Origin of the sequence: Caulobacter sp. Root487D2Y (genome assembly GCF_001427165.1) — a bacterium.
Taxonomy (GTDB): Bacteria; Pseudomonadota; Alphaproteobacteria; order Caulobacterales; family Caulobacteraceae; genus Caulobacter.
This window is the reverse complement of sequence record NZ_LMFD01000009.1, coordinates 56636-492979: the sequence shown is the minus strand read 5'-3', so window position 1 is coordinate 492979 and position 436344 is coordinate 56636. Positions and strand designations below refer to the sequence as shown.

At 68.9% G+C, this 436344-nt stretch carries 423 protein-coding genes, 6 tRNA genes and 6 pseudogenes (1 of these 435 running past the window's edge); 204 read left to right on the top strand and 231 right to left on the bottom strand.

The window, feature by feature from the left end; translation table 11 throughout:
* Positions 1 to 893: 893 nt before the first annotated feature.
* The 4 genes from ASD38_RS24995 to ASD38_RS09825 all read left to right on the top strand — a co-directional run bounded on the left by ASD38_RS24995 (position 894) and on the right by ASD38_RS09825 (position 7890).
* Positions 894 to 4073 carry a M10 family metallopeptidase C-terminal domain-containing protein gene (locus ASD38_RS24995; RefSeq protein WP_056459619.1) on the top strand — a complete coding sequence of 1060 codons (3180 nt, stop codon included), beginning with the start codon at positions 894 to 896 and terminating at the stop codon, positions 4071 to 4073.
* Between the two features lie 136 nt (positions 4074 to 4209).
* On the top strand, positions 4210 to 6198 hold the full coding sequence (locus ASD38_RS09835; RefSeq protein WP_056459616.1) for a ferritin-like domain-containing protein: 1989 nt from the start codon (positions 4210 to 4212) through the stop codon (positions 6196 to 6198).
* 8 nt (positions 6199 to 6206) lie between these two features.
* Positions 6207 to 7094: an MNIO family bufferin maturase gene (bufB, locus tag ASD38_RS09830; protein WP_056459707.1), complete on the top strand. Its 888-nt coding sequence runs from the start codon at positions 6207 to 6209 to the stop codon at positions 7092 to 7094.
* Positions 7087 to 7890 (top strand): HvfC/BufC N-terminal domain-containing protein, encoded by an 804-nt coding sequence (locus tag ASD38_RS09825; RefSeq protein WP_056459614.1) that lies wholly within the window; start codon positions 7087 to 7089, stop codon positions 7888 to 7890. The genes bufB and ASD38_RS09825 overlap by 8 nt, the downstream gene beginning before the upstream one ends.
* Positions 7891 to 7903: 13 nt before the next feature.
* On the opposite strand, the gene ASD38_RS09820 is transcribed toward ASD38_RS09825, so the two are convergent.
* A complete protein-coding gene (locus ASD38_RS09820) occupies positions 7904 to 8779 on the bottom strand; it encodes an amidohydrolase family protein (RefSeq protein ID WP_056442380.1) in 876 nt (291 codons plus the stop codon).
* A 59-nt stretch (positions 8780 to 8838) separates the two neighbouring features.
* Complete coding sequence (gene purU / locus ASD38_RS09815; protein WP_056459705.1) at positions 8839 to 9708, bottom strand: formyltetrahydrofolate deformylase; 870 nt, start codon at positions 9706 to 9708, stop codon at positions 8839 to 8841.
* Between the two features lie 151 nt (positions 9709 to 9859).
* On the opposite strand from purU, the gene ASD38_RS09810 reads away from it, so the two are divergent.
* Complete coding sequence (locus ASD38_RS09810; RefSeq protein ID WP_056459612.1) at positions 9860 to 10306, top strand: SRPBCC family protein; 447 nt, start codon at positions 9860 to 9862, stop codon at positions 10304 to 10306.
* Entirely contained in the window at positions 10293 to 10646 is a 354-nt protein-coding gene (locus ASD38_RS09805) for an ArsR/SmtB family transcription factor (RefSeq protein ID WP_056459611.1), read from the top strand. The genes ASD38_RS09810 and ASD38_RS09805 overlap by 14 nt, the downstream gene beginning before the upstream one ends.
* Here ASD38_RS09805 and ASD38_RS09800 read toward each other — a convergent pair.
* Entirely contained in the window at positions 10643 to 11329 is a 687-nt protein-coding gene (locus ASD38_RS09800) for a VOC family protein (RefSeq protein ID WP_056459606.1), read from the bottom strand. The genes ASD38_RS09805 and ASD38_RS09800 overlap by 4 nt on opposite strands.
* 105 nt (positions 11330 to 11434) lie before the next feature.
* On the opposite strand from ASD38_RS09800, the gene ASD38_RS09795 reads away from it, so the two are divergent.
* Positions 11435 to 12598, top strand: a complete 1164-nt coding sequence (locus ASD38_RS09795) for an alpha/beta hydrolase family protein (RefSeq protein ID WP_235523805.1) — start codon at positions 11435 to 11437, stop codon at positions 12596 to 12598.
* On the opposite strand, the gene rnk is transcribed toward ASD38_RS09795, so the two are convergent.
* The 10 genes from rnk to ccoN form a co-directional block, all read right to left on the bottom strand.
* On the bottom strand, positions 12595 to 12993 hold the full coding sequence (gene rnk / locus ASD38_RS09790; RefSeq protein ID WP_056459601.1) for a nucleoside diphosphate kinase regulator: 399 nt from the start codon (positions 12991 to 12993) through the stop codon (positions 12595 to 12597). The genes ASD38_RS09795 and rnk overlap by 4 nt on opposite strands.
* Before the next feature lie 351 nt (positions 12994 to 13344).
* Complete coding sequence (locus tag ASD38_RS09785; protein WP_162250238.1) at positions 13345 to 14271, bottom strand: transporter; 927 nt, start codon at positions 14269 to 14271, stop codon at positions 13345 to 13347.
* 243 nt (positions 14272 to 14514) lie between these two features.
* Positions 14515 to 14685, bottom strand: a complete 171-nt coding sequence (gene ccoS / locus ASD38_RS09780; RefSeq protein WP_056442365.1) for a cbb3-type cytochrome oxidase assembly protein CcoS — start codon at positions 14683 to 14685, stop codon at positions 14515 to 14517.
* Positions 14682 to 16859 carry a heavy metal translocating P-type ATPase gene (locus ASD38_RS09775; protein WP_056459599.1) on the bottom strand — a complete coding sequence of 726 codons (2178 nt, stop codon included), beginning with the start codon at positions 16857 to 16859 and terminating at the stop codon, positions 14682 to 14684. The genes ccoS and ASD38_RS09775 overlap by 4 nt, the downstream gene beginning before the upstream one ends.
* A complete protein-coding gene (locus ASD38_RS09770; RefSeq protein WP_056459596.1) occupies positions 16856 to 17362 on the bottom strand; it encodes a FixH family protein in 507 nt (168 codons plus the stop codon). The genes ASD38_RS09775 and ASD38_RS09770 overlap by 4 nt, the downstream gene beginning before the upstream one ends.
* Positions 17362 to 18867, bottom strand: a complete 1506-nt coding sequence (gene ccoG, locus ASD38_RS09765; RefSeq protein WP_056442357.1) for a cytochrome c oxidase accessory protein CcoG — start codon at positions 18865 to 18867, stop codon at positions 17362 to 17364. The genes ASD38_RS09770 and ccoG overlap by 1 nt, the downstream gene beginning before the upstream one ends.
* 5 nt (positions 18868 to 18872) lie before the next feature.
* Positions 18873 to 19739 (bottom strand): cytochrome-c oxidase, cbb3-type subunit III, encoded by an 867-nt coding sequence (gene ccoP / locus ASD38_RS09760; protein ID WP_056459593.1) that lies wholly within the window; start codon positions 19737 to 19739, stop codon positions 18873 to 18875.
* A complete protein-coding gene (locus ASD38_RS09755) occupies positions 19739 to 19897 on the bottom strand; it encodes a cbb3-type cytochrome c oxidase subunit 3 (protein WP_056442351.1) in 159 nt (52 codons plus the stop codon). Before ASD38_RS09755 ends, ccoP begins: the two co-directional genes overlap by 1 nt.
* Before the next feature lie 4 nt (positions 19898 to 19901).
* A complete protein-coding gene (gene ccoO, locus ASD38_RS09750) occupies positions 19902 to 20645 on the bottom strand; it encodes a cytochrome-c oxidase, cbb3-type subunit II (RefSeq protein WP_056442349.1) in 744 nt (247 codons plus the stop codon).
* A 10-nt stretch (positions 20646 to 20655) separates the two neighbouring features.
* Positions 20656 to 22329: a cytochrome-c oxidase, cbb3-type subunit I gene (ccoN, locus tag ASD38_RS09745; RefSeq protein WP_056442346.1), complete on the bottom strand. Its 1674-nt coding sequence runs from the start codon at positions 22327 to 22329 to the stop codon at positions 20656 to 20658.
* Positions 22330 to 22462: 133 nt separating this feature from the next.
* On the opposite strand from ccoN, the gene ASD38_RS09740 reads away from it, so the two are divergent.
* From ASD38_RS09740 to ASD38_RS09735, 3 genes are read left to right on the top strand one after another with little or no spacing between them, the layout of a single operon-like run.
* Positions 22463 to 22705: a hypothetical protein gene (locus ASD38_RS09740; protein WP_056442343.1), complete on the top strand. Its 243-nt coding sequence runs from the start codon at positions 22463 to 22465 to the stop codon at positions 22703 to 22705.
* Positions 22706 to 22760: 55 nt separating this feature from the next.
* Positions 22761 to 22907: a hypothetical protein gene (locus tag ASD38_RS23855; protein WP_156390643.1), complete on the top strand. Its 147-nt coding sequence runs from the start codon at positions 22761 to 22763 to the stop codon at positions 22905 to 22907.
* A gap of 49 nt (positions 22908 to 22956) precedes the next feature.
* Positions 22957 to 23367, top strand: coding sequence for a DUF2177 family protein (locus ASD38_RS09735; RefSeq protein WP_056442336.1), 411 nt, complete (start codon positions 22957 to 22959; stop codon positions 23365 to 23367).
* Here the strand turns inward: ASD38_RS09735 and ASD38_RS09730 are convergent.
* Genes ASD38_RS09730 through ASD38_RS09720 form a run of 3 tightly spaced genes read right to left on the bottom strand, consistent with a single transcriptional unit; the run spans position 23364 to position 25377 of the window.
* Positions 23364 to 24167, bottom strand: a complete 804-nt coding sequence (locus tag ASD38_RS09730) for a DUF1295 domain-containing protein (RefSeq protein WP_056442333.1) — start codon at positions 24165 to 24167, stop codon at positions 23364 to 23366. The two genes, ASD38_RS09735 and ASD38_RS09730, sit on opposite strands and share 4 nt — an antisense overlap.
* Positions 24164 to 24802 carry a cadmium/peroxide/UV radiation responsive anti-sigma factor ChrR gene (gene chrR / locus ASD38_RS09725; RefSeq protein ID WP_056442330.1) on the bottom strand — a complete coding sequence of 213 codons (639 nt, stop codon included), beginning with the start codon at positions 24800 to 24802 and terminating at the stop codon, positions 24164 to 24166. Before chrR ends, ASD38_RS09730 begins: the two co-directional genes overlap by 4 nt.
* Entirely contained in the window at positions 24799 to 25377 is a 579-nt protein-coding gene (locus ASD38_RS09720) for a sigma-70 family RNA polymerase sigma factor (RefSeq protein WP_056459588.1), read from the bottom strand. The genes chrR and ASD38_RS09720 overlap by 4 nt, the downstream gene beginning before the upstream one ends.
* A 164-nt stretch (positions 25378 to 25541) precedes the next feature.
* On the opposite strand from ASD38_RS09720, the gene ASD38_RS09715 reads away from it, so the two are divergent.
* Positions 25542 to 26879, top strand: coding sequence for an NAD(P)/FAD-dependent oxidoreductase (locus tag ASD38_RS09715; protein WP_056459585.1), 1338 nt, complete (start codon positions 25542 to 25544; stop codon positions 26877 to 26879).
* Entirely contained in the window at positions 26876 to 27679 is an 804-nt protein-coding gene (locus tag ASD38_RS09710; RefSeq protein WP_082560721.1) for a DUF1365 domain-containing protein, read from the top strand. The genes ASD38_RS09715 and ASD38_RS09710 overlap by 4 nt, the downstream gene beginning before the upstream one ends.
* 146 nt (positions 27680 to 27825) lie before the next feature.
* Here ASD38_RS09710 and ASD38_RS23850 read toward each other — a convergent pair whose 3' ends face one another.
* From ASD38_RS23850 to ASD38_RS09700, 3 genes are all read right to left on the bottom strand, one after another.
* Positions 27826 to 27999: a hypothetical protein gene (locus ASD38_RS23850; protein ID WP_156390642.1), complete on the bottom strand. Its 174-nt coding sequence runs from the start codon at positions 27997 to 27999 to the stop codon at positions 27826 to 27828.
* Positions 28000 to 28164: 165 nt separating this feature from the next.
* Entirely contained in the window at positions 28165 to 28515 is a 351-nt protein-coding gene (locus ASD38_RS09705) for a hypothetical protein (RefSeq protein ID WP_156390641.1), read from the bottom strand.
* A 4-nt stretch (positions 28516 to 28519) separates the two neighbouring features.
* The gene (locus ASD38_RS09700) at positions 28520 to 30301 is read right to left on the bottom strand and encodes a chloride channel protein (RefSeq protein ID WP_056442319.1); all 1782 of its coding nucleotides are present in this window, start codon (positions 30299 to 30301) and stop codon (positions 28520 to 28522) included.
* 74 nt (positions 30302 to 30375) lie between these two features.
* Between ASD38_RS09700 and ASD38_RS09695 the strand changes: the two genes are divergently transcribed.
* Together ASD38_RS09695 and ASD38_RS09690 are read left to right on the top strand one after the other, a co-directional pair.
* Positions 30376 to 30813, top strand: a complete 438-nt coding sequence (locus ASD38_RS09695; RefSeq protein ID WP_056442316.1) for a MarR family winged helix-turn-helix transcriptional regulator — start codon at positions 30376 to 30378, stop codon at positions 30811 to 30813.
* 22 nt (positions 30814 to 30835) lie between these two features.
* Positions 30836 to 31966 carry an HPP family protein gene (locus tag ASD38_RS09690; protein ID WP_056459699.1) on the top strand — a complete coding sequence of 377 codons (1131 nt, stop codon included), beginning with the start codon at positions 30836 to 30838 and terminating at the stop codon, positions 31964 to 31966.
* Between the two features lie 355 nt (positions 31967 to 32321).
* On the opposite strand, the gene ASD38_RS09685 is transcribed toward ASD38_RS09690, so the two are convergent.
* Positions 32322 to 32411: transfer RNA gene (locus ASD38_RS09685), tRNA-Ser, on the bottom strand.
* Positions 32412 to 32565: 154 nt separating this feature from the next.
* On the opposite strand from ASD38_RS09685, the gene msrA (ASD38_RS09680) reads away from it, so the two are divergent.
* From msrA (ASD38_RS09680) to ASD38_RS09670, 3 genes are read left to right on the top strand one after another with little or no spacing between them, the layout of a single operon-like run.
* Complete coding sequence (msrA, locus tag ASD38_RS09680) at positions 32566 to 33219, top strand: peptide-methionine (S)-S-oxide reductase MsrA (RefSeq protein ID WP_056459579.1); 654 nt, start codon at positions 32566 to 32568, stop codon at positions 33217 to 33219.
* Positions 33216 to 33563 carry an MmcQ/YjbR family DNA-binding protein gene (locus tag ASD38_RS09675; protein ID WP_056442311.1) on the top strand — a complete coding sequence of 116 codons (348 nt, stop codon included), beginning with the start codon at positions 33216 to 33218 and terminating at the stop codon, positions 33561 to 33563. Before msrA (ASD38_RS09680) ends, ASD38_RS09675 begins: the two co-directional genes overlap by 4 nt.
* A gap of 59 nt (positions 33564 to 33622) precedes the next feature.
* A complete protein-coding gene (locus ASD38_RS09670) occupies positions 33623 to 34396 on the top strand; it encodes a hypothetical protein (RefSeq protein WP_056459576.1) in 774 nt (257 codons plus the stop codon).
* Between the two features lie 46 nt (positions 34397 to 34442).
* Here the strand turns inward: ASD38_RS09670 and ASD38_RS09665 are convergent, their stop codons facing one another.
* From ASD38_RS09665 to ASD38_RS09630, 9 genes are all read right to left on the bottom strand, one after another.
* A complete protein-coding gene (locus tag ASD38_RS09665) occupies positions 34443 to 34826 on the bottom strand; it encodes a hypothetical protein (RefSeq protein WP_056442305.1) in 384 nt (127 codons plus the stop codon).
* On the bottom strand, positions 34826 to 35560 hold the full coding sequence (locus ASD38_RS09660) for a DUF599 domain-containing protein (protein WP_056442506.1): 735 nt from the start codon (positions 35558 to 35560) through the stop codon (positions 34826 to 34828). The genes ASD38_RS09665 and ASD38_RS09660 overlap by 1 nt, the downstream gene beginning before the upstream one ends.
* A 93-nt stretch (positions 35561 to 35653) precedes the next feature.
* The gene (locus ASD38_RS09655; RefSeq protein WP_056459574.1) at positions 35654 to 37117 is read right to left on the bottom strand and encodes an MFS transporter; all 1464 of its coding nucleotides are present in this window, start codon (positions 37115 to 37117) and stop codon (positions 35654 to 35656) included.
* 115 nt (positions 37118 to 37232) lie between these two features.
* Positions 37233 to 37388 (bottom strand): DUF3309 family protein, encoded by a 156-nt coding sequence (locus ASD38_RS23325; RefSeq protein WP_082554770.1) that lies wholly within the window; start codon positions 37386 to 37388, stop codon positions 37233 to 37235.
* Between the two features lie 107 nt (positions 37389 to 37495).
* Positions 37496 to 38209, bottom strand: a complete 714-nt coding sequence (locus ASD38_RS09650; RefSeq protein WP_156390640.1) for a hypothetical protein — start codon at positions 38207 to 38209, stop codon at positions 37496 to 37498.
* 210 nt (positions 38210 to 38419) lie between these two features.
* Positions 38420 to 38821: a DUF983 domain-containing protein gene (locus ASD38_RS09645; protein ID WP_056459567.1), complete on the bottom strand. Its 402-nt coding sequence runs from the start codon at positions 38819 to 38821 to the stop codon at positions 38420 to 38422.
* Between the two features lie 297 nt (positions 38822 to 39118).
* A complete protein-coding gene (locus ASD38_RS09640; RefSeq protein ID WP_056442293.1) occupies positions 39119 to 39253 on the bottom strand; it encodes an entericidin A/B family lipoprotein in 135 nt (44 codons plus the stop codon).
* An 82-nt stretch (positions 39254 to 39335) separates the two neighbouring features.
* The gene (locus ASD38_RS09635) at positions 39336 to 41462 is read right to left on the bottom strand and encodes an acylase (protein ID WP_056459564.1); all 2127 of its coding nucleotides are present in this window, start codon (positions 41460 to 41462) and stop codon (positions 39336 to 39338) included.
* A gap of 105 nt (positions 41463 to 41567) precedes the next feature.
* Positions 41568 to 41816, bottom strand: a complete 249-nt coding sequence (locus ASD38_RS09630) for a hypothetical protein (protein WP_056442288.1) — start codon at positions 41814 to 41816, stop codon at positions 41568 to 41570.
* Between the two features lie 340 nt (positions 41817 to 42156).
* On the opposite strand from ASD38_RS09630, the gene ASD38_RS09625 reads away from it, so the two are divergent.
* Positions 42157 to 42882 carry a sensor histidine kinase gene (locus ASD38_RS09625; RefSeq protein WP_056442285.1) on the top strand — a complete coding sequence of 242 codons (726 nt, stop codon included), beginning with the start codon at positions 42157 to 42159 and terminating at the stop codon, positions 42880 to 42882.
* A gap of 230 nt (positions 42883 to 43112) precedes the next feature.
* Here ASD38_RS09625 and ASD38_RS09620 read toward each other — a convergent pair whose 3' ends face one another.
* Positions 43113 to 43688 (bottom strand): hypothetical protein, encoded by a 576-nt coding sequence (locus tag ASD38_RS09620; protein WP_056442283.1) that lies wholly within the window; start codon positions 43686 to 43688, stop codon positions 43113 to 43115.
* 72 nt (positions 43689 to 43760) lie between these two features.
* On the bottom strand, positions 43761 to 43943 hold the full coding sequence (locus tag ASD38_RS09615; protein WP_056442281.1) for a hypothetical protein: 183 nt from the start codon (positions 43941 to 43943) through the stop codon (positions 43761 to 43763).
* Between the two features lie 83 nt (positions 43944 to 44026).
* Between ASD38_RS09615 and ASD38_RS09610 the strand changes: the two genes are divergently transcribed.
* On the top strand, positions 44027 to 44851 hold the full coding sequence (locus ASD38_RS09610; protein WP_235523804.1) for a protein NO VEIN domain-containing protein: 825 nt from the start codon (positions 44027 to 44029) through the stop codon (positions 44849 to 44851).
* On the opposite strand, the gene ASD38_RS09605 is transcribed toward ASD38_RS09610, so the two are convergent.
* Complete coding sequence (locus ASD38_RS09605) at positions 44848 to 46020, bottom strand: acyl-CoA dehydrogenase family protein (RefSeq protein ID WP_056459695.1); 1173 nt, start codon at positions 46018 to 46020, stop codon at positions 44848 to 44850. The two genes, ASD38_RS09610 and ASD38_RS09605, sit on opposite strands and share 4 nt — an antisense overlap.
* Before the next feature lie 173 nt (positions 46021 to 46193).
* Between ASD38_RS09605 and ASD38_RS09600 the strand changes: the two genes are divergently transcribed.
* Positions 46194 to 46916, top strand: coding sequence for a winged helix-turn-helix transcriptional regulator (locus ASD38_RS09600; protein ID WP_056459562.1), 723 nt, complete (start codon positions 46194 to 46196; stop codon positions 46914 to 46916).
* Here the strand turns inward: ASD38_RS09600 and ASD38_RS09595 are convergent, their stop codons facing one another.
* The 5 genes from ASD38_RS09595 to ASD38_RS09575 form a co-directional block, all read right to left on the bottom strand.
* Positions 46917 to 47690 carry a hypothetical protein gene (locus tag ASD38_RS09595; protein ID WP_056442273.1) on the bottom strand — a complete coding sequence of 258 codons (774 nt, stop codon included), beginning with the start codon at positions 47688 to 47690 and terminating at the stop codon, positions 46917 to 46919.
* A gap of 107 nt (positions 47691 to 47797) precedes the next feature.
* Positions 47798 to 48421: a glutathione S-transferase family protein gene (locus ASD38_RS09590; RefSeq protein WP_056459559.1), complete on the bottom strand. Its 624-nt coding sequence runs from the start codon at positions 48419 to 48421 to the stop codon at positions 47798 to 47800.
* Between the two features lie 9 nt (positions 48422 to 48430).
* Positions 48431 to 48664, bottom strand: coding sequence for a DUF2283 domain-containing protein (locus ASD38_RS09585; protein WP_056459556.1), 234 nt, complete (start codon positions 48662 to 48664; stop codon positions 48431 to 48433).
* Positions 48654 to 48914 (bottom strand): DUF4258 domain-containing protein, encoded by a 261-nt coding sequence (locus ASD38_RS09580; protein WP_156390639.1) that lies wholly within the window; start codon positions 48912 to 48914, stop codon positions 48654 to 48656. The genes ASD38_RS09585 and ASD38_RS09580 overlap by 11 nt, the downstream gene beginning before the upstream one ends.
* Before the next feature lie 94 nt (positions 48915 to 49008).
* Positions 49009 to 50637 carry an NAD(P)/FAD-dependent oxidoreductase gene (locus ASD38_RS09575; RefSeq protein WP_056459550.1) on the bottom strand — a complete coding sequence of 543 codons (1629 nt, stop codon included), beginning with the start codon at positions 50635 to 50637 and terminating at the stop codon, positions 49009 to 49011.
* Between the two features lie 192 nt (positions 50638 to 50829).
* Between ASD38_RS09575 and ASD38_RS23845 the strand changes: the two genes are divergently transcribed.
* The 3 genes from ASD38_RS23845 to ASD38_RS23315 are packed head-to-tail and all read left to right on the top strand — an operon-like array spanning position 50830 to position 52770.
* Positions 50830 to 51183 (top strand): hypothetical protein, encoded by a 354-nt coding sequence (locus ASD38_RS23845; RefSeq protein ID WP_156390638.1) that lies wholly within the window; start codon positions 50830 to 50832, stop codon positions 51181 to 51183.
* Complete coding sequence (locus tag ASD38_RS23320; protein WP_082560720.1) at positions 51180 to 51659, top strand: ImmA/IrrE family metallo-endopeptidase; 480 nt, start codon at positions 51180 to 51182, stop codon at positions 51657 to 51659. Before ASD38_RS23845 ends, ASD38_RS23320 begins: the two co-directional genes overlap by 4 nt.
* Entirely contained in the window at positions 51598 to 52770 is a 1173-nt protein-coding gene (locus ASD38_RS23315; RefSeq protein WP_162252137.1) for a beta family protein, read from the top strand. Before ASD38_RS23320 ends, ASD38_RS23315 begins: the two co-directional genes overlap by 62 nt.
* Here the strand turns inward: ASD38_RS23315 and ASD38_RS23840 are convergent.
* Both ASD38_RS23840 and lepA read right to left on the bottom strand, forming a co-directional pair.
* Positions 52767 to 53444, bottom strand: coding sequence for a sce7726 family protein (locus ASD38_RS23840; protein WP_156390637.1), 678 nt, complete (start codon positions 53442 to 53444; stop codon positions 52767 to 52769). The genes ASD38_RS23315 and ASD38_RS23840 overlap by 4 nt on opposite strands.
* Before the next feature lie 7 nt (positions 53445 to 53451).
* Positions 53452 to 55260, bottom strand: a complete 1809-nt coding sequence (gene lepA, locus ASD38_RS09570) for a translation elongation factor 4 (protein WP_056442252.1) — start codon at positions 55258 to 55260, stop codon at positions 53452 to 53454.
* A gap of 91 nt (positions 55261 to 55351) precedes the next feature.
* Between lepA and ASD38_RS25105 the strand changes: the two are divergent.
* From ASD38_RS25105 to ASD38_RS09560, 4 genes and pseudogenes are all read left to right on the top strand, one after another.
* Positions 55352 to 55450, top strand: a pseudogene (locus ASD38_RS25105) (hypothetical protein); the annotation flags it as partial.
* Between the two features lie 212 nt (positions 55451 to 55662).
* Positions 55663 to 55736, top strand: a pseudogene (locus ASD38_RS25100) (hypothetical protein); the annotation flags it as partial.
* A gap of 357 nt (positions 55737 to 56093) precedes the next feature.
* On the top strand, positions 56094 to 56699 hold the full coding sequence (locus tag ASD38_RS09565) for a DUF1134 domain-containing protein (protein WP_056459547.1): 606 nt from the start codon (positions 56094 to 56096) through the stop codon (positions 56697 to 56699).
* 267 nt (positions 56700 to 56966) lie between these two features.
* Positions 56967 to 57731 (top strand): hypothetical protein, encoded by a 765-nt coding sequence (locus ASD38_RS09560; protein ID WP_056459544.1) that lies wholly within the window; start codon positions 56967 to 56969, stop codon positions 57729 to 57731.
* On the opposite strand, the gene ASD38_RS09555 is transcribed toward ASD38_RS09560, so the two are convergent.
* From ASD38_RS09555 to infC, 16 genes and pseudogenes are all read right to left on the bottom strand, one after another.
* Positions 57728 to 58501 (bottom strand): transglutaminase-like domain-containing protein, encoded by a 774-nt coding sequence (locus ASD38_RS09555; RefSeq protein WP_056459541.1) that lies wholly within the window; start codon positions 58499 to 58501, stop codon positions 57728 to 57730. The two genes, ASD38_RS09560 and ASD38_RS09555, sit on opposite strands and share 4 nt — an antisense overlap.
* Before the next feature lie 55 nt (positions 58502 to 58556).
* On the bottom strand, positions 58557 to 59087 hold the full coding sequence (locus ASD38_RS09550; RefSeq protein ID WP_056442501.1) for a TIGR00645 family protein: 531 nt from the start codon (positions 59085 to 59087) through the stop codon (positions 58557 to 58559).
* 125 nt (positions 59088 to 59212) lie between these two features.
* Positions 59213 to 59821 carry a peptide-methionine (S)-S-oxide reductase MsrA gene (msrA, locus tag ASD38_RS09545; RefSeq protein WP_056442498.1) on the bottom strand — a complete coding sequence of 203 codons (609 nt, stop codon included), beginning with the start codon at positions 59819 to 59821 and terminating at the stop codon, positions 59213 to 59215.
* A gap of 62 nt (positions 59822 to 59883) precedes the next feature.
* Positions 59884 to 60156, bottom strand: coding sequence for a hypothetical protein (locus tag ASD38_RS09540; protein WP_156390635.1), 273 nt, complete (start codon positions 60154 to 60156; stop codon positions 59884 to 59886).
* Positions 60153 to 60449 carry a hypothetical protein gene (locus tag ASD38_RS09535; protein ID WP_035072771.1) on the bottom strand — a complete coding sequence of 99 codons (297 nt, stop codon included), beginning with the start codon at positions 60447 to 60449 and terminating at the stop codon, positions 60153 to 60155. The genes ASD38_RS09540 and ASD38_RS09535 overlap by 4 nt, the downstream gene beginning before the upstream one ends.
* 114 nt (positions 60450 to 60563) lie before the next feature.
* Positions 60564 to 60692 carry a hypothetical protein gene (locus tag ASD38_RS24565; protein ID WP_235523803.1) on the bottom strand — a complete coding sequence of 43 codons (129 nt, stop codon included), beginning with the start codon at positions 60690 to 60692 and terminating at the stop codon, positions 60564 to 60566.
* A gap of 286 nt (positions 60693 to 60978) precedes the next feature.
* Entirely contained in the window at positions 60979 to 63417 is a 2439-nt protein-coding gene (gene pheT / locus ASD38_RS09530) for a phenylalanine--tRNA ligase subunit beta (protein WP_056459538.1), read from the bottom strand.
* Positions 63414 to 63785, bottom strand: coding sequence for a hypothetical protein (locus tag ASD38_RS09525; RefSeq protein ID WP_056442233.1), 372 nt, complete (start codon positions 63783 to 63785; stop codon positions 63414 to 63416). The genes pheT and ASD38_RS09525 overlap by 4 nt, the downstream gene beginning before the upstream one ends.
* Positions 63785 to 64858, bottom strand: coding sequence for a phenylalanine--tRNA ligase subunit alpha (gene pheS, locus ASD38_RS09520; protein ID WP_056442230.1), 1074 nt, complete (start codon positions 64856 to 64858; stop codon positions 63785 to 63787). Before pheS ends, ASD38_RS09525 begins: the two co-directional genes overlap by 1 nt.
* A gap of 57 nt (positions 64859 to 64915) precedes the next feature.
* Positions 64916 to 64987: pseudogene (locus ASD38_RS24560) on the bottom strand (hypothetical protein); the annotation flags it as partial.
* A 153-nt stretch (positions 64988 to 65140) separates the two neighbouring features.
* Positions 65141 to 65500 (bottom strand): 50S ribosomal protein L20, encoded by a 360-nt coding sequence (gene rplT / locus ASD38_RS09515; RefSeq protein WP_012285248.1) that lies wholly within the window; start codon positions 65498 to 65500, stop codon positions 65141 to 65143.
* 13 nt (positions 65501 to 65513) lie between these two features.
* Positions 65514 to 65714 carry a 50S ribosomal protein L35 gene (gene rpmI, locus ASD38_RS09510; RefSeq protein ID WP_007672148.1) on the bottom strand — a complete coding sequence of 67 codons (201 nt, stop codon included), beginning with the start codon at positions 65712 to 65714 and terminating at the stop codon, positions 65514 to 65516.
* A gap of 127 nt (positions 65715 to 65841) precedes the next feature.
* Positions 65842 to 67092 carry an MFS transporter gene (locus ASD38_RS09505; RefSeq protein WP_056459535.1) on the bottom strand — a complete coding sequence of 417 codons (1251 nt, stop codon included), beginning with the start codon at positions 67090 to 67092 and terminating at the stop codon, positions 65842 to 65844.
* Between the two features lie 90 nt (positions 67093 to 67182).
* Positions 67183 to 69138, bottom strand: a complete 1956-nt coding sequence (locus ASD38_RS09500; protein WP_056459534.1) for an alpha/beta hydrolase family protein — start codon at positions 69136 to 69138, stop codon at positions 67183 to 67185.
* A 58-nt stretch (positions 69139 to 69196) separates the two neighbouring features.
* A complete protein-coding gene (locus ASD38_RS09495; RefSeq protein ID WP_056459529.1) occupies positions 69197 to 71116 on the bottom strand; it encodes an alpha/beta hydrolase family protein in 1920 nt (639 codons plus the stop codon).
* A 194-nt stretch (positions 71117 to 71310) separates the two neighbouring features.
* Entirely contained in the window at positions 71311 to 71832 is a 522-nt protein-coding gene (gene infC / locus ASD38_RS09490; RefSeq protein ID WP_007672122.1) for a translation initiation factor IF-3, read from the bottom strand.
* Between the two features lie 272 nt (positions 71833 to 72104).
* Here infC and ASD38_RS09485 point away from each other — a divergent pair, with 272 nt between their 5' ends.
* A complete protein-coding gene (locus ASD38_RS09485; protein ID WP_056442219.1) occupies positions 72105 to 72716 on the top strand; it encodes a YitT family protein in 612 nt (203 codons plus the stop codon).
* A 172-nt stretch (positions 72717 to 72888) separates the two neighbouring features.
* Here the strand turns inward: ASD38_RS09485 and ASD38_RS09480 are convergent, their stop codons facing one another.
* A complete protein-coding gene (locus ASD38_RS09480; protein WP_056442215.1) occupies positions 72889 to 73860 on the bottom strand; it encodes a glycosyltransferase family 9 protein in 972 nt (323 codons plus the stop codon).
* On the bottom strand, positions 73857 to 75023 hold the full coding sequence (locus tag ASD38_RS09475; RefSeq protein ID WP_056459526.1) for a glycosyltransferase family 4 protein: 1167 nt from the start codon (positions 75021 to 75023) through the stop codon (positions 73857 to 73859). The genes ASD38_RS09480 and ASD38_RS09475 overlap by 4 nt, the downstream gene beginning before the upstream one ends.
* A gap of 57 nt (positions 75024 to 75080) precedes the next feature.
* Here ASD38_RS09475 and ASD38_RS09470 point away from each other — a divergent pair, with 57 nt between their 5' ends.
* From ASD38_RS09470 to ASD38_RS23305, 3 genes are read left to right on the top strand one after another with little or no spacing between them, the layout of a single operon-like run.
* On the top strand, positions 75081 to 75953 hold the full coding sequence (locus ASD38_RS09470) for an alpha/beta hydrolase (RefSeq protein ID WP_056459523.1): 873 nt from the start codon (positions 75081 to 75083) through the stop codon (positions 75951 to 75953).
* Positions 75954 to 76009: 56 nt separating this feature from the next.
* On the top strand, positions 76010 to 76279 hold the full coding sequence (locus ASD38_RS09465) for a CopG family ribbon-helix-helix protein (RefSeq protein WP_156390634.1): 270 nt from the start codon (positions 76010 to 76012) through the stop codon (positions 76277 to 76279).
* 4 nt (positions 76280 to 76283) lie between these two features.
* Positions 76284 to 76568, top strand: coding sequence for a type II toxin-antitoxin system RelE/ParE family toxin (locus ASD38_RS23305; RefSeq protein ID WP_082560718.1), 285 nt, complete (start codon positions 76284 to 76286; stop codon positions 76566 to 76568).
* Here ASD38_RS23305 and ASD38_RS09460 read toward each other — a convergent pair.
* Positions 76565 to 77425 carry an SDR family oxidoreductase gene (locus ASD38_RS09460; RefSeq protein ID WP_056459516.1) on the bottom strand — a complete coding sequence of 287 codons (861 nt, stop codon included), beginning with the start codon at positions 77423 to 77425 and terminating at the stop codon, positions 76565 to 76567. The two genes, ASD38_RS23305 and ASD38_RS09460, sit on opposite strands and share 4 nt — an antisense overlap.
* A gap of 203 nt (positions 77426 to 77628) precedes the next feature.
* On the opposite strand from ASD38_RS09460, the gene ASD38_RS09455 reads away from it, so the two are divergent.
* The 7 genes from ASD38_RS09455 (at position 77629) to ASD38_RS09425 (ending at position 82720) form a co-directional block, all read left to right on the top strand.
* Positions 77629 to 77703 (top strand) — tRNA-Gly (locus ASD38_RS09455).
* 46 nt (positions 77704 to 77749) lie between these two features.
* Positions 77750 to 77824, top strand: a tRNA-Gly gene (locus ASD38_RS09450).
* Between the two features lie 132 nt (positions 77825 to 77956).
* Positions 77957 to 78589 (top strand): hypothetical protein, encoded by a 633-nt coding sequence (locus tag ASD38_RS09445; protein ID WP_056459514.1) that lies wholly within the window; start codon positions 77957 to 77959, stop codon positions 78587 to 78589.
* A gap of 67 nt (positions 78590 to 78656) precedes the next feature.
* On the top strand, positions 78657 to 80429 hold the full coding sequence (locus ASD38_RS09440; RefSeq protein WP_056459510.1) for a DUF885 domain-containing protein: 1773 nt from the start codon (positions 78657 to 78659) through the stop codon (positions 80427 to 80429).
* 130 nt (positions 80430 to 80559) lie between these two features.
* Complete coding sequence (locus tag ASD38_RS09435) at positions 80560 to 81489, top strand: sugar kinase (protein ID WP_056459507.1); 930 nt, start codon at positions 80560 to 80562, stop codon at positions 81487 to 81489.
* Positions 81490 to 81629: 140 nt separating this feature from the next.
* Positions 81630 to 82016, top strand: coding sequence for a helix-turn-helix domain-containing protein (locus ASD38_RS09430; protein WP_056459504.1), 387 nt, complete (start codon positions 81630 to 81632; stop codon positions 82014 to 82016).
* A complete protein-coding gene (locus ASD38_RS09425) occupies positions 82013 to 82720 on the top strand; it encodes a DUF6456 domain-containing protein (RefSeq protein WP_056459501.1) in 708 nt (235 codons plus the stop codon). Before ASD38_RS09430 ends, ASD38_RS09425 begins: the two co-directional genes overlap by 4 nt.
* A 172-nt stretch (positions 82721 to 82892) precedes the next feature.
* On the opposite strand, the gene ASD38_RS09420 is transcribed toward ASD38_RS09425, so the two are convergent.
* The 3 genes from ASD38_RS09420 to trhO form a co-directional block, all read right to left on the bottom strand.
* On the bottom strand, positions 82893 to 83345 hold the full coding sequence (locus ASD38_RS09420) for a PA2169 family four-helix-bundle protein (protein ID WP_056442192.1): 453 nt from the start codon (positions 83343 to 83345) through the stop codon (positions 82893 to 82895).
* Positions 83346 to 83424: 79 nt separating this feature from the next.
* Positions 83425 to 83757, bottom strand: a complete 333-nt coding sequence (locus tag ASD38_RS09415; protein WP_056442190.1) for a hypothetical protein — start codon at positions 83755 to 83757, stop codon at positions 83425 to 83427.
* 208 nt (positions 83758 to 83965) lie between these two features.
* The gene (gene trhO / locus ASD38_RS09410) at positions 83966 to 84910 is read right to left on the bottom strand and encodes an oxygen-dependent tRNA uridine(34) hydroxylase TrhO (protein WP_056459498.1); all 945 of its coding nucleotides are present in this window, start codon (positions 84908 to 84910) and stop codon (positions 83966 to 83968) included.
* Positions 84911 to 84988: 78 nt separating this feature from the next.
* Between trhO and ASD38_RS24300 the strand changes: the two genes are divergently transcribed.
* Complete coding sequence (locus tag ASD38_RS24300) at positions 84989 to 85150, top strand: hypothetical protein (RefSeq protein ID WP_018061533.1); 162 nt, start codon at positions 84989 to 84991, stop codon at positions 85148 to 85150.
* 137 nt (positions 85151 to 85287) lie between these two features.
* Here the strand turns inward: ASD38_RS24300 and ASD38_RS09405 are convergent, their stop codons facing one another.
* Positions 85288 to 85713, bottom strand: coding sequence for a SufE family protein (locus ASD38_RS09405; protein ID WP_056459496.1), 426 nt, complete (start codon positions 85711 to 85713; stop codon positions 85288 to 85290).
* A 40-nt stretch (positions 85714 to 85753) separates the two neighbouring features.
* A complete protein-coding gene (locus ASD38_RS09400) occupies positions 85754 to 86617 on the bottom strand; it encodes a sensor histidine kinase (RefSeq protein WP_056442181.1) in 864 nt (287 codons plus the stop codon).
* A 187-nt stretch (positions 86618 to 86804) separates the two neighbouring features.
* On the opposite strand from ASD38_RS09400, the gene divJ reads away from it, so the two are divergent.
* Entirely contained in the window at positions 86805 to 88583 is a 1779-nt protein-coding gene (divJ, locus tag ASD38_RS09395; RefSeq protein ID WP_056459493.1) for a cell cycle sensor histidine kinase DivJ, read from the top strand.
* A gap of 145 nt (positions 88584 to 88728) precedes the next feature.
* Here divJ and ASD38_RS09390 read toward each other — a convergent pair whose 3' ends face one another.
* Positions 88729 to 89592: a hypothetical protein gene (locus tag ASD38_RS09390; RefSeq protein ID WP_082554766.1), complete on the bottom strand. Its 864-nt coding sequence runs from the start codon at positions 89590 to 89592 to the stop codon at positions 88729 to 88731.
* A 99-nt stretch (positions 89593 to 89691) separates the two neighbouring features.
* On the opposite strand from ASD38_RS09390, the gene ASD38_RS09385 reads away from it, so the two are divergent.
* On the top strand, positions 89692 to 90033 hold the full coding sequence (locus tag ASD38_RS09385; protein WP_056442174.1) for a DUF1491 family protein: 342 nt from the start codon (positions 89692 to 89694) through the stop codon (positions 90031 to 90033).
* A gap of 118 nt (positions 90034 to 90151) precedes the next feature.
* Here the strand turns inward: ASD38_RS09385 and ASD38_RS09380 are convergent, their stop codons facing one another.
* Positions 90152 to 90877 (bottom strand): 2OG-Fe dioxygenase family protein, encoded by a 726-nt coding sequence (locus ASD38_RS09380; protein ID WP_442857024.1) that lies wholly within the window; start codon positions 90875 to 90877, stop codon positions 90152 to 90154.
* Between the two features lie 207 nt (positions 90878 to 91084).
* On the opposite strand from ASD38_RS09380, the gene ASD38_RS09375 reads away from it, so the two are divergent.
* On the top strand, positions 91085 to 91465 hold the full coding sequence (locus ASD38_RS09375) for a hypothetical protein (RefSeq protein WP_056442171.1): 381 nt from the start codon (positions 91085 to 91087) through the stop codon (positions 91463 to 91465).
* A gap of 43 nt (positions 91466 to 91508) precedes the next feature.
* Here ASD38_RS09375 and ASD38_RS24295 read toward each other — a convergent pair whose 3' ends face one another.
* Positions 91509 to 91655 (bottom strand): hypothetical protein, encoded by a 147-nt coding sequence (locus ASD38_RS24295; protein WP_200941435.1) that lies wholly within the window; start codon positions 91653 to 91655, stop codon positions 91509 to 91511.
* Positions 91656 to 91907: 252 nt separating this feature from the next.
* On the opposite strand from ASD38_RS24295, the gene ASD38_RS09370 reads away from it, so the two are divergent.
* The 6 genes from ASD38_RS09370 to ASD38_RS09345 all read left to right on the top strand — a co-directional run bounded on the left by ASD38_RS09370 (position 91908) and on the right by ASD38_RS09345 (position 98943).
* Positions 91908 to 93440 (top strand): hypothetical protein, encoded by a 1533-nt coding sequence (locus tag ASD38_RS09370; protein ID WP_156390633.1) that lies wholly within the window; start codon positions 91908 to 91910, stop codon positions 93438 to 93440.
* A gap of 66 nt (positions 93441 to 93506) precedes the next feature.
* Positions 93507 to 95081, top strand: coding sequence for a hypothetical protein (locus ASD38_RS09365; RefSeq protein WP_156390632.1), 1575 nt, complete (start codon positions 93507 to 93509; stop codon positions 95079 to 95081).
* Positions 95082 to 95090: 9 nt separating this feature from the next.
* Positions 95091 to 96692, top strand: coding sequence for a peptide chain release factor 3 (locus ASD38_RS09360; protein WP_056442159.1), 1602 nt, complete (start codon positions 95091 to 95093; stop codon positions 96690 to 96692).
* Between the two features lie 130 nt (positions 96693 to 96822).
* Positions 96823 to 97923: a hypothetical protein gene (locus ASD38_RS09355; RefSeq protein ID WP_156390631.1), complete on the top strand. Its 1101-nt coding sequence runs from the start codon at positions 96823 to 96825 to the stop codon at positions 97921 to 97923.
* Entirely contained in the window at positions 97920 to 98492 is a 573-nt protein-coding gene (locus ASD38_RS09350) for a hypothetical protein (RefSeq protein ID WP_056459484.1), read from the top strand. Before ASD38_RS09355 ends, ASD38_RS09350 begins: the two co-directional genes overlap by 4 nt.
* Before the next feature lie 70 nt (positions 98493 to 98562).
* Positions 98563 to 98943: a methylglyoxal synthase gene (locus tag ASD38_RS09345; protein WP_056442146.1), complete on the top strand. Its 381-nt coding sequence runs from the start codon at positions 98563 to 98565 to the stop codon at positions 98941 to 98943.
* A 4-nt stretch (positions 98944 to 98947) separates the two neighbouring features.
* Here the strand turns inward: ASD38_RS09345 and ASD38_RS09340 are convergent, their stop codons facing one another.
* Positions 98948 to 99418 carry a hypothetical protein gene (locus tag ASD38_RS09340; protein ID WP_056442144.1) on the bottom strand — a complete coding sequence of 157 codons (471 nt, stop codon included), beginning with the start codon at positions 99416 to 99418 and terminating at the stop codon, positions 98948 to 98950.
* Positions 99419 to 99537: 119 nt separating this feature from the next.
* Here ASD38_RS09340 and ASD38_RS09335 point away from each other — a divergent pair, with 119 nt between their 5' ends.
* The 4 genes from ASD38_RS09335 to ASD38_RS23830 all read left to right on the top strand — a co-directional run bounded on the left by ASD38_RS09335 (position 99538) and on the right by ASD38_RS23830 (position 102623).
* The gene (locus tag ASD38_RS09335; RefSeq protein WP_056459481.1) at positions 99538 to 99987 is read left to right on the top strand and encodes a DUF2214 family protein; all 450 of its coding nucleotides are present in this window, start codon (positions 99538 to 99540) and stop codon (positions 99985 to 99987) included.
* A 363-nt stretch (positions 99988 to 100350) separates the two neighbouring features.
* Positions 100351 to 101727 carry a hypothetical protein gene (locus tag ASD38_RS23835; protein ID WP_056442142.1) on the top strand — a complete coding sequence of 459 codons (1377 nt, stop codon included), beginning with the start codon at positions 100351 to 100353 and terminating at the stop codon, positions 101725 to 101727.
* Between the two features lie 61 nt (positions 101728 to 101788).
* A complete protein-coding gene (locus ASD38_RS09325) occupies positions 101789 to 102094 on the top strand; it encodes a hypothetical protein (protein ID WP_056442138.1) in 306 nt (101 codons plus the stop codon).
* A 106-nt stretch (positions 102095 to 102200) separates the two neighbouring features.
* A complete protein-coding gene (locus ASD38_RS23830; RefSeq protein WP_056459478.1) occupies positions 102201 to 102623 on the top strand; it encodes a hypothetical protein in 423 nt (140 codons plus the stop codon).
* 10 nt (positions 102624 to 102633) lie between these two features.
* Here the strand turns inward: ASD38_RS23830 and ASD38_RS09315 are convergent, their stop codons facing one another.
* The 8 genes from ASD38_RS09315 to ASD38_RS09280 all read right to left on the bottom strand — a co-directional run bounded on the left by ASD38_RS09315 (position 102634) and on the right by ASD38_RS09280 (position 111654).
* Complete coding sequence (locus ASD38_RS09315; protein ID WP_056459476.1) at positions 102634 to 103245, bottom strand: hypothetical protein; 612 nt, start codon at positions 103243 to 103245, stop codon at positions 102634 to 102636.
* Between the two features lie 94 nt (positions 103246 to 103339).
* Complete coding sequence (locus tag ASD38_RS09310; protein ID WP_056459474.1) at positions 103340 to 104431, bottom strand: DUF2336 domain-containing protein; 1092 nt, start codon at positions 104429 to 104431, stop codon at positions 103340 to 103342.
* The gene (locus tag ASD38_RS09305) at positions 104428 to 105129 is read right to left on the bottom strand and encodes a hypothetical protein (RefSeq protein ID WP_056459469.1); all 702 of its coding nucleotides are present in this window, start codon (positions 105127 to 105129) and stop codon (positions 104428 to 104430) included. Before ASD38_RS09305 ends, ASD38_RS09310 begins: the two co-directional genes overlap by 4 nt.
* Positions 105130 to 105272: 143 nt before the next feature.
* The gene (locus ASD38_RS09300; protein ID WP_056459466.1) at positions 105273 to 106031 is read right to left on the bottom strand and encodes an ABC transporter permease; all 759 of its coding nucleotides are present in this window, start codon (positions 106029 to 106031) and stop codon (positions 105273 to 105275) included.
* 136 nt (positions 106032 to 106167) lie between these two features.
* The gene (locus ASD38_RS09295) at positions 106168 to 106908 is read right to left on the bottom strand and encodes an ABC transporter ATP-binding protein (protein WP_056442123.1); all 741 of its coding nucleotides are present in this window, start codon (positions 106906 to 106908) and stop codon (positions 106168 to 106170) included.
* A gap of 133 nt (positions 106909 to 107041) precedes the next feature.
* Positions 107042 to 108022 (bottom strand): ABC transporter substrate-binding protein, encoded by a 981-nt coding sequence (locus ASD38_RS09290; RefSeq protein ID WP_056442120.1) that lies wholly within the window; start codon positions 108020 to 108022, stop codon positions 107042 to 107044.
* A 196-nt stretch (positions 108023 to 108218) separates the two neighbouring features.
* Positions 108219 to 110282, bottom strand: a complete 2064-nt coding sequence (locus tag ASD38_RS09285) for an MASE1 domain-containing protein (protein ID WP_056442117.1) — start codon at positions 110280 to 110282, stop codon at positions 108219 to 108221.
* Positions 110283 to 110382: 100 nt separating this feature from the next.
* The gene (locus ASD38_RS09280; protein WP_056442116.1) at positions 110383 to 111654 is read right to left on the bottom strand and encodes a cation:proton antiporter; all 1272 of its coding nucleotides are present in this window, start codon (positions 111652 to 111654) and stop codon (positions 110383 to 110385) included.
* A 136-nt stretch (positions 111655 to 111790) separates the two neighbouring features.
* Between ASD38_RS09280 and ASD38_RS09275 the strand changes: the two genes are divergently transcribed.
* A complete protein-coding gene (locus tag ASD38_RS09275; protein WP_056442115.1) occupies positions 111791 to 112276 on the top strand; it encodes a low affinity iron permease family protein in 486 nt (161 codons plus the stop codon).
* A 209-nt stretch (positions 112277 to 112485) separates the two neighbouring features.
* Here the strand turns inward: ASD38_RS09275 and ASD38_RS09270 are convergent, their stop codons facing one another.
* A complete protein-coding gene (locus ASD38_RS09270) occupies positions 112486 to 112797 on the bottom strand; it encodes a polyhydroxyalkanoic acid system family protein (protein WP_056459463.1) in 312 nt (103 codons plus the stop codon).
* A 125-nt stretch (positions 112798 to 112922) separates the two neighbouring features.
* Here ASD38_RS09270 and didA point away from each other — a divergent pair, with 125 nt between their 5' ends.
* The 3 genes from didA (at position 112923) to ASD38_RS09255 (ending at position 115159) form a co-directional block, all read left to right on the top strand.
* Positions 112923 to 113132 carry a DNA damage-induced SOS-independent cell division inhibitor A gene (gene didA / locus ASD38_RS09265; protein WP_056442112.1) on the top strand — a complete coding sequence of 70 codons (210 nt, stop codon included), beginning with the start codon at positions 112923 to 112925 and terminating at the stop codon, positions 113130 to 113132.
* A gap of 32 nt (positions 113133 to 113164) precedes the next feature.
* Positions 113165 to 114178, top strand: a complete 1014-nt coding sequence (gene dgcA / locus ASD38_RS09260; protein ID WP_056459460.1) for an N-acetyl-D-Glu racemase DgcA — start codon at positions 113165 to 113167, stop codon at positions 114176 to 114178.
* 72 nt (positions 114179 to 114250) lie between these two features.
* On the top strand, positions 114251 to 115159 hold the full coding sequence (locus ASD38_RS09255) for a hypothetical protein (RefSeq protein ID WP_156390630.1): 909 nt from the start codon (positions 114251 to 114253) through the stop codon (positions 115157 to 115159).
* Positions 115160 to 115170: 11 nt separating this feature from the next.
* Here ASD38_RS09255 and ASD38_RS09250 read toward each other — a convergent pair whose 3' ends face one another.
* Complete coding sequence (locus tag ASD38_RS09250) at positions 115171 to 116628, bottom strand: carotenoid oxygenase family protein (protein WP_056459691.1); 1458 nt, start codon at positions 116626 to 116628, stop codon at positions 115171 to 115173.
* A 165-nt stretch (positions 116629 to 116793) separates the two neighbouring features.
* On the opposite strand from ASD38_RS09250, the gene ASD38_RS09245 reads away from it, so the two are divergent.
* A complete protein-coding gene (locus ASD38_RS09245) occupies positions 116794 to 118791 on the top strand; it encodes a TonB-dependent receptor (protein WP_056459687.1) in 1998 nt (665 codons plus the stop codon).
* Between the two features lie 31 nt (positions 118792 to 118822).
* Here the strand turns inward: ASD38_RS09245 and ASD38_RS09240 are convergent, their stop codons facing one another.
* Positions 118823 to 119920: a L,D-transpeptidase family protein gene (locus tag ASD38_RS09240; protein WP_056459455.1), complete on the bottom strand. Its 1098-nt coding sequence runs from the start codon at positions 119918 to 119920 to the stop codon at positions 118823 to 118825.
* 92 nt (positions 119921 to 120012) lie between these two features.
* On the opposite strand from ASD38_RS09240, the gene ASD38_RS09235 reads away from it, so the two are divergent.
* The gene (locus ASD38_RS09235; RefSeq protein WP_056442106.1) at positions 120013 to 121155 is read left to right on the top strand and encodes a D-alanyl-D-alanine carboxypeptidase family protein; all 1143 of its coding nucleotides are present in this window, start codon (positions 120013 to 120015) and stop codon (positions 121153 to 121155) included.
* An 84-nt stretch (positions 121156 to 121239) separates the two neighbouring features.
* A complete protein-coding gene (locus tag ASD38_RS09230) occupies positions 121240 to 121911 on the top strand; it encodes an arylesterase (protein WP_056442098.1) in 672 nt (223 codons plus the stop codon).
* A gap of 7 nt (positions 121912 to 121918) precedes the next feature.
* Here the strand turns inward: ASD38_RS09230 and ASD38_RS09225 are convergent, their stop codons facing one another.
* The 14 genes and pseudogenes from ASD38_RS09225 to ASD38_RS09165 all read right to left on the bottom strand — a co-directional run bounded on the left by ASD38_RS09225 (position 121919) and on the right by ASD38_RS09165 (position 137577).
* Positions 121919 to 123028 (bottom strand): YeiH family protein, encoded by a 1110-nt coding sequence (locus ASD38_RS09225; RefSeq protein ID WP_056442095.1) that lies wholly within the window; start codon positions 123026 to 123028, stop codon positions 121919 to 121921.
* A 135-nt stretch (positions 123029 to 123163) separates the two neighbouring features.
* A complete protein-coding gene (locus tag ASD38_RS09220) occupies positions 123164 to 126283 on the bottom strand; it encodes an efflux RND transporter permease subunit (RefSeq protein WP_056442084.1) in 3120 nt (1039 codons plus the stop codon).
* 9 nt (positions 126284 to 126292) lie between these two features.
* Entirely contained in the window at positions 126293 to 127399 is a 1107-nt protein-coding gene (locus ASD38_RS09215; RefSeq protein ID WP_056442081.1) for an efflux RND transporter periplasmic adaptor subunit, read from the bottom strand.
* A gap of 145 nt (positions 127400 to 127544) precedes the next feature.
* A complete protein-coding gene (locus ASD38_RS09210; protein WP_056442078.1) occupies positions 127545 to 127982 on the bottom strand; it encodes a hypothetical protein in 438 nt (145 codons plus the stop codon).
* Positions 127983 to 128134: 152 nt separating this feature from the next.
* Positions 128135 to 128491 carry a hypothetical protein gene (locus ASD38_RS09205; RefSeq protein ID WP_156390629.1) on the bottom strand — a complete coding sequence of 119 codons (357 nt, stop codon included), beginning with the start codon at positions 128489 to 128491 and terminating at the stop codon, positions 128135 to 128137.
* A 189-nt stretch (positions 128492 to 128680) separates the two neighbouring features.
* Complete coding sequence (locus ASD38_RS24555; protein WP_056442071.1) at positions 128681 to 129022, bottom strand: hypothetical protein; 342 nt, start codon at positions 129020 to 129022, stop codon at positions 128681 to 128683.
* 199 nt (positions 129023 to 129221) lie between these two features.
* A pseudogene (locus ASD38_RS24550) lies at positions 129222 to 129422 on the bottom strand (helix-turn-helix domain-containing protein); the annotation flags it as partial.
* 42 nt (positions 129423 to 129464) lie between these two features.
* A complete protein-coding gene (gene mgrA / locus ASD38_RS09195) occupies positions 129465 to 130481 on the bottom strand; it encodes an L-glyceraldehyde 3-phosphate reductase (protein WP_056459685.1) in 1017 nt (338 codons plus the stop codon).
* A 179-nt stretch (positions 130482 to 130660) separates the two neighbouring features.
* A complete protein-coding gene (locus ASD38_RS09190) occupies positions 130661 to 131662 on the bottom strand; it encodes a glycoside hydrolase family 5 protein (protein WP_082560712.1) in 1002 nt (333 codons plus the stop codon).
* Between the two features lie 95 nt (positions 131663 to 131757).
* Positions 131758 to 132486, bottom strand: coding sequence for a FadR/GntR family transcriptional regulator (locus ASD38_RS09185; protein WP_056442477.1), 729 nt, complete (start codon positions 132484 to 132486; stop codon positions 131758 to 131760).
* 186 nt (positions 132487 to 132672) lie between these two features.
* Complete coding sequence (locus ASD38_RS09180; RefSeq protein WP_056459452.1) at positions 132673 to 134241, bottom strand: sodium/sugar symporter; 1569 nt, start codon at positions 134239 to 134241, stop codon at positions 132673 to 132675.
* Between the two features lie 45 nt (positions 134242 to 134286).
* Positions 134287 to 134907 carry a 2-dehydro-3-deoxy-6-phosphogalactonate aldolase gene (locus ASD38_RS09175; RefSeq protein WP_442856975.1) on the bottom strand — a complete coding sequence of 207 codons (621 nt, stop codon included), beginning with the start codon at positions 134905 to 134907 and terminating at the stop codon, positions 134287 to 134289.
* The gene (locus tag ASD38_RS09170) at positions 134900 to 135832 is read right to left on the bottom strand and encodes a 2-dehydro-3-deoxygalactonokinase (protein WP_056459679.1); all 933 of its coding nucleotides are present in this window, start codon (positions 135830 to 135832) and stop codon (positions 134900 to 134902) included. The genes ASD38_RS09175 and ASD38_RS09170 overlap by 8 nt, the downstream gene beginning before the upstream one ends.
* Before the next feature lie 8 nt (positions 135833 to 135840).
* Positions 135841 to 137577 carry an IlvD/Edd family dehydratase gene (locus ASD38_RS09165; RefSeq protein ID WP_056459448.1) on the bottom strand — a complete coding sequence of 579 codons (1737 nt, stop codon included), beginning with the start codon at positions 137575 to 137577 and terminating at the stop codon, positions 135841 to 135843.
* A gap of 281 nt (positions 137578 to 137858) precedes the next feature.
* Between ASD38_RS09165 and ASD38_RS09160 the strand changes: the two genes are divergently transcribed.
* From ASD38_RS09160 to ASD38_RS09145, 4 genes are all read left to right on the top strand, one after another.
* Positions 137859 to 140861 (top strand): TonB-dependent receptor, encoded by a 3003-nt coding sequence (locus tag ASD38_RS09160; protein WP_082554761.1) that lies wholly within the window; start codon positions 137859 to 137861, stop codon positions 140859 to 140861.
* A gap of 81 nt (positions 140862 to 140942) precedes the next feature.
* Positions 140943 to 142463 carry a tryptophan halogenase family protein gene (locus tag ASD38_RS09155; RefSeq protein WP_056459677.1) on the top strand — a complete coding sequence of 507 codons (1521 nt, stop codon included), beginning with the start codon at positions 140943 to 140945 and terminating at the stop codon, positions 142461 to 142463.
* Positions 142464 to 142597: 134 nt separating this feature from the next.
* Positions 142598 to 144256: a DUF5597 domain-containing protein gene (locus ASD38_RS09150; RefSeq protein WP_056459676.1), complete on the top strand. Its 1659-nt coding sequence runs from the start codon at positions 142598 to 142600 to the stop codon at positions 144254 to 144256.
* 68 nt (positions 144257 to 144324) lie between these two features.
* Positions 144325 to 147162 carry a TIM-barrel domain-containing protein gene (locus ASD38_RS09145; RefSeq protein WP_442857023.1) on the top strand — a complete coding sequence of 946 codons (2838 nt, stop codon included), beginning with the start codon at positions 144325 to 144327 and terminating at the stop codon, positions 147160 to 147162.
* A gap of 153 nt (positions 147163 to 147315) precedes the next feature.
* On the opposite strand, the gene ASD38_RS09140 is transcribed toward ASD38_RS09145, so the two are convergent.
* From ASD38_RS09140 to hutI, 6 genes are all read right to left on the bottom strand, one after another.
* A complete protein-coding gene (locus ASD38_RS09140; protein ID WP_056459444.1) occupies positions 147316 to 147981 on the bottom strand; it encodes a M23 family metallopeptidase in 666 nt (221 codons plus the stop codon).
* A 132-nt stretch (positions 147982 to 148113) separates the two neighbouring features.
* On the bottom strand, positions 148114 to 148698 hold the full coding sequence (locus ASD38_RS09135; protein ID WP_056442053.1) for a HutD/Ves family protein: 585 nt from the start codon (positions 148696 to 148698) through the stop codon (positions 148114 to 148116).
* Positions 148699 to 148730: 32 nt separating this feature from the next.
* On the bottom strand, positions 148731 to 150395 hold the full coding sequence (gene hutU / locus ASD38_RS09130) for a urocanate hydratase (RefSeq protein WP_056459441.1): 1665 nt from the start codon (positions 150393 to 150395) through the stop codon (positions 148731 to 148733).
* Positions 150396 to 150570: 175 nt separating this feature from the next.
* Positions 150571 to 151398 carry an N-formylglutamate deformylase gene (gene hutG, locus ASD38_RS09125; protein WP_056459439.1) on the bottom strand — a complete coding sequence of 276 codons (828 nt, stop codon included), beginning with the start codon at positions 151396 to 151398 and terminating at the stop codon, positions 150571 to 150573.
* 142 nt (positions 151399 to 151540) lie between these two features.
* Entirely contained in the window at positions 151541 to 153076 is a 1536-nt protein-coding gene (hutH, locus tag ASD38_RS09120; RefSeq protein ID WP_056442048.1) for a histidine ammonia-lyase, read from the bottom strand.
* A complete protein-coding gene (gene hutI, locus ASD38_RS09115) occupies positions 153073 to 154284 on the bottom strand; it encodes an imidazolonepropionase (RefSeq protein ID WP_056459436.1) in 1212 nt (403 codons plus the stop codon). Before hutI ends, hutH begins: the two co-directional genes overlap by 4 nt.
* Positions 154285 to 154370: 86 nt before the next feature.
* On the opposite strand from hutI, the gene ASD38_RS09110 reads away from it, so the two are divergent.
* Positions 154371 to 155840: a formimidoylglutamate deiminase gene (locus tag ASD38_RS09110; protein WP_082560711.1), complete on the top strand. Its 1470-nt coding sequence runs from the start codon at positions 154371 to 154373 to the stop codon at positions 155838 to 155840.
* A 20-nt stretch (positions 155841 to 155860) separates the two neighbouring features.
* Positions 155861 to 156574 carry a histidine utilization repressor gene (gene hutC, locus ASD38_RS09105; RefSeq protein ID WP_156390649.1) on the top strand — a complete coding sequence of 238 codons (714 nt, stop codon included), beginning with the start codon at positions 155861 to 155863 and terminating at the stop codon, positions 156572 to 156574.
* Between the two features lie 3 nt (positions 156575 to 156577).
* Here hutC and ASD38_RS09100 read toward each other — a convergent pair whose 3' ends face one another.
* The 5 genes from ASD38_RS09100 to ASD38_RS09080 form a co-directional block, all read right to left on the bottom strand.
* Positions 156578 to 156769, bottom strand: a complete 192-nt coding sequence (locus tag ASD38_RS09100; protein WP_056442039.1) for a hypothetical protein — start codon at positions 156767 to 156769, stop codon at positions 156578 to 156580.
* Between the two features lie 216 nt (positions 156770 to 156985).
* Positions 156986 to 157747, bottom strand: a complete 762-nt coding sequence (locus ASD38_RS09095) for an SDR family oxidoreductase (RefSeq protein ID WP_056459430.1) — start codon at positions 157745 to 157747, stop codon at positions 156986 to 156988.
* A gap of 221 nt (positions 157748 to 157968) precedes the next feature.
* The gene (locus ASD38_RS09090) at positions 157969 to 159594 is read right to left on the bottom strand and encodes an alpha-L-fucosidase (RefSeq protein WP_056459427.1); all 1626 of its coding nucleotides are present in this window, start codon (positions 159592 to 159594) and stop codon (positions 157969 to 157971) included.
* An 8-nt stretch (positions 159595 to 159602) separates the two neighbouring features.
* Positions 159603 to 161825 carry a sialidase family protein gene (locus ASD38_RS09085; RefSeq protein ID WP_056459424.1) on the bottom strand — a complete coding sequence of 741 codons (2223 nt, stop codon included), beginning with the start codon at positions 161823 to 161825 and terminating at the stop codon, positions 159603 to 159605.
* A 14-nt stretch (positions 161826 to 161839) separates the two neighbouring features.
* Positions 161840 to 163819, bottom strand: a complete 1980-nt coding sequence (locus ASD38_RS09080) for a glycoside hydrolase family 97 protein (protein WP_056459422.1) — start codon at positions 163817 to 163819, stop codon at positions 161840 to 161842.
* Positions 163820 to 163984: 165 nt separating this feature from the next.
* Between ASD38_RS09080 and ASD38_RS09075 the strand changes: the two genes are divergently transcribed.
* The 3 genes from ASD38_RS09075 to ASD38_RS23820 all read left to right on the top strand — a co-directional run bounded on the left by ASD38_RS09075 (position 163985) and on the right by ASD38_RS23820 (position 169007).
* On the top strand, positions 163985 to 166468 hold the full coding sequence (locus ASD38_RS09075) for a glycoside hydrolase family 3 protein (protein WP_162252136.1): 2484 nt from the start codon (positions 163985 to 163987) through the stop codon (positions 166466 to 166468).
* A 159-nt stretch (positions 166469 to 166627) separates the two neighbouring features.
* Positions 166628 to 168568, top strand: a complete 1941-nt coding sequence (locus tag ASD38_RS09070) for a sialate O-acetylesterase (protein WP_156390627.1) — start codon at positions 166628 to 166630, stop codon at positions 168566 to 168568.
* 274 nt (positions 168569 to 168842) lie between these two features.
* Entirely contained in the window at positions 168843 to 169007 is a 165-nt protein-coding gene (locus ASD38_RS23820; RefSeq protein ID WP_156390626.1) for a hypothetical protein, read from the top strand.
* Positions 169008 to 169229: 222 nt separating this feature from the next.
* On the opposite strand, the gene ASD38_RS09065 is transcribed toward ASD38_RS23820, so the two are convergent.
* The 5 genes from ASD38_RS09065 to ASD38_RS09045 form a co-directional block, all read right to left on the bottom strand.
* A complete protein-coding gene (locus tag ASD38_RS09065; RefSeq protein ID WP_056459412.1) occupies positions 169230 to 169679 on the bottom strand; it encodes a MarR family winged helix-turn-helix transcriptional regulator in 450 nt (149 codons plus the stop codon).
* The gene (locus tag ASD38_RS09060; RefSeq protein ID WP_056459409.1) at positions 169676 to 170092 is read right to left on the bottom strand and encodes an organic hydroperoxide resistance protein; all 417 of its coding nucleotides are present in this window, start codon (positions 170090 to 170092) and stop codon (positions 169676 to 169678) included. Before ASD38_RS09060 ends, ASD38_RS09065 begins: the two co-directional genes overlap by 4 nt.
* A gap of 216 nt (positions 170093 to 170308) precedes the next feature.
* Entirely contained in the window at positions 170309 to 170785 is a 477-nt protein-coding gene (locus tag ASD38_RS09055) for an ester cyclase (protein WP_056459667.1), read from the bottom strand.
* Positions 170786 to 170857: 72 nt separating this feature from the next.
* Positions 170858 to 171559: a DnaJ domain-containing protein gene (locus ASD38_RS09050; protein WP_056459407.1), complete on the bottom strand. Its 702-nt coding sequence runs from the start codon at positions 171557 to 171559 to the stop codon at positions 170858 to 170860.
* 75 nt (positions 171560 to 171634) lie between these two features.
* Positions 171635 to 171976, bottom strand: a complete 342-nt coding sequence (locus ASD38_RS09045; protein ID WP_056442012.1) for a hypothetical protein — start codon at positions 171974 to 171976, stop codon at positions 171635 to 171637.
* Positions 171977 to 172115: 139 nt separating this feature from the next.
* Here ASD38_RS09045 and pdxH point away from each other — a divergent pair, with 139 nt between their 5' ends.
* Positions 172116 to 172781: a pyridoxamine 5'-phosphate oxidase gene (pdxH, locus tag ASD38_RS09040; RefSeq protein WP_056459664.1), complete on the top strand. Its 666-nt coding sequence runs from the start codon at positions 172116 to 172118 to the stop codon at positions 172779 to 172781.
* Here pdxH and ASD38_RS09035 read toward each other — a convergent pair.
* On the bottom strand, positions 172778 to 173431 hold the full coding sequence (locus tag ASD38_RS09035; RefSeq protein ID WP_056459404.1) for a TetR/AcrR family transcriptional regulator: 654 nt from the start codon (positions 173429 to 173431) through the stop codon (positions 172778 to 172780). The genes pdxH and ASD38_RS09035 overlap by 4 nt on opposite strands.
* Before the next feature lie 143 nt (positions 173432 to 173574).
* On the opposite strand from ASD38_RS09035, the gene ASD38_RS09030 reads away from it, so the two are divergent.
* Positions 173575 to 175074, top strand: coding sequence for a bifunctional aminoglycoside phosphotransferase/ATP-binding protein (locus tag ASD38_RS09030; RefSeq protein WP_056459401.1), 1500 nt, complete (start codon positions 173575 to 173577; stop codon positions 175072 to 175074).
* Positions 175075 to 175080: 6 nt separating this feature from the next.
* Here the strand turns inward: ASD38_RS09030 and ASD38_RS09025 are convergent, their stop codons facing one another.
* Together ASD38_RS09025 and ASD38_RS09020 are read right to left on the bottom strand one after the other, a co-directional pair.
* Entirely contained in the window at positions 175081 to 175422 is a 342-nt protein-coding gene (locus ASD38_RS09025; protein WP_056441993.1) for a VOC family protein, read from the bottom strand.
* Positions 175423 to 175506: 84 nt separating this feature from the next.
* Positions 175507 to 177312, bottom strand: coding sequence for a response regulator (locus ASD38_RS09020; RefSeq protein WP_327020111.1), 1806 nt, complete (start codon positions 177310 to 177312; stop codon positions 175507 to 175509).
* 189 nt (positions 177313 to 177501) lie between these two features.
* Here ASD38_RS09020 and ASD38_RS09015 point away from each other — a divergent pair, with 189 nt between their 5' ends.
* Positions 177502 to 180417, top strand: coding sequence for a long-chain-fatty-acid--CoA ligase (locus ASD38_RS09015; RefSeq protein WP_056459398.1), 2916 nt, complete (start codon positions 177502 to 177504; stop codon positions 180415 to 180417).
* A 4-nt stretch (positions 180418 to 180421) separates the two neighbouring features.
* On the opposite strand, the gene ASD38_RS09010 is transcribed toward ASD38_RS09015, so the two are convergent.
* Entirely contained in the window at positions 180422 to 181315 is an 894-nt protein-coding gene (locus tag ASD38_RS09010; RefSeq protein ID WP_056459394.1) for an MBL fold metallo-hydrolase, read from the bottom strand.
* A gap of 99 nt (positions 181316 to 181414) precedes the next feature.
* Between ASD38_RS09010 and ASD38_RS23815 the strand changes: the two genes are divergently transcribed.
* Positions 181415 to 181567, top strand: coding sequence for a hypothetical protein (locus ASD38_RS23815; protein ID WP_156390625.1), 153 nt, complete (start codon positions 181415 to 181417; stop codon positions 181565 to 181567).
* Positions 181568 to 181574: 7 nt separating this feature from the next.
* Here ASD38_RS23815 and ASD38_RS09005 read toward each other — a convergent pair whose 3' ends face one another.
* A complete protein-coding gene (locus ASD38_RS09005) occupies positions 181575 to 181985 on the bottom strand; it encodes a TIGR01244 family sulfur transferase (RefSeq protein WP_056459390.1) in 411 nt (136 codons plus the stop codon).
* A 619-nt stretch (positions 181986 to 182604) separates the two neighbouring features.
* On the opposite strand from ASD38_RS09005, the gene ASD38_RS09000 reads away from it, so the two are divergent.
* A complete protein-coding gene (locus tag ASD38_RS09000) occupies positions 182605 to 185775 on the top strand; it encodes a TonB-dependent receptor (RefSeq protein ID WP_056442450.1) in 3171 nt (1056 codons plus the stop codon).
* Positions 185776 to 186593: 818 nt separating this feature from the next.
* On the opposite strand, the gene sppA is transcribed toward ASD38_RS09000, so the two are convergent.
* Positions 186594 to 188381: a signal peptide peptidase SppA gene (gene sppA, locus ASD38_RS08995; RefSeq protein ID WP_056441981.1), complete on the bottom strand. Its 1788-nt coding sequence runs from the start codon at positions 188379 to 188381 to the stop codon at positions 186594 to 186596.
* 178 nt (positions 188382 to 188559) lie between these two features.
* Positions 188560 to 188636 (bottom strand) — tRNA-Pro (locus tag ASD38_RS08990).
* 150 nt (positions 188637 to 188786) lie between these two features.
* Between ASD38_RS08990 and ASD38_RS08985 the strand changes: the two genes are divergently transcribed.
* Positions 188787 to 188860: transfer RNA gene (locus ASD38_RS08985), tRNA-Gln, on the top strand.
* A gap of 587 nt (positions 188861 to 189447) precedes the next feature.
* Positions 189448 to 189876 carry a MucR family transcriptional regulator gene (locus ASD38_RS08980; RefSeq protein WP_012285398.1) on the top strand — a complete coding sequence of 143 codons (429 nt, stop codon included), beginning with the start codon at positions 189448 to 189450 and terminating at the stop codon, positions 189874 to 189876.
* 130 nt (positions 189877 to 190006) lie between these two features.
* Here ASD38_RS08980 and ASD38_RS08975 read toward each other — a convergent pair whose 3' ends face one another.
* The 4 genes from ASD38_RS08975 to ASD38_RS08960 all read right to left on the bottom strand — a co-directional run bounded on the left by ASD38_RS08975 (position 190007) and on the right by ASD38_RS08960 (position 194615).
* Positions 190007 to 191341 (bottom strand): hypothetical protein, encoded by a 1335-nt coding sequence (locus tag ASD38_RS08975; protein ID WP_056459388.1) that lies wholly within the window; start codon positions 191339 to 191341, stop codon positions 190007 to 190009.
* A 59-nt stretch (positions 191342 to 191400) separates the two neighbouring features.
* Positions 191401 to 191751, bottom strand: a complete 351-nt coding sequence (locus ASD38_RS08970; RefSeq protein ID WP_056459385.1) for a hypothetical protein — start codon at positions 191749 to 191751, stop codon at positions 191401 to 191403.
* Positions 191752 to 191806: 55 nt separating this feature from the next.
* Positions 191807 to 192358: a GNAT family N-acetyltransferase gene (locus ASD38_RS08965; RefSeq protein ID WP_056459383.1), complete on the bottom strand. Its 552-nt coding sequence runs from the start codon at positions 192356 to 192358 to the stop codon at positions 191807 to 191809.
* 139 nt (positions 192359 to 192497) lie between these two features.
* Positions 192498 to 194615: a S9 family peptidase gene (locus ASD38_RS08960; RefSeq protein WP_442857022.1), complete on the bottom strand. Its 2118-nt coding sequence runs from the start codon at positions 194613 to 194615 to the stop codon at positions 192498 to 192500.
* 195 nt (positions 194616 to 194810) lie between these two features.
* Here ASD38_RS08960 and ASD38_RS08955 point away from each other — a divergent pair, with 195 nt between their 5' ends.
* Both ASD38_RS08955 and ASD38_RS08950 read left to right on the top strand, forming a co-directional pair.
* On the top strand, positions 194811 to 195665 hold the full coding sequence (locus tag ASD38_RS08955; protein WP_056441966.1) for a trypsin-like serine peptidase: 855 nt from the start codon (positions 194811 to 194813) through the stop codon (positions 195663 to 195665).
* An 89-nt stretch (positions 195666 to 195754) separates the two neighbouring features.
* Positions 195755 to 195942 (top strand): annotated as a pseudogene (locus tag ASD38_RS08950) (CsbD family protein).
* 64 nt (positions 195943 to 196006) lie between these two features.
* On the opposite strand, the gene ASD38_RS08945 reads toward ASD38_RS08950, so the two are convergent.
* Entirely contained in the window at positions 196007 to 196942 is a 936-nt protein-coding gene (locus tag ASD38_RS08945; protein WP_082560710.1) for an alpha/beta fold hydrolase, read from the bottom strand.
* Between the two features lie 118 nt (positions 196943 to 197060).
* Between ASD38_RS08945 and ASD38_RS08940 the strand changes: the two genes are divergently transcribed.
* On the top strand, positions 197061 to 197843 hold the full coding sequence (locus tag ASD38_RS08940; RefSeq protein WP_056459375.1) for a helix-turn-helix domain-containing protein: 783 nt from the start codon (positions 197061 to 197063) through the stop codon (positions 197841 to 197843).
* A gap of 155 nt (positions 197844 to 197998) precedes the next feature.
* Here the strand turns inward: ASD38_RS08940 and ASD38_RS08935 are convergent, their stop codons facing one another.
* The 4 genes from ASD38_RS08935 to ASD38_RS08920 form a co-directional block, all read right to left on the bottom strand.
* Complete coding sequence (locus ASD38_RS08935; protein WP_056441956.1) at positions 197999 to 198448, bottom strand: MaoC family dehydratase; 450 nt, start codon at positions 198446 to 198448, stop codon at positions 197999 to 198001.
* Positions 198449 to 198571: 123 nt separating this feature from the next.
* On the bottom strand, positions 198572 to 199585 hold the full coding sequence (locus ASD38_RS08930; RefSeq protein WP_056441953.1) for a nucleotidyltransferase family protein: 1014 nt from the start codon (positions 199583 to 199585) through the stop codon (positions 198572 to 198574).
* Positions 199586 to 199647: 62 nt separating this feature from the next.
* The gene (locus tag ASD38_RS08925) at positions 199648 to 201186 is read right to left on the bottom strand and encodes an acyl-CoA synthetase (RefSeq protein WP_056459373.1); all 1539 of its coding nucleotides are present in this window, start codon (positions 201184 to 201186) and stop codon (positions 199648 to 199650) included.
* Complete coding sequence (locus ASD38_RS08920) at positions 201186 to 202856, bottom strand: GMC family oxidoreductase (RefSeq protein WP_056459370.1); 1671 nt, start codon at positions 202854 to 202856, stop codon at positions 201186 to 201188. Before ASD38_RS08920 ends, ASD38_RS08925 begins: the two co-directional genes overlap by 1 nt.
* Before the next feature lie 265 nt (positions 202857 to 203121).
* Between ASD38_RS08920 and ASD38_RS08915 the strand changes: the two genes are divergently transcribed.
* The 5 genes from ASD38_RS08915 (at position 203122) to ASD38_RS08895 (ending at position 207765) form a co-directional block, all read left to right on the top strand.
* On the top strand, positions 203122 to 204006 hold the full coding sequence (locus ASD38_RS08915) for a crotonase/enoyl-CoA hydratase family protein (RefSeq protein ID WP_056441941.1): 885 nt from the start codon (positions 203122 to 203124) through the stop codon (positions 204004 to 204006).
* A gap of 171 nt (positions 204007 to 204177) precedes the next feature.
* Entirely contained in the window at positions 204178 to 204672 is a 495-nt protein-coding gene (locus ASD38_RS08910) for a GAF domain-containing protein (RefSeq protein ID WP_056441938.1), read from the top strand.
* 88 nt (positions 204673 to 204760) lie between these two features.
* Positions 204761 to 205891, top strand: a complete 1131-nt coding sequence (locus ASD38_RS08905) for a GNAT family N-acetyltransferase (protein WP_056459368.1) — start codon at positions 204761 to 204763, stop codon at positions 205889 to 205891.
* Positions 205892 to 205915: 24 nt separating this feature from the next.
* Positions 205916 to 206851: a glycosyltransferase family 2 protein gene (locus tag ASD38_RS08900; protein WP_056441933.1), complete on the top strand. Its 936-nt coding sequence runs from the start codon at positions 205916 to 205918 to the stop codon at positions 206849 to 206851.
* Complete coding sequence (locus ASD38_RS08895) at positions 206734 to 207765, top strand: hypothetical protein (protein WP_156390624.1); 1032 nt, start codon at positions 206734 to 206736, stop codon at positions 207763 to 207765. The genes ASD38_RS08900 and ASD38_RS08895 overlap by 118 nt, the downstream gene beginning before the upstream one ends.
* A gap of 184 nt (positions 207766 to 207949) precedes the next feature.
* Here the strand turns inward: ASD38_RS08895 and ASD38_RS08890 are convergent, their stop codons facing one another.
* The 4 genes from ASD38_RS08890 to ASD38_RS08875 all read right to left on the bottom strand — a co-directional run bounded on the left by ASD38_RS08890 (position 207950) and on the right by ASD38_RS08875 (position 210024).
* Positions 207950 to 208372 (bottom strand): hypothetical protein, encoded by a 423-nt coding sequence (locus ASD38_RS08890; protein WP_056441927.1) that lies wholly within the window; start codon positions 208370 to 208372, stop codon positions 207950 to 207952.
* Between the two features lie 92 nt (positions 208373 to 208464).
* Positions 208465 to 209142, bottom strand: a complete 678-nt coding sequence (locus ASD38_RS08885; protein WP_235523802.1) for a DNA alkylation repair protein — start codon at positions 209140 to 209142, stop codon at positions 208465 to 208467.
* A 24-nt stretch (positions 209143 to 209166) separates the two neighbouring features.
* Positions 209167 to 209646, bottom strand: coding sequence for an SRPBCC family protein (locus ASD38_RS08880; RefSeq protein WP_056441925.1), 480 nt, complete (start codon positions 209644 to 209646; stop codon positions 209167 to 209169).
* Between the two features lie 39 nt (positions 209647 to 209685).
* Positions 209686 to 210024: an ArsR/SmtB family transcription factor gene (locus ASD38_RS08875; protein ID WP_056459656.1), complete on the bottom strand. Its 339-nt coding sequence runs from the start codon at positions 210022 to 210024 to the stop codon at positions 209686 to 209688.
* Between the two features lie 143 nt (positions 210025 to 210167).
* Here ASD38_RS08875 and ASD38_RS08870 point away from each other — a divergent pair, with 143 nt between their 5' ends.
* From ASD38_RS08870 to ASD38_RS08860, 3 genes are all read left to right on the top strand, one after another.
* Positions 210168 to 211652, top strand: coding sequence for a methyl-accepting chemotaxis protein (locus ASD38_RS08870; RefSeq protein ID WP_056459362.1), 1485 nt, complete (start codon positions 210168 to 210170; stop codon positions 211650 to 211652).
* Between the two features lie 75 nt (positions 211653 to 211727).
* On the top strand, positions 211728 to 212948 hold the full coding sequence (locus ASD38_RS08865) for a DUF2336 domain-containing protein (RefSeq protein ID WP_056441918.1): 1221 nt from the start codon (positions 211728 to 211730) through the stop codon (positions 212946 to 212948).
* A 215-nt stretch (positions 212949 to 213163) separates the two neighbouring features.
* Positions 213164 to 213586 carry a MucR family transcriptional regulator gene (locus ASD38_RS08860; RefSeq protein WP_056459359.1) on the top strand — a complete coding sequence of 141 codons (423 nt, stop codon included), beginning with the start codon at positions 213164 to 213166 and terminating at the stop codon, positions 213584 to 213586.
* Positions 213587 to 213617: 31 nt separating this feature from the next.
* On the opposite strand, the gene ASD38_RS08855 is transcribed toward ASD38_RS08860, so the two are convergent.
* Entirely contained in the window at positions 213618 to 214019 is a 402-nt protein-coding gene (locus ASD38_RS08855) for a hypothetical protein (protein WP_056459356.1), read from the bottom strand.
* A gap of 380 nt (positions 214020 to 214399) precedes the next feature.
* Between ASD38_RS08855 and mopJ the strand changes: the two genes are divergently transcribed.
* The 4 genes from mopJ (at position 214400) to ASD38_RS08835 (ending at position 215941) form a co-directional block, all read left to right on the top strand.
* Positions 214400 to 214906 carry a motility/cell cycle regulatory protein MopJ gene (mopJ, locus tag ASD38_RS08850; RefSeq protein ID WP_156390648.1) on the top strand — a complete coding sequence of 169 codons (507 nt, stop codon included), beginning with the start codon at positions 214400 to 214402 and terminating at the stop codon, positions 214904 to 214906.
* Positions 214907 to 215019: 113 nt separating this feature from the next.
* Complete coding sequence (locus ASD38_RS08845; RefSeq protein ID WP_056441906.1) at positions 215020 to 215394, top strand: hypothetical protein; 375 nt, start codon at positions 215020 to 215022, stop codon at positions 215392 to 215394.
* Complete coding sequence (locus ASD38_RS08840; protein WP_056441904.1) at positions 215391 to 215660, top strand: DUF5985 family protein; 270 nt, start codon at positions 215391 to 215393, stop codon at positions 215658 to 215660. Before ASD38_RS08845 ends, ASD38_RS08840 begins: the two co-directional genes overlap by 4 nt.
* Positions 215657 to 215941: a DUF5985 family protein gene (locus tag ASD38_RS08835; protein ID WP_056441901.1), complete on the top strand. Its 285-nt coding sequence runs from the start codon at positions 215657 to 215659 to the stop codon at positions 215939 to 215941. Before ASD38_RS08840 ends, ASD38_RS08835 begins: the two co-directional genes overlap by 4 nt.
* Positions 215942 to 215985: 44 nt before the next feature.
* On the opposite strand, the gene ASD38_RS08830 is transcribed toward ASD38_RS08835, so the two are convergent.
* From ASD38_RS08830 to ASD38_RS08820, 3 genes are all read right to left on the bottom strand, one after another.
* On the bottom strand, positions 215986 to 216897 hold the full coding sequence (locus tag ASD38_RS08830) for a ribokinase (RefSeq protein WP_056441898.1): 912 nt from the start codon (positions 216895 to 216897) through the stop codon (positions 215986 to 215988).
* Positions 216898 to 216972: 75 nt separating this feature from the next.
* The gene (gene fliP, locus ASD38_RS08825; RefSeq protein ID WP_442857021.1) at positions 216973 to 217773 is read right to left on the bottom strand and encodes a flagellar type III secretion system pore protein FliP; all 801 of its coding nucleotides are present in this window, start codon (positions 217771 to 217773) and stop codon (positions 216973 to 216975) included.
* On the bottom strand, positions 217773 to 218108 hold the full coding sequence (locus tag ASD38_RS08820) for a flagellar biosynthetic protein FliO (RefSeq protein WP_056459350.1): 336 nt from the start codon (positions 218106 to 218108) through the stop codon (positions 217773 to 217775). Before ASD38_RS08820 ends, fliP begins: the two co-directional genes overlap by 1 nt.
* Positions 218109 to 218259: 151 nt before the next feature.
* On the opposite strand from ASD38_RS08820, the gene flgB reads away from it, so the two are divergent.
* The 3 genes from flgB to fliE are packed head-to-tail and all read left to right on the top strand — an operon-like array spanning position 218260 to position 219462.
* Complete coding sequence (gene flgB, locus ASD38_RS08815; protein WP_056459655.1) at positions 218260 to 218709, top strand: flagellar basal body rod protein FlgB; 450 nt, start codon at positions 218260 to 218262, stop codon at positions 218707 to 218709.
* 13 nt (positions 218710 to 218722) lie between these two features.
* Positions 218723 to 219142 (top strand): flagellar basal body rod protein FlgC, encoded by a 420-nt coding sequence (flgC, locus tag ASD38_RS08810; RefSeq protein WP_056441888.1) that lies wholly within the window; start codon positions 218723 to 218725, stop codon positions 219140 to 219142.
* An 11-nt stretch (positions 219143 to 219153) separates the two neighbouring features.
* On the top strand, positions 219154 to 219462 hold the full coding sequence (gene fliE / locus ASD38_RS08805) for a flagellar hook-basal body complex protein FliE (protein ID WP_056459347.1): 309 nt from the start codon (positions 219154 to 219156) through the stop codon (positions 219460 to 219462).
* A gap of 155 nt (positions 219463 to 219617) precedes the next feature.
* Here fliE and ASD38_RS08800 read toward each other — a convergent pair whose 3' ends face one another.
* Positions 219618 to 220733: an acyltransferase family protein gene (locus ASD38_RS08800; RefSeq protein ID WP_162252135.1), complete on the bottom strand. Its 1116-nt coding sequence runs from the start codon at positions 220731 to 220733 to the stop codon at positions 219618 to 219620.
* 277 nt (positions 220734 to 221010) lie between these two features.
* On the opposite strand from ASD38_RS08800, the gene ASD38_RS08795 reads away from it, so the two are divergent.
* On the top strand, positions 221011 to 221379 hold the full coding sequence (locus ASD38_RS08795; protein ID WP_056441881.1) for an ArsR/SmtB family transcription factor: 369 nt from the start codon (positions 221011 to 221013) through the stop codon (positions 221377 to 221379).
* Positions 221369 to 221845, top strand: a complete 477-nt coding sequence (locus ASD38_RS08790) for an SRPBCC family protein (RefSeq protein WP_056441879.1) — start codon at positions 221369 to 221371, stop codon at positions 221843 to 221845. The genes ASD38_RS08795 and ASD38_RS08790 overlap by 11 nt, the downstream gene beginning before the upstream one ends.
* 42 nt (positions 221846 to 221887) lie before the next feature.
* Here ASD38_RS08790 and ASD38_RS08785 read toward each other — a convergent pair whose 3' ends face one another.
* Positions 221888 to 222139 (bottom strand): hypothetical protein, encoded by a 252-nt coding sequence (locus ASD38_RS08785; protein ID WP_056441877.1) that lies wholly within the window; start codon positions 222137 to 222139, stop codon positions 221888 to 221890.
* A 145-nt stretch (positions 222140 to 222284) separates the two neighbouring features.
* On the opposite strand from ASD38_RS08785, the gene ASD38_RS08780 reads away from it, so the two are divergent.
* Positions 222285 to 223049, top strand: coding sequence for an ATP-binding cassette domain-containing protein (locus ASD38_RS08780; protein WP_056459651.1), 765 nt, complete (start codon positions 222285 to 222287; stop codon positions 223047 to 223049).
* The gene (locus tag ASD38_RS08775) at positions 223042 to 224607 is read left to right on the top strand and encodes a glycine betaine ABC transporter substrate-binding protein (protein ID WP_056459342.1); all 1566 of its coding nucleotides are present in this window, start codon (positions 223042 to 223044) and stop codon (positions 224605 to 224607) included. The genes ASD38_RS08780 and ASD38_RS08775 overlap by 8 nt, the downstream gene beginning before the upstream one ends.
* 29 nt (positions 224608 to 224636) lie before the next feature.
* Here ASD38_RS08775 and ASD38_RS08770 read toward each other — a convergent pair whose 3' ends face one another.
* On the bottom strand, positions 224637 to 225110 hold the full coding sequence (locus ASD38_RS08770; RefSeq protein ID WP_056441875.1) for an Lrp/AsnC family transcriptional regulator: 474 nt from the start codon (positions 225108 to 225110) through the stop codon (positions 224637 to 224639).
* Between the two features lie 135 nt (positions 225111 to 225245).
* On the opposite strand from ASD38_RS08770, the gene ASD38_RS08765 reads away from it, so the two are divergent.
* The 10 genes from ASD38_RS08765 to flhB all read left to right on the top strand — a co-directional run bounded on the left by ASD38_RS08765 (position 225246) and on the right by flhB (position 238237).
* Positions 225246 to 225608 carry a VOC family protein gene (locus tag ASD38_RS08765; protein ID WP_056441872.1) on the top strand — a complete coding sequence of 121 codons (363 nt, stop codon included), beginning with the start codon at positions 225246 to 225248 and terminating at the stop codon, positions 225606 to 225608.
* A gap of 75 nt (positions 225609 to 225683) precedes the next feature.
* On the top strand, positions 225684 to 227381 hold the full coding sequence (gene phoY, locus ASD38_RS08760; protein WP_056441869.1) for an alkaline phosphatase PhoY: 1698 nt from the start codon (positions 225684 to 225686) through the stop codon (positions 227379 to 227381).
* A 60-nt stretch (positions 227382 to 227441) separates the two neighbouring features.
* Positions 227442 to 230006 (top strand): family 20 glycosylhydrolase, encoded by a 2565-nt coding sequence (locus ASD38_RS08755; protein WP_056459337.1) that lies wholly within the window; start codon positions 227442 to 227444, stop codon positions 230004 to 230006.
* Between the two features lie 388 nt (positions 230007 to 230394).
* Positions 230395 to 233025, top strand: coding sequence for a TonB-dependent receptor plug domain-containing protein (locus ASD38_RS08750; RefSeq protein ID WP_056459336.1), 2631 nt, complete (start codon positions 230395 to 230397; stop codon positions 233023 to 233025).
* A gap of 266 nt (positions 233026 to 233291) precedes the next feature.
* Complete coding sequence (locus ASD38_RS08745) at positions 233292 to 234896, top strand: flavin monoamine oxidase family protein (RefSeq protein ID WP_056441860.1); 1605 nt, start codon at positions 233292 to 233294, stop codon at positions 234894 to 234896.
* A 41-nt stretch (positions 234897 to 234937) separates the two neighbouring features.
* On the top strand, positions 234938 to 235330 hold the full coding sequence (locus ASD38_RS08740) for a c-type cytochrome (RefSeq protein ID WP_056441858.1): 393 nt from the start codon (positions 234938 to 234940) through the stop codon (positions 235328 to 235330).
* Between the two features lie 39 nt (positions 235331 to 235369).
* Positions 235370 to 235861: a RidA family protein gene (locus tag ASD38_RS08735; protein ID WP_056459335.1), complete on the top strand. Its 492-nt coding sequence runs from the start codon at positions 235370 to 235372 to the stop codon at positions 235859 to 235861.
* 253 nt (positions 235862 to 236114) lie between these two features.
* On the top strand, positions 236115 to 236378 hold the full coding sequence (gene fliQ, locus ASD38_RS08730; protein ID WP_019847901.1) for a flagellar biosynthesis protein FliQ: 264 nt from the start codon (positions 236115 to 236117) through the stop codon (positions 236376 to 236378).
* Positions 236379 to 236389: 11 nt separating this feature from the next.
* Positions 236390 to 237145 (top strand): flagellar biosynthetic protein FliR, encoded by a 756-nt coding sequence (gene fliR / locus ASD38_RS08725; RefSeq protein WP_056441852.1) that lies wholly within the window; start codon positions 236390 to 236392, stop codon positions 237143 to 237145.
* Positions 237146 to 237154: 9 nt separating this feature from the next.
* The gene (flhB, locus tag ASD38_RS08720; protein WP_056459334.1) at positions 237155 to 238237 is read left to right on the top strand and encodes a flagellar biosynthesis protein FlhB; all 1083 of its coding nucleotides are present in this window, start codon (positions 237155 to 237157) and stop codon (positions 238235 to 238237) included.
* A gap of 7 nt (positions 238238 to 238244) precedes the next feature.
* Here the strand turns inward: flhB and ASD38_RS08715 are convergent, their stop codons facing one another.
* The gene (locus ASD38_RS08715) at positions 238245 to 238598 is read right to left on the bottom strand and encodes a hypothetical protein (RefSeq protein WP_056459333.1); all 354 of its coding nucleotides are present in this window, start codon (positions 238596 to 238598) and stop codon (positions 238245 to 238247) included.
* A gap of 82 nt (positions 238599 to 238680) precedes the next feature.
* Here ASD38_RS08715 and ASD38_RS08710 point away from each other — a divergent pair, with 82 nt between their 5' ends.
* The 3 genes from ASD38_RS08710 to ASD38_RS08700 all read left to right on the top strand — a co-directional run bounded on the left by ASD38_RS08710 (position 238681) and on the right by ASD38_RS08700 (position 241902).
* Positions 238681 to 239130: a MarR family winged helix-turn-helix transcriptional regulator gene (locus ASD38_RS08710; RefSeq protein ID WP_056459332.1), complete on the top strand. Its 450-nt coding sequence runs from the start codon at positions 238681 to 238683 to the stop codon at positions 239128 to 239130.
* 149 nt (positions 239131 to 239279) lie between these two features.
* A complete protein-coding gene (gene cckA / locus ASD38_RS08705; RefSeq protein WP_056442431.1) occupies positions 239280 to 241367 on the top strand; it encodes a cell cycle histidine kinase CckA in 2088 nt (695 codons plus the stop codon).
* A 121-nt stretch (positions 241368 to 241488) separates the two neighbouring features.
* Complete coding sequence (locus ASD38_RS08700; protein WP_235523801.1) at positions 241489 to 241902, top strand: hypothetical protein; 414 nt, start codon at positions 241489 to 241491, stop codon at positions 241900 to 241902.
* Between the two features lie 6 nt (positions 241903 to 241908).
* Here the strand turns inward: ASD38_RS08700 and ASD38_RS08695 are convergent, their stop codons facing one another.
* Positions 241909 to 242427: a GNAT family N-acetyltransferase gene (locus tag ASD38_RS08695; RefSeq protein ID WP_056459326.1), complete on the bottom strand. Its 519-nt coding sequence runs from the start codon at positions 242425 to 242427 to the stop codon at positions 241909 to 241911.
* A gap of 83 nt (positions 242428 to 242510) precedes the next feature.
* Here ASD38_RS08695 and ASD38_RS08690 point away from each other — a divergent pair, with 83 nt between their 5' ends.
* Positions 242511 to 242888 (top strand): YybH family protein, encoded by a 378-nt coding sequence (locus tag ASD38_RS08690; protein ID WP_056459324.1) that lies wholly within the window; start codon positions 242511 to 242513, stop codon positions 242886 to 242888.
* Between the two features lie 141 nt (positions 242889 to 243029).
* Positions 243030 to 244868 carry a DUF885 domain-containing protein gene (locus ASD38_RS08685; RefSeq protein WP_056441832.1) on the top strand — a complete coding sequence of 613 codons (1839 nt, stop codon included), beginning with the start codon at positions 243030 to 243032 and terminating at the stop codon, positions 244866 to 244868.
* 134 nt (positions 244869 to 245002) lie between these two features.
* Here ASD38_RS08685 and ASD38_RS08680 read toward each other — a convergent pair whose 3' ends face one another.
* Positions 245003 to 246607: a sensor domain-containing phosphodiesterase gene (locus tag ASD38_RS08680; protein WP_056441829.1), complete on the bottom strand. Its 1605-nt coding sequence runs from the start codon at positions 246605 to 246607 to the stop codon at positions 245003 to 245005.
* A gap of 274 nt (positions 246608 to 246881) precedes the next feature.
* Here ASD38_RS08680 and recA point away from each other — a divergent pair, with 274 nt between their 5' ends.
* Together recA and alaS are read left to right on the top strand one after the other, a co-directional pair.
* The gene (gene recA / locus ASD38_RS08675; protein ID WP_056441825.1) at positions 246882 to 247952 is read left to right on the top strand and encodes a recombinase RecA; all 1071 of its coding nucleotides are present in this window, start codon (positions 246882 to 246884) and stop codon (positions 247950 to 247952) included.
* Between the two features lie 575 nt (positions 247953 to 248527).
* On the top strand, positions 248528 to 251176 hold the full coding sequence (gene alaS, locus ASD38_RS08670) for an alanine--tRNA ligase (protein ID WP_056441823.1): 2649 nt from the start codon (positions 248528 to 248530) through the stop codon (positions 251174 to 251176).
* Between the two features lie 177 nt (positions 251177 to 251353).
* Here the strand turns inward: alaS and ASD38_RS08665 are convergent, their stop codons facing one another.
* Positions 251354 to 252316 carry a helix-turn-helix domain-containing protein gene (locus ASD38_RS08665; RefSeq protein WP_056441820.1) on the bottom strand — a complete coding sequence of 321 codons (963 nt, stop codon included), beginning with the start codon at positions 252314 to 252316 and terminating at the stop codon, positions 251354 to 251356.
* Positions 252317 to 252521: 205 nt separating this feature from the next.
* On the opposite strand from ASD38_RS08665, the gene ASD38_RS08660 reads away from it, so the two are divergent.
* Positions 252522 to 253340, top strand: a complete 819-nt coding sequence (locus tag ASD38_RS08660; RefSeq protein ID WP_056459320.1) for a DUF2306 domain-containing protein — start codon at positions 252522 to 252524, stop codon at positions 253338 to 253340.
* 119 nt (positions 253341 to 253459) lie between these two features.
* Here the strand turns inward: ASD38_RS08660 and ASD38_RS08655 are convergent, their stop codons facing one another.
* The 6 genes from ASD38_RS08655 to ASD38_RS08630 all read right to left on the bottom strand — a co-directional run bounded on the left by ASD38_RS08655 (position 253460) and on the right by ASD38_RS08630 (position 260169).
* Positions 253460 to 254344, bottom strand: coding sequence for an AraC family transcriptional regulator (locus ASD38_RS08655; RefSeq protein WP_056442426.1), 885 nt, complete (start codon positions 254342 to 254344; stop codon positions 253460 to 253462).
* Between the two features lie 88 nt (positions 254345 to 254432).
* Positions 254433 to 256052: a GMC family oxidoreductase gene (locus ASD38_RS08650; protein WP_056459316.1), complete on the bottom strand. Its 1620-nt coding sequence runs from the start codon at positions 256050 to 256052 to the stop codon at positions 254433 to 254435.
* A 48-nt stretch (positions 256053 to 256100) separates the two neighbouring features.
* Entirely contained in the window at positions 256101 to 257600 is a 1500-nt protein-coding gene (locus ASD38_RS08645) for a TIGR01777 family oxidoreductase (RefSeq protein ID WP_056459313.1), read from the bottom strand.
* Between the two features lie 33 nt (positions 257601 to 257633).
* A complete protein-coding gene (locus ASD38_RS08640) occupies positions 257634 to 258338 on the bottom strand; it encodes a DUF4166 domain-containing protein (protein ID WP_056459310.1) in 705 nt (234 codons plus the stop codon).
* A 64-nt stretch (positions 258339 to 258402) separates the two neighbouring features.
* Positions 258403 to 258978 carry a GbsR/MarR family transcriptional regulator gene (locus ASD38_RS08635; RefSeq protein WP_056441811.1) on the bottom strand — a complete coding sequence of 192 codons (576 nt, stop codon included), beginning with the start codon at positions 258976 to 258978 and terminating at the stop codon, positions 258403 to 258405.
* A gap of 231 nt (positions 258979 to 259209) precedes the next feature.
* Complete coding sequence (locus tag ASD38_RS08630; RefSeq protein ID WP_056459307.1) at positions 259210 to 260169, bottom strand: phosphodiester glycosidase family protein; 960 nt, start codon at positions 260167 to 260169, stop codon at positions 259210 to 259212.
* Between the two features lie 194 nt (positions 260170 to 260363).
* On the opposite strand from ASD38_RS08630, the gene ASD38_RS08625 reads away from it, so the two are divergent.
* A complete protein-coding gene (locus ASD38_RS08625) occupies positions 260364 to 261857 on the top strand; it encodes an amino acid permease (RefSeq protein WP_056459305.1) in 1494 nt (497 codons plus the stop codon).
* Between the two features lie 146 nt (positions 261858 to 262003).
* Positions 262004 to 262756, top strand: coding sequence for a class I SAM-dependent methyltransferase (locus ASD38_RS08620; protein ID WP_056459301.1), 753 nt, complete (start codon positions 262004 to 262006; stop codon positions 262754 to 262756).
* A gap of 186 nt (positions 262757 to 262942) precedes the next feature.
* On the opposite strand, the gene ASD38_RS08615 is transcribed toward ASD38_RS08620, so the two are convergent.
* The 3 genes from ASD38_RS08615 to ASD38_RS23805 form a co-directional block, all read right to left on the bottom strand.
* On the bottom strand, positions 262943 to 263872 hold the full coding sequence (locus ASD38_RS08615) for a sensor histidine kinase (RefSeq protein WP_235523800.1): 930 nt from the start codon (positions 263870 to 263872) through the stop codon (positions 262943 to 262945).
* 237 nt (positions 263873 to 264109) lie between these two features.
* Positions 264110 to 265126, bottom strand: a complete 1017-nt coding sequence (locus ASD38_RS08610) for a sensor histidine kinase (protein ID WP_056441796.1) — start codon at positions 265124 to 265126, stop codon at positions 264110 to 264112.
* Positions 265127 to 265365: 239 nt separating this feature from the next.
* Positions 265366 to 265542: a hypothetical protein gene (locus ASD38_RS23805; protein WP_156390623.1), complete on the bottom strand. Its 177-nt coding sequence runs from the start codon at positions 265540 to 265542 to the stop codon at positions 265366 to 265368.
* 271 nt (positions 265543 to 265813) lie between these two features.
* Between ASD38_RS23805 and ASD38_RS08605 the strand changes: the two genes are divergently transcribed.
* Positions 265814 to 266542, top strand: a complete 729-nt coding sequence (locus ASD38_RS08605; RefSeq protein WP_056459296.1) for a Crp/Fnr family transcriptional regulator — start codon at positions 265814 to 265816, stop codon at positions 266540 to 266542.
* Between the two features lie 138 nt (positions 266543 to 266680).
* On the opposite strand, the gene ASD38_RS08600 is transcribed toward ASD38_RS08605, so the two are convergent.
* Genes ASD38_RS08600 through ASD38_RS08590 form a run of 3 tightly spaced genes read right to left on the bottom strand, consistent with a single transcriptional unit; the run spans position 266681 to position 268388 of the window.
* Positions 266681 to 267307 carry a DUF1190 domain-containing protein gene (locus tag ASD38_RS08600; RefSeq protein ID WP_056459293.1) on the bottom strand — a complete coding sequence of 209 codons (627 nt, stop codon included), beginning with the start codon at positions 267305 to 267307 and terminating at the stop codon, positions 266681 to 266683.
* Positions 267308 to 267315: 8 nt separating this feature from the next.
* Complete coding sequence (locus tag ASD38_RS08595; RefSeq protein ID WP_056441787.1) at positions 267316 to 267726, bottom strand: DUF350 domain-containing protein; 411 nt, start codon at positions 267724 to 267726, stop codon at positions 267316 to 267318.
* Between the two features lie 20 nt (positions 267727 to 267746).
* A complete protein-coding gene (locus ASD38_RS08590) occupies positions 267747 to 268388 on the bottom strand; it encodes a YjfK family protein (RefSeq protein ID WP_056441785.1) in 642 nt (213 codons plus the stop codon).
* Positions 268389 to 268582: 194 nt separating this feature from the next.
* On the opposite strand from ASD38_RS08590, the gene ASD38_RS08585 reads away from it, so the two are divergent.
* From ASD38_RS08585 to ASD38_RS08575, 3 genes are read left to right on the top strand one after another with little or no spacing between them, the layout of a single operon-like run.
* Positions 268583 to 269020, top strand: a complete 438-nt coding sequence (locus tag ASD38_RS08585) for a YjfI family protein (RefSeq protein ID WP_056441780.1) — start codon at positions 268583 to 268585, stop codon at positions 269018 to 269020.
* Positions 269021 to 269060: 40 nt separating this feature from the next.
* Positions 269061 to 269786, top strand: a complete 726-nt coding sequence (locus ASD38_RS08580; RefSeq protein ID WP_056441776.1) for a PspA/IM30 family protein — start codon at positions 269061 to 269063, stop codon at positions 269784 to 269786.
* A gap of 4 nt (positions 269787 to 269790) precedes the next feature.
* Positions 269791 to 270960 (top strand): glutathionylspermidine synthase family protein, encoded by a 1170-nt coding sequence (locus ASD38_RS08575; RefSeq protein WP_056459289.1) that lies wholly within the window; start codon positions 269791 to 269793, stop codon positions 270958 to 270960.
* 4 nt (positions 270961 to 270964) lie between these two features.
* On the opposite strand, the gene ASD38_RS08570 is transcribed toward ASD38_RS08575, so the two are convergent.
* The gene (locus tag ASD38_RS08570) at positions 270965 to 271999 is read right to left on the bottom strand and encodes a S1 family peptidase (RefSeq protein WP_162252134.1); all 1035 of its coding nucleotides are present in this window, start codon (positions 271997 to 271999) and stop codon (positions 270965 to 270967) included.
* Positions 272000 to 273130: 1131 nt separating this feature from the next.
* On the opposite strand from ASD38_RS08570, the gene ASD38_RS08565 reads away from it, so the two are divergent.
* The 5 genes from ASD38_RS08565 to ASD38_RS23275 all read left to right on the top strand — a co-directional run bounded on the left by ASD38_RS08565 (position 273131) and on the right by ASD38_RS23275 (position 278258).
* On the top strand, positions 273131 to 273487 hold the full coding sequence (locus tag ASD38_RS08565) for a YciI family protein (protein ID WP_056441768.1): 357 nt from the start codon (positions 273131 to 273133) through the stop codon (positions 273485 to 273487).
* A 31-nt stretch (positions 273488 to 273518) separates the two neighbouring features.
* Positions 273519 to 274787, top strand: coding sequence for an RNA polymerase sigma factor (locus ASD38_RS08560; RefSeq protein WP_056459283.1), 1269 nt, complete (start codon positions 273519 to 273521; stop codon positions 274785 to 274787).
* A gap of 215 nt (positions 274788 to 275002) precedes the next feature.
* Positions 275003 to 275524 carry a flavin reductase family protein gene (locus ASD38_RS08555; RefSeq protein WP_056459281.1) on the top strand — a complete coding sequence of 174 codons (522 nt, stop codon included), beginning with the start codon at positions 275003 to 275005 and terminating at the stop codon, positions 275522 to 275524.
* A 191-nt stretch (positions 275525 to 275715) separates the two neighbouring features.
* On the top strand, positions 275716 to 277224 hold the full coding sequence (locus tag ASD38_RS08550; RefSeq protein WP_056459278.1) for a CoA-acylating methylmalonate-semialdehyde dehydrogenase: 1509 nt from the start codon (positions 275716 to 275718) through the stop codon (positions 277222 to 277224).
* 29 nt (positions 277225 to 277253) lie between these two features.
* Complete coding sequence (locus tag ASD38_RS23275; RefSeq protein ID WP_082560707.1) at positions 277254 to 278258, top strand: M15 family metallopeptidase; 1005 nt, start codon at positions 277254 to 277256, stop codon at positions 278256 to 278258.
* Here the strand turns inward: ASD38_RS23275 and ASD38_RS08540 are convergent.
* From ASD38_RS08540 to ASD38_RS08520, 5 genes are all read right to left on the bottom strand, one after another.
* The gene (locus ASD38_RS08540; RefSeq protein ID WP_056441757.1) at positions 278233 to 278970 is read right to left on the bottom strand and encodes a DUF72 domain-containing protein; all 738 of its coding nucleotides are present in this window, start codon (positions 278968 to 278970) and stop codon (positions 278233 to 278235) included. The genes ASD38_RS23275 and ASD38_RS08540 overlap by 26 nt on opposite strands.
* 56 nt (positions 278971 to 279026) lie before the next feature.
* Positions 279027 to 279755: an endonuclease III domain-containing protein gene (locus tag ASD38_RS08535; protein ID WP_056441752.1), complete on the bottom strand. Its 729-nt coding sequence runs from the start codon at positions 279753 to 279755 to the stop codon at positions 279027 to 279029.
* 87 nt (positions 279756 to 279842) lie between these two features.
* Positions 279843 to 280430, bottom strand: a complete 588-nt coding sequence (locus ASD38_RS08530) for an NUDIX hydrolase (RefSeq protein ID WP_056441749.1) — start codon at positions 280428 to 280430, stop codon at positions 279843 to 279845.
* A complete protein-coding gene (locus ASD38_RS08525; RefSeq protein WP_056459275.1) occupies positions 280427 to 281428 on the bottom strand; it encodes an inorganic phosphate transporter in 1002 nt (333 codons plus the stop codon). Before ASD38_RS08525 ends, ASD38_RS08530 begins: the two co-directional genes overlap by 4 nt.
* A complete protein-coding gene (locus ASD38_RS08520) occupies positions 281428 to 282072 on the bottom strand; it encodes a DUF47 domain-containing protein (RefSeq protein ID WP_056441744.1) in 645 nt (214 codons plus the stop codon). The genes ASD38_RS08525 and ASD38_RS08520 overlap by 1 nt, the downstream gene beginning before the upstream one ends.
* A gap of 208 nt (positions 282073 to 282280) precedes the next feature.
* Here ASD38_RS08520 and ASD38_RS08515 point away from each other — a divergent pair, with 208 nt between their 5' ends.
* The 3 genes from ASD38_RS08515 to ASD38_RS08505 all read left to right on the top strand — a co-directional run bounded on the left by ASD38_RS08515 (position 282281) and on the right by ASD38_RS08505 (position 286413).
* Positions 282281 to 282745 carry a (2Fe-2S)-binding protein gene (locus ASD38_RS08515; protein WP_056441741.1) on the top strand — a complete coding sequence of 155 codons (465 nt, stop codon included), beginning with the start codon at positions 282281 to 282283 and terminating at the stop codon, positions 282743 to 282745.
* Positions 282746 to 282747: 2 nt separating this feature from the next.
* Positions 282748 to 284940, top strand: a complete 2193-nt coding sequence (locus ASD38_RS08510; protein WP_056459273.1) for a xanthine dehydrogenase family protein molybdopterin-binding subunit — start codon at positions 282748 to 282750, stop codon at positions 284938 to 284940.
* Between the two features lie 117 nt (positions 284941 to 285057).
* Positions 285058 to 286413, top strand: coding sequence for an FAD-dependent oxidoreductase (locus ASD38_RS08505; RefSeq protein ID WP_056441737.1), 1356 nt, complete (start codon positions 285058 to 285060; stop codon positions 286411 to 286413).
* On the opposite strand, the gene ASD38_RS08500 is transcribed toward ASD38_RS08505, so the two are convergent.
* Entirely contained in the window at positions 286410 to 286589 is a 180-nt protein-coding gene (locus ASD38_RS08500) for a hypothetical protein (RefSeq protein ID WP_056441735.1), read from the bottom strand. The genes ASD38_RS08505 and ASD38_RS08500 overlap by 4 nt on opposite strands.
* A 175-nt stretch (positions 286590 to 286764) precedes the next feature.
* Between ASD38_RS08500 and ASD38_RS08495 the strand changes: the two genes are divergently transcribed.
* From ASD38_RS08495 to ASD38_RS08485, 3 genes are all read left to right on the top strand, one after another.
* Positions 286765 to 288168: an MFS transporter gene (locus tag ASD38_RS08495; protein ID WP_082554751.1), complete on the top strand. Its 1404-nt coding sequence runs from the start codon at positions 286765 to 286767 to the stop codon at positions 288166 to 288168.
* 218 nt (positions 288169 to 288386) lie between these two features.
* Positions 288387 to 288935 (top strand): hemerythrin domain-containing protein, encoded by a 549-nt coding sequence (locus ASD38_RS08490; protein ID WP_056441730.1) that lies wholly within the window; start codon positions 288387 to 288389, stop codon positions 288933 to 288935.
* Positions 288936 to 288981: 46 nt separating this feature from the next.
* The gene (locus ASD38_RS08485) at positions 288982 to 289494 is read left to right on the top strand and encodes a CinA family protein (RefSeq protein ID WP_056441727.1); all 513 of its coding nucleotides are present in this window, start codon (positions 288982 to 288984) and stop codon (positions 289492 to 289494) included.
* A 73-nt stretch (positions 289495 to 289567) separates the two neighbouring features.
* Here the strand turns inward: ASD38_RS08485 and ASD38_RS08480 are convergent, their stop codons facing one another.
* The 5 genes from ASD38_RS08480 to ASD38_RS08460 form a co-directional block, all read right to left on the bottom strand.
* Positions 289568 to 289825: a GlsB/YeaQ/YmgE family stress response membrane protein gene (locus tag ASD38_RS08480; RefSeq protein WP_035081411.1), complete on the bottom strand. Its 258-nt coding sequence runs from the start codon at positions 289823 to 289825 to the stop codon at positions 289568 to 289570.
* Between the two features lie 441 nt (positions 289826 to 290266).
* A complete protein-coding gene (locus ASD38_RS08475) occupies positions 290267 to 291610 on the bottom strand; it encodes a PQQ-dependent sugar dehydrogenase (RefSeq protein WP_056459270.1) in 1344 nt (447 codons plus the stop codon).
* A 73-nt stretch (positions 291611 to 291683) separates the two neighbouring features.
* A complete protein-coding gene (trxC, locus tag ASD38_RS08470) occupies positions 291684 to 292127 on the bottom strand; it encodes a thioredoxin TrxC (RefSeq protein WP_056441723.1) in 444 nt (147 codons plus the stop codon).
* Between the two features lie 54 nt (positions 292128 to 292181).
* Positions 292182 to 293330, bottom strand: a complete 1149-nt coding sequence (locus ASD38_RS08465) for a glycoside hydrolase family 88/105 protein (protein ID WP_056459267.1) — start codon at positions 293328 to 293330, stop codon at positions 292182 to 292184.
* A gap of 318 nt (positions 293331 to 293648) precedes the next feature.
* Positions 293649 to 294410 carry a FadR/GntR family transcriptional regulator gene (locus ASD38_RS08460; RefSeq protein ID WP_056441719.1) on the bottom strand — a complete coding sequence of 254 codons (762 nt, stop codon included), beginning with the start codon at positions 294408 to 294410 and terminating at the stop codon, positions 293649 to 293651.
* Positions 294411 to 294556: 146 nt separating this feature from the next.
* On the opposite strand from ASD38_RS08460, the gene manD reads away from it, so the two are divergent.
* Both manD and ASD38_RS08450 read left to right on the top strand, forming a co-directional pair.
* Positions 294557 to 295768, top strand: coding sequence for a mannonate dehydratase (gene manD, locus ASD38_RS08455; protein WP_056441717.1), 1212 nt, complete (start codon positions 294557 to 294559; stop codon positions 295766 to 295768).
* 181 nt (positions 295769 to 295949) lie between these two features.
* On the top strand, positions 295950 to 297830 hold the full coding sequence (locus ASD38_RS08450; RefSeq protein ID WP_056459266.1) for a hypothetical protein: 1881 nt from the start codon (positions 295950 to 295952) through the stop codon (positions 297828 to 297830).
* A gap of 13 nt (positions 297831 to 297843) precedes the next feature.
* Here the strand turns inward: ASD38_RS08450 and ASD38_RS24175 are convergent.
* The 6 genes and pseudogenes from ASD38_RS24175 to flgF all read right to left on the bottom strand — a co-directional run.
* Positions 297844 to 297953: pseudogene (locus tag ASD38_RS24175) on the bottom strand (hypothetical protein); the annotation flags it as partial.
* Positions 297954 to 298463, bottom strand: coding sequence for a hypothetical protein (locus ASD38_RS08445; RefSeq protein WP_056459261.1), 510 nt, complete (start codon positions 298461 to 298463; stop codon positions 297954 to 297956).
* Between the two features lie 117 nt (positions 298464 to 298580).
* Complete coding sequence (gene flgH, locus ASD38_RS08440; protein WP_056459259.1) at positions 298581 to 299297, bottom strand: flagellar basal body L-ring protein FlgH; 717 nt, start codon at positions 299295 to 299297, stop codon at positions 298581 to 298583.
* Positions 299298 to 299311: 14 nt separating this feature from the next.
* Entirely contained in the window at positions 299312 to 300055 is a 744-nt protein-coding gene (gene flgA / locus ASD38_RS08435) for a flagellar basal body P-ring formation chaperone FlgA (protein ID WP_056459256.1), read from the bottom strand.
* A 4-nt stretch (positions 300056 to 300059) separates the two neighbouring features.
* Positions 300060 to 300848, bottom strand: a complete 789-nt coding sequence (gene flgG / locus ASD38_RS08430; protein WP_056441702.1) for a flagellar basal-body rod protein FlgG — start codon at positions 300846 to 300848, stop codon at positions 300060 to 300062.
* Positions 300849 to 300860: 12 nt separating this feature from the next.
* Positions 300861 to 301598 (bottom strand): flagellar basal-body rod protein FlgF, encoded by a 738-nt coding sequence (gene flgF / locus ASD38_RS08425; RefSeq protein ID WP_056441699.1) that lies wholly within the window; start codon positions 301596 to 301598, stop codon positions 300861 to 300863.
* Between the two features lie 223 nt (positions 301599 to 301821).
* Here flgF and fliL point away from each other — a divergent pair, with 223 nt between their 5' ends.
* From fliL to ASD38_RS08400, 5 genes are read left to right on the top strand one after another with little or no spacing between them, the layout of a single operon-like run.
* Positions 301822 to 302433, top strand: a complete 612-nt coding sequence (gene fliL / locus ASD38_RS08420) for a flagellar basal body-associated protein FliL (protein ID WP_056459254.1) — start codon at positions 301822 to 301824, stop codon at positions 302431 to 302433.
* A 27-nt stretch (positions 302434 to 302460) separates the two neighbouring features.
* On the top strand, positions 302461 to 303594 hold the full coding sequence (gene fliM, locus ASD38_RS08415) for a flagellar motor switch protein FliM (protein ID WP_056441695.1): 1134 nt from the start codon (positions 302461 to 302463) through the stop codon (positions 303592 to 303594).
* Complete coding sequence (locus tag ASD38_RS08410) at positions 303591 to 304175, top strand: DUF6468 domain-containing protein (RefSeq protein ID WP_056459251.1); 585 nt, start codon at positions 303591 to 303593, stop codon at positions 304173 to 304175. The genes fliM and ASD38_RS08410 overlap by 4 nt, the downstream gene beginning before the upstream one ends.
* Positions 304172 to 304939, top strand: coding sequence for a MotE family protein (locus ASD38_RS08405; RefSeq protein ID WP_056441689.1), 768 nt, complete (start codon positions 304172 to 304174; stop codon positions 304937 to 304939). Before ASD38_RS08410 ends, ASD38_RS08405 begins: the two co-directional genes overlap by 4 nt.
* Before the next feature lie 22 nt (positions 304940 to 304961).
* Entirely contained in the window at positions 304962 to 307862 is a 2901-nt protein-coding gene (locus ASD38_RS08400) for a hypothetical protein (RefSeq protein WP_056459248.1), read from the top strand.
* A gap of 81 nt (positions 307863 to 307943) precedes the next feature.
* Here the strand turns inward: ASD38_RS08400 and ASD38_RS08395 are convergent, their stop codons facing one another.
* Positions 307944 to 308819, bottom strand: a complete 876-nt coding sequence (locus tag ASD38_RS08395; protein WP_056441683.1) for a sigma-70 family RNA polymerase sigma factor — start codon at positions 308817 to 308819, stop codon at positions 307944 to 307946.
* Between the two features lie 174 nt (positions 308820 to 308993).
* Here ASD38_RS08395 and ASD38_RS08390 point away from each other — a divergent pair, with 174 nt between their 5' ends.
* From ASD38_RS08390 to pyk, 7 genes are all read left to right on the top strand, one after another.
* Positions 308994 to 309296, top strand: a complete 303-nt coding sequence (locus tag ASD38_RS08390) for a hypothetical protein (RefSeq protein WP_056459244.1) — start codon at positions 308994 to 308996, stop codon at positions 309294 to 309296.
* Between the two features lie 269 nt (positions 309297 to 309565).
* On the top strand, positions 309566 to 311029 hold the full coding sequence (gene zwf, locus ASD38_RS08385) for a glucose-6-phosphate dehydrogenase (RefSeq protein WP_056441677.1): 1464 nt from the start codon (positions 309566 to 309568) through the stop codon (positions 311027 to 311029).
* 1 nt (position 311030) lies between these two features.
* Entirely contained in the window at positions 311031 to 311726 is a 696-nt protein-coding gene (gene pgl / locus ASD38_RS08380) for a 6-phosphogluconolactonase (RefSeq protein ID WP_056441674.1), read from the top strand.
* Positions 311727 to 311730: 4 nt separating this feature from the next.
* The gene (gene edd / locus ASD38_RS08375; RefSeq protein WP_056459241.1) at positions 311731 to 313542 is read left to right on the top strand and encodes a phosphogluconate dehydratase; all 1812 of its coding nucleotides are present in this window, start codon (positions 311731 to 311733) and stop codon (positions 313540 to 313542) included.
* A gap of 13 nt (positions 313543 to 313555) precedes the next feature.
* The gene (gene glk, locus ASD38_RS08370; protein ID WP_056442415.1) at positions 313556 to 314545 is read left to right on the top strand and encodes a glucokinase; all 990 of its coding nucleotides are present in this window, start codon (positions 313556 to 313558) and stop codon (positions 314543 to 314545) included.
* 132 nt (positions 314546 to 314677) lie between these two features.
* A complete protein-coding gene (locus ASD38_RS08365) occupies positions 314678 to 315697 on the top strand; it encodes a LacI family DNA-binding transcriptional regulator (RefSeq protein ID WP_056459238.1) in 1020 nt (339 codons plus the stop codon).
* A gap of 257 nt (positions 315698 to 315954) precedes the next feature.
* Positions 315955 to 317385, top strand: coding sequence for a pyruvate kinase (gene pyk, locus ASD38_RS08360; RefSeq protein ID WP_056441666.1), 1431 nt, complete (start codon positions 315955 to 315957; stop codon positions 317383 to 317385).
* A gap of 140 nt (positions 317386 to 317525) precedes the next feature.
* On the opposite strand, the gene ASD38_RS08355 is transcribed toward pyk, so the two are convergent.
* The 5 genes from ASD38_RS08355 to ASD38_RS08335 form a co-directional block, all read right to left on the bottom strand.
* Entirely contained in the window at positions 317526 to 317828 is a 303-nt protein-coding gene (locus ASD38_RS08355) for a hypothetical protein (RefSeq protein ID WP_056441663.1), read from the bottom strand.
* A gap of 41 nt (positions 317829 to 317869) precedes the next feature.
* A complete protein-coding gene (locus ASD38_RS08350; RefSeq protein WP_056441659.1) occupies positions 317870 to 318565 on the bottom strand; it encodes a Crp/Fnr family transcriptional regulator in 696 nt (231 codons plus the stop codon).
* A gap of 455 nt (positions 318566 to 319020) precedes the next feature.
* Complete coding sequence (locus ASD38_RS08345; RefSeq protein WP_056441655.1) at positions 319021 to 320154, bottom strand: acyl-CoA dehydrogenase family protein; 1134 nt, start codon at positions 320152 to 320154, stop codon at positions 319021 to 319023.
* Between the two features lies 1 nt (position 320155).
* Positions 320156 to 320773, bottom strand: coding sequence for a 2-hydroxychromene-2-carboxylate isomerase (locus ASD38_RS08340; RefSeq protein ID WP_056441652.1), 618 nt, complete (start codon positions 320771 to 320773; stop codon positions 320156 to 320158).
* 4 nt (positions 320774 to 320777) lie between these two features.
* Positions 320778 to 321983, bottom strand: a complete 1206-nt coding sequence (locus tag ASD38_RS08335; protein WP_056459234.1) for an acyl-CoA dehydrogenase family protein — start codon at positions 321981 to 321983, stop codon at positions 320778 to 320780.
* 212 nt (positions 321984 to 322195) lie between these two features.
* Between ASD38_RS08335 and ASD38_RS08330 the strand changes: the two genes are divergently transcribed.
* Positions 322196 to 323869 (top strand): GNAT family N-acetyltransferase, encoded by a 1674-nt coding sequence (locus ASD38_RS08330; protein ID WP_056459232.1) that lies wholly within the window; start codon positions 322196 to 322198, stop codon positions 323867 to 323869.
* Here ASD38_RS08330 and ASD38_RS08325 read toward each other — a convergent pair.
* Positions 323829 to 324041 (bottom strand): hypothetical protein, encoded by a 213-nt coding sequence (locus ASD38_RS08325; RefSeq protein ID WP_056441642.1) that lies wholly within the window; start codon positions 324039 to 324041, stop codon positions 323829 to 323831. The genes ASD38_RS08330 and ASD38_RS08325 overlap by 41 nt on opposite strands.
* A gap of 213 nt (positions 324042 to 324254) precedes the next feature.
* Here ASD38_RS08325 and ASD38_RS08320 point away from each other — a divergent pair, with 213 nt between their 5' ends.
* Both ASD38_RS08320 and ASD38_RS08315 read left to right on the top strand, forming a co-directional pair.
* On the top strand, positions 324255 to 327275 hold the full coding sequence (locus tag ASD38_RS08320; RefSeq protein ID WP_056459228.1) for an SEL1-like repeat protein: 3021 nt from the start codon (positions 324255 to 324257) through the stop codon (positions 327273 to 327275).
* Between the two features lie 190 nt (positions 327276 to 327465).
* The gene (locus ASD38_RS08315; RefSeq protein WP_056441637.1) at positions 327466 to 327945 is read left to right on the top strand and encodes a DUF3429 domain-containing protein; all 480 of its coding nucleotides are present in this window, start codon (positions 327466 to 327468) and stop codon (positions 327943 to 327945) included.
* An 8-nt stretch (positions 327946 to 327953) separates the two neighbouring features.
* On the opposite strand, the gene ASD38_RS08310 is transcribed toward ASD38_RS08315, so the two are convergent.
* The 3 genes from ASD38_RS08310 to ASD38_RS08300 all read right to left on the bottom strand — a co-directional run bounded on the left by ASD38_RS08310 (position 327954) and on the right by ASD38_RS08300 (position 331877).
* Complete coding sequence (locus ASD38_RS08310) at positions 327954 to 328421, bottom strand: hypothetical protein (RefSeq protein WP_056441634.1); 468 nt, start codon at positions 328419 to 328421, stop codon at positions 327954 to 327956.
* Positions 328422 to 328556: 135 nt separating this feature from the next.
* Positions 328557 to 329261 carry a ligase-associated DNA damage response endonuclease PdeM gene (gene pdeM / locus ASD38_RS08305; protein WP_056442412.1) on the bottom strand — a complete coding sequence of 235 codons (705 nt, stop codon included), beginning with the start codon at positions 329259 to 329261 and terminating at the stop codon, positions 328557 to 328559.
* Between the two features lie 51 nt (positions 329262 to 329312).
* Positions 329313 to 331877, bottom strand: a complete 2565-nt coding sequence (locus ASD38_RS08300; protein WP_056459224.1) for a ligase-associated DNA damage response DEXH box helicase — start codon at positions 331875 to 331877, stop codon at positions 329313 to 329315.
* A gap of 129 nt (positions 331878 to 332006) precedes the next feature.
* Here ASD38_RS08300 and ASD38_RS08295 point away from each other — a divergent pair, with 129 nt between their 5' ends.
* The 6 genes from ASD38_RS08295 to ASD38_RS25095 all read left to right on the top strand — a co-directional run bounded on the left by ASD38_RS08295 (position 332007) and on the right by ASD38_RS25095 (position 338229).
* On the top strand, positions 332007 to 332960 hold the full coding sequence (locus tag ASD38_RS08295) for a tetratricopeptide repeat protein (RefSeq protein ID WP_056441629.1): 954 nt from the start codon (positions 332007 to 332009) through the stop codon (positions 332958 to 332960).
* A 108-nt stretch (positions 332961 to 333068) separates the two neighbouring features.
* A complete protein-coding gene (locus ASD38_RS08290; protein WP_056459221.1) occupies positions 333069 to 333800 on the top strand; it encodes a tetratricopeptide repeat protein in 732 nt (243 codons plus the stop codon).
* Positions 333801 to 333885: 85 nt separating this feature from the next.
* Positions 333886 to 336684: an ATP-dependent DNA helicase gene (locus ASD38_RS08285; protein ID WP_235523798.1), complete on the top strand. Its 2799-nt coding sequence runs from the start codon at positions 333886 to 333888 to the stop codon at positions 336682 to 336684.
* Positions 336685 to 336750: 66 nt separating this feature from the next.
* On the top strand, positions 336751 to 337236 hold the full coding sequence (locus ASD38_RS08280; protein ID WP_235523810.1) for a hypothetical protein: 486 nt from the start codon (positions 336751 to 336753) through the stop codon (positions 337234 to 337236).
* Positions 337237 to 337328: 92 nt separating this feature from the next.
* Positions 337329 to 337595, top strand: a complete 267-nt coding sequence (locus tag ASD38_RS08275) for a helix-turn-helix domain-containing protein (protein ID WP_056441617.1) — start codon at positions 337329 to 337331, stop codon at positions 337593 to 337595.
* A 76-nt stretch (positions 337596 to 337671) separates the two neighbouring features.
* On the top strand, positions 337672 to 338229 hold the full coding sequence (locus tag ASD38_RS25095) for a sugar O-acetyltransferase (RefSeq protein WP_442856971.1): 558 nt from the start codon (positions 337672 to 337674) through the stop codon (positions 338227 to 338229).
* A gap of 97 nt (positions 338230 to 338326) precedes the next feature.
* Here ASD38_RS25095 and ASD38_RS08265 read toward each other — a convergent pair whose 3' ends face one another.
* The 4 genes from ASD38_RS08265 to ASD38_RS08250 all read right to left on the bottom strand — a co-directional run bounded on the left by ASD38_RS08265 (position 338327) and on the right by ASD38_RS08250 (position 342994).
* Positions 338327 to 339163, bottom strand: coding sequence for an AraC family transcriptional regulator (locus ASD38_RS08265; RefSeq protein WP_056441614.1), 837 nt, complete (start codon positions 339161 to 339163; stop codon positions 338327 to 338329).
* 88 nt (positions 339164 to 339251) lie between these two features.
* On the bottom strand, positions 339252 to 340001 hold the full coding sequence (locus tag ASD38_RS08260) for an exonuclease domain-containing protein (protein ID WP_056459215.1): 750 nt from the start codon (positions 339999 to 340001) through the stop codon (positions 339252 to 339254).
* A gap of 62 nt (positions 340002 to 340063) precedes the next feature.
* A complete protein-coding gene (locus tag ASD38_RS08255; protein WP_056441610.1) occupies positions 340064 to 340489 on the bottom strand; it encodes a hypothetical protein in 426 nt (141 codons plus the stop codon).
* Positions 340490 to 340573: 84 nt separating this feature from the next.
* Entirely contained in the window at positions 340574 to 342994 is a 2421-nt protein-coding gene (locus ASD38_RS08250; RefSeq protein ID WP_056459212.1) for an ATP-dependent helicase, read from the bottom strand.
* Between the two features lie 135 nt (positions 342995 to 343129).
* Between ASD38_RS08250 and ASD38_RS08245 the strand changes: the two genes are divergently transcribed.
* Positions 343130 to 343330: a hypothetical protein gene (locus tag ASD38_RS08245; protein WP_056441605.1), complete on the top strand. Its 201-nt coding sequence runs from the start codon at positions 343130 to 343132 to the stop codon at positions 343328 to 343330.
* An 11-nt stretch (positions 343331 to 343341) separates the two neighbouring features.
* A complete protein-coding gene (locus ASD38_RS08240; protein ID WP_056441601.1) occupies positions 343342 to 343578 on the top strand; it encodes a hypothetical protein in 237 nt (78 codons plus the stop codon).
* Here the strand turns inward: ASD38_RS08240 and ASD38_RS08235 are convergent.
* Positions 343575 to 343802 carry a ribbon-helix-helix domain-containing protein gene (locus ASD38_RS08235; RefSeq protein WP_056442407.1) on the bottom strand — a complete coding sequence of 76 codons (228 nt, stop codon included), beginning with the start codon at positions 343800 to 343802 and terminating at the stop codon, positions 343575 to 343577. The two genes, ASD38_RS08240 and ASD38_RS08235, sit on opposite strands and share 4 nt — an antisense overlap.
* A gap of 112 nt (positions 343803 to 343914) precedes the next feature.
* On the opposite strand from ASD38_RS08235, the gene ASD38_RS08230 reads away from it, so the two are divergent.
* The 4 genes from ASD38_RS08230 (at position 343915) to modA (ending at position 347846) form a co-directional block, all read left to right on the top strand.
* Complete coding sequence (locus ASD38_RS08230; RefSeq protein ID WP_056441598.1) at positions 343915 to 344697, top strand: Coq4 family protein; 783 nt, start codon at positions 343915 to 343917, stop codon at positions 344695 to 344697.
* Complete coding sequence (locus tag ASD38_RS08225) at positions 344694 to 345098, top strand: nuclear transport factor 2 family protein (protein WP_056441595.1); 405 nt, start codon at positions 344694 to 344696, stop codon at positions 345096 to 345098. Before ASD38_RS08230 ends, ASD38_RS08225 begins: the two co-directional genes overlap by 4 nt.
* Before the next feature lie 310 nt (positions 345099 to 345408).
* Positions 345409 to 347037: an OprO/OprP family phosphate-selective porin gene (locus ASD38_RS08220; protein WP_056459209.1), complete on the top strand. Its 1629-nt coding sequence runs from the start codon at positions 345409 to 345411 to the stop codon at positions 347035 to 347037.
* A gap of 32 nt (positions 347038 to 347069) precedes the next feature.
* Positions 347070 to 347846 carry a molybdate ABC transporter substrate-binding protein gene (gene modA / locus ASD38_RS08215; protein WP_056459206.1) on the top strand — a complete coding sequence of 259 codons (777 nt, stop codon included), beginning with the start codon at positions 347070 to 347072 and terminating at the stop codon, positions 347844 to 347846.
* Here modA and ASD38_RS08210 read toward each other — a convergent pair.
* Positions 347843 to 348757: a LysR substrate-binding domain-containing protein gene (locus ASD38_RS08210; RefSeq protein ID WP_056441584.1), complete on the bottom strand. Its 915-nt coding sequence runs from the start codon at positions 348755 to 348757 to the stop codon at positions 347843 to 347845. The genes modA and ASD38_RS08210 overlap by 4 nt on opposite strands.
* 95 nt (positions 348758 to 348852) lie before the next feature.
* Between ASD38_RS08210 and ASD38_RS23800 the strand changes: the two genes are divergently transcribed.
* Both ASD38_RS23800 and ASD38_RS08205 read left to right on the top strand, forming a co-directional pair.
* On the top strand, positions 348853 to 349014 hold the full coding sequence (locus tag ASD38_RS23800; RefSeq protein ID WP_156390622.1) for a hypothetical protein: 162 nt from the start codon (positions 348853 to 348855) through the stop codon (positions 349012 to 349014).
* Between the two features lie 91 nt (positions 349015 to 349105).
* Entirely contained in the window at positions 349106 to 350314 is a 1209-nt protein-coding gene (locus ASD38_RS08205) for an outer membrane protein assembly factor BamB family protein (protein ID WP_056459204.1), read from the top strand.
* Between the two features lie 164 nt (positions 350315 to 350478).
* Here ASD38_RS08205 and ASD38_RS23270 read toward each other — a convergent pair whose 3' ends face one another.
* Together ASD38_RS23270 and ASD38_RS08200 are read right to left on the bottom strand one after the other, a co-directional pair.
* Entirely contained in the window at positions 350479 to 350655 is a 177-nt protein-coding gene (locus ASD38_RS23270; RefSeq protein ID WP_082560706.1) for a DUF4169 family protein, read from the bottom strand.
* Positions 350656 to 350658: 3 nt separating this feature from the next.
* Complete coding sequence (locus ASD38_RS08200) at positions 350659 to 351672, bottom strand: DUF6807 family protein (protein WP_056459201.1); 1014 nt, start codon at positions 351670 to 351672, stop codon at positions 350659 to 350661.
* A gap of 201 nt (positions 351673 to 351873) precedes the next feature.
* On the opposite strand from ASD38_RS08200, the gene ASD38_RS08195 reads away from it, so the two are divergent.
* Both ASD38_RS08195 and ASD38_RS08190 read left to right on the top strand, forming a co-directional pair.
* On the top strand, positions 351874 to 352110 hold the full coding sequence (locus ASD38_RS08195; protein WP_056441575.1) for a DUF2171 domain-containing protein: 237 nt from the start codon (positions 351874 to 351876) through the stop codon (positions 352108 to 352110).
* Positions 352111 to 352187: 77 nt separating this feature from the next.
* A complete protein-coding gene (locus ASD38_RS08190; RefSeq protein ID WP_056459199.1) occupies positions 352188 to 352829 on the top strand; it encodes a glutathione S-transferase family protein in 642 nt (213 codons plus the stop codon).
* A gap of 32 nt (positions 352830 to 352861) precedes the next feature.
* Here the strand turns inward: ASD38_RS08190 and ASD38_RS08185 are convergent, their stop codons facing one another.
* The 6 genes from ASD38_RS08185 to ASD38_RS08165 all read right to left on the bottom strand — a co-directional run bounded on the left by ASD38_RS08185 (position 352862) and on the right by ASD38_RS08165 (position 356711).
* Positions 352862 to 353464: a CAP domain-containing protein gene (locus tag ASD38_RS08185; RefSeq protein WP_056441570.1), complete on the bottom strand. Its 603-nt coding sequence runs from the start codon at positions 353462 to 353464 to the stop codon at positions 352862 to 352864.
* A gap of 96 nt (positions 353465 to 353560) precedes the next feature.
* Positions 353561 to 354634: a sensor histidine kinase gene (locus ASD38_RS08180; protein WP_056441567.1), complete on the bottom strand. Its 1074-nt coding sequence runs from the start codon at positions 354632 to 354634 to the stop codon at positions 353561 to 353563.
* Positions 354635 to 354711: 77 nt separating this feature from the next.
* Positions 354712 to 354897 carry a hypothetical protein gene (locus ASD38_RS08175; protein WP_056441564.1) on the bottom strand — a complete coding sequence of 62 codons (186 nt, stop codon included), beginning with the start codon at positions 354895 to 354897 and terminating at the stop codon, positions 354712 to 354714.
* A 76-nt stretch (positions 354898 to 354973) separates the two neighbouring features.
* The gene (locus tag ASD38_RS08170; RefSeq protein WP_056441561.1) at positions 354974 to 355234 is read right to left on the bottom strand and encodes a hypothetical protein; all 261 of its coding nucleotides are present in this window, start codon (positions 355232 to 355234) and stop codon (positions 354974 to 354976) included.
* 10 nt (positions 355235 to 355244) lie between these two features.
* Complete coding sequence (locus ASD38_RS24290; protein WP_200941434.1) at positions 355245 to 355391, bottom strand: hypothetical protein; 147 nt, start codon at positions 355389 to 355391, stop codon at positions 355245 to 355247.
* 117 nt (positions 355392 to 355508) lie between these two features.
* A complete protein-coding gene (locus ASD38_RS08165; RefSeq protein WP_056459195.1) occupies positions 355509 to 356711 on the bottom strand; it encodes a pyridoxal phosphate-dependent aminotransferase in 1203 nt (400 codons plus the stop codon).
* Positions 356712 to 356973: 262 nt separating this feature from the next.
* On the opposite strand from ASD38_RS08165, the gene ASD38_RS08160 reads away from it, so the two are divergent.
* Positions 356974 to 357585 carry a hypothetical protein gene (locus ASD38_RS08160; RefSeq protein ID WP_056441557.1) on the top strand — a complete coding sequence of 204 codons (612 nt, stop codon included), beginning with the start codon at positions 356974 to 356976 and terminating at the stop codon, positions 357583 to 357585.
* Positions 357586 to 357726: 141 nt separating this feature from the next.
* Here ASD38_RS08160 and ASD38_RS08155 read toward each other — a convergent pair whose 3' ends face one another.
* The 3 genes from ASD38_RS08155 to ASD38_RS08145 all read right to left on the bottom strand — a co-directional run bounded on the left by ASD38_RS08155 (position 357727) and on the right by ASD38_RS08145 (position 359854).
* Complete coding sequence (locus ASD38_RS08155; RefSeq protein WP_056459192.1) at positions 357727 to 358263, bottom strand: NADPH-dependent FMN reductase; 537 nt, start codon at positions 358261 to 358263, stop codon at positions 357727 to 357729.
* A 62-nt stretch (positions 358264 to 358325) separates the two neighbouring features.
* Positions 358326 to 359012 (bottom strand): AAA family ATPase, encoded by a 687-nt coding sequence (locus ASD38_RS08150; RefSeq protein WP_056441555.1) that lies wholly within the window; start codon positions 359010 to 359012, stop codon positions 358326 to 358328.
* Positions 359013 to 359188: 176 nt separating this feature from the next.
* On the bottom strand, positions 359189 to 359854 hold the full coding sequence (locus tag ASD38_RS08145; protein WP_056441554.1) for an AAA family ATPase: 666 nt from the start codon (positions 359852 to 359854) through the stop codon (positions 359189 to 359191).
* Between the two features lie 271 nt (positions 359855 to 360125).
* On the opposite strand from ASD38_RS08145, the gene ASD38_RS08140 reads away from it, so the two are divergent.
* The 8 genes from ASD38_RS08140 (at position 360126) to rodA (ending at position 370179) form a co-directional block, all read left to right on the top strand.
* Complete coding sequence (locus tag ASD38_RS08140; protein ID WP_056441553.1) at positions 360126 to 360836, top strand: TVP38/TMEM64 family protein; 711 nt, start codon at positions 360126 to 360128, stop codon at positions 360834 to 360836.
* A gap of 337 nt (positions 360837 to 361173) precedes the next feature.
* Positions 361174 to 362748: a 2-isopropylmalate synthase gene (locus tag ASD38_RS08135; protein ID WP_056441552.1), complete on the top strand. Its 1575-nt coding sequence runs from the start codon at positions 361174 to 361176 to the stop codon at positions 362746 to 362748.
* Positions 362749 to 363006: 258 nt separating this feature from the next.
* The gene (locus ASD38_RS08130) at positions 363007 to 363885 is read left to right on the top strand and encodes a DMT family transporter (protein ID WP_056459189.1); all 879 of its coding nucleotides are present in this window, start codon (positions 363007 to 363009) and stop codon (positions 363883 to 363885) included.
* A 371-nt stretch (positions 363886 to 364256) separates the two neighbouring features.
* Positions 364257 to 365300 carry a rod shape-determining protein gene (locus ASD38_RS08125; RefSeq protein ID WP_004623009.1) on the top strand — a complete coding sequence of 348 codons (1044 nt, stop codon included), beginning with the start codon at positions 364257 to 364259 and terminating at the stop codon, positions 365298 to 365300.
* Positions 365301 to 365348: 48 nt separating this feature from the next.
* Positions 365349 to 366455 (top strand): rod shape-determining protein MreC, encoded by a 1107-nt coding sequence (gene mreC / locus ASD38_RS08120; RefSeq protein ID WP_056459185.1) that lies wholly within the window; start codon positions 365349 to 365351, stop codon positions 366453 to 366455.
* 1 nt (position 366456) lies between these two features.
* Positions 366457 to 366966, top strand: coding sequence for a hypothetical protein (locus ASD38_RS08115; RefSeq protein ID WP_056441543.1), 510 nt, complete (start codon positions 366457 to 366459; stop codon positions 366964 to 366966).
* Positions 366967 to 366970: 4 nt separating this feature from the next.
* Complete coding sequence (gene mrdA / locus ASD38_RS08110; protein WP_056459182.1) at positions 366971 to 369025, top strand: penicillin-binding protein 2; 2055 nt, start codon at positions 366971 to 366973, stop codon at positions 369023 to 369025.
* Positions 369022 to 370179 (top strand): rod shape-determining protein RodA, encoded by a 1158-nt coding sequence (gene rodA, locus ASD38_RS08105; RefSeq protein WP_056441537.1) that lies wholly within the window; start codon positions 369022 to 369024, stop codon positions 370177 to 370179. Before mrdA ends, rodA begins: the two co-directional genes overlap by 4 nt.
* A gap of 145 nt (positions 370180 to 370324) precedes the next feature.
* On the opposite strand, the gene ASD38_RS08100 is transcribed toward rodA, so the two are convergent.
* Entirely contained in the window at positions 370325 to 371581 is a 1257-nt protein-coding gene (locus ASD38_RS08100) for a DNA polymerase IV (protein WP_056441534.1), read from the bottom strand.
* Positions 371578 to 372225 (bottom strand): hypothetical protein, encoded by a 648-nt coding sequence (locus ASD38_RS08095; protein WP_056441531.1) that lies wholly within the window; start codon positions 372223 to 372225, stop codon positions 371578 to 371580. The genes ASD38_RS08100 and ASD38_RS08095 overlap by 4 nt, the downstream gene beginning before the upstream one ends.
* Before the next feature lie 122 nt (positions 372226 to 372347).
* Between ASD38_RS08095 and divK the strand changes: the two genes are divergently transcribed.
* Together divK and ASD38_RS08085 are read left to right on the top strand one after the other, a co-directional pair.
* Complete coding sequence (gene divK, locus ASD38_RS08090) at positions 372348 to 372716, top strand: cell-cycle response regulator DivK (protein ID WP_029916211.1); 369 nt, start codon at positions 372348 to 372350, stop codon at positions 372714 to 372716.
* Positions 372717 to 372720: 4 nt separating this feature from the next.
* Positions 372721 to 374085, top strand: coding sequence for a PleD family two-component system response regulator (locus ASD38_RS08085; protein ID WP_056441528.1), 1365 nt, complete (start codon positions 372721 to 372723; stop codon positions 374083 to 374085).
* An 88-nt stretch (positions 374086 to 374173) separates the two neighbouring features.
* Here ASD38_RS08085 and ASD38_RS08080 read toward each other — a convergent pair whose 3' ends face one another.
* The 4 genes from ASD38_RS08080 to ASD38_RS08065 form a co-directional block, all read right to left on the bottom strand.
* Positions 374174 to 374965, bottom strand: a complete 792-nt coding sequence (locus ASD38_RS08080; RefSeq protein WP_056459179.1) for a glutaminyl-peptide cyclotransferase — start codon at positions 374963 to 374965, stop codon at positions 374174 to 374176.
* A gap of 103 nt (positions 374966 to 375068) precedes the next feature.
* On the bottom strand, positions 375069 to 375236 hold the full coding sequence (gene rpmG / locus ASD38_RS08075) for a 50S ribosomal protein L33 (RefSeq protein WP_007673017.1): 168 nt from the start codon (positions 375234 to 375236) through the stop codon (positions 375069 to 375071).
* A gap of 81 nt (positions 375237 to 375317) precedes the next feature.
* Complete coding sequence (locus tag ASD38_RS08070) at positions 375318 to 375764, bottom strand: DUF6265 family protein (RefSeq protein WP_056441522.1); 447 nt, start codon at positions 375762 to 375764, stop codon at positions 375318 to 375320.
* Positions 375765 to 375785: 21 nt separating this feature from the next.
* On the bottom strand, positions 375786 to 376514 hold the full coding sequence (locus tag ASD38_RS08065) for an NUDIX hydrolase (protein WP_056459175.1): 729 nt from the start codon (positions 376512 to 376514) through the stop codon (positions 375786 to 375788).
* Positions 376515 to 376726: 212 nt separating this feature from the next.
* On the opposite strand from ASD38_RS08065, the gene ASD38_RS08060 reads away from it, so the two are divergent.
* Complete coding sequence (locus tag ASD38_RS08060) at positions 376727 to 378022, top strand: amidohydrolase (protein WP_056459643.1); 1296 nt, start codon at positions 376727 to 376729, stop codon at positions 378020 to 378022.
* A 28-nt stretch (positions 378023 to 378050) separates the two neighbouring features.
* The gene (locus ASD38_RS08055; protein WP_056459172.1) at positions 378051 to 379097 is read left to right on the top strand and encodes an SGNH/GDSL hydrolase family protein; all 1047 of its coding nucleotides are present in this window, start codon (positions 378051 to 378053) and stop codon (positions 379095 to 379097) included.
* Positions 379098 to 379123: 26 nt separating this feature from the next.
* Here ASD38_RS08055 and rnr read toward each other — a convergent pair whose 3' ends face one another.
* Positions 379124 to 381448: a ribonuclease R gene (gene rnr / locus ASD38_RS08050; protein ID WP_056459168.1), complete on the bottom strand. Its 2325-nt coding sequence runs from the start codon at positions 381446 to 381448 to the stop codon at positions 379124 to 379126.
* A gap of 179 nt (positions 381449 to 381627) precedes the next feature.
* Here rnr and ASD38_RS08045 point away from each other — a divergent pair, with 179 nt between their 5' ends.
* Complete coding sequence (locus tag ASD38_RS08045) at positions 381628 to 382671, top strand: alpha/beta fold hydrolase (protein WP_056459165.1); 1044 nt, start codon at positions 381628 to 381630, stop codon at positions 382669 to 382671.
* Positions 382672 to 382674: 3 nt separating this feature from the next.
* Here the strand turns inward: ASD38_RS08045 and ASD38_RS08040 are convergent, their stop codons facing one another.
* The 6 genes from ASD38_RS08040 to plsY all read right to left on the bottom strand — a co-directional run bounded on the left by ASD38_RS08040 (position 382675) and on the right by plsY (position 390463).
* Entirely contained in the window at positions 382675 to 383037 is a 363-nt protein-coding gene (locus ASD38_RS08040) for a hypothetical protein (protein ID WP_056441506.1), read from the bottom strand.
* 49 nt (positions 383038 to 383086) lie between these two features.
* Positions 383087 to 385762 carry a type I DNA topoisomerase gene (topA, locus tag ASD38_RS08035; protein ID WP_056459161.1) on the bottom strand — a complete coding sequence of 892 codons (2676 nt, stop codon included), beginning with the start codon at positions 385760 to 385762 and terminating at the stop codon, positions 383087 to 383089.
* 176 nt (positions 385763 to 385938) lie between these two features.
* Positions 385939 to 386955: an alpha/beta hydrolase gene (locus ASD38_RS08030; protein ID WP_056441500.1), complete on the bottom strand. Its 1017-nt coding sequence runs from the start codon at positions 386953 to 386955 to the stop codon at positions 385939 to 385941.
* Positions 386956 to 387039: 84 nt separating this feature from the next.
* On the bottom strand, positions 387040 to 388713 hold the full coding sequence (locus ASD38_RS08025; RefSeq protein WP_056441498.1) for a M61 family metallopeptidase: 1674 nt from the start codon (positions 388711 to 388713) through the stop codon (positions 387040 to 387042).
* Between the two features lie 2 nt (positions 388714 to 388715).
* On the bottom strand, positions 388716 to 389816 hold the full coding sequence (dprA, locus tag ASD38_RS08020; RefSeq protein ID WP_056459158.1) for a DNA-processing protein DprA: 1101 nt from the start codon (positions 389814 to 389816) through the stop codon (positions 388716 to 388718).
* Positions 389816 to 390463: a glycerol-3-phosphate 1-O-acyltransferase PlsY gene (plsY, locus tag ASD38_RS08015; protein WP_056441492.1), complete on the bottom strand. Its 648-nt coding sequence runs from the start codon at positions 390461 to 390463 to the stop codon at positions 389816 to 389818. Before plsY ends, dprA begins: the two co-directional genes overlap by 1 nt.
* A gap of 253 nt (positions 390464 to 390716) precedes the next feature.
* On the opposite strand from plsY, the gene ASD38_RS08010 reads away from it, so the two are divergent.
* Positions 390717 to 391355, top strand: a complete 639-nt coding sequence (locus ASD38_RS08010; protein WP_056459155.1) for a glutathione S-transferase family protein — start codon at positions 390717 to 390719, stop codon at positions 391353 to 391355.
* Between the two features lie 223 nt (positions 391356 to 391578).
* Here the strand turns inward: ASD38_RS08010 and pyrC are convergent, their stop codons facing one another.
* From pyrC to ruvX, 4 genes are all read right to left on the bottom strand, one after another.
* Complete coding sequence (gene pyrC / locus ASD38_RS08005; RefSeq protein ID WP_056441486.1) at positions 391579 to 392880, bottom strand: dihydroorotase; 1302 nt, start codon at positions 392878 to 392880, stop codon at positions 391579 to 391581.
* On the bottom strand, positions 392877 to 393020 hold the full coding sequence (locus tag ASD38_RS24170; protein WP_162252133.1) for a hypothetical protein: 144 nt from the start codon (positions 393018 to 393020) through the stop codon (positions 392877 to 392879). Before ASD38_RS24170 ends, pyrC begins: the two co-directional genes overlap by 4 nt.
* Positions 393017 to 394018, bottom strand: a complete 1002-nt coding sequence (locus tag ASD38_RS08000; RefSeq protein WP_056459152.1) for an aspartate carbamoyltransferase catalytic subunit — start codon at positions 394016 to 394018, stop codon at positions 393017 to 393019. Before ASD38_RS08000 ends, ASD38_RS24170 begins: the two co-directional genes overlap by 4 nt.
* Positions 394019 to 394179: 161 nt before the next feature.
* Complete coding sequence (gene ruvX / locus ASD38_RS07995; RefSeq protein ID WP_056459149.1) at positions 394180 to 394674, bottom strand: Holliday junction resolvase RuvX; 495 nt, start codon at positions 394672 to 394674, stop codon at positions 394180 to 394182.
* A gap of 200 nt (positions 394675 to 394874) precedes the next feature.
* Here ruvX and gatC point away from each other — a divergent pair, with 200 nt between their 5' ends.
* Both gatC and gatA read left to right on the top strand, forming a co-directional pair.
* Complete coding sequence (gene gatC, locus ASD38_RS07990; RefSeq protein ID WP_056441476.1) at positions 394875 to 395162, top strand: Asp-tRNA(Asn)/Glu-tRNA(Gln) amidotransferase subunit GatC; 288 nt, start codon at positions 394875 to 394877, stop codon at positions 395160 to 395162.
* A gap of 2 nt (positions 395163 to 395164) precedes the next feature.
* The gene (gene gatA / locus ASD38_RS07985) at positions 395165 to 396637 is read left to right on the top strand and encodes an Asp-tRNA(Asn)/Glu-tRNA(Gln) amidotransferase subunit GatA (RefSeq protein ID WP_056441473.1); all 1473 of its coding nucleotides are present in this window, start codon (positions 395165 to 395167) and stop codon (positions 396635 to 396637) included.
* 82 nt (positions 396638 to 396719) lie between these two features.
* Here the strand turns inward: gatA and ASD38_RS07980 are convergent, their stop codons facing one another.
* The gene (locus ASD38_RS07980) at positions 396720 to 397319 is read right to left on the bottom strand and encodes a hypothetical protein (RefSeq protein ID WP_056459146.1); all 600 of its coding nucleotides are present in this window, start codon (positions 397317 to 397319) and stop codon (positions 396720 to 396722) included.
* Between the two features lie 206 nt (positions 397320 to 397525).
* Here ASD38_RS07980 and ASD38_RS07975 point away from each other — a divergent pair, with 206 nt between their 5' ends.
* Complete coding sequence (locus ASD38_RS07975) at positions 397526 to 397924, top strand: endonuclease domain-containing protein (protein WP_056459145.1); 399 nt, start codon at positions 397526 to 397528, stop codon at positions 397922 to 397924.
* Between the two features lie 29 nt (positions 397925 to 397953).
* Positions 397954 to 399453 (top strand): Asp-tRNA(Asn)/Glu-tRNA(Gln) amidotransferase subunit GatB, encoded by a 1500-nt coding sequence (gatB, locus tag ASD38_RS07970; protein ID WP_056459142.1) that lies wholly within the window; start codon positions 397954 to 397956, stop codon positions 399451 to 399453.
* 69 nt (positions 399454 to 399522) lie between these two features.
* On the opposite strand, the gene ASD38_RS07965 is transcribed toward gatB, so the two are convergent.
* The 4 genes from ASD38_RS07965 to ASD38_RS07950 all read right to left on the bottom strand — a co-directional run bounded on the left by ASD38_RS07965 (position 399523) and on the right by ASD38_RS07950 (position 403643).
* Complete coding sequence (locus ASD38_RS07965) at positions 399523 to 401796, bottom strand: alkaline phosphatase family protein (protein ID WP_056459140.1); 2274 nt, start codon at positions 401794 to 401796, stop codon at positions 399523 to 399525.
* A gap of 36 nt (positions 401797 to 401832) precedes the next feature.
* Positions 401833 to 402303 (bottom strand): hypothetical protein, encoded by a 471-nt coding sequence (locus ASD38_RS07960; protein WP_056441457.1) that lies wholly within the window; start codon positions 402301 to 402303, stop codon positions 401833 to 401835.
* A 184-nt stretch (positions 402304 to 402487) separates the two neighbouring features.
* Positions 402488 to 402838: a hypothetical protein gene (locus ASD38_RS07955; protein WP_056441454.1), complete on the bottom strand. Its 351-nt coding sequence runs from the start codon at positions 402836 to 402838 to the stop codon at positions 402488 to 402490.
* Between the two features lie 274 nt (positions 402839 to 403112).
* Entirely contained in the window at positions 403113 to 403643 is a 531-nt protein-coding gene (locus ASD38_RS07950; RefSeq protein WP_082554748.1) for an RcnB family protein, read from the bottom strand.
* Positions 403644 to 403856: 213 nt separating this feature from the next.
* Here ASD38_RS07950 and ASD38_RS07945 point away from each other — a divergent pair, with 213 nt between their 5' ends.
* Both ASD38_RS07945 and ASD38_RS07940 read left to right on the top strand, forming a co-directional pair.
* On the top strand, positions 403857 to 404582 hold the full coding sequence (locus ASD38_RS07945; protein WP_056441447.1) for a glutathione S-transferase N-terminal domain-containing protein: 726 nt from the start codon (positions 403857 to 403859) through the stop codon (positions 404580 to 404582).
* A 175-nt stretch (positions 404583 to 404757) separates the two neighbouring features.
* The gene (locus ASD38_RS07940; protein WP_056441444.1) at positions 404758 to 405036 is read left to right on the top strand and encodes a sel1 repeat family protein; all 279 of its coding nucleotides are present in this window, start codon (positions 404758 to 404760) and stop codon (positions 405034 to 405036) included.
* Positions 405037 to 405082: 46 nt separating this feature from the next.
* On the opposite strand, the gene ASD38_RS07935 is transcribed toward ASD38_RS07940, so the two are convergent.
* Positions 405083 to 405823, bottom strand: coding sequence for a polysaccharide biosynthesis/export family protein (locus tag ASD38_RS07935; RefSeq protein WP_056441442.1), 741 nt, complete (start codon positions 405821 to 405823; stop codon positions 405083 to 405085).
* Positions 405824 to 405907: 84 nt separating this feature from the next.
* Here ASD38_RS07935 and ASD38_RS07930 point away from each other — a divergent pair, with 84 nt between their 5' ends.
* The 3 genes from ASD38_RS07930 (at position 405908) to ASD38_RS07920 (ending at position 409499) form a co-directional block, all read left to right on the top strand.
* The gene (locus ASD38_RS07930) at positions 405908 to 407407 is read left to right on the top strand and encodes a GumC family protein (RefSeq protein WP_056441440.1); all 1500 of its coding nucleotides are present in this window, start codon (positions 405908 to 405910) and stop codon (positions 407405 to 407407) included.
* 105 nt (positions 407408 to 407512) lie between these two features.
* Complete coding sequence (locus ASD38_RS07925) at positions 407513 to 408214, top strand: hypothetical protein (RefSeq protein WP_056459138.1); 702 nt, start codon at positions 407513 to 407515, stop codon at positions 408212 to 408214.
* 82 nt (positions 408215 to 408296) lie between these two features.
* Positions 408297 to 409499, top strand: a complete 1203-nt coding sequence (locus ASD38_RS07920) for an O-antigen ligase family protein (protein ID WP_056459640.1) — start codon at positions 408297 to 408299, stop codon at positions 409497 to 409499.
* Here the strand turns inward: ASD38_RS07920 and ASD38_RS07915 are convergent.
* Positions 409496 to 409945: a hypothetical protein gene (locus tag ASD38_RS07915; RefSeq protein ID WP_056459136.1), complete on the bottom strand. Its 450-nt coding sequence runs from the start codon at positions 409943 to 409945 to the stop codon at positions 409496 to 409498. The genes ASD38_RS07920 and ASD38_RS07915 overlap by 4 nt on opposite strands.
* Before the next feature lie 35 nt (positions 409946 to 409980).
* Between ASD38_RS07915 and ASD38_RS24285 the strand changes: the two genes are divergently transcribed.
* Positions 409981 to 410613 (top strand): hypothetical protein, encoded by a 633-nt coding sequence (locus ASD38_RS24285; RefSeq protein WP_200946001.1) that lies wholly within the window; start codon positions 409981 to 409983, stop codon positions 410611 to 410613.
* A gap of 1 nt (position 410614) precedes the next feature.
* Here the strand turns inward: ASD38_RS24285 and ASD38_RS24280 are convergent, their stop codons facing one another.
* The 5 genes from ASD38_RS24280 to hfsE all read right to left on the bottom strand — a co-directional run bounded on the left by ASD38_RS24280 (position 410615) and on the right by hfsE (position 416097).
* Positions 410615 to 410785 carry a hypothetical protein gene (locus ASD38_RS24280; RefSeq protein WP_200941432.1) on the bottom strand — a complete coding sequence of 57 codons (171 nt, stop codon included), beginning with the start codon at positions 410783 to 410785 and terminating at the stop codon, positions 410615 to 410617.
* A gap of 673 nt (positions 410786 to 411458) precedes the next feature.
* Positions 411459 to 412232 carry an oligosaccharide deacetylase HfsH gene (gene hfsH, locus ASD38_RS07905; protein WP_056459133.1) on the bottom strand — a complete coding sequence of 258 codons (774 nt, stop codon included), beginning with the start codon at positions 412230 to 412232 and terminating at the stop codon, positions 411459 to 411461.
* Positions 412232 to 413173 carry a polysaccharide biosynthesis protein HfsG gene (gene hfsG / locus ASD38_RS07900; RefSeq protein WP_056459130.1) on the bottom strand — a complete coding sequence of 314 codons (942 nt, stop codon included), beginning with the start codon at positions 413171 to 413173 and terminating at the stop codon, positions 412232 to 412234. The genes hfsH and hfsG overlap by 1 nt, the downstream gene beginning before the upstream one ends.
* Entirely contained in the window at positions 413170 to 414612 is a 1443-nt protein-coding gene (gene hfsF / locus ASD38_RS07895; RefSeq protein WP_056459127.1) for a polysaccharide biosynthesis protein HfsF, read from the bottom strand. The genes hfsG and hfsF overlap by 4 nt, the downstream gene beginning before the upstream one ends.
* A gap of 9 nt (positions 414613 to 414621) precedes the next feature.
* Complete coding sequence (hfsE, locus tag ASD38_RS07890; RefSeq protein ID WP_235523796.1) at positions 414622 to 416097, bottom strand: polysaccharide biosynthesis protein HfsE; 1476 nt, start codon at positions 416095 to 416097, stop codon at positions 414622 to 414624.
* A 177-nt stretch (positions 416098 to 416274) separates the two neighbouring features.
* On the opposite strand from hfsE, the gene ASD38_RS07885 reads away from it, so the two are divergent.
* Both ASD38_RS07885 and ASD38_RS07880 read left to right on the top strand, forming a co-directional pair.
* Positions 416275 to 416365: transfer RNA gene (locus ASD38_RS07885), tRNA-Ser, on the top strand.
* A gap of 382 nt (positions 416366 to 416747) precedes the next feature.
* Positions 416748 to 417215, top strand: coding sequence for an Hsp20/alpha crystallin family protein (locus ASD38_RS07880; RefSeq protein WP_056459121.1), 468 nt, complete (start codon positions 416748 to 416750; stop codon positions 417213 to 417215).
* 22 nt (positions 417216 to 417237) lie between these two features.
* Here ASD38_RS07880 and ASD38_RS07875 read toward each other — a convergent pair whose 3' ends face one another.
* Positions 417238 to 418005 (bottom strand): SDR family NAD(P)-dependent oxidoreductase, encoded by a 768-nt coding sequence (locus ASD38_RS07875; protein ID WP_056441371.1) that lies wholly within the window; start codon positions 418003 to 418005, stop codon positions 417238 to 417240.
* A 182-nt stretch (positions 418006 to 418187) separates the two neighbouring features.
* Here ASD38_RS07875 and ASD38_RS07870 point away from each other — a divergent pair, with 182 nt between their 5' ends.
* The 7 genes from ASD38_RS07870 to ASD38_RS07840 all read left to right on the top strand — a co-directional run bounded on the left by ASD38_RS07870 (position 418188) and on the right by ASD38_RS07840 (position 425847).
* Complete coding sequence (locus ASD38_RS07870; protein ID WP_056441368.1) at positions 418188 to 418454, top strand: hypothetical protein; 267 nt, start codon at positions 418188 to 418190, stop codon at positions 418452 to 418454.
* Positions 418442 to 419017, top strand: coding sequence for a nitroreductase family protein (locus ASD38_RS07865; RefSeq protein WP_082554743.1), 576 nt, complete (start codon positions 418442 to 418444; stop codon positions 419015 to 419017). Before ASD38_RS07870 ends, ASD38_RS07865 begins: the two co-directional genes overlap by 13 nt.
* Positions 419014 to 421668: an erythromycin esterase family protein gene (locus ASD38_RS07860; RefSeq protein ID WP_056459118.1), complete on the top strand. Its 2655-nt coding sequence runs from the start codon at positions 419014 to 419016 to the stop codon at positions 421666 to 421668. The genes ASD38_RS07865 and ASD38_RS07860 overlap by 4 nt, the downstream gene beginning before the upstream one ends.
* 417 nt (positions 421669 to 422085) lie before the next feature.
* Positions 422086 to 422709 (top strand): class I SAM-dependent methyltransferase, encoded by a 624-nt coding sequence (locus ASD38_RS07855; protein ID WP_056441360.1) that lies wholly within the window; start codon positions 422086 to 422088, stop codon positions 422707 to 422709.
* Positions 422710 to 422714: 5 nt separating this feature from the next.
* Positions 422715 to 422894, top strand: coding sequence for a hypothetical protein (locus tag ASD38_RS07850; protein WP_056441357.1), 180 nt, complete (start codon positions 422715 to 422717; stop codon positions 422892 to 422894).
* 291 nt (positions 422895 to 423185) lie between these two features.
* Positions 423186 to 424976 carry a thiamine pyrophosphate-binding protein gene (locus ASD38_RS07845; RefSeq protein WP_082560723.1) on the top strand — a complete coding sequence of 597 codons (1791 nt, stop codon included), beginning with the start codon at positions 423186 to 423188 and terminating at the stop codon, positions 424974 to 424976.
* A gap of 7 nt (positions 424977 to 424983) precedes the next feature.
* Entirely contained in the window at positions 424984 to 425847 is an 864-nt protein-coding gene (locus ASD38_RS07840) for a class I SAM-dependent methyltransferase (protein ID WP_200946000.1), read from the top strand.
* Between the two features lie 59 nt (positions 425848 to 425906).
* Here ASD38_RS07840 and ASD38_RS07835 read toward each other — a convergent pair whose 3' ends face one another.
* Genes ASD38_RS07835 through rfbH form a run of 3 tightly spaced genes read right to left on the bottom strand, consistent with a single transcriptional unit; the run spans position 425907 to position 429424 of the window.
* The gene (locus ASD38_RS07835) at positions 425907 to 427004 is read right to left on the bottom strand and encodes a class I SAM-dependent methyltransferase (protein ID WP_056459113.1); all 1098 of its coding nucleotides are present in this window, start codon (positions 427002 to 427004) and stop codon (positions 425907 to 425909) included.
* 4 nt (positions 427005 to 427008) lie between these two features.
* Positions 427009 to 428139 carry a glycosyltransferase family 2 protein gene (locus ASD38_RS07830; protein WP_056459110.1) on the bottom strand — a complete coding sequence of 377 codons (1131 nt, stop codon included), beginning with the start codon at positions 428137 to 428139 and terminating at the stop codon, positions 427009 to 427011.
* Between the two features lie 19 nt (positions 428140 to 428158).
* Positions 428159 to 429424, bottom strand: coding sequence for a lipopolysaccharide biosynthesis protein RfbH (rfbH, locus tag ASD38_RS07825; protein ID WP_442856977.1), 1266 nt, complete (start codon positions 429422 to 429424; stop codon positions 428159 to 428161).
* Positions 429425 to 429658: 234 nt separating this feature from the next.
* On the opposite strand from rfbH, the gene rfbG reads away from it, so the two are divergent.
* Positions 429659 to 430759, top strand: a complete 1101-nt coding sequence (gene rfbG, locus ASD38_RS07820) for a CDP-glucose 4,6-dehydratase (RefSeq protein ID WP_056441343.1) — start codon at positions 429659 to 429661, stop codon at positions 430757 to 430759.
* Here rfbG and ASD38_RS07815 read toward each other — a convergent pair.
* The gene (locus ASD38_RS07815) at positions 430711 to 431679 is read right to left on the bottom strand and encodes an NAD-dependent epimerase/dehydratase family protein (RefSeq protein ID WP_235523795.1); all 969 of its coding nucleotides are present in this window, start codon (positions 431677 to 431679) and stop codon (positions 430711 to 430713) included. The two genes, rfbG and ASD38_RS07815, sit on opposite strands and share 49 nt — an antisense overlap.
* Positions 431680 to 431844: 165 nt before the next feature.
* Here ASD38_RS07815 and ASD38_RS07810 point away from each other — a divergent pair, with 165 nt between their 5' ends.
* Positions 431845 to 432777 carry an N-acetylneuraminate synthase family protein gene (locus ASD38_RS07810; protein WP_082560705.1) on the top strand — a complete coding sequence of 311 codons (933 nt, stop codon included), beginning with the start codon at positions 431845 to 431847 and terminating at the stop codon, positions 432775 to 432777.
* 18 nt (positions 432778 to 432795) lie between these two features.
* On the opposite strand, the gene rfbF is transcribed toward ASD38_RS07810, so the two are convergent.
* The gene (rfbF, locus tag ASD38_RS07805; protein ID WP_056441336.1) at positions 432796 to 433578 is read right to left on the bottom strand and encodes a glucose-1-phosphate cytidylyltransferase; all 783 of its coding nucleotides are present in this window, start codon (positions 433576 to 433578) and stop codon (positions 432796 to 432798) included.
* A gap of 382 nt (positions 433579 to 433960) precedes the next feature.
* Here rfbF and ASD38_RS07800 point away from each other — a divergent pair, with 382 nt between their 5' ends.
* From ASD38_RS07800 to ASD38_RS07790, 3 genes are all read left to right on the top strand, one after another.
* The gene (locus ASD38_RS07800; protein ID WP_056459105.1) at positions 433961 to 434797 is read left to right on the top strand and encodes a ceramidase domain-containing protein; all 837 of its coding nucleotides are present in this window, start codon (positions 433961 to 433963) and stop codon (positions 434795 to 434797) included.
* Between the two features lie 574 nt (positions 434798 to 435371).
* Positions 435372 to 436055 (top strand): carboxypeptidase-like regulatory domain-containing protein, encoded by a 684-nt coding sequence (locus ASD38_RS07795; protein WP_056441331.1) that lies wholly within the window; start codon positions 435372 to 435374, stop codon positions 436053 to 436055.
* A gap of 1 nt (position 436056) precedes the next feature.
* On the top strand, positions 436057 to 436344 hold the 5' portion of the coding sequence (locus ASD38_RS07790) for a phage tail sheath family protein (protein WP_056459102.1). It continues 933 nt past the right edge of the window; the window shows 288 of its 1221 coding nt (coding positions 1-288); its start codon is at positions 436057 to 436059; its stop codon lies off the right edge, out of view.

Sequence of the window (436344 nt, the reverse complement as noted above, 5' to 3'; positions counted from 1 at the left end):
GACCCGCACACCGGCGGCGCCAGCATCACCGGCACGCCGACCGAGGACCAGGTSCTGACGGCGGTCTCGACCCTGGCCGACGTCGACGGCCTGGGCACGCTGCACTACCAGTGGCAGCACAATGTCGGCTCGGGCTTCGTCAATGTCGGCGCCGACCAGTCGACCTACACCCTGGGCGACTCCGACGTGGGCGGCATTGTTCGGGTGGTGGTCAGCTACACCGACCAGCAGGGYTTCGCCGAGTCGGCGACCAGYTCSGCCACCGCGTCGATCGCCAACGTCAACGACGCCCCGACCGGCGGCGTGTCGATCACCGGCACGACCACCGAGAACCAGATCCTGACGGCCGACACCGCCGCCCTGGTCGATCTCGACGGTCTGGGCACGCTGCACTACSASTGGCAGCACAATGTCGGCTCGGGCTTCGTCAATGTCGGAACCGATCAGGCGACCTACACCCTGGGCGACCCCGATGTCGGCGGCACGGTCCGGGTGGTGGTCAGYTACACCGACSRSCAGGGCACGGCCGARGCGGTGACCAGCTCGGCCACCGCCGCCATCGCCGCGGTCAACGAYCCGCACACCGGCGGCGCCAGCATCACCGGCACGCCGACCGAGGACCAGGTSCTGACGGCGGTCTCGACCCTGGCCGACGTCGACGGCCTGNCGCCATCGCCAACGTCAACGACGCCCCGACCGGCGGCGTCAGCGTCACCGGCACGACCACCGAGAACCAGATCCTGACGGCCGACACCGCCGCCCTGGCCGATCTCGACGGCCTGGGCACGCTGCACTACCAGTGGCAGCACAACGTCGGCAGCGGCTTCGTCAATGTCGGCGCCGACCAGGCGACCTACACCCTGGGCGACCCCGATGTCGGCGGCACGGTCCGGGTGGTGGTCAGCTATACCGACCAGCAGGGCACGGCCGAGGCGGTGACCAGCTCGGCCACCGCGTCGATCGCCGGGGTCAACGACCCGCACACCGGCGGCGCCAGCATCACCGGCACGCCGACCGAGGACCAGGTGCTGACGGCGGTCTCGACCCTGGCCGACGTCGACGGCCTGGGCACGCTGCACTACCAGTGGCAGCATGACATCGGCGGCGGCTACGTCAATGTCGGCGCCGACCAGTCGACCTACACCCTGGGCGACTCCGACGTGGGCGGCATTGTCCGGGTGGTGGTCAGCTACACCGACCAGCAGGGCTTCGCCGAGTCGGCGACCAGTTCGGCCACCGCCGCCATCGCCAACGTCAACGACGTCCCGACCGGCGGTGTCAGTGTCACCGGCTCGGCGTTCTCGGGCCAGATCCTGACGGCCAACACCGCGACCCTGGCCGACGCCGACGGGCTGGGCGCGCTGCACTACCAGTGGCAGCGCGATGCCGGCTCGGGCTTCGTCAATGTCGGGGCCGACCAGTCGACCTACACGCTCACGGCCACCGACATCGGCGCCGTCGTCCGGGTGGTCACCAGCTATGTCGACCAGCACGCCACGGCCGAGGCGGTGACCAGCGCCGCCACGGCGACGGTCCTGCCGCCCAACGGTCCGCACACCGGGACGGTGACGATCACCGGCACGGTGACAGAAGACCAGGTCCTGACCGCCAACACCTCGGCCCTGGCCGACCCCGCCGGCCTGGGCACGTTCCACTATCAGTGGCAGCGCAGCGTCATCGGCGGCGGCTTCGTCAATGTCGGAACCGATCAGGCGACCTACACCCTGGGCGACCCTGACGTCGGCGCCCAGGTCCGCGTGACCGTCAGCTTCACCGACGGCCAGGGCGCGGCCGAGAGCGAAACCAGCGGCGCCACCGCGGCCGTGGTCAATATCAACGACGCGCCGGCCGGCGCGGTGACGATCACCGGCACGGTCGCGGAAGACCAGGTCCTGACGGCCAACACCTCGACCCTCGCCGACGCCGACGGGCTGGGCCCGTTGCACTACCAGTGGCAGCGCAACACCGGCAGCGGCTTTACGAATGTCGGGACCGACCTGGCGACCTATACGCTGGGCGACGCCGACGTCGGCGCGACCATCCGCGTGGTGACCACCTACACCGACCTGCACGGCACGCCGGAAAGCAAGACCAGCGCCGTCACCGCGGCGGTCGCCAACGTCAACGACGCGCCGACCGCCGCCAACGACGCCAATGCGGTGACGCAGCGCCTGACGGTCACGGGCTCGGTGCGCACCAATGACGGCGACATCGACAACACCGTCGCGTCGCTGACGGTGACCAACGTCGCCTACAACGCCACCCACGTGGACCAGCCCGTCGTGGGCGGGGGCACGGTGGTGAACGGCGCCAACGGCAAGCTGACGATCAATCCGGACGGGACGTACAGCTACGTGGCCGACCACGAAGGCCTGGTCGTCGGCCAGGTCGTGACCGACAAGTTCGACTACACGATCAAGGATCCTTCCGGCGCCTCGGCGACGGCCCAGCTGACGGTGACCGTCACCGGCTCGGCCACCGGCGACGCCAACGCCAACATCCTGATCAGCGACGGTTCGGCCCACACCCTGACGGGCAAGGGCGGCGCCGACACCTTGACGGGCGCCGGCGGGGCGGACGTCTTCGCCTACGAAGCGGTCAGCGACAGCACGATCGCCGCCTTCGACACCATCACCGACTTCGCCCACGGCGTGGACACGCTGCGGCTGACCCCGTTGATCACCGGCACGACCGAGCTGACCCTGACCACGGACGGGACCAACAAGGTCCTGTCCATCGACACAAACGGCGACGGCACGGCGGAGGGCCAGATCAAGTCTCTCGGCCAGGGCCTGGAGGTGACCGACATCGTCACCGGCGTGGCCAATTTCGGCTTCACGATCAACGGGTCGGCCGCCGGCGAAATCCTGACGGGCGGTTCGGGGCGCGACACCATCAACGGGTCGGGCGGCAATGACACCATCCGCGGCGCCGGCGGCGGCGACACCCTCACCGGCGGGGCGGGGCTCGACACCTTCGTCTATGACGACGGCGAATCGCCCATCCTGCACTGGGATGTGATCACCGACTTCCAGACCGGCCAGGACAAGCTGGACCTCAGGGCGGCCGACGACGGCATCGTCATCCTCGCGCGGTTCGGGGCCAGCACGTTCATCTACTTTGGCGCGCTTGGAAACTCGAGCGTCGTTCAGGTGTTCGGCGACATCAGGACCTCGGACCTGCTCGTCAGCAATGGCGTCAAGTTCTCGATGTTCGGCGACGACGGAAGCCATGGCGGCACCGGCGTCAGCGTCGACAGCTTGTCGGGCGGCGGCGGGGACGACGTCCTGGTGGGCGGCGCGACCGACTCCACCCTGACCGGCGGCGACGGCGCCGACATCATGTACGGCGGCGCCGCGCATGACACCTTCCGCTACGACTCCATCTCGAACTCGAACTTCAGCGCCTACGACAGCGTGATCGACTTCACCCCCGACCAGGACAAGATCGACATCTCGGCGATCGACGGCGGCAAGGTCACCATCGCGCGCTTCGGGGGCACGACCTTCATCTACTCGGCCCCCGACTCCAGTGGGAACTTCCAGTCGGTGATCACGGTCGCGGGCACCACGCTGAAGGCCACCGACGTCATCGCCAGCGGCGGGGCCACCCAAGCCTTCACGATGGTTGGCGACAGCACCAGCCACGATATCGCCGACACCCTGATCGCGGGCGCCGGCAACGACATCCTCTACGGCATGGACGGGAACGACATCCTGGTCGGCGCCGGCGGGGCCGACTTCATGCTCGGCGGCGCGGGGGCGGACACCTTCGTCTACAACGCTCCGGCGGACAGCTCGCCGATCGCCACGGATCTGATCTTCGACTTCAGCCACGCCGAGGCCGACAAGCTGGACCTGACCGGCATCGACGCCAATTCGGGCACCGGCGCCAACGACGCCTTCTCGGTCGTCACCAGCTTCTCCAACGTGGCGGGCCAGCTGATCATCGCCGCGCCGGACGCCTCGGGCTACCACCACGTCTCGGGCGACGTGAACGGCGACGGGGTGGCCGACTTCATGATCGCCCTGCAGGTCACCGGCACGCTCACCTCGGCCGACATCCTGCTGTAAGCGCCCGCCGTCAGATCAATCTGAAGTATTGATCTGACGGCGTCGCAACCTAAGATGTGGGCGATCGGGTCGAGTCGTCCCGGTCGCGCCGGCAGCCCCTCGACGGGCGCTCGCCGGATTCAGATCGGAGGACGCCGTGACCCGCACCCTCAGCGCCAGCGCTCAGGCGCCCCGCGATCCCGCGCTCAAGAAGACAGACAAGGCGGCCCTGCGGGCCATCGCCCAGGCGGCGGTCGACGTCGAGCTGTTCACGATCCCGCTCTACATGACCAGCCTCTACTCGATCCAGGGCATGCACGCGATCACGGGGCAGGGGAACGACTTCTACCAGGGCCGGCTTTGGCCAGGATCCAAGACCTCGGCCAATCCGGTGACCGCCAACGACCAGGCCTTCAACCTGGTTTTCTCGGTGTTCATCCAGGAGATGCTGCACCTGCAGATGGCCGCCAACATGGCCACCGTGCTGGGCGTCAGCCCCAACTTCACCGACACCGCCCTGCAGGACGATCGCCACGGCTGGACCTGCTACGGCCCAGCCAACAGCGTCATTCCCAACATCATCGACCTGAAGGACACGATCCACCACGAGGACGTGCCGGTGAATGTCGGGCCGCTGTCGGACACCCTGCTGCGGCTGTTCATCGCCATCGAGCAGCCCGAGGCCGACGCCCGCGCCAACATCAAGCAGGGCAAGGAGAAGGATTATTTTCCCGAGGCGCCCTTCGCCGACTGGAAGCCCGGCCAGCCCCTGCCGCGGTTCGGCACGATCGGCTGGATGTACCAGTGCTATTACGACTATCTGAGCCTGACCTACAGCGACGGCTCCACCCTGTGGGACCTGATGTTCACGCCCACGGCCGTGCAGAACGACCTGTTCAACAGCTTCTCCTCGCCCGGCCACCCGATGCGGGAGTTCATGGGCTTCGAGACCACGATCGCCACCACCGACCAGGCCATCGCCTTCGAGCAGATGATCTCGATGATGGACGCCATCACCGACCAGGGCGAGGGCAGCGAGATCCAGCGGCGGCCCCAGCTGCTGCAGGCGGTCAAGCCGAAGTACCAGCCGTCGAACACCGCCCTGCGCGCCGACTATCCCAGCTATGACGACGCGGGAACGCAGATCCCGTCGGCCGACGCCGTGGCGAGGTCCGACAACGATCCGATGGATCACTACGAGCGCTTCAAGAAGGTGGCGGAGCTGCTGCCCCAGGTCGTCACCTGGCCGATGTGGCTGGAGAAGAACAAGGCCTGGACGGCCAAGGAACTGCAGGGGCCGGACTACGATCCGTCCAACCCCCTCAAGCTGCCGACCCCCGACGAACTGGCGACGGCGCTGAACGCCCTGAACGAGCCCTCGGCCCGGGCCGAGAGCCACAAGCTGCTCAGCCAGGCGGTGATCGGGGCGATCGCCGGGGTGACCACCGTGCTCAATGACTACTGGAACCCGCCGGCCACCGGGCCGGTGCTGTTCCCGTTCCCGTCCATGGCCGGCTCGGGCGACCGGATGTCGATCGCCTGGGCGGTGCTGGGCATGACGCCCGACCTGTCGATCGGCCTGGATCCGGCCAAGCCGGGCAAGCTGTACCATTCGTGTCAGGCGCTGGACCTGGACGGGGCGGGCGACAACGCCTGCGCCGCCGTCGAGATCTTCCACACCTGCCGCGGCTCCAACAACTGCCACGCCCAGGGCGGCTGCGGTTTCGTTCAGCCGATCAGCGGCGGCGGCAACTGCGGTTCGGCCGTGGTGACGCGCGGCTTCGGCGGCGGCTGCGCCGGACCCGGCGCCAGCGGCGGCTGCGGCCTGCCGCCCCAGAAGCTGTACTCGGCCCCCAGCGACAACCGATGCGGCGGGTTCGGCGGCTGCGCCGTGCCGATCTCGGCCTCCCAGGTGTTCCCCAACACCGGCCAGATGCAGCTGTACGACTTCGTGGAGAACAGTCAGGGCAAGGACGGTTGGCAGTCCGTGGCGTTCGGCGATCCGATGCTCTACCAGCGCGGCGAGAAGGTGCACGACGTGGCCTATCGCGCCTATCAGGCGGTGATGGAGCATCGGGGCAAAACGGTTCCGGCCGATCCTCCGGGCCCGGATAATCTGCGCCTCGTCTTCCCGCCCTCGACCTGATGGCCCCGATGGCAGGTTCACGATCGCTGGCGCCCCGTCTCGGCCTGCCCAATCTGGGCGACGGGGTGGGGCTGCGCGAACCGCATTTCCCGCACCTGATGGCGACCGCCCCGACCGCCTGGGGTGTCGACTGGTTCGAGGTGATCAGCGAGAACTTCCTCGACCACGCCGGCTACGCCGCCCACGTGCTCGAGGTGGTGGCCGCCCACCGGCCGGTGGTGATGCACGGGGTGTCGCTGTCGATCGGCGGGGCCGATCCGCTGGACGCCGCCTATCTGGATAGGCTGGCGGCCCTGGCCGACCGCATCAGGCCGGCCTGGATCTCGGACCACCTGTGCTGGACCGGGGTGGCGGGGATCAACACCCACGACCTGTTGCCTCTGCCGTTGACCGAGGCCGCCCTGGCCCACGTGATCGATCGGGTGAAGGCCGTGCAGGACCGCCTGGGCCGGCCGCTGATCCTGGAGAACCCGAGCAGCTACCTGGAGTTCCGCTCGTCCCAGATGCCCGAATGGGAGTTCCTGGCCCGGTTGGCGGAGGCCGCCGATTGCGGCCTGCTGTTGGACGTCAACAACGTCCATGTCAGCGCCTTCAACCACGGCTTCGACCCGACCGCCTACGTCGCCGCCATTCCCGCCGAGCGGATCGTGCAGGTGCACCTGGCCGGGCCCAGCGACTTCGGCACCCATCTGATGGACACCCACGACGCCCCGGTGCCCGACGCGGTCTGGCCGCTCTACGCCCAGGTCCAGGCGCGGACCGGCGGGGTCTCGACCCTGCTGGAATGGGACGCCAACATCCCGGCCTGGGCCGAACTGTTGGCCGAGCTGGCCAAGGCGGCCGACGCGCGGAAGGGTTGGCGACCGGCCATGGAAGCGGTGCGCGCGCTTGGCTGATCCCTACCTGACCGGGCTGCAGCACTGGATGCAGGGCGCGATCCTGGGCCGGGCGGCGCCGCCGGACCTGGACGCGGTGATCGTCGGTGACGAACGCCTGACCGCCGCCCAGCGCCTGTCGCTCTACGCCCGCGGCTACCGCGCGCGGCTGATGGAGTGCCTGGTCGCCGAGTTCCCCTGCCTGCGGGCCCTGGCCGGCGAGCAGGTGTTCGAGCTGTTCGCGGCCGGCTATGTCGCCGCGCGGCCGTCGACCGACCCCAGCCTTTACGGCCTGGGCGCGGACTTCGCCGACTATCTGGAGGCCACCCGGCCGGCCGGCGACGACGGTCCCGCCGCGCTCTCGGCCCTGCCGGCCGACTTCGCCCGTCTGGACCGAGCCCGGGCCGAGGCCCAGCGCGGGGTCGGGGTGGAGCGCCTGGCCGGACCGGCCCTGGCCGCCGACCTGCTGCTGACCCCGGGCGCGCGGCTGAGGCGGCCCGACAGCGTGCGGCTTCTGATGTTGGGTTTCGATCCGGGACCGGTGCTGGCCGCCGTCGACCGGGGCGGGCCGATCGACCCGCCGCCGCCTTGCCCGACACCGGTCGCGGTGGCCCGCAGCCGCTGGCGCGTCGCCGTCCACGCCCTGCCGGCCTGGCGGCATGCCTGGCTGGAGGCCCTGGGCGAGGAGGGGGCCGACGTCCACGCCGCCGCCGCCCGCGCGGCCCAGGCCAGCGGCCGCGAGACCGGGGCGGTGATCGCCGACCTGGCTCTGTGGTTGCCGGTGGCGGCGGGACTGGGGCTTGTGGCGGCCGGCTAATGGCGGCCGGACCCTAATTCAGCCCCAGCAGCTTGGCGGCGTTGTCGTGCAGGACCAGCCGCTCCTCGTCGGCGGTCAGGCCCAGGGCGCGGACGGCGGCGATGGCCGTGGCGGGCGTGTCGACCGGCCAATCCGAGCCCATCAGCACGTGGTCTACGCCGTGCTGGCGCAGGGTCCAGACCAGTTCCGGCTGCACGGGCGAGCCGGCATAGGCCGTGCCGATGGCCGAGATGTCGAGCCAGACATTGCCGCCCATGCCCAGCTTGCGCAGCGTGGACAGGGTCAGCACGTCGCGGAACTGGGTGAAGCCCATGTGGGCGAAGATGAAGTTGGTCTTGGGCTGCCGCAGCGACAGCATCAGCAGCTTGCCCAGTTCATTGGCGTCGAGCGGATTGAAGCTGTCGAACAGTACGGCCATGCCCAGCTCGCCGCACTTGGCCGTTACCTTGGCGACGGCCGGATCGGCGACGTCGAACCGCTGGGTGTTGGGGTGCAGCTTGATCACCTTCACGCCCAGCTTGGCCAGGCGGTCCAGCTCGGCCAGGGCCGCGTCGCCGTCGGCCGGATGCACCGAGGCGATCACATAGAAATGCTGGGGATCGGCCTTGGCCGCCGCGATGGCCGCGTCGTTCAGGGCGCGGGTGGCGGCCATGTCGCCCTGCCGGGCGATGACGATCAGGGCGCTTTGCTGAACGCCCGCCGCCTGGTCCAGCGCCCGCAGCTCGGCCGTGCCGATCGGATGGCTGGCCGACAGGCCGTTGCCGTCGTTGGTGCGCAGATGGGCGTGGGTGTCGATGATCGGACCGGTGTAGTGCTCGGCGGCCTGGGCGGGTGAGAGGTTCGCGCCCAGCAGCAGCGCCGACAGCGCCGCGATTCCGATCCTACCCATGCCGTACCCCCTCATGTCGCGTGAACCGCGCTCGGTGAAGGTTGGGATATAGGTAGGGTCTAGTCGAACACCACCGTCTTCGCCCCGGCGATCAGCACGCGATGCTCGACGTGCCAGGTGACCGCGCGGGCCAGCACGGTGCACTCGACGTCGCGGCCCAGGGTCACCAGGTCGTCGGGCGTGTGGCTGTGGTCCACGCGGTGGACGCCCTGTTCGATGATCGGGCCCTCGTCCAGGTCGGTGGTCACGTAGTGGGCCGTGGCCCCGATGATCTTCACGCCGCGTTCGAAGGCCTGGTGATAGGGCTTGGCGCCCTTGAAGCTGGGCAGGAACGAGTGGTGGATGTTGATGCACCGCCCCGACAGCCGCGCGCACAGGGCCGGCGACAGGATCTGCATGTAGCGGGCCAGCACCACCAGATCGACCTCCAGGTCATCGACCAGCTTGAGGAAGGCGTCCTCCTGCTCGACCTTGTTGGTCTTGGTGGTGGGCAGGTGGAAGTAGGGCAGGCCGCTCCACTCGGTGAACGAGCGCATGTCCTCGTGGTTGGACATCACCCCGACGATCTCGACCGGCAGCAGGCCCGCGCGCCAGCGGTGCAGCAGGTCGAACAGGCAGTGGCCGAACTTGGAGACGGCGATCAGCACCTTGGGCTTGGCGTTGGCGTCATGCAGGGCCCAGGTCATGCCGAAGCGCTTGGCGATCAGCTCGAAGCCGCGGCGCAGGTCGTCGATCCCCGGCATGGCGCCGTCGGGCCGGAACACGGTGCGCATGTAGAACTGGTCGGCCAGGCCGTCGTTGAAATGGCTGCTCTCGACGATTGAGGCGTCGTTGTCGGCCAGGAAGCCGGACACGGCGGCGACCACGCCCTTACGATCGGGGCACTGCAGGATCAGGATGTAGCGTTCGGCGGGGGTCTTGGCGTCCATGGCAGGGTCGTAGTCGACCTGGGCCGTGCGACCAAGCCGCATTGTTCTCACAGCGCTTTTACAAAAAGCGGGCCTTCATTCCATATCGCAACTAAGCGGTTGCCTTTCCGTCTTCGTGGAGTCATCAATAGGCAACCAGGAGGTTGCCGTCATGACCGATCGCATCGAAAAAACCATCGAGCTGAACGCGCCCATCGAGCGCGTCTGGCGCGCTGTCAGCGACCACAAGGAATTCGGGACCTGGTTCAAGGTCGACCTGGAAGCGCCGTTCGTCGTCGGCCAGGAGGCGCGGGGCCAGATCACCCATCCGGGCTACGAGCACGTGACCTGGAAGGCCAGGGTGGCGGCCATCGAACCGCCCAAGCGCTTCGCCTTCACCTGGCATCCCTACGGGATCGATCCCGACGTCGACTACAGCAAGGAGGAGCCCACCCTGGTCGAGTTCCTGCTCGAACCGGCCGGGGCCGGCACCCGGCTGAAGATCATCGAGTCCGGCTTCGACAAGGTCCCCGCCCATCGCCGCGAGGAAGCCTTCCGGATGAACGACGGGGGCTGGACGCAGCAGGTCCAGAACATCAAGGCCCATGTTGAATCCTGAGCCCGCCGCCCTCGACCCGACGCCGATCTTCGCGGCCCAAGTCTTCGCGGCCCTGGGCGACCGCACGCGCCTGGCCTTGCTCAGCAAGCTGGGCGACGGCCAGGCGCGGTCGATCGCCGCCCTGTCGACCGACACCGCCCTGACCCGTCAGGCGATCACCAAGCACCTGCACGTGCTGCAGGACGCCGGCCTGGTGGCGTCCTTGCGCGTCGGCCGCGAAAGCCGCTTCGCCGCGCGGCGCGAGGCGTTGAACGAGGCGCGCGCCTATCTCGACGGCGTCTCCCGCCAGTGGGACGACACGCTGGGCCGGCTGAAGGCGTTCGTGGAGGACGCCGACTAGAGGGCCTTCACCGGCGGCTCGGCATACGAGGCCGACGCCGTGATCACCGCGTCCGGCGCGGCCAGCATCTGCAGATAGGCCTTTTTCGGATAGGCCATGTGCGGCTTGTCCTCGGCATAGGCCGGCTGCGGCACGGGCGAGGGGCCGTCATAGGGGGCGGGGGCCTTGAAGCGGGCGGCCTCCTCCGGGCTGATGCCGGCCTTGGCCAGAACGGCGGGATCGACCCAGCGGGCCGGGTCGATCGGCTCGCCCGGCGCGGCGACCTCCAGGGTCATCTGGTCGGGGCCGGCGAAATAGATCGAGCGGCACATGCCGTGGTCGATCGGGCCCAGCACGTTGATCCCGTGGCTGCGGATGCGGTCGCGCATCGCCAGCAGCTCTTGTTCGCTGTCGGCCCGGAAGGCCAGGTGCTGCAGCGTGCCCGGCGCGCTGGGCAGGGCCCCGTTGCCGGCATGGGTGACGCCCAGCTGCACGGGGATCTTGTCGACGTCGGGCAGCTGCACGATCGAGAAGTAGCTGTGGTCGTTCATTCGCAGGAAGGCGTGCAGGCCTCCCGGCACGCCGTGCATGTCGAACAGCGCCACCAGCGGACAGCCCATCACCTCGCTGAAGAAGGCGATGTGCTTCTTGATGTCGCCGGCCATGAAGGCCAGGTGGTGGATGCCGGTCGGATGCTGCGCCATGGCGGCGGTCCTCCCTCGAAGGGGTTTGGGGGCGGCCTTGACTTCCCCGGGGACAATTTCCTGTCCTTGAGGCTTGAAATAACGAGGTTACGTAAGGGGCGGCAAGTGACCAGTGGTTCGATGCGCATCGTCCGCGAGCCTTACGGCTACGCCTATGCCGAAACCTCCCGCCTCAAGGAGACCTATGGCGGTCCCGAGGGCCAGGTGTTCGTCGAGTGCATGCGCATCCGGCCCGAAGTCGGCGACTCCGACACCGTGATCCTGTTCAGCCACCCGATCGGCGGCGGCGCGTTCCTGCCGCTGGTCACCGCCCTGGCCCGGGCCGGGCGGCACGTCGTCTATTGCAACACCCGCTATCGCGGCAACGACACGGCCCTGATCCTGGAGAAGTGCGTCCTGGATCTGGGCGCCTGCATCGCCGACCTGAAGACCCGGTTCGGCTATGGCAAGGTGATCCTGGGCGGCTGGTCGGGCGGCGGCTCGCTGTCGCTGTTCTACCAGGAGCAGGCCGAGCGGCCGACGATCACCCACACCCCGGCCGGCGACCCGGTCGACCTGGTCGGGGCGGGACTGCAACCGGCCGACGGGGTGATGCTGCTGGCCGCCCACATCAGCCGCTCGGTGACCCTGACCGAATGGTTGGATCCCTCGATCCTGGACGAGGACCGGCCCTTCGACCGCGACCCCGCCCTGGACATCTACGCGCCCAACTGCCCGCACCAGCCGCCCTATGACGAGGCGTTCGTCACCGTGTTCCGCCACGCCCAGCTGGCCCGCAACCGCCGCATCACCGCCCGGGTCCGCGAGACCCTGACGGCGCTGAAGGCCCGCGACCCGGACATGGAGCGGCCGTTCGTGGTGTACGGCACCATGTGCGACGTGCGCTGGACCGATCCGACCCAGGATCCGTCCGACCGTCGGCCGCGCACTTGCTATCTGGGCGATCCGCGCATCGCCAACGACGGGCCCGTGGGCCTGGCCCGCTTCACCACGCTGCGCTCGTGGCTGTCGCAATGGAGCCATGACGAGAGCCGGGCCAACGGCGTGCTGAACGCGGCCAATATCAGCTGTCCGGCCCTGGTGATCAGCAACACGGCGGACCTCGCCTGCACCCCCAGCCACGCTCGCCGCCTGTTCGACGCCCTGGGCTGCGCCGACAAGCGCTATGTCGAGATCAAGGACGCCGACCACTACTACATCGAACGCCCGGACCTGCTGCCGGCGGCGGTGGCGGCGGTGGAGGGATGGCTGGGCGAGCGGGGGTTCTAGTCCTGGACCGCCAGCACGCGGACGCCGCGCGCCCGGCCTTCGGGGTCGGTCCAGTGGAAGGCCTCGCCGGCGGTCAGGCCGATCAGGGCCGCGCCCACCGGACTGAGCACCGAGATGCGGTTGTCGTCGATGCTGGCGTCGCGCGGCAGGCTGATGCGAACGGCGCGGGTCTGGCCGTTGGACAGGTCCTGGAACTGGACCCGCGAGCCGATGCGCACGAACGGGCGCGGCAGCTCATTGGGCTCGACGATCATGGCGCGGGCCATTTCCTCGGCCAGGACGCGGCCGCCCGGCGCGCGGCCGGCGGCGTCGGCCAGGTTGGAGAGGATCTCGAAGTCGGCCTCGGTCACGTAGATCGCGGGCGGGGCCTGGGTGGATTGGGTTTGGGTATTCATAGTGGCTTTCTGGATGTGTCTTGAGCCCTGGCCGGCGCTCGAAGCGCGGGGCCGCGTGGGGCTCGGCGAACGCTCGCCGTTTGGCGCTGGCGTTTCATGAAGACCGCGAGCTTCGGAGAGAAGCCGCCGCCCTGGTCAGGATCGTGCGTGGCCTAGGCCGACGCTGGCCGTCCTACGGCCGATCTGAAAAGGGCATGGCGGGGAAATTCCCTGTGGCTCCAAGCGTTTGGCGCTGAGCGCGGACTTGGAGACGAGAAGCCTGTGGTCAGGCGTCCGGCGCGATCGGATCGCGCTCGGTGACTGTCAGATGGGGACGCGGCGCCCCGATGTCAAATCGGAGGGCGCGCCGCCTCAGTTGAAGGTCAACGCCCGCCAGCTGATCCCGAAGGTGGTGAAGTCGCCGCCGAACCGGGTCAGCGCGCCCTCGCTGCCGGTGAACAGGATCGATTGGGTGCGCGAGATCGGCACGGACAGCGTCAGGCCCACGCGGGCGTTCTCCTGGCGGTTGCCGTCACGAACCCCGTCCACCGTCGTGGCGCCGCCCTGGTAGTAGGTGCCGTTCACCGCCGCCCACAGCCCGGGGCGGAAAGTGTAGCTGAGGTGACCCTGGAACGCGCCCATCGGGTCGCGTTCGCGCCGTTTGCCGTCCAGAAAGTCGTCGTTGTCGGTGTAGAGCCAGACCGCGGCATAGGCGTCGGCCTGCCAGCGTCCCATGGGAAAGGACACGCCGACCTCCGGCTTGAACGCCCAGCGATTGGCGCCGATGTTGACCAGCTTGTCGGGCATGTACTCGCCGGTCGGCGCGACGGCCAGCAGGCTGACGCCCAGGATCGGCGAGGGTTTGCGGACGGCGAACGCCTTTCTGGAAAGCGCCGGGCCGCCGATCAGCAGGACGCCGACCCTGAGCCGCAGATCGCCCAGGCCCGAGCGGGTGATCGCGCGTCTCGACTCGCCGACATCGCCGCTGGCGTCGCCCCACACATAGGGCAGGGCGGCCGTCACGCTGGCTTGGCGCCCAGCCAGGCCAAAGACATGGCTGACGCCCACGGTGGCCAGATTGAGGTCGGCCTGGGCGTTGTTGATCGGCGCCCCCGCGTCGAACGCGATCTTGCCGCTGGAATGGGCGTAGCCGGCGACCACGAAGGTCGCGCCGACCGGCGACGGGGAATAGGCGCGCGGCTCCAGGTCCTGGGCGGCGGCCGCGCCGGTCAGCGACGCCCAGGCCGACAGCGCGAGCGCCGCCAAAGCCGGGCCTTGAATCGAGCGGCGAGCGCGCACGGCTCCCGGCTCACCTGGCCAGGTCACGGGAACAAGGCGGCGCGGGGCCATGGTGCGCGGTCATGCGGACGCCTTTCGCCGAAGTCTCGGGACGCGGATCACTGTCGACCGCCGCGGCGTCTTCACAATCAGGCATATCCCGGCGGCGATCCGGGATTGGTCTCAAGGCAAACGGGGAAAGCCCCTAGCGTTCGCGAAGGCGAACTGGCGACCAGGGAAGAGCGGTGGCGTCGCCCGATCGGGTTACTTGGGTTTGGCGGTCGGCGGACGATCTTCGAGATGGTCGTAGAGGATGCGCTCGGCGTCGCCCTTGGGGTCCTCGTACTGACCCGACCGCATGGTCCAGAGGAAGGCGGCCAGCCCCAAGGCGCCGAGCGCCAGCGAGGCCGGCGCGAGGAAGAGAAGGATGTTCAACGGCTCCGCCTTTCGCCCAGGGCGGGCCGCACGGCGTTGAGCAGGACGGTGATCGAGGATCCGGACATGGCCAGGGCGGCGATGAACGGATTGATCAGTCCCAGCATGGCGGCCGGACCGGCGATGAGATTGTAGAGCGCGGAGAAGGCGAAGTTCTCCAGGGCGCGGCGACGGGCGGTGCGCGCGACGGTGATCGCCTGGGCGACCGCGCCGAGTTCGTCGCCGGTGAACACCAGGTCGGCGGCGTTCTGGGCCGCGTCGACGGCGGCGCCTGGGGCCATGGAGGCATGGGCCCTGGCCAGGGCGGCGGCGTCGTTCAGGCCGTCGCCGACCATCAGCACCTTGCGCCCCTCGGCCTTCAGCCGATCGATGGCGGCGGCCTTCTCGATCGGCGTCAGGCCCGCGCGCCAGTTCTGAACGCCGACGGCCCGCGCGACCTGGCCCACCGGCTCTTCAAGGTCGCCGGACAGGATCTCGACGCCCAGCCCCAGGGCGCGGAGCGCGGCGACGGCGGCCGCTGCGTCGGCGCGGGGCTGGTCCTCGAAGGCGAACCGGATCTTCACGTCGTCGTCGATGAAGCTGAACCACAGCTCGGTCTCCCGCGCGCCCTGGGCGGCGCCGACGAACGACGCGCGGCCCAGGCGCGCGCGCCGTCCGTCGATCAGGCCCTCAACGCCTTGTCCGGGCGTCTCCACGCAGTCGTTGGCGACCAGGCCGACCCCGGCCTGCGCCGCCAGGGCCCGGGCCAGCGGATGGCGCGAGGCGCGCGCCAGGGGCGCGGCCATGGCGACCAGATGGTTGAACGCGCCGATCAGCCGAGGCTGGCCTTCGGTCAGCACGCCGGTCTTGTCGAGCACGATGTAGTCCACCTCGGCCAGGCGCTCGAGCGCCGCGCCGGACTTGACCAGCACGCCCTTGCGGAACAGCCGGCCGCTGGCGGCGATCTGCACCGCTGGCACGGCCAGGCCCAGGGCGCAGGGGCAGGTGATGATCAGCACGGCCGCCGCCCGCAGCAGAGCCTCGCGCGGACCCAGGCCCAGAGCCCAGGACGCGACGAAGGTGAGGGCCGCCGCCGAATGCACGATCGGCACGTAGAGGGCGGCGGCCTTGTCGGCCAGCCGGACATAGGCCGAGCGGCTCTGGGCGCCGGCCTCCATCAGCCGAGCGATCGCCGCCAGGGTGGAGTCCTCGCTGCGCGCGGTGACGACGACGACCAGGCGACCGGTGAGGTTCAAGGCGCCCGCGTGCAGGGTCGACCCGACGCCGACCGCCGCCATGGCGGTCTCACCGGTGATCAGGGCGTTGTCGATTTCGGAGACGCCGGCCTCGACCCGGCCGTCGACCGGAACGCGCTCGCCGGGCGCGACGACCACGCGGTCGCCGACCCGCACCTCGGCGACCGGCACGCCGCGCTCGATCCCGCCCTCCAGGCGGACCGCCACGGGCGATTGCAGGGCCAGCAGGTCCCGGGCCGCCGACCGAGCGTTGGCGCGCAGGCGGTGGTCCAAATAGCGGCCGATCAACAGCAGGAACAGCAGGGTCACCGCCGCGTCGAAATAGGCGTGCCGCCCGCCCAGGATCGTCTCGGAGAAGCTGACGATCAGGGTCAGGATCACCCCGATCGAGATCGGCACGTCCATATTGGCCTTGCCGCGCCGCAGCGACGCCCAGGCCGATCGGAAGAACGGGCGGCCCGCGAACAGCGCGCACGGGGTCGCGACGATGGCGGCCAGCCAGTACATCACCGTCAGGGTCGAGGCGTTCAGCTCCTGGCCGAACAGGCCCGCCCAGGCCGGCACGGTGAACATCATCACGTTGCCGGCGCCGAAGCCCGCCACGCCCAGGGCGACGGCCAGCTCGCGTCCCTCGCGGTCCTGGGCGGCGGCCGCCTCGGTCGGGTCGAACAGGCAGGCGCGGTAGCCCAGCTCCTCGACGATCTCCACCACTCGGTCGGGATCAGCCGAATTCACCCCCAGATCGACCGCCAACTTGCCGGTCGTCAGGTTCAGGCGCGCGCTCTCGACACCAGGCACGGAGACCACGGCCTTCTCGATCTTGCCGATGCAGGCCGCGCAGCGGGCGCCGCTGACCAGCAGCTCCAGGCGACCCTTGCCCGCCGCGTCGCGGTGGACGAACGCCTCAAGGTCGCGCGGAACGGCGAGGCTCTGGCTCATTGGCCCACCAGCCGGGTTTCGATCTCGAACTGGTCCTGGGCGTTTCGGGCCGTGGCGCGCAGGTCCCAGGCGCCGTCCAACCTGGCGCCGGCCTGGTACCACCCGTCGCCGGTCGGGGTGAAGACCAGGACCTGGCGTCCGATCTCGGTGGCGGGCCGCTCCAGGGTTCCGGTCAGCGACAAGGTAGACAGCGGCCGTCCGACCTTGTCCTTCATCCGCAGGGCCACGACGCCCGGCCTGGGGACCGCCGCCTCGGCCGTCCAGCCCAGCGCCGCCTCCCGCTCGCGCAGGGCCAGGGTGCGGTTGAAGGCCAGCCCGGCCTCGTAGGGGTTGGAGGCGACCTGGCCGGAGAAGGTGCTGTAGGCCTTCACGACGAAGAACGCGTCCACGCCGACGACCAGGCCGAAGAACAGCACCACCCCGATCAGGACGTGCTTGCCGGTGATCTGTCCCTTGACGGACGGGGCGGCGGGTGGGGCGGGGGAGGGGACGGCCGGTCTCATTACTGGTTCGCGGCTCCGGAAAGGAAGACGGTCTTGGCGCTGGACTCGATGTCGCCCGAGCGGACGACGAAGCGACCGGGAAGGCTGGCCGGACGCAGGTCGTTCGGCGGCGCGGTGACGAACACCCGCACGGCCACCACCTGGTCGGCGGGCACGACCACGCCGATGCTGGCGCCCGCCGCTCGCCCGGGCTGGCTGAGGCGAACGCCCTCGATCCCCGAGAAGACGATCTCGAAGCGGTGGTCGGCGAAGGTGCGGTTGGCGATCTTCAGGGTATAGCCGTTGCGCACCGCCCCGTCGTGCATGCGGACGAAGACCGGGTTGCGGTCGCCGATGACATGAAGCTCGGCCTCGGGCCGGCCGATCAGGGCCCAAAGGGTCAGGGCCGAAACCACGGCCAGGGCGAACGCATAGAAGACGGTGCGCGGGCGAACCAGCTTGTAGACCGCCTTCTGACCGTTGGCGCGCGCGGCGACGGCGTCGACGGAGTCATAAGCGATCAGCCCGGTCGGCCGCCCAAGCCGGCCCAGGATGTCGTCGCAGGCGTCGACGCAGAGGCCGCAATTGATGCATTCCAGCTGGCTGCCGTCGCGGATGTCGATGCCCATCGGGCACACGACCACGCACTGGTTGCAGTCAATGCAGTCGCCTCGGTCTTCCCAGGATTGACCCTTCTTGTGCGCGCCTCGGGGTTCGCCGCGGTCGCGCAGATAGGCCACCTGCAGCGAGTGCTCGTCCAGCATGGCGCTCTGGATGCGCGGCCAGGGGCACATGTAGGTGCAGACCTGTTCGCGCATCCATCCGGCGAAGATGTAGGTGGTGGCGGTCAGCAGGGCGCAGGAGACATAGGCCGTCATCGCGCCCTGTCCGATCCAGAAGGTGCGGATCAGGGTCGGGGCGTCGTGGAAATAGAAGATCCAGGCGCCGCCGGTGCCGAAGGCGATGCCCAGCCAGGTCAGGTGCTTGCCGGTCTTGCGCCAGAGCTTGTTGAACGACAGGGGTTGGGCGTCCAGGCGCATGCGGGCGTTGCGGTCGCCCTCGAACGCGCGCTCGACCACGATGTAGAGGTCGGTCCAGACGGTCTGTGGGCAGGTGTATCCGCACCACAGGCGGCCGAACAAGGCGCTGACCAGGAACAGGCCCAGCGCGCCCATCACCATCAGGCCGGTGAAGATGTAGACTTCCTGCGGCCACAGCTGGATGTCGAAAAAGTAGAAACGGCGGCCGGTGAAATCCACTAGGACCGCCTGCTGGGGCAGGTCGCCGGGCCGCGCCCAGCGGATCCAGGGCGTGATGTAATAGACCGCCAGGGTGGCGATCAGCACCGCCCACTTCACCGTTCGCCAGCGGCCGTGGACCAGCTTCGGGTAGATCGGCTCGCGAGGCTTGTAGAGCCCGCCCTTCGCGTCGCCCTTGGCCTTCGCCCGAGCGGCGGCCGAGACCGCCGTCGAGGCGTAGGACTTGGGCGGGGACTTGGGCGGCGTTTTGTCGATGAGCGTGGGCATGACCCCTACTGACCGCCCGCGTTCGCGTGGATGTAGACCGCCAGGGCCTTGATGGTCTCCGGGCTCAGGCGGCTTTCCCAGGTGGGCATCACGCCGCCGTTGCCGGCATGGATCTGGCCCCGGATGGCGGTGCGGTCGGCCCCGTACAGCCATTCGCCGTCGGTGAGGTTGGGCGCCCCGACCGACTGCATGCCGCGGCCGTCGACGCCATGGCAGCTGGCGCATTGTTCGGCGAACACCGGCGCGGCCCTCGCCGCGGCCGCCGCGTCGGCCGGCCGGCCCGACAGCTTGACCACATATTCGGTCAGGTCGCTGACGGTGGCGGGCGGCAGCAGTTCGTCGCGGCCGAACGCCGGCATTTGCGACAGGCGTTGGCCTGGGTGTCCGGACCGGACGCCGACGGTGATCGTGTGCTGGATGTCCTGCAGCGAGCCGCCCCACAGCCAGACGTCGTCGCGCAGGTTCGGATAGCCCTTGCCGCCCGTGCCGCCCACGCCGTGGCAGGTGGCGCAGTTGTCGCCAAAGACCGACTGGCCGACCTGCTGGGCATAGGCCTGCAGCTTGGGATCCTGTTCGATCTGGTCGAGGCTGGCCTTGCGCATCATGCCCGCGCCCGCCCCGCGCTGGATGTCCAGGGCGTGAAGGTCGCTGGCGACATCGGCCCGGTCGGAGTGATGCAGCAGGCCCTTGGTGTAGCCGTGCACGCCCGGCCAGGCCGGCATCAGGATCCAGTAGACGATCGCGAAGGCGATGCTGCCGTACCAGACCCACAGCCACCAGCGCGGCAGGGGGGTGTCCAGTTCGCGGATGCCGTCCCACTCGTGGCCGGTGGTCTCGGTGCCGGTGACGTCGTCGGTTTCGCGGTCGGCCATCAGCGCAGCTCCTCGTCTTCCAGCGGTAGTTGCGCGGCGCGCTTGTATTCGGCGGCCTTGGACGGCCAGAGGGCGAAACCCACGCCGACCAGGAAGATCAGGCCGAAGTAGATCAGGCCGCCTTGTTGGGCGATGCGGGCGACGGTTTCGTAGGTCATGCCGCTACCTCTGGTTCTCGGGCGCTTGGGCCTTGTAGGATTTGAAGTCGACCAGGGTGCCGAGCATCTGCAGGTAGGCCACCAGGGCGTCCATTTCGGTGATCTTGTCGGGATCGCCGTCGAAGTCGCGATTGACCACCTTGGCGCCGTAGCGCTTGCGCAGGGCGACCGCGCCGGTCGAGAACGGATCGGCCTGGGCCTCCAGATCGGCCTTGGCGTTGGCGATCTCCGCGTCGGTGTAGGGCACGCCGACGGTCCTTTGGGCCCGCATCTTGTCGACCAGGTCGCGGTAGTCGAGCTCGGCGTTCGACAGGAACTGGTAGGGCGGCATCACCGACTCCGGGACCACCGAGCGCGGATCGTTCAGGTGGTCACGGTGCCAGGCGTCGGAGTATTTTCCGCCCACCCGGGCCAGGTCCGGGCCCGTGCGCTTGGAGCCCCACTGGAACGGGTGGTCGTACATGCTCTCGGCCGCCAGGCTGTAGTGGCCATAGCGCTCGACCTCGTCGCGCAGGGGGCGGACCATCTGCGAATGGCACAGATAGCAGCCCTCGCGGACATAGATGTCGCGCCCTTCCAGCTCGAGCGGCGTGTACGGCCGCATGCCGTCGACCTTCTCGATCGTGCCTTGCAGCCAGAACAGCGGCGCGATCTCGACCAGGCCGCCGATCGACACGACGATCAGGACGCCGACGACCAGCCACAGGGAGTGACGCTCGAACTTGGCGTGGTGCTTCCAGAATGACATCGCGGGGTCCTCAGGCGATCGCGGGAGCGGGCGCGGCCGAGACCGCGGGCTCGGCGGAGGTCGATGCGACCGTGCGCCACAGGTTGAAGATCATGATCAGGGCTCCGGAGAGGTACATCAGGCCGCCGACCATCCGGATGACGTTCTCGACGTGCTTGGCCGAGACCGTCTCGATGAAGCTGTAGGCCAGGAAGCCCTGGGGCGTGTACTCACGCCACATCAGGCCTTCCATGATCCCCGACACCCACATCGCGGCGATGTAGAGAAGGATGCCGACGGTCGCGAGCCAGAAGTGCCACTCGATCAGCTTGTTGGAGTAGATGGCCGGCTTCTTCCAGAGCCACGGCACCATGCAATAGACGGCGCCGAAGCTGATGAAGCCGACCCAGCCCAGGGCGCCGGAGTGCACGTGGCCGATGGTCCAGTCGGTGTAGTGGCTCAGCGCGTTGACCGCGCGGATCGACATCACCGGGCCTTCGAAGGTGCTCATGCCGTAGAAGGCGATGGCGACCACCATCATCCGCACCACCGGGTCGGTGCGCAGCTTGTCCCACGCGCCCGACAGGGTCATCAGGCCGTTGATCATGCCGCCCCAGGACGGCATCCACAGCATGATCGAGAACGTCATGCCCAGGGTCTGGGCCCACTGCGGCAGGGCCGTGTAGTGCAGGTGGTGGGGGCCCGCCCAGATGTAGATGAAGATCAGTGACCAGAAGTGGACGATCGACAGCCGGTAGCTGTAGACCGGCCGCTCCACGCGCTTGGGCACGAAGTAGTACATCATGCCCAGGAACCCGGCGGTCAGGAAGAAGCCGACGGCGTTGTGGCCGTACCACCACTGGACCAGGGCGTCCTGGACGCCGGAGAACACGCCGTAGGACTTGTGGTTCAGCGGGCCGACGGGAACGCCGGCGTTGTTGATCAGGTGCAGCAGGGCGATGGTGACGATGAAGGCCAGGTAGAACCAGTTGGCCACGTAGATGTGCGGCTCGCGGCGCTTCCAGATCGTGCCCAGGAACACCAGCAGATAGGTCACCCAGACGAGAGTCAGCCAGATGTCGACGTACCATTCGGGCTCGGCGTATTCGCGGCTCTGGGTGGCGCCGGCCAGATAGCCGGTGGCGGCCAGGACGATGAACAGCTGGTAGCCCCAGAACACGAACCAGGGCGCGATGCCGCCGGCCAGCCGGGCCCGGCAGGTGCGCTGCACGACCCAGAACGAGGTGGCGATCAGGGCGTTGCCGCCGAACGCGAAGATCACCCCGGAGGTGTGGACAGGCCGCAGCCGGCCGAAGTTCAGCCACCCGGCCTCGGGGAAATAGAAGATCCGGGGCCAGGACAGCTGGCAGGCGATCACCACCCCGACCAGCAGACCCACGGCCGCCCAGAACATGGTGGCGATCACGCCGGCCTTGATCACGCCGTCGGCGTAGCGGTCGGGCTCATCCAGCAGGGTCCCCCCCGCCAGCTTGCCCGTGAGCACGAAGGCGCCGAGCATGGCGGCCAGGGCGACGATGCCGGCGTGAAGCCGGAAGATCGGATCCTGCGTCAGTCCGGCGCCCATCACCGCGGCGAAGGCCGAGATCAGGCAGAACACGAGCAGCCCTCTGGATCCCCCCGGAGGGGCCAGGTGCGCGTTGGCGGTGTGCGGCCCCTGGCCGATAAGGTCCGATGGCGTTGTCATGATTTCCCGAAGTCGCTTGGACTGCCCGGGTGCAGATTGCGCACCTCGCGCGGCCCGGCCTTGATTTCCGTCAAGGCGAGGTCGGGAAAATCACGGATGGTGGCCTGATGTCCTCGACAGGAGTCGCGCTCTCGTGACGTTCACGCCGAAATTCTGGTCGCGCCTCGCGATCCTCGCCCTGATCGCCGCCGGAGTCAGCGCTCAGCTGGCCTGGCTGCACATGGTCTCGGTCTGGGCGTTGGGCGAGATCTGCGGACGTGGACCGGCGCTCCATTGCCCGTGGTGCGCAGCGGCCGTCGGATTCGCCGCGCTGGCGGCGATGTCGGCGCGATGCGGGGCGCGGCGCCGTATCGAGGCGCGCGTGCGGGCCGACTGATGCCGGAAGCCTGCCGCCAGATCGGTACGGCGACGGCGGGAAACTCTACCTGATCGTGGATTCGGCCGGCGCCGAGCGCTGGATGTTCATCTTCCGCTGGCAGGGTCGCCGGCAGGAAAACCTCCTCTTCGACGAGATCGGCGTGGGACTTGGCGGCGCGGCCGGCATGCGCCATTCAACCTGCCAGATGAGCATCAAATGATCCATTCGCACGCCCCACGCGTATCGCGTTGGAAAGGGTGGAGCCTCACATGAACGTCGCCGTCGCCTATGTCCTGACGCTGGTCGTCTTCGCCATGATCGACACGGTCTGGTTGGGAGCAATGGGAGACCGACTCTACCGGCCGCTTATCGGGTCGATGCTGGCGGAAAATTTCAGACTGGCGCCAGCGATCGCGTTCTATGCGCTGTACGCGGCGGGGCTGACCCTGTTCGCCGTACTGCCTGGGCTGGCCGAGGGCGGCTGGAAGAAGGCCCTGCTCTGGGGAGGACTGCTCGGGCTGTTCGCCTATGGGACCTATGACCTGACCAATCTGGCCACGCTCAAGAGCTGGAGCCTGAAGCTCGCCCTGATCGACATGGTCTGGGGCATGTGCGTCAGCGCCAGCGCATCAGCGACCGCTTGCGCCCTGGTCGCGAGGCTTCTGCGCCCGCCAGCCTAGCGACGGGGCGGGCGAGGGAAGAAGGCGCTGGTTTGGGCGGCGTAGGCGGCGAAGGCGGCGGGGCGCGAGCGCTTCATGTGGTCTTCCAACAAGGGCACGCCCGAGACCTTCGTCAACAGCCAATAGATGTAGGCCGGTCCGCTCAGCGCCAGCCAACCCCAGGGCCAGTCGCCGCCGAAGTCGATGGCGAAAAGCGGCCAGGCGCACCAACCCAGCCATTCGAAAAAGTAGTTGGGGTGGCGCGACCAGGCCCACAGGCCGCTGTCGCAGATGAGCCCGCGGTTGGCCGGGTTGGCCTTGAAGGCGGCGAGTTGATGATCGGCCAGTCCCTCGCCAGCCAGGGCGGACAGGAAGATCAGGGCGGCCAGTCCGTCTTGGAAGCCTAAAGCCGGCGCTGGATTGTGCGCGGCCAGGAGAATGCTGAGGGCCAGGAACGCCGCGGCGCCCGCCTGCAACATCAGGAAGCCGAACATTCGCGTCTGAAAACGTGAACCCCAGTCGTGACGCAAGCGAGCGTATCGGGCGTCCTCGCGCTCGGTGGCCGCCCTCTTGGCGATGTGCGCGCCCAGCCTCAAGCCCCAAAGCCCGATCAGCACGGCCGCCAGCACCTGGCGCGCGGACGGCGCCGCGCCATGCGGCGGAAACAGCGAGACAGCGACGCCGGCCGCGCCCAGGCCGAGCGACCAGAAGACGTCGGCCCATCCGCCCTGCCGGGTGCGCCACTGGACCAGCCAGGCCGCGCTCATCGTCAGAACCAGAAAAAGCGCCGCCGCCGCCCAAAGCGGCAGGAGTTCGGTCATAGCCGCACGAAGGGCTGCACCAGTCGTCCCAACCAGCCGTCGAGTTGGATCTGGCCGTCCAGGGCGGCGACGCAGAGACAGGGATGATCCGACACCACCCGCGGCCGGTGAAGCACCTCGCCGTCGGCCTCCTCCAGGTCGCCGACCTCGAAACGATCTGTCTCGGTGGCGTAGGCGCCGGTCAGGACGCAGGTCAGTTCGACGCCGCCATGCGTGTGGCGGGGCGTCTCGCGCCCCGGATCGATCCTAAGCAATATGACCCTGCAGTCGCCGTCACGCGGGGCATGGACGTCACGCACCCGCATGCCTGGCCCGATCCAGCGCCACGGTCCAAGGGCGTAGCGCCGCAGCGGTTCGGGTAGTTCGGCCATGTCGTTCAGCGGGGCCGGCCTCTTGACCTCGCCCGTATCGGTTTCGATGCGCGCCAAGGCTCGTGTCAGAGCGTCCGAGGACAGGGCGACGGGCGCCGTCTCCTCGAGAAATTGGCCGCCGACGGCCTGGAGCCGGCGCACCCAGGCGTCGGCCGCGGGGCGCAGCGCCAGATGGGTGGCGACGACGACGGCCTGAGGCGGGCTGAGGACGCCGGCGGCGTAGGCGAGCAGCCGTTCCTCGGACGGGCCGTGGCGTGGGATCATCGGGGCACCTCCCGAGACGGTTGGAGAATGAGGCGAAGCTTTATCATGGCGTTGCGAATTCGGGATTTGACGGTGCCTAGAGGCAGATTGAGATGAAGGGCGATTTCGGAATGGGGGCTTTCCAGGAAGAAGGCGAAGCGCAACACCTCCACCTGTTCGCGGCTCAGGCGCGACAGCGCCTCTCGCACCCGTTCGGTGTCCTCCGACATCGACAGGATCTCGTCGGGGCGGAGAACAGCTTCGCCCGCCAATTCAATTTCAGGCGTGGGAAGGGGGCGGGCGTCGCGCCGCAGCGCATCCAGCCGCCGGTTACGGGCAATGGTGAAGATCCAGGTCGCCGCCCGGGCCTTTCGCGGGTCGAATAGATCCGCTTTGCGCCACACGGTCAGCATGGCGTCCTGGGCGAAATCTTCGGCCGCGCCGGGCGCGGCGCCGGACCTGATCAACCAGGCTTTAAGCCGCGGGGCGAAATGGTTGAAGAGATGGGCGAACGCATCGCGGTCGCGTCGCAGCGCCACCGCCTCGATCAGGCGGTCGTGAAACAGCGGGTCTTGCTCGAGCTCCGGATGGCTCATGCGGAGAGACCGACTTCCTTGTGACGCCAATGACGAGGTCGCGACATGCATGAAGCTTAGTACGCCCCGGGCAAATATTTGGATCATTCGCGATCCAATCCCGACGCCGATGCGTAGTCCGATAAAGCCCGACCCTTGAAGGGCGAGCGCTTTTCGGAGCCGCAATGTCATCCTCGTACGCTCGCCCTTCCACGGGACCTCTCAAGATCGCCGTGGTGGGGTCTGGGGTCGCGGCCCTGTCATCGGCTTGGCTGCTGTCGCAGCGCCACCAAGTGACGGTCTACGAAAAGGCCGATCGTCTGGGCGGTCACTCCAACACCGTCACGGCGCCGACGATGGAGGGGGAGGTGGCGGTCGACACGGGGTTCATCTGTTTCAACGACGCCACCTATCCCAATCTGATCGCCCTTTTTAAGCATCTGGGCGTCGCCACGCGGGCGACTGAAATGTCCTTCGCCGTATCGCTGGACGAGGGGCGGTTCGAATATGCCGCGCCCCGCCTGTTCGCGCAGCGCCGCAACGTCGTGCGGCCCCGTTTCTGGTCGATGCTTGGCGAGATCATGCGCTTCTATCGGCAGGCCCCGATCGACCTGATGGGCCCCATGGACCCCGATCTGACACTCGGCGGCTACCTCAAGCGGGAAGGCTTCAGCGAGGCCTTTCGCGACGACCACCTTCTGCCGATGGCCGCGGCGATATGGTCTTCGCCCGCCCATACGCTGCTGGACTATCCAGCCGAAGCCTTCATTCGGTTCTGCGGCAATCACGGCCTGTTGAAACTGGCCGGTCGCCCGCTCTGGCGAACGGTCGAGGGCGGCAGCCGGGTCTATGTCGAACATCTTGCCAGGGGCTTTGGCGACGTCCGGCTTGAAAGGGCCGTCACCGCGGTGCGACGCACCGATCACGGGGTCATGATCCACGACAGCCAGGGCGGGGTCGCATGCTTCGATCACGTCGTGATCGGCGCTCATGCCGATCAGGCCCTGGCCATGTTGGCCGAGCCGACGGTCCGCGAGGCCGAACTGCTGAGCGCCTTCCGCTACAGCCGCAATCTGACCGTTCTCCATACGGACGCCGGCCTGATGCCCCGCCGCCGCAGCGCCTGGGCGAGCTGGAACTACATCGGCGCGGATGACGGCCTGTGCGTCACCTATTGGATGAACAGGCTTCAGGGCCTGACCGGCCAGGACCTGTTCGTCACCCTAAACCCGCCACGCCCGCCACACCCCGACACCTTGTTGCGCAGCGAGCTCTACGACCACCCGATCTTCAACCCGGCGGCGCTCCGGGCGCAGAAGCAGCTGTGGAGTCTTCAAGGGCAGGGCGGGGTCTGGTTCTGCGGCGCCCATTTCGGCGCGGGTTTCCACGAGGACGGCCTGCAGTCGGGCCTGGCCGTCGCCGAGCAGTTGGGGGGCGTGCGTCGCCCCTGGACAGTCGAGAACGAGAGCGGGCGCATCCATCTGTCGCCCGCTCCGGCCCAGACCATGGAGGCGGCGGCGTGACCTGGGCGTCGGCGCTCTATCGCGGCGAGGTCATGCACCAGCGACTGCGGCCCAAGGCGCATCGGTTCAACTATCGCGTCTTCTGGCTGCTGCTGGATCTGGAGGAGCTCGACGACCTGGACAGGCGGCTGCGTCTGTTCTCGCGCAGCCGGTTCAACCTGCTGTCCTTTCACGATCGCGATCACGGGGATGGTTCGACAACGGCCTTGCGGTCGCAGGTCGAGGCTTGGCTCGGACGGGCGCGGATCGACATCGGCCAAGGGCCGGTTCGCCTGCTGACCATGCCGCGCGTCCTGGGTTACGTCTTCAATCCCATCAGCGTCTTCTACTGCCACCATCTCGACGGCCGGCTGGCGGCCTTGGTCTATGAGGTGACCAGCACCTTCGGGGTCCGGCACGCCTATGTCATTCCCGTGCCGGAGGGGGATCAGGCGACCGGACGGATCCGCCAGGGCGCGGCCAAGGCCCTCTATGTCTCGCCCTTCATGGAGATGGCGATGGACTATGAATTCCTGGGCCATGTCCCGCGCGAGAGGCTGGATCTGACGATCACGGGGCGGGACGCCGAGGGGCCGTTGCTCATCGCCGCCATGGCCGCCGAGCGGCGACCGATGGAGGATCGCGACCTGCTGTCCGCCGCCATCGCCCTGCCTCTGCTGACCCTGAAGGTCACGGCCGCCATCCATTGGGAGGCGCTTCAGCTCTGGCTCAAGGGCGTGAGGGTGACCCGCCAGCCGGCGCCGGCGGACGAGGCGGTCACGATCCAGCGTAGGCCTCGGGAGAGTCGTCTTGGACGCTGAACGGGCTGGGGCGGTTGCTGAGCCGTATGGCCGCTGACAGTGGCGTCTGCACCTCATGATCGCTGGGTCGCTAAGTCGCGCCGGCGGATGAAGTCTCGGACCAGGCTGACTAGCGTTCGGAATTCCTGGAGCGGCGCCTTTTGAGATCAGTCCCGAGGGCGTTTGCTGTCCGCGCCCGTCTGCGGGTATTTTTCGTCGGGTTTGAGCCGTTCCTCATCCCGCAATCCCTCGATGCGCGAGCGCTCGGAGGGATCGTTCGTCCGGGCAAGCAACAGCGTGAAATGGGCGATGTTGGCTCGCCGTAGCTCGTAAGGCGTCATGACGTCCGCCTTTCATCCTATGCGCGATAGAATACGCTCTCTTCCGGCAGAAGGCGCGAGCTAATAGGCGGAGCGGCCTCTTTCCACCCAATCCCGCCCGTCGCGCCGGTCGCATTCGACCGGTTCTTCGCAGCCTGTCTCCATCCTGCCGTTGTTCCGTCGAACTCACGCAACATCACCTTTGGGCGGCCTGGATCCAGATCGACGCTTGTGGATCAGATCGCGAAGCCAGACCCAGGGCCCCGCCCGCTCGGATGCAAACCTATGGGTTTGTTCCGAGCGCAGCAGCCGCAGTTCCAGACGGCTCTCGCGGCCCGCCTCTTCCAGCCAGGCGTGCAGCGACCGCCAGCCGGTCTTGAGGCGCTGGTAGGCCTGGTCGGGCTCGCCGGCGTCCGGCGTCGCCTCGGGTCCGATCAGTCGGCGGATCTGTAACAGCACCTCCGCCAGCGCCTGCTGTCGCGCCGCCAGCACGAGCATCCGTTCGCGCCTCGACCGCTCTTCGGACTCGCCGGTCACCGAGCTAGTCCCGTCGCCCGGGGAGGAAATAGGCCTGTCGTTCGCCTTCGGCCTTCGAGGTCGTCGCATGGATCTGCAGCAGGTCCTTGCGGGCGAGCAGGCCCACCAGTCGGCCGGTGGCCGGGTCGGTGACCGGTATGCGGCCCTGGCCGGTCGCCAGCATCAGGCCGACCACGCGCGCGACGACGTCGTCGGGATGAGCGACCGGCAGGGCCGCGTCCGACACCCGCTCGGCGAGCGTCTGTTCGTCCAGCCCGCCCTCGACCCGCCAAGCCAGGGCGTCGGCCCGCGACACCAGTCCGACCAGCCGCCCGGACGCCTCGACGACCGGATAGACACGGTGACGACCGCGCTCCAGAACCGCGACCGCGGCGGGAATGGGCAGGTCGGCCGGCAGGGTGTCGACCGCCTGGACCATCACCTCCGAGACCCGGACCAGTTCGTAGGGATCGACCCCGTACTCTCGGGTGAGGTGTCGGCCGCGGCGGGCGATCTTCTCGGTCAGGATCGAGCGCTTGAGCAGCAGCACCGTCGTGGCGTAGGCGGCCGCCGAGGCCGCCAGCAGCGGGGCCAGCATTCGCCAGTCGCCGGTCAGCTCGACCGCGAAGATCACGGCGGTCAGCGGCGAGCGCATGGTGCCGCCCAGCATCGCCGCCATGCCCAGCAAGGCCCAGAAGCCCGCGTCGCCCGGCAAGACCTGGCCGACCAGCCATCCCATCGCCCCGCCCAGGATCAGCAGCGGGGCCAGCACCCCGCCCGAAGTGCCCGACGACAGGGCCACCAGCCAGATCAGCGCCTTGACCACCAGCAGGACGACCACCGCCTGGACGACCAGATGTCCGGTCAGCAGGTCGCCGATCACGTCATAGCCGACCCCCAGGGCCCGAGGCTCGACCAGCCCGCCCAGGCCCACGCCCAAACCGCCCAGCGCCGGCCACCACATCCAATGGATCGGCAGACGCTCAAAGGCGTCTTCCAGGCCGTACAGCAGCTTGGTCAGCAGACCCGACTGCAGCCCGGCCAGCACGCCCAGGCCCGCGCACAGGGCCAAGCCCCACCAGGGCAGCAGCGGATCGGCGGCGAACGGAAACAGCGGGCCGCTTCCAAACAGCAGCGGCCGCCAGCTGGTGGCGGTGACCGCCGCGACCGCGACCGGGATGAAGCTGCGCGGCCGCCATTCGAACAGCAACAGCTCGACCGCCAGCAGGACGGCGGCCACCGGCGTGCCGAAGATCGCGGTCATGCCGGCCGCCGCGCCGGCCACCAACAGGGTCTTCCGCTCGGCGGCGCTGAGGTGGAAGAACTGGGCGAACAGCGAGCCGATCGCCCCGCCGGTCATGATGATCGGGCCCTCGGCCCCGAACGGTCCGCCCGTGCCGATCGAGATCGCCGACGAAATCGGTTTGAGCACGGCCACCTTGGGCGACATGCGGCTGCCGCCGATCAGGATCGCCTCGATGGCCTCGGGGATGCCGTGGCCGCGGATCTTCTCCGATCCGAACCGCGCCATCAGACCGATGACCAGGCCGCCCAGCACCGGCGCGGCCACCATCCAGGGGGAGGGGGCCAGGTGCTCGAGCGAGCGGGAAGCGATATCGAACCGTCCAAACCAGACGAGGTTGGTCGTCAGGGTGATCAGGCGGATCAGCAGCCAGGCCGCGCCCGCCCCGCCGCTGCCGACCACCAGGGCCATGGCCGCCAACATCAGCAGGCGGCGGTCGGCGGTGAAGTCGCCAAGCGCGCGGCGTGGGGCGTTCCCCATGAAACTGGACTCGGCGGCGGTCATGCTTCCCTCTCGGAGCGGCTCTTGTGAAAGCGCCAATATGTCGTATTACGATATTTTCCAAGAGGGGTGGGCGCTTGGACGACAAGAATCGTGACGAAGACGGCCTGACACGCACGCAGTACGTGGCGCTGGCGGCCTTCCGCTACGAGCTGCGCCGGTTCCTGGCGTTCAGCGAAACCGCCGCGCATGGCGCGGGCCTTCCAGCCCAGCAGCACCAGGCGCTGCTGGCGATCGCCGGCTTCGACGGCGCGGACGCGCCCACGGTGGGGACCTTGTCGGAACGCCTGATGATCGCGCCCCACACCGCGACCGAACTGACCGCGCGGATGGTCGAGGCGGGGCTGATCAGCAAGCTTCCGTCCCGGCAGGATCGCCGCAAGGTGCACCTGGCGCTGACCGACAAGGCCGAAGACCTGCTGGCCGAGTTGAGCACGGCTCATCTCAAGGAGCTGAAGTCCCTGGAGCCCGCCCTGACCGCCGCCCTTGCTCGCCTTGGCCGCGACCGGGCCTGACCAGACCCGTCCCCGAGAGATCATGCTGCAAACCCTCACCTTGGCCCTGCGCGGCCGCAATCCGATCCGGCCGGCGGACATCCTGCGATCGGGGCTCGGCGCCTTGCTCGGCATTCCCGCCACCGGTCTGCTGGCGCACATGGTCGCCAGCGGACATGCCTCGGCTCTGCCGCTGCTGGTCCCCCCGATCGGCGCCTCGGCGGTGCTGGCCTTCGCCGTGCCGGCCAGCCCGTTGGCCCAGCCGCGCGCGATCATCGGCGGCAACATGGTCTCGGCCCTGGCCGGAGTGACCTGCGCCCTGGCCTTCCATCCGCATCCCGCCTTGGCGGCGGCGACAGCCGTGGCCTGCGCGATCGTCGCCATGGGCTTGCTGGGCTGCCTGCACCCGCCCGGCGGCGCCGTCGCGCTGGGCGCCGCCCTGGTCGCCGGTCCGGTCGGTCCGACCTCCTACGCCTATGTCTTCGTGCCGGTCGGGCTGTGCTCGGCCTTGCTGGTGCTTTCGGCCATGGCCTATGCGCGGGCGGCGGGGCGGTCCTATCCGCACCGCGTGCCGCAGCCGGCCAATGTGCACGCGACCCACGACGCGCCGCCCTTGCAGCGGGTCGGGTTCACCGCCGAGGACATCGACAACGCCCTGGCCCACTATGGCGACCTGCTGGACGTCGATCGCGAGGACCTGGACGCGCTGTTCCGCGAGGTCGAGCTGCAAGCCCATCGGCGTCTCCACGCGCACATCCTGTGCAGCGACATCATGTCCCGGGACGTGCTGAGCGTTGACCTGCACCAGACCGCCCAAAGCGCTCTGGCTTACATGCGCGCCCACGACCTGCGGTCCGCGCCGGTCGTCGACAGTGATCGCAAGGTGGTCGGCATGGTGCGCCGGGCCGAGCTCCAGACCGGCCGGGACGGTCCCGTCGAGGCGGTGTTGGATCCGTTCGTGCACAAGGTTCGCCCCGGCACCGCGATCGAGGCCCTGTTGCCGATCCTGTCCAGCGGGGTCGCGCACGAGGCCATGGTGGTCGACGAGCACCGTGTTCTGCTGGGCATCATCACCCAGACCGACCTGCTCGGCGTGCTCTACCGAGCCCACATCGTCGAGGCGGTGGCGATGCAACGGGCGGAGGAGGCCGGCGCCATCGATCCGGCCATCTAGCCGCCTGGGACGCTCTCCAATCCGCCCGACCAAGGGCTCGGCCCACGTTCGCGCGATGGAGGCGGCCGCGCCTCCGCGACAACATCGGATCTGGCTTTTCCAGGCCTTGCGCCCGCCGGTCGTGGAAGGTCATGCACGGCGCGCTTTGCTTGCGGCATCCCCACGAGCGACTTGCGCGGCTTGGCCAAGGCCAACCAAGCCCACGGCCTGAGTCCGCTTGTGGCGGCCTTCCGTTTGACCGAGGTCTTCAAGGGCAGAACCCGCGCCAAACGTGCCAACGCTGGCCCGCGCTATGGCGCGCCAGTGGAAATATGCGCCAGAATATTCTTAAATCGTTGATTTTTATAGAGAAAGGTGGCGGTGAGAGAGGGATTCGAACCCTCGATAGAGTTTCCCCTATACACGCGTTCCAGGCGTGCGCCTTCAACCACTCGGCCACCTCACCATGCGCACCAGATGCGGAAGGCGGTTGAGACCCCCGACGCAGGAAGGGGCGCAATATACTCAGGAAGGTTGCGGTAGCAAGCGGCCATACGAGGTGAAACGAGATCGCGAACGGCTTAGTATCGGCGGCTCAAGTTTCGACCCGAGATTCCGCCATGGCCTCCGCCCCCAAAACCCTCGAAATGCCGACCGTCGACACCGCCTTGCCGGGGCGCGCGGCGGCGATCCCGACGGCCCGGACCCACTTCGTCAACGGCCATCCGCTGAAGGGGCCCTATCCCGACGGGATGGAGGTGGCGGTGTTGGCCATGGGCTGTTTCTGGGGCGTGGAGCGAATGTTCTGGAAGGTCCCCGGCGTCTATGTGACCGCCGCCGGCTACGCGGCCGGGATCACGCCGAACCCGACCTATGAGGAGGTCTGCACCGGCCGCACGGGCCACACCGAGGTGGTGCAGATCGTGTTCGATCCGCGCTCGGTCACCTACGAGGCCCTGCTCAAGACCTTCTGGGAGAACCACGACCCGACCCAGGGCATGCGTCAGGGCGGCGACATCGGCACGCAATACCGCTCGGGAATCTATGTCACCTCCGACAGCCAGGCCGCCGCGGCGGTGGCGTCCAAGGAGGCCTATCAGCAGGCGCTGAACGCCCAGGGGCTGGGGAGCATCACCACCGAGATCGGCGCGGCCGGTCCGTTCTACTTCGCCGAGGACTATCACCAGCAGTACCTGGCCAAGAACCCCGAGGGTTATTGCGGCATCGGCGGCACCGGCGTGGTCTGCCCGATCGGCGTGGGCGTGGGGGCATGACCCCCGAAGCGTTCGACGCCGCCGCCCTGGCCCTGCCGGGCGCGACCATGACCATCCAGTGGGGCGCCGACCACGTCTACAAGGTGGGCGGCAAGATGTTCGCGGTGTTGGGCGGGGCGGTGGGCGCGAACGGCTTTTCGCTGAAGGCCTCGGACGTGGCGTTCGAGGTGCTGAGCGAGACGGGCCGCGCCGCGCCCGCCCCCTATCTGGCCCGCGCCAAGTGGCTGCATTTCGCCGACCTGGCCGCCGAGGACGCGGACGAGGTGGCCGACTGGCTGAAGACCGCCCACGGGCTGATCGCCGCCAAGCTGACCCGCAAGGCGCGGGCGGAGATTGGGCTCTAGCGCCGGGGCCTTGCGCCGCGACGGCAAAGGTCCGAACCTGCCGGCGGACGGAGGACTTCATGGCGCCGGCATCCTCGCGCGACAGCCTGGCGACGACCGCGGCCATCGCCCTGATCGCCATGTGCCTGGTCTGCTTCGCGCATGAGGGCCTGGGTCATGGCGGCGCCTGCCTGGCCCTGGGCGGCCGTGTCGAGCTGCTGACCGCGTCGCTGTTCCGCTGCGAGCGGACCTCGCCCCTCATCGACGCGGCCGGGCCGCTGACCAACCTGCTGCTGGGCGGCCTGGCCCTGATCCTGAGCGCGAGGGTTCCGCTCTCGCGCCCCGGCCCGCGGCTGTTCCTGATCCTGGTGGCGGCGTTCAGCCTGTTCTGGGAGGGCGGCTATCTGGTCCAGGCCATGCTGCTGAAAGATGGCGACGCCTATTTCGCCGCGCGCGACCTGCTGGGCGAGGGGCCGTGGTGGCGGGCGGCGCTGGGGGCGGCCGGGGCGGCGATCTATGGCGGGGCGCTGGCGGCGTCCTCGCGGGGCCTGAGGGCGCTGTGGCCGGATCTGGCCAGCGCCCGTCGCGTGGCGCGGGCCGCGTGGCTGGCGGCGGTGGTGGGCGTGGCCGCGGCCGCCTTGCTCTATCAGGGGGCGCAGGCGTCGCGGGGCTTCCACGACGCGGTGAGCGAGATCGGCCTTGCCGCCTTGCCGCTGCTGCTGATCCCCAGAGGCCCAAGCGTGGCGTCGCCGGACGTGTCGGCGCGGTTGGCCCTAAGTCCGGCGACCCTGGCCCTGGCGGCGGCGGTCTTCGTGCTGTTCGCCGCGACCCAGGGGCGCGGCCTGGGCGGCTAGGGCGTGACGGCCGAATGAGGAGGCCGGGTTCGGCGTCGGCCCGGCCCTAGGTCGGAAACCGGCTGCACAAGGATTGTTCTTCGCAGCGCACGGTCCGGCAGCCGAACCGGACGAAGCGGTCGAGCAGGCCCGCCCGCTGAAAGGCGTCGAGGTGGACACCCATTTCGCAGGAGAAGCCGGCGGTTTCCTGGGCGCAACGATGGTCATAGTCGGCGATCGCGGCGACCTGGGCTTGGGTCCTGGCGTCGAGGGTCGAATTGAAGGCGCCCAGCAACGCGTCGTAGCTGCCGTCGGCGATCCAATCGACATGGTGGGACGGGCAGGTCCGGGCCAGCCCCGCGCGCCAGGCGGCCCAGCCATCCTCTCCGGCGTTGGCCATGGACGGCGTCAACAGGGCCAGCAGAAGAAGGCGAAGGACCGTCCGGCGCATCAGGTTTCGTCGCGCTTGTCGGTCAGGTGCGGGCCGACGACCACCGGCTGGCGCTCGAGGATCTGGCGCACCTTGCGAACGGCGGTCGAGGCCGGGCTGCGGCGCTGGCGCCAGAGCAGCAGCGCCATCGCGCCGCCGGTCGCCACGGCGAAGGCGATCGGGCCCAGCAGCCAGGCCGCCGCCGCCAGGGCGAAATAATAGCCGCGCACCCCGGCGTTGAAGGCCGACAGGGCGGGATTGAGGATCGCGCCCGCCGCCTCGGCATATTCCTCCAGCACCGCGCGCGGGGCCCACATCGGCGTCGCGCCGATGGCGGCCAGGCAGTAATTCATCTGGCGGATGGCCCAGATGAAGTCGAGCAGGCCCCGCGCCAGGGCGATCAGCACGACGCCCATCTTGATCTGGAAGACCAGGGCCGAGGCCGGGGCCAGGACGGCCAGGCCCTCGATGCTCTTGAGCGCGTTGTCGCCGCCGAACAGCACCCCGGCCGCCGCGGCGATCAGGATCAGGTTCGACGAGGCGAAGAACGAGGCCGAATTGATCGCGTGGCCCAGCAACTGGCCGTCCAGCAGGGCGATCTCGCGCACCGCCATCTCGGCCATCCATCGGCGGCGGATCACCGTCATGTCGGTGTTGATGACGTTCTTCTCGTGACCCAGCCGCTTGAGCATCGGCTCGTAGAACAGCCAGCAGAACAGGAAGAAGCCCAGGGCCAGCAGATCGATGATCGGCATGGCCATGAACTGCTGGGAGACGGTGAACGGGTGCGAAGGGAACATCGGGCGAGCTTAAGTCGGAAGCGAGAGTCGGTGAAAGAGGGAGCGGCGTCAGTCCTCGAGGATCAGGCTGTGCTTGCCGGTGTCGCGCAGCAGCAGCGAGACGGTCAGGCCCACGGCCATGATCGCCGACACATAGAGGTAGAAGCCGCTCTCCATGCCCTCGTGCTTGAACCACAGGGCGACATATTCCGCCGTGCCGCCGAACGCGGCGTTGCCGATGGCGTAGGGCAGGGCCACGCCCAGGGCGCGCACGTGGGTGGGGAACAGTTCGGCCTTCACCACGGCGCTGATCGAGGTGTAGCCCGACTGCACGAACAGGGCCGCGAAGATCAGGCCGAAGGCGAGCGCCGGGCTGGTCGCCTTGGCGGTCAGGCTGAACACCGGCCAGGCGATCAGGGCCCCCGCCCCGAAGGCGAAGACCAGCATGGTCCTGCGGCCCACCTGGTCCGAGATCCAGCCGAACAAGGGCTGGATCAGCATGAAGCCGGCCAGGGTGGCCAGGTTGATCGCCCCGGCCGTGGCCTTGTCGAAGCCCGCCGTGTTGGTCAGGAACTTCAGCATGTAGGTGGTGTAGGCGTAGAAGGCCAAGGAGCCGGCGGCGGTCAGGCCGATGATCGCCAGGGCCGGCTTGGGATGGCGCGAGACCAGCGGCGCGGCCAGGGCCACATAGGTCGCGATCAGCAGCGCCACCGCGCCATATTGCGCCGTCGCGGCGAACGGCGCCTCGGTGAAGCCCGCGACCATGGATCCGACCGTCGCCAGCAGCAGTCCGCCCACCCAGACGACCTGGCGCCGGCTGACCGGGTCGCGGGGCGCGGCGTTCTGGTGCGAGATGCTCTCCTCGATGCCGGTGCGGATCCAGAACACCACCACGGCCAGGGCCGCGCCCACGAAGAACGGGACGCGCCAGCCCCAGTCGGCCAGGTCTTCCTTGCTGAGGGTGTTTTGCAGGATCACCAGCACCAGGGCCGCCACCAGCTGGCCCATGATCAGGGTCACGTACTGGAAGCTGGACCAGAAGCCGCGACGCTTCTTCCCGGCCATTTCGCTCATATAGGTGGCGCTGGCCCCGTACTCGCCGCCCACCGACAGGCCTTGCAGCAGGCGGGCCAGCAGCAGGATCACCGGGGCGGCGTCGCCGATCCTGGCGTGGCCCGGGCACAGGGCGATGATCAGCGAGCCGACGCACATCAGGCCCACGGCCAGGGTCAGGCCGGCCTTGCGCCCCTTGCGGTCGGCATAGAGGCCCATCAGCCAGGCCCCGACGGGGCGCGCCCCGAAGCCGACCGCGAAGATGGCCGCGGTCTGCATCAGCTGGGCGGTCTGGTCGCCCTTGGGGAAAAAGACCTTGGCGAAATAGATCGAGAAGGCGGCGTAGGCGAACCAGTCGTACCATTCGACCAGATTGCCGGCCGACCCGCCGAGGATGGCGCGGGCCCGGCGCCATGCGCTCATGGGTGCGGCCTGGGGCGCGGCGGCCTGGGGCGTTGTCGCCGCAGCGGTGTCGGTCATGTCGCCCCCCGTGTCGTTGGGAGGGACCTTAGGCGAACATGGGTCGTCCGGGGAAGGGCGTGCGGGCGGCTCGGGGACACACGCGGACGTGCGCCCCCGGACCGCCCTGGCGCCGCTAGATTCTGCCGATCAGGACCAGGACGATGATGATCACGAGGATCAGGCCCAGGCCGCCGGACGGATAGTAGCCCCACGAGCGGCTGTGGCCCCAGGTCGGCAGGGAGCCGATCAGAGCCAGGATCAGGATGATGATGAGGATCGTGCCGAGCATGTCCGTCTCCGTTGCATCCGAGCGCCCTGCGCGTCGGGGTTAGGCGGAAGGAATGCGAGAAGCGCGGCCAAGGTTCCGCGACGGCCCCGCGCCACGGCGGCGGAGGGCTAGGGTTCGGGGGGCTTTGGCGACTGCCGCCGCCTCCACCAGCGCCTCAGCTTGGCGCGGTTGGCGAACGCCAGGCCCAGGACGGTCAGCACCCCGCCGATCGCCCACTGCAGGCCCGTCATCCGCTCCATCTGCCAGGTCAGCCAGTCCAGGAAGCCGATCTTCACCGACATCTCATGGACCAGGGCGGGGCGCTCCAGTTCGATCGGGCCGTCCGGCGTGATCAACTCGTTGAAGATCCGCAGCGTCAGGACGGTCTTGCCGGGGCGTGTGGGCTTCACCAGCCACTCGAAAGTGACGTTCTGCAACGCCGTGACGTCGCGGACCGTCTGCTCGGGCTTGTCGATCTCGACATTGAGGCCTGTCAGTTCCGCGCGCACCCTGCGGCCGATCGCGACGGGCTTCTCCTCGACCTGGCCGCCGCTCTTGACCGCGGCGGCGTCCAGGGCGGTTTCCGCCGCCGCGCGGTCCGCCGAGGCGATGATGACGGTGATTGGCGTTTGCTTGCCCCAGGGCAGCTGGTCGCGCCACTTCACCAGGACGGGCATCGTGCGGATCTGCTGGTCGGCCAGTTCGGCCAGATACCGCGTGCGTTCGGCGGCGTCGCAAGCCGGACCCGGCGCGGCGGCGGCGCAGGGCGAGGCGGCGGGGCTGGGCGCTTCGCTGGCCGCCTTGTAGGCGACGTCGCAACTGGCGGCCAGGAGTCCCGCCAAGACGGCGGAGGTCAGGATCGCGGCGGGCCGTCGGGCGAGGCGGCGAACGAAGGCCCGTCCCAGGAGGCAGGAGAGCCCTATTGCGACGATGAGGAACAAGACGAGCAAGCCGACCATTCGCACCCCTCCGGAGCGGGCGGCGTCATCCTGGGGCTATCGGCGCGGGATGGCAACCATGACGAGTGGCGGCGAATCGGCTCGTCCGGTGCGTCAGCCGCCGGAGCAGTCCTCGGCCTTGCGCAGGCCCACGGCCCACAGGGCGCCGATCACCGCGCCCTTGACGCGGGGCAGCAGCATCAGGGTCAGGGCGGCCAGCGGCAGCACGGTCAGCGGCACCACCAGCGTCGGCGACATCTTCCATATGAACGGGAACAGCAGCAGCGGCGCGACGACCAGATGGCCGATGATCAGGATCGTGAAATAGGCCGGGCCGTCGTCGGCCGGATAGCGCGCCAGGTCGTGGCCGCAGACCTCGCAGTCGAGATCGACCTTCAGATAGCGCGTGTACAGCCGTCCCTCGCCGCAGTTGGGGCAGCGATGGCGGACGCCGCGCTTCATGCCGGTCAGCATGCTGGCCGGCTGGAGGCTGGAGGAGGACGGCTGGTCGTTCATGGGCGTGGATATGCCTCCGCGACGGTTCCGGCGAAAGGGGGCGCACGGTCGCATGCGCCATTTTGAATCAGTTTTCGTTGAGATGAACGGCTGGCGGCTCAAGAATTCGCCCGCAAGGCGAGCCAGTAAAAACGGCGATACTTGGGCGGTTAACCACAAACGTTTCGGGGTTTGTGGATAAGTCGCGGTCCGCCTTGGAAAAACGCGGCGAACGCGTGGTCGAATGATGCGCCAGCTTAACTATCACAAGGTTCGCGGACTCCGGTTGGGCGAAGTCCGCAACCCTTGATCCTGCGACTATTTGGCGTCCTTGGCGGTGTTGGTCACGGCGCGGCCGGCGGCCGAAACGTCCCTGCCGACGCCTTCGACGGTGTTGCAGGCCGAAACCATCAGGGCGGCGGCCGCGGCGGCCAGGATCACGATCTTGCGCATGGAGAGCTCTCTGAAGCTGGAGAATGGCGGCGGACCTTAACCTTGGCCCACGGCCACGTTCAAGCGCGTGACCACGGCGAAGTCATGGCGCCTGACGCGGTCCTCGGCGCTTGCCCGGCCGGTAGTCCTCCTTCACGTGCCCCTTCAATTCCGTCTCGGTGAACAGCACCGGCTTGGTGCGCATGGTCGCGAACAGCGGGGTCTGGTCGGCATAGTGCGGCGAGGCCGCGTCCAGGGTGGCCGAGCCGAACTGGTGGATGCTGTCGGAGTGCACCACGCCGGCCGCGTCCCAGCGCACGAACATGATCAGGGTGTCGCCGGCGTCGGCGGTCAGCGTGCCGTCCTTCTGGGGGACGCCCCACACCGAGCGGTAGGTGTCGGCGCCGCCGTCGATCGGCAGGTCGACCTTGCCGCGCCGGATGCGGTTGACCTGCCCCCATTCCGGGTCGAGGCGGCCGAAGTTCGCCTTCAGGGTCAGAATCGCCGCCTTCAGGCTGCCGAGCGGGGTCGGGGGCGTGTCGCCGTTGATCTGGGCGACCAGGATCGGCTGGATCATCAGCGAAGCCAGGGCGGCGGCGCGGTTGTGGACGTCGGTGCGGCGATCCCAGCCGCGCAGGGTGTCCTGAGCGGCCTTAAGGTCGACGTCGGTCCCCGGGTTGATGGCGGTCACCTGCCTGACCATCGCCATCTCGGCCGAGTGTTCGGAATAGGTGATGTCGAACTTGTAGCGACGGAACGCGTCCTCGGTGATCGCGCGATCGGCGCCGACCAGTTCCTGGATGCGCAGGGCGCGGTTGGTGACGTTGGTCTGCAGTCCCTCGCTGGCCGGGAAGTCGGCGGGCTTGAGGTTGTCGGCCGGGTCGCTGGCCAGGAACGGGCTGTTGTTGGAGTTGTAGACGTAGCCCGACTTGGGGTTCCACAGCTGGGGGATGGCCTCGACAGGGCGGTAGCCTTGCCAGATCAGGTCGGAACGGTCGCCGGGCTGCACGCCGCGCCAGTCCACGCCCTCGCGGCGGTTGGGATACTGGCCGTTGTGGACGAAGCCGATGTTCCCGGCGGCGTCGGCATAGATGTAGTTCAGGCTGGGCAGGGCGTGGGTGGCGATGCCCGCCCGCCACTCCTCGATGTTCCGCGCCTTGTTCAGCCGCCAGTACTGCAGCGGCTGGCGGTACTCGCCCATGCCGGCGTAGCGCAGGGCGAACAGGCCGTGCTTGGTCTCCAGCACCGGGCCCTGGACGGTGCGCAGGGCGTGCTTGGTCACCGGGATGACGATCGGCCCCCACAGCTTGATCTTCAGCTTCACGTCGTGCCGCTGGAAGTCGCGCCAGGCGCCGTCCAGCCGGTACTGGTTCTTGTTCTGGGGATTGATAACCAGGCGGTAGGCGTCGAACAGGTCGGGCTTGGAGACCGTGTTGGCCCAGCCGAGATTGGCGTTGTGTCCGTGCAGCATGAACGGCGCGCCAGGGAAGAAGCCGCCGGCCACATGCCAACCTTCGCCGCTCTCGACCACGGCCTCGTACCAGGCCACGGGACCGGTATAGGGCTGGTGCGAATTGACCAGCAGGCGGGGCAGGTGGTCGGCGGTGCGCGACGGGGCCAGGGCCAGGCCGTTCGAGCCCTTGGGCGGGGCCTTCTGCGGCTCCTCGGGCGCGTTCAGCCGTTTCAGCTCGCCGTCCAGGCCGTAGAAGAACGGCTGCTTGAACACGAAGCCGGCCAGCACGTCCTTGCCGCTCAGCGGCAGCAGGCCCGGCGTCACCGCCTTGGGATGGGTGGCGGCGTAGTAGTTGACCCCGTCGGCATAGGCCTCGAGCATCACGCGCAGGTCGGCCGGCAGCTTGGGATAGCCCGCCTCGACCGTCGGCCAGACGTCCAGCAGGCCGACCAGATAGTCGGTGACCGCCGCCTTGGGGCCGTCCCGGCGGGCCAGGGTCCCGCGCGTGGCCAGCACCACCGACTGCATCGTGGCGAAGTCGTCCTCGGACTGGGCGTAGGCCAGGCCGAACGCCGCGTCGGCGTCACGCTTGCCCAGGATGTGGGGCACGCCCCATTCGTCGCGGCGGATGCGCACGTCGTAGGCGTCGGCCCGGGCGACCAGGGCCTGGATGTCGGGCTTGGGAGGTTGGGTTGCGAGGTCCAGTCCGACCAGGGCCAGCACGGCGACCAGCGCCAAACAGACGACGGCCGACAGGCCTCGCAGGATCCACCGCATGACGTTCCGCCCCTATCGCTCTTTGCGCGCGATGATGGGCGCGGATCGCCCTCCGCGAAAGGTGGACCTTGGGGAAAGGCCAGGCTTGGCCGGAAACGGCGAGCCTTAGGCGCTTTCGCCGTCTCCGCCGGAGCCGTTGGAGCGCAGGGGGCCGTCCACGACGCCGAAGTCGCGCGAGCGCATCCTGCCTTCGGCCAGCTCAATGCCTTCGGCTTCCAGGCCGCGCTTGAGCAGTTCGCGCACGGCGGCGGCGCGGCTGGGCATGCGGCGCGCGAAGCGCCAGTCGTCCAACGCGGCGAGCTCCTCCTGCGTGAGCATGATCTGCAGGCGTTCGGGGCGGGTTAGATCGTTCATCGGTCTCGGCCCCCGGAAAAGGGGCGGCTCTCCTATTGTCCGGTGGAGCTAACGCGCGAGCATCGCCATCGGGTTCCATCGAAACTCAAGAACCGCACTTGGCGGAAAATATGCCACTTACTCATTAGGCGCGCTAGGCGTGTTTCGCTAAGCAAGCGCCAAGTGATTAAAACGCTTAGTTTAAGTCATTGATCAGTCGAGTTCCCGACAGAAGGCGTTTTTCATAAGGTAGATAAATAAAGCTCGGATTCTTTGTCAAACAAACCTATCGCGTTTCTATTCGGTTTGTGCTTCTATGGGGCGACGGAATATCCTGCCGCCTTATCGAAAGCTCCCAGCCATGGACGTCGAGCACCGAGAGTTCGGTGATGCGGCCGTTCGCCGTGCCGGGTCTGACGACCGGCTCAGCGAAGCCCAACATCGCATCGCCAACAACCTGGCCCTGATCGCCGGCTATACCCGGCTGCAGGCCACGCGACTCTACAAGGCCGACCGGCCGCTGTCGGCCCGCGAGGCCTGCATCGCGCTGGAGGAAGTGGCGGCCCGGATCGAGACGGTCGGCGAGTTGCATCGTCTGCTGTCGGACGCGCCGGGTCACGGTCTCGGCGGAGGCGGCGTCGACCTGGGCCGTTTCCTGGCCAAGCTGTGCACCAGCCTGATGCAGACCGTCAGCTTCGCCGGCGACACGGTCATCACCCACAGGGACTCGGGCGGATGCATGGTGCGGCCGGACCAGGCCACGCCGGTGGCCCTGATCGTCAGCGAACTGGTGACCAACGCCTTGAAATACGCCCATCCCACCGGCGTGGCCGGTCGGATCCGGGTGTCGTGCCGGTCGGTCGGCGGCGGTCTGGTGGTCGAGGTGACCGACGACGGGGTGGGGCTGAGCGAGGATTTCAACCCGCTCAGCGACGGCGGCCTGGGCTTCCGCGTGGTGCGCGGCCTGGCCCGCCAGCTGGGCGCGGACCTGGTCTACGAGTCCGGCGACATCGGCCTGACCGTGCGGCTGACCCTCGGCGCCGACGAGGAGCATCGAGTCATTCCCCTGTGGCCCGACCGGGACTAAACGCTCGCGTTCTAGGGTTTTACCGGATGGCGGCCCCTACGCGGATGCTGCAACCTGAACGGGCTTGCAGACGTCGAGGTGTCCTCCCCCGATTCCCCTCGACGCGCCGGGCCGCCTACTTCCGACGGGGCGAGTCCAGCCGCAGGCCGAGAGCCGGCCGGGGTGTCCCGACGCACGAATTCGGCCGGCTCTCCCCCATCCTTCCATCCGAAGACGCGCGCGCCGCCCGCCTATGGCGCGGTCTTGGCCGTTTCCGGCGCTTCCTCGACGGGCATGTCCAGGCCGCCCAGGCCCGCGGCCTTGATGGCGTCGCGCAGCTTGGTGACGGGCTCGCCGGTCCCGGTGGTGAAGGTCAGCGCGCTGGGCTCGGCGCGATTTTCCGCCAGGTTGCTGAAGGCCGGACCGCCGGGCGCGTCCGGGTTCAGCGCGACGGCGTAGGTCTTGCCCGGCAGTGTCGTGCACAGCAGGACGAAGGTCTTGTCGTCGTTGAGCAGGCGAGGGGTCTTCAGGCAGTCCAGCCGCTCGCCGCCGGTTCCCAGGGCGTAGGCGAAGTCGCGCGGCGTCATCTGCTGGTCGAACACCACCTTCAGGACCAGCACGCCGGGGGCGATCGTCTCGCCGCCGGTCGGCCAGGTGGCGACCACCTTGGGCTTTTGGGTCGGCGGCATGACCGTGACGGGCGAGACCGGCGTCGGCGTCTCGGCCCGCGGCTTGGCCGTCTGGGCCGTCTCGGCCAGAACCGGACCGGCCGCGAGCCACGGGAGCAGGGCGAGGCCCAAGAGGCGAATGGGGAAAGCGGCGCGCATGGGCCTCAACGTGCGGTCAAAGCACGGCGTTCTCAAGGCGCCGCTTTAAGGGAAACGCGTTCGGATCGGTCCCTACCGCGTCATCCAGGGCTTGCTCTTGCTGCTCGAGGCGGCCGCGGCGGCCTGCTCGCGCTGGAACCGACCGCCGCGCGGCGGCTTCGGCTTGGCGGCGAGCGCGGCCTTCTTCAGGCGCAGGGCGCGCTGGATCGGGGTCTCGCCGGGAATCTCGGGGTGGTCTTCAGGCTTGTCGGTCATGGACGGGCTTCTAGCACGGTTGGCGGCGATACGTCCCGACCCCGAACCGCCGCCCGAGCCAAATCCTGGCGTCGGGCCGTCGCTTGGGGCATCGTCGCCGCGTGGGCGACTCGGCGATCAACGGCAAGACGTGGAACGAGGCCGAGCAGGACTTGGTGGTCGGCGACTATCTGGTCATGCTCGACAAGGTGATGACCGGCCGCGCCTACGATCCGGCCAACCACCAGCGCGCCCTGCGCTTCGTCACCAACCGCTCGGGCGGGGCGATCACCTTCCTGCAGGGCGAGATCTCGGCGATCCTGACCCTGATCGGCCTGCCCACCCTGAAGGACCATCCGCCGCGCTGGGACTTCGGCGACAGCCTGGTCGACTCGATCGACCGCTGTCTGACCGCCAAGCCGACCGCGCTCAAGGACCTGTCCCAGCCGCCGGCCCTGCTGGGCTGTACGGTCGCGCCCATCCTGGCCGAGGGCGCGCCGTCGCGGGCCCACCACGTCCCGCCCAGCGAGCGGGCCGAGCGGCTGGTCGCCAAGTACGACCCCGCCGCCCGCGATCAGGAGGCCCGCATGCTGGCCCGGATCGGCGTGGCCGCCGCCCTGGTCTACGAGCAGCGGCGGCTGGAGGAGCGCGGCCGAGCGGACCTGGCCGCCCAGATCCGCCTGGCCCTGCCGCCGGATGACGAGGGCTGCGACCTGGTCAGCTTCAGCCGCACCGGCGCCGCGCGCCGCATCGCCGTCAAGACCACCACCGGCGGCCCGGCCACGCCGTTCCGGCTGACCCCCGCCGAGGAAGCCCTCCGCGAGGCCCAGCCGGGCGCGTTCATCGTCTATCGCCTGTACGACGTGGCGCGCGAGGCCCGGGTGTTCCGGGTGCGGGCTCAGCCCCAGGCTCAGGCGTCCCAGACCTAGGCGTCGATGTCCCAGCCCAGCGCCACCCTGCCCGAATAGCGCCGCTGCGGCGCGTCCTGCAGGGGGTGGAACCGCGCGCCCTGGATGTCGCGGAACGCCCGCTCCAGGCCGGTGTCGCGGTAGAACGACAGCCCGCCGACCGCCTCCATGGCCCGCTCGACCGCGGCGATCGCGCCCTGGGCCAGCAGGGTGCGGCAGATCATGGCGCGGTTGGTGGTTTCGGGGCCGGGGACGCCGGTCTCGGCCGTGTCGACCATCCGCTCCCAGGCCATCTCGGCGCCGGCGAAGGCGTTCTCCATCGACCCGATCAGCTCGGCCAGGTGCGGGTCGGGCGCCTTGCGTCCGGTGATCGCCAGGGCCTGGGCCCGCGCGCTCTCGGCCACGCCCAGATAGGCCGAATAGATCAGGGCGAAGGCGATCATGGCGATGATGTGGAACAGCGGATGCCATGGCCCGCTGGGCCGCCGGCCCGAAATCGCCGCCTCGGGCACGAACACCTGCGACAGCACCACGTCGTGAGAGCCGGTGCCGCGCATGCCCAGGGTGCGCCAGGTCTCGACGATCTCGACCCCTTGGGCCTTCAGCGGCACGGCGAAGTGCAGCACCGTCGGGCCCCCCTCGGGCCCTTCCTCAGGATTTTGCCAGACCGCGCTGGTCACCAGCAGGTCGCCGGCCAGACAGCCGCTGGAGAACGCCTTGCGGGCGGTGATCGCAAAGCCGCCCTCGACCTTGACCGCCTGGCCGCCGCTGGCCAGCCAGTCCGACCCGCCGCTGGACACCAGCACCAGGTCCTCGGCGGCCACCCGCTTGAGCAGGCCCTCGGTCGGCGCGCCCTGCTTGCGCCAGCGCCAGGCGGCGACGGCCACCAGGTGGCTGTGCATGGCGAAGGCCAGGGCGGTCGAGCCGCAGGCCGCGCCCAGGCGGCGGATGACCTGGCAGATCTCGGCGACCTCCGCCCCGCCGCCGCCGAACTCGACGGGGACCAGGGCCTTGAAGAAGCCCTCGGCCTTCAGCTGGGCGTAGGCGTCGGCCGCGAAGCTGTCGTCGGCGTCGTGGGCGGCGGCTTGGGCGGCGATCGTCTCGGCCAGGCGGTCGGCGCGGGCCAGCCAGTCGATCCTGTCAGCGACGGGGGCGGCGGCGGTTTCGGGAACGGCGGTGTCGAGCGGCATGTCTTGAACCTTCTTGTCGGAGGCGGGGCTCGACCCCGCCGGTTCCGTGACCTTGCCCAAGGCGCGCTCCCGCCAGCTAGTTCAGCAACTGAACCTGGCCGGTACAGTCACTGAACTAGTCCGCCCGGCCCGGCGGCCTTAATCTAACATCGTTCTGTCTTTCGGAGGTGGCGATGTCTCAGCGCAGCTATGGGCAATTCTGTCCCGTCGCGATGGCGGCCGAGGTGCTGTGCACGCGGTGGACCATCGTGCTGGTGCGCGAGATGGTCGCCGGCTCGACCCGCTTCAACGACCTGCGGCGCGGCGTGCCGCGGATGTCGCCGGCCCTGCTGGTCCAGCGCCTGCGCGACCTGGAGGACGCCGGGGTGGTGCGCCGCGTCGCCGGCCGCGACAGCGGGGTGTTGGAATATCACCTGACCCCGGCCGGCCGCGAGCTGGAGACCATGATCGAGGCCATGGGCCTCTGGGGCCAGCGCTGGGTGACCACCGAGCTGTCGCTGCAGCACCTCGACGCCTCGCTGCTGATGTGGGACATGCGCCGCAACATGAACCTGGAGCCGATGCCCCGGCGGCGCAGCGTCATCCAGTTCCTCTACGCCGAGCGGCCGGCCAGCGAGCGGTCCTGGTGGCTGATCGTCGAGCCGAACGCGGGCCCCCACGCGAGCAGGGCCGGCGCGCCGGTCGACCTGTGCTCGGTCGACCCCGGCTTCGACGTCGACCTCTATGTCGCCGCCGACCTGCGGACCATGACCGCTATCTGGATGGGCCTGGACACCGTCCGCGCGGCGCTGGACGGCCAGCGCCTGCTGCTGACCGGCGACGCCGACCTGGCGTCGGACATGCAGTCCTGGCTGGGCCTCAGCCCGTTCGCCAAGACGCGAAAAATGGCGAGCTGATCAGCGGGAGGGGAAGGGCGGAGACGCCGGCGGCCAGGTCCGGTTCGGCCGCCGGATCGCCGGCTTCGGCTCGGGACCATGGAAGTCCATGACCACCCCCTCCAAATCCTTCAGGACGTACTCGGTAAAGTGCACGGCCTTCGCCATCGCCTCGGCGTCATCCTCGCCCAGGTAGCGCCTGCGAAATTCCCGCACACGCCGCCGAAAGACGTGCGGCACCTTGTCGGGGTCCTTCAGCATGAAATAGGCGATCGCGACCACCTGCCGGAACATGATCTCCACCTCGCGCTCGACCGCCTCTCGGGTCGGCCGCCAGTCCACATAGGCGCCGCCGTCATCCGGATAGCCGTCGGTGGGCGAGGCCGGCGGTGGGGCGAGGCGTTCCAGCTTCTGGACCAGGTTGGTCAGGCGCAGCGCCTCGTCCTCCCGCCCGTCGTGGATCGCCCGGGCCAGCCGCGCCATCGCGACCGCCCGCAGGTCCGCCGGATCGGTCGAGAGCGTCGGATCGGGCGCTGGCGCGGCGGCGGCCTCCCGTCGCGCCTCGGCGTCGGCGCGAACCTCCGCGACATGGGCCCGCGCCACGGCGTCGCCATGGCTCTTCTTGGTCCAGCCGTCCTTGCAGGCGTGGCGGTAGATGCTGGTGGGCGAAACCTTCCACTTGGCGCCGAGCGCCCGGGCCGTGGCGCCGTTGCGATATTCCTCACCGATCTCGGCCCAGGATTCCTCCGACAGGCGGAACCAGGTGGGCGGGGCGTCATCCAGGCGTCTGCTCATAGGCAGCATTATCTCGCGCCGGGAGTGAGGGAGGATAAGTTGGCGCAAAAGGGCTGCAAAGCCTTATGGGGCATGGAGCGGAATGCGGGCGATCCGGAGGATGGACGCTAAGGCACCGCGTCGAGCGCCCACCGCCCGAACTCCGGCCGTTCCTTCAGCCGCGCGTAATAGGCCTCGACCGCCGGCAGCGCGGCCCGCGCCATCGGCGTCGCCTTCCAGCGGTGCACCGACACCCCCAGCACCACGTCGGCCAGGGTGAAGTCGTGGCCGGCGGCGTGGGCGCCGGTCTCCTGCAGGCGCTGGTCGAGGATGGCCATGGCCTTGTTCCAGGCCTCGACGCTGGCGGCGATCCTGGCCGGGTCGTCATAGCCCGGCGTCGGGCGGCCCAGGGCCAGGAAGGCGTAGCCCCAGGTCGGGTTCAGGGTGGTGGCCTGCCAGTCCATCCACTGTTCCACCCCGGCGCGGGGCCGCGGCTCGAGCGGCAGCAGATGGCCGTGGCCGAAGCGGGCGGCGAGATAGCGGCAGATGGTGTTGCTCTCGTAGAGCGCGCCCTGCTCGTCGATCAGCACCGGCACCAGGCCGTTGGGGTTCAGGGCCAGGAACTCGGGGCTGCGGGTCGAGGCGAAGCCCGTCCCCCAGTCCTCGCGCTCATAGGCCAGGCCCAGCTCGTCGCAGGTCCACAGCACCTTGCGGACGTTCAACGATGAGGTGCGGCCGAGGATCTTGAGCATGGGGCGGTGCTATTCCGCCGCTTCGATCCGGGCGTCGCCGGCGTCGGGCGCCCGCCATTTGGACCAGATGCCGGGAGCCAAGGTTTTGCTCACCCGCAGAAGCTCGATGCCCACAACGCGGTCGTCCTCGCCGTAGTCGAGGACCACGCCCGGCGCCACCTCCTCGGCCTCGTGCGGCTTGGTGTCGGACAGCGGGATATAGGCTGCGTCAGCTTCGGGATCGTAGGTAGGCTCACGACGCATCGGGTGGTCTCGCGTTGCGGTCCGGGAAGACCGATACGACGCGAATATGGTCCTCTTCCTCCACGCACGCCACCCCGACGTGGCGGATGAAGCCGGGCGGTCGCCCAAAGCGGCGTTCGACGGCGGGGGCGTCGGGATCCAGCTCGACCCAGTCGGGTTGGCGGACGATGGCCTCGACGATCTCACGCGTGAGGCCGTAGCGCGGCATGCGTTCGACAAGGGCGTGACGGGTGAAGCGCAGCGGTTTCATGGACGTAGGAGAGCGTCACCTGAGGTGCACATTCGGAGTGACAAGGCGAAGGTTGCATGCCGATGGGCCTTCTTCCCTCGGATGCTGCTAGCAATCAGGTCGTGGATTCGATGTAAGCCGCCGCCACCGCCTCGGCGACCTTGATGCCGTCGATGGCGGCCGAGAGGATGCCGCCGGCGTAGCCCGCGCCTTCGCCGGCCGGGAACAGGCCGGCGGTGTTGAGGCTCTGGAAGTTCTGGCCCCGGGTGATGCGGATCGGCGAGGAGGTGCGGGTTTCCACGCCGGTCAGCAGCACGTCCGGGTGGTCGTAGCCGGCGATCTGGCGGCCGAACACCGGCAGGGCCTCGCGCATGGCCTCGACCGCGAAGGCCGGCAGGCACTGGGCCAGGTCGGTCATCTCGACGCCCGGCCGGTAGGACGGCTGCACCTCGCCCAGCGCTTCCGACGGCCTTCCCGCCAGGAAGTCGCCGACCTTCTGGGCCGGGGCGGCGTAGGTCGAGCCGCCCGCCACATAGGCCAGGCTCTCCCACTTGCGCTGGAACTCGATCCCGGCCAGCGGGTGGCCCGGATAGTCGCGCTCGGGGTCGATGCCGACCACGAAGCCGGAGTTGGCGTTGCGCTCGTTGCGCGAATACTGGCTCATGCCGTTGGTCACGACCCGCTCGGGCTCGGACGTCGCCGCCACCACCGTGCCGCCCGGGCACATGCAGAAGCTGTAGACCGTGCGGCCGTTGGCGCAGTGGTGGGCCAGGCTGTAGTCGGCCGCGCCCAGGTCCGGGTGGCCGGCGCAGGCTCCGAACCGGGCCTTGTCCATCCACGACTGCGGATGCTCGATCCGCACGCCGATCGAGAACGGCTTGGCTTCGATATGGACGCCCCGGTCGTACAGCGTCTGGAAGGTGTCGCGGGCGCTGTGGCCGACGGCCAGCACCACGTGCTCGGCCTCCAGATAGCCGCCGGTCGACAGATGCAGGCCCTTCAGCCGGCGCGACCCGTCGGCGGCGGTCTCGATGTCGAAGTCCTCGACCCGGTGCTGCCAGCGGTATTCGCCGCCCAGGGCCTCGATGGTCTCGCGCAGGCTTTCGACCATGGTCACCAGGCGGAAGGTGCCGATGTGCGGATGGGCCTCGGTGAGGATCTCCTCGGGCGCGCCGGCCTTGACGAACTCCTCCAGCACCTTGCGGCCCAGGTGGCGGGGATCCTTGACCTGGCTGTAGAGCTTGCCGTCCGAGAAGGTGCCCGCGCCGCCCTCGCCGAACTGGACGTTGGACTCCGGGTTCAGCTCGCCGCGCCGCCACAGGCCCCAGGTGTCCTTGGTCCGCTCGCGCACCACCTTGCCCCGGTCCAGGATGATCGGCTTGAAGCCCATCTGGGCCAGGATCAGCCCGGCGAACAGGCCGCAGGGTCCCGCGCCGATGACGACGGGGCGGGGACCGGTGAAGTCCTTCGGGGCCTGGGCGACCAGGCGGTAGTCGGTGTCGGGCCGGGGCCGCACCTGGCTGTCACGCTCGAACCGCGCCAGCACGGCGGCCTCGTCGCGCAGGGCCACGTCCACCGTATAGACCATCAGGATCGCCGCCTTCTTCCGCGCGTCATGGGCGCGGCGGGCGATGGCGTGGTTGAGGAGGTCGCGTTCGGGGATGCCCAGGCGTGCGCAGATGGCTGGTGCCAGGTCTTCCGGCGGATGGCCCAGGGGGAGCGTCAGGTTGGAGAGGCGGAGCATGGAGTCGGGTTTAGCGGGAAGATGCCCCCCGCGCCATTGGTGGGGCCGGACGGCGCTCAACACGCTATTGGTTGAGCCGTGTATGAAACTGCTATCTCAGCTTGTTGACGAATGGCAAGCTACGGTGAAAGGTTAAGTTCTGGGGGGATGATGCGTCTAACAGCCGCTATACTTATAATAGTGCAGGCCGTTTTGGCCACCTTCCTCGTCGTGTTCGCTTGGCGAGGTGCACCCTCTCTGTCCGGATGGGAATACAAGGATGTCATTGGCATCCTTCTAACGACGGTAACAGTCGTAGTTGCCGGGCTTGCTCTTTTCTTGGGTTTGGCTGCGGTTTGGGGATATCAAAAAATTTCCGAAGAAGCATCGAAAGATGCAATTAAAGCTATGCAGTTATATCTAAGATCGGACGAGTTTTTTGGAATAGTGTCTTCCATTGTCAGTGATAGAATGAAAGGTGATATGCAAGCTATTTTAGCGTCGCGGGTTATTACTGAAGAGATAGATGGGGCTCCCCCGTCACCTGACGAGCCGTGGGTAGAATGATGGCTTCTCAAGATTCCTTTCAAGAAATACTGAAGAGACATCAGCAGTCCCCGCCAGTTAAGGTAGGTGATATAGCTAGAGATCTTGGACTGAAGGTCATGGTGGCCGACCTGCCGCTCGGCATATCGGGAAAGCTATCAAAAGATGAGAGCGGAGTTTGGACTATAAGGGTCAATCGGGGTGAGCCGAAAAGTCGTCAAAGATTTACGATAGCTCACGAGATAGCCCATTTCGTACTACATAGAACTCAGATTGAAGACGATTTAAATTCTGAGTTAGCCGACGACACTTTTTATAGAAGCGGACTATCGAAGCGCATCGAGTGGGAAGCTAACAGGCTGGCTGCAGAAATCGTGATGCCCTGGCATTTGATTGATCAGGCTACGGGCGTCAATCGTATGACGCCCGCTGCGCTTGCTGATCAACTCCAAGTGTCGGAAGTGGCTTTGCGAATTCGGTTGGGGCTCGCTGATTAATATGTTGAGCGATGCGCGCTATTTGCCGATCGTCCACATTCGGAAAGCCGAGGTTCCTGCATATGAGATGTTGTCTGGTGTCGATAAGGACAGGATTATCCCCCTCATTCCACTTCAGAAGTGGCACCATAAGAATCCAATCTCTGCATCTGTAGATAAAGTTAGGCAGATGTTGGGTGGTCGATATTTTGCTGCCGACATCATAAGGCCCATCGACCCGAAACATGATCCTGATATCGAGCTCGAGGCTCTGTGCGATTCGGGGGCTGGATACGCAAATTGGTGTAATTTCGTAGATGCTCATGAGGATGTCATCCCGACTTTGCAGAGATTTGGTAGTCAGGATGATTTGCGACGTCAGGCAGAGCGTCTTTTGGATATGGGGAGAGGTATATTCCTTCGCGTTAAAAAGGATGATCTATGGCAGTCGGATGATCTTGGCTGTCTAAGGGGGCTAAAATTTGATAGATCAAATATTACTATTTTGATGGATTACGGTCAGTTATACGCAAGGCAAGATGTTAATCTTGCAGCTCTGGAAAGTTTAGAAGCTTTAAGGAAGTGTTCCTTGTCGTCTGGCATAGCTGACGCAAACGTTGCCTTTTGCGCAACTAGTTTTCCCGGTGGATTTAAAGAGATTCATCCGACTGGCGCAGTGGTTGAAATTCGCGAGCGGCAATATCACAGGGTTATCCGGGACAGCGCTATACTGCAACAGCTGGGTTTCCATTGCTTGTATTCCGATCGTGCATCAGTTCACGCAGGTAAGCGAGGCGGAGGAGGGCAGGGGCCGGCTCCTCGGGTCGACTATCCTGACTCTGGAAACTGGATTTACGAGAGGCGCGAAATTGATGCTCTAGACATCAATTTAAACGACAAAGAAAAATGTTATCGCGCTGCAGCTGTAGCTGTTCGAGAAAGTGATTATTGGCAGGAAGACATAGTTGCGTGGGGTTCTCAGCGCATTCGTCAAGCTGCAGATGGTGATCTCGTAATGTTGGATAGTCCGCAGCGATGGACTTCAGTTCGCATTAATCTTCATCTTCATCGCCAGGTAAACTATAACGACCCGTTACCTCCAGAAGCCCATGAAGACGAATGGGTCGATTAAAATATTTCAAACCTGCCTTTTATAATTGCCGGAACTTTACCAAAATTGGATCCGTATGTTTCCGGATGGCACGTGATGGCGAGAACGCGCTTTGGTGTATTTTTCCGGTCTGAACTTTTGTCTTCGGATATATTATTTTTGAATGCTTGGGTCGAAGCTCGTTCCGAGAGATATGATCTGAAAGCCCGGGCTTGATCTGCCTTTGATGCGGCCCTTATTGCCGCCAGTAATCGCTGACGCGATAGGTTACGTGATACGCCTAGCCAATTCGCCAAAGCCAGATTCGGCAGTACCTCAACCGACACCGATGGAGAGTATGCGCGAGATATCTTCGCGGTCCGAAGCGATTTTGTGACGCCGTTGGATTTCAATTCTATCAATCCGAAATCTGGATTGAGTTCGAAGCTTATTTTTCTAATATGATTAGTGCTAGCTGCAACATAAACCAGCGGAAAGGCATGGCTGAGCGCTGTTGTTTGCTTGGCTAGACGGGAAAGATTGTCGTTCTCCGTTTTAATTTCGATCGCCGTGGGGTGGCGACCGCTCACAATAAGGTCCGCGCGAATCCCTAACGCAGGGAGGGGAAGCTCGCTGATCACTCGCGTCCACAAGTCTCTGCGTCGGCGATCGAAATGTTGAAGAACGGCGACCTTAGCCTCAGCTTCAGCGTTCATCTGTTGATCAATCCCCGTCCATCTTCAGCGCCGCGATGAAGGCTTCCTGCGGGATTTCGACCTTGCCGAACTGGCGCATGCGCTTCTTGCCGGCCTTTTGCTTGTCCAGCAGCTTGCGTTTGCGCGAGGCGTCGCCGCCGTAGCACTTCGCCGTGACGTCTTTGCGCAAAGCTCTAACCGTTTCGCGGGCGATGATCCGGCCGCCGATCGCCGCCTGGATGGGGATGACGAACATGTGCTGGGGGATGAGCTCCTTCATCTTCTCGCACATGCCCCGGCCCCGGCTTTCGGCGCGGTCGCGGTGGACCAGCATCGACAGGGCGTCGACGGGCTCGGCGTTGACCAGGATCGACATCTTCACGAGGTCGCCGGGCCGGTAGTCCTCGACCTGGTAGTCGAACGAGGCATAGCCCTTCGAGATCGACTTCAGGCGGTCGTAGAAGTCGAAGACCACCTCGTTCAGCGGCAGGTCGTAGACCACCATGGCGCGGCTGCCGACGTAGGAGAGCTCGCGTTGCGCGCCGCGACGGTCCTGGCACAGCTTGATCACGCCGCCCAGATACTCGTCGGGGGTGAAGATCGTGGCCTTGATCCAGGGCTCGCTGATGCTCTCGATGTGCATCGGGTCGGGCAGGTCGGCGGGGTTGTGGAGCTCGATCTCCGTGCCGTCGCGCATGTGGATCTTGTAGACCACCGACGGGGCGGTCGCGATCAGGTCGAGGTCGAACTCGCGGGACAGGCGCTCCTGGATGATTTCCAGGTGCAGCAGGCCCAGGAAGCCGCAGCGGAAGCCGAAGCCCAGGGCGGCGCTGGATTCCATCTCGTAGGTGAAGCTGCCGTCGTTCAGGCGCAGCTTGCCGACCGCGGCGCGCAGGTCCTCGAAGTCGGCGGCGTCGACCGGAAACAGGCCGCAGAACACGACCGGCTGGACGTCCTTGAAGCCGGGCAGGGCCTTTTCGGTGGGTCTCTTCTCGTCGGTCAGGGTGTCGCCGACGGCGGCGTCGGCCACTTCCTTGATCTGGGCGGTGAAGAAGCCGATCTCGCCGGGGCCGAGGCTCTCGACGGGGGTGTTCTTGGGCTTGAAGACGCCGACCCGGTCGACCAGGTGGGTCGAGCCGTGCTGCATCATCTTGATCTTCTGGCCGGCCTTCAGGCGGCCGTCGAAGACGCGGACCAGAACCACGACGCCCAGATAGGCGTCGTACCAGGCGTCGACCAGCAGCGCCTTCAGCGGGGCGTTCTCGTCGCCCTTGGGCGGCGGCAGGCGGGTGACGATGGCTTCCAGCACCTCGTGGATGCCGACGCCCGACTTGGCGCTGGCCAGGACGGCGTCGCTGGCGTCCAGGCCGATCAGGTCCTCGATCTGGGCGCGCACGCGCTCGGGCTCGGCGGCCGGCAGGTCGATCTTGTTGAGGACCGGGACGATCTCGTGGTTGTTGTCGATGGCCGAATAGACGTTGGCCAGGGTCTGGGCCTCGACGCCCTGCGAGGCGTCGACGACCAGGATCGAGCCTTCGCAGGCGGCCAGGCTGCGGCTGACCTCGTAGGCGAAGTCGACGTGGCCGGGGGTGTCCATCAGATTGAGGATGTAGGTCTGGCCGTCGTCGGCCTTGTAGTCCAGACGCACGGTCTGGGCCTTGATGGTGATCCCGCGTTCCTTCTCGATGTCCATGTTGTCCAGGACCTGGGCGGTCATCTCACGCGCGGTGAGGCCCCCGGTCTCCTGGATCAGCCGGTCGGAGAGGGTCGATTTGCCGTGGTCGATATGGGCCACGATCGAGAAATTGCGGATGCGGTCGAGAGGCGTCGAAGTCATGGCGCTGCGTCTAGCATATTTGCGCGGTTTCGCGAGTGGCGTTCCTCCCCGGACACGGCTGGCCCGCCTCACGCGGTTGGCCGCTGAGGTGATGGAAAGGGTCGCGGAGCGCCGGACACCGTCCGGAGTTTGAAAAAGAATACCGTTTCGACGAAGCCTGACGCTCCGCGCGGTCGTTATCCGGAAGCTCGCGACGCTGAGCCCTGTTAGGGCCTCGCCGCCTTGAAGCCTCCGACGGGCGGGCCAGGTCAACGAACCCCGGTCCCGGACCGCGGGCGCGTCACCGCCCGCCTGCTGCTAGGTCAGCCCTCACGCCACGCCGTTTCTGTGTTCCATGCCCGGCCGGCCCTGGAGACGTGAGGTTTGATGTTGTCCATACCCACGCGGACAACACCGCCGACAGAGCTGCCCGCTCGATCGCCCCCCGCCGCCGCATCGGTCGCTGGCCATGCGCCCTTTCCATGCGGCGAGGTGGGATCAGGATACGGGCGGTTTGGAGGGTGAGGACCAAATCAGGTCGAGAAAGTTCAGGGCGTTGAAATCGCTGGGGTTTGTTGGCTATGCGCAGAGCGTAAACCCCTTCCCTCSCCCTSGCAGCGCCAGGGTCGGGTGGGGGGCTGCTGAGTCGGCAGAAAAGCCCCGCGTCCGACACCCTGCACCGATCCCCCACCCGTCGGCTTCGCCGCCACCCTCCCCACAAGGGGGAGGGAAGGGCGCTTGTCGGCATCCGTCATGGCAGGAACGGTCATGGTTAACTCGCCGTTAAGCTTCAAGCCGCAAACCCGACTCAAAGGGTTGAGACAGTCTAGGCCGTTGGAATCGTGAGAGAGCACATGGACCGCCGCAAGCTGATCCTTTCGGGCATGGCCACCGCCGGACTGAGCGCCTGCGCCAGCACCGCCCAGGAGCGTCCGGGCGATCCGCCGCGCCAGTCGCAGTACGACACCGGCCGCGCCCAGACCTATTCGGCCGACGAGATGATCCGCAGCGGCTCGGACTTCCTGGGCGTGACCGCCGAAAGCATCGGGGCGGTGATCGAGCGCGCCTTCCGCGACAACGGCCAGCCCACGGGCTACATCGCCGGCGAAGAAGGCTCGGGCGCCATCGGCGTGGGCCTGCGCTACGGCCGGGGCCTGCTGTACATGAAGGGCAAGGACACCCAGGAAGTATTCTGGCAGGGGCCGTCGGTGGGCTGGGACTGGGGCGGCAACGCCAGCCGGGTCTTCACCCTGTGCTATAACCTGCAGTATCCGGACGCCATCTTCCGCCGCTTCCCGGGCGTGGAGGGCACCGCCTATCTGATCGGCGGGCTGGGCGTGAACTACCAGCGCGCCGACACCATCACCCTGGCCCCGATCCGCGCCGGCGTCGGCCTGCGCCTGGGCGCCAATGTCGGCTACCTGGCCTACAGCCGCCAGCGCAACATCCTGCCGTTCTAGCAAGGCCCTCCCCCCGTGGGAGGCGGCCGAAGGCCGGCGGGGGGAGTTCTAGGGACGTCGACCCAGGTCGCGGCCGTCTTCCGATCACTCCCCCCACCACCGTCGGCTTCGCCGGCACCTCCCCCATGGGGGGAGGACTTATAGGCGCTTGGATTCGCGAGAGTTTCTCGCCATTATCAATCTCCACGGGAAAGTCCGGCCGCGCGGGAAGTTCGGTTCGCGGCGGCGGGACCGCGCCGAAAAGCGCGCCCGACGCGAGGAAGCGCCATGTTCGAGCGGCTCAAGCGCACCTGGTTCGTCTGGCTGGCGTTGGCGCTTGTCTGCGCCGTGGTCCTGCCCCGGCTGATCGACGCCAGGGCGGCCCCGGCTTCGCATCGGCCGGCGACCCAGGTCGCCGCGGCGTCGCGCTTCGTCGTCCGCGACCCGAACGGCACGGCCATCGGCTGGCTGAACATCAAATACCCCCGCACGATCCGCGAGAACGAGGAGGGGGTGCTGGAGGCCGAGTACACCACCGGCGACACGCACTGGACTGGCGCGGCCCAGGATGGGGTGAAGGCGGGCGCCGGGGATGCGTACGACTACGGCTACGGCGACGTGCAGCCGCCGGCGGGCATGAAGGTCGAGCTCAGCGGCGCCGACCTGGCCCTGACCCCCGCTCCGACCCACGAGTTCGACGTGCAGCGCATCGCCGCCACCGGCGTCGAGCGGGTCAAGTGGATCGTCTCGCCCAAGGCCGAGGGCGACCATGTGCTGCTGGTGCGCTTCAACGTCACGCCGGCCACGTTCAAGGCCATCCCGATCTCGGCCAACGGCCAGGCGCAAGGGTCCGATCCGCAGATCCTGCTGCCGGTGAAGGTGTTCACGATCTACGGGGTGCCCAAGGCGACGGTGCTGATCGCCAAGGGCGGGGTGGGGCTGGCCTCGTTCCTGCTGACCCTGCCGGCGGCGTTCGTGCTGTTCGAGCGGTTCACCAAGAAGAAGCCCAAGGCGAAGTCGCGGCGCAAGCCGACCGGCGGCGCGCCGGGTTAGTCCGCCGTCACCGTCACGCTCTGGCTGATCATGTTGGCCTGGCCGAAGATGGTCAGGAAGGCCACGTCCGCCGCGTCGCGGCCGTAGGCGATGCGGACCAGGCCGTCGATCGGGGCTAGGCCGGTGGGGTCCAGCAGGCGCCAGCGGCCGCCGACGAAGACCTCGGCCACGGCGTGGAAGTCGGGCGGGTGCAGGCCCAGGGCGTAGACGCTGGCCACCCGGGCCGGAATGTCGCTGGCCCGGCACAGGGTGACGGCCAGGTGGGCGAAGTCGCGACAGACGCCGGCCCGCTGGACATAGGTCTCCAGGGCGGTGGTGCGCCAGTCGCTGCATGGGCGGTATTCCAGGTGTCCGATGATCCAGGCGACGATGGCCGCGACGCGCTCGCCGCCGCGCAGGTTTCCGAACTTCTGGTCGGCGATGGTCTCGAAGGTGTCGGACGGGCAGTAACGGCTGCCGCGCAGGTAGGGCAGGGTTTCGATCGGCAGTTCGGCGACCCGGTGCTGGACGGCGCCGGCCAGGTCCATCTCGCGATCGGCGATCTCGACCACGGCGGTGTAGACGATGGCCAGCCGGCCCTGGTGTTCGAAGGCCACGCGCCGCTCGCCGCTGACCGGGTCGTCGCGGCGCACGAAGGTCAGGGGCGGATCGAAGCTCAGGCGCTCCTCGACAACCGTCTGGTCCGACGCGACGGCGGCCTCGATCTGCAGCAGGGATTCCGCCCGTTCGGGATAGTCGTAGTCCAGCCGCGTCTCGATCCGCACGCGCATCGCCGTCGTCTCCCCGCCGCTTAGGGCAGCACAACGGCCCGCGGGCGCCGAAGGTTCAGTGCTTGGTGATCTTGCCGGCGACCCAGTCCATGACCGCCATCAGCAGGCCGGAGAACACGAACGTCAGGTGTATGCCCATCAGCCAGGCCAGCCGGGGCTGGTCAAACGGAATGTCCGGATCCTCGCTCATCTTCAGGACCGCCTTGAGCAGCGAAACCGCCGAGATGGCCGCGACCGAGGCGATCAGCTTCATCTTCATGCCCGAATAGTCGACCGATCCCATCCAATGAGGCCGCTCGGCATGGGAGGCGGTGTCGATCCGCGACACGAAGTTCTCGTAGCCGGCCAGGATGACGATCACCAGCAGGTTGCCGGTCAGCGACAGGTCGATCAGCGACAGCGCCAGGATGATCGCGAACTCCGGCTTGGAGGTCAGGATGATCGGCAGCTCGTGCATCAGCTCCTGGAAGAACACCAGGATCATCGCGCCCAGCACGACCACCAGGCCCAGATAGATCGGGGCCAGCAGCCAACGGGAGGCGAACAGGCTCCGTTCCAGCCAGCGCTCGGCGAACGGCTTGTTCATGGGCATGGCGCGCGCTCCAGCGGGTTCGCCGGAAGCGAACGTCACCGCAGTCGATGCTGATCTTCCTCAGGCGCCAATCAGGGAAAAGCCGGTTTCGAAGCGGGCGGCGCCTTAGTTCGTCGGCCCTAACCGCCCCAGACCTGCTTCAGCCGCAGGTCGCGGCCGCAGCCCATGCGGTAGGCGTGGTACTCGATCGCGTGGTTCTTGGCGTAGTCGCGGTGATAAGCCTCGGCCGGCCAGAAGGTCTTCAGGTCCAGGATCTGGGCCTTCATCACGCCGGTCTTCAGGCGCTTGGCGGCCTCGGCGCGGGACTTTTCGGCGATCGGGCGCTGGGCCGGGGTGACGAACACCGCCGGACGATAGGACGGGCCGCGGTCGCAGAACTGGCCGCCGTCGTCGGTGGGGTCGACCAGCTTCCAGTATTTGTAGAGCAGGAAGCCGTAGTCGATCTTGGCCGGGTCGTAGGTGACGCGCACCGACTCGTAGTGGCCCGAGGTCTCGCTGGTCACGTCGCGATAGCTGGGCTTGTCGACGTGGCCGCCGGTGTAGCCGCTCTCGACCTTCAGCACGCCGGGAATGCCGCGCATGTCGTTCTCCATGCACCAGAAGCAGCCGCCGGCGAACACGGCGGTCTGCGGCGGGGCGGGCTTCGACGCGGCCAGGACGTCGGCGGGCAGCACGATGGCGGCGAAACTGGCGATCAGGACGGCGATCAGAACGGGCAGGCGGCGGATCATCGGGCGGCTCCGGGAGGACGTGCCTCTAGATACGGATCAGGCGGGCGAAAGGTTACACCCTATCGCCAGCCGAAGCCGACGCCGCGCACCGACGGACAGGCCGACAGGCGGGCGGCCAGGATCTGGGCCCGCTCGTCGCCTTGATCGTCCAGCTCCAGGCGGATGGAAAGGCCCGCGCCGTCCGGCTGGGCGCTCAAGGCGCGCAGACGGGTCTGCTGGACGTTGGCCACGCCCAACACCCGCATCAGGGCGTCGGGCGTGTCGTCGGCGATCACCAGGAACAGCCGGCGTTTGTCGTCTTCTCCGTCCTTGGAGGATTTGAGCGCGCTCACGGCCGCACCCACTGATGCTCGACGCTGGCCGAGGTGACGCCCGGCCAGGCGGCCAGGTCGCGGGCCAACAGTCGGGCGGCCTGGTCGCTGAGGTGACGGACGCGCAAGGACCCCTCGACGATCTGGCCGACCGGCTTCATCGACAGGGCGCACAGCTCGGCCCCGCTGTCGGCCAGGCCCTGGCGGACGGCTTCCAGCGCCGAGGGCGCGTCCTGGGCGGCCAACAGCAGCTGGTGGACGGTGACGCCTTCGTGGTCGGAATTGAAGGCGGGTGGGGAAGGCAGGTAGCTCATGGGTTTCAAGGTCCTTTGGGTTTGTGGAAGGACCGACGACCGCACAGCAAAAACCCCGCTCCTTGTGGGAAGCGGGGCTTTGCGGATCTTGCGATCTTCGGCTGTGGTGGTCGTCTAGTCGACCGCGCGCCTGTGCTGCCCCGTTCGCACACGAACGGTTTTAATCTTGGCCTGCATCATAATGGTGCGCGCGCACGCGATCGCGACGCCGGCGGTGAGGCCGGTCGCGATCAGAACGTTCATGGCCAGCTGCGTAAGCATGATGGCGCGGAAACTCCGTGTGCGATTACACAGTTAGCGTGGGCTTGGGCCCGGCGCAAGGTCTTGCCGTGCTTGGGCGGTGATTGGGGCGTGGTGCGCAAGAAATGTGCGTTCGCGCTCAGGCGGCTAGCACCTGCCCCCTACGGGTCGCTTCGCGACCGTCTTCCCCCAGAGGGGGAAGAGGAGCCGCCGGCGCAACGCGCGTCCTCCGCCCCCTATGGGGGCGGACAGACCGCGAAGCGGTCAGGTGGGGGCAAGTGCGTGAGCCTCAGCCCCGCAGCTTCCCGCCCGCCTTCTCGACCGCCGCGACGATCCTGGCCGACAGGGCCTCGATCTCGGCCTCGGTCAGGGTCTTGTCGCGCGGCTGGACGACGACCTCGAGGGCGACCGACTTGGAGCCTTCCGGCACGCCGGGGCCCTCGTAGACGTCGAACACCCGCACCGCGTCGATCAGCGCCTTGTCGGCGCCGGCCGCGGCCTTGACCAGGTCGCCCGCCGCCTTGGCCTTGTCGGCCACGAAGGCGAAGTCGCGGGTCAGGGGCATCAGCGGCGAGGGCGTGAAGGCCGGCTTGGTCTTGACCGACTTCTTCTTCGGCTCGGGCACGGCTTCCAGGGTGATCTCGAAGCCATAGACCGGGCCGGCCACGTCCAGGGCCTTCAGCACCACCGGATGCAGCTCGCCGAACTCGGCCAGGACCGCCTTGGGACCCAGCTGCAGGCGCGCCGAGCGGCCCGGGTGCCACCAGGACGAGGCCGAGCCCTGGGCGGTCTGCAGCGAAGCGACCGGCGCCCCGATCTCCTCCAGCAGGGCCATCAGGTCGGCCTTGACGGTGAACACGTCTTCCGCGTCCGCCTTGTCCCAGCCGCGCGGGGCCCGGGGGGCCAGGATGGCGGCGATGGTGGTCTTCTGGTCCTGCGGACGGTCGCCGAAGAACACCGGGCCCACCTCGAACAGGGCGGCGTCCGCGAAGCCCTGGCGAGCGTTGCGTCCGGCCGCCTCGATCAGGTTGGGCAGGATCGACGGGCGCATGCAGTCCAGTTCCGAGGCGATCGGATTGGCCAGCACCAGTTCCGCCGCGCCGCCGCCGAACAGCGCCGCGATCTTCTGGCTGGTGAAGCTCCAGGTCACCGCCTCGTTGTAGCCGGCCGCCGCCAGGGCGCGGCGGGCGATGCGGGCCCGGGCCTGGCGGGCGGTCAGCACGCCGCCGACCGCGCGCGCGGCTTCCGGCAGCGGGGTGGAGGGCAGGGCGGCGTAGCCGGCGATGCGGGCCACTTCCTCCACCAGGTCGGCCTTGCCCTGCACGTCGCGGCGGAAAGTCGGCGGGGTGACGCAGACCAGGCTCTCGGCGTGGGTGGCGAACTCGGCGGTCGAGACGTCGGTCGGCGGGGCGATCGTGAAGCCCAGGTCCGTCAGGATCTTCAGCGTGCGCTCGGGTTCGATGGCCAGGCCCGACAGGGCCTCGACATAGGCCGGGTCGAACAGGATCGGGCCCGGCGCGGCCGGAGCCTGCCCTGCCACCACGATGTCCGAGGCCTCGCCGCCGCACAGCTCAAGGATCAGCTTGGTCGCCAGCTCCAGGCCAGGCACCAGCGAGCCGGTGTCGACCGTGCGGGCGAACCGGTACTGGGCGTCGCTGTTGATGCCGGTCGCGCGGCCGGTCTGGGCGGTGCGAATCGGGTCGAACCAGGCGCTTTCCACGAAGACGTCGACGGTGTCGTCCGAGCAGCCGGTGCTCTCGCCGCCCATGACGCCGCCGATGCCGATCGGCCGCTCGCCGGCGGCGTCGGAGATCACCGACATTTCCGGGGTCAGGTCGTAGGTCTTGCCGTCCAGCGCGATCAGGTGCTCGTCGCCGTTGACGCCGTGATGGCCCAGGCGCGCCTCGATCACCGTCCCGACCAGCTTGGCCGCGTCATAGACGTGCAGCGGGCGGGCGCGGTCGTAGGTGATCAGGTTGGTGATGTCGACCAGGGTGTTGATCGGACGCAGGCCGATGGCCTTCAGCCGGTCCGCCAGCCACTTGGGCGAGGGGCCGTTCTTGACGCCCTTGATCAGCCGGCCGCTGAACACCGGGCAGGCGTCGCCGTCGACCTTGAGGCTGATCGGGCAGGGGAAGGTCCCCGGCACGGGGGTGATCGACAGGTCCTTCAGCGTCCCGACGCCGGCCGCGGCCAGATCGCGGGCGATGCCGGCCACGCCCAGCCAGTCGGGGCGGTTGGGAGTGACCTCGAAGTCGATGACGGCTTCCATGCCCAGGGCCTGCGAAGCGGGCGTCCCGACGGCCAGGTCGTCGGGCAGCTCCAGGATGCCCTCGGAGCCGTCGTCGGCCTCCAGCTCGGAGCCCGAGCACAGCATGCCGTTGGACACCACGCCGCGCACCGGCTTCTCGACCAGGGTCACGCCCAGGCCGGGCACATAGGCGCCGATCGGGGCGTAGACCGTGGTCAGGCCCGGACGGGCGTTGGGCGCGCCGCAGACGATCTCCTTGCGGCCGTCGACGGTGTCGACCTGGCAGACCCGCAGACGGTCGGCGTTGGGGTGCTGCACGGCCTCGACGATCTTGGCGACCGTGAAGGCGGCCAGCTTCGAGGCGGGATCGGTGACGTGCTCGACCTCAAGGCCGGCCATGGTCATGGCGGCGACGACTTCGGTGGCCGAGGCGGTGGTCTCAAGGTGGTCCTTGAGCCAGGAAAGGGTGAACTTCATGCCTTGGTTTCCAACTTCAACAGCTGATCGAGGAACAGGTCCGAGCCGGTGAAACCCAGGCCAAGGAACTGGCAGCCGTCGAAGGTGCAATGAGTGACAGGGATGGCGCCGACAACCTGATTGGGGCTGGCGGGGCGCAGGACGATGGCGCGGATGTCGCTGCCGTGGCTTCCGAAGTTGGTGTTCTTGAACTCGACGTTGTCCAACACCAGCACAACCGCGGGGCCGGTTATCAGGCACTTGCGGAAGGTGCGGTCCGAGATCGAGGTCTTGCCCTCGGCCATGCAGGCGCGCGCCAGGTCGTAGAGCGAAATCTCCACGCCCTCGAACACGGTGGCCGTCAGATCGATGTGCGCGGCCGCGTCCATCAGCTCAGTCCCGAAGCGGCGTTCGGCGCGGCGAAGGCGCTGAAGCCGTAGTGGTCCAGCCAGCGGCCGTCCGAGCTGAACATGTCGCGCAGGTCAGGCATGCCGTATTTCAGCATCCCCAGCCGGTCGACGCCCATGCCGAACGCGAAGCCCTGGTACTCGTCCGGATCGATGCCGCAGGCGCGCAGGACGTTGGGGTGAACCATCCCGCAGCCCAGGATCTCGAGCCAGCTGGTCCCCTGGCCGATCTTGATCTCGCCGCCCGAGCGATCGCACTGCACGTCCATCTCGGCCGACGGCTCGGTGAACGGGAAGTGGTGCGGCCGGAACTGCGTCGTCACCGCGTCTGTCTCGAAGAACCGGGCGATGAAGGTCTCCAGGGTCCACTTCAGGTGGCCCATGTGGATGCCCTTGTCGATCACCAGACCCTCGACCTGGTGGAACATCGGCGTGTGGGTGGCGTCGCTGTCGCAGCGATAGGTGCGGCCCGGGGCGATGATCCGGATCGGCGGCTTCTGCGAGACCATGGTCCGCACCTGCACGGGGCTGGTGTGGGTGCGCAGCAGCATGCGCTCGCCGGACTCCTTCGGATTGAAGAAGAAGGTGTCGTGCATCTCGCGGGCCGGGTGCTTCTCGGGGAAGTTCAGGGCCGTGAAGTTGTGGAAGTCGTCCTCGATGTCCGGACCCTCGGCCACGGCGAAGCCCATCTCGGCGAAGATGGCGATCATCTCGTCCATGGTCTGCATGGTGGGATGGACGCTGCCGCGACGGCGGTGCGGGGCGGGCAGGGTCAGGTCCAGGGTCTCGCTGGCCAGGCGCGCGTCGAGGGCGGCGGCTTCCAGCGCGGCCTTCTTGTCGTTCAGCGCGCTCTGCACGCGGTCGCGCAGGACGTTGATCGCCGCGCCGCGCTCCTTGCGCTCGTCGGGGCTCATGGCGCCCAACGTCTTGAGCAGGCCCGAGATCGAGCCGGTCTTGCCCAGGGCGGAGACGCGCACGGCGTCGAGGGCGGCGAGATCGCCGGCGGCGGCGACTTGCGCCAGCACGTCGGCTTCGAGAGTGGTGAGATCGGTCATGACGGGGTTCCGTCTAGAGGATTTGGGGCGGAGGTTGAACCGATACTTGGGGCGGAACCCCTTCTCCTCACCCGCATCGCGGGGGAGGTGGCGCGTCGCGGATACGCGACGTGACGGAGGGGGCGTCCCTGCGGCGGCCGAGCGCCCCCTCCGTCACGATGCTGCGCATCGCGCCACCTCCCCCGTTTCACGGGTGAGGAGAAGAAGGCCAGGCAGCAAAAAGCCCTCCGGCTCGCACCGGAGGGCTCTTCAGATCGCAATCGGGACGAACCCGAAAAGACCTTAAGCGGCCAGGGCGGCGCGGACCTTGTCAGCGATGGCCTTGAACGCGACCGGGTCTTGACCCGCGATGTCCGAGAGGACCTTGCGGTCGATCACGATACCCGCCACGTCCAGGCCGTGGATAAACTGCGAGTAGGTGAAGCCCTCGACGCGAGCGCCGGCGTTGATGCGTTGGATCCACAGCGAACGGAAGGCGCGCTTGCGCACCTTGCGGTCGCGGTACGCGTACTGGCCGGCCTTGTCGACGGCGGCCTTGGCGGTGCGGATGGTGTTCTTGCGGCGGCCGTAGAAGCCCTTCGCCTGTTCAAGAACCTTCTTGTGCTTGGCGTGGGCGGTGACGCCACGTTTAACGCGAGCCATGTGTCAGCGCTCCTTAAAGGCCGTAGGGCAGGTACGAACGGATGGTCTTGGCGTCGGATTCGCTCATGACCTTCGTGCCGCGGTTTTGGCGGATGTACTTGCCGTTGTGGCCGATCAGACGGTGACGCTTGCCGGCGACGCCGGCTTTCAGCAGGCCCGTGGCCGTGATCTTGAAGCGCTTCTTGGCGCCCGACTTGGTCTTCAACTTAGGCATTTCGCGTCGGAGCGCTTAACCGCCCCGTCCTCTAGATAGCATGACGAACCGCCATGGCATGCCAATTGGCCAGGCGGTTCCGGAAAGGCGGGGTTAGTACGGGAAAGGGGCGCGGAACGCAAGCGCCTTACGCGGCGGCCTTGACCCGGCTTTCGATCGTCAGGGCGAAGGCGACCGCCGGCAGCATCAACACCGCCCCCAGCCAGTAGGGACCGCCGATCGCCAGGCCGAACAGCGGACCGGCCAGCATCGGTCCGCCCATGCGGGCCAGCGAGCCGGCGGCCATGTTCAGGCCCAGCATGGCGCCCTGCTTGTCGGGCGGGGTGGCGCGCGAGATCAGGGCCGCGATGCACGGGAAGACCAGCGACTGGCCGAACGCGGTGCAGCCCACGGCCACCGGCACGAAGGCGCTGGTCGGGACGAAGGGCGTCAGGGCCAGGCTGAAGGCGATGATCGTCAGGCCGGCGGTCAGCACCTTGGCCTCGCCGAACCGCCGGGCCAGCCGGCCGGTGATCAGGCCCTGGCCCACCGAGGCGATGATGCCGATCACCGCGAAGCACAGCCCCACCTGGCGCGGACCCCAGTCGAACCGGGCCTGGGTCCACAAGCCGAAGATCGCCTCCATGCCCGCGAAGGCGGCGGTCGAGATCAGGGTGACCAGCAGCACGCGCGACAGCACCGGGTGGGCGGCGGCGGCGGCCAGATGGTCGCGCCGGCGCGTCACGGGGGCGTCCTTGTGGCTGGGCGCCCGGCTCTCGACCACGAACAGGAAGACGCCCAGCGAGGCGATCGCCGCCAGGACCGCGGCGGTCAGCAGCGGGATCTGGAAGGCCAGGCGGCCGGTGTCGGAATGGCCGAAAAACTTGGCCACGCCCGGCAGCAGTCCGCCGAGGGTGGGGCCGACCACGAAGCCCATGCCGAACGCCGCGCCCAGCAGGCCCATGCGGCCCGCGCGCTTCTCCGGCGGTGTGACGTCGGCCATGTAGCCCTGGATCGTCGAGATGTTGCCGGTGGCGCAGCCGCTGAACAGGCGGATGGCGAAGGCCCAGGCGATGTTCGGCGCGAAGGCCAGGGCCACGTAGGACAGGGTGTTGGCCAGGATCGTGACGATCAGCACCGGCCGCCGGCCGATGCGGTCCGACAGCCGTCCCCAGAACGGCTCGGCCAGAAACTGGCCCAGCGAATAGGCCGAGAACAGCGCCGTCACCTGCCAGGGGCTGGCGTTCAGCGACTTGGCGTAGAAGGGCAGCAGCGGGATGACAAGCCCGAAACCCACCAGGTTGATGAACACCACCAGCAGCAGGACATAGAGCGCGCGCGGACTGGTGTCCGGCGTCTTCAGGGTCGTCGGCGTGTCGGGCGTGGAAAGCGTGCTCATCAGGGCGCGCGGTTTACGCCGGATCGCAGGCCCTGGCGACCGCTATCTGAAATTTCAGACAGCGGCCGCCGATGGGAGCGACGTCGCCCGTCAGTTCGGCGGGTTGTTCTTCTCGAGGAAGGTGACGGCCGAGGTCAGCATTTCCAGCCGCGTGTCGGCGCTGGAAAGGAAGTGGTCCTCGCCGCGCAGGGCGACGAACTCGACGGGCTTGCCGGCGGCCTGCAGCGCCTTGGTCATGCCGGTGCTCTGGCTGTACGGCACGGTCGTGTCGTCCTGGCCATGGATCAGCAGGATCGGCGCGCTGGCCTTGGCGGCCAGCTTGGCGGGCGAGATGGTCGCCAGTTTGGGATCGTTATAGGCCTCGATGTCCAGGAACCGAGTCCAGTAGCGCACCGTCAGCGACTTGGAGCCGCCCTGGTTGACCCGCCATTGCAGGAAGTCGCTCACGTCGCTGATCCCGGCCACCGAGACGGCGCAGCGATAGACGTCCTTCTGCAGGGTCACGCCCGCCAGGGCCGCGTAGCCGCCGTAGCTGGCGCCCACGATGCAGACTCGCTTGGGGTCGATCGTTCCCTGGGCGGCCAGATAGCTCACGCCGTCCGACAGATCCGTCTGCATCTTGCGGCCCCATTCGCCATAGGCCGCGCCGACGAAGGCTTGGCCGAAACCGGCCGAGCCGCGGTAGTTCGGCTGCAGCACCGCATAGCCGCGCGAGGCCAGCGATTGCGACCACCAGTCAAAACCCGCGCCGTCGCGGACCTGGGGGCCGCCGTGCGGCAGCACGATCAGGGGCAGGCCCTTGGCGTTGGACTTGCCGGGCGGCAGGGTCAGGTAGCCCGAGATCTCCAGGCCGTCGGCGGCCTTGTACTTGACGGCCCGCACCTCGCCGACATCGGCGGCGGCCAGCTTGGGATAGGCGCGGCCCAGCGGGTTGACCTTCTTCGCCGTGAGATCGACCAGGTAGAAGGCCCCGGATTCCGAGCCGGCGTCGACATAGACGACCAGCTTGCCGAAATCGGGCGTCCAGGACGACAGGGTCACCTGCTTGCCCTTGAACACGCTCTTGACCATCGGCCAGGCGGCCTTGAGCGCCGGTTCGGTGAAATCGTATTCAACGAAGCTGTCCTGCGACTGGTAGCCGAGGACGACGGCGTCGTTGTCGGTCAGCACCTCGACGGACCCGCCCGAGCCGATATGGTCGCCGAGCTTGCCGGTCGCGATATCGAGATAGGTCAGCCGCCACCCTTCTTCCTCGTCATAGCTGTCGACCACCAGCTTGGTCCCGTCGCGGGTGATGCCGAACAGGTCCGGCGTGTCGACCGGCCCGTTGAACTGATAGACGTCCTGCCAGGCCGAGCCCTTGCGCAGCGACAAGGTCCATTGGCTGACCGTTTCGCGCTGGCGAAGGCTGACCTTGGCCAGCGGCGTGCCGTCGTTGCGGGCCAGATAACCGCGAGTGCTGGTGTCGCCCATCTGCTGGCGGCGAGCGATGCCGCTGTCCAGGTCGATGGAATAGAGGTCCAGGCGGTCGTTGGCGGTGTGGATGCTCTTGCCGTCGGCGACGAAGAGGGCGGTCAACACCGAGGGCTTGCCGCCGATCATGCCGGGCTGAACTTGGCCCATCAGCACGTTGACGATCGATTCCGCCGAGCGCTCGGGCAGGCGGGTCATCTTGCCGTTGCGCACGTTGAGGCTGGCGCCCTGGCGCATTTCGCCCGCGTAGAAGACGCCGGGCACCACGTCGGTGGTCGTGGTGACGATGATGACGTGATCGTTCCCGGCCCATTTGATGTAGCGCACCTTGCGGAAGCCGATGCTGGCCGTCTGGATCGGTTCGCCGCCCAGGGGCTGGACCACGATGTAGCGATCGTTGCCGGTGTCGGCCGTCACGATGAAGGCGATCATCGTCCCGTCGGGCGAGATCGAGACGCTTTCCATCGAGGGCAGGCGGCCGTAGGCCTCCAACGGCGCGGCGGCCTGAACGGGCGAGGCCGCCAGGCCTCCGAGGGCCAGGGCCATGGCGGCGGCGGCGAACAGTTTCTTCATAGTCGAGTGGGCTCCGTGGACGCGCTCTGCGTCATGGATAGGAGGTGGAGTGAGGTGGTCAGTTCGGCGGGTTGTTCTTCTCGAGGAAGCCGACCACCGCGTTCAGCATCTGCTGACGGGTGGCGCCGCGCGACAGCCAGTGGTCCTCGCCGGTCAGGGTGACCAGCTCGACGGGCTTGCCGGCCTTCTTCAGGGCGTCGGCCATCAGCGTGCTCTGGACGTAGGGGACGACGGTGTCGTCCTTGCCGTGGATCAGCAGCACCGGGATCGCGACCTTGTCGGCCAATCGGGCCGGAGAGATGGCGGCCAGGTCGGGGTCCTTGACGCCGTCGGCGCCCATGAACCGCAGCCAGTAACGAAGGGTCGAGTTGTTGGTGGAGTCCTGGAGGTGGTTGTTGTCGATCAGCATGCGCGGCAGGTCGGACGGGCCGGCCACCGAGGCGGCGCAACGATAGACGCCTTGATCCAGGGTCGCGCCGGCCAGGGCCGCGTAGCCGCCGTAGCTGGCGCCGACGATGCAGACCCGCTTGGGATCGATGATCCCGCCCCTGGCCAGGCCGCGAACGCCGGCCGAGAGGTCGGTCTGCATGGCCTTGCCCCATTGGCCGTAGCCCGCCCGGATGAAATCCGGACCAAAGCCGTCCGAACCGCGGAAGTTGGGCTGCAGCACCGCGTAGCCGCGCGAGGCCAGGGCCTGGCTCCACCAGTCGAAGCCCAGGGTGTCGCGCACCATGGGGCCGCCGTGAGGCAGCACCACCAGCGGCAAGTTCTTGGCCTCGCGATCCTTGGGCAGGGTCAGGTAGCCGGAGATCACCAGGCCGTCGGCGGCCTTGTACTTGATCGACTGCACCTCGGAGATGCCGTCCAGGGTCAGGCCGACATAGGTCCCGCCCAGCCACCGCAGGGTCCCGGCGTCGGCGTCGTACAGGGCGTAGGCCGGGCCCAGGGCGGCGGAGTCGACGAACACCACGATCTTGCGCCGGTCGTCCGACCAGGAGGCCAGGATGGGCTGTTCGTCCGGGATCGTCGCCCGCAAGGCGTCCCAGTTCGCCTGGTCCTTCGGGTCGAAGAACGTATAGCGCCGCTCGTCGCCGACCAGGGCGTAGCCGCCCAGCAGGGCGCCGTCGCCGGGCGCATGCACCAGCTGGTCGAAGGCCCCGCCCTGGGGAACCTCGGTCGAACCGCCCTGCGGCGAGAACTCGCGCAGCACGAGCTTGTCTTCGTCCTTGGGGTCGCGCATCCACACGAGCGCCGAATGACCGTCGCGGCCGAGGCCCTCCAAGCCCAGCGAACCGGTGCGCGAGGCGCTCTTTTCGACCGTGCTCCAGGTTCCCCCGGACTTCAGCATCAGGCTCCAGGCGCCCTTTTCTTCGTCGTAGACCGATTGCGCCAGGGGTTCACCTTCCGGCGACACCAGCCAACTATCGGTGCCCTCCAGTCCCGAGGCGCTGGCCATCTTGGTCGCGCCGGTCTTGAGGTTGATCCGATAGAGGGTGTTTCGTCCCATTCGGTCGACGAAGTACACGCCCTCGACGAAGGCGTGGGGCGTTCCGTCGATGAAGCGGACCGTGGGCGGCGTGAGAACGACATTCATCGTGCCCGGCGCGTCCTTCATCAGGAAGGTCTGCTTCTTGGTGACGATGTCGTAGTCGAAAGTCTTCCAGTATTCGCGCTTGGGTCCTGAAAGGGCGAAGACCATGGTCGTGGCCGAGGCGGTGACCAGCAGGTGGTCCGATCCCGCCCACTTGATGTCGCGCAGCTTGGTCTGGCCCACCCGCAGGACCGTGATGACCTTCCCGCCCTCGGCCGCGTCACGGACCATCACCGAGCGCTCCTCGCCGTTGGTGACGATGATGGCCAGCTTGCCGCCGTCCGGAGAGATCTCGACCTCCTCCAGATTGGGCAGGCCGCCATAGACGGAAAGGGGCGGAACTTCCGCCGAGGCCGAGCCGGAGCTGGCGCAAACGGCCGCAGCCATGGCTAAACCGGCCGTCACGACGGCCAAGATGCTCTTCAACACGCGAAGTCCCCCAAACTACGGTCAAGCTAGAAAGGGCCGACGGTATTGTCGAGCTTGTTCTCCCCGTCTGGTTGCGGCGGCGCTCAGGGCAGAGCAAAGAAAAACGCCCCGGCCTTGCGACCGAGGCGTTTCGTGGAGCTTGGCTGGGCGCCTTAGCGCGGGGCCAGGATCATGATCATCTGGCGGCCTTCCATGCGCGGCTCGTACTCGACCTTGGCGATCTCGTCGAAGTCGGCCTTGACCTTCAGCAGCAGCTTCATGCCCAGTTCCGGGTGCGCCATTTCACGGCCGCGGAAGCGCAGGGTCACCTTGACCTTGTCGCCTTCCTCGAAGAACCGGGTCATCGACTTGGCCTTCACGTCGTAGTCGTGAATGTCGATGTTGGGGCGCAGCTTGATTTCCTTGAGCTCGACGATCTTCTGCCGCTTGCGAGCCTCGTTCTTCTTCTTCTGCTCCTGGAACTTGAACTTGCCGTAGTCCAGGATCTTGCAGACCGGAGGGTTCGCGTTCGGAACGATCTCAACCAGGTCCAGGCCTGCTTCCTCGGCCGCTTCCAGGGCGGCGGAAATCGGCATCTCGCCTTGCTTCTCGCCATTTTGGTCGATCAGCAGGACGCGAGGGACGCGGATGTCATCGTTTATACGCGGACCATCCTTGACGGGCGGCGTTTGCATAGGACGGCGAATAGGGCGGCTCCGGTATTGTTAAAGGGCTTTTGCTACCGGACGTATCGATCCGGGGGCGTATCGTTGAATGAGTTCGCGCGGAGTCCAGGGGACGCCGCGTTCGCAAGTGATATATGACGAAGGAGTCCCGCGCTATCAAGGCGCATGCGCACGACAGGCTCGCCTTTTAAGGAGCCGGACGCGCCGAGAAGGGATCGGGGGAGCGAAACGCCGGGGTCGGGTCGGCCTTCATTTCCAATCGTGACCCGTTTCAAGCCTCCATGAGCACGTCGACTTCGCCCGCCCGCCACACCCCGATCGAGGACGTCCACGCCCTGCTGATCGGCTCCAGCTTCATCGCCGTGGGCCTGACCCTGCTGAAGGCGGCCGGCCTGTCGACGGGCGGGGTCGCCGGCGTGGCTCTGATCGTCTCCTATCTGACCCACTGGCCGGTCGGGGTGTTGTTCTTCCTGCTGAACATCCCGTTCTACGTGCTGGCCCAGCGCACCCTGGGCTGGGTGTTCACCGGCAAGACCCTGGTCACCAACCTGCTGCTGGCGGGCCTGGCCCTGGGCATGCCGGCCTGGCTGAGGATCACCACGGTCGACCCGGTCTTCGCCGCGATCTTCGGCGGCACGATCATCGGCATGGGCATCCTGGCCCTGGCCCGGCACAAGTCCAGCGTCGGCGGGATCGGGGTGCTGGCGCTGTGGCTCTACGAAAAGCGCGGGGTCAGCGCCGGCAAGGTGCAGATGGCGTCCGACTGCTTGATCGTGGCGGCGGCCTTCGCCGTGATCAGCTGGGACAAGCTGCTGCTGTCGATCCTGTCGGCCGTGGCGCTGAGCGTGGTGATCATCGCCAACCACAAGCCCGGGCGGTACGAGGGGTATTAGTCAGAGCGAGAGCCGACCTTCATGCTCGTCCCTCCCCCTTGTGGGGAGGGTGGCGGCGAAGCCGACGGGTGGGGGATCGGTGCAGGGTGTCGGCTCAACGAGCCCCACCCGACCCCCTTCGGGGGCCACCCTCCCCATGAAGGGGAGGGAAGGTTCTTCTAGCTCTTCTGACTCACCGCGGCAGCAGCGAGATCGCGGCGCTGGCCACGGTGCTGACCGGCAGGGCCTTCAGGTCCGGCGAGCGGATCACGGCGACGTGGCCGCGCGGGCCGCACAGTTCGGGATTGGAGGCGTCGGAGAACAGGGCGATGGTCGGCGCGCCGGCCGCGGCCAGCAGGTGGGTCGGACCGGTGTCGTTGCCGACGGTCAGGGCCGCCTTGGCGCCCAGCAGGGCCAGCTGGGCGAAGTCGGTGCGACCGGTCAGGTCGCGGGCCTGGCCCACGGCCTTCTGAATCTGGCGGGCCATGGCGCTTTCCTGCGGTCCGCCGATGATGACGATGTCCAGCCCGCGCGCCTTCAGCAGGGCGGCGAGCTGCGCGTAGCTTTCGACCGGCCAGCGCTTCTCGGGCCGGTGGGCCGAGCCGCCTGGCACCAGCAGCACATAGGGACGCGGCGCAGCGGCGCCGGCCACCGGGCGCGGCTCCTTGATGCGACGCAGGATCCACGACAGGTCCGGAGCCGGAGCGCCGCCGGGCTCGGTGGGGGCGTCGGGCCAGATGCCGGCCTGCTTGAGCTGGTCGGCCTGCCGCTCCAGCGTATGCATGTGGTCGCGGGCCTTGCCGCGCTGGGGCAGGGAGCAGCCCGCCGCGATGCCCGACCATTGCGGCGCGAACGGCCGCAGGGCCTGGAAGTACCAGTTGGTGCGGCTGTTGGTCTGCAGGTCGTAGACCCGGTCGTAACGGGCCTTGCGCAGCCGGCCGAGCAGGGCGGTCAGGTCGCCGAAGTCGCTGGGACGGCCGTCGGTTTCGACGCTGTTGAAGTAGGGCGACAGCTTGGCCAGGGCTTCGAAGGGCGGGGTCGTCAGCAGCGTGATCTTGGCGCGCGGATGGGCTTCGCGGATCTTCTTCATCGCCGCCAGGGCCAGAACGAAATCGCCAAGGGCGCCCAGCTTGATAACCAGGACCTTCTTGATTTCCTTGCTCAACTTTTCGTCTCCAGAACGCGTGCGTAGACCTTGAGCGTTGCTTCGACCATCGCGTCAACAGAATACAATTTTCGGGCGCGCACCCGGGCCGCCATGCCCATCGCCTGGCGTCGCGCGGCCCCCGTTTCGCAGGCGTTGGCGAAGGCCTGGGCCCAGGCTTCGGGGTCGCCCGGCGCGACCAGCCAGCCGGTCTCGCCGTCGACTACGGTCTCGCGCGCCGCGCCGTGATCGGCGGCCATCACCGGCTTGCCCATCACCTGGGGTTCGACCGCTGTCCGGCCGAACGCCTCGGGCTCCAGCGACGGGGCGATGGCGAGGTCGGCGACCAGATAGGCCGCCGGCATGTCGTCGCAGTGGCCGACCAGCTTGACGCTGTCCTGCAGCCCGGCCTGGGCGATCATGTGCTCCAGTTCGGCGCGATAGGCCTTGCGGCCCTGGTCGTCGCCGACCAGCAGCAGCAGGATGCGGGTGTCCGAGATCGCCTTCAGCCGCGCCACGGCCTCGATGACCAGGGCCTGGCCCTTCCAGCGGGTCAGGCGGCCGGCCAGCAGCACCTTCAGCCGGCGGTCCTCGGGCGACACGCCCCAGGCGTCGCGCAGCGCCTTGACCCGTTCGGCCGAGACCAGGCCGGGCTCGAAGCGGGTCAGGTCGACGCCGCGCGGGATGGCCACCACGCGATCGGACGGGATGCCGTGCTCGGCGATCACGTGGGCGCGGGTGTATTCCGAATTGGCGATCACCAGGTCGCCCTTGGTCATCACCGCGTTGTACCAGCGCTTGAGGCTGGACTTGGCGTTGTAGACGCCGTGATAGGTGGCCACGAAGGGCGTCTTGGTGGCGTGCGCCGCCCACAGGGCGCTGAAGGCCGGGGCGCGCGAGCGGGCGTGGACCAGCGACACCTTCTCACGACGGATCAGGTCGATCATCCGCGCGGCGTTGCCCAGCATGATCAGCGGGTTCTTCGACTGGGCCGGCATCTGCGCCAGACGCCCGCCGTCGGCCTCCAACCGCGCGGCCATGCGGCCGCCCTTGGTGGCGACCAGGGCCTTGCCGCCCTCGGCGATCACGCCGTGGGCCACGTCGATCGTCGTCTGTTCGGCGCCGCCGGTTTCAAGTTCCGGGGTCACCTGCAGAAGCGTGAAATCGTCGGGAAGGATGGACACGCGTTGCTCTAACGAGGTTTGAGGGGTCGTAGTTATCGAAATGAACAAGGCCGCGCCATGACCGATTCCCTTCAGCACCTCGTTCGTGGCGGCAATCTGCGGTTGGCGTATCGCGCCGTCCACGGAACCCAGCCCACGGTTGTATGGCTCGGCGGCTTCCACTCGGACATGACCGGAACCAAAGCTGAGGTTCTGGCCGATCAGGCCCGGGCGACCGGCGGCGGCTACCTGCGGTTCGACTATTTCGGCCACGGCGAGTCGGACGGCGAGTTCGCCGACGGCACGATCAGCCGCTGGCGCGAGGACGCCCTGGCGGTGATCGACGAGCTGACCGAGGGGCCGCTGGTGTTGGTCGGCTCGTCGATGGGCGGCTGGCTGGCCTGCCTGGCGGCCATCGCGCGTCCCGACCGGGTCAAGGCCATGGTGCTGATCGCCCCCGCGCCGGACTTCACCGAGAAGCTGATGGAGCCCGAGCTGTCGGCCGACGACAAGGCGGCGATCGCCCGCGACGGCCGCTGGATCCGCCCGTCCGAGTACGACGACGGCGGCTATCCGATCACCCGCCAGCTGCTGGAGGACGGCGCCCGCTGGTCGATCCTGCCGGGGCCCGTGCCGATCGACATGCCGGTGCGCGTCCTGCAGGGCGGCGCCGACCCCGACGTGCCCTGGACCCATGCCCTGGAGCTGGCCAACGGCCTGACCTCGAGCGACGTGGTCTTCACCCTGATCAAGGACGGCGACCACCGGCTGTCGCGGCCTCAGGACCTGGAGCGGCTGATCGCGGCGGTGGCCGAGGCGCGGGTGCTGGCCGAACCGGTCGACGACGACCCGGTGGCCCGCCGCCTGGCCCGGGCGGCGCGAGCGCGCGCGGCGGGGCAGGCCCCCGCCACCGCCTGGGCGGCCGCCGACATCGGGCCGGAGGAGGAATAACTGGCCTTTTCTGTCGTCGGCCGTATGGTATGTTCACGACTTGTTCGGGAATGCTGATGACGAAATCCGCTCCTTTCCGCTTAGAACTCGACGGTGACTTAGATCGGCGATTGTCCGAGGTCGCCGAGGTCATGGACCAGCCAAAGGCGGTGCTGGTCGAGCGAGCCGTGCGCGAATTCCTCGAGCTACGCGACTGGCAGGACGCGGCGATCGACGAAGGTTTGCGTGCGGCCGAGGAGGGACGGGTCTTCGAGCACGACGAAATCGCGGAATGGGTCGCGTCCTGGGACACGCCGAACGAACGTCCCATGCCCACACGCGATTGATTGCATGCGCCTCGTTTGGACCGAGCCGGCCAAGCGCGATCTTGCCTTGGCTCGGGCGTGGATCGCTCAAGATCGCCCCTCAGCGGCGGCGAGCCAGGTTCAACGGATCGTCAGTACGGTTGCGGGGCTTCGTGACTTCCCCAGCATCGGACGACCAGGGCGTCGTGCCGGCGCGCGCGAACTCGTGGTGCCCGGAAGTCCCTTTATCGTCGCGCACAAGGTCCGTGATGACGAGATCGAAATTCTCAGGGTCTTTCACGGCGCTCGCCGCTGGCCGAACAGCCTCTAACCCCCGCCCGCCAGGATCGCCGCCAGGCCTTCGCGATAGGTCGGGTATTTCGGCCGCCAGCCCAGTTCGGCCTTGGCCAGGGCGTTCGAGACGCGCTTGTTCTCGGCGTAGAAGCGGCGGGTGGCGGGCGACAGGCCCAGCGCATTGAACGGCAGATCGGGCGGCGCCGGAACGCCCAGCAGGCTGGCGGCATGCTCCATGACGTCCTGCGGCGGGGACGGCTCGTCGTCGCACAGATTGTAGACGCCGCCCGCCCGGGGGCGGTCCAGCGAAGCCAGCAGGCCCGAGACGATGTCGTCGCGGTGGATGCGGCTGAACACCTGGCCTTCCTTGACGATGCGGCGGCCCTCGCCGGCCCGCAGGCGGTCCAGGGCGCTGCGGCCGGGACCGTAGATGCCAGGCAGGCGGAAGGTCGTCACCGTCAGGCCCATGCCGCGCCCGACCTGGCGCCAGTCACGCTCGGCCCCGACGCGGCGCGCGCCCTCGACCGACTGGGCCTTCAGCGGCGAGCTCTCGAACACCCAGCGGCCTTCGAAGTCGCCATAGACGCCGGTGGTCGATAGATAGCCGATCCAGTCGGGGAAGGCCTGGGCGGCGGCCAGGGCGGGGATCACCGCCTCCAGGCCCGGACAGCCCTCGGCGGTCGGCGGGGCGGTGATCAGAACGGCGTTGACCCCGGTCAGGGCGGCGATCATCGCGGCGCGGTCTTCGGCGTCCACGGTCTGGATCCCCTGGGCGGCCAGCCTGGCGGCGCTGGCGGCGTCGCGCGCCGTGCCGGCCACCTCCCAGCCCCGCGCCATCAGGGCCCGCGAGAACGCCTGGCCGATATAACCCAATCCGAACACGAACAGACGCAAAAGGCTCAAGTCCCCGAAATGAAGGGGCGATTGAGCGGGCAAAACGTGCGTTCGCGCAAGTGGCGTTCCTCCCCCCGCGGGGGAGGGGCCGCGCGTTGTCCACAATGACGCGCCCGAACCCGCGTCAGACCGCTTGCCAACGGCAGGGCGCTCTGCCATAAGCCGCCTCCTCGTCGCGGGGCGCTGTTTCAGCCCTCGCCGATGCGGGCGTAGCTCAGTGGTAGAGCACAACCTTGCCAAGGTTGGGGTCGAGAGTTCGAATCTCTTCGCCCGCTCCATTCTCCGGTCCTCCGGCGATGGAACGAGACCCGAAATATCCCGGATGCGGGCGTAGCTCAGTGGTAGAGCACAACCTTGCCAAGGTTGGGGTCGAGAGTTCGAATCTCTTCGCCCGCTCCAATTTCCCTCCCAGAATTTGAAGCGTGACGCATCCGGTGGGCGCCTGATAGGCCTATGGAACCGGTTGCGCGGGCCGCCGTTGCTGATCGGTGATCACCCTGCTCGGGCGGGTGGGACTGGGGATGACGGACCATGACTGACTTCAAGCTTGGACAAACGCAGGCGACCCGCATGGCGGCGCTCGCGACGGTCTTGGTGCTGGCGGGGGCGGTTCAGGCCCAGGCGGGCCCCAAGCCTCAATACCCGATCCGGAAGCCCGCGGCCGAAAGCCAGGCCGCGAAGCCTGAAAAGCAGGTCATCCCTCCCGTCTCGTCCACGACGCCGGAAAACGCCGAGCCGAACGAAGGCGGCTGGACCGAGGTTCGCAAGAAGTCCGTGGACATCGGCACCCAGCCCGTGCGCGACGTCGGCATCATGAAGCGCCAGATCCCGCCGATCCTGGTCAAGGCGCAGAACGATCCCTACAGCCTCAAGGGCCTGAAGACCTGCAAGCAGTTGTCCAGCGAGCTGACCTCGCTGAACGAGGTGCTGGGCGCCGACTATGTCGTCGGCAACGAGGTCAAGGAGAACCGCGCCGGCAAGCTGGCCGAGGCCGGCGGCAAGACGGTGATCAACTCCATCATCCCGTTCCGGAGCCTGGTGCGCGAAGTCACCGGCGCGGCCCCGGCCGACCGCCGGCTGAACGCCGCCCTCGACGCCGGCTACGCCCGTCGCGGCTTCCTGCGCGGTGTTCACGCCAGGCAGGGCTGCAAGACGACGTTCTAGCGCCAGCCTTCTAGGACGAGGCGATTCCTGATCTAACCTTCGCGGTGAACCCGCGGGGGAGCTTCCGATGTCCAAACGCGTCCTTCTGGGCCTGGCCCTGGCCTTGATGCTGAACGGCGCCGCCGTCGCCGCGACGTCCGGCGCCGCCGCCCAAAACGCTTCGGAGCGCCTGGCCCAGGCCGTCAAGGCCTACGAGGCGGCGGGGGCCGGCGAGGACGACGGGGAGGGCGGGGCGGACGAGGCCTCGCGCTTCAAGTTCCCGCCGGTCGGACCCAAGGCCGACGCCGACCGCAAGGCCCTGCTGACCTCGGCCCGCCAGACCCTGGACGGCGTCGACCTCAAGGCGCTCAAGCCCGACCAGCGCCTGACCCACGCCATCCTGAAATGGAGCCTGGACGAGCGGCTGGAGGGCCTGTCGTTCGACGAGGCCCGCATGCCGTTCAGCACCGACGGCGGCTTCGACGTGATCCTGCTCTACCGCGCCAACGGCATGCATCTGCGGTCCGAGGCCGAGGCTCAAAAGTGGATCGCCCTGCTGGCCCAGGCGCCCGATTGGTACGCGGCCAATATCGCCGGCGCCCGGCGCGGGGTGGCGACCGGCTTCGTCCAGGCCGTCCCGACCGCCCAGGTCGTGCTGGACCGCGCTCGCCGCACCGCCGCCACGCCCCTGGCCGACGACCCGCTGCTGGCGCCGCTGCACAACCTGCCCGCCGCCATTCCCCCCGACCGCCGGGCCGCCCTGCTGGCCGAGGGAGCCAAGGTCGTGACCGACAAGGTCGCCCCGGCCCGGACCGACTTCGTGACTTTCATGGAACGGGAATACCTGCCGCACGCCGCCAGGAGCCTGGCGGTCTCGGACCTGCCCGACGGCCAGCGCTACTACGCCTTCCTGGTGCGCCGCCACACCACCACGACCATGACCGCCGACCAGGTCCACGCCCTGGGCCTGTCGGAGGTGGCGCGGATCCGCGCGCGGATGGAGGTCGTGATGAAGCAGGCCGGCTTCCAGGGCGACCTGCCGGCCTTCATCGCCTTCCTGCGCAAGGACCCGCGCTTCTACGCCGCCAGCCGCCAGCAGCTGCTGGAGAAGTCCAGCGAGATCGCCAAGCGGGCCGACGACCAGCTGCCCGCCCACTTCGGGACCCTGCCGCGCCTGACCTACGGCGTGCGCCCGGTGCCGGCCAGCATCGAGCAGGGCTACACCACCGGCCGCTATTTCGGCGGCGATCCCAAGACCGGCCGGGCCGGCGGGCTGATGATCAACACCTCGGCCCTGGACCAGCGGCCGCTCTACGAACTACCGGCCCTGGTGCTGCACGAGGGCGCGCCCGGCCACCACATCCAGACCGCCCTGGCCCAGGAGCAGACCGGCGTCCCGGAGTTCCGCAAGACCGTCTATTTCAACGCCTATGGCGAAGGCTGGGGCCTCTATTCCGAATGGCTGGGCGAGGAGATGGGGATCTATCGCGACCCCTACGAGCTGTTCGGCCGGCTGTCCTACGAGATGTGGCGGGCCTGCCGGCTGGTGGCCGACACCGGCATCCACGCCAAGCACTGGACGCTGGACCAGGCCAAGGCCTGCTTCATCGAAAACACCGCCCTGTCGCCGACCAATATCGACGTCGAGGTGGCCCGCTACATCTCCTGGCCCGGCCAGGCCCTGGCCTACAAGGTCGGCGAGCTGAAGATCCTGGAACTACGCCATCGGGCCGAAGCCGCGCTGGGCGACAGGTTCGACGAGCGGGCCTTCCACGACGCGGTGCTGCTGAACGGCTCGCTGCCGCTGGCGGTGCTGGAGGCGAAGATCGACGCCTGGATCGCGGAGCGGAAAAAAGGGTAGCGTTTTCTCCCTTCCCCCTTGAAGGAGGAAGGGTCGGGGATGGGGGTGACACGGCGGTTCAGCCGCTGAAGCCGTGACCACCCCCACCCAACCCTCCCCCATCAAGGGGAGGGCTCAAGAAGAAGGTCATATGGCCAAGATCACCGTCCTGGGCGAATGCATGGTCGAGCTGTCGCCAGAGGGCGAGGGCCTGCACCGGATGGGGTTCGCCGGCGACACCTTCAACACCGCCGTCTACATGGCCCGGCTGGGCGACGCGGTCGCCTACTGCACCGCCCTGGGCAAGGGCGACCCGTTCAGCGACGGCGCCCTGGCCGCCATGCGCCGCGAGGGGCTGGACACCGCCCTGGTGCGCGAGGCCGAGAACCGCCTGCCGGGCCTCTACGCCATCGTGCTGGACGAGAACGGCGAGCGGAAGTTCCACTACTGGCGCGAGCGGGCCCCGATCCGCGACCTGTTCTCGCAGCACACCGCCGACCAGCTGATCGCCGCCGCCAAGGCCAGCGACCTGGTCTATCTGTCGGGCGTCACCCTGGCGGTGATCGGCGACATCGGGCGGGCGCGGCTGAAGGACATTCTCGCTTACGTCCACTCGCTGGGCGTGGCCGTGGCGCTGGACTTCAACTACCGCCCAGCCCTGTGGGCTTCGCCGGAAGCGGCGCGCGAGGCGCTGGACGGCGTCGTGCCGTCGTGTCGCTACGTGTCGCTGAGCGGCGAGGACAGCCGCCCGCTCTACGGCCGCGAGGCCGAGGACCTGGCCGCCGTATGGGCCGCCCCAGGAACCGGGTTTGGGGCCGAGGTGGTGGCGCGCGACGAGAGCCACGCGGTCAATGTCCACACCCCGGAAGGCCGGATCGCCACACCGGCGCCGGCCAGGGTCAAGGCGCTGGACACCACCGGCGCGGGCGACAGTTTCAACGCCGCCTACCTGTCCTCGCGCCTGGCCGGCCTGCCGGTCGAGACCGCCGTGAGTCGCGGCCACGCGCTCGCGGCGGCGGTGGTGACCACCAAGGGCGCGATCATCCCGGAGGCCTCGATGCCCGTTTGGTCGCGGGGATAGAGCGGGGTTCGCCCCAGCACAATCAAAGGTTTATATTCCTACTAGACGCGCGTAATAGGAAAGTTATCCTCACCCCAGGAATCTCGGCCTAGGATTCTGGTCGAGGGCGTCACGGGGACGCCGTTCGCAGGGGGAAGCCGATGCTGGCTCAAGCTCTCGAGGATCTCTGGGCGATCTCGCCCGACCCGCGCCGCGACCGACTGACGGCCGCCTTCATCACTCACGCCGTCGCCCTGGCGACCGGGGTTGCGCCATCGGACATCGCCTCGACCGGGCGGACCAGCAAGGCGGCGGCGCGGGCCCGGCAGATCGCCATCTATCTGGCGCACGTCAATTTCAACTGGCCGCTGATCCGGGTGGCGTTCGCGTTCAATCGCGACCGCACTACCTGCGGCCATGCCTGCCACCGCATCGAGGACATGCGCGAGAACGCCGCCTTCGACGCGCGGATGACCGTGCTGGAGGCCTGCGTGAAACAGGCGCCCGAGGCCATTCCGGAGCTGACCCAGCTGGGGGCGGACCGATGAGCGGCGCGTTCGAGCGAGCGCTGGAGGCCGAGCATTTGGCCGGCCGCGCCGAGCGGCTGCTGCGGCGGCCTGGCGCGCTGATCGAGGTCAAGGGCCTGGGCTATGTGGTCCGCTTCGCCCCGCGGCGGCGGGCCATGCTGACCGTGGACGAAGCCGCCTTCCGCATGCTGGCCCGCGACGGCGCCCTGGCCCCGCGCCGCGAGGGCGGCTGGCGGCTGGTCAAGCCGCTGGCCCCGCCGGCTCCGCCGCCGGGGCGTCCGGGCGTGATCGAGGGCGAGCGCGTGGTGATCGAGGGCAGCGACCAGCACGTGGTGCTGCGGGCCAATCTCGGGGAGTCGCCACTGGCGTGGCTGGCGCGACGAGGTGGGCTGGAAACGGTCGAGATCGCCGCCGGCGAGCGGCTGCGCGAAGACTTCCAGAAGGCCGGCACGGTGGGCCGCCTGACCATGAACTGGGACGCCCAGCCGGGAGGGAGCGGCGGCCCGCTCCTGGAGCCGGCGCTGCGGGCCAGGGCGGCCAAGGACCGGATCGCCGCGGCCCTGACGGCGGTGGGGCCGGGCCTGCGGGAGATGCTGGAGCGGGTGTGCCTGGCCGAGACGGCCCTGCAGGTCGCCGAGCGCGAACTGGGCCTGCCGAGACGGGCGGGCAAGACGGTGCTGAAGCTGGCGCTGCAGCGGCTGGCGATGCACTACCGGATGGTGTGATGCCGTCCAGAGCGGCCGCCCAGCTCTCGAATTCTTCCCTCCCCCCTGTGGGGAGGGTGGCCTCCGAAGGAGGTCGGGTGGGGGATCGGTGCAGTGTGTTTGGCGCCGTGGGCCCCACCCACCAGCTTCGCTGGTCCCCCCTCCCCATAAAGGGGAGGGAAGGGCCTTTGTTCTAGTGCTTCAGCATGTGCTTGATGTCGCGCATCTGGTCGTGGCCGGACTTGACCGAGGTCCAGGCTTTTTCGATCGCGGCGCGGGTCTGGGCGTCGACGTCGGTGTCCTTCAGGGCCTTTTCGAACTTGGCCTTGATGTAGTCCTCGCCGGCCTCGACCTCGCTAACGACGGCTTCGTCGCCCTTGGTCAGGCTGTCCTTCAGATTGACGAAGGCGCGGTGGGCGGCGGCCAGGATGGTGCCGTCGTCCTTGGCTTCGCCGCCCAGGCGGCGGACCTCGTCCTGCAGTTCCGACGCGACCGAGCGGCGCTCCTGGGCGCGCTGGGTGAACAGGGTCTTGAAGCGGGCGCCCTCGGCGTCCTTGGCGGCTTCCTCATAGCCGTCGGCGCTGTCGATGGTGGTCTCGACCAAGCCGTTGACGAGCTTGATGTGGTCTTCGTTGGTGTGGGGCATGGAAGCTTTCCTTCGAATGGGGGTCAAAAAAGGGGAACGGCCTAACGCGAGGCGTGCGCGAAAGGTTCGAAGCGGGGCCTCACCTCGCCAGCTTGGCGCCGAAGAAGCTCCAGGCCGTGGTGGCCGCGGCGATGGCCGGGGCGCGGGTGCGGCGGTTGATCAGCAGGGCGGCGACGAGGCCGGCGCCGATCACGGCGATGGCGACCGGCACCTTGTAACCGGCCAGGGTGATCTTGCCCTCGGCGTCGGGCGTCAGGGCGTAGTCGGCCGGCGGGACGGGCGCATAGGGATCGGCGCCATGGTTGCTTGAGGGCGATTTGTGGAACAGGCCCGAGATCTTGTCGGACAGGCTGGACAGCAGGCCCTGGCGAGCGGCGGCGGGCGTGCCGTAGGAGGCGTCATAGGCGGCCATGGGGAGGCTCCGTCAGAGAAGGGAGCCTCGATAACGCGGGGGCGACGGGGATGATCCCGTCTTCCAGGTCCTATCGATGTTCAGGTCCGGTGCGTGGTCCTCGTCCCTCGACAAGCTCAGGATGAGGACCATTGTGCGGGCCGTGCAGTAGAAAACCTCATCCTGAGCTTGTCGAAGGACGAGGTTTTCGCCGCCGAAGCCAAGTATCCTAGGGCTCGACGTCCCGCTCGCCCATCACCGCCCCGACATGGGCGATGCCCAGTTCCTTCGCCCGCGTCGCCTGCCTGTGCCGCTCGGCGTAGCGGGCCTTGGCCTCGTCGTCGCGGGCGTCGTGGCAGGCCGGGCAGGAGACGCCCTCGACATAGTGCTCCGAGGCGCGGTCGTCGGGGCTGACCGGCATGCGGCAGCCCCGGCACAGCGCGTGGCTGCCCGGCGCCAGGCCATGGCCGACCGCCACCCGCTCGTCGAACACGAAGCACTCGCCATGCCACAGGCTGGCGTCGGCGGGGATGGTCTCCAGATAGTTCAGGACGCCGCCCTTCAGGTGGAAGACCTCGTCCACGCCCTCGCTCTTGAGGAAGGCCGTGGACTTCTCGCAGCGGATGCCGCCGGTGCAGAACATCGCCACCTTGGGCGGCGGGGCGGCCGGGTCCCAGGTCTCGCGGAAGGCGCGGAACCAGGCGGGGAAGTCGCTGAAGGCGGCGGTTCTGGGATCGATCGCCCCCTCGAACGTGCCGATGGCGGCCTCGTAGGCGTTGCGGGTGTCGATCACCACCACGTCTTCGCGGGCGATCAGGGTGTTCCAGTCGGCCGGCTCGACATAGGTCCCGGCGTTGTTGGCCGGATCCAGGTCGCCGGCCCCCAGGGTGACGATCTCGCGCTTGATCCGCACCTTCATGCGGTGGAACGGCATGGCCTCGGCGTCGGCGAACTTCAGCTCCAGCGTGTCGCAGCCGGGCAGGGCGCGGATGTGGTCCAGCACCTGGTCGATCGCCTCGGGCGGGCCGGCGATGGTGCCGTTGATCCCCTCGCGGGCCAGCAGCAGCGTGCCCTTGACGCCCAGGCCGCAGCACAGCTTCGACAACGGCCGCATGATCGTCAGCGGGTCGGCGAAGGTCGTGAAGCGATAGAGGGCGGCGACGCGGAAGCTCATGGAGCGGCTGATAGGCGCTGGCCGGCGGCTTCTCAAGCGGTGCTGGAACTTTCAACCAAGAGACGCGCTTAGACCGGCATGAGCATTCTGATCGTCATCGTCGTCGCCCTCGTGCTGCTTGGCCTGGCTCTTTACGCGGTCCAGCGCAGCCCCATTCCGTCGCCGGTCAACTGGCTGTTGCAGCTGGTGCTGATCGTGATCGCGATCTGGTTCATCGGCACGCGCGCCGGGTTCTTCTGAAATTAGGCCGCCGTCGCCGTGCGTCCTTCGAGGCCCGCTGCGCGGGCGCCTCAGGATGAGGACGTCCGTGCCGGTCTTGCTGAATTCCTCATCCTGAGGTGCGCGCTGCAAGCGCGCCTCGAAGGACGCACGGCGCGTCAGCCGGCCAGCGCCCCAGCGTCCCGCTGGATGCGCGCGACCATCGCCTTCAGCCCGTTCGAGCGCTGCGACGACAGGGCCTCCGACAGGCCCAGCCGCGCCATGGCGGCGGCGGCGTCGAAATCGACGATGTCCTTGGCCGGCCGTCCCGAATAGAGCCGCATCAGGATGGCGATCAGGCCGCTGACGATGTGGGCGTCGCTGTCGCCCCGGAACCTGATCGTGCCGTCCGCCTGGGGTTCGGTCACCAGCCATACCTGGCTGGCGCAGCCGCGCACCTTGTTGGCCTCGGAATGCTCGGCCTCGCTGAGCGGGGCCAGGTCCTTGCCCAGCTCGATCACGTAGCGATAGCGCTCTTCCCAGTCGCCGAGCAGTTCGAACTCGTCAGCCAGTTCGTCGAGGGCGGCGTCGATGGGGCGTTGCATGGCGCGGACTTAAGACGCGACAGCCGAAAGGGGAAGACCTTTAAGGCCGCGCCCGCGCCATCGACGTCCGCGCCTGGGCTTCGGGCAGGGTGACGACGGCGGTGAATCCTTGCCCAGGCGCGGATTTCAGCCGCAGGTTTCCGTCCATGGCCCGGGTCAGCAGGTCCACGATCGGCAGGCCCAGGCCCGCGCCCCCGGACGCGCGGGTCAGGGTGGCCCCGCCCTGTTCGAACGGGCGGATCAGCCGGGCCAGGTCGGTCGGGTCGGCGCCCTCGCCATGGTCGCGGATCTCGATCTCGACCAGGCCGCCGCCGATCTGTTTCGCCTCGATCACCACCAATCCGCCCTGGGGCGAGTGGGTGAGGGCGTTCTGCAGCAGGTTGGTCAGTATGGTGCGCAGGCCCCGGCCGTCGGCTTGCAGGCAGGGCAGGGTTCCGACCTCGGGCGTGACGATGCTGACGCCGCGGGCCAGGGCTTCGCCGCGCAGCTGCAGGACCACGTCCTCGACGGCGTCGTCCAGGCTCTCCTCGCCCAGGTCCAGGTCGGTCACGTGGCCTTCCAGGCGGGCGATCTCGACGATCTGGTTGACCAGCCGCAGCAGCTTCAGGCCGCTTTCGTGCACCAGGGTGGCGTATTCCTTGTACTGCGGCGCGCCCAGGGGGCCGTACAGCTCGCAGGACAGGATTTCTGAGAAGCCGATCACCGCGTTCAGCGGCGTGCGCAGTTCATGGCTGACCATCCGCAGGAACGAGCGTTTCTGATCGTCCAGCGCCTGCTGCCGCCGCGCGCGCGCCGCCGCCCGCCGGAAGGCGGTGGTTTGCGACATCAGGCCCGTATCGGCGCCGGCGCTTTCGCGCGGCGTCTCGGCGGGGCTCGAGGCGTCGGTGATCGCCGGTGGCGGCATGGGGACTCCCGGACCTTCTGTCCGTTACTTCGATGGGCCAGAATGAACCAAGGCGCTTACGAATCCGTTTCCATCCACAAGAAGCTCTGGCGTTAACGATCCCGCGCCGATTGTACGGCCTTGGGGGAGGGGGCTCCCGGCGTTACCCTTTGACGACGAAGACTCACCGGAAGGGATTCTCGCGGCCTTGCCCATCGACGGCGCCCCGCTCCAGACCGGCCCCAGGCCGGGTCAGGCCCATCTCTCGAGGGAAACCTCGCCGGGGGTCTTTGGCGCGGCGCATCTTTGGCGGCTCGGCTGGCTGGCGACCGTGATCTTCGCGACCGGCGCGGCGGCCTTCACGCCTGGCGTCGTCGGCCTTCCGATCTGGCTGGCCCTGGCGGCCGGCGCGCTTCCAGCCCTGGCCGCCTTGGCCATAAACGATCGGAGCGGCGACCGGCGCGACGAGCGCCTGCAATCCCTGATCCTGGTGCTTTGGGCCACCTGCGGCGCCGGCGCGGCGGTGGTGACCGGCGGCGTGTCCGGCGCGATGAGCGCCTGGATCCTGGCCCCCGTGGCGGCCGCCTCGACCCTGTCCTCGCCGCGACGCTTGGCCGAGGGCGCCAGCCTGGCCCTGATCGGCGGCGCCGTGGCGGCCCTGACCCAGCTGTCGGGCCTGGCCCCGCCCGCGCCCACCGGTCCGCTGGCCTTCATCCTGGGCTTCCTGTCGGTGGCCACCGTCGGGGTGGGCCTGGCCTCGGGCCTGATCCTCACCCACCGCCGCGCGGGTGAGCGCGACAACCGCCAGATCGGCGAACTCAACACCCTCCAGACCCTGGTCGACGGCGCGCCGCAGCTCTTGCTGGTGATCGCCAGCAACGGTCGGGTCAAGAGCGTGCGCGGGGCCGCGCCGCGCGGCGTCGCGACCCTCAACCTGGTCAACGAGGGCTTGGCCTCGGCCGCCTTGGCCGGCGACCGCCAGAAGGTCAGCGCCGCCCTGGCCGCCGCCCTCGACGGCGGCGAGGCCAGCGTCGCCTTCGCGCCGCTGCTGGATCCGACCCGCACCCTGTGCCTGGACCTGCGCCAGGTCTCGCCCGACCTGCTGGTGGGCGTCATGCGCGACGCCACGATCGAACGAGCCCGCGAGACCGCCCTGCAGCAGGCCCGCGCCGAGGCCGAAGGCCTGGCCGCCGGCCGCGCCCGCTTCCTGGCCAATATGAGCCACGAGCTGCGCACGCCGCTGAACGCCATCATGGGCTTTTCCGACATCATGCGCGCCCGGATGTTCGGTCCGCTGACCGATCGCTACGGCGAATACGCCGAGCTGATCCATGAGAGCGGCCGCCACCTGCTGGACCTGATCAACGACGTGCTGGACATGTCCAAGATCGAGGCCGAGCGCTTCGAGCTGCAGCGCGGCGAGTTCGACGCCCGCGAGGCGGTGACCGCCGCCATGCGGCTGCTGCGTGTCCAGGCCGACGCGGCCGGGGTGCAGCTGCGCGGCGTCCTGCCGCCGGGCGAGCTGGAGGTCGACGCCGACCGCCGGGCGCTCAAGCAGATCGTGCTGAACCTGGTGTCCAACGCCCTGAAGTTCACCCCGCGCGGCGGCCAGGTCACGGTCACGGCCGACGGCCACGACGGCGAGTTCGAGCTGGTGGTCGCCGACACCGGCGTCGGCATCAGTCCCGAGGACCTGGAACGCCTGGGCCGCCCCTACGAGCAGGCCGGCGGCGTCGACCAGCGCGCCAAGGGCACCGGCCTGGGCCTGTCGCTGGTGCGAGCCTTCGCCAAGCTGCACGGCGGCGAGATGCATATCGAAAGCCGCCTGGGCGCCGGCACCAGCGTCTCGGTGCGCATGCCGGTGCTGCTGAAAGCCTCGCGCCCGATGATGGAGGCGCCGTTGCTGGAGCCGCTGTCCCTGCCGGAGGTCGAGTCGGAAGAGGCGGAACTGGGGCCCAACGTCGTGAAGTTCGCCCCGCCTAGGTAGGGGCCTCACCCACTTGCCCCCACCTGGCGGCTGCGCCGCCTGTCCGCCCCCATAGGGGGCGGAGGACCGTTCGCGCGAACCTCTTCCCCCTTTGGGGGAAGACGGCCGAAGGCCCGTAGGGGGCAAGCGTTAGCCGCCCAAGCGCCTACCGAAGAAAAGCCCGTCCCGCCGCGAAATCCCCCACCTCCACATAGGCCCGCCGCACCACGTCCACGCCCGTCCGGCTGGTGAACACGAACTCCACCGTCGCCGCTTCGCGCGGGTCCAGGCGGCTCATGGCGTCGGCGGCTTCGCGGGGGAAGCGGAACGACAGGCCGGTCTTGGCGCCGGTCGGCAGCAGGGTGGGGGGCGCGGCGTCGCGGGTCTCGGCCCCGAACACCCGGCTGGCGTTGCGCGGCGCGGCGTTGGCGGCCAGGCCCTTGGCGTTGCGGGCGTTCAGATAGGGCCCCTGGGTGCGCAGGGTGTCGCGCACGACCAGGCGCGCGGTGTAGGGCTGGGCGTTGTCGGCGAAGACGGCCACGGCCAGCATGTCGTTGGCCCGGCCGGAAAGGCCGAACACCAGCCGGTCGCCGCCGAACCCGGCCGGCTGCGACAGCCGCCAGATCGGAATGGTCGCCGAGACCGAGCGGTCGGCCTGCCAGGTGGCGCGGTCGCCCGGATAGGTCATCCGCAGCATGGTCGAATAGCCGTCGAACGCCTGGCGCACGCGGCCGGCCGCTGTCTGTAGGTCCGGAGAGTTGCACGCCGCCACGCCGGCCTTGGCGCGGGCCCGCTGCTCCACGGCCTGGACCTGAACCTCGCTGACGCCCGAACGCAGGGTCGCGCCGCGCGCCTGGGCGCGGGCGGCGTCCAGGGCCGAGCCCACCGCGGGCTTGAACAGCCGGCAGCGCGCGTCGGCCGAGGTCATCAGCGTGCGTTCGTAGAGCTGGTCGGCGGCGGTGGCGGCATGGGCCTGACTCGACGCGCCGATCCCGGCGGTCGTGACGAAAATCCCTAGCCACCGCGCCATCCGACCCCCAAGGGTCTTTCTTGACGTCATAATCTCGTATTCTGCGAGAGCGGTTTCAGCAGGCAGCCTTAGGGCGCCGAGGTTGCGGTTCGGTTAGCGATGCTACTTTCGACGGACATCTGGGTCGGCGCGCTGATCCGGCGCGCGGAACTAGGCGGGGCCTTCGCCACGGTGGCCCGCAAGGGCGACCCGCGGGCCGGTGCGGTGCTGGTCAAGGCCGTCGACCGCCGCGCCAACACCGCCAAGCTCTATAGCGAAGCCACGCGTGGCGACGGCGAGCGGTTCTGGATGCAGCCCGTCCGCTCGGACTTCGAGCCGGATCTCGACGCCTACGCCGAACGCGCCGCGCGGATCGATCCGGATATCTGGGTGATCGAGATCGAGGACCGCGACGGGCGGCATTTCCTGACCGAGCCGGTGGAAGCGGAACCCAAGGGCTGAGGCGCGGTGCGTCCTTCGAGGTCCGCCGCGCGGACGCCTCAGGATGAGGATCTTTGTTGCTCTGAATCCCTCATCCCGAGGTGCGAGGCGTAGCCGAGCCTCGAAGGACGCACCGCGCCTACTCCCGCCGAAACGTCGCGACCAGCACGTCCCGCCGCGCCGGCACGCCCGGTTCCAGCGGGTGGATCGCCGTTACCCCGTGCAGCACGCGGTGGTCGTCCAGGAACACGCTGTCGCGCGGCCGCTCCAGGGTGAAGGCGCCTAGCCGCGCGCCCTTCGGCGCGAAGATGTCCGTGACCCCGCTGGCGACGTTGTGCCGTTCGACCAGCATGACGATCACCCAGTCGACGCCGTCGCGGTGCGCGCCTTCGGGGGTGGGCAGGCCCGTCTCGCCGTCGCCGGCCTCGATGCGGAACTGGTGCAGCTCCACGTGCCAGGCCTTGGGCGGATCGACGGTCAGCGGATGGAACAGCGCCAGGCCTTCGCGAAGGATCCCCTGGGTCACCGGATGCTCGGCCACGGTGTCGAGGATCGGTTCGAACCAGCGCTGCACCCCGCCGTTCAGGCCGTTGTAGTCGCGGCTTTGATAGTGCGGCTGATGCGGCTTGCGGACCAGGCCTCCAGGCGAGGCCGAGAACGCCGCGAAGCGCCGCCGCCGATAGCGGCCGCCGTCGGCCATGAAGCGGTCCAGGCCCAGATCGTTCCAACTGTCGGCGAAGGCGTCCCACCCGGCCAGGGCCTCGGGACCCAGCAAGGCGTCGGCCTCGGCCGGCGGGACGCGACAGAAGCCGGTGTCACGCAGGGCGGCGGTGATGTCGCCCTTTAAAGTGTCTGGCGGGATCAAGCGCTGCCTCCGGCGGAACGAGGTCTCCACATGGGGCGCCGGAGCGGTCGCGCCAAGTCCTGTTCCGTGTCCCGACGTTTATCCAGGAATCTCATTTCCCACGCCGTTAACCCTGCTCCTAAACCGGAACGAAAGCTCGATGCGGCAGGGTGTCCGGCGTCTCCCCGACCGCCCCGTCCGCCGCCGCCAGGCCTCAGCAAGGTTCCGATGCTTTTCCTGCTCAACGACGTCATTCTCAGCTTCGACGCGGCCGAACTGGCCCCGCCGCTCACCAGCGAGCGTTTCGCCAAGGTGTCGCTGAACTATGTCGGAAAGCTGGGTCAGGAGCTGTACGCCGCCGAGCCGCTGCTGCATCACAAGGATCCGGAGAAGGCCCGGCGCCTGGCCGCCTTGATCATCAGCAAGGCTCCGGACATCAACGCGGCGCTGTTCATCGCGCCGTCGCGGGGCTGCCTGGTCGATCAGGTGCAGGTGCGCTACGCGCAGCTGAGTCTGGAGATCATGGGATCGTTGTTCGAGCGTCAGAAGGCCGGCGCGCTGAGCAACGTGGAAGCCGACCGTCAGGTCTGGCGGCGTCTGGCGGCCTGACCGCGGGCCTGGACCATGGTCCAGGCCTGAAGACCCTGGTCGCCTAAAGGAACAGGCCGACCAGGCTGAACAGCCAACTCAAGATCATCGCCACCAGGACCAGACCGCCAAGCGCCACGCCCAGGCAGAGGGCGTTGCCTTGAGGGGTGCAGACGCCGCGTTGGTGGCGCGGCTCGTGAACCATAGCCATTGTCGTTTCCTCGCTCGCGGCCGCCCCTCTGCGTGGGCAGGTCCGCAGTAACGTCAGCATGACTCTAAAACCCCGCGAAGACTAGGGTCGTTCCGGGCTTTTCGTAGGCTGGGTACGGGGCGGAAGGTCGCACCACGCGCGGCGTCGGCGCGGGGTGGCAACCGTCACGTTTCGAGCGCATTTAGCGTGCGCCCTGGGGTTGTTCGCCGCCCCCGAGTCGCCAAACATTCCAAGGCCGCCTGGAGAATCCGCATGTCGTCACGCCCGATGTCCCGACGAGCCTTCGCCCTGTCCGCCGCCGTCGCGCCGCTGGTCGGAAGCGGAGTCGCCAGGGCCCGCGACGGCGGCGACTGGGCGCGCACCGAGACGCCGGGCTTTGTTCTGTACGGCAAGGTCGGGGAGAACACGCTGCGCGACTTCGCGCGCGATCTGGAGGATTTCGACGGCCTGCTGCGAACCTTGCACGGCGCGATGGAGCGTTCCGACGGGCGGCCGCTGCCGATCTATCTCGTGCCGCGCCGGTTCGACGAACTGCGGGTGAAGCCGGACCTGGACGAGAAGGTGAACGGCTTCTACTCGGCCTCGATCGGCGACGTCTTCGCGCTCATGAGCCTGGAGGGCGGCGAAGATCGCGGGCGCGCCACCCTGTTCCACGAATACACCCACCATTTCATGGCCCAGCACGCGCCGGCCGCCTATCCGTCCTGGCTGGTCGAGGGCTATGCGGAATATTTCAAGACCACGCGGTTCAAACCCGATGTCGTCGAGCTGGGCGTGACCAACGAGCGGATCGCCTGGCTGCGCGGCCGCGTCTGGGAGCCCTACGACCAGATCCTGGGCCGCCGGGCCCTCGAGGGCGGCCGTCGAGACGTCGGCGCCTTCTACGCCCAGTCCTGGATCCTGACCCATTACATGATGTCGGATCCCGACCGCCTGAAGCGCCTGACGGCCTATGCCGGGGCGGTGGCGGCCGGCGGCGACCCGGTCGGCGAGATGGTCACGGCGGCGGGCATGCCGCTGAGCGATCTCGAACGGACGCTCAAGCGCTACATGGCCAAGCTGCCGGGACTGCGCATGCCCCGGCCCGCGCCCAGCGCGACCGCGGCCCCCGTCACGCGGCTGCCGCCCTCGGCCGACGACCTGTTGCTGGAGAACCAGCGCCTGAAGCTGGGCGTGCCGCCCGCCGAACGGCCGGCCGTGCTGGCGATGATCCGCGAACGCGCCGCCCGCTATCCCGACGATCGCCTGGCCGACCTGGTCCTGGCCCGCGCCGAGAACGACTTCGGCGACCGCGCCAAGGCCCAGGCCATCCTCAAGCACCGGATCGAGGCGGATCCGCGCGACGTCGAGGCGATCCAGATGATGGGCTGGTCCTGCATGTTGCAGGCCCGCGGCGACCGGCCGCGCGCCGCCGAACTGCTGAACGAGGCGCGCAACTGGTTCGGCAAGGGCTTCAAGGTCGATCCGAACAGTCCCTTGCTGCTCTACGACTATGGGATCAGCCGACGCGGCGAGGCCGGCTATCCCAGCGACAACGTCGTCAATGTGCTGCTGCGGGCCGAGCAGCTGGCGCCGCAGGTGGCGGCCTTCCGGCTGGCGGCCGCCGACGCCCTGATGCGCCGCGATCGCTTCGAGGAGGCCGCCGCGATCCTGGAGCCGGTGTTCAACAATCCGCACGCCGGCCCCGAACGTCTCCAGGCCCGCGCCCGCTTCGAACAGGCCATGGCCCGGCGCCGTCCGGTCGGGGCCGGCGCCGAGGGCGACAAGGCCGCGCCGGCGAGCTGATCGTCGGCCTTGCTCACGGCGACGGTCCCCGCTTAGGTTCAACGCAACGTTGAGGGGGTGGCGCGCGTGAAGGGCTTTCTGAAGAGTCGCGGGATTTTGTCGGGACTGCTGGCGACCGCGTTTCTGGCGGCCGGATCGCCGGCCAAGGCCGAATGGCTGCGGGCCGAGAGCGATCACTTCGTGGTCTACGGCCGCAGCGAGAACGCGGTTCGCGAGTACGCGACCCAGCTCGAGGACTTCGATTCGCTGCTGCGCCGGCTTCACGGCCGCCCCAAGGACGAGGTCACGCCGCGCAAGCTGCCCGTGTATCTGGTCTCGGGCCTGGGACAGCTGAAGCGCGTGCTGCCCAGCGCCAAGGAGGGCATGGCGGGGGTCTATCTCTCCTCGGTGCCGGAGGTCTTCGTCGTGGCGATCCGCGACGGCGCCGGCGAGGGGGACCGGAACAAGGGCGACGACACGGTGCTGCACGAATACGTGCACCACTTCATGCTGCAGTACTATCCCAGCGCCTATCCGGCCTGGCTGGTCGAGGGCTACGCCGAATATTACATGACCGCCGACCTGGCCAGGTCGCGCATGGTGGTGGGCGGGGTGAACCGGGGACGGGCCTACAGCCTGACCCAGCCGGGCGGCTGGATCTCGATGGAGGACGTGCTGAGCAAGCGTCCTGGGGCGCTCAAGGAGCGGGACGTCTACGCCTATTACGCCCAGGCCTGGCTGCTGACCCACTACATCCTGTCCGACCCGGCGCGACACAAGCTGCTGGGCCCCTATCTGGACGCGGTGCGCTCCGGCGAGGATCCGGTCGAGGCCTGGCGGAAGGTCTATGGCGATGACCCGCAAGGTCTGCGCCGCAAGCTGCAGGCCTATATGAACCGGCCCATTCCGGCGGGCGCTCTGCCGCGGACCGGCGCGCTGGAGCCCGCCATCACCGTGACCCACCTGTCGCCCGGCGCCGACGACCTGCTTCTGGAAGGCCAGCGGCTGAAGCTGGGCGTGTCCAAGGACGAGGCCGCCGAAACCCTGGCCGACATCCGCGCCGCCGCCGCCAAGCGGCCGAAGGATCGGTTCAGCCAGCTGATCCTGGCCAGGGCCGAGACGACGTTCGGCGACCGCAAGGCCGGCGAGGCGATCCTCAATGGTCTGCTGACCGCCGATCCCAAGGACGAGGCGGCGCTGGTGGCGCTGGGGGAAAGCCGCCTGACCGCGGGAACGGACGATCCGGCCCAGCGCGTCGCCGACTTCGCCCAGGCCGGCAAGCTGTTCGCCCGCGCCTTCAAGGTCAATCCGGACAATCCCGAGACCCTGCACGGCTATGCGGAAGCCCACAGCCTGGAGCCGCTGACCGACGCCATGGCCGACATTCGCGTGCGGGCGGTGGTCCTGGCGCCGCAGGTCGGCCACCTGCGCCTCGACGCGGCCAAGGCCCTGATCCAGGTGAAGGACGTGGAGACGGCCCGCACCGTGCTCACCCCGCTGGCCAGCAATCCGCACGGCGGCGGCGAGGTCGAGGCGGCCCAGGCCCTGCTCAAGACCATCGACCCCAAGGCCGCCGACAGCGACAAGGCCGCGACGCCGGAGACGCCGAAGTCGGCCGCCAAGGCGTCGGCAGAGGGTGACAAGGCGGCCTCGGGGAGCTAACCCCCGGGGATGAGCACCTCCCTCGCCCTCGAGGCCGCGCGTCGGCGCACCTTCGCGATCATCAGCCACCCCGACGCCGGCAAGACCACCCTGACCGAGAACCTGCTGCTGGCCGGCGGGGCGATCCGCGCGGCCGGCGCCGTGCGGGCCCGCGGCCAGGCCCGGCGCACTCAGTCCGACTGGATGAAGATCGAACGCGAGCGCGGGATCTCGGTCTCGGCTTCGGTCATGACGTTCGACCACGACGGCCTGATGTTCAACCTGCTGGACACCCCGGGCCACGAGGACTTCTCGGAAGACACCTACCGCACCCTGACGGCCGCCGACGCGGCGATCATGGTGCTGGACGCCGCCAAGGGCATCGAGCCCCAGACCCTGAAGCTGTTCGAGGTGTGCCGCCTGCGCGACATCCCGATCATCACCTTCATCAACAAGATGGACCGCGAGGCCCAGGACCCGTTCGAGCTGCTGGACGAGGTCTCCTCGAAGCTGGCCCTGGACCCCGCGCCGCTGTTCTGGCCCGCCGGCTCGGGCGGGCGGTTCAAGGGCATGCTGGACCTGCGGGCCCAGACCTTCATCCCCTACGCCAAGAAGAGCTCGACCGACGAGGAGGGCCATCCGCCCGCCGTGTCGCTGAAGTCGAACGCCATCGTCCAGTACCTCGACCCCGAGGAGCTGTCGGAGGTGGAGGAGGGGGCCATGCTGGTCTCCGAGGCCGCCAAGCCGTTCGACGTGCAGAGCTTCCTGGAAGGCCACATGACGCCGGTGTTCTTCGGCTCGGCCCTGCGCCATTTCGGCGTCAACGAGCTGCTGGCCGGCATCGGCGCCTACGCCCCGCCGCCGCATCCGGCCAAGGTCAGCAAGGCGGGCGTGGACACCCACATCGCCCCCGGCGACAGCGAGGTCTCGGGCTTCGTGTTCAAGGTCCAGGCCAACATGGACCCCAATCACCGCGACCGGATCGCCTTCCTGCGCCTGACCAGCGGCCGCTTCACGCGCGGCATGAAGCTGAAGGCCCAGAACACCGGCAAGGCCATGAGCGTCAACGCGCCGATCATGTTCTTCGCCAGCGACCGCGAACTGGCCGAGGACGCCTTCGCCGGCGACGTGATCGGCATTCCCAACCACGGCGTGCTGCGGGTGGGCGACAGCCTGTCCGAGAGCGGGACCCTGCGCTTCGCCGGCCTGCCCAACTTCGCCCCGGAAATCCTGCGCCGCGTGCGGGTCAAGGATCCGCTGAAGGCCAAGCACCTGAAGAAGGCGCTGGAAGGCCTGGCCGAGGAGGGTGTGACCCAGCTGTTCCGCCCGATGATCGGCAGCTCGGACTTCATCGTCGGCGCCGTGGGCCAGCTGCAGTTCGAGGTCATGGCCGACCGCCTGGCCAACGAATACGCCCTGGACTGCATCTTCGAGGCCGCGCCCTACGCCGAGGCCCGCTGGATCAGCGGCGAGCGCGCCGACGTCGAGGACTTCACCAACAAGCACCGCACGGCCATGGCCCACGACATCGACGAACAGCCGGTGTTCCTGGGCAAGTCGTCCTGGGAGATCGGTTATGTCGCCGAACGTTACCCCAAGGTGCGGTTCGAGCGGACCAAGGAACGCGGCTAGGCCTCGCCGCCGCGCTGAACGGCCAAGCTTGTCCGTTCAGGTTGCCGGATTGATTTAATTCTACTTGACCGCGCATTGTCGCGGGCGGACCGTGCTGGCCCTCTTCCTCGCGATTGAAAGGTCGTCTGGAGTGACACGGGATCTGGGCAGGGTTGGGGGCGACCAAGCCGGACGTTCCGCGGGACGCCGGGCCGGCGGCGTCGTCGCGGTGCTGCTGCTGGCGATCGCGACGCCCGCCGCCGCGTTCCAGCAGTCCGTTCGCCCGGTGACGACGGCCGTTCCGACCGTCGCGGCGCCGACCGCCGCCCCCGCCGTCGCCGCGCCCAAGACCTACGCCGAATGCCTGCGGTCGTATGTCGGCCGGACGAACGCGACGGCCTATTGCCAGCGGTTGTTCCCCGACGCCGCGCCCGCCGCCGCGACGCCGTCCACGACCGTTCCTCCCGCCACGGCGCCCGCGCCTGAACCCGTCGACATCACGCCGCAGCTGAACAAGCTGATCGACTCTTGGCAAAATCGCCCGAAGACCCCGAAGCCGCCGGCCGATCCGCTGGCCGTCATCCCCGAGATCCAGGCCGCCTGCGCCCCCTATGCCGGCGTCCCCGAACGCTGGCGGCGCTGCACGGCCGACGCCTGGCGCACGGCCGGGATGCGCGGCCAGCCGCCGCTGGTCCTGCAGACCCCGCCCGTCGTCGCGCCGCCGCCCGTCGTCCAACCCCCGCCCGTTCAGCCGCCCGTCGTGTCGAAGCCGCCGGTCCAGACGCCGCCGACGCTGACGCCAAAGCCCGTCAAGCCCGAGCCGGTGCGGCCAAAGCCCGTGCCCGTAGTCGAGCCCGAGTCTCCGCCCGTGGCGGTGGTCGAACCGCCCCCGTCGCCGAGGCCGCCGCCGGTGGCGGGCGCGCCGGCGACGCCGGTGGAAGCGCCGCCTCCCGCCGAGCGGCCCGCGATACCGATCTGGCTGTGGCTGGTCGCCCTGGCCGCGGCCGCCGCCGGCGGCTTCGGTCTGGCCAAGCTGCTGAGCCGTGCGCGGGCGCCGTCGTCGCGGCCGTCCAGGGTCCAGGCCGCGCCGTGCACGCCCGATATCGCCCTGGTCGCCGATCCCGGCGTCGTCGTCCTGACCCCCGACGGTCCGCCGCGCGCCGGCATGGCGGTGTCGCTGCGGATCGAGCGCGCCGCCGACGACGGGGAGGTGAGGCTGGTGGACTATCCCACGCTGGAGACCGCGCCATGACCGATGCGGCCATGGTCGCGCCCACCGCCGGCGCCACGACCTGGCGCGCCCTGTTCGCCGAGGACGGCGGCGATCCGCTGGAGGCCTGCAAGGGCGCCCCGCCTCTGACCGAGGCGATCTCCCAGGCCGCCCAGAAGTTCCCCAGCGCCTGCTGGGAGGACGTCGAGGGCGGCTGCCGCCGCGAGGTCGACAAGCTGATGGACCTGTCGGTCGAGAGGGTGCTGTTCGACGGCTGGATAAAGCTGGAGCGTTTCAAAAAGTGCGTCGAGGAATCCAAGGCCCATCCCGACGACGTCTTCTTCCAGGACCTCGACGACCACAAGATCGCCTCCACCCACAAGCCGCGCATCGAGCTGCGCTACGGCGCGGTCAAGATCGCCGACCTCGATTTCGAGATGGAGCTGGCCCTGAAGGTGAAGGGCGTGCGGCTGGAGGTGCGCGGCGGCAAGGTCGTCTGCGCCACGGCCGGAATCTTCGCCGCCAGCGCCAAGCTGTCGCTGCACGACCAGGTGCTGATCGAGAAGGGCACGCCGGAGTTCTCGGCCCCGACCAAGATCCGGTTTTCCTGACGGGCGCGGCTCTTCCCTTTCCGCCCGAAGCGGCTAGGGAGGAAGCTCCAGGGTTCAGGAGATCCGCCGCATGTCCGTCGACGCCCCGCTCGCCATCGGCCTGGTCGCCCACGACGACAAGAAGGCGGCCCTGGTCGACTGGGCCGTGACGCACAAGGCGTTCCTGTCCCGGCACAAGCTCTACGCCACCGGCACCACGGGCGGGCGGATCCTCCAGGCCCTGCCGGACCTGACCCTGACCCGCCTGAAGAGCGGCCCGCTGGGCGGCGACCAGCAACTGGGCGCCCTGCTGGCCGAGGGGCTGCTGGACATGCTGGTGTTCTTCGTCGACCCGCTGTCGCCCCAGCCGCACGACGTCGACGTCAAGGCGCTGATCCGCATGGCGACCCTGGCCGACGTCCCCTTCGCCTGCAACCCGGCCACGGCCGACTTGATCGTGGCGGGGCGGTAGGCGGCTAGCCCGGGAACTTCAGCAAGTTCGGCCTCGGGATCGCGGCCTTGAACAAGCCCCGGGTCTTGGCGGTGTCGAGGCCGAAGTCGGCCCAGGCGCGAAGGAAGCCGGCGGCGGGCGTGGCGTCGGGCAAGGGCGACAGGACCAGTACGGGGCGGGCGGCCAGCAGCTTGCGGGCCGCGGCCCAGGCCTCGGGCTCGGCCGTGGCGTAGGCGCCGTCGCTGGCGACCAGCTCGGCGGCCAGGTCCGGATCGGCGAAGTGCAGGGTCACCGCCGTGTCGGCCGGCAGGTCGGCCAGGGCGCTCAGCGCCTCGATCACGCCGGTCAGCACCATCCTGGCGCCGCCGACCCGCCGCTCGCCGCCGGCCGCGCCGGCCAGGGTCCCGTCGGCGTTGCGGCGGACATGGGCCCAGCCGCCATAGCCGGGATCGGGTTTGCAGAGCGAGGCGGTCCAGAGATCGACGGAGGCGTTCATGCCTTTCTGTTTAGAGGCGGGTTCGGAAGCTGGCCAGGGGGGGGCGGGGAGGGGGGCGTCGTGACGAACGTCGTTCTCCGAGGCATGCTCGATCGACATCCACCGAGTCGGAGCCTGGCATGTCGGATCTCGTTCTCGCCATCCTGCACCACCTGCTGATCCTGTCGCTGGCGGGCCTTCTCGCCGTGGAGAGGGTCCTGGCGAGGCCTGGCTTGAGCGGAGCGTCCCTTGGGACGTTGGCGAGGATCGACGCCGCCTACGGGGCGACGGCGGGGCTGATCCTGGTGGTGGGGTTCTGCCGCGTCTATTGGGGCGCCAAGGGGCCGGCCTTCTATCTGGAGAATCCGGTGTTCTGGGCCAAGATCGCCGCCTTCGCGGTGGTCGGTCTGCTGTCGATCCTGCCGACGATCGCCATCCTGAAATGGCGCAAACATGCCAAGGCCGATCCGGCCTTCACGCCCGCCGCCGCCGACCTGGCCAAGGTGCGACGGGTGCTTAGCCTGGAGCTCGCGGTGTTCGCCCTGATCCCGATCTTCGCCGCCGCCATGGCGCGCGGCTACGGCCTCTAGCGGCCCGCGAACCCCCGCTCGGGCGGGAAGCGGAGAGCTGGGCCGGAACAGAGGGTAAACAGGATCTTAAAATCCATGGTTAACGTCATTTTCACTTGAGTGAACAATGTTCTAACAAGTGCGGCCGCGCGCGTTTTCCAATAAGGATCCGCCAAGCAAGAAGTGTGCCAATTCGGTGCAAAAACAGGGGTTTGACGGGTATTTTGGAACGAAGTGTAAACACGCTCCAAATATTTATGGTTAACGCCATCTTAAGGTCCGTTAACCGCTTGTTAAACGCGTTGGCTCCGGCTTTGCTACTCGTGCGTTGAACCCTTGCCGGACGTCCCGGCGTGGGACGGTCCGTGTGCGGAGTGCGCAGCGATGTTTGATTTCGGTCGTGATCTGAAGAGGCTCTTTGGAGTCGACGCCGGGGCGCCCGCCAGGGCCGCGGCGCATCGCGACGGACTGACCGGCGGCGACACCTCGCTGCTGGAGCTGCTGGACCTGCGCCTGCTGGTCAACGAGGCCCGCTCGGCCGACGTCGCCGCCGGCCGGATCGGCGCCAAGGACCGCGGCCACCGCCTGCTGGAGGCCGCCGTGGTCTGGCGCGAACTGGCCCGCCGCTCGGGCGACGCCACGGCTTTGCGCAAGGGCGCGGCTCAGGCCGAGGCCGCCGCCAGGATCTTCGAAGCCGAACACAAGCAGGACAGCCTGGCCGCCGCCCGCTGCGAGCAGGCGACCCTGGCCGTGCTGGGCGCCGACCTGTTCGGCGACGAGGGCCTGCACGCCGCCGCTGGCGCCACCCTGACCCTGGCCAAGACCGCGCCCGGTCACCGCTGCGCCATGGCCGAGGCCCTGCTGGCCGGGCTGGAAGGCCGCGTGGCCCTGGGCGAGAACGACCTGGATCGCGCCCTGGCCGCCGCCGAGGCCTTCGAGGCGCCGCTGCGGGGCCTGTCGGCCGCGCGCCGCGTCAAGGGCGGGGCCTCGCGCCTGCTGCTGGCCGACCAGCGCGCCGCCCGCGTCGAGCTGCTGCTGGCCTGCGCCGCCCGCTTGAAGGACCGCGCCCTGACCGAGGTGGCGCTGGAGGAGGCCAAGACCGCCGAGGCGGGCCTGGATCCTGATTTCGAACCCCTGGCCTGGTCGCGGCTTGAATCCCTGCGCGGCGCGGCCCTGGTGCAGCTGGGCGAGCTGGACGGCGAGATCAACCACATCGCCGACGGCGTCGAGGCCCTGGCCGCGGCGCTCGAGCCGGTCACCGCCGATCACAGCCCGATGGACTGGGCGCGGGGCCAGGCGGCCCTGGGCGCCGGCCTGCAGGCGATGGGCGAGGCCACCACCTCCGAGCGCTGCTTCGAGCGGGCGGTCACCTGCTACGACCGCGCCTCGCATATCCTCAAGACCCAGCCGGCCCTGGCCCTGCGCGCCATCGTGGCCAACAACCGCGCCCTCAGCCTGGCCCGCTGCGCCGAGCTGACCGCCGACCTGGCCGTGCTCGACGCCGCCGAAATGGCCTTCAAGGCCGAACTGGCCTCGATCCCCGGCGCCCGCGACCCGGCCGCCTGGGCCGTGACCCAGATGAACCTGGCTCGGCTCTACGAGGCCCGGGTCGAGATCACCGGCCGCGACGACGGCCGCCTCGATCGCGCCGCGATGGCCCTGGCCAGCGCCTTCGACATCTTCGCCGAACTGGGCCTGCGGTCGCTGACCGACCTGGCGGCTCAGGGGTTGCAGCGGGTCAAGCAGGCGCATGCCGCCTGACCCAAAATGAAACCGGACGGCCTCGAACGGGCCGGACCCAAGAACCAGTAGGGAAGACCCAGTGATCGCTTCGTTGCTCGCCGCCGCCGCTGTCTCGATCGTTCCGACCCCGGTCGCCGATCAGCCCGTCGTCACCCAGGTGAAGGACGTCCAGCCTCAGATCGCCGAAGCGATGCTCAGCTGCATGGTCAAGCGCGACGGCGGCCTGACCGCCTGCTCGGTGCAAAGCGAATTCCCCGCCGACATGGGCGTCGGCAAGGCCGCCGTGTCGATGGCCTCGCAGTTCCAGGTCGACCTGATGGGCCCCGACGGCAAGAGCCGCGCCGGCTCGTTCATCGACGTCCCGGTCCGCATCCGCATCCGCTAGGACGCGCGCCAGCAGGCCTCCCCCAAGGCTCGACCTAAGACGCGACACGCCCTAGCTTTTGGCGAGGTGGCGTTTCGGGGGCGACATGGGCGGGAGTTTCAGGGACTTGGACGTCTCACAGGCGATCTTTCTCGTCCTCTATCTGTTCATCGTCATCATGGGGCTGCGCGGCATGCCCTCGACGGTCCGCCGTCGCGCCGAGCCTCCGCGCTGCAAGGCCTGCGGGGCGCCGGTCGACACGAGCGCCGCGCCCCTCGGCCCCTGGGGCGGCTGGACTTGCGACGCCTGCGGCGGCCCCGTCGAGCCCGCCGGCGAACCGGAACTCCGGACCGGCCCGCGCGGCTGGATGGACCAACATCCGTGGGCGGTGCACGGCGCGATCTGGGGCCTGGTGGTCTGGGGCCTGCTGGCGGGCCGCGACCTGTGGCTGCGCGAACCCACGCCCGATCTCCTGACCTTGCCCCTGACCGTCGTGGGCGGCCTGGGCGTCGGCTGGCTGCTGACCCTGATGCACCGGCGCCGAGGCTAGGCGCGCGCGATCACCACCTCGGCGGCGGGCGATCGTCGTCCGGCGGCGGCGGCGCGTAGCGGTCGTCATAGCGCCGGTCGTCGTAGCGATCCTGCTCGCGGCCTCCCTCCCAGCGCCGGCGGTCGCGCTGGGTCTGCTCCCAGGCCGCGCGGCGCTCGCGTTCGCTTCGGGCCTGGCGCTCTTCCTCCCACCGCTGCTGGGCGAGCTCGACGCCGCTTTCGCCGTGATCGCGCTCCCATCGGTCGTCGACCGGCTCGGGCGGCGGCGCGAGATCGTCATCTTCATCGGCCCGTGCGGTCTGGACCGGCGCGTATCGAGGAGGAGCCGGCGCGGGAGCCGGAGCTGGACGGAAGCCCGGTGTCCTGACGAACAGCGCCTCGCGGCCCTTGGCCATGGCCTGGGCCGCCTCGGACAGCCCGACGTCCAGCGGACTGGTCTTGGCGACCACCGCCTTGGGCGGCTCGACCAGGCGGATGCGCAGGCCGTCGTTTCCGGTCGCCTCCGCCGGTGGATCCGGCCGCGTCAGCGCGGGCCAGACGGCCGTCGCCAGGGCGACCGTCGTCACGATCCCAGCCAGGGCGACGCCGGCGGCCAGGGCCGTCTTGTTCTTGGGCAGTTCCACTAGGGCGCTCCGGAGACGGAAGGCCCCTCGACGGGAAGGGAACGGGGTCGGGAGGCGCCAGTTCCGTGCGAACGCCCGTCTTCGAAAGGCGGCTCTAGGCCGCCGCGACGTCGCCGCTGGTGCGGCGCATGCGCCAGAAGCGGATGGTGCGCAGGGCCGCGTCGCGGGGCAAGGCGGCGTAGAGCTCGCCATAGGCCTTGGCCTTGCCCATGGCGTTGTCGTTCGGATCCAGGATCAGCAGGGCGAAGGTCAGGAACAGGGCGCGGTCGAAGTCCGCCGCCTTGCAGACCACCGACAGGGCGTCCAGCTCACGGCGCTCGATGATCTTGCGGGCGGTGTGGAAGTCGATGTCGGCCAGCTCGGCCAGGGCGACCAGGAACTGGGTGGTCCGGTTGGCGCGCAGCATGGCGACCAGGGCCTGGGGCGTGATCGCGCCGCGCAGCTTCAGCGCCACGATCTCCTTGACCGCCGCCTGATAGTCGGCCGGCAAGGCGCCGTCGCCGGCGGCGACGCGGTTGCGGCCGGCCTTCAGCGCCGCTTCCAGGATGGCTGGATCGACATTGGCGTTACGCTCCATGATCCGGTCGCGCAGGCGCGCCTCGGCCACGAAGTACATCTCGTTGAGCAGGTCCATCGGCATGGCCTTGCGGTCGATCACCGCCTCGTGCAGCTCGGGATTGGCCGCCGCGCGGTCGACCGCCGCCTCATGGGCCTCGCGCGACAGCACCGCGCCCTCGTTGCGCAGCAGCACGCCCAGGGTGGTGTCGTCGCCGCGCTCGACGATGGCGTCGGACACCAGGCTGGGCACCACCGGGCGCTGCGAGATGGCGCGCAGGTGGTCCTGGCCCTGGGTGCGGGCCACGTGCAGCAGGTCGGCTTCGCTGAGCTGGGGCGCGCCTTCCAGGATCGGACGGGCGATGGCGATGCTGTCGCTGGCCAGGGTCCGGGTCAGGGACGGCGGCGGCGTGGCGCTCGTGCCCAGCCGCTCGGCCAGCTCGATCCGCACGGCCTCTTCCATCTCGCCGGCCAACTGGCCCATCACGTCGTCGAACAGGCCCATCTCGACCTCGCCGTGACCGTCGGCGGCGAAGAACAGGTCGGTGACCCCGCGCAGCAGTTCGCGACGACGCGAGCTGGAGGGCTCATCGGCCAGGGCGATGAGGTCATGGAGGCGCGACTGGATCAAAGGCCTTCGTTCCGGGTCTTGGCGCGGCGGGCCGCGCTGTCGTCGTCATCGCCGTCGTCGCCGCGCGCGCCGGCCGCCAGCCAGTCGGCCGAACCGTGCATGGGGACGGCGTCCTTGGGCTCGGGCGGCGGCTCGCTGACCGTGACGAAGACGCGGTTGTCGACGCCGGCCGGCGGCGCGGCGTCGGGCGTCAGGCCATAGTCGCGACCCACCGAATAGAAGCGGGCGCCGGTCGCGCGGGTGTCGACGGCGGCGACCTGCGGGGCGGTTGGCGCGACCGGGGCGACGGCCGTCATGCGGGCGCTGCGGTAGCTTGACCAGTCCTTGGCCGGGGCCTGGGACTGGTCCGGCGTCGCGGCGGCGGCCGGCGACGGGCGCGGCGCGGCGTAGAGACTGGTCGGCAAGACCGGCGCGGTCGGGGCAGGCGGCGCGTAGGCGACCGGCGAGGGCGCGGCCCTATAGCCGGCCCAGGCCGCGAGCGGGGCGGGTTGCGCCGGAGCGGACGGCGCCGGGGCGGCGACATTGGTCATGGCCTGGCGCTTGTTGGCCCAGCCGAGCATCGGGCCGTCGTAGCGGGCGGCGGTCGCGGCGGACGCCTGCCGGGGCGTTGTCGGGCCATAGCGGCTCTCGCGCGCGCCCTCGGCGTACGCCGGGGCGGCGAGGCTGAACAGCACGGGCAGGAGCAGGGCGAAACGCATGAACCGGTCCGAAACGAGCGCGGGATCGCCCCGATTGATAGGCGCCCGGACTTAATCTTGACCTAACGCGGCCCGACCTCGCCGAAAGATTGTGGTGTTATGTCGCGTTTTCGACCTTGAGCAGGCGTCGGCGCGCGCGGCGGTCAGCGACCGCGCCACCAGGCCAACAGGCGGCGTTCGGCCAGGCTGATCAGGCCGTGCAGGACCACCCCCATCACCGCCAGCACCACCAGGGCGGCGAACACCCGGGCGGTCTGCAGGCGGTTGGAGGCCTCCAGGATGCGCCAGGCCAGGCCCTGGTTGCCGCCCGATCCGGCCACGAATTCCGCGACCACGGCGCCGACCACGGCCAGGCCGGCCGCCACCTTGTGGCCCTCCAGCAGGGCGGGCACGGCCGAGGGCAGCCGCAGCCGCCACAGCCTCTGGACGCGACGCGCGCCATAGAGGTCGAACAGGCGGGAAAGGTCCGGATCGACGGCCTTCAGGCCGGTCAGGGCCCCCGAGAAGATCGGGAAGAACGCCGCCACCGCCGCCAGGGCGACGACGGCGCGCTGAGGGTGCTCGATCCCGGCCCAGATGGTCATCAACGGCCCGATGGCCACCAAAGGCGTGACCTGCAGGGTGACGGCCACGGGGCGCACGGCGTCCTCGACGGTCGGGTTCAGGCTGACCAGCAGCGCCAGGCCGCAGGCCAGGGCGCTGGCCAGGGCCAGGCCGATCAGGGCGGTCGACAGGGTGTTCCAGGCGCTGGCCAGCAGCAGCGGCCAGCCCTCGGCCAGCGCCGCGCCGATCGCCGACGGGGCGGGCAGGATGTAGACGGGCACGGCCAGCACCCGGCAGGCGGTTTCCCAGGCGGCCAGCAAGAGGACGATCAAGAGGAGCGGGGCGAGGACGCGGGTCATGCGGAACAGGCCCTCCCCCTGTGGGGGAGGCGGCCCGAATGGGCCGGAGGGGGGAGTCGTCCCACCTCGGCAGGTTCCCCCCACCGATCGCTTCGCGATCGCCTCCCCCACAGGGGGAGGGACTGGTGCGGAGCGATCATGCCGCCACCCCTTGAGCCAACAGCCGCGACACCGCCTCGGCCGTCTCGCGGAACGCCGCCGTGGCGCGGAAGCCCGGCGGGCGGACCACCGGGCCGTCGACCGCCACCTCGCCGGCGATGCGGCCGGGGGCGGCGGTCATCACCACCACCCGGCGGGCCATGTAGACGGCCTCCTCGACATTGTGGGTCACGAAGACCACGGCCGGGGCCAGCTCGGCCGCCAGGGCCAGGACGTCGTCGGCCAGGGCGCGGCGGGTGATCTCGTCCAGGGCCGCGAACGGCTCGTCCAGCAGCAGCAGGCGCGGGCGGGTGACCAGGGCGCGGGCCAGGGCGGCGCGCATGGCCATGCCGCCCGACAGCTGGGCGGGGCGGGCGTTCTCGACGCCCCTCAGTCCGACCTTGTCCAGGGCTTGAACGGCATGGTCGCGGGCCTCGCGCCTGGCGGTCCCGGCCAGCTCCAGCGGCAGGGCGACATTGGCCGCCGCGCTCATCCACGGGGCCAGGGTCGGGGCCTGGAAGACCACCGAGGTCTCGCCCCGTCCGGCGGCGCGGCTCACGGTCCCGCGGGTCGGCGGCTCCAGCCCGGCCAGCAGCCGCAGGGCGGTGGACTTGCCGCAGCCGGACGGCCCGACCAGGGCGACGATCTCGCCGGGGTTCAGCGCCAGGTCGACCGGGCCGAGGGCGCGGCCTCGGCCGGGGTAGTCGACTTCGACCTGTTGGAGAGATGCGATGCTCAACGGCTGTCATCCCGGACGAGCGCGCAGCGCGAAGATCCGGGACCGACGCGTGAACTCAGCGCTTCCGGCGGTCCCGGATCGGCGGCCCTTCGGGCCTTGTCCGGGATGACAATCGATATGAGAGCGAAAGAGGTCACTTCGGCAGGAAATCCAGGGTGTAGGCCGACCTGTAGTCCATGTCCTTCGGGTACACCCCCTGCTCGGACGCGACCTGGAAAAACTCGGCCCAGCGCGTGTCGTCCATCTTGCCCACGCCCTGGCGCGGCACGATGCCGTAGGCGCGCATCTTCTCGCGGGCCTGGTCCAGGACGTCCTGGGTCATTTCCGGATTGTCCTTGAGGATCAGGGCGTCGCCCGGTTTGGGGTCGCCGTAGAGGTAGCTGGTCCAGCCGGCCGCGGTAGCCTCGACGAAGGCCTTCACGGCCGCCGGGTTCTTGGCGATCAGGGCGTCGGGGACCAGGGCGAACGAGGCGTAGGCGGGATAGCCGTCGTCGGCCAGCAGGAAGACCTTCGGGGTGATCTTGCCCTCCTTCTGGATCAGGTAGGGCTCGGACGTCGCATAGCCCTGCTGGACCACGGACTTGTCTGCCAGGAACGGCGCGGCCGAGTAGTTGTACTTGCGCACCTGGTCGTCGGTGAAGCCGTGCTTGGCCTTCAGCCACACCCAGAAGGCGGTGATCGAGGCGTCCGACAGCAGGATCGGGTGGCCCTTCATGTCGGCGATGGAATTGATGCCCTGGCCGTCGTGGGCGATCAGCACCTGGGGATCCTTATCCATGAAGGCGGCGACGGCTTTGACCGGCACCTTCTCCTTGGCCAGGTTCAGCACGATGAAGCTGTTGGAGCCGACGCCGACGTCGACCGCGCCGGTCGCCAGCAGCTGGGGCACGTTCACGCCCGGACCGCCCTGGATCAGGGTCACGTCCAGGCCGCGCTTGGCGTATTCGCCGGTCGCCACGGCCTGGTAATAGCCGCCCAGCTCGGCCTCGCCCTTCCAGTCGGTGGCCAGCTTCAGCACCGTGCGGCCAGGAGTCGGGGCCGCCTCCTTCTTGGCCGGCGAACAGGCCGCCAGCACGGCGCAGACGGCCAGGGCGGCCAGGCGCAGGATCTTCATGGTCGTCTCCCCGAATTGCCGGGTGAGGTTAGTGGTGGAGAAGGTGGTAGGGAAGCCTAGTTCCTCCCCCTGTGGGGGAGGCGGCCGAAGGCCGGTGGGGGGAGTTGTCGGATCGTCGATCCGGGTTGTGGTCGTCTGCCGATCGCTCCCCCCTCCGTCGGCTTCGCCGACACCTCCCCCACAGGGGGAGGACCTTCTACTTCCGCGCCAGCCACCGGCTGACCTTGGCGTACAGCACCTCGCGCTGCACCGGCTTGGCCACGTGGTCGACCATGCCGGCGGCGTAGCAGCGCTCGACCTGCTGGGGCAGGGCGTCGGCGCTCATGGCGATGATCGGCACGTCGCCGGCCCCGCCGTCCAGCGCCTTGATGGCCCGGGTGGCGGCCAAGCCGTCCATCTCGGGCATGTGGATGTCCATCAGGATGATGTCGAAGCCGCCGCGCGCCGCCTTGGCCACCGCCTGCTCGCCGTTGTCGGCGGTCTCGACCTGGCAGCCGACCAGGGTCAGCAAGGCCGCGCCGATCTCGCGGTTCATCGGGTGGTCGTCGACCAGCAGTATGCGGGCCGCGCCCGGCGTGGCGACGGGTCCGGGCTCGACGGCGTCATAGGCCTCGACCTGGGGCGCCTGCAGCTCGAGCCAGAAGGCCGAGCCGTGGTTCAGGGCGCTGTCGACGCCGATCTTGCCGCCCATCAGCTCGACCAGCGCCTTGCTGATCGCCAGACCCAGTCCCGCGCCGCCGTAGGGCCGGCTGGCCGAGCTGTCGATCTGGCTGAAGCGCTGGAACAGCCGGCCTTGCTGCTCGATGGCGATGCCGACGCCGGTGTCGATGATCTCGAACTTGAGTCGGTCCTCGAGTTCTCCGGGTTCGATGGTCAGGCAGGCGCGGATCCGTCCCGCCTCGGTGAACTTCACCGCGTTGTTGAGCAGGTTCAGCAGCACCTGGCGCAGGCGCAGGCCGTCCAGGTCGTGCAGCCCGCCGACCGGATCGACGACCTCGACCTCCAGCGTCAGCCCCTTGTTCTCGGCTTCGGGCCGGATGATCCCGACCGCGTCGTGCAGCACCGCCGCCGCCGAGGTCGGCTGGAACAAAAGCTCCACCTGGCCCGCCTCGACCCGCGAGAAGTCGAGGATGTCGTTGACGACGGTCAGCAGGGCCGTGCCGGCGCTGTCGATCAGGCTCAGCTGGCGGCGGACGTCGGGCGGCAGGTCCTGGCGTTCGACCAGCAGCTGCGAGAAGCCCAGCATGCTGTTCAGCGGCGTGCGGATCTCATGGCTCATGGTGGCCAGGAACTCGGTCTTGGCCTCGTTGGCGGCCAGGGCCCGGGCCCGGGCGGCGCGGGTCAGCTGCTCGCGGCGCACCAGCAGGCGGCGCAGGCGCTCCTGCTGGGCCAGGGCCAGGCCCGCGGCCAGGCTGGTGACGAACAGCACCCCGACGAACACCTGGACCAGCCGGTTCTGGTGGGCCTGGGACCAATTGGTCGAGATCTGCGGCCCCCACAGCCCGTGGACGGTCAGCGGAATGGCGACGCAGGCGACGATCAGCGAGGCCTGGGCCGCTCCGCGCGGACCCAGGCGGAAGGCGGCCAGCAGCGCGACGGGGAACAGCAGGAACGGCGCGGGCAGCCCCTTGGCGTGGAACACCGTCGCCGTCAGGACCGCCACCAGCAGGCCTAGCCCCAGCGTTTCAGGCATCGGGCGCTGGAAGGCGCGGCGATGCTCGCTGTCCAGCAGGACCAGCACGGCCGGCAGCACGATCGCCATGCCCAGCACGCCGCACAGGAACCAGTCGGTCAGCAAGGTCACGAAGGGAAGGCCGTAGACCATGGCCAGGACGGTCGCGGCGACCACGGCCATCAACAGGGTGACCGGCGCGGTCAGGGTGGTCAGCAGGGCCAGCTGCCGCATGGTCCGCACCCGCGGCGGTCCGCCGAAGAAACGCCGGGTCACCCGCCAGACCAGCAGGGCCTCGCCGACGTCGACCAGGGTGTAGAGGGCGGCGCGGCCGACTCCGTCGCCGACCAGAAGATCGATGGCCATGTGGCCGATCACGGCGACGATCGTCAGGATGGCGCCGCGCCGCGGGCTCAGCACCAGCAGGCCGCCGGCCAGCAGGGCGTTCGACGGCCACAGGGTCGCGACGCCAAGGGCGTTGCGGGTCAGGAAATCGCTGAACGCCTGGCTGGCCAGCAACGCCACGGCCAGGACGAGCAGGACCCTGTCCTGCCGTCGCTGTTCCTGATGGGCGACGTTAGCCTGCATTGTTTTCCCGTTCCCCGGACGGGAAGAAATACGCGACCAGGGGCGTTACGTTTCGTCGATACGCGATGCTGTGACGCTTTGCCGCATCCTAAGGTGAAGTTCAATCGCCTCGGGGTTGCGGTTTGTCCCGGTTCAGGATTTCGCGCCGCCGCCAGGCGTCGATCCGGGTCATCAACGGGGTGGCGGTGACGCCGTGGACGAGGATCGAGCACAGCACGACGAAGCCGGTGATCGCCCAGAGCCCGTCCCAGCCATGAAAGTCGCCGTGGTTGAGGCCGTAGGCCAGGTAGTAGAACGACCCGATCCCGCGAATGCCGAAAAAGGCCACTACCGCGCGCTCCCGCATAGAGTGCGGCGCGCCGATCAGGCCGATCCAACCGGCCAGCGGCCGAACGATGAAGACCAGCGCCAGCCCGAACGCCGCCTCCCTCCAGGTCAGGGAATCCAGCAGGCCGCCCGCCACGGCCCCGCCCAGCAACACCAGGACCAGCATCATCAGCAGGCGCTCCACCTGTTCGGCGAAGTCGTGCATGGCCTCGTGGAACTGGTGGTCGCGCTCGGTCGCCCGCAGGGCCAGGGCGGCGACGAACACCGCCAGGAAGCCGTAGCCGTGGGCGGCCTCGGCGACGCCGTAGGCCACCAAGGTCGCGCCCAGGGCCACCAGGCCGTCGCCGGTGCCCGAGATCCTGGCGTGCGGGGCCTTGAACGTGGCCCAGCCCAGCGCCTTGCCCACCGCCCAGCCGACCCCGGCCCCGGCGACCACGCGCCACAGCACGTCGACCGCGAGCCAGTGGGTGATCAGGGGCTGGCCCACGACCCCGCCGGCCAGGGCGACGGCGACCGCCAGGTGCACGAACGGGAAGGCGAAGCCGTCGTTGAGGCCGGCCTCGGAGGTCAGGGCGAAGCGGGCCTCGCCGTCCTCGCCCGACCGGGGCGGTCCGACCTGGACGTCGGAGGCCAGCACCGGATCGGTGGGGGCCAGGGCGCCGCCCAGCAGCAGGGCCGAGGCCAGGCCCAGCCCCAGGCCGTGGACGCCCATCAGGGTCACCGCGATGATGCTCAGCGGCATGGTGATGGCGATCAGCCGCCAGGACGAGCCCCAACGCCGCCAGCCGATCCGCCGGTCGATCTTCAGCCCCGCGCCCATCAGCGAGACGATCACCACGATCTCGGTCAGCCGCTCGGTCAGGGTCGAGAACCGCACGGGATCGGAACGGAAGGGCAGGACGCCGCCCTGGAACACCATCACGCCGATCAGCACGCAGAGGATGGCCAGGGAGAGCGGCAGGCGGCTGAGCGCCATCGGCAGCCACGCGACCAGCAGCACGACGACGCCGAGGCCAAGCAGGAACAGCAGATACGGGTCGAACATGCGTCCCTAACGCACAGGCGGCCTGACCGGGGGCGCCGCTGGCGCCGAACTGGGGGCCTCGCGCCGGACGCCCGAACCCGGCCGCGCCGTCGGGCGTTATGACCCCGGACCCTCAGGTCCAAGAGCTGGGAGCGTCATGGACAAGCTGTTCGCCAAATTCGCCAACGCCACCGCGCGGATCACCGGCAGCCCGCCGGCCTTCATCGTCTGCGTGCTGCTGGTCGCCGTCTGGGCCGCCACCGGGCCGATCTTCAAGTTCTCCGAGACCTGGCAGCTGGTGATCAACACCGGCACCACGATCATCACCTTCCTGATGGTGTTCCTGATCCAGAACACCCAGAACCGCGACGCCGCGGCGGTTCAGACCAAGCTCGACGAGCTGATCCTGACCTCCGCCGCCGAGAACGACTTCATGGGCATCGAGAAGCTGACCGAGAAGGAGCTGGCGGCCATGCACGCCCGCTGCACCGAGCACGCCCAGATCGCCCAGGACCGGCTGGACAAGGTCGCCGCCGAGCGTGAGTCCCGCAAGGGCGCCAAGGCCTCGCCGAAGGCCAAGCGCGCCCCGGCCAGCCGCCCGGCCGCCAAGAACGCGCCGGCGCGGCGGGTGAAGACGTCTTAAGGTCTAGCTCGAGATCTCACCTGGCCCGTTCCCCAACCACCGTCATTCCGGGCCTTGTGCCCGGAACCCCTCCTTCAGCCGACGGTGAAGCAAAATGGCGCGCTGGCGCGCCACACCTCCGCACCTGCGGCGGAGAAAGGGGTTCCGGGCACAAGGCCCGGAATGACGGTTGAAAAGGGGGATTGGAGAAGCATGAAGGACTGGAACCCCTACTTCTTCTCCAACAACAGCTGACCCTGCTTCTTGACCTGGCCGGTGATCTTGCCGGCGATCACGCCCAGCAGGCCGGGCAGGACGACGTCCATCCGCACCGAATCCTCGAACACCGTCAGCACGCCGGAGATCGGCTGGCCCATGGCCTGGGCCGAGAAGGTCAGGGCGTCGCCGGTCCAGCTCTTCTGGACGTCCTTCACCATGCCGCCGGTTTGGCTCAGCAGTTGGCCGAACCCTTCGTCGATCCGGCGGCGCGCTTCGGCGAGGCCCAGCTGGTGGGGAAGGGTGATGGTGATCGGCTTGCTCATGCGCGCGGCGCTCCTGCTGTCGGGGTCTAAACGCCCGTCGGCGACATATGGGGGCGACGCGGTCATATCATACGTCCGGAACTGACGTATAGAGCGGCGAAGGTTCGGCATCCAAGGAGGACGCCATGACCGACATCGCCATGCCCAGCCTGTTCCAGCCCCAGCCCCGCTCGGTCCGGTTCACCCGTCCCGGTCGGCCCGGCGGCCTGCTCGGGGCGCTGAACTACGCCGGCGTCCTGATGGTCTGGGGCGCGCTGTTCGTGTGGGATCCCCGGCTGGCCATGCAGGTGCTCCGCGAGCGTCGCGCCGACTCCCCGATCCGCCGTCGCCCCTAGCCAAATCCGCCAGACGGTGGGATGGCAGGGACATGCAGCGCACCGTCTCGATCGCCCATGCCAGCCACCGCCTGAAGGCCCCGTTCCGCATCTCGCGCGGAGTCAAGACCGCCGCCGAGGTGGTGGTGGTCGAGATCGTCGAGGGCGAGCTGATCGGGAGAGGCGAGAGCGTGCCCTACGCCCGCTACGACGAGACGGTCGACAGCGTGATCGCCCAGCTCCAGCCCGCCGCCCAGGCCCTGCGCGAAGGCGCGCGGCCGCACGACGCCCTGGCGCGGCTGACGCCCGGCGCGGCCCGCAACGCCCTGGACTGCGCCCTGTGGGACCTGCGGGCCAAGCGCGAGGGGCTCAGCGTCGAGGCCCTGACCGCCTTGCCCGTGCCCGACACCCTGGTCACCGCCGTCACCGTCAGCCTGGACAGCGTCGAGGCCATGGGTGCGGCGGCCCGCGCCGTGGCCGGCGCGCCGCTGATCAAGGTCAAGCTGTCGGCCGAGGATCCCGCCGCCCGGCTGTTGGCCGTGGCCAGGGCCGCGCCGAACGCCCGGCTGATCGTCGATCCTAACGAGGGCTGGGACTTCGCCATGCTCGACGGCCTCAAGCCCGTGCTGTCGGACCTCGACATCGCCCTGGTCGAGCAGCCCCTGCCGGCCGGCCACGACCAGGCGCTGGAAGGCTACGATCCGCCGTATCCGATCTGCGCCGACGAGTCGGTGCACACCGCCGAAGACCTGGCCGCCCTGCGCGGCCGCTACCGCGCCGTGAATCTCAAACTCGACAAGGCCGGCGGCCTGACCGAGGCCCTGCTGATGCTGGAGGAGGCCCGCAACCATGGCTTCACGCTGATGGTCGGCTGCATGGTCGCCTCGTCCCTGGCCATAGCGCCCGCCCTGCACCTGGCGGGGTCGTGCGCCTTCGCGGACCTGGACGGGCCGTGGTGGCTGGCGCAGGACCATCCCGGCGGCTGTCGGGTGGCCGACGGGCGGATGACGCGGCCGGCCGAGGGGTTCTGGGGCGACGGCCTGACGGCGACGGGCTTGTGGCTCTGACGGGCTGAACTCCAGCTGTACTTTCATGCCCGCTGCCGTAACCTCTGATTGAAAAATCAAGGAGGTGTCGTCATGCGTAAGCGTTCGATGATTTTGGCGGTCGCGGCTGTCTCCATCCTGCTCGCGCCCCAGGCGCTGGTTCCCAGGGCCCAGGCCTTCGGCACCATCCGCGCCTTGGGCCAGAACGCCGAGCATGAGCGCATCACCCGCAGCGGCCTGGCCTCGTTCGGGTTCGGCCCGCAGTCGCTGGGACAGCTGGCCGGGGCCAACGGCACGTGGGGCGCGGTCGGGACGCCCGACAATCCGGACCGGGGCCTGTCGAACCTCAAGGCCGCCCACTGCGACGGCGGCGACTTCTTCGACGCTCCCGGATATCCGCAGAGCCAATCCGGCGCCGTGACCACCCTGACCGCGTGCCGCACCTACGTGATCACCCACATCAACGCCGCGGTGACCGACGCCGCTGGCCTGGTGAAGCCCAACCTCGAGCTGGACAGCACCAGCATCTGGGGCGGCTGCATCTTCAACGGCGCCAAGGGGCGGGCCAAGTGCAACGTCTTCGAGGACATGGGCCTGGTCTTCCATGCCGCCCAGGACTTCTATTCGCACAGCAACTGGACCGACGCGCCGCGCGCCGCGCCCTCGATCGATGATCCCCAGGGGCTGAACCATACCGCCCCCGCGCTCTGGCTGGCGCCGGGCGGCGGCGGGGTGTTTCCGTCGGGACTGATCAGCGGCTGCTACGAGGGCTTTCCCGAATTCGCCCATTGCCCCGGGCGGATCAAGCACGCGGTGCTCAACAAGGACACCACCGGCACGGCGCGCGGGATGCCGGCCTACACGCGCGCCATGAGCGTCGCCGCCCAGGACACCCGCAACAAGTGGACCTATCTGGAGAAGCGGCTGGTCGCGGTCTACGGCGCGCCGCGCGGCAACAAGATGATCTGCGTGCTGAAGCGGGACGATCCGGCAAGCTGCTAGAATCCTTGTCCTTATGGGAGAGGGTTCAAGCGCTCGCGCGCCGCCCACACCGCGTGGGTCCCGCTGCTGATCTTATGGGGCAGGGCGATGCGGCACGTCGGGGTCATGGTCTTGGCGTCGACCACCAGGCACTCCGACGCGCCCCGGTTCTCGTCGATGATGAAGCTGACCAGGTAGCCGTCGTCCTCGCTGGTCGCCCCGACGCGCGGCGCGAACGGGGCCTCGCTGGCGTAGCGGCCGGGCTCCAGGGGCAGGCTCCAGCTCTGGCCCGTCTCCAGGTCGTGCTTGACGAAGCCGTTGAACAGGAACCAGCCCGGCTTGGCGGTGGTCGAATAGGCGTAGCGGTAGGGCCGCCCGGCGTAGGCCTGGTTGAACATGCCGAACTCCAGGATCCGCTCGTCCAGGTGATGCTCGGTCGTCTCGCCGGTCGCCAGGTTGAACCGCCAGCGATGCAGCTTGGGGCGGAAGCTGTGCTCGTCCAGATAGGCCATCAGGTGGCCGTGGCCCTCGGGCGCGTCCTCCAGCGGGCGCGGTGTCGGGTTTTCCTGGAAGTAGCCGTCCAGAACGATCTCGTCGCCGTCCTCATAGGCGTTCAGCCCGTGCAGGACGTAGGTCGGGGCGGCCTCGAACCAGCGCACCGCGCCGCCGTGACGCGGCAAGATCCCGAACCGCGAGGGCACGCCCTTGTGCAGGCGCACGGCGTGGATGCCGCGCTCCAGCAGGCCCGCGTCCCAGAACACCGGCAGGTCGTTGAGGATCGAATAGTTCGCGGTGAACGCCATGTCGTGCGGCAGGCGCGGGCCGGGCAGGTCGATCGGCTGATAGACCGTGCGCCGGCCGTTCGCGTCGACCACGCCGTAGTGCATGTAGGGCGCGTGCTTTGAGTAGTTGAAGAACAGCAGCTCGCCCGTCGCCTCGTCGACCTTGGCGTGGGCCGATACGCCGTCCAGCGGCGCCCACGACGCGACGCCCAGGTTCTCCAGGGTCAGGGGATCCAGGCGATAGGCCTCGCCGCACTGGTAGAAGGTGGCGATCGCCTCGCCGCGATGGACGACGATGTCGGTGCTGGCGGTGTCCTTCAGGCCGCCATGGGCGCCGAAGCCCGGTCGCTTGGACGTGCCCGGACCATCCGCGAGACCGCCCCACAGGCTCTCGCCGGCTTCCTGCTCGGCCTCGAACCCGCGCGTGCGGATGAAGCGGTTGCGATAGCTGGCCTGGCCGTTCTGGAATTCGATCTGATGGACCATGCCGTCGCCGTCGAACGGGTGATAGCGGCCCAGAGGCTGGTGCACGGGGTTTTCGGTGTTGCGCAGATAGACGCCGTCCAGGTCGGTCGGGATCGCGCCCTCCAGCACCTCCAGATCGGCCGCGTCGACCTCCTCGTGCAGCGGCGTCCAGGCCCCGGTCAGGTAGGGGTGGTTGGTCGGCCGCAGCGACGCGCGGACCGGCGGCAGGCGCCTAATCTGCATGGCGATCTTCATGACGGTCCTCCCGGCCCTAAAATCGTTCCTAACCCTAGAACGCCAGTCTCATTGCACAAATGACGGAAAATCGAACCGGACCGCATGAGCGCCGTTCTTCCGCCGCCAGAACCGGTCTAGGTGATCGCCAAGCGCTGCCTCCGCGAGGTTCCCATGCCCTTCGACTCGCCGCCCCCCGTCGAACAGGTGATCGTCACCGCCGCCCGTCTGCCGCCCGCCGCCGCCGAGGCGGCCTTCTCGGCGGTCCATCTCAGCGAGCGCGACCTGGCCACGACCCAGCGGGTCGACGAGGCGATCAGCCGGACGCCCGGCGTCTCGCTGTTTCGCCGCACCTCCAGCCTGTCGGCCAATCCGACCACCCAGGGCATCAGCCTGCGGGCCATCGCCCCGTCGGGCGCGGGGCGCACCCTGGTCACTCTGGACGGCGTGCCGCTGAACGACCCGTTCGGCGGCTGGGTGATCTGGTCGCAGCTGGCCCCGGAGTCCCTGAGCGGCGTCGACATCGTGCGTGGGGCGGGGGCGGGCCCTTACGGCGCCGGCGCCTTGACCGGGGTGATCGGCTTGAAGGAGCGCGACGCGGGCATCGCCGGCGACGTTTCGGTCGGCGAGCTGGGCAGCCGGCGCGCCTCGGCGGCGGCGGTCTCGACCCTGGGGCGGTTCGAAGTCTTCGGCGCGGCCCTCTACGACAAGTCCGACGGCTACGTGCCGGTGCGCGGCGACGCTCGGGGCGCGGCCGACACCAGGACGGATCTCGAGGCCAAGAGCATCTCCGGCCGGATCGACATGGCCACGGGCCTGGGCCTGCTGTCGCTGCGCGGCGGGTTCTTCGAGGAGGATCGCGGGGCGGGCCTGGTCGGGGCGCGCGCCAACGCCTCGGGCAACGTGCTCAGCGCCACCCTGGTGCGGGCTCCGCGGGGTCAGGCCCTGGGCTGGCGGCTGCAGGCCTGGCGGCGGACCAGCGACCTGTTCAACAGCTCGGTCGCCGTGGCCGCCGACCGCTCGTTCACCACCCCGGCCAACAGTCAGGACAAGACGCCCGCTACCGGCTGGGGCCTGAACGGCGCCCTGCGCCAGAAGATCGGCGGCGTGGAGTGGGAGCTGGGCGCCGACGCCCGCCTGAACGACGGCGAGGAGCGCGAGCGCTACGGCTATTCGGGCGGGACCTACACCCGCGACCGGGTGGCGGGCGGCAAGACCTCGGTGGTCGGGGCCTATGCCGACGGCTCGTGGACGACCGGCCCGTGGCTGGTGGCCGGCGGCCTGCGGCTGGACCATTGGGAAACCACCGACGGCTTCCGTGTGGAGCGCAACGCCCTGACCGGGGCCGTGCTGGTGGACCGGCGTCCGGCCGACCGCGACGGCGAGGTGGTCAGCGGCCGCCTGGGCGTGACCCGCGAGATCGCGGGAGACGCGGTGGTCCGCCTGGCCGGCTACACCGGCTTCCGCCCCGCCAGCCTCAACGAGCTCTATCGCCCGTTCCGAGTCGGCAACGACGTCACCGAGGCCAACGCCGCCCTCGAGCCCGAGCGCTTGGAAGGGCTGGAGGCGGGTGTTTCGCGCAAGGGCGCCAAGGGGCTGATCGAGGCCACGGCGTTCTGGAACCGGATCGAGGATCCGATCGTCAACGTCACCCTGGGCGCCGGGCCCGCGACCTTCCCGATCGGCGGCTTCATCCCGGCGGGCGGGGTGCTGCGCCAGCGCCAGAACGCCGGAACCATCGACGCGGTCGGCCTGGAGGGGCGGGCCGACCGCAAGGTCGGGGCCGTGACCCTGAGCTCGGCCCTGTCGGTCACCGACGCGCGCGTGGACGGCGGTTCGACCGCCCCGCAACTGACCGGCAAGCGGCCTGCCCAGGCCCCGATCTGGAGCGCCACGGCGGGTCTGTCGGCCGAGCTGACCGACAGACTGACCCTGGCGACCGACCTGACCTGGGAGGGCAAGCGGTTCGAGGACGACCTCAACAGCCGCGTGCTCGACCCGGCCTACCGCCTGGACGCCCGGCTGAACTGGCGGGTGCGGCCTCTGGTGACCGCCTATGTGGCGGGGGACAACCTGCTGGACGCCAATATCCAGACCTCACGGACGGCCGACGGCGTGGCGGGCTACGCGGCGCCGCGCGTGGTGCGGGTGGGGCTGCGGCTGGCGATTTAGAAACCGTCTCCCGGAGGGGAGAAGGTCTTCGCTACCGCGCCGCCCGGCCCTCGAACACCACCTTCGCGCCCTTCCGCACCGCCGCCCCCAGCTCCGCCGCGTCCCAGTTGGTCAGCCGCACGCAGCCGTGCGAGGCGCGCTTGTTGACCAGTTTGGGATCGGGCGTGCCGTGGATGCCGTAGGTGTCCTTGGTCAGGTCGATCCAGGTGGAGCCCACCGGATTGTTCGGACCCGGCTGGATGGTCAGCTTGCCCTTGGGCTTGCCGAACGTCAGGCGCGAGGGGTCGTAGGTGTAGGTCGGACGCGGGGCCATCGTATTGACCTCCCACTCGCCGGTGGGCGCGGGGCGCTCGGTGCTGCCGACCGTGGCCGGGTAGACCGCCAGCAGGGTGTCGTCATCGCCGAAGGCGCGCAGCGTGCCCTTGGAATTGTCGATCAGGATCCGCGCCACCTTGCCGGGCAGGCCGTCGGCGCCCAGGGCCGCGACGATGATCGTGGTCCCGGCCCTGGAGAAGTCGACGCCGGGATTGAGAGCCTGAAGCAGCGGCTCGTCCATGTGGAACTTCTCGGCCAGGCCCTCGAGCGGCGTGCCGTAGCCGAGCGCCGGCAGCTTGGCCATCGCCTCGTAGTCGTCCTTGGGGATGTCGGGCGTGAACGGACCGGCCACGTCCTCGGCCGTGATGACATAGTCGGTCAGGACCGGCGCGGCGTCGGCGGCCAGGGCGTCCCAGACGGCGGGGCTGAGCTTGCCGTCGACGGTCAGGCGGTGAGCCTCCTGGAAGGCGCTGAGCGCCAGGGTCAGGTTGCCGCCCTCCTGGCCGTCGATCACGCCGGGCGAGAAGTGGGCGCGGTCCAGCAGCACCTGGGCGCGGACCAGATAGGCCTGCTTGGCCTCGGGCGTCACGGCGGCGGGATCGAAGGCGGCGGCGTTGACCGACAGGGCCAGCGGCGAAGGCGCGGCCGGAGCTGGCGCGGGCGCGGCGGGAACCAGCGGCGGGGTCTGCGGCGACGGAGCGGCGGGCTGCGACGCGGCCGGCGGCTGTTGCGGCTTCGGCGCGGGATCGGAACAGGCGGTCGTCGCCACGAGACAGCCAAGCAACAGGGCGGCGGGACGCAGGGTCGAGGGCATGTAACAACTCCGAGGCGGGAACGCGTTGCCCCTCTCAAGCCTTCAGCCATGGCGAAGTTCCACGGCGGTCCTCTGGACCAAGGAGCCACCGGTTGAAGATTCTGCGTCGGCTGATCTGGGTTGTGGGCGGGTTGGCCGTGCTCATCGCGGTGTTCTTCGCCTGGGTGCTGTGGCCCAGCCGGCCCTCGCCGGCCGTGCCGCCGCCCTCGGTCTCGGCCCCGCGCGAGCCGCTGGCCTACGAGCCGCCGACCTACCTGCCGTCCAACGACCCGCCGTCGAGCCCGACCTTCGCGCCGACGGCCGGTGCGACGCCCGAGGATTGCCAAGCCGGCGGGGCCTCGACCAGCGCCGCGCCGGTCAACGCCGCCTCGCTGACCACCCTGACCTGGGCGCCGTTCGGCCGCGACGAGATCGGCTGGGAGATCTACGCCCCGCACGTCGCCCACGAGATCCAGACGGCCTGCGCCCCGGGTTCGAACCGCTTCGCCGCCGCCCTGGCGCGCTGGCAGGGCGGCCATGGCCTGAAGTCGACGGGGACCTTCGATCCGGAGACCTTCAAGGTGATGCTGGTGCGCTGGCATCGCTCGCGGCCGTTCGTGAAGGTCAACGGCGAGGGGATCTGTCCCGGCGCGCCGTCGGCCGCCATGCTGGCCGCCGCCAAGCCCGAGGAGAGCTACGGCGGCAAGACCATCCAGCTGCGCCCCGGCGCTTTGGACGCCTATCGCCGGATGGTCGCCGAGGCCAAGGCGGCGGGCGTGGTGCGCGACCCACGGACCCTGACCCTGTTTTCCGGCTTCCGCGACCCCCTCGCCGACGCCGCCCGCTGCGCGAGCGACAACAACTGCCAGGGCGTGTCGCGCACCATCTGCTCGGCCCACCGCACGGGCCTGGCCGTGGACCTGTTCATCGCCGCCGCCCCGGGCTTCGGGCCGGACTCCAGCGCCGATCCCAACCGTCTGGCGATGGCCCGCTCGGGCGTCTATCGCTGGATGGTCGTCAACGCCGGCCGGTTCGGCTTCGTCAACTACGTGTTCGAGCCCTGGCACTGGGAGTGGACGGGCGAGCCGATGCTGCCGGGCGTGCCGATCAACAGCCTGCCGCAGGCCGGTTCGGGCAATCCTGGCGATCCGCTGCTGACGCCGCCTCCAACCTCGTCGCCGCCGGTCGCCGCGCCGCCGCCGCCAAAGGCCCGCCCGCCGTCGAAAGCCGCGCCGCGTCGCCCCGCGGGATCATGACCCGGGCGACGCGGAGGCCTCGGCCATGAAACTTCCTGATTTCGTGGACATTGTCTGGATGAGGGCCAGCCCACATAGGAAGTCATGAGCTTCGCCGCACCGCGCTTTCCAGACCGTCGCCGGATTCTCGCCGGCTTGCTCCTCGCCACCCAGGCGGCGGCCGGGCCGCGTCCGCCGGCCAGGCCGCCGGTCGTCACCGTGCTGGGCGATTCCATCACCGCGGGACTTGGCGTTCCGGCCCGAGCCGCCATGCCGGCCCAGTTGCAGGCGGCCCTGACCCGGATGGGTGTGGGCGCTCAGGTGCGGGCGGCCGGCGTGCCGGGCGACACCAGCGGCGGCGGGTTGGCGCGGGTCAATTACAGCGTCGCGCGGGACACCACGCTGTGCGTCGTCGCCCTGGGCGGCAACGACCTGCTGCAGGGGATCGAGCCGCGGGTGACCAAGGCCAATCTGCGCGCCATCCTGCAGAGCCTGCGTGACCGGCGGATCGGCGTGGTGCTGGTCGGGGTCGGCGCGCCGACCCTGTTCGGCGCGGCCTATGCGCGCGAGTTCAACGCCGTCTATCCGACCCTGGCCCACGAGTTCGCCGCGCCGCTCTATCCCAACATCCTGGCCGGGGTCGGCGGGTCGCGGCGGCTGATGCAGGGCGACGGCATCCACCCCAACGCGGCGGGGGCGCGGGTCATCGGTGAGCGCCTGGCGCCGTTGGTGGCCCAGGCGTTGCGGACGATCCCGGCCCAAACAGCGGCTAGGTAGGCCTTGGCTAGGTGAAGAACGTCACCGCCACCAGCACCACCCCTGCGATCCAGACCGTCTCGAAGACCATCAACGCCACGGGCCGCCAGCCGGCGGTCATCAGGTCCTTGAACGAGGTCTTCATGCCGAGACCCGCGATGGCCGTGACTAGGCACCAGCGCGACACTTCGTTGGCCGCGTCGGTGACGGGCTTGGCCAGCCAGCCCAGGCTGTTGACGATCACCAGCACCGCGAAGCCGATCAGGAACAGCGGCACGGTCGGCTTGGCGCCGCCGCCGGCTCCGGGGCCCATGCGCGCCACGACGAAGGCGATGGTGAACACCACCGGCAGCAGCATGGTCACCCGCAGCAGCTTGACATAGGTCGCCACGTCGCCGGTGTGGGGCGAGATCATGTAGCCGGCACCCACCACCTGGGCGACGTCGTGGATCGTGCCGCCCAGGAATATCCCCGCCCGGGTGTGGTCCAGGTGCAGGGCCGCGGTCAGCAGCGGATAGGTGATCATGGCGATGGTCGACAGGGCCGTGACGGTGACGACGGCCAGGATGGTGTCGCGCTCGGCGTCCTTGCCGCGCGGCAGGACCGAGGCGATGGCCAGGGCGGCCGAGGCGCCGCAGATGCCGACCGCGCCCCCCGACAGCACCCCGAAGCTGGATCGCAGGCCCATGCGCTTGGCCAGCAACGCGCCCAGGCCGATCGTCGAGCCGATGCCGACGATCACCATGATGATTGGCGTCAAGCCCAGGCCCAGGATCTGGCTGGCGGTGATCCGCGCGCCCAGAAGCGCCACGCCGAAGCGAAGGATCGCTTTGGACGAGAACTCGATGCCCGGGACGCAGCGGCCTTCCTCGTGCAGGAAGTGGAAGGTCATGCCGAACAGCAGGGCGAACAGCATGACCGGCGCGCCGTAGTGCTGGGCCAGCCACTGCGAGGCCAGGGCGATGGTCACCGCCACCAGCACGCCGGGATAGAGCTTGATCAGCGCCGCCTGGCCGGGGAAACGGCGCTTGGCGGCTGTCGCGACGGCGGGTTCCGGCCGCGACAGCCCCTCCATGCCCTCGAGCGACTGGAAGAGCGCCCGCGCGGCGGCGGTGTCGGTGTCGAGATCGGAATTCATGAGCGGGCCCTGGGCCGGCGAGTCGCGCCGGTCCTTCGATCGAGACCCGATGCCGAAGACGGGGACAAGCCAAAAATAAACCCCTCGCCGCTGGGGCGAGGGGTTTGACTTGGCTCCGCACCGTCGAGGTCGGGGTTAAAGCTCCCGGCCACCGCCGCTGACGATCGGCTCGGGCGGATGCCCATGGCCATGAACGGCATGGCTGGGCGCGCGCTTCTGGTGCTGGAACAACCGGTCCATGATCTTGCTGGACCAGTTCTTCAGCATGTCCATGAAGATGAACACCACCGGGATGTAGAGCAGGGACAGGAAGGTCGAGGTGATCAGGCCGCCGATCACCGCGATGGCCATCGGGGCCCGGAACTCGACGTCGGCGCCGAAGCCGAACGCCACCGGGGCCATGCCCGCCGCCATGGCGACCGTGGTCATGATGATCGGCCGGGCCCGCTTGTGGGCGGCGTCGAGCAAGGCCTCCCTGCGGGTCATGCCGCCCTTCATGGCCATGATCGCGTACTCGACCAACAGGATCGAGTTCTTGGCCGCGATGCCCAGCAGCATCAGGATGCCGATCAGGGTCGACATCGAGAAGCTGCTCTTGACCAGGACCAGCAGACCGAACGCGCCGCCGATGGCCAGGGGCAGGGCGGCCATGATGGTCACCGGGTGGGCGAAGCTGCGGAACAGCAGCACCAGCACGACGTACATCAGCAGGATGCCGGTGATGAGGGCGGCGGCGAAGCCGGTCAGCATCTCGGCGATGAACTCGGCGTCGCCGGCCGGGGCTTCGCGCACCCCGGGCGGCAGGTTCTTGACCGCCGGCAGGGCGTGCACGGCCTTGGAGGCGTCGCCGACGACCAGGCCGTCCAACTCGGCGGTGATCTCGGCCACCCGCGAGCGGTCCTGGCGCGAGATCTGCGAGGGACCGGCGCCGAAGCGCACGTCGGCCACCGCGTTCAACGGCACCGAGCCGCCGTGGCTGGAGGGCACCTTGAGGGTCTCCAGCACCGACATGTTCTCGCGGGCGTCGTCGGTCAGGCGCAGACGGATCGGCACCTGGCGGTCACCCAGGTTGTACTTGGGCAGGGACTGGTCGATGTCGCCGATCGTGGCCACGCGCACCGCCTGCGAGATCGCCCCGGCCGAGACGCCGGCCCGGGCGGCCTGGTCGGGCTTGGGGGTGACGATGATCTCGGGACGGGCGATGGCCGCGGTGTTGACCACGTTGGCCAGGCCCTTGACGCCGCGCATCTGGGCCTCGATGGCGCGCGCCGCGACCTCGAGCTGCGGGCCGTTGTCGCCGATCAGGCGCAGGGTGAAGGCGGAGCCGTCGCTGGGACCGCCGCCGTTGTTGCCGCCGGCGCCGATGCGGGCCCCGGGGATGGCCTTGAACTGGTCGACCATCTGGCGGCTGAAGTCGCGCTGGCTGATCCGCTGGCCTTTCGCCACGAGGTCGGCCGTGACACGGGCCTGGTTGACGCCGTCGCTGCCGACCGAGGCGTAGACCCCGGTCACTTCGGGGCGGGCCTCCAGTTCGCGGGTCATCCGCATGACGATGGCGTCGGTCTCGTCGAGGGTCGCGCCCGGCGGCAGTTCGACGCTGAACGGCGCGCGGCCGCGGTCGGCCGCCGGCTGGAACTCGAACGGCAGGCGGGTGAACAGGAAGCCGGTGCCGATCAGGATCGGCAGGGCCAGAGCGGCCACCTTGAGCTTGTTGCTCAGCGCCCAGTTCAGGGCCTTGAGATAGGGGGCCATCCAGAACGGATCGCTGTCGGGCTTGTGGTGGGCCTTGAGCATGTAGGCGCCCATCAGCGGCGTCAGCATGCGGGCGACCAGCAGCGAGAACAGCACCGAGATGCAGGCCGCCAGGGCGAAGGCCTTGAAGAACTGGCCGACGATGCCGGGCATGAACCCGACGGGCGCGAACACCGCCACGATGGTGAAGGTGGTGGCCACGACGGCCAGGCCGATCTCGTCGGCGGCCTCCATGGCCGCGTCATAGGGCGATTTGCCCCCGCGCATGTGTCTGACAATGTTCTCGATCTCGACGATGGCGTCGTCGACCAGGATGCCGACGGTCAGCGACAACGCCAGCAAGGTCACGCCGTTCAGCGACTGGTTCAGGGGCGCCATGAGCGCGAAGGTCGGCAACAGCGACAGCGGGATCGCCACGGCCGCCAGGAAGGTCGCCCGCCAGTCGCGCAGGAACAGCAGCACCACCAGCACCGCCAGCAGGGCGCCCAGGCCCAGGGCCTCGAGCGAGGCGTAATAGCTCTGCTCGATATACTTCACGTTCGAGGTCAGCTCGACGATCTTCAGTTCGGGGTGGGCCTTGTCGAGCTTCTCGACCTCCTTGCGGATCTTCTCGGCGATCTTGACCTCGCTGGCCCCGCGCGAGCGGACCATGTTGAAGGTCACGACCTCTTCGTTGTTGAAACGCGCACGGTTGCGGGGTTCGGCCCAACGGTCCTCGACGTCGCCCAGATCGCCCAGGCGCACGGTCTCGCCGTTGCCCAGCTGGACGCGGGTCTCGCGCAGTTGGTCGACCGAGCCGGCCGCGCCCAGGGTGCGGATGGCGCGTTCGGAGCCGGAGACGGTGACGCGGCCGCCGGGCAGGTCGGCGTTGGCCGACTGCAGGGCCTGGCTGACCTGGGCGGCGGTGACGCCGCGGGCGGACAGGCGGTCGGGGTCGAGAGCCACCTGGATCTCGCGGCTGACGCCGCCCTGGCGGTTGACCTGGCCGACGCCCTTGATGGCCAGCAGGGCGCGGGCGACGTCGTTGTCGACGAACCAGCTGCGTTGCTCCGGCGTCAGGGTCGGGGCCTGGACCACATAGGTGATCAGGGCGTCGCCCGAGATGTCGATGCGGGTGACGTTCGGGATCTGCATGTCCTGGGGCAGGGAGCTTTGCAGATTGGCCATGGCGTTGCGGACGTCGTTGGTCACCCGCTCGTGGTCGACGCCCAGCTCGAACTCGATGAAGGTCGAGGAATAGCCGTCGCCGACCGTCGAGCTGATGTGGCGCACCTGGCCCAGCCCCGCGATCGAGTCCTCGATCAGCCGGGTGACCTGGGTCTCCAGCTCGGTCGGGGCCGCGCCGGGGCGCGAGGCGCTGACCACCACGAAGGGCAGGTCGACGTCCGGATTGTCGTTGATCCGCATGCTGGTGAAGCCGGAGATGCCGGCGATGGTCAGCAGCACGAACAGCAGGATGACGGGGATCGGGTTCTTGATCGCCCAGCGTGAGATGTTGTTCATCGCCAGCCCCTAGCGTTTCGCCGCGACGGCCACGGCGGGCGGGGCGGTCTTGCCGGAAGAGGCGGCGACGCGGACGCTGTCGCCGTCGCCCAGGAAGCCCGCGCCCTCGACCACGACCCGCTCGCCGGGGTTCAACCCGTTGGCGGCCGTGCGGTCGGCGTTGCGGGCCAGGATGTCGATGCGCCGGAACTGGGCATGGTTGTTGGCGCCGACCACGAACACGCCCGGCTGGTTCTGGCGATAGAGGATGGCCGCGGTCGGGATGGTCGGGGCGGGCTGGGCGCCGGCCGCGATCTGGGCGCGGGCGAACATGCCCGAGCGGAAGCCGCTGCCGGGCGCCAGGCTGATGCGGGCCAGGCCGACCCGGGTCTGGGTGTTGACCTCGGAGGTGACGATGCGGATCGTCCCGGTGGTCTGGCCGACCTGGTCGGAGGTGACCGTGGCCGGCATGCCGGCGCGCAGGGCCAGCAGGTCGGCTTCGGGGATCTCGGCGTCCAGTTCCAGGCGGCCGTCGCGGACGATGCGGAACAGTTCCACGCCGGGCGAGATGATCTGGCCCTTGGTGACGCTGCGGCGGCTGATCAGGCCGGAGACCGGCGCGCGGACGACGGCCTGGCCCAGGCGGGCGAGGGTCTCGTTGCGCGAGGCGTCGGCGGCTTCCAGCTGGGCCGCGGCGGTCTGCTGGCGGGCGGTGGCGGTGTCGAGCGAGGCGGTCGACAGATAGCCCTTGGCCTGCAGCTCGCGCGAGCGGCCCAGGGCGGCCTGGGCCTCGGCCAGGGTGGCCCTGGCGCTGGCCACCGCGGCCTCCTGCTGGTGCAGCTGGGCGCGGAGCATGGTGTCGTTCATGGCCACCAGGACCTGGCCCTGGCGGACGGTCTGGCCTTCCTCGGCGTTGACCGACACGGCCGTCAGGCCGCCGGTCTCGGCGCCGACGGGCACCTCTTCCCAGGGCGTGACGGTGCCCGAGGCGTTGATGACCCGCGGCAGCGACTGGACGGACACCACCGACACGCCGACGGTCTGGCTGGCGGCCTGCGACGGCTTGGACGTCTTGGCCTTGGCCTTGTCGCCGCCGTGGTCGCAGGCGGACAGGCCCAAAGCGCTGATGCAGAGCATCACGGGCAACGCAGTCGAACGCAGGCCGCGTTTATTGATCCGTTGATGCACGACCACCTCAGCTCCGATTATTTGAACAGCCAACGCCTTCTAGCCGAGAAACGCCGTTCACCGGATTAAATGATCGTAAGGAGGCGCAACGAGGTCAGGTGAACCTGTCCGGACCGGGCCTCTCCCGTCGTCCGGCGTTCCAGGCGCCGATCAAAAGGGCGCCCATCACCAGGTAGCTCAGCAGGCTGCCGGCCACGTAGTAGGCGCGGGGGATGATCTGCTTGTCGATCGCCGCCGCCAGGTGAACCAGGGCGCTGACGCCCTGAAACGACGCCGCGGCCATGGTCCACCAGCGATCCGTCGTGAGGGCCAGGTAGAGCAGGACCAGCAGCAGCAGGACATCGACCACCAGCACGCCGCTCTGGGCGCCGAGCGTCTGCTGGTCGTCCTGCACCAGGGGGCTGGCGAACCAGGCCGCGGCCATCGCCGCCGCGGCGATCCGCTCGACCCAGCGCCCGCGCCAGACGGCGAGGCCGCAACAGGTCACGAGCACGGCGAGGCTGAACAGCTGGTCGAGAGTCTGGACGTACATCTGCGAGGTTTCTGGGGCAGGGCCGCCGGCGGCGCGCCGACCCTTCAGCGTAAACCCATCCCTGGCGCAAGCCGATACGGCAAGTCGCGGGCCCGATCACATGTGGGGGCGCATGATCGGGCCCGCGGCGCGAGGCCTGAGGAGGGGAGGGTTCAGGCGACTTCGCGCGTGGTCGGCACGGCCCGCAGGCTGCCGATCAGGCTGGGGGGCGGCTTCTTGCCGCCGCCGCCGAAGGAAACGGCCGAGAGGCCGATGTCGTGCTGGGCCTTGCTTAGGCCCTGATGGGTTTCGAGGATGTTCTGCCGGGCCACGCCCAGGGCGCGCATCGTCTCGATCGCGCTGATCAGGGCGTCCTGACCGACCATCACCGACAGGTTCGCGGCTTCTCGCGAGGCCGGCATCAGGGTGGTCAGGGCGGCGGTGCTGGCGATGGCCGCGTCGATGGCCTTCTCGGCGGCGAACAGGGCTTCGGCCACGGCCTCGGCGGCGCTGCGGCGTTCCTTGAGCATGACGGTTCTCCTCGCGCCGCCCATCCGTGGAGGCGCGACGCGTGATGGGGGTGAAGCTGTGGAGAGCGCTCGGGCGGCGACGGGCCTAGAAGAGGCCCCGAAGGGCGTGCAGGCCGGCGAGCAAGGATCCGAACGCGAAGGCGGTCGCGAGCATCATGGCGGCGATCAGAGCCAGCCGTTGGCCGACGGTCAGGTCATTGGGGCCTCCCCAACTTCCGAACGGCCGGGCGGCAGGAAGCTCTCGTCCATCAAGGCGCCCGCCACGCAGAGGATCTCGCGCAGCACCATTTCCGGCGGCTTGAAGTTCGCTTGCTTGCGCGTCGCGTTGACCAGGTCCGAAGCCATCATGGCGCTCTGGGCGGTCGCCGCCAGGCTGGCGAGCTGACGTTCCAGCTCCGTCCAGGTGAAGGCTGGGGCCAGGTCGTCCTGCGAGTTGAGGGTCGGCCAGGTCTTCTGAAAGTTCAAGGCGTCGCGGCGCAGGCTGATGGCCTGATCGATCGCGTCCTTCTGAGAGTCCGTAAGTGGCGGCACCGGCTGTTCCTTCCTCGATATCGCGGCCCTCGACCTGTTGGTCGGCGAACCGCGAGACCTCGACGGGGTCAAAAGACCTGGAGGAAGGATGAGCAGGGGAAGGCTGAGGGGCTAGTCCCGCCGCGTCGGACCCTGACGCGATCGGAGGGGGCGCGATCGGAGGGGGGGTCTGGTTGCGGGGCGAGACCAGGCGGGCGGCCTCGTAGCGATCGGCGACGCCCAGCCGCCGCCGCGCCTTGTCCAGGTGCCAATCGACGGTGTGCTTGGACAGGCCGAGACGGCGCGCGATCTCCTTCGAGCTCAGGTGCTCGTCCACGAGACGCAGGCAATCGCGCTCACGCGGCGTCAATCGGTCGATGCCGCTCACTGTCTGGTCCAAGCCGTCGGCCCCCGGGTCCATTCGGCTGATTGTATTCCGAAGGCGCTCCACCGCAAGATGCGGTCAGCTCTTGGGCAAATCCGAGGCGGCCAGGTTGGAGGAGATCTTCCACAGGTCGATCGCGCCCTCGGTCGCGTGGCGGTCGATCTGCCTCAATTCCTCGTCCGTGAAGCCCAGGGTGTTCAGCGCCGCCAGCGAATCCTCGAGCTGGGCCACGGTCCGCGCGCCGATCAGGGCCGAGGTGACGCGCGGATCGCGCAGCACCCAGGCAAGGGCCATCTGGGCCAGGCTCTGGCCGCGGGCCTTGGCCAGGGCGTCCAGGGCCTGGATGCGGGCGATGTTGTCGGCGCTGAGCATGTGCCCGCCCAGCGACCCCTCGCGGGCGGCGCGGGAGTCCTGGGGCACGCCGCCTAGGTATTTGTTGGTCAGCATGCCCTGGGCCAGGGGCGAGAACGCGATGCAGCCGACGCCCAGCTCCTCCAGGGTGTCGAGCAGGTTGTCCTCGATCCAGCGGTTCAGCATCGAATAGGACGGCTGGTGGATCAGCAGCGGCACGCCTTCCGACTTCAGGATGGCGGCGGCCTGGCGGGTCAGCTCGGGCGAGTAGGACGAGATGCCCACGTACAGCGCCTTGCCCTGCCGATGCAGGTGGGCCAGGGCGCCCATGGTCTCCTCCAGCGGCGTGGTCGGGTCGACGCGGTGCGAATAGAAGATGTCGACATAGTCCAGGCCCATGCGCTTGAGGCTCTGGTCGCAGCTGGCGATCAGATACTTGCGCGAGCCGCCGATCCCGCCGTACGGGCCCGGCCACATGTCCCAGCCCGCCTTGGTGGAAATGACGAGCTCGTCGCGATGGGCGGCGAAATCGGCGGCCATGACCTTGCCGAAGTTCTCCTCGGCCGAGCCGTAGGGCGGGCCGTAGTTGTTGGCCAGGTCGAAGTGGGTGACGCCCAGGTCGAAGGCCCGGCGCAGGATGGCGCGGCCGGTCTCGAACACGTCCGCGCCGCCGAAGTTCTGCCACAGCCCCAGCGAGATCGCCGGCAGGTCCAGCCCGCTGCGGCCGGTGCGGCGATAAGGCATGGCGTCATAGCGGGTGTCGGCGGCGACGTAGGGCTTCTGCACGGCGAGGTTCCTGTGTGGGGAGAGCACGGGGCGCGGATGGAATGGCGCGAAACGCTCTCTTTGTCATCCCGGACGAACGTCCCATGGACGCGCTTGGCCCGACCCGAGGGCCGGGAGGCGGACGAGAGAAGAGCGGCCTACTTCGGAACCAGCGCCTCGTGGATCGGCTCGACCCACGCATCCTTGTTGATGTCGTAGACGATGAAGTCGCTGTCGAACTGCCAGTAGGCCCAGGCCCAGCCGCGGGCCTCGGCCTCGCGGGCGGCGGCGGCGGTATAGGCGGCGCGCGAGGCCATGTCGCCCTTGTCGTAGGCCCCGAACTCGCCCAGCAGCATGGGCCGGTCGTGGGCCTTGGCCCAGGCCTGGACGCCGTCGAAGTCGGCCTTCATCCGCTGGCGCTCGGCCTGCGTGCCCCAGGTCACGCCCAGCTTGGGCGTGTCGGGATTCCACGGCGCGCCCTGGTGGGTGAACGCCATGGGCAGGTAGTAGTGGACGGTGGCGATCAGGTGGCGGTCGCCTTCCGGCAGGTCCAGCTGCTTCAGGTGATCGATGTTGTTCCAGAAGGCCGGGCCGATGATGACGTTGCGGGTCGGGTTGGTCGCGCGGACCACCGGCAGCAGCTCGGCGACCCAGGCGTTCCAAAGTTCGTCGGTCAGGGCCTTGTTCGGCTCGTTCAGCAGCTCGAACACCACGCCGTCCGGCGCGTCCTTGTAACGTTCGCCGATCTGTTTCCAGAAGGCGGTCAGCTTGGGCTTGCAGGTCGCGGGATCATTGCCGCAGTCGCCGAAATTGTGTTCGTCGAGGATGACGGTGAGCTTCTGGGCGAGCGCGGCCTCGACGACCTGATCCAGCGTCTTCAGCCAGGCTGGATCCAGCTGGTTGTCGGCGTCCATGTGCGAGAAGGCGTGCAGGTTGACCCGCACCGCGTCGAAGCCGCCGTCCTTGATGGTCTTGAAGTGGCGCATCTGGAAGCGGGCCTTGGCCGGATCCCTCCACAGCGGGTCGTAGCCGAGGACGTTGACGCCGCGGGTCATGGCCTTGACCTGGTCCCCTGGAGCGATCTCGCGGGCGGCGAGCGGCGTCGCCGACAGGGCCGACAGCAGGGCGCAGGCGGTCAGGATCTTGAAAGCTGGACGCATGGTGTTTCCTCGAGGGCTTCTGCGAGCCGCCTTGCCGCCTTTAGGCGTGACAACGCTGTCAACTTACCCGGAACGCGCGCCGTTGCAACGCCCGATCAGGCGTCGCGGCGGGCGCTGGCGGATTCAGTGTCGGGTGAGGCGGCGCGGATCAGATCCAGCACGTCGACCAGGATGATCTGCATCGCCTTCTGCGCGGCCTCGGCGTCGCGGGCGAAGATCGCGTCGGCCACATCCTCGTGCGAGGGGATCGAGGCGGTGCGGCCCTTGATGCGGTTGGTGAAGCGGATCGAGATCCGCAGGGCGGTGTTCACCAGCTCGTGCAAGTCGCGATAGAACGGGTTCTTGGTGGCGTTGAGGATCGCCACGTGAAAGGCGATGTCGGCCGACAGCGGATCGTCTTCGCCGCCGGCGGCGGCCTTCATGCGGTTGAGCGCCTTGCGGATCCCTTCAAGCCCGACCTCGTCGGCGTTGCGGGCGGCCAGGGCGGCGGCGGCGGGTTCGATGCCAAGGCGCATCTCGGTGAACTCGGCCAGCAGGCGTAAGGAGAACTTGCGCTCCAGCATCCAGCGCAGGACGTCGGGATCCAGCAGGTTCCATTCGTTCTCGGGTTCGACCACGGTGCCGTGGCGGGGGCGGGCGCTGAGCAGGCCCTTGGCCGTCAGCATCTTGACCGCCTCGCGCGTCACCGTGCGGCTGGCGCCGAACTGCTTGGACAGCTCGCCTTCGGTGGGGAAGCCGACCTGGGCGTATTCACCCGTGACAATGGCCTGGCCCAAGGACTCGACGAGTCCATAGGTCAGACTGAGGCCCGGCTGCGTACGGATCACCAAGTGCTCGTTCCCCCTGAATGCTCTCGAAAACGGTCGTCTTCAAAATAAGGTCAGACCTTGTAGCGTGCTTCGTTCACGCCCGGAACAATCATGTCGAAGATGAAAGCCCCGTCACGGCGGTCGTGACGGGGCTTGCGGTTCAGACTTGGGCGCTCATCCAGGAAAACGCCGCCCGCCTCATCACCACCAGGTGGCGTAAAGAACGATCAGGATCACGATCACGCCCAGGCCGGCGATGTTGAACCCAGTGGTGGTCTTGTAGCTGACGCCTTCCAGCGACACGACGTTGACCGCTTTCTTCTGCGGCGCGACCAGCGACACCAGGACGGCGGCGACCAGGGTCAGAAGGAACACCAGACCCACGCGGTTCATGAACGGGATCACGAACACGCCCATCTTGTCGGCCACGAAGAAGGCGCCCGACAGGGCCGCGCCGCCGATCGCGGCCACCAGGGCCGAGGCGGTGGTGGCGCGCTTCCAGAACAGGCCCAGCATGAAGATCACCACGATCCCGGGGGTGAAGAAGCCGGTGAAGTCCTGGATGAACTGGAAGGCCTGCTCGGCCTTGCCCAGCAGCGGCTTGGCCATGACGATGCCGACGATCACGGCGGCGACGGCGGTGATCCGGCCCACGGTGACCAGGTGGCGCTCGCTCGAGCCGGTCTTGATCTTGGCGTAGACGTCCAGGGTGAAGATGGTGGCGATCGAGTTGATCTTGGCGGCCAGCGACGCGACGATCGCGGCCACCAGGGCGGCGAACACCAGGCCCAGCACGCCGGGCGGCAGCAGCTTCATCATCTCCGGATAGGCCTGGTCGGGCTTGGTCAGGCCGGGAACCAGCACCAGGGCGGCGATGCCCGGCAGCACGACGATCACCGGCATCAGCAGCTTCAGATAGGCGGCCAGGGCGATGCCCTTCTGGGCCTCGGCGATGTCCTTGGCGCCGAGGGCGCGCTGGATGATGTACTGGTTGAAGCCCCAGTACGAGACGTTCATCACCCACAGGCCGCCGAACAGCACGGACAGGCCCGGCAGGTCCTTGTAGTGCGGATTGTCCCTGCTGAGGATCATGTCGAACTTCTCGGGGAACTGGCTCGTCAGATGCTGGAAGCCCGCGACGACCCCGCCGCCCGCGCCGATCTTGTCCAGCGACAGGTAGACGATGATCAGGCCGCCCGTGATCAGCAGGGCCACCTGGACGATGTCGGTCAGGGCCACGGCCTTCAGACCGCCCCACAGCTGATAGGCCAGGGCGAACACGCCGATGATCACCAGGGCGGTCATCTGGTCGACGCCGGTCACGGTGTGGATGGCGATCGAGCCCAGCCACAGGATCGAGGTCAGGTTCACGAAGACGTAGAGGATCAGCCAGAACACCGCCATCACGTTGCGGACGCTGGGTCCGTACCGCTGCTCCAGGAACTGCGGCATGGTCGAGATGTTGTTCTTCAGGAAGATCGGCAGGAAGAACTTGCCGACGATCAGCAGGGTCAGGGCCGCCATCCATTCGTAGGAGGCGATGGCCAGGCCCAGGGCGTAGCCCGAGCCGCTCATGCCGATGATCTGTTCGGCCGAGATGTTGGCGGCGATCAGCGAGGCGCCGATGGCCCACCAGGGCAGGGCCTTGCCGGCCAGGAAGTAGTCGGTGGAGTCCTTCTTGTGGCCGCCCTTGTCGCGGGAAACCCATTGGGCCAATCCGAAGATGGCGACGGCGTAGATCGCCAGGATGACGAAATCGATGGTTCTCACTGGGGTCCCCCCTTAGGGCCGTATTCTTGTTGCGACGCGGACTGGTTACTGGGTGGTCTGGTCGACCCAGGCCGCCACCAGAGTCTTGGCCCGCTGGCTGACCTCTTCGGCCGTGTAGCCCGGGCGATAGAGCTCGCCGCCGACGCCGATGCCGGACACGCCGGCCTCGATCCAAGGCTTCAGATTGGCCGCGCCGACACCGCCGACGGCATAGACGCTGACGTCCTTGGGCAGCACGTCGCGCATCGCCTTGATGTGGCCCGGCCCGAAGGTGCCGGCCGGGAACAGCTTCAGCGCGCGGGCCCCGGCCTTGACGGCGGCGAAAGCCTCGCTGGGCGTGGCGAAGCCGGGCATCACGGTCAGGCCCAGGCCGACGGCGTGGCTGATGACGGCGGCGTCGGTGTTGGGGGTGACGATCAGTTTGCCGCCGACGCCGGCCACCTGGTCCACGACCTCCGGCGACAGCACCGTGCCGGCCCCGCATAGGGCCTGGTCGCCGAACGCGGCGCACAGCTTGCCGATGCTGACCAGCGGGTCGGGCGAGTTCATCGGCACTTCGATGGCCCGGACTCCGGCCTCGACCAGGGCCGCGGCGATGTCGATGATTTCTTCGGGCGTGACGCCTCGGAGGATGGCGACGATCGGCGGGGTCTGAAGCTTAGGCAAGGACATGAACTCCACTGTTCTGAGCTGGCGACAACGTTGTCAATCCAGCCAGGACGGCGGAATCGCCGTCGACGGCCACGCTGGACCCGCCATGGGCGGCGATGGCCTGGGCATAGAGGGCGCTCAAGGCCGGGGCGCCGATCAGCGACACCTGGCCCAGATCCCCAAACCAGCTTGAGGTGGTTGCGGTATCACTGGCGATCAGCAGGCCGGACAGGAAGCCCATGGCCTCGTCCTTGGGCAGGCCGTCCAGAAGTTGTCGGCTGCGGGTCTCGAAAATCAGGTGCGGCAGGCGCGCGGGCCCCTGTTCGACGATCCGGGCGACGCCGCGGGCGAATCCCTCGGGCGACTCGGGGCCGTCTCCGGGGGCGGCCTTGGCCAGGATCGAGTGCTCGCGCAGCAGGGCGTAGAGCTCGCCGACCGGGGCGGTCAGGAAGCTGGTGATCGTCCCGCCCTCGACCACCACCCACTTGGTGTGGGTGCCGGGCAGGGCCAGCAGGCGCCGGCCGCGCTTGAGCGTGGGGTCGAGCTCGAGAGCGCCCAGGATCTGGGTCTCCTCGCCGCGCATCACGTCCGGTCCGCCCAGGGCGTTGCGGCACGACAGGCCCGGCACGATGGCCACCGGCAGGCCGTCGGCGTCGATGTGCAGCAGGCGTTCGCGGATGTCGGCGGCGTTGGCGGGGCAGGGAGCGTAGGCCGCCTCTTGCCAGCCGTTGCGCGAGCCGACCATGCCGCACAGCAGGGCCAGCGACGGCCCGGCCTCGCGCCAGTCGCCGACCAGGTCGAGGAAGGTGTCACGCGGCGACTGGGTCAGCGCCCCGATGCCCGGCCCGTCGCGGCGGTCGAGCACGCTCTTGCCCTGGCGCAGATAGAGCCGCAGGCGCGAGGTGCCCCAGTCGCCGAAGATCGTGACCGAGCTGTCCATGGGATTCATCAGTGGGACTCGCGGGTGACGACCGAACCGCTGGCGCCAACCAGGAAGTCCAGGTCCGCGCCCTTGTCGGCGCCCAGCACGTGGTCGATGTAGAGCTTGGCGTAGCCGCGCGTCGCCTTGGGCGCCGGCGGGTTCTGGCGCCAGGCGGCCAGGCGCGACGCCAGTTCTTCATCGGAGATCAGCAGGTTCAGCGATCGGGTCGGGCCGTCCAGCGCGATCTCGTCGCCGTCGCGGACCACGGCCAGCGGACCGCCGGCGTCGGACTCGGGCGAGACGTGCAGGATGACGGTGCCGAAGGCGGTGCCGCTCATGCGGGCGTCGCTGATGCGGACCATGTCCTTGACGCCCTTTTCCAGCAGCTTGGTCGGCAGGGGCATGTTGCCCACTTCCGGCATGCCCGGATAGCCCTTGGGGCCGCAGCCCTTGAGCACCAGGATCGAGCCGGCGTCGACGTCCAGGTCCGGATCGTCGATGCGGGCCTTGAAGTCCTCGATGGTCTCGAAGACCACGGCCTTGCCCTTGTGGCTGAGCAGTTCGGGGCTGGCGGCGCTGGGCTTCATCACCGCGCCGCCCGGGGCCAGGTTGCCGCGCAGCACCCAGATGCCGCTGTCGGGCTTCACGGGCGCCTCGACGCCGCGGATGACCTCGGCGTTGAACACCTCGGCCTTCTCGTACTGCTCGCCGATCCGAACGCCCGAGACGGTCGGGGCCTCGGGGTTCAGAAACGCGGCCATCTGCTTCATCACCGCCGGCAGGCCGCCGGCATAGTGCAGGTCTTCCATCAGGAAGCGGCCCGAGGGCTGCAGGTCGACCAGCAGCGGCACGTCGCGCGACAGGTTGTCGAAGTCTTCGAGGCTCAGCTCGACGCCCAGGCGGCCGGCCAGGGCCAGCAGGTGGACGACGGCGTTGGTCGAACCGCCGATCGCGGCGTGGACGCGCAGGGCGTTCTCGAACGCGGCGCGGGTGGCCACCCGCGACATGGTCAGGCCGTCATGCACCATGCGCACGATGGTGCGGCCGGTGTGGTGGGCCATGGCCGCGCGGCGGGCGTCGACGGCGGGGATCGAGGCGTTGTAGGGCAGGCTCAAGCCCATGGCCTCGACGATCGCGGCCATGGTCGAGGCGGTGCCCATGGTCATGCAGGTGCCGGGCGAGCGGCTCATGCCGCTCTCGGCCGACATGAATTCCGGCAGGGTCATCTCGCCGGCTCGCACGGCCTCGGAGAACTTCCACACGTCGGTGCCCGAGCCGATGTCCTTGCCGCGGAACTTGCCGTTCAGCATCGGGCCGGACGAGACGACAATGGTCGGCAGATCGACGCTGGCCGCGCCCATCATCTGGCCCGGGGTGGTCTTGTCGCAGCCGCCCAGCAGCACGACGCCGTCGATCGGATTGCCGCGGATCGATTCCTCGACCTCCATGGCCAGCAGGTTTCTGAACAGCATGGCGGTCGGCCGCATCTGGGTCTCGCCCAGCGACATGGCCGGGAACTCCAGGGGCAGGCCGCCGGCTTCCCAGACGCCGCGCTTCACATGCTCGGCGATGTCGCGCAGGCCCGCGTTGCAGGGGGTGATCTCCGACCACGTGTTGCAGATTCCGATCACCGGCCGGCCGTCGAACACGTCGTCGGGCAGGCCCTGACTCTTCATCCAGCTGCGATGGATAAACCCGTCGCGATCCAGCTTTCCGTAGCTGTGAGCGCTGCGGAACCTGCCGCCCCCGTTTCCCTGACCCATGTTCTTCCTTGACGCCACGGACCGCGGATACTCGCGTCCATGCCAGGCATTTATAGTATAATAATGATGGTTGCAAACGCCGCGGATTCACGGGGATTTCCGCCACCGTGGCGCCAAAGCCGCGCCCCAGGAAGCAAAATGATAGCGCTATCAATTTCGGCTTGTAAGTATCACTTATATGACTAAAGGTCAGATTCAGATCGTGCGACCGCCATAGCGGCGCACGTCACCGGCGCCCTGAGAGCGCTGGGACGGATCTCATCTGGGGGAAGGAAACCGGAATGCCGCTTCGCAATTCTCGCAACGCCATGCTCATGGGCGCGTCGGCGCTTGTTCTCTGCGCCGCTCTGCCCGCCGCCGCCTTCGCACAGGCGGCGCCGGCTCAGACCGCGGACACGGTCGAAGAAGTCGTCGTCACCGGCCAGCGCGCCGCGATCAAGTCCGCTCAAGAGATCAAGAAGAACGCCACCGAAATCGTCGACGGCATCAGCGCCGACGACATCGGCAAGCTGCCGGACCGCTCGGTCACCGAAGCGCTGCAGCGCATCGTCGGCGTCACCATCGACCACACCATGTCGCGCGGCGACCCCGAGCACTTCTCGGTCGAAGGCAGCGGCGTCAACATCCGGGGCCTGAGCTATGTCCGCTCCGAGCTCAACGGCCGCGACAGCTTCGGCGCCAACGGCGGCCGCGCGCTGTCGTTCGAGGACGTCCCGCCCGAACTGATGGCCGGCGTCGACATCTACAAGAACCCCTCGGCCGAGCAGATCGAAGGCGCCATCGGCGGCCTCGTGAACCTGCGCACCCAGATGCCGTTCGATCACAAGGGCCTGAAGGTCGGCGCGGCCGTTTCCGGCACCTATGGCGACCTCGCCAAGGGCGACTGGACGCCCTCGTACTCGGCGCTGATCAGCAATCGCTGGGACACGCCCGTCGGCGAGTTCGGCGCCCTGATCGACGTGGCCTATTCGGAAAGCCACACCCGCACCGACGGCATCCAGCAGGAAGCCTATTTCCCGCACGCTCCGAACGGCACGGTCTATAATCAGGGCACCACCACCACCACCGACGACACCACCGAGACCGGCAACGGCTGGAACACCACCGGCAAGACCGTCTGGGTGCCCAACGGCCTGCAATGGCGGACCCTGGATTTCAACCGCAAGCGCACCGGGGTCTTCGGCGCCCTGCAATGGCGTCCGAGCGACAAGTTCGAGACCTCGCTGACCTACTTCCAGTCCAAGTATGAAATGGAGTGGGGCGAGTACGCGATCTTCTCGCAGGTGTTCAATCCGGGCGACGTGGTCGTGACCAACGGCCAGTTCGACGACAAGGGCCTGTTCAAGAAGGGCACGCTGAGCGCGCCGGGCGGCATGTCGTTCAACGACGACGTCCGCGCCGCCGACCGCAACTCGCGGACCAGCGACGTGTCCTGGCACGCCCAGTGGACTCCGGACGACAAGCTGACGATCAAGACCGACGTGCAATATGTGCGCGCCACGACTCGCGGCTTCGACTCCACGGTCGCCACCGGCCTGCTGATCCCCAGCGAGGACGTCGATCTGTCCGGCGACGTTCCGAAGCTGTCCGTCGACAAGCAGTACATGGCCAACCCCGCCAACTACTTCTGGGGCTTCACCATGGACCACGCCGACGAGAGCGTGGGTCACGAGTGGGCCTGGCGCGGCGACGTCGAATACAAGTTCGACGCCGGTCCGCTGCGCAACATCCGCTTCGGCGCCCGCTACACCGACCGCGACGCCTCCACGATCCAGTCGAACCCGTCCTACAACTGGCAGGGGATCAGCCAGACCTGGATGCTGGGCTGGTACATGCCGGACCTGGCCTATCTGACGGACTATCCGGCTCCGACCACGGTCTACCAGTTCCCGAACTTCTTCAACGGCAAGGCCAACCTGCCAGCCGCCGTGGTGTTCCCGGCGCTGTCCCTGGCCCAGGGCTATCCCGACAGCTACAAGCTGCTGCACAGCTTCCGGGCTGACAACAGCTTCAGCGACAAGGGCTATGTCTGGCCGGCTCCCGCCTACGGCGGGCTGGGTTCGGAGAACCTGCAGGACGAGAACACCTGGGCCGGTTACGCCCAGGCGGCCTTTGGCTGGGATGACCTGAAGTTCCCGGTCGACGGCACCCTCGGCGTGCGCGTGGTCAAGACCAAGAACATCGCGACCGGCGCCTTCGTCGGCGCCACGACGCCCACGCTCGATCCGTCCATCCCGGCGGGCTTGATCCCGAGGTTCCAGGGCTCGACGCAGGAAGGCACGTTCCACAACGAATACACCGACGTGCTGCCCAGCCTCAACGTGCGGATCAAGCTGACCGACACGCTGCAGGCCCGCTTCGCGGCGGCCAAGGCCCTGGCCCGTCCGGACTTCACCCAGCTGCAGGCCTACACCACGATCAGCCAGTCGATCAGCGGCACGGGGACGGCGGCGGTCAGCAGCCTGACCGGCACCGCCAGCGGCAACCCTTATCTGGAGCCGACCCGCTCGAACCAGTTCGACGCGACCCTGGAATGGTATTTCGCGCCGACCGGCTCGCTGACCATGGCCGTGTTCCACAAGGACCTCAGCGACGTTGTGATCAACCAGGTCTACAACGTGCCCTACGCCTCGACGAACGGTCAGATCTACCAGTTCTCGACCACCGCGCCGGTCAACGGCGCGGACGGCAAGGCGTCGGGCGTGGAGCTCGCCTACAACCAGTTCTACGACTTCCTGCCGGGCTGGCTGTCGGGCTTCGGCCTCCAGGCCAACTTCACCTACGTGGACAGCGAGCAGACGGTCCATCCGGCCCCGAGCAACATCACCTCGGGCCAGGCCTCGACCCTGCTGCTGAACCAGTACGGCATCGACACCAACGGCGCGGGCTTCACGAACCTGCCGCTCGCGAACCTGTCGAAGTACAGCTACAACGTCGCCCTGATGTACGAGAAGGGTCCGATCTCGGCTCGCCTCGCCTACAACTGGCGTTCGAAGTACCTGCAGGCCGTCAACGTCAACGGCGGCCAGGGCACCAACGGCTTCGACAGCAAGACCGGTCAGTACAACCAGACCTGGGGCCTGCCGATGTGGGCCGACGACTACGGCCAGCTGGACGGATCGCTGTTCTACAAGGTCAACGACAAGGTCCAGCTGGGCGTCGAAGCCCAGAACCTGTCGGACAGCAAGTACAAGCAGCTGCTCCAACAGAACACCGGCTATAACGGCCGGGCCTGGTTCGTCAGCGGCCGTCGCTACACCGCCACCCTGCGCCTCAACTTCTAAGCCCAGGTTGGACTAGGATCGGGCCCGCGCTTCGATGAAGCGCGGGCCTTTTCCTTTCGCAGGTTCCAGGTGGAGAGCGGCGTGACCGACAATCGCATCCGCAAGATCGTCGTGGTTGGCGGCGGCACGGCCGGCTGGATGGCGGCGGCGGCCCTGTCGCGCTTCATCGAGGGCGCCCCCGTGGCGATCGAGGTGGTGGAGTCGGCCGAGATCGGCACCGTGGGGGTGGGGGAGGCGACGATCCCGCCGATCCGCCTGTTCAACGCCACTCTGGGCCTGGACGAGATCGACTTCATCAAGAAGACCCAGGCGACCTTCAAGCTGGGCATCGAGTTCAACGGCTGGGGAAAGCCCGGCTCGCGCTATTTCCACGGCTTCGGCGACTTCGGCCCGCCGATCGACGGCGTGCCGCCGCACCACCACTGGCTGCGCATGCGGGCGGCGGGCGAGACCGCTGGCCTGCAGGAGCATTCGCTGGTCACGATGATGGCCGACCTCGGCCGGTTCCGCCCGCCGACGCCCGACCCGCGCTCGGTCTATTCGACCTACTCCTACGCCTTCCAGTTCGACGCCACGCTCTACGGCCGCTACCTGCGCGGTTTCGCCGAGGCCAACGGCGTCAGGCGCACCGAGGGCAAGATCGTCGACGTGGCCCTGCGCGCCGACGACGGCTTCGTCGAGGCGGTGGTGCTGGAGAGCGGCGCGCGGGTGGAAGCCGATCTGTTCGTCGACTGCTCGGGCTTTCGGGGCCTGCTGATCGAAGGGGCGCTGAAGACCGGCTACGAGGACTGGAGCCGTTGGCTGCCGGTCGACCGGGCTCTGGCCGTGCCCAGCCAGAACGTGGGCCCGCCGACGCCCTTCACCAGCGCCACGGCCCGCTCCGCCGGCTGGCAGTGGCGCATCCCGCTGCAGCACCGGACCGGCAACGGCTATGTCTATTGCAGCCAGTACATCGACGACGACGCGGCGGCGCAGACCCTGCTGGCCAATCTGGACGGCGCGGCCCTGGACGTCCCCCGGCCCCTGCGCTTCGTCACCGGCCGGCGGCGCAAGTTCTGGAACCGCAATGTCGTGGCCCTGGGCCTGGCCGGCGGCTTCATGGAGCCGCTGGAGAGCACCAGCATCCACCTGATCCAGAACGGCATCGGCCACCTGATCGAGTTCTTCCCCGACCGGGCCTGCGATCCGAAGCTGGCGGACGCCTTCAACGCCAAGAGCGGCGAGGAGTACGAGCGGATCCGCGACTTCCTGATCGCCCACTACTGCACCAACCAGCGGGTGGGCGAGCCCTTCTGGGACGCGGTGCGGACCATGAGCCTGCCCGACAGTCTCAAGGCGACGCTGGAGACCTTCCGCGCGACCGGATCGATGGGTTTGGACACCTACGAGGCCTTCTTCGAGCCCAGCTGGCTGTCGGTGCTGCTGGGCCAGCAGGTCTGGCCGAAGGACTATGACCGGCGCGCCGACGCCATCCCCCTGGCCGAGCTGTCGCACGGGTTGAAGCTGCGACGGGGCGCGGTGCGGCAGGCCGCCGAGGCCGCGCCCGGCCACGCCGATTTCATCGCCCGCTACTGCCGCGCGGACCCGCCTCCGGACGCCTGACGCCGCGGCTCGAAACCGTGGCGAAAGGCTTCCCAAGCCTTGCCAAGGAATTATCATACTTATACGAGTGATAGCGCTAACAAAGTCGCCGCGATGGGATGCTTCCCGGGAACGTCGACGAACCGGGAGGCCCGATGCCCAGCCAGTTTTCACCCTCCGCGCGCGGCAAGCTCGCCTCGCCCCTCGCCTCGGCCCTGGCCGTTGTCGCGGCCGCGTCGCTGTTCGTCGGCGGCGCCCACGCGACGGACGCCCCCAGGCTGGTCGAGAAGGACGGTCGCCATGCCCTGATGGTCGACGGCGCGCCCTTCCTGATGCTGGGCGTCCAGGCCAACAACGCCGCCAACTATCCCTCGCAGCTGCCCAAGGTGTGGCCGGCCGTGAAGGCCCTGCACGCCAACACCCTGGAGATCCCGGTCGCCTGGGAGCAGATCGAACCGGTCGAAGGGCAGTTCGATTTCTCGTATGTCGACGTGCTGCTGAAACAGGCCCGCGAGAACGACGTGCGCCTGGTGCTGTTGTGGTTCGGGACCTGGAAGAACAACGGTCCGAACTACGCGCCCGAATGGGTCAAGCTGGACAACAAGCGCTTCCCGCGGGTGATCACCGCCAAAGGCGAGACCCGCAACTCGTTGTCGCCGCACTTCCCAGCCACGCTGGAGGCCGACAAGAAGGCCTTCGCCGCCCTGATGCGCCACCTGAAGACGGCCGATCCCGATCACACCGTGATCATGATCCAGCCCGAGAACGAGACCGGCACCTACAACGCCGTCCGCGACCACTCGCCGACCGCCCAGAAGCTGTTCGAGGGGCCCGTGCCGGCCCAGTTGGTCAAGGCGATGGGCAAGAAGCCGGGAACCTGGAGCCAGGTGTTCGGCAAGGACGCCGACGAGTTCTTCCATGCCTGGTCGATCGGCCGGTTCGTCGACGAGGTCGCCGCCGCCGGCAAGCGCGAGCTGGCCCTGCCGATGTACGTCAACGCGGCCCTGCGCGATCCCTTCAACTACCAGGATCCGTACACCTACTCGTCGGGCGGGCCGACCTGGAACGTGCTGGACGTCTGGAAGGCCGCCGCGCCCTCGATCGACGCCATCGCGCCCGACATCTACATGCGCGAGAGCGCCAACGTCCGGAAGACGCTGGAGCAGTACGCGCGGCCCGACAACGCCCTGTTCGTGCCCGAGATCGGGGACGACAAGGGCTTCGCGCGGTTCTTTTATGACGTGCTGGGCGCCCACGCCTTGGGCTTCTCGCCGTTTGGCCTGGATTACACGGGCTATTCCAACTACCCGCTCGGCGCCAAGACGGTCGACGCCCAGGCGCTGGAGAACTTCGCGGTCCACTACCGCCTGCTGGCCCCGATGGCCCGCGAGTGGGCCAGGCTGTCCTATACGGGCGACGTCTGGGGCGTGGGCGAGGCCGACGACCGCAAGGCCGAGACCCTGAAGCTGGGCGACCGCTGGACCGCCACCGTCTCGTACGGCGAATGGCAGTTCGGCTCGATCGACGCGCCCTGGATGGGCAAGGCCGACAAGCAGCCCAATCGCGAGGTCCCCGACGGCGGGGCCCTGATCGCCCGGCTGTCGGCCAACGAGTTCCTGGTCACCGGCTATCGCGCCCGCGTCAGCTTCGGCTCGGCCAAGGGCGAGCGGTTCATGATGGCCCGGGTCGAGGAGGGTCACTTCGAGAACGGCCTGTGGGTCTTCGACCGCCTGTGGAACGGCGATCAGACCGACTACGGCCTGAACCTGACGACCTTGCCGCAGGTGCTGAAGGTCAAGCTGGCCACGTACTGACATTGAACCCGCTCATCCCGGCGAGCGCGGGGATCGGCGCAGATAAATCGAGACCATAGGAAGACCCAATGCGCATGCTCCCGAAGACCTTCGCCGCCGGCCTGGCCCTGGCCCTGATGGCCTCGACCAGTGCGTTCGCCCTGGACGGCGCGTTCGAGAAGACCGCCGACGGCGTGATCGTCACCCCCGCCTCGGGGCCGGCCAAGAAGGTCCGGCTGCAGGTGATGGGCGAGCGGGTCATCCACGTCACCGCCACGCCGACCGACAGCTTGGACGTCCCGCCCAGCCTGATGGTCACGGCCAAGCCCGGCGGCGCCTTCACGGTCAGCGAGGCCGGCGGCAAGGTGGTGGTCAAGGCCGGCAAGGCCGCGGCCGAGGTGTCCCTGGCGGACGGCGCGGTCAGCTTCCGCGACGAGGCGGGCAAGCTGGTCCTCGCCGAGAACGGCCGGCGTCCGTTCAAGACCGAGACCATCGACGGCAAGACGTTCTACGGCGTCAGCCAACAGTTCAATCCGGGCACGGACGAAGCCTTCTACGGCCTGGGCCAGCACCAGAACGGCCAGATGAACTACAATGGCCAGGACGTCGAACTGGCCCAGTACAACCGCGACATCGCCGTGCCGTTCGTGCTGTCGACCCGCAACTACGGCCTGCTGTGGGAGAACAACGGCATCACTCGCTTCGGCGACCCGACGCCGTACGACCTGGCCTCGCGCGACCTGAAGATCTTCGACGCGGCCGGCAAGCCGGGCGGCTTCACCGCCAGGTACTACGTCAAGGGCGAGCTCAAGCTGACCCGGACCGAGCAGGACATCAACTACCGCTATCTGAAGGACCTGCCCAACTGGCCGGCCGAGCTGACGGGCCCCGACAAGAAGCCGGTCAAGGGCGCCACCGTGGTTTGGGAAGGCTCGGTCGAGGCCCCTGTCGGCGGCGTCCAGAAGTTCAAGCTCTACTCGTCCAGCTACGCCAAGCTCTACGTCGACGGCAAGCTGACGATCGACAGGTGGCGGCAGAACTGGAACCCCTGGTTCCACAACTTCACCGTCCCGATGAAGGCCGGGACCCGCCACAAGATCCGCGTCGAGTGGGATCCCAACGACGGCTACATCGCCCTGCTGCACAACAACCCGATCGCGGCGGCCGACCAGCATTCGCTGACCCTCACCTCGGAGGTCGCCCATGCGATCGACTACTACTATGTCGGCGGCGGCGACCTGGACCAGGTGATCAGCGGCTATCGCGGCCTGACGGGCGACGCGGTGATGATGCCGCGCTGGGCCTACGGCCTGTGGCAGAGCCGCCAGCGCTACGAGACCGCCGACCAGCTGCTGGGCGTGGTCAAGGAATACCGGGCCCGCAAGCTGCCGCTCGACAACATCGTCGAGGACTGGCGCTACTGGAAGGACGACAGCTGGGGCAGCCACAAGTTCGACGAGACGCGCTTCCCCGACCCCAAGGCGATGATCGACGAGGTCCACGACCTCAACGCCCACTTCATGATCTCGATCTGGGCCAAGTTCTATCCGACCACGGATCACTACAAGGAGCTCGACGCCAAGGGCCACATGTACCACCGCAACATCGAGCAGGGCGCGCTCGACTGGGTGGGCCCCGGCTATCTGAACTCGTTCTACGACCCCTATTCCAAGGAGGCGCGCGACATCTACTGGCGCCAGGTCAAGGAGAGCCTGAAGGTCTACGGCGTCGACGCCTGGTGGATGGACAGCGACGAGCCGGACATGCACTCCAACCTCGACATCCCCGAGCGCACCTTGCGCATGGGGCCGACGGCCATGGGCCCGGGCGCGGAGTTCTTCAACTCCTATCCGCTGATCCACACCACCGGCGTGTTCGAGGGCGAGCATGAGCTGAACCCCGACAAGCGCAGCTTCATCCTGTCGCGTTCGGGCTTCGGTGGGATCCAGCGCAACGGCGTGGCCCTGTGGAGCGGCGACGTGGTCGCGCGCTGGGACGACCTGAAGGACCAGATCTCGGCCGGCGTGAACCTGTCGATGTCGGGCATCCCCAACTGGACCACCGACATCGGCGGCTTCTCGGTCGAGGATCGCTACACCAACAAGGACCCGGCCCACTGGGCCGAGTGGCAGGAGCTGAACCTGCGCTGGTTCCAGTTCGGCGCCTTCAGCCCGCTGTTCCGCAGTCACGGCGAGACCCCGTTCCGCGAGATCTACAACCTCGCCGACGAAGGGACCGAGGTCTACAAGGCGCTGGCCTGGTACGACGAGCTCCGCTACCGGCTGATGCCCTACACCTACACCCTGGCGGCCGACACCTATCAGCGCGACGGCAGCATCATGCGCGGCTTGGTGATGGACTTCCCGGCCGACAAGACGGCGCGCGACGTCAATGACGAATACCTGTTCGGCAAGGCGTTCCTAGTCGCCCCGGTGACCGAGTTCAAGGCTCGCTCGCGGCCGGTCTACCTGCCGGCCGGCGCGTCCTGGTACGACTTCGAGAGCGGCAAGGCTTTCAAGGGCGGCCAGACCATCAAGGCCGACGCGCCGCTGTCGCGCATGCCGCTGTTCGTGAAGGCCGGCTCGATCGTGCCGACCACGGTGGTCCAGCAATATGTCGGCGAGAAGCCCGACGCCCCGCTGACCGTGGTGGTCTACACCGGCGCCGACGGGACGTTCGAGCTCTACGAGGACGACGGTCTCAGCAACGGCTACGCCCGCGGCGCCTGGAGCCGCATCCCGATGAGCTACGACAACGCCTCGGGGCGGCTGACGATCGGGGCGCGGTCGGGGTCGTTCAAGGGGATGGTCGAGAACCGCGAGATCAAAGTGCGGTTCATCGGGGGCGGGGCCAAGCCGGTCGACTTCGAGACGGTGGATCAGACGGTGGCGTATGCCGGTCAGCCGGTGGTGGTGATGCGGAAGTAGGTCAGGTGGCTCACTCACTTGCCCCCACCTGACCGCTTCGCGGTCTGTCCGCCCCCATAGGGGGCGGAGGACGCGCGCGCGGCGCCCTCTTCCCCCTGTGGGGGAAGAGGGTCGCGAAGCGACCCGTTGGGGGCAAGTGTTGGCCGCTGAACCTTACGCCTGAACCACCAGCTTCTTCACGATCAGCGCCGCCGCGTTCACCCGCTCGCCGCCCGGCTCCATCACCTCCAGGTGCACGTGGTTGGTGATCCCCGGATAGTGCCTCTGCAGGCTCTCGACGCGGCCGATGGTTTCGCCCAGGCGGACGGTCTGGCCGACCTCGACGCCGGGGGTCACGTAGAAGGCGCGGGCGACATAGCCGAGGGCCGGATTGCTGATCTCGACGAACTTCAGGTCGCTGGAGCCGGCATAGGCGTAGCCGATCTTGGTGACGTAGCCGGAGATCGGGGCCTGGACGTCCTGGCCGGCCTGGGCCACGTAGTCGACGCCCTCGTGCTCGCGGGCCCCGCCGTCGCGGCGGGCGCCGAACTGGCCGTCGCCAAACTCGTCATGGCCGCGCGGCGCGCCGCCGGTCGGGTTAGCGAAGTCGGGCGCGCCGTCGCCGTCGATGTCCGAACCGCTCCAGATCAGCGTCTTGCGGACCGGCTTTTGGGGCTTGGCGGCCATGTCGGCCAGCAGGCGCTGCAGGGTCGGCGAGGGGCCGCGGGGGGCCTTGTGCGGGTTCTCCATCGCCGCCACCACCATCGGAGCGAAGACCAGGGCCAGGCCCAGCGCGCCGCGCGCCAGGGGGGCGAGTTTCTTCGCTGTCGATGCTTGCATTAATTCGTCCTGGATCGTTTTGAGGCCTAAAGCGTTGGCCCGACTAGCGACCAGATAAGGCGAAGACGTGGCAAATTCCGTGCGACGGGAGGTCGCGCGTTGATTTGCCTGCCGCGCGGAATAGTCGAAGCTTTACTGTGGAATATGCTCCGGGTCGACCGTGATTTCGGAGATCAATGTTCGGCCGCGTCCCTCGAGGCTTAGGTGTGAGTGGCCGTGTTCGAGCAGAACCGCGTCCAGCGGCGACAGGTCGATCGCGCCCCCGGGGCGAAGGACGCGCAACGGATCCAGGACCAGGACCAGGGTCACCCGGGCCTTGGCGGCCACCTCGCTGGCGCCGGCCACGGTCAGCCTGCGGGTCCGCGCCCGCCACTTGTCACGCCGCACCATCACGTTCAGGTCGCTGATCGGTCCGTCGGTCAGGCGGGCCGCGACCCGCGCCTCGCCCGGAAAGGCCAGGGGCGGGGAAGCGGCGTCCAGCGCCAGCATGCGGTCGTCGACGGTCAGCAGCAGCCCTTCGCCCTGGATCACCGTCAGCACCCGGTCCACGCCGGGGAAGGTCGAGAACGGGCCGTCGGCGGCGATCTGCGCCAGGCTGATCCGCCACTCGAAGCCGTCCAGGTCCGCCCCCGGCGGGAAGGCGGCCACCTCGCGCGTGTGGCCGCCGCCGTTCTTCCACGGCGTGGCGATCCGGTCGGCGGCTCTCAGGACGCGCATCTATCTAATCCGCGAGGAGGGGGGAGTATGGCTTACAAAATCCCCGGCAGGTCCAGCCCGTGTTCCCGCGCGCAAGCCTTGGCGATCTCGTAGCCGGCGTCGGCGTGGCGCATGACGCCGGTGGCCGGGTCGTTCCACAGCACCCGCGCCAGACGCTTGGCCGCCGCCTCGGTGCCGTCGGCGACGATCACCATGCCGGCGTGCTGCGAGAAGCCCATGCCCACCCCGCCGCCGTGGTGCAGCGACACCCAGGTGGCGCCCGAGGCGGTGTTGAGCAGGGCGTTCAGCAGCGGCCAGTCCGACACCGCGTCCGACCCGTCCATCATCCCCTCGGTCTCGCGGTTGGGCGAGGCGACCGAGCCGCTGTCGAGGTGATCGCGGCCGATCACGACGGGGGCCTTCAGCTCGCCCGAGGCGACCATCGCGTTGAACGCCAGGCCCAGGCGATGGCGGTCGCCGAGACCGACCCAGCAGATCCGGGCGGGCAGGCCCTGGAACTTGATCTTCTCGGCGGCCATGTCGAGCCAGTGGTGCAGGTGCGGATTGTCGGGGATCAGTTCCTTGACCTTGGCGTCGGTCTTCCTGATGTCCTCCGGATCGCCCGACAGCGCCGCCCAGCGGAACGGCCCGATCCCCCGGCAGAACAGCGGGCGGATATAGGCCGGCACGAAACCGGGGAAGTCGAAGGCGTTCGTCACGCCTTCCTCCAGCGCCATCTGGCGGATGTTGTTGCCGTAGTCGACGGTGGGCACGCCGGCGGCCTGGAAGTCGAGCATGGCCTTCACATGCACCGCCATCGAGGCGCGGGCGGCGCGGTTCACCGTTTCGGGCTCGCGCTCCTTGGCGGCCGCCCACTGGTCCAGGGTCCAGCCGGCCGGCAGGTAGCCGTTGATCGGATCGTGGGCGCTGGTCTGGTCGGTCAGCAGGTCGGGGCGGACGCCGGCCGCGAACATGGCCGGCAGCAGCTCGGCGGCGTTGCCCAGCAGGCCGACCGAGATCGGAGTCCGGTTTCGACGGGACTCCTCGATCCAGGCCAGGGCCTCGTCCAGGCTCTCGGTGGCCTTGTCCAGATAGCCGGTGCGCAGGCGCATCTCGATCCGCGAGGGCTGGCACTCGATGGCCAGGCACGAGGCCCCGGCCATCACCGCCGCCAGGGGCTGGGCCCCGCCCATGCCGCCCAGGCCGGCGGTCAGCAGCCACTTGCCGGCCAGGTCGCCGCCGTGGTGCTGGCGGCCCATCTCGACGAAGGTCTCGTAGGTGCCCTGCACGATGCCCTGGGCGCCGATATAGATCCACGAACCGGCGGTCATCTGGCCGTACATGGCCAGGCCCTTGCGATCGAGCTCGTTGAAGTGCTCCCAGGTCGCCCAGCGCGGCACCAGGTTGGAGTTGGCGATCAGCACGCGCGGCGCGTCGACATGGGTGCGGAACACGCCGACCGGCTTGCCCGACTGGACCAGCAGGGTCTCGTCGTCCTCCAGCCGGCGCAGGGTCTCGACGATCTTGTCGTAGCTCTCCCAGTCGCGGGCGGCGCGGCCGATGCCGCCATAGACCACCAGCTCCTCGGGCCGCTCGGCGACGTCGGGGTGCAGGTTGTTCATCAGCATCCGCAGCGGGGCCTCGGTCAGCCAGGACTTGGTGGTCAGCTCGGTTCCGGTGGCGGGGCGGATGACGCGGGTGTTGTCGAGGCGGGTCATGGGCGGGTCTCGAGCGTTGAGAGGGAGTTTGGCGGGAGGGCGGCTTGGGCGCTCTGCGTCCTTCGAGGCTTCGCCTTCGGCTCGCACCTCAGGATGAGGACCGCCCTATTGAATTCCTCATCCTGAGGCGCCCGCGCAGCGGGCCTCGAAGGACGCAGGATGGTTGCCGGCCTCATCAATTCACTGCGGCTTGGGCGAAGGCGATGCACGCCTTCAGCACGTCGGCGAGGGCGGCGCGCAGCGGCGCGGCGCGCGGGGCGTGGTAGGGCGTGGGCCAATTGTCCGAGCTCAGCACCGTCGGCTCGTCGATATAGCCGCGGCAGGCCAGCTCCATCTGGACGGCGTGGACGCCCTGGTCCGGCCGGCCGTAGCGGCGGGTGATCCAGCCGCCCTTGAACCGGCCGTCGGTGACGCGTGGCAGGCCCGTGGCGTCGCAGGGGGCCTCGACCCTACGGGTCAGGCCCGGATCGCAGGCCGCCCCGCCGTTCGTCCCGATGTTGAACTGCGGCAGCTCGCCGTCGAACAGCCGGGGCGCGCGCGAGCGGATCGAGTGGGCGTCGTACAGCACCACCTTGCCGTGGACCGCGACCAGCCGGTCGAGCTCGGTCTCGAGGGCGGCGTGGTAGGGATCGAAGAAGGTGACGCGCCGCCGGGCGATCTCGGCCGCGCCCGGCTCCTGGCCGGCGACATACAGCGGCTCGCCGTCGAAGGTGTCGACCGGGCACAGGCTGGTGGTGGCCTGGCCGGGATACAGCGACACGCCGGACGGGTCGCGATTGACGTCGATCACCGTGCGCGAGACGCCGGTGCGGACCACCGTGGCGTCCAGGCCGTCGGCGAAGGCGTAGAGTTCGCCCAGCCACCAGTCGGCGTCCTTGCGCGCCAGCCAGGGCGAGACCAGCCGCGCCTCGATGTCGGACGGGATGATCGTTCCGGCGTGCGGGATGCTGACGACCAGCGGGGCCTCGCCGCGCGTGACGTGGAGCCAGTTCTGCGGGCTCATGGCTCCGACCCTCCAACCGCCGTGCGTCCTTCGAGGCTCGCCCGCGGCTCGCACCTCGGGATGAGGAATTGAGCAGCGACAAAGCTCCTCATCCTGAGGCGTCCGCGCAGCGGGCCTCGAAGGACGCACGATGCTCGAGCGCTCACGCCTCCACCCCCGGCAGGTCGACGCTGGACGCCGCCACCACGACCGCGCCGGCGCGCACCAGGGCGTTGGCGGCCTCCATGTCCGGGTGGAAGTGGCGGTCGTCCGACAGGTGCGGGACTTGCGCCCGCAGGATCCGGCGCACGCTCTCCAGGGCCGGACTCGAGGTCAGGGGCGCGTGGAAGTCGCAGCCCTGGACGGCGGCCAGGAGCTCGATGCCGATCACCGCCTCGGCGGCCTCGACCATGGCCAGCAGGCGCCGCGCGCCGTGAGCGGCCATCGAGACGTGATCCTCCTGGTTGGCCGAGGTCGGGATGGAGTCGACGCTGGCCGGATAGGCCTTCTGCTTGTTCTCCGAGACCAGGGCCGCGGCCGTGACCTGCGGGATCATGAAGCCGGAGTTGAGGCCCGGCTTCGGCGTCAGGAAGGCCGGCAGGCCCGAGCAGGCCGGGTCGACCAGCATGGCGATGCGCCGCTCGGCGATCGAGCCGATCTCGCAGACGGCCAGGGCGATCATGTCGGCCGCGAAGGCCACGGGCTCGGCGTGGAAATTGCCGCCCGACAGCGCCTCGTCCGTGTCGGGGAAGATCAGCGGGTTGTCCGAGACGCCGTTGGCCTCGGTCGCCAGGGTGACGGCCGCCTGGCGCAGCACGTCGAGGGCCGCGCCCATCACCTGCGGCTGGCAGCGCAGGCAGTAGGGATCCTGCACCCGCGTGTCGCCCTCGCGGTGGGAGTCGCGGATCGCCGAGCCGGCCATCAGGGCGCGCAGGGCGGCGGCGGTCTCGATCTGGCCGGGCTGGCGGCGCAGGGTGTGGATGCGCGGATCGAACGGGGTGTCCGAACCCTTGGCGGCCTCGGTCGCCAGGGCGCCGGTGACCAGGGCCGACTGGAACAGCCGCTCGGCGTCGAACAGGGCGGCCAGGGCGTTGGCGGTCGAGAACTGGGTGCCGTTCAGCAGGGCCAGGCCTTCCTTGGGACCCAGCGTCAACGGCTTGAGGCCCGCTTCCATCAGAGCCTGGATGGCCGGGAGACGCTGGCCGCCGACGAAGATCTCGCCGACCCCGATCATGGTCGCGGCCATGTGCGCCAGCGGGGCCAGGTCGCCCGACGCGCCGACCGAGCCCTGGCAGGGCGTGACGGGCGTCAGGCCCTTCACGAGCATGGCCTCCAGCAGGTCGGTGGTCGCCGGCTTCACGCCCGACGCGCCCTGGGCCAGGCTGGCCAGCTTCAGGGCCATCATCAGCCGGATCACCGGGACGGGCGAGGGCGCGCCCGTCCCGGCGGCGTGGGACAGGACGATGTTGCGCTGCAGGGTCTCGAGATCCGCGTCGCCGATCCGCACGCTGGCCAGCTTCCCGAAGCCGGTGTTGATCCCGTAGACCGGCGCGCCCTTGGCCAGGATGCGTTCGACGGCGGCGGCGCTTTCCGCGATCACCGGGGCGGCGCCGGGATGCAGCCGCGCGGGGGCGCCGCGATAGACGGCCTTCCAGTCGGTCAGGCTGACCTCGCCGGGGTTGAGAACGACTTCGATCACGTGACTTCACCCTTCCAGACGCGCGCATGGAGCGGGTTGAAGCCCATGCGATAGACAAGTTCGGCGGGACGCTCGATGTCCCAGATGGCCAGGTCGCAGGCCTTGCCGGCCTCCAGCGTCCCGACGCTTTCCAGCCGCCCGATCGCCCGCGCGGCCTCGCGCGTGACGCCGGCCAGGCATTCGTCGACGGTCATCCGGAACAGGGTGGCGGCCATGTTCATGGTCAGCAGCAGGCTGGTCAGGGGCGAGGTGCCGGGGTTGCAGTCGGTGGCCAGGGCCAGCGGCACGCCAGCCGCGCGCAGCGCTTCGACAGGCGGCAGCCTGGTCTCGCGCACGAAGTAGAAGGCTCCCGGCAGCAGCACGGCGGTGGTGCCGGCCTTGGCCAAGGCGGCGATCCCGGCGTCGTCCAGGTGTTCCAGGTGGTCGGCCGACAGGGCTCCGAACTCGGCGGCCAGGGCCGCGCCGTTCAGGTTCGACAGTTGCTCGGCATGAAGCTTCACGGGCAGGCCGTGATCGTGGGCCGCCTCGAACACCCGGCGGGTCTGGGCGGGGGTGAAGCCGATGCCCTCGCAGAAGGCGTCGACGGCGTCCGCCAGGCCCTCGGCGGCGACGGCGGGGATCATCTGGTAGCAGACGTGGTCGATGTAATCGTCGGGGGCGTCGGCGTATTCCGGCGGCAGGGCGTGGGCGCCGAGGAAGGTGGCCGTCACCGACACCTGGCGCACGTCCGCCAGGGCGCGGGCGGCGCGCAGGCTCTTCAGCTCATCGTCCAGCGACAGGCCGTAGCCGGACTTGATCTCGATGGTCGTCAGGCCCTCGGCGATCAGGGCGTCCAGGCGGGCCAGGGCGCTGGCCACGAGCTCGGCCCGCGAGGCGGCGCGGGTGGCCTTCATGGTCGAGACGATGCCGCCGCCGGCCCGGGCGATGTCCTCGTAGCTCGCGCCGGCCAGCCGCAGCTCGAACTCGTGGGCGCGGTCGCCGCCATGGATCAGGTGGGTGTGGGGGTCGATCAGGCCGGGCGTGATCCAGCGGCCTTCGCAGTCGATGGTTTCAAGCGCCTCGAAGGCGGGCGCGTCGGCGGCCGGGCCGGCATGGACGATGCGACCGTCGAGGCTGGCCACGACGCCGTCCTCGACCACGCCCATGCCCGGCAGGTCGGCGGCGAAAGTGGCCAGGCGGGCCTTGCTCCACACCCGATCGCAGCGCATGGCCTGGGATCTCCCGACGCCGGTTCGGTCTCTTGCCGACGGCTTCAATATGTATAGACATATTCGCGCGACCCGAGGACTGTCCAGTGACCGACGACGAGTTTCCGTCAGAACCTGAGGCTGACGAGCCGATCTACACGCCGCCCCCCAAGACCGAGGGGGAGACCGAGCCCGCCCCCGAGCGCGTCGCGCCGGCCGGTCCCCAGACCCTGTGGTTCGAGCAGGCCCTGCTGGCCGACGGCTGGGCCAAGGACGTTCGGTTCACGCTCACCGACGGCGCGATCAGCCGCATCGACACTGACGTCGCCCGCCAGTCCGGCGAAGTCGCCCACGGCCCGTGCCTGCCCGGCCTGCCCAACCTGCACAGCCACGCCTTCCAGCGGGCCATGGCGGGCCTGACCGAAACACGCGGGCCAACCGGCGACAGCTTCTGGACCTGGCGCGAGCTGATGTACCGGTTCGTCGACCGGCTGGGTCCCGACGAGGTCCAGGCGATCGCGGCGCTCGCCTACATGGAGATGCTGGAGACCGGCTCGACCCGGGTCGGCGAGTTCCACTACCTGCATCATGACAAGGATGGCTCGCCCTACGCCGACCCCGCCGAGATGGCGGCGCGGATCGCGGCGGCGGCCGACCAGACGGGCATCGGCCTGACCCTGCTGCCGGTGTTCTACGCCCATGCCGGCTTCGGCGGCGTCGCGCCCGGCGAGGGCCAGCGACGGTTCATCCATGACGTCGACGGCTACGGCCGGCTGATCGAGGCCAGCCGCGCGGCGGTCGCCGGCCTGCCCGACGCGGTGGTCGGGATCGCGCCGCACAGCCTGCGGGCGGTGACCGGCGAGGAGCTGACCGCGATCCTGCCGCTGGCCGGCGCCGACCCGATCCACATCCACATCGCCGAGCAGACCCAGGAGGTCGACGACTGCCTGGCCGCCACCGGCGCGCGGCCGGTGCGCTGGCTGATGAACAACGCGCCGGTCGACAAGCGCTGGTGCCTGGTCCACGCCACCCACCTGAACGCCATGGAGACCGAGCGCCTGGCCAAGAGCGACGCGGTGGCGGGCCTGTGTCCGATCACCGAGGCCAATCTGGGCGACGGCGTCTTCCCGGCCCACGACTACCTGGCGGCCGGCGGGGCGTTCGGGATCGGCTCGGACAGCAACGTGCTGATCGACGCGGCCGAGGAGCTGCGGACCCTGGAATACGCCCAGCGCCTGACCCGGCGGGCCCGCAACGTGCTGGCCAAGGCGCCGGGCAGCTCGACGGGCGGGGCGCTGTTCCGCGCGGCGGTCGGCGGCGGGGCCCAGGCCCTGGGCGTGGTCGGCGGCCTGCGCCGGGGGCGGGCGGCCGACTTCGTGACCCTGGACCGCGCCCATCCGGCGATGATCGGCCGCGACGGCGACGCCCTGCTGGACAGCTGGGTGTTCGCCGGGCGACACGGGGCCGTCGACGGCGTCTGGCGCGGTGGCCGGCAGGTCGTCAGCGGCGGACGCCACCACGCGCGCGAGGCGATCCTGGCGCGCTATCGGACGGCCTTGGCCAATATTCTGTCTTGAGGGAGCGTGCTGGCTTGAGCGTGAACGAGACGACGCTGCACCAGCGCATTCGCGGCCAGATCGAGGACCTGATCCGCTCGGGCGCCTGGACGCCGGGCCGCAAGGTTCCGTCCGAGACCGAGCTGATGGCCCAGTTCGGCTGTTCGCGGATGACCGTGAACAAGGCGATGTCGGCCTTGGCGGAAGAGGGGCTGATCGTCCGCCGTCGCCGCGCCGGCTCGTTCGTGGCCCGGCCGCGCGTCCATTCCACCGTGCTCGACATTCCCGACATCCAGGCCGAGATCGTGGCGCGCGGCGAGACCTACCGTTTCGATCTGCTGGACCGGCGGCGGCGCGAGGCCAAGGCCGGCGATGTCGAGGAGATCGCCCTGGCGGCGGGCGGCGAGCTGCTGGTGCTGCGCGGCCTGCATGTCGCCGGCGATCGGCCGTTCGCCCTGGAGGACCGGCTGATCAGCCTGGCCGCCGTGCCCGAGGCGGCCGACCTGGACTTCGCCGACGAGTCGCCCGGCGCCTGGCTGCTGCACCACGTGCCGTGGACCGAGGCCGAGAACCGCATCAGCGCCGTCGGGGCCGACGCGGCGACGGCGGCGCTGATGACGCTGGACGTCGGCACGGCGCTGCTGGCGGTCGAGCGCCGCACCTGGCGCGTCGACGCCCCGATCACCTGGGTGCGGCAGCTGTTCCCGGGCGAAGCCTACGACCTGGTGGCGCGGTTCGGCCGGACGCGGGGCTAGGGTCTATTTCTGTTTGGCGCTCAGGTCGGCATAGGCGGCGTCGATGGCTTCGTCGCGGCCGGTCGGATGCTTGGCCAGGCGGGCCTTGGCGGCCTTGGCCACGTCGGCGGCGCGGGCGGCGGTCAGCGTCGCCAGGTAACGGTGAGCCTTCAGCTTCTGGTCGACGGTGACGCCGCGCTTGATGGTGTCGGGCATGGAAGGCTCCTTGGGTGAGGCAGGTGGTCTACAGTGTGGGGGCGCTGACGGAAACCCTCTCCCAAGGGGAGAGGGAGGGACCCGACCGCGTAGCGGTGGGAGGGTGAGGGGGTTCTGAGTCTGCCGGCGTGCCGGCGCTCCGGCCAACGGCGTCACCCCTCATCCTCCCACGCCTGCGGCGCGGGCCCCTCCTTCTCCCCTCCGGGAGAGGGTGATTTACAGCGACTGTCCGTCATCGACGGTGAACACCGACCCCGTCACCGCTCGCGCTTCGTCGGACGCGAGATACAGCGCCATCGCCTCCAGGTCGCTCGTCTCCATCAGCCGCTTGCGCGGGAAGGTCGAGACCAGCTTTTGGCCGCCTTCGCTGTCGAACCACGCCGCGTTCAGCTCGGTCTTGATGTAGCCGGGGCATAGGACGTTGACGTTGATCCCCTTGCGCGCCCATTCGCGGGCCAGGCTCTTGCCCATGTGGGCGGTGGCGGCCTTGGAGGCGGCGTAGGCGGTCAGGCCCGGCAGCACCTTGTGCGCGCCGATCGAGGCCACCAGCACGATGCGGCCGCGCTCGCTGGCCGGGCTGCCGGCCCTGATCATCCGCCGCGCGCCTTCGCGGGCGGTCAGGAAGACGCCGCGGGTGTTGACGGCCAGGACCTTGTCGAAATCCTCGATTCCGATGTCCAGCGCCGAGCCCTCGATGTTGATCCCGGCGTTGGCGATCACCGACTCCGGCGCGCCGAACGCGGCCTCGACCGCGTCGTAGCCGGCGATGACCGAGGCCTCGTCCTCGACGTCCATGGCGAAGGCCTGGGCGGTCCCGCCCCCGGCGGTGATCTCGGCGACGAGGGTTTGCAGCTTGTCGGCCCGCCGCGCGGCGGCGGCGACCTTGGCCCCGGCCTTGGCGGCGGCCTGGGCGAAGGCGGCGCCGATGCCCGAGGAGGCGCCGGTGATCAGGATCGTGCGGCCGGCGAGGGTGGTCATTGGCGTTTCCTTTTTCCGGCAGTCTGGGAGGTTGCCGTAGAGAGCGTCAATGCGTCGGCGGGGCGAACCCGCGCCGCCAAGTCCCTCCCCCTATGGGGGAGGTGTCGGCGAAGCCGACGGAGGGGGGAGCAATCGACAGACGGCCACAACCCGGATCGAACAGTCCTACGGCTCCCCCCACCGATCGCTGCGCGATCGCCTCCCCCACAGGGGGAGGGCTCTTACACCAACCCAGGCCCCGAGATCTTCACCACCGGCGTGAACGCCGGTCGCGCCCTGGGCAAGACCACCCGCAACCCCTTGCCATCCCGCTTGAACGCCAGCGGCTCGGGCGAGCCCAGCAGTTCCACCCGCCGCACCTCGCCCGCGCTGGTCGGGCCGGAGGTCGCCAGGCTCTCGATCACCAGCTCGCCGTCCGGCCACGCCATCGGCAGGGCGTAGAGGTCGCCGGCCTTGGTCGTGAACCGGATGTCGGCGGCCTCGAACGGCTTGGCGTCGCCCTCGTTCATCGCGCCTTCGACCAGCCGCGTCGGGCCCTCGCCATAGATTCGCCAGGGCCGCGAGGCGTAGATGGCCGGACCGTTGACGGCGATCCAGCCGGCCATGCCCTCCAGCACCTTCTCCTCCTTGTCGTCGATCGTGCCGTCGCCGCGCATGGGGATCGAGACCAGCAGGCAGCCGTTCTTGCTGACCACGTCGACCAATCGCTGGATCACGTCCCTGGCGCTCTTGTAGCCGTCGCGGTCGTAGAGCCCGCGGTCGTAGTGCCAGTTGCCGATGCAGGTGTCGGTCTGCCAGGGCTCTGGCCGCAGGCGGTCGGAGAAGCCGCGCTCGACGTCCTCGACGATGCCCCGCCGCTGGAGAGCATTGAGCTTCTTGCCGGTCACCACCACGTCGGTCGCGCCGCGCCAGGCGCGGGCCTGGTTGTAGTAGTAGGCGGTGGCCGACAGCCCGGCCTGGCCGAGCGGCAGGGTGGTGTTGTCGAAGTAGACCAGGTCGGGCCGGTAGAGGTCGACCAGGTCATTCTGGCGCGCCAGCCAGTTCGCGGTGAAGGCGGGATTGTTCGGCGGCGGGCTTTCGATCCACTCGCCGTCGTGGGCGTCGTGCCAGGCGTTGGCGGCCTTGATGCTGTCGATCCCCTCGGGGATCAGCATGTTGCGGCCGGTATAGAGCTCCTGCGGGTCCAACCCCTGCCACCACGTGCCCTTGCCGTCGGCCTTGGTCAGGCGGAAGGCGTCGTAGCGCCGGCCCTTCAGCGGGCCCTCGGCGTCGTAGCCGTAGGCCGTCTGCCACCAGTGCCAGGCGTGGGCCGAGTGGTTGGAGACGCCGAACCGCAGGCCGTGGGCGCGGGCGACCTTCTCCCAGGTCCCGACGATGTCCCGCCCCGGACCGACGCGCAGGGTGTTCCAGGCATGGTGGCGGCTGGCGAACATGTCGAGGTTGTCGTGGTGGTTGGCCATCGACATGAAGTACCGGGCCCCGGCGGCCTGGTACTTCTTCATCAACCCTTCCGGATCCCAGTTCTGCGCCTTCCAGCGCGGGATGAATTCCATGAAGCCGAACTGTGTCGGGTGGCCGTAGGTCTTGACGTGATGCTCGTAGACGCCGTTGCCCTGGATATACATCTGGCGGCCGTACCAGTCGCCGTATTCGGGCACGCATTGCGGGCCCCAGTGCGACCAGATCCCCAGCTTGGCGTCGCGGAACCAGTCGGGGGTCTTGTAGCCGTCGGCCAGCGACTCCCAGTTGGGCTGGAAGCCGCCTTTCGGGGCGGCGAGGGCGGGCGTGGCGGAGGCGGCGGCCAGGCCGGCGCCGAGGTTCAGCAGGTCGCGGCGATTGAAGCTCATGACGATCCCTAAGGCTGGACAGGCGCCGAAGCGTTTGCTTGCGGATCGCCGTAGAGGATGCCTCGGCCGTGGACGCCGAGATAGACGCGGCCGAAGCGGTTCGGATCGCCGGTCAGGGCCCGCAGCTCGGCGAAGCCCCAATGGGGCCCCTTGGGATCGTCGTGCAGCTTGACCCAGGTCTTGCCGACGTCGTCGGAGCGGAACAGGCCCTCGACCCCGCCGACCTTGCCCCAGACGAACACCGCCGGATGGGTCTGGCCCGGCGCGGCCTTGCCGAACCCGACCAGGCCCGCGTCGCCGACGCCGCTGACGGCCTTGAAGCCGGCGCCGCCGTCGGTCGAGCGCATCAGGCCCTGGGCGGTGGGCAGCCACAGCTCGCCCTCGACGCCGGGGACGGCCTTCAGCGGGCCGCCCCTCGGCAGGTCGCGGGCCGTGACCTTGAACGTTTCGCCGCCGTCGGCGCTGGCCAGCACCGCGCCCTGGGCCGCGTCATAGACGTAGAACCGTAGCGGGTTCACCCGGTCCGAGGCCGGGGTGAAGTCGGGGCGCTCGGACTTAGTGACGCCCTGCACGGGCCGCCAAGTCCTGCCGTCGTCGCTGGAGACGTAAGGAACGGCGTTGCGCATGGCCCAGACCATCCGCTGGCCGTCGGCCGACAGGGCGATGCGGCCGGTGTGGATGTGGGCGTCGCGCGGCGGCGAGCCGGCGAAGGCCTTCCAGGTCTTGCCGCCGTCGGTCGAGCGCAAGCCGGCGGTCGGCGTCGGGTCGCTTGTTCGAACAAGAATGCTGGGCTCCAATTCGGCGTAGTCGAGGCCGCGATTGGTGCCGCCGTGCGGGTCGAAATAGCGGCTGCGGGCCGCGCTGTTCAGGTCGTCGTGGCGAAAGCCGCCGATGTCGCCGATCGTGCTGATCAGGGGGGCTCCGTTCGGAGGCGAGACCAACTCCAGGGCCACCGTCTCCTCCAGCCCCTCGTCGTCGAACCGCCAGTGGGTGCGGCCCGAGCGGTCGGCCTCGGTCAGGTCCTGCGTCCGCCACAGGCCGTAGCCGGTGACATAGATCGCCTCGTCGGGGTTGGTCGGGTCGATGTCGATGTCGCCGATCCAGTGGCCCATGGCGCGGCCGGCCTTGGCCTCCAGGCCGCGCACCCAGGGCGCGCCGCCGGTGTCGTGCTCGGACCTGTCGCGCAGACCCTTCCAGCTCTTGCCGCCGTCGGTGCTGCGGAAGACGTCGTCGCCCATGTTCCAGCGGTCGAGGGTCGAGACCACGACGACGCCGGGATGGGCCGGGTCCAGGCTGAGCCCGCCATAGCCGAACAGGTCGGCCCCGCCGGGCCTGATCGGGGTGATGTCGGTCCAGGCCCCGCTGTCGGGGTCCATCTTCCAGACCGCCCCGTTGGTCACGCCGTTGGGCCCGAGGCCATTGCCGTAGGCGACATAGACCCCGCCCTTGGCGTCCAGCGCCAGGTGGTGCGGGATCAGGCCCTTCGGCTGGCCGCTGACCAGGCCCCAGCTCCTGCCGCCGTCCGTGCTGACCAGCAAGCCGCCGCCGCTCATCCCGTCCTTGGGCGCCGTGGCGAAGCCGGCATAGACGATCGCCGTTTCGCCGGTCTTGGTCTTCTCGACGGGGTCGAAGGCCGTCAGCGTGACGTGGACGCGCGGAAAGCCCTCGACCCGCGACCAGGTCTCGCCGTGGTCGGCGCTGCGATAGAGGCCGTCCTTGGCGCCCAGGAACAGCACCGCGCCCTGGGCGGGATCGACCATCAGCCGCTCGCCGGTGTTGCGGCCGTCCTCGTTGCCGCCGATCTTGACCGGCAGCTCGGTCTTCAGCCAGGTCGCGCCCCGGTCGGTGGAGCGCAGCACCGCGCCGCCGCGCGCATTGGGCCCGGTATATTCGCCGGCCGCCATGTAGAGCCGGTTCGGGTCGCGCGGATCGACGGCCAGGCTCAGCGCTCCGGCCAGCTGGCCGTCGGCGCGCTTGAGGTCGTCGTTCAGGGCGATCCAGCGGCGGGTCGCCCGGTCCAGGCGATAGGCGCCGCCGATGTCGGTGCGGATATAGACCAGCCCCTTTTCAGTGGGGTGATAGACCACGCCGCTGACGAAGCCGCCGCCCAGCACCTCGACGGTGTTCCAGCTATAGGGCTGAGCCACCGGCGGCGCGGCGAGGCCGGGCGCGGCCAGGGCCAGCGCGCCGGCGGCCGCGGCCAGGGCGAGGAGGGTTTTGAAGGAGGACAAGCGGGAACTTCCGTCTAGGGGGCGGGGGTCAGATGGACGGCCGCGCCGCCGCTGGGCGCGAGCTTGAGGGTCAGGACGTCGCCGGCCTTCACCGTCCGCTTCGAGGCGGTGAGATCGGTCGGCGCCGCGCCGTCCTGGCGGATGTCGGCGGCGAAGACGCCGGTTCCCAGGAAGCCCAGCGGGACCTTCACGGTCCGTCCGGCCTCGTTGGTCATGGCGCCGATCCACCAGTCCGCGCCCTTGCGGCGGGCCAGCACGATCGACTGGCCGATCTCGCCGGCGACGAACCGGGTTTCGTCCCAGGTGGTCGGGGCCGCGCTGACGAAGTCCAGGCCTGCGGGGCTGTCCCGATAGGTGTCGGGACTGTCGGACACCAGGCCGAACGGGCTGTCATAGACCACGTACAGCGCCAGGGCCTGGCCGCGGGTGGTCTGCACGAACGGCAGGTCGTTGCGCGGCTTGAACGCCGCCGGCGCCACGTTGCGGAAGCCGCCGGGCGTGTAGTCCATCGGGCCCAGCAGCATGCGGGTGTAGGGCAGGGTGACGTTGTGGGTGGCGGTGATCCGCCGGCTCCACTTGTTGTACTCCGCGCCCAGCACGCCTTCCTGGGTCAGGTAGTGCGGATAGGTGCGGGTCAGGCCCGTGGGGTGATAGGCGCCGTGCAGGTCGACCATCAGATGATGCTGGCCGGCCTTGGTCAGCAGGCGGTGGTAGTAGTCGACCATGGCCTGGTCGTCGCGGTCCATGAAGTCGACCTTGATCCCCTTCAGGCCCCACCTCTCATAGAGGGCCAGGGCCTCGTCCATCTGGTCGTCCATCGACTTCCAGTGGGCCCAGACCCACAGGCCGACCTTGCGTTCGGCCGCGTAGGCGACGAGGCCGGGCATGTCGATCTCGGGGATGGTCTTGGTGATGTCGGCGCCCGGCTTCACCGTGCCGGCCCCGCCGCTGTTCCTGTACCAGCCGTCGTCGATCAGCATGTAGTCCAGGCCGTTGGCGGCCGCGAAGTCGATATAGGCCTTGATCGTGGCGTCGTTCATCCCAGCCTTGGGCACGCCCGACACGACCGGACCGTTCCACCAGTCCCAGGCGGCCTTGCCGGGCTTGATCCAGCGGGTGTCGGCCAGGGCGGTCGGCGGGTTGAGGGTGGCGACGAGGCTGCTCTCGATCAGCTTGCCGGCGGTCGGCGCGACCATGACCACCCGCCAGGACGAGACGATGTCGGCGCCGGGCTTGCCGCGCACGGCGATGCGCGGCTCGTCCAGCCTGGGCGACAGCTTGACCTGCACGCCCAGCCCGCCGTCGCCGCGGCCGGTCAGGTAGAGGCCCGCATAGTCCTTCAGGTCGGCCTCGGCGATCGCGAAGGCGGCGCCCCCGTCCTCGCCCTCGCAGACCAGGGGCGCGTCATAGAGATTGTGCTCGCGGAGCTTCGAGGCCTGGACCGGATCGAACTCGCCCTCGTGGCTGGTCCCGAACTTGCCCAGGTTCAGGCCCCAGCACCGGTAGTCGGCCGGGAAGTCGAAGCGGGTCTCCTCGTTGCGGATGTCGACCGTCTCGCGCCCCGCCTGCTGGGGCAGCACGTAGCGGAAGGCCACGCCGTCGTCATAGGCCCGCACGATCACCCGCAGCCGGCGCTTGCCGCCGTCTGGCTCCTGGAAATCGACGCTGAGCTGGTTGTAGTGGTCGCGGACCGTCCGGGTCTTGCCGGCGACCAGGTCGTAGGTCGTGTCGTTGGTCGACGGGACGACGCCGGTGATCTTCAGGCCATGGGACAGCGAGCCGCCGGCGCTGAGCGCCAGGCCCAGCGGGGAAGGCGCCAGCAGGGGGCGGCCCTTGTAGCCGACGGCGTAGCGGGCCTGGCCGTCGCTGTCCGAAACCGTGATCCTGAGCGCGCCGTCGGGGGAGGAAAGCTGCTGTTCGGCGGCGCCGACCGGGCCTGCCGCGAGGGCCGCCAGGGCCGCGCCGGACACAAGACTCGCCGCATATCCCCGCATGTCATCTCCCCCAATGACGCCCGATGGGCGTTTCTATTTGTCACACAAATTAGACCGTGTATGGATCGCCGTCGAGCTTTTAGATACCGGTACCAATGAGGGCGTGTAGATTGCTCCGGCTGCGTCGGCGTGCGACTGACAACGCTGTCGGAATTCAACGATAAAATGTGGGGAGTTATGAACACCAAGGCCTTCTGCGCCGCGTTGCTGGCGACCACCCTTCTGACGACCACTGTCTTGAACGGCGCGGCGTCCGCCGCCGACACCAAGAGCACCGCCCATCCCGCCCAATGGCCCGCCGCGAAGAGCCAGGGCCTGGTGGATCCCCAGACCGAGGCCTTCGTCGACGCCCTGCTGGGCAAGCTGACCCTCGAGGAGAAGGTCGGCCAAATGATCCAGGGCGACATCGGCTCGGTGAAGCCCGAAGACCTGAAGACCTACCCCCTGGGCTCGATCCTGGCCGGCGGCAGCTCGCCGCCGCTGGGCGCGCCCGACCGCTCGCCGATCGGCCCGTGGGTCGAATCGGTGAAGGCCTTCCGGGCCGCCGCCGCGCAGCGCGAGGGCGGCACGCGGATCCCGCTGATGTTCGGCATCGATTCGGTCCACGGCCACGGCAACGCCGTCGGCGCCACGCTCTTCCCGCACAACATCGGCCTGGGCGCGACGCGCGATCCCGAGCTGATCCGCAAGATCGGCGCGGCCACCGCGCAGGAAACCGCCGCCAGCGGCTTCGACTGGGCGTTCGGCCCGACCCTGACCGTGCCACGCGACGACCGCTGGGGCCGGACCTACGAAGGCTATTCGGAAGATCCCGAGATCGTCCGTTCCTACGCCGGCCAGATGATCCTGGGCCTGCAGGGCGCGGTGAGCCAGGGTGGCGTCATCCAGCAGGGCCACGTCGCGGCCAGCGCCAAGCACTTCCTCGGCGACGGCGGCACCCACAACGGCAAGGACCAGGGCGACACCCAGGTCTCCGAGGCCGAGCTGATCCGCCTGCACGCCCAGGGCTATGTGCCGGCCATCAACGCCGGGACCATGACCATCATGGCGTCGTTCAACAGCTGGAACGGCGAGAAGATGCACGGCAACAAGAGCCTGCTGACCGACGTACTGAAGGGCAAGATGGGCTTCGACGGCTTCATCGTCGGCGACTGGAACGGCCACGGCCAGGTGGCCGGCTGCACGCCCAAGAACTGCCCGCAGGCCGCCAACGCCGGCCTGGACATGTACATGGCGCCCGACAGCTGGAAGGACCTGTTCGACAACACCGTTGCCCAGGCCAAGTCGGGCGAGATCCCGATGGCCCGCATCGACGACGCCGTGCGCCGCATCCTGCGCGTGAAGGCCAAGATGGGCCTGTTCCAGCAGGCGCGTCCGCTGGAAGGTAAGGAAGCGCTGATGGCCTCGGCCGAGCACCGCGCCATCGCTCGCCAGGCGGTGCGCGAGTCGCTGGTGCTGCTGAAGAACAACGGCGTCCTGCCGGTGAAGGCCAGCGCCAACATCCTGGTCGCCGGCTCGGGCGCCGACGACATCGGCCAGCAGGCCGGCGGCTGGACCCTGTCGTGGCAGGGCACGGGCAACACCAAGGCCGACTTCCCCAACGCCCAGTCGATCTATTCGGGCCTGAAGGAGGCGGTCGAGGCCTCGGGCGGTTCGGCGACGCTCAGCGTCGACGGTTCGTTCGCGAAAAAGCCCGACGTCGCGATCGTGGTGTTCGGCGAGACGCCCTACGCCGAGGGCGTGGGCGACATCAGGACGCTGGAATACCAGCCCGGAAACAAGACCGACCTGGCCCTGCTGAAGAAACTGAAGGCCGCCGGCGTGCCGGTGGTGGGCGTGTTCCTGTCGGGCCGTCCGCTGTGGGTGAACCCCGAGATCAACGCCTCGGACGCCTTCGTGGCCGCCTGGCTGCCGGGCTCGGAAGGCGGCGGGATCGCCGACGTCCTGATCGGCGACAAGGCGGGCAAGCCGCGCACCGACTTCCACGGCAAGCTGGCCTTCAGCTGGCCCAAGACCGCCGGCCAGTTCACGCTGAACCGCGGCGACAAGAGCTACGACCCGCAGTTCGCCTACGGCTACGGCCTGACCTACGCCTCCAAGGCCCGGGTCGGGACGCTATCCGAAAAGCCGGGCTTCAAGATCGCCAGCGAGAACGTCAGCAACTACTTCGTCGGCGGCAAGACGCCGGCGCCGTTCGAGTTCAAGCTGACCCCGACCACGGCCGTCCAGGTTCGTCCGGTCGACGCGGGCAACGTGCAGGAAGCCGGGCGTCAGCTGACCTATTCCGGCGACACCGCGGCCACCGCGGCCCTGGCGGCGGACAAGGCCTTCGACCTGTCGTTCCAGACCAACGCCGAGATCGACCTGCTGATCGACTATCGCGTGGACGCCAAGCCGACCGCGCCGGTCACCCTGTCGATCGGGGCGGGCAAGCTGGACGTCACCCCGGTGCTCGAAGCCTCGCCGGTCGGCGAGTGGAAGAGCCTGAAGGTGTCGCTCAAGTGCTTCCAGGCGGCGGGAACCGACGTGACGGCCGTGACCGCGCCGTTCGCGCTGTCGACCGCCGGCAAGCTGGTGGTCACGCTGCAGGGCGTGAAGCTGACGACGGATCCGGCGGGCGCGGTGTGTCCGGGGAAGGCCGCGAACTAGTTCTCTTTGTCTCCGCTCATCCCGGCGAATGCCGGGACCCAGATGGCGTGGCGGAGTGCTGGCTCCATGAGCTCAGCGCTGCTCCAATCAGCCACGCGGTTATGGGATCTGGGTTCCGGCATTCGCCGGGATGAGCGGATTTTGGGATAGGTCATGTCCATGCGTTCGAAGATCCTTGGCCTTTTGGCGGCGACCGCGGTCAGCGCAATCGCCACGACTGTCTCCGCCGCGCCCTTGCTGGCGCTGGTCTTCACCGACCACGCCGTCCTGCAGCGCGGCCAGCCGATCCGGGTCTGGGGCGCGGCCGGGCCGGGGGCGGTGGTCGAACTGTCGCTCGGCGAAGCCAAGACCAGCGCGACGGCGGACGCCGAAGGCCGCTGGTCGACGACCCTTCCGGCCCGCGAACCGGGTGCGGCCCTGACCCTGACGGCCCAGGCCGGCGGCGAGCGCCAGACCATCTCGGACCTGCTGGTCGGCGATGTCTGGCTGTGCTCGGGCCAGTCGAACATGGAGTATCCGCTGCGCCGCTCGCTGGGCGGCGAGGCCGAGGCGGCCAATGCGGCCGATCCCGACATCCGCCTGCTGCAGACCGGCCGCGTCAGCCTGCCCAATCCGACCACGGCCCTGCCCAAGGAGGCCGCCTGGCGTCCGGCCACCCCAGAATCGGCCAACAATTTCAGCGCCGCCTGCTTCTTCATGGGCCGCGAGATCAAGAAGGCCACCGGCGCGCCGATCGGCCTGATCGACGCCACCTGGGGCGGTTCGATCATCCAGGACTGGATCAGCCGCGAGGGTCTCCACGCCCTGGGCGGCTATGACGAAGGCCTGGCCGTGCTGGCCGACTACGCCCGGTCGCCGGACGTCGGGGTGGCCCATTGGCAAGCCCAGCTCGGCCGCTGGGCCGCCAAGGTCGAGCCGCAGGCCGCGGCCTGGAGCCGTCCGGACTTCGACGACCGCGACTGGAAAACCATGCGGGCCGAGCAGTTCTGGGAGACCAATCCCGGGCTGGAAACCTTCGACGGCACGATCTGGCTGCGCGCATCGATCACCCTGACCGAAAAGCAGGCCCGGCAGGGCGCGACCCTGTCGCTGGGCCCGATCGACGACCTGGACACCACCTTCGTCAACGGCCGCGAGATCGGCTCGTCGCAGGGCTGGGACACGCCGCGCGCGTACAGGATCGCCCCGGGCGTGCTGCGGGCCGGCCCCAACCTGATCGCCGTGCGGGCCATCGACGCCGGCGGCGGCGGCGGGGCCTGGGGACCGGCGGCCCAGAAGGGTCTGAAGTTCGACGACGGTTCGTTCGCCCCGCTGGGCGCGAGCTGGCGCTACAAGGTCTCGACCGCCATCGCCCAGAGCGGTCTGCCGCCGACGGCGCCGTGGGTGGGGAGCAGCGGCCTGTCGACCCTGCGCAACGGCATGATCGCGCCGCTGATCCCCTACGGCCTGAAAGGTTTCGCCTGGTACCAGGGCGAGGCCAATGTCGCCGAGCCGGCGGCCTATGGACGCCTGCTGCCGGCCCTGGTCGCCGACTGGCGCCGATCGTTCGACGCTCCGGACCTGCCGTTCCTGGTGGTGCAGCTGGCCGCGTTCGGACCGCGCCAGACCGCGCCGGCCGAGTCCGGCTGGGCCGAGATCCGCGACGTCCAGCGCCGCGTCGCCGCGACCGACTCCAAGGTCGGTCTCGCCTCGGCCGTCGACATCGGCGACATCTACGACATCCATCCGGCCAACAAGCAGCAGGTCGGCCACCGCCTGGCCCTGCTGGCGCGCAAGCTGGCCTATGGCGAGACGGGCCTGGTCGCGGCCGGTCCCGCGCCGCTGTCGGCGACGCGGGCGGCGGATGCGGTGGTCGTGCGGCTGGACCAGCCGGCGGTGGTCCAGGCCGACGCCCGCCCGGTCGGGTTCGAGCTGTGCGACGCCGGCGGCGCCTGCCGTTTCGCGGACGCGGCCCTGGCCGGCGACCAGGTCCGGCTGACGATCCCGGCCGGCTTCGCGCCGGTCAGGGTCCGCTTCGCCTGGGCCGACAGCCCGATCCTCAATCTCTATGGACGGACCGGATTACCGGCGACCCCGTTCGAACTGACCATCGCGCCCTAGTCGGTCCCCTGGGCGGCCGCCCCAGGTCGTCTTGGTCGAAATGACGGTCGCGGCCTCGGCCGCGTTCCGACGCGCTTCGAGGGTTTCGCTCCATTTCAGCGCCGCCGGGGCGCGCCTAGGCTGGTAGTCTGGCTTGTGCTGGGGCGCGACCAACCTCGGTTCGGAAGCGAACCGGCGCGGGCAGGGGGCGGACGGCGCGCGCGGAGCCGCGCGCGCCGTTAACCAGCAACCCATTGACCTTCAACGGCATTGTCTCTCGTAAGGAGAGCGTAGAGTGCCCGATGTCGCGTACCAGGCGTTGGCCGAGCTTTGGGAGGCCGTGTTCGGCGAGCAGCCGTCCATCGTCGCCGAGCCGGGCCTGACGGCCCAGGTTCTGGTCAGCTGCTTGCCGCCGGCAGAGCCCTACGGTTTCGCCGGCGAGGACGAGGGCGAAGGCTAGGGCGTATCGACGTTCAGACACGCCCTTCCTTCTCTCCGTCATTCCCGCCCTTGTGGCGGGAACCCCTCTACCGGTCGCACGTGCAGGGGTGTGGCGCGCTGGCGCGCCAAGACGTCTCACCGTCAGCTGCACCAGGGGTTCCCGCCACAAGGGCGGGAATGACGGTTGAAAGGAGGAAGGGTTTACTGACCAAGCCGCCAAACTGCTGAACGTTGATCCACCCTAGACCGCCAGGCCCTTCAGCCGTTCGCGCAGGTCGCCCAGCGCGTCCAACGGCATGTTCAGCTTGCAGAACAGCTGCTCGGGCACGGCCTTGGCCTTGTCGCGCAAGGCGGCGCCGGCTTCGGTCAGGGTGACGATCACCCGCCGCTCGTCCTCGGGGTCGCGGGCGCGCGCCACCAGCCCTTGCGTCTCCAGACGCTTGAGCAGCGGGGTCAGGGTGCTGGACTCCAGGTCCAGCGCCTCGCCCACGGCGCCAACCGTGCGGGGACTGGCCTCCCACAGCACCAGCATGACCAGGTACTGCGGATAGGTCAGGCCCAGGGCCTCGAGCAGCGGCCGGTAGAGCCGCGTCACCCGATTGGCGGCGCCGTAGAGGGCGAAGCACAGCTGACGGTCGAGGCGCAGGGCCTCGACCGGTTCGCCGTTGGTCTTGTTCGGTTTGGCGGTCATGCGGCCTTTGTGGTGATCGCGACGTCGACATTGCCGCGCGTGGCGTTGGAATAGGGACAGACCTTGTGCGCCGTCGCAACCAGGGCTTCGGCCTCTTCCTGGGTCAGGCCCTGGGTTTCGACCTCCAGCGCGACCTCCAGCTTGAAGCCGACCTCCAGCGGGGCCAGGCCGACGACGCCGGTCACGGTCGAGCCGGTCAGGCCGATCTTCTGCTGGCGGGCCACGTGGGCCATGGCGCTCTGGAAGCAGGCGGCGTAGCCGGCCGCGAACAGCTGCTCGGGATTGGTGCCCTGGCCGTTGCCGCCCAGCGCCTTGGGCAGGGCCAGTCGCACGTCCAGCAGACCGTCTTCGCTGCGGGCCTTGCCTTCGCGGCCGCCGGTGGCCGTGGCGCGGGTTTGATAGAGGGTGGACATCGGTTGTCTCCTTGGCGTTATTCGATAGTGAACGATTTAATCGTGCACGATCTATTAGCAAGAGGCCGGGTCGAATTTTTTATCGCGCGCGATCCTTTTCACCGACCTGTCATCCCGGACGCAGCGAAGCGGAGATCCGGGACCGACCTGGAACGCGGCGCTCAGGCGTCGGTCCCGGATCTTCGCGCTAAGCGCTCGTCCGGGATGACAGATCGATCAAGCCGTCTTCACCTTCGCCGCCGCGACCAGCGCGCCCAGCGCCTCCATCGGGGTCATGTCGCCCAGCAGCTGGCGCACGATGGTCAGGGTGTCGGAATAGATCCGTTCGCAGACCAGGGTCTCGCCCTCGAACAGGAAGAAGGCCGTCATCTGGCAGGCGAACGGCCGGCCGGTGGCGGGCAGGGGACCCAGCGGACCCAGCTGCGTGCCCTCCAGGATGAACTCCACCACGATCCCGTCGTCGACATGACGCAACGACAGCAGGGTGTTGCGCTGGTCCGGAAAGGTCTGGCGCGAGGTGGTGTAGTAGCGCTCGACATCGGGGCGGCCGTCGTGGACGGCGCCGGTGGCAATGATCTCGTAGTGAGGGTGGGGGAAGGTCGCCAGCACCTTGTCCCAGGCGTGATCGATCTCGTCGGCCATGTGCTCGCGAACGATCTTTTCGCGCCGGGCGCGCAGGGCTTCCTGGGTCATGATCCGTCCTCCCGGCCGCTCCGCGGCGGCGTGGGCGATCATAGGGCCGTGAAACGCGTGTTTGGAAGGTCTCTAGGCCGCCCAGGCGGCCGCGAAGCGCTTCAGCTGCGAGCGGGCGGCGCTTTCGACGCCGTCGCCCAGGGCTTCCAGGCGCAGGAACAGGTCGCCGGCGCGGTGCGGGCCGCGGGCGGGCAGGCCCTGGCCGGGCAGGCGCACCAGGCCCCGGGCGGCGGCCTTGGTCGAGATCCAGACCAGGCGCGGACCCAGCGCCGTGGCCACCTCGATCCGACCGCCCTCGGCCAGGGCGCGGGCGTCCAGGCGGGCGGTCAGCCACAGGTCGCCGCCGCGCACCAGGGCGTCGGGATCATGCTCGAGCGCGACGCGGAAGGTCACGTTCTCGACCCGGACCTTGTCGTTCTCGCGCAGGCCGGCCGGCAGGGTCAGGCGCAGCTTGCGGGCGTCCAGCGTCAGGTCGAGCGACCCGCCGGCGAAGGCCAGGGCGGCGTCGATCCGCAGGGTGGCCTGCTCGACCCGGACCGGTTCGGCGACGGCGGGCGGGAAATGGATCGGCCGCGTCGGGGCGTCCTGCAGCAGGCGGTAGGCGGCCAGCACGTCGCGGAACAGGGCCGCGTCGCCGCCGGGGCGGTCGGGATGGGCGCGCTTGGCGGCTTCGCGATAGGCGGCCCGCAGCTCGCGCTCGTCGGCGCCGGGCGCGACGCCGAGGATGGCGCGGGCGGCCTGGAGACTGGGAACGGAAGACGAGCCGGCGGTCATGCCGCCGACCCTGCCGCCGTTTGGTCAACGGGGCGTTAAGTTAACTTTTCCGAGCGTTTTCAAGCCAAGCGGGCGTCAGCGGATCTGGCCGCTGATCAGCCAGACCAGGCCGAAGATCCCGAACACCCCGGCCATGAAGAGGATGACGGCCCAGGAGCCGCTCTTGCGATGCCAGGTGACCGGCACGTCGACGTCCGGTCCCTCAACCCGCGCCTGTTCCGCCGCCTTGGCGCGCAGCCGCCAGAGGTTCCACGCCCCGCCCGCGAACAGGAACAGGCCGCCGGCCGCCAGGATGATCCAGTCCTGGACGTCGTCGCCCTTCCATCTGACGGCCTCGACATAGCCGATCCACAGGCCGGCCGCGCACCACAGCGCCAGGGGGATCCAGGCCAGTCGCGCCCGCGTGCCGAGTTTCATCAGGGGTCTGTTCCATGGGCGCGAAACGTCCGCGCGATCGTTGGCGGCTAATGCGCGCGACCAGCCAGCCGCGTCAAGCTCGAGGGGGCCTGGCCCCACATGCTTGGTCCTTTGGCGCGCGGCGCCCTATATCCACCTCATGACCGACGCGCCCCTGATCCCCGCCTCGCCGTCCGAGGACGACTATGTCCGCCGGGTGACCGAGGCCGTGCCCCCGCAACTGCTGCCGGAGGGCGACCCGATCCACCAATTCGGGGAATGGCTGGCCGAGGCCGGCAAGGGCGAGCCGAGCGACCCGAACGCCATGGCCCTGTCGACCGTCGACGCCGACGGCTTGCCGGATTCGCGCATGGTGCTGCTCAAGAGCGTCGATGCCCGGGGCTTCGTCTTCTACACCAACACCCAGAGCGCCAAGGGCGTGGAGCTGGGCGGCCAGCCCAAGGCGGCCCTGCTGTTCCACTGGAAGTCGCTGCGCCGCCAGGTGCGGGTGCGCGGCGTCGTCGAACCGGTGAGCGAGGCCGAGGCCGACGCCTATTTCGCCAGCCGCGCCCGCCACAGCCAGCTGGGCGCCTGGGCCAGCGACCAGTCCCGCCCGCTGCCCGACCGCCTGGCCCTGGAGCGCCGGGTGGCCGAGATGGCGCTGAAGTTCGGCCTGGGCAAGGTGCCGCGCCCGCCGCACTGGTCGGGCTACTGCGTCGTCCCCCAGGTCATAGAATTCTGGCGCGACCGTCCGTTCCGCCTGCACGAACGGTTGGTCTATGAGCGGGACGGCGAGGGGTGGGGGACCAAGCGGTTGTTTCCCTAGAACGAAACCCCCTCCTCTCCGGGCGAGGGTTTCGGATTGCCATACCGCGTTAGGAACGTCTCCACCGCGTCGGCGCTAATCTCACCCAGCGGCCGGGCCGGCTGAGCCTCGTCGCCGGCGGCCAGGCCGAGCACCAGGGTGGCGTGGTCCAGCATGCCCAGCAGTTGGCCGCCGGCCCAGGCCGGTTGGTCGACCGTCAGCTCGCCGGTCTCGACCAGGTCCCGGATGAGCTTGATCGCCGCCCCGCCCAGGTCCTGATGGGCGGCGCGCAGGACGTGGTCGGCCACCGTCTCGAAGCGCCGGCGTTCGCTGGCGACCATCCGAAACATCGCCCGGGTCGCGGGCTGTGACATGAAGGTCGCATAGGCCAGCGCCAGGCTGGTCAGCCGGGCGCGGGCGTCGCCGGTTGCCTGGACGCTCTCGCGCACGGGTTCGGCCATGCGCCCGACGGCGTCGTGGACGACGATCTCGAACAGCTTGGCCTTGCTCGGAAAGTAGGCGTAGAGCGTGGCGGTCGACACGCCGGCCATGCGGGCCACGACCTCCATGCCGGCGGCGGCGTAGCCCTCCCGGAGAAAGACGCCGCGCGCGGCGGTCAGGATTTCGGTCTTCTTGCGTTCGGACCGGTTGAGGACGGCGTCGATCAGCATGCGGTTGTGACTCTATCTAAGGTTAATAAGTCATATCCGATCAACCAAAGCGTAAGCAAGCGCACTGGCCGCGACGCGGCGCGAACTTTCCGCTATGGGGACGCCGACGCCCCGAATTCCGGCGTGTTTGAAGAGGTTGGGGCGTGATCAAGGACGCGGAGACGGTTCGCGAGCAGGAAGTGGCCGCCTGGATGGGCGAGCGGGCCGATCGGGTGATCGAGACCTCCTGCGCCCGGGTTTTCCTGGTCGGCGAGGCGGCCTGGAAGGTCAAGCGTCCGGTCAATTTCGGCTTTCTGGACTACTCGACCCTGGAGCTGCGCCGCTGGTCGCTGGAGCGCGAGCTGAGCTTCAATCGCGCCGCCGCGCCCGACATCTATCGCGCCGTGCGCCGCCTGACCCGGACCGAGGCGGGTGGAGTCGAGATGGATGGGCCCGGCGAGATCGTCGAGTACCTGCTGGAGATGCGCCGCTTCGACGAGCAGGGCGTGCTGGCCCAGCAGCCTTGGGCCATCGACGACGCGCTGGAGGAATCCCTGGGCCGGACCATCGCCCAGTTCCACGCCGGGGCGCCGCTGCGGCCGAAGGGCGGCGGGGTCGGGGCCCTGGGCTACACGATCGCCTCGAACGCCAACCTGCTGCGCGGCCTGGCCCCGCGGCTGGGCGCCCAGGCCGTCGAGCGGCTGATCGCCGAGACGGACCTGGCGCTGGAGCGCCTGGGTCCGCTGCTGAACGAACGGGCGGGGCAGGGCTTCGCGCGGCACTGCCACGGCGACCTGCACCTGGGCAACATCCTGGTCGAGGACGGCAAGCCGATCCTGTTCGACTGCATCGAGTTCAACGACTCGCTGTCGGACATCGACATCCAGTACGACCTGGCCTTCCTGCTGATGGACCTGGACTTCCGCCGTCGCCGCGACGCGGCCGGCAGGGTGCTGAACGCCTATCTGGACGAGGCCGCCCGCACTTTTGGCGAAGGCCTGTGGACAGGCCTTGCGGCTTTGCCGCTGATGCTCAGCGTCCGCGCCGCGGTGCGCACCCACGTCTGGGCCTACAGCAACGACGACGAGGCCGCGCGGGCCTATCTGGCCACGGCGCTGGAGCACCTGGCCCCCAAGCCGGTCAGCCTGGTGGCGACCGGCGGCTTCTCGGGTTCGGGCAAGTCGACCTTCGCCCGGGTCTGCGCGCCCGGCCTGGGCGCGGCCCCGGGGGCGGTGGTCCTGCGCACCGACGAGATCCGCAAGCGCCTGTGCGGCGTGCCCTCGCTGCAGCGCCTGCCCAAGGAAGCCTACACGCCGGAAATGAGCGAGCGGGTCTATGGCGAGCTGTTCCGCGACGCGGCCCTGACCCTGGCCGCCGGCCGCTCGGTGGTGGTCGACGCGGTGTTCCTGAAACCCGAGCAGCGGGCCCGCGCCGAGGCCCTGGCCAAGGACGTCGACGTGGCGTTCCAGGGCGTCTGGCTGGAGGCGCCGCCCGAGGTGCTGCGCGCCCGCGTCGCCGCCCGCGTCAACGACGCCTCGGACGCCGACGTCGCCGTGCTGGAAAGCCAGCTGTCCCGCGACACCGGCGACATCGCCTGGCGCCGGGTCGACACGGTCAGCGCCTTCGAGGATGAAGCCCGAGCCCTGGCGGAGTCGATGGGGTAGGGGCGGCTAGCCTCGGCTCGAGATCTGAAACGGATTGCCGTCCGGATCCTTGCCGTCGCACATGTCGAAGGTGCTCGTGGACTTGACCGGACCCAGCACGACAGCCCCGCGCCGTTGCAGCATGGCTTTGGCGGCGGCGACGTCGGCGGCGAAGAACACCAGCTTGGGCGGGCGCTGACCCACGACCGGTTTCCCATGGTGGAGCGCCAGGCGGCAGGCGCCCGCGTCGAACTCGACCCATCCGTCTTCCCGACCGCACACGGCGAGACCGATGACGTCCTGGTAGAAACGGGCAAGGCCCGGCACGTCGGCCGTAAAGACCACGATGCGCTTCAGATCGAGTTTCAACGGCGGCTCCCAACGCGACAATCAGAGGCTGGAAGGGATCGGCTGGGATTTATTTTTGCAAGCGCCATTGCGCTGGAAACGGCGCTACGACCGGGCCGCCTTGGTGCAGCGGTCTTTCGGCCGCACGGCCGAGCAGATCGACGACAGCAGGTCGGCCGGCCGGATCGGCTTGCCCAGGTGGTCGTCGAAACCCATGGCCAGGAAGCGTTCGCGGTCGCCCGACATGGCCGAGGCGGTCAGGGCGATGACCGGGATCGCCGGATCGCCCGCCACGCCGGCCCGGATGGCGTTCAGGGCGGTGATGCCGTCCATCACCGGCATGTTGATGTCCATCAGCACCGCGTCGAACGCGTCCGCCCTCAGGGCGGTCAGGGCCGCCTGGCCGTCGTCGACGATGGTCAGGGCCACGCCGGTGGCTTCCAGCATGGTGCGCACCACCACCTGGTTGATGGCGTTGTCCTCGGCCATCAGGATCCGCAGGGTGTCGAGGTCCGGCGTGTCCTGACCCTCGACCTCTTCGGCCGTCACGGCGGGGGGCGCGATCGGAACGGCGCGAAGGGTGAAGACGAACGCCGCGCCGCCCCCTCCCTTTTTCAGGTCACCGTTTTCCAGGACCAGGTCGCCGTCCATCTGATGGGCCAGGGCCCGCGAGATCGTCAGGCCCAGACCCGTGCCGCCGTGGCTGCGCGAGACGGCGTTGTCGGCCTGGGTGAAGCTTTCGAAGATGCGGTCGTGGACATCGGCGTCGACGCCGACGCCGGTGTCGACCACCCGCAACCGGATCTCGCACGCGCCGTCGGCCGTCGAGGACAGGGGCCGCGACGATTCCGGCGGCGGCGCCAGCAGCTGGATCGTCACCCCGCCCTTGCTGGTGAACTTCAGGCCGTTGGAGATCAGGTTCATCAGCACCTGGCGGATGCGCTGGGGGTCGGCCAGGATCCAGGCGGGCGCGGACGGGTCGATCTCCGCGCGCAGCCACAAGCCCTTCTCGGCGGCGGCGTCGCGCCAGGCGTCGCCGGCCGCGCGGACCAGGTCGTGCAGATTGACGGCCACGTGGTCCAGGTCGACCTTGCCGGCCTCGATCTTCGACAGGTCCAGCACGTCGTTGAGCACCTGCATCAGGCTGTCGCCCGACTTGATCATCAGGCGCACGTGGCGGCGCTGGGCCTCGTTGAGGTTGGTGCGGTCCAGGGCGTAGGCCATGCCCAGCAGGCCGTTCATCGGCGTGCGCAGCTCGTGGCTGGTGACGGCCACGAAGGTCGACTTGGCGCGGTTGGCCTCCAGGGCCCGCTCGCGTTCCTCGCGCAGGCCGCGGGTGAGGGCGTCCATCCGGTTGGCGGCGGCGCGGTTGGCCAGCATGACGTTCAGCGTCGTGGCGACGACCAAGACCAGGCCCCAGCGGGCGATGTTGGGGCCCACGCCCTGACCGGGGAGGAAGAACAGCGGGAAGACGATCAGGCTGACCATCGGCGCGAAGGCGGAGACCGCGATCAGGGCGACCGGCTGGTGGCGGAAGTTCTGGGTGTAGACGATCTGTCCGACCCACACCGCGACGGCGGCCAGCTTCATGTCGGGAAGCGGCGAGAACCAAATCATCGCCGCCAGCCACGACCAGGTCAGGTTGATCGGCAGGGCGCCCAGCAGGAAGACGGCGCGCATCGTCGGCGTGCCGGGGACTCCCGGCCTGAACCGCCCGGTCGCCAGCCGCGCCAGACCCTCGGCCGTCAGGAACACGGCCAGCCAGCACGCGGCGAAGGTCACGCCCAACGCCAGCTGGGCGACCACGGCCGACAGCAAGGCTGGAATCAGCCGCGACAGCAGCAGGCGATGGGTGTCCATCGCCACTTCGTCCAGCCGGTCGTCGGCCAAGATGGCGTGCAGTCTTCGCACTTGAAACAAGCCTGTCCGTCGCGGGGTCCGCGGACTATAGGCCATCGGGGTTTCCGTGGCCTGAACGGGCGCTGCGACGGATCAGCGCGATCAGGTTTCGATCGCCCCGGGCGCGCGCCGCGTTGCGCCGTCGCCGTCGCGCCGCTAGCCTTGTCTGAACAACGATAACAGATCGGGAGAGCGGGGCCGATGCAAGGCTTGATGCAGCACGGGGCCTTGACGGTCGACAAGATCATCGACCACGCCGCCCAGTGGCATGGCGCGCGCGAAGTCGTCACGCGGTCGGTCGAGGGGCCCATCGTCCGTACGACCTACGGCGCGATCCGCGACCGCGCCAAGCGAGTGTCCAACGCGCTGCTGGCCATGGGGATCAAGCCGGGCGACCGGGTGGGCACCCTGGCCTGGAACACCGCCCGCCACATGGAGGCCTGGTACGGCATCATGGGCATCGGCGCGGTGTGCCACACCCTGAACCCGCGCCTGTTTCCCGAACAGATCGCCTGGATCGCCAGTCACGCCGGCGATCGCGTGATCTTCGTCGACCTAACCTTCCTGCCGATCATCGCCGGCGTCCTGCACCACCTGCCCAGCGTCGAGCACGTGGTGCTGTTCACCGACCGCGGCCACATGCCGGCCGACTTCAGGCCGGCGGGCGAGGCCCCCAACTTCAAGGGCCTGCTGTGCTTCGAGGACATGGTCGAGCAGCACCACGCCGACTGCGCCTGGGGCGGCTTCGACGAGGGCACGGCGGCGGGCCTCTGCTACACCTCGGGCACGACCGGCGACCCCAAGGGCGTGCTCTATTCGCACCGCTCCAACGTGTTGCACACCCTGATCACGCTTCAACCGGACGTGATGGGCCTGTCGCAGAAGGACGTGATCCTGCCGGTGGTGCCGATGTTCCACGCCAACGCCTGGGGGGTGGCGTTCTCGGCCCCCGGGACCGGCGCCAAGATGGTCATGCCGGGCGCCAAGATGGACGGGGCCTCGATCTTCGAGCTGCTCGACACCGAGGGCGTCACCTTCTCGGCCGCCGTGCCGACGGTCTGGCAGATGCTGCTGCATCACCTGAAGGAGACCGGCGCCAAGCTGCCGGTGCTGAAGAAAGTGGTGATCGGCGGGGCGGCCTGCCCCGAGCACATCATCCGCGCCTTCCACGACGACTACGACGTCGAGGTGGTCCACGCCTGGGGCATGACCGAGACCTCGCCGGTCGGCACCCTGTCGGTGATGACCGACGCGCTGGAAAAGCTGCCCTACGACCAGCAGATGCCTTACCGGCTCAAGCAGGGCCGGCCGCCGTTCGGCGTGGAGCTGAAGCTGACCGACGACGCGGGCCGGCGCCTGCCGCACGACGGCAAGAGCTTCGGCAATCTGAAGATCCGCGGCCCGATCATCGCCGCCGAGTATTTCCGGGGCGCCGGCGGCAAGATCCTCGACGACGAGGGCTTTTTCGACACCGGCGACGTGGCCACCATCGACGACCACGGCTTCATGCAGATCACCGACCGGGCCAAGGACGTGGTCAAGTCGGGCGGCGAGTGGATCAGCTCGATCGACATCGAGAACATCGCCCTGGGCCATCCCAAGGCGGCGATGACGGCGGTGATCGGCGTGCCGCATCCCAAGTGGGACGAGCGGCCGATCCTGCTGGTCAAGCTGATGGAAGGCGAGACCGCCACCAAAGAAGAGTTCCTGGAGTTCCTGCAGGGCAAGATCGCCAAGTGGTGGATGCCCGACGACGTGGTCTTCGTCGACGAGATCCCGCTGGGCGCGACCGGCAAGATCGACAAGAAGCTGATCCGCCAGCGCATGAAGGACTATGTGCTGCCGGGTCTGACCGCGGCGCCGACGGGGGAGGGGGCCGCCGAAGCGGCGGCCGAGCCCGAGGCCCCGGCCGCGACCCTCGCCGCGGCCGACGGGGCGCAGGCCACGCGGATCTACGCGCCCGAGCCCGAGGACCCGCTGTCGGAGCCGCCGCCCCTGCCCGAGCCGTTGGTCGTCGAGGCCCTGGCGCACGCCGAGTCCGAAGCCAGGATCGAGCCCGAGCCCCAACCCGAACCAGAAGTCGCGGCGCCGATCCGCGCGGCGCCCCCCGCGACACCTCTCGCGCCCGAGGTGGAGCCGCTGTTCGAGCAACGCGGCCAGGAGGAGCACTTCCCCCTCGGCCCGCTGGCGCCCGCGCCGGCCGTCGCGTCCGTGCCGGAAGACGCCTTCCATGCCGAGCCGGTCTTCGCCGCCGACGACGCGCCGCTGGCCATGCCGCTGGTTCCCAGCCGCAAGGGCGGGAAGGCCAAGGCGAAAGCCAGGTCGGAGGCGGCGAACAAGGCCAAGGGGGGCTTCACCTCCGGCCTGCTGGACCTGACGATCCTGATCGCCCTGGCGCCGGCCCTGCTGGTCGGGGCCGGCGCGCTGGGGGTGAAGTCAGGACTGTTCCCGCTGGCGCTCGGTTACCAGCAGATGGCCCTGGACTGGGCGCCCAAGGCCGCCATGCTCGGCGTCGCCACCGGCGTGCTGGGTCTGATCGTGGCCCTGTTCGCCGGCTTCTCGCGGTTCTGGAAGAAGGCCTTGCTGGCCCTGACGATCACCGTCGCCACCCTGGCCGCCATGGTCGCGGCGAACGCGGTCGGCGGCGGCGCCCCGCCGATCCACGACGTCTCCACCGACTGGAAGACGCCGCTGATGCTGTCGGACGCCGCCCTGGCGGCCCGGGGCGGCGAGGCCCAGACCGTCGAGGCCGACCCCAGCCTGCCGGTCGGCTCGCTGGCCTTCGCCGGCCGCCGCGTCGCCGACGTCAACGCCGAGACCTGCGCGGCCGCCCGGCCGCTGGTGGTCGCGCGCTCGCCGGCCGACGCCTACGAGGCGGCCAAGGTCGCCGTCCAGGCCGCCGGCCTGTCGATCGTTACCGACGATCCGATCGACGGTCGGCTGGAGGCGACGGGCCAGAGCTTCTGGTACGGGCTGAAGGACGACCTGGTCGTGCGGGTGCGTCCCGATACGGCCGGGGCGCGGGTCGACATGCGCGCGATCGGCCGCGAGGCCGGCGGCGACCGGGGCCGCAACTGCCGCCGGGTGGGCGACCTGCTGGCGGTGGTGAAGGGGTAGGACCTCAGACCAGCCGATACAGGCTGTCCAGCCCCGGCTCGCCGTCACAGCCGACCCGCCCTTGCTTCACCAGCAGCAGCATATGGGCCAGCACCGACATGGCGGCGGCCGGGTGCAGGCGCGGGTCGACGGCGGCGTAGAGCGTGGGGACCATGGCCTTGATCGTGGTCGGCCCCTGGGCCAGGGCCGCCAGGACCTGAGCCTCGCGGGCGCGCCGGTGGTCGGCATAGGCCTGGATGAACGGCGCCACGTCGCGGACCGGCGAGCCGTGGGTCGGCCACAGGGTGTCGAACCCCTGGGCCCGCACCTTCTCCAGGCTGGCGAAATAGTCGCCCATGTCGCCGTCGGGCGGGGTGATCACCGTGGTCGACCAGCCCATCACGTGATCGCCGGAGAACAGGGCGTTCTCTTGCTTCAGGGCGAAACAGACGTGGTTGGAGGTGTGGCCCGGCGTGGCCACGGCCCGCAGGGTCCAGCCCGGACCTTCGAAGACGTCGCCGTCGGTGATCTCGACATCGGGGCGGAAGCCCTCGTCCTCGCCGGCCTCCAGCACCAGGCCCGGATCCGGTTCGGCCAGGTGCGGCGCGCGGCGGCCATGGATCGTCGCCCCGGTCGCCTTTTGCAGCGGGCGGGCGAGGGGGGAGTGGTCGCTGTGGTGGTGGGTGACCAGGATGTGGCTGACGCGCTCGCCCTCCAGCGCCGCCAGCAGCGCCTGGAGATGGCCGTCGAGATCGGGGCCCGGATCGATGACCGCCACCGTCCCGCGCCCGACGATGTAGGTGCCGGTGCCGACATAGGTGAAGGGCCCCGGGTTGTCGGCGATCACGCGACGGACCAGCGGCGAGACCTGGTCGCAGCGCCCGTATTCGAACTCGATCTCGCGGACGAAGGGGATCATGTCGGCCTTTCCCTGCGGCGCCTGGCCCCGCGGTGACTGGAGAGAGCCCCGGCGCCGGTCTTGCGGTGAGCGGTCCGTAAACCTCCCGGAGTAACGATCATGGCCGCCGACACCGCGATTTTTGTTTCAAAACGGCTCCAGCGCGCGGCCTTCGCCATCCTCTGTCTCATCGCGGCTCAGTTCGTGCTGGCCAGCTGCGAGCCCGAACCGTCGGCGATGGCGGCCCGGGTCGTTCTCAGCCACCACGACTAGGTCTTCCCTAGACGCCGAGCACGCCCGACAGGTCGTAGCCGGCGTCCGCGCCCTGGCGCACCAGGGTGGCGCGATCGGCCGCGCCCGAGGCGACCTGGCCCAGGGACCAGGTGACGATCGAGCGCGTGCCCGAACGACAGAAAGCCAGGACAGGTCCCTCGGCGCCCTCGACCGCGCGGCGCACGGCCTCGACCTGGTCAGGGGTAGGCCCGCCCCGCACCGGAATATGCACGTAGTCCAGGCCCGCGGCCCGGGCCGCGGCCTCGACCTGGGCGCTCGAGGGCTGGCCCGGCTCCTCGTCGTCGGGGCGATTGTTGATCACCAGAACAAAGCCCTCGATCGCGGCGCGGCCCAGGTCGTCGATGGCGATCTGAGGGCTGACCGAAAGCGAGTCGGTTACACGTCGGAACGCGGTCATGGGGTGTCTCTCGCGGGGGAGGGCTGGGAAGGGGGCACGCCGAGGCGACTGTTGCTCATCATCCCGACACTTAGGCGCCCGTGCAACGGTCGGTGGCGGTAAAATGTGTCCGAAATTTGGGCGACGCGCGGGAGGAATTTCTCGCAGATGGTCAGTGTTCAGCATTTGATAGCGATAACAGGGCTGTTTCTTGGGGTGATTTCCCGAATGTCAACACGATGGGGGGCGTTTTGACCTGTTTTATTGTCGCGTCTGGTCGAAAGGCCGCCCGTGGCGGGAATGGGGCGAATTTGCCTTTCAACCCAACGGGATACGGGGGGGGAGACCCGTGTTATCGATCGGTTTGTGGAAAATCTGAGCGGCGTTCGTCGGAAATGAGGCGATCGTGTTGCGATAATGCGACAGCCTGGGGCGATGTTATTACGGATCGGTAATGGCAATTGACCGGCGCGCGGCGCGCCTCCTAACGTCACCCCAACCGGGGAAATGTTTTCCGGGACACCTAAGTTCTCGTGGTGGAGTTGGGGCAAAAACCCGTACAGGCCGAACGTAACGCCCCCGAAAAGGGCGCGTGCGGGCGGTCGGGGTGCTTCGCCATGCTAGAGGGGATATTATGAAGATGACTTCCACCAAGGGCGGCGCTCGCGCGCGTCTTTTGACGTCGACGCTGCTGGCCGGCCTGGCCACCGTCGCCGCGCCGCTGGCCCTGACCGCGGTCGCCACGGCGATCCCGACCCTGGCTAGCGCCCAGGACTATTCGAGCGGCACGCTGATCGGCACCGTCAAGGACGCCAACGGCGCCCCGGTCGCCGGCGCGACGATCGTCGTCAAGTCGCTGGCCCAGGGCTTCGAGCGCAACCTGACCACCGACGCCGACGGTCAATTCCGCGCCGCCCTGATCCCGTCGGGCGGCTATTCGGTCACGATCAACAAGGCCGGCTTCCAGCCCACCAGCGACGGCAACGTCAAGGTCAGCATCGGCGCCGCCTCGAACTACGGCTTCACGATCAATGAAGCCGGCGCCGAAGTGTCGGAAGTCGTCGTCACCGGCACCGCCAACCCGCAGCTGGACTTCGCCGGCACCACCACGGGTCTGGTGGTCGACGTCGAAACCCTGACCAAGCAAGTCCCGATCGCCCGCAACGTGACCGCCCTGACGCTGCTGGCTCCGTCGGCCGTCCCCGGCGACACCGTCGGCACCTTCGTCAGCCAAGGTCAGTCGCAAGCCGCCGTCGGCGGCGCGTCGATCGGCGAGAACGTGTTCTTCGTCAACGGCCTGAACATCACCAACTTCGTGAACGGCATCGGCGCCACCCTGGTGCCCTTCGAGTTCTACAAGTCGGTTGAAGTGAAGACCGGCGGCTATCCCGCCGAATTCGGCCGCGGCACCGGCGCCGTGATCAACGCGGTGACCAAGTCGGGTTCGAACGACTTCACCTTCGCGATCCACGGCAACTACGAGCCGAACAGCCTGCGCGAGAAGGCTCCGAACACCACGATCACCCGCAACTCGCTGGTCAATCGTACGGACAAGAGCTTCATCGTCGAAGCCGGCGGCCCGATCATCAAGGACCACCTGTTCTTCTACGGTCTGGCCAGCTTCCAGAACCTGGAAACCACCACGGCGACCAACTCGACCACCGGCATCGCGAAGAGCACCTATGTCGAGGACCGCACCGCCGACCCGTTCTACGCCTTCAAGCTGGACGGTTACATCACCGACCGCCAGCACGTCGAGTTGACCTATTTCGACACCAGCCGTAAGCGCAAGCGCGACAGCTACAACTACCTGCTGGCCAACGATGAGATCCTGCCGGGCCGCACCAGCGCCAATACGCTCTATCAAGGCGGCGAGAACTATGTCGCCCGCTATACCGGCACCTTCACCGACTGGCTGACCCTGTCGGCCGCCTACGGTCGTTCGGAAGTCGACAACGCCTCGGTGGGCAACCTCTTCAGCCAACCGCTGGTCCAAGACGCCCGTATCGGCACCGCGGTCACGATCAGCAACCAGAACGCCTCGGCCACGACCTTCCCGTCGCTCGCCGAACGCGAATTCTATCGCGCCGACGCCGACCTGTACTTCAAGCTGTTCGGCAGCCACCACGTCCGCTTCGGTTACGATCGCGAAAACACCACCCTGACGCAGTTCTCGGTGCGTAACGGCGGCCGCAACTACACCTACCGCAAGGCCGGCGCCGCTGGCGCTCTGGGCGGCGCGGTCGCGGCGGGCCAAGAGTACATCGAGGGCCGCAAGTTCCAGACCGGCGGCGGCTTCGACGGCGTCAACAAGGCCTATTACATTCAGGACGCCTGGGACATCAACGATCGCCTGACCCTGGGCATCGGCGTCCGTAAGGACCAGTTCTCGGTGGCCGATCCGAACGGCAACGTGTTCTCGTCGTTCGACAACGAAATCGGCCTGCGCGGCAACTTCACCTACGACGTCTTCGGCGATCGTAACGACAAGCTGTACGGTTCGTACGGCCGTACCTACCTGCCGGTCGCGTCCAACACCGCGTTCCGCGCGGCCAGCCCGGCCATCGACATCTCGGAGTTCTGGCTCCCGGCTGGCGGCAGCGCGACCTTCGGTGCTCTGACCCCTGGCACGGCTCTGCCCGCGGCCGGTCTCGGCGCGGAAATCCAAGGTGGCAGCCTGGTCGCCTGTCCGGCGACCGTCGGTTCGGCGGCTCCCGTGGGTCAAAAGTCGTGCAACGTTCGCAACAACGGCACCTCGCCCGACGCGGACGCCATCGCGGCCCATAACCTGAAGTCGACCTATCAGGACGAATACATCCTGGGCTTCCAGCACCGCTTCAACGAGCTGTGGACCGCCAACGTCAACGTCACCTATCGCGATCTGGGTCGGATCAGCGAAGACGCCCTGCTGGACTACGGCATCCGCAACTGGTGCGCGGCCAACGGCTACGCTCTGAACAACGCCGGCGGCACCGGTTGCGCCGACGTGTGGTTCGGTGAACACCAGTACCTGATCATCAATCCGGGCAGCGACGTGAACATCACGCTCGCCGACCCGCTGCCGGGCGAGACCACGATCAAGACGATCACGGTCACCGCCCAGCAGATGCAGTTCCCGAAGGCCAAGCGCGAATATCTCGGCCTGGAAATGAGCTTCGAACGCGCGTTCGACGGCAAGTGGGGCCTGCAGGGTTCGTACACGATCTCCGAATCGAAGGGTAACTTCGAAGGGGCTTCGCGTTCGGACAACGGTCAGACCGACGCCGGCATCACCGTCGACTTCGACCACCTGGCGTTCATCCCGGGCACCTATGGTCTGCTGCCGAACCACCGCGGCCATCAGATCAAGCTGTTCGGTTCGTACGCCGTGACCGACGACCTGCTGATCGGCTCCAACCTGTCGGTGATCTCGCCGCGCAAGTACGGCTGCATCGGCAACGCTCCGACCGGCTCGACGCCGGACGCCGACATCGCCAACGGCAGCTACGGCGCCGCCGCTCGCTTCTGCAATGGCAAGGTCGCGAACCGCGGTTCGGTGTTCGAAGGCGAGTGGGTCACCCGCTTCGACCTGTCGGCCCGCTACACCGTGCCGTCGAAGTTCATCCCGAGCCTGCCCTACATGGACAAGGAAGAAGGTGGCCTGGTGCTCCGCGCCGACATCTTCAACGTGTTCAACCTGGACGCCGGCATCGAGAAGGACGAGTTCGGCGAACAATCGGGCGCCGTTGGGTCCCACAACCCTGACTACCAGAAGGTCACGGCCTACCAACCGCCGCGTTCGGTTCGCTTCGGCTTCGACTGGGCGTTCTAAGCGGTTCATCGCTTGAGACTAGGAAGGCGGCGGGCTCTCACGAGCCCGCCGTTTTTCTTTGGGCGCTTGCCTGGATCCCGAGGCGTCCATGCTCGGCGGATAGCGGGCAAGGTCCAGCGATTTCAACGTCTTGAACTTTCTGGACCTATTTGATCCTCACCCTTTCGAACCGCCCGCATAATGATCCCACCTGAAGGCACGGGGAGGGCGCACGTACGGCGACCGCTGCGGCCTCGGGGGTGGTCGAGCGGGAAGCGTTTGTCGGTGGTCCTTCGGTGGACGCCTTCGCGACGGTTCTGGGCAGGTTCCTTGCAACACAGGACGAAGCCCAGGCGGCGGGGGATCGGCGAGAGCGGCAGGTGCGGGCTGAAATCGCCCGCACGGTCCAGGACGCGCCAACGTCCTGCCCGTCGGGGGCCTCCATCGGAGCGGGTTAAGAATCCGCGATCCGAAGGCTTCCGGATAACGGCCGCGCGAAGCGCCTGAACTTCGTCGAAACGGTATTCAAAACTGCAAATCATCCGGGCGAGGCCCGGGCGCTTCGCACCCTCCCCACCAGCTCAGCGGGCTTCCGCGTGAGGCGGCGAAACCATGCATCCAAGGCCCTCCCCCTGTGGGGGAGGTGTCGGCGAAGCCGACGGAGGGGGGAGTGATCGGCCGATGGCCGGATCCATGTCGGCGACCCCAAACCTCCCCCCACCGGCCTCCGGCCGCCTCCCCCCATGGGGGGAGGGCCTTGGATCCCTGGGGACCGGGCACGAAAAAGGGCCGCCCGGTCGCCCGGACGGCCCTTGGTCCTCGCCTAACGAAAGCCGAGCCTAGTGAACCGGCGTCTCGGCCAGCACCGAGGCCCCGCTGGGGGTCGAGCGCAGCCGGGCCTTGGCCATCTCGTCCAGGATCGATTGCGAGCGCGGATCGCCCAGCAACCAGGCCGAGGCGGCCAGGGTGCGCATCGAGGTCTCGCTGACGCCCAGCGCCTTCTCCAGGGCCTCGAACGGCGACTTGGAGGCGCCGATCTTCTTGAGCTTCACCTCGCCCTTGATCCCGGCCAGGCTCTTGGCCTTGTCGACGGCCTCGTAGAAGCCGCCCAGCTCGTCGACCAGGCCCAGCTGCTTGGCCTGGACGCCGGTCCAGACTCGGCCCTTGGCGATTTCGCGCACGCGCTCGACGGGCAGCTTGCGGCCTTCGGCCACGCGGCCGACGAAACCGACATAGATGCGGTCCATCCAGGCGGCGAACTTGGCCCGCTGGTCGGGGGTGAACTCCTGGCTCGTGCCGAACGCGCCCGAATAGTCGCCGCCCACATGCACCTGGCGGGTGTCGACGCCGAACCGCGCCAGGGCGTCGCCCAGGGCGAACTTGCCGCCGAACACGCCGATCGAGCCGGTCAGGGTGGTGGGCTCGGCGACGATCGCCGAAGCGCCCGAGCTGATCCAGTAGCCGCCCGAGGCGGCGTAGGTGCCCATGCTGACCACGATCGGCTTGTTGGCCTTCTTGGCGGCCTTCACGGCGGCCAGGATCTGCTCCGAGGCCGTGTCCGAGCCGCCGGGCGAGGAAACCCGGAACACGATCGCCTTGACGTCCTTGTCGTCGATGGCGTCGTACAGCGCCTTGGCCACCTGGTCGGAATAGATGGTGCTGTCGCCGCCGAACGGCGAACCGCCTTCGCCGCTGCCGGTCATGATCGCGCCCTCGGCCGAGACGACCGCGATGGTCGGGCCGGCCTTGGGCGGCGTACGCTTGGCGCGCGAGACGTAGTCGTCGAAGTCCACCAGCTTGGCGCCCTTGCCGGCGCGCGACAGCATGGCGTCCTGGGCCTCCTTGACCTGGCCGACGCGGTCGATCAGGCCCTTGGCCTTGGCCTCCTCGGCGCTGTAGGGGCCGGCTTCGATCGTCCTGATCAGGGCGGCCGGATCGACCTTGCGGTCCTGGGCGGCCGTCGTCAGGGCCGTGGTGTAGACCGAGCCCATCCACGACAGCGTCGATTCCCGGTGGGCCGGCGTGTAGTCGCTATAGAGGTAGGGATTGACCGCGTTCTTGTACTCGTAGCGCTGCTCGTAGTCGGCCTTGACGTCGTACTTGTCGAAGAAGCGCTTGAAGAACATCTCCTCGCTGGACGCGCCCGTCGCCTGCAGCGAGCTGTCGGGCTGCATCCAGAACTCGCTGGCCGCCGCGCCGAGCATGTAGGTCGAGGTGACCAGGCCCGAAGGATAGAGGCCCTGGCTGTGGGCGAAGATCGGCTTCTTGCCGACCGTGCGGAAGTGCTTGAAGGCCAGGCGCAGCTCGTCGGCCGAGGCCGGGGCCATGCCGCCCTCGGGCAGGCGCACCAGCACCGCCTTGACCTTGTCGTCGGTTTCGGCGCGGCGCAGCGTCTCGATGATCGACATCACCGACTGGCCGCCGCCGCCGCCGAAGGCCGCGAACGGGTTCTGCGAATCCTGATCGGAAAGGCCGCCGCGAAGATCCAGCTGCAGCACGGTGTGGGCAGGAACCGGGGCGGGGCGGGCCGCGCCGGCCGCCATGACGATCAGAAGGAAGGGGACGCCGACAAGGAACAACACCAAGCCGACGAAAACGCCGGCCACGGTCATGAGAAACTGCTTCATCGGACGTCCTGCTGCCTATTGTCGCGCAAGCTAGTAGCGACCCTGGCGCGGCGGTCAAATGAACAGCGCGCAACCTGGCGTTCCGGGATCGAACATGACCGCCGCGCGGGCGCGGCTCGAGCGACACCGCGAGGGGCGGCGCCGCCAGGCTGTATGTTTGGAAATCTCGGGAAAATAATGGTCGGAGTGGCAGGATTTGAACCTGCGACCCCTGCGTCCCGAACGCAGTGCTCTACCAGACTGAGCCACACTCCGACTTGGAGGGCGGCTTATAGACAGGCCTCGACGGTCTCGCAAGCGACAAAAATCACCTCGAAAAAAGAAGTTCAAAGCGACGTTGCATCCGTCCGACTCCTGCGCTATCTCCACCGCCTCGCCGGGCCCCGAGGGTCTCGCCGTTCCTGCTGGGGAATGGTGTAATGGTAACACTGCGGTTTTTGGTACCGTCATTCTAGGTTCGAGTCCTAGTTCCCCAGCCACTCTCTTCTTCCTCTAAATCAGCTTCCGCTTCGGCGGCCTCGGGTCGTCGCGCCGCGGCCTGACGCTGAATCGCAGTTTTCCACAGAAATTAGCCCGTGCGTCTCACGCCTGAGATTCGACCGCCGGCGGGCTCGCCGAGCTGAGGCGCGCGCGGTTTGGCGCCTTGAAGTCTTCCAGCATCCGGCGGCGCGACTTGGCCTTTGAAAACCTAGACGGCGTCTGTGATCACATATCGTCGCTCAAGTCGGCTCGGCGGCGACAAGTCTTTGTGTTTCAAGGGCAAGGCCCAGCTTCGACAAGGCGCGCCATTGGAAGAAAGCTGATCTTTGCCTGATCTGCCGACGCCACGAATCATTGCGACGTTGAAACTTTTGTTCGAGCAACATCGGTCTGAAAGGGCTGCTCAGGGACCGGCTAACGAGGCCTTGACCGCTTCTTATGGTTTAGACGCGAGGCGATTTTCTCGTCGTTGTTCTCAAGATTCGCTTGCCTTAAGGGCTTGGCAAGCACGATTACCCGGATTGAGTACTTGTATTTCGACGGGGCGGGTGTATTTCCAAGTCAAGTACCCACCGGAGACACCCTCGTGGAAGACAAGGCTACCCTGATCGAGCTCACTGCCGAGATCGTCGCCAATTACGTGGCCAATAACAGCACGTCGGTTTCCGATTTGCCGGCCCTGATCCGAGCGACTCACGATGCTCTGGCTGGTATTGGTTCTCCTGAAGCGGCTCCCGTGGAAACGGTTACGAAGGCTACGCCGGCTCAGATCCGTCGCAGCATTACGCCTGACGCCCTGATCAGCTTCGAAGACGGCAAGCCTTATAAGACGCTGAAGCGCCACCTGACCACGCACGGCATGACCGTGGCCGAATACAAGGCCAAGTGGGGTCTGCCGAACGACTATCCGACCACCGCCCCGGCCTATAGCGAAGCGCGCTCGGCCATGGCCAAGGCCCTGGGCCTGGGTCAAGGCGGCCGGAAGGCCAAGGCCCCGCGCGGCCGCAAGGGCTGATCCGACCTCTTATGAGGTTTGGAAATGCAAAACCCCCGCCGGCGACGGCGGGGGTTTTTCTTTGGCCAGGTCGCCTTCGAGCGAAGCGGGAACCGGTTCGCGTGAAGAAAGCGCGTCAAGACAAAGAGCGCTAGCCGATCTTCAGCCGCACGAACGCCATGCCGCCGGTCGGATCGTCGTAGCCGAGCGCGGCGGGGGCGTCGAAGGCGCTGGCCAGGCCGCCGAAGCCGAGCTTGACGGTGTCCGACAGCGGCACGTCGTAGATCGCGCCCACCGACAGCTTGCGCACGGTCGCCGCGCCGCCGTGATGGCCGGCCAGTTCGTCCTGCTCGACCTGCTCGGCGCGGGTGAACACGGTCCAGTGCGGGTCGGGCTTCACGGCGCCTTCGAACAGCCAGGCCTGCAGGGCGTCGCCGGGGATGCGGTCCTTGCGGGCCCAGGCCAGGGTGGCGCTGAGCGAGCCGCCGTTCCCGAACGGACGGGCGTAGAGGGCGCTGAGCGAGGTGCGGGCCTCGTCATCGCCGGGCTCCAGGGCCTCGGGACTGTTGATCCGCGTCCAGCTGGCCTGCAGGGCCCAGTTCGGCGTCGGGTTCCACGAGACGCGGGTCGCGACGCTGTCCAGCCGGCCGGTCTCGATGTCGTAGCGGTTCTGGTCCGGCTCGCGGCCGCGGAAGGCGCTGGCCTCGACCTTCCAGGTCTGGCGCGACACCCCGGCCGTCACCACGCCGAAGGTGATGTGGGTCGAGTCGAACCAGTGGTGAGTGATCGGGGCCTCCGGGCTGTCCATGGCCGCCTGGCGGTGCATGAAGGCCGGCGGCCCGAACGCCGGCTCGCCCGGCAGGCCGGCATAGAGGGAACCGTCGAAGCCGCCGCCCAGCGGACGGCTGTAGCTGGCCGCCAGCTCCATGAAGAGATCGTGCGGGTGCTGGCGGTCGACCAGCGGGTTCACGCCGTCGGCCGTCTCGCCGGTGGCCAACAGCAGCGGATAGCCGCTCTTGCCCATGAACGGGTCGGGGCTGAGCATGGCCTTGAAGCCCAGCGTGCCCTCGCCGAGCGGGCGCTGGGCCATGCCCATGACCATGCCGGCCAGGAACGTCTTGTCGTCGCCGCGGGGGCCGCCCTGGCTATCATGGACGCCATTGAACAGGGCGTGGCCCATCAGCATCCAGCCGCCCTCGTGGACCATGACGCCGTCCATCGGCGAGGCGTCGGGTTGCCAGCTGGTGCCGGAGGCGTCGCGGTTCATGCCGTAGCCGCCGAGCGGGCTGTGCATGGGCGTGGAAGGCCCCATGGTTTCAGCGTCGACGGCCATGGTCGCCATTTCGGCGTCGGTCATCGGTGTGCCGGACGTCCGGCCCATGTCGTGGCCGGCATGGTCCTGGGCTCGGGCGGGGGCGGCCAGGTGCAGGCTCGCCGCGACGGCGGCGCCGGCCAGCAGGCAGGCGCGGGTGATCTTGGTGGTCATCGGACCGACCTTTCTGAAGCAAGGAAACAATGATCCACGCGGCGGCCGCGCGGAAGGCTTCAGGCGAGGGGTCTTGGAGGGCCGTGTTCCGGCGCCGGGCTCAGGCCGTCGACGGCTTGGCTGAGCGAGGCGAAGGCGATGCGGACGGCCGCGCCCGGCGCCGCGGCCGGAGCGATGTCGCGGACGGCGGCGGGCAGGCAGCCGGCGCAGCAGCTCATGGCCAGGGCGTCGGGCTTGGGCTTGTGCGCCGGCGCCTTGTCGTGGGTCATGCCCGCCATTTCGCCCATGTCCGCCGCCATCTCGTGACAGGGCGGAGCGCCGTCGGCATGGGCGGGCAGGGCGCGCAGCGGTCCGCCAACGGCGAACACCGCCGCCAGCAGGATCAGCATCAGGGTGCGAAGGCCGCGCATGGCGGGACCCTAGGCAGGTGATGACGGCGGAGCAAGTTGCATCGTCGTCATCTTCCTAGACCCCGCGCAACTCCATCCCCGGCGCGTCCGGTTCGCGCGAACCGCCGCCGTTCAGCGGGCGCTGCATCCAGACCAGATCCACCCAGCGGCCGAACTTGTAGCCCATGTCGGGGAAAACGCCCTTTTGCTCGAAGCCCAGCGCCGTGTGCAGGCCGATCGAGGCGGCGTTGCCGCTGTCGCCGATCACCGCGCACATCTGGCGCAGGCCCTGGGCCTCGCAGATCTCGATCACGGCCGACAGCAACGCCTTGCCCACGCCCTTGCCCACGGCGTCGGGGCCGACATAGACGCTGTCCTCGACCGTGTAGCGATAGGCGGCGCGCAGGCGGAACGGGCCGGCATAGGCGTAGCCCAGCACCGTCCCGTCCTGTTCTGCGACCAGATAGGGCAGGCCCTTGGCCAGGAAGGCCGCGCGGCGGCGGCCCATCTCAGCCTCGTCCGGCGGAACCTCCTCGAAGGTGCCCAGGCCGTTGAGGACGTTCCAGCCGTAGATGGCGGTGATCGCCGCCAGGTCCGCGTCGGTGGAGGGGCGGATGGTGACGCTCATCAAAGTCCTCCCCCCATGGGGGAGGTGTCGGCGCAGCCGACGGAGGGGGGAGTGATCGAACGCCCGACGTATCCCCCCACCGGCGCTGCGCGCCGCCTCCCCCACAGGGGGAGGGCCTTGTTCTTCAACGCCACACCCATCACGCCTTGGCCCATCCCTTGTCGACCGCCCACACGGCGAACGCATAGTCCAGGGCGATCTCCTTGAGGAAGTCGAACCGTCCCGAAGCCCCGCCGTGGCCGGCTTCCATGTTGATCTTGAGCAGGATCGGGGCGCCGCTGGTGGTGTGTTCGCGCAGCCGGGCCGTCCACTTCTCCGGCTCCCAGTAGGTGACGCGCGGGTCCGACAGGCCGCCGGTCGCCAGCACGGCCGGATAGGGCTTGGCCGTGACGTTGTCATACGGCGAATAGCTGGCGATGTAGTCGTAGGCGTCCTTGTCCTCCAACGGATTGCCCCATTCGGGCCATTCCGGCGGGGTCAGGGGCAGGGAGATGTCGCTCATGGTGTTGAGCACGTCGACGAACGGCACCGCTCCGATGATCCCGGACCACAGGTCGGGCCGCAGGTTGGTGATCGCCCCCATCAGCATGCCGCCGGCCGAGCCGCCATAGGCCACCGTGCGGCCCGCCGCGCCGTAGCCGGCCGCGTGCAGGTGCTCGGCGCAGGCGATGAAGTCGGTGAACGTGTTCTTCTTCTTGTCCTTGCGGCCGTCCAGGAACCAGCCGTAGCCCTTCTCCGAACCGCCGCGGATATGGGCCGTCGCCCAGATCCAGCCGCGGTCGACCAGGCTGAGGTTGCGGATCGAGAACGACGGATCCATCGACATGCCGTAGCTGCCATAGCCGTACAGCAGCAGCGGCGCCTGGCCGTCCAGGGCCACGCCCTTCTTCATCAGCACGGTGATCGGAACCTGCGCGCCGTCGGGGGCCTCGGCGTAGAGCCGCCGGGTGACATAGGCGGCCGGGTCGTGGCCCGAGGGGATCTCCTGGGTCTTGCGCAGGACCTTCTCGCCGGTGGCCATGTCGTAGTCGAACCACTGCCGGGGCGTGGTCGGCGACTGGTAGACATAGCGCACCACCGGGGTGTCGAACTCGTAGCCGTCTTCCAGGCTCAAGACATAGGCCTCCTCGTCTATGACGATCGGCTTCTCGGCCTTGGTGGCGCGGTCGGTGATGACGATGCGGGTGTTGGCGTTGACCCGCTCGACGCGGACCAGGTGATTCTTGTAGGCGGCCAGACCCGTGATGAAGTGACCGGGCTTGTGCGGGACGAAGTCCTTCCAGTGGGCGCGGCCGGGCGTGGCGATCGGCGCTTCGACCAGCTTGAAGTCGATGGCCCCGTCGGCGTTGGTCAGGATGACGAAACGGCCGTCCCAGTGCTCGATAAAATAGCGCAGGCCCACGGTGCGCGGCTCGACCACGGTCGGTTCGGCGGTGGGGTCCGAGGCCGGGATCAGCAGGGCCTCGGACGTCTCGTGGTCGCCGGCGCTGATGGTGATGAAGGCGTCCGAACCGGTCGTGCCGACGCTGACGAAGAAGCCTTCGTCCGGCTCGTCATAGACCAGCACGTCGTCCTTCAGCCCGCCCCGCGCGGGGCGCCGGTAGATCTTGTCCGATCGGCCGTTGTCGTCGCGGTGGGTCCAGAACAGCCATTGGGAGTCGGGCGACCAGGCGAAGTCGCCGGTGCTGCTCTCGACGGGCTCCTTCAGGACCTCGCCGGTGGCCAGGTCCTTCACATAGATGTGGTGGACCTCCGACCCCTGGGCGTCCTCGGCGTAGGCGAACAGCTTGTGGTCGGGGCTGTGGTCGGCGGCGCTGACCTGGCTGTAGGCCTTGCCCTTGGCCAGGGCGTCGCAGTCGAGCAGGATCTCCTCGCCGTCCGCCTTGGCGCCCCCTTGGCCCTTCGGCCGGCGCGCGAAGATCGGATGCTGGCCGCCGATGTTGAAGCGCGAATAGTATTCGAACGGGCCGTCGGGGGCGGGGACGGAGGCGTCGTCCTCCTTGATGCGGCCCTTCATCTCCTCGAACATCGCCGCCTGCAGGCCTTCGGTCGAGGCCAGCATGGCCTTCACATAGGCGTTCTCGGCGGTCAGGTGGTCCTTGACCTCCGGCTTGATCAGGGTCGGATCGCGCAGGACCTTCTGCCAGTTGTCGTCCTTCATCCAGGCGTAGTCGTCGACGCGAACGCGGCCCAACTGCTCGGTGCGTTTGGGGATCTTCTGAGCGACTGGCGCGACAGGCGGGGGAGACTCTGGCATCATGCTCTCGGATAAGGCGTTCTCGGGGGGGATCACCGACACCGACGTAATGACAGCGGCCGCGCTCGTCATCATTTTGCGCCGGTTCATGGTGAGTTTTTCCCCCTGATGCGTCAGAACGCCAACTTGTGCGCCTAGACGGCGCTGGTCAAACTGACCCTCGCGTAGCGTGAATCCGGGGGCGTGAGGGCATAGATGGCTTGGGACCTGTCGGTCGACCTGATCCAAGCGACCGTGCAGCTTGAACAGCCGCTCGGCGACGGATCACGGACGGTCGGCACCGGCTTCCTGATCGAGGATCCCACTCCCGACGGCCGCCCCCGCACCATCCTGGTCACCGCCGCCCACGTCTTCGACAAGATGCCCGGCGTCTCGGCCAAGATCGGCTATCGCATCCAGAGCGCCGACGGCGTCTGGCGCTATGATCCCCACACCCTGAAGATCCGCGACGGCGACCACGCCCTGTGGGTCAAGCATCCCACCCGCGACATCGCCGCCATCGAGGTCGAGGCCCCGCCGGAGTTCACCAAGGCGGCCATTCCCCTGGCCTGGCTGGCCCAGGACGACACCTTCAACAAGTACGGCCTGGGCCCCGGCGACGAGATGATGGCCCTGGGCTTTCCGCGCGGCCTGTCGGCCAACCCGGCCGGCTTCCCGATCCTGCGTTCGGGCCGGGTGGCGTCCTATCCGCTGGCCCCGGCCAGCGTGTTTCCGACCTTCCTGATGGACTTCTCGGTGTTCCCCGGCAATTCGGGCGGGCCGGTGTTCATGGCCGAGGGCGCGCGCCGTCGACCGGGGTCGACCGAAAGCCAGGAGGTGCAGTTCGTGGCCGGCATGCTGACCCAGCAGGTCGAGCTATCGGGCGAGCGCCTGGAAATCGGCATCGTGACCCACGCCAAGTACATCCGCGAGACGGTCTCGTTGCTGGACAAGACGGCCGGTCCGCCGGTGATCCAGGCCAGACCCGCCAAGCCGATCGAACCCTCCAGCCAGGCGGCGAGCCAGGCCGCCGCGGCGGTGTCCGCCACCGCCATGGCGGTCGGCCGGTAGGCCGCCTCACTGTAGGATAGGCGACACAGGAACCTCGCTCCGGACCTTCCCGTTTCTAGGGGGAGTTCAAATTCAGCAGGAGCGAAACCATGAGCACCAACCGAGTGGAAGGCGCCGTCGACAAGGGCATCGGCGCGGTCAAGGAAGCCGCCGGCAAGGCGACCGACAACGAACGCCTCGAAGCCGAAGGCGCGGCCCAGAAGGCCAAGGGCGACGTTCAGAACAAGGTCGGCCAGGCCCAGGACAAGATCGGCGACGCGATCAAGCGCTAGCTTGAGGCGGAACTGACGAAACAGAGGCCGCGGGAGCGATCCCGCGGCCTCTGTCGTTTCACGGCGGGGTCAGCTCTGGGCGAAGGCCAGGATGTCGGCGTTCAGCCGCTCGATGTGGGTGAACATCAGGCCGTGCGGCGCGCCCTCGTAGACGATCAGCCGCGCGGCGGGCACGAGGGCCGCATAGCGACGGCCGCTGACCTCCAGGGGCGTCGAGGCGTCGCGGTCGCCCTGGATGATCAAGGTCGGAATCCGGATCGTCTTCAACTCGGCGCGCAGGTCCATGGCCGTGGCCGAGCGGTTGCACTCGACCAGGGCCTTCATCGACGTGCCCAGCATCATGCCCCGGATCCAGTCCTTCATTTCCGGCGAGGTGGTCGGGGTCAGGAACGGGCCGCTGTTGGTCTCCAGCCAGCGCGGATAGTCACGCAGCAGCACGTTCTGGCGAAATTGCTCGAACATTGCCGGATCGAGGCCGTCGGGATTGTCGGGGCGGCGCGCCGGACAGGGGCCCATCGGCGCCAGGAGCAGCACCTTGGCGATCCGCGCGTCGCCGTGGCGGGTCAGGTAGCGGGTGATCTCGCCGCCCGCCATCGAATGGCCGACCAGCACGACGTCCTTCAGATCCAGGGTGTCGAGCACGGCGGCCAGGTCGTCGGCCAGGGTGTCGTAGTCGTAGCCGCGTCCCGGCGCGTCCGAGCGGCCGTGGCCCCGGCGGTCATAGGCGATGCAGCGCAGGCCCTGGTCCGACAGGGCGGCGGCCTGATAGGCCCAGGCCTCCGAGGGCAGGCCCCAGCCGGCCAGGAACACCACCGGCCGGCCCTCGCCCCAGTCGCGGTGGAACAGGCGCGCGCCGTCGCGGGCCACGATTCCGCTTCGCGCGGCGGCGGGAGCGGGGGCCGGGCGCGGCGCGGCGGTCGACGGGCCGGCGGCGGTCAGGGCGGCGCCGAGGCCGGTCAGCAGGGTCAGGGTCCGGCGGCTGGGCTGGTGAGCGAGAGCGGTCATGGCGATCTCCGGCGAGGCGCTCGTCGTTCGAGCCTCCTCAGCATCGGAGCGGCCGCGAGCCTGGTCGATTACGCCGGAGGTAATGGCGAAGGGGCCGGCTTGGTCCTAGCCTGGCCTTATGACCACCGTTCCCCCCTTCGGCGAGCGCCTGCGCGACTGGCGCCAGAAGCGGCGCCTGAGCCAGATGGACTTGGCGCTGGAGGCCGAGATCTCGACCCGGCACCTGTCGTTCCTGGAGACCGGCCGCGCCGCGCCCAGCCGCGACATGGTGCTGCGCCTGGCCGAGCGGCTGGAGGCGCCGTTGCGCGAGCGCAACGCCCTGCTGCTGGCGGCCGGCTTCGCGCCGATGTTCCCCGAGCGATCGTTCGATGATCCGGGCCTGGCGGCGATGCGGACGGCGGTGGAGGCGGTGCTGCACGCCCACATGCCGTTTCCCGCCCTGGCCGTCGACCGGCGCTGGACCCTGCTGGCCTCGAACGCGGCCGTGGCGCCGCTGCTGGCCGGGGTCGACGCCAGGCTGCTGGAGGGGCCGGTCAACGTGCTGCGGCTGAGCCTGCATCCGGACGGGGTCGCGCCGCGGATCGCCAACCTGGCCGAATGGCGCGGCCACATCCTGTCGCGCCTGCGCCGGCAGCTGGCCGAGAGCGGCGACGCCGAGCTGGCCGACCTGATCAGGGAGCTGGCCGCCTATCCCGGCGGCGAGGCCCATCCGCGCGCCGGCGACGGGGCGATCGCCGCGCCCCTTCGGCTGAAGACGGCGGCGGGCGAGCTGTCGTTCCTCAGCGCCACCATGACCTTCGGCGCGCCGCTGGATGTGACGGTGGCCGAGCTGGCCATCGAGACCTTCCTGCCCGCCGACCCCGCCACGGCCGCCGCTCTGCGGACCATGGCGGGCGGGTGAGGCTTAGGCGCATTGGCCTTCACCGTCTGGGTGAAAACCTCGTCCTTCGACAAGCTCAGGATGAGGTTTTTCCACGGCTCGGATTTGTAAATGGTCCTCATCCTGAGCTTGTCGAAGGACGAGGACCACGCACCGAGCCTGGATGTCGATCAGGCTTAGGCCCCGTAGATGATCGAGATCGTCTCGGCCACGCAGGCGGGGCGCTCCTCGCCCTCGATCTCGATGGTGCATTCGTTCTTCATCTGCAGGCCGCCGGCCTTGGGCTCGACGGCCAGCAGCTTCTGGCGCATGCGCACCTTCTTGCCGACCCGGACCATGCCGGTGAACCGCACCTTGTCGCAGCCGTAGTTGATGCCGCGCGTCACGCCGGTCACCCGCAGGATGCCCGCCCCCAGCATCGGGATCAGCGACAGTGTGAGAAAGCCGTGGGCGATCGGGCCGCCGATCTCGCGGGTCGCGCGCTCGACGTCGACATGGATCCACTGGTGGTCGCCTGTCGCCTCGGCGAACTGGTTGACCCGCTCCTGGCTGATCTCGACCCAGTCGGAGACCCCGATCTCCTGGCCGACCAGACCGGCGATGTCGGCGTAGGCGACTTCCTTCATGGCGTTTTGCTCCCGCATGCTTCTTGTAAACAGTTGTTTGATTGGTCGCACGGGAGAGCGGGGCGGGCAAGCCTCGGCCTCGAAGGTTGGCGCCTCCCGGGTACGGCGACGCCCTTGGACGGGTCAGACCTCCAACGCGGCTTTCGCCGTCTCCGGCAGCAGACTGACGGCTTCATCCAACAGTTTTCGCCAGGTCTCGCCACGCTCGCGGGCTTCGGCATAGGCTTCGCGCAGGGCGAAGGGATCGTCCTGGGTCAGGGCGTGGATGAGCGCCTGAGCCTGTTCCATATCCTTGCGTCGCTTGGGATCTCCTTGGTCGCGCCTGCGCGAGACGATCAGTTTGTGGACCGCGAAGCGGGCTGGGGCAGGAACACGAACGAGAATCCCATCGTCGTGCAGGATCGCGGCGTCCACGGGATCGCGGAGCAGAAAATCGAGAAACCTCAGCGGCGTCGCATCGGTGTCGAGAGCGGCTAGTCTTGAGGTTTCGGCGTCACCGTCGCCCCGACTCGTCGTGAGCACGTCGACGGCGTAGCCGTCCGGCGTGCGATAAGTCGCGCTCTTCGATGAATCGAGCTTGGGGACCGGCGCGAAGGCTGGGTCGGCGCCGCGCAGCACCTCGAAAAGCGAGCTATCCAAGCCGTCGTCCAGCGCGACCGAGACGCCGTAGTCTTGGGCGATATCCAAGTCGGTCGTGCGCACGGCCTGGAACGGCAAAATAAAGCCCAGCAGCGCGCCATAGGTTTGAAACGCCACGGTGCCGACCAGGACCGCGCGGAGGCGGAACGCCCCCGCCGTGCTCAGGGCGCGAAGAATACGAGCCGACCGTTCGTCGGGCGCATGGAGCCCAGCGCCGCGCAACGCGCGGACAATCCTGCGACGGCCGTCCGCCACGACCTTCGCGGCCTTGGCGGCTTCGATCGTCGCGATCAATTCGGGCGTTTCGGGTCCAAGATACCGCTCGGCGCGTTCGCCGCGTTCCTGTCGTGATCGAACATACCAATAGAAGCGCCCCTTCCGTTCTCGTCGAAGGAAGCTGGCGCCGTCGCCAAAGGCCGCGATCTGCGCCACGCGAAGTTGGTCGAGCAGATCGGCGACATTCGTATGGATCGCCAGGGGAAGCCGTTGGATTGTCAAGTTGCCACCATTTTCATAATATGGTGGCAAAACCTTTAAAGATCAACATGTCGAAGCGCGGTCTAAACGATCCCGCCCTCGCCCTTGCCCCAATACGCGTCCCGGATCAGCCGCTTGTAGAGCTTGCCGGTCGGGTGCCGGGGCAGTTCGGCCATGAAGTCGATGCGCTTGGGCGACTTCACATGGCTGAGGTTGGCGCGGACGAAGGCCATCAGCTCCTCGGCCAGGGAAGCTTGGTCGACCGAAGGATCCAGCGGCTGGATCACCGCCACCACCTGCTCGCCCATCTCCTCGTGCGGGGCGCCGACCACGGCGGCGTCGGCGACCTTGGGGTGGGTGATCAAGAGGTTCTCGATCTCCTGCGGATAGATGTTCACCCCGCCCGAGATGATCATGAAGCTCTTGCGGTCGGTGAGGTAGAGATAGCCCTGCTCGTCGACCCAGCCCACGTCGCCCAGGGTGGTCCAGCCATGCTGGTTGTAGCTCTCGGCGGTCTTGTCCGGGGCGTTGTGGTAATTCACCGCTGGGCCGTTGGCGAAATAGACCGTCCCCTCGGTGCGGACCGGGACGGGCTCGCCGGCCTCGTCGCAGATCCGCAGCTCGCCCAGCACCGCCTGGCCGACGCTGCCCTTGTGGGCCAGCCAGTTGTCGGAATTGATCCAGCAGAAGCCGTTGCCCTCGGTGCCGGCGTAGTATTCGAAGATCACCGGACCCCACCAGGCGATCATCTGCTCCTTGACCGGCACGGGGCAGGGGGCGGCGGCGTGGACCGCCGAGGTGATCGACGAGACGTCATACTTGGCGCGAACCTCCGGCGGCAGCTTCAGCATCCGCACGAAGTGGGTCGGCACGAACTGGCCGCAGGTCACGCCGTACTTCTCGATCAGGGCCAGGGCGGCCTCGGGATCGAACTTCTCCATCACGATCACCGTGCCGCCCAGCTTGTGCACGGTCATGCACCAGCGCAGCGGGGCGGCGTGATAGAGCGGGGCGGGCGACAGGTAGACGCTGTCGCCGCTGAAGCCGAACAGGCCCATGGCCATCATCTGCAGGGCGTGGGGCGCGTCGATCGGCCCGCCGCTCAGCGCCGGCTTGACGCCCTTGGGCCGGCCGGTGGTGCCCGAGGAATAGAGCATGTCCGAGCCCGCCGTCTCGTCGGCGATCGGCGTCGTCGGCATGGCGGCCCGAGCCGCCTCGAAGTCCTCGAACCCGTCCTTGCCGCCGCCCACCCGGAACAGCCGCACGCCGGGGATCAAGGGCGCGACGGCCTGGGCCACCGCGTCCAGGGCCGGGCTGACGATCAGCGCCTTGGCTCCGCAGTCCTTGACGATGTACTCGACCTCGGCCGGGGTCAGCTTGGTCGAGACGCAGGTGAAATAGAGCCCGGCGCGCTGGGCGGCCCAGGCGATCTCGAAGAAGCGGGCGTTGTTGTCCATCAGGATGGCGATCACGTCGCCGGCTTGCAGGCCCAGCGCGCGGAACAGCTGGGCGCCCTGGTTCGAGCGGGCGTCGAGCTCTCCGTAGGTCACCGTCTCGCCCGAGCCGGCCATGATGTAGGCCGGCTTGTTCGGCTGGCTTTGGGCGTGGTGGAACGGATGCATCAGGCGGCGACCTCGGTCTTGGCGGCTTGGCGGATCATGTCCGAGGCCTTTTCGGCGATCATGATGGTGGGCGCGTTGGTGTTGCCCGACACCAGGCGCGGCATGACCGAGGCGTCGACGACCCGCAGGCCGGTCAGCCCCCGCACTCGCAGCTGGCTGTCGACCACGGCCATCGGCCCGGCGCCCATCTGGCAGGTGCCGACCGGGTGATAGATCGTCGAGCCGGTGGCGCGCGCGAACTCCAGCAGGGCGGCGTCGGTGGCGAAGTCGGCGCCCGGGTTCATCTCGTGGTCGATCAGCGGTGCGATGGCCGGCTGGGCGGCGATCTTGCGGGCCCATTTCAGGCCGGCCACCGTGACCTCCTGGTCCAGCGGATCGGACAGGTAGTTGGCGAAGATCGCCGGATAGGTGGTCGGATCGGCCGACTTGATGCGGATGTGGCCCCGGCTCTCGGGCCGCAGCTGGCAGGGAGCGATGGTCAGGCCCGGCGCGCCCTCCAGTTCCATCTTCTGCTCGTTGAACAGCTTCTCCAGATCCATCGTGGCCGGCAGGATGTGGAACTGGATGTCGGGTTCCGCGAGATCGGGCCGAGATTTACAGAAGGCGGCGATGTGGGCCGCCGACAGAGTCAGCAGGCCCTTGCGCTGGAACAGGTACTTCAGCGCCTCGGCCGCCAGCCGGCTTCCCTTGCTCTGCTCGTTGACCGAAATCGTTCCGGCCTTCAGGCGAAAGCGCGTCCCGGTGACATAGTGGTCCTGCAGGTTCTCGCCGACGCCGGGCAGGTCGTGGACCACGGCGATCCCGTGCTCGGCCAGCAGTTGGCCCGGACCCACGCCCGACAGCTGCAGCAGCTGCGGAGAGTTGATCGCTCCGCCGGCCAGGATCACCTCGGCCCGCGCCTTGGCGGTGCGGACCACGCCGTTCTGGCTGAACTCGACCCCGACCGCGCGCTTGCCATCGAACAGCACCTTGCGGGCCAGGGCGTTGGTCTCGACCTTCAGGTTCGGACGGCCCATGGCCGGATGCAGATAGGCCACCGCCGCCGAGCAGCGTTGGCCGTTCTTCACGGTCAGCTGGTAGTAGGCCACGCCCTCCTGCCGGGCGCCGTTGACGTCGGCGTTGCGGGGGATGCCGGCCTCGACGCAGGCCTCGACCACGGCGTCGGAGATCGGGTTGGTCTCGGTGACGTCCGAGACGTTCAGCGGGCCGCCGGTCGCGTGCCAGTCGCCGCAGTCGCCGCGCTCCTGGTGCTGGGCCTTGCGGAAATAGGGATAGACGTCGTCCCAGGCCCAGCCCTCGCAGCCCAGCTGCCGCCAGCCGTCATAGTCGGCCTGTTGCCCGCGGATATAGAGCAGGCCGTTGATCGAGGACGAGCCGCCCAGCACCTTGCCGCGCGGCCAGACGTGCGAGCGCCCGCCGGTGCCGGGATCCGGCTCGGTGGCGTACAGCCAGTTGACCTTGGGATCCTTCAGGGTCTGGGCGTAGCCGACCGGGATGTGGATCATCAGGTTGGACATGAACTGGGACGGGTTCTTGGTCGGCCGGTCGTCGCCGCCGGCCTCCAGCAGCAGAACCTTGTGGCGGCCGTCCTCGGACAGCCGCGCCGCCAGCACGCAACCGGCCGAGCCGGCGCCCACAACGATGTAGTCGGCTTCGATGATCGACGTCATCGGATCCTCCCTTTTCCGCCCCGCGTGTCTCCGCGTGATCGGTGATCACTGGAGAATGGCAGGTCTGGCGAGAAGGCCAAGGGTGTCGTCGGGGAAGCCCTGCGTCCTTCGAGGCTTCGCTGCGCTACGCACCTCAGGATGAGGAATTCAGAGCAACCGACTTCCTCATCCTGAGGCGCCCGCGCCGCGGGCCTCGAAGGACGCAAGGCGGTTGCAGGGTATTCATACGCGTGTTTGAGTGCCGCCAAACCCGGAGGAAAACACCATGGCCGCGCCCAGCTTCGAGACCCTGCTCTACGCCGTCGAGGACGGGATCGCGACCATCACCCTGAACCGTCCGGAGAAGCTGAACGCCTTCACCGCCCGGATGATGAAGGAGCTGATCGGCGTCTTCGACCTCACCGACAACGACGACGCGGTGCGGGCGGTGATCGTCACCGGCGCGGGCCGAGCGTTCTGCGCCGGGGCCGACCTGTCGGGCGGCGGGGCCACCTTCGACCGCACCAACCCCCAGGCGCTGGAGCGGGAAGAGGGCAAGGTCGGCGACATCTATCGCGACGGCGGCGGCCGGGTGGTGCTGCGGATGTACGAAAGCCTCAAGCCGATCATCGCCGCCGTCAACGGCGCGGCCGTCGGGGTGGGGGTGACCATGCAGCTGCCCATGGACATCCGCCTGGCCTCGACCGACGCCAAGTTCGGCTTCGTCTTCGCCCGTCGGGGCATCACGCCCGAGGCCTGTTCGTCCTGGTTCCTGCCGCGGTTGGTGGGCCTGCAGACGGCGCTGGAATGGTGCTTCACCGGCCGAGTGTTCAGCGCCCAGGAGGCCAAGGAGCGCGGGCTGGTCCGCTCGCTGCACGCGCCGGAGGACCTGCTGCCGGCCGCCCGGGCCCTGGCCCGCGAGATCGCCGACAACACCGCTCCGGTCTCGGTGGCCCTGACGCGCCAGCTGCTGTGGCGCATGGCCGGCGCCGACCACCCGATGGAGGCCCACAAGGCCGACAGCCGGGCCATCCAGTCACGCGGCGCGGCCGGCGACGCCAAGGAAGGGGTGAGCTCGTTCCTGGAGAAGCGCGCGCCGGTCTATCCGGACAAGGTGTCCAGCGACCTGCCGGACATCTGGCCGGCGTGGGGCGAGCATCCGTTCAAGTAGTTCAAACGGTTGTCATCCCGGGCGGAGCGCAGCGAAGATCCGGGACCGCCGGAAGCGCTGAGTTCACGCGTCGGTCCCGGATCGGCGCGCTGCGCGCTTGTCCGGGATGACAGGGATTAGATGTGGCGCGAAGGGGTCGCATCCGCCGCCGAACGCGCTATATCCCCGCCCATGGCCGAAGCTTTCAACGACAAGACCCTGACCGCCGACAAGGCCGCCCGCTACGCCGAGGTGGCCGACGAGATCGCCTCGGTGCTGGACGGCGAGCCCAACCTGACCGCCCGCATGGCGACGGTGGCCTCGATGCTGGCCAGCAGCTTCGACCACTACTTCTGGACCGGCTTCTACGTGGTCGATCCGTTGAAGGCGCGCGAGCTGGTGGTCGGGCCCTATCAGGGCACGCTGGGCTGCCTGCGCATCGCCTACGGGCGCGGCGTCTGCGGCGCGGCGGCGCAAACCGGCCAGACCCAGCTGGTCGAGGACGTCCACGCCTTTCCGGGCCACATCGCCTGCGACAGCCGCTCGGCGAGCGAGATCGTCGTGCCGGTGTTCGACGCGGCCGGAACGCTGCTGGCGGTGTTCGACGTCGATTCCGACAAGCCCGCCGCCTTCGACATCGTCGACCAGCAGGGCATCGAGACGATCCTGAAGGCCACGTTCGCCTGACAGGGGTATCGGCGCCGGGCAAGGTGGCCCGCCAGTTGCAGCGCCAGCTCCACTATTCCCTAACCGGATCGGTTTAGGACAGGTGGCGATGCTGGACGTTGAGACCCTTCACCCGCGCGATCTCGCCGAGGCCGACGTGCGGCTGTGGCGGGAGATGGCGGCGGCCGAGCCGGCCTTCGCCAGCCCGCTGCTGGGTCCGGACTTCGCGCGCGCCGTCGGCGCCGTGCGCGACGACGCCCGCGTGGCCGTGATCCGTCGCGGGGGGCAGACCCTGGGCTTCCTGCCGCATCACCGTCGTCCCGGCGCCATGGCCCGGGCCATCGGCTCGCCGCTGTCGGACTATCACGGCCTGATCTCGCGCGCCGAGGCCGGGCTGGACGCCGCCGAGGTGCTGCGCGCCGCCGACCTGACCGCCTACCGCTACACCGGCCTGATCGACCCCCACGGCGTGTTCGGCCGCGGCGAGCGGAAGACCGCTCATGTGATCGACCTGGGCGGAACCGACGCCGAGGCCTATCTGGAGGCCGTCCGCGCCGCCAGTCCCAAGAAGATCAAGAACTGGCGCCGGCTGGACAGCAAGCTCGAGCGCGAGATGGGGACCCTCGAACTGGTCGCCGCCGACCGCTCGCGCGAGGCCTTCGACCAGCTGATCGCCTGGAAGCGCGAACAGCTGGAGCGCACCGGCGTCCATGACTTCCTGCGCCCCGACTGGGTGCGCGGCCTGCTGCTGGACCTGTTCCAGAAGCAGACCGGCCCGTTCCGGGGGCTGATGATCAACCTCTATGCCGGCGGCCAGCTGGTGGCCGGCCATTTCGGGGTGCGGCTGGACGGCGTGTTCCACCCGTGGATCGCCTCGACCAGTCCGGCCCATGGCGAGTGGTCGCCCGGCCAGATCTTCCTCATGCGCGCCATCGCCGCCATGCCGGGCCTGGGCCTGCGCCACTACGACCTCGGCCCCGGCCACGACCACTACAAGGGCGCCTATGCGCTCAGCCAGGTCCAGATCGGCGACGGCACGGCCACGGCCGCGACCATGGCCGGCCGCATGGCCCACTCGCTGGACGGGGTGATGGCCCTGGCCGGCTCGCGGGGCGCGGGTCCGGTCGGACGCCTGACCCGCCGCATGGACGCCATCGCCAGCGTCGAGCTGACCCTGGGCGGACGCATGCGCGGTCTGGTCGACGCGTTCGCTAACCAAGCGCAAAGGCGCGGCGGCTAAGGTTCGCCAAAGCCTGGAGCTCCCATGCGCGTCACGGTCATGATCCCCACCCAACGGCGTCCGCACGGCCTGGCGGTCGCGGCGCGTTCGGTGTTCGCCCAAACTGGCTTGGATTTGGTCGGTGTCGACTTCGCCGCCCTGGAGCTGGTGATCGTCGACAACGACCAGACGCCGTCGGCGCGAGCGACCGTCGCCGCGCTGGCCCACGAGGCCCCGTTCGCGGTCCACTATGTCCACGAGCCGCGCCCCGGCGTGGCCCACGCCCGCAACGCCGGCATGGCCAAGGCGAGCGGCGAACTGATCGCCTTCCTCGACGACGACGAAGAGGCCCCGACCGGCTGGCTGGCGGCGCTGCTGTCCGCCCAGGCGCGCTACGACGCCGACGTGGTGTTCGGTCCGGTTCGGGCCCGCGCGCCGGTCGGCGTGACCCGGCATCGCGACTACCTGGAGCGCTTCTTCTCGCGCGAAGGCCCCGCCGAGGCCGGGGTCATCGACCACTATTACGGCTGCGGCGACAGCCTGCTGCGCCGCGCCGCCTTGCCCGATCCGGCCGCGCCCTTCGCCGTGGAGCGCAATCACATCGGCGGCGAGGACGACATGCTGTTCGGCCACATGCAGGCCCATGGCGCGCGCTTCGCCTGGGAGCCGGCCGCCTGGGTCTGGGAAGACCCCGTGCCCGAGCGCCTGAGCCTGGACTACACGATCCGCCGGGCCTTCGCCTACGGCCAGGGCCCGACCTCGCACTGCGCCGCCGCCAGCCCCCCCGACCGCGTGGGCGTCGCCCGCTGGATGGCCGTCGGGGTGGTTCAGAGCGCGCTGTTCGGCGCTGTTGCCGGCTTCAAGTGGCTGACCCGCGCGGGCGACCGCGCCGACTGGCTGGACCGCGCCGCACGGGGGCTGGGCAAGACCCTGTGGTGGGGACCGTTCAAGATCCACTTCTACGGAAGGACCGCGTCGTGAGCGTCATCAGCGACTGGACCCCCGAAAAGGCCAAGACCTTCGGCCGCGAGAACCTGGTGTTCCAGCACAGCCTGCACGAGCGGCCGATGTTCGACGACGAGGGCCTGGCGCGCCTGCTGGACCAGTATCCGCGCGACCAGCTGGGCGTCTTCACCATGGGCGAGGACCCTCAGGCCTGGACCACCTGGCGCAAGGGCGCGGCGGGAAATCTGACCGGCGACCAGCTGCTGGAGGCCGCCAAGGCCGGACGCATCTGGTTGAACCTGCGCAAGACCAACGACTTCGTGCCGGAATACGCCGCCCTCTGCGACGAGATCTTCGCCGAGAAGGAGGCCCGCGCGCCGGGCCTGAAGACCTTCAAGCGGGATCTGGGCATGCTGATCAGCAGCGCCGACGCCCAGGTCTTCTACCATCTCGACGTGCCGCTGGTGTCGCTGTGGCAGATCCGGGGGCGCAAGAAGGTCTGGGTCTATCCGGTCGCCGATCCCTATGTGGGCGAGCTGGCGCTGGAGAAGATCGTCCTGAAGGAGACCGCCGAGCAGTTCGCCTTCGATCCGGCCTGGGACGCCGGGGCCCAGGTCTACAACCTGACGCCCGGGACCATGGTCACCTGGCGGCAGAACGCCCCGCACCGGATCGAGAACGGTCCGATGCTGAACGTCTCGATCTCGATCGAATTCATGACCCCGCCAGCCCTGATGCGGGCCAACGTCATCTACGCCAACGGCGTGCTGCGCCGCCGGCTGGGCGCCAAGCCGCGCGTGCAGGACGGCTTCGGTCCGATGGCGCTGGGCAAGCTGGCCGTGGCGCGCGGGGCCAAGGCCCTGAACCTGCAGACCCCGCACGTGCGCCACCTGCCGGTGACGTTCGGGCTGGACGCCCAACGGCCGGGCGTGCTGGTCGAGCGGGTCTAGAGCCTTTCGAAGGCCCCACTCGGGTTGTCATCCCGGAAGCCTCGCGGAGGCTGTCCGGGACCCAGGGGCGGCTGCACCGCGTTGGCCCAGTCCCCTGGGTCCCGGACAACGCTGCGCGTTTCCGGGATGACAACTTTCGAGGCCTGGCGCGTCTCCAGCGCCAGGCCCCAGCCGCGCGACAGCCTCACGACGTTCGTCCCCGCACCGCCAGCCAGCCGCCCAGCCAGCACAGGGGCAGGCCGGTGACCGCCAGGAGGATCGGATACCAGTGCGGTCCCAGGCCCAGGTTCCAGGTGGCGACCACCCCGGCCGTGCCGGCGATCAGGCCCAGCACGCCCAGGACGAAGGCGTGGCGCAGCGGAGTGTTCGGGGCCAGCTTGGCCGTGATCCAGCCGCCCGCCAGGGTGAACACGCTGCGATAGGCCAGGGCCAGCAGGTTCAGCAGCGGATCGTGCATCCCCTGTTCCGGCGGCGGATAGACCTTGGCGGCGTGCAGGACGGCGTCGACGCCCGTCGACAGCACGACCACGGCCAGGAAACCGGCGATCACCGCCAGCACGCTGCGGCCGATGCGGCGGGGGGAGGAACGCAAGGCCAGATCACTCATCGACGGTCTCCTTCGGAGGGCTTGTAGACAAGACGATCGGGCGGGGCCCGATGCGACAGGGCGGTGTCGGATTTTCTTCGAAACGCCGTGGATCAGCTGCGAACGGCGGTTGCCTTCGCCAGCGCCCGCAGCGCGTCCTTGCCCACCCAGCGCGGCGCGGCGTCGGGCGAGGCGGCCAGGCGACGGGCCGTCTCCAGGGCGGCGGCCTTCAGCAGCGGGCTCTCGCGCAGCCCGATCGCCCGCAGCGCCCAGTTCACCGCCTTCTTGACGAAGTTGCGATCATCGCCGGCGGCGCGCTCGATCAGGACCAGGCCGTCGAGAAACGGCTGGTCGCCCGCACCCTTGTCGTGCAGGGCCAGGCAGGCCAGCAGGGCGAAGGCCGCCCGCCGGCCGAACTCGTCGTTCAGTCCGGCCCACGCGTCGATCTTGGCGAAGGCGTGGGGCGACTGGTCGAACAGCTTGAAACAAACCGTATCGACGATGCCCCAGTTGTCGAAGTCGGCCCGCCAGGCGTCCATCTGCCCCGGCGTCACCCGGGCCGGGTCGTCGACCAGGCTGGCCAACATCCGGGCCTCGTAGACGCCGGTCGCCCACAGGGCGGCGGCCAGGTCGTGGTCGCGGCCCAGGCGCTTGGCGACCTTCTGCAGATTGGCCATCGACACGCCCAGGGCGCTGGGCGCGACGATGCCGAACCGGTCCAGATTGGCCAGGTCGTGGGCGGTGGCGGCCGAGCGGAGAGCGGCCATGGCGTCGGCGAGGCGATCCTCCATGGCCGTTCTCCCCTCCGGTCCCGGTCAGACGGTTTCGAGCAGGGCGTCGAGGCGGGCGTAGCCCATCTCCATGCCGTCGGTCATGCCGCTGACGAGGGCGCCCTTGCGAGCCGCTTCGTTGGCGTAGATCACCAAGGTGGTCAGGGTGGTGCGGCCGCCGGCCTCGGTCAGGGTCGAGGTGACCGTCGTCTCGCCGCCGGTCCAGTCGTCGTCGAACACCTCGTTGTGGACGATCCGTTCCGGCGCGGCGATCTCGCGATAGACGCCGGCCATGCCCATGTCCCGGCCGTCCTGGTTGCGCCAGACATAGCGGAACTTGCCGCCGACCCGCAGGTCGATCTCGCAGACCGGCATGGTCCAGCCGGGCGGGCCCAGCAGCCAGCGCTTCACCAGGTCGGGCTTGGTCATGCAGTCGAACACCAGGTCGCGGGGGGCGGCGAAGGCGCGGGTGAACACCACTTCGCGGTCGCCCTGGGTGGCGACGGTCAGCTTGTCTTGGGCCATGGGTCGTCTCCTTCTGGATCGGATTTGGGGGAGGGCGCTTCAGCGCCCTTGGGTGGTCTTCAGTTCGTCGAGCAGGGTGTCCAGGCGCTGGAAGTTGGCCTCCAGTGTCTGTCGGTAGGTCTCCAGCCAGGCGTTGGCCTCGGCCAGGGGCTGGGCCCGCACTCGCACCGGACGGCGCTGGGCGTCGCGGCCCCGCGAGACCAGCCCGGCCTTCTCCAGCACCTTCAGATGCTTGGAGATCGCCGGCTGGCTCATGGCGAACGGCGCGGCCAGTTCGCCGACCGAGGCCTCCCCCGTCGCCAGCCGCGCCAGGATGGCGCGCCGGGTCGGGTCGGCCAGGGCGGCGAAGGTGGCGTCGAGGCCCGGTCTATAACTCATCAGTTCCATAACTTAATGGTTATATTCAATCGAACCGATCGTCAACCCCCGCCAAAATGTCGCGGCCCGGGTATGGTTAATGAGGCGTTAGGACTCAATCGCCATTTCTCGAACCTGGCCTAGCTGGGCCTCGGAGATTCGGAATGAGCGGGTTCAATCGGCTGCCTCTTGGCTGGAGGCTGATCGTCATCCTCGGCCTGCTGGCGGGTCTGGGCCAGTTGGGCTGGGCGGCGTTCGGCGGACCGGGCCTGGTGTCGCCGTTCAGCATGGCTGGCATGGCGACGCTGGTGGCCACCCTGATCATCGGGCTCTTGGCCTGGAATGACGCTACGCATCGCGCCCTGGACGGCCTGAGCCGTTCGGTCGACGCCCTGGGCGCGGGCCAGTACGACAAGCCGCTGGTCTCGCCCGAGACCGACGATCGGCAGGTCCGGGCGCTGGCCAAGGGCCTGGACGGCGTCCAGCGCAAGCTGGCCAGCGACCAGGCGGCCCGCGCCGCCGAGGACGCCGAGCGCGCCGCCGCCGACGTCGAACAGCGCCGCCACCTGCAAGAGGTCGAGACCTACGCCCGCACCCAGCTGACCGCCGTCAACGCCGTGGGGCAGAGCGTCGAGAAGCTGGCCGGGGGCGACCTGATCTCGCGTCTGCGCGAAGACGCCTTCCCGCTCGAGGCCCGCAAGATCCCCACCGACTTCAACGCCGCCGTCGACAACCTGCAGCAGACCCTGGCCGGCGTCCTGGGCGCGGCCCGAAGCATCCGCGCCGGCTGCGGCGACATCTCGGCCGCCGCCGAGGACTTGGCGGGGCGCACCGAACGCCAGGCGACCGGCATCGAGCGGACGGCCGCGGCCCTCGACCAGATCACCGCCACCGTCAAGAAGAGCTCCGACAACGCCGAGCAGGCGCGGGGCGTGACCCAGAGCGCCAAGTCAAACGCCGAGAAGAGCGGCCTGGTGGTGCGCGAGGCCGTCGAGGCCATGGGCGGCATCGAGAAATCCTCGCAGTCGATCACCCAGATCATCGGCGTCATCGACGAGATCGCCTTCCAGACCAACCTGCTGGCCTTGAACGCCGGGGTCGAGGCCGCCCGCGCGGGCGACGCCGGCCGCGGCTTCGCGGTGGTGGCGCAGGAAGTGCGGGCCCTGGCCCAGCGCTCGGCCGACGCCGCCAAGGAGATCAAGGGCCTGATCCGCGCCTCCAGCGAGCAGGTCGACAAGGGCGTCAAGCTGGTCGGCGAGACCGGCCACACCCTGGACCAGATCCTGGGCCAGGTGATCGAGATCAACGACCTGGTCGGCGAGATCGCCGCCTCGTCCAAGGAGCAGGCCGGCGGCCTGGCCGAGGTCAACGCCGCGGTGAACCAGATGGGCCAGGTGATCCACCAGAACGGCGCCATGGTCGAGCAGTCGGCCGCCGCCACCAGCGCCCTGGCCGCCGAGGTCGAGGAACTGGAGCGGCTGCTGGGCGGCTTCCAGGTCGGCGCCCAGATCCACGAATACCGCCCGCGCCAGGACCAGCGCCGCGAGGCCCCGGCCGCGCCGCGCCGCGAAGCCTTCCGCGATCGCTACGTGCAGGGCGCCACCGCGCTGAAGATCGAACCGCGCTCGCGTCCCGGCGAGTGGCGGTAATTCGAGGGCCGCTCATCCGATTTTAAGGGCGCTCTGGTCTAGGCTGGAGCACGACGGGCCTCCGTCAGGACGACCATGAACGAATACGCCGCGCCCTTCGCCAGTCCCGAGCCCGAACCGGCCGCCACGCCGCGCTCGCGCGCCGCCCTGCTCAAGCGGCTGGCCGACGTCGTCTGCCTGCCGGCCAGCCGCATCAACGCCTTCGAACGCGCCATGACCGCCGACCTGTTGGTCGAGATGCTGCGCGACGCCGTCGTGGGCGAGCGCGAGAAGGTGGCCCGGCGCCTGGCCAATCTGACCGAGATGCCCGGCGTCCTGGTCCGGCTGCTTCTGCGCGACGAACTGCCGGTGGCCCGGACCCTGCTGGAGCACGCGCCTTCGCTGACCGACGCCGACCTGATCAGCTGCCTCTACAACAGCACCCAGGACCATCGCCGGCTGATCGCCCAGCGGCGCGGGGTCAGCGAGGTGGTGGCCGACGCCCTGGTCGACATGGACGAGACCGGGGTCACCGAGGTCCTGCTGAAGAACGACCTGGCGCGCTTCAGCCATCAGGGGCTGGAGAACATCGTCGCGGCCACGCGCGACAATCCGCAGATGATTCCCCTGTTGCTCAAGCGCGCCGAACTGCGGCCCAGCCATGCCTATGTGATGTTCTGGTGGTCCGACGCCGAGGCGCGGCGCACGATTCTGCAGCGCTTCGCCGTGTCGCGGGAAATCCTGCAGGACGCGGTCGGCGACGTTTTCCCCCTGGCCTCGGCCGAGGGCTGGCAGGATCCGCTGTCGCGAAAGGCGCTTCAGTTCATTGAACGACGTCAGCGAAATCGCGCCGCCATCGCCAAGAGCCCCTACGACAGTCTGGAGGCGGCGATCGCCGCGGCCCAGAACGGCATGACCCGCGAGACGGCCGAGGAGATCTCCTACCTGTCGGGCCTGAAGCCGATGACCGGAGCCAAGATCTTCACCGACCCGGGCGGCGAGCCGTTGGCGATCCTGTGCAAGGCCACCGGCCTGCCGCGCGGGGCCGTGAGGGCCTTGTGGCGAGGCCTGCGCCGACCGGAGACCGACGCGTCCGGCGCGCTGGACGCGGGGCTGGAGCGGGTGCTGACGGCCTTCGACACCATCGCGGTGGACCGCGCCCAGACCATGCTGCGCTATTGGAACTGGTCGCTGTCGTCGGCCATGACTCCGGCCCTGCTGAAGGCCATCCGCGAGGGCGACGAGGCCGCCATGGACGAATATTCGGTGCCGCAGCGCGCCGCCATGCTGGCGCTTTCTCGAGACTTCGCACGCTAGTCGACCCTAGTCGTTGAATGTGTTCATCGACGGCTGCCCGTCTGGAATTGAGATTTCCGTCAACTGAAGGCCGCGTCCGAGATCGGCCAGGCCAGTCCATCGCCGCCGATGAATGGTAGATACCTGCACGTCTATGTTGCTCGCGTGTAATAATCTGCTATCCAAAACTGAATTGGCGTCCAGCGCGCCAATACGAGTCGGGGGGAGACAAGAAGATGGACACGCAGTCCGATCTCATTGAAGTCACGGCCGGCCTTGTCGCCGCCTATGTCGCGGGCAACACCGTCGCGGCGGCCGACGTGCCGACGCTGATCCGCAGCGTGCACCAGGCCCTGTCGAATGTCGGAGCCAAGGTCGAGGCGTCCGAGGTCGGCCGCGAGCCGGCCGTGTCGATCCGGCGCTCCATCACCCCGGACTATCTGATCTGCCTGGAGGACGGCCGGAAGTTCAAGTCGCTGAAGCGGCACCTGCGCACCAAGTACGACCTGAGCCCCGAGCAGTACCGCGCCCGCTGGGATCTGCCGCGGGACTATCCGATGGTCGCGCCGAACTACGCCCAGGCGCGGTCCGACCTGGCCAAGCAGATGGGCCTGGGGCAGGGCGGCCGGAAACCGGCGCGCCGGGCTCGCGGCGCCTAGAGCGCGCCAGGCGCCGGTCCGATCGCGCGGCTCAGCCCGTGACGCCGATGGTCAGGACGTAGTCGGCGGTCTCGTCCCGCATCGCGGCCGATTCGGTCAGATAGACGATGATCATGTAGGCGCCGGCGACGGGCGTTCTGCCGGCATAGGTCGCGCCCATGCTCGAGCTGCTGAACAGCGGCTGGTCCACGCCGGGCGCGACGACATTGAACCGGGCCGAGGCGTTGCGGGTCCGCAGTGACGCCTTCAGCGTCTGGCCGGCGCGCACGGTGAGGGCGTAGCTCACGCCGCCGTCGGCCCGGATCGAACCGGTCACGGTCGCCGAGGACGCGCCCTTGGCGAACCGAACCTGCTCCGTCCGGAAGGGCGCTTGGGCGAGCGCCGCCGAAGACAGGCTCGAGAGGGCGAGGGCGATCAGCCCGGGCTTCCGCATTGGGGCCTCCAGCCTCCGGATGTCTCGTTCCGCCACCATAGCATGCGGGCGAGGCCATGGCGGGCGTTTCGCGCCGTCCAGGTTGCGCTCGTCGCCCCGGCGAACGCGTGAGCGGGACAGCTCGCGAACCGCCCCCGGGAGCGCCCTCGACCCATCAGCGGATTTGAGTCTGAGCGTTCATTAACCTTAGTTCAAACAATCGCTTGCGCCGCTCGGGGTCATTTTGGACATCCATTCGGCATCCCGATCGCGTCGCGATCGTTTCGCTTGAGGATTGACTCATCTCAACAAACTTAGCTGTAGGGCGCGATTTTCGCTGGCGGCGATTCGGTCCTTAAGACATAGTGAATCGTCGTGATTCCAACGGCTTGTTAAGGAATCTGAAGATGAACGCGCAGCTGAGCGCATCGGCCACGGCGGCCCGCGCTCACCAGGAGATGTTCGCCTATTGGGCGTCCCTCCGTCGGGGGGCAAGCCTCCCGTCGCGCGTCGACCTGCATCCCGCCGGCATCAAGCGCATGTTGCCGACCGTCAGCCTGATCGACGTCAAGCGCGACCTCGACGGCGCGATCGACTACCGCCTGCGCCTGGCCGGCACCGGCCTCTACTCGGTCTATGGCCGCGAGATCACCGGCCGCACCCTGGAAGACGTCTACAACAGCGCCGCCGTCGAATACTGGCGTCGCGAGCTGGACAAGGTGGTCACCGAGCGGCGCCCGGGCGTCGGGGTGCACAGCCTGGCCTGGAAGGGTTCGCCGCACATGTCGATCCTGTGGCTGCGCCTGCCCCTGGCCAGCAACGGCAAGGACGTCGACATGATCCTGGGCTACGACGCCGTGGTCGGCTCGCAGGTCAGCGACCAGCACAGCGGCATCCGCGCCGCCTGACGGCGTTTCGCGCATCGGCCGGGCAAAGAACGCCATGGCTCAGCTTGCCCTCGCCTTCCCGCCGCCTATTGTCCCCCTGCTGCCGCTTGAGGGAATCTGGGGGAAGGGCCGGGGTGACCGTCGACCGCGACGTCTTTCAGTTCATTCGCGAGCACGTGCGTTCGGTCTGGGCTCTGGAGCTGCTGCTGCGGCTCAAGCATGATCCCGAGCGCTGCTGGTCGGTCGAACAGCTGGTCGGCGACCTGCGGGCCAGCCACAGCCTGGTGACCGACAACCTGACCGCCTTCGAGGCCGCCGGACTGGTGGTCGCCGACGACCGCGGCTGCTTTCGCTACCAACCCGCCGCCCCCGTGCTGGCCAAGGTCTGCGACGACCTGGACGCGACCTACCGCACCAAACCCGTCACGGTGATTCGCTGGATCTCGGCCCCGACCGAGCGCCTGCAGTCCCTGGCCGACGCCTTCAAGTTCAAGGGGAAGGACCGATGAGCGGGCCGACCGTCGTCTACATTCTGTGCATGCTGGCCAGCATGACCTGCGCGGGCCTGCTGACCCGGGCGTGGCTGGCCAGCCGCTCGCGCCTCTTGCTATGGACCGCGATCAGCTTCGGCTTTCTGGCCCTGAACAACCTGCTGCTGGTGGCCGACCTGGTGATCTTCATCACCCAGGCGAACCTGCTGCCCTACCGCCAGGCCGCGGGCGGCCTGGCGGTCGCCACGCTGCTCTATGGCTTCATCTGGGAGGTGGACGAATGAGCGCGCCGATCACGCCGGTCGAGGGGCTGATCGCCGGCGCCCTGGCCACGGGCTTCCTGGTGGCCGGACTGTTCTTCCTGAAGTTCTGGAGCCGCACGCGCGACGGCCTGTTCCTGGCCTTCTCGGCCGCCTTCGGCCTGCTGGCGGTGAGCAACGCCCTGCCGGTGGTGCTTGGCACGCCGCAGGAAGAGCGCGGCGGTCTCTACCTGATCCGTCTGGCCGCCTTCGTGTTGATCATCGTGGCGGTGCTGGCCAAGAACCTGCGGCGCGGCGAGCGGTAGGCAATAGCCCGCTCATCCCGGCATTCGCCGGGATGAGCGGAATTTTAGCCCTCCAGGAACTGCTCCACCTCGCGCCGGCTGGGCATGGACGGCGCGGCGCCGGGCTTCTGGACCGAGAGGGCGGCGGCGGCGTTGGCCAGTTCGACGGCGTCACGCAAGTCCATGTTGGCCGCCAGGCCCGCGGCCAGGGCGCCGCAGAAGCAGTCGCCGGCCCCGGTGGTGTCGACCGCCTTGACCTTGCGGCCCTCGACCAGGAAGGCCTCGTCGCGGCGGATCGTGGCCACGCCGGCCTTGCCGAGCGTGACGATCACCGTCTGGTCCGGGCGGCTCATCAGCTTGCGGGCCACGCGGCTGATCTCCTCCAGGCGCGACGGCTCGTGGTCCAGCCGGGCGTAGGTGGCCAGTTCGGTCTGGTTGAGGATCAGGATGTCGGTCAGCGGGAACAGCGCCGCGCCCTGGGGCAGGGCGGGGGCGGCGTTGAGGATCCGCAGGGCGCCCTTGGCGACGCCGGCCCGGAACAGCGCCTCGATGGCCGGGGCGGGGGTTTCCAGCTGGCAGAGCAGCACGCGCTGGCCCTCCAGCGGCGTGGCGGCCACGTGCTGGGGGGTGAGGGTGGCGTTGGCGCCGCTGGTGACGACGATCATGTTCTCGCCGCTGGACGACACCCAGACATGGGCCTGGCCGGTCGGGATCGAGGGCAGCTCGGCGACGTCGGAGACCTGCACGCCGTAGCCGGCCAGCTTGGCCTTCAGGCTGGGTCCGCTGTCCTCCTTGCCGACCGCGCCCATCAGCCGGGTGGCCGCGCCCATGCGGGCGGCCGCGACGGCCTGGTTGGCGCCCTTGCCGCCGGGGAACAGCTCCAGCGAGATGCCGGCCACGGTCTCGCCCGGCCGCGGCAGGTCGTCGACCCGCGCCACGGCGTCCAGATTGATCGACCCCAGTACGAAAACGCCCATTGCTCTTCTTCTCAAGATTCCTCGGTCGACGCGCTTTCCTCACGCGAACCGGTTTCCACTTCGCTCGAAAGCGCTCTAGCCGCCCCCGGACCCTCGCTGGAAGCTTTCGACCAGACTGCCGGCGACGAGTCGCCAACCGTCCACTAGCACGAAGAAGATCAGCTTGAACGGTAGGCTGACCGTCGCGGGCGGCAACATCATCATGCCCATGCTCATCAGCACGCTGGCGACCACCAAGTCGATGACCAGGAACGGGATGAACAGCAGGAAGCCGATCTCGAAGGCGCGCTTGAGCTCCGAGATCATGAAGGCCGGCGTCACCACCTTCAGCGGCGTGTCGACGGCGGTCTTGGGCTTTTCGATCTTCGACAGGCGGATGAACAGGGCCAGGTCGTCCTGGTCGACCTGGCGCAGCATGAACACCTTGACCGGGGCGGAGGCGGCGTCGAAGGCCTCGGGCATCTCGATCTGCTTGTCGAGCAGCGGTTTGATCCCGTCGTCGTAGGACTTCTCGAAGGTCGGGCCCATGACGATGGCGGTCAGGAACAGCGCCAGGCTGATGATCACCGGGTTGGGCGGGCTCTGCTGGACGCCGATGGCCGTGCGCAGCAGGCCCAGCACCACCACGATCCGCACGAACGAGGTGGTCATGATCACGATCGACGGCGCCAGGCTGAGCACGGTCAGCAGGCCGACCATCTGCACCACGCGCTCGGACAGGCCCGCGCCGGTGCCGAGGTCGACATTGATCGCCGACTGGGCGGTGGCCACGGCGGGGCCGATCACGGTGACCAGTCCGGCCAGGATCGAGATGATGGCGGCCTGGCGAAGGTCCTTGGGGTCGGCGCCGTTGATCAGCTTGAGCAGGCGGCGCATCAGACCACGATCTCCCCAGAGGACCTGGAAGGGGGCTTGGAAGCGGGTTTGGGCGGGGCGGGGGGCTTCTTCGCCTTGCTAGGGCCCCAGTCCAGCAGTTGGCCTTCGCCCAGCATCAGCAGGCGCTCTTCGCCGTCCAGCGTGAACAGCACCAGGCGGCGGGTCGGGTCCAGGACCAGGGTCTCGACCACCCGCAGGCGGCGGTCCTTGCGCAGGGCGGTGATGCGCGACATGGCGTCGGGCCCGAACTTGCGCAGGGCCACGCCTGCCAGTCCGACCAGGCCCAGGGTGACGGCCAGGGCGGCGACGGCGCGGATCAGTTCGAAGATGTCCATGACGCCTGGCTGAAGCGAAGAAGGGGGTCGGAACGAGGAAAGAAAACGAGTCGCGAAGGAGAATAGCGCAGGGCGCGGCGCGGAGCCGCACCCCTGATGTGCCGCACGGTCCTTAATGCCCAATTAACCCTGTTTCTTCACCATGAGCGACATGGGTCCCGACGACATTCCCCTTTTCGCGATGCTGAAGAGCCGCATGGGCTATCTGTCCCAGCGGCAGAAGGTCATCGCGCAAAACGTCGCCAACGCCGACACGCCGGAATACCAGCCGCGCGACCTGAAGACCTACAGTTTCAAGGCGACCTTGGACCAGCAGGCGACGGGCCAGCCCTATCGCGGCGGACCGGTTTCGCCGACGGCGACCAGCGGCGTGCAGATGATGGCCACCAGCGCCGCCCACATCGCCCCGCTCAAGACGGTCAGCCCGTGGCGCGCGCCGGAAGGCCAGGACACCGAGACCACCCTCGACGGCAATTCGGTGACGCTCGAGGACCAGATGCTCAAGATGACCGACGCGCGGATGAACTACGACGCGGCGGTCGGCTTCTACCAAAAGTCCATGCAGATGCTGAAGACGTCCACGCGTCGGCCGGGCGGCTAAGGGAAACGACTAGATGACCGAGATCCGCTCCCAGTCGATGGCGACCATGGCCATCGCCGCCAGCGCCCTGAAGGCCCAACAGGGCCGGATGCGGGTGATCGCCGAGAACATCGCCAACGCCAATTCGACGGCCCGCACGGCCGGCGGCGATCCCTATCGCCGCCAGGTGCCGGTGTTCAAGCCGACCCAGGTGGCCGGCGGCGAAGGCGTGTCGATGGCCAAGGTCGATCCGGACCGCAGCGACTTCCGCACCGAGTACGACCCCGGCAACCCGGCCGCCGACGCCAAGGGCTACGTCAAGCTGCCCAACGTCGACACCCTGGTCGAGGCGCTGGACATGAAGGAGGCGCAGCGCGCCTACGAAGCCAACATGAACGTCATCGAGACCTCGCGCGCCATGGAAGCGCGCACGCTCGACATCCTGCGCAAGTAAGGGGCTAGCCCATGATCACCGCGCTCGCGGCCGCCAAGGCCTACGCCGCCCAGGGCTCGATGGCCATGCCGTCGATCGGCGGCTCCGACACGCCCAACAAGGGCATGGACTTCGGCGCTCTAGTGCGGTCGGCCATGACCGACACCCTGCACCAGACCCGCGCGGCCGAGACGAAGATGGCCCAGCAGGCGGCCGGCAAGGCCGAGCTGATCGACGTCGTCACCGCCATCTCCTCGGCCGAGGCCAGCCTCGACACGGTGATGGCCGTGCGCGACCAGGTGATCTCGGCCTACCAGGAAATCATGCGGATGCCGATCTAGGGGCCGGCCAACCGCCGTTCGGGTTCGGAAGCGAAAAACCTCGTCCTTCGACAAGCTCAGGATGAGGTTTTCTACTGCCACCGCCTGCACTTGGTCCTCATCCTGAGCTTGTCGAAGGACGAGGACCACGCACCACGCTTGAATATCGACGCCCCCTACCGCCCGACGACCGCGAGGCGATCCTTCAGTTTCAGGAACGGGGTCTCGAGGAACCTGAAGGACAGCTGCGCCAGCAGGACGATCAGGGCGACGGCGAGGATCACCCCCATCGCGCGTCCCGGGACGCTGGTCGACAGACCTGGCGCGTATCGATCCAGGGCTGGCATCAGCACCCAGAAGACCAGCGAAAGCCCGAAGGCGTGGAACATGTAGAGGCCGTAGGAGATGCGGCCGCCGCGGACGATCGGCGCCGGAACCGCGTCCGCCCTCACGCCCAGGACCGATAGGAAGACCGCCACGGTCCCCGCCAGGATCAGCCCCCAGCCGGCGAGCGCCAGGATCGCCGACGGCGATTGCGGGTCCCAGCTGCGCACCCCGCAGACGCGCACCGCGACCAGCCAGCAGGCCAGCCCGGCCAGCGCCAGCGCCAGTCGGGTCGGCCAGGCCCAGCTTGGGACGCGCCCCTTCAGCAGGATGGAGAGCAGGCAGCCGGCGGCGAAGAACTGATACTGCACCAAGCCGTTGGTCCATTGGCCGTTGTCGCCGGCCACGGGATGCCGCGCATACAGCCAGATCGTCCCGTAGGCCGCGACCAGGGCGACGACGGCCAGCCATCCCATGGCGCGTCGGCCGCCCCAGGCCAGGACCAGGGGCACGAGAAGGTAGAACTGTTCCTCGACCGAGATGCTCCACAGCGGATCGACCGGACCCGCCACCCAGCCCTTCAGGGCGACGTGCCAATTGCCGTAGAACAGGGCGAAGGCCGCGAACTGGTCGGGGCGCGCCGGACCGAAGCCCGGCCTCAGGTGGTCCAGCGCCGTCAGGCCCAGCAGGACGGCGAAGTAGAGCGGCCAGATTCGCAGGATCCGGCGTCCGTAGAACGCCCCCACGCCGATCTTGCCGGTCGCGTCGCGCTCCCGGGTCAGCAGCTCGGTGATCAGGAAGGCGCTCAGCAGGAAGAACACCGGAACGCCGAACGCGCCCGTCCACAGCGCGTCCCGAAGCCAGGAGCCTTCGGCGGCCAGCGGCAGGTAGTCTGGAAGGTGAAAGGCCAGCACCAGGCCAAAGGCCGCGAGCCGCAGCCCATCCAACTCTGGTCGATTGTAACGCACGCCGCCCCTCCCGAGCCCACTAAGCGGGGTCTTTGGAGGTGCAAACAAATGCAAATTTCTGAGTCATGCAACAGGAATGGCCTCGGAAAATAACGTATTTCTTCCGCAAATCTTTTCATAAACTCCGACCAGCCTGGCGGAGCGGCGGGCGCGGACCGGCGCCGCACCGCGGATTCGGACGCGGACCATTTTTCATGTGGTCCTCGCGGCCGTCATTGACGGACGCCGCCCATCGCGATATTTAAGCAAATGCTTTAATATCTTACTGGTCGCAAACGTGCAGTCTTTTCAGCCTCTTAGTGACGCCTTCGCGGCCCTGGGCGACGAAACCCGGCTGGCGATCCTCAGTCGGCTGGCCAGCGAAGGCGACATGACCGTGCAGGAGATCGCCCGGCCCTTCGCCATGAGCCTGCCGGCGGTGTCGCAACACCTGAAGGTGCTGGAGCGCGCCGGGCTGATCGCGCGGGGGCGCGACGGCCAGAAGCGCCCCTGCAGCCTGAACGCCGAGCGCCTGGCCGAGACTGCGCGATGGTTCGATCACACGCGCGCCGCCTGGGAAGCGCGGCTCGACCGGCTGGAGCGCTTCCTCGCGCAACCGCAATCCCCACGACCAACCGTCTCGAAAGGTGAAGACCATGAGCCATGACCCCCGCGCGACCTGGGCGCTCGACCGCGAGGTCGTGCTGTGCCGCGTGATCGCCGCGCCGCGCGCCCGCGTGTTCGAGGCCTTCACCGATCCGGGCCAGATCACGCGGTGGTTCGGGCCGGAGGGCTTCACGACCGAGACCCTGGAGATCGACATCCGCGAAGGCGGCCGCTGGCGGTTCGTCTACACCGGCCCGGACGGCACGCGCTGGGACAACCGCATGGTGTTCCTGCGCATCGAGGCGCCGAGGCTGTTGGAGATGGAGCATGGCTCGGACATCGACGACGACCCCGCGCGGTTCCACACGACGATCACCTTCGATGAACAGGGCGACGGCAAATGCGTGCTGACCATGCGCCAACTGCTCCCGACGAAGGAGCAGCGCGAGACCGTCATCGGCTTCGGCGCGGTGGAATTGGGGTACCAGACCCTCGACAAGCTGGCCCGGCACCTGGGCGTGGGGTGATCCGCCGGCGCGTTCGGTGTGTCCCGAACGCGCCGTGGCGTCTCAGTGCGAGATCGTGACGTCCAGGTGCGGGATCGCCGTGATCCAGGCCGCGCTCAAGGCCCAGGCCTGGTCCACCAGCTGGTGGATGTCGATCATGCCGCGCGCCGTGGCGATCATGCCGCCCCAGACCAGGGCGTTGAGCAGCACCATCACCACCACGGCCCAGCGCAGCGGGGCGAGGGCGCCGCGGGCGCGCTTGCGGGCTGAGGTGACGCGGGCGTCGAACAGGCGGGCGGCGAGGGCGGCGGCCATGGGAATCTCCAGTGAGCGTTCGCCTCGCGTCGAACCATGCGCGGGGAATCAGCTGTCGCATTAGGCTTCCCACGCCGCGCGTTCTGACTGACTGTGACAGGACGTCCCTGCGACAGGGCGCCGCTTGTTCGCCTTCGGGAGCCGCATGACCGACGCCATCGTTCTGGACCAGGTGCGCAAGGCCTATGACGGCGCGACCGTTCTCGAACCCACCAGCCTGTCCATCACGCAAGGCCAGTTCGTGGCCCTGGTCGGCGGATCGGGCGCGGGCAAGACCACCCTGCTCAAGACGATCAACGGCCTGGTCGAGACCGACGGCGGCCGGGTGCTGATCGACGGGGCGGCGACCGCCGACCTCGACGGGCCGACCCTTCGCCGGCGGATCGGCTATGTGTTCCAGGAGGTGGGCCTGTTCCCGCACCTGACCGTGGCCGAGAACATCGCCATCGTCCCGACCCTGCTGGGCTGGGAGCCCGCCGCGACCGCCGCGCGGACCGCCGAGCTGCTCGACCTGGTCGCCCTGCCCCGGGAGGTCGCCGCGCGCCGGCCCGCCGCCCTGTCCGGCGGCCAGCGCCAGCGGGTGGGCGTGGCGCGGGCCCTGGCGGCCAAGCCCTCGATCCTGCTGATGGACGAGCCGTTCGGGGCGCTGGATTCGGTGACCCGCGTCGCCCTGGCCGACGACGTGCGCCGGCTGCACGACCAGCTGGGCCTGACCACGGTGATGGTCACCCACGACATCGCCGAGGCCGTGCTGCTGGCCGACCGGATCGTGGTGATGGCGGCGGGGCGGGTGATCGCCGACGACACGCCTCGGGCCCTGCTGGCCGGCCATCCCGACCCGGCCGTCGAGGCCTTGATGCAGGCGCCGCGCCGCCAGGCCGCCCGGATGCGGGAGATCGCCGGTGAATAGCGGCCTGCTGTCCCTGCTTCCGGATCTTTCTTTGCTACCAGGGCGCCTGGCCTGGCACGTCGTCCTGTCGGCGGCCGCCCTGGCGCTCGGCCTGCTGATCGCCCTGCCGCTGGGCGTGCTGGCCGCCCGCAGCCCGCGCCTGCGCTGGCCGTCCCTGGCCCTGGCGGGGCTGGTGCAGACCATCCCCAGCCTGGCCTTGCTGGCCCTGTTCTATCCGCTGCTGCTGTTGCTCTCGAACCTGGCCAGGGGCGCGTTCGGTCACGGCTTCTCGGCCCTGGGCTTCCTGCCGTCGCTGCTGGCCCTGACCCTCTATTCGATGCTGCCGATCCTGCGGAACACCGTGACCGGCCTGACGGGCGTGGATCCGGCGGTGGTCGAGGCGGCGCGCGGCGTGGGCATGACCGACCGCCAGCGGCTGTGGCGCGTCGAGCTGCCCCTGGCCGCGCCGGTGATCATGGCCGGGGTGCGCACGGCGGCGGTGTGGACCATCGGGGCGGCGACCCTGTCGACGCCGGTAGGCCAGACCTCGCTGGGCGACTACATCTTCTCGGGCCTGCAGACCGAGAACTGGGCCATGGTCCTGACCGGCTGCGTCGCCTCGGCCGGGCTGGCCCTGGTCGTCGACCAACTGCTGGGCCTGATCGAGCGCGGGACCGAGCGGCGCGATCGGCGGCTGTGGGGCGCGGGGCTGCTGGGCCTGGCCGTCGGCCTGGCCGTGGCCGTCGCGCCCCTGGCCGCCGACTTGGCGCCGCGCCCGGCCCGCTACGTGATCGGGGCCAAGAACTTCTCCGAGCAGTACATCCTGGCCGAGCTGATGGCCGACCGGCTGGAGGGGCGGGGCGGGCAGGTGACCCGCAAGATCAACCTCGGCTCGGCGGTCGCCTACCGGGCCTTGGCCGCCGGCGAGATCGACGCCTATGTCGACTATTCCGGCACGCTGTGGGCCAACGTCCTGGGCCGCGAGGACAACCCCGGGCGCGCCGCCGTGCTGGACGGCCTGCGCGCCGAGCTGAAGCGCCGCGACGGCGTGGTGCTGCTGGCCCCGCTGGGCTTCGAGAACGCCTACGCCCTGGCCATGCGCCGCGACCGCGCCGAGGCGCTGGGGATCAGGACCCTGGCCGACCTGGCCGCCAAGGCTCCGCGGCTGACCATGGGCGGCGACCTGGAGTTCTTCTCGCGCCCCGAATGGACCAGCGTGGAAACGACCTACGGCCTGCGCTTCAAGGCCAAGCGCCAGTTCCAGCCGACCTTCATGTACCGCGCCCTCGGCTCGGGCGAGGCCGACGTGATCTCGGCCTTCTCCAGCGACGGCCGCATCGCCGCCGACGACCTGGTGGTGCTGGGCGACCCGAAGGGCGCGCTGCCGCCCTATGACGCGGTGTTGCTGATCGCGCCGGGCCGGGCGGGGGACCGGCGGCTGCGGGACGCGCTGGAAGATCTGAATGGCGCGATCAGCGTCGAGGCGATGCGAAAGGCCAACTTCTCGGTCGATCGGGATGCGGGGAAAGTCTCGCCGAGCGAGGCGGCGCGGGCGCTGGAGGCGGAGCTCAAACACTGACCTTTTGATCCGCGGATTTTTGGAATGCCTCAATCCTCGTCCAGCGAAACCGGGATCGTCAGCCCGCGCTTGACCACGCCCAACGCCACGTTGGTGGTGAACTTGCGGACGTTGGGGTTCTCGATGGTCAGGCGGGCCATCAGGGCGTCGTAGGTCTCGGTGTCCGGCGCGGTGACCACCAGAATGAAGTCGGCCTCGCCGGTCACGTAGAAGGCCTGCTGCACGTGCTCCTGGCCCGCCAGCCAGGTCCGCAGCTGGGTCAGCAGTTCGGGCCGGTCGCGCTCGACCTCCAGCGAGACGATGAAGAAGGTCGGCCGTCCCACCTTGCGCGGTTCGAGGATGGCGGTCTGGCGGACGATGACGCCGGACTCCTTCAGCTTGCGCAGGCGGCGCTGCACGGCCGAGGGCGACAGGGCCACCCGCTGGGCCAGGTCTTCCGACGTCCGGCCCGCGTCCTCCTGGACCAGGTTCAGAAGCTGGCGATCGAAGCGGTCGAGTTTCATGGTCGCCAGCCTATGCGAAAACAACGCGCGAGAACGCCGAATTTCCGCGTTTCGCCGGCCGTCTTCGCCGCCAAACGCCGCGTTGGCGCGGCTACACGTCACGGCGTCGTTTCACTCCCCTGAAAGGTCGCTCCCTTGCTCGATCACCTCGAAATCCGCACCCGCCGCCTGGACGACTGCGTCGCCTTCTACCAGCAGGTCCTGGAGCCCACCGGCTATCGCCTGGTCGTGGACGGTCCCAAGAAGGGCTTCGGCTCGAACGGCGGCCGGCTCGACTTCTGGATCGTCGAGGGCGAGCCGTCGCTGGACGTGCACTACGCCTTCCTCGCCGCCGACCGCGCCGCCGTCGACCGCGCCTACGGCCGGTCCGGCGAAAACGGCGGCGTCCAGGAGCGCGCCCCGGCCGTGCTGCCGCAGATCCATCCGCACTACTATGCCGGCTTCGCCCACGATCCGGACGGCCGGCTGATCGAGTTCGTCAGCCACGTCCCCGTCTAGGCGGGGCGGACGAAAACGCCCGGCGAGGGTCAGTTCCGGCTTGCGACGGTTTTGTGACGATGCTTGTTGGCGCGGATGTTCAGCCTGCCCAAAACCGTCGCCCGCAAAGCCGCCGCCCTGGCGGCCCTGACCGCCGCTCTCCTGGCCGCCCCGCTCGCGCCGGCCCTTGCCGCGCCGGTCGCGGCGCCCAAGCCGAAGCTGGTGGTGGTGATCTCGATCGACCAGTTCAGCGCCAGCCTGTTCGAGCAATACCGCGCCGACTTCCACGGTGGGCTGGGCCGGCTGGCGCGGCAGGGGACGGTCTATCCCAGCGGCTACCAGTCGCACGGCATGACCGAGACCTGCCCGGGCCACTCGACCCTGCTGACCGGCAAGTATCCCAACAAGACCGGCGTCGTCGCCAACGACTTCTACGACCTGGCGACGGGCAAGAAGACCTACTGCCTGGACGACCCGTCGGTGACCCTGGCCAACGATCCGTCGGGCGGCGGCCGCCTGGTCAGCCCCAAGCTGCTGATGGCCACCACCTATGGCGACTGGCTCAAGGCGGTGTCGCCGGCCAGCAAGGTCTATGCGGTGTCGGGCAAGGACCGCGGCGCGATCAACATGGCCGGCCACCAGGCCGACGGCGTGTTCTGGCTGGAGACGCGGTTCGGCATGACCACCTGGGTGGAACCGGGCCAGGACGCCAAGGCGCGGCTGGCGCCGGTGGCGGCGTTCAACGCCAAACTCGTCGCCGACCAGAAGAAGAAGCCGTTCGTCTGGACCTATGCCGACAAGCGCTGCAAGGCGCTGGAGAGCGACTACGTCACCGGCGGACGGGCCTGGCGCGCGGCCCTGCCTCGACCGGCCGCCACGGACGAGGCGGGCGTCACCAACGACCTGTCGATCAGCCCCTATACCGACCGCGTGACCCTGGAGGCCGCCCAGGCCCTGCGCGAAGAATTCAAGCTGGGCGACGGCGAGGCCACCGACGTGCTGACGATCAGCCTGTCGGCCACCGACTTCATCGGCCACCGCTACGGCGCCAAGGGACCGGAGATGTGCGACCACCTGCTGCGTCTGGACGACCGGCTGGGCGCGTTCCTCGACGGCCTGGGCAAGGTCAAGGGCCAGGTCCTGGTCGTGCTGGCCGCCGACCACGGCGGTTCGGACTTCCCTGAGCGGCTGGCCCAGCAGGGCTACGACGCCGGCCGCGTGCCGTCGATCCCGTGGATGAAGGCGCTGAACGCTCAGGTCCGCGACGAACTGAAGCTCGACTACGACCCGCTGGTTCAGGCCGGCGGCATCGAGTCGCTGTACGTGGTCGGGGCCGACGGCAAGACGCCGACGGCGCTGGACCGGGCCCGCGTGGTCGCCGCGGCGCTGGCGATCCTGGCCAAGCGCCCGGAGGTCTACGAGGCCTACGACGCCAACACCCTGTTGACCGCCGCCGCCCCGCCCAAGGGAACGCCGCCGGACGAGATCAGCGTCGCCGAGCGCATGCGCCGCAGCGCCTATCCCGGCCGGGTGGGCGACATCCTGGTGGCCTTCAAGCCTTACCAGACCTTGGCGGCGGCGGGCGCGACCTATGTGGCCAGCCACGGCAGCCCCTGGGACTACGACCGCCGGGTGCCGATCCTGTTCTGGTGGAAGGGCGGCCCGGCGCGCGAACGGGTGCTGCCGATCGAGACGGTCGACATCGCCCCGACGCTGGCGGCGGTCACCGGCGTGCCGGCCCCGGCCGACGTCGACGGACGATGCCTGCCGCTGGGGGCGGGGCCTGGCTGCTAGTCTGGGACTCGCTCACCCGCTCCTCACGGGGTTAGGCTCTGGCGAATCCTGGGAGGCTCCATGTCACGACGGCTGATCGCGCTGGCTTCCGCCCTGGCGTCACTGAGCACCGCCGCCCACGCCCAGCCGACCCAGGCCCAGCTCGACCGTTTAGCCGCCACGCTGGACGTCCGCTACCAGGTCCTGGACAACCGCCCTGGTCCCGCCCTCTGCGCGCCGGCCCCGTCGTGCCATCTGGCCGAGCTGACCCTGGCCGCGCCCGAAGCCCCGGCCGCCGGCTGGTCGCTGTATTTCAGCAGCGTCACCCCGATCCTGCAGGCCGGCGGCGACGCCTTCGTTCTCAGCCACATCAACGGCGACCTCTACCGCCTGACGCCGACGGCGGCCTTCGTCGGCCTGGCGCCCGGACGGCCGATCCGCGTCCCCCTGAAGCTGGCGGGCCACCAGCTGTCCGAACTCTATCCGATGCCCAACCACTATGTGGCGGCCGAGGGCCTGGCGGCGCGCACGGTCGCCAGCACCCGGCCGGTGGTCGATCCCGAGACCGGGCTGGAGAGCCTGCCCTTCGTCACGCCGTTCACCGACGAAGCCCGGCTGGCCGGCGGTTCGGCCGCCGACACGACGGTGTGGGCCACCTCGCCGCGGATCTGGGCCGTCAACGCCGCCGCCGGGGCCGGCGTCCAGCCGGTCCCGCGCGCCGCCGTCCTGCCCACGCCGCTCCGCACCCGGCTGGATCCACGCGGCGGCGAGCTGGATCTGTCGCGCGGGGTGAAGGTGTCCGTCAGCGGCCTCCCGCGCGCCGCCCTGGCGGCCGCGCTGGCGCGTCTGGCCAAGGCCGGGGCGGCCGAGGCGTCGGGCGGCGCGCCGCTGCGGATCAGGCTGGCCCCCGCCGAGAAGCTGGCGCTCGGCGGCTATCGGCTGACGATCGAGGCCGGCGCCATCGAGCTCGTCGCCTCCGATCCCGAAGGCGCGGCCAACGGCCTGGCGTCGCTGGCCCAGTTGGTCGACGCTCGACGCACGGTCCCGCGCCTGACCATCGACGATGCTCCGCGCTTCGACTTTCGCGGCCTGCATGTCGATGTGGCCCGCAACTTCCACTCCAAGGCCGAGATCCTGGCCATCCTCGACCAGATGGCGGCCTACAAGCTGAATCGCCTGCACCTGCATCTGGCCGACGACGAGGGCTGGCGGGTCGAGATCGCCGGCCTGCCGGAGTTGACGCTGATCGGGTCGCGCCGCTGCCATGACCTGACCGAGCGAACCTGCCTGCTGCCGCAGCTGGGCGCCGGTCCGGACCCGTCGACACCGGTCAACGGCTTCTATTCCCGCGCCGACTACATCGAGATCGTCCGCGCCGCCCAGGCCCGCCACATCCAGGTGATCCCGTCCTTCGACATGCCCGGCCATTCGCGGGCGGCGATCAAGGCGATGGAGGCCCGCGCCGCCCGCCTGCGCGCCGAGGGGAAACCGGACGCCGAGGCCGGCCGCTATCTGCTGAGCGAGGCCGAGAACGCTTCGGTCTACAGCAGCATCCAGCACTACGACGACAACACCATCAATGTGTGCCTGGACAGCGCCTACGCCTTCCTCGGCAAGGTGGAGGACGAGATGGCCGTCCTGCACGCCGCCGCCGGCCAGCCGCTGACCCGCTACCACATCGGCGCCGACGAGACGCCCGGCGCCTGGAGCGCCTCGCCGGCCTGCGCCGCCTACGAGGCCAGGACCGGGATCAAGCCGGCCGACCTGGGCGGCCACTTCGTCGAGAAGGTCTCGGCCCTGCTGGCGGAAAGGGGCGTGGTCGTGGCCGGCTGGAGCGACGGCATGGGCCACGCCGAGGCCGACCGGATGCCCGCCAAGGTCCACTCCAACAACTGGGGCGCCCTGGCCGGCGAGGGGCCCGCCAGCGCCCATGTCCAGGCCAACCAGGGCTGGGAGGTGGTGATCTCCACGCCCGAGGTCCTCTATTTCGACAGCCCCCAGGCCGCCGACCCCAAGGAGCGCGGCTACGACTGGCCCTCGCGCGCCACCGACACCCGCAAGGTGTTCGACTTCATGCCCGAGAACCTGCCGGCCCACGCCGAGCTGTGGACCGACCTGCACGGCAGGCCTCAGGCCTCGAAGGACGACCATCCGCTGGAGCCGGGCGTGCGCTTCAACGGCCTGCAGGGCCAGCTGTGGAGCGAGACGATCCGCTCGGACGCCCAGGTCGACTATATGCTGTACCCGCGAATGCTGGCCCTGGCCGAACGGGCCTGGCATGGCGCGAACTGGGAGACGCCCTACACGCCGGGCAAGGCCTACGATCCCACGACCGGCGCCTTCACCGCCCAGATGCGGGCCCGGCGCGACGCCGACTGGACCGCCTTCGCCAACCTGCTGGGCCAGCGCGAACTGGGCCGGCTGGACGCCGCCGGCGTCGCCTATCGCATCCCCATGGCGGGGGCGGTGGTCGAGGACGGGCGGCTGAAGGCCAATGTCGAGCTCCCGGGCCTGCCGATCGAATATCGCGTCGAGGGCGGGCCCTGGCGGCCCTATGTCGAGGGCGCGCCCGTCGCGGGTCGGGTCGAGGTGCGGGCTCGCTCGGCCGACGGCAAGCGGGCGGGGCGCAGCCTCGTCGTTCCGTAGCCGGCGCGAATCCGGCGGCGAAGCATCGGGTCGAATCCGGACCTCGGACTATGACCTCGTCCACGATCGATCCCGGTTTTCCCTGAGACGGTCGGCGAGCCCCGCGCGCGGCTCCGCGGTCGTTGCGGCGCCGCAATGATGATCACGGCGCTGCACAAAAAGCATGGCGGGCGCCGTGCAATGGGGCAGCCGAAGCCCTGAAGCCCCCCGTTACGATCCTGTGACGGTCGCGGCTATTGCAGAAATTTCAGGTCTGACGAACTGTTCCAATTGCGGCAATCGTCGTGAGTTGAGTCTGTATTCGAGTCTCACAACAAGAACACGCGTACCCGGGAAACGTCACGGAGGAGAAACAAACGCGCGCATTAAGCGCCTCGAGGGGGTACATATGAATAATCGCTCGCGGAATCTCTTGCTTGCAGGAATTTCGACCGTCAGCTTGTTCTTGGCGTGTGGTTCGAATGCCTACGCCGCTGACGCGCCCGCCGTGGCGCCCGCTACACCGCCCGATGCGGCCGCGGAGCTCGACACGCTGATCGTGACGGCGCGCGGCAAGCCCCGCACGGTGCTGGACTCGGCGGTCCCGGTCGACTCGTTCAGCGAAGCCGATCTGAAGGCCTCGACCTTCACCGACACCAACGACATCCTCAAGACCCTGGTCCCGTCCTACACCCTGGCCCGCGAGCCGATCTCGGACGGCGCGACCTTCATCCGCCCCGCCTCGTTGCGCGGCCTGCCCACCGATAAGACCCTGTTCATGGTCAACGGCAAGCGGCGTCACCGCTCGGCCCTGGTCAGCATCGGCGGCACCGGCGCCCAGGCGCCCGACGCGGCGACGATCCCGGCCTCGGCCCTGAAGAACGTCGTGGTCACCCGCGATGGCGCCGGCGCCCAATACGGCTCGGACGCCATCGCCGGCGTCATCGACTTCCAGCTCAAGGACAGCCCCAGCGGCGGCTCGCTGACCGCCCAATACGGCCAGTACTATCTGGGCGACGGCGAGGACGTGCTGGTCACCGGCAACCTGGGCCTGCCGATCGGCGACAAGGGCTTCGTCAACGGCACCTTCGAATACACCAGCCAGAACCAGGTCAATCGCGGCAAGCAGTACTGCAACAAGGGCATTCCCAACCAGTCGGCTGGCTTCTGCGTCGCCGACTACGCCGCGGCCAATCCGGCCTACGGCGCCCTGATCCACGACTATGTCCAGAAGTGGGGCCAGCCCGACGCCGAGGCGACACGCGGCGTCCTGAACACCGGCTACGAATTCTCCGAAGCCGTGTCGGTCTACGCCTTCGCCAACTATTCCAAGAGCAGCGCCACCGAGTACTTCAACTATCGCCCGCCGGTCAGCAACGCGGTCAACGCCACGCCGATCCGCAAGTCCGACGGCAGCCTGTTCCAGTTCAGCTCGATCTTCCCGGCCGGCTTCACGCCGATGTTCGGGGGCGACATCACCGACTACAGCCTGGCCGGCGGCCTGAAGGGAAAGTTCTCCAACGGCCTGACCTATGACATCAGCGGCCGCTACGGGAACGACAAGCTGTCCTACACCCTGTGGGACACGGTGAACCCGTCGATGGGGCCGGACTCGCCGCAGTCGTTCTATGTCGGCTCGCTGATCTCGACGGAATCGGCCGCCAACGCCGACTTCGCCTATGACTGGGCCGTGGGCGGCTTCGCCACCCCGGTGACGGTCAACTTCGGCGCCGAGTACCGCAAGGAAGGCTACGAGATCGAGGCCGGTGACGTGCCGTCCTACAAGGCGGGGACCTGGGCCGTGCCCGATCCGTTCGGTTTCTGCAGCGCCGTCACCCATACGCCGACCGCCGCCGGCGCGGCCCTGCCGATCACGGCCGGCCTGAACTGCGCCAACTACAAGTCCGACGCCACGGACGGCTTCGCCGGCATCGATCCGGTCTACAACGCCCTGGCCGTCGGCTCGAACGGCGCCCCCGGCTCGCCGCCCGACTATTCGGGCAAGCTGACCCGCGACTCCTACGCCGGCTACGTCGAAACCTCGGCCAACATCACCGAGGCCTGGTTCCTCGACCTGGCCCTGCGCGGCGAGCACTTCTCCGACTTCGGCGGCACGGTGAACGGCAAGATCGCGACCCAGTACCAGGTCAGCGACGCGTTCGGGATCCGGGGTTCGATCGGCACCGGCTTCCGGGCGCCGACCCCGGGCCAGCTGTTCACGACCAACGTCTCGACCCGGGTCGAGAACGGCGCGATCATCGCCTCGGGCCTGTTCCCGGCCACCAACCCGGTGGCCCAGTACATGGGCGCCAAGGAGCTGAAGCCCGAAAAGTCGCTGAACATCGCCCTGGGCTTCACCGCCACGCCGATGAGCGGCCTGAGCCTGACGGTCGACGCCTATGAGATCCAGATCGACGACCAGTTCTACGCGACCACGCCGATCACGGTGACGCCGACCATCCGCGCGGCCCTGGTCGCCGCCAACGTGCCCGGCGCGGCCACCATCGGCCAGGTGCAGTTCTACCAGAACGCGTTCGACTCCACGACGTGGGGCGTCGACGTGGTGGCGACCTACAAGGTCGACTGGGAAAACGGCCAGTCGACCGCGTTCACCGCCAGCGGCAACGTGAACAAGTTCGTCATCGACAAGGTGTTCTCCAACCAGTTCTTCGACGGCGAAGGCGTCTACGACTTCAAGCACGCCGCGCCGGCCTGGCGCGCGGTCCTGTCGGCCAACCACGAGGTCGGCAAGTTCCAGGCCATCGGCCGCCTGAACATCTGGGGGCCGTACAAGAACATGTTCAGCGTCGGCAATCCGGTGATCCAGAAGTTCGACACCGAGGCGTTCGTCGATCTGGAGCTGTCCTACCACGCGACCGACACCTACACCGTCTCGCTGGGGGCCCGGAACCTGTTCGCCAACTACCCGGCGCCCGACCTGACCGGCGAGTCGGCCACCAACGGCCGGATCTACCGTTCGGACTCGATCGTCGATTGGCAGGGGGGCTTCTGGTACCTCAAGGCCTCGGCCGCCTTCTAGGAACACCGCCGATCATCAGCGGAAAGCCGGGCCTCGCGCCCGGCTTTCTTGCGTTGCGGCGGCGCGCTGAAATTTCACTTCGCCCGCTGTTCGCACAGGCGAGACGGCAGGCGCCCAGCCCTGCGGCATACAGGGGTTTTACTCGCGATCGCACGGGTTTCGCATTGCTCGAGAAGGGCGCAAGTTTCGAGATGAGCAGGCTGACGGGCCGGCTCACCGGCGACTGTCGACAGCGGAAAGTCGGGGTTCGTATGAGTGATCGATCGATGGCGGCGCCGTCCCTGAACGGGGCGGGCGAGGTGCTGACGCGGCGGCGGTTTTTCGAAGGCCTCGCGGCGTTTGGCGGGGTGTCCCTGGCCATGGCCGGCATGGACGCCCTGGGCTTCGGTTTCGCCTCGGCCCAGACCGCGCCGCCCAAGCTGGAAGGCGATCCCAAGGGGACCAAGGTCGTGGTGCTGGGCGCGGGTCTGGCCGGCATGACCGCCGCCTACGAGCTGACCAAGGCCGGCTACCAGGTGCAGATCATCGAGGCGCGGTCGTTCGCCGGCGGCCGCTGCCAGACGGCCCGCAAGGGCTTCCAGCACACCGACCTGAACGGCAACGCCCAGACCTGCGAGTTCGACGAGGGGCTCTACATCAACCACGGCCCGTGGCGGATCCCGTATCACCACCGTTCGACCCTGCACTACACCAAGCTGTTCGGGGTGCCGCTGGAGAGCTTCGTCAACGACAACGACGCGGCCTATGTCTATTTCGAGAAGGGCGGCGGCCCACTGGCCGGCAGGCCGATCCGCAAGGGCCAGATCGCCGCCGACGCCCGCGGCTACGCCGCCGAGATGATCGCCAAGGCCGCCTCCAAGGGCCAGCTCGACGCGCCGCTGACGGCCGAGGACCGCGACCTGTTCGTGGCCTACATGATCGCCGAGGGGCGCCTGTCGCCGACGGATCTGGCCTATACCGGCACCGAAGGGCGGGGCTTCGACGTCCATCCCGGCGCGGGGGTGGAGCCGGGCCCCGGCAAGCCCTCGACGCCCTACAGCCTGTCGGACGTGCTGCATTCGAACGCCTGGCGGGTGCTCAGTTCGGTGTCCGGCTACGAGCAGCAGCGCACGATGCTGCAGCCGATCGGCGGCATGGACCAGATCGCCAAGGGCTTCGAAAAGCGCGTCGGCTCGATGATCCGCTACTCGTGCGTGGTCGAGAAGATCAAGCAGGGCGCCAAGGGCGTGACCGTCACCTACACCGACAAGTTCGGCGAGCGGGACACCATCACCGCAGACTACTGCGTCTGCACCATCCCGCTCAGCGTGCTGAAGAATGTCGACGCCGACTTCTCCAAGCCGTTCAAGGCGGCGATGTCGGGCGTGGCCTATGCGCCGGTCAACAAGATCGGCCTGCAGATGAAGACCCGGTTCTGGGAAGAGAACCACCACATCTACGGCGGCCACATCTACAACGACATGCCGGGCATCGGCACGATCACCCTGCCGTCCACCGGCTGGCAGGGCCAGAAGGGCGTGCTGCTGGGCTACTACGCGTTCGGCGGCGAGGCGGCCAAGATCAGCGCCAAGAGCCCGGCCGACCGCGCGGCGTTCGCCGTGGCCGCCGGCCAGAAGGTGTTCCCCGAATACGCCGAGAACTTCGAGAACGCCTTCTCGTTCAGCTGGCACCTGGCGCAGTTCAATCTGGGCGGCTGGGCCGAGTGGGGCGAGGAGGGGCGCAAGGCCTCCTATCCGGTGCTGTGCGAGCCCGACGGCCGCGTCTACCTGGCCGGCGAGCACCTGACCTATCTGGGCGGCTGGCAGGCCGGCGCCATCGAGTCGGCCTGGCAGCAGATCGGCAAGCTGCACGCCCGCGTGCTCCAGGCGTGAAGTCGCGCTATGCCTGGCTCAAGGTTCCTCGGGGAGTTTCCATGAATCGTTCGCTCGCGTTCCTCTGCGGCCTGTTGGCCGCTTCCGCCGCCGCGTCGACGGCTTTGGCCGCCACGCCGCAGGCGCTGTTCAACGACAACTGCTCGGCTTGCCATCAGACGACGGGCAAGGGCGTCAAGGGCGCGTTCCCGGCCCTGGCCGGCGATCCCTTCGTCCAGGGCGATCCGGCCCCGATGATGGCGACCGTGCTGGCGGGCCGGGCCGGCATGCCGGCGTTCAAGGACGACCTCAACGACGCCGACCTGTCGGCGATCCTGACCTATGTCCGCACCTCCTGGGGCAACAAGGGCAAGCCGGTGACGGCCGCCGACCTCGCCGCCGCCCGCGCCAAGCTCAAGACGGCCAAGAAGCCGGCCAGCCTGCAGGCGCACTAGTTCGCCGGTTCGCAACAACGACCACTCAAGGAGACGACCATGAAGCGCCTGATCCTCGCCGCCGCCATCGCCCTCGCTGCGGCCGGCGCCGCCAACGCCCAGGAGATCGTCCGGGGCGGCGCGCCGACCTCGCCGATCGCCAGCGTGGTCACCGTGCCGGCCGGCTACGACACCATCTATGTCAGCGGCATGACCCCGCCGATGCTCGACCCCAAGGGCGACCCGGCCCTGACCGCCACCTTCGGCGACACCAAGACCCAGACGATGGGCGTGCTGACCCGCATCCAGGAGGCGCTGAAGACCCAGGGCGCGACCATGGGCGACGTCGTGATGATGCGCGTCCTGCTGGTCGGCGACCCGGCCAAGGGCGGCAAGATGGACTTCGCGGGCATGATGGAGAGCTACAAGACCTTCTTCGGCACCGCCGAACAGCCCAACAAGCCCTCGCGGATCACCAGCCAGATCACCTCGCTGGTCCAGCCGGGCATGCTGGTCGAGATCGAGGTCCAGGCGGCGCGGAAGCCGAAGTAGGCCTCCGCCCCCTATGGGGGCGGACAGGCGACGCAGTCGCCAGGTGGGGGCAGGCGGCGAACCGCACCGCGGGCGAACACTTGCCCCCTCCGCGCCTTCGGCGCTCCTCTCCCGGAGGGGAAGAAGGCGACGTTTCGCCACGCGCGAAACTGCCCTCTGTTAATCCTCCCTAACTGGCTGTTAACCATGACGGGCGATGGTGCGAGTCACCGTCAGTTCCCCGCGTGCGCGCGTACCTGTTAGAGGCCATCCGATGAGCGGAGCCGAAGTCCTGGATGTCGGCCGCGACGCGATCTGGCTGACCCTGCAGCTTTGCGCGCCGATCCTGATCGTCGGCCTGGTGGTCGGCGTGGCCATCGGCCTGTTCCAGGCCTTGACCCAGATCCAGGAAGCCACCCTGGTCTACGCGCCCAAGATCGTGGCGATCTTCATCTCGCTGCTGCTGTTCCTGCCGCTGATGGGGGCGCTGATGTCCGGCTTCATGAAAGAGATCGCCGCCAAGATCGCGGGAATGTAGGGGCAGGGGGCTTGGACAGCTACGCCACCGTCCTGCAGGTCTACACCGGCGGTCTGGTCTTCGCCCGCATCGGCGCGATGGTCATGCTGATGCCCGGCATCGGCGAGAGCGTCGTGCCGCCGCGCATCCGGCTGTCGTTCGCCGTGCTGATGGCCATGCTGCTGGCGCCCCTGGTCTCCAAGTCGATCGTCACGGTGCCCAGCAGCGTCGGCGCCGTCGGCGGGGCGGTGCTGCACGAGGTGCTGGTTGGACTGATGATCGGCGCGGTGCTGAAGCTGTTCGTCACCTCGCTGGCCACGGCCGGCGAGATCATCTCGATCCAGACCACCCTGTCCTTCGCCCAGACCACCAACCCGGCCGGCGCGCCTAGCAGCACGTCGGTGGCCACCTTTCTGTCGATGCTGGGCCTGACCCTGATCATGGTCACCGACCTGCATCACCTGTTCATCGGGGCGATGGTCAAGTCGTACGACCTGTTCCCGTTCAGCCGCGCCGTGCCGGTGGGCGACGCCGCCGCCCTGGCCGTGCGCACCGTGGCCGACTCGTTCAAGCTGGGCCTGCAGCTGTCGGCGCCGGTGCTGGTGTTCTCGATCGTCTTCAACCTGGCGACCGGCCTGGTCGGCCGGGTGATGCCGTCGTTCCAGATCTTCTTCGTCACCTCGCCGCTCAGCGTGATCCTGGGCCTCTCCCTGCTGGGCCTCTCGCTCGGCGGCATCGCCATGGTGTGGACCGATCGCTATCGGGAACTCCTGGCCGTGTTCAACTAGGGGGACGCCATGGCCGACGAGCAGGACGACGCGTCAAAAACAGAAGAGCCAACAGCCAAGAAGCTGTCGGACGCGCGCGCCAAGGGCGACGTCCCGAAATCCGCCGACATCTCGCAGCTGGCCTCGCTTTCGGGCGCGTTCGGCGTCGTGGTCATCGCCGGCGGCTGGCTGACCCGCGACCTGGTCAATTCCCTGACCCCGTTCCTGGCCCACGCCGGCACGATGGACGTCGAGGGCGGCATCCGGGCCATCGCCAAGACCGCGGTCATGGCCGCCCTGCCGGCGGTTATCCTGGTGATGGTGGTGTCGGGCCTGCTGGGCGCGGCGGCCAATGTGGCCCAGTCGGGCTTCATCCTCTCGGCCGACAAGATCAAGCCCGACCTGCAGAAGCTGGACATCATCAAGGGGTTGAAGCGGATCTTCGGTCCCGACGGCTTCGTGCAGTTCGCCAAGTCGGCCCTGAAGTTCATCGTCACCGGCATCATCGCCTGGTTCGTGATCAAGCCGGACGCGGCTCAGATCACCACCCTGGTGGGCATGGACGTGGGGGCGATCATCCCGATGTCGCTGAAGCTGTGCATGAAGCTGTTCTGGATGGTGCTGATCTTCCTGATCGCCACCGCCGGCTTCGACTGGTTCTGGCAGCGCATCCGCTTCAACAAGCGCATGCGGATGAGCCTGCAGGACGTCAAGGACGAGATGAAGCAGTCCGAGGGCGACCCGCACATCAAGGGCAAGCAGAAGCAGCTGCGCATGCAGCGCTCGCGCCAGCGGATGATGCAGGCCGTGCCCAAGGCGACCGTCGTCGTCATGAACCCGACCCACTACGCCGTGGCGCTGAAGTACGAGCAGGGCGAGACCGCCGCGCCGATCTGCGTGGCCAAGGGCGTCGACGACCTGGCCTTGAAGATCCGCGCCGTGGCCGAGGAGCACGGCGTCTACGTGCTGGAGGACCCGCCCCTGGCCCGCGCCCTCTACGCCGCCATGGACGTCGACGAGCAGATCCCGGCCGAGCACTTCGAGGCCGTGGCCAAGGTCATCGGCTTCGTGATGAGCAACAAGCAGGCCAAGAAGCGCAGCTGGGCGGACTGAGGGCCGCTCACGCCACGTAGCGGGCGATGACCATGCCGAGCACGGTGACCACCAGCAGGCCGCCGGCGATGCGCTGGCTGCGGGCGGGGTTGGCGCGGTCCAGGATCTGGACGACCAGGGCGGTCACGGCGGCGATGACCGCGACCATCAGCACCTGCTCCTGCCGGCCGAGGTTTCCGCCGTGCAGGATCGCGGCCAGGGGAACGCCGGTGAGGATGGCGACCCCCGCCGCGCCAAACTGCGGGCGGCGCAGGGCGTCGATCCCGCTTCCGCCCGTTCGGGCCAGCACGAAGGTCGAGCCCGCCCAGAAGATGGCGGACAGCACGTGGAGCGACAGCAGCAGCATCAGGCCGATGTTCATGGCGATATCCTTTCGCGGACCGCCGTTCTGGCGGCGGCGATATTCATAGACATCGAATCATTCGACGTCTATCTATCGAATCATGAATCCCCAGGATCGACCTTCGGGCCCGCCTTCCGCCCCGCCGATCGGCTTCGTCCTGTCCCAGGTCTCCAAGGCCGTGGCCCGGGCGTTCGACGAGGCGATGACGCAGGCCGGCGGTTCCCTGTCGACCTGGCTGGTGCTGCGGTCGCTGATGCCGGGCGGCCATCAGCCCCAGTCGGACTTGGCCCAGGCCGTCGGCGTCCAGGGGCCGACCCTGACGCATCACCTCAACGGCCTGGAAGCGCAGGGCCTGATCACCCGCACCCGCGACAAGGCCGACCGCCGGGCTCATCAGGTGGCTCTGACTCCCGAGGGCCGGGCGCGGTTCCTCCGGCTGCGACAGACGGCCGAGCGGTTCGACGCCCGCCTGCGCGGCGACCTGTCCGGCGATGAGGTGGATCTGCTGCGCGGCCTGCTGGATCGGCTGCGCGTCAACGTCGCGGACTAGGTCGCGGCACCACAATCTCGTCACGGAATCAGGAATCGATCACGGATCGCGCTCCGAGAGCGGGTTAAGGGTATTCTATCCCGCGAATCGATGGGCTGGATGCCCGCAAGGCTGCAGAAGGATTTCGGTCGACCATGACCGAGACGCCCATGAAAGACTTTGGCGCGACAGACTCCGCCGGCGCCGTCAAGCGCCGTCCGGACCTGCTGATCTGGGGCGCGGCCATCTTCCTGGTCCTGGCCGCCGCCTTCGCCGCCGCGCCCGCCCTGCGGGCCGGACCCGCCACCCTGGCGGGCCTGTTGCTGCTGGGCGGCGTCGCCGGCGTGGCGATCCTGGGCCTGGTGGCCATCCGCGCCTCGACCGGGGTCAATGATCCCGAGCCGGAGGGCGTCGAGGCCTTCGTCGATGCCCTGTCCGAACCCGCCGCCCTGACCGCCGCCGACGGCCGGCTGCTGGCCGCCAACGCCGCCTGGGTCGAGACCGTGGGCGACGCCCGCCGCCTGCCCAAGGGCGCGGCCGGGGCCGGCCTGTTCGCCGCCCTGGTCAAGGCCCGCGACGGCCAGCGCGCCGAAGGCTCGTTGATCATCGCCGGCCAGGAGCGCCGCGCCGAGGCCGCTCGCCTGCGCGGCGGCCGTCTGCTGGTCCGCCTGCCGGTGGTGATCGAGAAGGAAGTCGCGGTCGCCGCCGCCGCGCCGGCCCCCGCCGTCGCCCAAAGCGTCCCGGCCCCGCGCACCCTGGACGCCTTCTCCGGCGCCTCGCCGTTCGGCGCGGCCCTGCTGGACGGCCTGGACCCGTTCAACTCCCGCATCCTCGAGGCCAATCCGGCCCTGGCCGCCATGACCGGCGCGGTGCCGTCCGGCACGATCTTCGGTTCCCTGATCGACCCGCCTTCGCGCGCCGAGGCCGACACCCGGCTGGCCGAGGGCAAGAGCGGTCCGTTCGAGGTGCGCCTGGCCCGCGACCCGACCCGCATCGCCCACCTCTACCTCTATCGCGCCGACGGGCGCCTCGTGGCCTATCTGATCGACGTCTCCGAGCAGAAGCAGATGGAGCTGCAGCTGGCCCAGGCCCAGAAGATGCAGGCCATCGGCCAGCTGGCCGGCGGCGTGGCCCACGACTTCAACAACCTGCTGACCGCCATCCAGCTGCGCCTGGACGAGCTGCTGCACCGCCACCCGGTGGGCGACCCGTCCTACGAAGGCCTCAACGAGATCCGCCAGACGGGCGTGCGCGCCGCCGACCTGGTGCGCAAGCTGCTGGCCTTCAGCCGCAAGCAGACCGTGCAGCGCGAGGTGCTGGAGCTGGGCGAGCTGATCTCGGAATTCGAGGTCCTGCTGCGTCGTCTGCTGCGTGAAGACGTCAAGCTGATCACCGACTACGGCCGCGACCTGCCGCAGGTGCGGGCCGACAAGAGCCAGCTCGAGACCGCCGTCATGAACCTGGCCGTCAACGCCCGCGACGCGGTGCGGGCGGCCAAGGGCGGCGGCGTCGTGCGCATCCGCACCGCCCGCCTCACGCAGGACGAGGCCCAGAGCCTGGGCTTCCCCGGCGCCGAGGGCGACCAGGCCTTCATCGAGGTCAGCGACGACGGCCCCGGCATCCCGCCCGAGGTGATGGGCAAGATCTTCGACCCGTTCTTCACCACCAAGCCGGTGGGCGAGGGCACGGGCCTGGGCCTGGCCACCGTCTACGGCATCGTCAAGCAGTCCGACGGCTGGATCCACGTCCACAGCCGTCCGGGCGAGGGCGCGGCCTTCCGCATCTTCCTGCCGGTCTTCGAGGCCACCCCCGCCCAGCAGGCCGCCGCCGCGGCCGCCCTGACGGTCGCCGAAACCGCCAAGCCGCGCCCGCCGCGCGACCTGTCGGGCGCCGGCCGCATCCTGTTCGTCGAGGACGAGGACGCCGTGCGCGGCGTCGCCGCCCGTCTGCTCCGCGCCCGGGGCTACGAGGTGCTGGAGGCCAGCGACGGCGAGGAGGCCCTGATCATCGCCGAGGAACACGCCGGCACGATCGACCTGCTGATCAGCGACGTGATCATGCCCGGCATCGACGGCCCGACCCTGCTGAAGAAGGCCCGCGCCTATCTGGGCAACGCCCCGGTGATGTTCATCAGCGGCTACGCAGAGGCCGAGTTCAGCGACCTGCTGGAAGGCGAGACCGGCGTGACTTTCCTGCCCAAGCCGATCGACATCAAGACCCTGGCCGAGCGGGTCAAACAGCAGCTGCAGGCGGCCTAGCTGCCGTGAAACGGGTGCGGTCGGGTGACCGGACCTGCGGTTTCTGTCGGCCGCGCGCCGCCTGAGGCAAGGTCTCCCGGGATTCATGGCGCCGCTCGGGGGACGCTTGCAGCTTCATACGATGATCTCCCTCGGCTTGGCCGTGGGGACCGCCAGCCTCGCCATCGGGTACGGCGACCAAACGGCGCGAAGGTTCGGTGCGGCGTTCCTGGCGAACTGGCTGGTTTCGCTGGCGGTCGACAACGCCAGCGCCGTGAACACCGGCCTGGGGGTCTTCTGCGCGGACGCCGCCACACTGGTCTATTTTGTCTGGGCCTCGCTGCGGGCTCGCCAAGTGTGGACCCTTGTCGCCACCGCCTTCATGACGATGATCGTGGCCTCGCATGTGGCCACGGCGATCGACTTGCGGGTGACGATCAACACCTTCCGGCTGAGCATGGCGCTCTGGAGCTACGGGATCATGGTCTGCGTCGGCTTCGGGACATGGCGCGCTTGGCGGGCGCGGCGGCGGACTCCGGTTCAGGCCGCGCCCTAGCGCGGATCACCCCCGCTGCAGCAGCACCGTCGGCGCGTCGCGGTAGGTGGTGCGCGCCACCTCCAGGAAGCCGATCTTGTGGGCCAGCTTCAGGGACGGGGCGTTGTCGGGGTCGATGATGCAGACGATGGGCGCGTCGCCCCATTGGTCGCGCGCCCAGGCCAGGGCCGCGACGATCGCCTCGCTGGCGAAGCCCTGGCCGTGCGCCCAGCTGGCCAAGGCCCAGCCCATCTCGGGCACGCCGTCGATCGAAGGTTCGATGCCGCGATGGAAGTCGGCGAAGCCGATCTCGCCGACATAGCGGCCGCTGGCGGTCTCGCGCGCCGCCCAGTAGCCGTAGCCCAGCACCGCCCACAGTCCCCGGGCGCGCAGCAGCCGCTGCCAGCTTTCCTCGGGCGTCGAGGTGCGGCCGCCGATGTGGCGGGTGACCAGCGGGTCGCTCCACATCGCGGCGCTGTCCTCGAAGTCGGACGCCCGCGGCGGGCTCAAGGTCAGGCGGGCGGTGGTCAGGATGGGCGGAATCATCGAAGTCCTGTTCGGGTCTGGGCGGTCAGCCTATACGGGCTTGCCGTGTTCGCCAGGGCCGCCCGCCGCTAGGACTTGATCTAGTGACGACTCCGCAAGACGCCATCGCCGCCCGCCGCAAGCTGACCAACAAGCTGATCGCCGGCAAGGACGCCCGCCGCCTGGCCCCGTTCTTCGCGCCGGACATCAAGGTGATCGTCGGCGACGGTTCGCTGATCCTGGGCGCGCGCGACGTGCTTGAGGCCTTCGCGAGCCAGTTCGCCGACCCGGCCTTCGTCGCCTATGTCCGCACGACCGAGCGCATCGAACTGGACGCCGCCGGCGGCCGGGCCGCCGAGCACGGGACCTGGGTGGGCGCGACGCGCGGCGCGGCCGACACCCGCGGGACCTATCTGGCGACCTGGCGCAAGGTCACCGGCCAGTGGGTGATCGAGAACGAGCTGTTCGTGACGCTCAGCTGAGTGATCGGCGGCTGAGCCGCCGGCCGCACGAAACGTGCGCTCCGCCGCAAGATGACGGGAAATTAATACCGGCGCCGTTGCCGCGACGGGAAAGCGCCTCTACGCCTTTGCGTCAAACATTCGAGGGAAGGGGACCCCACCTTGCAAAACCGCCGTCAGATGCTGCTGTCCACCGTCGCCGTCGGCCTGGCCGCCGCGACCCCGGGCCTGGCCCTCGCCGACACGGCGCCGGCCTCGGGCGAGAGCGCCAAGCTCAACGCCCTGTTCGACGCCATCATGGCCAAGCAACTGCGCCAGTCGCCCGAGACGGCCACCGGCCTGGGCCTGGACGTCGGCGAGCTGGCCTGGACTAAGGCCCAGCTGACCGACCGCTCGTTCGCCGCCATCGACGCCGGGATCGCCCAGACCAAGCAGCAGCTCGCCGACCTGCGCGCCATCGACCGCAAGGCGCTGAGCGGCATGGACGTGGTCAACTACGACACCGTCGAGTTCACCCTGGCGGTGCAGGACGAGGGCAACACGAAGTTCAGCTACGCCGGCGGCGGTTCGGGCGCGCCCTATGTGCTCAGCCAGCTGACGGGCTCGTACCAGTCCTATCCCGACTTCCTCGACACCCAGCATTCGATCGAGACCAAGGCCGACGCCGACGCCTATCTGTCGCGCATGGAGGCCTTCGCCCGGCTGATGGACCAGGAGTCGGCGATCGCCGCGCGCGACTACGCCGACGGCGTGATCCCGCCGGACTTCGTCATCGACAAGGCCCTGGTCCAGATGAAGTCCTTCGCCGACACCCCGACGGCCCAGGCGCCGCTGGTGCTGTCGGTGGTCCGCCGGACCAAGGAGAAGAACATTCCCGGCGACTGGGCCGGCGAGGCGGGCAGGATCTACGAGAACTCGGTGCTGCCCGCCCTGAAGCGCCAGATCGCGCTGCTGGAGGGCGTCCGTCCGAAGGCCACCCACGACGCCGGCGTCTGGCGCCTGAAGGACGGCGGCGACTACTACGCCGTGTCGCTGAAGAACTACACGACCTCGACCATGACGCCGGATGAGATCCACCAGCTGGGCCTGGACCTGGTGAAGTCGATCTCGGCCGAGATCGACGCCCTGTTCAAGAGCCGCGGGATCACCAAGGGCACGGCCGGCGAGAAGATGCGCGCCCTGGCCACCGATCCCAGCCAGGTCTACGCCGACACCGACGCGGCCAAGGAACAGCTGATCGCCGACCTGAACACCAAGGCCAAGTGGATCGAAAAGCAGCTTCCGGCCTATTTCGGCCAGTTGCCCAAGGCTCCGCTGGAGATCCGCCGCGTGCCCAAGGCCATCGAGGTCGGCGCGCCGGGCGGCTACTACAATTCGCCCTCGCTGGATGGAAAGCGCCCGGGCATCTACTGGATCAACCTGCGCAACACGGCCGAGCAGCCGAAGTTCCTGCTCACCACCCTGACCGTCCACGAGGGCGTCCCGGGCCACCACCTGCAGCTGTCGCTGTCCAACGAGGCGCAAGGCTTGCCGCTGCTGCGCAAGACGATCGGCAATTCGGGCTATTCCGAGGGCTGGGCGCTCTACACCGAACAGCTGGCCGTCGAGATGGGCATCTACAAGGACGACCCGTTCGGCCACATCGGCATGCTGCACGACGCCCTGTTCCGCGCCGTCCGCCTCGTGGTCGACAGCGGCATGCACTACAAGAAATGGAGCCGCGAGCAGGCCGTGAAGTACATGGCCGAGACGATGGGCGACGAGGAAAGCGGCACGATCACCGAGATCGAGCGCTACGTCGTCTGGCCGGGCCAGGCCTGCAGCTACATGGTCGGCAAGATCACCTGGCTGCGCGCCCGCGAGCGGGCCAAGAAGGCGCTGGGCAAGAAGTTCGACATCCGCAAGTTCCACGACGCCGGCCTGCTGGCGGGCATGACCCCGCTGACGGTGCTGGATCGGGTGGTGGACAACTACATCGCCCAGACCAAGGCGGGGAAGTAGGACCGGATATCTTCCCTCCCCCTTGTGGGGAGGGGGGACCAGCGAAGCTGGTGGATGGGGTCCGCTGAGTCATCAAACCCTACCCGTCGGCTTCGCCGCCACCCTCCCCACAAGGGGGAGGAAAGGACTCTAATCTACGCCCACCCCTCCGAGACCCCGACCCGGCGAGGCGCCGGCGTCACGGAGCCGATCTTCAGCGCCGGCTGCGGCTGGTCGGTCGGCTTGCCGAACAGCCAGCCCTGGGCGAAGTCGACGCCGGACCTGCGGACCACGTCCTCGACCTCGGCGGTCTCGACCATCTCGGCGACGGTGCGGATCTTCAGGTCGCGGCACAGCTCGACCAGCCGGCGGACCATGGCCCCGTCGCGGCCGCTTCCCGCCAGTTCGCGCACGTAGCGGCCGTCGATCTTGACGATGTCCAGGTTCAGTTCCTGCAGATAGGCGAACGACGAGGCCCCGGCCCCGAAGTCGTCCAGGCAGACCAGCGAGCCCAGGGCCCGCAGGGCCTGGATGTGCTGGTTGGCGCGCGGCAGGTCGTCGATGGCGCTGGTCTCGGTGATCTCGAAGATCAGCCGCCCCTTGGCGACGTCGGTCCTGGCCAGCAGGCGGTCGATATGGTCGACGAAGCCCTCGTTGACGATGGTGCGGCCCGAGACATTGATCGCCAGCTTGATCGCGCCGGTCCGATCGGCGGCCAGCCGCTTGACCGCCATCTCGGCGATGGCGTGGTCCAGCTCCTCGATCAGGTCGAACTCCTCGGCCATGCGGATCAGCTGGAACGGGCTGCCGCCGTCCTCGAAGCGCACCAGGGCCTCGTGGTGGTGGGCCAGGCCGCTCTTCAGGTCGACCACCGGCTGGTAGGCGAGCGTGAAGCGCCGTTGGCTGACCGCCGCGCCCAGGGCGCCGGCCCGCGACAGGGTGCGCTTGACCGACCGGTTCATAGCCTCGGACAGGTTGAGGGGCGCGGTGTCCCCCAGGCCTTCGCGCAGGAAATCGTCGAGGGCGTAGCGCAAGGCCTTGAGGCTGCGTGTCGGGACGACGCCGCCGTCGATCGGCGCCACGTGGGCGTTGGCCAGCACGGCGGTGGAGCGGGTCAGGCGCTGGGCCATGTCGTCGGGGTGGTCGACCTTGGCGCGGACCAGGGCGAAGCGGTCGGGCGACAGGCGGGTGGCCATGCCGCCGCCGTGAGACTCGGCCCGCACGGCTCCGGCCAGCTTGAGGTCCAGGGCGTGGGCCTCGGGCTTGGACAACTGCTGGCGCACCGAGTCCAGGCCCTGGAACTCGACCATGGCCAGCTCCAGCTCCAGGCCGGTGACGCGCGCGGCCTCGAAAAGGCCCCGGGCGATGTCCTCGAAGCCCGCCCGGCTGCGCAGGCCTTCGGCGTCCACCTGGCCGGAAGGGGCGGGGGCGGGCGTGACCGAGACCGAGATCCGGCCGCCGTTGTCGGGCAGGGCGCGCATGGTCAGGCTCACGTGGCGCGGCGCGCCGCCCGCCATGCGGACGGTGACCGGTCCGCGCCTCTGGCCGTCGTCCATCACGCTGGTCGCGGCGTCGATCAGGGGGCGGTCGGTGGTGGTGAACAGGTCGCGCCAGGCGCGGCCCGTCAGGGTTCGCTCGTCCTGCCCCATGATCCGCTGCGCGGCGCCCAGCGCCAGCGTCACCCGGCCGTTCTCGACTTCCAGAAGAAGGTCGGCGCTGGCGAAGGCCAGGCCCAGAAGGCGGCGCGGATCGATCGACAAGACGGAAGGTCCCCCGGAGAGGGGGCAGGATGACGGAGCGTCGTTAAGGCCGGGTTGAGCTCCAGCGCTCCTCGTCGCCTTCAGGGTGGAGAAATTGTCGCATGGGCCGCGTTTCATGCGACCGGTTCTGACGTATCCGGTCTCTAGAGTAAGAACATGTTGCGAACATAGAACAAACCATGTACGCATTAATCATTCCACAGGCGGGTGGGCGCGGCGGTCGCGAACCTCCGATCCGGCTGTTGGAATCATGAAATAAGGGCGGACCTCTCCAATGAGCAATCAGGCGGCTTTGAAACTCGTGGGCAAAGAAGACGGCGACAAGCAACGGGCTCTGGAAGCCGCGCTGGCCCAGATCGACCGCGCGTTCGGCAAGGGCTCGGTGATGAAGCTGGGCGAAAAGGGCAAGGTCGAGATCGAGTCGATCTCCACCGGCTCGCTCGGCCTGGACATCGCGCTCGGCATCGGCGGCCTGCCCAAGGGGCGGGTGATCGAGATCTACGGTCCGGAAAGCTCGGGCAAGACGACCCTGGCCCTGCACGTGGTGGCCGAATGCCAGAAGGCCGGCGGCACCGCCGCGTTCGTCGACGCCGAGCACGCCCTGGATCCGGGCTACGCCTTCAAGCTGGGCGTCAATCTCGACAACCTTCTGGTCTCGCAGCCCGACAACGGCGAACAGGCCCTGGAGATCACCGACACCCTGGTGCGCTCGGGCGCCGTCGACATCGTGGTCATCGACTCCGTCGCGGCCCTGACCCCCAAGGCCGAAATCGAAGGCGAGATGGGCGACAGCCTGCCGGGCCTGCAAGCGCGTCTGATGAGCCAGGCCCTGCGCAAGCTGACCGCCTCGATCAACAAGGCCAACACCATCGTCATCTTCATCAACCAGATCCGTCACAAGATCGGGGTGATGTACGGCAGCCCGGAAACCACCACCGGCGGCAACGCCCTGAAGTTCTACGCCTCGGTCCGCCTCGACATCCGCCGCACCGGTTCGATCAAGAACCGCGACGAGATCGTCGGCAACAACGTCCGGGTCAAGGTGGTCAAGAACAAGGTGGCCCCGCCGTTCCGCGAGGTCGAGTTCGACATCATGTACGGCGAGGGCATCTCCAAGCTGGGCGAGATCATCGACCTGGGCGTCAAGGCCGGGATCATCGACAAGGCCGGCTCCTGGTTCTCGTACAACAGCCAACGCATCGGCCAGGGCCGCGATAACGTCCGCGAGTTCCTCAAGGCCAATAAGGACCTGGCCGCCGAGATCGAGATCGCCGTGCGCCAGTCTTCCCGGAAGATCGAGGAAGAACTGCTGGTCGGCGGTCCCGAAGACGACGGCGAAGAATAGGACTTCCCCGGTCCAGGCCGCCTTCGGGCGCCTGGACCGGTCGAAGGTTTCGCGGCCGCCGCCCGCAGCGGGCGACCCCCGCCTTATAGCCCGCCGCGCACACCGCCCGGTCGGCCGCGATCCCCGGACGCCTGGACCCCATGCCAGGCGTCCGATTTCGTTAGTCCTCCCCTCCTCCCCCTCAGGGGGAGGTGGCGCGCCGGACAAGGTCCGGGGGCGACGGGGGGGTCTGCTGAGCTGACCGCCAATCCGCATCCTCGGGGGAGGTCGCCCAAAGGTTCCGGGGGGCACGCCGCCGGCCGCTGTCAAAGGACCCTCCCCCTGTGGGGGAGGCGATCGCGTAGCGATCGGTGGGGGGAGATTTGGGACGGGTGGATCCGGGCCAGGGCCGCCCGCCTATCATTCCCCTCCGCCGGCGCCGCCGACACCGCCCCCACGGGGAAGGTCCTTGATGAGACATGCGACAAGCTTCCGCGCCTCCCGACCGCCAACGCGATTTCCACATCGCTTGAAACCGCGCTATGCAGCGCCAACTTCCGGGTCCACCGGATTCAGTACGAACGCCCGAGACGCCTATGCCCAGCCTGAACGAGATCCGCAGCACCTTCCTGAACTATTTCGGCGCGGCCGATCACGCCATCGTCCCTTCGGCGCCGCTGGTGCCGCAGAACGATCCGACCCTGCTGTTCGTCAACGCCGGCATGGTGCCGTTCAAGAACGTGTTCACGGGCGCCGAGACCCCGCCGCATCCGCGCGCGACCTCGTCGCAGAAGTGCGTCCGGGCCGGTGGCAAGCACAACGACCTGGACAATGTCGGCTACACGGCCCGCCACCACACGTTCTTCGAGATGCTGGGCAACTTCTCGTTCGGCGACTATTTCAAGGAACAGGCGATCCACCACGCCTGGACCCTGCTGACCCGCGACTTCGCCCTGCCCAAGGACAAGCTGCTGGTCACCGTCTACCACACCGACGACGAGGCGGCCGATCTCTGGAAGAAGATCGCCGGCCTCGGCGACGACCGCATCATCCGCATCCCGACCAACGACAATTTCTGGTCGATGGGCGACACCGGTCCCTGCGGTCCGTGCTCGGAGATCTTCTTCGACCACGGCCCCCACATCCCCGGCGGCCCTCCCGGCAGCCCCGACGAGGACGGCGACCGGTTCATCGAGATCTGGAACCTGGTCTTCATGCAGTTCGAGCAGATGGCCGGCGGCGAGCGCGTCTCGCTGCCCAAGCCGTCGATCGACACCGGCATGGGCCTGGAGCGCGTCGCCGCCGTCCTGCAGGGCGTGCACGACAACTACGACATCGACCTGTTCAAGGCGCTGATCGCCGCCAGCGTCGAGCTGACCGGCGTCAAGGCCGAGGGCGCCCAGGCGCCGTCGCACCGGGTGATCGCCGACCACCTGCGCTCGTCCTCGTTCCTGCTGGCCGACGGCGTCACCCCGTCGAACGAAGGCCGCGGCTACGTCCTGCGCCGGATCATGCGTCGGGCCATGCGCCACGCCTATCTGTTGGGCGCCAACGAGCCCCTGATGCACCGCCTGGCCCCGACCCTGGTGGCCGAGATGGGCCAGGCCTATCCCGAGCTGCGCCGCGCCGAGGCCTCGATCGTCGAGACCCTGCGCCAGGAGGAAGAGCGCTTCCGCGTCACCCTGGGCCGCGGCATGGGCCTGCTCGATGAAGCCACCGCCAACCTGACGGCCGGCGGCGTGCTGGACGGCGAGACCGCGTTCAAGCTGTACGACACCTACGGCTTCCCGCTGGACCTGACCCAGGACGCCGTGCGCGCCAAGGGCATCACGGTCGACACCGACGGCTTCGACGTGGCCATGGACCGCCAGCGCACCATGGCGCGCGCCAACTGGGCCGGCTCGGGCCAGCAGGGCGCGGCCGCCGCCTGGTTCCCGATCCGCGAGGCCAACGGCCCGACCAATTTCGTCGGCTATGACAACACCGAGACCACCGGAACCGTGAAGGCCATCGTTCTGGACGGCGCTCAAGTCCAGTCGGCCGACAAGGGCGCGAGCGTCGACGTCCTGCTGGACCGCACCAGCTTCTACGCCGAGAGCGGCGGCCAGGCCGGCGACACCGGCGTGATCGAGGCCAATGGCGTCGAAAGCCGCGTGAGCGACACCCAGAAGCAGGCCGGGGACCTCTATGTGCACCGCGTCGAATTGGCCGGCCCGCTGAAGGTCGGCGACCAGGTCGTGGCCTCGGTCAACGCCGACAAGCGCACCACCACCCGCGCCAACCACTCGGCCGCCCACCTGGTGCACGCCGCCCTGCACCATGTGCTGGGCCCGCACGTCGCCCAGAAGGGCCAGATGGTCGACGGCGACCGCATGCGCTTCGACTTCAGCCACGGCGGCCCGCTGACCGCCGACGAGATCGAGCGCATCGAGGCCGAAGTGAACGCCGTGATCCGCCAGAACGTCCCGGCCGAGACCAAGGAGATGGCCCCGCAGGAGGCCATCGAGGCCGGCGCCGTGGCGCTGTTCGGCGAGAAGTACGGCGACAGCGTCCGGGTGCTGACGCTGGGCGAGTCGCTGACAGAGACCGGTAAAGCCTACTCCGTCGAGCTGTGCGGCGGCACCCACGTGGCCCGCACCGGCGACATCGCCCTGTTCAAGATCGTCTCGGAGCAAGGCGTGGCGGCCGGCGTTCGCCGCATCGAGGCCCTGACCGGCGAGGCGGCCCGCCGCTTCCTGCTGGACCAGGCCGGCGTCGCCAAGGCCCTGGCCGACCAGTTCAAGACCCCGGTCGCCGAGGTCCTGGCCCGCGTCGACGCCCTGGTCGCCGAGCGCAAGGCCCTGGAAAAGCAGCTGGCCGAGGCCAAGAAGCAGCTGGCCCTGGGCGGCGGCTCGGGCGGCGGCGCGGCGGGTCCTGAAGACGTCGACGGCGTGGCCCTGATCGCCCGCGTCCTGGACGGCGTCGGCGGCAAGGAGCTGCGCGGCGTGGCCGAGGAATTCAAGAAGCAGCTGGCCTCGGGCGTCGTGGCCCTGGTCGGGACCACCGACGGCAAGGCCGCCGTCACCGTGGCCGTGACCGCCGACCTGGTCGGCAAGTTCAGCGCCGCCGACCTGGCCAAGGCCGCGGTCCTGGCCATGGGCGGCCAAGGCGCGGGCGGCAAGGCCGACTTCGCCCAGGGCGGCGCCCCGGACGCCTCCAAGGCCCAGGACGGCCTGGACGCCATCAAGGCCGCGCTCGCGGGCTGATCGCACTTCAATCCCTCTCCCCTTGCGGGAGAGGGTGGCCCCACGACGTGGGGTCGGGTGAGGGGGCTCTCAGATCTTTCCGGAGAGGGCTTTCGACCCCTCATCCGACCTGCTTCGCAGGCCACCTTTTCCCGCAAGGGGAGAAGGATCCAGGTGCGCCTAAAGTCTCGGTCCGGCCTAGCCTTCCACGCTCGTCCGTGCCGCTGAGCGATAGGCCCGAGGGGTGGTTCCGACCTCGTCCCGGAAGGCGCGGTTGAACGGACCGAGGGAGGCGAAGCCGCAGGCGAAGGCGATCTCCAGGATCGACCGCCGCTCGTCCGGGTGGGCGAGCATCCGCTTGGCCCGCGCGATCCGGTGGTGGTTGATCCAGCGGTTGAAGTTCGGGAAGCCGAGCGCCGTGCCGATGCACTGGGAGATCCGGTGCTCGGGCTCGCCCAGCCGCGCGGCGACATCGCCGATCTTGAGCTCGGGCCGACTGTCGAGGGCCTCGTCGATCAACAACCGTCGAAGGCGTTCGGCCAGCCGCGCGTCGTCCTCGGTCGGCGCGCGGCGCGGCGCCGTGGTGGTCCGCGTCGCCAGCGGATGGCCCCGTCGAAACCGCACCGCGGCCAAGAGGGCCGCGAGCCCCATGACGGCGCAGGCGCTCTTGGCCAGGTCGTCCCGCATGGCCTCGTCGGGTCCTTCGCCGACGGCGCGCAGCCCCATGACCGAGACCGCCACCAAGACGGCGTAGATCGCGACGAAGGCGAACCGGAACCGCTTCTCGGCGTCCGGCAGATCGCGCGTATAGCGATGGAAGGGTTCGACGAAGGTCAGCAGCAGCGCGGTCGAGCCGCTCAGGGCATAGGTGTTGTCGGCGACACGCCAGATCAGGCCCCCCGCCGGGGCAAGGACCGAAAGGGCCCCGCTCAGCGCCACGACCAGACCGACGACGCGAGCCCATCGCGCATCGCGCTCGGCCGGATCGAACAGGGCCCGGGTCGCCAGCCAGGCCCAGCCGCAGGCTCCGACGCCGATGACCGAGAAGGCCGTCGAGGCGCCGCCATCAACGAGCCGCCCGAGGATGTAGCAGACGAACGACGCCGTCGCGATCGCCGCATGAACCTGCAGCCGCCCGCGCGGCCGGAGGCCTTTCCCCATGGCCGCGATCGAAGTGCCGGATGTCGCCGCCGATGGCATACGTTCCTCCCCCTCGAAATTGCCCCTCGGCGCCCGGCCTTGTCCACCGGCGCGCGCGTCCTCGACAAAATATCTCTAGCCGAATTCCAAATCGGCGAGACCCCGCGCCCGCGTCGCCGCCATCCCTGCCATCGGCCTCAGCCTGGAGGTCGCGTCAGGAGGCGCCATGTCGATCCCATCCTCGCCACCGTTCCCGCGAAGCGCCGGGGCGACCGCCCTGCGTTGGGCGGGCGTCCTTTGGTTCGCCGTCGCCGCCATCGGCCAGGCCGCCTTCATCGGCTTCATCCTCGCCTTCTATGGGGTGCGCACCGCGACCGGAAACTTCGCCGGCTGGAACGACAAGCCCCTGATCGACGGCTACATAAAAGGCGACGACGCGGGCAACATCGTCTTCGCGGCCCACGTCCTGCTGGCGTCGGTCGTGACGCTGGGCGGTCTGATGCAGATGATCCCCGGGCTGCGCCGCAAATGGCCCAGGCTGCATCGCTGGACCGGTCGGACCTTTCTCGTCGTCGCCATTTTCATGGCGCTGAGCGGTGTCTGGCTGGCGGTCGTCAGGGGAACCTATCTTTCGGTGATCTCGGCCGTCGCGATCCTGATCAACAGCCTTCTCATCCTGATCTTCGCCGGCCTGGCCTGGCGGCACGCGATCAAGCGGCGGTTCGAACAGCACCGGCGCTGGGCCCTGCGCACCTTCATGGTGGTCAGCGGGGTCTGGTTCCTGCGGGTGGGTCTGATGGGCTGGATCGTCGTCAATCGGGGGCCGGTGGGCATGACGAAGGACATGTCGGGACCGGCCGACATCGTCATGACCTTCGGCAGCTACCTGATCCCGCTGGCCTTCCTGGAGCTATACGGCGCGGCCGAGAGGAGCGCCGACGGCGTCCGCAAGGCCCTGACGGCGGCCTTGATCGCGGTCGCTTCCGTCTTCACGGCGGCCGGCGTCTTCGGAACGATCGCCTTCATGTGGGCCCCTTATGTCTGAGGATCGTCGGCGGTTACCATGGCGGCCGTACCGACCGGGTGGCAGATCGTGGCGGCCAACGCCTTGGCCGCCTGGACGGTTCGGCTCGCCGCCGAACCGTCCTTTTCGTGCGCCTGTCGTTATTTGAGCGGCAGGAACAGTTCGACGACCACCTCGTGCACCGACGCGTTCGGCGGGAACGAGAAGTGCCGCTGGCAATAGACCGGGAAGTCCCGGGCTTCCTCACCGCTGGCGGGAAGCCAATCCCGGTAAAGGTAGAGCGCCGCCGGCTCGAGGTTGTGGGTGTCGTGGACGACGCGCAGCACCGCGCAGCGTCCGCCGGGGATCTCGCCGGCCTTCATGATCTCGTCGTCGGGCGCGATCGGCCGATCGGTGCCGATGCAGAGGTCCATGCTGTAGTCGGCGGGGTTTTCGGGAATCCTCTCGGACCGGAAGATGTTGAAGGTCGAGCTCGTCTCGGGCGACAGGCCGGCGGCTTTCCGCCAGGCGATGAACCGCTCGATCGTGGCGCCGAGCGTCGCCCGGTCGCCTCGATGCTCCAGGATCGCCACCGGCGTCGGGGGGACTTGGCGGATAGAGACGTCGTCGGGGGTGTAGGTGATGTGCATGAGCTTGCTCCTGGCATTGTCCAAAGGCCCGAAGGCCGCAAGCCACGGCGCCCAGTCGGGCGATTTCCGGAACGACGAAGGCGATTGTCCGAACCTGCGCCGAAAGGCGCGGGCGAAGGCGTCCGGCGCGTCATAACCAGCTTCCATCGCGATCTCCGTGACGCTGTGAGCGTCCTTCGAGGCAAGCTGGTGCGAGGCGCGTTTCAGGCGGGCGAGCTGGACGTAGCGATGCACCGACAACCCGAAGGTCGCCATGAACTGCCGGTGGAAATGGAATTTGGAGAAGGCCGCGACGCGGCTCACCGTTTCAAGGTCCAGATCACCGTCGAGATGCTGGTCGACATAGTCCAGCACCCGCCGCATCCGAGCCTGGTAGTTTCGAAGCGCCGCCTTCATCGTCATCCTTTTCCGTGGTGGCGCCAGTTAGTCGCTCGCCGCCGGATCGCGCTCGACCGATCTTGCGGTTTGGCGTGCGTGGGGAGGCCTATCGCCGATCCTCCAGGATCATCGCCGCGCCCTTCTCGGCGATCATCACCGTGGGGGCGTTGGTGTTGCCGGAGGTGATGGCCGGCATCACCGAAGCGTCCACCACCCTCAGGCCCCGCAGGCCGCGCACCCTCAGGCGCTCGTCCAGGACCGCCAGCGGGTCGTCGGCCGGTCCCATGGCGGCCGTGCCGACCGGGTGGAAGATCGTGGTGGCCAGCGCCTTGGCCGCCGCCAGCAGCGCCTCGTCCGTCTCGATCGCCGCGCCGGGGCGAAACTCCTCGGGCGCGTAGGGGGCCAGGGCGGGCTGGCTCACGATCCGGCGCGCCCAGCGCAGCGAGGCGACCGCGACGTCGCGATCCTCCAAGGTGGCCAGGTAGTTGGGATCGATCCGCGGCGGGTCGGCCAGGCCTGGGCCGGACAGGCCGACGCGTCCCCGGCTGGTGGGGCGCAGGTTGCAGACGCTGGCGGTGAACGCCCCGAACCGGTGCAGGCCCTCGCCCCAGCGGTCCAGGCTCAGCGGCTGGAAGTGGAACTGCAGGTTCGGCGTGGCCCGGCTGGGGTCCGAGCGGCAGAACATCCCCAGCTGCGAGGGGGCCATGGTCAGGGGGCCGGACCGGCGCAGCGCATAGTCGACGCCCATGCCGATGCGCCTGACCAGGTTGGCGTAGTCGGTGTTGAGGGTGCGCACGCCCGTGACCTTGTAGACCGGCCGGATCTGCAGGTGGTCCTGCAGGTTGGCGCCGACGCCCGGCAGGTGGTGGCGTACGGCGACGCCGGCCTGCTTCAAGGTCTCCGCGTCCCCGATCCCCGACCGCTGCAGGATCAGAGGCGAGCCGATCGCGCCGGCCGCCAGGATCAGCTCGCCGGCGATGCGGGCGGTCAGCACCTGGCCGCCGCGCATCGCGCGCAGGCCGACGACCCGCCGCCCGTCCAGCTCGATCCGTTGAACCTCGACGCCCGTCTCCAGGCGCAGGTTGCCGCGCGCCAGCACCGGCTTGAGGAAGGCCGAGGCGGTGCTCCATCGCCGGCCCGCGCGCTGGTTGACCTGGAAATAGGACGAGCCCGAATTGTCGCCGCCGTTGAAATCCTCGACCGCGGGCACGCCGGCCTGCACCCCGGCCTGGCGGATGGCGTCCAGGATGTCCCAGCGCACCCGGGGATGCTCCACCCGGTATTCGCCGCCCGCGCGGTGATGGTCGCCCTTCGGCGCGATGTGGTCCTCATGGCGCAGGAAGTAGGGCAGCACGTCGGCCCAGCCCCAGCCCACGAGCCCCTTCTGTCGCCAATGATCATAGTCCAGAGCCTGGCCGCGCATGTAGATCATGGCGTTGATCGACGAGGAGCCGCCGATCACCTTGCCGCGCGGATAGGCCAGGACGCGGCCGTCGAGTCCAGGCTGGGCTACGGTCTCCAGCAGCCAGTCGGCGCGCGGATGGCCGATGGCGAACAGGTAGCCGACCGGAATGTGGAACCAGATCCAGTTGTCCCGGCCGCCCGCCTCGAGCAGCAGCACCTTGACCGAGGGATCGGCCGACAGGCGGTTGGCCAGCACGCATCCGGCCGAGCCGGCGCCGACCACCACATAGTCGAACTCTCCCAGGTCGATCTCGTCCGCCATCGCGCCGAATCCTCCGTTCGCCGCGCCTCGCTCCGGGCGGTCGCTCCGTCAGGCTGGGGCAAGCGCGCGGGATTGGGAAGCGTCCGTCCTCGGCCGGCCCGGTTTCGACGCCCCGACGATGTCGCCCAGGGCCTCGTCGAGCGTGGGATAGGTGAAGGTGAAGCCGCTGGCCAGGGCCGCCGCGGGGATCACCCTTTGCCCCTTCAGCAGCAGCTCGTCGGCGAAGGCGCCCAGGGCCAAGCGCAGGGGCGCGGCCGGGGCCGGCAGCACGGCGGGGCGATGCAGGGCGCGGCCCAGGGCCTGGGCGAAGGCGGCGTTGCGCACGGGCTCCGGCGCCGTGCCGTTGACCGGCCCGTTCAGGCCGGGCGTGGCGACGGCGTGGGCGATCAGGCGCACCAGGTCGTCCAGGTGGATCCAGCTCATCCAGTGACGCCCGGCCCCGAACGGACCACCCAGGCCGAACTCGAACGGCGTCAGCATGCGCGACAGGGCGCCGCCGTCGACGGCCAGGACGATGCCGATGCGCAGGCGCACCACGCGCACGCCCAGGTCCTGGGCCGCCATCGCCGCGCGCTCCCAGCGCCGGCAGACCGTGCGCGAGAAGCAGTCGGCGCCGTCGGCGGTCTCGTCCAGCGTCTCGTCGCCGCGCAGGCCGTACCAGCCGATCGCCGAGCCGCTGACCAGCACTTCGGGACGGCGGTCCAACCGGGCGATCAGGGCGACCACGGCCCGGGTCACCGCCAGGCGGGAGCCGACGATCCGCCGGCGCTTGGCGGGGGTCCACAGGCCGTCGGAAATCGGCTCGCCGGCCAGGTTGACGATGGCGTCGACCCGCGCGTCGTCGGCGATCTGGTCCAGGGACGTGACGATCCGGATCGGGGCGGGCAGGTCGGCGGCGGCGCGCCGGTCGCGGGTCAGGGCGATGACTTCGTGTCCGGCGCCCACCAGGGCCGCGACCAGGCGGCGGCCGATCAGGCCGGTGGCCCCGGTGACCAGGACCGCCTGGCGCGGCGCCAGCGCCTGGACCAGCGGAACGGGGTCGGCGGCGACGATCCGAGCCGTCCGTCTGGCGGCGGCCAGGTCGCGCAGGCCGAAGACGACCACGCCCACGGCGGCGAGGGAGCAGAGCAGGCTCCAGACGTCGTAGAAGGTCGGGACCAGCGCGGTCGGGTTCGTCGCCCAACCGGCCAGCAGCGGGATCACCAGCGCCAGCACCACGCCGTAGTTCAGGGTCAGCAGGGTGTGGGTGATCCGCTCGCTGGCCGGCAGCTTGCGCGTGCGGTCCTCCTCGACGAAGTCCCACAGGGTCACGACCAGTTCGCCCAGCATCAGCGCGATCAGGGCCAGCGCCAGCGCACCTTGCGGCTGGGTCCAGCCCAGGCCCAGCAGCATCACCGCATAGGACAGGTTGCGCACGCCGTGCAGCCGCAGCTCGCCGGCCTGGGACGGTCGCCAGGCCAGGCGCTCGGTCAGCTCGTGGTGATAGAGGGTGTCGAACCCGCCCATCGCCACCTGGGCGAACACCAGGGTCCAGATCAGGTCGGTCATCGGCGTGGCTCCCGAAGGTCTAGTGGATGTGGCCTAGTGGACGTGAGGCGGTCGCTCGCGGAACACCCCGACCTGGCGGAGCATCGGACCGAGCAGCGGATGGCGCAGGTCCAGGACGAAGGCGAAGCCGCCGTCGCCCTGGTCGATGTGGCTGATGGTCAGGGCGCCCGGCGCCAGCCAGGCCGGCAGCCGGAGGCGCAGGCCCAGCCGCCTCGGACCCAGCGCCAGGAAGTAGTGGCGGCTGTGGAAGTGCAGCGCCGTCTCGTCGGCGCTGACCGCCAGGGCGATGCCGAAGCCCCAGCCCAGATACTCCTCCAGGCCGGTGGGGCCGGCGAAGCGCTTGCTGCTGTGGATCACCTGCGGAAAGCCCTGGGCCTGGTTGTACATCCGGGTCCAGAACTGGCCGCCGGCCTGGCCGTCCTCGGTCACCGTCACCACGGCGGCCACGCCGAGGTCGTCGTACAGGGGCAGGGGCGCGCCGATCGGCCGGCACAGCTGGGCCAGCGCCCGGCCCGCCCAGGTGCGCCGGCTTTCGGTGATCTCGCCGACATAGGTCACGGCCATGCCGGGCCGCAGGCGCTTGCTGAACCGCTCGCGCACCGCCTGGGGCAGGCGGCTCCAGCCGGCCTCGCCCAACAGGGCGCGGAAGCGCGGGTCGCGCGGGTCGGCGGGCGTGGCGAAGGCGGGCTCCAGCTCGCCCCGGCCATGGGGCGGGTGGGTTCCTTCGAGTTCGAGCATCGCCAAATCCCCTGTTCCCATATTCCTGCTATTTCTGTCAAAAGAGAAATATCAGGCCAAATTTTTAGCTCGCCTTGTCCGGCTTGCCGCGCCCCATGCCCAGCAGGCCGACGACCTTCGAGCCCATCTTGATCAGCGACATCAGGGTGCTGGGCGGCACGCTCAGCATCTGGCCGTACCAGCTGTCGATCGTGGTGACGAAGCCGTGCATCTCCTTCAGGCGCTTGCGCGCCACGGGGCTGAGCGTCGGATCATCCTCGGCCGCCGCCAGGACCGGACCCAGCGCCTCGACCATCGGGTCGATCTCGCGTTCCTTGCGGCCCTGGGCGATGCGGGTCAGCATCTGCCACAGGTCGGCCTCGGCCTCGTAGTGGTCGCGCCGGTCGCCCAGCTGGGGCACGCGGCGGATCAGCTTCCAGCCGATCAGCTCGCGGATGCTGTTGGAGACGTTGGAGCGGGCCATGCCCAGGCTGTCGGCGATGTCCTCGGCGGTCATCGGCTTGTCGGCCAGATAGAGCAGGGCGTGGATCTGGGCGACGGAGCGGTTGACGCCCCATTGCCCGCCCATGTCGCCCCAGCGCAGCACGAACTGCTCGACCGCGGCGGGGAGGCGTTTCGCGTTGTCTGCCGTTTCTGTCATGACAGAAATATGCGACTGGTGACGGGCGGAGTCAAGCTGGCGGTTGGCGGCCCATGGATCGGCTGTCATCCCGGACAAGCGCGATGCGCGCAGATCCGGGACCGCCGGAAGCGCGGCGTTCAGGCGTCGGTCCCGGGTCTACGCTTCGCGCAGTTTATCCTTGGGCGCGCGCAAAGCGCGTCCCGAGGGCCCGGGATGACAACAAAGGGGGCGGCAAACGGATCGGACCCTCTAGCGCCCCGAGGCCTGGACGGTCGCGGTCAGGGTCGTTCCCACATAGCGCTCGCAGCCGCTCGTCGGGCCGGACGCGTAGACCGTGCACGGCGGCTGGTAGTCGGCGGGGGTGTTCAGCAGGGCGAAGCCGCCGCCGCCGGTCGTGGCCTGGACCATGCTGGTCGATCCGCCGCCGTCGAGATTGAGCGCGGTGTTCGCCCCCAGGTGCAGCAGGGCCTGGGCGGCCTCGGCAAGCTCAAGCCCTGTGTTGGGCGAGGGCGAACGGTCGAAGGCGACCAGCCAGAGCGTCCTGGCGTCGGCGGAGAGGCCCGCGACCGTGCGGGCGTTGGGACCGAAGAACTCGGACTTGGGATCGCCCGGCGGCGCCACGCTCTTGCCGCCGAACACCAGCATGTGGCTGCCGGTCACGGCCATGACCGTCCCGACGGGCACGGGCTGGCCCGGGCCGGAATAAACGATGGCCACGGCGCCGTTGGCCAGCTGCGCCAGGCTGGCGTCGAACGGGAAGCCCTGCTTGGCGGGATCGGCGCCCTGGAGCGCATAGGTCTGGCCGCCGCTGATCTCCCAGCCCGCCAACTGGGTCGGCAGGCCGGGGGCGGCGTAGACGCAGCAGTTGCTGAACAGGTTGGCGTTCACGGCTACGCTGGCGCCGGTCGCGACCAGAACGTCGGACGGCAGCTGCATCACGAACCCGCTCGAACCGGGCGCGGAGGCGGCCAGCTGGATCGCGCCGCCGCCGACGTCGAGGGTCAGGACGTGCGCGAGGGCCTGGTGGGCGCCGTCCGTGTTCTTGCAGGCGACCTGGATCGTCTGGTAGCCGATCTCCGGGAACAGGGACTTCGGCGCGTCCACGACCTTGTAGCGGCAGGTCGGCGGCTGGGCCGAGGCCGCGCCGGCGGCCAGCGCCGCCAGCGCTCCGAACAGGGCCGCCGCCGCCCGCACCGCCAGCTTCCTCATCTTCCGGACCTCCCCATGGGTTGTGAAGCTCTACCAAGAATTGAGGCGCTCGTCTTGTGCGCAGGGCGACAACGGCGCGCCGAAATAGTGAACGCCGATCTCCCAAATCGCCAAATTCGTGATCACGAAGGCTCGCCGTTTCGGTCCGATGAGGGCAACCTGCGCCTGGGACAATCGGCGAGGAGGGACGGGTGATGGGCGAGGAAACCGCCGGCGGCGGCGTCAGCTACGAGAAAGTCGGCGCCGAGTATTTCGACAAACGGGGCCTCAAGCGCTACGCGGGCGTGTTCTCGCTGTGGGCGCTGGGCGTCGGGGCGGTGATCTCGGGCCAGTTCTCGGGCTGGAACCTGGGCATGGGCGTCGGCGGCTGGGGCGGCATGCTGGTGGCCACCCTGATCATCACCGTGATGTATCTGGGCCTGACCTTTTCGATCGCCGAGATGGCCGCGGCCCAGCCGCACACCGGCGGAGCCTACAGCTTCGCCCGCGCCGCCATGGGGCCGTGGGGCGGCTTCATCACCGGGCTGTGCGAGAACGTCGAATACGTGCTGACGGCCGCCGTGGTCTGCTTCTTCATCGGCTCGTACCTGGGCGGCATCTTCGAGACGCCGGCCTGGGTGCAGCCGCTCTATTGGATCGGCTCCTACGTGATCTTCGTCGGCCTGAACGCCGGCGGCGTGGCGATGTCGTTCCGGTTCACGGTGTTCATCACCCTGCTGGCCCTGGCCTGCCTGGCGGTGTTCTGGGTCAGCGCCCTGCCGCACGCCGACTTCCTGAAGTACGCCATGAACGTCGGCCCGGGCGGGACCGAGCTGAAGGACGGCCACGGACCGTTCCTGCCGGCCGGCGTCGGCGGGGCCCTGGCCCAGCTGCCGTTCGCGGTGTGGCTGTTCCTGGCCATCGAACAGCTGCCGCTGGCGGCCGAGGAAAGCCACACCCCGGCGCGCGACCTGCCCAAGGGCATCATCCTGGGCATGCTGACCCTGATCGTCTCGGCCCTGCTGGTGCTGTGGCTCAACAGCGCCATCTCGCCGGGGACCTTCGCCCTGTCCAAGTCGGGCGAGCCGATCCTGGAGGGCTTCCGCACGATCTATGGCGGGGGCCTGGCCAAGGTCCTGGCCGCCGTCGCGGTGGCGGGCCTGATCGCCAGCTTCCACGCCATCATCTTCGCCTATGGCCGTCAGATCTATTCGCTGTCGCGGGCCGGCTACTTCCCCCGCGCCCTGTCGGTGACCCACGGGGTGCGCAAGACGCCGGACGTGGCCCTGCTGACCGGCTCGGCGGCCGGCCTGGCGGTGATGCTGGCGGTCTGGTTCATCCTCGGGGCCGAGAAGGGCGCGGCGGTGATCGGCGGGACGTTGCTGAACATGGCGGTGTTCGGGGCCATGCTGTCCTATGTGGCGCAGGGCGTGTCGTTCATCCTGCTGCGCAAGAAGTTCCCGCTGATGGAGCGGCCCTACAAGAGTCGGTTCGGCCTGACCGGCGCGGGCCTGACGGTGGTGATCTCGCTGGTGACGATCTTCTACCAGCTGAAGGACCCGATCTATCGTACCGGGGTGATCGGGGTGGCGATCTGGTTCGCGGTGGGCGTGGCCTATTTCGCCCTGTTCGGCCGCAAGAAGCTGGTGCTGTCGCCGGAAGAGGCCTTCGCGATCAGCGGCGGCAAGGCGACCTACGAGACGCACTGACGGGGAGACCCTCAAGGACCCTCGGGGGGACGAGCGACGGGACCTGTCCCCAGCTTGTCCCCCGAAACTCGCCGCGATTTCGAATATCGATGTTCACCCAATCGACGCGACACGCTATCGAATGGGGAACCACGGTGAGGAAGCCCATGACGTCGCGGTCCATGATTTCCGCCCTGACTGTCGCGCTCATGCTTGGCGTGTCGGCGCCCAGCTTCGCCCAGGTTCCCGCCAACCTGACGGCCGCTGTCGCAGATCCGGCCCGCCCGGCGGCCGACACCGCCCGCGACGCGGCTCGCCATCCGGCCCAGGTCCTCGCCCTGGCCAACGTCAAGCCGGGCGGCAAGGTGGTCGATTTCATCATCGGCGGCGGCTACTTCACCCGCATCCTGTCGGCGGCCGTCGGTCCGACCGGCACGGTCTATGCCTATCAGCCGGCCGAGTTCATCAAGTTCCAGGCCAAGTACGGCCCGGACCTCGAGGCCGTCGTGGCGGCCTACAAGAACGTCACGCCGCTGACCGACAGCCTGGTCGGGCTGGACCTGCCCGACGGCCTGGACGCGGTGATCACCGTCCAGAACTACCACGACCTGCATCTGAAGCCGTTCCCGGCCGACCTGGCCGCCAAGATCAACGCCGAGGTGTTCAAGTCGCTGAAACCGGGCGGGGTGTTCCTGGTCGTCGACCACTACGCGGCCGAGGGTTCGGACCTGTCGGCGGTCGACCCCCTGCACCGGATCGACATCGCGGTCGTGAAATCCGAGGTCGAGGCCGCCGGCTTCAAGCTGGCCGCCGAGAGTCGGGTGCTGCGCAACCCGGACGACCCGCGCACCGCCATCGTCTTCGACCCGTCGATCCGGGGCAAGACCGACCAGTTCATCCTCAAGTTCGTGAAGCCATAGGGGAGGGGGAAGGGGACACGCCCGCGCTGTCAGCCGCGCCGGGACAACAAGAGCGCCGTTCGCGAGGGCGTGTCCCCACTTCTTCCGCCTGGCGGTGCGCCAGGTTCGCATTGTCCCACGGCCCCAACCCGCCATGGACGTCGTTCCAGCCGCTCCGTCGCGGCGGCCGCGCCTCGGGCGTCGTCATCAGGTCGCGAGGCGGTCCTTGAGCATCCGCAGCGTGGCGATGACGCCATGGGTGGGCCAGTCGTAGACGATGGACCCGCCCAGCTGAGCCGACATTCCCCGGGTCACCAGCTTGCTGCCGAACCCTCCGGCTCCTTCCGGCGCCGTGACCGGCGGGCCGCCACGCTCGGTCCAGATCATGACCACGTCCTGGTCCTGCGCCGTGCATGAAACGTCCAGCGTGCCGGCTTCGACGGAGAGCGCCCCGTATTTCAGGGAATTGGTCGCCAGTTCATGGATTACCAGGGCCAGGGTGGTCGCCGCGGCCTCCCCCACGCCCATCCGGGGGACCGACACGCGAATGCGGCCGCTGAAGGCGCCCAGGTCGTCATAGGGCGCCAGAAGGACGGAAATCAGGTCTCCAAGCAGCGCGGCCTTGCCGTCGCCGCCGGGGATCGGACGAACCAGGTCGTGGGCGCGGCCCAGGGAGGTGAGACGCTCCGTCAGTTCACGCGCCATTTCCGTCGTCGTCTCGGTCGAGCGCGAGGTGATCGCGGTCAGGGCCGAGGCGATTGTCAGCAGATTCTTGACCCTGTGACTCATCTCGCCGGCCAGCAGCTCGTTGGCCTCTTCCGCCTGCTTGCGGCCGGTCACGTCGAGAAAGACGCCGACCATGATGCGGCCGATCATGCCCTGGTCGTCGCCCTGGCCGCGGGCCGAGATCCATCGGACATCGTCTTCGACCATGACGCGAAAATCGATTTCGTAGGCTCCGATGATTCCGCGCGTCGCCGCGAACGCGGCTCGAACTCGGTCGCGATCCGCGGGGTGGATGTGGGCGGACAGGTCTTCGAAACACACCGCCGTCGTGACCGGCACGCCCCACAGGCCGTAGCCCAGTTCGTCCATGATCAGTTGATCGGAGTCGACATTCCACGACCAGAGGGCCACGCCCGCCGCCTCGAGAGCCCGTCGGAGCTGCTTGGTATCCCAGACCTGAGGAGCGGATTCTGAAGCGGGCAAGGAGGGTTCTCTGGATTCAGGGGAAACGGATCAGTATCACGGCGTCACGGCCGCTCGCGATATATCGCGTCGGCCGACCGTTCAGGATCGGCCCGACAGGCCGATAAGGGTGGATGTCGGACGCTCCGGGCGGACGCGCACATCGGGTTCCAGCGAGATGACGGCCTAGATCAACAGAGCCGCCAGTGTTGGGCCAGCTTGAGCGACGTCGCCGATCTTGCCTTGATCCACACGCACCGCCGTCCCGGGATCCATGTCGATGATCTTCACGTCGGCCTTCAACTGAGCCGCCAGGGCGCGGACGATGCTCGTCCCCAGGCCCGGCGCGACGCCGCCCTTGGGCATGCCGACACCATCATCGACGACCGACAGCGACCAGCCCGTGTCCGTCGAGCGATAGGCGACCGTGATCGTTCCGGCCCGCTCCTCGGGAAAAGCATGCTTGAGGGCGTTGATCACCAACTCGGTGACCATCAGACCCAAACTCACGGACCGCTCTGAACTGGTGGAGCTGCCGTCGGCGTCGACGGTGATCGTCAACTGGTCGGGATCGCGGATCATCGAGGCGGCGATGCTGGCGCAAAGCTCGGTCAGATATTCGCCGATCAGCACCTCGGCCTCGCCGGTCGTGGCCAACTGGCGCTGAATGGCGGCCACGGACATCACCCGATTGTGGGCGCTGTGCAGATGGTCGCGGGTCTCCTCGGACTGCACCTGCCGGGCGCTCTGCAACAGGACGCTGGCGATGATCTGCAGGCTGTTGGCCACGCGATGCTGCAGTTCCTGCAACATGATGGCCTTGTCGCGCACGAGGTCGTCCTTGATCTTCTCGGCCAGACGCTGATCGGTGACGTCGGCCACCGCCAGCAACAGCAGCTGTCGCGCCGGAGGGCCGAACAGAAGATTTTCGGCGCTGAGCACCAGGCGGCGTCGCGCGCGGCCTTCGCCCTTGAGGTCCATCTCATAAGCGGGGATCTTCGCTCTGCCCGAAGCCGTGGCTTTGAGCAGCGACTTCAGTTGGGGCACATTCCATTCGCCGTTCCCCAGGGCGGTGACCAGCTGGCCCGCGACGCTTGCCGGTTCGATGCCGAAGGCCCCGCAAAAGGACGCGCTCGCGGCGATCACCGTCAGATCGAGATTCAAGAGCAGAAGCGGCTCGGACGACGATCCGATGATCGCCATGGCCAGGTGATTTCCGGCGTCACCGCCAGGTATCGAATGGGCAGCCACGCCGTCCCCCAGAGACCGGAGACTCGCGAAGCGAAAGCCATGCCCGGTCTGAATTTTTGGAAATTCTCTAAGGTCGACAATCCGACATTGTCGAGAACTGGAGACACCTTAGCACGCTTGAGATCGTTCTCGGCAGAACTTCCAAACTATTGTCGCTCTCCGCGAACCTGCTCGTCTGGATCCGAGCGGCTTCAATAGGCGGGATGGCCCTTTTCGAGCATTTCGTCTTGCCATTCGGCCAGATCGGCAAGCCTTCGCCATTCCTTGGCCATGCGTTGGCATTCCACGATGACGGCCCCGTTCGATGAGGCTTCCGTCGCCCTGTCCATCAGATCGGCCCGTGCGCGGTATTGCTTGGCGGTCATCATGATTGGCCAGGATCTTCGGCGCCGTGAACTCGGCGCCGAACGCCTTGGTCCGTCCGGCCGCGCCAGGATGGCTCCGCCAACTTCCCGATCGTGATCTTAGCATGTGGGGGGGAGGCCATGAGACCCTCGATGACAACGTCGTTCGTCGTCGCACGGGCTCCAATTGAGGGTCTGTCACCGCGAGCACATAGTGGAACAGACGCCGTTCACATCCGCTTAGGTTGATGCGCGGGAAAGACGCGCCAGGCGCCGACAGAGTCTAGGATGACCAATGGCCCAGTTCGCCCCGGACAATGCGCTGCTGCGGTCCCTGTCGAAGAAGGACCTCGAGGAGTTGCGGCCGCATCTCGAACTGATCGATCTCACGGTCGGCCAGGTGCTCTACGAGATGGAGGACCCGATCAACTGGGTCTATCTGCCCGAGGTGGGGCTGCTGTCGCTGATCACCGTGATGGTCTCCGGCGCGGCGCTGGAAACCTCGATCGTCGGACGCGAGGGCGGCGTCGGCTTCATCGAGGCCCTGGGCAGCGGCGTCATGTACAGCCGCGTCATCGTTCAGATCCCGGGCAAAGCCTATCGTGTCCGCGCCGTGGCTTACCGGCGGGCCTTCGACGACAGCCCCGCCATGCGCAAGGCCGTCCATCGCCAGCTCGAACTGCTGCAGGCCGAAAGCCGGCAGGCCATCGCCTGTCACGGGCTGCACAAGGTCAAGGAGCGGTTCAACCGCTGGCTCCTGGAGTGCCAGGACCTGTCCGGCGGGCTTGATGACATGCCCCTGAAGCAGGAGTTTCTCGCCGTCATGCTGGGGGTGTCGCGCACGGCGATCACCCGCATCGCGATGGGCGCTCAAAGGCAGGGCCTGATCCGCTACGCGCGCGGTTCGGTGAAGATCCTGGATCGCAAAGGCCTCGAAAGAGGCGCCTGCGAATGCCGGGCGTCCGTCCAACATCTGCGCCGACAGCTGGAGCCGGACAGCGTTCTTGGCAGGGCCCTGGCGTAACCGCGCCGAAGGTCCGCGGCGGGGCGGATCTCCGCCGTCGACGCCATGCCGGCGAACGGCCCTTTCGCCTCCCGGCTTTCGCCGGGACGCCTGGCGCCTGAGCGAGCGTCCGGTCGTGTCCGAGCGGACCGACCGATCTCACCCCCCGAACGACCGTCCCGAACCGCCGAAGCCGCCGCGCGAGATCACCGAGCTGCGGCTCTGGACGCGGGTTGGCGCCCGCATCTCCGGCGCGTTGAAGCTGTCGGTGCGAACGCGGGTGCGGCCGGTGACATAGTCGCGCGACAGCGGATAGCCCGAGCCGCCGTAATAGGTCCCGTTGCGGTCGCGGTACATCGGCGCGCCGTAATAGCCGCCGCCCATGTTGTTCAGCGCCTGGCCGACGATGAAGCCGGTCAGCAGCGGGGTGAAGAAGCTGCCGCCGCCGCCGTTGTTGCGCGGCACGCATTGATCGACGCCGTAGCGCTCCTCGCAGCTTTGCTGGTCGCCGAACTTCGGGGCGTTGGCGGCGCTGTCCTTCTGGGCCTGGTCGTAGGCCGCCTGGCACTGGGCGGCGGTCATGTCGCCGGAGGTCTTGCAGTCGTCCAGCGAGGCGTAGGTCTTGGCGTCGATCTCGCGCGAGGCGGCCGGCGGGTCGCCCCACCGGGTCGCCGTGCCGGGATCGTCGCAGGCGCTGACCGAGATCGCGGTGCCGGCCATCAGGCCGGTCAGGGCCAGGCCGCTGGAGCGCAGGCGGCGACGCGGGAAGGAAGGTTGATCGGTCATGGCGCGCCTCAGGCCGTCATGCAGGCGGCGTTGAGCATGCCGACCGCCAGGGAGATGCTCAGCAGATAGACGCCGGCGGCGATGTCGCCCCGCTCGATCCGGTCGGCGACGTCCTTCATCGCCACCAGGCGCACCAGGGTGAAGGCGGCGATCTGCAGCACGCCCGCCAGGGTCGCCCAGGCGCAGAACTCCAGCAGGGTGACGGTGTTGCTGAGCGCCGAGGCCAGGGGCAGCACATAGCCGACCAGGGCTCCGCCCAGGGCCAGGGCCGCGGCGACATTGCCCTCGCGGATCAGCTTGCCCTCGTTGTAGGGCGTCACCCACTGGTAGACGAGCTTGAAGATCACCGTGAACAGGCCGGCGGCGACGAAGGCCACCACGAAGGCCAGGGCGCTGGCGCCAAATCCGTGCAGGTCCATTTGTTTCTCCCCCTAAAGGCCTAGGCCCGGAATTCGCCGACGCCCAGCGGGACGCCGATCATGATCTCGAACGACACCTCGGTGCGATCCTCGTTCTCCTGCTCGATGGCCAGCAGGAGCTCGCGGCCCTCGCCGGGCAGGTCGCGGCCGAACAGCATGCAGGTCTGGAAGATCCGCCGATCGGGGATGCCGTCGCGGTCGTCGTGGACGTCTTCCCAGAAGGTCACCGGGTCCTGGCTCTCGGCCTCGTCGCCGAACCACAGGCGCTGGTACTCGGGCAGGCCGGGGCCGGTGAAGGTGCGGGCCCGCAGCCGCTTGCCCCAGGCGTCGCGGTCGGCGCGGCCGCCCGGATAGGCGCTGTCCCAGGGGACGAAGACGGTGATGTCGTTGACCCGCTGGCCCTCGCGGTCGTCGGACACGGCTTGGAACATCACGTCGTCGTCGGTGTAGAACCGGTGCACGAAGCCGCCGTCCTTCAGGTCGACCAGGCCCTGGGCGGTGATCTCCAGGGTGTCGCGGTCCAGCGGGAAGCGCAGATCATCGCCCAGACGCCGCCAGGCCAGTGTGTCCAGCCAGACCGTGCGGCCCAGGGTGACGTTGCGGATCGCCGGCAGGGCCGAGGCGGGTGCGGCGTCCTTGCGGCCGAAGAGCTTGCTGAACATGAACGACCCGGCTTGCGAAACTCGTGTCACATGTACGACGCCCGCCGGCCGTTAAAAAGAGGAAGGGACAAAAGGGGGCGCGGGATTACCAACTTGTCATGCGGCCGCGTAAGGTCGCGCTCTCGACGACTGGCGTTCGCCCGCCCATCTAGTATGAAATCGCCTGAACAGGCTTGAGAGAGGATCACGCCCCCATGAGCCAGACCGCCTGGACTGTCCGCACCCTGAAAGCCGCGCTCGACGAAGCGCCGGGACGGGGCGCCGACGAGCTGACGGTGCGGGTGCTGGAAGGCGCCGACCCGATCCTGCTGGTCACCATGCACTGGCACGGCGACCTGGAAATCTATGTCAGCGTCAGCGACCAGCAGATCGCCGCCTCCACCCTGCTGTGGCCGGTCGACGAGCAGAAGGACCGCCACGCGTTCAACGAATTCCTGCTCAAGGCCCAGAAACTGGTGCCGCTGTCGAACTTCGGCATCAGCAGCGTGGGCGAGCGCGACTATTACGAGCTGTTCGGCGAGATCTCGACCACCTCGCCGGTCGACGAGATCCTGATCGAGCTGCGCACCCTGGCGCAGAACGCCATAGACGCCGCCTCGGACCTGCGCGCCTCGTTCGCGCCCGCCGCCTAAAAGCCATCTGGCCCATAAGAGCCTCAAGAGAGACCCCCTCATGTCCATCTGGAACAAGCTGTTCACCCTGGGCCGCGCGGGCGCGCACGAAGCCACCGCCGCCGTCGTCGACGCCAACGCCCTGCGCATCCTCGACCAGGAGATCCGCGACGCCGACGCCGCCCAGGGCAAGGCCCGCGACGACATGGCCACCCTGGTGGCCCGCCGCCGCATCCTGGAGAAGGAAGTCGCCGGCTTCCGCGACCAGGTCACCAAGTACGAGGGCTCGGCCCGCGCCGCCGTCGCCAAGGGCGACATGGACCTGGCCCGCCAGGTGGCCCAGCGCATCGCCGACCTCGAGCAGGACATCTCGGTGAAGGAGCCGCAGATCGGCGACATGCGCGCCGCCGAGGACCAGCTGCACCAGGCCATCACCGCCACCGACCGCCGCATCGAGACCCTGCGTCGCGAGGTCGAGGTCGTGAAGGTCAACGAGAGCGTCCAGAAGGCCCAGGCCGCCGTCTCGGCGCGCGGCGCGGGGGCCGGCGCTTCGCTCGGCTCGGCCGCCGACAGCCTGGCCCGGATCAAGGAGCGCCAGATGATCCGCGGCGAGAAGATCAAGGCCGCCGGCGAGCTGGAAGACCGCCGCACCGGCGCGGACCTGGACGAAAAGCTGCGTCTGGCGGGCATCCTGCCGGGCCAGTCCAGCGCCGACGACGTCCTGGCCCGCCTGGCCCCGGCCGCCCCGCCGCTGCAGATCGAGCAGAAGGACGGCAAGACCGAGTAGGATCTTGCGCCGCCTCAAGCTGACGCCGCGACCCGACTGGCAGGCCAAGGCCGAGGCGGTCGGGTTCGTCTATCACCACACCGAAGGCCAGGCCTATTGGGACGAGAGCGTCGCCTACGCCTTCACCCTGGACCAGGTGGAGCAGGACCTGGAGCCGGCCGCGGCCGAGCTCCACGAGCTGTGTCTGGACCTGGTCGACGAGGTGGCCGCCAGCCAGGAGCTGATGGAGCGGCTGGCGATCCCGGACGGCCATCGCGACTTCGTGGCCGCCGCCTGGCGCGCCAAGTCGCCGTCGCTCTACGGTCGCTTCGACTTCGGCTATGACGGCAAGTCCAAGCCCAAGCTCTACGAATACAACGCCGACACCCCGACTAGCGTCTTCGAGGCCGCCACCTTTCAGTGGCTGTGGCTCGAAGAACTGATCGCCAATGGGACGTTCCCGGCCAACGCCGACCAGTTCAACAGCCTGTTCGAGGCCCTGCGCGACCGCTTCAAGGTGCTGTTTCCCACCGGCGGCTTCGTCCACTTCGCCAGTGACGAGGACGCGGTCGAGGACCGCCAGACCGTGCGCTTCCTCGAGGACTTGGCGCTGCAGGCCGGGCTCGCGCCCAAGTTCGTGGCCATGGACAACATCGGCCTGAACGAGGAGGGCCAGTTCGTCGACCTGGAGGGCTTCGTCCTGCAGGCGGCGTTCAAGCTCTATCCGTGGGAGTTCATGCTGCGCGAGCCCTACGCCGCGCACCTGGAGACCGCCCAGGTCCGCTGGATCGAGCCGCCGTGGAAGGCGATCCTGTCCAACAAGGGCATCCTGCCGCTGCTGTGGGAGCGCCACCGCGGCCACCCCAACCTGCTGGAGGCCTATTTCGAGGGCGACCCGGCGGCGTCGGCCCTGGGCGGACGGTTCGTGCGCAAGCCGCTGTTCTCGCGGGAGGGCGCCAATGTCGAGATCGTGGGGGGCCCAGAACACCTGAGGGAGCCCGTCCTCGACCAGGGCTATGGCGAGGAGGGCGCGATCCTCCAAGCCTACCACCCGCCGCCGGCGTTCGACGGCAAGCGCCCGGTGGTCGGCGCCTGGATGGTCGGCAACGAACCGGCCGGCATCGGCATCCGCGAGGACGACAGCGTGGTGACCAAGAACCTGGCCCGGTTCGTGCCGCATGTGATCGAGGGGTAGGGGCTCAGGTCTCCGCCGCGAACGCAAAGACATCGCTGGCGGGGATCAATTTGGTTTGCCCATTCTGGTCCGAGGCCTGGACGAGCCCCAGCAGACGTCCCGCGCTATCTACCGCGGGCGCACCGCTCATACCCGGGGCGGCGTTCACTTGAACGACAACGCCGCGGAAGGGCGCTTCGCCGGTTTGAAGCGAAGTTGCTTCCAGGAGACGTCCGACTTCCAACTTTCTCCCGCCTTTCAATCGGGGACCAGGATCGATCCAAACAACGACCACGCGCTCGCCGAACGCGGCGTCCGAGGGCGTGCGGTCGAGGGGCGGCACGGCCTGCTTTTGGGTTTGCAGCAGGACCAAGTCGCGGACGTTATCCTCTTTCACCACCTGCGCGGATACGGAGGAGCCGCTCGGAAGACGGACGTAGATCGGCGTGCTGCCATCGGGCTCAAGCAAATGCCGAGCTGTCACCACAAGCCCGTCAGCGTTGAGCAAAAGGCCATTGCCTCTGCCTCCGCCTGAATGTTCTATCGCTACGACCCTGGCGCTAAGATCACTCAAGATATCCTGCAGGGCTAGGACAGCACGCTGGGCCTGTTCCGGCGGGGCGGTGGCCGCGATGGTGGTCAGGGCGCTTGTCGATCCCGGTCCCTTGAACGCCTCGGCCAGATCGATCGCCACCTTGGAATTGCCCAGCGCCGAGATCGCGATCAGCGCCGCCTTGCGCCGCTGTTCATCGGTCGAGGCCAGGTGATCAATGAACTTCTCGACCGTCTGGATCTCGGCGAACTGTATCTCGCGATCCTTGCGCGCGCTTTCGGCGGCGGTCTGGCGACGGTTGTAGACATTGGTCGCATAGAAGCCGATGCCGGCCACGGCAATGCCCGAGATCAGACCGGATATCGCGGTCAGCTTGTCCCAACCATCTTTGTCCGGCTTGAGCAGCTTGGCCTTGATCGCGTCGATCTGGGTTTGCAGGGACTCCAGCGTTGGTGGCTGGGAAGTCGATGCATGGGCGAAGCCCGAGGACAGGAGCCAGGCGGCCAAGGCCAAGATCGCGGCGCTACGACGTGACGACAAGGTTTCCCCCTCTGCCGACCCAACCCCTAGACGGCGTTACGTTAAGGTGTTTGGCCGCTGCCTTGCAATGCAGAGACGTGTTCGAGCCGCGATGCTCTTACTGGCGTTCAACATCCATCGGATGATGACGGTGTTTGTTGCATGCCCCCACCCGCCCCGGATGGGCCGCGCTCCCGTCATCCTCGGACTTGTTCCGAGGACCCCTGTCTCCACCGCGCGGACCGTGGGGTGGCGGGCTGGCCCGCCAATGAACCGACAGCTCGGCTGAACGCGGGGTCTTCGGAACAAGTCCGAGAATGACGGCGGATCGGGATGTGCTCGGCGAATAGCAGGTAAAGTTCAGCGATTTCAACGCCCTGAACTTTCTCGACCCGATTTGGTCCTCACCCTTCCAAACCGCCCGTATCCTTGTCCCACCTCGACGCGGGAAAGGGCGCATGGCCAGCGACCGATGCGGCGGCGGGGGGCGATCGAGCGGGCAGCTCTGTCGGCGGCGGGATCCGCGTGCGTAGGGATCTTGCCAAACCTCACGTCTCCAGGGCCGGCCGGGCATGGAACACTAAAACGGCGTGGCGTGAGGGCTGGCTTAGCAACAGGCGGACGGTGACGCGTTCGCGGTCCGGGACCGGGTGTCGTTGACCTGGCCCGCCCGTCGGAGGCTTCAAGGCGGCGAGGCCCTAACCAAGGCTCAGCGCCGCAGGCTTCCGGATAACGACCGCGCGGAGCGATCGGGCTTCGTCGAAACGGTATTTGTCTAAAAGCATCCGGACGGTGTCCGGCGCTCCGCGACCCTTTCCATTCCAACTCACAGCGAAAGCGTGAGCCTGAAGAGCCATGCCCGCTAACACTTGCCCCCACCTGACCGCTTCGCGGTCTGTCCGCCCCCACGGGGGCGGAGGACGCGCGCGCGGCGCCGGCGGCGGAACCTCTTCCCCCTGTGGGGGAAGACGGTCGCGAAGCGACCCGTAGGGGGCAAGCGTTCGCCGCACGAAAAAACTTCATCCGCCCCGTCGATCCATCCAGGGCTGGCTCGTCGACCTCAATAGCGAGACAGTCCGGCGACGACGGCGTCCCGGCTCGCTCCAGGAGGATTTCCAGATGCGCTACATGTGTTTGATCGTCACCGCGCCCCCCGGCCCGGCGGCGCCGACGCCGGAACTGACCGAGGCCATGAACGTCCTGGCCAATCGCGAGATCCAGGCCGGCCGGATGCTGGGCGGCGGCGGGCTGCTGCCGATGGACGCCGGCGCGCGGGTCACCCTGGCCGGCGGCAAGTTCACCGTGCTGGACGGTCCGATGGTCGAGGCCAAGGAGGTGATCGGCGGCTACGCGCTGTTCGAGTTCGCCAGCAAGGAAGAAGCCGTCGCCTCGGCGGTCGAGTTCCTGCAACTGCACAAGGACCACCAGCCGGGCTGGGAGGGAACGTGCGAGATCCGCCCGATGATCGAGCATTGAAGCCGGCTCCCGCCGCCGGCGGCCGGCGTCGATGAGCGACGCCGAGGCCCATCGCGCCATCCTCGCCGTCTGGCGGGTCGAGCATCCCAGGCTGATCACCAGCCTGGCGAGGATGCTGCGCGACGTGCCGTTGGCCGAGGAGCTGACCCAGGACGCCCTGGTCGCCGCCCTCGAAAAGTGGCCGGCCACGGGCGTGCCCGAGCGCCCCGGCGCCTGGCTGATGGCCACCGCCAAGCATCGGGCCCTGGACCGCCTGCGGCGCGGACCCATGCTGGAGCGCAAGCACGGCATGGTCGCCCGCGAGCTGGAGACCGAGCAGCGGGTCATGCCCGACTTCGACTCCGCCCTGGACGACGACATCGGCGACGAGATGCTGCGGCTGATCTTCACCGCCTGCCATCCGCTGCTGTCGCGCGAGGCGCGCGCGGCCCTGGCCCTGCGGATGGTCTGCGGCCTGACGACCGACGAGATCGCCCGGGCGTTCCTGATGTCCGAGACGGCGGCGGCCCAGCGCATCGTGCGGGCCAAGCGCACGCTGTCGGAGTCCGGCCTGGCCTATGAGACCCCGCGCGGCGAGGAGCGCGCGGCCCGCCTGGCCTCGGTGCTGGAGGTCGTCTACCTGATCTTCAACGAGGGCTACACCGCCGCGCGCGGCGACGACTGGCAGCGGCCCCAGCTGTGCAACGAGGCCTTGCGCCTGGGACGGGTGCTGACCGCCATCGCGCCGGACGAGCCCGAGGCCCACGGCCTGCTGGCCCTGATGGAGCTGAACGCCTCGCGCACGGCGGCGCGGACCGACGCGGCGGGCGAACCGGTCCTGATCCTCGACCAGGATCGCGGCCTCTGGGACCCGCTGCAGATCCAGCGCGGATTGCGGGCGCTGAAGCGGGCGCGGGACCTGGGCGGGGCGAGCGGCTTCTACGTCCTGCAGGCGGCGATCATCGCCCGCCACGCCCAGGCGCGGACGGCGGCCGACACCGACTGGCTGGGCATCGCCGCGCTCTATGCGGAGCTGGCGAGGGTCGCGCCGTCGCCGGTGGTCCAGCTGAACCGCGCCGTGGCGGTGGGCATGGCCGAGGGGCCGGCGGCCGGGCTGGCGATCGTCGAGGCCCTGGCCGACGCGCCGGCGCTGAAGGCCTATCACCTGCTGCCCGCCGTGCGCGGCGACCTGCTCCTGCGGCTGGGCCGGTTCGAGGAGGCGCGCGCGGCGTTCGTGGCCGCCGCCGACATGGCCGGCAACCGGCGGGAGGAGGCGCTGCTGCGAAGGCGGGCGGCGGAGGCGGGGAGGGGCGTGACCTGAGCATCTCACTGCCCGCTAACACTTGCCCCCACCTGACCGCTTCGCGGTCTGTCCGCCCCCACAGGGGGCGGAGGAGGCCGAGCGCGGCTCCTCTTCCCCCTGTGGGGAAAGACGGTCGCGAAGCGACCCGTAGGGGGCAAGTGATCGCCGCGCTGTCTCCTTCGACCACCCCCAAACTCTTGCCCATGCCGCCGGTTTGCATCACTGGTGAGCGAATGAGTCAGCCGGTCACGATCGAACTGGGCGAGGGCGGCGCGCATGACGCCCGGGCGCTGCGCCACGCCTTCGGATGTTTCACCACCGGGGTGACGGTGATCACCACGGTCTGCGAGGACGGCCGCCGCGTGGGGCTGACCGCCAACTCGTTCACCTCGGTGTCGCTGGATCCGCCCCTGGCTCTGGTCTGCGTCGACCTCAACTCGCGCAGCCTGCCGATCCTGGACACGGCCGGGCGGTTCACGGTCAACGTGCTGCACGCCGACCAGCAGCTGATGGCCCGCCAGTTCGTGCAGAAGGACGGTGACCGCTTCGCGGGCATCGACACCGAGACCTGGAGCACCGGCGCGCCGATCCTGCCCGATTGCATGGCCAATTTCGAATGCCTGACCCACCAGGTCTTCGACGCCGGCGACCACCGGGTCTATGTCGGGCGGGTGGTGAAGCTGCGCTATGACCCGGACCATGAACCCCTGGTCTATCTGCAGGGCCGGTTTCGCCGCGTGCACGTCGACGAGTAACTTCGGTTGTCATCCCGGACGAGCGCGCAGCGCGAAGATCCGGGACCGACGCCAGAGCGCCTGCGTTTCCGGCGGTCCCGGATAACGGCTTCGCCGTTTCCGGGATGACAGGGGGAGTGGACGAATTTTGCGGGATACGCGCGTCAAAGCGGATGCTATTGACGCGCAAAACAAGGTCTAGGGAGCGTATCATGCGGACCATCAGCCATTTCGTGAACGGACAAGCCCTCGAAGGAAGTTCGATCGAGAAGGGCGGCCGCTTCGGCGATGTGTTCAATCCGAACACCGGCGAGATCCAGGCCCGCGTGGCCCTGGCCACCGACGCCGAGCTGGACGCCGCCGTCCGGGCCGCCGCCGCCGCCCAGATCGGCTGGGCCGCCACCAATCCCCAACGCCGCGCCCGGGTGATGTTCGAGTTCAAGCGCCTGATCGAGCGCGACATGAACGTCCTGGCCGAGATCCTGTCGTCCGAGCACGGCAAGGTCATCGCCGACTCCAAGGGCGACATCCAGCGCGGCCTGGAGGTGATCGAGTTCGCCTGCGGCATCCCCCACATCCTGAAGGGCGAATACACCGAGGGCGCCGGACCCGGCATCGACGTCTATTCGATGCGCCAGCCGCTGGGCGTCTGCGCGGGCATCACCCCGTTCAACTTCCCCGCCATGATCCCGATGTGGATGTTCGGCATCAGCATCGCCGTGGGCAACACCTTCATCCTCAAGCCGTCGGAGAAGGACCCGACCGTGCCGGTCAAGCTGGCCGAGCTGATGATGGAGGCGGGAGCGCCCGCCGGGGTGCTGAATGTCGTGCACGGCGACAAGACCGCCGTCGACGCCATCCTGACCCACCCGCTGATCCGCGCGGTCAGCTTCGTCGGTTCGTCCGACATCGCCCACTACGTCTACCAGACGGGCACGGCGCACGGGAAACGCGTCCAGGCCATGGGCGGGGCCAAGAACCACGGCATCGTCCTGCCCGACGCCGACCTCGACCAGGTGGTCAAGGACCTGTCGGGCGCGGCCTTCGGCTCGGCCGGCGAGCGCTGCATGGCGCTGCCGGTGGTGGTCCCGGTCGGCAAGAAGACCGGTGACGAGCTGCGCGAACGGATGGTCGCCGAGATCGAGACCCTTCAGGTCGGCGTCTCCACTGACCTGGCCGCCCACTACGGCCCGGTGGTCAGCGCCGCGCACCGCGCCAAGGTCGCCGACTACATCCAGATCGGCGTCGACGAGGGCGCGGAACTGGTGGTCGACGGCCGCGACTTTAGCCTGCAGGGCTTCGAGAAGGGCTTCTTCATCGGCCCGTCGCTGTTCGACGGCGTCAAGAAGGGCATGAGGACCTACCAGGAGGAGATTTTCGGCCCGGTGCTGCAGATCGTCCGCGCCGAGACCTTCGAGGAGGCGCTGGCCCTGCCGTCCGAGCACCAGTACGGCAACGGCGTCGCCATCTTCACCCGCAACGGCCGCGCGGCGCGCGAGTTCGCCAGCCGGGTCAATGTCGGCATGGTCGGCATCAACGTGCCGATCCCCGTGCCGGTGGCCTATCACACCTTCGGCGGCTGGAAGCGCAGCGCGTTCGGCGACACCAACCAGCACGGCGTCGAGGGCGTGAAGTTCTACACCAAGGTCAAGACGATCACCGCGCGGTGGCCAGAAGGCGACCACGAGGGCGACGCCTTCGTCATCCCGACGATGAAGTAGGACGACAAGACATGGGGGCGATGCGAAGAATGGCCGGACCTTTCACCGCGATCGCCCCCTTCCTGATGGGACTTGTCCTGACCGCCGCAGCCTTCGCCCAGTCACCTTCCGCCCAGTCTTCCTCGACGCCGTCCCTGGACGCCGCGGAGATGGCGGCGGTCGGCCAGTATGGCGAGCGGGGCGCGCCGCTGACGGTGTTCGAGCGCGACGGCGTTCTGCGCGTCGACGGGCGGGGCCTCAAGGACGCCGCCCTGACCTCGCTGGGGCGCAGCCGCTATCGGATCGAGGGCGGCGGCGAACTGATGCTGGAGCCGGCCGCCCTGCGTCTGGACGGAACGCGCCTGCCGCGCCACGACTTCGGAGCGGAAGTCGAGGCCGCGATCCACGCGGCGGTGCGCGCCGACCCGGCCGCCTTGCGCGCCCGGGCCCTGGCCGCCAAGCCGCCGGTCGAGACGGCGCGGCGCAAGCCCGCTGACCTGGTCGATCTGTCGACTCTGGACCCGACGATCCGCCTGGACATCCGCTACGCCGGTTCCGACAACTTCATGGGCCTGGCCGTCTACGAACGGTCGGCCGCCTACCTGCAGCGCCCCGCCGCGCAAGCCCTGGCGCGGGCCGCCAAGGCGCTGGAGGCCCAGGGCTACGGCGTCCTGATCCACGACGCCTATCGGCCCTGGTTCGTGACCTGGATGTTCTGGGAGGCCACCCCGCCCGAGGACCACATGTTCGTGGCCGATCCGGCCCAGGGCTCGCGCCACAACCGGGGCTGCGCCGTCGACCTGACCCTGTACGACCTGAAGACCGGCGAGCCGGCCCAGATGCCCAGCCGCTACGACGAGATGTCGGGCCGCTCCTATGCCGACTTCATCGGCGGCACGACCCGGCAGCGGGCCCTGCGGGCGATCCTGCGCGAGGCCATGGTCGCCCAGGGCTTCGAGGTCTATCCCGAGGAGTGGTGGCACTTCGACTACGGGGACTGGCGCAGCTACGGCATCGGGACCGAAACCTTCACCGAACTGGCCCAGGCGAAGTAAGCGCCGTCAGTCTCAGGGCGTCGGCGGCCGCCGCGCCGAACTGGGTGTTGTCGAAGATGCACCAGCTCTGGGCCGCGCCGGTCTCGCCGCCGATCCGTTCGGCCAGGGGCTCCAGGCGTCCGTCGTCATAGGACGTCGCGTACATCGCGGGCGAGCCGTGCAGGCGGCGATAGGTGAGACCGGACCAGCCGCCGGGCTCGGCGGCCGCCTGAACCACGGCGGGATCGGCGGCGACCTGGGCCACCTCGAAGGTCCTCAACAAGGTCTCGGCCGGCGCGTCGAACCAGGTCGGATGACGCGGCTCCAGCACGGTCGCGGCGGTCGTCGCCTTCCGCCAGGCGGCGAGGAAGCGCTCCACGATCCCGGCGTCGAAACCCAGGCTCGGCGGCAGCTGGATCAGCAGGGGCCCGAGCTTCCCGCCCAGTCCGCCGCACTCGTCGAGGAACCGCGCCACCGGCTCGGCGATGTCGACCAGCCGCCGCTCGTGGGTGATCGTCCGAGGGACCTTCACCCCGAACCGGAAACCCGCCGGCGTCGACGCCGCCCAGCGTTCATAGGTCTTGCGCTGATGGGGGCGGTAGAAGGACGAATTGATCTCGACGGCGTTGAAGACGGCCGCGTAGCGCTCAAGGCCGGAGCCTCCGGCGGGGAAGACCTCCAGGGCCCGCGGGAAGCTCCAGCCGGCCGTGCCGATGCGAATGTCCTCAGGCATGCGGAGGGAGCGTGGGAGGGCGGCGGAGGTTCACCCTCTCCCGCTGGGAGAGGGTTTCAAGCCCTCGGCCGCCACGCCAAAATATCCGCGCTGCGTTCAACACCGACCCTCGAGCAGGTCGCCTTCAGCGCGCACGCCCCGCAGCGCGGCGCGTGGTGCGAGCACAGCAGCTGGCCCAGGCCCTTCATCAGCCAGTGCAGCTCATACAGGTCCTCGGCCGTCCAGCTGTCGGGGACCATGTCCATCAGGGCGCGATAGGCGTGGCCGGTGTCGTAGCCGGCGGGGATCAGGCCCAGCCGGCCCGCGACGCGGTGGACGTGGGTGTCGACCACCAGGGCGCGCATGTTCAGGGGGCTGAAGTTCAGCACCGAGGCGGCGACCTTGACCCCGACGCCGGGCAGGCCCTGCAGCCACCAGCGGGCGCTGTCCAGCTCCAGCTCGGCCAGATGGTCCAGCGACAGCTTCCAGCCGCTGCGCACCTGGATCAGCCGCAGGGCGTGGGGCAGGTGGCGGGCCTTCTCTTCGGGATAGGTCACCTCGGCGATCAGCGCCTGGACCTCGGCGTCGGGCGTCTCGGCCAGCTCTTCCCAGGTCGCGAAGCGCTCCTTCAGGCGGTGGTAGACCGCCCAGGAGACGGCGTCCTTGGTCCGGCCGCTGATCGACGACTTGACCAGCTGCGACACCGGATCGAGTCGCTTGGTCGGCCGCTGCGGCCCGAAGGTCTTGAGCAGCCCGTCGCGCATGGCTTCAAGCGGCGAGGTCGACAGGTCGAGGGACAGCTGCATGGCGAATCTCGCTACGGAACGTAACAAGAACATAGTGAATGCGAAGCGCGTTGTCGAGTTATCCCCAGCTTCTTCCCGGGCCTGGCCTCAGGGCCAGCGGCGCCGGCGGCCCCAAAGCACCGTGATCCGGCGGCGCAGGCGCGTCAGGGCCACGCGCACCGGCGTCGGGGCCTGGGCGGGCTTGGGGCGCTCCTCGGCCGGCAGTTCGACCTTGGCGAAACGGGCGATCAGGTCGCGCAGCTCCGGCTCGTGCACCGCCAGCGCCGCCTCGACCGGCGACATCCATTGCAGGGTGCGCTGGCCCTTCTCCGGCCAGGTCGCGTGCTCGCCCGTGACCTCCAGCGGATAGACGTCCACCGTCACGGGGCGCGCGCCGCCGCTCTTCAGACGCTTGAGATAGGGATAGCCGCCGATCGGCCGCTCGACGATGTGACCGTCGAGCCCGGCTTCCTCGTAGGCCTCCTGGGCGGCGGCCTGATGGTCCGGCTTGCCCTTCATCTGCCAGCCCTTGGGGATCACCCAGCGGCGCGTCTCGCGCGACGAGACCAGCAGGATCTGGAGGCCGTTGCTTCCGCCCGGGGCGGCGGAGGTCGTGCGCCAGGGCAGGGCGGCGACCTGATGTCGCCGCTCGCTGGACTTGCGTCCCGCCTGCTTGCCGCCCGCCGTGTCGGTCACTTCATCCAGAACCCGAGATAGTAGAACGCCGCCGCGACCAGGCCGGCCGCGGGCAGGGTGACGATCCAGGCGGTCACGATGCTCTTGGCCACGCCCCAACGGACGGCCGAAACCCGACGCGAAGCGCCGACGCCGACAATAGCGCCCGTGATCGTGTGAGTCGTCGAGACCGGAACGCCGATATGGGTCGCCAGGAACAAAGTAATCGCTCCGCCGGTCTCGGCGCAGAAGCCCTGCATCGGGGTCAGGCGGGTGATCTTGCTGCCCATGGTGTGCACAATGCGCCAACCGCCAAAGAGGGTGCCGAGCGCCATCGCGGTCTGGCACGACAGGACGACCCACAGCGGGATCGTGCCCGGGGCGTGGGTGGCGCCGTGGGCGTAGAGCAGGGCGGCGATGATGCCCATGGTCTTCTGGGCGTCGTTGCCGCCGTGACCCAGCGAATAGGCCGCCGCCGAGAAGAACTGCGCGACGCGGAAGAACCGGTCGGCGAAGAACGGTGAGCTCTTCAGGAAGGTCCAGGAGACGATCAGCACCAGCAGCAGCGCCAGGAGGAAGCCCATCAGCGGCGAGACCACGATGCCGGCCGCGGTCTTGCTCAGGCCGGCCCACTGCACGGCGCCGAAGCCGCCGACCTTAGCGACCGAGGCGCCGACCAAGCCGCCGATCAGGGCGTGGGAGCTGGAGGAGGGAATGCCCGCCCACCAGGTGATCAGGTTCCAGCTGATCGCGCCCATCAGGGCCCCGAAGATCAGCCGGTCGGTGATCACGTGCGGATCGATGATCCCGGCCCCGACCATCTTGGCGACGCTGGTGCCGAACACCGCGAAGGCGATGAAGTTGAAGAACGCCGCCCACAGCACCGCCCACTTCGCCGACAGCACGCGCGTCGAGACGATGGTGGCGATCGAGTTGGCGGCGTCGTGCAGGCCGTTCAGGAAGTCGAAGCCCAGGGCGACGACGACCAGCACCACCAGGATGAGGAAGGTCGGATCCACTAGACCTGCTCGACCACGATGCCGCTGATGCGATTGGCCACGTCCTCGAAGCGGTCGACCACCTTCTCCAGGTGGCTGTAGATGTCGACGCCGACGATGAAGGTCATCGGGTCACCGGTGCGATGGGCCATGAACAGCGCCTTGCGGCCCTGGTCGTACATCTGGTCGGCCTGCTCCTCGATCTGGGTGACCTTGACGGCCAGTTCGGTCAGGCGGTGGGCGTTCTTGCGCATGTCGGGCAGCAGGGCCACGGCCTGGACGGTCAGCTCGGCGGCCTGGACGATGATCGCGGCCATCTCGCGCATCTGCGGCTCGAAGGTCTTGACCTCGAACAGGCTGACGACCTTGGCGGTCTTGCGCATCTGGTCGATGGCGTCGTCCAGCGAGGTGGTCAGGTCCTGGATGTCGCTGCGGTCGAACGGGGTGATGAAGCTGCGGCGGACCGCGCCCATCACCTGGCGGGTGATCTCGTCGGCCTCTTCCTCGTGCTGGTAGACGCGGGCGCTGGCGGCCTCGACGCCGTCGCCGCCCTCCATCAGGTCCTGCAGGGCCTTGGCCCCGGCCACCAGGGTGGCGGCATGCTGCGCGAACAGCTCGAAGAAGCGGTCTTCCTTGGGCATGACAGCCCGGAACAAGCCCAGCATGGTCGCTTCATCCTCTGTTCGAAGCGTGGAGAGTTTCGCGGACGTTCTTGTATGGAGGAGCGCCCGGCGCGGCGGAGCGGAACCACGGAAGCCAGCCGGGTTCAAGCCCCGCGTGACGGTTTTATGACACCTTTTGTGGGGGCGCGCCCTCTGGTCGCGGCCCCAAGCGTTTGGCACTCTGGCCCGGCGTCGGTTCAGGAGCAGCGGGATGTCGACAAGCTTGAAGGTCAACGGCCAGGTTCACACGGTGGACGCCGAACCCGATACGCCCCTGCTGTGGGTGCTGCGCGACGTGCTGGGGCTGGTGGGAACCAAGTACGGCTGCGGCGTGGCCCAGTGTGGAGCGTGCACCGTCCATATCGACGGCGTGGCCATGCGCTCGTGCGTCACCTCGCTGGCCCGGGTGGGCGCCAAGGCGGTGACCACCATCGAGGGGATCGGCGCGAACCCGGTCGGGGCCAAGGTGCAGGAGGCCTGGAAGGCCGTCGACGTGCCGCAGTGCGGCTACTGCCAGGCCGGCCAGATCATGTCGGCCACGGCCCTGCTGGCCGCCGCGCCCAAGCCCACCGACGACGAGATCGACGCGGCGATGAACGGCAACCTCTGCCGCTGCGCCACCTACATCCGCATCCGCAAGGCCATCAAGGCCGCCTCCGGCCAAGTGGAGGCGTGAGCATGACCGCGATCCTCGAGAACCCGTCCCGCCGGCTGTTCCTGAAGACCGGCGCGGCGGCCGGCGGCGGCTTGCTGCTGTCGTTCAGCCTGCCGGGCCTGGTCCGGGCGCAGGGTGAAGCGCCAAGTGGAGTGGGGGCCAACCCATTCAACGCCTTCGTCCGCATCGCCCCCGACGGCGTGGTGACCATCGCCGCCAAGCGGCCGGAGATCGGGCAGGGGGTCAAGACCTCGATGCCGATGCTGATCGCCGAGGAACTGGACGTCGACTGGTCTGCCGTCCGCATCGAGCAGGCCCCGATCGACGCCAAGGTGTTCGGCGAACAGTCCGCCGGCGGCAGCACCTCGACCCCGGACGACTGGGAGCCGATGCGCCAGGTCGGCGCGGTGGGGCGCGCCCTGCTGATCCAGGCCGCGGCCCAGCGCTGGAACGTCCCGGCCGCCGGCCTGACCACCGAGCCCGGCTTCGTGGTCGACAAGGCCGGCAAGCGGCGGGCGTCCTACGGCGAGCTGGCCCAGGCCGCCGCCGGTCTGACGGCGCCCGACCCCAAGACCCTGGTCCTCAAGGACCCCAAGACCTACCGGATCATCGGCAAGTCCCAGCCGCAGTCGGACACGCCGGCCATCGTCGAGGGCAAGCCGCTGTACGGCATCGACGTGCGCGTGCCGGGCATGCTGTACGCCACCTTCCTCAAAGCCCCGGTGTTCGCCGCCAAGGTGGCCAAGGTCGACCTGGCCCCGGCCAAGGCGGTCAAGGGCGTTCGCCACGCCTTCGTGGTCGACGGCGGGACCGAGCTGGAAGGCCTGCTGGGCGGCGTGGTGGTGGTGGCCGACACCTGGTGGGCGGCGCGCAAGGGCCGCAACGCGCTGGAGGTCGCCTGGGCCGACCACCCGACCAGCGCCCAGAGCAGCGCGGGTTTCATCGCCAAGGCCGCCGAACTGCACGGCCAGCCGCCGCACCGCAACGTCAAGACGGTCGGCGATGTCGAGGCGGCCCTGAAGGGCGCGGCCAAGGTGGTCAAGGCCGACTACAGCTATCCGTTCAACGCGCACGCCACGCTGGAGCCTCAGAACTGCACGGCCAGCTTCAAGGACGGCAAGGTCGAGATCTGGGTCCCGGCCCAGAACCCCGAGGACGGCCGCGAGCTGGTGGCCAAGACGCTGGGGATCAAGCCCGAGGACATCACCCTCCACTTCACCCGCAGCGGCGGGGGCTTCGGCCGGCGGCTGATGAACGACTTCATGGTCGAGGCGGCGTGGATCTCCAAGACGGTCGGGGCGCCGGTCAAGCTGCTGTGGACCCGCGAGGACGACATCCAGCACGACTTCTACCGCCCGGCCGGCTTCCACCGTCTGACGGCGGGGCTGGACGCCCAGGGCGGGCTGACGGCCTGGCGCAACCACTTCGTGACCTTCGGCGAGGGCCAGAAGTTCGCGCGGGCCGCCGGCATGAACGCCACCCAGTTTCCGTTCGGCGCGGTCGAGAACTACGCCCTGGACGTCTCGGTCATGCCGCTGGGCGTGCCGACCGGCTGGCTGCGGGCCCCCGGCAACAACGCCTACGGCTTCGTGATGCAGGGCTTCACCGACGAGGTGGCCCACGCGGCCGGCGCCGATCCGGTCGAGTTCCGCCGCAAGCTGCTGGGCGCGCCGCGGCTGATCGGCGAGCCGGGCAAGGGCGACAGCTTCCACACCGGCCGCATGCGCGCCGTGCTGGACCGGGTCGCCGAGGCGTCGGGCTGGGGCCGCAAGACGCCCAAGGGCGTCGGCCTGGGCGTGGCCTGCCACTACAGCCATCGGGGCTATGTGGCGGTGGTCATGGAGGTCGCCGTGGCAGACGGCAAGGTCGAGGTCCGCAAGGCCTGGGCGGCGGTCGACGTCGGCCGGCAGATCGTCAATCCCAACGGCGCCGAGCAGCAGGTTCAGGGCTCGGTCCTCGACGGGATCGGCAGTAGCCTGGGCCAGGCGATCACCATCGAGAACGGCGCCGTGGTCCAGAGCAATTTCGGCGATTTCCCGATGCTGCGCCTGGCTGACGCGCCGGATGTCGAGGTGCATTTCGTCACCAGCGACAACCCGCCGACGGGCCTGGGCGAACCGGCCCTGCCGCCGTCGCCGGCCGCCCTGGTCAACGCGATCTTCGCGGCGAGCGGCAAGCGGATCCGGACCCTGCCGATCGGCGACCAGCTGGCCTAGCGGAGGCGGGCGCGGCATAGCGTCCCATGGCCAAGTTTAGGGCTATTTCACCACGTCCGGCGGGGCGGTCTTAACCTTATTACGCGAACATGGTTCTCGAACGGGGACCATCGCGTCATGGGGCAGCACGTCGAAACCTTGGTGATCGGGGCCGGACCGGCCGGCCTGACCGCCGCCTATGTTCTGGCCAAGGCGGGGCGCGACGTCGCCGTGCTGGAGATGGACCCCCGTGAGGTCGGCGGTTCAAACCGCACGATCGAACACAACGGCTTCAAGATCGACCTGAACGGCGGGGCCTACGCGTCGGCCTCGCCCGGCGTGCTGGCGCTGTGGTCCGAACTCTTGCCCGACGGCTTCGTCGAGCAGCCGCGCACGGCGCGCATCTATCACCGTGAACACTTCTACGCCTATCCGTTGAAGACCCTGGAGACCCTGGCCCACCTGGGGCTGCGCGGCGCGGCGGCCTGCCTGGCCTCGTTCGGTCTGGCCAAGATCCGCCCGATCAAGACGCCCAGGACCTTCGCCGACGAAATCCGCAACCGGGTCGGCAAGCGGTTGTCGGCGATGCTGTTTCGGCCTTTCGCCGAGAAGGTGTCGGGCCTGATCAGCGACCAGATGCCGGCCGGCCGCGCCGGCGCCGCCAAGCCGGCGCCCAGTCTGCGCTATCCCCGCGACGGGGCCGGTTCGGTTTGGCGGGCCTGCGCCGACAAGATCGCGACGCTCGGTGGCGAGGTGGCCTTGGGCCGGCGCGTGGAGTCCCTGAAGTTCGACGCCGCCGCCAAGCTGTGGACGGTGACGATCCTGCGCGAGGACGGCGCCCACGAGGTCCGCACCGCCGACCACGTCGTCTCGACCGCGCCGCTGCGCGAGCTGATGAGCATGCTGCGGCCCACGCCGATCAGCCTGTTCCACGCCGGCGAGCTGATGTACCGCGACCAGATCACGGTCGCCCTGGTGGGCCGCACGCGCAAGCCGCTGCGCGAGACCGCGATCGACGTCCACGACACCGACCTGCAGGTCGGCCGGGTGCAGAACTACCGCGCCTGGTCGCCTGCCATGGCCCCGGAAGGCGAGGCGGCCAGCTGCCTGGGCCTGGAATACTTCTGCTTCGAGGGTGATGGCCTGTGGACGGCCAGCGACGCCGACCTGGTGGCCCTGGCCTGGCGCGAGGCCGCGGTGATGGGGCTGATGGACCCGACCGCCGTCAGCGACGCCCGCGTCGTGCGTCAGCGCAAGGTGCTGCCGATCGAGGACGAGGATTGCGCCGAGCACCGGGCGATGATCCGCCTGGACCTGAAGATGCAGTTTCCCAGCCTGCACCTGGCGGGCCGCAACGGCCTGCACCGCGACGGAGAACGCGACCAGGCCACGCTCAGCGGCCTGTTGACCGCCGAGAACATCCTGGCGGGCGAAACCGCGCACGACGTGTGGGACGTCTCGACCGCGCCGGCGCCGAGCCGCAAGGCCGCCTAGGCGACCAGGCGCTCGCGGCGCGCCGCGTCGGCGGACGGGCTGTCGGCGCGGAGCGCCTCCGGCTCCCGCAGCGACCGCGCGGACCAGCACAGCAGGTGGGTGAAGGCGTCGGCCAGACCGATCACGGCGATCACGGTCACCAGGCCCGAGGTCAGCAGAATGGCGATCATCGACATCACGGTCTTCCCATCGGCGGGGATTTGTCGGAGTTTTCGGCGTAACCGTCGAATCGGGTGATCGGTTCCCTGGCGGTAGCTCAGAGCGGGCGGTTTTCGGCCTCGACGCTTGACAACGTTGTCACCGTTGGGGTGGATGTCGCGTCCCGCAACGTCGGACAGGGGAGTAAACAACATGGCAGGTATGGGTGCGGCGCAGGCTCCGACGACCGGAGCGGCGCCCAAGACCGGGGGAGGCGGCCTGATCCTGGCCGTCGTCTACGTGACGGCGCTCTTCTTCATCTGGGCGTTCGTCACCAATCTGATCGACCCGCTCGTGAAGAGCATGAAGGTCATCTACACGCTGACGGACTTCGAGACGCAGCTGAACCAGTTCGCGTTCTTCATCGCCTACGGGATCATGTCGATCCCCTCGGCGTGGTACCTGGCCCGGAAGGGCTACGCCAAGTCGATCGTGCTGGGCCTCACCGGCATCGTGGCCGGTTGCCTGATCGCCTGGTCGACGACCTTCTCGCACAACTTCATCACCGTCCTGCTGGGCCTGTTCGTCGCCGCTTCGGGCATCACTCTGCTGCAGGTCGCGGCCAACCCGCTGATCGCCTCGATGGGCGACCCCAAGGGTTCGCACTTCCGCCTCAACCTCTCGCAGGCCTTCAACTCGATGGGCGCCTATGTGGGCGGCATCTTCGGCGCCGGCTTCCTGCTCAAGGGGCCGCTGTTCGAAAAGGACGTGGTGGTCACCGAGGCCATGAAGGTCACCGGCCTGGGCTTCGTCACCAACGTCTATCTGATGATCGCGGTGGTCTTGGCCTTCTTCACCCTGGCCGTGTTCCTGGTGCGCAACACCATCACCCACCACGCGCCGAAGATGGCCGAGCACATAGAGTCGCCGTTCAAGGCGCTGCAGTCCAAGTGGGCCAATCTCGGTTCGCTGGGCATCTTCCTCTATGTCGGCGCCGAGGTCTGCGTGATCTCGGGGATGATCTTCTTCCTCGAGCAGAAGCAGATCCTCAACGTGCCGTCGCAGGTCGCCGGCTTCGTCGGTCCGATCTTCATGCTGTTCGCGATGTTCGGCCGCTTCGGCGGCTCGGTGCTGCTGCGCTATGTCAAGGCCACGACCATGCTGGCCCTGGTGGCGGCCTGCGCCACGGCCCTCTGCGCCCTGGTCATCGCCACCTACCAGATGCCGGCCACGCCCCTGGGCGGAACGGTCCATCTGCCGGGCGACTATATCGCGCCGCTGACCATGGGTTTCATCCCGGGCGTCGCGGCGATCCTGATCGGCCTGTTCAACTCGATCATGTTCCCGACCATCTTCACCATCACCCTGGAACGTTCGTCGGCCCCGGCCTCGGCGACCTCGGGCCTGATGTGCATGGCCATCTGCGGCGGCGGGTTCATCTCGATCCTGTACGGCGCCACGGTGGACCAACTGGTGGCCCACTTCCCGACCGGAGCCCGCTCGTTGGCCTTCATCGTGCCGCTGGTCTGCTACCTGTACGTCCTGTGGTTCTCGTTCGCCGCGCGCGGCGCGAAGGTCCACGAGATCCAGGAAGACGCGGTGGCCGGCGGCCACTAGGCCCCGCCCCAGCCAAGACGGAGAAGCCCGGGCGTTTCGCGCCCGGGCTTTTTCGTGCGCGGATGCTCTCGGTGAGAACCGTTATCGAATACTTTGTCGAGGAGTCGACTTACTTGTAATACTTGTCCGCGCCGATCCCCGATCGGGAACGCCCTCTGAATTGAAGTGTTTTTTGTGGTCCGCCGACGTCGGCGACCAAGCATTCAGGGAGAGACACCATGGCGACCTCCGCCAAGAGCGCATCGACCAAGGCCCAATCCAAGGCTGGATCCGCCAAGCCCCGCCGCACGCGCCGCACGGGCCGTCGCGACCCGCTGGCGATCACCCTTCTGAAGAAGGATCACCGCGAGGTCGAAGGCTGGTTCGACGAGTACGAACAGCTGGAGGGCGACGCCGAGAAGCTTGCCCTGTTCAACAAGATCGCCCTGGCCTTGAAGGTCCATACCCAGATCGAGGAGGAGATCCTCTATCCGGAGGAGCGCGGCGAGGTCGAGGACGACATGCTGGACGAGGCCTATGTCGAGCACGACGGCGCCAAGAAGCTGATCGCCGAGATCGAGGCGATGAATCCGAGCGACGAGTATTACGACGCCAAGGTCAAGGTGCTGGGCGAATACGTCAAGCACCACGTCAAGGAAGAGGAGCAGCCCGGCGGCATCTTCGCCCAGGCCAAGAAGGGCGACGAGGATCTCGACGCCATGGGCGAACGCCTGAAGGCCCGCAAGGACGAGCTGATGGCCGAATTGGGCGGCAAGCAGCCGAACTGACGGCTCGAGGAGGGCCTTCGGGCCTTCCTCTTTTTCCGGAGGGCCAATGGCCGAGGCGCTGGATCCGATCTTGCCGTCGGACATCGACGAACTGACGCGGGCGGTCCTCGAGGCCGCCTGCGCGCGCGACCTGACCCTGGCGACGGCGGAGAGCTGCACCGGCGGCCTGCTGGCCTCGCTGCTCACCGACGTGCCGGGATGCTCCCACGCCTTCGAGCGCGGTTTCGTGGTCTATACCGACGCCGCCAAGATCGAGCTGCTGGGCGTGTCGCCTTCGCTGTTGCCGCACGGCGGCTCGGTTTCGCAGCCGACCGCCATCGCCATGGCCGACGGGGCGATCCGGCGGTCCAGCGCCGACGTGGCGGTGTCGATCACCGGCTGGGCGGAGGACGTCGGGGATCCGCAGCGGCCCGCGGGCCTGGTCCATTTCGCCTGCGCGCGCCGCGGCGGCTACACCCATCATCGTCAGGTCCGGTTCGGCGACATCGGTCGCGGACCGCTGCGGATCGAATGCCTGCGCGTGGCGCTGAAGATGCTGCAACAGGCCTTGGACCTCTGAGGCGAAGGCCAAGAAAAAGCGCCTCCGGCTGGACCGAAGGCGCTATTTCTTTGGGTCGTGAAGACCCGAGCGCCTAGAGCGCTCGGCGGCCGGTGAAGGCGTGGTAGATCGCTAGCACGACGACCGCGCCGATCACGGCGACCAGCAGGCTGTAGAGGTTCAGGCCGGTGACCCCGGCGGAGCCGAACTGGTTGAACAGGAACCCGCCCACCACGGCGCCGACGATCCCGAGCACCAGGTCCACCACCAGGCTGCCGCCGCTACGGCTGACCAGTTTGCTGGCGATGAAGCCGGCGACGAGGCCGAGCACGATCCACGCAAGAATAGACATGTACGCCTCCTTGGCATCAAAAGGCGTGCGAGCCGCGCGCCGATGCGGAATAAAGGCGTTCGCCAAGACTTTCGTTCCGACACATGTGCGTGTTTAGACGCGAAAATGCGACGAAGACTTTTCGACAGGTCGGGCGTTGCTTTCAACTGGCGCTAGCGTGGCTTGCCGATGCGGGCCTGGACGGCCGCGACAAGCTTCTGCGCCGGCGCGCGGCCCAGCAGAATGAAGGCGCCGGAGCCGATGACGGCGCCGATGAGGAAGGACAGGCTCATGGGAATCCCCGGAGTGCTGGAAGCTGCGACTGTCCCTTTTCTAGAACCCGCGGCGGGTCGTTGACCATGTGACACGCCGACGCCGGGGCGGCCGAATCCTCGCCCCGGTCGTCGTCGCAAAGCGCGAGGGCGTGCTGGACGAGGCGGCGTTCAACGCCTGTCGCGGCGGTTAGGGCGCGGCCTTCGCCGCGGCCGGCGGCGTGTTGGCGGCCACCCGCCAAACGGTGTTGCCGACGTCGTCGGCCACCAGCAGGGCGCCGAACTTGTCGACCGCCACCCCGACCGGTCGGCCCAAGGCCTGGCCCTTGGCGTCGAGGAAGCCGGTCAGGAACGGTTCGGCCGGACCGGACGGCATGCCGCCCGCGAACGGCACGAACGCCACGCGATAACCGTTGACCGGCTTGCGGTTCCACGAGCCGTGCTGGCCGATGAAAGCGCCGCCCCTGTAGCGGGCAGGGAAGGCGTCGGCCTTGTAGAAGGTCAGGCCCAGCGAAGCCGTATGGGCCCCCAGGGCATAGTCAGGCTTGATCGCCCTGGCCACTAGGTCCGGCCGCTGCGGTTTCACCCGGGCGTCCACCGTCTGGCCGTAATAGCTGTAGGGCCAGCCGTAGAAGCCGCCGTCCTTGACCGACGTCATGTAGTCGGGGACCAGGTCGTTGCCGATCTCGTCGCGCTCGTTGACGCTGGTCCACAGGGCGCCGCTCGTGGGCTGCCAGTCCATGCCGTTGGGGTTGCGCAGGCCCGAGGCGAAGACCCGGCTGGCGCCGGTGACCCGATCGATCTCCAGGATCGCGGCGCGGCGTTCTTCGGCGGCCATGCCGTTCTCGCCGACATTGCTGTTGGAGCCGACGGTCACATACAGCTTGGAGCCGTCCGGGCTGGCGATGACGTTTTTGGTCCAGTGGTGGTTGATCGGTCCGGCCGGTAGGTCGGCGACCTTGTGGGGCGCGGCCGTGATCTGGGTCTGGCCGGCCTGGTAGGGGAAGGCCAGCAGGGCGTCGCTGTCGGCGACGTAGAAGGTGTCGCCCACCAGGGCCATGCCGAACGGCGAGTTCAGACCCGACAGGAAGGTGGTGCGGGCCTCCAGCATTCCGTCGTTGTTGGCGTCGCGCACCAGGGTGATGCGGTTGGCCGTGGGCACGGTGGCGCCGGCCCGGCCCATGATGATCTTCTGGAACCAGCCCCTGATGCCCTTGCCGTCCTCTGGCTTGGGCGGAGCGTTGGTTTCGGCGATCAGCACGTCCCCGTTGGGCAGCATATAGAGCCAGCGCGGGTGGTCCAGGCCCCGGACCAGGGCGGTGGCGACGAAGCCGGGCGCGGCGTCCGGCGTCTGGCCGTCGGCCCAGCCGACCGCCGGCGCGATCTTCATCACCGGGATCGTCTGCTTCTGGGCGACGGGCAGGACGGGATGAGGACCGTAACCCTGTTCGGGCGGCAGGGCGGGCCCCGCGCTGCAGTTCGACAGCAGCAGGGCGAGCGGGGGCAGGGTTATCAGGCCGAGTTCTTTGAGCATCGCGATCTTCCGACGGGTGGATGCGTAGAGACTCAAAACGCGTCGCCGCGTCATAGGGTCCAGGGACGCCAGTTCAGCCGACGGGGGCGTGCTCGTCCAGCCAGCGGCGGAAGAAGCCCGGATCGGGCAGGCCGGCCTGGTTCGCGGCGACCTTGCCGTCCTTGAACAGGAACAGGGCGGGGATGCCGCGCACGCCATAGGCCTGGGCCAGGGCCGGTTCGGCGTCGACATCGATCTTCACGAAGCGGGCGCGGGGCTCCAACTCGGCGGTCGAGCGGGCGAAGATCGGGGCGATGGCCTTGCAGGGCCCGCACCAGGCCGCCCAGAAGTCGGCGACGATCGGGATTTGGCTGGCCGCCACGTGCTTGCGGAAGCGGGCGGTGGTCAGGTCGACCGGCCGGCCGGTGAACAGCGGCTCCCCGCAACGGCCGCACTTGGCCGCCTTGGCGTCGCGCTCGGCCGGCAGACGGTTGGTGGCGTCGCAGTGCGGGCAGACGATGTTGATGGTCTCGGCCATGGCCCTGTCTTTTTGAAGCACTGGGGTCTCAACGAAGCGCTGGACGATCCGGTTCTATCGCGCGCCGACTTCCGACGCGGCCAGAAGAAAAGCGCCCACGCCGTACAGCTGGGTGTCGTCGGCCGAGACGTGGTCGGGCGCGTAGCCGATCTGCTGCACCCAGCCCAGCTTGCCGTCGGGCTGGACGGCGACGGCCAGGGCGGACCAGCCCCTGGTCATGGCGGCCTCGTACTTAGGCCCCTTCAGCAGTCCGTGGTTCAGGCCATAGGCCAAGCCGTAGACGAAGAAACCGGTGCCGCTGGTTTCGGGCGGGGTGTTTTCGGGGGCCAGCAGGGACGGGGGCCAGTAACCGTCCGGCTTCTGCAGCGTCACCAGCCGCTCCGACATCCGCCGAAACAGCGCCTCGTAGCGCGGCCGCGAGGGGTGGTCGGCGGGCAGGGTCTTCAGGATGTCGACGATCCCGGCATAGGCCCAGCCGTTGCCGCGGCTCCAGAAGATCTTGCGGCCCTGGTCGTCGCGGCGGTCGAAATAGCGGCTGTCGCGGTAGTAGAGGCCTTCCTGCTTGTCGAGCAGCCAGTCGGTGGCGGCCCAGAATTCCTTGTCGCCATAGGCGGCGTAGCGCGGGTCGCCGGTGGCGCGCGACAGGCCCGTCCAGGTCGCGGGACCCATGAACAGGGCGTCGCTCCAGCACCAGCGGGCCTGGCAGGGCTGGTCCTCGGTTCCGTCGACGAAGGTCAGGTCGGCCACGGGCGGATCGGCCAGGATGGCGTCGAAGCGGGCCTTCAGCGGCCCGATCTGGGCCTTGTCGTGATCGCGGTTGTAGACCCACAGCCAGGTCTGGCCGATCACGTGGTCGTCGGCGTGCAACGGACGACGGCCCAGGCCCCAGGCTTGCCGGGCGCCATGGTCGCGAACGGCCTGGACCAGGGCGGGATCGCCGGTTCGCTCGGCGAACGCGGCTAGGCCGACGAACAGAGCGCCCTGCACCCAGCCGCGCGGATCGGGCGTGGCCCGGTGTCCGTGCGTGTAGTCGAAGTTGTCCATGTGGCTCAGCTGCCAGGCGGCGACCTCGCGGCCCAGCGCCGAAGCCTGGATCGCCATCGCGTGGTGTTCCGCCGCGGGCTTGGGCCGGGCGGAGGTCGCCGAAGCGGCGCCGGAGGTCAGGGCCAGGGCGGAAAGGGCGATGATCAGGCTGGCGCGCATGGCGTCGTTCTTCCCCGAAGCGCGTGACCTATGCCGCCACGTCGCCGGCCAGTGCTAGGTCGGTTTGGCCGATGGTCAAGTCAGTAGAACGGGTTTTCACCGGCCGAGCCATATCGGCCTGGCCACATGCCCCTCTTGTACGATTAATGGTCAGGCCAATTCTCTTGCGCTCGGCCAAGGCTGAGCTATGCTGGGTTCTGGCGAACCTCGTCGGCCTACGCGATGGACTTGTCCTTCATCGCACCTCCTCCCGGGGCCGGCCGGCGACGGGCGGCTGGAACCTTCCCTCCAGCCGCCCATCCTCAAGGCTTTAAATCTCTAGATCAGCGAGCGGCGGGCCAGCTCGCTGCGACGGGCGGCGACTTCGCTGCGGGCCTGCTGCATGGCGTCGATCTCGGTGGCGGTCAGCAGGTTGTCGATCACCCGGCCCAGGTGCTCGCGCATGGCGTTGCGGGCTTCCTTGGGGTCACGGGCCTTCAGGGCGCTGAGGATTTCCTGGTGGTCGTCGATCAGCGGCCGCACGCCGACCTGGCGGGCGCGTTCCAGCATCGCCCGGCACAGCGGCGACTTGTAGCGCAGGTCCCAAAGGTTCTCGATCACGGTGACCAAGGCGCTGTTGCGTGTGGCGCGGGCGATGGTGACGTGGAACCGACGGTCGGCCAGGTCGCCGCGCACGTCGTGTTCGTTCTCCTCGACCATGTCGTCGAGGATCTTTTCCAGGTCGATCAGTTCCTGGTCGGTGATGGTGGTGGCGGCCAGGGCGCAGGACTCGCCCTCGATCAGACGGCGGGCCTCGGTCAACTCGAAGGCGCCGATGTCCAGCTCGGGGGCGGGGACCTCGACCGGCGCCGCCTCGGTGACATAGACGCCCGAGCCGTGGCGCGCCTCGACCAGTCCGCGGATTTCCAGCGCGATCATCGCCTCGCGCACCGTGGGGCGGCTGACCTTGTAATCTTCGGCCAGGTCCCGCTCCGAGGGCAGACGGTGCCCAGGCTGGTAGGCGCCTTCGCGGATCGATTCGGCGATCGCGTTGGCGACCTGCTGATAGAGCTTACGAGTTTCTGCGGTCGACGTGGTCATGCGACTTTCCCGCCCAGCGCGCATCGCCGGGGCGATGACAGCCTAGAGCATGGTCGCAAAAGACGCCACGTCGCTCTGGCGCATTTGTAATATGTTGTCTATGGATTGGTCAGGCCACTTAAGCGACCCAGGTAGACCAACACTCCATGCTCAAGATTATCGACGCCAAGGTCATCGTCACCTGTCCGGGACGGAACTTCGTCACCCTGAAGATCACCACCTCGGACGGCGTCACCGGCGTCGGCGACGCGACGCTGAACGGGCGCGAAATGGCCGTGGTCAGCTATCTTCGCGACCACATGATCCCCTGCCTGATCGGACGCGACGCCCATCGCATCGAGGACATCTGGCAGTTCTTCTATCGCGGCTCGTACTGGCGCGGTGGTCCGGTGGGCATGACGGCCCTGGCGGCGGTCGACATGGCGTTGTGGGACATCAAGGCCAAGGTGGCCGGCCTGCCGCTCTACCAGCTGCTGGGCGGCGCCTGCCGCGAGGGCGTCACCGTCTACGGTCACGCCAACGGCGAGACCATCGACGACACCATCGCCGAGGCCCAGAAGTACAAGGCCCTGGGCTACAAGGCCATTCGCCTGCAGTCAGGCGTGCCGGGCCTGCCCAGCACCTACGGCGTGTCGGGCGACAAGATGTTCTATGAACCGGCCGACGGAAACCTGCCGACCGAGAACGTCTGGTCGACGGCCAAGTACCTCAGGCATGCGCCCAAGCTGTTCGAGGCCGCGCGCGAAGCCCTGGGCGACGACGTCCATCTGCTGCACGACGTTCATCACCGCCTGACGCCGATCGAGGCGGGCCGCCTGGGCAAGGATCTGGAGCCCTATCGTCTGTTCTGGCTGGAGGACGCGGTGCCCGCCGAGAACCAGGCCGGCTTCCGCCTGATCCGCCAGCACACGACCACCCCGCTGGCCGTGGGCGAGATCTTCAGCCACGTCTGGGACGCCAACATCCTGATCCAGGAACAGCTGATCGACTATCTGCGGGCCACGGTCCTGCACGCCGGCGGCATCACCAATCTGCGCAAGATCGCCGCCTTCGCTGACCTGCACCACGTGCGCACCGGCTGTCACGGCGCCACTGACCTGTCGCCGGTGACCATGGCCGCGGCCCTGCATTTCGACCTGTCGATTCCGAACTTCGGGCTGCAGGAATACATGCGCCACACGCCCGAGACCGATGCGGTGTTCCCGCATGCCTACAGCTTCAAGGACGGCATGCTGCATCCGGGCGAGCAGCCGGGCCTGGGCGTCGACATCGACGAGGCCCTGGCCGAGCAATATCCCTACAGACGCGCCTACCTGCCGGTGAACCGGCTGGAGGACGGGACCATGTACAACTGGTGACGGGGGCGTCGCGTCGCCTCGCGGCGGCGCGGATTTCCTAGGTTTCCAGTGTGGCGATATTGGTCTGACCTTTAGTGCAAGCGTCGGTAAATTGGCTTGACAATATTCGCGGCCCCGGTAGCAGATGGTCTAGCCACATAAGAAGTCGTCTCCGCCAAGGGCTGACGAGGGCGGGGAAACGATGCCGTTCAAGTCCATCCGCAAGCGCCTTTTCCTGGCCGCCGCCCTGGGCGCGGTCGCGTCGCCGGTCCTGGCCGCCCCGCCGTCCGCCGATCCGGGCGGACGCGGTCAGGCCTATGCGACCGTTCCGCCGATGAACCGCACGGTCGAGACCCGGCTGCTGCCGCAGATGGCCGTGCTGCTCGACAAGCTGATGGTCGAGAAACGCGACATGACGCTGGACGGCGTTCGGGTGTTCGACGCCGACGACAAGTTCCTGCCCGGCAAGGTGGCGATCGGCCTGGCCTATCTGCTGATCGACACCCCGCGCGACGACCCGAGGTTCAAGACCTACCTGGCCGGCTATCGCCAGATCGCCGACATGACGGTCGACGACACCAACAACACCTGGGGCGTCTACTACTACTGCCAGGCCCTGCACATGCTGCAGGAGGCCGGGCTGCTGGAGCAGGCGGTGTCTCCGGAAACCCTGGCCAAGCTGAAGACCAAGCTGGACTGGCGCGCCTTCGTCCGCCCCGACGACCTGACCCTGATCGACCTGCCCAACAACTATTACGGCGTGGCCTTCAGCGTGGCGCGGCTGCGCCATCAGCTGGGTTGGGAGGACGCTTCGGCCAGCGAGGCGCTGCTGGAGCGCACGCTCGACCACTATCGCAAATACTCAGGCGAATATGGCTTCGCCGACGAGACCGACGGGGAAGGGCGGTTCGACCGCTACAGCGTGCTGCTGATCGGCGAGATCAGCCACCGCCTGATCGAGGCCGGCATGCCGGCCACGCCGGAGGTCAAGGGCTGGCTGCGCAAGTCGGTCGACCTGATGCTGCCGCGCCTGAACCCGCGCGGCGAGGGCTTCGAATACGGCCGCAGCATCGGAACCTATGGCGAGACGGCCTTCCTGGAGGTGCTGACCGCGGCGGCCAAGCTGGATGTGCTGACCCCGCGGGAAAAGGCCATGGCCTACGCCTTCTCGTCGCGCGTCACCGCCCGCTACATGGACTTCTGGTTCGATCCGAAGATGGGTTCGGTGAACCTGTGGGAGCACGGCCGGCGCACCGACGAGTATCGCGGCAAGCACCGGATCCTGGGCGAGAACCTCAGCCTGGCCCGCCAGCACATCTACACCAGCGCGATCTGGAACGAGCTGGGCTTCAAGGACAAGGCGCCTGATCCGGGCTACGCGGCCTGGCTCGATACGCTGCCCAAGCGCCGGGTCACCTGGTTCGCGCGCGGCGAGCACGACCGGCTGGTGGTCACCCTGCGCGATCGCGGCCGCGTGATCGGTTTGCCGATCATCAACGGCGGCAAGAGCCAGCACGAAAACACGCCCTACTACCCGATCCCGTTCTCGCCCGGCATGCTGGCGGGCGTGGCGGACGGCGAGTTTCCGCAGCTGCTGCCCCGCCTGACCTTGGCCGACGGCTCGCGTCTGACGCCGCTGGCCTACGCCCGGAACGTCAAGGTGACCGAGCAGGGCGCGCGGACCATCGTCACCTATGAACAGACCCAACTGGACAGGCTTGGAGCCAGCGCGCCGATCGCCGACGACCGGTTCAGCGTCAGGACGACCTATGTGCTGGCGCCCGGCAAGATCAGCCGCACCGACGTTTTCACGCCCAAGGGCGGCCAGCCGATCAAGGCCGTGGACCTGTCGTTCGCCGCGTTCTCGAGCGCGCCCAGCACCAAGGGCGGCGCCACGACCTACGGCCAGGGTGACGTGCGGGCTTTCACGGTGACGGGGCTGAGTTGCACGTCCCGCGCGCTGAAGGACGAAAAGGCCTACCGCACGCCGACCGGCGACTTCGAGAGTCTGACCGAGTGCGCGAGCGGGCCGCGAACCCTGTCGGGGCCGCTGACGGTGAACTGGAGCTTGAGCTACCGCTAGGGCGGAAAGGCCTTGCGTCCTTCGAGGCCCGCTTCGCGGGCGCCTCAGGATGAGGCACGTAGTTGCACTGAATTCCTCATCCTGAGGTGCGAGGCGTAGCCGAGCCTCGAAGGACGCAGGGCGCTACTTCACCCTGACCAGGATCAGCGTCTGGTCCGGCGGGCCCGGCTGACCGTCAATGTCCTGTTCGACCAACAAGGTGTCCGGGTCGGTGCGGGTGACCTTCATCGACTGATGGCGCGAGTCCCGTTCGCCATGGGTGGTGACGGTCACCGCGCTCTGGCCGACGCGCTGCACGCTGATCTTCACCAGGTTCAGGTTGACCACGGCCAGGGTCGGCGGGCCGTCGAGCACGGCATGGGCGAACTGCAGGGCGGCGACGCCGGCCTCGTCCACCTCGACCAGGGTCCAGGCCAGGGCCTTGCCGTCGTCGATGGTGACGTCGAGCTCGCCGCGCAGCGGCGCGGGGCCGGTCAGGGCGGCGTTGAACTTCGAGCGCGGCAGGTCGATCGCCCAGCGTCCGGTCACGCCCATCGGGCCGCTGTACGACTGGGCGCTGGCGGCGACGGGCAGGGCGGCGGCCAACAGAGCGGCGCCGACCAGGGCGGAGTAGGCGCGAGCGCGCTTGTTCATGAGGTCGGCTCCGGATCAGGCCCGACGAGTCCGGGCGAGCGCTGTGACGCAGGGTAATCTGGCCCCGCGCGCCCGCCCGATCAAGGAGTCCGCTCAAGCCGTTTGGGGTTCAAGCCCCTAGAACGGCGAGAATTTCTCGACCAGCGCCTGGCCGCCCGGGGTCTTCTGGACGCGGCTGATGTCGCCCCGGCCGCCGTAGCTGATGCGGGCCTCGGCGATCTGAGTGTGCTTGATGGTGTTGGCCGAGGAGATGTCCTCGGGGCGCACGATGCCGGCGACCGTCAGCTGGCGCAGTTCGGCGTTGGTGCGCACCTCTTGGGTGCCCTGGATCACCAGGTTGCCGTTGGGCAGCACGCCCGAGACGACGGCGGCGATGGTCAGGCTGATCTTTTCCGAGCGGTTCACCGCGCCGGCCCCGGCGTTGGAGTTGGTCGACTTGGTGTTGACCATGTTGGCCGGGTCATAGCCGCCCGGCAGGATCTTCCCGAGGCTCGACTCAAGGCCCAGGAAGTTCGGCACGCCCAGCGAACTGCCGGAGGTGCGCGACGACGAGGTCTGGTTCTTGGTGGTGGCGCTGTCGTCGATGTCGATGTTGACGGTCAGGATGTCGCCGACCTTGCTGGCGCGCTGGTCGTTGAAGAAGGTGCGCGCGCCCGTGCGCCACAGCGAGTTGGCCGAGGCGGCCTGGGGCTGGGCGGCGTATTGCTGGGTCATCGGCGCCAGCTGGGCCGGATAGCCGACCGGCGCCAGTTCCGGACCCTTCACCGCTTCGGTGACGGTCGAGCAGGCGGCGAGCGGGACGAGCAGCAGGAGAACGGTGAGGGCGGGGCGCATCGGTTGTGACCTTCTCAGCGAGCGGCGTAGCGCAGCGTGTTGTTACGGTTGGCCTTCAGGCGCATCGCCCGCGGACCGACGGCGGTCGAGCCTGGTCCGGTGACCACGGTCTCGATGATCTTCTTGCTGGCGGTGTTCTGGACCATCAGGTTTTCGCCGATGGCCGCCGCCGCCATGGCCTTGCCCTGCAAGGTGAGCGCCACGCCGTCGTCCTCGTAGGTGACTGCGACGATATCGCCCGCCTTGATGACCTGCGGGGTCGAGACGTCGCGCAGGCTGGCGGCCGCGCCCTGGCGCAGCGGGCGTTTGGCGGTCATGCCGATCAGGTCGTCGGCGTCGCGGGGCGCGTCCGACGCGCCGGCGGCGACCTTCACCCAGACCAGGTCCTCGGGCTGGACGATCTCGCCGGTGGCCAGGCTGCGGGCGTAGGCAAGAACTTCCACGTTGCCGCGCTGGGCGCCGGCCAACGTGGTGTCGGAGCCTTGGCGGACGATGATCCGGCGCAGGCCGTTGCTGTTGGCCCAGTCCAGGCCGGCCCGGCGGGCGGCGACCTGAACCGCGCCGGCGTCGAGCACGGCCGACGGACCCATGCGGTTGGCGATCACCACGTCCGAGGCCGCGCCGGCCCCGTCGAACAGCTCGCCCAGGGTGATGCGGCCGTCGGCGTCTGTGGTGTCGGACCGCAGCGAGACGGCCTGACCGGCCAGGGCCGGCGTGGCGATCAGCAGTGCGGCGAGGGAAAGGGCGAGAACTTTCATGAGCTTACGACCTCAGGTTCGAGGTGGCCTGGAGCATCTGGTCGGCCGTGGTGATGACCTTGGAGTTCATCTCGTAGGCGCGCTGGGCGACGATCAGGGCGGTGATTTCGCTGACCGAGTCTACGTTCGAGGCTTCGGTGTAGTTCTGCAGCAGGGTGCCGAAGCCCGGTTGGCCGGGAGCGGCGATGTTGGCCGCGCCCGAGGCGGCGGTCTCCATGAACATGTTGTCGCCGATGGCTTCCAGGCCGCCTTCGTTCATGAAGTTGGCCAGTTCCAGCTGACCGACGGTCTGGGGCGTCGGATCGCCGTCCAGCTTCACCTGCACCAGGCCGGTCTTGGTGATGGTGGTGGCGACGGTGTTCTGCGGGATCGTGATGCCCGGCTGGACGGTGTAGCCGTCCTCGGTGACGATCTGGCCCTGGTCGTTGGTCGAGAAGTTGCCTGCCCGCGTGTAGGCGGTTTCGCCCGAGGGCAGCAGGATCTGCAGGAAGCCCTTGCCCTGGATGGCCACGTCGAACTCGTTGTTCGTCATGGACGGCGTGCCCTGCTCGTGGATCCGGTAGACCGAGCCGGCCTTGACGCCGCCGCCGATCTGGATGCCCGTCGGGACCACGTTGCCGTCGCCGGACGACTGCGAGCCGGCGCGCTCGATGGTCTGGTAGATCAGATCCTGGAACTCGGCCCGTTGGCGCTTGAAGCCGACGGTGTTCATGTTGGCGATGTTGTTGGAGATGACCTCGACGTTCAGCTGTTGGGCCGACATGCCGGTCGCGGCGGTGCGAAGCGCTTGCATCGTGGGTTATCCTTACTGCGGCTTGCCCAGGCGCTCGACGGCGCTCCGGGACAGTTCCGAGGTTTGGTCCATCATCTTGGCCATGCTCTCGTAAGCGCGGCTGACCTCGATCATCTTGGTGATCTGGGTGATCGATTGGACGTTGGAGGCTTCCAGCATGCCCTGATGGATCGCGGCGTTCGGGGCGGCCTGGGGGGTGTCGTTGGTGGTGTTGCGATAGAGGTTGTCGCCGTCCTTGCGGAACGCGGCCAGGTCGGTGGGGCGCACCACGGCGATCTTGCCGGAGCGCTCGGCGCCCTGGCTGACCGTGCCGTCGCGGGCGATGGTGACGGGGCCCTTGAGCGGGTCGAGGTTGATCTCGCCGCCGCCCTCGTCCAGCACGGCCGCGCCGTTCTGGGTGACCAGCTTGCCCTCGGGGCTCATGGTGAAGCGGCCGTCGCGGGTGTAGCGCTCGCCGCCGGCCGTGGAGACCTTGAAGAAGCCCTGGCCTTCCAGGGCCAGGTCGAAGTCGCCGCCCGTCTGGGTCAGGGCGCCTTGGCTGAAATCGCGCGCCACGCCGTCGTCCAACACGAACTTCACGGGGTTCGCGCCGCCGGCGGTGCGGGCCGGTTTCGCCGGCTCGGTGCGGACCATCAGCGCCTCGACCTTGAAGCCGGTCGTGTTGGCGTTGGCGATGTTGTTGGCCACGATGTCGAGCTCGCGGCGCAGAGTCATCTGCCGCGAAAGTCCCACATACAGCGCGTTATCCATGACGGTTACCGAGACGGCTGGCGCGACAAATGCGCCGCAAGTCTGCAAGCAACCCTCGTGCCAACTCAGAAAAGTCAGTAATTTCAACGAGAATGAAGGTTAACGCGGCCTCGGTGACCGAGTCTGCCGGGCAGATTCAGCCTGCGGCGAAATGGCCTTCAAAAGACATCGTTAACCATGCTCCACGCATGAGTAGATCGATAGATTCCAAGGAACCGCGCGCGTGGCCAAGAAACCTGCCCAGGAAGCTCCCGCCCCCGAAGGCGAAGAGGGCGTCGTCGAGGGCGAAGCTTCGGCGAAGAAGAAGCCGCCGATGATGATCATCATCGCGGCAGCGGCGGCCGTCGTGCTGGTCGGCGGCGGCGTGACCACGTTTCTGCTTCTGAAGCCCAAGCCCGACGCTCATGGCGAGGCGGGCCACGCGAAGCCGAAGAAGGAAAAGAAAAAGGAAGAAAAGGGCGGCCACGGCGCGAAGGCCGAGGGCGGCGCTCCGGCGGCCGGCGCGCCGGTGATCAAGGAAGGCCCCGACGGCGTGGTGTTCTACACCTTGCCCGACATCGTGGTGAACATGCAGGCCGCCGACGGCCGCTCCACCTTCCTGAAGCTGAAGCTGACCTTCGAACTGCCCGACGAGGAGACGGCCGAGCACCTGACCTCGAACCTCCCGCGTCTGCAGGACATGTTCCAGACCTTCCTGCGCGAAATGCGTCCGGAAGACCTCAACGGCAGCCAGGGCAGCTATCAGCTGCGCGCCGAGCTGCTGCGTCGCGTTAATCTGGTCGCCGCGCCCTCCAAGGTGAACGCGGTGCTGATCGAGGAGATGCTGATCAACTAGCCTTCGGGCTGGCTGAGGCGAACCGACATGGCGGAAGAAATCGACGATCAGGCCGCGATGGCCCAGTGGGCCTCGGAAAACCCGCCCGCCGAAGGCGGCGGGGTGGGCGACAACCAATTCGGCGACTTCAGCGGCGGGATGGGCGGCTGGGACGACGGCGGCGGCGACGGCATGGGCGCCGAACGCATCCTGAACCAGGACGAGATCGACAGCCTGCTGGGCTTCGACATGTCCGGCGACGGCAACGACGACCGCACCGGCATCCGCGCGATCATCAACTCGGCCCTGGTCTCGTACGAGCGCCTGCCGATGCTGGAAATCGTCTTCGACCGCCTGGTGCGGTTGATGACGACGTCCCTGCGGAACTTCACGTCGGACAACGTCGAGGTCAGCCTCGACAACATCAGCTCGATCCGTTTCGGCGACTATCTGAACTCGATCCCGCTGCCGGCCATCCTGGCGGTGTTCCGGGCCGAGGAGCTGGACAACTATGGCCTGCTGACGGTCGACTCCAACCTGATCTACTCGATCGTCGACGTGCTGCTGGGCGGCCGTCGCGGCACCGCGGCCATGCGCATCGAGGGCCGGCCCTACACCACCATCGAGCGGGTGCTGGTGCAGCGGATGGTCGAGGTCGTGCTCAACGACGCCAAGGCGGCCTTCGAGCCCCTGCACCCGGTGTCGTTCAGCCTGGACCGGCTGGAGACCAATCCGCGCTTCGCCGCCATCGCCCGGCCGGCCAACGCCGCGATTCTTGTGAAGCTTCGGATCGACATGGAAGACCGCGGCGGCAGAATCGAGCTTCTGCTGCCCTATGCGACCCTCGAACCCATCCGGAAGATGCTGCTCCAGCAGTTCATGGGCGAGAAGTTCGGCCGCGACAACATCTGGGAAGGCCACTTGGCCACCGAACTCTGGACCACCCAGATGGAGGTGCGCGCCGTGCTCGACGAGCAGCAACTGCCGTTGTCCAAGGTGCTGAACCTGCAGGTGGGCGACACCCTGATGCTCAACGCCACGCCCGACAGCCCGGTGGAGCTGCGCGCCGGCTCCATCCCGCTGACCCGCGGGCGCATGGGCCGCCGCAACCACTCGATCGCCGTGCGCGCTGACGCGCCCCTGACCTCGGCGGCCAGAAAAGCGGTTCAGAAGCTGAAATGAGTCTGACGGCCATCGCTCTCAACGGTCTGCTGGCGGTCCTGCTGCTGATCGCCCTGGCCTTCGGCGTGCGCCTCGAGCGCCGGCTGAAAGCCCTGCGCGACAGTCATGAGGGCTTCACCAAGGCCGTGGCCGACCTCGACCGCGCTGCCATGCGCGCCGAGCAGGGCCTGGCCGATCTGCGCGCCGCCACCGACGAGGCCGCCGACACCCTGGCCGATCGGATTTCCAAGGCCCAGGCCCTGGCCGCCCAGTTGGACGAGCGCCTGGACCGGCCGATGGTCACGCCGCCGCCGGCTTCCCCTTCAGGGACCGCGACCGCGCGCCCCGCCGCCGCCTCGCGTCCGATGCGCGCGCCCCAGCCGGAGCTTCCGCCGGAGACCCCGCGCCGCCTGCGCGCCGAGGACTTCGAAAAGCTGCTGGAGCGCGAGGCCCGCATCCCGCGCGACGCTCCGCCGCCGCCCGCCGCGCGGCCTTCCGCGCCGAAGGAAACTCCGCGTTCACGGGCGCGGATGGATGATGACTTGTTCGAGGGCCCGGAAGATCCGCCGCGCCCCGGTTCGACCTTTAGAGGCCGTCGATGAAAAACGTTCCGCGCATCCTGCCGATCATCGGGGTCACCGTCGTCGGCGTGCTCGCCGTCAACGCCCTGGCGGGCGCGAAGTCCTTTCCGGACATGCTGAGCGGCGCCAAGGCCTTCGCCGAGAGCGCGGCCAAGCCCGGCGAGAAGGCCGCCTCGGCCGCCGACGCCGGCAAGGACGCCGCCGCCAAGACGCCGCCGCCGATCTGCGCGCCGTCGTCGACCGAGTTGGCCAAGGAAGCCGGCCTGTCGCCGGCCGAGCTGCGCGTGCTGCAGAGCCTGGGCCAGCGCCGCGGCCAGCTGGACCAGCGCGAGCAGGATATCGATGTCCAGCTGCAGCTGCTGAACGCCGCCGAGGCCAAGCTCGACGCCAAGATGAAGGCGCTGACCGGCATGAAGGGCGAGATCCAGGGCCTGCTGGGCCAGGCCGACGCCCAGAAGGAGGTCGAGGCCAACCGCATGGTGCTGGTCTATTCGGCCATGAAGCCCAAGGACGCCGCCGCGCGCATGAGCGTGCTGGACGACAGCGTGCGCCTGCCCATCGCCGCCAGGATGAAGGAACGCACGCTCAGCATGATCCTGGCCAACATGTCGCCGAACGACGCCAAGATCCTGACCGAGCGCCTGGCCAACCGCCTGTCGTCCGAGGCCATCGCCAAGCAGCGCGCCGCCCTGGCCGCCGCCGACAAGCCGGCCGCCGATCTCTCGGCCCAGGCCGCGGCCGCGCCGCTGGCCGGCGCGAGCCCGGCCGCCAAGAAGGCCGGCTAGGGACAGGAGCGAAAGCGGGGGCATGAAGCTGGGGGCGTTTCTGAGATCGACCGTCGCGGCGATCTGCATCCTCGGGGTCGCGACCCCGACGGTGTCGATCTCGGCCGCGCCGCGTCATGTCTCGAAGTCCGCCCAGCACAAGCCCGCGCCGCGCAAGGCCGCCGCCCCGGTCGCCGCGGCCGGTCTTCAGGTCCGGATCGCCCAGGCCCCCGATTTCACGCGGCTGGAGTTCCCCGGTTCGCGCGGCATGCAGGCCCGTCGCGAGGGGACGGCCGTCGTGCTGCGCTTCCCGCGCGACGCCAATCCCAATCTTTCGTCCCTCAATGTCGGCCCGCCGCGCTGGGTGAAGGGCGCCCAGGCGCGCCATGTCGGCGGCGTGGTCGAGATCGTGGTCGCGCTGAGCGACGACGCCGATTTCCGGGCCGGCAACGCCGACGGCGACGACTTCATAAACCTGTTCGCCCGCCAGGCCGCCGCTCCGGCGCCGGCTCCCGTCGCGGCGGTCGTTCCAAATCGCCCCAATCCGATGCCGGCCGGCGGCGTGGTGCCGGTCAAATTCGACAAGGTCTCGGGCCAGGTGCAGCTCAGCTTCGACTGGGCCAATCCCGCCGGCGCCGCCGTGTTTCGTCGGGGCGAGGCCGTGTGGGTGGTGTTCGACGCGCCGGCCCGGCTGGACATCGGCAAGCTGCCCGCCAGCACGCCGCAGTACCGCAACATCCAGGTTTTCAAGGGGTCCGACTACGCGGCGCTGCGCATCAGCACCCCGCAGGGCGCGCCGTTCTACGCCGAGGGCGTCGGCTCCAACTGGACGATCGCGCTGGGCGCGGGAAGTCAGGACTCGCCCGATCTGGTCCGCGTGGCCCGCGACGACAACGCCAGCCCCGCCACCCTGACCGCCACCGTCGCGGGCACGACCCGGATCGTCTGGGTGGGCGACCCGGCGGTCGGCGACCGCATCGCCGTCGCCACCGCCCTGGCCCCGTCCAAGGGCCTGCCGTCGCGTCGCGACTATGTCGAGATGGCCCTGCTGCAATCGGCCACCGGCCTGGCGGTCGAAAGCTATTCCGGCGACCTGCAGATGACCGCCGACGGCGACATCGTCCGCATCGGCCGGCCCAAGGGCCTGCTGCTGTCGTCGACGTCCAGCGGCCAGGCCCAGGCCGACGCCGGGGCCGGCGCGCCCCAGGCGATGTCGATGCCGGCCCTGATCGATCCCGAACACTGGTCCAAGACCGGATCGGGCGGCTTCATGGCCCGCTACGACGCTCTGCTCGGCGCGGTTCCCGCGGCCGGCGGCGCCGACGGCAAGGGCGACGACACGGCCGCCCGCATGGCCCTGGCCCGCTTCCTGGTCGGCTCCAACCTGTCGTTCGAGGCGATCGGCGTGCTCAACGCCGCCGGCCGCGCCCACCAGACCCTGATGGGCGAGGGCGAGTTCCGGGGCCTGCGCGGCGTGGCCAAGGTGATGGCGCGCCGTTACGCCGAGGCCGAGACCGACTTCGCCTCGCCGGTGCTGAACGACGATCCCTCGGCCGCGATGTGGCGCGGCTACATCGCCAGCAAGACCGGCCAGTGGGCCGACGCCAACCAACGGTTCGCCGACGGCGCGCGCGCGCTCAACATGTTCCCCGCCCTGTGGCAGGCCCGGTTCCTGGGCGCCCAGGCCGAGGCGGCGGTCGGCGTCGGCGCGCCCGAGACCGCCGTCCGCCTGGTCAACCAAGCGCTGAAGCTGCCCAATATCCCGGTCGAGGACCAGCTGGAGCTGCGCCTGACCCTGGCCAAGGCCTTCGAGGCCAAGAACGATTCCCGCGCCCTGCCGGTGTTCCAGGCGATTGCCCGCTCGGGCATCGACCGCCTGGCCGCGCCCGCCACCCTTCACGCCATTCAGCTGCGCCTGGCCAAGAACCAGATCAGCGCCGACATCGCCGCCAAGGGGCTGGACGCCTTGCGCTTCCGCTGGCGCGGCGACGGGGTCGAGCTGGACACCATTCGCGCGCTCGGTCAGCTGCAGATCCGCCAGGGCCGCTATCGCGAGGCGCTGGAGGTGCTGCGCTCGGCCAGCAACGTCCAGTCCGACCAGCCGCAAGCCGTGGCGCTGCGCAACGACCTCAACACCACCTTCCGGACCCTGTTCCTCGACGGCCTGGCCGACGGCATGCAGCCGATCCAGGCGGTGGGCCTGTTCTACGATTTCCAGGACCTGACCCCGATCGGCGCCGACGGCGACCAGATGGTCCGCAACCTGGTGCGCCGCCTGGTCGACGTCGACCTGTTGGAAGAAGCCGCCAAGTTGCTGAAGTACCAGGTCGACAACCGCCTGAACGGCGTGCCCAAGGCCCAGATCGCCACCGACCTGGCCTGGATCTATCTGATGGACCGCAAGCCCGAGAGCGCGCTGGACACCATCAACGCCACCCGCACCACGATCCTGCCGCCGGCCCTCAACGCCGAGCGCCGGTTGGCCACCGCCCGCGCCCTGATGGGCCTGGGCCGCTATGACGCGGCGCTGGAGGTGATCGAGAGCGACAAGAGCCGCGACGCCGAGGATGTCCGCGCCGAGATCGCCTGGAAGCAGCACACCTGGCCCCAGGCCGGAGCCCTGTACGAACGCGCCCTGGCCGATCGCTGGAAGACGCCGGGCATCCTCAGCCCGGCCGATGAGTCCAAGCTGCTGCGGTCGGCCGTGGCCTTCAGCCTGGCCGACGACGACGCCTCGCTGGGCCGTCTGCGCCAGCGCTACGGCGGCTTCGTCGAGGGCGCGCGCAATCCCGACGGCCTGCGCGTGGCCCTGGCCGGCGCCGACCCGGGCACTCTATCCAGCACCGACTTCAGCAGGGTCACCGCCGACAACGAGGCCTTCAACGGCTGGGTGGCCAAGATGAAGGACCGCTTCCGGGCCCAGGCCAGCCGCAAACCCGCCTAGAGCCTGCCTAAGCGGGCCCTACCTCGAACCTTTGGAGCGTGACAGACGCCGAAACCGGCATCCACGTTCAGCTGTCACGCTCTAGTCGCGCGCGATCGTCAGGCTCTCCATCAGGTAGGGCGCGTAGAAGTAGTCGTGGATCGCCGCGATCTCGCCGTCCTTCCAATCCAGCAGGACCACGTAGCGCACGGCGGCCGTCGGATCGGCCGGATCGCTGACCAGCAGCGCCGCGCGGCCCTCGGCGACGCCGGCCTCGAACCGCCAGCCCGATGTCGAGGCGTAGTGGGTAAAGTAGACCGACACATCCCTGCGGCCCTCGATCCGCCGGCGATTGGCCAAGTCCAGCCGCACGTCCTCGCTGAGCAGGGCGCGCAGGGCGTCGAAGTCGCGGGCGTTGAAGCGGTCGGCATAGGCCCGCAGCCGCTCGCGCTCGGCGGCGTCCAGCCGGGGAGGGGCGGCGTCCGGCTCTTGGGCCAGGTCCTTCAGGCGCGCGCGGCCGCGATGCAGGGCGGCCTTGGCGGCTGGCGGGGTGAGGTCCAGGAGCTGGGCGGTTTCGTCCAGCGAATGGCCCAATACGTCGATCAGCGCCACGCACGAGCGCTGGGCCACCGGCAGGCGCAGCAGCACGGCCAGGCTCGCGGTGGCCGCCACCCGGGCGTCGGCGGCCGCGGCGGGGTCGACGATTTCGGTGAACGTCTCGTCGAGGACGACCTGGCGCTTGCGGCCGCGCAGGGCGTCCAGGGCGGCGTTGTGGGCGATGCGGAACAACCAGCGGTCCGGATGCTCGATCGGCTCGGCGGCGGGGAAGGCGGCCGCCGCCTTGGCCAGCGCCTCCTGCACCACGTCCTCGCCGTCGAAGGCCGAGCCGACCATGCGCGCGCAATAGCGGTGCAGGCTGGGGCGCAGGTCCGCCATCAGCTGGCTGAACGCCTCCGGGGCCAGGTTGCCGTCCGCCATGTGCCGTCCTCTCACGCGCCGCGCCGACGGCGGCCCCATCTCCAAGACGTCGGGCGGACGCCAAAGGATTCGCGGCCCGGAAATATTTCTTCGACCGAATCCTTCGGGCCGCCCGTCGCGTCCTTGGTCATGACGGCCGCATTCCGCGCCGTCCCAATCCAAGGATTTAAGACCATGCAGAGGGTTACATTGGTGCGCTACGCCGCCAAGCCGGATCGCGCCGACGAGAACCAGGCGCTGTCGCTGGAGGTGTTCGACGAGCTGAAGAAGGTCCGGCCCGACAACATCGCCTACGCGCTGTTCCGCGACGGCGTCGACTTCGTCCATCTGTTCGTCAACCTGCGCGAGGACGACGCCGGCGTCCTGACCGACCTGCCCACGTTCCAGGCCTTCGCCAAGGACGTGAACGATCGCAGCGAGGCGCCGCCGGAAGCCACCCGCCTGAGTCTGAAGCTGCTGGCGTCGTACGGTCTGTAGGGGCGGCCTCTAGGAACGATTCTGCCTTTCCACCCTGCCTACGCGGCCGCCTCTTGCCGGGGCGGCCGCGTTTCGTCCGTCCAGCGGTGAACCTTCGCGCGCGAAAAGCGATTGGTCTTCTGGCGGCGGCGCCCCAAACCCCTTAGTTAGACGCCGCGCGCGCGGTCCTGTCGGGACGTCGACACGAGGCGTCGGCGCCCGACGTTTTGAGGGCCGCTTGCATTGCTCCGACGGGCGTGTCATGACAACGTTGTCATAGGGTGGAAACATTGACCAAAGAGACGAAAGCCGATCAGACCGGCCGGGAAGTGCTGGTCCTGCTGGGTGGCGCGGGCGACCTGGCCCTGCGCATGCTGCTGCCTTCGCTGTACTTTCTCGAGGTCGATCGTCTGCTGCCGCACGACCTGCGGATCATCAGCCTGGCGCGTCATGACTATGACGAGAAGCGCTACGAGGCGCTGGTCCTCGAACACCTGTGCAAGCGCGTCAACATCGACGACTCGGCCTGGAATCGCCTGGCGGCCCGGATCGATTACCTGTCCGTCGACATCACCACGGAAAAGGGCGCGGCCAAGCTGGCCGAGAAGATCGGCGATCACGGCGATCTCGTCGTCTATTTCGCCCTGTCGCCCAGCCTCTACGGGCCGGTCTGCAACGCCCTGCAGTCGGCCGGCCTGACCGGTCCGCGCACCCGCCTGGTGCTGGAAAAGCCGATCGGCCGCGACCTGGAAAGCTCGCGGGCCACCAACGCCGCCGTCGGCGCCGTGGTCAGCGAGAGCCAGATCTTCCGCATCGACCACTATCTGGGCAAGGAGACGGTCCAGAACCTGACCGCCCTGCGCTTCGCCAACGTGCTGTTCGAGCCCCTGTGGGACAACAAGCACATCGACCACGTGCAGATCACCATCGCCGAGACCGAGAAGGTCGGCGAGCGCTGGCCCTATTACGACGAGTACGGCGCGCTGCGCGACATGCTGCAGAACCATCTGCTGCAGTTGCTGTGCCTTGTGGCCATGGAGCCGCCGTCGGGCTTCGATCCCGACGCGATGCGCGACGAGAAGGTCAAGGTGCTGCGATCCTTGCGGCCCTTCACCAAGGCCAATGTCGCCCACGACACCGTGCGGGGGCAGTACGTGGCCGGGGTGGTCGAGGGCACGGCCCGCGAGGGCTATCTGGAAGAGGTGGGCAAGCCCTCCAGGACCGAGACCTTCGTGGCCCTGAAGGTCGACATCGACAACTGGCGCTGGGCCGGCGTGCCATTCTTCCTGCGCACCGGCAAGAACCTGCCGGACCGTCGCACCCAGATCGTCGTGCAGTTCAAGGCGACCCCGCACAACATCTTCGGCGCGGCCACCAAGCATGAGCTCAAGGCCAACCGGCTGGTGATCTATCTGCAGCCCCAGGAAGACATCTCCCTGACCGTGATGACTCGGCGGCCGGCGCTCTCGGAAGAGGGCATGCGCCTGCAGGCCCTGCCGCTGTCGCTGAACATGGCCGCGCCGGGCAGCCGTCGGCGGATCGCCTACGAGAAGCTGCTGCTGGACGTGTTCCGCGGCGATCGCACCCTGTTCGTGCGGCGCGACGAGGTCGAGCAGGCCTGGCAGTTCGTGGACGGCGTCTCGGCCGCCTGGGCCGAGGCCAAGATCGAGCCCGCGCCCTACGCCGCCGGCACCTGGGGTCCGCACGGCGCCACGGCGCTGATCGCGCCGCAGGGCCGGGCTTGGAACGAATAGCATGGCGTCCCTCCCCAAGATCGAGGCCTTCGCCACCCGGGAAGCGCTGTACGACGCCGCCGCCTCGGTCGTGGCCGCGGCCCTGACCGATGGCGTGGCCAAGCGCGGCCAGGCGGGTTTCGCCGCCACGGGCGGCACCACTCCGGCGCCGGTCTACGACCGCCTCGCCGCCATGACCGTTCCCTGGGACAAGGTCGTGGTCACCCTGAGCGACGACCGCTTCGTGCCGCCGTCGCACGATGGCAGCAACGAGGGACTCGTGCGCCGCCACCTGCTGGTCGGCCAGGCGGCCAAGGCCAGCTTCGCCCCGCTGTATTTCGAGGGCGTCAGCCAGCAGGAATCGGCCGATCTGGCCCAGGCGGGCGTGGCCCGGGCCCTGCCGTTCGGCGTGGTGCTGCTGGGCGTCGGCGCCGACGGCCACTTCGCGTCGCTGTTCCCGGGCAATCCGGCGCTGGCCGTCGGGCTGGATCCCAAGACCGACCGGACGGTGGTGGCGGCCCCGGCCGGCGAGCCCGCCCCGGACCTGCCCCGGATCAGCCTGACCTTCCAGGCGTTGATCCAGTCGTCGCTGATCGTCCTGCTGGTCACCGGCGAGGCGAAGAAGGCCCTGCTGGCAGGGCCGGTTGATCCCAGCCTGCCGATCGCCGCCATCCTGAACCAGGACCGCGCCCCGGTCCGTATCCTCTGGGCGGAGTAGTCCTATGGCCTTGAACCCTGTTATCGCCCAAGTCACGGCTCGGATCATCGAACGCAGCCGCGAAAGCCGCGCGACCTATCTGGCCAATCTCGACGCGGCCGCGGCCGCCCAGCCGGGCCGCGCCAAGCTCAGCTGCGCCAATTGGGCCCACGCCTTCGCCGCCTCGCCGGCGGTGGACAAGGTCCGCGCCCTGGACGTCAACGCTCCCAACCTGGGCATCGTCTCGGCCTATAACGACATGCTGTCGGCCCACCAGCCGCTCGAAGAGTATCCGGCGCTGATCAAGGACGCCGCGCGCGAGGTCGGGGCCACCGCCCAGTTCGCCGGCGGCGTGCCGGCCATGTGCGACGGCGTCACCCAGGGCCGTCCGGGCATGGAGCTGTCGCTGTTCTCGCGCGACGTGATCGCCATGGCCACGGGCATCGCCCTGACCCACGACGCCTTCGACGCGGCGCTGTATCTGGGCGTCTGCGACAAGATCGTGCCGGGCCTGCTGATCGGCGCCCTGACCTTCAGCCATCTGCCGGCGATGTTCGTGCCGGCCGGGCCGATGACCTCGGGCCTGCCCAATTCGGAAAAGGCCCGGATCCGCGCCCTCTACGCCGAGGGCAAGGTCGGCCGCGAGGAACTGCTGGCCGCCGAGAGCGCCAGCTACCACGGCCCCGGCACCTGCACCTTCTACGGCACGGCCAACACCAATCAGATGCTGATGGAGCTGATGGGCCTGCACCTGCCGGGCTCGGCCTTCGTCCATCCGCACACGCCGCTGCGCACCGCCCTCGTGAAGGAAGCCGCCAAGCGCGTGGCCGCCATCACCCACAAGGGCAACGACTGGATCCCGGTCGGCCGGGTGATCGACGAGAAGGCCGTGGTCAACGGCGTGGTCGGCCTGATGGCCACCGGCGGCTCGACCAATCTGGCCCTGCACCTGGTGGCCATGGCCCACGCGGCCGGCATCATCCTGACCCTGGAAGACCTGGACGACATCTCCAAGGCCACGCCCCTGCTGGCCAAGGTCTATCCGAACGGCTCGGCCGACGTGAACCAGTTCCATGCCGCCGGCGGCATCCACTTCGTGGTCAAGGAGCTGCTCAAGGCCGGTCTGGCCCACGAGGACGTACTGACCGTCGCCGGTCCCGGTCTGTCGCGCTACACCCAGGAGCCGATCCTGGTCGACGGCGAGCTGACCTGGCGCGAGGGCGCGGACCAGTCGCTGGATCTGAACATCCTGCGCCCCGCCTCCGACCCGTTCAGCCCCGAAGGCGGCCTGCGCCTGCTGACCGGCAACCTGGGGCGCGGCGTGATCAAGGTCTCGGCCGTGAAGCCCGAGCACCAGGTGATCACCGCCCCGGCGGCCGTGTTCCAGGAACAGGAAGACTTCATCGCCGCCTTCAAGCGCGGCGAACTGGACCGCGACGTGGTGGTGGTGGTGCGCTTCCAGGGCCCGTCGGCCAACGGCATGCCCGAGCTGCACAATCTGTCGCCGTCGATCTCGGTGCTGCTGGACCGCGGCTTCAAGGTGGCCCTGGTCACCGACGGGCGGATGTCCGGCGCCTCGGGCAAGACCCCGGCGGCGATCCATCTCACCCCGGAAGCCGCCAAGGACGGCGCCCTGGCCTATGTTCAGGACGGCGATGTGATCTCCCTCAATGCCCATACGGGCGAATTGAAGATCCTGGTGGACGAGGCGGTTCTGCGCGCTCGCACGCCGGCGAAGACTCCGGCGTCCAAGCCGGGCTATGGGCGGGAACTGTTCGGCTGGATGCGGGCGGGGGTCGGCGCGGCCGACCACGGCGGCTCCGTGCTGTTTGCTTAGGATGAAGACGAAGATGAGCGGCTTGAACTCCATCGGGCTTGGCCTGGTCGGCGATATCGGCGGAACCAACGCGCGGTTCGCCCTGGTCGATTTCGATGGGGCCGATCCCCGGCTGATCGAACCGACCTCGTACAAGGGCGAGGACTACGGCACGGCCGAGGACGCCATCGAACACTATCTGGCCAAGATGGGGCTCAAGCATCCCGACCAGGCGGTGGTGGCCGTCGCCGGCCCGATCGAGCACGGCACGGTGCATTTCACCAACAGCGACTGGAAGCTGTCGGAGGACAGCCTGCGCCGGGCGGGCGGCTTCCGCACGGCCAGGCTGATCAACGACTTCACCGCCCAGGCCCTGGCCGCTCCGCGCCTGGCCCCCAAGGACCTGCGCCAGATCGGTCCGCTGCAGACCTCGGGCGAGGGCGACGTGGCGATCCTCGGTCCGGGCACCGGCTTCGGCGCGGCGGGCATGGTGCGCCGGCACGGGGTCGAGACGCCCCTGACCACCGAGGGCGGCCATATCGCCTTCGCGCCGTTCGACGAGGTCGAGATCGAGGTCCTCCGTATTCTGATGAACCGGTTCGGCCGCTGCTCGATCGAGCGGATCCTGTCGGGCCCCGGCATGGAGGACCTGCACATGGCCCTGGCCGAGGTCGAGGGCCGCAAGGCCGACGAGCTGACCGCCAAGGAGATCACCGAGCACGGCGTGGCCGGCGACGCCTGCTGCAAGGTCACGATCGACCGGTTCTGCGCCATCCTCGGCTCGGCGGCCGGCGACCTGGCCTTGGCCCTGGGCGCCCGGGGCGGGGTGTTCATCGCTGGCGGCATCGGGCCCCGCATCGTCGACCTGCTGGAAAAGAGCGAGTTCCGCAGCCGATTCGAGTCGAAGGGCCGGCTCAGCGACTACACCAAGGCGATCCCCACCCACGTGGTGATGAACCCCCACACCGCCCTGATCGGCGCGGCCGTGGCCATGACGCCGGACGGAAAAGCGGCCATTTCGTAGGGCTTTCAGGCCGACAGGGGTCGTTTCCGGTCGTTCAAGGCGAGTTTTCCGCGCGAAGTGGGCTCGCCTTGACAAGGCTGTCATGCCTTTATTGCGTCGCTTGTCGATTTTCCGACGCTTCGCGAGGCCGTCTTGAGTTCCAAGGTTACGATCCACGAGGTCGCCCGCCTGTCGGGCGTATCGATCAAGACCGTTTCGCGGGTGCTGAATCGCGAGCCGAACGTGAAGAACGACACCCGCACCCGGGTGCAGGAAGCCGTCGCGGCCCTGAACTATCGGCCCAACATCTCGGCCCGCAGCCTGGCCGGTTCGAAGGCCTATCTGATCGGCGTGTTCTTCGACAACCCCAGCCCCGCCTACGTCACCGACGTGCAACTGGGCGCGATCGCCCGCTGCCGCGAGGAAGGCTACCACTTGATCGTCGAGCCGCTGGACTCGACCGGCGACGTGGCGGCCCAGGTGGAGCCGATGCTGCACACCCTGCGCATGGACGGGGTGATCCTGACCCCGCCGGTCTGCGACAATGTCGCGGTGCTGGACGTGCTGGAAGCCGAGGGCGTGCCCTATGTGCGGCTGTCGCCCGACCAGGACCTGGACCGCTCGGCCCATGTGCGCATGGACGACGTGCGCGCCGCCTACGAGATGACCGCTCACCTGATCGGCCTGGGCCACACCGACATCGGCTTCATCAAGGGCCACCCCGAGCACGGCGCCTCGCACCTGCGCTACGAGGGCTATGTGGCGGCGATGACGGAGCACGGCCACGCCGTGCGCGCGGAGCATGTCGAGCAGGGCTGGTTCTCGTTCCGCTCGGGCTTCGAGGCGGCCGAACGGCTGCTGGACCGCCCCGACCGTCCCACGGCGATCTTCGCCTCCAACGACGACATGGCCCTGGGCGTGATGGCGGTGGCCAACCGCCTGCGCCTCGAGGTGCCCCAGACCCTGTCGGTGGCGGGTTTCGACGACACGCCCGGCGCCAAGGTCGTCTGGCCGCAGCTGACCACCGTGCGCCAGCCGATCCAGGCCATGGCCGCCGCGGCCGCCGACCTGCTGCTGACCGGCGCGACCCGCGCCGAGGGCGATTCGCCGCCGCCTTCGCGTCTGCTGGATTTCGAGCTGGTGGTCCGAGAGTCCACCGGCCCGGTCGGCTAGCTCGGACTCTCCGACGCGACCCGGGTCGCGCCTCGCGCGTTGAGCTCTTCAAGGCCGCCGTCCCCCATATTTTCTTATGGAGGTGGAAAGCCTTCGGAGTTGACGCTAAGTCAGCAATGGCGAATCCGGGCTCGGACCGCTAGACAACGTTGTCAGGCGCGAAATTCGAGAATGATGTTCGCCCAAAGCAAATCCTTTCGGCTCTGCGGTATTTCTCGCCGCATTGCAGCATTTTCTAACCTCTCCGGAGCAGGTTCATGATCCGCGCGCGCCGCTCCCGCATTGTCGCCACCATCGGCCCGGCCAGCAGCTCGCCGGAGATGATCGTCACCCTGGCCAAGGCCGGGGCGGACGTCTTCCGCCTGAACTTCAGCCACGGCAGCCACCACAACCACGCGGCCGCCTACGAGGCCATTCGCGCGGCGGAAAAGGTGGTCGACCGGCCGCTGGGCATCCTGGCCGACCTCCAGGGTCCCAAGCTGCGCGTGGGCAAGTTCGCCGACGGCCCGGTGTCGCTGAAGGCCGGCCAGGCCTTCCGGTTCGACAGTGATCCCACGCCGGGCGACGAGACCCGGGTGCACCTGCCGCACCCCGAAATCCTGGTGGCCATGCGGCCCGGCGCGACGCTGCTGCTGGACGACGGCAAGCTGCGGATGACGGTGACCGACGCCGGCCCCGGCTACGCCAACACCACGGTCGTCAACGGCGGCAAGCTGTCGGAACGCAAGGGCGTGGCCGTGCCGGACGTGGTGATCCCGATGTCGCCCTTGACGCCGAAGGACCGCGAGGACCTGGCCTTCGCCCTGCGCCTGGGCGTCGACTGGATCGCGCTGTCGTTCGTGCAGGCGCCGGAAGACATGGCCGAGCTGCGTCGCATCGTCGAAGGCCGCGCCGCCGTGCTGGCCAAGATCGAGAAGCCCCAGGCGCTGAAAGTGCTGGGTCCGATCCTCGACCTCTGCGACGGCGTGATGGTGGCTCGCGGCGACCTGGGCGTCGAGATGGCCCCGGAAGAGGTGCCGGTGGCCCAGAAGGTCATCCTGCGCGCCGCCCGCGAACGCGGCATCCCGGTGATCGTCGCCACCCAGATGCTGGAGTCGATGACCACCTCGCCGACCCCGACCCGGGCCGAGGCCTCGGACGTCGCCAACGCCGTCTACGAGGGCGCGGACGCGGTCATGCTGTCGGCCGAAAGCGCGGCCGGCGACTATCCCGAAGAGTCCGTGGCGATGATGAACCGCATCATCGAGCGGGTGGAGCGCGATCCGCGCTGGCCCGAGCTGATGCAGGCCGAGCAGCCGCACGACGACGAGGACGCCGACGTTCTGGTGGTCGCCGCCGCCCAGGCCGCCAAGGCCGGCTCGACCCGGTGCCTGGTGGCCTTCACCACCACGGGCGCCACCGCCCGCCGCCTGGCGCGCGAGCGGCCGCTGCAGCCGGTGCTGGCCCTGTCGCCGCGCATCGAGGCCGTGCGCCGCATGTGCCTGGTCTGGGGCGTGGAGGCCCGTGTCAGCGGTCAGCCCGACAGCCTGGAGGTGGTCACCTCCGACGCCGTCGCCAAAGCCGTCGAGCTGGACCTGGTCGGGCCCGGCGAGCGCCTGCTGATCGTCGCCGGCACGCCGTTCGGCGCCCCCGGCGCCGCCAATCTCCTGCGCCTGGCCCACGCGCCGTTCCCGGCCCGCAAGCGGTAACAGCAAGGCCGCTCATCCCGGCGAAGGCCGGGACCCAGATGGAAGGACCGTGGGGCTGACGCCAGGAGCACCGAGCTCTTCCAATCAACCTCTCCGCTATGGGATCTGGATCCCGGCATTCGCCGGGAAGAGCGGACTGTTTATTCGCTCACCGCCTCGTAGTGGCGCACGAACGGTTCCTTCTCGATCAGGAACTCGGCGTCGAAGTCGTAGTACTTGGCGCGCTCGAAATCCTCGCCGGCGAAACGCTTGATGGCGTCCAGATCGGTCCAGAAGGTCAGCATCTCGAAGTGCGTGATCTCGCCCTCGCGCCGGGTCAGGCACCAGGCGCCGAGATTGCCGGGCGTCGACTTGTAGTCGGGCAGGGCCACTTCGCGCATCAGGGTCAGGTAGCGGTCGCTCAGGGCCGCCGGCGCTCGGCCATGCCAATTTCGGACGATCATGCGGGCCTCCTCTCCAACACGCCGTTGGAGATAGGAAGGCTTCAGCCGAACGGAAGCGGCAGCAGGCGCTCGTAGCCGCGCCGCACGGCGGCGTAGCACTCGCAGGTGATGGCCTCGAGGCCGGCGCGGTCGAGGATGTCGACGACGCCGCGTCGATAGCGGATCAGGCCCTTGGCCTGCAGCGATCCGGCCACGGCCGTGACCGTGGTGCGCTGGACGCCCAGCATGTCGGCCAGGAATTCCTGGGTCAGGTTGATGGTGTCGCCGTCGATGCGGTCGCGGCACGACAGCAGCCAGCGGCAGAAGCGGGCCTCGACCCCGTGCAGGGCGTTGCAGGCCACCGACTGGATCGCGTGGCCGAACAGAGCCTCGTTGTGGCGGTCGACCAAGTCGCGCAGGGCGGGGCTGCGGGTCCAGGCGTCGTGCAGGGCCGAGGCGCTGATCCGCGAGGCGAAGCCGGGCGCCTGGACGATGGCCCGCACCAGCGACTGGCGCGGCGCCACCGCGGACATCAGGCCCAGGGCGCCTTCGCGGCCGACCGGCGCCGACTCGATCGCCGCGCCGTTCTCCATCAACGTCATCAGCGAGATGACGCAGTCGTGCGGGAAGTAGACGAGGTCGATCTGATCGCCCGGGTCATACAGGTGACGACCCTTCTCCAGCTCATGATGGGTGAGATGCGGCGAGATCAGCCCGAAATCCTCGGACGGCAGGGCGACGAGCAGGCGATTTTTCAAGGGTGCGGCGGTCCCGTCGTTCGAATCGATCACCGATATGCGGTAGGATTTGAAGCTATAGGTTGGAATACGACGGGGTGCTGTCGAGTAGTCGACACAAGTGCAGGACACTTGTCGGGGCTCAAAGAGCGCTATTAACTGCGTCGGAAACCCGACATTACAGGAATAGTTGATGCGGTCGCGACTATGTCTGCGAGGTGCATCCTGCTTGAACTTTCGTCAGGCAATGTCGGAAGCGGCGGTTTCTTCCGTGGCGCTGAGCGGGTCGGCGCCTGGCCCAGCCTGACCTGGTCCTTCGGCGCGATCGGCGCTCGCGACGGCTCTTCCTCCTCGCGCGAGGGAAGGGGAGTCGGCCTGGGCGAGGGCGGTTCCTAGGGTGAAGGTCGCCCCGCCGCCGTCATCCCGGATCGGCGCGCCGCGCGCTTTTCCGGGACAGCGAGAAGCAGCTGGCGGGATCAGAAACCCGACAGCCCGGCGTAGCGGTCACGATGGAACGAGGCCGAGCCGAACAGGGCCTCGGCCACGCGGGCGCGCTTCATGTAGAGGCCGGCGTCGTGGGCGTCGGTCATGCCGATGCCGCCATGCATCTGGACCATCTCGTTGGAGGCCAGGTGCAGCACCTCGGACGCCTTGGCCTTGGCCAGGGAGGCTAGCAGCCGGGTGTCGCCGCCCGCGTCCGCCGCTTCGAGGGCGGCCTCGACGCACGAGCGGGTGGTCTCCAGGTCGGTGAACAGCTTGGCCGCGCGGTGCTGCAGGGCCTGGAACGTGCCGATGACCTGGCCGAACTGGGTGCGGGTCTTGATGTAGTCCAAGGTGATCTCGAAGGCTGCGGTGGCCGTGCCCAGCATCTCGGCGGCGAGACCGGCATACGCGCGGTCCAGCACCGGCTCCAGGATCGCCCAACCCTTGCCGACCTCGCCGAGCACCGCGTCGGCGCCGAGCTGGACGTTGTCGAAGGTGATCTTGGCCGCGCCGCGGCTGTCGACCAGGGACAGGTGGGTCCGGGTCACGCCCTTGGCGTCGCCGGCCACGAGGAACAGGGTGATCCCGTCGCTGTCGCCCGCCGCGCCCGAGGTGCGGGCGGCGACGACCAGCAGGTCGGCGGCCTCGCCGTCGAGCACGAAGGTCTTGGTCCCGTTCAGGACGAAGCCGCCGCCGGACGCCGTCGCCGACAGCGCCGTGTTCAGCGGCGCGTGATGCGAGCCCTCGTCGACCGCCAGGGCCCCGACCGCCTCGCCGGTGGCGATCCTCGGCAGCCAGGCGGCCTTCTGGGCGTCCGAACCGCCCAGGACCAGGGCGGAGGCGGCGACCAGGGCGGTGGAGAGCAGGGGGGAAGCCACCAGGTTGCGGCCGGTCTCCTCCAGGATCAGCCCCAGGCCCAGGTAGCCGAAGGCCGAGCCGTCGAAGTCCTCGGGCACGATCACCCCGGCCCAGCCCATGGCGCCCATCTCGCTCCAGGTTGCCGGATCGAAGCTCTGCCTGGAGCCGCCGTCGCGCAGCTTGCGCAGCGCGCCGACCGGGGCGCTGTCCTGCGTCCAGCCTTTGGCCGCGTCGCGCAGCATGGTCTGTTCTTCGGTCAGGACGGCCATGTCAGGCTTGCTCCAGCTCGTGGTTTTGATGGCGGACGGCCCAGTCGAGGGCCTGTTCGAGACGGTCGTTGCCCCAGAAGAGCTCGCCGTCGGCGGTGACGAAGGAGGGCGCGCCGAACAGGCCGCGCTCCTGGGCCTGGCGGACATGGTCCTTCAGGCGGGTCTTGATGGGATCGGTCGCGGCGGCGGCCAGCACCGCGTCAGGCCCGGCGCCGACCGAGGCGATCAGCGGGGCCAGCACCTCGGCTTTCGAGATGTCCTGGTCGTCGACGAAATTGGCCGTGTAGACCGCGCGGCTGAAGGCCGGGGTCCAGCCGTCCTCCAGGCCGACGATCGCCACGCGGGCCGCGAGAAGCCCGTTGCGCGGGAACTGGCTGGGATGGACCAGCGGCAGGCCTTCCATGTCGCAGACCCGTTGCAGGTCGCGCCACATGTAGTCACCTTTGATCGGGAAGGCGTTGAACGGGCTGTCGTTCAACCCCTGCTGCTCGTGCATCAACGGTCCCAGCAGGAACGGCCGCCAGGCCACGGCCACGCCCGCCTGCTGCGCCAGGCGCTCGATGCGCATGGCGGCGGGGTAGCTGTAGGTGCTGCCGAACTCGTACCAGAACTCGAGCATCGGACTACTGATGGTCCAGCAGTCCGAGGACACGCTTGGCGACGACGTTGAGGTTAACCTCGCTGGTGCCCCCCTCGATCGAGTTGCCCTTGGCGCGCAGCATGGCGCGCGGCGCGGCCAGCTCGTCCTTGCTGAAGCCTTCGCCCTCCCAGCCCAGGCCCTGCAGGCCCAGGGCCTCGACCAGCAGCTCGGTGCGCTCCTGGTTCATCTTGGCGGCGGCGTACTTGATGATCGACACGGCGGCGCTGGGGCCCGAGCCGGTCTTGGACTCGGCCTCGGCGCGGCGCACGGTCAGCATGAAGGCGTGGGCGTCCATGCGGTGATGGGCGATGCGGGCCCGCAGGTCGCCGTCGGCCAGGCGGCCCAGGGCGTCGACCCCGATCTCCGCCTTGGCCGCCTCGACCACGTCCAGCCCGCCGCCGCCGCCGAAGCCCGAGGCCGAGATGTTCTGGCGCTCGTACTGGAGGAGGCGCTTGGCGATGTCCCAGCCGCCGTTGACCTTGCCGACCAGCTGTTCCTTGGGAACCTTCACATTGTCGAAGAAGGTCTCGCAGAACGGCGAGTTGCCGCTGATCAGCTTGATCGGCCGGGCTTCGACACCGGGCGAGGTCATGTCGAACAGCACGAACGAGATGCCCTCGTGCTTCTTGGTGGTGTCGGTGCGCACCAGGCAGAAGATCCAGTCGGCCTGGTCGGCGTAGCTGGTCCACACCTTCTGACCGTTGATCAGCCAGTGGTCGCCCTTGTCTTCGCACTTGGTCTGCAGGGAGGCGAGGTCGGAGCCCGCGCCCGGCTCGCTATAGCCCTGGCACCAGCGGGTCTCGCCGCGGACGATTTCCGGCAGGAAGCGCTTCTTCTGTTCCTCGGTGGCGTATTCCAGCAGCACCGGGCCCAGCATCCAGATGCCGAAGCTCATCAGGGCGGGGCGGGCCTTGAGGCGGCGCAGCTCCTGCTCCAGCACCTTGTTCTGGGCCTTGGACAGGCCGCCGCCGCCGTATTCCTTGGGCCACATCGGGGCGGTCCAGCCGCGCTCGGCCATGCGGTCCAGCCATAGTTTGGCGTCGGGGTTCTTCCACTTGAATTTCTTGCCGCCCCAGGGCGCGTCGTCCTCGCCCATCGGGGCGTTCAGCGACGAGGGGTAGCTTCGTTCAAGCCAAGCGCGCGTCTCGGCCCGGAAAGTCTCCAGATCGCCGCCGCCGAAATCCGCCATGGCCGTTCTCCCTAACTCGCCCGTCTTTGTCTTTTCGCGGCGCCGTCGTTCTCAGGGCTTCCCGCGTCGGCCGGCAGACTACGCCATGAAACGACGGGGGCAAGCCTATTCAAACAGGTGTTCGTCATGCGATGGGCGACCTTGGCGGGGCAGGCGCGCTATAGAAGACGGCGATGACGTGTCCCGCTGGGATTCGCCGATCAGGGGTCTTGATGTCCGCGCCGCAACTGAGACCAGCCTTCCTCGCCGTCGCGCCGACGCTGTCGGCCATCCTGGCGGCCTGCGCCGGGATCCTGCTGCTGGCCTCGGGCGCGACGCCGTCCGAGCCGACCCGCTTCGCGATCTGGCTGGCCGTCGCGCCTGGACCTCTGATCGAGGTCAGCCACTTCGTCTCGTCCATCCTGGGCCTGGTCCTGATCCTGCTGGCCTTCGGCCTGCGCGCGCGCCTGGACGCGGCCTGGTGGGCGGCGCTGTTCACCCTGGCGGGCGGGGCGATCCTGGCGCTGTTCAAGGGGCTGAACTGGGAAGAGACCGTCATCCTGTCGGCGATCATGCTGGCCATGCTGCCGTTCCATGAGGCCTTCCCGCGCAAGGCGGCCCTGTCGCGGATGGAGATCACGCCCGGCTGGCTGCTGTCGGCCGCGGCGGCCCTGATCGGAGTGGCCCTATGCGGCTGGTGGACCTTCGCCCACACCGAATACGCCGACCAGTCGGTGATGAAGACCATCGGCGACCGGGAAGTGGCCCGCGCCATCCGCTCGTCGGCCGCCGCCGCCATCGTGCTGATGGCCATCGGCGTCTGGCGGCTGATCTCGACCCCCGCCACCCCGCCCGTTGTCGATGACACCGACCCGGAATTCGACCGCGTGCGCGCCATCCTGGCCAAGGCCGAGAACGCCGAGCCGCCGTCGAACCTGGCCCTGCTGGGCGACAAGCGCTTCCTGTTCTCGGCCTCGGGCGAGAGCTTCCTGATGTTCGGCGTGCGCGGCCGCTCGTGGATCGCCATGGGGCCGCCGGTCGGCCGCGACGACGAGCGCATGGAGCTGTTCTGGCGGTTCCGCGAACTGGCCGACGCCCACGCCGCCCGCGCCGGCTTCTACGCCCTGGGCCCCGCCGACCTGCCCGACAGCGTCGATCTGGGGCTGGCGATCCAGAAGACCGGCGAAAGCGCCGCCGTCCCGCTGGAGGCCTTCTCCCTGGCCGGCCGTCGCCGCGAGGTCCTGCGCCGCAACTGGCGAAAGGCCGGGGAGGGTGGGGCGGCGTTCGAGGTCCTGCCGGCCGACCAGGTCCATACGATCATGCCCGCGCTCAAGGCGATCTCCGACGCCTGGCTGGCCCACCACGCCGGCGGCGAGAAGAGCTTCTCGATGGGCGGCTTCGACGAGCGCTACGTGGCCGAGTTCCCGGTGGCGCTGGTGCGGGTCGAGGACCGGATCGTCGCGTTCGCCACCCTGTGGACCACGGCGAGCAAGGTCTCGTTCTCGATGGACCTGATGCGCTACTCCGACGACGCGCCCAAGAACGTCATGGACTACCTGTTCGTCGAGCTCTTGGGCTGGGGCAAGGAGCAGGGCTACCAGGCGTTCGAGTTCGGCGTGGCCCCGCTGGCCGGCCTGGACGATCGCCCGCTGGCTCCGATCATGTCGCGCGTGGGCCGCCTGCTCTACGAGCGCGGCGAGGAAATCTACAATTTCCAGGGCGTGCGGCGGTACAAGGACAAGTACGACCCGGTCTGGCAGCCGCGCTACATTGCCGCGCCTCACAAGTGGGCCATACCCTTTTTGCTTGCGGACATCGGTCTGCTCTCGTCCGGCGGCGTCTCCGGCCTGACGAAAAGGCCGCGACCTAGTAGCGCGGGTCGCCCGTCTTCATCCCCAGCAGATTGAGGATATGGGCCGCCATCAGCAGGGCCACGACGGCGCCGGCCACCATCAACGGACGCCACGGCATCATGCGCGGACCCTTTAAAACATTGATCGGACGGGCTCCGCGCCAGCCGCAGAACACGGCGAACAGCAGGGCGGCGACGGCGACGACAATGGTGGTTGGAAGGTCCATTCGCCTCTCATGGCCTGCGACAATCGGCCATGCAAATCGTTAACGCGCGTTAACCACGTGCAGCCGAATCTTAGGTACACACGTTGAGAAGGTGTGCCTGTTAACCATCCACAGTTTATCTTGACCATAACTATATGTAGCGGTGGTGGTCGCGTTTACACGCTAGGAATCGGTGACTAGCGTTGGTTCCCAGGTGCATAGGGAACGATTCGGATGACGGCCGCGGCGCCATGGAGCGTTAAGGGGATCGACCCCAAGGCACGGGAGGTCGCTAAGGATCTCGCGCGTCGCTCCGGCATGACGCTGGGCGAATGGCTCAACCGCATGATCATCGAGGGCGAGGGTTTCGACGTCTCGGCCCTGGAAGCCTTCGGCGAACCCAGCCGTCCCTCCCTGGCGGTCAACAACGACGGCGCCAAACCTTCCTATTACGAGACCGCCCGCGGCGGCGCGCCGTCGCGCATCGAAGCCCGCGAGCATCCCGCCGACGAGGTCGGCCGCGTGGCCGTCGCCCTGGACCGCCTGACCGACCGCATCGAGGCGGCCGAGAAGCGTTCGGCCCAGGCCATCAACGGCATCGACGAATCCGTGCGCGGCGCCCTCCAGCGCCTGGTCGCCGCCGAGCGCGAGCAGGTCGCCGTGGCCGCCCGCTTCGAGGGCGTGGTGGACGAGATCAAGACCGACCAGACCCGCGCCGCCGAGCGGCTGCGCCGCATCGAAGCCGAAGCCGTCGGCCCGCGTTCGGCCGAAGCGCTTCGGGCCCTGGAAGGGGCCTTGGGCAAGGTCGCCGGGCACCTCTATGAAGGCGAAGCCCGCACCCGCGAGACCATCGCCCATCTGGAACAGCGCCTGGACAACCAGGCCGGCGTCGGGGCCGGCGATCCCTCGGCCCTGGTCGAAGAGGTCGTGGCCCGTCTGGGTCAGCGCCTGGAAGCCGCCGAAGCCCGCACCGCCGAGGCCCTGCAGGCCCTGAACACCTCGTTCAGCGCCCTGGACGGCCGTCTTCAGACCGTCGAGAGCAGCAATCCGGGCGAGGGTATCCAGAAGCGTCTGGACGACCTGACCGGCAGCCTGACCCAGCGCATGGAAGCCGCCCGCCTGGAGATGGCGACCAAGCTGCGCCAATCCGCCGACGGCCGCTTCGACCGCATGGAGCAAAAGCTCGGCGAGATGACCGCCCACGTGCAGGCCGCCGAGCAGCGCTCGGCCAAGGCCATCGAGCACATGGGCCGTGAAGTGGTCGGCATGGCCGACGCCCTGAACCGCCGCGTCCAGACCTCGGACGCCCGCAACACCGCCGCCATCGCGCAGGTCGCCGCCAGCATCGACCAGAAGCTGAACCGCGCCGACAGCGTCCAGGCCCAGGCCCTCGAGAAGCTGGGCACGGAAATCGCCCGGATCACCGAGAAGCTGGCCGAGCGGATCAGCAACGCCGAACGCCGCAACGCCCTGGCCATCGACGACGTCGGCGACCAGGTCACCCGCGTCACCGACCGCCTGAACCAGCGCCACGAGCGCACCTCGCAGGAACTGGTCGACCGCATCCGCCAGAGCGAGGAGCGCACCGCCCGCCTGCTGGAGGAAGCGCGCGAGAAGATCGACACCAAGCTGGGCGAGGCCCAGCGCCGCCTGGCCGAGCAGGCCGCCGCCGCCGCCGCCGCCGCGCCGCCCGCGCGTCCCGCCCCGTCGCCGTTCGACGACGGCGAGCGCTATTCGTTCGGCGGCGAGGCCGTGCCCGAGGACGTCTTCGACCAGCCGGCCGCCTACATGCCGGCCAAGGCCTCCACGCCGGCGCGCACCGCCGCGCCGGCCGCCTTCCAGAGGCCCGCCTTCGAGGCCCCGGCGTTCGAAACCACGGCCTTCCCGACCAGCGAGCCGCCCGAGCTCGAATTCGGCGACGAGGACTTCGAGGCCGCCGACGGCTTCACCTCGGCCCTGGAACCGGAAACGGCGTTCGAGCCGGAAACGGAATACGACAGCGATTTCTCGGCTCCCGAGTTCGCCGCCGCCGAATTTTCCGCCCCGCAAGAGCCCGCCGCGCCGTCGCGCCCGCTGTCGACGCGGGAAGTGATCGAGCAGGCCCGGGCCGCCGCCCGTCAGGCCGCCCTGACCGGCGACGCCAAGGGCAAGGACAAGCCCAAGGACAAGAAGACGGGGACCTCGCTGTTCGCCGGCTTCGGCGCCAAGAGCGCCCAGAAGAAGGCCAAGAAGGGCGCGATGAAGACCGCCCTGATGGTCTCGGCGACCGCTGCCTGCCTGGGCGTGGCCTCGGCCGGCGCGATCATGAGCCTGACCCAAGGCACTGGCCCGCTGCCGGACCGCGTGGCCCAGGGCCTGTCGAACAAGACCACGGGCGAGATCCGCACCGCCGAAACCGACACCAGCCCGGTCGGCGCCCGCGCCGCCGTGGCGCTGACCACGCCGGCTCCGGTGGAAGCGGCTCCCGTCGACGCCGCGCTCGCCGCCGTCGCGACGCCGCCCGCCGAGAACGCTCAGGCGCTCTACGAAGACGGCGTGCGCCGCATCGAGGCCAAGGACCGCACCGGTCTGGACAGCCTGCGCAAGGCCGCCAACCTCGGCCTGCCGCGCGCCCAGTTCTATCTGGCCAAGATGTACGAGGTCGGCGAGGGCGGGGTGAAGAAGGACCTGGTCGAGGCCCGTCGCTGGACCGAGCGCGCCGCCACGGCCGGCGAGGCCCGCGCCATGCACAACATGGCCCTGTACTACTACAAGGGCGAAGGCGGCGAACGGAACTCGACCAAGGCCGCCAGCTGGTTCCGCAAGGCGTCGGACCTGGGCCTGGTCGACAGCCAGTTCAACCTGGCCCAGCTCTATGAAGGCGGTTGGGGCGTCAGCCAAAACCCGACCGAAGCCTACAAGTGGTACCTGATTGCCGCGCGGTCGGGCGACACCGCCTCGCGCGCCCGGGCCATCGCCCTGCGCGCCCAGTTGACCGCCGAGGGCCAGCGGATCGCCGAGCGTTCGGCCAGCGCCTTCCGCTCTCAGGCCGCGACGCCGGTCCAGACCGTCGCCTCGGCCGCCGCGCCCAGCGCCGGCCTGGCCACCGCCCAGCGGGCGCTCTCCAAGCTGGGCTACTATCAGGGCCCTCAGGACGGCGTCACCTCGCCGGCCCTGCAGATGGCCATCGCCGCCTATCAGCGCGACCAGAATCTCCAGACATCCGGCGCGCTGGACGGCGAGACCCTCAGCCGCCTGTCGACCTGGGCCCGCTGAGCCCGACGATCGTTTCGATCGCCAAAGCCAAGCTTTCAAAGCTCGTTTAGGTGAGCATACTGCGATGCTCGTCCACAGGCTGTGTCCTGTGGTCAAATATCGTTCGTGGACCTATGGGCTGACCTCGGTAATAGTCGGTCCCTTCCGGGGGGAAGGGCGCGCGTCGGAGCTCGCGCCCGAAGGAGTAGACATGGCGTTCGAAGCAGCAGCGGCCGATCACACGCAGGATCGCGTGCCGGTACCTCCGGCCGTATGGGTTTGCGGCCTGGCCACGTTGCTGCCCTTCGTCCTCTGCTCGGCGCTGTTCTGCTACGGCCCCATCGACATGCGCCAGGTCGCGCTGATCAGCCTGCTGGCCTATTCCAGCGCGATGATGTCGTATCTGGGCGGCGTGCGGTGCGGCCTCGAGATCGAGCGTCCCAACCCGCGCTGGCTGACCCTGGGCCTGTCCCTGTTGTTCCCCCTGGCCGGGTTCGGCCTACTGCTGGGCGGCCTGAAGTTCGAGCCCGCCTGGCAGCTTTCCGGCTTCCTGCTGGTCTTCATCCTGCAATGGCTGTGGGACGTGACCAACCATGACGGTCCCGCCTGGCGTCCGCGCCTGCGCACCCTGCTGACGTCCGGCGCGGCCATTTCGCTGGCCTTCGCTTTGGAACAGGCCCTCCACCTCTAGACGCGCCCCTATCGGGCCGTGGCCAGCTTTTCCGTCGCCGCCGCGTCCGTCGCCGCGGCCGTGGTGACATCGGCCGGAGGCGCGGCGATCACGACCACCGAGGCGGGCTCCGGGGCCTTGGGCGCGTTGATCAGCGGCGTTTCCTCGTTGAGCGGGTCGGACACGCAGGCCAGGGCGACCTGTTTGCTGAGCTTTTCTTCCTTGGCGCCCTGTTGCATGCCCAGGGCGGCCGAGGCCACCGTGCCGGCGAACGGCACCACGGCGTTGCCGCCCATGCTGAGGGCCTTGCTGACCAAGCCGGACTTCTCGTAGTCGATCGCCTTGGCGCGAATGGCCTTGCAGGCTTCGGTGTCGTATTTCGGGTCCTTGGCGTCGAGCTTGGCCACGGTCTTGACCGGGGCCTCGCCGGCCGCGGCGGCCAGCGGTGAAGCCGACAGGGCTAGAACGGCGCCGATGCCGATCAGGATCGGTCGCATAACGGTTCTCCTTACCAATGTCCCGGGGATCAAACGCCCGGGCGCGATGGGTGATCCGTCTGGAGCGTTTTCGAGCGAAGCCGCTTCCGGGTCGCGTGAAGAAAATTCGTCAAAACAAAGATCTAGGTCGCGTCACTAGTCCGGGCGCAGCGACTTCCAGCCGACCGCGTGCACCCGACGGGGGCCCAAGGCGGCCGCCAGGGCCGGGCCGCCGAACAGAGGCGCGAAAGCCTGGTCCAGGATGTTCAGTCCGCCGGTGAAGGCCCCGAAGGCCGGCAGGACCAGGCGGCTGCCGTCGGTGACGAAACAGCGCCGCCGCACGGTGGCCCGACCGCTGGTGACGCGGGCCGCCGGATGCAGGTGGCCGGCCACCTCGCCGGGCTGAGCGCCGGGCACGGGCTCGTGGCGGAAGGTCAGACCGGCGATCGCCGCCTCGTCGACCACGTCGCCGGGCAGGGCGCGGGGGCCGTCCTCGTCGTGATTGCCCACCGCCCAGACCAGTCGGCGACCCACGGCCAGGGCGGCGATCCGGGCCCGGTCTTCCTCCGGCAGCCGGTCCTCGCCGGCCCCGTCGTGGAAGCTGTCGCCCAGGAAGACCAGGGTCGCGGGCGACAGCGACGCCAGTTCGCGCTCCAGCCGGTCCAGGGTCTCGCGCGTGTCGTAGGGCGGCAGCATCTGGCCGAAGCGCGCGGCGTAGCTGCTGCCCTTCTCGAAGTGCAGGTCGGCCACGACCATGGTGCGCTCGGCTTCCAGCCACAGGGCTCCGGAGTGACGCAGCACGGCGCGCGCCCCCGCGATCTCGATCCGCAGGCCGCCGCAGTCGCCGATTTGGAACGCCAGACTGGTCACGTCGTGGATACTCTCACTAGGTTATCGCTCCGCGATCAGGCATCAAGCCATCGCCTCGGCGATCAGGTCTTCCTCGGCCTCGGCCAGGATCATTTCCCCGGCCGCGTCGCCCGGGGCGCGTTCGCGACCGATCTCCAGCATGATCGGCACGGCGAACGGCGAAACATGGTCCAGCGCCGCATGGCGGATGCGGCCGCCGCCGATCCGCGCCAGCAGGTCGCCCAGCCGCGCCACGTCCAGCGAGCCGGTCGCCGCGTCGGCCCGGGCGCAGCGCAGCAGCAGGTGGTCGGGCTGGTGGCGACGCAGGACGTCATAGATCAGGTCGGTCGAGAAGGTCACCTGGCGGCCGGATTTCTCCTGGCCCGGATGGCGGCGCTCGATCAGGCCCGAGATCAGGGCGCAGGCCTTGAAGGCCCGCTTCATCAGGAAGCTTTCGTCCAGCCACGCTTCCAGGTCGTCGCCCAGCATGTCCTGGGCGAACAGCTCGTCCAGATCTAGTCCGTCCATCGGCTTCAGCGCCCAGATGGCGACCGCGTAGTCGTTGGCCACGAAGCCCAACGGGCCGATGCCCAGCCGGTCCAGCCGCCGCGTCAACAGCATGGCCAGGGTGGTGTGGGCCAGGCGTCCCTCGAACGGATAGCAGACCAGATGGAAGCGTTTTCCGTGCGGGAAGGTCTCCAGCAGCATCTCGTCCTGCTCGGGCATGATCGAGCGGACCTTCTGATAGTTCAGCCACTCCTGGACGTCGGGGGGCAGGGCGGGCCATTCGCGCTCGTCGTGCATCATCGCCCGCACGCGGCCGGCCAGATAGGTCGACAACGGGAACTTCGACCCGCCCCAGCTGGGCATCATCGGGTCCTTGTCGGGCGCGGGGGTGACGAACGCGTCGGCCCCGACCAGGCTGTTGAACCGCCAGACCTGGCCGGCGAAGATGAAGGTGTCGCCGGGCTTCATGGCCTCGAAGAAGCCCTCCTCGGCCTCGCCGACCTTGCGCCCGCCCATGGGGCGTTTGCCGCCGCCTATACGGACATTGATCATGGCCGGCGATACGATGGCCCCGACGTTCATCCGGTGGGCCAGCACCGCCTGGGCGTTGCGCGCCCGCCATAGGCCGTCCTGGCCCGGCACGATGCGGCGGAACTTGTCGTAGGTGCGCAGCGCGTAGCCGCCGGTCGAGACGAAGTCGACGACGGTCTCGAAGTCCTCCCACGACAGGTCGGCATAGGGGCCGGACGTGCGGATCTCGTCATAGAGGTCGGTCAGGGCGAAGGGTTCGGAGCACGCGCAGCCCATGATGTGCTGGGCCAGGGTGTCCAGCGTGCCGGTGCGGGCCGGCTCGCCGTCCAGGTGGCCGCCCAGGATGGCGTCGGCGGCGGCGCGGCATTCCAGATATTCGAAGCGGTTGGCCGGAGCCAGGATGGCGCGCGAGGGCTCGTCCAGGCGGTGGTTGGCGCGGCCGATCCGCTGGACCATCCGCGAGGCGCCCTTGGGCGCGGCCAGCTGGATGACCAGGTCGACGTCGCCCCAGTCGATGCCCATGTCCAGGGTCGAGGTGCAGACCACGGCCCGGATCTCGCCGCGCGCCATGGCCGCCTCGACCTTGCGGCGTTGCTCGGCCGCCAGGCTGCCGTGGTGCAGGGCGATGGCCAAGCCGTCGTCGTTCAGCTTCCAGAGTTCCTGGAAGGCAAATTCCGCTTGAAAACGCGTGTTGACGAAGACCAGGGCGGTCTTGGCGCCTTTGATGATCTCGTAGATCTCGGCCATGGCATGCTGGGCCGTATGGCCCGCCCAGGGCACCTTGCCGCCGGACACCAGCACCTCGACGATCGGCTGCGCGCCGCCGGAACCCAGGACGAGGTCAACGGAATGCAGTTCCTCCCCCTGTGGGGGAGGTGTCGATCGAAGATCGACGGAGGGGGGAGTGGCTGGCTTATCAAGATTCCCCCCACCGACGCTTTGCGTCGCCTCCCCCACGGGGGGAGGGCCGTTCCAGCCCAGCCACCGCCGCACCAGGTCCGGATCGTCCACCGTCGCCGACAGCCCGACCCGCCGCAGGTTCGGCGCGAACAGCTGCAGCCGCGCCAGGCCCAGCGACAGCAGGTCGCCGCGCTTAGACGGCCAGATGGCGTGGGCCTCGTCGATGATGACGCAGGACAGGTCGGCGAAATAACCCCGCGCGCCCTCCCAGGCGCAGAACAGGGCCAGTTGCTCGGGCGTGGTCAGCAGGATGTCGGGCGGCCGCAGGCGCTGGCGCTGCTTGCGGGCCTCGCCGGTGTCGCCGGTGCGGCTCTCGGCGACGATGTTCAGGCCCATCTCGCGGATCGGCGTGGCCAGGTTGCGCTCGATGTCGACCGCCAGGGCCTTGAGCGGCGAGATGTAGAGGGTGTGGACGCCCGCCGGCGTGTTGCGCGGCGCGCGCTGCGCCAGCTCGATCAGGCTGGGCAGGAAGCCGGCCAGGGTCTTGCCGCCGCCCGTGGGCGCGATCAGCAGGGCGTCGCGGCCCAGCCGGCCCTTCTCGATCATGGCCAACTGATGCGGCCTGGGCGCCCAGCCGCGCGAGGCGAACCACTGCTCAAAGCGGGGAGGAAGGGCGGTCGCCTCGGCCATTGATCGGCCTATAGCATGTTCCCGTTCCGTTTCCATGCGTCAACCTGCCTACGTTCGGCGTTTTGACAAGGGTGGTACGCAAGTCCATCCCTAGGTTCTGATCGTTAGGGGCGTACGAAGATGGGACGGATGGCGACGAGCGGCCTGACGGGTCTGGTCCTGGCGGCGATGCTGGCGACGAGCGCGCCGGTCTTGGCGGCGCCCGTTGGGCAGGCCGAGCCCGCGCGAGCCGAGCTTCTGCGCCGCGCCAAGGCTGGCGACGTCAGCGTCTACGACCGTCTGGCGCAAAGCTATCTGACCGCCGAGGGCGACCAGCGGGACGTCGACGCCGCGGTGCGCTGGCTTAACGCGGGCGTCAGGGCCGGCGACACCGCCTGCATGATCGCCCTGGGCAATCTCTATTTCGCGGGCGACGACCTGGATCAGGACGAAGCCAAGGCGCTGTCGCTGTACAAGGCCGCCGCCGCCGAGGGCGACGCCCTGGGGGCCTACAACGCCGGGCTGGTCTACGAGACCACCGCCGACGATCTGACCCAGGCCGTGGGCTGGTATTGGCGGGCCGCGACCGGCGGCGACCAGGGCGGGATGTACAAGCTGGCCCTGGCCTATCAGCTGGGACTGGGCCTGCCCGCCGATGAGGCTCAGGCCGTGGCCTGGATGCGCAAGGCCGCCGCCGCCGGCTCGGTCGACGCGATCAACGATCTGGGCTCGTACTACCTGCAGGGCTACGGCGTGCCGGTCGACGAGGTCCAGGCGCTGCAGCTCTATGTGGACGCGGCCCAGCAAGGCTCGGCGGTGGCCATGGCCAATGTCGCCGCCGCCTATCACAACGGCGAAGGGGTCGCGGTCGATCTGCAAAAGGCCCTGAGCCTCTACGCCCTGTCGGCCAGCGCCGGCAACCTGACGGCCTATTACGAACTGGGCCAGATGTATGAGGACGGCGAGGGCGTGAAGGCCAGCCGCGCCAAGGCCGTGCAGCTGTACCGGATGGCCGCCGAGAGCGACGACGACGAGGTGGCCGAAATGGCCGAGGACGCCGTCGAGCGCCTCGAGGGCGGCTCCTCGGAAACCCCCATCGCTTGAAGTCCTTGAGCGTCGGATGGTGGGTTCATCTTGATCCCGCCGTCATAAACGGGACAGCTACGCGTTGGGGATTCCCGGGGGGCGACGTTGCATTGGATATTGGTTGCCTTGGCGTTGTACGCTGGTCAGGCGGAGCGTCCGGTCTCGCCGCCTGCGCAGAAGAGTGTTGATAAGGCGCTCAAGATCGACGCCATCGAGGCCTTGATCCCGCTGGCTGAGGCCGGCGATTCAAAGGCTATGACAAGCCTAGGCTTCGCCTACGGCAAAGGCCTGGGTGTTACGAGAAATCCCGACGAAGCGCTGCGTTGGCTGCGTGCGGCGGCCAATAAAGGGCCGACGGCCAACGGAGGAGCGACGGTGGCCATGTATAATCTCGGCCAGGCCTGTCGCCTGGGCGACGGCATGGCCAAGGACGTCCAGGAAGCGTTGCGCTGGTACGGCGAGGCGGCGATGTACGGCGAGCCCCACGCTATGTTCAACCTGGGTGTCATGGCTGAAGACGGCGAAGGGCGGCCCAAGAGCGATGAGGATGCGTTTTTCTGGTACGGTGAAGCCGCGGACAAGGGCCTTGTCGACGCCATGGTGAACCTCGGGACCATGATGGCGGCTGGTCGCGGCTTTTCCAACATTCCCGCCAGCATGCAGTCGGCAGCCAAGGCTCAGGCGCCGATCGCGGCGGCGCGCTGGTACCGGGCTGCGGCCGATAAGGGCAGTCCTGACGGCATGTTCAATCTCGCCGTGTTGTATGAGCATGGCCTGGGTGTGAAGAAGGACCCTGTCCAGGCCCGGCGTTGGTACGATGCGGCGCGCAAGGCCAGGGCCGCGTCGTCCAACCCCTGAACCAAAGCCCTGAACAACGGCGCGCGATTCCGTTCCTTTTGTGTTCCGGAAATGCTAGCGATCGCGGGTGACTGCTTCGCCGCCCATGCTCGATCTCGCCCCCGCCCTGGTGGTTCTGCCCGGCCCGCGCGCCGGCGTCGCCGACGGCTCGGGCGAGGGCCGGGTCATGCGCACGCCCGACGCCCGCGACCTGTTCGAATATGGGCCGGTGCTGGTGGCCCACGCCGCGATGACCGCCAAGCGGCTGAACCTGCAGGCCCCGGCTCGCGGGCGCGGCGTGTTCGACGTGCTGGAGCTCTACGCCTTCACCCGGCCGGCCACCTTCTGCGCGCCGTCGGCCGTGGGGCTGGCCACGGCGCTGGGCCTGCCCGAGCCCAAGGGCGCGGCCGCCCAGGCCCAGACCCTACGCGACGCCGCCGCCGCCCTGCTGCACGAACTGGCCCTGACGCCCCGGCCGTCGCGCGAGGAGGCCCTGGCCGTCGCCGAGACCCTGGCCCGGGCCGGCTGGGCCTGGGGACCGGCGGTGGTCGGCGCCCTGCGTTCCGCGCCGTTCGGCAATCAGTTCCGCAGCTCCGGCCTGGACGTCTGGGCCCGCGCCACGGAGTGGGAGGACCAGGCGCCGCCCGGCGAGCCCGGTTCGCGTCCCGTCGATCCGGAACGGGCCAGTGAACGGCTGCGCGAACTGCTGCACCGTTCGGGCCTGGACGAGGTGCGCGAGGCCCAGGACACCTTCGCCCGCGAGGCCGCCTACGCCTTCGCCCCCCGCGAGCGCGAGGGCGAGCCGCAGATGATGCTGGCCGAGGCCGGCACCGGGGTCGGCAAGACCCTGGGCTATCTGGCCCCGGCCTCGCTGTGGGCCGAGGCCAACGGCCCTTCGGTGTGGATCAGCACCTACACCCGCGCCCTGCAGCGGCAGATCGAGCGCGAGAGCCACGCGATCTATCCCGACCCGCTGGTCCGGGCCCGCAAGGCGGTGGTCCGCAAGGGCCGCGAGAACTACATCTGCCTGCTGAACTTTCAGGAGCAGGTCAACACCGCCCAGCTGGGCAACGGCGATCTGATCGGCCTGGCGCTGGCGGCCCGCTGGGCCCGCGTCAGCCGCGACGGCGACATGACCGGCGGCGACTTCCCGGCCTGGCTGCCGACCCTGTTCGCCATCGCGCCCTCGGTCCAGGCCGGGCCGGCCAACCTGGTCGACCGGCGCGGCGAGTGCATCCACGCCGGCTGCCAGCACTATCGCGTCTGCTTCATCGAAAAGGCCGTGCGGGCCTCCAAGCGGGCCGACATCGTCATCGCCAACCACGCCCTGGTGCTGAGCCAGGCCGCCTTCGACGGGGCGCGGGCGGCGCGCGGCCTGAAGGGCGACAACGAGACCACCTCGCTCAAGCGCATCGTCTTCGACGAGGGCCACCATCTGTTCGACGCCGCCGACAGCGCCTTTTCGGCGGCGCTCTCGGGCGCGGAGGCGGCCGAGCTGCGGCGCTGGTTGCGCGGGCCCGAGGGGCGCGGCCGGCGGGGCAGGGGGCTGGAAGCCCGTCTGCTGGACATCATCGGAGAGCGCGAGGGGGCCCGCGCGGCCCTGAACGCCGCGCTTCAGGCCGCCGCCGCCTTGCCGGGCGAGGGCTGGTCGGGCCGCATCGCGCCGCCGGACGGCCAGGTCAATCCGATCGGCCCTATTGAAACATACTTGGTCTCGGTGATTGAACAGCTGCGGGCTCGAGTCACCGACCGTCCCGGCGCGGCCGAGCAGGGGCTGCAATGCGCCGCCCGTCCGGCCATCGACCTGGTCCGCGAACGGGCCGGCGAGGCTTCCCGGGCCCTGGCCGCCATCGAGGCCCCGCTGCTGGCCCTGGCCCGCCACCTGGAAGACGTGCTGGACGAGGAGACCGACACCCTGCCGACCTCGGAGCGCGCGCGGATCGAGGGCGCGCTGCGCGGCCTGGACCGCCGGGCCCGCATGACCCTGCCGGCTTGGCGCTCGATCCTGAAGGCCATCGACGAGGACGCGGAAGACGACCCGGAGTTCGTCGACTGGTTCGAGGCGACCTTCCTCTACGGCCGTGTCGTCGACGCCGCCTGCCGCCGCCATTGGGTGGACCCGACCGAACCGCTGCGCGCCGCGGTGCTGAGCCCCGCCCATGGCGTGCTGGTGACCAGCGCCACCCTGACCGACCCGGCTCTGGAAGACCCCTTCGCCCTGGCGGAGATGCGCACCGGCGCCGCGCGCCTGCCGCAGTCGCCCAAGGTGCTGCGCCTGGTCTCGCCGTTCGACTACGCGAAGAACACCCGCGCTTTCGTGGTCACCGACGTCGGCAAGGACGATCCGCGCCAAGTCTCGGCGGCGATGCGCGAGCTGTTCCTGGCGGCCGGCGGCGGCGGGCTGGGCCTGTTCACCGCCATCCGAAGGCTGAAGGCCGTGCATGAACGGATCGCCGCGCCCCTGGCCGACCAGGGCCTGGCGCTCTACGCCCAGCACGTCGATCCGCTGGAGGCCGGGGCCCTGGTCGACATCTTCCGGGCCGAGGAGGACGCGTGCCTGCTAGGCACAGACGCGATCCGCGACGGCATCGACGTGCCGGGCCGGTCCCTGCGCCTGCTGGTCTTCGACCGCGTGCCGTGGCCGCGTCCCGACGTGCTGCACAAGGCCCGCCGCGCGAGATTTGGCGGCAAGGGGTATGATGACAGCACCGCGCGCGCCCGCATCAGCCAGGCCTTCGGCCGCCTGATCCGCCGGGCCGACGACCGCGGGGTGTTCGTGATGCTGGACGCCGCCGCCCCGACCCGCCTGTTCTCCAGCTTGCCCGAGGGCGTGACGATCGAGCGCGTGGGCCTGGTCGAGGCGATCGAGGCCACCGCCGCATTTTTGTCGGAAGACCGTTCTTAATCAGCGCGATATCTGGTTTTCATAGACCGTCTGAAAGGGACGCGTCGCTCGGGAATGTCTCCGTTGGTGTTGTTTCGAGGTTGGACGGCCCTGGCGGCCGTGGTGTTTCTGGGGATCGCGCCGGCTGCTCGGGCGGGCGAGTTCGTGCGCGCCGATTGCCAGTTCCTGATCAAGCCGACCGACGCCATCCGCTTCGACACCGACGAGCATCTGCGCTGGTACAAGCGGTTCTGGACCGGGACCTGCGATCGCCTGTCGTTCTGCTTCCCGGGCTCGCCCAACTGGAACGACATCGTCGGCAAGCTGCTGGTCAAGGGCGGGCCGACCGAGCAGCCGACCCTGCTGCCCAAGGCCTGCCGCCTGGGTCAGCTGATCGGCCTGGAGTGGGCCAGGGACAAGGGCGTCCAGAAGATCAGCACCAAGGATCTGAAGCTGTTCAACGGCATGCTCGAGGCGGCCGGCGATCCGCTGAAGGGCGTTGAGGCCGTCGAGACGAGGGCCCGGGCCATGACCGGCCTGCCGGCGAGAACGCCGGCGCCCAAAAAGCCCTGATAGAGTCGCTCATCCGACGCAATGGCGTCGAATTCCTGCAACGGAACGCGCCTACACACCTCGCCCAAGGGGGGAAGTGCCAGGAGCGTTAGATGACCAGATCCCAGATCACCGCCGACATGGCCGTCGACGAACAGGCCGACCCCGGCCACGTTCGGTCGGCCCGGGCCCTGGTGCAGGGCGTGCGGTGGCGCAGCGGCCTGTCGCAGGACGAGTTCGCGCGGGCCTTCTGCATCCCCCTGGCCCAGTTGGCGGCCCTGGAGCTGGGTCAGGCCCGGCCCGACGCGGCCCTGACGGCCTATCTGCGGGTCATCGACCATGCGCCGGACGTGGTGCGCGAGGCGCTGGAGCGCTTCTAGGGCGTCCCAGCCGCACGGGATTTGTCGTCGGGTCCGCCGTCTGGCATGGAGGAGGCGAGTAGGGAGCTTTCGCCTCGTGACCGACATTCGCACCCAGAAGCAGCGCATGCTGGCCGGCGATCTCTACAGCCCCATCGATCCTGAGATCATGGCCGACCACGAGGCGGCGGTGGCCTGGATGGGCCGCTACAACGCCCTGGATCTGCCGCCGTCGGAGCGCCACGCCCTGCTGCGCGAACTGCTGGCGCAGGTCGGCGACCGCGTCAGCATCCGGCCGCCGTTCCACTGCGACTACGGCTACAACATCTCGATCGGCGAGGGGGTGTTCCTCAACTTCAACTGCGTGATCCTGGACGTCACCCAGGTGACCATCGGCGCGGCCACGACGATCGGGCCGCATGTCCAGATCTACACCGCCGAGCATCCACGCGACCCGGTCGAGCGTCGCACGGGCATCGAATATTCCCGGCCTGTGGTGATCGGCGAGAACGTCTGGATCGGCGGCGGTTCGATCATTCTGCCCGGCGTGACGGTCGGCGACGACGCCATCATCGGGGCCGGCAGCGTGGTCACCCGCGACGTGCCCAAGGGCGCGACGGTGGTGGGCAATCCGGCGCGGGTCCGGGGCAAGTAGTTCACCGGGAGAAGTAGGGGACACACACCCACCCGAAAGCATCGCCAGACTTTCGCTGGCCTTGCCGTGGGTGTGTGTCCCCAAAGTCAGCCGAGGCCTACTTCGCCTTCACCGGAATCCACGCCTCCAGCCCGCCCTCGCCGGTGCGCGGATCGAACTCCGGTCCATAGCGCTCGAAGAACGGTGCGTCGGCCGGCTCGTAGTCCGACTCCGGCAGCCACTGCGTGTAGATGGTGTGCATGGTCCGGCGGATGGTCGAGACGTGCCCGGCGTGGTGGAACACCGCGTAGAGCTGGGCTGGGATCCGCACCGACACGAAGCCCTCGGGCAGGTCGGAGAAGTCGGCCACCTCGACGCCGCTGACATAGTCGAAATTGCCCAGGTCGTCGCCGTTCAGCACGACGCCGTAGGCCACGTTCCCGAGCTCGCCCGGGATGTGGCCGATATGCTCGCCGAAGCGCTGCCACTGGGCGGGGATGCCGCCGGGGCCCTCGCAGCCGTAGCGGCCGGTCAGGCCGGCGATCAGCAGGGCGCGGCCCTGTTCGAGGCGCGGCGGGGGAAGGTCGGTTCGAAGGCTTGTGTCCAGCACGATGGGCTCCACGAGCTGCAGGGTTTCCAGGTCGCGCGCCGCGCGCACCTGCTCGGGGGTGATCCCGAACTGGTCGCCGAACGCGCGGGTGAACGCCTCGTGCGAGCCGTAGCCGGCCTCCAGGGCCACCGACAGGATGTCGGGAGCCCCTTGCGCCAACCGCCGCGCGGCCTCCGTCAGCCGTCGCGCCCGCAGATAGCCGATCACCGGACGGCCGGTGGCGACCACGAAGGCGCGGGACATGTGGAAGCGCGAGACCCCGCCGCTTTGAGCGATCTCGTCCAGGTCCAGAGGCTGGGCGGAATGGCTCTCGATGAACCAGATAGCTTGCTCGACGGGGTTCATGAACGGGTCTCGTGACGAAGCGAGCGGAAGAGATAGCGCGTCGGTCCGGGCGGCATTTGATCGGGATTGCGGCGGCCGTCGCAAGCCGTCAGAGCAGGGTCCGCTGCGCCGGCTCCGCCGCTTCGGCCGGGGGCGCTTCGCCTCGACGGCGCAGCTCGGTCTCGGCGCTGAAGCGGAGGTTCGGGTCGCGGTCCTGGGCCAGCGCCTGCAGCACGTCGGCGGCGAGACGATCCCAGGGCTTGCCGCGCTCGGGACCAGTCGGCACGCGCGGCAGCAGGCCCGGCTCGCGGCTCCAGGCCAGGAGTTGCTCCAACGAGGCCTGATTGAGCATGTCGCGCAGATGGTGGGCCGTGACATAGGCGTCCGGCAGGGCTCGGTGCGCCGGCAGGCCCAGCTCTCGGATCAGCCCCTCGGGCATGCGCTGATAGCGCAGCATCTGGTTGGAGAAGCTGGTCAGGTGCGGCCATAGCCGCAGGGCGCATTTCCAGGTGCAGATCCAGGGGGCGCCGCCCGTGAACCTTGGCGTGCAGTATCGCTGCTCGAAAGCCGCGCGGTGGGCGGCCAGCGCCCGGATTTCGCCTTCGGGCTTCAGGACGTCGGCCGCGACATCCTTCCAGAACGGCGCGCCGGCGACGTCGGCGTCGATGATGTGGTGGACCGCCATCGTCTCGGGCGTGATCGGGCGACCGGGATTGACCAGTCGCGATCCGCGCTCCTCATCGACGCGCCAGCGGCCGTTCGAGCCCAGGGTGACGTCCTGCCAGCCGATCTCACAGACGTCGTGCGGACCGTTTCCGGCGGTCTCCAGATCGACGACGCGGACACGGGGAGTGAGCATCAGCTGAATATGGGGGCGGTGGCGCTCGATCCAACGTGCGATTCGACCCGGCGATCAGACCGTCAGCGCGCGCGGGGAGCCGGCGGCAGGCGGAACAGCCAGCCGGCGATCGGACGCCCGGGGATCTCGTGCTTCATCCAGATGCGGGCACCGCCGTCGAACACCGTGAAGCTGTTGTTGCCCAGGCTGGGTCCGAAGTTCAGGACGCCCGTCGTTCCGTCGGCGTTGGAGGTGCAGGTCACCCCGGCATAGGGGCTCTGGACCGCCGCCGTGCTGGCGGGATCATAGCCGATCACGCCGCGCCCGGCGCCCACGCCGCTGGCGTCGAACGTCAGGCTGGAGCCGGCGAAGGCGTCCGGATAGGCGTCGAACTTGCCGCGCATGATCCCGGCATAGGTGGCGTTCTTCAGGGTGTCGCAGGCCGCGGCGTGGGCCGCGCAGGGCAACAGGAGAGCGACCGCGGTCGCGATCAGGGCGGCGGATTTCAAGGCGAGTCCTCCAGGGGTTTTCGACCTCTGGTGACGCTCGGCCCTCTCTCCAGCCCCGTCAATCAGCCGGATTCCGGTCTCGCCTCAGGCCTTTTCCACGAAGCTGTCGATCACCTTCTTGTCGCCGGCCTTGTCGAACGACACCGACAGCTTGTTGCCCTCGACGCCGGTGACCTTGCCGTAGCCGAACTTGACGTGGAACACCCGGTCGCCGCGCGTATAGGCGCTGGCCGCCGAACTGGCCGAAACCGCCACCAGCCGGCCTTCGCCCTCGATCGGGGCCGAGCGCGCGGCCGAGCCGCCGCTGCGCCAGCTCGCGCCGCGCTCGCCGAAACCGGAGGCGCGCTCCTGGGCCCGCTTCCAGCCGGGACTGTCATAGCTGCCGGCGGTGAAGGTGCTGGTCCCCGGGTCGTCCCAGCGCGACGACACGGTCTGTTGCATGCCCGGCCCGCCGCCGTAATAGCCGGTCTCCGAGGCCGCATCGACGTGGGCCAGGGGCAGTTCATCGACGAACCGCGACGGCAGCTGGCTGGTCCAGCGGCCATAGACCTGGCGGTTGGCCACGAAGCTGATCCGGGCCTCCTCGCGGGCCCGGGTGATGCCGACATAGGCCAGGCGGCGCTCTTCCTCCAGGCCCTTCTCGCCCTTGTCGTCCATGCTGCGCTGGCTGGGGAACACGCCTTCCTCCCAGCCGGGCAGGAAGACCAGCGGGAACTCCAGCCCCTTGGCCGAGTGCAGGGTCATGATCCACACCGCGTCGTCGCCGGCGCCCTTGTCCAGGTCCATGACCAGCGACACGTGCTCCAGATAACCTTCGAGCGTGTCGAAGGCGCTCATCGACTGGACCAGCTCCTTCAGGTTCTCCAGCCGCGTCTGGCTGGTCGGACCCTTGTCCAGGCGCAGGGCGTCGGTGTAGCCGCTCTCCTCCAGCACCGCCTCCATCACCCGCTGGTGCGGGGTGTTGGCGGCCAGGGCCCGCCAGCGGTCCAGGTCGCGCAGGAAGTTGCTGAGCGCCGTGCGCGTGCGGGCCGGCAGGTCGTCGCTTCCGATGATCACCCGGGCGGCGTCGACCGTGGAGATCCCTTCCAGCCGGGCGATCTGCAGCAGCTTCTGCACCGAGGTGTCGCCGACGCCGCGCTTGGGCGTGTTGACGATCCGCTCGAAGGCCAGGTCGTCGTCCGGCGACTGGATCAGGCGCAGATAGGCGTGGGCGTCGCGGATCTCGGCGCGCTCGAAGAACCGCGGGCCGCCGACCACCTTGTAGGGGATCTGCAGCATCACGAACCGCTCTTCGAAGGCCCGCATCTGGAACGAGGCGCGCACCAGTATGGCCATGTGACTGTACTTGCGGCCCGCCCGCTTGGCCTTCTCGATCTCGTCGGCGACCATCCGGCTCTCGGCCTCGCCGTCCCAGACGCCGCTGACCTTGACCTTCTCGCCGCCCGAGGCCTCGGTCCACAGGGTCTTGCCCAACCGGCTCTTGTTGGCGTCGATCAGGCCCGAGGCGGCGGCCAGGATGTGCTCGGTGGAGCGGTAGTTGCGCTCCAGCTTGATCACCTTGGCGCCGGGGAAGTCGCGCTCGAAGCGCAGGATGTTGTCGACCTCGGCCCCCCGCCAGCCATAGATCGACTGGTCGTCGTCGCCCACGCAGCAGACGTTCTGGCGGCCCTGGGCCAGCAGCCGCAGCCACAGGTACTGGGCGACGTTGGTGTCCTGGTACTCGTCGACCATCACGTACTGGAAGCGCCGCTGGAATTCGGCCAGCACGTCCGGATTGGCCGTGAAGATGGTGATGTTGTGCAGCAGCAGGTCGCCGAAGTCGCAGGCGTTCAGGATGCGCAGCCGCTCCTGGTACTGGCGATAGAGGGTGATCCCCCGGCCGTTGGCGAACTCGCCGGCCTCGCTTTGCGGCACGCGGTCGGGCGTCCAGCCGCGGTTCTTCCAGGTGTCGATCAGCCCGGCCAGGGCGCGCGGCGTCCAGCGCTTGGCGTCGATGTCGGCGGCCTCGATCAGCTGCTTGAGCAGCCGTTCCTGGTCGTCGGTGTCGATGATCGTGTAGCTGGATTTCAGTCCCACCAGCTCGGCGTGGCGGCGCAGGATCTGGGCGGCCACCGAGTGGAAGGTGCCCAGCCAGCGCAGGCCCTCGGCCTCGTCGCCGATGATGTGGGTGATCCGCTCGCGCATCTCGCGGGCGGCCTTGTTGGTGAAGGTGACGACCAGCAGCTCCCACGGCCGGGCGCGGCCGGTGGCCAGGATGTGGGCCAGGCGGGTGGTCAGCACCCGGGTCTTGCCGGTGCCGGCGCCGGCCAGCACCAGCACGGGACCCTCGGTCGCCTCGACGGCGGCGCGCTGTTCGGGGTTCAGCCCCTCCAGATAGTTCGGCGTGGGACCGCCGCCGTCCGGTCCGCGCGGGCGGGCCAGGTCGGAGATGCGCGGAGCGGGGAGATCACCGGGGAAGTCGCCGGGGATGCCGGGGAACTTGGACGAGTCGAAGCCTTGAGACATGGAACATATGTAGCACAAAGTTCGTCCGGCTTAAGCCCTCGCGCCCATCCGCCGCGCCGGCGTCGCGCTTCCCGCCGGAACCTCGACCTCCACCTCCCGTTTGTTCGGCGGGGATGGAAATCACAGGAGACGAAAGTGGCTGAAGAAACCAATACGAGCGGCGGCGGCGGGACCGGCATGGCGTTCATCATCGGCGCCCTAGTGGTGGTCGTGGCGGTGATCGCTTACTTCGTCTTCACCGGCGGCGTGAGCCACAAGAAGACCGTCGACGTCAATGTTTCCGCGCCGCAGCTCGACGCGCCCAAGGTTCCGGACGCGCCCAAGCCGGCCGGCTAGGGGAGGGCGCCATGGCGCGTCGCGACGACATCCGGCCCCAGCATCTGGGCGTGGCCGGTCTGACGTTGCTGGGGGTGCTGCTGCTGATCGCCGCCCTGGTGATCGGCGGCTGGCGCTCCGGCCTGCTGACCGTGCGGACGGCCGATCTGTCGATGCAGATGCCGAAGGCGCCGGCCCTGCCTCGGCGAACGCCCATCCCGGAGCCTATTCCGCTGCCCAAGCCCGGTCCGGGCGTGGCGCAGAGCTAGACCGTTCCGCCCTCGCCGGCCTGGGCATGCAGCAGGGCGAACACCCGGCAGGCCGAGGCCAGCGGGCGCTCGCCGCGCCCGGCGTCTATGCGCTGGATCAGGCCGGCGACGCTGATCTTGTCCGCGCTGGCCGCCGCCTGCAGCACGGTCCAGAACTCGGGCTCCAGGGCCAGAGAGGTCGCGTGGCCGGCCAGGTTGATCGAACGCTTCTTCAGACTGCCCATCATGCCCATCCCCTGTTGCTGTCTGATCACGTCGCAGATCGGGGGTCGCTGAACCCTCTTGAATAAAAATGACGCCATGTCATCTTTATCGGGTTCAGCAGGAGCATGCCTTATGATCGCAGCCACGCAAGTGCTCGGTGGGCCAAAGTCGCGCCAACCGATGCAGCGGGGGCGTCAGTCGTTCAACCTGCAGCCTTTGCGGGCGCTTCGGGCTGTCCGGCGCCTGATCGCCGACAAGGAGGACACCGCCCAGGTGTTCGAGATCATGCGCGCCCTGGCGGGCAACGCGATCCCGAAGGGCTACCGTCGCCTGCTGAGCACGCCCGAGGGCGGCCGCATCGCCTACGAACACGACGAGTTCGCCGAGCGGCTGTCGGATCCGGTCTGGCTGGCGCAGTTCGGTCCGGGCACGGTCGGCGCCGCCTATCGCGACTTCATCGCGCCGCGCGGCCTGTCGGCGGAAGGCCTGGCCGAGGAGAGCCGCAAGATTCCCGAGTCCGACGTCGACGCCGCCCATCCGCTGGCCTGGTACGCCCGGCGCATGCGCGACGTGCACGACGTCTGGCACGTGCTGACCGGCTACGGCACCGACGCCCTGGGCGAGGTCTGCGTGGTGGCCTTTTCGTACGCCCAGACCCGGAGCCTGGGCTTCGCGGTCATCGCCCTGGCCGGCGCGCGCCAGTTCCAGAAGGCCAGGCTGGGCCAGCCCTACGGCAAGGCCGTGCGCGAGGCCTGGCGCAACGGCCGCTCGGCCGCCTGGCTGCCGGCGGTCGACTATCCCGCCCTGTTCGCCATGCCGCTGGACGAGGCGCGCCGGACCTACAAGGTCGCGCCGAACACCGCCTATCAGGCCATCCCGCCCCAGTATCGCGACCGCATCGCCGAGGCCGCGTGACCACCGAGATCCGAGCGGCGGCCAACCGCGCGGTCGCCGAGCGCTACGCCAAGGCGTGGGCGGCGGGCGACCTGGCGGCTTTGCGCGCCTGCTATCATCCGGACTTCACCCTGCACTATTTCGGCGATCACCCGCTGACCGGCGACCATGTCGGCCTGGCCGCCGCCTTGGCGACCCTTGCCGAGGTCAGCCGTCGCACGCGCCGCAAGCTGGTCCGCATCGTCGATGTGACCGCCGGACCGGAGCGGGCCGTGGTGATCGCCCGCGAGGCCTTCGAGCGCGACGGCGTCGTCACCGAGCTGGATCGCGTGCTCGTCTATCGGATCGCCGACGACCTGCTGGCCGAGTGCTGGGTCTATGACGGCGACCAGGCGCTGGTGGACGGGTTCCTGCGCGGCTAGCGGGTCTCTGCGCCGTTCGCCCGCCAAAGGGAGCTTGACGGCGAGGAGCGTTATGTAATGAAACTGCATAACGATAGCGCGTCTCGCCCCGGGGCGTCTGGAAGCCCAAGGACGAGACGGATCCGGACGTGACCCTCAAGCTCGTCGACCAGCACCAGCACCCAGGCGAAGCCCGTTCCGCGACGGCTCGACAAGGGTGCGACGAAGTTGCACGGCGCAGCTTGACGCTTATCAAGCCCTTTCCACGGCGCCGCTCTACAACCCGCCCAAGACCCCTCCCTTCCGGGGGCGAAGCTTGGATTGAGTTGAAATGGACAGCAGACACTTCCTCGGCGCTTCCGCGCTGGCTCTCGCCGTGGGCTTCAGTCTCGGCGTCACGGACGCCGGCGCCGCCGCCAAGGCATCGCCCGTCGCCGCCGCGCCCGACCCGCGCGACGCCAGGATCGAGGCGCTGCAAAGCCAGCTCGAAGCGCTGGCCGCCAAGGTCGAGATGATGGAGCGCAGGACCGCGTTCGCGCCTCCCACGCCCGCCGCCGCGCTGACACCGCCGCCCGCGCCGATCCAGAGCCTGCCGCCCGTCGCCAGCGTCCCGCCTTCGAGCGCGGTCGCCAGCATCGTGGTCGGCAAACCATCGATCCAGAGCACCGACGGACGCTTCGCCGCCACCTTCCACGGCGGAATGCAGTTCGACGCCGCCGACTACAGGCAAGATCCGCCCGGACCGATCACCAGCGACTTCCGGCGCGGCGCCACGCCCGCCGACACCGCCCGGGCCCGCGACCTGGCCTCGGGAACCAACTTCCGCCGGGCCCGCATCGGCGTCGACGGCAAGGCGTTCGGCGACTTCGAATACAACGTGCTGCTTGAGTACGGCGGCGCGGGCATGGAGGACGCGGGCCATATCCAGGAGCTGTGGTTCCAGTATTCCGGCCTCAAGCCGTTTCATTTCCGGGTCGGGGCCTTCGCGCCGTCCATCGGGCTGGAGGACCAGGGTTCGGTCTTCGGCGCCCCGTTCCTGGAACGCCCGGCTGCGGCCGACATCGCCCGCGGCGTGGCCGGCGGCGATTTCCGGGAGGCCGCCATGGCGTGGGCGGCGGGCGAGCGCTGGTACGCCGCCGGCTCGATCACCGGCCGCACGGTCGGGGTGGTCAATTCGCAAGCCACCGGCGCCGCCCAGCCCTATGACAGCGCCCTGGCCTATGTCGGCCGCGCCGCCTTCCTGCCGCTCAAGGACAAGGACCGCCTCGTCCACCTGGGCCTCCACGGCAGCTATGTCGCCCGCACCGCCGACACCGGCGGCCCCGACACGGCGGCGGGCGCGGTCCGTTACGGCGTGACCCTGCAGGAGCGTCCGGAGCTGCGTGTCGACGGAACCCGGCTGATCTCGACCGGGGCGATCGACGCCGATCACGTCAGCACAGGGGGCGTGGAGGCCGCCGGCCAGTACAGGACCCTGCTGATCCAGGCCGAATACGAGCGGATCGCCATCGAACGGCGCAATCCGGCCGCGGGGGTCAGCGATCCCCATTTCGACGGCTGGTATGTCGAGGGCAGCTGGATGCTGACCGGCGAAAAGCGCCGCTATAACCCCAACACCTTCGCTTTCGACGCGCCGAGCATCACCCGCCCGTTCAGCCCGCTGACCGGCGCCTGGGGCGCGTTCGAGCTGGCGGGCCGGTATTCGACCGTCGACCTCAACTACCAGCCGGGCGCCCTCGGCACGGCGCCCGGCGCCGGCGCCGTTCGCGGCGGCGAGCAGACGGTCGTCTCGGGCGGGGTCAATTGGTACCTCAACGCGATCGTCCGCTTCATGCTCGACTACCAGGACGTCAAGATCGATCGCCTGTCGCCGTCCGCCACCGCCTACGCCACGCCGGTGGGCGCGCAGATCGGCCAGCGCTACCAGGTCATCTCCCTGCGCTCGCAGATGGCGTTCTAGGCGTCGCCGCAAACCGAAAGGGCCTCTCGAACATGATCACCGATCGCTTCAAATTCGTCGGCCTGGCCTTGTTCGGGGGCGCCCTGGCCCTCTTCGCGTCCCTGGGCGCCGCGCCCGCCCTGGCGGCCGACACCCAGGTCGCCGTCGCCGCCAACTTCACCGAGCCGGCCAAGGAGATCGCCGCCGCCTTCAAGGCCAAGACCGGCCATACGGCGGTCCTCAGCTTCGGCGCCTCCGGCCAGTTCTACACTCAGATGGCCCACGGGGCGCCGTACGAGGTGTTCCTGTCGGCCGACGCCGAGCGGCCCCGGAAGGCCGAACAGGAGGGCCTGGCCGTCGCCGGTACGCGCTACACCTACGCCGTCGGCCGGCTGGTGCTGTATTCCAAGACGCCGGGGCTGGTCGACGCCAAGGGCGCGGTGCTCGGCTCGGACAGGTTCGTCAAGCTGGCCATCGCCGACCCGGCCGCCGCGCCGTATGGCCGGGCGGCGGTCGAGACGCTGCGCAAGCTGAAGCTCTACGACGCCCTGGCGCCTCGGATCGTCACGGGGTCGTCGATCGCCCAGACCTATCAGTATGTCGCCACCGGCAACGCCGAACTGGGCTTCGTGGCCCTGTCCCAGGTGATCGGCGAGCCGGGCGGATCGCGCTGGCTGACGCCGGCGACCCTCCACGCGCCGATCGCGCAGCAGGCGGTGCTGCTGAAGACGGGCGAGAAGAACCCCGCCGCCAGGGCGTTCCTGACCTTCCTCAGGTCGCCGGCCGCCGTCACGATCATCAAGCGCTACGGCTACGAGGTCCGCCCCTAGGACCGATAGCGGGCGATCAGCGGGTCGGCCGCCGCCTGGGCCAGGATCCAGTCGCGGAAGGCGACGATCTTGCGCACCCGGCGGCGTTCGGCCGGATAGGCCAGCCAATAGCCGCCGCCATAGTATGCGGTGATGGGAAACGGGGCGATCAGCCGCCCCTCGGCGATCTCCCGGGCGAAGAAGATCGGCGAGCCCAGGGCGAAGCCCTGGTCGGCCAGGGCGCTGGCCACCTCCAGCGCCTGGGCGTCGGCCGACAGCCGCGGCGGGGCGCGGTCGTCACGCGCATCGACGCCCGCCGATTCGAACCAGCGCACCCAGAACTCCGGCGACCCGATGCGCGGGGCGTGCAGCAGGTCGGCCGGGCGCTTCACGCCGCCGGATTGGGCGAGAACGGTCGGCGTGCACAGCACGGTCTGAACCGAGGGGATCAGGAAGTGCGCCTCCATTCCGGGCCAGTCGCCGCCGCCGGCGCGCAGGGCCAGGTCGAACGGTTCGCGCTGCAGGTCGACGACCCGGCTGGAGGCGTCCAGCCGCACGGCGATGCGGGGATGGGCGATTTGGAAGCCGCCCAGGCGCGGGGCCAGCCAGTGGCCGCCGATGCTCTGGACGGTGGTGATCGACAATATGCCTTCCTCGGTGTCGACCAGGTCGGACACCGCCACGCGCAGGATGCTGATCGCCTCGGTGGCGGCGCGCGACAGGCGCTCGCCGGCCGGGGTCAGGGCCACCTCGCGCGGCAGGCGGGTGAACAGCGGCTGGTCCAGGCGCTGCTCCAGGGCCTTCACCTGCCAGCTGACGGCCGCCTGGCTGACGCCCAGTTCGTCTGCGGCGCGGGTGAAGCTCTTCAGGCGCGCGGCGGCCTCGAAGATCCGGATGGCGCTGAGCGGCAGGCTGGCGAGGATGTCTGACATAAGTGGAGCTTATGATTACGCAAGGAAGCCGCGTTTGTCACGCGACGCTTCAAGCGTGAAATTCCCGTCATGGCAACACTAAGGAGCCGACGGTGATGGACGAAGCGGTCAAGACCCATAAGGAAACCACGTTCGGCTGGGTTCTGACGATCCAGCAGTTGATCGCGGCCTATCGCGCACGGCTGGACCGGCTGGCGCGCGAACAGGCGGGGGAGGCGGCGAGGACCGCGTCCCGCCGGCATCTCGCGCCGCGCTAGGCGAGGGTCGAGTTCCCGACGCGCGACTCAGCTATGGGTGGCGCAAGGGCGGCGCTCGTCGAGCGACCACGCCCGCTTGGGGGAAACATCGATGTCGCGGAATCATGGCGGCGCGTGGGCGCGGACGATAGCGGTGTTCGGCATGAGTCTGGCGTTCGGCGTCGGCGCCGCGCACGCGACTTCGGCGGCGGGAGATCGCTGCCAGTTCCGCAACGGTCCCGACCATCTGGGCGTCCAGCCCGGTCCAGCGCCCGCCGGCATCGACGGCCAGGCCTGGAAGGTTCCGCTGGGCGGACCGATCATCGCCAGCCCCACGCTCTGCGACGGCGTGATCTATCTCGGCGCCAAGGACGGCGGCTTCAGCGCGGTGGACCGGGCGACCGGCAAGACCCGCTGGCGGTTCGTCGCCGACGCCCCGGTCACCGCCAGCGCCGCGATCGCCGGCGGCCTGGCCTATTTCCAGTCGGACGCCGGCACGATCTATGCGGTGCGCGCGGCCGACGGCGAGCTGGCCTGGAAGCGGACGACCGGCGCGGACCTGCCGTTCATGAACTACAAGCCCGGCGTCGACTTCTGGGACTATTGGGCGTCGTCGCCGCTGTATTTTGACGGCGCGATCTATATCGGCGGCGGCGACGGCGTGGTCCGGGCGCTGGACGCCCGCACCGGCGCGGTGATCTGGACCTACGCCACGCGCGGACGGGTGCGCGCCACCCCGGCCACCGACGGCCAGCGGATCTTCGTCGGCGGCTTCGACGGCGCGATGTACGCCCTGGAGCGGGCGGACGGAAAGCTGGCCTGGTCGTTCCAGACCCAGGGCAACAGCGACTTCAAGATCGGGTCGATCCAGTCCTCGGCCGCCGTGGCCGACGGGCTGGTGCTGTTCGGCAGCCGCGACTACCGGCTCTACGCGCTGGACGCCGCCACCGGAAAGCCGGCCTGGATCGCGCCGCACAAGGGGTCGTGGGTGATCGGCTCGCCGGCCGTCGTCGACGGCAAGGCCTGTGTCGGCAGCTCGGACTGGAAGATGGTCCAATGCGTCGACCTGAAGACCGGCGCCGAGGTGTGGCGGACCGAGCTGAGCGGCGCGGCCTTCTCGTCGCCGTCTGTCGCGGGCGGGACCTTGGTCATCGGCACGTTCGGCGGTCTGCTCCACCAACTGAGCCTGGCCGACGGGAAGAGCGTGTCCGGCGCCGGCAGCGACGGCCGCCTGATCGGCACGGCCTGGATCGAGGGCGGCGTGGTCTATGTCGGCGCCGAGAACGGCACGCTCTACGCCTTCACGCCGGAGGGGAAGTAGGCTGATCGATACTCGGCCTCGGCGGCGAAAACCTCGTCCCTCGACAGGCTCAGGATGAGGTTTTCCACCGCCGCCGCCTGCACAGAGTCCTCATCCTGAGCTTGTCGAAGGACAAGGACCACGCACCAGCGCCGAACGTCGAGGAGCCTTCGGGCCGGAACGCCTCAGTCCTCGCGCTTGGCCCCGTCCAGGTCGCGCTTCAGCTTGTCGGCCCGCGCCGCGTCCAACGCCTTGTCGGCCTTGGTGCGGCCGAACTTGGCGCGGTTCTCGACGGCCTTGATCTTGGCGTCGGTCCTGGTCTTGGCCTTGCGGGCCTGGTTCAGGTTGAGGATCTCGGCCATCGGCTAGCCCTTCTTCTTCGGCCCGGCGGGGGCCGGCGTCGCCGGCCGAAGGATCAGGGTCGACTGCAGACGCAGGGTCTCGCCCTTCTTCAGAATGAACGGCGCCCGCCCGGGAAAGACGCAGTTCTGCATCGACAGTTCCTTGCGCAGGATCCAGCGGGTGATCGGCGCGCCGTTGGCCTTGCAGGCCAGGCCCACGGTCCAGGCGGGCGAGCCGCCGCCGGGCGTCCAGGCAAAGCCCATGGCCTTGCCGGCCTCGACCGGGCCGACCGCCGGGGCCACGGTCTTGCCGCCGGAGCCGAAGGTCAGGCGGTCGGGCTTGATCAGCCGAACCGAAAAGCCGCCATAGCCCTTCGCGTCGTCGCTGCCACCCAGGGCCAGGGTGTCGCTGCGGGCGGTGATCACCGTGTCGAAGTCGATGCGCCGCGCGCCGTCCTTCAGCGGATAGACGCGGACCTTGGTGGTCTCGCGCGCCACATAGGCCAGTTCGGGCCCCGAATTGACGATCCAGTCGGCGTTGACCACCAGGGTCCCGCCGCCGGCCGTGTCGCCCTTGAAGCGCTTTTCGCGGACATGGAAGGTCAGGCCCTTCATGAACCAGCCGTCGGCGACGGCCTTCCCGTCGACCAGCACCTGGTGCCAGCTCCAGAAGGCCCCGCGCTGGTGCAGGTGGTCGGCGGGGCGGTCCTCGGTCAGCACCGCGCCGTCGGGCGCCCAGATCGGATGGACGTAGTTCAGCCGGCCGGGCTCGCGCGGATCGGCGGGGGCGGTGCGGTAGAACAGCACGCTCTTGCCGCCGTCGGTGATGGTCACCCCGTCGGCGGCGAACACCGCGTCGACCCGGGGCAGGGGGGTGACGGGGGCCGGCGGCGCGGTCGGGGTTTCCGGAGCCGCCGGCGCGGCCGCGGCCGGCGCGGTCTCCGCCGACACGGCCTGCGCGGTCTGGGCCCAGGCCGTTGCTGTCCAGGTCGTCGCGCCGGTCAGCACAAGCAGGGCGGCGGCGAGCGGTCGGATCATCGTGTTTCCCCAGGGCCCAACGGTTTCAGGAGCGGCGGCTTTTCGAGTGATAGCCAGGAACGCGACATCCGCAAAGCCGCAACCTTGACTAGAACATAAAGCGAACATTCGCGTCAGGCAAGCCGCTTGGAACGGCCTTGTGGAAACTGCGCCGCGACCTCGCCCGTTTGCCCTGCTGACGTCCATCAAAGGAGGAACACCATGATCGACGCCTCGCAAATTCGCGAACATCTGGAAGTGGTCGGATCGGACGGCGAACACGTCGGCCGGGTGGACCACGTGGTCGCCGGCGAGATCGAGCTGGCCAAGCTGGACCTGGGCGGCGGCCTCAAGCACCACCTGATCCCGGTCACCTGGGTCGACCATGTCGACGACGACGGCGTGCACCTGAACCTGACCAAGGACGACGCCAAGGCGCGCTGGCGGGAAAAGCACTAGAAGCCCGTCGCGGGGCGATTGACAGCCTGAGCGCCCTGACCGATCCCTCGCCCGTCAACGGGTGAGGGATCTTTCGCATGTACCAGCTCTATTACAGCCCCAGCACGGCCAGCCTGGCGGCGCACTGGATGCTGATCGAACTCGGCGTCCCGTTCGAGCTGGTCCTGACCGACACCGCGACCGGCGCCCAGAAGAGCCCCGACTATCTGAAGCTCAATCCCAGCGGCGTGGTGCCCACCCTGATCGTCGACGGCGCGCCGGTCTGCGAGGTCGCGGCGATCCTGATGCTGCTGGCCGAACGCCATGCCGAAAAGGGCCTGGCCCCGGCGGTCGGCGCGCCCGAACGGGCCGCCTGGCTGCAGTGGATGGTCTATCTGGCCAACACGGTGATGCCGGCTTTCCGAGCCTGGTTCTATCCGCACGAACCCGCGGGAGAGGCGGCGAGCGAGGCGGCCGCGGCCGTGGCGCGCACGCGGCTGGAAGGGATCTGGGACCGCATCGACGCCCACCTGGCCGCCCAGGCCGGTCCCCACATGCTGGGCGAGCGCCTCTCGGCGGTGGATTTCCTGGCGACCATGCTGATGCGCTGGTCGCGTAACATGCCCAAGCCCGCCACCGCCTGGCCCAACATCGCCCGCTATCTGGCCCGCATGCGCGCCATGCCGTCGCTGCGCGAGGTCCATGCCCGCGAGGGGCTGACCGACTGGATTGACGGCTAGGACGTCGTGGCGTCCACGCCAGGCAACCGGCGTCAGCGCGGGGGCAGGGCGCCGGCGAAGTCGATCACGCACATGAAGCCGTAGGCCCGGTGCGGACCGCAGGCCACGCCGGCCAGCTGATAGCCGGAGGCGAAGATGTTGCGGCGGTGGCCCCGTCCGGGGACGCCGCTGTCGATGATCAGTTGGCGGACGACGTCGCGGGGATCCTCATAGCCGTACGAGATGTTCTCGGCCGAAAGGCCGGCCCAGACGCCCTGGCCGCGCAGCCTCTGGCCCAGGCCGCCGGCCGCGCCGTGGCCGACGTCGCCGCGCGCGCCTTGGGCCTGGGTGTGCTGGCGGGCGGCGGCCGCGACGCGGCGGTCCGATTCCAGGGGCGGCAGCGAGGCCTGGCGTTCGAGGAAGCCGATGGCCTCCTCGACGGCGGCGGGGTCGTCGCTCCGGCGAAGCTCGCGGCGCAGTTCGCGGGCGTAGTCGGCGGGCCTGACGCGGGCGAAGTTGAGCTCGTCGAGGACGGCGTCGTCGAGGCGGCCGGCCAGGGACGCGGCCATGGACGCGGATTGGACGGCGGGCGTCAGGGCGAGGAACAGCGCGCCGGCGATCGCCGGAACCAAGGCCATGCGGCCGGAAAGGCGCATGCGCGCGCTCCCGTGAATCAGACGCCCCTGACCTGACCTAGCATGCTCCGGCGATGCGTGCAGTCGCGCGGAATGTCGCGGCCCGGCAAGAGCCAGCTAGGCCATGACGGGTTTCAAGGCCGCGACATGGGCGTGCCGGATCGTCACCTTCAGGCCGTCGGTGGCGACCACCGTCATCTGGCCGTCCAGTTGCTTGACCAGCGCGTCGACGATCACCGTGCCCAGCCCGCCGTGCTTGCCCGACGCGGCCTCGTTGGCCTTGCCGACCCCGTTGTCGCGGACCGTCAGGGTCCAGGCGTCGTCGTCGCTGGCGTAGGTCACCGTGACCCGGGCGTCTTCCTTGAAAACCGGGAACGCGTACTTGATGGCGTTGATCAGCAGCTCGGTGACGATCAGGCCGATGCTGACAGCCTTGTCCGAGCCGATCGTCCCGTGGTCGGCGACGACCTTCAGGACGATCGGCTGACTGTCGCCGATCATCGAGGCGGCCAGGCTGGCGCACAGCTTGGTCAGATAGGGGCCGACCTCGATCTGGTCGACGCCGCCCGAGGCGTGCAGGTGCGACTGGACCTCGGCCACGGAGATCACCCGCTGATGGGCGTCCTTGAGGTGGAAGCGGGTTTCCTCGGAGGTGACGGCCCTGGCCTTGAGCAGCAGGATGCTGGCGATGATCTGCAGGCTGTTGGCGACGCGGTGCTGCATTTCCTGCAGCAGCACCTGTTTCTGGCCCAGCAGGTCGCGCGTGCGGTCGAGCAGGCTTTCCTTCTCGCGCTCGATCGCCCGCCGGGCGGTGATGTCGGTGAAGGCCAGCAGGATGGTGGAGTTGGTGCTGGTCTCGTAGATCACCTTCCGGGCGTTCAGCAGCATGATCCGCCGGCCCAGGCCCGGAAAGTCGTGATTGACCTCGAAACCGTTCATCACCACCCGCTCCGGGATGATGGTCTCCAGCAGCTCGCGCAATGCGGGGATGTCCCACTGGCCGTCGCCCAGGGCGAAGAGCGGGCAGCCTATCGTGTTCTCGGGATCGACCTTGAAGGTCTCGTAGAACGACCGGCTGGCCGCCAGAACGGAAAACGCGGAGTCGAGCACCAGCAGCGGCTCGTGGATGGTGTCCACGATCGCTTGAGCCAGCGTCTGTGCGTCTTCAATCCCGGGGATCGGACGCTTCATGCGAATGGGAATCCGATCCTAGGCGCAAGGACGTTCGCGGACGGCGACGGATGGGCGCCGATACCTCCACCCTAGGCTCAATCTCGGCCGGAGTCCTGAACCGTCTGAGCGGCGAACGCGTCCTGCCACAGGGCCTGTTGCGCCAGGTAGCGCCAAGTCGCGGCCGCCGACAGCAGGTCGGTCTCGAGGCGCGCCGAGCCGCACGACCCGGCGCGCCGCTCCATGTCGTTGGCGCGCGCCAGGCAGTCCTTGGCGTCGAGCATGGGCTGGTCCCTTCGATCCTGTGCCGCCGTGCCGCAGGTTACTAACCCCGGGCGGCGCACAAGGCTCCGAGAAGACTCAGCGGCCGCCGCCGGTGATTTCCTTGATCAGCGCCTGGACCGGGGCCTTGCCGCCGGCGTTCCACACGGCCCTCAGGTGGGCCAGGGTCTGCTCGGCGGCGCCCTCGAACTTCCACTCGCAGTCGACGATCTTGCAGTTCTTGAACACCGGGGCCTGGCCGCCGGCGAAGGTCAGGCGGCAGTCACGGAATTCGCAGTCGGAGAAATGCTCGCCGTCGAGCGACACAGTTTCGTGGTTGAACGAGGTCGAGCTGGGCATGCGCCGTCTTTCACTGATCGTCGGTCGGAGGTTTAGGAGCGGCCTCTTCGGCCGCCTGCTTGGCGGCGGCCTTTTCAGCGGCTTTCTGAGCGGCCTTCTGGGCCTTCAGACGCTCGCGTTCCTGGCGTTCGAAATTGTAGTTCGGGGTGCGCGCCATGACGATCTCCTGGCCGCGGGAGGCGGCGAAAAGGAGCCCTAGCGCGGTTCGGGTTCGACTTACAGCCGTCATCCTCGCCAAAATGGCGAGAATGACGACCACAAGGGGAGCAAGCGTCTATTTGACGCTGGCGCAGAAGCGCTGGATGCGCTGGCAGGCGTCTTCCAGCACGTCGTTGGCGGTGGCGTAGCTGATGCGGAAGAACGGCGACAGGCCGAAGGCCGCGCCGTGCACCACGGCCACGCCCTCGGTCTCCAGCAGCTCGACGGCGAAGTCCTCGTCGGTCTCGATGACCTTGCCGCTGGGCGCGGTCTTGCCGATCAGGCCGGCGCAGGACGGATAGACGTAGAACGCGCCTTCCGGGGTCGGGCAGTGCAGGCCGGTGGCCTGGTTCAGCATCGACACGACCAGGTCGCGGCGCTCCTGGAACAGCTTGGCGTTCGGCTTGATGAAGTCCTGCGGACCGTTCAGGGCTTCCAGAGCCGCCCATTGCGAGATCGAGCAGGGGTTCGAGGTCGTCTGGCTGATCATCTTGCCCATGGCCTTGATCAGCGCCTCGGGACCGGCCGCGTAGCCGATCCGCCAGCCGGTCATCGAATAGCCCTTGGAGACGCCGTTCATCGTCAGGGTGCGGTCGTAGAGCCTGGGCTCGACCTGGGCGATGGTGGTGAACTCGAAGTCGTCGAACACCAGGTGCTCGTACATGTCGTCGGTCAGCACCCAGACCTGCGGGTGGCGCAGCAGGACGTCGGCGATGGCCTGCAGCTCGGCGCGGGTGTAGGCGCCGCCCGACGGGTTGGACGGGCTGTTGATGATCAGCCACTTGGTCTTGGGCGTGATCGCCGCTTCCAGCGCCTGCGGCGTGATCTTGAAGCCGCTCTCGGCGGTGGTCTCGACCGACACCGGCGTGCCGCCGGCCAGCAGGGTCATGTCGGGGTACGACACCCAGTACGGGGCGGGGATGATCACCTCGTCGCCCGGGTCCAGGGTGGCGACCAGGGCGTTGTAGATCACCGGCTTGCCGCCCGGGGCGACGTGGACCTGGCTGGGCTTGTAGTCCAGGCCGTTCTCGCGCTTGAACTTGGCGCAGATCGCGGCCTTCAGCTCGGGCATGCCGTCCGGGTCGGTGTACTTGGTCTTGCCGGCGCGGATAGCCGCGATGGCGGCTTCCTTGATGTTGTCGGGCGTGTCGAAGTCCGGTTCGCCGGCGGAGAGGGCGATCACGTCCCGGCCGGTCGCCTTCAGGGCGCGCGCCTTGGCGCTGATCGCGATGGTGGCGGACGGGGCGATGCGCCGCAGGGCGGCGGACTCGAGCGACATGGTTCAGGGCTCCCCTGGGAGGACGTGGACTCGGAAGTCCGTTTCAGGATTGCGGCGGTCTTTACGCCCGCGCTTGCCGCGGTGCAACGCAACAAAGGCCGTATGGCGCGGCGTTCTTGCGTCGGCTCAAGCTGCACGGTACCGCTATCATCATAAGCACGGGAGGCCGCGCCGCATGGCGGGCGGCCCCGCGGGAGGAAACGACCATATCGACCGCCGATGGCGGACGATCGACGCAACGACGTCTCTTGAAGGGGAAACCATGACGAAGATCGCGATCCTGGCCGCCGCGGCCGTGCTTGGCCTGTCCACGCTTGGTTTGGCCGCCGTCGCGCCGGTGGCGGCCCGCGCCGCCGAGCCGGCCGCCGAAGGCATCATGAAATACGCCATCAACAAGCCGTCCACGGCCTGGAACATCTATGGACCGGGCCAGACCAACGCGCCGGTCAAGGACAAGGCCGTGATCGGCGGCGGCGGAATCCGGGTCCAGGTCACGGCGCCGACGCCGGACCAGCCCTGGACCAACAGCGCCGGCCAGGCGGTGACCGGCAAGATCGCCAAGGGCGACATCATCACCATCGCCTTCTGGGCCAAGGCCGAACCGGTCGACGGCGGGCCGGCGACGGCCGACATCACCTCGGTGCGCGTCCAGCAGTCGGCCGAGCCCTGGGGCGGCATCGTCGAGGGCAAGGTCGCCGTCACGGACGGCGAGTGGCGGATCTACACGGTCAGCGGCCGCGCCGGCATGGACGCCGACAAGGGCGGGGCGGGCGTGGCCCTGCACCTGGGCGCCGCCAAGCAGACCGTGGTGCTGGGTCCGCTGTTCGTGCTGGACTTCGGCCCCAACTACGACCCGGCGACGATGGGGAAATAGGGGAAGGGCCGATCTGAAGCTCCTCACGGTTGTCATCCCGGCCGAAGCGAAGCGTAGAGCCGGGACCCAGGTGAACCGCACCGCCTTCGCCCAGTCACCTGGGTCCCGGACAGCCTCTGCGAGGCTTCCGGGATGACAACCTCAACGGCCCCGCATGTGCTCGACGAACGCCGCCAGGTGCCGGCCCAGATAGGCCAGGGTCTTCTCGTCGTGCAGCGCGCCGTTCTCGATCTTGGTGTGGGCCTGGCCGACCAGCATCTCGCTGAGCGGCCAGTACTCGGCCGAGACCTTGCGCAGGGACTGGCGCAGCGCGTCCTGGGCGCGGACCGTGCCGGTGACGCCCGGCGAGGCGCCGACGATGCAGGCGGTCTTGCCCTGCAGGGCCGAGGGCGAGCCGCGCGAGGCCCAGTCGATGGCGTTCTTCAGCACGCCGGTGATCCCGCCGTTGTACTCGGGACAGGCCAGCAGCAGGGCGTCGGCCGAGCGCACGGCGTCCTTCCAGGCCTTGACCGGGACGGGATCGCCCTGGTCCTCGACGTCCTGGTTGAACAGCGGCAGGTCGTGCAGGCCGAAGATCTCGATCGTCACGCCGTCGGGCGCGCACTCCTGGGCGGCGCGCAGCAGGGCCGTGTTGAACGAGGCGGCCCGCAGGCTGCCCGAGACGCCGAGAATTTTCATGCAAAAGGCTCCGCCGCTGACGTGGCGAACCTAGAGAGGGCCGATCCCGAGGGATAGACGGATCAGCCGGTGAGGGCGGTCTTCATCGCGGTTTCGTTCAAACCACTCGAACCAAGACCGCTCACGCTGGCCTCGACATGCGCCCACAGACGTTCCACGTCGCGGGCGGCCGGGCTGTCCGGCTCTTGCTCGACCACGCAGCGGCCTTGGGCCATGGCTTTCTGGAAGGCCTCGCGCGAGCGCAGGCCGTGCGGGGCCAGCGGCAGGCCGCAGAACCGCAGGGCTTCCATGATCTCGGGGAAGGCCACCGGGGCGACCTCCGGCTTGTTGGTGTGGGCCTGGTTCAGCACCACCAGCCCGCTCTTGCCCAGGCGCCGCACCGCTTCGGCCGAGCGCACGATCGGCGCCAGGTCGAGGAACGAGGGCCGGCCCGCCACCAGGCAGAAGTCGGCGATGTTCACCGCCTGGGCGACATCGGCCTCCGGCGCGGCGGGCGTGTCGATGAACAGATAGTCGAAACCTTCCCGCATCGCGTTGGATTTGGTCAGGAAAAGCTTGCCGGCGGTGATGTCGGCCAGGGCCGGTCCGGGCTCGCTGCGCGACCGCAGGGCGTCCCACGCGGACCGCTGCGGGTCCATGTCGGCCAATAGAACCTTGTGCCCCCGCAGGAAGGCCATCAGCGCCAGGTTCACGGCCACGGTCGTCTTGCCGGATCCACCCTTCCGGGAAAGCACAGTAATTGTCTTCACGACTTGCACTCTTTGCCCAAACCGAACGGCCGGTCCCGCGGCCGCAAGGTTCCCCAAGGTGTGCAACTGTTATGGCGAAGGTATGAACAGAACTTCAACCTGTGGATTATTTGACGCCGGTGCGAAATTAGGCCGCAACCGTTGGCCCGCCAGGGAAACGCGGCTGGGCGAAGTGTTCAGACGGCGCGGGCGTCTCGCCCACGACCATCCAGGGTCAGCAGGGCGGCGACATGGCTCCAGAGCCGGTCGATCTCCTGGGCGGCCGGCGCCTGGCTGTCCCATTCGCCGACCGACAGACCGCGGGCGATCGCCTGCTGATAGATGGCCCGCGAGCGCAGGCCGATCGGCGCGATGGGCAGGCCGCAGAAGCGCAGCGCCTCGACGGCCTGCTGCACGCTGGCCGGCTCCAGCCCGGCGCGCCTGGACGGCGCCTGGTTCAGCACGATCAGCCCCGCCTTGCCCAGTCGCCGGACCATCTCGGCCGAGCGGGCGACCGAGGCGATGTCCAGGAAGGTCGGGCGGCAGACCAGCAGGCACAGGTCGGCGGAATTGACCGCCACGGCGACGTCGGCGTCCGGCGCGGCGGGCGTGTCGATCAGCATCACGTCATAGGCGTCGTGCACCGCCTGGGAGCGGGTCTGGAACAGCTTGCCGGCGTTGATCTCGGCCAGGCTGGGGCCGGGCTCGCCGCGCGCCCGCAGGGCGTCCGAGGCCGAGCGCTGCGGATCGATGTCGGCCAGCAGGGTCTTCCATCCCGCCAGATGGGCGGTAAGGCTCAGATTGATCGACAGAGTCGTCTTGCCGGCCCCGCCCTTGCGGGAAATCACAGCCAGGGTTTTCACGTCCGACGCTCCTCCCCAAGAAAACGTATCCTGTCCACGGCGCCTTCCGCTAGGTCAGGAGCCTGTGGATAACTTAGCCGCGCCTTACGACAGCTTCGCAACGGGAATGTCGTGTTGAGGGAAACTTAACCTTGATGCGGCCCGCGCCACGGGAAGCGTGACGACAAAATGAGCGTTCGGCGGGCGATTTGCGTTCGCGCCGTGCTTGACCCCGCCCCCTTGACCGCGCCCTTCCTCTTGACCGCGCTTGGGCCATGGGCGAGGCAGGCGGATGCTTCGTCGCCTGATCGACTTCTTCACCAACATGGACGCCAGGGCCTGGCGCACGGTCGCCGTGTCGTTCGTGCTGTTCGGCGGGGTGGGGGTGGTGTTCCTGTTCGGCGCCCAGCTGCTGGGCCTGAACGGCGAGGTCACGGTCGAGCAGTGGCTGGGCGCGGCGCATGGGCCCTGGGCCTTGCCGGTCGCGGTCGGGGCCTTCGCGGCCCTGGCCTTCATCGGGGTGCCGCAGTTCGTGCTGATCGCCGCGGCGGTGGTGGCGTTCGGGCCCTGGACCGGCTTCGCCTACAGCTGGATCGGGACCCTGGTCTCGTCCCTGGTCGGGTTCTGGCTGGGACGCACGTTCGGCGGCCGCCTGCTGAAGGACTTGGCCGGCGACGGCGTGGCCAAGTTCATGAAGCTGATCGGCAAGAACGGCTTCCTGGCCAGCCTGATCGTCCGGCTGGTGCCCTCGGCCCCGTTCATCGTGGTCAACATGGCCGCCGGGGTCACGCCGATGAAGCTGCGCGACTTCGCGGCCGGCACCGCCGTCGGCATCGTCCCGAAGATCGCCCTGACCGCCTTCGCCGGCAATTCGATCGTCCAGGCCCTCAAGGGCGGCGGCAACCGGCACATCGTCATGCTGATCGTCGCGGTGGCGGTCTGGATCGCCGCCGGCCTGGTCGCCCGCGCCTGGCTCAAGAAGCGCGAAGCGGCGGCGGACTAGACGGGCTGGGGCGAGGGCGGTTCGCGCCCCGTGAACGTCATCGCCGGGGCGTTTGACGCGCGAAGCTCCGATCTCGCGACAGAGTCGGCCCCGATCACGGCGCGTCCCGGTCGAAAATTGCTCTGTATGCGGCGAATTGCTCGAATAAAGCAAAAAGCTTGCTGGTTTTTGGGCTGCTGTGTAGAAAGCAGTCATGAACGTCGCGCGCCAACTGCTTCTGCTTCGGCTTACCAACCCCTGGGCGCTCTAGGGGCCGCGCATCGTCGTGGCCGGGCGCGCAGGGGATGACTAAACCCGCCGCCGCCCCCACGCAGACACCCTTCCGACGAGTAGACCCATGAACTCCGTATCGCCCGCAGCTTTCGACAAGCGCGACAACGTCGTCATTTTTGACACCACCATGCGCGACGGCGAGCAGTCGCCGGGCGCCTCGATGTCGCACGACGAAAAGCTGGAACTGGCCAAGATCCTCGAGGAGATGGGGGTCGACGTCATCGAGGCCGGCTTCCCGATCGCCTCGAACGGCGACTTCGAAGCGGTCCGCGAGATCGCCAAGATCGTCAAGAACTCCACCATCGCCGGCCTGTGCCGCGCCCACCAGGTGGATATCGATAGATGCGCGGAGGCCCTGAAGGGCACCCAGCGCGGCCGCATCCACGTGGTGATCGCCACCAGCGACCTGCATATGAAGCACAAGCTGCAGATGGAGCCGGACGCCGTCATCGACGTGATCGCCCGCTCGGTGACCCATGCCCGCAACCTGCGCGACGACGTCGAGTGGTCGGCCGAGGACGCCACCCGCAGCGACCGCCAGTTCCTGCGCCGCGCCATCGAGACCGCCATCAAGGCCGGCGCCACGACGATCAACCTGCCCGACACCGTCGGCTACACCTACCCGTCGGAGTATGCCGACCTGTTCAGCTGGATGACCCAGAACGTCGAGGGCGCCGACAAGGTGATCTTCTCGACCCACTGTCACAACGACCTGGGCCTGGCCGTCGCCAACAGCCTGGCGGGCGTGCAGGGCGGGGCGCGCCAGATCGAGTGCGCGATCAACGGCCTGGGCGAGCGGGCCGGCAACGCGGCGCTGGAAGAGATCGTGATGGCCCTGAAGGTGCGCGGCGACAAGCTGCCCTTCGAGACCCGGATCGACACCACCCACATCACCCGCGCCAGCCGCTACGTCTCGGCCATCACCGGCTTTCCGGTCCAGTACAACAAGGCCATCGTCGGCAAGAACGCCTTCGCGCACGAAAGCGGCATCCACCAGGACGGGATGCTGAAGAACCGCGAGACCTACGAGATCATGACCCCCGAATCGGTCGGCCAGGCGCCGTCCAGCCTGGTCATGGGCAAGCACTCGGGCAGCCACGCCTTCCGCGCCAAGCTGAAGGACCTGGGCTACGAGCTGGGCCAGAACGCCCTGAAGGAGGCTTTCGGCCGCTTCAAGGACCTGGCCGACCGCAAGAAGCACGTCTACGACGACGACATCATCGCCCTGGTCGACGACGCCCTGGCGCGCGGCTCCGAGCGCATCCGCGTCCAGCGCCTGCGCGTGGTGGCCGGCACCGACGGCCAGTCGGCCGAGCTGACCCTGGAAGTCGACGGCGAGGTGAAGACCTCGCAGGCCTCGGGCGACGGTCCGGTCGACGCGGTGTTCAACGCCATCCAGCAGATCGTGCCGCACAACGCCGCCCTGCGCCTGTTCCAGGTGCACGCGGTGACCGAGGGCACCGACGCCCAGGCCCAGGTCTCGGTCCGTCTGGAGGAAGACGGCCGCATCGCCACCGGCCAGGCCGCCGACACCGACACCCTGACCGCCTCGGCCAAGGCCTATGTCAACGCCCTGAACAACCTCATGGCGCGCAAGGAAAAGAGCCGGCCGGAAGCCGCGATCGCCAGCGGGTTCTAGGGCCTAGTTTCGTTTTCCCTCCCCCTTTCGACCGTCATCCCGGGCCTTGCGCCCGGGAACCCGTTGTCCGGCGCTCGTGCGGAGCAATGGCGCGCTGGCGCGCCACGGCAATTCACGTGCGGGCTGCACCAGGGGTCCCGGGCACAAGGCCCGGGATGACGGTGGTTGGGGGTTGAAGGGCTTCGTGACCCGCTGCTCGCCGCCGAACGGCCGAGTCGCGAGCCGCTCCGCCGCCACGAAGCGGCATAAGGGACCGTCATGATCTGGATCCCCATCACCATCGCCGCGGCGGCCTTCCAGGTGGCCCGCAACGCCGCCCAGCGCTCGGTGATGGGCGGGGCTGGGCCCTGGGGCGCGACCCTGGTGCGGTTCCTGTTCGGCCTGCCGTTCGCCACGGTGTTCGCCGCCGCCGCCTGGCTGGCGACTCCGGGGGCGAGCGCCCACGCCACGGCGCCGTTCTGGCTGGCCTGCCTCGCCGGGGCGGCCCTGCAGATCTGCGCCACCGCCGCCCAACTGACGGCCATGCACCGATCGTCCTTCGCCCTGGGCACGGCCTTGCAGCAGAGCGGCCTGCCGTTCGCCCTGGTCTGGGGCGTGCTGCTGTTCGGCGACAAGGTGTCGGCCGTGACCTGGGGCGGCGGACTGGTGGCCACGGCGGGGCTGGCGGTGCTGACCTGGCCGCGGGGCGAGACGCCGATGCGGCGCGGCGCGGTGACGGCGGGCCTGGCCTCGGGCGCGGCCTTCGCCCTCTGCGCCAACTGCTTCCGTCAGGCCGCGCTGATCTTCGAGCCCGCTCATCCGGTCGTGTCGGCACTGGTGACGGTGATGGTGGTCCAGGCCATCCAGTCGGCGGCCCTGACCGCCTTCCTGGCCACGCGCAATCCCGACGCCCTGGTCGAGGTGGTCAAGGCCTGGCGGCGGTCGCTGGGGGCGGGATTCTGCGGCGCGGCGGCCTCGGGCCTGTGGTTCACGGCCATGGCGTTCAGTCCCGTGGGGCCGGTGAGGGCGGTCGGGGTGATCGAGATGCCCCTTGCCGCCCTGGCGGGACGCCGTCTGTTCGCGGAGCGGCTGACCGCCGTCCAGATGATCTTCGGCCTGGTCGCGGCGGCCGGCGTGGCCATGGCGGCGCTCGGCTAGAAAACGCCATGTTTCTGCGATGAAACCCCCCGCGCCGCCGTTCTGCGCAAACAGGTGATCCAAGGGGTGTAATAGACCTTGAAATCAACGCTTTCGCAGGGCAAACGGGCTTCGTCGGCAGCTTCGTGGCAGTCAGACGACGGCGCGGCGGGGGCCAGCGCTCCCGTCGTGCGGCAGGCGCTCGTCAGTGGGACATAACCCCGCATTTCGCGGGAATCATGTTGTCCTCCTTAGGAATTGAAGTAGGAGCCATCTTTTCCCTTCGCCTTCACCGGTTCGCCGGCGCAAATGGCTCCGTTTCGCATACCCGCCGCCTTCGCTTTCTAAAGACCCAGCCGCCTCGCCCCTTATCCCCTCAGTCAGGGCTTTCAATGTTTTCTTCCCTCTTCGGCGTCATCTCCAACGACATCGCCATCGACCTGGGCACCGCCAACACCCTCATCTACATGAAGGGCAAGGGCATCGTTCTGAACGAGCCGTCGGTGGTCGCGCTGCGCAATGTCGGCGGCCGCAAGATCGTTCACGCCGTGGGGATCGAGGCCAAGCAGATGCTGGGCCGCACGCCGGGCCACATGGAAGCCATTCGCCCGATGCGCGACGGGGTCATCGCCGACTTCGAAGTCGCCGAGGAGATGATCAAGTACTTCATCCGCAAGGTTCACAACCGCAAGGGCTTCGTGAACCCCAAGGTCATCGTCTGCGTGCCGTCGGGCGCCACCGCCGTGGAACGCCGCGCGATCAACGACAGCTGCCTGAACGCCTCGGCCCGCCGCGTGGGTCTGATCGACGAGCCGATGGCCGCCGCGATCGGCGCCGGCCTGCCGATCCACGAGCCGACCGGCTCGATGGTCGTCGACATCGGCGGGGGCACCACCGAGGTGGCCGTGCTGTCGCTGTCGGGGATCGTCTATTCGCGCTCGGTCCGCGTCGGCGGCGACAAGATGGACGAGGCGATCATCAGCTACATGCGTCGCCACCATAACCTGCTGATCGGCGAAACGACCGCCGAGCGCATCAAGAAGGAAATCGGCACCGCCCGCGCCCCGGCCGACGGCGAGGGCCTGTCGATCGACGTCAAGGGCCGCGACCTGATGCAGGGCGTGCCGCGCGAAGTGCGCATTTCGGAAAAGCAGGCCGCCGACGCCCTGGCCGAACCGGTCGGGCAGATCGTCGAAGCCGTGAAGGTGGCCCTGGAAGCCACGCCGCCGGAACTGGCCAGCGACATCGCCGACAAGGGCATCATGCTGACCGGCGGCGGCGCGCTGCTGCGCGGCCTGGACGCCGAGATCCGCGACCACACCGGCCTGCCGGTCACCGTGGCCGACGATCCGCTGTCGTGCGTGGCCCTGGGCTGCGGCAAGGTGCTCGAGCATCCCAAGTGGATGAAGGGCGTGCTTGAATCGACTCTCGCCTAGGCGTCAATTCCATCTGGACGCCGCGGGGGGCGTCGGGAGAACTAGTACGTGCCCTTTCGCGAAGGTCCGCTCGGCGACCTGAAAGTGCCGCTTACCTGGACCGCGGCCGTGGCGTTGATCGTCGCGATCGTGATCGCGGTGGCGTTCCTGCTGGCCGATCGGCGCGAGACCCTTCAGCAACAGGCCTATGGCGTCACCCGTCAGACGGTCGACACGGTGTCCAAGCCGGTCAGCGGCGTGATCGCCGCCCCGGGGCGCTGGACCGGCCTGGGCGTCGACTTCATCAGCAGCTACTTCTTCACCGCGTCCGAAAACCGCCGGCTGAAGGCCGAGCTGAAGGAGATGCGCGGCTATCGCGACCAGTACCTGGCCGAGGTCGACAAGAACCAGAGCTACCGCACGCTGCTGGGCCTGCGCACCGATCCGCCGATCCCGATGGTCGCCGCCCGGGTGGTCAGCGACACCCGCGGCCCGTTCGCCAACACCCGCCTGGCCGACGCCGGCGCGGAAAAGGGCGTGGTGGTCGGCAATCCGGTGATGAACGAGCGCGGCTTGGTCGGCCGCGTGGTCGGCGTGGCCCACGGGGCCAGCCGCGTGCTGCTGCTGACCGACATCGCCTCGCGCACGCCGGTGATGATCGACCGCACCAACGCCCGCGCCATCCTGACCGGCGACGGCGGCCCCAATCCGAAGCTCGAATACCTGCGCGGCGTCGATCCGATCAAGGAAGGCGACCGGGTCGTCACGTCGGGCGACGGCGGCGTGGTGCCGCGCGGCCTGCCGGTGGGCGCGGCGGTCAAGGGCCTGGACGGCCGTTGGCGCGTGGTGCTGTTCGCCGACGACAGCGCCATCGACTATGTCCGCATCCTGCTGTTCAAGGACTTCTCGCAGCTGGCCGACCAGAAGGCCCTGCTGACCCGCAGCCTGCCGCCGGTCACCACCGAGGATCCCGACGTCTCGATCCTGGGCCCGGCCGCCACCGCCAAGCCGCCGGCCCAGACGGGCGCCGCGACTCCGGGCACGACGCCGCCTAAGCCGGCCGCTCCGACGACCTCCACGCCGCCGCCGCCCGCCGCCAAGCCCGCGACGACGCCGGCCCCGAGACCGGCGGCCCTGAAGCCGACGGCGGGGCAGCCGACCGGCGGGGGGATCTAGGGTGGGCGGCGCGCGGCCTCTGCATCCCGGCCGGTGGCTGGGCGTGCCCGCCCTATTCTGCGTGCTGGCGACCATCGCCTTCGCCGCGCCGATCCGCATCTACGGCCTGCAACTGCCCGAGCCGGTGTTCGCCATGGTGCCGGCCTTCGCCTGGGCCCTGATCCGACCGTCGATCCTGGCGCCTTTCGCCCTGCTGCTGCTGGGCCTGTTCCTGGACATGTTCTGGGGCGGACCGACCGGCCTGTGGGGCCTGTCGCTGCTGGTCGCCTACGCCACCGCCCTGACCGGCCGCAACATGATGACCGGCCAGAGCCGGCCGATGATGTGGGCCTGGTTCGGCGGGGTCACCGCGGTGGCCATGGCCGCCGGATTCCTGTTCAGCATGCTCGACAGCCTGGCCATGCCCAGCCTGCTGGCGGTGTTCTGGCAGTTTCTGGTCACGGCCCTGTTGTTCCCGTTCGCCCACCGGCTGATCGACCGGTTCGAGGACGCGGACGTTCGGTTCCGGTGACGCCATGAGCGAACCGTCAATCTTCTTCTTCGAGGTCAACGAGCGGCAGGGGGTCTTCCACCGTCGGGCGTTCCTGATGGGCGGCCTGGCCGGCGGCGGTCTGCTGGCCCTGGGCGGACGCCTGGCCCAGCTGCAGCTGGTCGAGGCCCGGCGCTACCAGAAGCTTTCGGCCGGCAACCAGTTCAACTACCGCCTGATGCCCCCGCCGCGCGGCCTGATCCTGGACCGCAACGGCGTGGCCCTGGCCTCGAACCGCCCGAACTTCCGGCTGATGGTCACCAAGGAATCCAAGGACTTCGACGTCGAGGCCACCCTGGACGACCTGGCCCTTCTGGTGCCGATCGACGGCACGCGCCGGGCCCGGCTGATCAAGGACATCGCCCGTGCGCCCAGGAAGGCCCCGGTGGCGGTGATGGAGGACATGACCTGGGAGGAATTCTCCCGCGTCAACATCCGCGCGCCCGAGCTGCCCGGCGTGACCGCCGACATGGGCGAGGTGCGGGTCTATCCGTTCGGCGGGGCCTTCGCCCACGTGATCGGCTATGTGGCCAAGGTTTCCGACCGCGACCTGGAAAAGGCCAAGTCCGATCCGACCCAGGACCAGGACCTGCTGCACCATCCGGGGTTCCGGATCGGCAAGCAGGGCGTCGAAAAGGCCCTGGACCGCGAGCTGCGCGGCCGTCCCGGCGCCACCAAGGCCGAGGTCGACGCCCAGGGCCGCGTGGTGCGCCTGGACCCCGAGGGCGACATCCCGCCCACCCCGGGCAAGGAAGTGCGGCTGACCCTGGACGCCGACATCCAGAACCGCGCCCTGGAGGTGATGGGCGACGAAAGCGGCGCCATCGTCGTGATGGACATCCGCAACGGCGACCTGCTGGCCATGGTCTCGGCCCCCAGCTTCGACGCCAACCGGTTCGTGAAGGGCCTGTCGGGTCCGGAATACAAGGCGCTGGCCGAATACGAGCGCAAGCCGCTGCTGGACAAGGCGCTGAGCGGCAACTTCCCGCCCGGTTCGACCTTCAAGCCCACCGTCGGCCTGGCCGCCCTGACCGCCGGGATCGATCCCGAGGTTCGCGTGAACTGCGGCGGCAGCTGGTACTACGGCGGGCGGACCTGGCGGTGCTGGGAAAAGGGCGGCCACGGCTCGCAGAACATGCACGAGGCCATCAAGAACTCGTGCGACATCTACTTCTACCAGACCTCGCTGAAGATCGGTCCGGACGCCATCGCCACGGCCGCGCGCGCGATGGGCTTCGGCGAGACCTTCGACATCGGCATTCCGGGCCAGAAGAAGGGCCTGGTGCCCGACCGGGCCTGGAAGAAGCGGGCCAACAAGAAGAATCCGGCCAACCAGATCTGGTTTCCGGGCGAAACGCCCAGCTACGGGATCGGGCAGGGGGCCTTGAGCGTCAACGCCCTGCAGCTGGCCGTGATGACCGCCCGCCTGGCCAACAGCAAGAAGGCGCTCAACCCGCGCCTGATCAAGTCGGTCGGCGGCGTCGAGCAGCCCAGCGGCGCGGCCGTGCCCGACCTGCCGTTCAGCCAGGAGCACCTGACCTATGTGCGCGGCGGCATGGAGGCCGTGGCGAACGACGTGCGCGGCACCGCCTACCGGCAGAGCCAGCTGGGCCTGGGCGACGTGAAGATGGCCGGCAAGACCGGCACGGCCCAGGTGCGCAGCTACGACAAGGTCGCCAACCGCAAGAGCACCAGCGTCGCCTGGCGGCTCAAGGACCACAACCTGTTCGTGGCCTTCGCCCCCTATGACGACCCGCGCTACGCCGTGGCCGTGATCATCGAGCACGGCGGCCTGGGCGGCGCCACCGCCGGCGCCCCGCGGGCTCGCGAGGTGATGCGCGTGGCGCTGCTGAAGGATCCCGAGGTCCGCGCCCGCATCGAGCGGCCCATGCCGATGCCCGAAGAGCCTGTCGAAACCACGCCCGACGGCTCGGTCGAGGGCGCCGCGCCCGACGATCCGATCGTGGGCGCGCCGCCGCCGTCGCCGGCCCCCGCGACCCCCACCATTCCCGCGCCTCCCGTCCCCGGAGCTCCCCGATGACCCTCAGCGGCGGCCTCAGCCGGCCTGGCGAACGCGATCGGCCGATCATCAAGTTCATGGAGATCGACTGGACCCTGTGTCTGGTCCTGTGCCTGATCGCCGGCACCGGGGCGCTCATGCTGTTTTCGATCGCCGGCGGTTCCTGGGAGCCGTGGGCCGACAAGCACCTGCTGCGCTTCGGCGTCTATTTCGTGATGATGATCATCCTGGCCATGGTCGACCTGCGGGTCTGGTTCAGCCTGGCCTATCCGATCTACGGGGTCGGGCTGCTGCTGCTGGTGGCGGTGGCCCTGGTCGGCGACTCCTCGCTGGGCGCGCAGCGCTGGCTGGTGCTCGGACCGGTCCGCTTCCAGCCGTCCGAAGTGATGAAGATCGGCGTCGTCCTGGCCCTGGCCCGCTACTATCACGGCCTGTCGGCCGACAGCGCCCGGCTGTCCTGGAAGCTGCTGATCCCGGCCGTCCTGATCGGCATGCCGGTCCTGCTGGTGGCCCACCAGCCCGACCTGGGCACGGCGATGCTGATCGCCCTGCCGGGCCTGGCGGTCATGGTGCTGGCCGGCCTGTCGCTGAGGCTGATCATCGTCGGGATGGTCGGCGCCCTGGCCGCCCTGCCGCCGTTCATCTTCTTCGTGCTGCACGACTATCAGCGCAACCGGATCCTGACCTTCATGGACCCGGAGAAGGACCCGTCGGGCGACGGCTACCACATCATGCAGTCGAAGATCGCCCTGGGCTCGGGCGGGCTGATGGGCAAGGGCTTCGGCCTGGGCTCGCAAAGCCAGCTGAACTTCCTGCCCGAGAAGCAGACCGACTTCATCTTCGCCACCCTGGCCGAGGAGTTCGGCTTCATCGGCTGCTTCAGCGTGCTGTTCCTGTACGGCGTGGCGATCTTCATGGCCCTGCGCATCGCCTCGATCAGCCACAGCCACTTCGGACGCCTGTCGGCGGCCGGGGTGACGGCCACTTTCGCCCTCTACGTGCTGATCAACGGCGCGATGGTCATGGGCATGGCCCCGGTGGTGGGCGTGCCCATGCCGATGCTGAGCTATGGCGGCACCGTGATGCTGACGGTCATGGTCGGGTTCGGCCTGGTCCAGGCCGTGCGGGTGCACCGCTATACCGAAGTGACCAGCGGCAAGGGCTCGCTGATGTAGGGTTTGGTGGGGGCGAACACTTGCCCCCTACGGATCGCTTCGCGATCGTCTTCCCCCATAGGGGGAAGAGGAGGTGCGCGGCCTCCGCCCCCTATGGGGGCGGACAGACCGCGAAGCGGTCAGGTGGGGGCAAGTGGGTGAGCCACTATTTTCCCTTCAGCGCCCTTCCACTCACCACGGCCCCCGCCCCGTACTTCCCCCGCAGCCCGTCGATCACCGTCTCGCTCTTCAGCGCCTTGCGCTCCTCGCCGGCGAAGAAGTCGTCGGCCGCGCCTTCGGCGGGCACGAAGTCGGTCAGGCCCGCGCCGATCAGGCGGTAGTGCAGGCCTCCCGGCTCGGCCGCCAGCAGCTCGCGCGCCACCTGGAAAAGGGTCCGCGCGGTCTGGATCGGCACGGGCAGGGTGCGCCGGCGGGTGTGGATCTTGAAGTCGGGCGTGCGCAGTTTCAGCGTGGCCACGCGGCCCGCCACCCCGCCGGCCCGGGCCTGGCGGGCGACCTTCTCGCACAGCGGCCACAACTCGTCCTCGAGGTCCTCGCGCTTGTAGAGGTCATCGTTGAACGTGGTCTCGGCGCTGATCGTCTTGCGCTCCTGGTCGGGATCGACCAGCCGGGTGTCGCGGCCGTGGGCCAGGTGGTGCAGCCGCAGGCCGCCCGAGCCCAACACCTTGACCAGCCATTTGAGGTCGGCGTTGGCGATGTCGCCGACCGTTCGCAGGCCCTCCGAGGCCAGGGCCGTGACGGTGGCGGGGCCGACGCCGGGCAGGATCGACACCGGCCGCGGGGCCAGGAACTCGACGATCCCCGCCGCCCCGATCACCGAGAAGCCGCGCGGCTTGTCCAGCTCCGAGGCGATCTTGGCCAGGAACTTGTTGGGAGCCAGGCCGATCGAGACGGTGATCCCGACCTCGGCCTCGATCTCGCGCTGGACCCGGGCCAGCATCACCGCCGGCGGGGCGCCGTGCAGGCGCTCGGTGCCCGACAGGTCGATCCAGGCCTCGTCCAGCGACAGCGGCTGCACCAGGGGCGTCAGGGCCTCCAGCTTGGCCATGATCCGCCGGCTCTCGTGCTTGTACTTGGCGAAGTTGGGCTTGATGACCACCGCGTCGGGGCACAGCTTCAGCGCCTTGTACATCGGCATGGCCGAGCGGGGGCCGCTCATGCGCGCGATGTAGCAGGCGGTCGTCACCACCCCGCGCTTGCCGCCGCCGACGATCACCGGCTTGTCGCGCAGGGACGGGTCGTCGCGCTTCTCGACCGACGCATAGAAGGCGTCGCAGTCCAGGTGCGCCATGGACAGTTGGCCCAGCTCCTCGTGGAAGATCACCCGCGGCGAACCGCAGGACGGACAGCGCGAGACCTTGGTCTCGCCCGTCGCCAGGCAGTCGCGGCACAGCGCTTTCATCGGAACAGCTTGCGCTCGATGGCCGTCTTCAGGTCCGGCCACAGGTCGATCCGCGCGTGCCGCTCGGGATCGCTGGGGGCCAGGGGGCGCAGCCGCTCGTCGGCCACCATCTGGAAGCGGTTCACCCACGGCGCGCTTTCCGCCACCGAGTCCAGCTGCGGCAGCAGGTCGTCGATGAACGCCGACGGCGAAGCCGTCCGCTCGGACAGGTGGGCCGCCGACGGCCCCTTGGGACCGCTGTTGATCACCAGCGGATAGTCGAAGCCATGGGTCTTCAGCCAGCGGGCGCGCGATTGGCGGCCGTGCTCGGGGGCGTTGGTCAGGATCACCACGTCGGCGCGGGTCGACAGGTCGGCCAGGGCGTCGGCCGCGCCCTCGGCCGGCAGCAGGTCGTCGGCCCCGTCGCGGAAGAAGTCGTTGAACAGCGCCCGGCCGGCGATCAGGTCCACATGCTCGGTCTCGCCGGGGCGATAGATGTTCTGGAACAGGGCGTAGCGGTCGAATCGCAGCTCGAATCCGTGGCGTCCGATGAACGTTCCGAAGCCATGCATGAACCGCGCGAGGACCTCGTCGACATCGACGATGACCAGCGGCGCGTCCGGGCGCACGATGCAGGTCTGAAGGTCGGAAAAACTGGGTTCCATGATCTGCGATTGGCCGAGATAAACGCGATTAGCGCGGGCTTAAGGATATTCGTGCGATCTGGAATCCAGAAGCGACGCGAATCCCTCACGCGTCGCCACGGACCGGAATGGTCGGGGTCAGGATGACGAAGAAGGTCCTCATCGTCGAGGATAACGAGCTGAACATGAAACTCTTTCATGATCTGCTCGAAGCCCAGGGCTATGAGACCCTGCAGACCCGCGAGGGCCTGCAGGCTCTGTCGATCGCCCGCGAGCACCGTCCGGACCTGATCCTGATGGATATCCAGCTGCCCGAGATCTCCGGCCTTGAAGTCACCAAGTGGCTCAAGGAGGATGACGATCTGTCACATATCCCCGTCGTCGCCGTTACGGCATTCGCCATGAAGGGCGACGAGGAACGCATCCGTGAGGGCGGCTGCGAGGCCTATATCTCCAAGCCCATCTCGGTGTCGCACTTCCTGGACACCATTCGCCGGTTGCTGGAGAGGTAGGCTCGTGAGCGCGCGCATCCTGGTCGTCGACGACATCGAGGCCAATGTCCGCCTGCTCGAGGCCAAGCTGTCGGCGGAATATTACCAGGTCTCGGTCGCCCATGACGGCCCCACCGCCCTGACCCTGGCGGCCAGCGAGCTGCCCGACGTGATCCTGCTGGACGTGATGATGCCCGGCATGGACGGCTTCACCGTCTGCAAGAAGCTCAAGGAAGATCCGACCACCCGCCACATCCCGGTGGTGCTGGTCACGGCGCTGGACGGCCGCGCCGACCGCATCCAGGGGCTGGAGGCGGGCGCCTCGGACTTTCTGACCAAGCCGATCGACGACGTCATGCTGTTCGCCCGCGTGCGCAGCCTGACCCGCTTCAAGCTGGTGATCGACGAACTGCGCCAGCGCGAGGCCTCGGGCCGGCGCATGGGCGTGATCGCCGGCGCCGCCTCGCGCCTGGACGGCCTGGGCGGCCGGGTGCTGGTGGTCGACGACAACGAACGCCAGGCCCAGCGCGTGGCCGCCGAGCTGGCGGTCGAACACCGCCCGGTGGTCGAGTCCGATCCCGTGAAGGCCCAGATCAGCGCCGGCGGACCGGTCGACCTGGTGATCATCAACGCCGCGGCCAAGGGCTTCGACGGCCTGCGCTTCGCCGCCTCGCTGCGGTCGGACGAGCGCACCCGCCACCTGCCGATCCTGGCCATGGTCGATCCCGACGAGCGCCAGCGCCTGGTCAAGGCGCTGGAGATCGGCATCAATGACATCCTGCCCCGGCCGATCGATCCGCAGGAGCTGTCGGCCCGGGTGAAGACCCAGATCCAGCGCAAGCGCTATACCGACTACCTGCGCCAGAACCTCGACCACAGCCTGGAGCTGGCGGTCACCGATCAGCTCACCGGCCTGCACAATCGCCGCTACATGTCCGGCCAGCTCGACTCGCTGGTCAAGCGCGCGGCCCTGGGCGGCGACCCGGTCGCGGCCCTGCTGATCGACATCGACCACTTCAAGAAGATCAACGACGGCTTCGGCCACGACGTCGGCGACGAGGTGCTGCGCGAGTTCGCCCTGCGTCTGGCCTCCAACGTCCGCGCCATCGACCTGCCTTGCCGCTACGGCGGCGAGGAGTTCACGGTGATCATGCCCGACACCCAGCTGGCCGACGCCCTGCGCATCGCCGAGCGGATCCGCATGCACGTCTCCGGCTCGCCGTTCCGCGTCGCCCAGGGCAGCGAGCTGCTGACCGTGACCATCTCGATTGGCGTCTCGGCCACCAGCGGCCCGGACGACACCCCCGAAACCCTGATGAAGCGGGCCGACGAGGCGGTGTACGAGGCCAAGAAGTCCGGCCGCAACGCCGTGGTGGGCAAGGCGGCCTAGCACGGCCGGGGACATGCCCTTGCGGCGTGTCCCCCATTTCCAGGCGCCGCGATAACCGATGGGGACACGCCGCGAGGGCATGTCCCCGTCAGGGCTTCGCCACCACCCTGATCTCGTACATCCGCGGCCACAGCTTGCCCGTCACGATCAGCCGGTCGGCCTTGGCGTCGTAGGCGATGCCGTTCAGCACGTCGGTGCGCGCGCGATCCTCCAACGGCAGCAGGCCCGTCAAGTCGATCCAGCCGGTCACCTTGCCGCTCGCCGGGTCGATGCGGGCGATGCGGTCGCTCTTCCAGATGTTGGCCAAGATCTCGCCCTTGACCCATTCCAGCTCGTTCAGCTGATCCACCGGCCGGCCCTCGTCGGTGACGGTGATCCCGCCGGTCTCCTTCAGGGTCTCCGGATCCAGGAACCGCAGGCGCGACGTTCCGTCGCTCATGATCAGCCGCTTGTCGTCGCGGGTCAGGGCCCAGCCTTCGCCCTCATAGCTGAATTCGCCGCGCGCCTCGAAGTCGTCGAGGCCGTAGACGAAGCCGATCTGGTGTTTCCAGGTCAGCTCGATCAGCCGGTCCTTCCAGTCGACGATGCCCTCGCCGAAGTATTGGCTGGAAATCGAGCGCTCGTTCTCGACGCCGCCGGTCTCCAGCACGATCTTGCGGATCGACGAGGCGCCCTCCAGGCCCGTGCTCTCGTACAGAAAGCCGTCCCGCAGGAAGAGGCCTTCGGTGAAGGCGTTGGGGTCGTGGGGATAGGTGCGGACCACCTCGTAGCCGTAGACCGGCGTGGCGGCGTGAGCCTGGGCCACGTGAGCCAGCGGCGAACCGGCGCCAAACAGCAAAACAACGGCCAGCCAGAGGGAGGAAAGCGGAAGTCGACGCATGGTCCAGCTAGGCCTGCCCTCGGCGGCGAAAACAAGACGACCTAAACGAAAAACGCCCGGCTTCGCAGCCGGGCGTCTTGTCACATCGCGTTGGACGCAAGATCTACTTGATCTTGCCTTCCTTGAATTCGACGTGCTTGCGGATGACCGGATCGTACTTCTTCAGCACCATCTTTTCGGTCTTGGTGCGGGCGTTCTTCTTGGTCACGTAGAAGAAGCCGGTGTCCGCCGTCGAGTTCAGGCGGATCTTGATGGAAGCCGGTTTGGCCATGGTCGAATCCCTGCGATGGTCGCGCAGGTCCCTACGCGGTCGAAATAAGAGGCGCGGAACATACTCACCGGCGGCGCAAAGTCAATTGCCGGTCTCGCATCGTTTGTAGGGGAAATCGACGCTCCTGGCCTGGCCGCCGATTTGCCCCTCGATCCGGCCGATGATCTCGTCGGCGCCGAGGCGGCGATAGATCACCCGCTGGGGAAAATCATGGGCGGGGTTCTCGAAGACCGCCATCTCCGGCGTCAGGCTCTTGAGCGGGAAGGTCGCCTTCTCCTGGCCCGAGGGCTCGGCCATGTAGGCCAGCGAGCCGTCGGCCTCGACGATGCGGGTGAATTCGTAGTCGCGCAGCTTGCCGTCCTTGAGCGTGCGGCCCATGCCCAGCATGACGCCGCCGCCCGGACCCATCCACCGCTCCTCGACCACGCCGCCCGGCTTGGTCTGGATCCAGCAGCCTTTCAGCCAGGCCATCTGGTCGATCGTGGCGGGCGGGCCCGCCAGGGCGGCGGCGAGAGCGAGGGCGAGCATCGAAGGGCTCCCTGGGGCGCTCTAGAGATAACTCAACTGCCGCGCCCCGCGCAGGAAGCGCATGAACGGCGCCGGGCGTCCAGGGTCGGCCAGGCGCTGGGCCACCTCGTGGACGACGAAGCGGGTGATGTTGGGCAGGTCCAGCGCGCGGGCCTGGTCGAAGTCGAACCAGCCGATCTCGTCCAGCTCGCCGCAGTCGGGCTGGCGGTCCAGGCTCAGCAGGGCGCTGGCGGGGGCCATGAAGAACCGGGCGTCGAAGCGGCGGGTGCGATAGGGCGGGGTGATGGCCCGGGCCACGAAGGCCAGCGGCGCCAGGTCGGGCAGGGCGCCCTGGGCCAGGAACGGCCGCCAGGCCCCGGCGCCGGGCCGCTCGGGCGCTGTCTGGGCCAGCAGCAGGCCAGTCTCCTCGAAGGTTTCGCGCACCGCCGCCAGGGCCAGGGCGCGGGCCAGGCGGGGGGGACTGGCGTGGCGCGGCTCCAGGCTCAGGCGCGCCGCGGTTTCGGGCGCCAGTTCGCTGGCCGACGGCGCGAGGTAGTCGCCGCGGTCGACCCGGCCGCCGGGGAACACCCACTTGTCGGCCATGAAGGCCAGGCCCCGGTTGCGGCGGCCCATCAGCAGGCGCGGCTTGGGCCCGTCGTCGCGGACCACGATCAGGGTGGCGGCATGGCGCGGCTTCAGCACGCCGGCGCGCGGATCGCGGACGTCGCCGTCGTTGCGGGTGTCGAACTTGGCTTCGATCGGTTCGTCCATCTTCCGAGCTTAGACCCGACTCACGACGACGCCATCCGTCCGTAGGGGCAACTGGCGGTGAGGGAGCGGGGACACGCCGCAAGGGCATGTCCCCAGCGCGTGGCGGGGACATGCCCTCGCGGCGTGTCCCCAAATCCATTCCCGGCGCTTGACCGGCGCGCGCTCGCCCGCCCAAGCTCCCGGCGGGGATTTCAGGAATCGAGGGGATGGCCATGTTCGCAAGGGTTTCCGGGCTGGCCTTGGCCGCCGCGTTGCTGGCCGGACCCGCGCTCGCCGCGCCGTCCGCCGCCCAGGTGGCCGCCGCCGCCAAGGCCGTCCAGCCCAAGGTCGTGGCCTGGCGGCGCGATATCCACGAGCATCCCGAGCTGGGCAACCAGGAGGTCCGCACGGCGGCCCTGGTGGCCAAGGAGCTCCGCGCCCTGGGCTTCGAGGTCCGCGAGGGCGTGGGCCGCACCGGCGTGGTCGGGGTGTTGAAGGGCGGCAAGCCCGGTAAGGTCGTGGCCCTGCGCGCCGACATGGACGCCCTGCCGGTCGAGGAAAAGACCGGCCTGCCGTTCGCCTCCAAGGTCACGGCCCAGTGGGAGGGTCGGACCCTGCCGATCATGCACGCCTGCGGCCACGACACCCACGTGGCCATGCTGCTGGGAACCGCGACGGTGCTGGCCGGCATGAAGGCCGACATCCCCGGCACTGTGGTGCTGATCTTCCAGCCGGCCGAGGAGGGCTCCCAGGCCGGCGAGGAGGGCGGGGCGGGCCTGATGATCCGCGACGGCGCCCTGGACCACCCCAAGGTCGACGCCGTCTTCGGCCTGCACATCGGCCCCGGCGACGCCCACGCGCTGAACTACCGGGCCGGCGGCTTCTATGCGGGCTCCGACCGCCTGACGATCACCGTCAAGGGCAAGCAGACCCACGGGGCGCGGCCCTGGGCCGGCGTCGACATGGCCAGCGTCGCGGCCGACATCGTCCAGGCCTTCAACCAGATCGCCGCCCGCCAGGTCGACGTCGGCGCCTCGCCCACCGTGCTGACCGTGGCGACCATCAACATGGGGGTGCGCAACAACATCATCCCCGAAGACCTGACCATGACCGGCACCCTGCGCACCTTCAACGCGGAGCGGCGCGCCGACGTGATGGACAAGGTCCAGAAGACCGTGGCCGCCATCGGCGACCGCTATGGCGCGAAAGCCCAGGCGGTGTTCACCCAGCCCTATCCGGTCACCACGAACGACCCGGCCCTGTCGGCCTGGGTCAAGCCGGTGCTGGAGCAGGCCTCGCCCGGCAAGGTCGACGACCAGGCGGCCCTGGTCACCGGGGCCGAGGACTTCTCCCGCTACGGCGAGAAGGCCCCGGCGGTGTTCATCCAGCTGGGCGGCCGCCCGGCCAGCGTGCCCGCCGCCACGGCCCCGGCCAACCACTCGCCCTATTTCGACGTCGACGAGGCGGTGTTCGAGACCGGGGTGAAGGCCGAGGTGCTGCTGGCCCTGGACTATCTGGCGAAGAAGTAGTCCCCAGAGCGCTTCGAAGGAGACTTGCTTGCGATTCCTGTTTCTCGCCGCCGTCGCGGCCCTGGCCCTGTCGAGCCCGGCGGCGGCCCAGACCGCCCTGACGCCCAATATCGGCGGCCGGGTCGTGGCCTTGCCCGAGGGCGGCTACGACTTCGGCTGGCCCGGCGTCTATTTCGAGGGGCGCTTCACCGGGCGCTCGGTCGAGGTGGCGGTCGATCCGCAGCTCGATCACCTGGCGGTCAGCATCGACGGCAAGGTCCGCACCGAGCTTGACCTGCCCGGCGTCGCGCGCATGAGCTTCGACGACCTGGGCCCGGGCGAGCATGTCGTTCGGGTGGACAAGCTGACCGAGAGCCAGACGGGCTCGGCGCGGTTCCTCGGCTTCACCGTCGGCAAGGGCGGCCAGGCCCTGCCGCCGCCGAGCCGTTCGCGGCGGATCGAGGTGATCGGCGACTCCCACACCGTCGGCTACGGCGTGCGCGCCGCCAAGCACAGCTGCACCCAGGCCGAGATCCACGACCTGACCGACACCAGCCTGGCCTTCGGTCCGATCCTGGCGCGCCGGCTGGACGCCGACTACCGGATCGTCGCCTTCTCCGGCCGGGGCGTGGTGCGAAACTACGGCGGCGCGGCGCCGGGCCAGTCCCTGCCGGTGCTCTATTCGCGGATGATCCCCGGCCAGGCCGAACCCAGCATGGATCCGGCGGAGGCCTGGCGGCCCGACCTGATCGTCATCGGCCTGGGCACGAACGACTTCTCGACGCCCGTCGCGCCCGGCGAGGCCTGGGCCGACGAGACGGCCCTGCGCGCCGACTATCGCCGGGCCTATGCCGCCTTCGTGCGCGACCTGGCCCGGCGCCAGCCCCAGGCGCGTTTCCTGCTGATCGCCGGGGACAGTTTCGCGGCCGATGTGGAGCAGGTGGCGAGCGCCGTCGACGCCGAGGCGCCGGGTCTTGCGACCCCGGTGCGGATCACCGGCATGGACCTGGGCGCCTGCGACTGGCACCCGTCGGTGGCGGACCAGCGGATGATGGCCGATCGGCTGGAAGAGGCGGCGAGAGTGGTTCTTCCCTAAACACCCTCTCCCTCTGGGAGAGGGTGTTATCTGCGCTTCCCCCGCCGCACGCCCTTCGGCAGCCCCCCGCGGGGCTTGATGGCCGGCTTGCCGCGGATGCCCAGCCTCGGCTTCGGCGCCTTCGGATCGTTCGGCAAGGCGTCGGTCAGCATCTCGAACAGCAGGCCGCCGGTCACTGGGGTGGCCTCGCGCAGCTTGACCTCGACCGCCAGGCCCAGCGGGAAGCGCTTGCCGGTGCGCTCGCCGACCAGGGCGTGCATGCGGTCATCGTGGACGAAATATTCCTCGCCCAGGGTCGAGACCGGCACCAGGCCGTCGGCGCCCGTCTCGTCCAGCTTCACGAACAGGCCGAAACGCGTCACGCCGGTGATCCGGCCGGCGAAGGTCGCCCCCACCCGGTCGGACAGGAAGGCGGCGATGTAGCGGTCGGTGGCGTCGCGCTCGGCGGCCATGGCCCGGCGCTCGGCGTGGGTGATGACCTCGGCGGTGTCCTTGATCTGTGAGATGTCCTGGTCGGTCAGGCCGTCGTCGCCCAGGCCCAGGGCGCGGATCAGGGCCCGGTGGACGATCAGGTCGGCGTAGCGGCGGATCGGGCTGGTGAAGTGGGCGTAGCGCGCCAGGTTCAGGCCGAAGTGACCCAGGTTGTCGCTGGAATAGTGGGCCTGCATCTGGGTGCGCAGGACCACCTCGTTGATGATCGCCGCGTGCGGGCTCTCGCGGGTGTCGTCCAGCAGCTTGTTGAAGCGCGCCGTGGTCGGGGCCTCGCCCTTGGACCACTTGACCTCCAGGGTCTGCAGGAACTCGACCAGGCTCATGACCTTTTCCTGGCTGGGCGTGTCGTGCACCCGGTAGATCAGCGGCGTGCGCTTGGCTTCCAGGCTTTCGGCCGCGCAGACATTGGCCTGGATCATCATCTCCTCGATCAGCTTGTGGGCCTCGAGGCTGGCGCGGCGGGTGATCGACTGGATCTCGCCTTCCTGGATGATGATGCGGCGCTCGTCGCTCTCGATGGCCAGGGGCGAGCGCTGCTCGCGGCCCTTGCCCATCAGGCGGAAGGCGGCCCACAGGGGGCGCAGGATCGGGTCCAGCAGCGGACCGGCCTTGTCGCCGTCCTGACCGTCGGGCGGGGCGACCCCGTCGATGGCGGCCTGGGCCTGCTCGTAGGACAGCTTGGCGGCGCTGCGCATCAGGCCGCGCACGAACTTGTGGCTCTTCTTGCGGCCCTGGGCGTCGAACACCATCCGCACGGCCAGGGTGGCGCGGTTCTCGCCTTCGCGCAGGCTGCACAGGCCGTTGGACAGGGTCTCGGGCAGCATCGGCTCCACCCGGTCGGGGAAGTAGACGCTGTTGCCCTTCTCGCGGGCGTCGCGGTCCAGGGCCGAGCCGGGGCGCACATAGGCGGCGACGTCGGCGATGGCCACCCAGACGATCCAGCCGCCCACATTGCCGGCGTCCGGATCGGGATGGGCGTAGACGGCGTCGTCGTGGTCGCGGGCGTCGACCGGGTCGATGGTCACGAACGGCAGGTCGCGCAGGTCGTCGCGGCCCTCCAGGGTCGGCGGCTTGGCCGCGCCGGCCTCGGCCTCGGCCTCTTCGCTGAAGCCGGTCGGGATGCCGTGGCTGTGGATGGCGATCAGCGAGGCGGCGCGCGGATCGTCCTCGCTGCCCACCACCTCCAGCACCTTGCCGAACTTGGGGCCGTAGCGGGCCGAGGCCGTGCCCACCTGGGCCAACACCAGGTCGCCGTCCTTGAGGTCCTTGGCCTCCTGCTCGTTGAGCAGCAGGCTTTCCTTGGACTTGCGGTCGACCGGCTCGACCCGGGTCTCGCGGCGAACCTTGCGGATGACGCCCAGCACCTTGTGGGCGCTCTGGCCCAGGCGCTTGATCAGCCGGGCCTCGGTCTCGCCGCTCTCGAGTTGCTCGAAGCGGACCAGCAGGCGGTCGCCCATGCCCGGCGCGCCGCCCGCCGAGGCGTCGCCCTTGCCCGGGGCCAGGCGCACCTGGGGCAGGTCCTCGCCGCCCTTGGTCAGGCGGACATAGAGATCGCCGTCGGCGTCGCGTTCCACCACGTCGACCACGCCGACCGGGGGCAGCGCCCCGGCCTCCGCGAAACCACGCCGTCCGCGCTTGCCCAGGGCGCCCTGGGCTTCCAGTTCGCGCAACATCTCGCGCAGGGCCCGGCGGTCCGCGCCCTTCAGGCCGAAGTGGCGGGCGATGTCGGCTTTGCCGGCCTCGCCGGCGTCGCGCAGGAAGGCGATCAGCGTCTCGCGATCGGGCAGGCCGGCGGGCGGCTTCGCGGTCTTGGAGGCGGCGGGGAACTTGGACGACTTGGGCGAGCGGGGTTTAGCCATGTCCCTGGCTTAACCCGGCAAGGGGGCGGATGGCCAAGGGAAAGGAACGCCGAACGCCGGGTTGACTATCGAAATTACGCACGTAATCTCGCCCGCAGATTACATGCGTAATTGGATTGGAAGCCATGATCTGTCGTGCGAAGTTTCTCCGCGGCCTCTCGGCCTGCGTTTCTCTCCTCATGGCCAGTCCGGCCTTCGCCAGTCCGCCGCTCGCGGAAAATCCCTACGCGATCACCACCCCCAACGGTGTCGATGAGGAAGACTTCGTCGAGATCGGCGGGATCAGGCAGTGGGTGACGATCCGGGGCGAGGACCGGGCCAATCCCGTGCTGCTGATCGTCGGCGGGACCCAGGTCGACGGGCCGGGCGCCATCCTCAGCCCCTATGTCCGCACCTTCCAGCCCTGGGAGAAGGACTTCACCGTCGTCCAGTGGGACCCGCGCGGCGCGGGCAAGACCTTTGTCGCGGCCGGCGGAACGATCGGTCCCGACCTGACGATCGAGCGGCTGGTTCAGGACGGCCTGGACCTGACGGGCTACCTGCGCCATCGCCTCGGCAAGGCGAAGATCGTGCTGCTGGGCGTCAATTTCGGTTCGACCCTGGGCGTGAAGATGGTCATGGCCCGCCCGGGGCTGTTCTCGGCCTATGTGGGCGCTGGGCAGATCGTGAAGCCCCGCGCCGAGCGCGAGCGCTTCGGCTATGAGCGTCTGCTGCGGCTGGCGACGTCGGCCGGCGACCAGGCCACGCTGGCCGACCTGAAGATCAGCGGGCCCGATCCGTTTCGCGAGCCCCGCGATCCCGCCCGGATCGCCGCCTTCCAAAGAGCATTCGTGAAGTATCGCGGTCCGGTGCCCTCCAACCCGATGCAGGAGGCGCTCAGCGCGCCGCACTGGACGGTCGCTGACCTCACCGCCGCCCAGGCCGCCGCGGCGCGGAACGATCAGGTCCTGGGACGCGCCTGGGGCGAGAGTTTTGACTACGCGTCGCTGGGGCCGCGCCTGTCGGTGCCCGTGTTCGTGATCCAGGGCGAGGAGGGGACCAGCGCGCCCGCGCCGATGGCCAGGGCCTGGCTGGAAGGTCTGACGGCGCCGAAGAAAATGTTCGTCAGCATACCGGGCGCGGGCAACCACGCCCTCGAGACCCACGCGGCGGACTATCTGGCGCTGCTTGACCGGCACGTCCGGCCGGTGGCGCTCGCCGCGGAACGGCGGCCAGGACGCTGAGCCCTAGTACAGATCCTCGATCCGCTGCGGCGGGGTCTGCGGCGGGGTTTCGGGCTTCTTCTCGGGCTCGGCCGCGACGGGCGGGGCCTCGACGACCGGGGCCTCCTCGGCGGGCGGGGCCTCGACCGCCTCGACCGGCTTGGGCTTGGGGGCTTCGACCGGCGGGGGCGGGGCGACCTCGGCGACCACCGGCGTGGCCTCGCGCACCGGCACGCCCGAAACCTCGGCCAGCGGCGCGGTCGACACCGCCTCGCGGTCGTTCTTCTGCAGGGCGTTCTTGAGGCCGAACGCGAAGCCGCCGACGCTGACCGCCGACAGGATGACGACCACGACAGGCAGCGGCAGAGGGCGTTCGAGCGACGTCATGAGCCCAGCTTAACCCCCAATTTTCCTCCGACCAAGCGGCCGAGGCGCGTCACGCCTCGGCCTTGGCCTTCTTCGCGGCGGGCTTCTTCGCCGCCGGCTTCTTGGCGGCCGGTTTCTTGGCCGCCGCCTTCTTGGCCGGAGCGGCGCCGTCGGCCGCGACGGCTTTCGCCTTGGCCGGGGCCTTCTTCACCGCCGCCTTCTTGGCGGGCTTCTTGCCGCCGCCGCCCTTGGCGACGCGGTCGGCGATCAGGGCCACGGCCTCGTCCAGGGTCAAGGCCGCCGGATCGGCGCCCTTGGGCACGTTGGCGTTGGTGTCGCCGTGCTTGATGTAGGGACCGAAACGACCCGACAGCACGCGGATCGGCTTGCCGTCATCCGGGTGATTGCCCAGCTCGGCCAGGGCCGCGGCCTGGCCGCGTTGCGGACGCCCGCCGCCGGCCCGCTTGTCGGCCAGCAGGGCCACCGCGCGGTTTAGGCCGATGTCGAAGACGTCTTCCGGGTTCTCCAGATTGGCGTAGGTGCCGTCGTGCAGCACGAACGGCCCAAAGCGGCCCAGGCCCGCGGTGATGATCTTGCCGTCGTCCGGGTGCTTGCCGACCTCGCGGGGCAGGGACAGCAGGCGCAGGGCCTTTTCCAGGTCGACCGCCGCCGCCGTCCAGCCCTTGGGCAGGCTGGAGCGTTTGGGCTTGTCGCCGCTGTCGGCCGCCGCCGGCTCCTCGACATAGGGACCGAAGCGGCCGTTCTTCAGCCACACGGCGCGGCCGGTCGCCGGGTTGATCCCCAGCTCCTTGTCGGCGGCCTCGGCCTCGCCTTCGCCCTCGCTGGTGGCCAGCTGGCGGGTGAAGCGGCATTCGGGATAGTTCGAGCAGCCGATGAACGCCCCGAACTTGCCGACCTTCAGCGACAGCATGCCCGTGCCGCAGGTCGGGCACAGACGCGGATTGGAGCCGTCGCCCTTGTCGGGGAAGATGTGCGGACCCAGCGACTCGTTGAGGGCGTCCAGGACGTTGGTGGTGCGCAGCTCGGCGATCTCGCCGACCGCGGCCGCGAAGTCCTTCCAGAAGTCGCGCAGGAACTGCTTCCAGTCCAGCTTGCCGTCCGACACCAGGTCCAGCTGCTCTTCCAGGGCCGCGGTGAAGTCGTACTCCACGTAGCGGCGGAAGAACTGCTCCAGGAAGGCGGTGACCAGCCGGCCCTTGTCCTCGGGGATGAAGCGCTGCTTCTCCATTTTGACATAGGCGCGGTCGCGCAGCACGGTCAGGACCGAGGCGTAGGTCGAGGGGCGGCCGATGCCCAGCTCTTCCATCTTCTTGACGAGGCTGGCTTCCGAATAGCGCGGGGGCGGCTCGGTGAAGTGCTGGTCGGCGCGGGCGTCCAGCACCTTGGCGCTGGCGCCTTCCTCGATCATCGGCAGGCGGGCGGAGTCTTCGTCGCCCTCGTCGTCGCGGCCTTCCTCGTAGACGGCGAGGTAGCCGGGGAACAGCACCACTTGGCCGGTGGCGCGCATGCCGGTCTGGCCGTCGGCGCTCTCCAGGTCGACGGTGGTGCGCTCGATGCGGGCGCTCTCCATCTGCGAGGCGATCATCCGCTTCCAGATCAGCTCGTACAGGCGGGCCAGGTCCGGCTCCAGCCGCAGCGAGGCCGGATTGCGGTTCAGGCTGGTCGGCCGGATGGCTTCGTGGGCCTCCTGGGCGTTCTTGGCCTTGGCCTTGTAGTAGCGCGGGGTCTCGGGGACGTAGGGCGCGCCGTAGACGTTGCCGATCACGCTGCGCGCCTCGGCGATGCCTTCCGGCTCGACCGACACGCCGTCGGTCCGCATGTAGGTGATCAGACCGACGGTCTCGCCGCCGATGTCGATGCCTTCGTACAGCTTCTGGGCGGCCTGCATGGTGCGCTGGGCCGAGAAGCCCAGCTTGCGCGAGGCTTCCTGCTGCAGGGTCGAGGTGGTGAAGGGCGGGGCGGGCGAGCGCTTGCCGGGCTTCTTCTCGACCGCGGCGACCTTGAAGGTGGCCTTCTGCACGGCGGCCTTGGCGGCCAGGGCCGAGCCCTCGTTGCCCAGGTCGAACTTGGTGAGCTTCTTGTTCTCGTGCTTGACCAGGCGGGCCAGGAACGGCTCGGCGCCGGCCGTGACGTCGGCCTCGACGGTCCAGTATTCCTGGGTCTTGAAACGCTCGATCTCCAGCTCGCGATCGACGATCAGGCGCAGGCAGACCGACTGCACGCGGCCGGCCGAGCGGCTGCCCGGCAGCTTGCGCCACAGGACGGGCGAGAGGGTGAAGCCGACCAGATAGTCCAGGGCGCGGCGGGCGAGGTAGGCCTCGACCAGTTCCATGTCGATGTCGCGCGGATGGGCCATGGCCTCGAGCACCGAGGCCTTGGTGATGGCGTTGAAGGTGACGCGCTGGACGGTCTTGTCCTTGATCGCCTTCTTCTTCTGCAGCACCTCCAGCACGTGCCAGCTGATCGCTTCCCCTTCGCGGTCGGGGTCGGTGGCCAGGATCACGCCGTCGGCGCCCTTCATGGCGTCGACGATGTCGCCGATCCGCTTGGCGGCCTTGGCGTCGACTTCCCAGCTCATGGCGAAGTCGTTGTCCGGTTCGACCGAGCCGTCCTTGGACGGCAGATCGCGGATGTGGCCGTACGAGGCGAGAACCGTGTAGCCGGACCCGAGGTACTTGTTGATGGTCTTGGCCTTGGCCGGGCTCTCGACGACGACGACGATCATTAGGACCTTGATGCCTGGGAATTGGGTTCGCCCCCCAGGCGAACCAGGGCGACGAGGGCCGGAAAGTGGGGGCGTCGCCCGGGGTCTGTCAACGGCGGCCGTGGCCGACGGCGCATTTGGTTCCCGGCTCTCTCTATAGAGAGAGGAATATTTCGCCCTGGGCCACGGCCGGGCGCCTAGGGCTTCGGCGGCGCTTTGCGGGCCGCCTCGACCACCGATCGGACGGCGTCGACCACGACCTGGGGGGCGTCGTACTGGATCATGTGCCCCGAGGCCGGGACCGGCTGGAACCGGCCCTGGGTCGAGCGCGCCGCCAGTTCGCGGTTCAGGCGATGCTTGATCGTCCGGTATTCGTCCCATGTGGGCGGCGGGCTCGGCGGCTTGGTCGGGTCCGACACCAGCACGACCATCGGCAGGGCGCCGAAGTCCCGCTGCCGGGGTCCGGCCTGGGCGGAATCCAGGCTGTCGCCGTTGTCGTCGGTCAACATGCTGCGGATTTCCGAGATATTGGCCTCGATGTATTTCGCCTTGCCCCAGCGCCTGTTGACCTCGTCGTGGACGGCGGGATCGAAGCCGGGCGGGTCCTCCAGGCAGTCGGCCGGGTTATGGCTCGCCGTCAGGTCGGCTTCCCGCGCGGCCTTCAGGCAGACCTCGCTGTCGGCCAGCGACTCGATCGTGCGTTTGCGGCCTTGATCCCAGAGCGAGCCAAAGGCGCGTCCGTCGCCCGGATGCGCCGGATCCATCAGCACCAGGCCGGCCACCCGCTCGCGGTGCAGGCTGGCGAAGTGGGTGGCGTAGAGCCCGCCCAGCGAATGGCCGACCAGCACGACGGGGCCCTGGATCGGCGCCTTGTCCAGAAGCAGGGCCAGATCGGCCGCGATATTGTCGGCGTCGGACGGCCGCCGGGCCGCGTCGCTGAGGCCGTAGCCGGCCCGGTCGTAGGCGCAGGTCCGGGTGAAGGCCGCCATGCCGGCCTGGACCTTGCGCCAGGCCAGGCTGTCGCCGCCCATGCCGGATTCCAGAATGACGGTGGGAGCGCCCTGGCCCAGGCAGACGAGGTTGAGATGGCGGCCGGGCTCGACCTCCACCGCCTGGTGCGTGCCGGCGTAGAAGTCGGGTCCGAGGCCCTGGGCCATGGCGGAACAGCCGAGCGCGGCCAGCGCCAGGCCGGCGACGACGCCGAAAAATTTCATGGAGGCTTCCCCCTGAACGACAATTCTACGTTGTAGTCGCGAACGGGGCCGGTCAAGCCGGGATCGGCCGGCGGAGCCTCGGGCTCATGGACGAAAGTCGCACAGGCCAGGATCGCTGGCCGCCGCGGGGTTCAGGACCAGCTGCTGGTAGGCGACCGAGCCCTCGCCCTGGGGCAGGAAGCGGACGGTGCGCGCCGCGCTCTCGGGCGTGTCCTTGATCCTCAGGTCGTAGGGCTGGAGCGCGTCGCCGTTCACGCCCGCCCGCTTCTCGACCACGATCGCGCCTTCGCGCAGGCCGGCGCGGGCGGCGGCGCTGCCGGGGCGCAGGCCGGCCGCCGTCATCACCCCTTGGGCGTCGACCTGGGGCGTGAAGCCCAGCTCGAAGACCGGTCGGGTCACCTGCAGCACCTGCGCGCAAGGCGCGAAGGCGTCGGCGGGCAAGACCAGGGGAAGGCCCTGGTCGATATGGGCCCGGATGTCGCCGCGCACCTCGACCCCCAGGCCGGCCGCGGCGTCGGCGATCAGTTCGGCCAGCGGCGCGTCCTGACGGTGCGGGAAGGCCTCGGCCTGGGCGCGGACGGCGGCGTCGAGGCCGGATCCGGCCCGACGCAGCCGCTGGTCCCACAGCACGGCCAGCAGGGCCCCGCGCTGATAGGCCAGCTTGTCGGCGTCGGTCCAGAAGCGGTCGGCCGCCTGGGCGCCCGTGAGGGTCTTGACCGGCGAGAGGTCGTAGTCGCGCAGGGTCTGGTTCCAGGCCGCCGCGAACTGGGCGGGGGTGATCAGGCGCTCGCGTTGCAGCAGGCGGCGGGCGTAGAAGTCGGTGAAGCCCTCGCTGAACCAGTAGCCTCGCGGTCCGATCACCTTGCCCAGCCGTGCGGGGTTCCAGGCGTGGAAGATCTCGTGGGCCAGCAGCAAGCGCAGGTCGTCCAGGGTCATGCCGGGCGTGGCGACCATGGCGAAGCCGCCGGCCTTGCCGGTGCCGACGAACACCGCGCCGGACTCGGCCGCGATGGTCGAGGCCGTCACCAGATAGGGCGTGTCCAGGGCGTCGCCGAAGAAGCCGCGTTCGGCCCGCAGGATCGTCGCCAGCGCCTTGGCCAGGGCGTCGTCGTCGAACGGAAAGCGGCCGCGAACGGCCAGGCGCACCGGGCCCGCGCGGACGACGCGCAAGTCCTTGCCGCCGATCAGCACGGTCTGTTCGACGGCTTGATCGTCTCGGGCGTCCTCCAGGTTCGAGGCCAGGCGATACTCGGCCGGCCAGCCGCGCCAGGCGAACCGGACCGGGGCCGCCTCGCGCCCGTCGATCGTGATCAGAGCGCTCTCGCCATCGACGTAGAACCAGTCGGGGCGCACCCAGGGCTCCGCCGGATAGCCGTCCGATTCCGCCGGGTCGTGATCGATCGCCGAGCGGACGACATAGCTCAGGGCCAGGTCCTGGCCGGGGCGGGACCGGACGAGCCGGCCGTCGGGACCATCCTCGACGACCTCGGACGCGCCCTCGACCCGCACCTCGGCGAGATTGCGCCACAGCGTGTCGTGACCCATCCAGCGGCTCGGCAGGGACAGGCGGGTCTCGCCGTCCGGGTCGGCCTTGAAGGCGACGCGGACGTCCAGGGCGACCAGTGCATCCTGCTCGAAACGCGGCGAGACGGCGTAGGTCACGGCGGCGTCCGGCGCGGCGAAGGCGGGCGGGGCCACGGCCAGGGCGATGGCGGCGATCCGTCGTTTCCAGCCTTGAATGATGTCCCCCTTCGGCAAGTCTAGATCCCCGCCACCATCCCGCCCGGCAACAGCTCGGCCCGCTCGGCCAGGGCCAGCTCCACCAGCGCGGCCATCACCGCCGAGGTCGGGGCGCGGGTGGCGCGGACCAGCTCGTCGCGGGAGACGGGGGTGGGGGAGAGCAGGCGGGCCACTGCTTCGCGCAGGGCGTCGTGGTCGATGTCGGCGCCCTCGCCCTCGTCCGCATAGGGCCGCTCGCGCTCGCGCAGGTGGGCCTGGCCCGACAGCGAGCGCAGCACGTCCTCGACGCCCTCGCAGAGGATCGCGCCCTGGCGGATCAGGTCGTTGGGGCCCTTGGCGCGCGGGTCCAGCGGCGAGCCGGGCACGGCGAACACGTCGCGGCCCTGCTCGGCGGCCAGGCGGGCGGTGATCAGCGAGCCGGACTTCAGCTCGGCCTCGACCACGATCACGCCCAGCGACAGGCCCGAGATGATGCGGTTGCGGCGCGGGAAGTCCTTGGCGATGGCCCGACGGTCGGGTGCGCTCTCGCTGACCACGCAGCCGCCTTCGCCGGCGATGCGGGCGTGGAGGTCGGCGTGCTCGGGCGGGTAGATGTCGCTGACCCCGCCGCCCAGCACGGCGATCGTCCCCGTGGCCAGGGCGCCTTCATGGGCCGCGCCGTCGACGCCGCGCGCCAGGCCCGACACCACCACATAGCCGTGCCGCCCCAGCTCGGTCGCCAACTGGCGGGCGAAGCGCTGGCCGCCGGCCGAGGCGATGCGGGCCCCGACGATGGCCAGGCTGGGCTGGGACAAGAGCTCGGCGTGGCCCAGGGCCCACAGCACCGGCGGCGGCGGGTCCAGGGCGGCTAGGCGCGGGGGGTAGTCCGGTTCGCAGGCGCAGATCAGCCGCGCGCCGAGGCGCTCGCCGCTCTCCAGTTCCTGAAGGATCTCGTCCTCCGGCGGCGGCCGCAAAGGCGAGGCGCGGCCGGCCCGACGGGCCAGGTCGGGCAGGGCCTGCAACGCACGTTCGGCCGAGCCGAACCGTGAAAGCAAATGGTCGAAGGCGACGGGGCCGACCGTCTCGGTGCGCGCCAGCCGAAGCCAGGCCAGGCGCTCGCTGTCCGAGAGGCCCCGCGACATCAGCCGGCGGAGGGCGGCGCTTCGGCCGTCTTCTTCTCGCCGATGCGGGGCTCCTGGCCCTTCAGCAGCCGGCCGATGTTGTCCTTGTGGCGGATGAAGATCAGCACGGCCATGAACAGGCACAGGCCCAGGAAGGGATAGGCCTGGTCGGTGGCCAGGGCGAAGGGCGCGGCCATGGCGGCGGCGACCAGGGCCGCCAGCGAGCTGATGCGGAACAGGGCGGTCACGACCAGCCAGGTGACGGCGGCCAGCAGGCCCACCGGCCAGCAGGCGGCCAGCAGCACGCCGTAGAAGGTGGCCACGCCCTTGCCGCCCTTGAACTTCAGCCAGACGGGGAATAGGTGGCCGGTGAAGGCCGCGCCGCCGGCCAGGGCGATGATCGCCGGATTGCCGTGGGTCAGCCAGCGGGCCAGCAGCACCGCGACCACGCCCTTGCCGGCGTCGCCGATCAGGGTGATGGCCGCCAGGTCCTTGCGGCCCGAGCGCAGCACGTTGGTGGCGCCGATGTTGCCCGAACCGATCTGCCGGATGTCGCCGGCCCCGCCCAGCCGCGTGGCGATCAGGCCGAACGGGATCGAGCCCAGCAGATAGCCGCCGAGGATCGTGAGGCCGAGGGTCAGGTAGACGGCTTGGGCGAGATCTTGCACGAGTTACGACCTATGGATGTGGTGAAGCTGCCCGGCGGAGCGGGCATAGGGCAAGGGCGAAAACGCCTGTTTCGACTTTTATAGCGGCGCCGTCGGCGGGGACCACATCGTTTTCCCCGGCGGCTCATGTCCGGCGTCGGATATCTGTTGGTCGGAGAAGGGCGTTGATCCGTTTCCAACCGCGTCGGATGTCGCCAAGGTCCGACCCGGTCCGCGGCGGGTTCCGCGACCACGACAGGAAAGGCTTGCCGCGATGAGCGAACTGATCATCTGGACCTACGACTGGGTGCCTGAAGGCCCTCGCGGCTTTGTGCGGGATCTGAGGCTGAGATGGGCGTGCGAGGAAGCCGAGCTGGCCTACGCGGTCCGAACGATCCCGTTCGATGGTCGCGAGACCAACCATCTCGAGCGCCAGCCTTTCGGCCAGGTTCCGTTCCTGAACGACGGAGCGCTGGAGATCTTCGAAAGCGGCGCCGGGCTGCTGCACCTGGCGCGGAAAAGCGAAAAGCTCATGCCGCCCGATCCCGTCGGCGAAGCGGAAACCCTGCAATGGACCATCGCCGCGCTCAACTCGATCGAGATGGTCACCGTCCCGTGGTGGTTCCTGAACATTTGCGGCGATGAGAACAACGGCCTGACCGGCTGGGTGGGCCAGCGCCTCGACCATGTCGAAAAGATACTGAGCGAGCGGGAATGGCTCGCGGCCGACCGCTTCACCATCGCGGACCTGCTGATGGCGGACGTGCTGCGCGTTCCGAAGGTCCGCGCCCTCGGCGACAGGCCGGCGACCGAGGCCTATGTGGCCCGCGTCACCGATCGCCCCGCGTTCAGGAAGGCCCAGGCCGACCAGGTCGGTCTCTTCGAGGCGGCCGACGCGAAGAGACCGGCATAGGGGGCCGCCGCTGGGGACATGCTCTCACGCCACGGCCCTGGCCGGGTTGCAGAGGGCTCGCCGTGAGAGCGTGTCCCCAACGGATCCGCTGAGTTCGCGGCTCTTGGAGCGGAACGGCCTGGAAGCGTCGTGGATGTCATTGGGGACAAGCACTCACCCCCTATTCGCGGATCGATGGGCCGAGGCCTTGCCGTGAGAGCATGTCCCCGGCGGACAGGCGGCGCTACCCCTCCGCCCGGTGCACCACGCGGCCGTCCACCAGCGTCATCAGCACCTGGCCCTGCAGCCGGCGGCCGTCGAACGGCGAGTTCTTGGATTTCGACAGCAGCTTGCCGGCGTCGATGATCAACGGGGCGTCGAGGTCGCACAGCACCAGGTCGGCCGGGGCGCCGGGGGCGATGCGGCCCGACTGCAGGCCGATCAGGGCGGCGGGGGCCAGGGTGACGGCGCGAATCAGGTCGACCAGGGCCAGGCGCTCCTCGTGATAGAGGCTCAGCAGGGCCGGCAGCAGGGTCTCCAGGCCCACGGCGCCTGGGGCGGCCTCGTCATAGGGCAGGCGCTTGTCCTCGGCCGGGGCCGGGGCGTGGGCGGACACGACGATGTCGATCAGGCCCGAGGCCAGGGCCTCGATCAGCGCCTGACGGTCGTCCTCGCCGCGCAGGGGCGGGGTGACCTTGGCGAAGCTGCGGTAGTCGCCGATGTCCAGTTCGTTGAACGACAGGTGGTTGATCGAGACGCTGGCGTGGATGCGCAGGCCCTTGGCCTTGGCGCGGGCCAGGGTCTCCAGGGCCTGGGCGCTGGTGATCTGGTCGACCAGCAGGCGGCCGCCGGTGGCCTCCAGCAGGGCGACGTCGCGCTCCAGCATGATCCGCTCGGCCATCGGCGAGATCGAGGGCAGGCCCATGCGGCCGGCGAATTCGCCGCCGACCGCGGCGCCGCCCTTGGCCAGCCAGGGATCCATCGGGCGGTGAGCCAGCAAGGTGTCGAAGCCCCTGGCATAGGTCAGGATGCGCTGCATGACCTTGCTGTCGACGATGGGCTTGTCGGCGTCGGTCACATAGACGCAGCCGGCCTCGCGCATCAGGCCGATCTCGGCCATCTGCTCGCCCATCAGCCCCTTGGTCGCCGCGCCGGCGCACAGGATGCGGGCGGCGTCGATGTCGCGCGAGCGGCGCAGGATGAAGTCGACCACGCTGGGATCGTCGACGGCCGGATCGGTGTCGGGCTGGACGACGAAGCTGGTCACCCCGCCGGCCGCAGCGGCCCTGGCGGCGCTGGCCAGGGTTTCCTTGGTCTCGGCCCCGGGCTCGCCGGTCTTGACCCGCAGGTCGATCAGGCCGGGAGCCAGCATGGCCCCGCCGCAGTCGATGACCCGGACGTCCTTGCCGAGCTTGCCGAACTCACGGCCCTTGGCGACGTCCGAGATCACGCCTTCGGAGACGATGACGCCGCCGGGGCCGTCATAGCCGCTCTCGGGATCGACCAGGCGGGCGTTGATCAGGGCGAGGGGTTGGGGGGCGTTCATGCGGCGGTCTCGGTCGAGCGCGGTGCGTCCTTCGAGGCCCGCTGCGCGGGCGCCTCAGGATGAGGAACTCTGTTGCTGCTGAATCCCTCATCCTGAGGTGCGAGGCGCAGCCGAGCCTCGAAGGACGCAGGGCCTCTCATTGGCCGTTCTCCTCGAGCCGGTGGGCAAGGGAGGCCAGGACGGCCATGCGGGCGGCGACGCCCATCTCGACCTGGTCCTGGATCAGGCTGATCTCGGGATCGTCGGCGACGTCGGAATCGATCTCGACGCCCCGGTTCATCGGGCCCGGGTGCATGACCTTGGCCTTGGGGGCGGCGCGGGCCAGCTTCTCGCGGTCCAGGCCGTAGAAGCGGAAGTATTCGCGGGTCGAGGGCACGAAGGCGCCCTGCATGCGCTCCAGCTGCAGGCGCAGCATCATCACCACGTCGGCCCCGGCGATGCCGGCCTTCATGTCGTGATGGACGGTCACGCCCCAGCGCTCGGCCTGGGCCGGCATCAGGGTGGGCGGTCCGACCAGCCGGACGCTGGCGCCCAGGGTGTGGAGCAGGGCGACGTTGGAGCGGGCCACGCGGCTGTGCAGCACGTCGCCGCAGATCGCCACGGTCAGGCCCGACACCCGGCCGAAGGCGCGGCGGATCGACAGGGCGTCCAGCACCGCCTGGGTCGGATGCTCGTGCTGGCCGTCGCCGGCGTTGATCACGCTGCCGCTGACTTTCTGGGAGAGCAGGCTGGCCGCGCCCGACGAGGCGTGGCGCACGACCAGCAGGTCGGGGCGCATGGCGTTCAGGGTGACGGCGGTGTCGATCAGGGTCTCGCCCTTGGTGATCGACGAGGTGCGCGGGCTCATATTGACGACGTCGGCGCCCAGGCGCTTGCCGGCGATCTCGAAGCTGGACTGGGTGCGGGTGCTGTTCTCGAAGAACAGGTTCATCAGCGTCCGCCCCTTGAGGATGTCGAGGGACTTGGTCGTCTGGCGATTGAGGGCGACGAAGGCGTCGGCCAGGTCCAGCAGATCCGTGGCCTGCAAGGCGTTCAGGTCGCCGGCCGAGAGGAAATGGCGCCGGGGGAACGAGAAGATGCGCTTGCGGATCGTCTCGATCGGGTCGGCGGGCTCATGGGGCGGGGTTTTGGCCGTCATGAGTGGGCGTCATAGGCGGCTTTGGGCGGGGAGGGAAGGATTCGTCGGTCGCGGTGCGTCCTTCGAGGCCCGCTGCGCGGGCGCCTCAGGATGAGGAAGACTGTGCTGAGGTCCTCATCCTGAGGTGCGAGCCACAGGCGAGCCTCGAAGGACGGACCACGCTAAAAGCCCTTGCCGGCCGCCTCGTTGATCCCCCGGATCCGCTCCAGCGCGCCCTGCAGGATCCAGCCGGCGGCCATCTTGTCGACGACCTCGGCGCGGCGCTTGCGGTTGACGTCGTGCTCGTCGATCAGCACCCGGGTCACCGCCGCCGTCGACAGGCGCTCGTCCCAGAAGGTGATCGGCAGGTGGGGCTGCAGGCGCAGCAGGTTGCGGCCCAGGGCGCGGTTGGACTGGCAGCGCACGCCCTCGGTGCCGTCCATGTTCATCGGCAGGCCGATGACGATGCCGGCCGCCTTGCGGCTGCCCATCAGCTTGAACAGCACCTCGGCGTCCTCGCTGAACTTGGTCTTCTTGATCAGGGCCAGCGGGCTGGCGACGGTCAGGGTGACGTCCGACACGGCCACGCCGATGGTCTTCTCGCCCGGGTCCAGGCCGACGATCGGCACGAAGTCGGGGAGGGCGGCGGCGAATTCGACGATGTCTAGGACGGGCATGGACCCACTCTTACGTCCTCATCCTGAGCTTGTCGAAGGACGAGGACGACGCACGGCGCGTCAACCTCGTCCCCCTGGCTTGCTTCGCCAGCCAAACTCGGAGGGGCGACAAGCTCAGGATGAGGTTGAAAGCCAAAGCCGCGCCTTGAAACCAAGACGTATGACGGCTAACCCACACGCTCGAATTTCAGGAGGCCCCCATGGCCATTGACGCCGCCACCGTGCGGAAGGTCGCGCGGCTCGCGCGCATCGCCGAACCCGAAGAGCGCATCGAGGCCCTGGCCCAGGAGCTCAACGGCATCATGACGTGGATCGAGCAGCTGGCCGAGGTCGACACCGACGGGGTCGAGCCGCTGACCAGCGTCGTGCACGCCGGCCTGCCGCTGCGCGACGACGTGGTGACCATGGGCGGCGACGCCGACATCGTCACCGGCAACGCCCCCAAGTCGGTGGGCGGCTTCTTCGTGGTCCCGAAGGTGGTTGAATAGCAATGACTTCGCTGACCTCTCTCACCCTCAAGGGCGCGCTGGACGGGCTGGAGGCCGGGGACTTCACCTCGGTCGAGCTGACCCGCGCCCATATCGAGGCCGTCGAGGCCGCGCGCGGCCTGAACGCCTTCCTGTACGAGACTCCCGAGAAGGCCCTGTCGATGGCCGCCGCCTCGGACGCCCGACGCGCGCTTGGCGCGGCCGGCCGCCTGGACGGCGCCCCGCTGGGCATCAAGGACCTGTTCTGCACCGACGGCGTGCCGACCACGGCCGCCTCGCGGATCCTCGAGCCGTTCGTCCCGCACTACGAGTCGACCGTCACCAGCCAGCTATGGCGCGACGGGGCGGTGATGCTGGGCAAGCTGAACCTGGATGAGTTCGCCATGGGCTCGTCCAACGAGACCAGCGCCTACGGCCCGGTGATCAATCCCTGGCGCAAGTCCGGCTCCAACCAGGCCCTGACCCCGGGCGGCAGCTCGGGCGGCTCCGCGGCCGCCGTGGCCGCCGACCTGTGCCTGGGCGCCACCGCCACCGACACCGGCGGCTCGATCCGCCAGCCGGCCTCGTTCACCGGCACCGTGGGCATCAAGCCGACCTACGGCCGCTGCTCGCGCTGGGGCACGGTGGCCTTCGCCAGCTCGCTGGACCAGGCCGGCCCGATCGCCAAGACCGTCGAGGACGCGGCGATCCTGCTGACCTCGATGAGCGGCCACGATCCCAAGGACTCCACCAGCCTGAACGTGCCGGTGCCGGACTTCGCCGCCTTCGTCGGCAAGTCGGTCAAGGGGCTGCGGATCGGCATCCCCAAGGAATACCGCGTCGACAACATGCCGGCTGAGATCGAGAAGCTGTGGGCCGACGGCATCGCGTGGCTGAAGGAGGCCGGCTGCGAGATCGTCGAGATCAGCCTGCCGCACACCAAGTACGCCCTGCCGGCCTACTACATCGTGGCCCCGGCCGAGGCCTCGTCGAACCTGGCCCGCTACGACGGCATGCGCTACGGCCTGCGGGCCGAGGGCGCGAACCTGACCGAGGTCTACGAGAACACCCGCGCCCAGGGCTTCGGCGACGAGGTCAAGCGCCGCATCCTGATCGGCACCTACGTGCTGTCGGCCGGCTATTACGACGCCTACTACCTGAAGGCCCTGAAGGTGCGCCGCCGGATCGCCGAGGACTTCGACAGCGCCTGGGAACGGTGCGACGCCATCCTGACCCCGACGGCGCCGTCGGCGGCGTTCGGCCTCGGCGAGAACAGCAACGACCCGATCGCCATGTACCTGAACGACGTGTTCACGGTGACGACCAACCTGGCGGGCCTGCCGGGCCTGTCGCTGCCGGCCGGCCTGGACGCCAACGGCCTGCCGCTGGGTCTGCAGATCATCGGCAAGCCGCTGGACGAGGGCACGGTGTTCTCGGTGGCCGGCGCCATCGAGAAGGCCGCCGGCTTCACGGCCAAGGCCGACAAGTGGTGGTGATCCGCCGCTAGGCCGATCGGACAAGAAAAAGGGCGGCCCCGCGAGGAGCCGCCCTTCTTTTTTTGCTACGCCACTCACTGAATTACATCGGGACGTCCGGCGTGACCGGCGTGACCGGCGTGAGCGGAGCGGGCGTCGGGGCCGGAGCCGGGGTCGGCGCGGCCGGGGCCGCGATCACCGTGGTCGGGGCGGGCGCCGCGACCGGCGCGGGAACCGTCGCGCTGACGTTGGACGAGGCCGACCCGGCGTCGGACGCGCTCGCCGGGGCCGCGCGGCGGGCCGGAGCGGCGCGCTTGGCCGGAGCGGCGGCGCGCGGCGGCGCGGTGGTCTCGGCGCGGGCGACCTGGGTCGGGGCCGGCGCGGCGGGCTTGTCGGCCAGCGGAGCCGGCGTCGGCATCGGGGCCGGCGGTTGGGCGGCCGGCAGCGGCGTGGCCTCGGCGACCTGGGCGGGCGCCGCCTGGTCGACGGTCGGGGTCTGGGCCGGATGGCTCATCATGCCCCAGGCCAGGGCGCCGGCGGCGACGGCCAGCACCGGCAGGCCGACGAGCAGCGGCAGGTTGGACGAAGACTTCTTCGCCGGCTTGCGAGCATAGATGGGCGCGCTCGGAAACAGAGCCGAGGAATCGGCCCCGCTGACCGGCGTGGTGTAGGGTTCGCTGGCGTCGAGGTTCAGAACAGCCATGATTTCCTCCTGCGAGTTATTCGCTTCGGGAGAGTCAACGGGAGGCTCCGGTGGCGGTTCCGCTCGGCGCTAAATGGTCCCGGTGTTGACAAGAATTGGCCGTTTTTCAGGTTGGGCGAAATCATCATCTCAGCGACGCTCAAGTGATCTTTCCCTCCCCCTTGCGGGGAGGGTGGCCCCGAAGGGGTCGGGTGGGGGATCAAGCCATGAGCGTCAAACGCGCGAGAGCTTTGAGGAAGACGATGAGCATCCAAGAGGTCCGCCTGTGGCTGAGGCTTCGAGGGCTCAGAGCCGAGGGATTTCATTTCCGAGGGCAGGCTCCGTTGTTGGGCTACTTCCCAGACTTCATCTGCCTGAACCGGCGGCTCGTCGTGGAAGTCGATGGGCCTCACCGTGCCGAGTTGGAACAGGTCGCCCATGACGAATATCGCGACCAAGTTTTGCGGCGTTCGGGCTTCCAAACCTTGCGCTTCCCGACCCGTGCGGTGCATGAGGATATCGACGCGGTCGTGGGCGTGATTTGTCAGGCCTTGAGCGCAGCGAGCCCCACCCGACCCCTTCGGGGCCACCCTCCCCACAAGGGCGAGGGAAGGGACCTAAGTTAATGGCCGTCTACGTGGCCAGGAATTGAGACATGACCGAAACCGCCTCTTCCAAAGTGATCCAAGGCCGCACCGGCCCCTGGGAAATCGTTCTCGGCCTCGAGGTCCACGCCCAGGTCGCCAGCGTGTCCAAGCTGTTCTCCGGCGCCGCCGTCGGCTTCGGCGCGGGTCCGAACCAGCAGGTCAGCCTGGTGGACGCGGCCATGCCCGGCATGCTGCCCGTCCTGAACCGGTTCTGCGTCGAGCAGGCGGTGAAGACGGGCCTGGGCCTGAAGGCGCAGATCAATCTGAAGAGCCGTTTCGACCGGAAGAACTACTTCTATCCCGACCTGCCGCAGGGCTATCAGATCAGCCAGTTCGACCAGCCGATCGTCGGCGAGGGCGTGGTGACCGTCGAGCGTGACGACGGCACGACCTTCGACGTGCGCATCGAACGCCTGCACCTGGAGCAGGACGCCGGCAAGTCGCTGCACGACCAGGACCCGAACGCCACCTATGTCGACCTGAACCGCGCGGGCACGGCGTTGATGGAGATCGTCTCCAGGCCCGACATGCGCACCTCCGAGGAGGCCGCCGCCTACGTCAAGAAGCTGCGCACGATCCTGGTCTATCTGGGCACCTGCGACGGCGACATGGAGAAGGGCAATCTGCGCGCCGACGTCAACGTCTCGGTCTGCCGCCCCGGCGCCTACGAGAAGTACCGCGCGACCGGCAGCTTCGAGCACCTGGGCACGCGCTGCGAGATCAAGAACGTCAACTCCTACCGCTACATCCAGCAGGCCATCGAATACGAAGCCCGTCGCCAGATCGAGATCCTGGAGGACGGCGGCAAGATCGACCAGGAGACCCGGCTGTTCGACCCGAACAAGCTGGAGACCCGCTCGATGCGCAGCAAGGAAGAGGCGCACGACTATCGCTACTTCCCCGATCCGGACCTGCTGCCGCTGGTGCTGGACCCGGCCTGGGTGAAGGAGATCGAAGAGACCTTGCCGGAACTGCCGGACGCCAAGAAGGCGCGCCTGCAGAGCCAGTACGGCCTGTCGGCCTACGACGCCGGCGTGCTGATCATCGAAGCCGACCGCGCCGACTATTTCGAAACCGCCGCGAAGGGCCGCGACGCCAAGCTGGTGTCCAACTGGGTGACCAACGAACTGCTGTCCAAGCTGTCGGCCCATGGCCACGAGATCGCCGCCTCGCCGCTGCCGGCCTCGGACATCGCCGAACTGGTCGAACTGATCGAGAACGGCACGATCTCGTCGAAGATCGCCAAGGAGGTCTTCGAGCACATGTGGGCCGGCGAGGGCCGTCCGGCGCAGATCGTCGAGGCGCGCGGCCTGGTGCAGATCAACGACACCGGCGCCATCGAGGCGGCGATCGACACGCTGATCGCGGCCAATCCCGACAAGGCCGAGGCCGTGAAGGAAAAGCCCCAGGCCATCGGCTGGTTCGTCGGCCAGGTGATGAAGGAGACCGGCGGCAAGGCCAATCCGGCCACCGTCAACGAACTGCTGCGGAGCAAGTTGGGATTCTAGACCCGCTCCACCAGCGCCACGACAAGGGCCCGTCGCGCGAGCGGCGGGCCCTTCTTCGTGGGCTGGAGCCTAGGCCTGGTTCCTGGGAGGGCGCCGGGTCGGCGGCTTCCGCGGCTTTGGCGGCGTCTGGGGCGGCGGCGCGCCGTGCAGCGTCAGGGGCTCGAAGGGCCGGCCCGGACGGGTCAGCTTGCGCACCCGCAGCCGCGCCTCGTGGATGAAGCGTCGGGCGTCGGCTTCGGTGCGGACCGCGCGGTACTGCGGGGTCAGCTCACGCTTGGCCTTCAGCCGGCCCGGACCGTACGAAGTGGCCTTGCGGTAGGCCACGTGCATGAAGCCCCAGAACGAGGCCGGCACGGGCCGGCCTTCGCCGATCACCGGCGGCTCGCCGCCCGGCGGCCGGGTGTCGCCGTGGGTGATGGGCGCATCGATGCGACGGGTCGGCGGGGCGTTGGTCGACGGCGGGGCGCCGGGCGCGCCGGTCAGGGGCGAGCTGCTTTCCCCGATGTCCGACTCGTCCGCCTCGGGCAGGCCGTTGTCGACCGCCCAGGTGAGCGCCGCCCGGGTGCACTCGAAGCCGGAGTCCGGAACCTCTGGCAGGACCGTGGGCGCGTCGGTGCGCGGCGCGCTGCGATTGAACAGGTGCAGGAAGTCCTTGGCCGCGCCGTCGCGCCGGGTCAGGGGCGAGAACTTGAACAACAGGCCCAGGGAGCGGACCAGCGAGCTGTGGTCATAGACGGTGTGGTCGATGACCCCGCGATTGATCCAGGGCGAGACGATCACCGTCGGCACCCGCACGCCCAGCCGCTTGAAGTCGAAATTGTGATGGTTGTTGGAGGCGGCGGCCAGCTGGTCGCCGGGCGCGACGGCCGTGGGCGGTTTGACGTGGTCGAAGAAGCCGCCGTGCTCGTCATAGGTGATGATCAGGGCGCTGCGGTCCCAGTGCGGCGAGTTGCGGATGGTCTCGTAGACCGCCTTGATCAGCCGCTCGCCCCGGGTGACGTCGTCCAAGGGGTGCTGGGACGTGCCGCAGGTATAGTCCCCCGGCGTGGTCGGCAGGATGTTACCGTAGCTGGGTTCGATGAAGATGTAGGACGGCTCGAAGTCGGGCTTGTTCACCTCCTCGGCGAACTCGTCCATGTCGGTGAAGCAGCCGCCCAGCGCCGCCAGGGTCATGCCCTTGATGGCGAAGCATTGCGGCAGCTCGTCGCCCTCGAAGACCCGCCAGTCGACGCAGTTGCTGTCCAGGGCGTCGAACACCGTGCCGTTCTCGAAGCTGTAGCCGTCGATCAGCTCGGCCGCCGCGCTATCCAGGCCGCTGGGGCTGTCGTCCAGGCCGCCGGAGCTGGCGGCGTGGACGAAGAAGCGGTTGGGCCAGGTTGGGCCGGGCAGGGAGCCGAACCAGGCGTCGCAGACGGCGAACTCCCGGGCCAGGGTGGTGATGATCGGCACGTTGGCCGGGTCGAAGCAGTTCATGACGTTGGCCGGATGCGCCGAGCCCGCATCCTCGTAATTGAAGACGAAGCCGTTGTTCTGCGGGACCGGATAGGGATGGACGGTGTTGTTGTCCCACGCCGTGTCCCCGGTCATCTGCAGCAGGATGTTGATGAACTCGTGCGGCGGGTCCTTGTCCGCGTCGACGATCTTGAAGACGGCGTCCGGCGTGGGGCTGACGGCGACGCCGCCGCGCGTCAGGTTGGTGAAGGGCGGCTGGGTCAGGTCCTGGCCGGCGAAGTCGTCGGCCCGCGTGGGTTGGCCAGCGGGGTCGGTCCCGGTCAGGGCGGCGAAGCCCAGCAGGTGGTCGTACGAGCGGTTCTCCAGCATCAGCACGAAGACCTTCTCGACCTTGCGCGGCATGGACGACTTGCCGCCGGCCTTGAAGGTGCAGACAAGGCCGTTCCAGGCCGTGCACACCGTTCGGAAGATCCAGCCGACGATCGTGCACACGGCCTTGAAGATCCACAGGAAGATCTTGCAGACCCACTTGGCGACCCAGTACCAGGCCTTGCAGACCCATTTGGCGACCCAGTACCAGGCCTTGCAGACCCACTTGGCCACCCAGTACCAGGCCTTGCAGACCCATTTGGCGACCCAGTAGTAGGCCTTGCACGCCCAACTGCACGGCCACCAGGTGCAGCAGTGGCTGGAGCCTTCGTCGGCCCAGTTTCCGCACTCGTTCGAGCCCTCGTCGGCCCAGTTTCCGCACTCGTTGGAGCCCTCGTCGGCCCAGGTCGAACACTTGGACGAGCCTTCGTCGGCCCACGACACGCAGCCGGACTTGGCCTCGTCCAGAACCTCGTGACAGTCCATCACGAGACCATCGACGACCTGGGTGCATTTCGACATCTGGGTCTCCCGGAGAGTGGCTTTTGGGGACGCGGACTAGAGGGGGCCGACCGCGGCGCGGCCGAGTTCGGCGATGGCGCGGACCGTGGCGCGGCGGAAGCGGGCGGCGCCCAGCGCCAGGCCGGCCAGCTTGCCCGCCACGCCGGCGACGATCCCGGCCGCCAGGGTCAGGGCCAGGGTGCGGAGCGCCAGGCCCAGGAGCGGCGCGTCGTGGCCTTGGGTCAGGCTCCAGGTCGCGGCCAGACCCATGGCGATCAAGGCGCTGACGGCGCTGGTCGCGCAGCCGCAGACGCGCTGGAAGCGCTGTTGCTCCTCGCGCCAGGCGCGGGTCGCGGGGTTCTCATAGGGAAGGCGGGCGGTGGCCGGCAGTCGCCGGGCCTGGCTCGGACGGTCATGCATCAGGGCGAGCAGATCGAGCGTGGCGTGAAAGGCCGCGTCGGAGCGCGCGCCCTCGGCCTCGGCGGAAGCGTCGTCGATCACCCAGCCGTGTCGCGCGGACTGCCCCATGCCCCGAACCCCGCGCCGGGCGACAGGTCCGTCCGACCCGTCCCTACTCGGCGCTTCGCCAGCATGACGCGAAGCCTGAGCGGAGTGCAACAAAAAGTGTCGTGACGACGTATTGCGCGCTCAACGTGCACGAAAAGGCCCGCCGCGCGAACGCGACGGGCCCGGTTTCGCCTAGGACCGCGCCCTACGGCTTCGGCGTCTCGGCGCTGGGGTCGGTGGTTTCCGCGCCGGCCGGCTTGCTGTGCTTCTTGGTCTTCTTGTCGGGCTTGGCGTCGGCGGCCGGAGCGGCGGCGTCGGTCGAGCTGTCGGAGGCGGTGGCCGAGCTGGGCGTGCCGCTGGCGGCGGCGCTGTCGGCGCTCGAGGACGGCGCGGGCGTGGCCGCCGGATCCGACGGCGAGGTCGTGGACGAGGAGGGCGCGCTTTGGGTGGTCTGGGCCGTCGGATCGGTGGCCGGCGCCTGCTGGGCCAGGGCCGACCCGGCGAAGCCGGCGAGGGTCAGGGCGGCGACGACGGTCGGGATGCGGAGCTTGGTCATGGAAGCGTCTCGTTACTGTCGCGTCGGAAAGTGACACGGCCGAGACGCTGATCCGCGAATGCGGTGGGAATGGCTCGCCAATCGGGCGGTCTCGCCGCATGCGCGGCGACGATGCGGCGAATGGCGACGCTTCCCGAGTGTCTCGGAAAGCATCGCCAAGCCCGTCAGGTCGACTTCGCCTAGAGCCCCGACCTGATTGCATCAGGCTGGGCTCTAGATTTGTTTCAACGCATTTTCTTCACGCGAACCGGAATCCACTTCGCTCGAAAATGCTTTAGTTGTCGATGATGTCGAAGATCAGTCCGGTCGCGATCGCCGCCAGAACGTAGTCGTTGCCGGCGCGATACCAGTAGTAGCCGCGGGGCGGCGGACGCAGGTTATAGTATCCGTAGTCCTGGATGACATAGGCGCCGCCGCGATAGTAGGGCGGCAGGTAGCCGCCGCGACGCCAGGCGGTGTAGCCGGGACGATAGCCCGGGCGGCCGTAGTAATAGGCCGGCGGCGCGCCATAGCTCCAGCGGTTGTTGTAATAGTAGCCGTTGTGGCGGCCGTTATCCCAGCGGCTGTCGTGATCGCCCCAGCCGTTGTGGCGGCCGTAGTCGTGGCGGCCGTAGTCGCGACCGCCGTCGTGGCGACCCCCATCGTAGCGGCCTCCATCATGACGACCCCCGTCGCGGCCGCCATGGTCGCGCCCGCCGTGACGGTCGCCGCCACGGCCGCGATCCTGGGCCGAAGCGTCGCCGGCCATGGCCATCGGGCCGGCCACGGCGGCCATGGCCGCGATGGTGAGCAACAAGCGCTTCATTCCGACGTCTCCTTCTTCGGTCGGCGGTCCGACAACCGCCTTATCCCTCGACCGTGAAGCCAGTTTCCGTCGCCATGGCTGAACCTGATCTGAACGGCGCCGTCAGGCTTGGGCGCGACGGCCTTGGCGGCGGCCCGGGTCGGGACCATGTTGGTGGTCAAACGAAACGTCCCTAAGACGTAACGCCGCACAACCGCCCAAGGGAGCCCGCCGATGAGCCGTCCGATCGAGCTGTACTACTGGCCAACGCCGAACGGCTGGAAGATCTCCGTCGCCCTGGAGGAGATGGGGCTGCCCTACACGATGATCCCGGTGAACATCGGGGCGGGCGAACAGTTCAAACCGGACTTCCTGGCCATCAGCCCCAACAACCGCATGCCGGCCATCGTCGATCCGGACGGTCCGGACGGCCAGCCGATCTCGGTCTTCGAGTCCGGCGCCATCCTGCAGTACCTGGGGCGCAAGACCGGCAAGTTCTATGGGGCCAACGAGCGAGAGCGGGTCGACATCGACCAGTGGCTGATGTGGCAGATGGGCGGCCTCGGCCCCATGGCCGGCCAGACCCACCATTTCCGCCAGTACGCCGCGGCGATCGTCAGCGATCAGCGACAGATCGCCTATGGCGCCATCCGCTACACCAACGAGACCCACCGGCTGTACGGCGTGCTGAACAAGCAGCTGAACGGCAAGGATTTCATCTGCGGCCAATTGTCCATCGCCGATTTCGCGTGCTGGGGATGGGTCGTTCCGTGGAAAAATCAGGGCATCATCCTGGAAGAATTCCCGCATCTGCAGGCCTGGTTCGAGCGCATGGCGGCGCGCGAGGCCGTCGAGCGGGGCTTCAAGCTGGGAGCGGAACTGCGCCGCCAGGGGCTGCAAGCGCCTGGGAAAGCTCAGGAAGAGGCCCGAAAGGTCCTGTTCGGTCAGCGCGCCCGTTAATACGCTGTATACGGTGGTTTACACTCAGTAACACCCGTGAATGGTTTATGTATTCATGGGTAAGATTCATGATGTCAGCGCCTTTAACTATATGTTCAGTGGCGATGGACTTTTCTGTTCTCGCAGCCAAGCGGAGCCAGAACGGCGACGCGGGTTGGGAAGGGGAACTGAAGCCATGATGATGAGTATCGAACCGCCGGCCGCCATCCACGGGATCCCGCTGCCGACCACCGACACCTCGGGCGACGAGCTGTTCCGCATGGGCCTGCTGTACTCGACCGGCCAGGGCGGCGCGCCGCTGGACTACGTGTCGGCCCACATGCTGTTCAACCTGGCCGCCCTGCGCGGTTCGGTCGAGGCCAAGGTCTATCGCAAGGAAATCTCGCAGGAGATGGCCAGCGAGGATGTCGCCGAAGCCCAGCGCCAGGCGCGCGAATGGCTGGCCCACGGCTGAATCCTGACGGGTTCAGCCCACGCCTTTCTAGACCGCGTGAAAGGCTTCAGTTTCCGCTGAAGCCGTTGACCGCGTAGCTGAAGCTGATCGGCAGCAGGTCGCGGAAGTACTGCTGCATGAACAGGCCCGCCTCGGACACCCCGCTGCGCGGCACATAGACCACGTCGAACCGACGAAGCGGCACCAAGTCCGTCCGGCCGTTGGTCATCCCCGTCAGCAGGTCCGCCGTGCGCAGCATGGCCCGCCCGCCCGGGCCGCGACGAATGATCACCACCGATGTGCGCTTGGCCGAGGTCTTGAACCCGCCGGCCTGGATGACGGCCCGCAGGGCGTCGCCGTCGCCGGCCATGTCGTAGACGCCCGGATTGCCGACCTCCCCGCCCACGAACACCTTCAACGGCGCCGTCGCCTTGATGGACACCTGCGCCTGCGGTCGCAGCAGCTGGGCCGAGTAGGCCTGGGTGATCGCGCTTTCCAGTTCGGCGATCGTGCGGTCGGCGGCCATCACCGGCGCGATCAGCGGCAAAGCGACGCGGCCGTCCGGTTGGACCACCACGGACTTGTTCAATTCGCTCGCCGAGGGCACGGTGATTTCGACTTCGTCGCCCGGATAAAACCGGTAGTCCGGCTCCTGATCCGACCAGTCGGCATAGCCGATATCGGAAAAAGTGGCCGTCGGACGGGCCGCGGGCGTGATCGGTTCGCGATCCACGTGACCGCAGGCGGTCAGGCCGAGGGCCGCGAAGGGCAGGGCAAGAGCCGCCGAAAGGATGGTGCGCCTGTGCATGCGGCAAGTCTTAACAGATATAGGTAACGAAGCCTTAAGCCGCCCACGGTCAGGGTGCGGCTGGGGACTGTCAGTCGGATTCTTATGTCAACCACCAGCGCCTGGAGCAGCGTGCCGCACGACCCGCCGTCGCGTAGCGACTGGGCGGCGCGCGCCCGCTATGCGCCGACCGACTTCGTCACCCTGCTGTGGCGCGAGCGCTGGCTGATGCTGGGGGTGTTCCTGGTCCTGTTCCTGCTGGGCCTGGCCTTCGCCACCACGATGAAGAAGACCTACACCGCCCAATCCAGCCTGTTCGTCCGCCTGGGCCAGGAATATGTCTACGAGCCCCGCGCCGGCGACGCCGCCCGCGGCGCCGTTCCCGATGTCGATCAGGTGATCCAGTCGGAATCCGAGATCCTGGGCAGCGGCGAACTGCGCGACCGGGTGATCCGCAAGGTCGGCTTCGGCAAGGTCTTTCCGGGCAGCGCGGCGAAATACGCCGTCGCCTCGCCGGAGGGCAAGCGCAAGCTGATGGCCGAGGGCCGCGACGCGGTGGCCCGCAGCCTGAAGATCGAGACCGCCCCCGACAATTCAATCATCCGCCTGGCCTATTCCAACGAGGATCCCGAGATCGCCGAGAAGGTGCTCAACACCTTGCTCGAGGAGTACCTGATCTATCGCCGCAGCCTGCTGATCGGCTCCAGCGACAATGGGCTGGAGCGCCAGCGCGACCTGTTCGCCCAGAAGCTGGCCCAGAACGACGCCGCCTATCAGGCCTTCCTGTCGGGCAACGACATCGGAGACTTCGCCGCCCAGAAGGCGGCTCTGACCCAACTGCAGGCCCAGGCCGAGTCGCAGAAATACGCCACCGAGGCGCAGCTGCAGGACCGCATGGGCCGCCTGGCCTCGGTCGAGGGCGAGCTGGCCAGGACGCCGGCCGACACCGTGCTTTACCGCGACAGCGACATGTCCGCCCCCGCCAAGCTGGCCCAGTTGAAGCTGGATCGCGAAGGGCTGCTGGCCCGCTATCGCCCCGACGCCCAGCCCGTCCGCGACATCGAGGCCCAGATCGCCCAGCTGGAGCAGGGCGTGGCGTCGGGCCGCACCAACGGCGATGGGGCGCGCCGCAGCGGTCCCAACCCGATCTGGCAGACCCTGCAGTCCACCCGAAACGACCTCGCCGCCGAGGTCGCCGCGCTTCGGCAATCCCTGGCCGCCTACACCCAGCAGGTCCAGGACGTGAACCAGCGCCTGCTGCGCCTGTCCGAGCTGGAGCCGACCTTCAACCAGCTGTCGCGCGACCGCGACGTGCTGTCGACCAACGTCCGCGACTTCACGGTCAAGGAACAGCAGGACCAGGCCCAGCGGCAGATGTCGGCCCAGGGCAGCGACAACATCCGCATCGTCCAGCGCGCCGTGGCCCCCTCGACCGGCAAGAGCCTGAGGAAGCCGATCATCGTGCTGGCCTTCCTGTTCGCGGCCTTCACCGCCGCCTGCGCGGGCCTGGTGCGCATGCTGCTGCGCCCCGGCCTGCAGACCCCGGCCTCGGCCTCGCGCACCCTGGGCCTGCCGGTCCTGGCCACCGCCCACTACAAGCGCTGACCTTCCCGCCCGTCTCGAGCCGCGGTGTGGGCGCTTTCGTCGCCTTTCGCGCGAAGGCGTTTGGGCATTAGGGTAAACGGTCAAGAACGCACGGCGATTCGGCGAATGGTGGATTTGAACGTCGAGATGGCGGAGCTGTGGGGATCCTTGGGAACCCCCGCGCCCGGCCGCGCGCACGTCATCCAGTTCGTCGCCGCGCGCCGGGGGGAAGGAACCTCGACGGCCGCCCGCGAATTCGCCCGCTTCGCCGCCAAGCGGGCCGGCCGCAAGACCTGGCTGGTCGACCTGGATCTGGTCGACTCGCCGCAATACCAGGCCATCGCCGCCGATCCGGAACGCTACGGCCAGTTGGGCCGCGGGGCGCCGGCTTCGCCCGACGGCTCGGCCTTCTTCACCGTCCAGCCGCCGGCCCCCAAGCCCGGCGGCGGGGTGTGGCCCGACGCCAAGTACCTGACGGCCCACAGCGTCGGCGGCCCACGCTTCTGGGTGACCCGCTTCAACCGCGAGGCCCTGCGCGGGCGCCAGAAGGTGCACATCCTGCCCGGGGTCGAATACTGGTCCGCCCTGCGCCGCCATGCCGAGATCATCATCGTCGACAGCCCCTCGGCCGACCGCTCCCAGGCCGCCCTGACCCTGGCCCAGCACATGGACCAGACGGTGCTGGTGGTCAGCGCCCAGCAGCCCGACGTGCGGCCGCCGGGCCTGTTGCGCGACGCCCTGGCCTCGGCCGGCGGGCGCACGGCGGGCGTGTTCTTCAATCAGGCCTCGGTCCAGCCGCCGAAGTTCCTGAAAGCCATCCTCCCTTGAGGCCATTCCTGTCGAGGAAGAGGCCGTGACCCCGGCCTACGGCGCGGCCGGCGCCGCGCCGACCCGGCTGACCTTTGTCCAAATGGCGCTATGGGCGCTGCCGGTCGTGGCCCTGCTGATCTACAGCGGCGGCTGGGAGCTGCCGCTGGTCGGCGAGAACGCCAGCGAAGCCGGCTCGGCCCTGCTGCGGGTCGGCTACCTGCCGGCCTACGCCGCCGGCTTCGCCCTGATCGCCTTGCGGCCCGGCTCGACCTTTCGGGTGCTGATCCGCCAGCCCTTCCTGATCGCCCTGCTGGTGGTGGTCGCCGCCTCGATATTCTGGTCGGTCAATCCGGACCAGACCGCCCGGCGCGGCTTCGCCCTGGTCTGCACCACCCTGGGCGGGATCGCCCTGGCGGCTCGCTTTCGTTGGCCCCAGCTGGCCGAGGTGGTCGGCGCGGCGTTCGCGGTGCTGATCATCGCCAGCTTCGTGGCGTGCCTGGCCGTGCCGAGCATCGGCGTGATGACCGAGCTCTTCCCCGGCGCCTGGCGCGGCCTGTGGCGCGAGAAGAACGGCCTGGGCGGCAACATGGCGTTCGGCTTCTGCATCCTGTCGGCGGCGGCGCTGCTGAACCCCCAGCGCGCCCGGCTGTGGTGGACGTTCGCCGGCCTGGCCCTGGTGCTGGTGCTGATGTCGACCTCCAAGACCTCGCTGGTGTCGCTGATGCTGGGCGTGGCGGCGATCGGCTTCGTCTGGATCGCCCGGCGCGGCCCGGTCCTCGGCGCGGCCGCCACCTGGACGGGGATCACCGGCGTCGTGCTGCTGGGGGCCTTCATCCTGTTCGCCTCGGATGTGTTCTTCGCGATCCTGGGCAAGGACGCCACCCTGACCGGCCGCACCAAGATCTGGGCGGCGGTGATGCGCGAGATCGAGGACCGGCCGTGGCTGGGCTACGGCTACCAGGCGGTGTGGGGCGACAAGTCCGGCTGGGGGCCGTTCGCCTGGATCAGCAAGAACGCCGGCTTCCAGGCCCAGCACGCCCACAACAGCTGGCTGGAACAGTGGCTGGGCCTGGGCCTGCTGGGCCTGATCGCCTGGGGGCTGTTCTACCTGCAGGCCATGGCCCTGGCGGTGATCGCGGTCTTCCGCGACCGGGGCGCGCTGCTCGCCTTCCCGTTCCTGGTCGTCTACAGCCTGGTCGCCCTGACCGAGAGCATCGCCCTGATCTACAACGACTTTCGCTGGGTGCTGTTCGTCGCCTTCGCCGCCAAGCTGGCGTTTCCGGACCGCAAGGTCAGGGCTTAGGCGTCGCCTGGGAACAGATCGCGGCAGATCGCATCGCCCAGCGCGTCGGACAGCACGATTTCCGGATCGCGCACGACGGCCAGCAACCCGTCGTCCTCGGCTTCCACGTGCAGGCGCCGCAGATCGACGACGCTCTTGTCGCTCGCGAGCCGAACCTTGACCTGGGCGTCGAGGAAGTTGACGGCGTTCGGCCGCATGTCGCGGGGCTGACGGATGTTGAGGCGCTCGACCTTGATGTCGAGCCGCAGATCCTTGCCGGCCGCGCAAACGGCGAGACGCTCGTCGACCGACTCGCGCAGCGTCGCCGCGAAGTCTTCGGTCAGCGGCTTGCCCCAACTCCAGCCGGTGCTGATGGTCACGTCCCGCACCCAGGCTCGCGGGGCGGCGTGGGCGGCGTTCGCGCTCAGCAAAAGGACGGCGGCGAGGGCGATCGGCGGATAGGTCATGGGTCGGCTTTCCAAGGGTGTTCCCGTAGTCACGCTTGTTTGAGATCACTCCGGATGAACCGGGCATGAGCGGAGCCGCGACCGCGTTGGCCTGGAAAGGACCCCACGCCGCCGGCCGTCGGGTGATCGTTGGGGCGTCGCTCATGATGCCGACGTCCTCATCGTGCGGCGCCCGGAAATCGAACAAGTTCCGGAGAGACGGGCGTTTGCTGAACGCCCGCGGCTTGGCGAATTCGAGCGCCTGGGGATTCATCGAGCGGTCGCGCGTCGAACGATCTCATGGACGTCGGATCGCGACGCTGTTCGTCTTGAGAGAGGAAGTCATGCGTTCCATTCGCCATCTCGCCGCCGTTGCGATCGCGGTTCTTGTCGGCGGAGGCGCGGCGTTGGCGCAGTCCGCGCCGGCGCCGGCGCCGGTCGCCGAGCCCCAGGCCAAGCCGGCGCTGACGATCGAAACACCGATCGAGGTCCTGGTCGCCATACCCAAGGCGCGGGCCGTTCTCGACGCGGATATTCCGGGGCTGACCGAGCATCCCATGTACGACAAGTTCAAGAGCGAGAACCTCAGCGCGCTGGCGCCGAAGTTCGGGGGCGCGATCTCGGACAAGGACCTGGCCAAGGTGCAGGCCGATCTCGCGGCCCTGTCCGTGACGACGTCGTCGCGCTAGCTCAGGATTTCGAGGCGAGGTCCGGCCGGGACGCCAGGAAGGCCGCGCGTTCCGCGTCCGTCAGGACCTTGGCGGTCTTGCGCCTGGCGACCATCGGCGTGGGTCGCGCGTAGGCCCCGGTCTGGGCGGGCGACGGCTTGAGATCGGCCAGGCGTTTGATCGGCGGCTTCATCTGTTTCCCTAGATCGGCTGAGTCGGGACCCAGTGAAGACTATCCGGCGGCCCGTGACGATCCCATGAAGTCGCCGCGTGAAGACGGCGGCGAGTTCTTGGCGCTGGGGATCGGCGAAGGTCCGTCCCCGTGAGCGCCAGGATAAACATAAACGATTTCAAAGTCTTGAAAATAATCAGCGTCACCACCGCTGGCGCGTTCAACCCCGTTCCATACTAATCCCACCTGAAGGCACGGGGAGGGCGCACGTACGGCGACCGATGCGGCTTTCAGGGGTGGACGAGCGGGAAGGCTTGTTCGCCGTGTCTTCTTCGGAAGACGCCCAAGGTTTGGCCCGCCCGTCGGGGGCGCGAGCGAAAGCGTCCGGAGAAGGGCTAAGACCCCTGCCTGCCGGACCGCTCCCGAACAACGGCTCCACGCGAAGCGCTTGTCTTCGTCGAAACGGTATCCAAACTGCAAATCCTCCGGGCGAGGCCCGGGCGCTTCGCACCCTCCCCATCAGCTCAGCGGCGGTCCGCGTGAAGACGAGAGGTCGTGCCGGTGAGCACTTGCCCCCTACGGCCGCTTCGCGGCCGTCTTCCCCCACGGGGGGAAGAGGAGCCGCGTTTCCATCCTCCGCCCCCTATGGGGGCGGACAGACCGCGAAGCGGTCAGGTGGGGGCAAGTCCGTGAGCTACGCCCCGATCCGCCGCGCCCCTTCGGCCACGGTCACCACGTCGAAGCCGGCCATCAGCGCCCCATCAACCAGCCGCTCCAGCGCGCCCGTCGTGCAGCCCCATCGCGACGGCTCGGGCGCCACGTCATGGGTGTAGAGGATCAGCCAGGCCTTGCGCCGGTGGGCCTTGTCCAACCAGTCCAGAGCGACCTGTTCGCCGTCCGCGCCCTCGACGCCGACCGCCGGAGCCTGGTTGAGGTCGACGCCGGTGGCGACCAGACCGTGGTGCAGGGCGCGCAGGGTCTTGAAGCGGCCCGCCAGCGCGGTCTTGGCGGGCGAGGCGACGTCGCCATAGGGGTAGGCGAAGCTGACCGGCTGGCCGGTCCCCCACTCGGCCAGATGTCGGGCGTTGAGGTCGACGTCGGCCAGGGTCTCGGCTTGCGAAGCCTGGCCGCAGTCCAGGTGAGAGAAGGTGTGGCAGGCGATCTCGTGGCCGGCGGCGTGCAGGCGGGCGGCGTCCGCCCCGGTGGCGAAGCGGCCCATCGGACCCTCGCGGCCGGTCAGGCCGGCGGCGAAATAGTAGGTGCCGCGCAGGCCGCGTTGTTCCAGCACGCGGGCTCCAGCTTCGCAGGCCGTGGCCGGCGCGTCGTCGAAGCTGAACGACACCATCGGCCGCTCCAGCTTCACGCGGGCGGGTCGGCGATGGGCCAGGCGGATCAGCCGGCGGCGGACCTTGCCCTTCAGGCTGCGGTCGGGCTCGTAGGCGTCGACTTTTTCAAATGAGGTCTGCATCAGACGGCGTCCGAATAGAGGGCGGCGCGATAGAGCCGCAGGGCGAAGGCGCGAAGCGGCGTCGGGGCCGCCTCGTTGAGGGCGAAGGCCTTGAGCCCCGGCCGCCAGACCCCCCGCAAGGGCGCGACCTTCAGGGCCTTGGCCGCCTTGTAGCTGGGATAGGCGCTGACCACCTCGCGATGGCCGGCGACCACCCGGGCGAAGTTGGCGGCCGACTGCTCGTACTTGGCGGCCAGGGCCGAGGCGGTGTCGAGGCCCAGATGGGTGGCCGAATTGTCGATGTGCAGGATCGGATGGAACCGGACCACGCGCATGGCCCACTCGACGTCCTCCCAGCCCCATCCGGCGAAGCCTTCGTCGAACCCGATGGTTTCGAAGACGTCGCGACGGACCAGCAGGTTGGAGGTGAAGACGTGCTTTTCCGGCTCCCTGGCCCGTTCCGGGGCCGGGGTGCAGTCGCTCTTCAGCGCCATGGACCGGTGCAGCTCGTGCTCGGGACGACGCGGGGTCTGGTCCAGGGTGAAGCCGCCGAATGCCACCGCCACGTCGTCGGCCGCGACGGCCGCCCAGCGGGTCAGGAAGTCCTTGGGATCGGGCAGCATGTCGCTGTCGAGAAACAGCAGATGCCGGCCCCGGGCGTGCTTGGCCAGGCGGTTGCGGCCCTTGGCCCGGCCCTCGTTGGGCGACAGCACGATCAGCCGGGCGGGCAGCTTCAGCCTCTCGAGGCGAGCGGCCATGCGCCGGGTCAGGTCGGCGTCGCCGCCGCCGTCGTCGAGCAGCACGATCTCGGCGTCGACTCCGCGCTCGTCCAGGGCCTTGAGCAGGGCGCTGGGATCGTCGCGATAGGTCGGGATCAGCACCGACAGGCGCGGCGTGGCCCCCTTTCCGTCAAGGGCGGCCCAGGCGGCGTTGTCGACGAAGGTTTCGGTCGCTTCGGTCATGCGGGGTTCAGTCGGCGTTGGAGGATGTCCATGGCCCGGCCGCGCAGGCCGCCGGCGTCGAGGGCCAGGACGACCGCGCCATAGACGAAGGCGCCCACGGACGCTTTGAGGATCAGTTCGACCACGCCGCCGAAGGCCGGCACGGCCAGCACCGCCGCGGCCATCAGGGCGCAGGCCAGGCCCGACTTGACCAGGCCGGCCCACGGCACGGGCAGGGGGCAGGCCCGGCGGCCCAGGATCGTTGCGGCCACGGCGCCGACGCCATAGCTGGCGGCGGTCGACCACAGGGCGCCGTCCAGGCCGAAGCGCGGGATCAGCGCCAGGTTCAGGGCCAGGTTCGCCCCGGCCGGGATGGCCATGCAGGCGATCAGCATCATCGTCCGTTTGCCCAGGGTGAAGGCCTGCAGCAGGTAGTAGGTGGTCACGCCCGACAGCCAGCCGGCCGCCGCGATCCAGGGCACGACCTGGCCGGCGCCGGCGCTCAGTCCGGGTCCGACCATCACCTGCGCCAACGGGCGGCCGACCAGGGCCAGGCCGACGGCGGCGGGCAGGGTCAGCAGCACCATGAAGCCGGCCTGTTCGTGGGCGGCGTCCTTGAGGGCCGCGTGTCCGCCGCGCTCCAGCGCCGCGACCAGGGCCGGTCCGCCGGCCATGCCCAGCCAGATGAAGACGACGTCCAGGGTCCGCGAGCCCAGCGAATAGCCGGCGTGGTAGACGCCCACGGCCCGCTCGTCGAGGAAGGCGGCCAGCAGGAAGCGGTCGGTGGTCGACAGCACCAGGGCCAGGATCAGCGACAGGGCCACCGGTAGGCCGTAGGCGGCGTAGGCCTTGGCCATCGCCGGGTCATAGCGGCCGCCATGGGCGCGACGCAGGTCGGCCGGCAGCACGAACACCAGGCACAGCAGCGAGATCGCCCCCATGCCCAGCAGCGGCGCCGCGCCGCCCAGGCCGACCAGGGCCAGGACCAGGCCCAGGCCGAAGCCGCCGCCCGTCTGGACGATGTCGAGCAGGGCCGCGCTGGAGACCTCGCCGGCGGCGCGACGGCGCTCCTGCGACAGCTTGGTCAGGCTCTTGACCACCACGGCGGCGAAGGCGGCGGCGATGGCGACCTTCAGCGGCGCCGACAGCGGGGCGAAGCGCAGCACGCCGGCGGCGACGACCGGCACGACCAGGGCCAGGCCGAACCACAGGCGGTAGAGGGTGGCGAAGTGATCGGGCAGGCGGCCGTCGGCGTCCTGGCGGGCATGGAAGCGGGCCATCGCCGCTTCCGTCCAGGTGAGCAGGATGGTCTGGGTCAGGCTGAGGGCCGAGAAGGCCAGGGCGTAGACGCCGTACTGTTCGGGCGTCAGGACGCGGGTGAACAGGACGATGGTGAGCAGTCCCACCACGCCCTGAGCGATATTGACCGGCAGATATCCAAGCACGCCGCGCCAGAACATGTTTCGCCCTCAGCGCACCGCCGACCGGTCCCCCAGAAGACAGGGGATGGTCATGGCGATGATGTAGAGGTCCAGCCAGAACGACTGGCGCTCGATGTATTCGACGTCCAGGGCGACGCGCTCCTGCACCAGCCGCGCGGTGTCGACCGGGCCGCGCGAGCCGTTGATCGCCGCCCAGCCGGTGACGCCCGGCTTCATGCGGTGACGATGGGCGTAGCGGGCGACCAGCTTTTCGGACTCCACGTCGCCGCTCTTCATGCCGATGGCGTGGGGGCGCGGGCCGACCATCGACATCTCGCCCTTCAGCACGTTGAACAGCTGGGGCAGCTCGTCGAGGCTGGTCTTGCGGATGAACTTGCCGACCTTGGTGACGCGGTCGTCGTTGGCGCTGACCTGGCGGGAGGCCTTGGCGTCGGCGGCCTCGTGGCGCATCGAGCGGAACTTCCAGACCAGGATCGCCTCGTTGTTGAAGCCGTGGCGGCGTTGGCGGAAGAACACCGGGCCGGGGCTGTCCAGCTTGATGGCCAGGGCGACCAGCAGCATCACCGGCGCGGCGGCCAGCAGGCCCAGGGACCCGATCACCAGGTCCTGGGCGCGCTTGGCGAAGGCGCGGCGCGCGTCGGTGGTCGCGGCCGACAGGTCGACGAAGTGGGCCAGCGAGGCATTGCGCTGCGCCTCGCGGTTCAGGTCGATGAACAGGCTGACGGGATTGGGCAGGACTTCCAGTCGTTCGACCAGTTGGCCGACCCGAGCCTGGGCGGTGGAGTTCACCGCGATGATCACCCGGTCGACACAGGGCATGATGTGGTGAACCAGCAGGCTGCCGGTGTCGCCGAGCACCGGCACGCCCAGCACCTGGGCCGGGGCGCGGTTGGCGCGGTCGTCGAACACGCCCAGCACGTTGACGTCGCCGGTGGCGAGCGCCGTGCGGATGAAGCGCTCGGCGTTGACCGTCGCGCCCACGATCACGACGTTCGGCGTCAGCCGGCCGTCGCGACGGCCGTGATCGACGGCGCGCCACCAGGCCACGTGCAGCGCGGCGGTGACGACAGCCAGGGCGATACCCCAGCTGGCCAGCAGCGCGGTGTCGACCTGGCTGCGTCCGAAGATCAGAGCGGCCAGCAGCACCACCACGCCGACCACGCCGAAGGCGGCCGACACCCGCAGGGCCTGACGGCCCAGGGTCTCGCGACGATGGAAGGTGTAGGCCTCCAGCAGGTAGAGGGCGGGCAGCAGGCTCAGGGCCCCCAGCACCATGGGGGCGAAGACGTCGGGCGTCGGGCGGGCGATGGCGATCGCGGCGGCGGTGACGCCGGCGAAGACCAGGCCGTCGAACACGCGGAACAGTCGCGACAGGCTGCGCACCCGCATCCGGGCCCGGGCCGGGACCAGTCGGCCGGGCCGGAACGGCCCGCGCCGGCCGACGCCCTCGACCGCTTCGTCCTCGATCACGAGACGCGGCGCGGCGGCCTGGACGTCGGGCATGACGACGTCCTCGCGTTCTGGCGGATGTGCGATAGCGGACGACATGAAGCCCCGAGCCCTTTGTAGAACAGGGTTCACACTAGTCTCGCGGTCTGAGCTTCACGTTAACGCGGATTTTTCGAGACAGCGCGTTGTCATGCCGTCGCGAACAGGCTATCGAACCGCTCCCTCTCAGGAGGAGACGTGGCCGAGAGGCTGAAGGCACCGCTTTGCTAAAGCGGCATACCCCAAAAGGGTATCGAGGGTTCGAATCCCTCCGTCTCCGCCATCCCCCTTTCCAACGCCGTCCACCAGCGTCCGTCCGAGTCCGCCGTACAGGGCGCCAGGCGCAACGACCGCCAGGTGGACATCCGCGGCGAGGCGCCGGCGACCTGTCCCGAGAGCGCGCCGCCTCTGACCTCTCGTCGGCGTCGATTCCATCAGTGAACCCTTCAAGCTTGCCGCGCACCATGGCGACCGTCGCCGAAAGCGAAGCCGCGGCGCTGCTGGCCTCACCCGCCCTGACCGTGAGGGTCGTTCAACCGTCGATGCTTCAATTGCTCCCGTAAAGACGGTGTCGGCGCCGCCCGATATTGACCCGGATCAAGGCTTCGGGGGCATTTTCGGTTTGAGCTGGGCTCAAACCTCCCCCAAAGCTCAGGAGCGCTCCAATGACCGCCCAACCCATCGCCAAGTCATTCCTGCCCAGCCTCCAGCGTCCGGCGACGACCGCGCTGGCGATCCAGCGCGAATTCAACCGCCTGTTCGACGATCTGGCCGCCGGTTGGAACAGCTTCGCTGAACTGCAGATCATGCCGCGCATGGATGTCCAGGAGACCAAGTCGGCCGTCGAGCTGACGCTGGAGCTGCCCGGCATCGCGCTCAACGACATCAAGATCGAATTCGAAGACGACGTCCTCACCATCAGCGGCGAGAAGAAGTCGGAGAAGGAAATCAAGGAAAAGAACCACCGGGTTTCCGAGCGCGCCTACGGCGCCTTTTCGCGGTCGGTTCCCCTGCCGCGCAGCGTCGACGCCGACAAGATCAAGGCCTCCATGGTCGATGGCGTGCTGACCATCGTAGCGCCGAAGAACGGCGTTTCCATCGCCAAGGCCATCAAGGTCCAGGCCGCCAAGTAGGCGCCGCCTGCGGGCCAAAGCCTCAGCGGGCCGTGTAGCCGCCGTCGATGACCAGTTCCGAGCCGGTCACGAATTTGGCTTCGTCCGACGCCAGATAGACCGCGCCCCAGGCGATGTCGTCGGCCTCGCCCATGTGTCCGAGCGGATGAAGGGCGTCGGTGGCCTGGCGGCCCGCCTCCAAGTCGCCCTGGGCGCTCAGGTGATGCTCGACCATTGGCGTCCAGATGAAGCCCGGATGGATGGAGTTCACGCGAATGCGATCACCGGCGTAGAGGAGCGCGTCGGTCTTGCTCATCAACCGGACGGCCCCTTTCGAGGCGTGGTAGGCGGGGACGTCCGCCGCGCCCACCAGTCCATAGATGGACGACAGGTTGATGATGGCGCCGCCGCCAGCGCGCCGCAAATGGCGGATGGCGTGCTTGGTGCAGAAGAACACGCCCTTGACGTTTATGGCCTGGACCCAATCCCACTCCGCTTCGGTCAACTCGTGCGTCGGCTTATTGGCCCCGGCCACGCCCGCGTTGTTGACCAGCACGTCGATGCGGCCAAAGTGCTCGGCGACTTCATCGATCGCCTGCTTCACCTGGGCTTCGCGGCTGACGTCGCACGGCCAGTAGCGCGGCTTGCCCCCCAGGGCGGCGATTTCGGCGACGAGCGCGGCGCCTTCGTCGTGGAGCACGTCGAAGATGGCGACCGCGGCGCCTTCCTCCGACATCCGCAGCGCCGTGGCCCGGCCAAGCCCGAGCGCGCCGCCGGTGATGATCGCGACCTTGTTCTTGAGCCGATCCATCGGTCTTACCTTTCGGACAACCGGCGCCGTCGAGAAAATCCCTGCTGGGTGCGAACGCTCGGCGCGCTTCGGACTTGATCCTGTCCCACCACGGTCACTCTCCGGCACGCCGCCGCATTGATGGAACTCAAGTTCCTCCGCGACGGGTCGATCAAAGGGCCGATCCGCTTCAACGGGGGCCTTTGATCGAGATCAAGACCATCCAGATCGAACCTGCCATCCAATGGTTGGGGGAACGGAGATTGGGAATGGCCCGTCCATTCGAACCGATCGGCTCATCGATCCGCGACCATACCGGTGCCCCGGGGCTGAAGGCGCACCTCGGTCGCGTCTGTTTGAGGCTGACCGCAGGGTTGGTCCTGTCGACCGCGATCGCCGTTTGCGTCGCCTATGTTCCGGCCTTGGTCGGTTTGATCCTCGCGAGCGGAGGATCGACATGGACGTTCTAGAAGCCATCCACGCACGGCGGGCCGTTCGCGACTATCGCCAAGAACCGGTGGCCGACTCCGTGCTCGCCGCGCTGATCGACGCGGCGATCTGGGCCCCGAGCGGGATCAACCTGCAGCCCTGGTGCTTTTTCGTCATCGACGACGCCGCGACCCTGGCGTCCTGTTCGACCCGGGCCAAGGCGGCCCTTCAGGACGCGGCGACGGACCATCCCGAACTGGCCGGACTGCGCCCCATGCTCGCCTCGCCGTCGTTCAACATCTTCTACAATGCTCCCGCCCTGATCATCATCTGTGCGACGACGGCCGATGAGATGGCTCTGAAGGATTGTTGTCTAGCCGCTCAGAATCTGATGCTGGCCGCGACCGCCAAGGGCCTGGGGAGCTGCTGGATCGGTCTTTCGGAAACCTGGCTCAACACCGACCAGGCCAAGGCCGATCTGGGGATACCAGGCGACTTCAAGCCCGTCGCGCCCATCATCGTCGGTTATCCGAACCGCGCGCCGGCGGCTTCCTCGCGACGCGAGGCGGATATCCGTCATGTCGGCAGGGCGGCGTGGTCATGACCTCGCCCCTCGACGCCCCCCTCTTTGTCGACCGCGCCGATGCGGGCCGGCGATTGGCGGCGCGCCTGGCGGGGCTGGGACTTCAGCACCCCGTGGTCTACGCCCTGCCGCGCGGCGGCGTTCCGGTCGCCGTGGAGATCGCCAAGGTCCTGGCGGCGCCGATCGACCTGATCCTCGTGCGCAAGCTGGGAGCGCCGGGACACGCTGAACTGGCCGTCGGCGCCGTGGTCGACGGGGAGGAGGCCCAGACCGTCATCAACGAAGAGGTCGCGCGCATGACCGGCGCCGACGCCGCCTTCCTGCGGGACGCCCGGCGCCGGGAACTCGATGAGATCGAGCGACGGCGCGCGCTTTATCTCGGCGACCATCCCCGCATCAGTCCCGTCGGGCGCACGGCGATCGTGGTCGACGACGGTCTGGCGACCGGCGCGACGGCCAAGGTGGCGCTGCGGGCGCTCCGGCGTCAGGGCGCGGCTCGGATCGTACTGGCCATCCCCCTCGCGCCATCCGAAACCTTGGAGGCGATGCGCGCCGAGGCCGACGAGGTTGTCTGCCTGGCGACGCCGCGCCCCTTCCATGGCGTCGGGGCGTTCTACGGCGACTTTCATCAACTGACCGATGACGAAACCGTGGCCCTGCTGCGCCAGGCCTGGGAGGCCAGCCCGCCGCGCGGGACGGGAGACGTCGAACGGCGCAAGGTAAGTCTGGCGCCGTTAGGCCTGTCCGGCGACCTGCAGGTTCCCGACGGCGCGCGGGGGATCGTGGTGTTCGCCCACGGCAGCGGGTCCAGTCGCCTCAGCCCCCGCAACCGCGCCGTGGCCGACGCCCTCAACGCGGGCGGCATGGCGACGCTGCTGTTCGACCTGCTTGGCGAGACCGAAGCCGCGGACCGCCGGAAGGTGTTCGACATCGACCTGCTGGCCGAGCGGCTTGTCCAAGCCACGACCTGGATCGCGGCCCAGCCCGATCTCTCCCGGCTGCCGCTCGGCCTGTTCGGCGCCAGCACCGGCGCGGCCGCCGCCCTGGTGGCGGCGGCGAAGTTGGGAGAGCGCGTGCGGGCCGTCGTTTCTCGCGGTGGGCGGCCGGATCTCGCCGGCGCGGCGCTCGCACGCGTCTCGGCGCCGACCCTGCTCATCGTCGGCGGCGCGGACCACCAGGTCATCGAACTCAATCGCCAGGCCCTTGCCAGGCTGCCTGGCGACAAGGCGCTGAGGATCGTTCCCGGCGCCGGACACCTGTTCGAGGAAGCCGGGACGCTCGAACAGGTCATGCATCTGGCCGGCGACTGGTTTCGAGCCAAGCTTTGCGTCCCGCCGCCACCCGGGTCGGCGACCGCGCCGCGGGCGGTGGCCGTGACCGCGCAAACGCGCCTCGCCGCGGCGGCCGAACCCCTGCCGGACATCGACGATCCCGCCTTTGCCGCCGCCTTCGACCGCTACGGCGAGGCGCGCGTCGTCCTGCTGGGCGAGGCCAGCCACGGGACAAGCGAGTTCTACCGCGCCCGGACGGCGATCACGCGCCGGCTCATCGAACAGCATGGCTTCGAGATTGTCGCGGTCGAGGCCGACTGGCCTGACGCCGCCGCCATAGATCGACACGTGCGACTGAAGCCGCACAGGGAGATGACTCCGCCGCCCTTCACCCGGTTCCCAACCTGGATGTGGCGCAACACCGACGTCGACGCCTTCACCCGTTGGCTGCGCGCGTATAACGAGGAGCTTTCGGCAGGCGATCGCGTCGCCTTCCATGGTCTTGATCTCTACAATATGCGCGCCTCGATGGCGGAGGTGCTGGCCTATCTCGACGGAGTCGATCCGCTGACCGCCGCCGAGGCCCGGGACCGGTACGCGTGCATGGCGCCCTGGAACAATGCGCCGGCGGGCTACGGACGGGCGGCGCTGAGCGAGGGCTACGCGATCTGCGAACGCGAGGTCGTGAGCATACTTGTCGACCTGGTGCGCAAGGCCGCCGACTACGCCGCCCAGGATGGCGAGAGCCTGTTCGACGCCACGCAGAACGCGCGTCTGGTGGTCGACGCCGAACGCTACTACCGGGCGATGTACCATGGCGCGCACGAGTCGTGGAACCTGCGCGACCGGCACATGTTCGAGACGCTGGATCGAGTCCTCAAGATGCGCGGCCCGGGGGCGAAGGCCGTGGTCTGGGCGCACAATTCCCACATAGGCGACGCTCGTTATACGGAAATGGGCGCCGCGCGGGGCGAACTGAACATCGGTCAGCTCTGCCGCGAACGTTTTGGGAGCAACGCCGCCCTGATCGGCCTGGGCACGCATAGCGGCACGGTGATGGCGGCGTCCGACTGGGACGCGCCGGCGGAGGTGAAGACGGTCAGGCCGTCGCGGTCCGACAGTTACGAAGCGCTGTTCCACGAGGTGGGCGTCGAACGGTTCCTGGTCGATCTGCGGCCGGGTCGCAAAGAGGCCTTGCGCGCCGACCTGCGCGAACCGCGTTTGGAGCGCTATATCGGCGTGGTCTATCGTCCCGACAGCGAGCGCCTGAGTCACTACGCTCACGCCAGCCTGCCCGAACAGTACGACGCCTTCGTCTGGTTCGACCGGACGCGGGCCGTGACCCCATTGGCGACCGAGGTTCGCGCCGGCGAGGACGAGACCTATCCTTTCGGCCTGTGATCTGCGCGGCGGTCGCCGCGGCCAGAAACCCTTCGAACCGCAGACTCTCGCTCGCGCACCGGGCGATGCTTTGGGACTGGACGCGATTCACTGAGGCGGGCAGGAGCGCGCCATCCGATCGCGGTCTGATGATGGAGTGGTCGGACCGTGAGCGCCGCCCGCGGGCGCTGGCCAATATCCATCGCCTGGAAATCCTGCGCGCCCTCGGCGCCGGGGCCTTGGGGGCAGCGACCTTCAGACCCGGCCGCCGCTGTCCCAATCGGCGCTGCCGCAGCATCTGGAGCGCCCGCGCGAGGCGGGCGTCGTCCCCGCTGACCGGCAAGGCCCGGCCGGCGCCTATCGGATCGTCGACGTGGAGGCCTTGACCCTGGCCGAGGGACTCCTACGGTTCGTCGATCGGCGGGGAGAGCAGCAGCCATGACCTCGTTCTATGACCGCCACGTCCTGCCGCGCCTCATAGGCTGCGCCTGCGGGGCGGGGGCGATCGCCAAGCAGCGCGCCAAGGTCGTGCCGCAAGCGCGGGGGCGGGTTCTGGAGCTAGGCGTCGGCGGCGGCTTGAACCTGGCGTTCTATGATCCGACGCGCGTGACCAGCGTCACCGGCGTAGATCCGTCGCAAGGCCTGAGGGAGCGGGCCTTGGCCGCGCCGCGCCCGGAAGGCCTGAAGGTCGAGGTGCTGGCGGGGGAGGCCGAGCAGCTGGCCTTCGGCGACCACAGCTTCGACACCGTCGTCTGCACCTTCACCCTCTGCTCGGTCCACACGCCCGGCGCGGTGCTGTCCGAGGCGCGCCGGGTTCTCAAGCCGGGGGGGCGCTTTGTCTTTTGCGAGCACGGCCTGGCGCCCGACCCCGGGGTCGCGCGCTGGCAAGGGCGCATCGAGCCGTTCTGGACGCCGCTGGCCGGCGGCTGCCGCCTGACCCGGCCCGTGGGCGCGGCGATCGCTGCCGCGGGCTTCGTGATCGAACAGGCCCAGACCTTCTACATGCCCAAGGCGCCCAAGCCGCTGGGCTGGTGCGAGCTTGGCGTGGCGCGTCCCGCCTGAGGGCGATGGCCGAGACGGTCCTAGGGTGGTGGCGCAATCATCAGATCGACGCCTTGGTCGTCGCGGCGCGGGCGCGGGCCGTGCTGGCCGCCCATGGCGACACGGTTCGGACGATCAAGGCCAAGGATCCCGACGCCGCGGAAGCCGCCCTGGCGGGCCATTTCGAACTGATCGCCGCGGGCTGACACGCTTTGAGCCGCCATGAGCACGATCAGGGCGGCCGTCGGCGCGTCGCGCCTGAAATGACGCTGATGGACCGTGGTGGACGCGCTTGGGCCCATGCTTTCCTTGGCCCAGACCGTGGGGCAGGGACCGGGGTGCAAGGCGGCCAGATGGCGGTTAAGTAGCTGATTTTATGTATTAATGTACTAAAAATGGCGGACTCCCCCTCTGCCGTCCCCCCAGCCTCCCTTTGATCGACGACCTTGATCGCCCCGCCGTCCGCCGCCTATTCAGGTGTTTTCGGCGTGGTGCTCATGAGTCCTTCTCGTCCTCCGATCCGTCCCGCGGCCGAGCGCAACATCGCCTCGTACGCCGTGGACCTGGCCGCGGCCCTGGGGGCCCGCGCGGCCTTCACCCTGACGGGCGGGATGGCGATGTATCTGAACCGGGCGGTCTCGACCCACCCCGGGCTGACGGCCGTCTACAACCAGCACGAACAGGCCTGCGCCGCCGCCGCCGAGGGCTACGCCAAGGCCACGGACTACCGAGGCGCGGGCCTGGCGGTGGTCACGGCCGGGCCGGGGGTGACCAACACCATCACCAGCCTGTGCTCGGCCTACGGCGACAGCGCGCCGGTGATCGTGCTGGCCGGCCAGGTCAAGACCGCCGACATCGACGCCTTCGGCACGCGCACCCATGGGAACCAGGAGGTGCGGTCGCGCGAGCTGATCAGCCCTTGCGTCAAGCGCTTCACCCGGCTGACGGCGGCGGGCTTCCGCGAGGAGTTGGTCGAGACCTTCGCCGAGGCCTTCGCCGGTCGGCCTGGGCCGGTGTTCGTCGAGATCCCGCTCGACGTTCAGAACGTGGTGCTGGACTACGCGCCCGACGACATCGAGGCGGCCGTCGTGGCGATCCGGGCCCGGATCGCGGCCCAGGTCGGCCCCGCCGACCTGGCCGCCTTGACCGAGGCCCTGACCTGGCTGCTCGGGGCCGAGCGCCCGCTGGTCTATATCGGCAACGGCTGCCGGCTGGCCCAGGTCGAGGCCGCGGCGCGCGGCTTCATCGAGGCGCATGGCCTGCCGGCCGTGGTCTCTTGGGTGTCGATCGACCAGCTGCCGACCGAGCATCCGCTGAACTTCGGGGCGCCCGGCGGGATGGCCCCGCTGTCGGCCAACCAGATCCTCTACCGCGCCGACCGGGTGCTGTTCCTCGGCGCGCGCCTGGATCTGGGGACCACCGCCTTCCAGCGCCAGGATTTCGGCGCCCAGGCCGAGCGGGTGATGATCGACATCGACCCCAGCGAACTGGCCAAGTTCGAAGGCATGCCGGGCACGCGCGGCGTTCGGGCGGACCTGAAGGCCCTGCCGGCCGCCGTCGCCGCGACCCGGGGCCAATCCAAGGCCATGGCGGCCGACTGGCTGGCCTGGTGCGAGGCGCGTCGAGTCGAATACGCCGCCGACGAGCGCCGGCGCCTGACCGTCGACAGCCTCAACATCTACGGCGTGGCCCAGCGCCTGTCGGCCTGGTCACCGGGCAAGGTGTTCGCGCCCACCAGCTCGGGCTGGGCCATCGAGGCCTTCTTCCGCTTCTTCGCCCCGCGCGAGGACGCCCGCATCTTCTTCGGCGCCTCGCTGGGAGCCATGGGCCTGGGCCTGCCCCAAGCCCTGGGCGCCAGCTTCGGCACCGACAAGCAGGTGATCTGCGTCGAGGCCGACGGCGGGCTGATGCTGAACCTGCAGGAGCTGGCGACCCTGGCCCACTACGCGCCCAAGGGCTTCGTGCTGTTCGTGCTCAACAACGACGGCTACGGCTCGATCCATGCTTCGCAGATCCGCCACTTCGGGGCGGCGGGCGGGGCAAGCCGGGACTCCGGCGTCTTCATCCCCGACTACGGCAAGGTCGCCCCGGCGTTCGGCCTGCGCTACCTGCGCATCGACAGCCTGGAGGCCCTGGACGCCCTGCTGCCGACCCTGGACGCCGACGCCGCGCCGGTGTTCGTCGACCTGATGATCGACGCCACGGAGTCGCGGGGGCCGTCGGTGAAGACCGTGATCTCTCCGGACGGCAAGCTGTCGTCCACGCCGCTGTCGGACATCCAGTGGTAGGGGCCTGGTGAACGAGCGCATCGCCAGCCGCTGCATCTGCTGCGACGGCGATCGGCTGCGCAAGTCGCCGGCGATCCTGATGCCCTTCGTCGCCAAGCGGGTGTTCGACTGGGAACCGGTCGAGATCACCGAGGCGTGGGGCATGAAGACCCTGCGCTTGGGCATGGCCTATCCGCTGTGCAACTCGCTGCAGTGCCGGGACTGCGGGGCGCTGTTCCTGGACATCCGGTTCAGCGACGCGGAGATGTCACGGCTCTACACCGGCTATCGCGACGCCGAGTACACGGCGCTGCGCGAGCGTTTCGAGCCGGGCTACGCGGCGCTGAACACCGCCCTGGCGGAGCGCGCGGCCTATTTGCCCGAGGTCGAGGCGATGATCGCCCCGCACCTGTCGGGACCGCCGCACGTATTGGACTGGGGCGGCGACACCGGTCTCAACACCCCGTTCCGGGGCGCCGCGGCCAGCCTGTCGGTGCACGACATCTCGGGCCTGTCCCTGGTCGAAGGCGTCGCCGCCGTCGATCGCGAGGGCCTGGCGCGGTCGCGGTTCGACCTGGTGGTCTGCAGCAACGTGCTGGAGCATGTGCCCGCCCCGGCGGACCTGCTGGATGACATCGCCGAGGCGATGTCGCCGGAAACCCTGCTCTATCTGGAAGTGCCGCACGAGGCCTATATGATCCAGAACGCCGGGGTCGAGGATCTGGCGGCCGGCAAGAAGTACTGGCACGAGCACGTCAACTTCTTCACCGAGACGTCGCTGCGGGCCCTGATCGCCCGCCAGGGCCTCACGCTCGTCCATTTCGAGATCCTCAAGACCGAGATCTACGGACGCACCGGCCAGCTGTTCTGCATGCTCTGCCGCAAGGCCTAGACTTTTCCGTTTCGCGCATTTTCTTCACGCGAACCGGCGTCCGCTTCGCTCGAAAATGCTCAGACGTAGCGGACTTGGCTGCGCGGATAGGTCTCGCGGAAGAAGTCGTCCAGCTTCGAGAACTGCGAGACCGTACAGACGATCAGGCCGCCGTCGATCCGGACGATCTCGGTCGGGTCCACGAACTGGAACCGGGCCTGTCCGTCGGCCGCGAGGGTCGCCGCGTTACGGTCGATCACCGCGATCACGTTGCCTTCCAGGCCGTGCAGCGGCCCGCCCGGCAGCAGGCTGCGATGGAAATTGTCGCCGAAGCCGTAGACGAAGAACTTCCGATCGCGCAGCTGGGCGCGGACCTCCGCCCAGCGCGGCGCCTCGGCGCGCAGATAGGTCTCGATCGCGGCCGGGACAGCCTGTTCGGCTCGGCGGTTTTGCAGGACGACATACTGGGCCGGATAGAACTCGCCCAAGGCGTAGGGCATGGCGTAGGTCCCGCCGGCCACGACGTCGAAGCCCCGCGGCGCGATCTTCAGGATCGCGCGCTGCGAGAAGTGGTTGATGTGCAGTCGGTCGACATAATAGCCGAAATGCGGTTGCGGACGGGCCGCGTAGAGCTTGGGGTCCGGCGTCTCGACGTGGACCAGCCCGCCGTCGCCGACCAGGCCGAACAGGTCCTTGATCTGGTCGATGTCGGCCATGTGCTCGACCACGTGGCTGAGGATCACCAGGTCGTGGCCGGCCGCCGGGAACTGGTCGCTGAACCGCAGGTTCGGCAGGTCCGAGGGGAAGTTGGCGTTGACGTCGAAGCCCAGGAACTGGACCTGCGGAAAACGCTCGGCCAGGACGTGCAGCAGGCCGCCGCCGCCGCAGCCAAAGTCCAGCACCGAACGGACCGGCCGCGAGGCGATCAGGCCGGCCAGGATCTCGGCCTGAGGCAGGTTGCGATACTGGCCGTGCCGCTGGGCCGTGTCGTTGGCGACCGCCGCGTAGTAGTCGCGATAGTCGGTCGGATCGCGCGGCCAGGTGAAGGCGAAGTCGCAGTCCATGCAGCCGTGCAGCGTAATGGCGCTGGGCAGGTGCGGCTTTTCGCCAAAGCGCAGTTCGGCGATAGGAACGCCCGCCTCGCGGTTGCAGATCGGGCAGGGCGGCTGCAGGGGCATGAGCTCAAGGCGCCGTCGATTGCATGAACATCGCCGAAGCGTTCAGCGCGGCTTCGCGCGCCTGGGCCAGGGTCTGCTTCGCTTCGCTCTCGCGCTTCGCCATTTGCTGGAGCGTGTTGTTGTAGGTCCAGAGTTCGGCGAGCTGAGCCAGTCGGTCCGGCCGGCAATGGGCCAGGGTGGCTTCAAAGGCGCGGCGATGGCCCAGGGTTAGGTGGTAACCCGAATAGAGCGCCCGCAGCATGTTCTCGAAGACGGTGTCGACCAGCGTGACGTCCGGCCGGTCGTAGGAGTTGACCTGTCGGTGGCCGTTGGTCCGCTCGAACAGATCGGCCGGAGCGCCGACCCTGGCGGCGATCTCGATCAGCATGCGCGGCAGGTCGCCGGCGTAGTCGAAGAAATTGCCGGCGTTGTAGTCGATGGTCTGGGAGTTCTCGACCCGGTGCACCAGGTGATTGGCCGCGCTGTAATAGGCCGGGGCGTGAGCGTGCTTTTCCAGATAGGCGACAACGTGCGGGTGACGGGTGTCGGAGCGCAGATAGGGCTCCGCGTCCAGCTTCCGGGCGGCCTCGGTGTTCTCGATCTGGGCGCTGATGAAAGCCAGCTGGTTGATCCCGAACGCGCAGAAGAGATCGATGAAGCTGTTGAAGCGCTTGTCCGGCACGTTGTTCAACGAGGTGTAGAGCACCTGGGTCAGGTCGGCGTTGGCCGCGCGCTTATTCAGGGTGAGAAAGCTGGGCGCCTCGCGCTCCAGGATCTGGACCACGCTGCCCACGCCGCCGTCCAGCAGCACGTCGTCCGAACCGAAGGCCCAGGTGTAGCGCCCTTGGGCGCGCCAAGGCGCGGCGAACAGGTTGAAGAATCCCCCCTCGTCGCGGGCGTTGACCATATAGCCGAGGCGCGGGTAGCGGTCGGCCAGGGCGCGGATCATGCCGTTCGTGTCGGGACCCGAGTTGTTGTCGCTGATCAGCAGCTCGACCTTGTCCTCCAGCCCGTCCTTCAACTGGTCGGCGATGCTCTGGACGGTGAGCTGCAACTCGGCGGGGCGTTCATAGGTCGGGATGACGATGCTGAGCGCCGGCTGCTCCGCGAACGGCCGGATCTGGCTTTCGGCGAGGGCGCATTCGAGTTTGGGCATGGGCTCTTTCGCTCGGGGACTAGGCCGCCGCGGCGCGGGCGCGACAGAAGGTGTGAAGGGTGTCGAGGACGTAGGCGATGTGGTCGGCCCCGAGGCCGGGATAGACCCCGATCCAGAACGTCCGCTCCATGATCGCGTCGGCGACGGACAGCTCGCCGGCGATACGGAAATTGCGGCCGGCCATGTAGGGCTGGCGCACCAGGTTGCCGCCGAACAGAAGGCGCGTGCCGATGCGGGCGTCTTCCAGGTGGCGGGTCAGCTCGTTGCGGGTGAAGGGCGCGTCCGGCCTGACGGTGATCGGAAAGCCGAACCAGGCCGGGTCGCTGTTCGGCGTCGCCTCGGGCAGGACCAGGAAGTCCCGCAGGTCGGCCAGGCCCGCCTTCAGGGCGGCGAAGTTGCGTTTTCGCGCGCCGATGAAGCCGTCGAGGTGGTCCATCTGCGTCAGGCCCACCGAGGCCTGCATGTCGGTCATCTTCAGGTTATAGCCGAGGTGGCCGTAGATGTACTTGTGGTCGTAGCCGCGCGGCAGGTCGCCCATCTTCCAGCCGAACCGCTTGCCGCAGGTGTTGTCCATGCCCGGCGCGCAGAAGCAGTCGCGGCCCCAGTCGCGGAACGACTCCGCCAGGCGGCGCAGGAACTCGTCATTGGTGAAGACGGCCCCGCCTTCGCCAGTGGTGATATGGTGAGCGGGATAGAAGCTGAGGGTGGCGATGTCGCCGAACGTCCCGACCTGTCGGCCGTCATAGGTCGAGCCCAGGGCGTCGCAGCAGTCCTCGACCAGCCACAGGCCGTGGTCGTCGCAGAGCTTGCGGATGGCCGCCAGGTCGAACGGGTTGCCCAGGGTGTGGGCGGCCATGATCGCCTTGGTCTTTGGACCGATCGCGGCGGCGACCTTTTCCGGGTCGAAGTTGTAGGTGGTCGGCAGCATGTCGACGAACACCGGGACCAGACCCGCGCCGAGCAGGGGATTGACCGTGGTCGGAAAGCCGGTGGCGGCGGTGATCACCTCGTCGCCGGGCTTCAGCTGGCGAGCCTTCAGCTTGGGCGAGGTCAGGGCCGACAGGGCCACCAGGTTGGCCGACGAGCCGGAATTGACGGTCATGGCGTACTGGACGTCCAGGCGTTGGGCCAGCTTGGCCTCGAAGGCGTCGTTGAAGCGCCCGGTGGTCAGCCAGAAGTCCAGGGCCGAGTCGACCAGGCTGCGCATGTCGGAGGCGTCGTAGATCCGGCCCGAGACAGGGACGGGCGACGCGCCGGCTTGGAACGCTTTCGGCGCGTGGGCCAGCGCGTGGTACTCCTCGACCAGGGCGAGAATCCTGCCGCGAAGCGCCGCGGTCTCCTCCGAGGGTTCCTGAAACGAAATGACGAGCTCTCCGATGGCCCGCCCTTGGACGGCCTTGCTGCTCCGCCTCGGCGGAGACCAAGATTATCGCCGATTCGGCGCGCCGTCGGCGCGCCAAACTGCCGCGTGGGGCGCAGCATGGGCGTTGCGAGATCCCCGATCGGCCTTGGGCGCGTCATGACCATCGGCATCGACGAGGATTTCTGGCGGGGGCGGCGGGTGCTGCTGACCGGCCATACCGGCTTCAAGGGCGGCTGGATGAGCCTGTGGCTGGAGCGGCTGGGCGCGACGGTGCGCGGGGTGGCCCTGGCGCCGGACAGCCAGCCCAACCTGTTCGAGGCGGCGCGGATCGGCGACGGCCTGGACAGCGTGATCGCCGACGTGCGCGATCCCGCCGCGATGGACGCCGTCGTGCTGGACTTCGCGCCCTCCGTGGTGATCCACATGGCCGCCCAGCCCTTGGTGCGGCGGTCCTATGAAGAGCCGCGCGAGACCTTCGCCACCAACCTGATGGGTACGGTCAATCTGCTGGACGCCGTGCGGCGGCTGCCGCGTCCGGCCACGACGCTGATCGTCACGACTGACAAGGTCTACGAAAACCTCGAGCACGGCGAGGCCTATCGCGAGGGCGACCGCCTGGGCGGACGCGATCCCTACAGCGCCAGCAAGGCCTGCGCCGAACTGGCCGTGAAAGCCTATTTCGCCTCCTATCTGGAGGCGGCGGGCGCGGCGGTGGGCGTGGCTCGGGCCGGCAACGTGATCGGCGGCGGCGACTGGTCGCGCGACCGGCTGCTGCCGGACGTCCTGTCGGCCTTCGCGCGCGGCGAGGCGGCGGTGCTGCGCAATCCCGGCGCCGTGCGGCCCTGGCAGCATGTGCTGGAGCCGCTGTACGGCTACCTTCTGGCGGTCCAGGCCCTGGCCGCGTTGCCGGGGGGAGGCCTGCGCGCCTGGAACTTCGGTCCTGACGCCGACGGGGCGCGGTCGGTGGGCGCATTGGCGCGGCTGGCGGCGGACGCCTGGGGCGAAGGCGCGAGCCTGGTCGAGCGGGTCGATCCGACCGCGCCGCACGAGGCGGGCCTGCTGACCCTCAATTCCGACCTGGCCAGGTCCGATCTGGGCTGGCGGCCGCGTCTGGACCTGGAGCAGGCCGTCGCGCTGACGACGGCCTGGTGGCGCGACGGCCTGGCCGGCCGCGACCCGCGCGCGACGACCCTGGATCAGATCGACCGCTACGCGCCGTCCGGGGCCCCGGCCAGCGCCCCCGTCGCCTCCAGATAGGCGACCGTGTCGGCGACGATCCGCGCCAGCGGCGTCGGGGCCTCGCCACGCCGGAAGAGGGCGCTCTGGTAGCGTCGGCCGTCTCCCACATACCAGTCGCCGGGGCCATCGCCCGGTTCGGGGCGGTCGATCGCCGGATCGGCTCGCCCGAGGGCTTCCCCGACCACCAGGGCCAGAGCTCCCAGCTCGACGACCTCGGCGCCGCCGATATCGAACGGTTCGGCCGACTGCGCCTCGTCCACCGCCATGTCGAGAACGACGCGGGCCATCTCCGAGACGTGGACGAAGCCGCGGAACACCGGATCGGCCGCGCCGATCGCGATCCGGCCGCGTCGCGCCAGGGCCAGGATGAAGTCACCCAGCGCATAGGCCTCGGCGTGGTTGATGAACGGGCCGCCGAGGTTGAACACCCGGGGGATCAGCACCGCCCGCCCGGTCCGCCGCCCCCATTCGGCGGCGGCCGCCTCGTGGTCGCGTTTCATCGTCGCGTAGGCGCGTCGGGCCGCGGATCCGGCGTTGGGGCGGTGGGCCGCGCCCGACGAGAATGCGACCAGTCGTCGCGTCTGCCCGGTCTCGGCCAGGCCCAGGACCTGGTTCAGCAGGGTGTCGTTGCGGCGGCGAACCTCCGCCGGGTCGCCGCCTTCCACCCGATCGTCGCCGACGATGGCGGCGTGCAGGACCAGCCAATCGCCGTCGCCCAGACGCGCGGCCTGGTCCAGCGGCTCCATGTGGGCTTGGCGGTTCGGAAGTTTCAGGTCGCGGGGGCTGGAGCCGAACAGCCGCAGTCGGTTGGGCGCGAGGTCGGGGCGGGTCGCCAGAACCTGGTCGGCCAGCGCCATGCCGACCCAGCCGGAGGCGCCGACGATCGCCACGCAACTGGAGGGACGCGCTAACCATGCGGCGAACTTGCACCTAGGCATTATCGCCGACTCCATTCTAGACAAGGGAACGCAAATCACGGCCGTAACAGGATAGGCCGCGATAGATATACCAGCCCGCGCTGGAGCCAAGAGCCCTCGCGGCGGCTCCGCGCAGCGGAAGGTGACGTGCCAGACGTCGCTCGCCGTGCAACAGGACCCCGGACCATGCAGACCGTAGACGCTCCGATCACCAAGGCGCTTTCCGTGGAGAACATGGCCACCGAGAGCCTGGCTTCGATCCCCTGGCCGTTGGCCAACCGGCCGTTCGTGATCGCCGAGATCGGCATCAATCACAACGGCGACCTGGAGGTCGCCAAGTCGCTGATCCGAGCCGCCAGCGAGGCCGGCTGCGACGCGGTCAAGTTCCAGAAGCGGACGATCGACATCGTCTACACCCCCGAGGTGCTGGCCGCGTCTCGCCAGAGCCCCTGGGGCGACACCCAGCGCGCCCAGAAGGAAGGCCTGGAGTTCGGCGAGGCCGAGTACGACGCCATCGACGGCTATTGCCGCGAGCTGGGCCTGGCCTGGTTCGCCTCGGCCTGGGACGTGCCCAGCCAGTCGTTCCTGGCCAAGTACGACCTGCCTTACAACAAGATCGCCTCGGCGATGCTGACCCACCGTCCGCTGGTCGAGGCGGTCGCCGCCGAGGGCAAGCTGGTGTTCGCCTCCACGGGCATGTGCACGTTCGAGCAGATCGACACGGCCGTCGAGATCCTGCGCGCGGCGGCCTGTCCCTTCGTGCTGATGCATACGGTTTCGACCTATCCGACCCCGCCCGCCGACCTGAACCTGATGACCATCGACACCCTGCGCCGCCGCTACGGCGCGCCGGTCGGCTACAGCGGCCACGAGGGCTCGGTGGAGCCCAGCCTGGTGGCCGCCATGCTCGGGGCCGTGGCGATCGAACGCCACATCACCCTGGACCGGACGATGTACGGCTCGGACCAGTCGGCCTCGCTCGAGCCCGACGAGCTGAAGGTCCTGGTCTCGCGCCTGCGCGACCTGCGCGAATGGCTGGGCGACGGCGAAAAGCGCATCACGCCCGGAGAGGCCTCTGTCGCCGAGAAGCTGCGCTACTGGCCGGGCGACGCGGCCTGAGCCGAGTAGGCTTCCCGGCTACCAGTTCTTCCAGGGCGCGCCCTTCGCCCACAGGTCTTCGAGGTGCAGCTTCTCGCGCAGCGTGTCCATAGGCTGCCAGAAGCCGTCGTGGCGGTAGGCCCGCAGTTCACCGGCCTTGGCCAGGTGCTCCAGCGGGGCCTGTTCCAGAACCGTCTCGTCGCCGTCGATCAGGTCCAGCACCTTGGGCGACAGCACGAAGAAGCCGCCGTTGATCCGTCCGCTTTCCGACGCGGGCTTTTCGATGAACCGCTCCACCATGTCGCCCTTGATCTTCAGGGCCCCGAAGCGGGCGAGGGGGGTGACGGCCGTGATCGTCGCCTGGGCGCCGTGCGCCTCGTGGAAGCGGATCAGCGCGCCGATGTCGACGTCCGATAGTCCGTCGCCGTAGGTCAGGCAGAAATAGGGATCGTCGGCGATGTAGCGGCTGACCCGCTTGATCCGTCCCCCGGTCATGGTGTCATCGCCGGTGTCGACCAGGGTGATGGTCCATGGCTCCGAATGGCTCTGGTGCACCTCGACCCGGCCGCTGGGCAGGATCGTCAGGTCGGCGTTCTGGTAGGCGTAGTTCAGGAAGTACTCGCGGACCTTGTCGCCCAGATAGCCGCAACAGATCACGAAGTCGTTCAGGCCATGGGCGCTGTAGGACTTCATGATGTGCCAGATGATCGGGCGGCCGCCGATCTCGACCATCGGCTTGGGTCGAACCTGAGTCTCCTCGGCGATCCGCGTGCCCTTGCCGCCGGCGAGAATGACGACCTTGGTCTTGTTGTTCTGCGTCATACGACCGCTTTCGACGGGAATCTCTGTCGGACACTAGCGAAATCGCGGGCCGGGAACACCACCGAAGGCATCGTCCGCCGACAGCCGAAATCGACTCCGCCCTCGAGCCCGGCTCGCCGCGCCGCTGGGCACGGCCCCGGCCGCCCGGCGAAATGCCGTATGGACGGATGGCCAAGGCCTGTTAAGCTCCACCTATGAGTTCAGTTTTGGATATGGTCGTCCAGTCCGAGCAACCTTGACTGTAGGCGGAGCTCCGCGCGCTGAGCGGCTTTCGTCTCCTGTCCCGCCCGGCGTCGTCGCCGGCCGTCAGTGCGCCCCAAGCTTTCCGGGGATGTCCGCGTCCACCCGAGTTCGCGTCCACCTGAGTTCTCGAGGAGGGGTCATGAGCGCTTACCGCGGTTTCATCGTGCTGGGGGGCGGGATCGTCCTGGTTCTGCTGCCATTCCTGATCTTCGTCGCCGCCGGCTGGCCGGGCAGCCCCGACAGCTGCATGGCCACGACGCCCAACACCTGCTTCTGCGAAGCCTTCAATCCGGCCGACGTGATCGCGCACGCCAACGGCGTCCGACAGCCGGTCAACACCTGGTTCAACCTCTATTCGATCCTGACCGCCGCCCTGGTGGCCCTGGTGATCTATCTGGATCGCAAGGACGGAGCGCGCGGCGAGAACGTCATGCGGTCGGACAACTTCATCGCCGACCTGTACGTCTTCGCGGTGCTGTTCCTGGGTCTGGGCAGCATGTGGTTCCACGCCTCGATCATCGGCTGGGCGGGAAACTTCGACGGGCTGTCGATGTACGTCTACGCGGCGTTCCTGGTGTTCTACACCCTGCGCCGGCTGGTCCCCGCCGACTGGGTGTTCTGGGTGTTCTATCCCATCACCGTGGTGGTGTTCGTGATCCTCCACGCCATTTGGCAGTGGGAGTTCAAGTCGCTGATCCTGATCATCACCCTGGTGGCCGCCTATCTGGCGTTGGAGATCTACGCCTGCGTGCGGGAGGGCAAGCCCTGGCAGGGGCGGTGGAACACCATCCTGCTCTGGTGGCTGGCCGTGGGCTGCATCATCGCCGCAACCGTGTTCTGGGCGCTGTCGCAGACCGGCGGGCCGATGTGCGACCCGAACGCCTTCTTCCAGCCGCACGGCATGCTCTGGCACCCGTTGGCCGGGGCCATGGCGGTGCTGCTGTACTTCTACTGGCGAGAGGAGAACCGAACCTGACGGGCGCTTTCGGCCGCTCGTCGGGGCCGCCGCCGACATGGCGGGGCGGGTTTCCCTCCGCATGGAGACGCCGTCCATCGTGTTCCGAGGCGTCGCGGCCGAGCGTCCCGTCCGATCCTCGCCAGCGTTCGCCGTGACAGGGCGGGAGGGGCGGTGGACGACCCTTTCGCAATGTCGGTGTTCCGGCGTCGACGGTGCGGTAGCACAACTAATGCGTTTATTTCTAGTTTTCCGACGATTGAATAATTGCCCTCTGTAGGTCTCGTTTATGTCTATTTGTGCAAGCTAAAAACCAGCATTTTTCTCGACAATATTTGAATTACCGGTTTAGTCTGTAGCAAATTAATAGTTGTCTATGGCGAAAAGTGCCATGTATTTGTCGCTGCGGCGGCGTTGTGATCTGAATCTGTGCTTCAAATATTCTTTGTGAAGTCGGACGAGTCCATCCGTCTGAATCTCGATGGCCGAGAAAGTCGTGTTCACAGAACGATGAAATCCGAGCTTTTCATTTGTTAAAATTCGGACTTAGTATGTCTGGACGTCTTTGGGTTGTACCAGGGGGAGCGATCAGAAAATGCCCGAGGGGCTCGAGGAAACGACGCGCGAATTGATCGGCTGGACCCAGGAGGTCCTGCCGGGTCGAACCGTTGTCGCCCGGTCCTTGAGCGATCGCGACTGCGGGGAAGGGGTCGACCTGCGCTTGGTCGGTCTGGCCCCGCACGCGGCGCCTCGCGCGGCCTCGCCGCCGCTGACCATGACCGCCGACTACCTGGTCACCGTCCGCGCCGCGGATCCCATCGTTGAACAGACGGGCGCCATGGAATTGCTGTTCGCGGCGATGGAGCACGAAGAGACCGAGGTGGTCCTGGACCGTGACCCGCTGAAGCTGTGCGCCGAACTGAATCTGCCGCCCGGACCCGGCTTCGTGCTGCGGGCCACGGTCTCGATCGCCCGGCGGCGCCAGGCCGACCGGGCGGGCCTCGTTCGCTTCCCGCTCAATATCGTGTCGGGCGAGCTCGGTGTCCTGCAGGGCTCGGTCCTGGGGCCAGGCGACACGCCGGTCGCCGGCGCCGTGGTGCGCCTTGAGGGTCTCGACCGCTCCACTCAGACCGACGCGTTCGGCCGCTTTCGCCTCCACGGTCCCGTCGGCGGCAAGGGCAGACCTGTCCGCCTCAATGTCCGGGCCCGTGGGGTGGAGATCGACAGTGAGGTCGAAACCGGAAGTCCCGTGATCCTTCGTTTACCGCTGGAGATTTGACATGCCGTCCTATTTGAGCCCCGGCGTCTACGTCGAGGAGATCGACTCTGGAACACGCCCGATCGAGGCGGTGGGAACCTCGACCGCCGGCTTCGTCGGCGCCGCGCCCAATCCCGATGCCTTCCTCGACGAGGCCGTGGCGATCAACAACTGGAGCGAGTTCCAGCGAAAATACATACGCCGGGACGACAAGGGCACCGATCTGGCCAACGCCGTCTATGGTTTCTTCAATAACGGCGGATCGCGCTGTTACGTCGTCAACACCAAGGCCGACGGCGCCATAGCCGGC

What these genes read in the sequence shown, in the direction of transcription:
- bufB (WP_056459707.1), top strand. Translation starts at nt 6,207, where the DNA reads ATGGCAGGTTCACGATCGCTGGCGCCCCGTCTCGGCCTGCCCAATCTG.
- ASD38_RS09820 (WP_056442380.1), bottom strand. Translation starts at nt 8,779, where the DNA reads ATGGGTAGGATCGGAATCGCGGCGCTGTCGGCGCTGCTGCTGGGCGCG.
- purU (WP_056459705.1), bottom strand. Translation starts at nt 9,708, where the DNA reads ATGGACGCCAAGACCCCCGCCGAACGCTACATCCTGATCCTGCAGTGC.
- ASD38_RS09810 (WP_056459612.1), top strand. Translation starts at nt 9,860, where the DNA reads ATGACCGATCGCATCGAAAAAACCATCGAGCTGAACGCGCCCATCGAG.
- ASD38_RS09805 (WP_056459611.1), top strand. Translation starts at nt 10,293, where the DNA reads ATGTTGAATCCTGAGCCCGCCGCCCTCGACCCGACGCCGATCTTCGCG.
- ASD38_RS09800 (WP_056459606.1), bottom strand. Translation starts at nt 11,329, where the DNA reads ATGGCGCAGCATCCGACCGGCATCCACCACCTGGCCTTCATGGCCGGC.
- rnk (WP_056459601.1), bottom strand. Translation starts at nt 12,993, where the DNA reads ATGAATACCCAAACCCAATCCACCCAGGCCCCGCCCGCGATCTACGTG.
- ASD38_RS09775 (WP_056459599.1), bottom strand. Translation starts at nt 16,859, where the DNA reads ATGAGCCAGAGCCTCGCCGTTCCGCGCGACCTTGAGGCGTTCGTCCAC.
- ASD38_RS09770 (WP_056459596.1), bottom strand. Translation starts at nt 17,362, where the DNA reads ATGAGACCGGCCGTCCCCTCCCCCGCCCCACCCGCCGCCCCGTCCGTC.
- ccoG (WP_056442357.1), bottom strand. Translation starts at nt 18,867, where the DNA reads ATGCCCACGCTCATCGACAAAACGCCGCCCAAGTCCCCGCCCAAGTCC.
- ccoP (WP_056459593.1), bottom strand. Translation starts at nt 19,739, where the DNA reads ATGGCCGACCGCGAAACCGACGACGTCACCGGCACCGAGACCACCGGC.
- ASD38_RS09755 (WP_056442351.1), bottom strand. Translation starts at nt 19,897, where the DNA reads ATGACCTACGAAACCGTCGCCCGCATCGCCCAACAAGGCGGCCTGATC.
- ccoO (WP_056442349.1), bottom strand. Translation starts at nt 20,645, where the DNA reads ATGTCATTCTGGAAGCACCACGCCAAGTTCGAGCGTCACTCCCTGTGG.
- ccoN (WP_056442346.1), bottom strand. Translation starts at nt 22,329, where the DNA reads ATGACAACGCCATCGGACCTTATCGGCCAGGGGCCGCACACCGCCAAC.
- ASD38_RS09735 (WP_056442336.1), top strand. Translation starts at nt 22,957, where the DNA reads ATGAACGTCGCCGTCGCCTATGTCCTGACGCTGGTCGTCTTCGCCATG.
- ASD38_RS09730 (WP_056442333.1), bottom strand. Translation starts at nt 24,167, where the DNA reads ATGACCGAACTCCTGCCGCTTTGGGCGGCGGCGGCGCTTTTTCTGGTT.
- chrR (WP_056442330.1), bottom strand. Translation starts at nt 24,802, where the DNA reads ATGATCCCACGCCACGGCCCGTCCGAGGAACGGCTGCTCGCCTACGCC.
- ASD38_RS09720 (WP_056459588.1), bottom strand. Translation starts at nt 25,377, where the DNA reads ATGAGCCATCCGGAGCTCGAGCAAGACCCGCTGTTTCACGACCGCCTG.
- ASD38_RS09715 (WP_056459585.1), top strand. Translation starts at nt 25,542, where the DNA reads ATGTCATCCTCGTACGCTCGCCCTTCCACGGGACCTCTCAAGATCGCC.
- ASD38_RS23850 (WP_156390642.1), bottom strand. Translation starts at nt 27,999, where the DNA reads ATGACGCCTTACGAGCTACGGCGAGCCAACATCGCCCATTTCACGCTG.
- ASD38_RS09700 (WP_056442319.1), bottom strand. Translation starts at nt 30,301, where the DNA reads ATGACCGCCGCCGAGTCCAGTTTCATGGGGAACGCCCCACGCCGCGCG.
- ASD38_RS09690 (WP_056459699.1), top strand. Translation starts at nt 30,836, where the DNA reads ATGCTGCAAACCCTCACCTTGGCCCTGCGCGGCCGCAATCCGATCCGG.
- msrA (WP_056459579.1), top strand. Translation starts at nt 32,566, where the DNA reads ATGGCCTCCGCCCCCAAAACCCTCGAAATGCCGACCGTCGACACCGCC.
- ASD38_RS09675 (WP_056442311.1), top strand. Translation starts at nt 33,216, where the DNA reads ATGACCCCCGAAGCGTTCGACGCCGCCGCCCTGGCCCTGCCGGGCGCG.
- ASD38_RS09670 (WP_056459576.1), top strand. Translation starts at nt 33,623, where the DNA reads ATGGCGCCGGCATCCTCGCGCGACAGCCTGGCGACGACCGCGGCCATC.
- ASD38_RS09665 (WP_056442305.1), bottom strand. Translation starts at nt 34,826, where the DNA reads ATGCGCCGGACGGTCCTTCGCCTTCTTCTGCTGGCCCTGTTGACGCCG.
- ASD38_RS09660 (WP_056442506.1), bottom strand. Translation starts at nt 35,560, where the DNA reads ATGCCGATCATCGATCTGCTGGCCCTGGGCTTCTTCCTGTTCTGCTGG.
- ASD38_RS09655 (WP_056459574.1), bottom strand. Translation starts at nt 37,117, where the DNA reads ATGACCGACACCGCTGCGGCGACAACGCCCCAGGCCGCCGCGCCCCAG.
- ASD38_RS23325 (WP_082554770.1), bottom strand. Translation starts at nt 37,388, where the DNA reads ATGCTCGGCACGATCCTCATCATCATCCTGATCCTGGCTCTGATCGGC.
- ASD38_RS09645 (WP_056459567.1), bottom strand. Translation starts at nt 38,821, where the DNA reads ATGAACGACCAGCCGTCCTCCTCCAGCCTCCAGCCGGCCAGCATGCTG.
- ASD38_RS09640 (WP_056442293.1), bottom strand. Translation starts at nt 39,253, where the DNA reads ATGCGCAAGATCGTGATCCTGGCCGCCGCGGCCGCCGCCCTGATGGTT.
- ASD38_RS09635 (WP_056459564.1), bottom strand. Translation starts at nt 41,462, where the DNA reads ATGCGGTGGATCCTGCGAGGCCTGTCGGCCGTCGTCTGTTTGGCGCTG.
- ASD38_RS09630 (WP_056442288.1), bottom strand. Translation starts at nt 41,816, where the DNA reads ATGAACGATCTAACCCGCCCCGAACGCCTGCAGATCATGCTCACGCAG.
- ASD38_RS09625 (WP_056442285.1), top strand. Translation starts at nt 42,157, where the DNA reads ATGGACGTCGAGCACCGAGAGTTCGGTGATGCGGCCGTTCGCCGTGCC.
- ASD38_RS09620 (WP_056442283.1), bottom strand. Translation starts at nt 43,688, where the DNA reads ATGCGCGCCGCTTTCCCCATTCGCCTCTTGGGCCTCGCCCTGCTCCCG.
- ASD38_RS09615 (WP_056442281.1), bottom strand. Translation starts at nt 43,943, where the DNA reads ATGACCGACAAGCCTGAAGACCACCCCGAGATTCCCGGCGAGACCCCG.
- ASD38_RS09605 (WP_056459695.1), bottom strand. Translation starts at nt 46,020, where the DNA reads ATGCCGCTCGACACCGCCGTTCCCGAAACCGCCGCCGCCCCCGTCGCT.
- ASD38_RS09600 (WP_056459562.1), top strand. Translation starts at nt 46,194, where the DNA reads ATGTCTCAGCGCAGCTATGGGCAATTCTGTCCCGTCGCGATGGCGGCC.
- ASD38_RS09595 (WP_056442273.1), bottom strand. Translation starts at nt 47,690, where the DNA reads ATGAGCAGACGCCTGGATGACGCCCCGCCCACCTGGTTCCGCCTGTCG.
- ASD38_RS09590 (WP_056459559.1), bottom strand. Translation starts at nt 48,421, where the DNA reads ATGCTCAAGATCCTCGGCCGCACCTCATCGTTGAACGTCCGCAAGGTG.
- ASD38_RS09585 (WP_056459556.1), bottom strand. Translation starts at nt 48,664, where the DNA reads ATGCGTCGTGAGCCTACCTACGATCCCGAAGCTGACGCAGCCTATATC.
- ASD38_RS09580 (WP_156390639.1), bottom strand. Translation starts at nt 48,914, where the DNA reads ATGAAACCGCTGCGCTTCACCCGTCACGCCCTTGTCGAACGCATGCCG.
- ASD38_RS09575 (WP_056459550.1), bottom strand. Translation starts at nt 50,637, where the DNA reads ATGCTCCGCCTCTCCAACCTGACGCTCCCCCTGGGCCATCCGCCGGAA.
- ASD38_RS23320 (WP_082560720.1), top strand. Translation starts at nt 51,180, where the DNA reads ATGATGGCTTCTCAAGATTCCTTTCAAGAAATACTGAAGAGACATCAG.
- ASD38_RS23840 (WP_156390637.1), bottom strand. Translation starts at nt 53,444, where the DNA reads ATGAACGCTGAAGCTGAGGCTAAGGTCGCCGTTCTTCAACATTTCGAT.
- lepA (WP_056442252.1), bottom strand. Translation starts at nt 55,260, where the DNA reads ATGACTTCGACGCCTCTCGACCGCATCCGCAATTTCTCGATCGTGGCC.
- ASD38_RS09565 (WP_056459547.1), top strand. Translation starts at nt 56,094, where the DNA reads ATGGACCGCCGCAAGCTGATCCTTTCGGGCATGGCCACCGCCGGACTG.
- ASD38_RS09560 (WP_056459544.1), top strand. Translation starts at nt 56,967, where the DNA reads ATGTTCGAGCGGCTCAAGCGCACCTGGTTCGTCTGGCTGGCGTTGGCG.
- ASD38_RS09555 (WP_056459541.1), bottom strand. Translation starts at nt 58,501, where the DNA reads ATGCGCGTGCGGATCGAGACGCGGCTGGACTACGACTATCCCGAACGG.
- ASD38_RS09550 (WP_056442501.1), bottom strand. Translation starts at nt 59,087, where the DNA reads ATGAACAAGCCGTTCGCCGAGCGCTGGCTGGAACGGAGCCTGTTCGCC.
- ASD38_RS09535 (WP_035072771.1), bottom strand. Translation starts at nt 60,449, where the DNA reads ATGAGCTACCTGCCTTCCCCACCCGCCTTCAATTCCGACCACGAAGGC.
- ASD38_RS24565 (WP_235523803.1), bottom strand. Translation starts at nt 60,692, where the DNA reads ATGAACGTTCTGATCGCGACCGGCCTCACCGCCGGCGTCGCGATCGCG.
- pheT (WP_056459538.1), bottom strand. Translation starts at nt 63,417, where the DNA reads ATGAAGTTCACCCTTTCCTGGCTCAAGGACCACCTTGAGACCACCGCC.
- ASD38_RS09525 (WP_056442233.1), bottom strand. Translation starts at nt 63,785, where the DNA reads ATGGACGCGGCCGCGCACATCGATCTGACGGCCACCGTGTTCGAGGGC.
- pheS (WP_056442230.1), bottom strand. Translation starts at nt 64,858, where the DNA reads ATGACCGATCTCACCACTCTCGAAGCCGACGTGCTGGCGCAAGTCGCC.
- rplT (WP_012285248.1), bottom strand. Translation starts at nt 65,500, where the DNA reads ATGGCTCGCGTTAAACGTGGCGTCACCGCCCACGCCAAGCACAAGAAG.
- rpmI (WP_007672148.1), bottom strand. Translation starts at nt 65,714, where the DNA reads ATGCCTAAGTTGAAGACCAAGTCGGGCGCCAAGAAGCGCTTCAAGATC.
- ASD38_RS09505 (WP_056459535.1), bottom strand. Translation starts at nt 67,092, where the DNA reads ATGAGCACGCTTTCCACGCCCGACACGCCGACGACCCTGAAGACGCCG.
- ASD38_RS09500 (WP_056459534.1), bottom strand. Translation starts at nt 69,138, where the DNA reads ATGAAGAAACTGTTCGCCGCCGCCGCCATGGCCCTGGCCCTCGGAGGC.
- ASD38_RS09495 (WP_056459529.1), bottom strand. Translation starts at nt 71,116, where the DNA reads ATGGCTGCGGCCGTTTGCGCCAGCTCCGGCTCGGCCTCGGCGGAAGTT.
- infC (WP_007672122.1), bottom strand. Translation starts at nt 71,832, where the DNA reads ATGCAAACGCCGCCCGTCAAGGATGGTCCGCGTATAAACGATGACATC.
- ASD38_RS09485 (WP_056442219.1), top strand. Translation starts at nt 72,105, where the DNA reads ATGAGCACGTCGACTTCGCCCGCCCGCCACACCCCGATCGAGGACGTC.
- ASD38_RS09470 (WP_056459523.1), top strand. Translation starts at nt 75,081, where the DNA reads ATGACCGATTCCCTTCAGCACCTCGTTCGTGGCGGCAATCTGCGGTTG.
- ASD38_RS09465 (WP_156390634.1), top strand. Translation starts at nt 76,010, where the DNA reads ATGACGAAATCCGCTCCTTTCCGCTTAGAACTCGACGGTGACTTAGAT.
- ASD38_RS23305 (WP_082560718.1), top strand. Translation starts at nt 76,284, where the DNA reads ATGCGCCTCGTTTGGACCGAGCCGGCCAAGCGCGATCTTGCCTTGGCT.
- ASD38_RS09445 (WP_056459514.1), top strand. Translation starts at nt 77,957, where the DNA reads ATGACTGACTTCAAGCTTGGACAAACGCAGGCGACCCGCATGGCGGCG.
- ASD38_RS09440 (WP_056459510.1), top strand. Translation starts at nt 78,657, where the DNA reads ATGTCCAAACGCGTCCTTCTGGGCCTGGCCCTGGCCTTGATGCTGAAC.
- ASD38_RS09435 (WP_056459507.1), top strand. Translation starts at nt 80,560, where the DNA reads ATGGCCAAGATCACCGTCCTGGGCGAATGCATGGTCGAGCTGTCGCCA.
- ASD38_RS09430 (WP_056459504.1), top strand. Translation starts at nt 81,630, where the DNA reads ATGCTGGCTCAAGCTCTCGAGGATCTCTGGGCGATCTCGCCCGACCCG.
- ASD38_RS09425 (WP_056459501.1), top strand. Translation starts at nt 82,013, where the DNA reads ATGAGCGGCGCGTTCGAGCGAGCGCTGGAGGCCGAGCATTTGGCCGGC.
- ASD38_RS09420 (WP_056442192.1), bottom strand. Translation starts at nt 83,345, where the DNA reads ATGCCCCACACCAACGAAGACCACATCAAGCTCGTCAACGGCTTGGTC.
- ASD38_RS09415 (WP_056442190.1), bottom strand. Translation starts at nt 83,757, where the DNA reads ATGGCCGCCTATGACGCCTCCTACGGCACGCCCGCCGCCGCTCGCCAG.
- trhO (WP_056459498.1), bottom strand. Translation starts at nt 84,910, where the DNA reads ATGAGCTTCCGCGTCGCCGCCCTCTATCGCTTCACGACCTTCGCCGAC.
- ASD38_RS24300 (WP_018061533.1), top strand. Translation starts at nt 84,989, where the DNA reads ATGAGCATTCTGATCGTCATCGTCGTCGCCCTCGTGCTGCTTGGCCTG.
- ASD38_RS09405 (WP_056459496.1), bottom strand. Translation starts at nt 85,713, where the DNA reads ATGCAACGCCCCATCGACGCCGCCCTCGACGAACTGGCTGACGAGTTC.
- ASD38_RS09400 (WP_056442181.1), bottom strand. Translation starts at nt 86,617, where the DNA reads ATGCCGCCACCGGCGATCACCGACGCCTCGAGCCCCGCCGAGACGCCG.
- ASD38_RS09390 (WP_082554766.1), bottom strand. Translation starts at nt 89,592, where the DNA reads ATGGCGCGGTGGCTAGGGATTTTCGTCACGACCGCCGGGATCGGCGCG.
- ASD38_RS09385 (WP_056442174.1), top strand. Translation starts at nt 89,692, where the DNA reads ATGCTACTTTCGACGGACATCTGGGTCGGCGCGCTGATCCGGCGCGCG.
- ASD38_RS09375 (WP_056442171.1), top strand. Translation starts at nt 91,085, where the DNA reads ATGCTTTTCCTGCTCAACGACGTCATTCTCAGCTTCGACGCGGCCGAA.
- ASD38_RS24295 (WP_200941435.1), bottom strand. Translation starts at nt 91,655, where the DNA reads ATGGCTATGGTTCACGAGCCGCGCCACCAACGCGGCGTCTGCACCCCT.
- ASD38_RS09370 (WP_156390633.1), top strand. Translation starts at nt 91,908, where the DNA reads ATGTCGTCACGCCCGATGTCCCGACGAGCCTTCGCCCTGTCCGCCGCC.
- ASD38_RS09360 (WP_056442159.1), top strand. Translation starts at nt 95,091, where the DNA reads ATGAGCACCTCCCTCGCCCTCGAGGCCGCGCGTCGGCGCACCTTCGCG.
- ASD38_RS09350 (WP_056459484.1), top strand. Translation starts at nt 97,920, where the DNA reads ATGACCGATGCGGCCATGGTCGCGCCCACCGCCGGCGCCACGACCTGG.
- ASD38_RS09345 (WP_056442146.1), top strand. Translation starts at nt 98,563, where the DNA reads ATGTCCGTCGACGCCCCGCTCGCCATCGGCCTGGTCGCCCACGACGAC.
- ASD38_RS09340 (WP_056442144.1), bottom strand. Translation starts at nt 99,418, where the DNA reads ATGAACGCCTCCGTCGATCTCTGGACCGCCTCGCTCTGCAAACCCGAT.
- ASD38_RS09335 (WP_056459481.1), top strand. Translation starts at nt 99,538, where the DNA reads ATGTCGGATCTCGTTCTCGCCATCCTGCACCACCTGCTGATCCTGTCG.
- ASD38_RS23835 (WP_056442142.1), top strand. Translation starts at nt 100,351, where the DNA reads ATGTTTGATTTCGGTCGTGATCTGAAGAGGCTCTTTGGAGTCGACGCC.
- ASD38_RS09305 (WP_056459469.1), bottom strand. Translation starts at nt 105,129, where the DNA reads ATGCGTTTCGCCCTGCTCCTGCCCGTGCTGTTCAGCCTCGCCGCCCCG.
- ASD38_RS09300 (WP_056459466.1), bottom strand. Translation starts at nt 106,031, where the DNA reads ATGACCCGCGTCCTCGCCCCGCTCCTCTTGATCGTCCTCTTGCTGGCC.
- ASD38_RS09290 (WP_056442120.1), bottom strand. Translation starts at nt 108,022, where the DNA reads ATGAAGATCCTGCGCCTGGCCGCCCTGGCCGTCTGCGCCGTGCTGGCG.
- ASD38_RS09285 (WP_056442117.1), bottom strand. Translation starts at nt 110,282, where the DNA reads ATGCAGGCTAACGTCGCCCATCAGGAACAGCGACGGCAGGACAGGGTC.
- ASD38_RS09280 (WP_056442116.1), bottom strand. Translation starts at nt 111,654, where the DNA reads ATGTTCGACCCGTATCTGCTGTTCCTGCTTGGCCTCGGCGTCGTCGTG.
- ASD38_RS09275 (WP_056442115.1), top strand. Translation starts at nt 111,791, where the DNA reads ATGGACAAGCTGTTCGCCAAATTCGCCAACGCCACCGCGCGGATCACC.
- ASD38_RS09270 (WP_056459463.1), bottom strand. Translation starts at nt 112,797, where the DNA reads ATGAGCAAGCCGATCACCATCACCCTTCCCCACCAGCTGGGCCTCGCC.
- didA (WP_056442112.1), top strand. Translation starts at nt 112,923, where the DNA reads ATGACCGACATCGCCATGCCCAGCCTGTTCCAGCCCCAGCCCCGCTCG.
- dgcA (WP_056459460.1), top strand. Translation starts at nt 113,165, where the DNA reads ATGCAGCGCACCGTCTCGATCGCCCATGCCAGCCACCGCCTGAAGGCC.
- ASD38_RS09255 (WP_156390630.1), top strand. Translation starts at nt 114,251, where the DNA reads ATGCGTAAGCGTTCGATGATTTTGGCGGTCGCGGCTGTCTCCATCCTG.
- ASD38_RS09250 (WP_056459691.1), bottom strand. Translation starts at nt 116,628, where the DNA reads ATGCAGATTAGGCGCCTGCCGCCGGTCCGCGCGTCGCTGCGGCCGACC.
- ASD38_RS09245 (WP_056459687.1), top strand. Translation starts at nt 116,794, where the DNA reads ATGCCCTTCGACTCGCCGCCCCCCGTCGAACAGGTGATCGTCACCGCC.
- ASD38_RS09240 (WP_056459455.1), bottom strand. Translation starts at nt 119,920, where the DNA reads ATGCCCTCGACCCTGCGTCCCGCCGCCCTGTTGCTTGGCTGTCTCGTG.
- ASD38_RS09230 (WP_056442098.1), top strand. Translation starts at nt 121,240, where the DNA reads ATGAGCTTCGCCGCACCGCGCTTTCCAGACCGTCGCCGGATTCTCGCC.
- ASD38_RS09225 (WP_056442095.1), bottom strand. Translation starts at nt 123,028, where the DNA reads ATGAATTCCGATCTCGACACCGACACCGCCGCCGCGCGGGCGCTCTTC.
- ASD38_RS09220 (WP_056442084.1), bottom strand. Translation starts at nt 126,283, where the DNA reads ATGAACAACATCTCACGCTGGGCGATCAAGAACCCGATCCCCGTCATC.
- ASD38_RS09215 (WP_056442081.1), bottom strand. Translation starts at nt 127,399, where the DNA reads ATGCTCTGCATCAGCGCTTTGGGCCTGTCCGCCTGCGACCACGGCGGC.
- ASD38_RS09210 (WP_056442078.1), bottom strand. Translation starts at nt 127,982, where the DNA reads ATGTACGTCCAGACTCTCGACCAGCTGTTCAGCCTCGCCGTGCTCGTG.
- ASD38_RS09205 (WP_156390629.1), bottom strand. Translation starts at nt 128,491, where the DNA reads ATGCTCAAGGAACGCCGCAGCGCCGCCGAGGCCGTGGCCGAAGCCCTG.
- mgrA (WP_056459685.1), bottom strand. Translation starts at nt 130,481, where the DNA reads ATGCCTTATCGCCGCACCGGCCGCAGCGGGCTGGACCTGCCGGCGATC.
- ASD38_RS09190 (WP_082560712.1), bottom strand. Translation starts at nt 131,662, where the DNA reads ATGCGTCCAGCTTTCAAGATCCTGACCGCCTGCGCCCTGCTGTCGGCC.
- ASD38_RS09170 (WP_056459679.1), bottom strand. Translation starts at nt 135,832, where the DNA reads ATGGACAGCTCGGTCACGATCTTCGGCGACTGGGGCACCTCGCGCCTG.
- ASD38_RS09165 (WP_056459448.1), bottom strand. Translation starts at nt 137,577, where the DNA reads ATGGGTCAGGGAAACGGGGGCGGCAGGTTCCGCAGCGCTCACAGCTAC.
- ASD38_RS09160 (WP_082554761.1), top strand. Translation starts at nt 137,859, where the DNA reads ATGCCGCTTCGCAATTCTCGCAACGCCATGCTCATGGGCGCGTCGGCG.
- ASD38_RS09150 (WP_056459676.1), top strand. Translation starts at nt 142,598, where the DNA reads ATGCCCAGCCAGTTTTCACCCTCCGCGCGCGGCAAGCTCGCCTCGCCC.
- ASD38_RS09145 (WP_442857023.1), top strand. Translation starts at nt 144,325, where the DNA reads ATGCGCATGCTCCCGAAGACCTTCGCCGCCGGCCTGGCCCTGGCCCTG.
- ASD38_RS09140 (WP_056459444.1), bottom strand. Translation starts at nt 147,981, where the DNA reads ATGCAAGCATCGACAGCGAAGAAACTCGCCCCCCTGGCGCGCGGCGCG.
- ASD38_RS09135 (WP_056442053.1), bottom strand. Translation starts at nt 148,698, where the DNA reads ATGCGCGTCCTGAGAGCCGCCGACCGGATCGCCACGCCGTGGAAGAAC.
- hutU (WP_056459441.1), bottom strand. Translation starts at nt 150,395, where the DNA reads ATGACCCGCCTCGACAACACCCGCGTCATCCGCCCCGCCACCGGAACC.
- hutG (WP_056459439.1), bottom strand. Translation starts at nt 151,398, where the DNA reads ATGAGCCCGCAGAACTGGCTCCACGTCACGCGCGGCGAGGCCCCGCTG.
- hutI (WP_056459436.1), bottom strand. Translation starts at nt 154,284, where the DNA reads ATGCGCTGCGATCGGGTGTGGAGCAAGGCCCGCCTGGCCACTTTCGCC.
- ASD38_RS09100 (WP_056442039.1), bottom strand. Translation starts at nt 156,769, where the DNA reads ATGCCCGACACCATCAAGCGCGGCGTCACCGTCGACCAGAAGCTGAAG.
- ASD38_RS09095 (WP_056459430.1), bottom strand. Translation starts at nt 157,747, where the DNA reads ATGACCACCCTCGCCGGCCGCACGATCCTGATCACCGGCGCCTCCTCG.
- ASD38_RS09090 (WP_056459427.1), bottom strand. Translation starts at nt 159,594, where the DNA reads ATGAGCTTCAATCGCCGCGACCTGCTGAACCTCGGCGCCGGCCTGGCC.
- ASD38_RS09080 (WP_056459422.1), bottom strand. Translation starts at nt 163,819, where the DNA reads ATGCGGGGATATGCGGCGAGTCTTGTGTCCGGCGCGGCCCTGGCGGCC.
- ASD38_RS09075 (WP_162252136.1), top strand. Translation starts at nt 163,985, where the DNA reads ATGTGGGGAGTTATGAACACCAAGGCCTTCTGCGCCGCGTTGCTGGCG.
- ASD38_RS09070 (WP_156390627.1), top strand. Translation starts at nt 166,628, where the DNA reads ATGCGTTCGAAGATCCTTGGCCTTTTGGCGGCGACCGCGGTCAGCGCA.
- ASD38_RS09065 (WP_056459412.1), bottom strand. Translation starts at nt 169,679, where the DNA reads ATGACCGCCAAACCGAACAAGACCAACGGCGAACCGGTCGAGGCCCTG.
- ASD38_RS09060 (WP_056459409.1), bottom strand. Translation starts at nt 170,092, where the DNA reads ATGTCCACCCTCTATCAAACCCGCGCCACGGCCACCGGCGGCCGCGAA.
- ASD38_RS09055 (WP_056459667.1), bottom strand. Translation starts at nt 170,785, where the DNA reads ATGACCCAGGAAGCCCTGCGCGCCCGGCGCGAAAAGATCGTTCGCGAG.
- ASD38_RS09050 (WP_056459407.1), bottom strand. Translation starts at nt 171,559, where the DNA reads ATGACCGCCGGCTCGTCTTCCGTTCCCAGTCTCCAGGCCGCCCGCGCC.
- ASD38_RS09045 (WP_056442012.1), bottom strand. Translation starts at nt 171,976, where the DNA reads ATGAAACTCGGCACGCGGGCGCGACTGGCCTGGATCCCCCTGGCGCTG.
- pdxH (WP_056459664.1), top strand. Translation starts at nt 172,116, where the DNA reads ATGACCGACGCGCCCCTGATCCCCGCCTCGCCGTCCGAGGACGACTAT.
- ASD38_RS09035 (WP_056459404.1), bottom strand. Translation starts at nt 173,431, where the DNA reads ATGCTGATCGACGCCGTCCTCAACCGGTCCGAACGCAAGAAGACCGAA.
- ASD38_RS09015 (WP_056459398.1), top strand. Translation starts at nt 177,502, where the DNA reads ATGCAAGGCTTGATGCAGCACGGGGCCTTGACGGTCGACAAGATCATC.
- ASD38_RS09010 (WP_056459394.1), bottom strand. Translation starts at nt 181,315, where the DNA reads ATGATCCCCTTCGTCCGCGAGATCGAGTTCGAATACGGGCGCTGCGAC.
- ASD38_RS23815 (WP_156390625.1), top strand. Translation starts at nt 181,415, where the DNA reads ATGGCCGCCGACACCGCGATTTTTGTTTCAAAACGGCTCCAGCGCGCG.
- ASD38_RS09005 (WP_056459390.1), bottom strand. Translation starts at nt 181,985, where the DNA reads ATGACCGCGTTCCGACGTGTAACCGACTCGCTTTCGGTCAGCCCTCAG.
- ASD38_RS09000 (WP_056442450.1), top strand. Translation starts at nt 182,605, where the DNA reads ATGACTTCCACCAAGGGCGGCGCTCGCGCGCGTCTTTTGACGTCGACG.
- sppA (WP_056441981.1), bottom strand. Translation starts at nt 188,381, where the DNA reads ATGAAGCAGTTTCTCATGACCGTGGCCGGCGTTTTCGTCGGCTTGGTG.
- ASD38_RS08975 (WP_056459388.1), bottom strand. Translation starts at nt 191,341, where the DNA reads ATGACCACCAAGATCACCCGCGCCTGCCTGCTGGCCGGCGCCGCCGTC.
- ASD38_RS08970 (WP_056459385.1), bottom strand. Translation starts at nt 191,751, where the DNA reads ATGCGCGGCCTTCGCACCCTGATGCTGATCCTGCTGGCGGCGGTGTTC.
- ASD38_RS08965 (WP_056459383.1), bottom strand. Translation starts at nt 192,358, where the DNA reads ATGAGCGTCACCATCCGCCCCTCCACCGACGCGGACCTGGCGGCGATC.
- ASD38_RS08960 (WP_442857022.1), bottom strand. Translation starts at nt 194,615, where the DNA reads ATGCCAGAGTCTCCCCCGCCTGTCGCGCCAGTCGCTCAGAAGATCCCC.
- ASD38_RS08955 (WP_056441966.1), top strand. Translation starts at nt 194,811, where the DNA reads ATGGCTTGGGACCTGTCGGTCGACCTGATCCAAGCGACCGTGCAGCTT.
- ASD38_RS08945 (WP_082560710.1), bottom strand. Translation starts at nt 196,942, where the DNA reads ATGACCGCTCTCGCTCACCAGCCCAGCCGCCGGACCCTGACCCTGCTG.
- ASD38_RS08940 (WP_056459375.1), top strand. Translation starts at nt 197,061, where the DNA reads ATGACCACCGTTCCCCCCTTCGGCGAGCGCCTGCGCGACTGGCGCCAG.
- ASD38_RS08935 (WP_056441956.1), bottom strand. Translation starts at nt 198,448, where the DNA reads ATGAAGGAAGTCGCCTACGCCGACATCGCCGGTCTGGTCGGCCAGGAG.
- ASD38_RS08925 (WP_056459373.1), bottom strand. Translation starts at nt 201,186, where the DNA reads ATGCATCCGTTCCACCACGCCCAAAGCCAGCCGAACAAGCCGGCCTAC.
- ASD38_RS08920 (WP_056459370.1), bottom strand. Translation starts at nt 202,856, where the DNA reads ATGACGTCGATCATCGAAGCCGACTACATCGTTGTGGGCGCCGGCTCG.
- ASD38_RS08915 (WP_056441941.1), top strand. Translation starts at nt 203,122, where the DNA reads ATGGCCGCGCCCAGCTTCGAGACCCTGCTCTACGCCGTCGAGGACGGG.
- ASD38_RS08910 (WP_056441938.1), top strand. Translation starts at nt 204,178, where the DNA reads ATGGCCGAAGCTTTCAACGACAAGACCCTGACCGCCGACAAGGCCGCC.
- ASD38_RS08905 (WP_056459368.1), top strand. Translation starts at nt 204,761, where the DNA reads ATGCTGGACGTTGAGACCCTTCACCCGCGCGATCTCGCCGAGGCCGAC.
- ASD38_RS08900 (WP_056441933.1), top strand. Translation starts at nt 205,916, where the DNA reads ATGCGCGTCACGGTCATGATCCCCACCCAACGGCGTCCGCACGGCCTG.
- ASD38_RS08890 (WP_056441927.1), bottom strand. Translation starts at nt 208,372, where the DNA reads ATGAGTGATCTGGCCTTGCGTTCCTCCCCCCGCCGCATCGGCCGCAGC.
- ASD38_RS08885 (WP_235523802.1), bottom strand. Translation starts at nt 209,142, where the DNA reads ATGGAGGATCGCCTCGCCGACGCCATGGCCGCTCTCCGCTCGGCCGCC.
- ASD38_RS08880 (WP_056441925.1), bottom strand. Translation starts at nt 209,646, where the DNA reads ATGGCCCAAGACAAGCTGACCGTCGCCACCCAGGGCGACCGCGAAGTG.
- ASD38_RS08875 (WP_056459656.1), bottom strand. Translation starts at nt 210,024, where the DNA reads ATGAGTTATAGACCGGGCCTCGACGCCACCTTCGCCGCCCTGGCCGAC.
- ASD38_RS08870 (WP_056459362.1), top strand. Translation starts at nt 210,168, where the DNA reads ATGAGCGGGTTCAATCGGCTGCCTCTTGGCTGGAGGCTGATCGTCATC.
- ASD38_RS08865 (WP_056441918.1), top strand. Translation starts at nt 211,728, where the DNA reads ATGAACGAATACGCCGCGCCCTTCGCCAGTCCCGAGCCCGAACCGGCC.
- ASD38_RS08860 (WP_056459359.1), top strand. Translation starts at nt 213,164, where the DNA reads ATGGACACGCAGTCCGATCTCATTGAAGTCACGGCCGGCCTTGTCGCC.
- ASD38_RS08855 (WP_056459356.1), bottom strand. Translation starts at nt 214,019, where the DNA reads ATGCGGAAGCCCGGGCTGATCGCCCTCGCCCTCTCGAGCCTGTCTTCG.
- ASD38_RS08840 (WP_056441904.1), top strand. Translation starts at nt 215,391, where the DNA reads ATGAGCGGGCCGACCGTCGTCTACATTCTGTGCATGCTGGCCAGCATG.
- ASD38_RS08835 (WP_056441901.1), top strand. Translation starts at nt 215,657, where the DNA reads ATGAGCGCGCCGATCACGCCGGTCGAGGGGCTGATCGCCGGCGCCCTG.
- ASD38_RS08830 (WP_056441898.1), bottom strand. Translation starts at nt 216,897, where the DNA reads ATGGGCGTTTTCGTACTGGGGTCGATCAATCTGGACGCCGTGGCGCGG.
- fliP (WP_442857021.1), bottom strand. Translation starts at nt 217,773, where the DNA reads ATGCGCCGCCTGCTCAAGCTGATCAACGGCGCCGACCCCAAGGACCTT.
- ASD38_RS08820 (WP_056459350.1), bottom strand. Translation starts at nt 218,108, where the DNA reads ATGGACATCTTCGAACTGATCCGCGCCGTCGCCGCCCTGGCCGTCACC.
- flgB (WP_056459655.1), top strand. Translation starts at nt 218,260, where the DNA reads ATGGGTCCCGACGACATTCCCCTTTTCGCGATGCTGAAGAGCCGCATG.
- flgC (WP_056441888.1), top strand. Translation starts at nt 218,723, where the DNA reads ATGACCGAGATCCGCTCCCAGTCGATGGCGACCATGGCCATCGCCGCC.
- fliE (WP_056459347.1), top strand. Translation starts at nt 219,154, where the DNA reads ATGATCACCGCGCTCGCGGCCGCCAAGGCCTACGCCGCCCAGGGCTCG.
- ASD38_RS08790 (WP_056441879.1), top strand. Translation starts at nt 221,369, where the DNA reads ATGAGCCATGACCCCCGCGCGACCTGGGCGCTCGACCGCGAGGTCGTG.
- ASD38_RS08785 (WP_056441877.1), bottom strand. Translation starts at nt 222,139, where the DNA reads ATGGCCGCCGCCCTCGCCGCCCGCCTGTTCGACGCCCGCGTCACCTCA.
- ASD38_RS08780 (WP_056459651.1), top strand. Translation starts at nt 222,285, where the DNA reads ATGACCGACGCCATCGTTCTGGACCAGGTGCGCAAGGCCTATGACGGC.
- ASD38_RS08770 (WP_056441875.1), bottom strand. Translation starts at nt 225,110, where the DNA reads ATGAAACTCGACCGCTTCGATCGCCAGCTTCTGAACCTGGTCCAGGAG.
- phoY (WP_056441869.1), top strand. Translation starts at nt 225,684, where the DNA reads ATGTTCAGCCTGCCCAAAACCGTCGCCCGCAAAGCCGCCGCCCTGGCG.
- ASD38_RS08755 (WP_056459337.1), top strand. Translation starts at nt 227,442, where the DNA reads ATGTCACGACGGCTGATCGCGCTGGCTTCCGCCCTGGCGTCACTGAGC.
- ASD38_RS08750 (WP_056459336.1), top strand. Translation starts at nt 230,395, where the DNA reads ATGAATAATCGCTCGCGGAATCTCTTGCTTGCAGGAATTTCGACCGTC.
- ASD38_RS08745 (WP_056441860.1), top strand. Translation starts at nt 233,292, where the DNA reads ATGGCGGCGCCGTCCCTGAACGGGGCGGGCGAGGTGCTGACGCGGCGG.
- ASD38_RS08740 (WP_056441858.1), top strand. Translation starts at nt 234,938, where the DNA reads ATGAATCGTTCGCTCGCGTTCCTCTGCGGCCTGTTGGCCGCTTCCGCC.
- ASD38_RS08735 (WP_056459335.1), top strand. Translation starts at nt 235,370, where the DNA reads ATGAAGCGCCTGATCCTCGCCGCCGCCATCGCCCTCGCTGCGGCCGGC.
- fliQ (WP_019847901.1), top strand. Translation starts at nt 236,115, where the DNA reads ATGAGCGGAGCCGAAGTCCTGGATGTCGGCCGCGACGCGATCTGGCTG.
- flhB (WP_056459334.1), top strand. Translation starts at nt 237,155, where the DNA reads ATGGCCGACGAGCAGGACGACGCGTCAAAAACAGAAGAGCCAACAGCC.
- ASD38_RS08715 (WP_056459333.1), bottom strand. Translation starts at nt 238,598, where the DNA reads ATGAACATCGGCCTGATGCTGCTGCTGTCGCTCCACGTGCTGTCCGCC.
- ASD38_RS08710 (WP_056459332.1), top strand. Translation starts at nt 238,681, where the DNA reads ATGAATCCCCAGGATCGACCTTCGGGCCCGCCTTCCGCCCCGCCGATC.
- cckA (WP_056442431.1), top strand. Translation starts at nt 239,280, where the DNA reads ATGAAAGACTTTGGCGCGACAGACTCCGCCGGCGCCGTCAAGCGCCGT.
- ASD38_RS08700 (WP_235523801.1), top strand. Translation starts at nt 241,489, where the DNA reads ATGATCTCCCTCGGCTTGGCCGTGGGGACCGCCAGCCTCGCCATCGGG.
- ASD38_RS08695 (WP_056459326.1), bottom strand. Translation starts at nt 242,427, where the DNA reads ATGATTCCGCCCATCCTGACCACCGCCCGCCTGACCTTGAGCCCGCCG.
- recA (WP_056441825.1), top strand. Translation starts at nt 246,882, where the DNA reads ATGAGCAATCAGGCGGCTTTGAAACTCGTGGGCAAAGAAGACGGCGAC.
- alaS (WP_056441823.1), top strand. Translation starts at nt 248,528, where the DNA reads ATGCCCAGCCTGAACGAGATCCGCAGCACCTTCCTGAACTATTTCGGC.
- ASD38_RS08665 (WP_056441820.1), bottom strand. Translation starts at nt 252,316, where the DNA reads ATGGGGAAAGGCCTCCGGCCGCGCGGGCGGCTGCAGGTTCATGCGGCG.
- ASD38_RS08660 (WP_056459320.1), top strand. Translation starts at nt 252,522, where the DNA reads ATGTCGATCCCATCCTCGCCACCGTTCCCGCGAAGCGCCGGGGCGACC.
- ASD38_RS08655 (WP_056442426.1), bottom strand. Translation starts at nt 254,344, where the DNA reads ATGAAGGCGGCGCTTCGAAACTACCAGGCTCGGATGCGGCGGGTGCTG.
- ASD38_RS08650 (WP_056459316.1), bottom strand. Translation starts at nt 256,052, where the DNA reads ATGGCGGACGAGATCGACCTGGGAGAGTTCGACTATGTGGTGGTCGGC.
- ASD38_RS08645 (WP_056459313.1), bottom strand. Translation starts at nt 257,600, where the DNA reads ATGACCGACCTGATCTGGACCCTGGTGTTCGCCCAGGTGGCGATGGGC.
- ASD38_RS08640 (WP_056459310.1), bottom strand. Translation starts at nt 258,338, where the DNA reads ATGCTCGAACTCGAAGGAACCCACCCGCCCCATGGCCGGGGCGAGCTG.
- ASD38_RS08635 (WP_056441811.1), bottom strand. Translation starts at nt 258,978, where the DNA reads ATGACAGAAACGGCAGACAACGCGAAACGCCTCCCCGCCGCGGTCGAG.
- ASD38_RS08630 (WP_056459307.1), bottom strand. Translation starts at nt 260,169, where the DNA reads ATGAGGAAGCTGGCGGTGCGGGCGGCGGCGGCCCTGTTCGGAGCGCTG.
- ASD38_RS08625 (WP_056459305.1), top strand. Translation starts at nt 260,364, where the DNA reads ATGGGCGAGGAAACCGCCGGCGGCGGCGTCAGCTACGAGAAAGTCGGC.
- ASD38_RS08620 (WP_056459301.1), top strand. Translation starts at nt 262,004, where the DNA reads ATGACGTCGCGGTCCATGATTTCCGCCCTGACTGTCGCGCTCATGCTT.
- ASD38_RS08610 (WP_056441796.1), bottom strand. Translation starts at nt 265,126, where the DNA reads ATGGCGATCATCGGATCGTCGTCCGAGCCGCTTCTGCTCTTGAATCTC.
- ASD38_RS23805 (WP_156390623.1), bottom strand. Translation starts at nt 265,542, where the DNA reads ATGATGACCGCCAAGCAATACCGCGCACGGGCCGATCTGATGGACAGG.
- ASD38_RS08605 (WP_056459296.1), top strand. Translation starts at nt 265,814, where the DNA reads ATGGCCCAGTTCGCCCCGGACAATGCGCTGCTGCGGTCCCTGTCGAAG.
- ASD38_RS08600 (WP_056459293.1), bottom strand. Translation starts at nt 267,307, where the DNA reads ATGACCGATCAACCTTCCTTCCCGCGTCGCCGCCTGCGCTCCAGCGGC.
- ASD38_RS08595 (WP_056441787.1), bottom strand. Translation starts at nt 267,726, where the DNA reads ATGGACCTGCACGGATTTGGCGCCAGCGCCCTGGCCTTCGTGGTGGCC.
- ASD38_RS08590 (WP_056441785.1), bottom strand. Translation starts at nt 268,388, where the DNA reads ATGTTCAGCAAGCTCTTCGGCCGCAAGGACGCCGCACCCGCCTCGGCC.
- ASD38_RS08585 (WP_056441780.1), top strand. Translation starts at nt 268,583, where the DNA reads ATGAGCCAGACCGCCTGGACTGTCCGCACCCTGAAAGCCGCGCTCGAC.
- ASD38_RS08580 (WP_056441776.1), top strand. Translation starts at nt 269,061, where the DNA reads ATGTCCATCTGGAACAAGCTGTTCACCCTGGGCCGCGCGGGCGCGCAC.
- ASD38_RS08565 (WP_056441768.1), top strand. Translation starts at nt 273,131, where the DNA reads ATGCGCTACATGTGTTTGATCGTCACCGCGCCCCCCGGCCCGGCGGCG.
- ASD38_RS08560 (WP_056459283.1), top strand. Translation starts at nt 273,519, where the DNA reads ATGAGCGACGCCGAGGCCCATCGCGCCATCCTCGCCGTCTGGCGGGTC.
- ASD38_RS08555 (WP_056459281.1), top strand. Translation starts at nt 275,003, where the DNA reads ATGAGTCAGCCGGTCACGATCGAACTGGGCGAGGGCGGCGCGCATGAC.
- ASD38_RS08550 (WP_056459278.1), top strand. Translation starts at nt 275,716, where the DNA reads ATGCGGACCATCAGCCATTTCGTGAACGGACAAGCCCTCGAAGGAAGT.
- ASD38_RS23275 (WP_082560707.1), top strand. Translation starts at nt 277,254, where the DNA reads ATGGCCGGACCTTTCACCGCGATCGCCCCCTTCCTGATGGGACTTGTC.
- ASD38_RS08540 (WP_056441757.1), bottom strand. Translation starts at nt 278,970, where the DNA reads ATGCCTGAGGACATTCGCATCGGCACGGCCGGCTGGAGCTTCCCGCGG.
- ASD38_RS08535 (WP_056441752.1), bottom strand. Translation starts at nt 279,755, where the DNA reads ATGCAGCTGTCCCTCGACCTGTCGACCTCGCCGCTTGAAGCCATGCGC.
- ASD38_RS08520 (WP_056441744.1), bottom strand. Translation starts at nt 282,072, where the DNA reads ATGCTGGGCTTGTTCCGGGCTGTCATGCCCAAGGAAGACCGCTTCTTC.
- ASD38_RS08515 (WP_056441741.1), top strand. Translation starts at nt 282,281, where the DNA reads ATGTCGACAAGCTTGAAGGTCAACGGCCAGGTTCACACGGTGGACGCC.
- ASD38_RS08510 (WP_056459273.1), top strand. Translation starts at nt 282,748, where the DNA reads ATGACCGCGATCCTCGAGAACCCGTCCCGCCGGCTGTTCCTGAAGACC.
- ASD38_RS08505 (WP_056441737.1), top strand. Translation starts at nt 285,058, where the DNA reads ATGGGGCAGCACGTCGAAACCTTGGTGATCGGGGCCGGACCGGCCGGC.
- ASD38_RS08500 (WP_056441735.1), bottom strand. Translation starts at nt 286,589, where the DNA reads ATGTCGATGATCGCCATTCTGCTGACCTCGGGCCTGGTGACCGTGATC.
- ASD38_RS08495 (WP_082554751.1), top strand. Translation starts at nt 286,765, where the DNA reads ATGGCAGGTATGGGTGCGGCGCAGGCTCCGACGACCGGAGCGGCGCCC.
- ASD38_RS08490 (WP_056441730.1), top strand. Translation starts at nt 288,387, where the DNA reads ATGGCGACCTCCGCCAAGAGCGCATCGACCAAGGCCCAATCCAAGGCT.
- ASD38_RS08485 (WP_056441727.1), top strand. Translation starts at nt 288,982, where the DNA reads ATGGCCGAGGCGCTGGATCCGATCTTGCCGTCGGACATCGACGAACTG.
- ASD38_RS08480 (WP_035081411.1), bottom strand. Translation starts at nt 289,825, where the DNA reads ATGTCTATTCTTGCGTGGATCGTGCTCGGCCTCGTCGCCGGCTTCATC.
- ASD38_RS08475 (WP_056459270.1), bottom strand. Translation starts at nt 291,610, where the DNA reads ATGCTCAAAGAACTCGGCCTGATAACCCTGCCCCCGCTCGCCCTGCTG.
- trxC (WP_056441723.1), bottom strand. Translation starts at nt 292,127, where the DNA reads ATGGCCGAGACCATCAACATCGTCTGCCCGCACTGCGACGCCACCAAC.
- ASD38_RS08465 (WP_056459267.1), bottom strand. Translation starts at nt 293,330, where the DNA reads ATGCGCGCCAGCCTGATCATCGCCCTTTCCGCCCTGGCCCTGACCTCC.
- ASD38_RS08460 (WP_056441719.1), bottom strand. Translation starts at nt 294,410, where the DNA reads ATGACCACGTCGACCGCAGAAACTCGTAAGCTCTATCAGCAGGTCGCC.
- manD (WP_056441717.1), top strand. Translation starts at nt 294,557, where the DNA reads ATGCTCAAGATTATCGACGCCAAGGTCATCGTCACCTGTCCGGGACGG.
- ASD38_RS08450 (WP_056459266.1), top strand. Translation starts at nt 295,950, where the DNA reads ATGCCGTTCAAGTCCATCCGCAAGCGCCTTTTCCTGGCCGCCGCCCTG.
- ASD38_RS08445 (WP_056459261.1), bottom strand. Translation starts at nt 298,463, where the DNA reads ATGAACAAGCGCGCTCGCGCCTACTCCGCCCTGGTCGGCGCCGCTCTG.
- flgH (WP_056459259.1), bottom strand. Translation starts at nt 299,297, where the DNA reads ATGCGCCCCGCCCTCACCGTTCTCCTGCTGCTCGTCCCGCTCGCCGCC.
- flgA (WP_056459256.1), bottom strand. Translation starts at nt 300,055, where the DNA reads ATGAAAGTTCTCGCCCTTTCCCTCGCCGCACTGCTGATCGCCACGCCG.
- flgG (WP_056441702.1), bottom strand. Translation starts at nt 300,848, where the DNA reads ATGCAAGCGCTTCGCACCGCCGCGACCGGCATGTCGGCCCAACAGCTG.
- flgF (WP_056441699.1), bottom strand. Translation starts at nt 301,598, where the DNA reads ATGGATAACGCGCTGTATGTGGGACTTTCGCGGCAGATGACTCTGCGC.
- fliM (WP_056441695.1), top strand. Translation starts at nt 302,461, where the DNA reads ATGGCGGAAGAAATCGACGATCAGGCCGCGATGGCCCAGTGGGCCTCG.
- ASD38_RS08410 (WP_056459251.1), top strand. Translation starts at nt 303,591, where the DNA reads ATGAGTCTGACGGCCATCGCTCTCAACGGTCTGCTGGCGGTCCTGCTG.
- ASD38_RS08405 (WP_056441689.1), top strand. Translation starts at nt 304,172, where the DNA reads ATGAAAAACGTTCCGCGCATCCTGCCGATCATCGGGGTCACCGTCGTC.
- ASD38_RS08400 (WP_056459248.1), top strand. Translation starts at nt 304,962, where the DNA reads ATGAAGCTGGGGGCGTTTCTGAGATCGACCGTCGCGGCGATCTGCATC.
- ASD38_RS08395 (WP_056441683.1), bottom strand. Translation starts at nt 308,819, where the DNA reads ATGGCGGACGGCAACCTGGCCCCGGAGGCGTTCAGCCAGCTGATGGCG.
- ASD38_RS08390 (WP_056459244.1), top strand. Translation starts at nt 308,994, where the DNA reads ATGCAGAGGGTTACATTGGTGCGCTACGCCGCCAAGCCGGATCGCGCC.
- pgl (WP_056441674.1), top strand. Translation starts at nt 311,031, where the DNA reads ATGGCGTCCCTCCCCAAGATCGAGGCCTTCGCCACCCGGGAAGCGCTG.
- edd (WP_056459241.1), top strand. Translation starts at nt 311,731, where the DNA reads ATGGCCTTGAACCCTGTTATCGCCCAAGTCACGGCTCGGATCATCGAA.
- glk (WP_056442415.1), top strand. Translation starts at nt 313,556, where the DNA reads ATGAGCGGCTTGAACTCCATCGGGCTTGGCCTGGTCGGCGATATCGGC.
- pyk (WP_056441666.1), top strand. Translation starts at nt 315,955, where the DNA reads ATGATCCGCGCGCGCCGCTCCCGCATTGTCGCCACCATCGGCCCGGCC.
- ASD38_RS08355 (WP_056441663.1), bottom strand. Translation starts at nt 317,828, where the DNA reads ATGATCGTCCGAAATTGGCATGGCCGAGCGCCGGCGGCCCTGAGCGAC.
- ASD38_RS08345 (WP_056441655.1), bottom strand. Translation starts at nt 320,154, where the DNA reads ATGGCCGTCCTGACCGAAGAACAGACCATGCTGCGCGACGCGGCCAAA.
- ASD38_RS08340 (WP_056441652.1), bottom strand. Translation starts at nt 320,773, where the DNA reads ATGCTCGAGTTCTGGTACGAGTTCGGCAGCACCTACAGCTACCCCGCC.
- ASD38_RS08335 (WP_056459234.1), bottom strand. Translation starts at nt 321,983, where the DNA reads ATGGCGGATTTCGGCGGCGGCGATCTGGAGACTTTCCGGGCCGAGACG.
- ASD38_RS08330 (WP_056459232.1), top strand. Translation starts at nt 322,196, where the DNA reads ATGTCCGCGCCGCAACTGAGACCAGCCTTCCTCGCCGTCGCGCCGACG.
- ASD38_RS08325 (WP_056441642.1), bottom strand. Translation starts at nt 324,041, where the DNA reads ATGGACCTTCCAACCACCATTGTCGTCGCCGTCGCCGCCCTGCTGTTC.
- ASD38_RS08320 (WP_056459228.1), top strand. Translation starts at nt 324,255, where the DNA reads ATGACGGCCGCGGCGCCATGGAGCGTTAAGGGGATCGACCCCAAGGCA.
- ASD38_RS08315 (WP_056441637.1), top strand. Translation starts at nt 327,466, where the DNA reads ATGGCGTTCGAAGCAGCAGCGGCCGATCACACGCAGGATCGCGTGCCG.
- ASD38_RS08310 (WP_056441634.1), bottom strand. Translation starts at nt 328,421, where the DNA reads ATGCGACCGATCCTGATCGGCATCGGCGCCGTTCTAGCCCTGTCGGCT.
- ASD38_RS08300 (WP_056459224.1), bottom strand. Translation starts at nt 331,877, where the DNA reads ATGGCCGAGGCGACCGCCCTTCCTCCCCGCTTTGAGCAGTGGTTCGCC.
- ASD38_RS08295 (WP_056441629.1), top strand. Translation starts at nt 332,007, where the DNA reads ATGGCGACGAGCGGCCTGACGGGTCTGGTCCTGGCGGCGATGCTGGCG.
- ASD38_RS08285 (WP_235523798.1), top strand. Translation starts at nt 333,886, where the DNA reads ATGCTCGATCTCGCCCCCGCCCTGGTGGTTCTGCCCGGCCCGCGCGCC.
- ASD38_RS08275 (WP_056441617.1), top strand. Translation starts at nt 337,329, where the DNA reads ATGACCAGATCCCAGATCACCGCCGACATGGCCGTCGACGAACAGGCC.
- ASD38_RS08265 (WP_056441614.1), bottom strand. Translation starts at nt 339,163, where the DNA reads ATGAACCCCGTCGAGCAAGCTATCTGGTTCATCGAGAGCCATTCCGCC.
- ASD38_RS08260 (WP_056459215.1), bottom strand. Translation starts at nt 340,001, where the DNA reads ATGCTCACTCCCCGTGTCCGCGTCGTCGATCTGGAGACCGCCGGAAAC.
- ASD38_RS08250 (WP_056459212.1), bottom strand. Translation starts at nt 342,994, where the DNA reads ATGTCTCAAGGCTTCGACTCGTCCAAGTTCCCCGGCATCCCCGGCGAC.
- ASD38_RS08240 (WP_056441601.1), top strand. Translation starts at nt 343,342, where the DNA reads ATGGCGCGTCGCGACGACATCCGGCCCCAGCATCTGGGCGTGGCCGGT.
- ASD38_RS08235 (WP_056442407.1), bottom strand. Translation starts at nt 343,802, where the DNA reads ATGGGCAGTCTGAAGAAGCGTTCGATCAACCTGGCCGGCCACGCGACC.
- ASD38_RS08230 (WP_056441598.1), top strand. Translation starts at nt 343,915, where the DNA reads ATGATCGCAGCCACGCAAGTGCTCGGTGGGCCAAAGTCGCGCCAACCG.
- ASD38_RS08220 (WP_056459209.1), top strand. Translation starts at nt 345,409, where the DNA reads ATGGACAGCAGACACTTCCTCGGCGCTTCCGCGCTGGCTCTCGCCGTG.
- modA (WP_056459206.1), top strand. Translation starts at nt 347,070, where the DNA reads ATGATCACCGATCGCTTCAAATTCGTCGGCCTGGCCTTGTTCGGGGGC.
- ASD38_RS08210 (WP_056441584.1), bottom strand. Translation starts at nt 348,757, where the DNA reads ATGTCAGACATCCTCGCCAGCCTGCCGCTCAGCGCCATCCGGATCTTC.
- ASD38_RS23800 (WP_156390622.1), top strand. Translation starts at nt 348,853, where the DNA reads ATGGACGAAGCGGTCAAGACCCATAAGGAAACCACGTTCGGCTGGGTT.
- ASD38_RS08205 (WP_056459204.1), top strand. Translation starts at nt 349,106, where the DNA reads ATGTCGCGGAATCATGGCGGCGCGTGGGCGCGGACGATAGCGGTGTTC.
- ASD38_RS23270 (WP_082560706.1), bottom strand. Translation starts at nt 350,655, where the DNA reads ATGGCCGAGATCCTCAACCTGAACCAGGCCCGCAAGGCCAAGACCAGG.
- ASD38_RS08200 (WP_056459201.1), bottom strand. Translation starts at nt 351,672, where the DNA reads ATGATCCGACCGCTCGCCGCCGCCCTGCTTGTGCTGACCGGCGCGACG.
- ASD38_RS08195 (WP_056441575.1), top strand. Translation starts at nt 351,874, where the DNA reads ATGATCGACGCCTCGCAAATTCGCGAACATCTGGAAGTGGTCGGATCG.
- ASD38_RS08190 (WP_056459199.1), top strand. Translation starts at nt 352,188, where the DNA reads ATGTACCAGCTCTATTACAGCCCCAGCACGGCCAGCCTGGCGGCGCAC.
- ASD38_RS08185 (WP_056441570.1), bottom strand. Translation starts at nt 353,464, where the DNA reads ATGCGCCTTTCCGGCCGCATGGCCTTGGTTCCGGCGATCGCCGGCGCG.
- ASD38_RS08180 (WP_056441567.1), bottom strand. Translation starts at nt 354,634, where the DNA reads ATGAAGCGTCCGATCCCCGGGATTGAAGACGCACAGACGCTGGCTCAA.
- ASD38_RS08175 (WP_056441564.1), bottom strand. Translation starts at nt 354,897, where the DNA reads ATGCTCGACGCCAAGGACTGCCTGGCGCGCGCCAACGACATGGAGCGG.
- ASD38_RS08170 (WP_056441561.1), bottom strand. Translation starts at nt 355,234, where the DNA reads ATGCCCAGCTCGACCTCGTTCAACCACGAAACTGTGTCGCTCGACGGC.
- ASD38_RS24290 (WP_200941434.1), bottom strand. Translation starts at nt 355,391, where the DNA reads ATGGCGCGCACCCCGAACTACAATTTCGAACGCCAGGAACGCGAGCGT.
- ASD38_RS08165 (WP_056459195.1), bottom strand. Translation starts at nt 356,711, where the DNA reads ATGTCGCTCGAGTCCGCCGCCCTGCGGCGCATCGCCCCGTCCGCCACC.
- ASD38_RS08160 (WP_056441557.1), top strand. Translation starts at nt 356,974, where the DNA reads ATGACGAAGATCGCGATCCTGGCCGCCGCGGCCGTGCTTGGCCTGTCC.
- ASD38_RS08155 (WP_056459192.1), bottom strand. Translation starts at nt 358,263, where the DNA reads ATGAAAATTCTCGGCGTCTCGGGCAGCCTGCGGGCCGCCTCGTTCAAC.
- ASD38_RS08140 (WP_056441553.1), top strand. Translation starts at nt 360,126, where the DNA reads ATGCTTCGTCGCCTGATCGACTTCTTCACCAACATGGACGCCAGGGCC.
- ASD38_RS08135 (WP_056441552.1), top strand. Translation starts at nt 361,174, where the DNA reads ATGAACTCCGTATCGCCCGCAGCTTTCGACAAGCGCGACAACGTCGTC.
- ASD38_RS08130 (WP_056459189.1), top strand. Translation starts at nt 363,007, where the DNA reads ATGATCTGGATCCCCATCACCATCGCCGCGGCGGCCTTCCAGGTGGCC.
- ASD38_RS08125 (WP_004623009.1), top strand. Translation starts at nt 364,257, where the DNA reads ATGTTTTCTTCCCTCTTCGGCGTCATCTCCAACGACATCGCCATCGAC.
- mrdA (WP_056459182.1), top strand. Translation starts at nt 366,971, where the DNA reads ATGAGCGAACCGTCAATCTTCTTCTTCGAGGTCAACGAGCGGCAGGGG.
- rodA (WP_056441537.1), top strand. Translation starts at nt 369,022, where the DNA reads ATGACCCTCAGCGGCGGCCTCAGCCGGCCTGGCGAACGCGATCGGCCG.
- ASD38_RS08100 (WP_056441534.1), bottom strand. Translation starts at nt 371,581, where the DNA reads ATGAAAGCGCTGTGCCGCGACTGCCTGGCGACGGGCGAGACCAAGGTC.
- ASD38_RS08095 (WP_056441531.1), bottom strand. Translation starts at nt 372,225, where the DNA reads ATGGAACCCAGTTTTTCCGACCTTCAGACCTGCATCGTGCGCCCGGAC.
- divK (WP_029916211.1), top strand. Translation starts at nt 372,348, where the DNA reads ATGACGAAGAAGGTCCTCATCGTCGAGGATAACGAGCTGAACATGAAA.
- ASD38_RS08080 (WP_056459179.1), bottom strand. Translation starts at nt 374,965, where the DNA reads ATGCGTCGACTTCCGCTTTCCTCCCTCTGGCTGGCCGTTGTTTTGCTG.
- rpmG (WP_007673017.1), bottom strand. Translation starts at nt 375,236, where the DNA reads ATGGCCAAACCGGCTTCCATCAAGATCCGCCTGAACTCGACGGCGGAC.
- ASD38_RS08070 (WP_056441522.1), bottom strand. Translation starts at nt 375,764, where the DNA reads ATGCTCGCCCTCGCTCTCGCCGCCGCCCTGGCGGGCCCGCCCGCCACG.
- ASD38_RS08065 (WP_056459175.1), bottom strand. Translation starts at nt 376,514, where the DNA reads ATGGACGAACCGATCGAAGCCAAGTTCGACACCCGCAACGACGGCGAC.
- ASD38_RS08060 (WP_056459643.1), top strand. Translation starts at nt 376,727, where the DNA reads ATGTTCGCAAGGGTTTCCGGGCTGGCCTTGGCCGCCGCGTTGCTGGCC.
- rnr (WP_056459168.1), bottom strand. Translation starts at nt 381,448, where the DNA reads ATGGCTAAACCCCGCTCGCCCAAGTCGTCCAAGTTCCCCGCCGCCTCC.
- ASD38_RS08045 (WP_056459165.1), top strand. Translation starts at nt 381,628, where the DNA reads ATGGCCAGTCCGGCCTTCGCCAGTCCGCCGCTCGCGGAAAATCCCTAC.
- ASD38_RS08040 (WP_056441506.1), bottom strand. Translation starts at nt 383,037, where the DNA reads ATGACGTCGCTCGAACGCCCTCTGCCGCTGCCTGTCGTGGTCGTCATC.
- topA (WP_056459161.1), bottom strand. Translation starts at nt 385,762, where the DNA reads ATGATCGTCGTCGTCGTCGAGAGCCCGGCCAAGGCCAAGACCATCAAC.
- ASD38_RS08030 (WP_056441500.1), bottom strand. Translation starts at nt 386,955, where the DNA reads ATGAAATTTTTCGGCGTCGTCGCCGGCCTGGCGCTGGCCGCGCTCGGC.
- dprA (WP_056459158.1), bottom strand. Translation starts at nt 389,816, where the DNA reads ATGTCGCGGGGCCTCTCGGACAGCGAGCGCCTGGCCTGGCTTCGGCTG.
- ASD38_RS08010 (WP_056459155.1), top strand. Translation starts at nt 390,717, where the DNA reads ATGAGCGAACTGATCATCTGGACCTACGACTGGGTGCCTGAAGGCCCT.
- pyrC (WP_056441486.1), bottom strand. Translation starts at nt 392,880, where the DNA reads ATGAACGCCCCCCAACCCCTCGCCCTGATCAACGCCCGCCTGGTCGAT.
- ASD38_RS24170 (WP_162252133.1), bottom strand. Translation starts at nt 393,020, where the DNA reads ATGAGAGGCCCTGCGTCCTTCGAGGCTCGGCTGCGCCTCGCACCTCAG.
- ASD38_RS08000 (WP_056459152.1), bottom strand. Translation starts at nt 394,018, where the DNA reads ATGACGGCCAAAACCCCGCCCCATGAGCCCGCCGACCCGATCGAGACG.
- ruvX (WP_056459149.1), bottom strand. Translation starts at nt 394,674, where the DNA reads ATGCCCGTCCTAGACATCGTCGAATTCGCCGCCGCCCTCCCCGACTTC.
- gatC (WP_056441476.1), top strand. Translation starts at nt 394,875, where the DNA reads ATGGCCATTGACGCCGCCACCGTGCGGAAGGTCGCGCGGCTCGCGCGC.
- gatA (WP_056441473.1), top strand. Translation starts at nt 395,165, where the DNA reads ATGACTTCGCTGACCTCTCTCACCCTCAAGGGCGCGCTGGACGGGCTG.
- ASD38_RS07980 (WP_056459146.1), bottom strand. Translation starts at nt 397,319, where the DNA reads ATGGCTGTTCTGAACCTCGACGCCAGCGAACCCTACACCACGCCGGTC.
- ASD38_RS07975 (WP_056459145.1), top strand. Translation starts at nt 397,526, where the DNA reads ATGAGCGTCAAACGCGCGAGAGCTTTGAGGAAGACGATGAGCATCCAA.
- gatB (WP_056459142.1), top strand. Translation starts at nt 397,954, where the DNA reads ATGACCGAAACCGCCTCTTCCAAAGTGATCCAAGGCCGCACCGGCCCC.
- ASD38_RS07965 (WP_056459140.1), bottom strand. Translation starts at nt 401,796, where the DNA reads ATGTCGAAATGCACCCAGGTCGTCGATGGTCTCGTGATGGACTGTCAC.
- ASD38_RS07960 (WP_056441457.1), bottom strand. Translation starts at nt 402,303, where the DNA reads ATGGGGCAGTCCGCGCGACACGGCTGGGTGATCGACGACGCTTCCGCC.
- ASD38_RS07955 (WP_056441454.1), bottom strand. Translation starts at nt 402,838, where the DNA reads ATGACCAAGCTCCGCATCCCGACCGTCGTCGCCGCCCTGACCCTCGCC.
- ASD38_RS07950 (WP_082554748.1), bottom strand. Translation starts at nt 403,643, where the DNA reads ATGAAGCGCTTGTTGCTCACCATCGCGGCCATGGCCGCCGTGGCCGGC.
- ASD38_RS07945 (WP_056441447.1), top strand. Translation starts at nt 403,857, where the DNA reads ATGAGCCGTCCGATCGAGCTGTACTACTGGCCAACGCCGAACGGCTGG.
- ASD38_RS07940 (WP_056441444.1), top strand. Translation starts at nt 404,758, where the DNA reads ATGATGATGAGTATCGAACCGCCGGCCGCCATCCACGGGATCCCGCTG.
- ASD38_RS07935 (WP_056441442.1), bottom strand. Translation starts at nt 405,823, where the DNA reads ATGCACAGGCGCACCATCCTTTCGGCGGCTCTTGCCCTGCCCTTCGCG.
- ASD38_RS07930 (WP_056441440.1), top strand. Translation starts at nt 405,908, where the DNA reads ATGTCAACCACCAGCGCCTGGAGCAGCGTGCCGCACGACCCGCCGTCG.
- ASD38_RS07925 (WP_056459138.1), top strand. Translation starts at nt 407,513, where the DNA reads ATGGTGGATTTGAACGTCGAGATGGCGGAGCTGTGGGGATCCTTGGGA.
- ASD38_RS07920 (WP_056459640.1), top strand. Translation starts at nt 408,297, where the DNA reads ATGGCGCTATGGGCGCTGCCGGTCGTGGCCCTGCTGATCTACAGCGGC.
- ASD38_RS07915 (WP_056459136.1), bottom strand. Translation starts at nt 409,945, where the DNA reads ATGACCTATCCGCCGATCGCCCTCGCCGCCGTCCTTTTGCTGAGCGCG.
- ASD38_RS24280 (WP_200941432.1), bottom strand. Translation starts at nt 410,785, where the DNA reads ATGAAGCCGCCGATCAAACGCCTGGCCGATCTCAAGCCGTCGCCCGCC.
- hfsH (WP_056459133.1), bottom strand. Translation starts at nt 412,232, where the DNA reads ATGCAGACCTCATTTGAAAAAGTCGACGCCTACGAGCCCGACCGCAGC.
- hfsG (WP_056459130.1), bottom strand. Translation starts at nt 413,173, where the DNA reads ATGACCGAAGCGACCGAAACCTTCGTCGACAACGCCGCCTGGGCCGCC.
- hfsF (WP_056459127.1), bottom strand. Translation starts at nt 414,612, where the DNA reads ATGTTCTGGCGCGGCGTGCTTGGATATCTGCCGGTCAATATCGCTCAG.
- hfsE (WP_235523796.1), bottom strand. Translation starts at nt 416,097, where the DNA reads ATGCCCGACGTCCAGGCCGCCGCGCCGCGTCTCGTGATCGAGGACGAA.
- ASD38_RS07880 (WP_056459121.1), top strand. Translation starts at nt 416,748, where the DNA reads ATGACCGCCCAACCCATCGCCAAGTCATTCCTGCCCAGCCTCCAGCGT.
- ASD38_RS07875 (WP_056441371.1), bottom strand. Translation starts at nt 418,005, where the DNA reads ATGGATCGGCTCAAGAACAAGGTCGCGATCATCACCGGCGGCGCGCTC.
- ASD38_RS07865 (WP_082554743.1), top strand. Translation starts at nt 418,442, where the DNA reads ATGGACGTTCTAGAAGCCATCCACGCACGGCGGGCCGTTCGCGACTAT.
- ASD38_RS07860 (WP_056459118.1), top strand. Translation starts at nt 419,014, where the DNA reads ATGACCTCGCCCCTCGACGCCCCCCTCTTTGTCGACCGCGCCGATGCG.
- ASD38_RS07855 (WP_056441360.1), top strand. Translation starts at nt 422,086, where the DNA reads ATGACCTCGTTCTATGACCGCCACGTCCTGCCGCGCCTCATAGGCTGC.
- ASD38_RS07850 (WP_056441357.1), top strand. Translation starts at nt 422,715, where the DNA reads ATGGCCGAGACGGTCCTAGGGTGGTGGCGCAATCATCAGATCGACGCC.
- ASD38_RS07845 (WP_082560723.1), top strand. Translation starts at nt 423,186, where the DNA reads ATGAGTCCTTCTCGTCCTCCGATCCGTCCCGCGGCCGAGCGCAACATC.
- ASD38_RS07835 (WP_056459113.1), bottom strand. Translation starts at nt 427,004, where the DNA reads ATGCCCCTGCAGCCGCCCTGCCCGATCTGCAACCGCGAGGCGGGCGTT.
- ASD38_RS07830 (WP_056459110.1), bottom strand. Translation starts at nt 428,139, where the DNA reads ATGCCCAAACTCGAATGCGCCCTCGCCGAAAGCCAGATCCGGCCGTTC.
- rfbG (WP_056441343.1), top strand. Translation starts at nt 429,659, where the DNA reads ATGACCATCGGCATCGACGAGGATTTCTGGCGGGGGCGGCGGGTGCTG.
- ASD38_RS07815 (WP_235523795.1), bottom strand. Translation starts at nt 431,679, where the DNA reads ATGCCTAGGTGCAAGTTCGCCGCATGGTTAGCGCGTCCCTCCAGTTGC.
- ASD38_RS07810 (WP_082560705.1), top strand. Translation starts at nt 431,845, where the DNA reads ATGCAGACCGTAGACGCTCCGATCACCAAGGCGCTTTCCGTGGAGAAC.
- rfbF (WP_056441336.1), bottom strand. Translation starts at nt 433,578, where the DNA reads ATGACGCAGAACAACAAGACCAAGGTCGTCATTCTCGCCGGCGGCAAG.
- ASD38_RS07800 (WP_056459105.1), top strand. Translation starts at nt 433,961, where the DNA reads ATGAGCGCTTACCGCGGTTTCATCGTGCTGGGGGGCGGGATCGTCCTG.
- ASD38_RS07795 (WP_056441331.1), top strand. Translation starts at nt 435,372, where the DNA reads ATGCCCGAGGGGCTCGAGGAAACGACGCGCGAATTGATCGGCTGGACC.